This window comes from Halobacillus litoralis, from assembly GCF_020524025.1.
Lineage (GTDB): Bacteria > Bacillota > Bacilli > Bacillales > Halobacillaceae > Halobacillus > Halobacillus litoralis_D.
Map to the genome: position 1 here is coordinate 115344 of NZ_JAIVKN010000003.1, position 430714 is coordinate 546057.

General features: G+C 41.5%; 423 protein-coding genes, 7 tRNA genes, 2 rRNA genes, 1 other RNA gene, 1 riboswitch and 6 other annotated features. Of the genes, 74 read left to right on the forward strand and 359 right to left on the reverse strand.

The features are described 5' to 3' along the window. Positions 1–177 precede the first annotated feature (177 nt). From LC036_RS12135 to LC036_RS12170, 8 genes are all read right to left on the reverse strand, one after another. Positions 178–402, reverse strand: a complete 225-nt coding sequence (locus tag LC036_RS12135) for a DUF3892 domain-containing protein (RefSeq protein ID WP_226582829.1) — start codon at positions 400–402, stop codon at positions 178–180. Positions 403–601: 199 nt separating this feature from the next. After that, on the reverse strand, positions 602–754 hold the full coding sequence (locus LC036_RS12140; protein WP_226582831.1) for a small acid-soluble spore protein P: 153 nt from the start codon (positions 752–754) through the stop codon (positions 602–604). Positions 755–775: 21 nt separating this feature from the next. Then, positions 776–904 carry a YpzI family protein gene (locus tag LC036_RS12145; RefSeq protein ID WP_226582835.1) on the reverse strand — a complete coding sequence of 43 codons (129 nt, stop codon included), beginning with the start codon at positions 902–904 and terminating at the stop codon, positions 776–778. A gap of 61 nt (positions 905–965) precedes the next feature. Beyond that, positions 966–2213 carry a DNA polymerase IV gene (locus tag LC036_RS12150; RefSeq protein WP_226582837.1) on the reverse strand — a complete coding sequence of 416 codons (1248 nt, stop codon included), beginning with the start codon at positions 2211–2213 and terminating at the stop codon, positions 966–968. A gap of 80 nt (positions 2214–2293) precedes the next feature. Further along, entirely contained in the window at positions 2294–3418 is a 1125-nt protein-coding gene (locus LC036_RS12155; RefSeq protein WP_226582840.1) for a M20/M25/M40 family metallo-hydrolase, read from the reverse strand. Positions 3419–3486: 68 nt separating this feature from the next. Next, entirely contained in the window at positions 3487–5034 is a 1548-nt protein-coding gene (locus LC036_RS12160; RefSeq protein WP_226583908.1) for an acyl-CoA carboxylase subunit beta, read from the reverse strand. Positions 5035–5040: 6 nt separating this feature from the next. After that, complete coding sequence (gene mce, locus LC036_RS12165; protein WP_226582843.1) at positions 5041–5853, reverse strand: methylmalonyl-CoA epimerase; 813 nt, start codon at positions 5851–5853, stop codon at positions 5041–5043. A 15-nt stretch (positions 5854–5868) separates the two neighbouring features. Beyond that, a complete protein-coding gene (locus LC036_RS12170) occupies positions 5869–7524 on the reverse strand; it encodes a methylmalonyl-CoA mutase (protein WP_226582845.1) in 1656 nt (551 codons plus the stop codon). A 177-nt stretch (positions 7525–7701) separates the two neighbouring features. On the opposite strand from LC036_RS12170, the gene prli42 reads away from it, so the two are divergent. Together prli42 and LC036_RS12180 are read left to right on the forward strand one after the other, a co-directional pair. Beyond that, positions 7702–7824 carry a stressosome-associated protein Prli42 gene (gene prli42 / locus LC036_RS12175; RefSeq protein ID WP_226582849.1) on the forward strand — a complete coding sequence of 41 codons (123 nt, stop codon included), beginning with the start codon at positions 7702–7704 and terminating at the stop codon, positions 7822–7824. A gap of 385 nt (positions 7825–8209) precedes the next feature. Continuing rightward, the gene (locus tag LC036_RS12180) at positions 8210–11566 is read left to right on the forward strand and encodes a cell wall-binding repeat-containing protein (protein WP_226582851.1); all 3357 of its coding nucleotides are present in this window, start codon (positions 8210–8212) and stop codon (positions 11564–11566) included. 60 nt (positions 11567–11626) lie between these two features. Here the strand turns inward: LC036_RS12180 and LC036_RS12185 are convergent, their stop codons facing one another. From LC036_RS12185 to LC036_RS12235, 11 genes are all read right to left on the reverse strand, one after another. After that, positions 11627–12148 carry a L,D-transpeptidase gene (locus LC036_RS12185; protein WP_226582854.1) on the reverse strand — a complete coding sequence of 174 codons (522 nt, stop codon included), beginning with the start codon at positions 12146–12148 and terminating at the stop codon, positions 11627–11629. A 45-nt stretch (positions 12149–12193) separates the two neighbouring features. Next, the gene (locus tag LC036_RS12190) at positions 12194–13186 is read right to left on the reverse strand and encodes an aromatic acid exporter family protein (RefSeq protein WP_319004467.1); all 993 of its coding nucleotides are present in this window, start codon (positions 13184–13186) and stop codon (positions 12194–12196) included. 111 nt (positions 13187–13297) lie between these two features. Then, complete coding sequence (locus LC036_RS12195) at positions 13298–13735, reverse strand: BrxA/BrxB family bacilliredoxin (RefSeq protein ID WP_226583911.1); 438 nt, start codon at positions 13733–13735, stop codon at positions 13298–13300. A 365-nt stretch (positions 13736–14100) separates the two neighbouring features. Then, the gene (locus LC036_RS12200; protein WP_226582859.1) at positions 14101–15411 is read right to left on the reverse strand and encodes a dihydrolipoamide acetyltransferase family protein; all 1311 of its coding nucleotides are present in this window, start codon (positions 15409–15411) and stop codon (positions 14101–14103) included. Positions 15412–15427: 16 nt separating this feature from the next. Beyond that, positions 15428–16411 carry an alpha-ketoacid dehydrogenase subunit beta gene (locus LC036_RS12205; RefSeq protein WP_226582862.1) on the reverse strand — a complete coding sequence of 328 codons (984 nt, stop codon included), beginning with the start codon at positions 16409–16411 and terminating at the stop codon, positions 15428–15430. Positions 16412–16426: 15 nt separating this feature from the next. Next, positions 16427–17419 carry a thiamine pyrophosphate-dependent dehydrogenase E1 component subunit alpha gene (locus LC036_RS12210; protein WP_226582865.1) on the reverse strand — a complete coding sequence of 331 codons (993 nt, stop codon included), beginning with the start codon at positions 17417–17419 and terminating at the stop codon, positions 16427–16429. Positions 17420–17438: 19 nt separating this feature from the next. Beyond that, the gene (gene lpdA / locus LC036_RS12215; RefSeq protein WP_226582867.1) at positions 17439–18860 is read right to left on the reverse strand and encodes a dihydrolipoyl dehydrogenase; all 1422 of its coding nucleotides are present in this window, start codon (positions 18858–18860) and stop codon (positions 17439–17441) included. 15 nt (positions 18861–18875) lie between these two features. Further along, entirely contained in the window at positions 18876–19961 is a 1086-nt protein-coding gene (gene buk / locus LC036_RS12220; RefSeq protein WP_226582870.1) for a butyrate kinase, read from the reverse strand. A gap of 14 nt (positions 19962–19975) precedes the next feature. Beyond that, a complete protein-coding gene (gene bcd, locus LC036_RS12225; RefSeq protein ID WP_226582872.1) occupies positions 19976–21079 on the reverse strand; it encodes a Leu/Phe/Val dehydrogenase in 1104 nt (367 codons plus the stop codon). A gap of 12 nt (positions 21080–21091) precedes the next feature. Further along, positions 21092–21994, reverse strand: a complete 903-nt coding sequence (gene yqiS, locus LC036_RS12230; RefSeq protein ID WP_226582874.1) for a phosphate butyryltransferase — start codon at positions 21992–21994, stop codon at positions 21092–21094. 100 nt (positions 21995–22094) lie between these two features. Beyond that, positions 22095–24170, reverse strand: coding sequence for a sigma-54 interaction domain-containing protein (locus LC036_RS12235; RefSeq protein ID WP_226582877.1), 2076 nt, complete (start codon positions 24168–24170; stop codon positions 22095–22097). A 133-nt stretch (positions 24171–24303) separates the two neighbouring features. Here LC036_RS12235 and LC036_RS12240 point away from each other — a divergent pair, with 133 nt between their 5' ends. The 3 genes from LC036_RS12240 to LC036_RS12250 are packed head-to-tail and all read left to right on the forward strand — an operon-like array spanning position 24304 to position 27217. Next, positions 24304–24549, forward strand: a complete 246-nt coding sequence (locus LC036_RS12240; protein ID WP_226582880.1) for a DUF2627 domain-containing protein — start codon at positions 24304–24306, stop codon at positions 24547–24549. 14 nt (positions 24550–24563) lie between these two features. After that, on the forward strand, positions 24564–26471 hold the full coding sequence (locus LC036_RS12245) for a DUF294 nucleotidyltransferase-like domain-containing protein (protein WP_226582883.1): 1908 nt from the start codon (positions 24564–24566) through the stop codon (positions 26469–26471). Beyond that, positions 26471–27217, forward strand: a complete 747-nt coding sequence (locus tag LC036_RS12250; RefSeq protein WP_226582886.1) for a PolC-type DNA polymerase III — start codon at positions 26471–26473, stop codon at positions 27215–27217. The genes LC036_RS12245 and LC036_RS12250 overlap by 1 nt, the downstream gene beginning before the upstream one ends. Positions 27218–27362: 145 nt before the next feature. Here the strand turns inward: LC036_RS12250 and LC036_RS12255 are convergent, their stop codons facing one another. Next, positions 27363–28712: an aspartate kinase gene (locus LC036_RS12255; RefSeq protein ID WP_226582889.1), complete on the reverse strand. Its 1350-nt coding sequence runs from the start codon at positions 28710–28712 to the stop codon at positions 27363–27365. A gap of 198 nt (positions 28713–28910) precedes the next feature. On the opposite strand from LC036_RS12255, the gene LC036_RS12260 reads away from it, so the two are divergent. After that, positions 28911–29201 carry a hypothetical protein gene (locus LC036_RS12260; RefSeq protein WP_226582891.1) on the forward strand — a complete coding sequence of 97 codons (291 nt, stop codon included), beginning with the start codon at positions 28911–28913 and terminating at the stop codon, positions 29199–29201. A gap of 62 nt (positions 29202–29263) precedes the next feature. On the opposite strand, the gene spo0A is transcribed toward LC036_RS12260, so the two are convergent. From spo0A to LC036_RS12395, 27 genes are all read right to left on the reverse strand, one after another. Next, positions 29264–30043 carry a sporulation transcription factor Spo0A gene (spo0A, locus tag LC036_RS12265; protein WP_226582893.1) on the reverse strand — a complete coding sequence of 260 codons (780 nt, stop codon included), beginning with the start codon at positions 30041–30043 and terminating at the stop codon, positions 29264–29266. 260 nt (positions 30044–30303) lie between these two features. Beyond that, positions 30304–31551 carry a SpoIVB peptidase gene (gene spoIVB / locus LC036_RS12270; protein ID WP_226582895.1) on the reverse strand — a complete coding sequence of 416 codons (1248 nt, stop codon included), beginning with the start codon at positions 31549–31551 and terminating at the stop codon, positions 30304–30306. 273 nt (positions 31552–31824) lie between these two features. After that, complete coding sequence (recN, locus tag LC036_RS12275) at positions 31825–33552, reverse strand: DNA repair protein RecN (RefSeq protein ID WP_226582897.1); 1728 nt, start codon at positions 33550–33552, stop codon at positions 31825–31827. A gap of 17 nt (positions 33553–33569) precedes the next feature. Beyond that, entirely contained in the window at positions 33570–34019 is a 450-nt protein-coding gene (gene ahrC, locus LC036_RS12280) for a transcriptional regulator AhrC/ArgR (protein WP_226582898.1), read from the reverse strand. 63 nt (positions 34020–34082) lie between these two features. Then, a complete protein-coding gene (locus tag LC036_RS12285; protein ID WP_226583914.1) occupies positions 34083–34910 on the reverse strand; it encodes a TlyA family RNA methyltransferase in 828 nt (275 codons plus the stop codon). Positions 34911–34913: 3 nt separating this feature from the next. Beyond that, positions 34914–36806: a 1-deoxy-D-xylulose-5-phosphate synthase gene (dxs, locus tag LC036_RS12290; protein ID WP_226582900.1), complete on the reverse strand. Its 1893-nt coding sequence runs from the start codon at positions 36804–36806 to the stop codon at positions 34914–34916. A gap of 18 nt (positions 36807–36824) precedes the next feature. Then, positions 36825–37424 (reverse strand): hypothetical protein, encoded by a 600-nt coding sequence (locus LC036_RS12295; protein WP_226582902.1) that lies wholly within the window; start codon positions 37422–37424, stop codon positions 36825–36827. Between the two features lie 710 nt (positions 37425–38134). Beyond that, positions 38135–39013, reverse strand: a complete 879-nt coding sequence (locus LC036_RS12300; protein WP_319004468.1) for a farnesyl diphosphate synthase — start codon at positions 39011–39013, stop codon at positions 38135–38137. Positions 39014–39016: 3 nt separating this feature from the next. Beyond that, positions 39017–39253 carry an exodeoxyribonuclease VII small subunit gene (locus LC036_RS12305; RefSeq protein WP_226582905.1) on the reverse strand — a complete coding sequence of 79 codons (237 nt, stop codon included), beginning with the start codon at positions 39251–39253 and terminating at the stop codon, positions 39017–39019. Further along, entirely contained in the window at positions 39243–40595 is a 1353-nt protein-coding gene (gene xseA, locus LC036_RS12310) for an exodeoxyribonuclease VII large subunit (protein ID WP_226582908.1), read from the reverse strand. Before xseA ends, LC036_RS12305 begins: the two co-directional genes overlap by 11 nt. Before the next feature lie 12 nt (positions 40596–40607). Further along, the gene (gene folD, locus LC036_RS12315; protein WP_226582911.1) at positions 40608–41459 is read right to left on the reverse strand and encodes a bifunctional methylenetetrahydrofolate dehydrogenase/methenyltetrahydrofolate cyclohydrolase FolD; all 852 of its coding nucleotides are present in this window, start codon (positions 41457–41459) and stop codon (positions 40608–40610) included. Positions 41460–41480: 21 nt separating this feature from the next. Next, on the reverse strand, positions 41481–41858 hold the full coding sequence (gene nusB / locus LC036_RS12320; RefSeq protein ID WP_226582914.1) for a transcription antitermination factor NusB: 378 nt from the start codon (positions 41856–41858) through the stop codon (positions 41481–41483). 161 nt (positions 41859–42019) lie between these two features. After that, entirely contained in the window at positions 42020–42424 is a 405-nt protein-coding gene (locus tag LC036_RS12325; protein WP_226582917.1) for an Asp23/Gls24 family envelope stress response protein, read from the reverse strand. Between the two features lie 14 nt (positions 42425–42438). Next, positions 42439–43797 (reverse strand): acetyl-CoA carboxylase biotin carboxylase subunit, encoded by a 1359-nt coding sequence (gene accC, locus LC036_RS12330; protein WP_226582920.1) that lies wholly within the window; start codon positions 43795–43797, stop codon positions 42439–42441. Positions 43798–43812: 15 nt separating this feature from the next. Beyond that, complete coding sequence (accB, locus tag LC036_RS12335; protein WP_226582923.1) at positions 43813–44319, reverse strand: acetyl-CoA carboxylase biotin carboxyl carrier protein; 507 nt, start codon at positions 44317–44319, stop codon at positions 43813–43815. Between the two features lie 436 nt (positions 44320–44755). Further along, complete coding sequence (locus LC036_RS12340; protein ID WP_226583919.1) at positions 44756–45304, reverse strand: SpoIIIAH-like family protein; 549 nt, start codon at positions 45302–45304, stop codon at positions 44756–44758. A gap of 15 nt (positions 45305–45319) precedes the next feature. After that, positions 45320–45946 (reverse strand): stage III sporulation protein AG, encoded by a 627-nt coding sequence (gene spoIIIAG, locus LC036_RS12345; protein WP_226582926.1) that lies wholly within the window; start codon positions 45944–45946, stop codon positions 45320–45322. Beyond that, positions 45939–46544 carry a stage III sporulation protein AF gene (spoIIIAF, locus tag LC036_RS12350; protein WP_226582929.1) on the reverse strand — a complete coding sequence of 202 codons (606 nt, stop codon included), beginning with the start codon at positions 46542–46544 and terminating at the stop codon, positions 45939–45941. The genes spoIIIAG and spoIIIAF overlap by 8 nt, the downstream gene beginning before the upstream one ends. Before the next feature lie 11 nt (positions 46545–46555). Further along, positions 46556–47728 (reverse strand): stage III sporulation protein AE, encoded by a 1173-nt coding sequence (gene spoIIIAE, locus LC036_RS12355; RefSeq protein WP_226582932.1) that lies wholly within the window; start codon positions 47726–47728, stop codon positions 46556–46558. Between the two features lie 18 nt (positions 47729–47746). After that, the gene (gene spoIIIAD, locus LC036_RS12360; protein WP_226582935.1) at positions 47747–48139 is read right to left on the reverse strand and encodes a stage III sporulation protein AD; all 393 of its coding nucleotides are present in this window, start codon (positions 48137–48139) and stop codon (positions 47747–47749) included. 3 nt (positions 48140–48142) lie between these two features. Then, a complete protein-coding gene (gene spoIIIAC / locus LC036_RS12365) occupies positions 48143–48349 on the reverse strand; it encodes a stage III sporulation protein AC (RefSeq protein WP_226582937.1) in 207 nt (68 codons plus the stop codon). A 17-nt stretch (positions 48350–48366) separates the two neighbouring features. Beyond that, positions 48367–48873 carry a stage III sporulation protein SpoIIIAB gene (gene spoIIIAB, locus LC036_RS12370; RefSeq protein ID WP_226582940.1) on the reverse strand — a complete coding sequence of 169 codons (507 nt, stop codon included), beginning with the start codon at positions 48871–48873 and terminating at the stop codon, positions 48367–48369. Next, positions 48818–49795: a stage III sporulation protein AA gene (spoIIIAA, locus tag LC036_RS12375; RefSeq protein WP_226582943.1), complete on the reverse strand. Its 978-nt coding sequence runs from the start codon at positions 49793–49795 to the stop codon at positions 48818–48820. The genes spoIIIAB and spoIIIAA overlap by 56 nt, the downstream gene beginning before the upstream one ends. Positions 49796–50159: 364 nt before the next feature. Beyond that, positions 50160–50717, reverse strand: a complete 558-nt coding sequence (efp, locus tag LC036_RS12380) for an elongation factor P (RefSeq protein ID WP_226582945.1) — start codon at positions 50715–50717, stop codon at positions 50160–50162. Between the two features lie 18 nt (positions 50718–50735). Next, entirely contained in the window at positions 50736–51800 is a 1065-nt protein-coding gene (locus LC036_RS12385) for a M24 family metallopeptidase (protein WP_226582948.1), read from the reverse strand. Then, positions 51797–52258, reverse strand: a complete 462-nt coding sequence (gene aroQ / locus LC036_RS12390) for a type II 3-dehydroquinate dehydratase (protein ID WP_226582951.1) — start codon at positions 52256–52258, stop codon at positions 51797–51799. Before aroQ ends, LC036_RS12385 begins: the two co-directional genes overlap by 4 nt. Positions 52259–52303: 45 nt before the next feature. Continuing rightward, the gene (locus LC036_RS12395; protein ID WP_226582954.1) at positions 52304–52840 is read right to left on the reverse strand and encodes a YqhR family membrane protein; all 537 of its coding nucleotides are present in this window, start codon (positions 52838–52840) and stop codon (positions 52304–52306) included. Positions 52841–53162: 322 nt separating this feature from the next. On the opposite strand from LC036_RS12395, the gene LC036_RS12400 reads away from it, so the two are divergent. Continuing rightward, on the forward strand, positions 53163–53570 hold the full coding sequence (locus LC036_RS12400; protein WP_226582956.1) for an SA1362 family protein: 408 nt from the start codon (positions 53163–53165) through the stop codon (positions 53568–53570). 24 nt (positions 53571–53594) lie between these two features. Here the strand turns inward: LC036_RS12400 and LC036_RS12405 are convergent, their stop codons facing one another. The 3 genes from LC036_RS12405 to LC036_RS12415 form a co-directional block, all read right to left on the reverse strand. Next, the gene (locus LC036_RS12405) at positions 53595–54482 is read right to left on the reverse strand and encodes a patatin-like phospholipase family protein (protein WP_226583922.1); all 888 of its coding nucleotides are present in this window, start codon (positions 54480–54482) and stop codon (positions 53595–53597) included. Positions 54483–54590: 108 nt separating this feature from the next. Next, a complete protein-coding gene (gene mntR / locus LC036_RS12410; protein ID WP_226582959.1) occupies positions 54591–55022 on the reverse strand; it encodes a transcriptional regulator MntR in 432 nt (143 codons plus the stop codon). 440 nt (positions 55023–55462) lie between these two features. After that, the gene (locus LC036_RS12415) at positions 55463–58033 is read right to left on the reverse strand and encodes a vitamin B12-dependent ribonucleotide reductase (RefSeq protein WP_226582962.1); all 2571 of its coding nucleotides are present in this window, start codon (positions 58031–58033) and stop codon (positions 55463–55465) included. Between the two features lie 369 nt (positions 58034–58402). Here LC036_RS12415 and LC036_RS12420 point away from each other — a divergent pair, with 369 nt between their 5' ends. Continuing rightward, entirely contained in the window at positions 58403–58783 is a 381-nt protein-coding gene (locus LC036_RS12420; protein ID WP_226582965.1) for a rhodanese-like domain-containing protein, read from the forward strand. A gap of 144 nt (positions 58784–58927) precedes the next feature. Here the strand turns inward: LC036_RS12420 and gcvPB are convergent, their stop codons facing one another. From gcvPB to gcvT, 3 genes are read right to left on the reverse strand one after another with little or no spacing between them, the layout of a single operon-like run. Next, a complete protein-coding gene (gene gcvPB, locus LC036_RS12425) occupies positions 58928–60391 on the reverse strand; it encodes an aminomethyl-transferring glycine dehydrogenase subunit GcvPB (protein WP_226582968.1) in 1464 nt (487 codons plus the stop codon). Next, positions 60384–61733: an aminomethyl-transferring glycine dehydrogenase subunit GcvPA gene (gene gcvPA, locus LC036_RS12430; RefSeq protein ID WP_226582971.1), complete on the reverse strand. Its 1350-nt coding sequence runs from the start codon at positions 61731–61733 to the stop codon at positions 60384–60386. Before gcvPA ends, gcvPB begins: the two co-directional genes overlap by 8 nt. 21 nt (positions 61734–61754) lie before the next feature. Beyond that, positions 61755–62855, reverse strand: coding sequence for a glycine cleavage system aminomethyltransferase GcvT (gcvT, locus tag LC036_RS12435; RefSeq protein WP_226582973.1), 1101 nt, complete (start codon positions 62853–62855; stop codon positions 61755–61757). Between the two features lie 162 nt (positions 62856–63017). Continuing rightward, positions 63018–63106, reverse strand: a riboswitch (glycine riboswitch). A 168-nt stretch (positions 63107–63274) separates the two neighbouring features. On the opposite strand from gcvT, the gene LC036_RS12440 reads away from it, so the two are divergent. Then, on the forward strand, positions 63275–64918 hold the full coding sequence (locus LC036_RS12440) for a DEAD/DEAH box helicase (protein ID WP_226582976.1): 1644 nt from the start codon (positions 63275–63277) through the stop codon (positions 64916–64918). Further along, entirely contained in the window at positions 64915–65730 is an 816-nt protein-coding gene (locus LC036_RS12445) for a YqhG family protein (RefSeq protein ID WP_226582979.1), read from the forward strand. The genes LC036_RS12440 and LC036_RS12445 overlap by 4 nt, the downstream gene beginning before the upstream one ends. A gap of 45 nt (positions 65731–65775) precedes the next feature. Here LC036_RS12445 and LC036_RS12450 read toward each other — a convergent pair whose 3' ends face one another. Both LC036_RS12450 and LC036_RS12455 read right to left on the reverse strand, forming a co-directional pair. Beyond that, positions 65776–65961, reverse strand: coding sequence for a YqzE family protein (locus LC036_RS12450; protein WP_226582981.1), 186 nt, complete (start codon positions 65959–65961; stop codon positions 65776–65778). A gap of 51 nt (positions 65962–66012) precedes the next feature. After that, positions 66013–66495, reverse strand: a complete 483-nt coding sequence (locus LC036_RS12455; protein WP_226582984.1) for a shikimate kinase — start codon at positions 66493–66495, stop codon at positions 66013–66015. A 99-nt stretch (positions 66496–66594) separates the two neighbouring features. Here LC036_RS12455 and comGA point away from each other — a divergent pair, with 99 nt between their 5' ends. From comGA to LC036_RS12490, 7 genes are read left to right on the forward strand one after another with little or no spacing between them, the layout of a single operon-like run. Then, positions 66595–67602, forward strand: coding sequence for a competence type IV pilus ATPase ComGA (gene comGA / locus LC036_RS12460; protein WP_226582987.1), 1008 nt, complete (start codon positions 66595–66597; stop codon positions 67600–67602). Continuing rightward, positions 67559–68611 carry a type II secretion system F family protein gene (locus tag LC036_RS12465; RefSeq protein ID WP_226582990.1) on the forward strand — a complete coding sequence of 351 codons (1053 nt, stop codon included), beginning with the start codon at positions 67559–67561 and terminating at the stop codon, positions 68609–68611. The genes comGA and LC036_RS12465 overlap by 44 nt, the downstream gene beginning before the upstream one ends. Before the next feature lie 19 nt (positions 68612–68630). Next, entirely contained in the window at positions 68631–68939 is a 309-nt protein-coding gene (gene comGC, locus LC036_RS12470) for a competence type IV pilus major pilin ComGC (protein WP_226582992.1), read from the forward strand. Then, entirely contained in the window at positions 68920–69363 is a 444-nt protein-coding gene (gene comGD, locus LC036_RS12475) for a competence type IV pilus minor pilin ComGD (RefSeq protein ID WP_226582995.1), read from the forward strand. Before comGC ends, comGD begins: the two co-directional genes overlap by 20 nt. Beyond that, positions 69350–69679 (forward strand): hypothetical protein, encoded by a 330-nt coding sequence (locus tag LC036_RS12480; RefSeq protein ID WP_226582998.1) that lies wholly within the window; start codon positions 69350–69352, stop codon positions 69677–69679. The genes comGD and LC036_RS12480 overlap by 14 nt, the downstream gene beginning before the upstream one ends. Then, positions 69666–70088, forward strand: coding sequence for a competence type IV pilus minor pilin ComGF (gene comGF, locus LC036_RS12485; protein WP_264188321.1), 423 nt, complete (start codon positions 69666–69668; stop codon positions 70086–70088). The genes LC036_RS12480 and comGF overlap by 14 nt, the downstream gene beginning before the upstream one ends. 46 nt (positions 70089–70134) lie before the next feature. Then, on the forward strand, positions 70135–70434 hold the full coding sequence (locus tag LC036_RS12490) for a hypothetical protein (protein WP_226583004.1): 300 nt from the start codon (positions 70135–70137) through the stop codon (positions 70432–70434). Positions 70435–70670: 236 nt separating this feature from the next. Here the strand turns inward: LC036_RS12490 and LC036_RS12495 are convergent, their stop codons facing one another. Further along, complete coding sequence (locus tag LC036_RS12495; RefSeq protein WP_226583006.1) at positions 70671–71054, reverse strand: Spx/MgsR family RNA polymerase-binding regulatory protein; 384 nt, start codon at positions 71052–71054, stop codon at positions 70671–70673. A 245-nt stretch (positions 71055–71299) separates the two neighbouring features. On the opposite strand from LC036_RS12495, the gene LC036_RS12500 reads away from it, so the two are divergent. Next, on the forward strand, positions 71300–71545 hold the full coding sequence (locus LC036_RS12500; protein WP_226583009.1) for a DUF2626 domain-containing protein: 246 nt from the start codon (positions 71300–71302) through the stop codon (positions 71543–71545). Between the two features lie 134 nt (positions 71546–71679). Here the strand turns inward: LC036_RS12500 and LC036_RS12505 are convergent, their stop codons facing one another. Beyond that, a complete protein-coding gene (locus tag LC036_RS12505) occupies positions 71680–72303 on the reverse strand; it encodes an MBL fold metallo-hydrolase (protein ID WP_226583012.1) in 624 nt (207 codons plus the stop codon). A 161-nt stretch (positions 72304–72464) separates the two neighbouring features. On the opposite strand from LC036_RS12505, the gene LC036_RS12510 reads away from it, so the two are divergent. After that, entirely contained in the window at positions 72465–72629 is a 165-nt protein-coding gene (locus tag LC036_RS12510; protein ID WP_226583014.1) for a DUF2759 domain-containing protein, read from the forward strand. Between the two features lie 123 nt (positions 72630–72752). On the opposite strand, the gene LC036_RS12515 is transcribed toward LC036_RS12510, so the two are convergent. The 6 genes from LC036_RS12515 to LC036_RS12540 form a co-directional block, all read right to left on the reverse strand. Then, the gene (locus LC036_RS12515) at positions 72753–73544 is read right to left on the reverse strand and encodes an ABC transporter permease (RefSeq protein WP_226583017.1); all 792 of its coding nucleotides are present in this window, start codon (positions 73542–73544) and stop codon (positions 72753–72755) included. Between the two features lie 14 nt (positions 73545–73558). Next, positions 73559–74245: an ATP-binding cassette domain-containing protein gene (locus tag LC036_RS12520; protein WP_226583019.1), complete on the reverse strand. Its 687-nt coding sequence runs from the start codon at positions 74243–74245 to the stop codon at positions 73559–73561. A 225-nt stretch (positions 74246–74470) separates the two neighbouring features. Beyond that, positions 74471–76354, reverse strand: coding sequence for an LTA synthase family protein (locus LC036_RS12525; RefSeq protein ID WP_226583022.1), 1884 nt, complete (start codon positions 76352–76354; stop codon positions 74471–74473). Positions 76355–76664: 310 nt separating this feature from the next. Next, the gene (locus LC036_RS12530) at positions 76665–77624 is read right to left on the reverse strand and encodes an ROK family glucokinase (RefSeq protein ID WP_226583025.1); all 960 of its coding nucleotides are present in this window, start codon (positions 77622–77624) and stop codon (positions 76665–76667) included. Then, entirely contained in the window at positions 77624–77839 is a 216-nt protein-coding gene (locus tag LC036_RS12535) for a YqgQ family protein (protein WP_226583027.1), read from the reverse strand. The genes LC036_RS12530 and LC036_RS12535 overlap by 1 nt, the downstream gene beginning before the upstream one ends. A 67-nt stretch (positions 77840–77906) precedes the next feature. After that, positions 77907–79310 carry a spore germination protein gene (locus LC036_RS12540; RefSeq protein ID WP_226583926.1) on the reverse strand — a complete coding sequence of 468 codons (1404 nt, stop codon included), beginning with the start codon at positions 79308–79310 and terminating at the stop codon, positions 77907–77909. Positions 79311–79540: 230 nt separating this feature from the next. Here LC036_RS12540 and LC036_RS12545 point away from each other — a divergent pair, with 230 nt between their 5' ends. Continuing rightward, positions 79541–80401, forward strand: coding sequence for a hypothetical protein (locus LC036_RS12545; RefSeq protein WP_226583030.1), 861 nt, complete (start codon positions 79541–79543; stop codon positions 80399–80401). Here the strand turns inward: LC036_RS12545 and LC036_RS12550 are convergent. From LC036_RS12550 to rpmG, 5 genes are all read right to left on the reverse strand, one after another. Next, positions 80395–81927 carry a rhomboid family intramembrane serine protease gene (locus LC036_RS12550; RefSeq protein ID WP_226583033.1) on the reverse strand — a complete coding sequence of 511 codons (1533 nt, stop codon included), beginning with the start codon at positions 81925–81927 and terminating at the stop codon, positions 80395–80397. The genes LC036_RS12545 and LC036_RS12550 overlap by 7 nt on opposite strands. A 116-nt stretch (positions 81928–82043) precedes the next feature. Beyond that, on the reverse strand, positions 82044–82238 hold the full coding sequence (locus tag LC036_RS12555; RefSeq protein WP_226583037.1) for a hypothetical protein: 195 nt from the start codon (positions 82236–82238) through the stop codon (positions 82044–82046). Positions 82239–82261: 23 nt separating this feature from the next. Continuing rightward, a complete protein-coding gene (locus LC036_RS12560) occupies positions 82262–83245 on the reverse strand; it encodes an L-lactate dehydrogenase (protein WP_413229889.1) in 984 nt (327 codons plus the stop codon). A gap of 91 nt (positions 83246–83336) precedes the next feature. Further along, positions 83337–83906 (reverse strand): 5-formyltetrahydrofolate cyclo-ligase, encoded by a 570-nt coding sequence (locus LC036_RS12565; RefSeq protein ID WP_226583041.1) that lies wholly within the window; start codon positions 83904–83906, stop codon positions 83337–83339. A gap of 52 nt (positions 83907–83958) precedes the next feature. Then, positions 83959–84108, reverse strand: a complete 150-nt coding sequence (rpmG, locus tag LC036_RS12570; protein ID WP_226583042.1) for a 50S ribosomal protein L33 — start codon at positions 84106–84108, stop codon at positions 83959–83961. A 178-nt stretch (positions 84109–84286) separates the two neighbouring features. Between rpmG and LC036_RS12575 the strand changes: the two genes are divergently transcribed. Next, positions 84287–84661 (forward strand): hypothetical protein, encoded by a 375-nt coding sequence (locus LC036_RS12575; protein WP_226583043.1) that lies wholly within the window; start codon positions 84287–84289, stop codon positions 84659–84661. Next, the gene (locus LC036_RS12580; protein WP_226583044.1) at positions 84661–85107 is read left to right on the forward strand and encodes a hypothetical protein; all 447 of its coding nucleotides are present in this window, start codon (positions 84661–84663) and stop codon (positions 85105–85107) included. Before LC036_RS12575 ends, LC036_RS12580 begins: the two co-directional genes overlap by 1 nt. Positions 85108–85177: 70 nt before the next feature. Here the strand turns inward: LC036_RS12580 and phoU are convergent, their stop codons facing one another. The 16 genes from phoU to LC036_RS12660 form a co-directional block, all read right to left on the reverse strand. Continuing rightward, complete coding sequence (gene phoU / locus LC036_RS12585; protein ID WP_226583047.1) at positions 85178–85837, reverse strand: phosphate signaling complex protein PhoU; 660 nt, start codon at positions 85835–85837, stop codon at positions 85178–85180. A gap of 17 nt (positions 85838–85854) precedes the next feature. Further along, positions 85855–86700 carry a phosphate ABC transporter ATP-binding protein PstB gene (gene pstB / locus LC036_RS12590; RefSeq protein WP_226583050.1) on the reverse strand — a complete coding sequence of 282 codons (846 nt, stop codon included), beginning with the start codon at positions 86698–86700 and terminating at the stop codon, positions 85855–85857. Between the two features lie 22 nt (positions 86701–86722). Next, a complete protein-coding gene (gene pstA / locus LC036_RS12595) occupies positions 86723–87601 on the reverse strand; it encodes a phosphate ABC transporter permease PstA (protein WP_226583053.1) in 879 nt (292 codons plus the stop codon). Beyond that, positions 87601–88548: a phosphate ABC transporter permease subunit PstC gene (pstC, locus tag LC036_RS12600; RefSeq protein ID WP_226583056.1), complete on the reverse strand. Its 948-nt coding sequence runs from the start codon at positions 88546–88548 to the stop codon at positions 87601–87603. Before pstC ends, pstA begins: the two co-directional genes overlap by 1 nt. A gap of 77 nt (positions 88549–88625) precedes the next feature. Continuing rightward, positions 88626–89609, reverse strand: a complete 984-nt coding sequence (locus LC036_RS12605; protein ID WP_226583058.1) for a PstS family phosphate ABC transporter substrate-binding protein — start codon at positions 89607–89609, stop codon at positions 88626–88628. A 212-nt stretch (positions 89610–89821) separates the two neighbouring features. Next, entirely contained in the window at positions 89822–91966 is a 2145-nt protein-coding gene (locus LC036_RS12610; protein ID WP_226583059.1) for a peptidoglycan D,D-transpeptidase FtsI family protein, read from the reverse strand. An 88-nt stretch (positions 91967–92054) separates the two neighbouring features. Then, positions 92055–93290 (reverse strand): MFS transporter, encoded by a 1236-nt coding sequence (locus LC036_RS12615; protein WP_226583061.1) that lies wholly within the window; start codon positions 93288–93290, stop codon positions 92055–92057. Positions 93291–93391: 101 nt separating this feature from the next. Beyond that, positions 93392–94006 (reverse strand): superoxide dismutase, encoded by a 615-nt coding sequence (locus LC036_RS12620; RefSeq protein ID WP_226583062.1) that lies wholly within the window; start codon positions 94004–94006, stop codon positions 93392–93394. 201 nt (positions 94007–94207) lie between these two features. Beyond that, positions 94208–94280, reverse strand: a tRNA-Phe gene (locus LC036_RS12625). 119 nt (positions 94281–94399) lie between these two features. Continuing rightward, positions 94400–94492: transfer RNA gene (locus LC036_RS12630), tRNA-Ser, on the reverse strand. 11 nt (positions 94493–94503) lie between these two features. Next, positions 94504–94580: transfer RNA gene (locus LC036_RS12635), tRNA-Ile, on the reverse strand. 3 nt (positions 94581–94583) lie between these two features. Then, positions 94584–94659 (reverse strand) — tRNA-His (locus LC036_RS12640). 24 nt (positions 94660–94683) lie between these two features. Then, positions 94684–94760: transfer RNA gene (locus LC036_RS12645), tRNA-Met, on the reverse strand. 178 nt (positions 94761–94938) lie between these two features. Beyond that, positions 94939–96576 carry a Na/Pi cotransporter family protein gene (locus tag LC036_RS12650; RefSeq protein ID WP_226583064.1) on the reverse strand — a complete coding sequence of 546 codons (1638 nt, stop codon included), beginning with the start codon at positions 96574–96576 and terminating at the stop codon, positions 94939–94941. A gap of 202 nt (positions 96577–96778) precedes the next feature. Then, entirely contained in the window at positions 96779–98554 is a 1776-nt protein-coding gene (locus LC036_RS12655; RefSeq protein ID WP_226583066.1) for a methyl-accepting chemotaxis protein, read from the reverse strand. A 99-nt stretch (positions 98555–98653) separates the two neighbouring features. Continuing rightward, positions 98654–99274: an NfeD family protein gene (locus tag LC036_RS12660; protein ID WP_226583068.1), complete on the reverse strand. Its 621-nt coding sequence runs from the start codon at positions 99272–99274 to the stop codon at positions 98654–98656. A 264-nt stretch (positions 99275–99538) separates the two neighbouring features. On the opposite strand from LC036_RS12660, the gene ispG reads away from it, so the two are divergent. After that, complete coding sequence (ispG, locus tag LC036_RS12665; protein WP_226583928.1) at positions 99539–100645, forward strand: flavodoxin-dependent (E)-4-hydroxy-3-methylbut-2-enyl-diphosphate synthase; 1107 nt, start codon at positions 99539–99541, stop codon at positions 100643–100645. A gap of 47 nt (positions 100646–100692) precedes the next feature. Here the strand turns inward: ispG and LC036_RS12670 are convergent, their stop codons facing one another. Together LC036_RS12670 and LC036_RS12675 are read right to left on the reverse strand one after the other, a co-directional pair. Then, on the reverse strand, positions 100693–101271 hold the full coding sequence (locus LC036_RS12670) for a hypothetical protein (protein ID WP_226583071.1): 579 nt from the start codon (positions 101269–101271) through the stop codon (positions 100693–100695). Between the two features lie 89 nt (positions 101272–101360). Next, complete coding sequence (locus tag LC036_RS12675) at positions 101361–102089, reverse strand: lytic transglycosylase domain-containing protein (RefSeq protein ID WP_226583074.1); 729 nt, start codon at positions 102087–102089, stop codon at positions 101361–101363. A gap of 193 nt (positions 102090–102282) precedes the next feature. On the opposite strand from LC036_RS12675, the gene LC036_RS12680 reads away from it, so the two are divergent. After that, positions 102283–102567, forward strand: coding sequence for a DUF2624 domain-containing protein (locus LC036_RS12680; protein WP_226583077.1), 285 nt, complete (start codon positions 102283–102285; stop codon positions 102565–102567). A gap of 324 nt (positions 102568–102891) precedes the next feature. Here LC036_RS12680 and LC036_RS12685 read toward each other — a convergent pair whose 3' ends face one another. Both LC036_RS12685 and LC036_RS12690 read right to left on the reverse strand, forming a co-directional pair. Next, complete coding sequence (locus LC036_RS12685) at positions 102892–103785, reverse strand: deoxyribonuclease IV (protein ID WP_226583081.1); 894 nt, start codon at positions 103783–103785, stop codon at positions 102892–102894. Positions 103786–103800: 15 nt separating this feature from the next. Beyond that, complete coding sequence (locus LC036_RS12690) at positions 103801–105120, reverse strand: DEAD/DEAH box helicase (RefSeq protein WP_226583084.1); 1320 nt, start codon at positions 105118–105120, stop codon at positions 103801–103803. Between the two features lie 172 nt (positions 105121–105292). Here LC036_RS12690 and LC036_RS12695 point away from each other — a divergent pair, with 172 nt between their 5' ends. After that, positions 105293–106249, forward strand: coding sequence for a 4-hydroxy-3-methylbut-2-enyl diphosphate reductase (locus tag LC036_RS12695; protein WP_226583087.1), 957 nt, complete (start codon positions 105293–105295; stop codon positions 106247–106249). A gap of 62 nt (positions 106250–106311) precedes the next feature. Here the strand turns inward: LC036_RS12695 and LC036_RS12700 are convergent, their stop codons facing one another. From LC036_RS12700 to gpr, 36 genes are all read right to left on the reverse strand, one after another. Beyond that, positions 106312–107427, reverse strand: a complete 1116-nt coding sequence (locus LC036_RS12700; RefSeq protein ID WP_226583090.1) for a Nif3-like dinuclear metal center hexameric protein — start codon at positions 107425–107427, stop codon at positions 106312–106314. After that, on the reverse strand, positions 107424–108137 hold the full coding sequence (locus LC036_RS12705; RefSeq protein ID WP_226583092.1) for a tRNA (adenine(22)-N(1))-methyltransferase: 714 nt from the start codon (positions 108135–108137) through the stop codon (positions 107424–107426). The genes LC036_RS12700 and LC036_RS12705 overlap by 4 nt, the downstream gene beginning before the upstream one ends. Positions 108138–108203: 66 nt before the next feature. Continuing rightward, positions 108204–108572, reverse strand: coding sequence for a cytochrome c550 (gene cccA / locus LC036_RS12710; protein ID WP_226583095.1), 369 nt, complete (start codon positions 108570–108572; stop codon positions 108204–108206). Between the two features lie 108 nt (positions 108573–108680). Continuing rightward, complete coding sequence (locus LC036_RS12715; RefSeq protein ID WP_226583097.1) at positions 108681–109223, reverse strand: hypothetical protein; 543 nt, start codon at positions 109221–109223, stop codon at positions 108681–108683. A gap of 82 nt (positions 109224–109305) precedes the next feature. Beyond that, entirely contained in the window at positions 109306–110439 is a 1134-nt protein-coding gene (gene rpoD / locus LC036_RS12720; protein WP_226583100.1) for an RNA polymerase sigma factor RpoD, read from the reverse strand. 37 nt (positions 110440–110476) lie between these two features. Then, positions 110477–112288, reverse strand: coding sequence for a DNA primase (gene dnaG, locus LC036_RS12725; protein ID WP_226583103.1), 1812 nt, complete (start codon positions 112286–112288; stop codon positions 110477–110479). A 37-nt stretch (positions 112289–112325) separates the two neighbouring features. Beyond that, positions 112326–112787: a DUF188 domain-containing protein gene (locus LC036_RS12730; RefSeq protein ID WP_226583106.1), complete on the reverse strand. Its 462-nt coding sequence runs from the start codon at positions 112785–112787 to the stop codon at positions 112326–112328. A gap of 255 nt (positions 112788–113042) precedes the next feature. Further along, positions 113043–113855 (reverse strand): pyruvate, water dikinase regulatory protein, encoded by an 813-nt coding sequence (locus LC036_RS12735; protein ID WP_226583109.1) that lies wholly within the window; start codon positions 113853–113855, stop codon positions 113043–113045. Positions 113856–113883: 28 nt separating this feature from the next. Continuing rightward, on the reverse strand, positions 113884–114513 hold the full coding sequence (locus tag LC036_RS12740) for a helix-turn-helix transcriptional regulator (protein ID WP_226583111.1): 630 nt from the start codon (positions 114511–114513) through the stop codon (positions 113884–113886). A gap of 82 nt (positions 114514–114595) precedes the next feature. Beyond that, entirely contained in the window at positions 114596–116680 is a 2085-nt protein-coding gene (gene glyS, locus LC036_RS12745) for a glycine--tRNA ligase subunit beta (RefSeq protein ID WP_226583114.1), read from the reverse strand. Beyond that, positions 116673–117560: a glycine--tRNA ligase subunit alpha gene (glyQ, locus tag LC036_RS12750; RefSeq protein ID WP_226583117.1), complete on the reverse strand. Its 888-nt coding sequence runs from the start codon at positions 117558–117560 to the stop codon at positions 116673–116675. Before glyQ ends, glyS begins: the two co-directional genes overlap by 8 nt. Before the next feature lie 273 nt (positions 117561–117833). Further along, positions 117834–118580, reverse strand: a complete 747-nt coding sequence (gene recO, locus LC036_RS12755; protein ID WP_226583120.1) for a DNA repair protein RecO — start codon at positions 118578–118580, stop codon at positions 117834–117836. 18 nt (positions 118581–118598) lie between these two features. After that, a complete protein-coding gene (locus LC036_RS12760) occupies positions 118599–118763 on the reverse strand; it encodes a YqzL family protein (RefSeq protein ID WP_413229890.1) in 165 nt (54 codons plus the stop codon). Positions 118764–118848: 85 nt separating this feature from the next. Then, positions 118849–119754 (reverse strand): GTPase Era, encoded by a 906-nt coding sequence (gene era / locus LC036_RS12765; RefSeq protein WP_226583123.1) that lies wholly within the window; start codon positions 119752–119754, stop codon positions 118849–118851. A 76-nt stretch (positions 119755–119830) separates the two neighbouring features. Next, complete coding sequence (locus LC036_RS12770; RefSeq protein WP_226583125.1) at positions 119831–120211, reverse strand: diacylglycerol kinase family protein; 381 nt, start codon at positions 120209–120211, stop codon at positions 119831–119833. After that, a complete protein-coding gene (ybeY, locus tag LC036_RS12775) occupies positions 120186–120659 on the reverse strand; it encodes an rRNA maturation RNase YbeY (protein ID WP_226583940.1) in 474 nt (157 codons plus the stop codon). The genes LC036_RS12770 and ybeY overlap by 26 nt, the downstream gene beginning before the upstream one ends. A gap of 553 nt (positions 120660–121212) precedes the next feature. Continuing rightward, positions 121213–122175: a PhoH family protein gene (locus LC036_RS12780; protein WP_226583128.1), complete on the reverse strand. Its 963-nt coding sequence runs from the start codon at positions 122173–122175 to the stop codon at positions 121213–121215. Between the two features lie 2 nt (positions 122176–122177). Further along, on the reverse strand, positions 122178–123359 hold the full coding sequence (gene yqfD, locus LC036_RS12785) for a sporulation protein YqfD (RefSeq protein WP_226583131.1): 1182 nt from the start codon (positions 123357–123359) through the stop codon (positions 122178–122180). Next, positions 123356–123655 carry a sporulation protein YqfC gene (yqfC, locus tag LC036_RS12790; RefSeq protein WP_226583134.1) on the reverse strand — a complete coding sequence of 100 codons (300 nt, stop codon included), beginning with the start codon at positions 123653–123655 and terminating at the stop codon, positions 123356–123358. Before yqfC ends, yqfD begins: the two co-directional genes overlap by 4 nt. Before the next feature lie 70 nt (positions 123656–123725). Next, the gene (locus LC036_RS12795; protein WP_226583137.1) at positions 123726–124238 is read right to left on the reverse strand and encodes a hypothetical protein; all 513 of its coding nucleotides are present in this window, start codon (positions 124236–124238) and stop codon (positions 123726–123728) included. A gap of 28 nt (positions 124239–124266) precedes the next feature. After that, complete coding sequence (gene floA / locus LC036_RS12800) at positions 124267–125256, reverse strand: flotillin-like protein FloA (RefSeq protein WP_226583140.1); 990 nt, start codon at positions 125254–125256, stop codon at positions 124267–124269. Then, positions 125253–126611 (reverse strand): NfeD family protein, encoded by a 1359-nt coding sequence (locus LC036_RS12805; RefSeq protein WP_226583143.1) that lies wholly within the window; start codon positions 126609–126611, stop codon positions 125253–125255. Before LC036_RS12805 ends, floA begins: the two co-directional genes overlap by 4 nt. A 262-nt stretch (positions 126612–126873) precedes the next feature. Then, positions 126874–127320: a GatB/YqeY domain-containing protein gene (locus LC036_RS12810; protein ID WP_226583146.1), complete on the reverse strand. Its 447-nt coding sequence runs from the start codon at positions 127318–127320 to the stop codon at positions 126874–126876. Between the two features lie 20 nt (positions 127321–127340). Beyond that, a complete protein-coding gene (rpsU, locus tag LC036_RS12815) occupies positions 127341–127514 on the reverse strand; it encodes a 30S ribosomal protein S21 (protein ID WP_008638284.1) in 174 nt (57 codons plus the stop codon). A 440-nt stretch (positions 127515–127954) separates the two neighbouring features. After that, complete coding sequence (deoC, locus tag LC036_RS12820) at positions 127955–128626, reverse strand: deoxyribose-phosphate aldolase (protein WP_226583149.1); 672 nt, start codon at positions 128624–128626, stop codon at positions 127955–127957. Positions 128627–128703: 77 nt separating this feature from the next. Next, positions 128704–129468 (reverse strand): 16S rRNA (uracil(1498)-N(3))-methyltransferase, encoded by a 765-nt coding sequence (locus LC036_RS12825; protein WP_226583152.1) that lies wholly within the window; start codon positions 129466–129468, stop codon positions 128704–128706. A 6-nt stretch (positions 129469–129474) separates the two neighbouring features. Continuing rightward, the gene (prmA, locus tag LC036_RS12830; protein ID WP_226583155.1) at positions 129475–130413 is read right to left on the reverse strand and encodes a 50S ribosomal protein L11 methyltransferase; all 939 of its coding nucleotides are present in this window, start codon (positions 130411–130413) and stop codon (positions 129475–129477) included. A gap of 151 nt (positions 130414–130564) precedes the next feature. After that, complete coding sequence (gene dnaJ, locus LC036_RS12835; protein ID WP_226583159.1) at positions 130565–131695, reverse strand: molecular chaperone DnaJ; 1131 nt, start codon at positions 131693–131695, stop codon at positions 130565–130567. Positions 131696–131852: 157 nt separating this feature from the next. Then, positions 131853–133682: a molecular chaperone DnaK gene (dnaK, locus tag LC036_RS12840; protein ID WP_226583162.1), complete on the reverse strand. Its 1830-nt coding sequence runs from the start codon at positions 133680–133682 to the stop codon at positions 131853–131855. A 36-nt stretch (positions 133683–133718) separates the two neighbouring features. After that, positions 133719–134258 carry a nucleotide exchange factor GrpE gene (gene grpE / locus LC036_RS12845; protein ID WP_226583165.1) on the reverse strand — a complete coding sequence of 180 codons (540 nt, stop codon included), beginning with the start codon at positions 134256–134258 and terminating at the stop codon, positions 133719–133721. A 124-nt stretch (positions 134259–134382) separates the two neighbouring features. Next, a complete protein-coding gene (gene hrcA, locus LC036_RS12850) occupies positions 134383–135405 on the reverse strand; it encodes a heat-inducible transcriptional repressor HrcA (RefSeq protein ID WP_226583167.1) in 1023 nt (340 codons plus the stop codon). A 98-nt stretch (positions 135406–135503) separates the two neighbouring features. Then, positions 135504–136643 carry a radical SAM family heme chaperone HemW gene (gene hemW / locus LC036_RS12855; protein WP_226583170.1) on the reverse strand — a complete coding sequence of 380 codons (1140 nt, stop codon included), beginning with the start codon at positions 136641–136643 and terminating at the stop codon, positions 135504–135506. 72 nt (positions 136644–136715) lie between these two features. After that, the gene (gene lepA, locus LC036_RS12860; protein ID WP_226583173.1) at positions 136716–138530 is read right to left on the reverse strand and encodes a translation elongation factor 4; all 1815 of its coding nucleotides are present in this window, start codon (positions 138528–138530) and stop codon (positions 136716–136718) included. A 97-nt stretch (positions 138531–138627) separates the two neighbouring features. Continuing rightward, on the reverse strand, positions 138628–138945 hold the full coding sequence (locus LC036_RS12865; RefSeq protein ID WP_226583176.1) for a hypothetical protein: 318 nt from the start codon (positions 138943–138945) through the stop codon (positions 138628–138630). A 26-nt stretch (positions 138946–138971) separates the two neighbouring features. Continuing rightward, complete coding sequence (spoIIP, locus tag LC036_RS12870) at positions 138972–140114, reverse strand: stage II sporulation protein P (RefSeq protein WP_226583179.1); 1143 nt, start codon at positions 140112–140114, stop codon at positions 138972–138974. Positions 140115–140191: 77 nt separating this feature from the next. Further along, positions 140192–141283 carry a GPR endopeptidase gene (gpr, locus tag LC036_RS12875; RefSeq protein WP_226583181.1) on the reverse strand — a complete coding sequence of 364 codons (1092 nt, stop codon included), beginning with the start codon at positions 141281–141283 and terminating at the stop codon, positions 140192–140194. A gap of 161 nt (positions 141284–141444) precedes the next feature. On the opposite strand from gpr, the gene rpsT reads away from it, so the two are divergent. Continuing rightward, positions 141445–141705: a 30S ribosomal protein S20 gene (gene rpsT, locus LC036_RS12880; RefSeq protein ID WP_226583183.1), complete on the forward strand. Its 261-nt coding sequence runs from the start codon at positions 141445–141447 to the stop codon at positions 141703–141705. 147 nt (positions 141706–141852) lie between these two features. Here rpsT and holA read toward each other — a convergent pair whose 3' ends face one another. Then, positions 141853–142872, reverse strand: coding sequence for a DNA polymerase III subunit delta (gene holA, locus LC036_RS12885; RefSeq protein ID WP_226583186.1), 1020 nt, complete (start codon positions 142870–142872; stop codon positions 141853–141855). Positions 142873–143217: 345 nt separating this feature from the next. On the opposite strand from holA, the gene LC036_RS12890 reads away from it, so the two are divergent. After that, positions 143218–143352, forward strand: a complete 135-nt coding sequence (locus LC036_RS12890) for a YqzM family protein (protein WP_226583188.1) — start codon at positions 143218–143220, stop codon at positions 143350–143352. Between the two features lie 40 nt (positions 143353–143392). Here the strand turns inward: LC036_RS12890 and LC036_RS12895 are convergent, their stop codons facing one another. From LC036_RS12895 to LC036_RS12905, 3 genes are read right to left on the reverse strand one after another with little or no spacing between them, the layout of a single operon-like run. Beyond that, positions 143393–145663 carry a DNA internalization-related competence protein ComEC/Rec2 gene (locus LC036_RS12895; RefSeq protein WP_226583191.1) on the reverse strand — a complete coding sequence of 757 codons (2271 nt, stop codon included), beginning with the start codon at positions 145661–145663 and terminating at the stop codon, positions 143393–143395. Further along, a complete protein-coding gene (locus LC036_RS12900) occupies positions 145660–146217 on the reverse strand; it encodes a ComE operon protein 2 (protein WP_226583193.1) in 558 nt (185 codons plus the stop codon). Before LC036_RS12900 ends, LC036_RS12895 begins: the two co-directional genes overlap by 4 nt. Positions 146218–146275: 58 nt before the next feature. Continuing rightward, positions 146276–146857 (reverse strand): helix-hairpin-helix domain-containing protein, encoded by a 582-nt coding sequence (locus tag LC036_RS12905; RefSeq protein ID WP_226583195.1) that lies wholly within the window; start codon positions 146855–146857, stop codon positions 146276–146278. A gap of 75 nt (positions 146858–146932) precedes the next feature. Here LC036_RS12905 and comER point away from each other — a divergent pair, with 75 nt between their 5' ends. Next, positions 146933–147742, forward strand: coding sequence for a late competence protein ComER (gene comER, locus LC036_RS12910; protein WP_226583197.1), 810 nt, complete (start codon positions 146933–146935; stop codon positions 147740–147742). Between the two features lie 78 nt (positions 147743–147820). Here the strand turns inward: comER and LC036_RS12915 are convergent, their stop codons facing one another. From LC036_RS12915 to LC036_RS12950, 8 genes are read right to left on the reverse strand one after another with little or no spacing between them, the layout of a single operon-like run. Continuing rightward, positions 147821–148555, reverse strand: coding sequence for a class I SAM-dependent DNA methyltransferase (locus LC036_RS12915; protein WP_226583199.1), 735 nt, complete (start codon positions 148553–148555; stop codon positions 147821–147823). 1 nt (position 148556) lies between these two features. Beyond that, a complete protein-coding gene (gene rsfS / locus LC036_RS12920; protein ID WP_226583201.1) occupies positions 148557–148910 on the reverse strand; it encodes a ribosome silencing factor in 354 nt (117 codons plus the stop codon). Positions 148911–148962: 52 nt separating this feature from the next. Further along, on the reverse strand, positions 148963–149523 hold the full coding sequence (gene yqeK / locus LC036_RS12925; RefSeq protein ID WP_226583202.1) for a bis(5'-nucleosyl)-tetraphosphatase (symmetrical) YqeK: 561 nt from the start codon (positions 149521–149523) through the stop codon (positions 148963–148965). Further along, a complete protein-coding gene (locus LC036_RS12930) occupies positions 149507–150079 on the reverse strand; it encodes a nicotinate-nucleotide adenylyltransferase (protein ID WP_226583205.1) in 573 nt (190 codons plus the stop codon). Before LC036_RS12930 ends, yqeK begins: the two co-directional genes overlap by 17 nt. Before the next feature lie 12 nt (positions 150080–150091). Continuing rightward, positions 150092–150382: a ribosome assembly RNA-binding protein YhbY gene (yhbY, locus tag LC036_RS12935; RefSeq protein WP_226583208.1), complete on the reverse strand. Its 291-nt coding sequence runs from the start codon at positions 150380–150382 to the stop codon at positions 150092–150094. A gap of 1 nt (position 150383) precedes the next feature. Then, positions 150384–151220 carry a shikimate dehydrogenase gene (aroE, locus tag LC036_RS12940; RefSeq protein WP_226583211.1) on the reverse strand — a complete coding sequence of 279 codons (837 nt, stop codon included), beginning with the start codon at positions 151218–151220 and terminating at the stop codon, positions 150384–150386. Between the two features lie 11 nt (positions 151221–151231). Continuing rightward, positions 151232–152332: a ribosome biogenesis GTPase YqeH gene (gene yqeH, locus LC036_RS12945; RefSeq protein WP_226583215.1), complete on the reverse strand. Its 1101-nt coding sequence runs from the start codon at positions 152330–152332 to the stop codon at positions 151232–151234. Next, positions 152332–152856, reverse strand: a complete 525-nt coding sequence (locus LC036_RS12950; RefSeq protein ID WP_226583218.1) for a YqeG family HAD IIIA-type phosphatase — start codon at positions 152854–152856, stop codon at positions 152332–152334. The genes yqeH and LC036_RS12950 overlap by 1 nt, the downstream gene beginning before the upstream one ends. 336 nt (positions 152857–153192) lie before the next feature. Here LC036_RS12950 and LC036_RS12955 point away from each other — a divergent pair, with 336 nt between their 5' ends. The 8 genes from LC036_RS12955 (at position 153193) to sigK (ending at position 159790) form a co-directional block, all read left to right on the forward strand. Next, entirely contained in the window at positions 153193–153345 is a 153-nt protein-coding gene (locus tag LC036_RS12955) for a sporulation histidine kinase inhibitor Sda (RefSeq protein ID WP_226583220.1), read from the forward strand. A gap of 271 nt (positions 153346–153616) precedes the next feature. Continuing rightward, positions 153617–155953: a Na+/H+ antiporter subunit A gene (locus LC036_RS12960; RefSeq protein WP_226583223.1), complete on the forward strand. Its 2337-nt coding sequence runs from the start codon at positions 153617–153619 to the stop codon at positions 155951–155953. Positions 155954–155955: 2 nt separating this feature from the next. Continuing rightward, positions 155956–156294, forward strand: coding sequence for a Na(+)/H(+) antiporter subunit C (locus LC036_RS12965; RefSeq protein WP_226583225.1), 339 nt, complete (start codon positions 155956–155958; stop codon positions 156292–156294). Continuing rightward, on the forward strand, positions 156287–157771 hold the full coding sequence (locus tag LC036_RS12970) for a Na+/H+ antiporter subunit D (RefSeq protein ID WP_226583228.1): 1485 nt from the start codon (positions 156287–156289) through the stop codon (positions 157769–157771). The genes LC036_RS12965 and LC036_RS12970 overlap by 8 nt, the downstream gene beginning before the upstream one ends. A 6-nt stretch (positions 157772–157777) precedes the next feature. Beyond that, entirely contained in the window at positions 157778–158254 is a 477-nt protein-coding gene (locus LC036_RS12975) for a Na+/H+ antiporter subunit E (protein WP_226583230.1), read from the forward strand. Continuing rightward, positions 158255–158566: a Na(+)/H(+) antiporter subunit F1 gene (locus LC036_RS12980; RefSeq protein WP_226583233.1), complete on the forward strand. Its 312-nt coding sequence runs from the start codon at positions 158255–158257 to the stop codon at positions 158564–158566. Next, the gene (gene mnhG / locus LC036_RS12985) at positions 158547–158933 is read left to right on the forward strand and encodes a monovalent cation/H(+) antiporter subunit G (RefSeq protein ID WP_226583235.1); all 387 of its coding nucleotides are present in this window, start codon (positions 158547–158549) and stop codon (positions 158931–158933) included. Before LC036_RS12980 ends, mnhG begins: the two co-directional genes overlap by 20 nt. A gap of 143 nt (positions 158934–159076) precedes the next feature. After that, positions 159077–159790: an RNA polymerase sporulation sigma factor SigK gene (sigK, locus tag LC036_RS12990; protein WP_226583238.1), complete on the forward strand. Its 714-nt coding sequence runs from the start codon at positions 159077–159079 to the stop codon at positions 159788–159790. Between the two features lie 45 nt (positions 159791–159835). On the opposite strand, the gene LC036_RS12995 is transcribed toward sigK, so the two are convergent. From LC036_RS12995 to LC036_RS13090, 20 genes are all read right to left on the reverse strand, one after another. Continuing rightward, positions 159836–160063, reverse strand: a complete 228-nt coding sequence (locus tag LC036_RS12995; protein WP_226583241.1) for a YrhC family protein — start codon at positions 160061–160063, stop codon at positions 159836–159838. Positions 160064–160130: 67 nt separating this feature from the next. Further along, positions 160131–160823 (reverse strand): 5'-methylthioadenosine/S-adenosylhomocysteine nucleosidase, encoded by a 693-nt coding sequence (gene mtnN, locus LC036_RS13000; RefSeq protein ID WP_226583244.1) that lies wholly within the window; start codon positions 160821–160823, stop codon positions 160131–160133. Positions 160824–160846: 23 nt separating this feature from the next. Further along, positions 160847–161497 (reverse strand): YrrS family protein, encoded by a 651-nt coding sequence (locus tag LC036_RS13005; RefSeq protein ID WP_226583247.1) that lies wholly within the window; start codon positions 161495–161497, stop codon positions 160847–160849. A 156-nt stretch (positions 161498–161653) separates the two neighbouring features. After that, positions 161654–162130 carry a transcription elongation factor GreA gene (gene greA, locus LC036_RS13010; protein WP_226583250.1) on the reverse strand — a complete coding sequence of 159 codons (477 nt, stop codon included), beginning with the start codon at positions 162128–162130 and terminating at the stop codon, positions 161654–161656. Positions 162131–162292: 162 nt separating this feature from the next. Then, positions 162293–162946 carry a uridine kinase gene (gene udk / locus LC036_RS13015; protein ID WP_226583253.1) on the reverse strand — a complete coding sequence of 218 codons (654 nt, stop codon included), beginning with the start codon at positions 162944–162946 and terminating at the stop codon, positions 162293–162295. A gap of 48 nt (positions 162947–162994) precedes the next feature. After that, positions 162995–163636, reverse strand: coding sequence for an O-methyltransferase (locus LC036_RS13020; protein ID WP_226583256.1), 642 nt, complete (start codon positions 163634–163636; stop codon positions 162995–162997). 112 nt (positions 163637–163748) lie between these two features. Continuing rightward, positions 163749–164873, reverse strand: a complete 1125-nt coding sequence (mltG, locus tag LC036_RS13025; RefSeq protein ID WP_226583259.1) for an endolytic transglycosylase MltG — start codon at positions 164871–164873, stop codon at positions 163749–163751. A gap of 134 nt (positions 164874–165007) precedes the next feature. Further along, positions 165008–165292, reverse strand: coding sequence for a DUF1292 domain-containing protein (locus LC036_RS13030; protein ID WP_075034717.1), 285 nt, complete (start codon positions 165290–165292; stop codon positions 165008–165010). 14 nt (positions 165293–165306) lie between these two features. After that, positions 165307–165723 carry a Holliday junction resolvase RuvX gene (ruvX, locus tag LC036_RS13035; RefSeq protein ID WP_226583262.1) on the reverse strand — a complete coding sequence of 139 codons (417 nt, stop codon included), beginning with the start codon at positions 165721–165723 and terminating at the stop codon, positions 165307–165309. Then, the gene (locus LC036_RS13040; RefSeq protein ID WP_226583943.1) at positions 165720–165992 is read right to left on the reverse strand and encodes an IreB family regulatory phosphoprotein; all 273 of its coding nucleotides are present in this window, start codon (positions 165990–165992) and stop codon (positions 165720–165722) included. The genes ruvX and LC036_RS13040 overlap by 4 nt, the downstream gene beginning before the upstream one ends. A gap of 64 nt (positions 165993–166056) precedes the next feature. Then, positions 166057–168693, reverse strand: a complete 2637-nt coding sequence (alaS, locus tag LC036_RS13045) for an alanine--tRNA ligase (protein ID WP_226583264.1) — start codon at positions 168691–168693, stop codon at positions 166057–166059. A gap of 343 nt (positions 168694–169036) precedes the next feature. Then, positions 169037–170104, reverse strand: coding sequence for an AI-2E family transporter (locus LC036_RS13050; RefSeq protein ID WP_226583267.1), 1068 nt, complete (start codon positions 170102–170104; stop codon positions 169037–169039). 6 nt (positions 170105–170110) lie between these two features. Beyond that, entirely contained in the window at positions 170111–170287 is a 177-nt protein-coding gene (locus LC036_RS13055) for a hypothetical protein (protein WP_226583272.1), read from the reverse strand. Positions 170288–170342: 55 nt separating this feature from the next. Further along, positions 170343–171155: a TIM barrel protein gene (locus tag LC036_RS13060; RefSeq protein ID WP_226583274.1), complete on the reverse strand. Its 813-nt coding sequence runs from the start codon at positions 171153–171155 to the stop codon at positions 170343–170345. Positions 171156–171166: 11 nt separating this feature from the next. Then, the gene (locus tag LC036_RS13065; protein WP_226583276.1) at positions 171167–173494 is read right to left on the reverse strand and encodes an ATP-dependent RecD-like DNA helicase; all 2328 of its coding nucleotides are present in this window, start codon (positions 173492–173494) and stop codon (positions 171167–171169) included. A 20-nt stretch (positions 173495–173514) separates the two neighbouring features. Then, positions 173515–174174: a tetratricopeptide repeat protein gene (locus LC036_RS13070; RefSeq protein ID WP_226583278.1), complete on the reverse strand. Its 660-nt coding sequence runs from the start codon at positions 174172–174174 to the stop codon at positions 173515–173517. Between the two features lie 219 nt (positions 174175–174393). Beyond that, complete coding sequence (mnmA, locus tag LC036_RS13075; RefSeq protein ID WP_226583280.1) at positions 174394–175506, reverse strand: tRNA 2-thiouridine(34) synthase MnmA; 1113 nt, start codon at positions 175504–175506, stop codon at positions 174394–174396. Positions 175507–175524: 18 nt separating this feature from the next. Continuing rightward, positions 175525–176664, reverse strand: coding sequence for a cysteine desulfurase family protein (locus LC036_RS13080; RefSeq protein WP_226583282.1), 1140 nt, complete (start codon positions 176662–176664; stop codon positions 175525–175527). 16 nt (positions 176665–176680) lie between these two features. Further along, complete coding sequence (cymR, locus tag LC036_RS13085) at positions 176681–177100, reverse strand: cysteine metabolism transcriptional regulator CymR (RefSeq protein WP_027955302.1); 420 nt, start codon at positions 177098–177100, stop codon at positions 176681–176683. Continuing rightward, positions 177054–177737 carry a YczE/YyaS/YitT family protein gene (locus LC036_RS13090; RefSeq protein ID WP_226583284.1) on the reverse strand — a complete coding sequence of 228 codons (684 nt, stop codon included), beginning with the start codon at positions 177735–177737 and terminating at the stop codon, positions 177054–177056. The genes cymR and LC036_RS13090 overlap by 47 nt, the downstream gene beginning before the upstream one ends. A gap of 119 nt (positions 177738–177856) precedes the next feature. Between LC036_RS13090 and LC036_RS13095 the strand changes: the two genes are divergently transcribed. Both LC036_RS13095 and LC036_RS13100 read left to right on the forward strand, forming a co-directional pair. After that, on the forward strand, positions 177857–179134 hold the full coding sequence (locus LC036_RS13095) for a replication-associated recombination protein A (RefSeq protein WP_226583285.1): 1278 nt from the start codon (positions 177857–177859) through the stop codon (positions 179132–179134). Between the two features lie 83 nt (positions 179135–179217). After that, the gene (locus LC036_RS13100; protein WP_226583288.1) at positions 179218–179874 is read left to right on the forward strand and encodes an RsfA family transcriptional regulator; all 657 of its coding nucleotides are present in this window, start codon (positions 179218–179220) and stop codon (positions 179872–179874) included. Between the two features lie 74 nt (positions 179875–179948). Here the strand turns inward: LC036_RS13100 and ssrS are convergent. From ssrS to hisS, 3 genes are all read right to left on the reverse strand, one after another. Beyond that, a non-coding RNA gene (gene ssrS / locus LC036_RS13105) (6S RNA) lies at positions 179949–180141 on the reverse strand. Between the two features lie 65 nt (positions 180142–180206). After that, positions 180207–181988: an aspartate--tRNA ligase gene (gene aspS, locus LC036_RS13110; protein ID WP_226583292.1), complete on the reverse strand. Its 1782-nt coding sequence runs from the start codon at positions 181986–181988 to the stop codon at positions 180207–180209. 1 nt (position 181989) lies between these two features. After that, positions 181990–183270 carry a histidine--tRNA ligase gene (gene hisS / locus LC036_RS13115; protein ID WP_226583295.1) on the reverse strand — a complete coding sequence of 427 codons (1281 nt, stop codon included), beginning with the start codon at positions 183268–183270 and terminating at the stop codon, positions 181990–181992. A 68-nt stretch (positions 183271–183338) separates the two neighbouring features. Continuing rightward, positions 183339–183555: a binding site (T-box leader), on the reverse strand. Between the two features lie 160 nt (positions 183556–183715). Here hisS and LC036_RS13120 point away from each other — a divergent pair. Continuing rightward, positions 183716–185230 (forward strand): SH3 domain-containing protein, encoded by a 1515-nt coding sequence (locus LC036_RS13120; RefSeq protein ID WP_226583296.1) that lies wholly within the window; start codon positions 183716–183718, stop codon positions 185228–185230. Between the two features lie 126 nt (positions 185231–185356). Here the strand turns inward: LC036_RS13120 and dtd are convergent, their stop codons facing one another. From dtd to LC036_RS13155, 7 genes are all read right to left on the reverse strand, one after another. Beyond that, positions 185357–185803: a D-aminoacyl-tRNA deacylase gene (gene dtd, locus LC036_RS13125; protein ID WP_226583298.1), complete on the reverse strand. Its 447-nt coding sequence runs from the start codon at positions 185801–185803 to the stop codon at positions 185357–185359. A gap of 17 nt (positions 185804–185820) precedes the next feature. Next, positions 185821–188025 (reverse strand): RelA/SpoT family protein, encoded by a 2205-nt coding sequence (locus LC036_RS13130; RefSeq protein WP_226583300.1) that lies wholly within the window; start codon positions 188023–188025, stop codon positions 185821–185823. A 138-nt stretch (positions 188026–188163) separates the two neighbouring features. Then, positions 188164–188676 carry an adenine phosphoribosyltransferase gene (locus tag LC036_RS13135; RefSeq protein ID WP_226583302.1) on the reverse strand — a complete coding sequence of 171 codons (513 nt, stop codon included), beginning with the start codon at positions 188674–188676 and terminating at the stop codon, positions 188164–188166. Continuing rightward, positions 188666–190993 (reverse strand): single-stranded-DNA-specific exonuclease RecJ, encoded by a 2328-nt coding sequence (recJ, locus tag LC036_RS13140; protein WP_226583303.1) that lies wholly within the window; start codon positions 190991–190993, stop codon positions 188666–188668. Before recJ ends, LC036_RS13135 begins: the two co-directional genes overlap by 11 nt. A gap of 56 nt (positions 190994–191049) precedes the next feature. Further along, positions 191050–191385, reverse strand: coding sequence for a lipopolysaccharide assembly LapA domain-containing protein (locus LC036_RS13145; protein ID WP_226583305.1), 336 nt, complete (start codon positions 191383–191385; stop codon positions 191050–191052). Positions 191386–191516: 131 nt separating this feature from the next. Next, positions 191517–193799: a protein translocase subunit SecDF gene (secDF, locus tag LC036_RS13150; protein WP_226583309.1), complete on the reverse strand. Its 2283-nt coding sequence runs from the start codon at positions 193797–193799 to the stop codon at positions 191517–191519. A 159-nt stretch (positions 193800–193958) separates the two neighbouring features. Beyond that, complete coding sequence (locus LC036_RS13155) at positions 193959–194252, reverse strand: post-transcriptional regulator (RefSeq protein ID WP_226583311.1); 294 nt, start codon at positions 194250–194252, stop codon at positions 193959–193961. A gap of 114 nt (positions 194253–194366) precedes the next feature. On the opposite strand from LC036_RS13155, the gene spoVB reads away from it, so the two are divergent. Next, positions 194367–195923: a stage V sporulation protein B gene (spoVB, locus tag LC036_RS13160; RefSeq protein ID WP_226583314.1), complete on the forward strand. Its 1557-nt coding sequence runs from the start codon at positions 194367–194369 to the stop codon at positions 195921–195923. A gap of 19 nt (positions 195924–195942) precedes the next feature. Here spoVB and LC036_RS13165 read toward each other — a convergent pair whose 3' ends face one another. Both LC036_RS13165 and LC036_RS13170 read right to left on the reverse strand, forming a co-directional pair. Continuing rightward, positions 195943–196599: a DUF421 domain-containing protein gene (locus LC036_RS13165; RefSeq protein WP_264188374.1), complete on the reverse strand. Its 657-nt coding sequence runs from the start codon at positions 196597–196599 to the stop codon at positions 195943–195945. 56 nt (positions 196600–196655) lie between these two features. Then, positions 196656–197942: an ArsB/NhaD family transporter gene (locus tag LC036_RS13170; RefSeq protein WP_226583319.1), complete on the reverse strand. Its 1287-nt coding sequence runs from the start codon at positions 197940–197942 to the stop codon at positions 196656–196658. A 126-nt stretch (positions 197943–198068) separates the two neighbouring features. Here LC036_RS13170 and LC036_RS13175 point away from each other — a divergent pair, with 126 nt between their 5' ends. Then, positions 198069–198452 carry a TIGR04086 family membrane protein gene (locus LC036_RS13175; RefSeq protein ID WP_226583321.1) on the forward strand — a complete coding sequence of 128 codons (384 nt, stop codon included), beginning with the start codon at positions 198069–198071 and terminating at the stop codon, positions 198450–198452. A gap of 53 nt (positions 198453–198505) precedes the next feature. On the opposite strand, the gene yajC is transcribed toward LC036_RS13175, so the two are convergent. From yajC to LC036_RS13405, 46 genes are all read right to left on the reverse strand, one after another. Further along, the gene (gene yajC, locus LC036_RS13180) at positions 198506–198766 is read right to left on the reverse strand and encodes a preprotein translocase subunit YajC (RefSeq protein ID WP_226583324.1); all 261 of its coding nucleotides are present in this window, start codon (positions 198764–198766) and stop codon (positions 198506–198508) included. 15 nt (positions 198767–198781) lie between these two features. Then, on the reverse strand, positions 198782–199918 hold the full coding sequence (gene tgt / locus LC036_RS13185; RefSeq protein ID WP_226583327.1) for a tRNA guanosine(34) transglycosylase Tgt: 1137 nt from the start codon (positions 199916–199918) through the stop codon (positions 198782–198784). 34 nt (positions 199919–199952) lie between these two features. Then, positions 199953–200978 (reverse strand): tRNA preQ1(34) S-adenosylmethionine ribosyltransferase-isomerase QueA, encoded by a 1026-nt coding sequence (gene queA / locus LC036_RS13190; protein ID WP_226583329.1) that lies wholly within the window; start codon positions 200976–200978, stop codon positions 199953–199955. 105 nt (positions 200979–201083) lie between these two features. After that, a complete protein-coding gene (locus LC036_RS13195) occupies positions 201084–201281 on the reverse strand; it encodes a DUF2905 domain-containing protein (protein ID WP_226583331.1) in 198 nt (65 codons plus the stop codon). Next, entirely contained in the window at positions 201278–202279 is a 1002-nt protein-coding gene (ruvB, locus tag LC036_RS13200; protein WP_226583333.1) for a Holliday junction branch migration DNA helicase RuvB, read from the reverse strand. Before ruvB ends, LC036_RS13195 begins: the two co-directional genes overlap by 4 nt. Before the next feature lie 19 nt (positions 202280–202298). After that, complete coding sequence (ruvA, locus tag LC036_RS13205; RefSeq protein ID WP_226583335.1) at positions 202299–202916, reverse strand: Holliday junction branch migration protein RuvA; 618 nt, start codon at positions 202914–202916, stop codon at positions 202299–202301. A 141-nt stretch (positions 202917–203057) separates the two neighbouring features. After that, positions 203058–203630 carry a BofC C-terminal domain-containing protein gene (locus LC036_RS13210; RefSeq protein ID WP_226583337.1) on the reverse strand — a complete coding sequence of 191 codons (573 nt, stop codon included), beginning with the start codon at positions 203628–203630 and terminating at the stop codon, positions 203058–203060. A gap of 79 nt (positions 203631–203709) precedes the next feature. Further along, positions 203710–204462, reverse strand: coding sequence for a YebC/PmpR family DNA-binding transcriptional regulator (locus LC036_RS13215; protein WP_226583340.1), 753 nt, complete (start codon positions 204460–204462; stop codon positions 203710–203712). A gap of 80 nt (positions 204463–204542) precedes the next feature. Further along, positions 204543–205103: a YhcN/YlaJ family sporulation lipoprotein gene (locus LC036_RS13220; protein WP_226583343.1), complete on the reverse strand. Its 561-nt coding sequence runs from the start codon at positions 205101–205103 to the stop codon at positions 204543–204545. A gap of 70 nt (positions 205104–205173) precedes the next feature. Next, on the reverse strand, positions 205174–205911 hold the full coding sequence (nadE, locus tag LC036_RS13225) for an NAD(+) synthase (protein ID WP_226583345.1): 738 nt from the start codon (positions 205909–205911) through the stop codon (positions 205174–205176). Positions 205912–205946: 35 nt separating this feature from the next. After that, on the reverse strand, positions 205947–206906 hold the full coding sequence (locus LC036_RS13230) for a phosphotransferase (protein ID WP_226583348.1): 960 nt from the start codon (positions 206904–206906) through the stop codon (positions 205947–205949). After that, positions 206896–207858: a SafA/ExsA family spore coat assembly protein gene (safA, locus tag LC036_RS18570; protein ID WP_319004469.1), complete on the reverse strand. Its 963-nt coding sequence runs from the start codon at positions 207856–207858 to the stop codon at positions 206896–206898. Before safA ends, LC036_RS13230 begins: the two co-directional genes overlap by 11 nt. A gap of 170 nt (positions 207859–208028) precedes the next feature. Continuing rightward, positions 208029–208904 (reverse strand): prephenate dehydratase, encoded by an 876-nt coding sequence (gene pheA, locus LC036_RS13240; protein ID WP_226583351.1) that lies wholly within the window; start codon positions 208902–208904, stop codon positions 208029–208031. Between the two features lie 14 nt (positions 208905–208918). Then, positions 208919–209368 carry an ACT domain-containing protein gene (locus LC036_RS13245; protein WP_226583354.1) on the reverse strand — a complete coding sequence of 150 codons (450 nt, stop codon included), beginning with the start codon at positions 209366–209368 and terminating at the stop codon, positions 208919–208921. Positions 209369–209385: 17 nt separating this feature from the next. After that, the gene (gene obgE / locus LC036_RS13250; protein ID WP_226583356.1) at positions 209386–210669 is read right to left on the reverse strand and encodes a GTPase ObgE; all 1284 of its coding nucleotides are present in this window, start codon (positions 210667–210669) and stop codon (positions 209386–209388) included. 14 nt (positions 210670–210683) lie between these two features. After that, positions 210684–211199: a Spo0B domain-containing protein gene (locus tag LC036_RS13255; protein WP_264188325.1), complete on the reverse strand. Its 516-nt coding sequence runs from the start codon at positions 211197–211199 to the stop codon at positions 210684–210686. A 155-nt stretch (positions 211200–211354) separates the two neighbouring features. After that, complete coding sequence (gene rpmA / locus LC036_RS13260; RefSeq protein ID WP_181470524.1) at positions 211355–211645, reverse strand: 50S ribosomal protein L27; 291 nt, start codon at positions 211643–211645, stop codon at positions 211355–211357. A 14-nt stretch (positions 211646–211659) separates the two neighbouring features. Next, complete coding sequence (locus LC036_RS13265) at positions 211660–211989, reverse strand: ribosomal-processing cysteine protease Prp (RefSeq protein WP_226583360.1); 330 nt, start codon at positions 211987–211989, stop codon at positions 211660–211662. A 12-nt stretch (positions 211990–212001) separates the two neighbouring features. Beyond that, entirely contained in the window at positions 212002–212310 is a 309-nt protein-coding gene (gene rplU, locus LC036_RS13270; protein ID WP_226583362.1) for a 50S ribosomal protein L21, read from the reverse strand. A gap of 13 nt (positions 212311–212323) precedes the next feature. Next, positions 212324–212396 (reverse strand) — a sequence feature (ribosomal protein L21 leader region). Between the two features lie 36 nt (positions 212397–212432). Beyond that, positions 212433–213866, reverse strand: a complete 1434-nt coding sequence (locus tag LC036_RS13275; protein ID WP_226583364.1) for a ribonuclease E/G — start codon at positions 213864–213866, stop codon at positions 212433–212435. A gap of 11 nt (positions 213867–213877) precedes the next feature. Then, on the reverse strand, positions 213878–214735 hold the full coding sequence (locus LC036_RS13280) for a site-2 protease family protein (protein WP_226583365.1): 858 nt from the start codon (positions 214733–214735) through the stop codon (positions 213878–213880). Continuing rightward, entirely contained in the window at positions 214722–215486 is a 765-nt protein-coding gene (locus tag LC036_RS13285) for a peptidoglycan DD-metalloendopeptidase family protein (protein ID WP_226583366.1), read from the reverse strand. Before LC036_RS13285 ends, LC036_RS13280 begins: the two co-directional genes overlap by 14 nt. Positions 215487–215695: 209 nt before the next feature. Beyond that, positions 215696–216493: a septum site-determining protein MinD gene (gene minD, locus LC036_RS13290; RefSeq protein WP_226583367.1), complete on the reverse strand. Its 798-nt coding sequence runs from the start codon at positions 216491–216493 to the stop codon at positions 215696–215698. Further along, positions 216486–217172, reverse strand: a complete 687-nt coding sequence (minC, locus tag LC036_RS13295) for a septum site-determining protein MinC (protein ID WP_226583369.1) — start codon at positions 217170–217172, stop codon at positions 216486–216488. Before minC ends, minD begins: the two co-directional genes overlap by 8 nt. A 35-nt stretch (positions 217173–217207) precedes the next feature. Further along, the gene (gene mreD / locus LC036_RS13300) at positions 217208–217735 is read right to left on the reverse strand and encodes a rod shape-determining protein MreD (RefSeq protein ID WP_226583372.1); all 528 of its coding nucleotides are present in this window, start codon (positions 217733–217735) and stop codon (positions 217208–217210) included. After that, a complete protein-coding gene (gene mreC, locus LC036_RS13305) occupies positions 217732–218613 on the reverse strand; it encodes a rod shape-determining protein MreC (RefSeq protein WP_226583375.1) in 882 nt (293 codons plus the stop codon). Before mreC ends, mreD begins: the two co-directional genes overlap by 4 nt. Positions 218614–218624: 11 nt before the next feature. After that, positions 218625–219665 carry a rod shape-determining protein gene (locus LC036_RS13310; RefSeq protein WP_264188332.1) on the reverse strand — a complete coding sequence of 347 codons (1041 nt, stop codon included), beginning with the start codon at positions 219663–219665 and terminating at the stop codon, positions 218625–218627. 162 nt (positions 219666–219827) lie between these two features. Continuing rightward, the gene (radC, locus tag LC036_RS13315) at positions 219828–220499 is read right to left on the reverse strand and encodes a RadC family protein (RefSeq protein ID WP_226583378.1); all 672 of its coding nucleotides are present in this window, start codon (positions 220497–220499) and stop codon (positions 219828–219830) included. Positions 220500–220558: 59 nt separating this feature from the next. After that, a complete protein-coding gene (locus LC036_RS13320) occupies positions 220559–221125 on the reverse strand; it encodes a Maf family protein (protein WP_226583381.1) in 567 nt (188 codons plus the stop codon). Between the two features lie 163 nt (positions 221126–221288). Further along, on the reverse strand, positions 221289–222083 hold the full coding sequence (locus tag LC036_RS13325; protein ID WP_226583384.1) for an SPOR domain-containing protein: 795 nt from the start codon (positions 222081–222083) through the stop codon (positions 221289–221291). Between the two features lie 94 nt (positions 222084–222177). Beyond that, complete coding sequence (locus LC036_RS13330) at positions 222178–222990, reverse strand: hypothetical protein (protein ID WP_226583387.1); 813 nt, start codon at positions 222988–222990, stop codon at positions 222178–222180. Next, positions 222987–223565: a PilN domain-containing protein gene (locus tag LC036_RS13335; RefSeq protein ID WP_226583389.1), complete on the reverse strand. Its 579-nt coding sequence runs from the start codon at positions 223563–223565 to the stop codon at positions 222987–222989. The genes LC036_RS13330 and LC036_RS13335 overlap by 4 nt, the downstream gene beginning before the upstream one ends. 21 nt (positions 223566–223586) lie before the next feature. Then, on the reverse strand, positions 223587–224549 hold the full coding sequence (pilM, locus tag LC036_RS13340; RefSeq protein ID WP_226583392.1) for a type IV pilus biogenesis protein PilM: 963 nt from the start codon (positions 224547–224549) through the stop codon (positions 223587–223589). Positions 224550–224564: 15 nt separating this feature from the next. Continuing rightward, positions 224565–225323: a prepilin peptidase gene (locus LC036_RS13345; RefSeq protein WP_226583395.1), complete on the reverse strand. Its 759-nt coding sequence runs from the start codon at positions 225321–225323 to the stop codon at positions 224565–224567. Positions 225324–225410: 87 nt separating this feature from the next. Then, positions 225411–225893, reverse strand: a complete 483-nt coding sequence (locus LC036_RS13350; RefSeq protein WP_226583397.1) for a prepilin-type N-terminal cleavage/methylation domain-containing protein — start codon at positions 225891–225893, stop codon at positions 225411–225413. Positions 225894–226023: 130 nt separating this feature from the next. Next, a complete protein-coding gene (locus tag LC036_RS13355) occupies positions 226024–227232 on the reverse strand; it encodes a type II secretion system F family protein (protein ID WP_226583400.1) in 1209 nt (402 codons plus the stop codon). A gap of 3 nt (positions 227233–227235) precedes the next feature. Next, entirely contained in the window at positions 227236–228276 is a 1041-nt protein-coding gene (locus LC036_RS13360) for a type IV pilus twitching motility protein PilT (protein WP_226583404.1), read from the reverse strand. A gap of 15 nt (positions 228277–228291) precedes the next feature. Then, the gene (locus LC036_RS13365) at positions 228292–229911 is read right to left on the reverse strand and encodes a GspE/PulE family protein (RefSeq protein WP_226583408.1); all 1620 of its coding nucleotides are present in this window, start codon (positions 229909–229911) and stop codon (positions 228292–228294) included. Positions 229912–229929: 18 nt separating this feature from the next. Further along, entirely contained in the window at positions 229930–231273 is a 1344-nt protein-coding gene (locus LC036_RS13370) for a VanW family protein (RefSeq protein ID WP_226583411.1), read from the reverse strand. A gap of 153 nt (positions 231274–231426) precedes the next feature. After that, complete coding sequence (locus LC036_RS13375) at positions 231427–232311, reverse strand: hypothetical protein (RefSeq protein WP_226583414.1); 885 nt, start codon at positions 232309–232311, stop codon at positions 231427–231429. Positions 232312–232329: 18 nt separating this feature from the next. Continuing rightward, complete coding sequence (locus tag LC036_RS13380; RefSeq protein WP_226583417.1) at positions 232330–234030, reverse strand: hypothetical protein; 1701 nt, start codon at positions 234028–234030, stop codon at positions 232330–232332. Further along, on the reverse strand, positions 234027–234527 hold the full coding sequence (locus tag LC036_RS13385) for a type II secretion system protein J (protein ID WP_226583420.1): 501 nt from the start codon (positions 234525–234527) through the stop codon (positions 234027–234029). The genes LC036_RS13380 and LC036_RS13385 overlap by 4 nt, the downstream gene beginning before the upstream one ends. Next, on the reverse strand, positions 234524–234931 hold the full coding sequence (locus LC036_RS13390) for a prepilin-type N-terminal cleavage/methylation domain-containing protein (protein WP_226583423.1): 408 nt from the start codon (positions 234929–234931) through the stop codon (positions 234524–234526). The genes LC036_RS13385 and LC036_RS13390 overlap by 4 nt, the downstream gene beginning before the upstream one ends. A gap of 107 nt (positions 234932–235038) precedes the next feature. Continuing rightward, complete coding sequence (locus LC036_RS13395) at positions 235039–236769, reverse strand: sensor domain-containing diguanylate cyclase (protein WP_226583426.1); 1731 nt, start codon at positions 236767–236769, stop codon at positions 235039–235041. Between the two features lie 87 nt (positions 236770–236856). Further along, the gene (locus LC036_RS13400) at positions 236857–238143 is read right to left on the reverse strand and encodes a bifunctional folylpolyglutamate synthase/dihydrofolate synthase (protein WP_226583429.1); all 1287 of its coding nucleotides are present in this window, start codon (positions 238141–238143) and stop codon (positions 236857–236859) included. A gap of 59 nt (positions 238144–238202) precedes the next feature. Next, positions 238203–240845, reverse strand: coding sequence for a valine--tRNA ligase (locus tag LC036_RS13405; protein ID WP_226583432.1), 2643 nt, complete (start codon positions 240843–240845; stop codon positions 238203–238205). Positions 240846–241057: 212 nt separating this feature from the next. Further along, positions 241058–241283, reverse strand: a binding site (T-box leader). A 131-nt stretch (positions 241284–241414) separates the two neighbouring features. On the opposite strand from LC036_RS13405, the gene LC036_RS13410 reads away from it, so the two are divergent. Further along, a complete protein-coding gene (locus LC036_RS13410; protein WP_226583435.1) occupies positions 241415–241603 on the forward strand; it encodes a hypothetical protein in 189 nt (62 codons plus the stop codon). Here LC036_RS13410 and spoVID read toward each other — a convergent pair. The 7 genes from spoVID to hemA all read right to left on the reverse strand — a co-directional run bounded on the left by spoVID (position 241600) and on the right by hemA (position 248953). Continuing rightward, on the reverse strand, positions 241600–242598 hold the full coding sequence (gene spoVID / locus LC036_RS13415) for a stage VI sporulation protein D (protein WP_226583438.1): 999 nt from the start codon (positions 242596–242598) through the stop codon (positions 241600–241602). The genes LC036_RS13410 and spoVID overlap by 4 nt on opposite strands. A 134-nt stretch (positions 242599–242732) precedes the next feature. Beyond that, positions 242733–244019 carry a glutamate-1-semialdehyde 2,1-aminomutase gene (gene hemL, locus LC036_RS13420; RefSeq protein WP_226583441.1) on the reverse strand — a complete coding sequence of 429 codons (1287 nt, stop codon included), beginning with the start codon at positions 244017–244019 and terminating at the stop codon, positions 242733–242735. Positions 244020–244046: 27 nt separating this feature from the next. Then, positions 244047–245024, reverse strand: a complete 978-nt coding sequence (gene hemB / locus LC036_RS13425) for a porphobilinogen synthase (protein WP_226583444.1) — start codon at positions 245022–245024, stop codon at positions 244047–244049. A gap of 2 nt (positions 245025–245026) precedes the next feature. After that, positions 245027–245800: a uroporphyrinogen-III synthase gene (locus LC036_RS13430; RefSeq protein ID WP_226583447.1), complete on the reverse strand. Its 774-nt coding sequence runs from the start codon at positions 245798–245800 to the stop codon at positions 245027–245029. Beyond that, positions 245800–246729, reverse strand: a complete 930-nt coding sequence (gene hemC, locus LC036_RS13435; protein ID WP_226583450.1) for a hydroxymethylbilane synthase — start codon at positions 246727–246729, stop codon at positions 245800–245802. The genes LC036_RS13430 and hemC overlap by 1 nt, the downstream gene beginning before the upstream one ends. A gap of 18 nt (positions 246730–246747) precedes the next feature. Then, complete coding sequence (gene ccsA, locus LC036_RS13440) at positions 246748–247566, reverse strand: cytochrome c biogenesis protein (RefSeq protein WP_226583454.1); 819 nt, start codon at positions 247564–247566, stop codon at positions 246748–246750. A gap of 13 nt (positions 247567–247579) precedes the next feature. Continuing rightward, positions 247580–248953, reverse strand: a complete 1374-nt coding sequence (gene hemA, locus LC036_RS13445) for a glutamyl-tRNA reductase (protein WP_226583457.1) — start codon at positions 248951–248953, stop codon at positions 247580–247582. A gap of 249 nt (positions 248954–249202) precedes the next feature. On the opposite strand from hemA, the gene LC036_RS13450 reads away from it, so the two are divergent. Further along, a complete protein-coding gene (locus LC036_RS13450; RefSeq protein ID WP_226583460.1) occupies positions 249203–249685 on the forward strand; it encodes a LiaI-LiaF-like domain-containing protein in 483 nt (160 codons plus the stop codon). Between the two features lie 45 nt (positions 249686–249730). Here the strand turns inward: LC036_RS13450 and LC036_RS13455 are convergent, their stop codons facing one another. From LC036_RS13455 to LC036_RS13490, 8 genes are all read right to left on the reverse strand, one after another. Next, positions 249731–250453 (reverse strand): amino acid ABC transporter ATP-binding protein, encoded by a 723-nt coding sequence (locus LC036_RS13455; RefSeq protein ID WP_226583947.1) that lies wholly within the window; start codon positions 250451–250453, stop codon positions 249731–249733. A 28-nt stretch (positions 250454–250481) separates the two neighbouring features. Further along, a complete protein-coding gene (locus tag LC036_RS13460) occupies positions 250482–251114 on the reverse strand; it encodes an amino acid ABC transporter permease (RefSeq protein WP_226583463.1) in 633 nt (210 codons plus the stop codon). A 115-nt stretch (positions 251115–251229) separates the two neighbouring features. Further along, positions 251230–252066: a transporter substrate-binding domain-containing protein gene (locus LC036_RS13465; protein WP_226583465.1), complete on the reverse strand. Its 837-nt coding sequence runs from the start codon at positions 252064–252066 to the stop codon at positions 251230–251232. Between the two features lie 261 nt (positions 252067–252327). Further along, the gene (gene yihA / locus LC036_RS13470) at positions 252328–252915 is read right to left on the reverse strand and encodes a ribosome biogenesis GTP-binding protein YihA/YsxC (protein ID WP_226583468.1); all 588 of its coding nucleotides are present in this window, start codon (positions 252913–252915) and stop codon (positions 252328–252330) included. Continuing rightward, positions 252905–255235 carry an endopeptidase La gene (gene lon, locus LC036_RS13475; RefSeq protein ID WP_226583470.1) on the reverse strand — a complete coding sequence of 777 codons (2331 nt, stop codon included), beginning with the start codon at positions 255233–255235 and terminating at the stop codon, positions 252905–252907. Before lon ends, yihA begins: the two co-directional genes overlap by 11 nt. A gap of 526 nt (positions 255236–255761) precedes the next feature. Next, positions 255762–257039 carry an ATP-dependent protease ATP-binding subunit ClpX gene (clpX, locus tag LC036_RS13480; protein WP_226583471.1) on the reverse strand — a complete coding sequence of 426 codons (1278 nt, stop codon included), beginning with the start codon at positions 257037–257039 and terminating at the stop codon, positions 255762–255764. 327 nt (positions 257040–257366) lie between these two features. Continuing rightward, positions 257367–258653, reverse strand: a complete 1287-nt coding sequence (gene tig, locus LC036_RS13485; protein ID WP_226583473.1) for a trigger factor — start codon at positions 258651–258653, stop codon at positions 257367–257369. 158 nt (positions 258654–258811) lie between these two features. Next, complete coding sequence (locus LC036_RS13490; RefSeq protein ID WP_226583475.1) at positions 258812–259792, reverse strand: tetratricopeptide repeat protein; 981 nt, start codon at positions 259790–259792, stop codon at positions 258812–258814. A gap of 354 nt (positions 259793–260146) precedes the next feature. Between LC036_RS13490 and sda the strand changes: the two genes are divergently transcribed. Then, positions 260147–260296 carry a sporulation histidine kinase inhibitor Sda gene (gene sda, locus LC036_RS13495; protein ID WP_226583477.1) on the forward strand — a complete coding sequence of 50 codons (150 nt, stop codon included), beginning with the start codon at positions 260147–260149 and terminating at the stop codon, positions 260294–260296. Positions 260297–260341: 45 nt separating this feature from the next. On the opposite strand, the gene LC036_RS13500 is transcribed toward sda, so the two are convergent. Next, the gene (locus LC036_RS13500) at positions 260342–260506 is read right to left on the reverse strand and encodes a hypothetical protein (RefSeq protein ID WP_226583478.1); all 165 of its coding nucleotides are present in this window, start codon (positions 260504–260506) and stop codon (positions 260342–260344) included. Between the two features lie 418 nt (positions 260507–260924). Between LC036_RS13500 and LC036_RS13505 the strand changes: the two genes are divergently transcribed. Both LC036_RS13505 and LC036_RS13510 read left to right on the forward strand, forming a co-directional pair. After that, positions 260925–261317, forward strand: a complete 393-nt coding sequence (locus LC036_RS13505; protein WP_226583480.1) for a thiol-disulfide oxidoreductase DCC family protein — start codon at positions 260925–260927, stop codon at positions 261315–261317. Positions 261318–261707: 390 nt separating this feature from the next. Then, positions 261708–262583 carry a YitT family protein gene (locus tag LC036_RS13510; RefSeq protein ID WP_226583950.1) on the forward strand — a complete coding sequence of 292 codons (876 nt, stop codon included), beginning with the start codon at positions 261708–261710 and terminating at the stop codon, positions 262581–262583. 265 nt (positions 262584–262848) lie between these two features. Here LC036_RS13510 and LC036_RS13515 read toward each other — a convergent pair whose 3' ends face one another. The 10 genes from LC036_RS13515 to LC036_RS13560 form a co-directional block, all read right to left on the reverse strand. After that, positions 262849–264174: a glycoside hydrolase family 30 protein gene (locus LC036_RS13515; protein WP_226583482.1), complete on the reverse strand. Its 1326-nt coding sequence runs from the start codon at positions 264172–264174 to the stop codon at positions 262849–262851. Between the two features lie 111 nt (positions 264175–264285). After that, positions 264286–267453 carry a cellobiose phosphorylase gene (locus LC036_RS13520; RefSeq protein ID WP_226583487.1) on the reverse strand — a complete coding sequence of 1056 codons (3168 nt, stop codon included), beginning with the start codon at positions 267451–267453 and terminating at the stop codon, positions 264286–264288. Between the two features lie 242 nt (positions 267454–267695). Further along, positions 267696–268526 carry a carbohydrate ABC transporter permease gene (locus LC036_RS13525; protein ID WP_226583490.1) on the reverse strand — a complete coding sequence of 277 codons (831 nt, stop codon included), beginning with the start codon at positions 268524–268526 and terminating at the stop codon, positions 267696–267698. Then, positions 268486–269472: a carbohydrate ABC transporter permease gene (locus LC036_RS13530; protein ID WP_226583953.1), complete on the reverse strand. Its 987-nt coding sequence runs from the start codon at positions 269470–269472 to the stop codon at positions 268486–268488. Before LC036_RS13530 ends, LC036_RS13525 begins: the two co-directional genes overlap by 41 nt. A 164-nt stretch (positions 269473–269636) precedes the next feature. Then, positions 269637–270965 carry an ABC transporter substrate-binding protein gene (locus LC036_RS13535; RefSeq protein ID WP_226583493.1) on the reverse strand — a complete coding sequence of 443 codons (1329 nt, stop codon included), beginning with the start codon at positions 270963–270965 and terminating at the stop codon, positions 269637–269639. A 125-nt stretch (positions 270966–271090) separates the two neighbouring features. Continuing rightward, positions 271091–272098 (reverse strand): LacI family DNA-binding transcriptional regulator, encoded by a 1008-nt coding sequence (locus tag LC036_RS13540; protein WP_226583496.1) that lies wholly within the window; start codon positions 272096–272098, stop codon positions 271091–271093. A 371-nt stretch (positions 272099–272469) separates the two neighbouring features. Next, positions 272470–274008: a response regulator gene (locus LC036_RS13545; protein WP_226583499.1), complete on the reverse strand. Its 1539-nt coding sequence runs from the start codon at positions 274006–274008 to the stop codon at positions 272470–272472. Next, complete coding sequence (locus LC036_RS13550) at positions 274005–275888, reverse strand: histidine kinase (protein WP_226583501.1); 1884 nt, start codon at positions 275886–275888, stop codon at positions 274005–274007. Before LC036_RS13550 ends, LC036_RS13545 begins: the two co-directional genes overlap by 4 nt. A 44-nt stretch (positions 275889–275932) precedes the next feature. Further along, positions 275933–277579 (reverse strand): extracellular solute-binding protein, encoded by a 1647-nt coding sequence (locus tag LC036_RS13555; RefSeq protein ID WP_226583503.1) that lies wholly within the window; start codon positions 277577–277579, stop codon positions 275933–275935. Positions 277580–277798: 219 nt separating this feature from the next. Beyond that, positions 277799–278086, reverse strand: a complete 288-nt coding sequence (locus LC036_RS13560; RefSeq protein WP_226583506.1) for a hypothetical protein — start codon at positions 278084–278086, stop codon at positions 277799–277801. A 74-nt stretch (positions 278087–278160) separates the two neighbouring features. Here LC036_RS13560 and LC036_RS13565 point away from each other — a divergent pair, with 74 nt between their 5' ends. From LC036_RS13565 to codA, 3 genes are all read left to right on the forward strand, one after another. Further along, entirely contained in the window at positions 278161–278673 is a 513-nt protein-coding gene (locus LC036_RS13565) for a DUF3189 family protein (RefSeq protein WP_226583509.1), read from the forward strand. A 703-nt stretch (positions 278674–279376) separates the two neighbouring features. Then, positions 279377–280633, forward strand: coding sequence for a cytosine permease (gene codB / locus LC036_RS13570; protein WP_226583511.1), 1257 nt, complete (start codon positions 279377–279379; stop codon positions 280631–280633). Beyond that, the gene (codA, locus tag LC036_RS13575; protein ID WP_226583512.1) at positions 280630–281874 is read left to right on the forward strand and encodes a cytosine deaminase; all 1245 of its coding nucleotides are present in this window, start codon (positions 280630–280632) and stop codon (positions 281872–281874) included. Before codB ends, codA begins: the two co-directional genes overlap by 4 nt. Positions 281875–282263: 389 nt before the next feature. On the opposite strand, the gene LC036_RS13580 is transcribed toward codA, so the two are convergent. From LC036_RS13580 to LC036_RS13655, 16 genes are all read right to left on the reverse strand, one after another. Next, entirely contained in the window at positions 282264–283928 is a 1665-nt protein-coding gene (locus tag LC036_RS13580; RefSeq protein WP_226583514.1) for a class I adenylate-forming enzyme family protein, read from the reverse strand. Positions 283929–283949: 21 nt separating this feature from the next. Continuing rightward, positions 283950–285506: an acyl-CoA carboxylase subunit beta gene (locus LC036_RS13585; protein ID WP_226583516.1), complete on the reverse strand. Its 1557-nt coding sequence runs from the start codon at positions 285504–285506 to the stop codon at positions 283950–283952. A gap of 696 nt (positions 285507–286202) precedes the next feature. Next, a tRNA-Arg gene (locus LC036_RS13590) sits at positions 286203–286276 on the reverse strand. Positions 286277–286433: 157 nt separating this feature from the next. Next, positions 286434–286507: transfer RNA gene (locus LC036_RS13595), tRNA-Gly, on the reverse strand. A 256-nt stretch (positions 286508–286763) separates the two neighbouring features. Then, positions 286764–287288, reverse strand: a complete 525-nt coding sequence (locus tag LC036_RS13600; protein ID WP_226583517.1) for a metallophosphoesterase — start codon at positions 287286–287288, stop codon at positions 286764–286766. 13 nt (positions 287289–287301) lie between these two features. Continuing rightward, entirely contained in the window at positions 287302–287895 is a 594-nt protein-coding gene (locus LC036_RS13605; RefSeq protein WP_226583519.1) for an XTP/dITP diphosphatase, read from the reverse strand. After that, the gene (gene rph, locus LC036_RS13610) at positions 287895–288656 is read right to left on the reverse strand and encodes a ribonuclease PH (RefSeq protein ID WP_226583521.1); all 762 of its coding nucleotides are present in this window, start codon (positions 288654–288656) and stop codon (positions 287895–287897) included. Before rph ends, LC036_RS13605 begins: the two co-directional genes overlap by 1 nt. Before the next feature lie 138 nt (positions 288657–288794). After that, a complete protein-coding gene (locus LC036_RS13615) occupies positions 288795–289886 on the reverse strand; it encodes a GerMN domain-containing protein (RefSeq protein ID WP_226583523.1) in 1092 nt (363 codons plus the stop codon). Between the two features lie 282 nt (positions 289887–290168). Then, positions 290169–290990, reverse strand: coding sequence for a glutamate racemase (racE, locus tag LC036_RS13620; RefSeq protein ID WP_226583526.1), 822 nt, complete (start codon positions 290988–290990; stop codon positions 290169–290171). A gap of 23 nt (positions 290991–291013) precedes the next feature. After that, positions 291014–291451: a MarR family winged helix-turn-helix transcriptional regulator gene (locus LC036_RS13625; protein ID WP_226583956.1), complete on the reverse strand. Its 438-nt coding sequence runs from the start codon at positions 291449–291451 to the stop codon at positions 291014–291016. Between the two features lie 203 nt (positions 291452–291654). Next, entirely contained in the window at positions 291655–291879 is a 225-nt protein-coding gene (locus LC036_RS13630) for a helix-turn-helix domain-containing protein (RefSeq protein ID WP_008635211.1), read from the reverse strand. A gap of 94 nt (positions 291880–291973) precedes the next feature. Then, positions 291974–292621 carry a response regulator transcription factor gene (locus tag LC036_RS13635; protein WP_226583528.1) on the reverse strand — a complete coding sequence of 216 codons (648 nt, stop codon included), beginning with the start codon at positions 292619–292621 and terminating at the stop codon, positions 291974–291976. Continuing rightward, complete coding sequence (locus LC036_RS13640) at positions 292618–294948, reverse strand: sensor histidine kinase (protein ID WP_226583531.1); 2331 nt, start codon at positions 294946–294948, stop codon at positions 292618–292620. The genes LC036_RS13635 and LC036_RS13640 overlap by 4 nt, the downstream gene beginning before the upstream one ends. Before the next feature lie 264 nt (positions 294949–295212). Beyond that, on the reverse strand, positions 295213–295977 hold the full coding sequence (sdhB, locus tag LC036_RS13645; RefSeq protein ID WP_226583534.1) for a succinate dehydrogenase iron-sulfur subunit: 765 nt from the start codon (positions 295975–295977) through the stop codon (positions 295213–295215). A 14-nt stretch (positions 295978–295991) separates the two neighbouring features. Continuing rightward, on the reverse strand, positions 295992–297743 hold the full coding sequence (gene sdhA / locus LC036_RS13650; protein WP_226583536.1) for a succinate dehydrogenase flavoprotein subunit: 1752 nt from the start codon (positions 297741–297743) through the stop codon (positions 295992–295994). A gap of 62 nt (positions 297744–297805) precedes the next feature. After that, the gene (locus LC036_RS13655; RefSeq protein WP_226583539.1) at positions 297806–298426 is read right to left on the reverse strand and encodes a succinate dehydrogenase cytochrome b558 subunit; all 621 of its coding nucleotides are present in this window, start codon (positions 298424–298426) and stop codon (positions 297806–297808) included. 280 nt (positions 298427–298706) lie between these two features. Here LC036_RS13655 and LC036_RS13660 point away from each other — a divergent pair, with 280 nt between their 5' ends. Then, positions 298707–299150: a YslB family protein gene (locus LC036_RS13660; RefSeq protein ID WP_226583542.1), complete on the forward strand. Its 444-nt coding sequence runs from the start codon at positions 298707–298709 to the stop codon at positions 299148–299150. Positions 299151–299164: 14 nt separating this feature from the next. On the opposite strand, the gene uvrC is transcribed toward LC036_RS13660, so the two are convergent. The 12 genes from uvrC to zapA all read right to left on the reverse strand — a co-directional run bounded on the left by uvrC (position 299165) and on the right by zapA (position 312593). Next, complete coding sequence (uvrC, locus tag LC036_RS13665) at positions 299165–300958, reverse strand: excinuclease ABC subunit UvrC (RefSeq protein WP_226583544.1); 1794 nt, start codon at positions 300956–300958, stop codon at positions 299165–299167. A 116-nt stretch (positions 300959–301074) separates the two neighbouring features. Further along, entirely contained in the window at positions 301075–301389 is a 315-nt protein-coding gene (gene trxA, locus LC036_RS13670; protein ID WP_226583548.1) for a thioredoxin, read from the reverse strand. A 133-nt stretch (positions 301390–301522) separates the two neighbouring features. Then, the gene (locus tag LC036_RS13675) at positions 301523–302503 is read right to left on the reverse strand and encodes an electron transfer flavoprotein subunit alpha/FixB family protein (RefSeq protein WP_226583550.1); all 981 of its coding nucleotides are present in this window, start codon (positions 302501–302503) and stop codon (positions 301523–301525) included. A gap of 25 nt (positions 302504–302528) precedes the next feature. Beyond that, positions 302529–303302 (reverse strand): electron transfer flavoprotein subunit beta/FixA family protein, encoded by a 774-nt coding sequence (locus LC036_RS13680; RefSeq protein WP_226583553.1) that lies wholly within the window; start codon positions 303300–303302, stop codon positions 302529–302531. Between the two features lie 20 nt (positions 303303–303322). Continuing rightward, positions 303323–304093, reverse strand: a complete 771-nt coding sequence (locus tag LC036_RS13685; protein WP_226583556.1) for an enoyl-CoA hydratase — start codon at positions 304091–304093, stop codon at positions 303323–303325. Between the two features lie 14 nt (positions 304094–304107). Next, entirely contained in the window at positions 304108–304698 is a 591-nt protein-coding gene (locus LC036_RS13690) for a TetR/AcrR family transcriptional regulator (RefSeq protein ID WP_226583558.1), read from the reverse strand. Positions 304699–304797: 99 nt separating this feature from the next. Next, the gene (locus LC036_RS13695) at positions 304798–306501 is read right to left on the reverse strand and encodes a long-chain-fatty-acid--CoA ligase (RefSeq protein WP_226583559.1); all 1704 of its coding nucleotides are present in this window, start codon (positions 306499–306501) and stop codon (positions 304798–304800) included. Between the two features lie 635 nt (positions 306502–307136). Beyond that, on the reverse strand, positions 307137–307544 hold the full coding sequence (locus tag LC036_RS13700; RefSeq protein WP_226583561.1) for a DUF350 domain-containing protein: 408 nt from the start codon (positions 307542–307544) through the stop codon (positions 307137–307139). 27 nt (positions 307545–307571) lie between these two features. Next, positions 307572–309917, reverse strand: coding sequence for an endonuclease MutS2 (locus LC036_RS13705; RefSeq protein WP_226583563.1), 2346 nt, complete (start codon positions 309915–309917; stop codon positions 307572–307574). A 26-nt stretch (positions 309918–309943) separates the two neighbouring features. Next, entirely contained in the window at positions 309944–311656 is a 1713-nt protein-coding gene (gene polX / locus LC036_RS13710; protein WP_226583566.1) for a DNA polymerase/3'-5' exonuclease PolX, read from the reverse strand. 108 nt (positions 311657–311764) lie between these two features. Continuing rightward, positions 311765–312307: a CvpA family protein gene (locus LC036_RS13715; protein ID WP_226583567.1), complete on the reverse strand. Its 543-nt coding sequence runs from the start codon at positions 312305–312307 to the stop codon at positions 311765–311767. After that, entirely contained in the window at positions 312300–312593 is a 294-nt protein-coding gene (gene zapA, locus LC036_RS13720) for a cell division protein ZapA (RefSeq protein ID WP_226583569.1), read from the reverse strand. The genes LC036_RS13715 and zapA overlap by 8 nt, the downstream gene beginning before the upstream one ends. A 151-nt stretch (positions 312594–312744) precedes the next feature. Here zapA and rnhC point away from each other — a divergent pair, with 151 nt between their 5' ends. Further along, a complete protein-coding gene (gene rnhC, locus LC036_RS13725) occupies positions 312745–313683 on the forward strand; it encodes a ribonuclease HIII (RefSeq protein ID WP_226583572.1) in 939 nt (312 codons plus the stop codon). 231 nt (positions 313684–313914) lie between these two features. On the opposite strand, the gene pheT is transcribed toward rnhC, so the two are convergent. The 3 genes from pheT to LC036_RS13740 form a co-directional block, all read right to left on the reverse strand. Further along, positions 313915–316341 (reverse strand): phenylalanine--tRNA ligase subunit beta, encoded by a 2427-nt coding sequence (gene pheT, locus LC036_RS13730; protein WP_226583575.1) that lies wholly within the window; start codon positions 316339–316341, stop codon positions 313915–313917. Between the two features lie 15 nt (positions 316342–316356). Beyond that, entirely contained in the window at positions 316357–317391 is a 1035-nt protein-coding gene (gene pheS, locus LC036_RS13735) for a phenylalanine--tRNA ligase subunit alpha (RefSeq protein ID WP_226583578.1), read from the reverse strand. A gap of 49 nt (positions 317392–317440) precedes the next feature. Next, positions 317441–317660: a binding site (T-box leader), on the reverse strand. Between the two features lie 57 nt (positions 317661–317717). Continuing rightward, entirely contained in the window at positions 317718–318452 is a 735-nt protein-coding gene (locus tag LC036_RS13740; RefSeq protein WP_226583582.1) for a TrmH family RNA methyltransferase, read from the reverse strand. Positions 318453–318566: 114 nt separating this feature from the next. On the opposite strand from LC036_RS13740, the gene sspI reads away from it, so the two are divergent. Then, positions 318567–318782 carry a small acid-soluble spore protein SspI gene (gene sspI / locus LC036_RS13745; protein ID WP_226583585.1) on the forward strand — a complete coding sequence of 72 codons (216 nt, stop codon included), beginning with the start codon at positions 318567–318569 and terminating at the stop codon, positions 318780–318782. 48 nt (positions 318783–318830) lie between these two features. Here the strand turns inward: sspI and LC036_RS13750 are convergent, their stop codons facing one another. Together LC036_RS13750 and LC036_RS13755 are read right to left on the reverse strand one after the other, a co-directional pair. Next, positions 318831–319916: a M42 family metallopeptidase gene (locus LC036_RS13750; RefSeq protein WP_226583588.1), complete on the reverse strand. Its 1086-nt coding sequence runs from the start codon at positions 319914–319916 to the stop codon at positions 318831–318833. Positions 319917–319998: 82 nt separating this feature from the next. Beyond that, positions 319999–320484, reverse strand: a complete 486-nt coding sequence (locus LC036_RS13755; protein WP_226583591.1) for a dUTP diphosphatase — start codon at positions 320482–320484, stop codon at positions 319999–320001. A 109-nt stretch (positions 320485–320593) separates the two neighbouring features. Between LC036_RS13755 and LC036_RS13760 the strand changes: the two genes are divergently transcribed. Next, positions 320594–320998 carry a sigma-w pathway protein ysdB gene (locus LC036_RS13760; protein WP_226583594.1) on the forward strand — a complete coding sequence of 135 codons (405 nt, stop codon included), beginning with the start codon at positions 320594–320596 and terminating at the stop codon, positions 320996–320998. Between the two features lie 36 nt (positions 320999–321034). Here LC036_RS13760 and LC036_RS13765 read toward each other — a convergent pair whose 3' ends face one another. The 25 genes from LC036_RS13765 to citZ form a co-directional block, all read right to left on the reverse strand. Then, entirely contained in the window at positions 321035–321607 is a 573-nt protein-coding gene (locus tag LC036_RS13765; RefSeq protein WP_226583597.1) for a TVP38/TMEM64 family protein, read from the reverse strand. 37 nt (positions 321608–321644) lie between these two features. Further along, positions 321645–321926, reverse strand: coding sequence for a DUF1294 domain-containing protein (locus tag LC036_RS13770; RefSeq protein WP_226583600.1), 282 nt, complete (start codon positions 321924–321926; stop codon positions 321645–321647). A 69-nt stretch (positions 321927–321995) separates the two neighbouring features. Then, positions 321996–322352 (reverse strand): 50S ribosomal protein L20, encoded by a 357-nt coding sequence (rplT, locus tag LC036_RS13775; protein WP_226583602.1) that lies wholly within the window; start codon positions 322350–322352, stop codon positions 321996–321998. Positions 322353–322382: 30 nt separating this feature from the next. Beyond that, on the reverse strand, positions 322383–322580 hold the full coding sequence (gene rpmI, locus LC036_RS13780) for a 50S ribosomal protein L35 (RefSeq protein ID WP_027955182.1): 198 nt from the start codon (positions 322578–322580) through the stop codon (positions 322383–322385). Between the two features lie 32 nt (positions 322581–322612). Then, the gene (infC, locus tag LC036_RS13785; protein WP_226583605.1) at positions 322613–323116 is read right to left on the reverse strand and encodes a translation initiation factor IF-3; all 504 of its coding nucleotides are present in this window, start codon (positions 323114–323116) and stop codon (positions 322613–322615) included. 82 nt (positions 323117–323198) lie between these two features. Further along, positions 323199–323322 (reverse strand) — a sequence feature (ribosomal protein L20 leader region). Positions 323323–323877: 555 nt separating this feature from the next. Further along, entirely contained in the window at positions 323878–325824 is a 1947-nt protein-coding gene (gene thrS / locus LC036_RS13790; protein WP_226583608.1) for a threonine--tRNA ligase, read from the reverse strand. Between the two features lie 337 nt (positions 325825–326161). Beyond that, on the reverse strand, positions 326162–326962 hold the full coding sequence (gene ytxC / locus LC036_RS13795) for a putative sporulation protein YtxC (RefSeq protein ID WP_226583959.1): 801 nt from the start codon (positions 326960–326962) through the stop codon (positions 326162–326164). A gap of 180 nt (positions 326963–327142) precedes the next feature. Further along, complete coding sequence (gene dnaI, locus LC036_RS13800; RefSeq protein WP_226583611.1) at positions 327143–328075, reverse strand: primosomal protein DnaI; 933 nt, start codon at positions 328073–328075, stop codon at positions 327143–327145. Between the two features lie 21 nt (positions 328076–328096). Further along, entirely contained in the window at positions 328097–329458 is a 1362-nt protein-coding gene (locus LC036_RS13805; RefSeq protein WP_226583613.1) for a replication initiation and membrane attachment family protein, read from the reverse strand. Between the two features lie 67 nt (positions 329459–329525). Continuing rightward, positions 329526–329990 carry a transcriptional regulator NrdR gene (gene nrdR, locus LC036_RS13810; protein ID WP_226583615.1) on the reverse strand — a complete coding sequence of 155 codons (465 nt, stop codon included), beginning with the start codon at positions 329988–329990 and terminating at the stop codon, positions 329526–329528. Between the two features lie 39 nt (positions 329991–330029). Further along, on the reverse strand, positions 330030–330404 hold the full coding sequence (locus tag LC036_RS13815; protein ID WP_226583618.1) for a cytosolic protein: 375 nt from the start codon (positions 330402–330404) through the stop codon (positions 330030–330032). Between the two features lie 272 nt (positions 330405–330676). Continuing rightward, positions 330677–331054: an adenosylmethionine decarboxylase gene (gene speD, locus LC036_RS13820; protein ID WP_226583621.1), complete on the reverse strand. Its 378-nt coding sequence runs from the start codon at positions 331052–331054 to the stop codon at positions 330677–330679. Between the two features lie 238 nt (positions 331055–331292). Beyond that, complete coding sequence (locus LC036_RS13825) at positions 331293–332327, reverse strand: glyceraldehyde-3-phosphate dehydrogenase (RefSeq protein ID WP_226583624.1); 1035 nt, start codon at positions 332325–332327, stop codon at positions 331293–331295. A gap of 131 nt (positions 332328–332458) precedes the next feature. Then, positions 332459–333061, reverse strand: a complete 603-nt coding sequence (coaE, locus tag LC036_RS13830) for a dephospho-CoA kinase (RefSeq protein ID WP_319004471.1) — start codon at positions 333059–333061, stop codon at positions 332459–332461. 9 nt (positions 333062–333070) lie between these two features. After that, positions 333071–333673, reverse strand: a complete 603-nt coding sequence (locus LC036_RS13835) for a manganese efflux pump (RefSeq protein WP_226583629.1) — start codon at positions 333671–333673, stop codon at positions 333071–333073. A gap of 47 nt (positions 333674–333720) precedes the next feature. Beyond that, on the reverse strand, positions 333721–334560 hold the full coding sequence (gene mutM, locus LC036_RS13840) for a DNA-formamidopyrimidine glycosylase (protein WP_226583634.1): 840 nt from the start codon (positions 334558–334560) through the stop codon (positions 333721–333723). Between the two features lie 17 nt (positions 334561–334577). Continuing rightward, entirely contained in the window at positions 334578–337220 is a 2643-nt protein-coding gene (gene polA, locus LC036_RS13845) for a DNA polymerase I (RefSeq protein ID WP_226583636.1), read from the reverse strand. A 311-nt stretch (positions 337221–337531) separates the two neighbouring features. Next, positions 337532–338461, reverse strand: coding sequence for a protease modulator HflC (hflC, locus tag LC036_RS13850; RefSeq protein ID WP_226583639.1), 930 nt, complete (start codon positions 338459–338461; stop codon positions 337532–337534). Next, complete coding sequence (hflK, locus tag LC036_RS13855) at positions 338458–339420, reverse strand: FtsH protease activity modulator HflK (protein ID WP_226583642.1); 963 nt, start codon at positions 339418–339420, stop codon at positions 338458–338460. Before hflK ends, hflC begins: the two co-directional genes overlap by 4 nt. 319 nt (positions 339421–339739) lie before the next feature. Then, complete coding sequence (pnpS, locus tag LC036_RS13860) at positions 339740–341470, reverse strand: two-component system histidine kinase PnpS (protein WP_226583644.1); 1731 nt, start codon at positions 341468–341470, stop codon at positions 339740–339742. Positions 341471–341494: 24 nt separating this feature from the next. Then, positions 341495–342199 carry a response regulator transcription factor gene (locus LC036_RS13865; protein WP_226583962.1) on the reverse strand — a complete coding sequence of 235 codons (705 nt, stop codon included), beginning with the start codon at positions 342197–342199 and terminating at the stop codon, positions 341495–341497. Positions 342200–342407: 208 nt separating this feature from the next. Continuing rightward, a complete protein-coding gene (locus LC036_RS13870) occupies positions 342408–342884 on the reverse strand; it encodes a MaoC family dehydratase (protein WP_226583647.1) in 477 nt (158 codons plus the stop codon). Positions 342885–342960: 76 nt separating this feature from the next. Continuing rightward, the gene (mdh, locus tag LC036_RS13875; protein ID WP_226583650.1) at positions 342961–343899 is read right to left on the reverse strand and encodes a malate dehydrogenase; all 939 of its coding nucleotides are present in this window, start codon (positions 343897–343899) and stop codon (positions 342961–342963) included. A 23-nt stretch (positions 343900–343922) separates the two neighbouring features. Further along, entirely contained in the window at positions 343923–345197 is a 1275-nt protein-coding gene (gene icd / locus LC036_RS13880) for an NADP-dependent isocitrate dehydrogenase (RefSeq protein WP_226583653.1), read from the reverse strand. Positions 345198–345303: 106 nt separating this feature from the next. Further along, positions 345304–346422 carry a citrate synthase gene (gene citZ, locus LC036_RS13885; RefSeq protein ID WP_226583656.1) on the reverse strand — a complete coding sequence of 373 codons (1119 nt, stop codon included), beginning with the start codon at positions 346420–346422 and terminating at the stop codon, positions 345304–345306. Between the two features lie 130 nt (positions 346423–346552). On the opposite strand from citZ, the gene ytvI reads away from it, so the two are divergent. Further along, complete coding sequence (gene ytvI, locus LC036_RS13890; RefSeq protein ID WP_226583658.1) at positions 346553–347764, forward strand: sporulation integral membrane protein YtvI; 1212 nt, start codon at positions 346553–346555, stop codon at positions 347762–347764. Positions 347765–347791: 27 nt separating this feature from the next. On the opposite strand, the gene LC036_RS13895 is transcribed toward ytvI, so the two are convergent. From LC036_RS13895 to dnaE, 8 genes are all read right to left on the reverse strand, one after another. Then, positions 347792–348184 carry an FxsA family protein gene (locus LC036_RS13895; RefSeq protein WP_226583661.1) on the reverse strand — a complete coding sequence of 131 codons (393 nt, stop codon included), beginning with the start codon at positions 348182–348184 and terminating at the stop codon, positions 347792–347794. A 110-nt stretch (positions 348185–348294) separates the two neighbouring features. Continuing rightward, positions 348295–350058 (reverse strand): pyruvate kinase, encoded by a 1764-nt coding sequence (gene pyk / locus LC036_RS13900; protein WP_226583663.1) that lies wholly within the window; start codon positions 350056–350058, stop codon positions 348295–348297. A 32-nt stretch (positions 350059–350090) separates the two neighbouring features. Further along, positions 350091–351050, reverse strand: a complete 960-nt coding sequence (gene pfkA, locus LC036_RS13905; RefSeq protein ID WP_226583665.1) for a 6-phosphofructokinase — start codon at positions 351048–351050, stop codon at positions 350091–350093. A 221-nt stretch (positions 351051–351271) separates the two neighbouring features. After that, positions 351272–352234, reverse strand: coding sequence for an acetyl-CoA carboxylase carboxyltransferase subunit alpha (locus LC036_RS13910; RefSeq protein WP_226583683.1), 963 nt, complete (start codon positions 352232–352234; stop codon positions 351272–351274). Beyond that, a complete protein-coding gene (gene accD / locus LC036_RS13915; RefSeq protein ID WP_226583685.1) occupies positions 352231–353091 on the reverse strand; it encodes an acetyl-CoA carboxylase, carboxyltransferase subunit beta in 861 nt (286 codons plus the stop codon). Before accD ends, LC036_RS13910 begins: the two co-directional genes overlap by 4 nt. A gap of 101 nt (positions 353092–353192) precedes the next feature. Continuing rightward, on the reverse strand, positions 353193–353789 hold the full coding sequence (locus LC036_RS13920; protein ID WP_226583965.1) for a FadR/GntR family transcriptional regulator: 597 nt from the start codon (positions 353787–353789) through the stop codon (positions 353193–353195). Between the two features lie 85 nt (positions 353790–353874). After that, positions 353875–355113, reverse strand: a complete 1239-nt coding sequence (locus LC036_RS13925) for an NADP-dependent malic enzyme (protein WP_226583687.1) — start codon at positions 355111–355113, stop codon at positions 353875–353877. A 121-nt stretch (positions 355114–355234) separates the two neighbouring features. Then, a complete protein-coding gene (dnaE, locus tag LC036_RS13930; RefSeq protein ID WP_226583689.1) occupies positions 355235–358588 on the reverse strand; it encodes a DNA polymerase III subunit alpha in 3354 nt (1117 codons plus the stop codon). Between the two features lie 133 nt (positions 358589–358721). On the opposite strand from dnaE, the gene LC036_RS13935 reads away from it, so the two are divergent. Beyond that, positions 358722–359054 (forward strand): YtrH family sporulation protein, encoded by a 333-nt coding sequence (locus LC036_RS13935; RefSeq protein WP_226583690.1) that lies wholly within the window; start codon positions 358722–358724, stop codon positions 359052–359054. Continuing rightward, the gene (ytrI, locus tag LC036_RS13940) at positions 359054–359551 is read left to right on the forward strand and encodes a sporulation membrane protein YtrI (protein ID WP_413229896.1); all 498 of its coding nucleotides are present in this window, start codon (positions 359054–359056) and stop codon (positions 359549–359551) included. The genes LC036_RS13935 and ytrI overlap by 1 nt, the downstream gene beginning before the upstream one ends. A 21-nt stretch (positions 359552–359572) precedes the next feature. On the opposite strand, the gene LC036_RS13945 is transcribed toward ytrI, so the two are convergent. Continuing rightward, on the reverse strand, positions 359573–360535 hold the full coding sequence (locus tag LC036_RS13945; protein WP_226583694.1) for a DHH family phosphoesterase: 963 nt from the start codon (positions 360533–360535) through the stop codon (positions 359573–359575). A 120-nt stretch (positions 360536–360655) separates the two neighbouring features. Between LC036_RS13945 and LC036_RS13950 the strand changes: the two genes are divergently transcribed. Continuing rightward, positions 360656–360958 (forward strand): YtpI family protein, encoded by a 303-nt coding sequence (locus LC036_RS13950; RefSeq protein WP_226583709.1) that lies wholly within the window; start codon positions 360656–360658, stop codon positions 360956–360958. A 40-nt stretch (positions 360959–360998) separates the two neighbouring features. Here the strand turns inward: LC036_RS13950 and LC036_RS13955 are convergent, their stop codons facing one another. The 8 genes from LC036_RS13955 to LC036_RS13990 form a co-directional block, all read right to left on the reverse strand. Further along, positions 360999–362312 carry a DRTGG domain-containing protein gene (locus LC036_RS13955; RefSeq protein ID WP_226583712.1) on the reverse strand — a complete coding sequence of 438 codons (1314 nt, stop codon included), beginning with the start codon at positions 362310–362312 and terminating at the stop codon, positions 360999–361001. Positions 362313–362455: 143 nt separating this feature from the next. After that, on the reverse strand, positions 362456–363136 hold the full coding sequence (locus tag LC036_RS13960; RefSeq protein WP_226583716.1) for a metal-dependent hydrolase: 681 nt from the start codon (positions 363134–363136) through the stop codon (positions 362456–362458). Positions 363137–363167: 31 nt separating this feature from the next. Further along, entirely contained in the window at positions 363168–364715 is a 1548-nt protein-coding gene (locus LC036_RS13965; RefSeq protein WP_226583718.1) for a polyamine aminopropyltransferase, read from the reverse strand. Between the two features lie 83 nt (positions 364716–364798). Then, entirely contained in the window at positions 364799–365194 is a 396-nt protein-coding gene (locus tag LC036_RS13970; RefSeq protein ID WP_226583720.1) for a DUF350 domain-containing protein, read from the reverse strand. Positions 365195–365207: 13 nt separating this feature from the next. Continuing rightward, on the reverse strand, positions 365208–365876 hold the full coding sequence (locus LC036_RS13975; RefSeq protein WP_226583723.1) for a DUF4247 domain-containing protein: 669 nt from the start codon (positions 365874–365876) through the stop codon (positions 365208–365210). Between the two features lie 68 nt (positions 365877–365944). Continuing rightward, entirely contained in the window at positions 365945–366616 is a 672-nt protein-coding gene (locus LC036_RS13980) for a PspA/IM30 family protein (RefSeq protein WP_226583726.1), read from the reverse strand. A gap of 15 nt (positions 366617–366631) precedes the next feature. Then, on the reverse strand, positions 366632–367144 hold the full coding sequence (locus tag LC036_RS13985) for a DUF4178 domain-containing protein (RefSeq protein ID WP_226583727.1): 513 nt from the start codon (positions 367142–367144) through the stop codon (positions 366632–366634). Between the two features lie 155 nt (positions 367145–367299). Then, positions 367300–368058 (reverse strand): SDR family oxidoreductase, encoded by a 759-nt coding sequence (locus LC036_RS13990; protein ID WP_226583729.1) that lies wholly within the window; start codon positions 368056–368058, stop codon positions 367300–367302. A gap of 97 nt (positions 368059–368155) precedes the next feature. Between LC036_RS13990 and LC036_RS13995 the strand changes: the two genes are divergently transcribed. Together LC036_RS13995 and LC036_RS14000 are read left to right on the forward strand one after the other, a co-directional pair. Then, positions 368156–369478 carry a purine-cytosine permease family protein gene (locus LC036_RS13995; protein ID WP_226583740.1) on the forward strand — a complete coding sequence of 441 codons (1323 nt, stop codon included), beginning with the start codon at positions 368156–368158 and terminating at the stop codon, positions 369476–369478. 263 nt (positions 369479–369741) lie between these two features. Beyond that, the gene (locus tag LC036_RS14000) at positions 369742–370203 is read left to right on the forward strand and encodes a universal stress protein (RefSeq protein WP_226583742.1); all 462 of its coding nucleotides are present in this window, start codon (positions 369742–369744) and stop codon (positions 370201–370203) included. A gap of 23 nt (positions 370204–370226) precedes the next feature. Here the strand turns inward: LC036_RS14000 and LC036_RS14005 are convergent, their stop codons facing one another. The 4 genes from LC036_RS14005 to LC036_RS14020 form a co-directional block, all read right to left on the reverse strand. Continuing rightward, positions 370227–370733 (reverse strand): MogA/MoaB family molybdenum cofactor biosynthesis protein, encoded by a 507-nt coding sequence (locus LC036_RS14005; protein WP_319004472.1) that lies wholly within the window; start codon positions 370731–370733, stop codon positions 370227–370229. Further along, a complete protein-coding gene (locus LC036_RS14010) occupies positions 370733–371563 on the reverse strand; it encodes an EcsC family protein (RefSeq protein ID WP_226583744.1) in 831 nt (276 codons plus the stop codon). The genes LC036_RS14005 and LC036_RS14010 overlap by 1 nt, the downstream gene beginning before the upstream one ends. 102 nt (positions 371564–371665) lie before the next feature. Then, positions 371666–372856 (reverse strand): acetate kinase, encoded by a 1191-nt coding sequence (locus LC036_RS14015; protein WP_226583746.1) that lies wholly within the window; start codon positions 372854–372856, stop codon positions 371666–371668. Between the two features lie 122 nt (positions 372857–372978). Next, a complete protein-coding gene (locus LC036_RS14020) occupies positions 372979–373971 on the reverse strand; it encodes a class I SAM-dependent methyltransferase (protein ID WP_226583751.1) in 993 nt (330 codons plus the stop codon). Positions 373972–374200: 229 nt separating this feature from the next. Between LC036_RS14020 and LC036_RS14025 the strand changes: the two genes are divergently transcribed. Beyond that, positions 374201–375004, forward strand: coding sequence for an NAD kinase (locus LC036_RS14025; RefSeq protein ID WP_226583753.1), 804 nt, complete (start codon positions 374201–374203; stop codon positions 375002–375004). Between the two features lie 44 nt (positions 375005–375048). Here the strand turns inward: LC036_RS14025 and LC036_RS14030 are convergent, their stop codons facing one another. The 5 genes from LC036_RS14030 to ezrA form a co-directional block, all read right to left on the reverse strand. Next, positions 375049–376635: an amidohydrolase gene (locus LC036_RS14030; protein ID WP_226583755.1), complete on the reverse strand. Its 1587-nt coding sequence runs from the start codon at positions 376633–376635 to the stop codon at positions 375049–375051. A gap of 111 nt (positions 376636–376746) precedes the next feature. After that, positions 376747–377955 carry a tRNA uracil 4-sulfurtransferase ThiI gene (gene thiI, locus LC036_RS14035; protein ID WP_226583757.1) on the reverse strand — a complete coding sequence of 403 codons (1209 nt, stop codon included), beginning with the start codon at positions 377953–377955 and terminating at the stop codon, positions 376747–376749. Between the two features lie 7 nt (positions 377956–377962). Continuing rightward, complete coding sequence (locus LC036_RS14040) at positions 377963–379102, reverse strand: cysteine desulfurase family protein (protein WP_226583759.1); 1140 nt, start codon at positions 379100–379102, stop codon at positions 377963–377965. Positions 379103–379505: 403 nt separating this feature from the next. Then, positions 379506–379856 (reverse strand): hypothetical protein, encoded by a 351-nt coding sequence (locus tag LC036_RS14045; protein WP_226583761.1) that lies wholly within the window; start codon positions 379854–379856, stop codon positions 379506–379508. A gap of 11 nt (positions 379857–379867) precedes the next feature. Then, positions 379868–381559 (reverse strand): septation ring formation regulator EzrA, encoded by a 1692-nt coding sequence (gene ezrA / locus LC036_RS14050; RefSeq protein WP_226583762.1) that lies wholly within the window; start codon positions 381557–381559, stop codon positions 379868–379870. Between the two features lie 160 nt (positions 381560–381719). Between ezrA and hisJ the strand changes: the two genes are divergently transcribed. After that, complete coding sequence (gene hisJ, locus LC036_RS14055) at positions 381720–382523, forward strand: histidinol-phosphatase HisJ (protein ID WP_226583764.1); 804 nt, start codon at positions 381720–381722, stop codon at positions 382521–382523. Here hisJ and refZ read toward each other — a convergent pair. Continuing rightward, a complete protein-coding gene (gene refZ / locus LC036_RS14060; RefSeq protein ID WP_226583766.1) occupies positions 382513–383115 on the reverse strand; it encodes a forespore capture DNA-binding protein RefZ in 603 nt (200 codons plus the stop codon). The genes hisJ and refZ overlap by 11 nt on opposite strands. A gap of 122 nt (positions 383116–383237) precedes the next feature. Between refZ and LC036_RS14065 the strand changes: the two genes are divergently transcribed. Then, complete coding sequence (locus tag LC036_RS14065) at positions 383238–383717, forward strand: GAF domain-containing protein (RefSeq protein ID WP_226583778.1); 480 nt, start codon at positions 383238–383240, stop codon at positions 383715–383717. A 60-nt stretch (positions 383718–383777) separates the two neighbouring features. Here the strand turns inward: LC036_RS14065 and LC036_RS14070 are convergent, their stop codons facing one another. Continuing rightward, positions 383778–385664, reverse strand: coding sequence for a sensor domain-containing diguanylate cyclase (locus LC036_RS14070; protein WP_226583787.1), 1887 nt, complete (start codon positions 385662–385664; stop codon positions 383778–383780). A 377-nt stretch (positions 385665–386041) separates the two neighbouring features. On the opposite strand from LC036_RS14070, the gene rpsD reads away from it, so the two are divergent. Continuing rightward, on the forward strand, positions 386042–386644 hold the full coding sequence (gene rpsD / locus LC036_RS14075) for a 30S ribosomal protein S4 (RefSeq protein WP_226583788.1): 603 nt from the start codon (positions 386042–386044) through the stop codon (positions 386642–386644). 157 nt (positions 386645–386801) lie between these two features. Here rpsD and tyrS read toward each other — a convergent pair whose 3' ends face one another. Further along, complete coding sequence (tyrS, locus tag LC036_RS14080; RefSeq protein ID WP_226583789.1) at positions 386802–388067, reverse strand: tyrosine--tRNA ligase; 1266 nt, start codon at positions 388065–388067, stop codon at positions 386802–386804. Positions 388068–388163: 96 nt separating this feature from the next. Next, positions 388164–388372: a binding site (T-box leader), on the reverse strand. 123 nt (positions 388373–388495) lie between these two features. Between tyrS and LC036_RS14085 the strand changes: the two genes are divergently transcribed. From LC036_RS14085 to LC036_RS14100, 4 genes are all read left to right on the forward strand, one after another. Beyond that, entirely contained in the window at positions 388496–391549 is a 3054-nt protein-coding gene (locus tag LC036_RS14085; RefSeq protein WP_226583790.1) for a transglycosylase domain-containing protein, read from the forward strand. 137 nt (positions 391550–391686) lie between these two features. After that, the gene (locus LC036_RS14090; protein ID WP_226583791.1) at positions 391687–392334 is read left to right on the forward strand and encodes a GNAT family N-acetyltransferase; all 648 of its coding nucleotides are present in this window, start codon (positions 391687–391689) and stop codon (positions 392332–392334) included. Between the two features lie 4 nt (positions 392335–392338). Beyond that, entirely contained in the window at positions 392339–392986 is a 648-nt protein-coding gene (locus LC036_RS14095) for an acetoin utilization AcuB family protein (protein ID WP_226583798.1), read from the forward strand. Then, positions 392983–394152, forward strand: coding sequence for an acetoin utilization protein AcuC (locus LC036_RS14100; RefSeq protein ID WP_226583971.1), 1170 nt, complete (start codon positions 392983–392985; stop codon positions 394150–394152). Before LC036_RS14095 ends, LC036_RS14100 begins: the two co-directional genes overlap by 4 nt. A gap of 87 nt (positions 394153–394239) precedes the next feature. On the opposite strand, the gene motS is transcribed toward LC036_RS14100, so the two are convergent. From motS to LC036_RS14170, 14 genes are all read right to left on the reverse strand, one after another. Continuing rightward, positions 394240–395043, reverse strand: a complete 804-nt coding sequence (motS, locus tag LC036_RS14105; RefSeq protein WP_226583801.1) for a flagellar motor protein MotS — start codon at positions 395041–395043, stop codon at positions 394240–394242. Then, complete coding sequence (motP, locus tag LC036_RS14110) at positions 395033–395857, reverse strand: flagellar motor protein MotP (protein ID WP_226583804.1); 825 nt, start codon at positions 395855–395857, stop codon at positions 395033–395035. Before motP ends, motS begins: the two co-directional genes overlap by 11 nt. 50 nt (positions 395858–395907) lie before the next feature. Next, positions 395908–396909: a catabolite control protein A gene (gene ccpA, locus LC036_RS14115; RefSeq protein ID WP_226583807.1), complete on the reverse strand. Its 1002-nt coding sequence runs from the start codon at positions 396907–396909 to the stop codon at positions 395908–395910. A 243-nt stretch (positions 396910–397152) separates the two neighbouring features. Beyond that, a complete protein-coding gene (locus LC036_RS14120; RefSeq protein ID WP_226583809.1) occupies positions 397153–398211 on the reverse strand; it encodes a bifunctional 3-deoxy-7-phosphoheptulonate synthase/chorismate mutase in 1059 nt (352 codons plus the stop codon). Positions 398212–398363: 152 nt separating this feature from the next. Then, entirely contained in the window at positions 398364–398687 is a 324-nt protein-coding gene (ytxJ, locus tag LC036_RS14125; protein ID WP_226583811.1) for a bacillithiol system redox-active protein YtxJ, read from the reverse strand. 61 nt (positions 398688–398748) lie between these two features. Further along, positions 398749–399171, reverse strand: a complete 423-nt coding sequence (locus LC036_RS14130; protein ID WP_226583814.1) for a YtxH domain-containing protein — start codon at positions 399169–399171, stop codon at positions 398749–398751. Positions 399172–399183: 12 nt separating this feature from the next. Further along, on the reverse strand, positions 399184–399603 hold the full coding sequence (locus LC036_RS14135) for a DUF948 domain-containing protein (protein WP_226583816.1): 420 nt from the start codon (positions 399601–399603) through the stop codon (positions 399184–399186). Positions 399604–399795: 192 nt separating this feature from the next. Further along, positions 399796–401091 (reverse strand): UDP-N-acetylmuramate--L-alanine ligase, encoded by a 1296-nt coding sequence (murC, locus tag LC036_RS14140; RefSeq protein WP_226583819.1) that lies wholly within the window; start codon positions 401089–401091, stop codon positions 399796–399798. 197 nt (positions 401092–401288) lie between these two features. Next, positions 401289–402404, reverse strand: coding sequence for a nicotinate phosphoribosyltransferase (locus tag LC036_RS14145; protein ID WP_226583822.1), 1116 nt, complete (start codon positions 402402–402404; stop codon positions 401289–401291). Between the two features lie 101 nt (positions 402405–402505). After that, on the reverse strand, positions 402506–405694 hold the full coding sequence (locus tag LC036_RS18575) for a DNA translocase FtsK (RefSeq protein ID WP_413229899.1): 3189 nt from the start codon (positions 405692–405694) through the stop codon (positions 402506–402508). 133 nt (positions 405695–405827) lie between these two features. Then, positions 405828–406433 (reverse strand): YtpR family tRNA-binding protein, encoded by a 606-nt coding sequence (ytpR, locus tag LC036_RS14155; RefSeq protein ID WP_226583825.1) that lies wholly within the window; start codon positions 406431–406433, stop codon positions 405828–405830. 3 nt (positions 406434–406436) lie between these two features. Beyond that, positions 406437–407255, reverse strand: coding sequence for a DUF1444 domain-containing protein (locus LC036_RS14160; protein WP_226583828.1), 819 nt, complete (start codon positions 407253–407255; stop codon positions 406437–406439). 135 nt (positions 407256–407390) lie between these two features. Beyond that, on the reverse strand, positions 407391–407744 hold the full coding sequence (locus LC036_RS14165) for a thioredoxin family protein (protein WP_319004474.1): 354 nt from the start codon (positions 407742–407744) through the stop codon (positions 407391–407393). Further along, positions 407737–408765: a PTS transporter subunit IIC gene (locus LC036_RS14170; RefSeq protein ID WP_226583831.1), complete on the reverse strand. Its 1029-nt coding sequence runs from the start codon at positions 408763–408765 to the stop codon at positions 407737–407739. Before LC036_RS14170 ends, LC036_RS14165 begins: the two co-directional genes overlap by 8 nt. Positions 408766–408954: 189 nt before the next feature. On the opposite strand from LC036_RS14170, the gene LC036_RS14175 reads away from it, so the two are divergent. Both LC036_RS14175 and LC036_RS14180 read left to right on the forward strand, forming a co-directional pair. Continuing rightward, entirely contained in the window at positions 408955–411072 is a 2118-nt protein-coding gene (locus LC036_RS14175) for a methyl-accepting chemotaxis protein (protein ID WP_226583834.1), read from the forward strand. Positions 411073–411167: 95 nt separating this feature from the next. Further along, positions 411168–411611 carry a YtoQ family protein gene (locus tag LC036_RS14180; protein WP_226583837.1) on the forward strand — a complete coding sequence of 148 codons (444 nt, stop codon included), beginning with the start codon at positions 411168–411170 and terminating at the stop codon, positions 411609–411611. Between the two features lie 37 nt (positions 411612–411648). Here LC036_RS14180 and LC036_RS14185 read toward each other — a convergent pair whose 3' ends face one another. Next, the gene (locus LC036_RS14185; RefSeq protein ID WP_226583977.1) at positions 411649–412149 is read right to left on the reverse strand and encodes a DUF84 family protein; all 501 of its coding nucleotides are present in this window, start codon (positions 412147–412149) and stop codon (positions 411649–411651) included. A gap of 174 nt (positions 412150–412323) precedes the next feature. Continuing rightward, on the reverse strand, positions 412324–413391 hold the full coding sequence (locus tag LC036_RS14190; protein WP_226583840.1) for a M42 family metallopeptidase: 1068 nt from the start codon (positions 413389–413391) through the stop codon (positions 412324–412326). A 150-nt stretch (positions 413392–413541) separates the two neighbouring features. On the opposite strand from LC036_RS14190, the gene LC036_RS14195 reads away from it, so the two are divergent. Continuing rightward, positions 413542–413859, forward strand: a complete 318-nt coding sequence (locus LC036_RS14195; RefSeq protein ID WP_226583843.1) for a PepSY domain-containing protein — start codon at positions 413542–413544, stop codon at positions 413857–413859. Between the two features lie 37 nt (positions 413860–413896). Here LC036_RS14195 and LC036_RS14200 read toward each other — a convergent pair whose 3' ends face one another. Both LC036_RS14200 and trmB read right to left on the reverse strand, forming a co-directional pair. Then, positions 413897–414751: a YtnP family quorum-quenching lactonase gene (locus tag LC036_RS14200; protein ID WP_226583980.1), complete on the reverse strand. Its 855-nt coding sequence runs from the start codon at positions 414749–414751 to the stop codon at positions 413897–413899. A gap of 67 nt (positions 414752–414818) precedes the next feature. Beyond that, a complete protein-coding gene (gene trmB, locus LC036_RS14205; RefSeq protein ID WP_226583846.1) occupies positions 414819–415463 on the reverse strand; it encodes a tRNA (guanosine(46)-N7)-methyltransferase TrmB in 645 nt (214 codons plus the stop codon). 262 nt (positions 415464–415725) lie between these two features. Between trmB and LC036_RS14210 the strand changes: the two genes are divergently transcribed. After that, a complete protein-coding gene (locus LC036_RS14210) occupies positions 415726–415899 on the forward strand; it encodes a hypothetical protein (RefSeq protein WP_226583848.1) in 174 nt (57 codons plus the stop codon). A 189-nt stretch (positions 415900–416088) separates the two neighbouring features. Here the strand turns inward: LC036_RS14210 and LC036_RS14215 are convergent, their stop codons facing one another. The 3 genes from LC036_RS14215 to LC036_RS14225 all read right to left on the reverse strand — a co-directional run bounded on the left by LC036_RS14215 (position 416089) and on the right by LC036_RS14225 (position 418920). Beyond that, positions 416089–416790: an SDR family NAD(P)-dependent oxidoreductase gene (locus LC036_RS14215; protein WP_226583851.1), complete on the reverse strand. Its 702-nt coding sequence runs from the start codon at positions 416788–416790 to the stop codon at positions 416089–416091. Between the two features lie 237 nt (positions 416791–417027). Beyond that, on the reverse strand, positions 417028–417834 hold the full coding sequence (locus tag LC036_RS14220; protein WP_226583983.1) for a phosphotransferase: 807 nt from the start codon (positions 417832–417834) through the stop codon (positions 417028–417030). A 153-nt stretch (positions 417835–417987) separates the two neighbouring features. Next, positions 417988–418920 carry a diacylglycerol/lipid kinase family protein gene (locus tag LC036_RS14225; protein ID WP_226583854.1) on the reverse strand — a complete coding sequence of 311 codons (933 nt, stop codon included), beginning with the start codon at positions 418918–418920 and terminating at the stop codon, positions 417988–417990. An 86-nt stretch (positions 418921–419006) separates the two neighbouring features. Between LC036_RS14225 and LC036_RS14230 the strand changes: the two genes are divergently transcribed. Next, entirely contained in the window at positions 419007–420026 is a 1020-nt protein-coding gene (locus tag LC036_RS14230) for an EAL domain-containing protein (protein ID WP_226583857.1), read from the forward strand. Here LC036_RS14230 and LC036_RS14235 read toward each other — a convergent pair. From LC036_RS14235 to LC036_RS14255, 5 genes are read right to left on the reverse strand one after another with little or no spacing between them, the layout of a single operon-like run. Next, positions 420013–420933, reverse strand: a complete 921-nt coding sequence (locus LC036_RS14235) for an NERD domain-containing protein (RefSeq protein ID WP_226583860.1) — start codon at positions 420931–420933, stop codon at positions 420013–420015. The genes LC036_RS14230 and LC036_RS14235 overlap by 14 nt on opposite strands. Further along, the gene (gene thpR, locus LC036_RS14240) at positions 420933–421496 is read right to left on the reverse strand and encodes an RNA 2',3'-cyclic phosphodiesterase (RefSeq protein ID WP_226583864.1); all 564 of its coding nucleotides are present in this window, start codon (positions 421494–421496) and stop codon (positions 420933–420935) included. Before thpR ends, LC036_RS14235 begins: the two co-directional genes overlap by 1 nt. Further along, on the reverse strand, positions 421493–422674 hold the full coding sequence (locus tag LC036_RS14245) for an MFS transporter (protein ID WP_226583866.1): 1182 nt from the start codon (positions 422672–422674) through the stop codon (positions 421493–421495). Before LC036_RS14245 ends, thpR begins: the two co-directional genes overlap by 4 nt. A 20-nt stretch (positions 422675–422694) precedes the next feature. Further along, positions 422695–424074 carry a dipeptidase PepV gene (gene pepV, locus LC036_RS14250; RefSeq protein ID WP_264188357.1) on the reverse strand — a complete coding sequence of 460 codons (1380 nt, stop codon included), beginning with the start codon at positions 424072–424074 and terminating at the stop codon, positions 422695–422697. 2 nt (positions 424075–424076) lie between these two features. Then, positions 424077–425096: a potassium channel family protein gene (locus LC036_RS14255; RefSeq protein WP_226583871.1), complete on the reverse strand. Its 1020-nt coding sequence runs from the start codon at positions 425094–425096 to the stop codon at positions 424077–424079. A gap of 182 nt (positions 425097–425278) precedes the next feature. Between LC036_RS14255 and LC036_RS14260 the strand changes: the two genes are divergently transcribed. Further along, complete coding sequence (locus tag LC036_RS14260; RefSeq protein ID WP_413229908.1) at positions 425279–425476, forward strand: DeoR family transcriptional regulator; 198 nt, start codon at positions 425279–425281, stop codon at positions 425474–425476. Positions 425477–425591: 115 nt separating this feature from the next. Here LC036_RS14260 and LC036_RS14265 read toward each other — a convergent pair whose 3' ends face one another. Both LC036_RS14265 and LC036_RS14270 read right to left on the reverse strand, forming a co-directional pair. After that, positions 425592–426314: a pseudouridine synthase gene (locus LC036_RS14265; protein WP_226583878.1), complete on the reverse strand. Its 723-nt coding sequence runs from the start codon at positions 426312–426314 to the stop codon at positions 425592–425594. A gap of 14 nt (positions 426315–426328) precedes the next feature. Further along, positions 426329–427936, reverse strand: a complete 1608-nt coding sequence (locus LC036_RS14270) for a polysaccharide biosynthesis protein (protein ID WP_226583881.1) — start codon at positions 427934–427936, stop codon at positions 426329–426331. Between the two features lie 103 nt (positions 427937–428039). Between LC036_RS14270 and LC036_RS14275 the strand changes: the two genes are divergently transcribed. Then, the gene (locus LC036_RS14275; RefSeq protein ID WP_226583884.1) at positions 428040–429299 is read left to right on the forward strand and encodes an NAD(P)/FAD-dependent oxidoreductase; all 1260 of its coding nucleotides are present in this window, start codon (positions 428040–428042) and stop codon (positions 429297–429299) included. 96 nt (positions 429300–429395) lie between these two features. Here LC036_RS14275 and LC036_RS14280 read toward each other — a convergent pair whose 3' ends face one another. The 4 genes from LC036_RS14280 to LC036_RS14295 form a co-directional block, all read right to left on the reverse strand. Next, positions 429396–429599, reverse strand: coding sequence for a hypothetical protein (locus tag LC036_RS14280; protein WP_226583887.1), 204 nt, complete (start codon positions 429597–429599; stop codon positions 429396–429398). 103 nt (positions 429600–429702) lie between these two features. Next, entirely contained in the window at positions 429703–429918 is a 216-nt protein-coding gene (locus LC036_RS14285) for a hypothetical protein (protein WP_226583890.1), read from the reverse strand. A 478-nt stretch (positions 429919–430396) separates the two neighbouring features. Next, positions 430397–430510, reverse strand: a 5S ribosomal RNA gene (gene rrf, locus LC036_RS14290). A 90-nt stretch (positions 430511–430600) separates the two neighbouring features. Further along, positions 430601–430714: ribosomal RNA gene (locus LC036_RS14295) — 23S ribosomal RNA — on the reverse strand; the annotation flags it as partial.

Sequence of the window (430714 nt, forward strand, 5' to 3'; positions counted from 1 at the left end):
AGTCAACTTATTTTTGAACTCTATATATATATTCATTTCATTATTTGTTCATTCATTTGGCATCTTTCACCAGGTGTGATGCAGGTACAGGTCCGCTTTTCCTATCAATAAGAAAAACCCCAATATACAAAAAAAGAAAACCCGGGCTGAGCTTACAGCTCTGCCCGGGTCTTCTTCTTAAAATGATGGAAGGTTGTCCAAATTGTTGGATTGTATGCCATCTGGTTCACTGCGCAGATGGTCTTCTCCATCTTTGCCTCGAATTAAATTCACGTGTTCCAGTTCACCACTGCGCGCCATTTCATGTGCTTGTTTATAATCAACCACTTGTCCTGACGACAGCTGCATTTCAACAATGCTACCTTGTCCGTTTTTCTTAACTGCGACAATTCGCTCTGGCATAATTCTCAACCTCCTCACTCATTATTATCAACAGAAACCGAAGAACTATGAGTACAAACCATAAACGATTTATGGTTCTATTACCATTAAATGAATAAATCGTGTTATATAAAAACAAGGATTTCACGATATATATTCATCTTGCTTTTAAACGTTAAAGTATAATAAAAAAGGCAGCCTCACTTGGCTGCCTTTTCTCTTACATATCGTGTGATGATTTTTGTTTTTGACGCGAATGTTTTGCGGTTTTCACTTTATGAGAACCTTTTGCCGGCTCGCCATACGCCTGCTTTGGTCCAAGAGGTAAATTCGGTTGTTCTTGCTGTTTCGGTCCCATGCGACGTCCACCCATGAAAATCCGCCTCCTTGTTTCTTATCTTCGTTTACGTGCTTCCTCCGGTCCCTCCATCATGGTTGCACCCGGATAACTTAAGCGCTGATCACGATCGGATTGAACCTTCCCTGAATTCTTCAGTTTCTTCTCCTGTCGATCTCTACCCATATTAAAATGCCTCCCTTCATTGTCTAGTATGAAACATAAAGGAAGGACTCATGCCTGGAAATCATTTTTTGAAGTCATCTAAAAAATCTTTTTGAAAGCTTGTGGATACTTGAGCATCAGAGGGATTATTTAAGTCACGAAACACATTTTTCCCATATTTTTCAGTAAGATCATCAATGGTTTTATAAAGCTTTTCTTTGCTGGCATACTGCTCATAATTAAATAAGTCAAGCTGCTGAGTGACTTCTGACTTTTCTGCCAGGTCACTCGCTGTCACTCCCAACAAACGGACAGGCTGCTGATTCCAATGATCATCGAATAATTGCATACTCGTATGAAAAAGCTCATCTGAGGTATGAATAAATTCACGCAGCTGCCGGCTTCGTGTAATTGTTTTTCTATCATGGTAGCGGATCATCAATTGTACATTTCTAGCCAGCACTTTTTTGTTCTTCATACGTGCTTCCACTTTATTCGACAGGCGGCGAATGACCGTCTGTATCTCGTCGTCATCGGTTGTATCATCAGGAAGAGTGGTGGACGTACCAATACTCTTAAATTCATGAACAGCATCCGGATCAACAGGGCGGTCGTCTATCCCGTTTGCGCGATTCCGCAGTCGTTCTCCATTAATCCCAAGAACACTTTTCAGATCAAGTACAGGATGTACCGCTAAATCACCAATCCTTTCAATATTTAACTTACGGAGCTTCTCAGCAGTTTTAGCACCGACTCCATACATTTCTTCAATCGGTAACGGCCAAAGCTTAGTTTCCAGGTCCCTTTTCCTCACAATTGTAATACCTAAGGGTTTTTTCATATCAGAACCCATTTTTGCCAGAAACTTATTAGGGGCAATACCAATGCTGCATGGCAGGTCTAGTTCTTCTAAAATCCTTGTCTGGATTCGTTCAGCAATTTCAGGAGGGGACCCTTGTTCTGCACAATCAGTGATATCCATATAACCTTCATCAATGGATACAGGCTGCACAAGAGGGGTAACATCAGCCAGTATTTTGAATATTTCTTTTGAAGCCGTACGATAACGTTCAAATGTGGGGCCCATAACAATAAGATCTGGACAGAGTCGTCTTGCTTCACCAAGGGGCATTGTCGTTTTCACTCCATATTTCCGGGCTTCGTAGCTGCTAGTCACAATAATTCCCCGTCTTTCTTCCGGATTACCAGCGATGGCAAGAGGCTTTCCTTTAAGACTGGGGTCAAAAGCCATTTCCACAGAAGCATAAAAACTGTTCATATCGACGTGAAAAATGACGCGTCCTTTTTTGGGATACCATTTTGAAGCCATACGACCTTCCTCCATTAGAACATTTGTTCTAAAATTATAACATAAAAAGGTGCTTCCTAAATACAGGAAGCACCTTTCCATTATTGAGCCACTTCCTCAATAATGGCTGTTACATATTCTGCAATTTTCTCAAGTTCACCTACCGGCATACGCTCGTTAGTGGTGTGAATCTCTTCATAACCAACACTTAAATTGACTGTCGGAACACCGTGACCTGCAATAACATTGGCATCACTGCCTCCGCCGCTTGTTAACAGTTCACTTTCGCGGCCAATTCTTTTTGCTGCAGCTCGAGCCACTTCCACTACTTCGTCTCCAGCTTCTTGTTTATAACCCGGGTACATGATTTGTACATCAAGATCAACGTCTCCACCCATTTCTTCTGCTGTTTCCTGGAAGGCTTTCTTCATCTTTTCAACCTGAGCCTCCATTTTAGCCGGATCCAGCGAGCGGGCTTCTGCTAAGATCTCCACATGATCACAGACAATATTCGTTTTCTGTCCACCCTCAAAACGACCGATATTAGCTGTTGTTTCTTCATCAATACGACCGAGCGGCATTTTAGCAATAGCACGTGAAGCGAGTGTTATGGCTGACACACCTTTTTCAGGAGCTACACCTGCGTGAGCTGTCTTCCCTTTTACGACCGCATTAATTTTCGCCTGGGTAGGAGCAGCAACAATAATATTGCCCACTTGTCCATCACTATCAATGGCATAGCCATACTTTGCTTTCATCATAGAACTGTCGAGCGCTTTAGCACCAACAAGGCCGCTTTCTTCCCCAACAGTAATAACAAACTGAATATCGCCATGCTCCACATGCTGTTCTTTTAAAGAACGAATCGCTTCAAGAATGGCTGCTACTCCTGCTTTATCATCAGCACCCAGAATTGTCGTACCGTCCGTCACGACATACCCATCCTCTATAGATGGCTTTATGCCATTACCAGGAACAACAGTGTCCATGTGAGATGTGAAATAAATCGTATCTACACCCTCTTTGGATCCTTTCAGGTTACAGATTAAATTGTTCGCTCCATGCCCTGTTACCTCTGCTGCATTATCTTCAAGAACCTCAAGACCTAAGCCTTCAAATTTCATTTTTAATACTTTTGCAATTTCCGCTTCCTGTGTTGTTTCAGAATCAATTTGTACTAATTCTAAAAACTCTTCAAGGACACGTTCTTTATTGATCGCTGCCATGATGTTTTCCTCCTTCGTATGTAACACATTCCTCTTAGTACGTTAGCGGAACAGAAGATGTGTGTCAATTAGAGAGGAATGTTCCCATGTTTTTTGTAAGGACGGTCCTCTTGTTTATTCTTTAACATGTCGAGAGATTTAATCAATACGGACCTTGTTTCACGAGGGTCAATGACATCATCAATCATCCCCAGACCTGCAGCTACATACGGATTAGCAAACCTTTCCCGATACTCATTAATCTTATTTTGTCGCGTCTCTTCCGGATTTTCACTTTCTTTAATCTCCTTAGCAAAAATGATATTCGCCGCTCCTTCTGGTCCCATAACAGCAATTTCTGCATTCGGCCATGCATAAACGAGATCAGCGCCTATCGATTTACTGTTCAGGGCAACATAAGCACCGCCATAAGCTTTTCTGGTGATTACTGTAAGTTTAGGTACAGTGGCTTCTGAGTAGGCATATAAAATTTTGGCACCGTGTCTAATAATTCCACCATGCTCTTGTTTAATTCCCGGGAAGAAGCCTGTAACATCTTCAAAGGTTACTAATGGAATGTTGAAAGAATCACATGTACGGATGAAACGTGCAGCTTTATCACTAGAGTCAATATCCAGACCGCCTGCCATATACTTGGGCTGATTGCAGACGAGCCCTACTGTCCGGCCTGCTAAGCGAGCAAATCCGACAACAATGTTCTTAGCAAAATCCTTGTGAATTTCGAAAAAAGAACCTTCATCAACTACCTCATCAATTATCACCCTGACATCATATGGACGAACAGGATCAAAAGGAATCTTATCGGTAATATCAGGCCTGAAGTGATCGGAGTCCTCCACCACAGCGAGCGGCGTCTTCTCTTTATTATTTTGAGGAAGGTAACTGATCAGGTCTCTCACGGCATCTAAAGCAGATGCTTCATCTTCTGTTTTTAAATGAGCATTTCCACTTAAACGGTTGTGGACACCTGCACCCCCGAGGTCCTCAGCGCTGATCTGTTCCCCGGTAACGGTCTCAATTACTTTTGGACCCGTAATAAACATTTGTGAGGTTTTTTCAACCATAACAACAAAGTCAGTAATAGCAGGAGAATAGACAGCTCCGCCGGCACAAGGACCCATAATGACTGAAATCTGTGGAATCACGCCGGAATAAATGGAATTACGATAAAAAACCTGGCCGTAACCATCAAGAGAAGAGACGCCCTCCTGAATCCGTGCTCCCCCAGAATCATTTAAACCAATGAATGGAGTCCCGTTTTTAACAGCAAGATCCATCACTGCTGCTATTTTTTTTGCATGCATTTCTCCTAAAGCTCCACCGTAAACGGTGAAATCCTGAGCGAACAAATAGATGTCCCTGCCATCAATTTTACCGAAACCCGTGACCACACCTTCTCCCGGGGCCGTTTTCCCATCCATTCCGTACGCATCATGACGGTGTTCAATAAATGGATTTAATTCTATAAACGTATCATCATCCAGCAGATATTGGATTCTTTCCCTGGCTGTCCACTTGCCTTTTTCATGCTGTTTATCAATCCGTTCATCTCCACCACCCAGCTCAATTTGGCGGCGTTTATCATAAAGTTCATTGATCTTATCAAAAATATCCACTCTCAATCAATCCTCTTTTCCATGCTCACATAGTTCAAAAAGCACACCGTTTGAAGCTTTCGGGTGTATAAAAGCAATCTGACTATTATGAGCCCCTGGTTTTGGTTCTTCATTTATGAGTCGTATCCCTTGTTCCTTATACTGCTTGAGACGCTTTTCAATTCCTTCAACTTCTAAAGCAATATGATGAATTCCCTCGCCCTTTTTCGTTAAAAAAGTTTGAATGGATGATTCATCACTCAGCGGTTCTAACAGCTCGAACATGGTCTCTCCAATCCTTAGGAAGGCCACACGAACCTGTTCCGATTGAACTTCTTCAACAGCTGCTAATTCAAGCCCCAGCGTATGCTGATAAAATGGCAGGACAGCATCGATACTTTCAACAGCTATCCCGATATGAGCGATTTTATTAGGGGATTCAATTGTTTCTTGATCAATCAGCTGCTTAATATAAATGGCGATTGCATCTGTTGGTGATCCGCTAGTAAAAATTTTTTGAACGCCTTTTTCTTCTAAGTATGGGATATCCTCAGCAGGTATCACTCCCCCGCCAATTACCGGTATATCAGACGCCCCTTGATCTGCGAGCGCTTCCACAACTTTTGGAAAAAGGGACTTATGCGCGCCTGACAATGAAGATAATCCGACGACATCCACATCCTCCTGAATGGCTGCACGGGCGATTTGAACAGCAGATTGTCTAAGACCCGTATAGATGACCTCCATCCCGTGGTCTCTAAGCGCTTGCGCGATAATAAGTGCTCCCCGATCATGTCCATCAAGTCCTGGTTTAGCAATAAGTACACGTATTGGTTTCATTCGTCTCATCCCTTCTTACATTCCCGTATATTCGCCAAATTCCTCTCTCAAAACATTGGCAATTTCTCCAACAGTCGCATACACTTTGACCGCTTCTACGATGTGAGGCATTACATTATCTGTACCTTTAGCTGCTGTTCTAAGATTATCCAGACATTGTTCAACAGCTGCTTGATCACGTTCGTCTCTTACTCGCTGCGTCTTTTGGATTTGGGACTGTTCAAGTGCTTCATCCACCCTTAGCAGGTCGGCATGAATTTCTTCATCCAATTGGAACTCATTCATTCCGACAACAATATCCTCCCTGGATTCTATTCTCTTTTGAGCATCATACGCCGATTTATGAATTTCCCTCTGCATATAACCTTCCTCAACCGCCTGGACCGCACCGCCAAACTCTTTGATGCGGTCTAAATAAGCCTGGGCTTCCTGTTCAATTTGATCGGTGAGAGATTCCACATAATACGAACCAGCGAGCGGGTCGATAGTGTCCGCTACCCCACTTTCATTCGCTATAATCTGCTGGGTTCGAAGAGCAATTCTAGCCGACTCTTCTGTAGGGAGGGCCAGGGCTTCATCACGCGAATTGGTATGCAGGCTTTGAGTTCCGCCCATTACAGCAGCAAGTGCCTGGAGTGTAACACGAACGATGTTGTTATCCGGCTGCTGCGCGGTTAACGTACTGCCTCCGGTCTGCGTATGGAAACGGAGCTTCCAGCTTTTGGGGTTTTCAGCACCATAATGCTCTTTCATAATTTTTGCCCACATCCGACGGGCGGCTCTGAATTTGGCTGCTTCTTCAAAAAATTGGTTATGAGCATTAAAGAAGAATGCAAGTCTGGGAGCGAACTGATCTACCTTCAATCCAGCTTCGATGGCAGCGTCAACATAGGCCATTCCATTAGCGATAGTGAAAGCCACCTCCTGAACAGCTGTAGAACCTGCTTCGCGGATATGGTAGCCGGAGATACTAATCGTATTGAATTTAGGTAAATTCTCCTGGCAATAACCAAATATATCTGTAATTAAGCGCATGGATGGTTTAGGCGGATAAATATAAGTACCACGAGCAATGTATTCCTTTAGAATATCATTTTGAATGGTACCGGTAAGTTTCTGCGGAGAGACGCCCTGCTTCTCTCCTACAGCAATATACATCGCCAGTAGGATACTTGCCGGAGCGTTTATCGTCATCGAAGTACTTACTTGATCTAAGGGAATTTCATTAAATAACTGCTCCATATCTTTTAAGGAATCAATAGCGACACCAACTTTACCGACTTCCCCGTCTGCCATCGGATCATCAGAGTCGTATCCGATTTGAGTAGGAAGATCAAAAGCAACGGACAATCCCGTCTGCCCTTGTTTCAGCAGATAACGAAAACGCTCATTCGTTTCTTCTGCTGAACCAAATCCAGCGTACTGCCTCATTGTCCAGTATCTGCTTCGATACATTGTCGGCTGAATGCCCCTGGTATATGGATACTGGCCGGGGAAACCAATGTTTGCTATGTAGTTCTGACTGATCTGCTCAGGGGAATAAAGACGATCAATCGGAATTTCTGAACTTGTGTGGAATGATTCTTTACGCTCAGGAAATCGCTGAGTTGTTTTTTCAACATCTTTTTCCCACTGAAGCTTTAAATGGTGATCACTCGATGAATGGGTCATTAGAAATGCCTCCTTAATCAATCTGTTCTACCTTCTAGCATACCAGAAATAAAACGCTTACCTATCTAAAAATTAAGATTGTTCATAATAATAGTATAAAATAATAGACACCCTTGTCCAAATTCTCTTTTTTCGGTAAAATGTTTGTAGGAATGACTGAGAAGGAGGTTACTAACCTTGACTGAAACAAAAAAGAAAAAACGCTCCAAACGCGAACGCCGCATGAAAGTCATTATCTATATCATGATTCTTTCTATGGTTCTTTCCACCGTATTGGCTGGCGCAAGCTTTTTCCTATAAATAATCCTAAAAGAATGACACTATATCAGGAATGAAAGATGGACAAAAGCTGTGATACAATTAACTCCATTAATAAAAGACGAGTAAGATGACCATGGTACTCAACCGTGGTCATCTTTTTTGCCGCATTCTATTCCCTTCTAAAAAAAGTCTTTCTATTTCCTCATTAAGTTTCTAAAAAATCTATAAATCCAAGCTTCCACAAGTTCTAATAAAATCCCATCTTTTCTATAGAATGAAACCAAGAAAATATGGAGTTTTTTGTATTTTCTTATATTCTTTTGTATTTTTATGTAATTTCCCTCTCTCAATTGTACTTTTATGGTAAAATCATAGTCTGTAAGATTCATATCTTGCCACAAAAATACACTTTAGGAGGGATTTGGTGAGAAAAAAGATTCATTTTCTTATACCAATAATCGTATGCACACTTCTATGGTTATTGGTGCCTGCCAGTATTTCGGCTGAGAGTCAAACGTACGAAGATTTGAGGATTTCGGGAGAGGACCGTTACCAGACTGCTATTTCTATCTCTAAAGAAGGTTGGTCAGAAGGAGCAGAAACAGTTGTTTTAGCTCGTGGAGACTTATTTCCAGATGCCCTGAGCGGTGTTCCCCTGGCCAGGAAGTTTAATGCTCCAATATTATTGACGAAATCTAATAAACTAGTGGAAGATACGAAACGTGAAATTGAGCGCCTGAATGCCAAGAAAGTGTACATACTTGGAGGAGAAGGTGCTGTTCATTCAGCTGTAGAAGATACTCTAAAAAATATGGACCTTGGAGTAGAACGAGCAGCTGGAGATAACAGATACGATACCTCTTTAGAGATCGCTAATCTCGTGGATCCATCCTTTGATAAAGCTATTTTAGCCACTGGTGAGGACTTTCCTGATGCTTTAGCAGCGGCTTCCTATGCCGGTCAAAATGGCGTTCCCATTTTATTAACAGACAGAGACAGACTTCAGGATTCAATAAAAACGTACACAAACAAATTTCAACAGACCTTCATTTTAGGAGGAGAAAATGCGATTTCAGGATCTTTGGAAGATGAAGTTCCAAACCCCGTAAGATTTTCCGGGAAAGATCGATACGATACCGCATCCAGCTTTATAAGAAACAACTTTGAAGAAAACGAAAAAATTTATGTAAGTACAGGAAGAGACTTCGCAGACGCATTAACAGGTGCTTCCCTTGCTGCGAAAGAAAACTCAACTGTACTCATTGTTGGTGAAAATAAGTTAAGACAGAGTGCCTACCGAGTGATTGCAGAACAGAAAACAGCTTCTTTTCAAGTCTTTGGCGGCGTAAACGCGGTCAGCAATGAAATCATAGCCGAGATACAAGACGCAATGAATGAATTCCAAGACCTGGCTGGAGCAGCGACAGCTTCAGAGGATTTAATCCTTTTGGATCAAACTGAATCGGGTGAATTCCAAGAAGCTGTAAAAGATGTCAAGGTTAGTGAAAATGGATCAATGACTTTTACATTTCCTCAAGAAGCAGAATCAGCTGATTTTGTTAAAGATGACCTGTTATTTATCCCACCGAGTGAATACTTACCTTCTGGATATATAGCTAAGGTACTTTCTAAAGAGAAAAGGAATGGCAAAATATTTTTAGCTGTCGGACAACCTGCCATAGAAGAAGTGTTCCCTGAAATGGATATCGAAGAAAACAAAGCTTTATCATTGGAACATATTATCGATTTCAAGTTAATGGATGGTGTTTCATTTGAAGTGGATGGACAACAGTACAATACAAGAGAAGATTTAGAAGAAGTATTAAATCGTCGCAGCTTAGAAGAAGTAAGCGCAATGAACCTTACTATAAGACCTGTTAAACTTAATGTAGAGGTAGACTTACTAGATCACGACACGGATGAGGATGAGGATGAAAATCATAGTTTAAACCTATCCGGATCCTTAGAACTAACGGATACAGTTGCGGATGTAGATATTGAGTATGGCGGACTATTTAACAACAAAATGAAAAAATTCGAATACGAATTCGAATCCAAACAATCCTCTAATATAGACTTGGAATTCGATTACATCGGAGGTTTTAATTCCGAAGATCAACAAGAAGTAAAAAAAGAACGATGGTTTGAGATAGAAGGAGTAGATCGTGCTGGTCGTTTATCTCTGGGTACGATGACCTATCAGGTTGGATCTGTACCTATCTTTGGAGTAGGTGACGAAGGGTTTAAAAAAGTTCCCCTGGGTATTACTGTGTTTTTGACACAAACCTACGAAGGGGAGTTAGAAATTACCGCAGGTGTCCATTTCATTGATTCTAAATCACAGCGGCTTGGTGTTAAGTATGATGCAGACACAGGTGATTTTAAGAAGCAATCCAACCCTGTAGTTCATACATCAGAATTTGCTGTTGATGGCAGTGGAAGTCTCGAATTAGACTATGCATTAGGGCTTGATGCCGCTATGAATATCGGAGGCGTGCTTCCAGCTGTTGTAGAGAATGATGCAAAGGCAGGATTGGAGTTATCCGGAAATGGGGAAATGACCATTGATCTTACGGATGAGAGCTTATCCCCTGAACTAAGTGGGTGTATGGATGCAAATGTTGATGTAGAAGCTTTATCCACGTTAAAAGCTCGCTTGAAGCTTAAGCTTTGGTCTGCAAGTACAGGCATAGAATACGAAAAGAATTTATTACAGATCCCTGTCTATGAAAAAGGATTCTCTCTCTGTACACCCGCTGGATCGATTTCAGGTAAAGCCATTGACGCTGTTTCGAAAGAAAGTATCGCAGACGTCCATGTAACAGCGTATAAAGATGGAGATTTCTATAAACGAACAAAAACAGAAGACGATGGTTCCTATGAATTAGAGTTAAACCCTGGTGACTACACATTTACATTTGAAAAAGAGGGTTATCAAAAAGAAACTTACTACGGTGCTGAAATCATACAAAACCAGTTGAGCTACACCCCTGAATTGAAGCTCATATCCTCTAACCACACTGGAAATGGACATGCAAAGGGAACGATTACGAACGCTCTTAATGGAGATCCCATATCAAATGCCAGGGTCTCGTTAAGAGAAGGAATGAATAATACAGATGGAGAACCAATCTTAGAGGTTCAAACAGACGCTCAAGGCCTTTATACAGTGAACAATTTAGCGGCTGGTAATTATACAGCAGAGATTGAAAAAGATGGATTTGTGACGAACACACGAAACATACTTATTATTGGAAACGCAACAGAAGAAGATCAAAATGCAACGATCACACCTGAGTTAAGTGAAGAAGAAACTCGTATTGTTCTTTCATGGGGAGCATCGCCCAGTGATTTAGATTCACATCTCTATGACCAAGAAGACCTCCATGTGTATTATAACGATAAAGACCATTATGAAAATGGTGAACTTATCGCAAATCTAGACGTCGATGACACAACTTCCTATGGACCAGAAACGGTTACAATATACGATGAAACCGATCGTTCGTTCAAGTATTACGTCCATGATTATACGAACCGGGACATTACCAATAGTATGGATTTAACCAATTCTGAAGCTGTAGTTAACGTTTACCGCGGCAGTTACCTTGTTCGTACTTTCCATGTACCTACAAACAAGGAAGGCGGTCTATGGCATGTATTCAATATGGAAAATGGTGAAATAACACCAGTTAACCAAATCACGACTAATGAATTAAATACAAACCGCGTAACAACACAATCGACACCCGTTGATTTAGAATTAATGGATAAAAAGTAACTCTAAAAAAGTCACCTCCTCATTCAAGGAGGTGACTTTTTACATGTCCCCTGTTTCATCCTAATTTGTAGGATTTATTAGTCGATCGAGCTTCCCTTTTTCCCATTCAAGAAAAATATCCTTCATAGATTGATCACTTTCTAAAATAACAACATCTGTATCTTTTGAAACAAGGTCAAATAACTTCTCCACCTGCTTATTCTCCATACGGATACACCCCGCAGAAACAGACTTCCCGATTGAATCCGGGCGATTCGTACCATGGATGCCGTAGATCCGCCCATCCGTTCCTCTCGCATCAAAACCAATCCAGCGGCTTCCCAGTGGATTCTTCGGATCTCCTCCAGGGATATTGGTTTTACGGTAATAAGGATCCTTAGCTTTCACTAAAATATCAAACCGGCCTTCCGGCGTCAGATCTTTCGTCTTTCCAATAGCTGCTGGAGCACGGAAAACTTCTTCTCCCTTTTGGAAAAAGGTGACTTCATGGGTGGCTTTATTAACAATAACCACGGATTGTTCCCAAAGGTTCGGTGGTAGCAGTGGACTTAAAAAGAACAGCATTACCATTAGAATTTTCATGCCTGACATCCTCTTTTAGTCCCAGTTTCCCCTCACACCTTCCCCCTATACGTCGCTTTTTTTAAAGGAACGCTTAATGATTAAATATTCTTCGATTTCGTTCAATAAATGGAAAAGGCTCGCACGGACCTCAAACTCTTCTCTTGTTTCAGGGAGCGGATCCTCCCGAAACTCTTCTTTCATCGTCTTAAGCACCTTCAAGTAGATAACAGCTGTATTTCCTGGATGAATGGCATCGCCAAGATCCTCAAAAAAGTCCGCAATTTTAAAGCCATGGGCATCAGACTTTGAAATCCGGCTTACCAGTGGGAGCATTCTTTCTAAAAGTTCAAATTGTTTCGTGCGCATATGGAAATAATGATAAAAGTGGTTATGCGTCCGTAATAAATGATTTTCTACATCTCTATAAGACAATGATTTAGCCTTTTCCAGTAATTCTGCGGTTTCTGTAAGTTCTTTACCAGACCAATCATTATCTCCGTCCCTCAAAAACTGAGCCAGTTCTTTAAGGATAATAGAAAAATTATTCTCCACTTGTTTCCTGTAATCATCCAACTTATTCTCTAAGCTGGGCATATATAAGTTGAGTAGAAGTGCTGTTCCAATCCCGACAGTTATCAGGACGACTTCATTCCAGATCACACTCCACCCAATATCCCCAGATCCGTACAAATGCAAAAGGATGACAGAACTCGTCACAATACCTGGAGTAATTTTTAACCACACGGTCATCGGTATAAATGCAAAAAGCATCAATCCAATAGCTACAGGTGTATACCCAATTAATTCAAAAAAGACAAATGAAAATACCATAGCTAAAAGACAGGCAGAAAAGCGGTGCCAGGCACTTAAAAACGAACGCTTTCTCGTAATCTGTATACAAAGAATGGTTAATATCCCTGCTGATGCAAAGTTATCTAACTGGAGCATCTGTGCTGCCCAAATGGCAAAAGGCGTTCCTAGTGCCGTTTTAATGGTTCGATATCCTATTTTCAATTCATTTCTTCCCCTCGTTCTATTGTTCAAAAGCGCAAACATCTGAATAAGAGCCTTGATTCATCATTTCTTTTACAGGTCAGCCAGATGCTTGAGCTTTTAAGCAAAAAAGGATCTTTGCTTTAAAAACAAAGATCCTTATCTTTTTCTATATTATACCTCTTCACAATACTCTTCAAAACTCCGCTGCAGCTTACCAATCACTTCCATTGGCTCAAACCCTTCAATATCATGACGCTCGACCATCGTCTGGATTTTTCCGTCTTTTAACAAAGCGAATGACGGAGAAGATGGAGGATAGCCTTCGAAGTATTCACGCGCTCGATCTGTCGCATCGCGATCTTGTCCGGCAAACACGGTTACAAGCTGATCTGGACGCTTATCATAATGTATAGCGTGAGCAGCTGCAGGCCGTGCAATCCCTCCTGCACATCCACATACGGAGTTAATCATTACAAGAGTTGTTCCCTCTTTTGTTAATGCTTGATCAACTTCCTCTGGTGTAGTTAGTTCTGTATATCCTGCCTGCGAAATTTCTTCACGTGCTTTTGAAACAACATCGTTCATAAAAATATTGAAATCCATATCCATGGCCCCTTTATAAAGAAATACTATGAACATTTTACCAAGATATCAGAATGCTTTCAATTGTATTGACCATTCCTGCAAAATCCTTTAGTTATTGTTAACACACCGGAGCAATATCCAAGGGGTTATGTTTTGAAAAAAGACCCTGTTAAAGCTTAATGTTTCTATCTAATATTAGGTCTGCTCAAGAAAAGTGAAGGATTGTTGAAGACTTAAGTTCGAGGGAATGTTTCCGTTAGCTTTAGCTTCGTGTAAGGTGGGCCTGGAAACGATCGGAAAGAGGTCTCTCAATAAAACTCGGGACCTTCAGAAAATTACTGTGACATTAAAAAAGCCTCCCTGCATTTAAAGGAGGCTTTTCAAATATTTTAATAAACAGATGTATTCTCTTCAGACATTTTCTCTAAGATTTCTTTTACACGAGCAAGGAAATTACCCGCAACAAGTCCGTCTAACACACGATGGTCCAGGGATAGACATAAATTGACCATATCGCGTGCACCGAACATACCATTTTGATAAACCGGCTTCTTAACGATAGATTCGACCTGTAAAATGGCAGCCTGAGGGTGATTGATGACACCCATGGACTGAACAGAACCAAATGATCCTGTATTGTTAACGGTGAATGTGCCACCTTCCATATCTTTAGATGTCAATTTCCCTTGGCGGGCTTTACCTGCTAGATCTGTGATATCTTTCGCGATGCCCTTAATGCTCTTTTCATCGGCATCACGAATAACGGGTACGAATAATTGATCTTCTTTCGCTACAGCAATATTTAAGTTAATCGCCTTGCGTTGAATGATCTTGTCTCCAGCCCATGTACTGTTTAATTGAGGATATTCCTTCAATGCCTGTGCGACTGCTTTAACGAAAAATGCAAAGTACGTCAGACTGAAGCCTTCCTGCTGTTTAAACTGGTTTTTCTTCGCATCTCGAAGTTCCACCAAATTGGTTACATCCACTTCGACCATCATCCAGGCATGTGGGATTTCCGTCTTGGATTTAACCATATTTGCTGCAATGGCTTTACGAACTCCTGTGACCGGAATTTCAATATCTCCATCTTTCACATCAGGAGCAGAGGGTGGTGTTGGAGATGGTTGACTTTGTGTTTGCTGGGCTTCTGACGGCTTGTTATCAGCTGGTTTTTCTGCTTCAGATGCCTGCGCAGATGTCGGAATACTGCCACTTTCTACAATTTTCTCGATGTCTTTACGGGTGATTCGACCACCTCGTCCCGTGCCCTCGACCTGATTTAGATCAATAGCGTGTTCCTGAGCAAGAGTCATAACTGCTGGAGAATAACGCTTTTTACTTCCTTGGTCCTTTTTCTGTTCAGACTTTTGCGAAGTATTCTGCGTGGACGGAGCTTCCTCTTTAGAAGGGGTTTCGTCCTCAGGTTCTTGAGAAGGGGCCTCTACAGAACCTCCTCCTTCGACTTCTACATAACACATAAGATCCCCAACAGATAGAGTATCCCCTTCCGATGCAGCCAGCTCTTTAATTACTCCTGTAAAAGAGGAAGGAACTTCTGCGTTTACCTTATCTGTCATTACTTCTGCAATCGGATCGTATTTGTTAACTTTGTCGCCAGGCTGAATAAGCCAGGTACTAATCGTTCCTTCTGTGACACTTTCCCCAAGCTGAGGCATGTTGATTTTTTCTAAACCCACAGGAACTCCTCCTCTATTAAAATTCGGCGAGATCGCGCATAGCTTTTTCGACTTTATCTGGATTCATCATGAAGTGCTTTTCCATTGTTGGTGCATAAGGCATCGATGGAATATCAGGACCTGCCAGTCTCTGCACAGGGGCATCCAATTCAAAAAGACAATTTTCACTAATTATGGCAGACACCTCTGAAATGATGCCTCCCTCTTTGTTGTCTTCTGTGACAAGCAGGACTTTTCCTGTTTTTGATGCTGCTTCAATGATTCCTTCTTTATCTAGAGGATAGACCGTACGAAGATCTAAAATATGAGCATCTATACCTTCTTCTGCTAGCTTCTCAGCTGCTTGGAGTGCAAAATGCACACAAAGACCATAAGTAATTACGGTAATGTCAGAACCTTCCCGTTTTACATCCGCTTTACCAATAGGGAGCGTATAATCCTCTTCGGGAACCTCTCCTTTAATTAAACGGTACGCACGTTTATGCTCAAAGAAAAGCACTGGGTCATTGTCACGAATAGATGCTTTCAATAAACCTTTCACATCGTAGGGTGTGGAAGGCATAACAATCTTCAAGCCAGGCTGATTGGCAAAAACCGCTTCTACTGACTGTGAATGATAAAGAGCACCATGCACTCCGCCTCCGTAAGGGGCACGAATCGTAATCGGCGCACTCCAGTCGTTATTTGAGCGATAACGGATCTTAGCAGCCTCTGAAATAATCTGGTTGACAGCAGGCATAATAAAATCAGCAAACTGCATTTCAGCAACTGGACGCATGCCATACATAGCTGCACCAATTCCAACACCGGCAATAGCCGACTCTGCTAAAGGCGTATCGAGAACTCGATCCTCTCCAAATTCATCATAAAGACCATCAGTTGCACGGAACACGCCCCCACGCTTTCCTACGTCTTCACCAAGTACAAAAACTTTATCATCCCGCTGCATTTCTTCTTTTAAAGCTTGAGTGACGGCTTGAATGTAAGATATTACTGGCATAATTACTCCCCCTCCTTACTCTTCATATACATATTTCATAGCAGATTCAGCTTCCGCATAGGCTGCATTCTCAGCATAATCGGTAGCTTCATTGACGATTTGGTTGATTTCGTCGTTCATTTCTGTTTCTTTTTCCTCAGTCAGGATACCCTGCTCCCGCAGATAGTTGGCAAATGTAAGGATGGAATCTTTCTTCTTCGCTTCATCTACCTCTTCTCTTTCACGGTACGTACGATCATCGTCATCACTGGAGTGTGGTGTTAAGCGATAAGACACTGTCTCTATCAAAGTCGGCCCCTCTCCTCTACGACCACGATCAGCCGCCGCTTTCACTGCCTCATAAACGGCAAGTGGGTCATTTCCATCTACGGTATAACCCGGCATACCGTATCCAATCGCACGGTCAGAGACCTTCTCACAAGCCAGCTGCTTCGATACTGGAACAGATATGGCGTATTTATTATTCTCAACCATAAAGATGACAGGCAGTTTATGAACACCTGCAAAGTTTGCCCCTTCATGGAAATCTCCCTGGTTGGAGGAACCTTCTCCAAACGTGACAAGCGATACAAAATCTTTTTTCTCCATTTTCCCAGCTAATGAAATGCCTACAGCATGCGGAACTTGCGTTGTCACGGGGGAAGAACCTGTGACAATACGGTTTTTCTTCTGGCCGAAGTGACCAGGCATCTGCCGTCCGCCGGAGTTAGGATCTTCTGCCTTGGCGAAACCAGAAAGCATGAGGTCCTGTGCTGTCATACCAAAAGATAGAACAACCCCCATATCACGGTAGTAAGGCAAAGCATAATCTTTTTCTCGATCGAGTGCATAAGACGCCCCCACCTGAGCCGCTTCCTGACCTTGACAAGAGATGACAAAAGGAATTTTACCGGCACGGTTTAAGAGCCACATTCTTTCATCAATTTTTCTTGCTAATAACATTGTGCGAAACATGTCCAACACTTGTGCATCACTTAATCCTAATGCTTTATGGCGATTTTCAGCCATGAGATTCCCTCCTTATTTCTTATCCGTGGATTTGATTACCATCAACAGCCATAGCCGCTTCTCCAATTGCTTCGGCTAACGTGGGGTGTGGATGAATGCTTTCTGCAATTTCCCATGGAGTCGCATCGAGGACTTTGGCAAGCCCAGCCTCTGAAATCATATCGGTGACGTGTGGTCCTACCATGTGAACACCAAGTAAATCATCTGTTTTTTTGTCAGCAATTATTTTCACAAAACCTTCTGTTTCTCCGTAGACAAGTGCTTTTCCTATGGCCTTAAATGGAAACTTTCCAACTTTGATATCGAATCCTTTTTCTTTTGCAGCAGATTCAGTCAATCCCAAGCTGGCTACTTCCGGATTTGAATAAATGCAGGTAGGCACTTGTTCCGGATCCATAGGGTGCGGCGATCCATCTGCCATATGTTCTACTGCTATGATACCCTCATGCGAAGCTACGTGGGCAAGCTGCATACCACCAATGACATCACCAATGGCATAAATATGGCTTTCTTTTGTTTGGTAGAATTTATTAGTCTGTATGAACCCATTTTCCACTTGAATATCTGTATTCTCCAAACCAATATTGGTGACATTTGCTGATCGTCCAACCGAAACCAGCATGCGGGACGCTTGGTAGCTTACCGTTTCCCCTTCGACTTCGGCTTTAATGGAAATTCCATTATTTTTCTCAAGAGAGTCAGGAAGAACTTTGGCATTTGTCACGACCTCGACACCTTTACTTTTCATTTGTTTCATCATTTCCCTGGAAATGTCTTGATCTTCCGTCGGCAGTATATGAGGAAGATATTCAAGAACAGTCACCTTCACCCCAAAATCTGCAAGCATTGATGCCCATTCGATCCCTATGACTCCGCCTCCAACAATAACGATGGATTCAGGCAGCTCATCCATAAATAAAGCTTCGTCTGAAGTCATAACATATTCCCCATCAATCTCAAGACCAGGGAGGGATTTTGGGCTAGAGCCTGTAGCAACGAGGACATTTTTAGGAATCAGCATCTCGTTTTCTTCCCCATTGTTCATTTCTACCGATATTGTCCCAGCTGTAGGAGAGAAAATAGACGGTCCAAGAATCCGGCCAAATCCTTCATAAACATCGATTTTCCCTTTTTTCATAAGACCCTGAACACCCTTATGTAATGTATCAACAACTGATTGTTTTCTTTCTTGTACTTTTGCGAAATTCAATGTAGGCGCTTCCGTGGTAACACCAAAACGATCTGCTTCTTTGGTCTGGCGGAATACTTCCGCACTACGAAGCAGTGCTTTTGAAGGGATACATCCACGATGAAGACACGTACCACCGAGCTCCCGCTTTTCTACAATTGCAGTTTTAAGTCCAAGTTTCGAAGCACGAATGGCGGCTACATAACCGCCAGTTCCTCCTCCGAGAACGACCAAATCGTACTCCTGTGCCAATTTGGACACTCCTTCCTATTCTTGAAAGTTAGGGTATTGCTTTGGTATTTCTTCATTATTTAAAACTCTTAACGTACCTTCATTTAATGCTTCTAATTCATTTTCCCCAGGGTATACAAGCACATCAGCAATCCAGTGAATCCGTTTGGAGATTTCCTCAACAAAGGCTCTGCCATAAGCAAGTCCGCCAGTGAGTACGATGGCATCTACTTTCCCTTCCAATACTGCGCTCATACCGGCAATTTCTTTGGCAATTTGATAGGCCATCGCATCAAATACAACTTTAGCTTTGCGATCGCCATGAGCAATCATCTGCTCTACTTCTCTGGCATCATTTGTATCCAGATATGCCATCAGCCCACCTTGACCAACCAATTTCTTCATGACCTCGTCACGGTAGTACTGACCTGAAAAACATAGAGAAACAAGATCTCCAGCCGGGACTGTACCTGCTCTTTCTGGAGAAAAAGGTCCATCCCCGTGCAAACCATTATTTACGTCTACAACACGTCCTCCGATATGAGCACCTACAGTAATCCCCCCACCCATGTGGGTAACGATTAACCTTGCGTCCTTGTATGATTTCTGTAGTTCATTCGCGGCCCGTCTTGCTACAGCTTTTTGATTCAAGGCATGAAAAATACTTTTTCGTGGAATTTCAGGAACCCCGGATACACGAGCAAGTTCCTGTAATTCATCTACAACAACCGGATCAACTATATAGGCTCCGATATTAAGACTTTTTGCAATTTCATGTGCAATGATGCCCCCAAGATTTGATGCATGTTCACCATTATAGCCATTTTTCAAATCTTCAAGCATCGCTTCATTTACTTCATACGTGCCACCTTCAATAGGGCGAAGCAGTCCGCCCCGTCCACAGACAGCACTCAGCTTGCTAATATTAATTCCTTCCTGATCAAGTTCATCAAGAATGACATGTTTACGAAATTCATATTGATCAATGATTCGTTTATATTGATTGATTTCTTCCCCGCTGTGACGGATGGTCTTTTCAAAGACCACTTCCTGATCATCAAAAACCCCGATCTTAGTAGAGGTTGAACCGGGGTTGATGACAAGAATACGTTGTGTACCCAAATCCTAAACCCCCGTTATCCGTTCTGTTTTCTACTCAAAATATGTTGACCGTTCTGGAGAAACTGACTACGTGAACGACGCATGCGCTCGATTCGCTCTTCAGCCATACGATCGGCTGCAAGATATGTTGGAATATCATCGCGGCGTGAAATCTCAAACACACGGCTTACGTTATCGTAAATAGTTTCCACACGCTTCATCGCGCGGTCTTTGTTATACCCGTGAAGTTCATCAGCTACGTTGATTACTCCCCCTGCATTGATAACATAGTCAGGTGTATAGACGATTCCTTTTTCATGAAGAGTATCGCCGTGTTTGGTTTCTTTCAACTGATTATTTGCTGCCCCAGCAATAACTTTTGCTTTTAGTTGAGGGATTGTCTCATCATTAATGGTTGCACCAAGGGCACATGGAGCATAAATATCACAATCAACACTGTAAATATCATCAGGCTCTACCGCTGTAGCACCAAATTCCTCAACAGCACGCTGTACAGCTTCCTTATTGATGTCTGTGACAATCAAATTTGCCCCTTCTTCATGAAGGTGACGGCACAGGGTGAAAGCTACGTTCCCAACCCCTTGAACAGCGACTGTTTTTCCTTCAAGAGAATCGGAACCAAATCCTTCTTTTGCGGCTGCTTTCATTCCACGGTATACGCCATAAGCCGTGACAGGGGAAGGATCACCTGAAGAACCAAAAGCAGGAGAGATTCCTGTAACATAGTCCGTTTCTTCGTGAATCAAGTCCATATCCTGGACTGTTGTCCCCACATCTTCTGCTGTAATATAACGTCCGTTCAAGCCTTGAATGTAACGTCCAAAGGCACGGAACAATTCTTCATTTTTGTCTTGCTTAGGGTCACCGATAATTACGGTCTTACCGCCACCAAGGTTTAGACCAGCAGCTGCATTTTTGTACGTCATCCCCTTCGCAAGACGAAGTGCATCTTCGACAGCTTCGTCTTCTGTTGCATACGTCCACATACGAGTTCCACCGAGAGCCGGTCCTAAAGTCGTATCATGAATAGCAATAATGGCTTTTAATCCAGATTGCTCATCCTGACAGAAGACCAATTGTTCGTAATCATATTCTTTCATATAGCTGAAAATTTTCATGTTTATTTCCTCCTAGGATTGACTGGCTTTTAAAGCTAATGCCAGTGAATAAATTTTATTTTCTGCATCATCTGCCCTTGATGTTAAAACAATAGGGGCTTGAGCACCACTGATCACTCCCGCTACTTTAGCCTGGGCAAAATATATAAATGATTTATATAAAGCATTGGCTACTTCAATGGTAGGAACAACCAATATATCAGCGTTGCCTGCCACTTCTGATTGGACACCTTTTTGTTTGGCAGCTTTTTGATCTACAGCATTATCAAAGGCCAGAGGCCCATCTACAACACACCCTTTGATCTGCCCCCTACGGTTCATTTGGGTAAGGAGTGCTGCATCCTGTGTAGCCTTCATAGCTGGATTAACTACTTCCACAGCCGCCAGGGGAGCCACCTTCGGATATTCCCAGCCAGCCTTGTGAGCTACTTCTACAGCATTGTTGATAATTTGAACCTTTTCTTCCAGTGTAGGTTCAATGTTCATCGCCGCATCAGTTAAGAAAGTCATCTTCTCTCTTCCTGGTATTTCAAATAAAGCAACATGAGATAATACGGAACTCTTCCTGAGGCCGTAATCCTTATTTAAGACGGCTCTCAACAAAGTTTTTGTATCAATATGCCCTTTCATAACAACATCTGCCCTGCCATCTTTCACTTCCTTCACTGCCGTGCCTGCGCAGTTCTGTATAGAAGCTGAAATGACTTCGACCCCCTTTTGATCGAGGTCCAGTTCTACGTCCAGAGCGAGTCTCTTTATCTCTTCATGATTACCAACAAGTGCAAAATGGGCAATCCCGGATTCTAAAGACATTTTTACAGCTTTTAAAACTTCAGTGTCTGCTGCTTGTGCTACTGCAACCGTTTTTCGTTTTGAACGATCAACCGCTTGTACTAAGTCATCTAATGTTTTCATGTTGTCACCTCGTCCCATTTATCATAAGCAAGAATCGTGCCAATTACTTTCCATTATAAAAAGCACTCATAGCAATAATCCACCATTGCAATTCTTTGCATTATGAAAATTCCTGCATGCTATCTTTGTCTAAATTGTATTTCTCTAATTTATAGTAGAGGTTTCTTATTGACACCCCGAGTGCTTTAGCTGTCTGGGTCTTATTGAAATTATGTGACCGATAAGCATCTGCAAGCAGCTTCTTTTCGTATTCATCAACAGCCTGTTGAAGGGTTTCCCCAAGCCAGGGGCTCTGTTTATCTGGATGCCTTCGATCTATTGATGTTTTTTGAAGGTGAAGCAAATGCTCAGGTCTTATCGTATCTTCCATATTCTCCATATAAATCATAGCCCGGCCTATAATGTTTTCAAGCTCTCTTACATTCCCGGGCCACTCATAATCCTTTAACTTCTGGAAGGCCTCATCATTGAGAGAGGTCACATGACGACCATAATCTTCATTTAGTTTCTGGATAAGATGCTGTGTTAGTAAATAAATATCTTCTTTTCGCTCACGAAGAGGGGGGATATAAATCGGCAGACGGTTGAGACGGTAGTATAAGTCTTCCCTGAAAATTTTGTTCATGATTGCTTTCTCCAAATTTACATTCGTTGCTGCAATTACTCTGACATCTACATGAACTGGCTTTGTTCCGCCGACACGGATGATTTCATTTTCCTGCAGCACACGCAGAAGCTTAGCTTGCATTGGCAGCGTTAATTCTCCAATTTCATCAAGGAAGATGCTTCCATAATTGGCTTCCTCAAACAGCCCTTTTTTCCCACCGCGCTTAGCACCTGAAAATGCACCATCTTCATATCCAAACAATTCACTCTCTAACAAGGATTCTGCTATTGCCGCACAGTTGACGCGGATAAACTTATTATGACGCCGCTTGCTTTCGTTATGAATCGCATGAGCAAATAGTTCCTTGCCTGTTCCCGATTCACCTCTCAAAAGTACACTGGCAGGCGTCCGCGCTCCAACTTTCGCCTGTTCTAAAGCAAGGGTCATCTCAGGAGAATCCCCGATGATATCATCAAAAGTATACTTTGCTTCAAGGCTGCGAATGATCTGCCGGGCTCGTTTCAGCTCACTTGTAAGAGACTGTATTTCAGATACATCGTGAAGAACACCGACACTTCCTTTTAACTTGCCGTCTACAATGACGGGGGCCACATTGACAACGACGTCTTTCTTTAAAGGGCCCACTTCCATGCGTACACCACGAACAGGCCTCCTTGTCCGTAAAACCTGCATATGCATACTTTCACCCTCAGATATGTCAACGGTTGCAGGTTTTCCTACAATTTCTTCCTCTGATAACCCTGTAATTCTAGTGTAGGCAGGATTAACCATTAAACCGCTTCCATTCTCATCAACCACAGTGATGGCTTCATCTGAAGAATGGATGATAGCCTCCAGCATTGTCTTCACTTCTTTTAAGTCGGTAATCTCTTCAGCCAAGTCAACAACTTCAGTAATGTCTTTAAATACCGCATAAGCTCCAATTACTCTCTGGTCATGTCCAATCATGGGAATACGCGTTGTAATGACTTTTTTTCCATTTTCAAGTTCCAGTTTCTGATTAACTTCTTCTTTTTTAGAAGCCAATATTTTAGGGAGTCTTGACGTCGGTATAACCTCATTAACTTTGCGGCCTATAATAGAAGACTTTTTACTGCCTGTAATCCGTTCAGCACTTCGATTAACAAAAGTAATCGTTTCATGATTATCGATTACAATCATGCCATCATGGATACTGTTTAGGATAAGATGTTGGTTTTCAGTCTGCTGTTTTAACTCCTGAACAAGTGATTCTTTTTCTTCTAACAGCTCAGCTGTTACATAAGCCACGGACCCTGGAATTATGACTGTTGACCGTTTCCTGCTTTCCCGTATAGCCTGGAAGACCTCTTCTTCTCCTGTCGCTTCTATGACGATGTCAATATCTTTATGTATCCAGTCTTCCCAATATTGATCAGTTGCAATGCCTAAATCCTTCGCAAGTGTTAACCCTGACGCACCAGGATTAATATCCGTAACTGCTACAACCTGCATCCTGTCCATTTTTTTCAGCAGCTTCAATAAGGCGGTTCCACCCTTCCCTGCCCCAACAATCAGCACACGTTTCATTTCACCACACCCTGCAATATTTTGCGTAATTTAATCGTATCCTAATCTGCATGTTTTAGCAAGCATTGCAATGTTCACTCTTCCTGCCCCATTTGATATACTTATCATGGATTTAAGAAAAGGAGTTACGCCTATGCGACTAATCGCTTTACTATTATTAGTTACCCCTGGTATATTGGCCGTTTATGGAATTAAATTAGTTCGTGACGCGCTTTTTGGTGAATTTCACCAATATTTCTTTCACATAGCCATTCAAGGCATTGCCGGTTTACTATTCGTAATTGGTGGACTTGCCTTTATCGGTGGTTTTATCCTGCATAGAGACCGCAAGAGAAACTTGACCAAAGGAAGATTCAAACAAACCAACCATTCGGAATGAAGGAGTTTTGCTCTGTGACAGAGTTTGAAATGTTTAGAAAGCAATATCCATTTGATTTGCTCTCTGAAGAGGAATTTAACGAAGTATTCGGTAAAGCTGTGGTAAGAGAATTCTCAACAAATGAATTTATTATTCATGAAGACCAGAATGATGACACGATTGACATTCACTTTATGGTATCTGGTCTTGCTAAAAATATTATGCACCGTTCAAATGGCCGGCAGTTATCTGTCCGCTTTTATTATCCCGGTGATCTTGTTGGTGTCATGATTCTGCTGACCAGCGGAGAAATGAGGTTCTCTGTTCAGGCCCTGGAACCAATAAAAACGATTTGTTTTGAACGGGAATCTTTTTTGAAGATGATGTCCAACAATAATCATTTTTCAAGAGTGGTCATGGACGGAATCAGCCATTTAATGAAAAGCCTTTATGATGAAGTCAAATATAAAAGCTCTACAACAGATGACCAGGACGATCGGGAGTTATATAAAAAAAGAGCGGACGCCTATATGGAAACCCCGACATTTATTCACCCTGAAGCTTCAATCGAGAAGGCAGCCCGTATGCTTCAACAACAAAAAATTGAAGCTTTAATTGTCAGTGAAGACCAGAAAACGATGCTTGGGATGATTGGGTACGGACAAATATTAAAAGCTTATTTTGAGAACGATCACAACAATCCCGTCCGAGCATATATGGCTGAAGAAGCTTACGAAATTAATGAGCAGGAGTTTATATATGATGCTTTAAGCTATTTAAAACACCATCCGACAGAAATCATCCCTGTACTTCACAAGAACCAGGTTGTCGGCATTTTAAGACAGTCATCCTTCTTTACAATTAAGAATTCTGTCTACTTTGATCTTACTTACCGTATTTCGAATGCGACCACCATTGATGAAATTAAACCTCTGTCTCCAATCTACAATGAACGTTTTCAACAATTTATTAGAAGTTTAATTAAAGATCATATGTTTGCTTATGATATTGCGGAATTGATGACAAATTATAACGATCGTATCCACAAACAAGTTGTTCAAATCGCAGAGGACGAAATGATAAAAGAAGGTTATGGGGCACCGCTTGTCAACTATTGTTTCTTAGTAATGGGAAGCGAAGGCCGTAAAGAACAGGCCTTTTCTACAGATCAAGATAATGCAATGATATTAGCCAATTATGAAAATTCCAGGCATAAGGTTGAGATTGAGCGTTATTTTTCCATTTTCACCAAAAAGATTAACGATATGCTCAACGAATGCGGATTCCCTTATTGCACGGGGGGGATTATGGCTAAAGAAGAAAAGTGGAGACAGCAGACAAGCGAGTGGCACGCAAGCATTGATCGCTGGATCAATAAAATGGATGCTGAAGAAATTCGCGACTTCACAATCTTCATGGATTTCCGTCCAATTATCGGTGATTACTCTCTTGCCTATGATTTGAAGAAATATGTAACTAAACGTGTACAGAAGTCTTTGAACCTCCATCAGCTGCTTATGAAGGATACACTCCGGTTCAGGGTACCTGTTCAACCGTTTGGCCGCATTTCAGGTATAGGCAAAAAACGGACATTAAACTTAAAGAAATCGGCTATAATGCAGATTGTGAATGCGGTCCGTATATACAGCATGAAATATGGCATAGAAGAAATCAATACAGTCAACCGCCTTGAAGCACTTGCAGAACAGGAACGCTTTCACCCGAGAGATGTCGAGAATGCCAAAACAGCACTTCACCGCCTGATGCTGTTTCGCTTAAAAGAAAATTTAAACCAGTTAAATGATCAGGAAACTCTCTCTAATGATTTAAAGCTTGGTCCATTAAAAAAAGAAGAACGTCGATCCTTAAGAGAGGCGCTGATCATTGCCAAACGCTTGCAGCAAGTATTGGAACTAAGCTATAACCGAAATCGGGTGGTCTGATGTTACCAGTTGACTTACAAATCATTAAATACCTACTATTCGAAAAGCCGATGTACTATTTTAAGATCAAACCCTATTTAAAGTGGAATACTTATCACCAATTAGAGGAACATCTATTAGAATTCGAAAAGCAGCCCGGTTTCCCCGAAAAATCCGTGAAGGATATTGACTACACGATTTTCGACCTGGAAACAACCGGATTTCTCCCGGAAATCGGTCATGAAATCATTTCAATTGGAGCTATAAGACTCCATGGACTAGATGCCTGTCACAGCAAGAAATTCCACCAGGTCATCCGTCCCATTCGACCTGTGAACAATCAAACCCTTAGACTGACAGGGCTGTCCAGAGAGCAGTTAAAGAATGCAAGTCCCTTTATCGATGGGTTCAGAAACTTTATGGATTTCAGTAAAGGATCCGTTTTAGTAGCCCACCCTGCTAAATTTGATATGAGGTTTCTAAAAGCCATGCTGAAACGATGGCATCTGCCTGACTATAACCCTCATGTTATTGATTCTCAGCTTATGGCACAGTGGTTACTCCCGAATGTTCGTCATCAACTGGATCCGCTTCTAAAATATGTGGGCATTGAAAAACGGGATCGACACCATGCCCTTAATGATGCCATTATGACAGCCGAGCTTTTCCGATATTTATTGAACAAAACAGGCGACAATGGTGTCCATACGTTAGGGGATTTAAATAAAAAACTAGAGCAGCAAAAAAATGCGAAGCAGCGGTCATAAGCTACTTCGCATTTTTATCTTTTATGAGTTCTTCTTCATACTTTTATCATTGCAAAATAGTCTATAGATCCAACTCCGTATTATTATGAATGGAGGAGTATCCTCCTCCACAGCCGGGCTTTCAATACAGCCTTATGGATAGACCTTACTCAAAAAATGTCCGATACAGGGATTGTACCGAAGCGGCAAGACCGGAAGACTTCACACCAAACATCATGGACACCTCAGAGGACCCTTGGTTAATCATCTCGATATTTACTCCCGCTTCACGGAAAGCACATGCGGCCTGACTGGCAATCCCGACCGTTTGGTTCATACCTTCCCCTACTATCATGATCATCGCCATGTCACGCTCAATCATGACTGTATCTACCTTCAACTCTTCTTTAATGCGTTCGACAACTACCGCTTCTTTTTCCGGCGGGAGTTGATGATCGCGTAAAACTACAGACATATCATCTATACCAGAAGGAGCGTGCTCAAATGAAACTTCTTCATCCTCGAGTATCTGCAACAACCTACGCCCAAAGCCTACTTCGCGGTTCATAAGGTACTTACTTACATATAAGTTTAAAAACCCTTCATCGCTGGCGATGCCGACCACATGTGACTCACGCTCAGGCAGGTCTGCTACAATCATAGTTCCAGGCGCGGTAGGATTATTTGTATTCTTTATGCAAACCGGAATCTTCTCTTTAAATGCAGGAATGAGCGCTTCATCATGAAAGACAGAAAAACCTGCATAAGAAAGTTCGCGCATTTCACGATACGTTAATGACGTTAATTCCTTTGGCTGATCTACATACATTGGATTTACACAATAAACGGAATCGACATCTGTAAAGTTTTCATACATATCCGCTTTTAAGCCAGCCGCTACAATTGACCCGGTTATATCAGATCCTCCTCTTGAGAATGTCACGAGCTGTCCTTCAGGAGTAAATCCAAAAAACCCTGGAATAACCAGAATTTCCTGCCGGTCCCTCAGCGTATACAGTCGGTCAAAACTTTCGTCCAAGACGAGCGCTCCACCTGGTTGATCCTGCACAAGGATGCCTGCTTCTTTTGGATTCGTATAAGAAGCAGGAAAACCGCTTTTTTCTAAATAGGCACTGACTAAAAGCGCTGTCCCGTCTTCTCCACAAGATTTCAATGTATCAAGCGCCTTTGGCTCACCAGTCTTCACCAAAGAAATCGCCTGATCGATGCGATACTTGACCTCTTCGTATACACTTAAAGGAAGATCAAGGTCTGCTGCCATAGCTTGAAAACGATCAATGATCTGCTTGTAGGCATCTTCATCAAAAGCACCCTCTGGAATTGATGTTCCTACACGAATAAGCAAATCCGTAATCTTTGTGTCTCCACTAAATCTTTTCCCCGGCGCAGAGACCACAACGACTCTCCGCCCCTCTTCTGCTGTTACGATATTTTTAACTTTTTCTATTTGTCCAGCATCTGCCACTGAACTTCCTCCGAATTTTACAACTTTCATATGTACTACACCCCACTAGTGAACCAAAGTAATTAATAATTAAGAATTGTACCACAAATTAGATGTATAAATGAACAGTTTATCCGAAAATAAATAAATCGAATTTTGGCGATTTAACAATTTAAATTACAGTTTTTTAATAAAATTGTTACATATTTGTGTTTTTTCATATAATATGTATGTTGGAGGGGAAGGTGATTGGATCAAATGGTTTTGCTAAGCGATGGATTTGGAGGTTCGAGATATTATCCTGAAAACAGCGAAATTGCCGTTTTGTGTACGTATATGAATTATAATCACCGTTGTATTATCATCCACTATTTAGACCTTCCTTTAAGTTACCGCCTTATTAACAGGGATGGTTTGGAGTTTATAAAAAAGGAAGAAGAAGTCCTTTATCATTACCTGGCTGCTGAACTTGATCGGATAGACAATGGTATTTATGATAATGAAGCACTGGCCAATGAAATCATAAAATTAATGACATAAAAAAGCACGAACCCGAAAACAGTTCGTGCTTTTTTTTATCTTGAATGGTGTCGTAACTACAGTCAGCTTGCTTTATGTTCTAAACGCAGACGATCAGCAACCATTGCAATAAACTCACTTTTCGTCGGTTTTGCTTTTGTGTTGGAGATCGTGTAGCCGAACAAGGAAGAAATGGCATCGATGTTTCCTCGATTCCAAGCCACTTCAATCGCATGGCGGATGGCGCGCTCAACTCGGGAAGCTGTTGTATTATATTTTGTCGCAATATCCGGATAGAGGACTTTTGTAATAGAACCAAGTAATTCAAGATCTTTATAAACCATGGTAATGGCTTCTCGCAAATACTGATAACCTTTAATATGAGCAGGTACTCCGACTTCGTGAATAATATGAGTTATACTTGTATCCAAGTCCGGCTTTTTGGATTTTGTGGATGTATAGGTATTTCCAAGCGCACGATTAATAGGATCACCCGCATGCTTGATTTGACGTACCTGTTCTCCTAAATGATCAAGATCAAAAGGTTTCATCATGAAGTAAGCTGCACCCAATTCTACCGCTTTCTTTGTAACCTCTTCCTGTCCAAAGGCTGTCAGCATAATAACTTCTGGATGTTTTTCCATTTCTCTCAATTTATTTAGAACAGCAAGTCCATCTAAATGAGGCATGATGATATCAAGAATCAACACATCTGGATTCTTTTCTTCAACCATCTGCAGACAATCTTTCCCATTGTATGACGTACCAACTACATCAATGTCATTAGTATCCTCAAAGTACTCTTCAAGAAGCTTAACCAGCTCACGGTTATCATCAGCCAAACACACTTGAATCTTATCCATTCCTATTTCCTCCTTAGAGAATAGTCCTCTTATCTTCTGTAATATATACATTCGACAGAGATTAAATCTAACCCTTTTTATTATAACAAAAAAATTTCAAAATTTGAGATTATCTAGCAAATGCTTTGAAATACTTAAAAATCCGAAGGTATTCGACATTTGTTTCAGGTATTGTCGAAATATGTCGATTATATCCCCGTTTGTTTTGTTGCTTACGAAAATAGAACGTATGTAAAAAAAGAGCTCTCATGAGAGCTCTTTTAACTAGCCTGGTCTTTGACATTATCCTCATATAGATCAATTCCTGCTTCTTGAAGCATCCATTCAATGTGGACTCCATAACCACTTGTAGGGTCATTAACAAACACATGAGTAACTGCACCGATAATTTTTCCATCCTGTATAATAGGACTTCCACTCATTCCCTGTACAATCCCACCTGTTTTATCAAGTAATTCTGGATCAGTGATTTTTACAATCATCCCTTTAGTAACTGCTGACTTCTTAGGCATATTACTAACAATTTCCACATCAAAGGTCTGCATTTCTTCTCCGTTCAATACGGTCATGATTTGAGCAGGTCCTTCTTTTACTTGTTCAGCAAAACCGATAGGCAGGCCTTTAGGATAAGCAGCATTCCTCATATGCCCATCAAGCTCTCCAAAAATTCCAAACGGTGTGTTTTTTGTGATATTACCCAGACGGTCATTTCTTAGCGAAAACTTAGCTTTTTTCTCTCCTGGAACTCCCTGACTTCCCTTTTCGATGGATGTTACCTGGGATTTGACGATGGTCCCTTCATGAATTTCGATCGGTTTTTTTGTATCCATGTCCGATATTACGTGTCCAAGGGCTCCATATTTTTTAGTTTCAGGATCGTAAAATGTCATGGTACCTATCCCAGCTGCTGAATCACGGATATACAGTCCAATTTGATATTCATTTTCCTGGGCGTTATAAGCTGGTGTCAAAGAAGTTTTTACTATTTCTTCACCACGTTTAATCTTTAAGCTGATTGCTTTTTCTTCTTCGCCTGATTCTTTTACGATTTCAGAGAGCTCTTCCATACTATTTAGCTCCTGGCCATTTCCTTCCAAAAGGATATCACCAACGAGCACGTCAGCCTCTTCACCAGGAGAAGTTTTCTTAGCGCCTTCACCTGACACTAGATGATGGCCAACGACGAGTACTCCTTTTGTGTGCAGCTCAACACCAACGGATTGTCCACCAGGAACAAGTCGGATATCTCTCACTTGTTTATAGTCTGTCTTCTTTAACGGAACACCAGCAAATTCATAAAACATTTGATGGTCATTGGTTGACGAAAAAGCAGTTAAAGCAGTGGAATCTTCATATTTCTCAGTCGAAATTGGTGTTTCTGTCGTGCTTACTCTCACTTCAGTAGGGATGGACAGATAGTTATGGACGGGGGCTATTAAAGGTAAAATAAGCATGAACAGCAGGAGAACAGAACCGCATATATATCTAAATTTCTGTTTTTGATTCATCGGTTCACACTCCTTATCACTCCAGTACCAATTAAATGGCTTACTTATAATGTGGTCTTCACCGGGCTATTTTAAACGAGCATAATCTGAGTAATTCTAGGACCGTTTCCCTTGCTTTGAAACATTCTCCAACGTATAAGAAACGATTGGATAAAAATACGGAAACAGCACATAATAACATTCATTTTAAGACAGCCATCACTTCTTGTAAGCGTAGGTAATAGACAAAAGAAAAACGCAGGGACACTTTAGTGTCCCTACGTTAGCTTTTACTTATTGGTTACTTTTATGTTTTTCAGCCATATGCAGCAGTTCCCTGGCATGCTCAACAGTAGTGGCTGTCAATTCAGCACCGGTGATCATCCTTGAAATTTCATCAGCTTTCTCATCCACGTTTAATTCCTTGGAGGCCGTGTAGGTACGCTCGTTATCAATTCGTTTTTCTATCCGGACATGGGTATCGGCCATTGCCGCAACTTGTGGGAGATGAGAAATACACAAGACTTGTGATCCCTCTGAGATACCGTAAATTTTCTCTGCAATCGCTTGTGCCACACGACCACTGACACCTGTGTCAACTTCATCGAAAATGACACTGGTTACTCCTTGATGACGTGAAAATATCCGTTTTAGAGCAAGCATAATTCTCGACATTTCTCCCCCGGATGCTACTTTATGTAATTCTTTGAGCGGTTCCCCAGGATTTGTAGTTATAAGGAACTTCACGATGTCTATGCCATTTGGAAGCAGCTGGATCGGTTTTCCGTCCAAAGTGGGGTCGAAAGGACGCCCTTCTTTTATGCTGAGATCAACAGCAAATGAAGCTTTTTCAAGATAAAGATCTCTTAGTTCTTCATGAATATACTCAGATAAAGTTGCTGCTGCTTCTGAACGAATGTCGTGCATAGCTTTTGCTTCTAATACAGCATCCTGCCCTAATTCATGAATCTCTTCTTCCATTTTAGACAAATGCGAATCTTTATTCTTTATTTCATCAATTTCTTCTTCAATTCTTGAGGCATATTGCAGCATATCATCAACCGTCGCCCCGTATTTTTTCTTCAGTCGATTTAATTCATTCAGTCTCGATTCAATTTGATTCAGCCGCTCCGGATCAAATTCAAGTTCAGCCATTTGGTTACTCAGCTGGAAGGTCATCTCTTCTATCAAATAGTAGGAGTTTGACAATTCTTCAGAAAGCTTAGCTAACTGGTCGTCTACATCAGAAGTACTTTCCAATGAGGTCATCGCATGACTAAGCCAGTCCAAACCTCTCTGCTCCCCATATAGTGAGTAGTAAGCGTCATGAATGCCTTGATAAATCTTTTCGTAATTCATTAACTTTTTACGCTCATCCGCCAGCTCATCATCTTCAAGGGGCTGCATTTCTGCCTCCTGAAGTTCCCTCAATTGAAATTCCAATAAATCGAGGCGTTGAGCCATTTCCTGTTCGTTTTCGCTTAATTCCTTGTACCTCTTTTTAAGACCACGGTATTTTTCGTAAACCCTTTGATACTCTTCAAGTACAGAATTTAGAGTTTGACCAGAAAAAATATCCAGCAATTCAATATGCCGGTCAGGATCCATCAAAGACTGAGTCTCATGCTGGCTGTGTATATCAATTAGAGTATGACCAAATTCTTTCATGATCCCCAGAGTGACTAATTTCCCATTCACACGGCAGATACTCTTTCCTTGATTTGTAATGGTTCTTTGTAAGACAACCATCCCATCTTCACTTATCTCCACACCATACTCTTCCCCTGTTTTATAAATAGGGTGATCAGGCTGAACGGTAAACAATCCTTCTATTTCGGCTTTTTTTGTTCCATGTCGAACAAACTCAACGGATCCCCGGCCACCGGATAACAATTGAATCGCATCAATAATGATGGATTTCCCTGCACCTGTCTCACCAGTAAGAACAGTTAACCCCTCTTTGAACATGATTGAAATTCGATCAATGATAGCGAAATCTCGAATAGACAATTCTGTTAGCATGAAACGATCCACCTCAGTTATAGCATATTTAGCAATTGTTCACTAATTGTTTCTGTATGTTCTTCACTACGGCAAATAATTAAGCATGTGTCGTCTCCGCAAATGGTTCCCATAATTTCATCCCAGTCCAAATTGTCAATCAACGCTCCTACCGCGTTCGCATTCCCTGGGAGTGTCTTTAAAATAATAAAATGACCGGCCCGATCAATACTCACAAAAGCATCCATCATCAAACGCTTTAGTTTTTCAAATGGATTAAAGCGTTGATCTGCAGGCAGACTGTATTTATACCGGCCGTCCATCATAGGCACTTTCACAAGATGGAGCTCTTTAATGTCCCTGGAAACCGTAGCTTGAGTTACATTATATCCCATTCCCTTTAATCGATCGACTAACTCATCTTGTGTTTCAATATCGTCATTCGTAATTAGTTCCCTAATTTTGATGTGACGTTGTCCTTTGTTCATGACCATCCTCCGTTTCAAGTCCTTCCATAAGAAAAGGGCCTGTCATAAGCCCTTTTACGTACATTATGCGTTTTTACTGTGCGCTTCATGCGCTTCGCTTATGACAGCACCTATCTTGACGTCATCCTTAATTTCCCCTTTTTCCTCTTCTGTGAGGCGTAAATGAACGAGAAATTCGATGTTTCCGTCTCCTCCTGTAATTGGAGAAAAAGTAAGTCCATAAACAGAATAGCCGTGATTTGTTGCAAAATCAAGAATTGTCTCAACCACCTGCTTATGAATAGCAGGGTCTTTAACGATCCCTTTCTTACCTACCTGCTCCCGTCCAGCTTCAAACTGAGGTTTAATTAAAGCAACAACATCCCCTTGTTTTTCGAGAATTTCCGCCAGAACAGGTAAGATGATTCGTAAAGAAATAAAAGAGACATCGATAGAAGCAAATTGAGGCTGACCTTCTTTCAGATCTTCCTTTGTTACATAACGGAAGTTCGTCCGTTCCATGACAACGACTTGATCGTGGTTGCGCAGCCGCCAATCCAGCTGATTATACCCTACGTCAATTGCATAGCTTAACCGCACCCCATTTTGCAGCCCGCAGTCTGTAAATCCACCAGTGGAAGATCCAATATCAATCATCACTTTGTCGTTCACAGTCAAATCAAAAGATTTTAATGCTTTTTCGAGTTTTAATCCTCCACGGCTTACATAAGGAATCGCCTTCCCTTTGACGGTCAACTCCATCTCTTCATCTACTTTTACACCTGGTTTGTCCAAGCGGACTTGTTCATGAAAAACAAGTCCTGCCATAATCGTTCTCTTCGCTTTCTCTCTCGTTTCTACATAACCTTTTTCAACTAATAACACATCTAAACGTACTTTTCTTCCCATAATCACTTAAGCCCTTTGCTGTTTAGTCGGCACCATTTCTTTCAAATGGTGAACCATGTTCTCTGCTGTTAATCCGATTTCTTCCCAAAGTTTCTGGACACTGCCATGCTCGATAAACCGATCAGGCACACCCATGCGGCGAATCCACGGAGAAGTATAACCGTTCTCTGAAGCAAATTCCAAAATGCTAGAACCAAATCCACCTTGAAGAACGGATTCTTCCACTGTTAGGATCGGCAGTTCTTTTTTCATAATGTCATGTAACATCGCATCATCGAGAGGCTTAATGAACCGGGCATTGACAACTCTTACTGAACGCCCTTCCTTCTCCAGTTTCTCACTTGCATCCATAGCCATATCAATCGTCGTTCCAAAAGTTAAAATAACAGCATCCGTTCCATCTTTAAGAACTTCCCAGCTGCCAATGGGCAGGAGCTCTTTTTCCTGATCTGTTTTCACACCTTTAGCGTTGCCTCGTGGATAACGGATAGCAAATGGCCCCTCATCGTAATGGGTTGCCGTATGGACAAGATGCTGAGCTTCGTTCTCATCTTTAGGCATGCTGATAATCATATTAGGAACGGACCTTAAGAAAGAGACATCAAAGACACCCTGGTGTGTTTCACCGTCAGCACCTACAAGACCAGCACGGTCGATCCCAAAGATTACATTCAGTTTTTGCCGGGCTACATCATGAACGACTTGATCATAACCCCTTTGGAGAAATGTTGAATAAATAGCAAGAAACGGCTTCATGCCCTGGGTTGCAAGACCAGCAGCCATCGTAGTCGCATGCTGCTCGGCAATCCCCACATCAAATAGACGGTCAGGAAATTCCTCACCGAATTTCTCTAATTTTGAACCTAAGATCATTGCTGGAGTTACAGCAACGATACGGTCATCTTTCCTTGCTTCCTCCCTGAGTGCTTCGCTGATTACAGAACTCCAGGCAGGAGGAGCATCAACCGGCTTAATTTTCTCACCAGATTCAATTTTATAAGGGCCTACTCCATGCCATTTATCTTTCACGTCGGTCTCAGCAGGATGATACCCTTTTCCTTTTTGAGTCATGACATGAACGATAACAGGACCATCTGTCTTTTTGGCATAATTTAAATTCTCAAGAAGATCATTAAAATCATGCCCGTCGACTGGACCATAATATGTGAATCCCAGCTCTTCAAAAAACATGCCGGGTACGACAAAGTATTTCATACTATCCTTAAGTCTCTCTGCAGCTTGAGCAAGTTTGCCGCCGACCGCCGGAATTTTTTTCAAGAGCCATTCAAGGTCATCTTTCGCCCGATTATATTTACCAGCACTCCTCATACGTCCAAGTGCACTATGAAGGGCCCCTACATTCTTAGCGATAGACATTTCATTATCATTAAGGATAACGGTTACATTCTTTTTTTCATGGCCGATATGGTTAAGCGCCTCTAAAGCCATGCCGCCAGTTAATGCACCGTCTCCAATAATTGGTAAGATTGAATGGGTCTGATTTTTAAGGTCACGTGCAATCGCCATTCCCATCGCAGCAGATAAGGATGTAGAACTATGACCAGTCTCCCATACATCATGTTCACTTTCATCACGCTTAGGAAAGCCGCATAACCCTTTATATTGGCGGAGTGTTCCAAATTGACTTCCCCGCCCAGTCAAAATCTTATGGATATAAGACTGATGACCAACATCCCAGAGGAGACGGTCTTCAGGGCTTTTATAAACTTTATGTAGAGCAAGCGTCAGCTCCACCACCCCAAGATTAGCACCCAGGTGTCCACCTGTAGCTGCCAGATTTTCAATGAGGAATTGTCTTGTTTCTTCTGCAAATTCTTCAAGCTGTTTTGTATTCATATCCTTCAGTATTGAAGGGTCTTTGATTTTACACAGATCCATTGAAGGACCCCCTTGTATTTATCTTGTTTTTTTAGTGGTTGTCGGTGCACTTGATACTATTCTTACTTTCAATCTTTTTTCTAACCATGCAATAACTTTTGCTGCAAAAAAGATAATGTTTGTCGACTTATTGATGGCGAAAAATTTACCAAGCGCTTTACCACCGACAGTCAATGCGGCCACAATACTGGTCAGTGCTACGGAAATTGTAATCTGGACCGTAGATCCTTCACTGTATCCAAAATTGTTTGCCAATTGAAGCACAACAATCGCAGAGGCCGTACCACTAACTATACCAGATATATCCCCTATTACGTCATTACAGAAACTTGCGAATCGATCCGCATTTCTGACGATAGCGATTGCTTCTTTTGCACCAGCTACTTTTTCTGATGCCATAGCATGGAATGGTTTTTCTTCCGCTGCTGTAGCAGCAATCCCCAGCATATCAAAAACAACGCCGGTCAGGACGATAAGAAACACAATGATCAAACCAAAGATCCACATAACTCCACTCAACACGGAAGAAGATATAACTGAAAAAATAGCCGCTAACACGAATGTGATAACGGCAATACTCAAACTGAATTTTATTGCTTTTTTTAATTTATTGTCCATTCTTAACCTCTATATCCATATAAGTAACGTTCATATGTAGCAGAAAGGAATGGTCACGGAACGAGTAAAAATTGCGGCTTAGGTCTAGTAGGTTTTCCCAATCAAGTACCGAGTGTCACCACTCTGGCGGTTCCCCTTTAAACTTGACTCAGCCTCGTTTCCGAAAACTGGACTAGATTGCCACTTAGTCCGCACTATAATTCCCGTTCCATGTCCATAATTGAACAGTCTAGGGGATTTCCCCGACAGTCTTTGGCCGTTCCTTAGCCTCTTTTGCAGTTACGATTTCATATAGCTTACGCACCAGCACCTCAGTGGCCATCCGAAGTTGACAGGTGTTCACGGACTATAATCCCCTCAAAAACCACTCAAGGCAGGCTACGCTGCGCATATAGAATTTACTCCATATGCTGCAGGTTCATACCCCATTTCATAACAGCAGCTGGCTCAGATACCGTTACAAGAATGGGCCTCCGCGGAAGCAGGGTCAACGCCCACATGCCTTTGTGGATCGCCCTGCGACCTTAACTCCCAGCATCGACCCAAGGCTGGGCGCCTCAAGCCAACACCAGGAACTTCATCGATGTGCCCTTTGGCGGATTTTTAGGCCCGCCTTCAGGAACGGAGGACCGACTAGAATACTGCACCATTCCTTTTGTAATGATAATATACCATATTCTTTATTGATCCTCAATGATAATCGTTTTTCATCAATGATCACGGGTACTAAGATAACGAATAAGTTGAGAAAGGACTGTACCCTCTACTCCTGCACTTTTGAGAGCAGACAAAGCGACATGTACATATTTTTCTTTTTGCTCTATCGCTCCTTCAAGCCCTAAAAGTTGTGGATATGTACTTTTATGATTACCTTCATCGCTGCCTGTAGGCTTGCCAATTACATCCGCATCCCCGGTAACATCCAGAATGTCGTCTTGAATTTGGAAAATAAGCCCCAGTGCCTCTGCCATGTCTGTCATTTGTTGAACAGCAGAGTCTGAAGCCTCCCCTAGATGAGCTCCTGCAAGGATGGCAAACTTCAGTAACTGGCCTGTTTTGTTTTTATGGATATTTTCAAGCACATCCAGGGATACCGCTTTCCCTTCACTTAACATATCCTGCATTTGACCCTCTACCATTCCTCTTGCCCCACCGGCTTTTGTTAACTCACGAATCATAGTGACACGCTGTGCGTCTGTAAGAGTTGTGTCTTCTGCAATCACTTGAGAACTCAGGGTTAATAAAGCGTCACCAGCTAAAATGGCAGTTGCTTCATCAAATCGTTTATGATTTGTAGGAAGACCTCTCCTTAAGTCATCATCATCCATTGCAGGAAGGTCATCATGAATCAGTGAGTAAGTATGAACCATTTCCAAGGCCGCAGCAACAGACATCCCTTTACCTTCAGAGGCACCAAAAGCTTCTGCAGTGGCTAATAAAAGGATAGGACGCAGTCTTTTTCCACCCGCTTCAATAGAGTACAGGATGGAGTCCTGTAGTCTTCCAGGGATGGAATAGTCCCGAACACACATTTCCAATTGCTGATTTATCTGGTCTCTTTTAGTTTTAAGGTAGTTGGATAAATCCACGTGTCAGTCTTCCTCCTGTACAGAAAAAGGTTCAAACTCTCCATGTTCATTCATAATTTGATGCATTTGACTTTCTACATGACCAAGCTTCTCATTACACAATTTTGAAAGTTTCATGCCCTCTTGATAGTATTGAATGGCTTTTTCCAAAGGAACTTCACCTGTCTCCAGTTTTTCTACAATTTCTTCCAATTGCTTCATTGCTTCTTCAAAACTCATTTCAGTCTGCTTATCCGTCATATTCATCCTCCTTAACCGATTGCACCTGACAATCCACACGTCCGTCGCGAATCTTTAATGAAATCTTATCCCCTTTGGAAACCTGGGAAGTACGCTTAATCACTTCTTCGTTTTCATCAAAAGGGATTGCATAACCACGCTTCATAATTTCCAAAGGATTTAATAAGGTTAATTTTTCTATAACATTATGGAATCGTTCCTTTTTATATTGCAAGAGCTGGTCGAAACGTTTTTGAAACTGTCTCGATTGAGATTCCAATGCTTCAGAGCCCTCTTTAATCTTTGCTTCAGGACCTTGCTGACGAAGGCGTTTATATAGATAAGTTGTTTGTTCTTTTCGCTGAGAACTCAATTGTTTCATCTGCCTTGTCATACGCTCAAGAACACGATCTAAATCCTGCTCTTTTTGTCTCATCAATTGTTCTGGAAACTTAAAAGCATAAGATTTTTGCAATCTCTGAAGCCTTTGCTTCTCTTCAACCCTCCGTACATTCATCACTCGAACCAGCCTCTGATTAAGAAGACGTACTTGTTCCCGTAATTCAGTAATAGACGGAACAGCTAATTCTGCTGCTCCTGTAGGGGTTGCCGCTCGAACATCGGCAACAAAATCACTAATAGTCGTGTCTGTTTCATGACCAACAGCTGAAATAACCGGGATGTCAGAATCTGCAATGGCACGGGCTACAATTTCTTCATTGAACCCCCATAAATCCTCAATTGAACCACCGCCACGCCCAACAATGAGAACGTCACAGTCAAGGTTTTCATTTGCGTATTGAATCGCATTGACAACCGAAGATGCAGCCCGATCCCCTTGAACGAGTACAGGTAAAATGGATACAGGAACAATCGGATATCGACGTTTAATTGTCGTCAGTATGTCCCGGACCGCCGCACCTGTGGGGGATGTGATGACACCAACATGCTTAGGGTATGTAGGGATAACCTGTTTACGCTCAGGAGCAAACAACCCTTCTTTTCCAAGCTTTTCTTTAAGTTGCTCAAAAGCAAAGTATAAAGCACCAATACCATCGGGCTGCATTTCTTTAATATATAACTGATACTGGCCCATTGGCTCATAGACATTAATTTCACCTTTGACCAGAACATTCATGCCGTTTTCCGGCGTAAATTTAAGTGACCTGTTGTTTCCTGCGAACATGACAGCCTGAATTCTTGCTTGTTCATCTTTCAATGACAGGTACATATGCCCGCGGCTATGATGTTTAAAGTTTGAGATTTCTCCCCGCAGCCATACCGTTTTCAAGTGGGGGTCACCTGAGAGTTTACGCTTGATGTATTTCGTTAAAGCCGTAACTGTCAAATACTGATCTTGCACAAAAACGCCTCCTCACCCATTATGGATACGTTTAGCAGCTTTTATCGTATTGTGAAGCAGCATCGTGATGGTCATTGGTCCAACACCTTTAGGAACAGGGGTAATATGAGAAGCGACTTCCTTAGCAGATTCAAAATCGACATCCCCTGTAAGCTTGCCATCTACACGATTAACCCCGACATCAATAACAACCGCACCCTCTTTAATGTCTTCTCCTGAAATGATAGAAGGTTTACCGACAGCTACAATCAGGATATCTGCTTGTTTGGTATGATGACGAAGATTTTTCGTCCTGGAGTGGCAGTGAGTCACTGTTGCATTTTCATTAAGAAGCAGCTGTCCAACAGGCTTCCCTACAAGGTTACTTCGTCCAATGATCACAACGTGTTTGCCTTCAATTGTAATATCTGCACGTTTAAGCATGACCATAATTCCATAGGGGGTACAAGGATAAAATGTGTCCTGACCCGTTAACATTTTCCCGACATTTTCAGGATGAAAGCCATCCACATCTTTTTCTGGATTTATAGCTTCGATAATTTTCTGATCGGAAATGTGATCAGGTACAGGCAGCTGAACAAGAATGCCATGGACTGTTTCATCCTGATTCAGGCGTTCTATTAACTCCAGAAGCTCCTGTTCAGAAGTGTCCACTGGAAGCTCAATCAAGTCAGAGTCCATCCCTATCTTCTCTGAAGCACGCTGTTTCCCTTTAACATAGGACATGGATGCAGGGTCTTGCCCAAGAATGACAACCACAAGTTTTGGCCGGAGCCCTCGTTCATGTAAGATACTCACTTCTTCCTTCATCTCTTGACGCAGGTTTTCAGCTAATTGCTTTCCGTAAATGACTTCTGCTGACATTTCCTATTCCCCCTCGAAATTTTATACCATTTTGGATAAGACGCCGTTCACGAATCTCCCGGATTCTTCTTCTCCAAAAATCTTTGCAAGTTCAATTGCTTCATTAATTGCTACTTGTGTTGGTACATCTTCTTTGTACTTCATTTCATAAGCGGCCATTCTTAGAACCGTCTTCTCAACTTTTGCAAGACGAGGCAGCGTCCAGTGATCCAGGTGGGCTGATATCCATTCATCCAGTTCATCACGATTCTTCATAACTCCGTGAACCAGATCGTATAAGAAAGAATCCACTTCTATGTCTTCCACTACGTGCTGGATCGCCTCATCTGTATCGATTTCGCTGGTAATCGTTTGAAAAAGCGCTTGGAAAGCTTTTTCTCGTGCTGTGCGTCGTTTCATGTTCATTCTCCTTTAAGGTAATATCCGTTAGAATAATAACATTTTAGCGGAATAAAAGCCATGCTCAGTAAAATGTGTGAAATTTCTGTGACATCCCATATTTCATTAGAGTCATGAAAAAAAGAAAAAAATCAGAAAGGGAGTTCCCTTTCTGATTCCTATCAATAGGCTTCTGTCTCGTTTTCTTCTTCTTTTACTGGTTCCATCTGCACGCCGACAATATGAACATTGATTTCATTAATTTCAAGAGCCGTCATGTTCTTTAATGCCTGCCTTGTGTTATCTTGAATCTTTTGAGCTGTGTCAGGGATAGAAATGCCATAGTCCATTACCACATAAGCATCAATCAAAATGCCGGTTTCAGTCAATTCGACTTTGACACCCTTGCCATGATTTTTTTTACCAAGACGTTCTGCTACACCAGAAGCGAAATTGCCGCGCATCGACGCTACTCCCGCAACTTCGGATACAGCAATTCCCGCAATAACTTCAATGACTTCAGGAGCAATCTCGATATTACCTAATGTCGATCCATCTGTCACATTCAATAATTGCTTATCACTCACCATGACCACTCCTTTTAAGATTCATCTTTCATGATAGTATATTTTTCTAAGAACTTTGTGTTAAAGTCTCCACCGACAAACACCTCATGTTCCATCATTTTTTGATGGAAAGGAATTGTTGTGTGTACTCCTTCAATAACAAATTCATCCAAGGCACGCTTCATCCGTTGTATAGCTTCATCACGGTCGCGGCCGTAGGTGATCAGCTTGGCCACCATAGAGTCATAATATGGCGGGATGGAGTAACCAGGATAAGCAGCAGAATCCACCCGTACACCTAAACCACCCGGCGGAAGATACATCTCAATCTTTCCAGCTGATGGCATGAAGTTTTTATATGGGTTCTCGGCGTTTATCCGGCATTCCATTGACCAGCCCTCAAACTCAATTTCTTCTTGTTTAAAGGATAGTTCCTCGTTATTAGCAATCAACAACATTTCTTTAATCAGATCGACACCTGTCACCATCTCTGTAACTGGATGTTCGACCTGTATTCTCGTATTCATCTCCATAAAATAGAAAGAATTTGATTCTTTATCAAAGATAAATTCTACAGTTCCTGCACCTGAATAATTAACAGCAAGAGCAGCTTTAACCGCTGCGTCGCCCATTTTAGCCCGCATTTCTTCGGAAATCGCAGGAGACGGCGTTTCCTCAATTAGTTTCTGAAGTCGACGCTGGATCGTACAATCCCGCTCTCCTAAATGAACGGCATTTCCGTGATTATCTGCTAATACCTGGATTTCAACGTGACGGAAATCTTCGATAAATTTCTCAATGTAAACCCCAGGGTTCCCGAAAGCCGTTTCAGCTTCCTGCTGCGTCATTCGTATACCCGTCTTCAAGTCTTCTTCATTTCGGGCCACCCGGATTCCTTTACCGCCTCCACCAGCAGTCGCTTTAATAATAACCGGATATCCGATTTCTTCTGCGACTTTCAGACCTTCTTCCTCGCCCTCAATAATACCTGCTGAGCCAGGAACGACTGGAACTCCAGCTTCTTTCATTGTTTCTCTGGCCACATCTTTCGTACCCATTTTCTGAATGGCATAAGAGGACGGTCCAATGAAAGTGATGTTACATTCTTCACACATCTCGGCAAACTCTGCATTTTCTGAGAGAAAACCATAACCTGGATGAATAGCATCTGTCTGCGTCAACGTAGCAACACTCATGATGTTGGTATAGCTTAGATAGCTGTCTTTACTTAACTTAGGTCCAACACAATAAGCTTCATCAGCCAACTGTACATGAAGGGCTTCCTTATCTGCTTCGGAATAAACAGCGACCGTTTGTATATCCATTTCTTTACAGGCACGGATGATACGAACCGCAATTTCTCCTCGATTTGCAATTAAAACTTTTTTAATCAACGTCTTATCCCCCGTTTACTTAGACTTTACACGGAACAACGGCTGTCCATATTCCACTAGTTCACCGTCTTTGGCAAGAATTTCGACAATCTCGCCTGATACTTCCGCTTCAATTTCATTAAACAGCTTCATTGCTTCTACGATACAAACCACAGAATCTTCTGATACCTGATCTCCTACTTTTACATAAGCATCCTGGTCAGGAGATGGTGACTGGTAGAATGTTCCCACCATTGGGGATTTCACTTCTGCATCATAGTTCTTTTCAGCTGTTTCCGCTTTAGGCGCAGCTGTTTCAGCAGATTCCTGCGTTTGTTTCTGCTGAGGAGTTTCTTCAGGAACTTCTTGTGTAGGTTGTGGTTTCGCTTGTACTGGTTGTTGAACCTGGATAGGTTCAGATACAACCTCACCCAGCTGTTTCTTCATGGAAACCTTTGTCCCATTTGCTTCATAGCAGAACTCATCAATGTTGGATTGATCGATTAATTTAATAATTTCACGGATTTCTTGTACCTTCAACATATACGGCACTCCTTTATGTATAATGACTTTTTATAACTGGTACTAATAACTCCTCTTAACATTCTATTATAGAATACCACTTCACTGCAACTTACCACATGAAAGCGGTATGAAAAGACAGCCCCATATGCTAACAAATGGAAAAACAAAACACATTTAGTCGCATAAAATTCGGTTCATTACTATTTGTGTTCCTCCCTTTGGAGGCGTTCATTTAAATTAGGTTTGGCATAGGAGCGGGCGATTGATCTAATATGTTTCACCTATCCTAGTAACTATTAATCTATCTCTTATCATTATACACCTTTTTACCTGATGCCACTAAAGTATGACCATCTGCAAGCCATTGTTAAGTGAAAGTAACAATAACCCCTTAAAGAGAGGGGATAAAGAAAAAATAAAAAAGCCCCCCTCTATCAAGAGGAAAGGCTTTTCTTCACTCACTTGCCGGTTGAAATTGTACCTGAACCTGTTTTTGACCGAATTCATCGGACACCATTTGAATAATTTGGTTCGTTTCTGTTTTAGATAATTCATCCGCTTTGACAGTTACGTGAACCACATCATCTTCTGCCCGGACAAGAACATCATCATAAGAAGCACTGGCAAGGATCGTATTTTCAATGATTGATTCTTTGGATTGGTTTGATTTAATCGTTTCTATCTTTTCTAATGCTTCATTTTTCTCTGTAGTGGTAAACTCACTGGAGGTGACTATTTCAGATAACTGCTCCTGCAGTTGATCACGTTGGTTTTTCATATCTAATCGAATAGCAGAAAATAATTCATCTGTAGAAATTTGGGATATTACGGTTCCATCCCCAGTTGTCTCCACCCCTTCTCCTGCGGTTTCACTTGTAATCTCTGCCCACTCATCTTCCTGGATAAAAGCCATTTCTCCATTATCCGGGGATGTCATATAATAAACACTCAAAACAATCAACAAACTTAACATTGTCAACAACCAAACTGTTTGCTTTTTCACCAAAGGAACCCCTCCTTATTGTTTAGGCAAAACCGAAATTCGATGACTTGGCACATCCAACACCCTGGAAACTGCTTCAACAACCCATGATTTCACCTGCATTTGATCAACGCCTTCGGCTGTCACGAAGACCCCGCTCACTTCGGGCTTAGATGTCTGTGTGAGCAGTGGAACTTCACGATCACCCTGACGTACGAGAACTAGCTGCTGTTCTCTCGAATAATCTTCAATCTCCCTCTCCCCTCCATTCTTATCGTTTTCCTGTGTGGTTTGTTTGCTTATTATTAAATTTTTGTCATACACTTTTTTATGCGTGGACGAAAGATTGATCATGATGTCCACAGCGCTTACACCCTGGATATTTTCTAAGAGAGGTTTCAGCTGTTTCTCGTACTCTTCCTCTAATTGAGAGATAGAATCGGTTTTCTCTGATACTTGAGCGGCTGCCGAGGGGGTTTCCTGCGATTCTGCCCCGCTCTCTGCCAATGGGGCAGATGGAGAGGAATCCGGCTGAAACCAGTTGCTTGTTAAAATAATCAGCACCCCTATAATTCCCAGTCCGATAATATACTTTGGTTTATTCAATTTTCTCCCCTCTTTACCAGACAAAGACTGAATGAGTTTGTTCCACCATCTATTCATCGGATTCCTCCCAGCGGATTTCGATTTGTTCTTTGTCCAAGTCCACACGCTCAGCCAACCAATTGAGAAGCTCACGATCAGGCTCACTCTCTTCTGTGGTTGTCGTTTCATCCATTATCGAAATCTCCACATTCTCAACTGTCTGGTCTTCCGATTCACGAGAGAGTGTCAGAGTCAGCTTGTCCAACGTTTCCAAGCTATAAGGCTGCTTAACGAAACTCATCTGGAGGTCAACCAGAGATACATGCTGCTCTTCTAACAAAGGTTCTTTTATTTCTGCAGCCAAAGTTTGAGTAACCTGTTCTAATTTATATGCATCTTGTCCTTCGAGTATTTCATTTTTCTTTGCTTCGATATTTTCATCCATTTGTGCATCATTTAATTGCTGTTTCATAGAGTAATCAGCCGACTGCACCAGTTGTTCTGGATTGATTTTTAACAATTGAAGTAACGGTCCAAGGAAGATGAGCAGGAGCAGAATGGACAAAACAAGTCGTGCGTATTTTTTCATGACGCCCGATGGCAGAAGCGCATCAGCCACCATAGCTAATAGAAGAAACAGGACAATCTTAGTGATCCAGTCGATGAAAAGACTCATTTTTTATCACCCTATCTAATCATCATTGTTATATTACTTGCGGCCACCATAATGACAATGACTAAGAAGAACATCATGGATACCATTAATAAAGCTGCAAATATATACATGATATGGCGGCTGACAACATCCATAGCCTGTATAATCGGCCCGTCCCCCAGTGGCTGTAACAATGCTGCTGCTATTTTATAAATTATGGCAATCGCCAGTACTTTTAACGCTGGAAACACAGAGATCCCTAATAAAATGACAACCCCGGCAATTCCCAATGTATTTTTTAAGACTAAGGAAGCTCCAAGTATGGTGTCTGTTGCATCTGTAAACAACCGCCCCACAACAGGAACAAAGTTTCCGGTCACAAACCTCGCCGTTTTCATGGTAATCCCATCTTGAACAGCTGTAACGGTTCCCTGCACAGAGATTACACCAAGGAAAATTGTAAGAAAGATCCCCATAACGGCAAGCCCTGTTTTTCTCAACAATTCTGCAAGATGGTCGACTTTATACGTATCATTCAGGCTGCCAACAATTAACAATAAGGCAGATGAAGCGAACAGTGGAATTAATAAATACTTCACTAACAGTCCACTCGACTGCACGAGAGCGATAATAATGGGATGAAAAAAAGATATCGACATTAAATGACTAAACGAAGCCATAATTCCCAGCAGTAGTGGAATGAGACCAATCATGAAACTGCTCATCCGCTCAATGGCGTCAAGCGTATAATTAATCACCTGCCGAAAACTTTCTAAAGCAAGTGTTAATAGAACCAAGTAGACGACCATATACGCAATTTTACTAACTACAGAATCTTGAAAAGCTGATTGAACCGATTGAAGCAAGGTACTAAACAGCGTTAAAAACAACAAAGAGGCAAGTAATTTCCCATTAAGCATCAACTCATGAAAGAAAAATTCGAGAATACCAGAGTACCAGTCGGAGGATTGAACTGTGTTCTCATTTTGAATAAATTCACGAAAGTTATTCGTGTGAAAGGAGGGCAGATACTCGCCGTACTGCTGGTTCAAATCTTCCCAATTCTCCTCTAATTCTTCTGTCGAGATGTGATCAATCATAGATGGCAGCCCTTCAGGATTAGGAGATGAAGGAGCAGCAAGTGAAACTACTGGAAAACTTAAAATACCGGTAATGATTAAGCACAACACCCATATTCGTTTCATTGCATCCCTCCCGATTTCCTAAGCTCCTGGTATGAAATTGATAATGGTTTCAATAACAGCAGTAACGATCGGTATAGCAAGCATTAAAATAAATAACTTTCCTGCGAGCTCAACTTTTGAAGCTAAAGCATTCAATCCTGCATCCCTAATAAGCTGAGCACCAAATTCGACAATATAAGCAATTCCAATAATCTTCAGGATGGTCTTAAAGTAGACAGGTTCGACTTGTGCTTGTTCAGCCATATAGGAGAGAAGAGTGAAAATATATTTGACCTGATCGAGCACAGACAAGAAAATGATGATCACTGTAAACAGTAAAAGGAGGAAGGCGACCGATGATTTTTGTTCCTGCAGCAGGACAATCAATATGGTCGCTACCAGCCCTAACGATACAATTTGGATAATATCCATCATTTACCCCTGGTATAAGAAGACTGATTTAATTTGCTGGAAAAGATCTGCCAATCGATGAAGAACGATAAATAGAACGATGATAAAACCCGTCAAAGTTACCGCCTGTGCAATCTCTTCTTTTCCCATTTGCTTTAAAATACTGTGAATCATAGCGACGATGATCCCAACACCTGCTATTTGGAACAGAACGGTTGCATCTTGTAGCAAAACGACCATTCCCCCTTCTACATGATTAGGATGATGACTAAAAGTCCGCTTAGTATCCCCATTCCTTTGGCCATCTTCTGGTATTGATCACCAACTTCAATCGCCTCGTGGAGTTCCCGGTCAAGGTGATGAAGGGTCAACTGGATTTGTTTTTGCTGCTGCTCCAAATCATGCTGTCCAAGCGTTCTGCCAAACTGCACTAAGATCTCTAATTCATTTTTCCCCATGGCATTCATGGACCAGTGAGATTTAATATTTCTAGACCATAAGGAAGAAAACTCATCACACCATTCTTCTTTCATCATATTCTCAAAGAATTTATTAATCGGTTTAGGCAGCTGCCTGGACAAATTCTCACATACTTCCCGCAAGGAAGATTGGCCATATACCATTTCTGCTTCAATCATCTGTAGAGCATTCTTCCACTGCCGAATATGTCCAGGTCTCCGTTTAAACCTGGAGGCCATATCAAACCCCACCCATGTAGTGACCGTTAATACGATGACGGCTCCGATCCACTGCATCTCTTCCCCTCCCTTTCCACTCAGCGAGGGCTTGTCCTGTCTGATCAAGCACAGTCCACGCCCCGTTAGATGATGGGCCTAAACGTTCCAATATAAGATACCGGTCAAAAACCTGTTCTTCTAATAACTTTTTCGCCGAGGGCCTCTTTTTCACCAGGCCCCACCCATCTCCGTGAATACTGCATATCACTTTCACTCCTGTAAAGGTTGCTTCACAGATAGCTTGAGCGTCACTTTCACCACCAATTTCATCTACTATCAAAACATCTGGTGACATGGAACGAATCATCATCATCATTCCTTCAGATTTTGGACATGCATCCATCACATCTGTGCGCACCCCGACATCCAACTGAGGTATCCCCCTCAAACTGGCAGCAATCTCTGAGCGCTCGTCCACAACAGCTACCTTTGATGCTTCATATCCAGGCTGAGCGGAACCAATGTATGCGGCTAACTCTCTCAGCATTGTTGTTTTTCCAGAATGAGGAGGTCCGATAATTAAAGTACTCTGCCACTTCCCTTCGTTAAGTAAATAAGGAATAAGCCGTTCCACATGTCCTCTTGTCGCTTTAGCCACCCGAATATTCATAAAACAAATATGCTTCAACGACTCTACATGGTCGTGATGAGTGTTCGCTTTCCCTGCAAGTCCTACTCTGTGACCTCCTTCAATAGTGATGAACCCCTCTTTCAATTCATCTTTAAATCGATAGAGGGAATACTCACTTATCTGATTTAATACAAACGATAGATTTTCTGAGGTCATTATTGTACCCTCAATGGTTTGGTGACCTGCAGCATCCAAGATCTCTATGGGACGGTGAACTCTTAAGCGAATTTCCTGTACACTCTCCCAGCGGACATTTTCCTTTAAGAGATGCTGACAAGAGGGGGGAAACAGTCGTATAATCTCCTTCATCCTCTTTTACTCCTTTGTTTGGTTTACTTCATATGTATGTCTGTACTTTCTACTTATGACAGAACAAATGATATAAAAATAGAAGAACCTAAGAGGGGATGATAGAGAGTTAATAGAGGCATTTGTTTACAAAGGAATTTGTAAATAATATAGAAATGAGAGATGAATACCTACAAAAATCCTGCAGTAAGCCGGCGTTCTGCATTCTATACCTTTCTTACAAGTTCACTAAATCTTTAAAAGCGAACGGGATTTTTCTGCCACGAAAACCTTAATGCGCCTTTAAAATCATCTTACCCGTTTCAAGATAAGCAACAAAAAAAGAGCCTGCCCATATCGGACAAGCTCTTTCATTCCATTCAAATTATGCTCGGGAAACGTATTTGCCTTCTGTTGTACTGATCAGTAAGACTTCACCTTCATTAATAAAGAAAGGCACCTGAACAGTCAATCCTGTTTCAAGTGTTGCTGGCTTAGTTCCACCACTTGCCGTATCCCCTTTAATACCAGGTTCTGTTTCTGTTACTTCCAGTTCTACGTTTTTCGGCAGTTCCACACCAATTGTCTCACCTTGGTAGGATTGAATCTGCACTTCCATATTTTCTTTCAGATAGTTCAATTGTTCTTTAATAGTAGCTGTAGGAATTTCCACTTGTTCATAAGTTTCTGTGTCCATAAATGCATGCATATCTCCATTCACATACAGATATTGCATTTTACGGTTTTCAATGTGAGCGCGCTCCACTTTCTCTCCACCGCGGAACGTTTTCTCCTGAATGTTTCCATTACGCAGATTACGTAGCTTTGAACGAACGAAAGCTGCTCCTTTACCAGGTTTCACATGTTGGAAATCCATAACCTGCCAAATATCACCTTCAACCTCAATTGTTAAACCTGTACGAAAATCATTTACTGAAATCATATGTCTTCCTCCTTTTAATTACAACGTGATTAATTCTTTGGTGGACTGGCTTAGACGCTCATTTCCTGTTTTTGTGACAATTGTGTCATCTTCTATACGGCAGCCGCCAACTCCCGGTACATAAATACCAGGTTCTACTGTGACAACCATACCCTCTTCAAGAATCGTTTGATCAGAACGGAAAGAAAGCCCCGGCCCTTCATGAACATCAAGACCAATGCCATGACCTGTCGAATGTCCGAAGTATTCACCATACCCTTTTTCTTTGATATAGTCACGTGTTAATGCGTCCGCATCTTTGCCTGTAATCCCTGCTTTAATCCCTTCCATACCTTTGAGCTGCGCCTGTAATACTGTATCATAAATTTCTTTTAGCTCGTCACTGATTTCACCTACAGCAACGGTTCTAGTTATATCAGAACAATATCCTTTATATAAGGCACCAAAGTCCAGGGTAACTAATTCACCAGATTGAATTTCTTTTTCAGAAGCTGCTCCATGAGGTAAGGCGGAGCGATAACCGGAAGCTACAATGATATCAAAGCTTGAAGAGGCTGCCCCCTGCTTTCTCATGAAGAATTCCAGCTCATTGGATACATCAATCTCTTTAACTCCCGGCTTTATGTAGCTGAGAATATGTTGAAAAGCATCATCGGCAATCTTAACGGCATCCTTTAATATACTAATCTCCTCATCCGTCTTAATCAAGCGTAATTTTTCAACCATCCCGGAAGTTGGAACGAGTTCAGCTTCCAGAGCTTGATTATACTGCTCATATGAACTATATGTAACATGTTCTTTTTCAAACCCTACGCGCTTTAAACCAAGCTCTTCTACTTTAGATGCAACAGCTTTAGGCATAGGCGTTTTGTGTTCGATTACTTCGAATTCTTCTGCTTGTTCACCGGCCTGGCCTGTATAACGGAAGTCCGTAATTAAGACTGCACTACTTTCCGTAATAAGAAGTGCTCCGGAGGACCCCGTAAACCCTGACATATAACGTCTGTTTTTAGGACTCATAATTAATAATGCATCAAGACCCTCAGTAGAAATCGCTTTTCTCAAATTTGAAAGTTTGCTCATGACTCTTTTCTCCCTCCACTTTCTATCTTATTGATTACCCCTAAGGTAGCCAGTCGGTATCCATCAACCCCGAACCCGACGACTTGACCTGCACATACAGGGGCGGTCATGGAAGTGTGGCGGAAAGATTCTCTGTTGTGAACATTGGAAATATGAATCTCTACGACTGGTATAGATATAGAGCTTATTGCGTCACGAAGTGCGACGCTTGTATGAGTATAGGCGGCAGGATTTAGAATCACCCCTGCTGCTTTCTCCTCTGCTACCTGTATCTGGTCCACTAAATCACCTTCATGGTTGGATTGAAATTCTTCCACCTCGTATCCATATTCCCAAGCAGTATCCTTAACTAAACGGATAACATCCTCAAGCGTCTGTTTCCCGTATGTATCCGGTTCCCGCTTCCCGAGTCTATTTAAATTCGGTCCGTTAATTAGTAAGAGTCGCTTCGTCCCCATCTTTTCCACCTCACCGGTTCCAAAATTGTCGTCAAATTCAGTTTATCATACTCTTTCCTCATTTGAATAAGATTCTGCTGTGTGATTGAATTCATGATACTCATAAGAAATGGAATACCCAATGAATACTCCGTATAAAATAAATAAACAGCCTGTTGTTACCCAAGTATCACTACTCAATTCCAAAAATGTAGGAATCGCCGGGAAAATGGGAGTCAAAACAAAATAAACGACGGCCCATAAAGCAAGGCCGTAAAACACACCAGGCCAAATCCCATTTTTATTTTTCAATGTAAAGTAATAGATCAGCGCACTTCCCATTGATAATATTCCAATAATCAAGATAGCAAGGACTTCTGCAAGCCATGTCCCTGTCCAATCCGTCTGCCAAAAGGATCTAAAAATAAAGGACGCCGCTGAAACTTCTGTAAAGTGGAAATAGTAGGCAACCGCCCCAAGACCACTCCAAAATACTCCTGAAGCAAAACCAATTACTATAGACTTCAATACAACGCTCTGCTGTGGCTCCTGTTGTCTTTGATCTTTTTCTTTATCAGCCATTTCCATCACCTCACTATTCATTTTAACCAAGACCATTTTTTTCATGCTTGATCTAATAATAGTGGTAGTGATTCTTACAATTTTGATGTAAAATTAAAGTCCAGAGGTTTTAGAATTTTCTTTAGTTTAGAACAATCTGTTATAAGGAAAGAGTTTACTATTAGCACTCTTTCACCTTAACAAAGTGATGAACGCTGCATAATTTACTCTATCAAGGAAAGAATCATAAATAGAACATCAAACATACTCCCACCCCCAGGAAATGATGAAACACTCACTAAACAGGGTATATATTACTAAACATAATCTCGCAGGTGACCTTACTAGAAAGGAGGAAATTGTAATGCGTAATTGGATGACTCCAGTCATGTACACATTGATCGGTCTTGCCATCTTCTTTGTTGGAATCCAGCTTTTCACAAACACCTCAGGATTCTTAACATCGATTGTAACAATGATCGGAATCGCTGCTCTCATTTACGGGGCAATCTATTTCTTCTTCCTACGCAATCGTGGTTTTGGGGGAGGAACTGGCGGAAACCGGAATGAGATGAAAAAATACAAGCAAGCAGTAAAGCAATCGAAACAAAAATATAAACAGCAGACACCTGTTGTTAAAAAGAGCCCTGTAGCCAAAGCACAAGCAAAAACTTCCACTATCGGCAGGAAAAACCGCAGACGTGCCAATGGACCACAACTCCGCGTTATCGAAGGAAACAAAAGCAAAGATAAAAATCGAGCCACTTTTTAGCGGCTCGATTTTTTTACATATAAATTATTTACTCCATCTCTTCAAAAACTCTTTTGCATGGTGATGCCCAAGGTTCATAAGAGCTTCTTTTTCTTTCTCACTTATATTAAAATCTGTTGTTTCTACCTCGCTGACCGGAATAAATATAATATCTTTGCTTAACGTTTTTGATATATATCGTGAATCATGGGCCTGCTGCATCGTCTTAAATAAAGCATGGAACATCTGTATTGCATTTCTTATCTTCTGCTCAGGGAGTTTATCCGGCTCATCGCTGAGCTTCATGCCTATAATTGGCCGCTTTCTGCAGCCATCCCGCTTCTCCCATATCCAGATTGGAAAATTACTAAGGACTCCACCGTCAACAATGACAGACTTTCCTCTTTTTCCATGGATTTTTACTGGAATAAAAAAATAAGGGAGGCTGGAACTCATTCGTACAGCTTTTGCTACAGAAAATGTTGCAGGATCAATTCCGTACACTTTCTTCAGATCATCAGGGAGTACCACAATTCTTCCAAGAGTCAGGTCTGAACAAATCACCTTTAAAGATCCCGGGGGAAGATCGGCAAACGTCCGAACCCCCTTCTCGTCTAACCATTGTTCAAGAACAATCTCCAGTTGGTTTCCCTTATACAATCCTAAACGATAGTATAGCAGCAGCCATTTTAGAAAAGGAAACACCCGGTCACTCAGTGGAACATCTACTAAGTTATCAAAAGATAATTTCTCTAAACGCTGCTTAATTTCCGTTGCTGAGTAACCAGCTGCAGTCAAACTGGCAAGAATTGCGCCGGCGGAAGTTCCTGCGACTCGACTGAAAGAGTACCCCTGATCCTCCAGTTCCTTTAAAGCTCCAACAAAAGCCAGAGCCTTGACTCCACCTCCAGAAAAGACACCGTCCACTTTCACCATCCTTCACCCCACTTTTAACCATTATAAACGGGAAACCATTGAATTAGAACGCCTCAGCCTGCTCCTATAGAAAAAAGAAAAGACGCATGTTTACATGCGTCTTTTCTATTCACCATTTTGTTCTTCATTCTTTTTTTGTATTTTTCGCAACGCTTGAACACGGACCGGGTCTTCTTCAAAGAATTGTACAAGATCACCAATGCGATCAATGGAGTTCCAACTCATATGATGTTCAATACCTTCTACATCTTCATAAATATTTTCTTGATCCACTCCGATCAACTCCAAAAACTGCTCAAGCAGTTCATGACGATAAACGAGTCGTTTGCCGACTTTTTTTCCTTTTGGAGTTAAGATGAGCCCACGGTATTTCTCGTAGTTCAAATATTGATCCCTATCAAGTTTCTGGACCATTTTTGTAACAGATGAAGGGTGCACTTCAAGATTTTCTGCTATGTCAGAGACACGTGCATAGCCTTTATCCTCTATTAATATATAAATTTGCTCAATATAATCTTCCATGCTTGGTGTTGGCATGATGAACCCCCAATAACCTGTCTTTATGTAGGTGTCCAAAACGTCAGCGGACCGGAAGACAGACATACCAGTCTTTAAACGTCATAAGAGCTCTATAATTTACAGAATGCTCTTACAATCACGTTTTTTACAGCTTAGGATACCACATCAAAATGATACACTAGTTTCCACTTCGTTACAAGCAGCGCTCTACCTAGAAAATGGCTCTGCTAAAACTCTCTCCTGGTTTCATATAAGCACCTTTATACTGCAGATTAAGTTTCAAGACTTTGCAAGAAGAGATAGTGCCAGTAAAAAGCGGTTCACTTCCTAAAACGACCTACTATTGCCATTTTATATAAAACAATTGAATGACTTTCTTATGAAATTAATATCAACAATAACGGAGACTAGAAAAAAGAACACCAGTCCTGGATAGACCGGTGTCCTTTTTAAACAAATCACAATCCACACTTTAATTGAGCATTGCAGTTGGTGCATGTGTTACATCCACCAATATCTTCCACGGTTCCCTGACGGCAGACGGGACATGTGTCACCAACCTCTGACCCTATAGTCACGTTGGTTTTGTCTAATTCATGAATGGTATCCATCAAAACCACACGAGGACTTCTTTCCTCTTCAAACAGCTCTGTCTGTTCTCCTTCAAAGTCGTTGTCTTCTGCCTTTAACGTAAGAACCTGACTGTCACGGCTGCCATCAACATATACTGTACCGCCTTTCGCTCCACCACGATATAAGCGTTGGTATACATTCTCCACCTGTTCTACGGTATACCCTTTTGGAGCATTTACAGTTTTAGAAATACTACTGTCCACCCACCTTTGAATAATGCACTGCGTATCTGCATGAGCTTCAGGTGACATAGTCATTGCAGTGACAAACCATTCCGGCAGGTCATTGGAATCCTGTTCAGGGTTGGCATCCAAATACTCCTGGAGGATATCCGCCTTCACTTCAATAAATTTACCCAGTCGTCCGCTTCTATAATAGGAAAAGGAGAAATATGGCTCAAGACCGGTACTTACGCCAACCATTGTACCTGTACTTCCAGTAGGGGCCACGGTCAATAAGTGCGAGTTGCGAATCCCATATTTCAATACGTCGTTCTGTATATCCTCAGGCATTTCTTTCATATAACCGGTTTGAATAAAGTTTTGACGCAGTTGATTTGTTTCCTCTTCTGTATCCCCAATCAGGAATGGGAAGCTGCCTTTTTCTTTAGACAGTTCGATAGAGGTGCGGTAAGCCGTTGTGGCAATCGTTTCAAAGATTTCATCAACCAGCTGGTTTCCTTCTTCTGAACCATATGTTGTTTCACAATAGATCAGCAGGTCATGAAGTCCCATTACCCCAAGACCGACCCTGCGTTCCCCCAGGGCCTGTACTTTATTTTCTTCCAGGAAATAAGGCGTCGCATCAATAACGTTATCCTGCATGCGCACACCTCTTTGGACAGTCTGCTTCAGCTTCTCGAAATCAACCTTTTTATTTTCTTTATCTGCGACGCTTGCTAAATTAACAGCAGCTAAATTACACACAGAATAAGGGGCAAGCGGCTGTTCCCCACAAGGATTTGTGGCCACAACTTTCTGACCGTAAGCCTGCGCATTAGTCTTTTCATTGGCATTGTCAATAAAGAAGATTCCAGGCTCTGCAGAATATGTTGCGCAGATGTTAATCAGGTTCCACAACTCTTTAGCTTTTACTGTTCTGTAGGTGCGGATGCCAAAACCGCGGTCAGACCATTCCCGAACATCTCCACTTTGATGCCATTCTTCATTATATTTGTTCATTTCTTCTGACGTATAATTTTCAACATCTGGAAAGCGAAGGTGGTAATCAGCATCTTGATCCACAGCTTCCATGAATTCATTAGTTATACACACAGAGATATTCGCCCCAGTTAAAAATTCAGAGTTATGAACGCTGTAGGTTCCTCCTAAAGAGAGTTTTTCTTCTGCTTCCTGAATACTTTGATCTGTAAAACCACCCTGTCCCTGAATGTGTTTATAATTAACAACACTCTGATAGAGGTCTTTTTCTGTTTCTGAGAGCGGAGTAAATTTAAGCTTATCCTTTGCCAGCTGCTTAATTTTTTCATCTTCTGTATTTTCAATCAAGAATCTCAAAATTCTAGGATTCTGCATCTTGGAAATGATAAATTCAAGAATGTCTGGATGCCAGTCGGCCAGCATAATCATTTGAGCACCGCGCCTTGATCCTCCCTGTTCAACCAGGTGAGTCAGCTTTGCGATATCATCCAGCCAGGAAACAGAACCAGAAGACTTCCCATTCACACCGCGTGCAAGTGTATTCCGAGGTCGAAGTGTAGAACCATTTGTTCCTACTCCACCTCCGCGCGACATTATTTCCATGACTTGTTTTCTATGATCGGAAATCCCTTCACGTGAATCTTGGATATATGGCATGACATAACAATTAAAATAAGTTACATCTGTCTGTGAACCTGCTCCATATAAAACACGGCCCGCCGGAATAAAATTCAAGTCGGAAAGCTCTTCATAAAATTCCTGAAAGCTCTGTTCTTTTCGAATTGGGTCCGTTTCAACCTCTGACAAACCTTGCGCATTACGAAGGGCAATTTGTTCGTAATAAACCTCAAGAGGTTTGTCAATGGTATCCAAGTTTCTGCGGATTAATCCGGTTTCCCTTTCTTCTTCATGATCAAGAACATGCACAAATTCGTTCTCGACCCGGACGGTTGCTTCATGACTTTCCCAGTCGATGGAATGAATAAAACCGAACCCACGAGCTGGAAATTTCGGATCATCCTTAACAGTTAATACAACAAAATCCCCTTCTGCCAGCGTCAGCTTTTCCGTATCTTTAAAAGCATAACGATCAAGCATAACCAGCCGTGAAACTCCTTTGTGGGTAATGGACATAGCATCCGTTATTTCATGGACTTGAGGAAACTGTCCGATATCTGCATTTAAACGCTCTACATTAATTTTTGTATGAACATCTGTGGAGGTTGTGGTCTGCATTTTGCATCTCTCCCTTTATTTAAAAACTAAACAATTAAATTTGATATATGTAACATACCACATTACCGAAAAAGTAATCAATATATTGTGTTGTAATATTTTTTATATCCCCATATATTGTGTTCTTGAACGAACGTGTTGAATTTTGTCAATCAGGTATTCTTAAGATATCTTTTGAAAAAAGAAGAGAATAAAAGAAAAACCATATGTTCTCTTTTCTCATTCCTTTTTTCGTTAGTTGCATCCTTGTATGTAGTAAGAAGCCTGCCAAAACAAGTTTTTTTAAGTGGTATATAAAATTTTTTTTGAAATGCGTGTGGTTCCCTTCTATAATAGATAGAGGAATAGAGAAACAAGGGGGATGGAATTATGGAATTATGGATCTTAATCGGAGCACTCGTTTTAATTATCGCCTTCGGTCTTTATAGATTCTTCAAAGCAAGAAAAATTATGAACACTTTGACAGAGGAACAGTTTCGCGAGGGATACAGAAAAGCACAGTTAATTGATGTACGTGAGCCAAAAGAGTTTGATGGTGGACATATTCTTGGAGCAAGAAATATTCCCCTTTCACAAATGCGGAACCGTCTTATTGAAATCCGAAAAGATAAACCAGTTTATTTATACTGCCAAAGTGGAGCAAGATCTGCCCGTGCAGCTATGATGCTTCATAAAAAAGGATATGAAGATCTGAATATGCTTGAAGGCGGATTTAAAAAATGGTCAGGAAAAATTAAAAGCAAAAAGTAAACTTAACTTCCGATTTCGAATGAAATCAGGGAAGTTCAAGAGCTTGTAATGCATATTACTATAGTGGTAATGAACAATCAGCTTTTTCAATGAATGATATATGAAAACGGAGTCCACCTCTAGGTGGACTCCGTTTTTTTAGGTTTATTCACTTTTGGTATACCTTAAAACCGGCTTTCTGGCTGCTTGTGTTTCATCCATTCGACTAACGATCGTCGTATGAGGAGCCTCCTGGACTAACTCCGGGTTTTCCTTCGCTTCATTAGCAATTTGTATCAAACGATCAATAAAGCCGTCCAGAGTTTCCTTAGATTCTGTTTCCGTTGGTTCCACCATCAATGCCTCTTCAACATTAATTGGGAAATAAATAGTTGGAGGATGATAACCAAAATCAAGCAGGCGTTTAGCCATATCCAACGTGCGAACCCCTAATTTCTTCTGACGTTTTCCTGACAAAATAAACTCGTGTTTACAATGGCGATCAAAAGGTAAATCAAACTCTTCCTGAAGACGACGCATCATATAATTCGCATTAATGACAGCATATTCACTGACCTTCTTCAATCCTTCAGGTCCCATCGTGCGGATGTAGGTATAGGCCCTTACATTGATTCCAAAGTTTCCGTAGTAAGGTTTCACCCTTCCAATCGAATTTGGACGATTGTTATCAAAAACATACAGACCGTTTTCCTTCGTTAAAATTGGCTTTGGTAAATACTCAGCAAATTCAGCTGTTACACCCACCGGGCCAGAACCAGGACCACCGCCTCCATGGGGTCCAGTAAACGTTTTATGAAGGTTTAAATGTACAACATCAAATCCCATATCGCCCGGACGTGCATATCCAAGAATGGCATTTAAGTTAGCACCATCATAATAAAGTTTTCCACCTGCTTCGTGGACAATATTTGCCATTTCCTCAATATCCTCTTCAAACAGTCCGAGTGTATTCGGATTTGTCAGCATGAGGGCTGCTGTGTGCTCATCAACCACTCGCTTTAAGTCCTCTAAATCAACAAGGCCGCGCTCATCGGATTTAACCGTAACAGCTTCAAATCCTGCTACTGTAGCTGAAGCGGGGTTGGTTCCATGAGCCGAATCAGGGACGATCACTTTTGTGCGGTTAAAGTCGCCATTTGATTCATGATAGGCGCGGATCATCATTAATCCTGTCCATTCTCCATGGGCTCCTGCTGCCGGTTGGAGAGTGACTGTATCCATGCCAGTTATTGCAGCAAGTGATTCCTGGAGGTCATACATAAGGTGGAGAGCCCCTTGAACCGTTTCTACCGGCTGATAAGGATGGATATGGCTGAAGCCAGTCAGGCGGGCTACATCTTCATTCATTTTCGGGTTGTATTTCATCGTACACGACCCAAGAGGATAAAAACCTGAGTCTACTCCATGATTGCGCTTAGACAGAGCTGTGTAGTGCCTCATGATTTGAAGTTCACTCACTTCAGGAAGATCAGGTTCATTCCTCCTTACATAAGTCCCACCTATCATCTCATCGACATCTGTTTCCGGCACGTCCAACTCTGGAAGACTGAACCCGGTACGGCTTTCTTGACTTTCTTCAAAAATTAACGGAAAGTCCTGATTAGACATGAATATCCCCCATTTCCTTAACAAATGCATCTATTTCATCTTTTGTGCGAATTTCAGTTACAGCAAGGAGCATGGATTTTTTCAGGTTTTCATCCACCTGTCCAAGGTCGTATCCGCCAATAAACCCTTTATCAAGAAGCTTCTGATTCACTTCTGAGACGTTACGTTCAAGTTTGACAACAATCTCATTGAAGAATGGACCTTCAAAATCGATTTCGAACCCTGCTGCCTTCAGCTGCTTCTTCATGTAAGCTGTTTTTTGGATATTCATTTTCGCCATTTTCTTCAGCCCTTGTTTTCCAAGAGAGGTCATCGCAACGGAGGCTGCCAGTGCGTTCAACGCTTGATTGGAACAAATGTTCGATGTAGCTTTATCACGACGTATATGCTGTTCACGAGCTTGTAAAGTTAATACAAATCCCCGGCGCCCTTCCTCATCCACGGTTTGACCTACGAGACGTCCGGGCACTTTTCTCATCAACTTTTTAGTTGTGGCAAAATAGCCGCAGTGGGGGCCACCATATTGAGCAGGTATTCCGAATACTTGAGCATCTCCGACTACAATATCTGCTCCAAACTCCCCGGGCGGTGTAAGGTACCCTAGGGAGAGAGGGTTGCTTGATGTGATCATCATCGCTTTTTTCTCTGTATCTACAATAGAGCGTATTTGATCTAAAGGCTCGATCCGGCCAAAAAAGTTCGGATATTGTACAACAACGCTTGCTGTGTCTTCATCCAGTTCTTCTGCCAAATGATCCAGGTCTGTTACCCCGTGCTTGTGATCAATTTCAACCACTTCTACACCAGGACCCTTCACATATGAGCGAATAACATCCAATGATTCCGGATGAATCGATTTTGAAACGAGAACCTTCTTTTTCTTGGTCTGACCCGCTGAAAGATTGACCGCTTCCGCAAGAGCTGTTCCGCCATCATACATAGAAGAATTTGCTACATCCATCCCTGTCAATTCACAGATCATCGTTTGGAATTCAAAAATCGCTTGAAGTTCACCTTGTGAAATTTCAGGCTGATAGGGCGTGTATGCGGTATAAAATTCTGATCTTGAAATAACATGATCCACAATGGATGGAATGTAATGATCATATACGCCGGCACCTAAAAAGGATGTATGAGACTTCAAATTGACATTCTTACCAGCCAGATCAGTTAACTCCTTCATCAGCTGGTATTCATTTTTGGGTGCCTTGATGTCAAGTTCACCTTTAAAACGGACACCTTCTGGAATATCAGAAAAAAGCTCATCAGAGTGTTCCACTCCGACTCGCTGCAGCATCTCTTTTTTATCTGTTTCTGTCATTGGTAAATAACGAAATTCCATACTTTCATCCCCCTTGATTCTTTATCTTTTATAAAATGGTGTTGGAACGACTTTAGCTCTCAGGCGACGTTTTCGAACTTGGACTGTTACCTCTGTTCCTTCGTCCGTATAGGGGTGGTTAATTAATGCCAGCCCCACATTTTTCCCAAGTGTAGGAGATTGTGTGCCTGTCGTAACAAAGCCGATCACCTCTTCTCCATTAAGTACGTCGTAATGTGTCCGGGGGATGCCTTTATCAATCATCTCAATGCCTACAAGCTTACGGCCGGGTCCTTCTTCTTTTTGTCTCTTTAATACATCTTTCCCGATAAAATCGACATCTTTATTCACTTTCACAGCGAAATTCAATCCCGCTTCAATGGGCGTGATGTCTTCACTGAGTTCTTGACCATACAAGGCAAGATTCGCTTCAAAACGCAGGGTATCACGCGCCCCGAGACCTACAGGTTTTAAACCGAATGGCTCCCCTGCCTTCATAACGGCCTGCCAAAGATCAGCTCCTGAATGGGCATGCAGATAAATTTCAAATCCGTCTTCGCCTGTATAACCCGTCCGGGAAACGATAGCCTTTCCTTCCACACCCTTCAAGGTCACATCTGGACGGAAGCGAAAGAATGAAATGGAGGATAAGTCAGTATCCGTTAACGTCTGCAACGCTTCTTCTGCTCTAGGTCCCTGCACAGCCAGCTGGACATACTCATCTGAAACATCCTCCAAACGGACATCACCCTCCTGATGCTGTTTCAACCATTCAAAGTCTTTTTTACGGTTGGCGGCATTGACGACCAATAAATATTGATTTTCTTCCAGATGATAGACGATTAAATCATCAACTGTTCCACCATTTTCATAGCACATAATTGTGTATTGAGCTTTTCCAGGTTCTAGTTTAGATACATCATTGGTGAGCATCTTTTGTAAGAATGGCAGGCTGTCTGGTCCCTCGACCATAACTTCGGCCATGTGAGAAACATCAAACAACCCTGCAGCTGTCCTTGTCGCTTCATGTTCTTCTTTAATACTTGAAAACTGGACTGGTAGATCCCATCCACCAAAGTCAATCGTTTTCGCTCCAAGCTTTTTATACTCAGAGTACAAAGGGGTTCGTTTAAGTTCTGTCATTCCTACCACTCCTCCAACACTATTTTCATCCATAAAAAAAGAGACTTCACCGCTTTTGGGCTGAAGTCTCTGTCCATGAACCAGAAAGTTTCACGAAAGGAAAGACCTGTCGCTTGCTTCTTGGGTGGTCTGCATACAATTTGCAAACACTCTCCAGAGTTGCGTCCTATAGAAGTCTTTTTGCCTGAGAGATTCGCAACAAGTGCTTGCTCCTTCGGCGCTGCATTCACAGTCTCTCCCCCTATAGTCATTCGCTATCGTATTTTTCTAGATTTTTCCGGGCATACTATTGTGTAACGTTTTGCTGCATAATCCACTTAATTTCAGGTTCATTATATCACGCGGCTTTCACAAAAGACATGGAATTTCTGCAAGAATTCACAATCTTTCAATAACCGAATAGATGGAGGGCTACGAAAATGGTCGAGATTCAACCAGATCAATCATTTATTCAAACTTTATCTGATCACTTAAACCATCCTGACCGTCTGACTACATGGGACGGTTTTAAGCTTGCTTATCAGGCGGCCCAATATAAAACCGTCCCCCAGTTTGATGGTCTTCTTGCGCTTGAACACCTGCCCCATGTGGACTTTATGGACCACCAGGTTCAGGCAGCAGAAACTGTCATCCATCAAATGAACGGTAGAGCAATACTGGCTGATGAAGTCGGGCTTGGGAAAACCCTTGAGGCAGGATTAATTCTAAAAGAATACATGATACGAGGGCGGGCAAAAAAAATACTAATCTTAACTCCCGCGTCTCTAGTAAACCAATGGATTCAGGAGTTAAACGAAAAGTTTTATATCCAGGCAGCCTCCCCGAGGAAAAAGCAGGCCTCATGGAAGGACTGGGATGTGACGGTCACCTCTATAGATATGGCGAAACGCGAAAATCACCGCGAAGAAATTTTATCGATTGATTACGACTTAATTATCATAGATGAAGCGCACAAATTGAAAAATCATCAGACGAAGAATTATCAATTTGTACAATCGCTTAAGAAAACGTACTGTCTTTTACTAACAGCAACTCCTATTCAAAATACCTTAAGTGATTTGTTTAACCTTGTATCCATCTTAAAACCTGGTTACTTAGGAAATCTGACTGATTTTAAAAAGAAATATAAGAAGAACACAGAAGACGAAGACAACATCCAGCACATCCACTCGCTTGTCGGCCATTTAATGATACGGAACCGCCGAAAAGACACAGGGCTGGACTCTTCCAAACGAAAAGTAGTCAATGAACTTCTTTCTTTTACAGAAGAAGAGATGGCGATGTACAAACGACTGGAAGAACTAAAATCCACCCACCCCTCTTTTACATGGCTGACGCTGGCTAAAGAGTTGTGCTCTTCCAGGGAAGCCTGCTATATGTCTTTGAAGCAGTTACAAAAAAATGCGCCTGAAGGAAAGGCAGAAATATACGATGAGTATATAGAAATGATCGGCCAGCTCCCTCACCATGTAAAAGCAAAACGTATGACCGAACTAATTGAGAACGCAGGGGAAAAATTTATTATTTTCACAGAATATAGAGCTACCCAATATTACCTTCAATGGTATTTACAGCAGCACGGGATTACTTCTGTTCCATTCAGCGGTAAATTTAATAAGGGGAAACGGGATTGGATGAAGCAGCTTTTTAAAAACAAGGCTCAAGTTATGATTGCCACAGAAGCAGGCGGCGAAGGTATTAACCTCCAATTCTGCCACCATATGATAAATTATGATCTGCCATGGAATCCTATGCGCCTGGAGCAGCGGATCGGTCGTATTCACAGGTTTGGTCAGGAGCATGACGTAAAAATTTATAACTTTGCGATTAAAGATACAATTGAAGATCATATTATGAAGATGCTCTATGAAAAGATTGAATTATTCAAAAACGCAGTAGGGGATTTAGATCACATACTTGAACAAATACCCGGCGGGTCCTTCGAACAACAGATTCAAACCATTCTAAAACAGTCAGACAGTCAAGGAGAAGTCAACATTAAACTGAATAACCTTGTCAGTTATGTAGAACACACTGTTAATGAAAGGAGGGAATCCAGTTGAACACGAAGTCTCCCAACCCCTATACAGCATTCGTAAAAGACTTCTTCACTTCCTATGGATGTGCACTTGTGGAACAAACACCATCCTACTTCACTATACAGCTGACTAGTGAAATGGATGAAGAAATTATGAATCGGCCGTTTTATTGGCATTATATGAAAAAGATGAATAGAGAAGGCGATCCCATGCAGCTGACATTTACAGATACAGCTGAAACCCATAAGCAGGGGATCTACCTGCATGCCGGCACTCCAAAACTTCATATGATTTATAACACAGCTATAGAAAAGGCACGTACGGCACGTTTATATGAAGTGATATACCAAACTAAACACCCCCGGAATCGAGCAATGAGTCCCTGGCTCGTAATCAATGTTCTCCTGCATTATAGAGGCAAGCAGGCAAAAGATGAACCTTTATCTATAGGTCTTAATCTGATTCATGGGACAATGATGCTGAAAATGATGGATAAAATTCAAAACATCGATTTTGAAACGAAGGTTTCCGATTACACATTCCCTATGACACCAGTTATTTCACTTGTAAATGCTTATAAGCGTATTGAGCGGCATATAGAAACTTACCTTTCCTCCTTAGATAATAAATGGGTCTCAGAGTCTTTACATCATTTAGAAAAAGAAAAGCAGCTGCTTGAATCCTTTTATCAGTCGGAAGATATCGACTTGGAATCTTTCACAAAGGAAAGAGAGCAGATCGATAACCGGTATAAGCCCTATGTAGAAATTGAAGTAATTAACGGCGGGTTGTTTTATATTTCACAGGAAACAAGCGCTGAATGGATGGCGCAATAAAAAAAGCCGCTCTCATCAGCGGCTTTTTTTAGATGACCTTCTTTTTCAAGGGTTGGTCATCTTACGTTTTCTTTTAAACATCTTTAAAGCGAGAGGAATCATACCAAACCAATAGGAAGACGTCTTCTTAGAAGGTTTTAATTCCTTCCTTTGCTTTTTTTCTTCCTTTGACATCTGCATGTACTTGACCATTTCTTCTGTCAAAAATTTCACGTAGTCGTTCTGATTCATAAGAACCCCTCTTTTTCTTATCCTATTACCTATAGTATGTTCAAGATTATCTCATTTTAGACGCTGTATAATCTCATCACAGATTTCTAAAGGACTCCTCCCATCCACTTGAACAACTAAGTCAGCTGCGTTTTCATAAATGGGAAGGCGTTCTTCAAAACGCAATTTCCTTTCTTCTCTGTCCCCTTTCCATAAAGGTCTGTTCTTGTCTCCTTGTAATCTTTCAACGATCGTCTCCCATTCAGCTTTCAGGTAAACCGTTGTCCCTTGTTTAAGAAGGAGTTGATTGTTCTCAGATAAAACTACTCCCCCGCCGGTTGAGACTACCGCTTGACCTTCCAAACTGGAAAGAAAAGCCGTTTCTTTTTCCCTGAAATATTCCTCTCCATATGAGGAGAACATTTCTCGTATTGTCATATCTTCGTTTTTCTCGATCTGTTCATCCATTTCAATGCAGGGTATGCCCAGTCGTTCGCCCAAATACTCCCCAACCGTTGTTTTTCCACTTCCCATAAAGCCAATTAAATAAATCATTCAATTCCTCCTAAAAAATAATTGTCCAAGCAGGATTTTCGTTGATCTTGTCGAAATATAAATCTTAAAGAATGAATAAAAAAATGAGGTGATAAAACTTTGAAGTCCATCGCTACTCATGCTCGTGATCTTATCGTTTCAGCCATTCAACAGACAGCCTCCGATATCCACTTTTCACCTTATGAGGAAACCGCAAGCATCCACTTCCGTATCCATGGGAAACGAATATTTCACTCAACTCTTCCTCTGCCTATGTATAAAAAAATGCTCTCCTACTTTAAGTTTACATCCGGTATGGATATAGGAGAACAAAAACGCCCCCAAAACGGAACATTTCAACATCGTGATAACCAAAATGCCTTTGACCTCCGCTTATCTACGCTTCCTATTATTGGTACAGAAAGCCTTGCTATCCGCATATTAAACCCTATGTCCCATACCCCGCTTGAACGACTATTCCTTTTCCCCCACCAATTAGAAAGAATTCAAAAGTGGCTCCATCACCGAAGCGGCATGATCTTATTTACTGGTCCTACTGGCAGCGGCAAGACCACTACTCTCTACGCCCTTCTTCAATCCTTAATGAATCAAAGCTCCTTTCAAGCCATTACTCTTGAAGACCCCATAGAAAAGAATATAAACAATATTATACAGGTTCAAGTAAATGAGCGGGCTGGCATTACGTATGACACTGGTTTGAAGGCTGCACTCCGTCATGACCCGGACCTGCTGATGGTAGGGGAAATCCGGGACCAAGCCACAGCTCATTTTGCTTTCCGCGCTGCTTTAAGTGGACATCTGGTCATTAGTACTATCCATGCACGTAATGCTGTCGGAACCATCCACCGACTTAAAGAGATGAATATTAAACAAACGGAATTAGAACAATCGTTAATTGCTATTGCTTCTCAGCAGCTAGTCTCTATTAATGGAAGAGATCAGCTGCCGAAAAGAGCAGCCATTCTTGAGCTTCTTGATGGCGCTCCATTGCAGACGCAAATGAATGGAAGCACGTCTGAGAAACAACCTTTATATTCTTTTGAACAATTAAGGAGGAAAGCCTATGCACTTGGTTTCTTACCTGAAGAAGAAGTTTTTACGTTCTAAAGATCCTCCATTACCAATCGACCATCAGATCATTTTCCTTCATAGATTAAGTCACATTCTTAAGAAAGGATATCCTTTAGTTGAAGCTTTACAAATGACGGGGTGGGACCACCGCTTAAAAGCAAAAGCCGATGATATGATTCTGACTTTAAAATTGGGAGAGCCATTTAGCACAGCCTGTGAAAGAGCCCGCTTTTCCAGTACGGTTACAACCTTTTTATACTTTAGTAATTTCCAGGATAATCTGGCAGAAATCATCCATCAATGTAGAGAGCTTTTACAGATGAAAAAAGATCAGAAAGAGAAATTATTTAAAGTAATTCGATACCCTTTTCTCTTATTTATCTTTCTAATTGCTGCTTTTATCATTATGAAAAAGACGGTTATACCAAATTTTCTCCTCCTTTTTGAAGGAGAGGATAACAAGGCTTTGTGGCTTATGATCGTTATTAATTACATGATGAACATAAGCGGCATAGTTGTGATACTGTTTATTATCGCCGCGACTTCTTTCAAGTTTATCTTACCCCGTCTTTCTATTCAAAAAAAGCTTTCTCTATACGAAAGATTCCCTCCATTAAAAACCTACCATTCCTTTAACGTTTCTTTCCTTTTCACGACCCATCTTTATTCTCTATTACAAGCTGGTTTAACTCTAAAACAGGCAATGGAACTAATCCAGGGGCATCATCAGCATGAGATCCTTGCTCATTACAGTCAAAGAATTGTGCTGGATCTTTCCGAAGGGAAAACAACAGCTTCTGCGATCCACAGCTGTTCATTGTTCAGAAATGAGTTAACCGATATCTTTCACCATACAAATGACATGAAAGCATTACAGGATGAACTTGAGATGCTTTCTGAATTTTTCATGGAATATATGCAGGAGAAAATAAATAGCTGGCTCCAAATGATTCAACCCGTTTTTTTCATAGGAATTGCCATCGTTATCGTTAGTATATACGCATCCATTATGCTTCCTCTATACCATTGGATGAATCAAATGTAAATAAAGGAGACTGTTTTCTATGTTAAGAAATAATGAAGGTTTCACCCTTATTGAAATGCTTATCGTCCTGCTGGTTATTTCTGTTCTTTTAATCATTACCATCCCAAATATGTCTAAAAACAGCAATACAATACGTGATAAAGGATGCGAAGCACTGATTGTAACGGCCCAGGCTCAAGTTGAAGCATACTGGCTTGAAAATAATGCGTACCCGGCTGCTATTGACGACCTTGTGAGTGGAGAGTATATCAACGAAGCGACATGCCCGAATGGAGAAACACTTCAAATCGTTAATGGAGTTATAACAAGTGAAGTTCCGCAGCCTTAATGGATACACCTTAACAGAAACTGTTATCGTTCTTTTGTGCTGGGCTGTTATGATTGGCTGTTTTATTCCGATTCAGCACAGCACTTACCAAAATACCCAGTCCTCCTATTTCTTACGGCAATTTAGAGAGGATATCCTTACCACTCAACACCTCTCGATGAACGACCATGTTTTCTACTCTCTAAGGTTTCATCAGGATTCAAACCAATACCTTTTGTATGATGCAGCAAACAGACAGACCGTTTTCACTAGAAAACTGCCCGATCTATGGAGGATACAGATGCTCACTTTAGACCCAATCGTAAAATTTAATCAGAATGGCGTCATTACTAAACCAGGCTCCATGATGATAATAACTCCAGCAAAAACATATAAAATTATTTTTCCTTTTGGAGTAAGCAGGATTCGTATTGAAGAAGTATAATGGCTTCACCATGTTTGAAACCATTCTGGCATTCAGCCTGTTACTTGTCATCCTGCTTTTTCTTCTCCCTTCCCTCAGTAAAATGCACCTCAATCAAAAGGAGTTACAAATCGAACGGGAAGCGACAACGCTTCTACATGAGGTCTTTTACGTACATCAACAAGAATACCGGCCCACTCCCTATTCAGAAGCTCATCATATCGATGTCGAAGTTCAACTAATCATAAAAAAAGAGGAAGGATGGATCAAAGGCTGTGCGAAATGGAAAGATTTTAACAAAAACCAAAAAGAAGTTTGTCTCTATGATATCCCCTGAGTGTGAGGAAGGTTTCACCTTATTGGAAGTAATGATTAGTTTAGCTACGATAATGCTCATCCTCTCACTTGTTACCCCCATCCTCTCGATTCTTTCGTTTCATACCGAGTACGAACAGCCATTAGCCGTCCGACAATTAAGAAACTTTCTGCAGGAAGAGTTAAATCAGTCACGCAGCTATACATTTACTAAACAAGCACTGACGATTATTGATAAAGACAAGCGGCAGGTCCTGATTGAAAAGGATGGAAACGTTATAAAGCGGACTGTTGACGGACGTGGATATGAATTCCTGCTGCAAAATGTTCGAAACCTTTCTTTTGAAAAAGAAGTTTATACAGCTGATATTAAAGTGGTGATGGAAAATGAGGAAAGATACGAGGAACACTTACACCTTCCTGGAAAATAATCAATCAGGAGTAATCTACCCATGGGTTCTTCTCCTCTCTTTTGTTATGATTTTGATTGTTATGAAAACGGCTGAACAGTATCAAAACCATATCATAATTACAGAGAGTCATCATTCAGGGATCATTAAAGAACATTTACTACAATCATCCCGCAGGGAATTAGAAATAGAGCTTCGTTCCGCCACCTCTCTTGACTCTCCCCATCAATACGTAAGAGAAACCCCAAACGGAAGTGCCAAAGCCGAATGTATCATTGAAACTTCTCCTATATGGTCATGTAATTGGGAGTTAACTACAAATAATTCGGGAACAAAGTTCTCTAAGACTTTTCACTTTACTCCATAAATTTAAGAAGAATTTTACGCGTAAGAAAAAGGAAAATTCCACCGGGTATGAGGAGCAGGTTGAAAGAGATCGCCGGCCCCCTTCAGGAAAGCAATTACATCCCCAAAATTCCTTGCTCTATTTTCTCTCGAAATCCAGGATTCAAGGTAAGGTTGTTAAGAATGAACAGAGCTGTTAATAAGAGCTGAAAAAGATACAAAAAATGCACCTTCATATTATAAGGTGCACCGAAATGGTTACGAGATTTTTTCTGTGTATTCCATTCTATTGTCTGTAATACCTCTTAGTCCATCTACATCATAGCCTACAACAAGCTTTTTACCGTTCGTTAGAATGGGACGGCGCAGCAATTTTGGCTTTTCGATAACAAGATCAAGAAATTCACTTAATGATAAATCCTCTACGTCTATATCCAATGTTTTATATTCCTTACTTCTTTTGGCCAATATTTCATCTATACCACTTGTTGTAAGAGACAAAATACGTCTCAATTCATCGGCAGTAGGAGTCTCACGAAATAAATGCTGTTCGTTAAAATCCACCCCTTGACTGTTTAACCATGACTTCGTACGCCGACAGGATGTGCAACTTGGGTATGTGTAGAATTTTAACTCTTCCATGTTCAACGCTCCTCGCTTTTTTAATGTATGTTGTATAGTTAGTGTATAACCTTTGTACAATATTTTAAACCCCTTTTTTCTAATGACAAATAATATTCACATAATAAAGGGGTTAGTGAATAAAAAGAGCGGTTATACAAATACTGAGCACATGGAAGATATGAATACGTTTTATTTACAATTGTATCCTGGTCGTTTATAATATGTATGATAGTTTAACGAGAGAAAAGGAGGGGGAAAAAAGCATGGATCGTATGTTTCGAGTGCTGGCCTTTTGGACAGGTATCTTCGCTGTCATGTTTTATACAGGCGATATGGTTGAAGCGTCATTATTATCTCTAGTTCAAACGGCTTTTTTCCTTACTATCGGTTACCTTAGGCTGTCAGAACGTATGTATGTTTACATATTTTTCTCATACTTGACAGTATTCATGATCGGTTTTACGTACTACTGTTCATTTATTCTCGTACCTGGTTTTGGTGGACACTAAAAAATAACCTGTTATCCATGATGGATAACAGGTTATTTTTTATTATGGAGATGTGTATCTTCCATATGTGCTGACTCCACCTCACCAGCCCTCTAAATTAATGGAGAACTTAACTGCAAGGATATATAAGAAAGTCAATTAAAAAATGGGTTCTCATTTCTCTCTTCTTCAATTGTAGTCGGAAGACCGTGACCAGGAAAAACACGCATATCATTTCGCAGACTAAACAGTTGTTCTTCAATGCTTTTTTCTAATTGAGTACGACTTCCGCCTGGTAAATCGGTACGGCCGATTCCTCTCTGAAATAGAGTATCTCCTACAATTGTAAACCTTTGGTTCCTGAAGACAAACGATACGCTGCCAGGGGAATGACCAGGTGTGAATCGCACCTCGAAAGTAAAATCTCCGATTTCCATTTGACCTATCTCAAAAAAATGATCAGCGGTACCTGCTTTGATCTCTCCAAGACCAAAAAGCGCGGAACCATTCTTTGCAGGGTCCTCCAGCCAATCCGCTTCATTCTCATGTATGTAAACAGGAGCATTATATTCCCGGCGCACATCGTCTACAGCACCAATATGATCGAAGTGGGCATGCGTTAATAAAACAGCCTCAACATCTAATTCCCTTTCTTTTAAATAATTTTCCAGCTTCTCAAAGTCTCCACCGGGATCAACTACCAGTGCTTTTTTGTTTTCGTGAATCACGTATGCATTTGTTCCCATCGGTCCTAACGGTAGACGTGATATTTTAATCATTGGGTTACACCTCTTTAGGATTTTTAGAAAATACAGGTAGATAACTCGACATTCTTTCCTTTATGCTATAAAATAAATGAGTACCTACACTCGTTACATATAGTATAACATCCATGATATTAGGATGATAATAAAGAAAAGTGATTTAGGGGGTGCTGAACTTGGTAACAGCTATTCTTCTTTTAATCGTTACAATTCTTTGTATTTTCGCCGTTTTCCGCGAACTGAAGACGAAGAACTTTTTCGCCGTTTTATTTGCGGGTGCATCAGCATTGGTTTTTGGTTGGTTCTCTGTTATGACCATTTGGTATAACCTATTCGGGTAACAATAAAAGCAAGCGGCAAATTTGTCGCTTGCTTTTTTATTTACTCTTCCAAAGACTTCTGGAATCATTTATTAACACAGGATCTATGTATATATTCACACAAATATATACACCCATCCGTTCTTACTTTGATCTGGAACTACGGATTTCTTCATCCGATTGAAGAAGCTGTTTATTGGTATTGAAGAAATAACGGTACATAGCAAGCGTAATAAACATCGCACTCAGTGAAACAGAAGAGAAGATACTTAAAGAAATCACCAGCTGGTATTTAATGGCCATGACAGGTGAAACGCCTCCTAAAATTAACCCTGTCATCATTCCCGGCAGTTGTACAAGTCCGATGGTTTTTAAACGATCCACATTAGGAATTAATGAAGCATGTAATGTTTTTTGTACAATCAGATGAGAAGCCTGTTTTGGCTCTGCTCCCAGTGATAAAGAGGCCAGTAAGCGCCCATGATTCTCTTTAAATTCACTTTTCATTCTCTCAAGCGACAATCCCATAGCTGTCATACTGTTCCCAATAACCATCCCGCTCATTGGTACAACCTCTGAAGGCCGGAACTCAATCATATCAAAAACCAGCCATAAACTAAGGACCCCTAATTCGATAATAGTAAGACCAGCAAATATAACAAATCCTACATAAGGAAGTTCCTTCCCTCTCTGTCTTGCATGCAAAGTAGCAATGATAATCATCACCGTTAACATAAAAGGGATGCCATAAGAGGCAGGCAGATCAAAAAGGAAGGTCAGTATATAACCAATAGCAAAGAGCTGCACTGTACCTCTTAATGTAGACCACAATACGTTCTTACTGACACCTAATTGATAATAATAGGAAAGCGTCAAAGGAACGATAACAAATATAACAAGAAAAATTAGTGACTGATTTGAAATTTCAGGTGCCAAAATTATACACGTCCTTACTGTTCTATGAATTCAGCCAGCTGAGAGGTCTTAGGATGATCCAGCATATCTGGAATCTTTCCATCTTCCTGCAGACGCCCATCCTTCAAAAATAAACCTCTGTCACCTAACCTCCGTGCCTGACTCAAATTATGAGTGACCATTAACATCGTCAATTGATGCTCTTCAATTAACTCTTTTAGTACTTCTTCTATCTCCTCCGCTGTTCGATAATCAAGTGCACTCGTAGGTTCATCTAAAAGAAGAACCTCAGGAGAATTGGCTAGAGTTCTAGCTAAAGATACACGCTGTTTCTCACCACCGGAAAGCTGATCCACATCCCTCTCCAGATAACTGGATGGCAGTTGGACATACTCGAGGAGCTTTTTCCCCTCTGAATTTTTCCAATTCCCGACAAGTGAAGGGCCGTACTTGATGTTATCCAATACCGTTCCCGGAAACAGGTTAGGGGCTTGAAGAACAAGACCTACCTTTTTTCGTAAATCTATAATCGGGTGATTTTGAATAGGCTCCCCTTCATAATAAATCTGTCCTCGCTCCGGGTCACTCAAACGATTTAATAAAAAAAGCAGTGTGCTCTTCCCTGCTCCTGATGGTCCAAATAAAATAACTTTATCCTTTTGGTTTATTGTAAAGTTTAGATCCTCAAGCGGTTCCTGGTACACGTTTTCAAATCGAAACATTGGTATTCCCCTCTTTTCGTAATTATTATGTATGTGCATATCATTACCCTTCCTGACATTAAAATATGTGAAAGTACGACAGAACTTAACGAACGATCTTTTTTATAAATCACTTATACGTTGATTGGAATCATAAAAAAACGTATATCCAAAATCCTTGTTAAACTAAATTTAAGAATAAAAAAGAAGAGCCCGCCACGACTTGAATCGCAGCGGACTCCTTGCTTATTTCTCATTTTCTTTATCAAAATCATAAAACCTAAAGAGGTCTCCATAAATGATGTTATCCGAATAATTAAGTTCCTGATCCACTCTTTCCTTTATAGGCAGACATGCTTTGGAGGCCTCCTCGCTCAACGGCTCGCCGGTTGAACGATCGTAACAAACCTCATGGGTGTAAAGGTAGTCCTCACTAATAAAGCTGCCGTCTCTCAAGGCAATGAAGCCTTTTCGTTGTTCAGAGAACATATTGTCACCAAACGTAAGGTCATCATCGGCCTTAATACCAAGAAGGTGCAGCAGCGTCGGCTTAACATCAATTTGTCCGACGACTTCTTTCTTCACACCACCATCTTCATATCCAGGAATATGAATCATAAAAGGTACACGCTGCAATTGAACTTGTAAAAATGGATCAACTTCTTCTCCTAAGAATTGTCCCATTGCTTTGTTGTGGAAATCACTAATACCATAATGGTCCCCCATTAGGACAATGATTGAATCTTCATACAGCCCGGAATCTTTTAGCTGCTGGAAGAAACGTTCTAAAGCTTCGTCTGTATACCGAGCTGTCTGGAAGTATGAGTTGAGTGTATTGGAATTTGAGTCATACTTATCAATATTTGCTTTCTCTTCTGGAAGTTCAAAAGGAAAATGGTGCGTCAATGTAATAAACTTACTATAGAAAGGTTTTTCCTGTGACTGCAGATACTTGATTGACTGCTCGAAGAAAGCCTTATCTTCCAATCCCCACCCGAACGAATTTTCAGGTGTGATTTGGAATGATTTCTCATCATAAAAATCATCATATCCTATATTGTCATACATAACATCCCGATTCCAAAAACTTCCATTATTAGCGTGAAAAACAGACGTTTCATAACCTTCTTTGTTCAAGATCTCAGGGAGTGCGTGGTATTCGTTACCTGCATTTGTGAAATAAACCGCCCCTCTTCCTAAGGGATAAAGGGAATTCTCCACAATGAACTCTGAATCGGATGTTTTTCCCTGAGCTGTTTGATGGTAAAAGTTTTCAAAGGTAATCGTGTCTTTACTATTCTTTAAATCGTTTAGGAATGGCGTTGTTTCTGTTCCGTTGACTTCAGAATCAAGCAGAAAATCCTGAAAAGACTCAACACTGACAAAAATAACGTTTTTATCTTCAGCAACTCCATACAGCTCTGCGCTTTTATCTGCCTTATCAGGAGAATTTTCTTTTAGATAACTTTCAATTTCACTGATTTCACTGCCATCAGCAAATACACGCTGCGCCTTCGTTTTCGTCTGCATGGTTGCATCATATAAGTGGTAATTATAAATGCCGATGTTCTTTACTAAATACTCTCTATCAAACGCCCGGACAAACAACATAGGTCTTTCGATCTCGGCAAGAACGACGTTGCCGGACAGAAGCAGGAAAGTAACGGCTGTAGCAGCAATTTTCCCACGTTTCGGAAGGTTGATCGACAGGTTAAACTTCTGTTTACTTAGATACCAGACCAAAGCGACATCCAAAAAGATAAAGATATCTTCCCAATGAAGCAATGTCAGAAAACTGCCCGTTAAATCGGCAGCATTATTGCCTTGAAATAGGACAGGTATCGTAATGAAGTCTGTAAAGTTACGATAGAAGATTAAATTTACAAATAAAATCAAGGAACCGATCAGAATGGTCCATCTCAAATACTTCATTTGTTTTCTTGGTTTCAGCCAAACGCTGATTGCAAAAATCAGATAAGCGCTGGCAATAGGATTAAAAAATAGTATAAATTCCTGCATGGGGTTTTCAATGGATAAATCAAACATAAATCTGTAAACAACATAGGTTTTTAAGCCAAATAGAAATGTCGCGATTACAAATAAAGGCATGCGAATATTTTTCAATTGCATGTTGGTTCCTCCTCTAGTGCGTACATGGATAACTTTTACAAATGTTAACCACTTCTTTATCTTTTTTACATTTTCCACTTAATATAAATATTAAACCGACTCTATTAATATGACGTCCATGGTCCTATAAAAGTTTCATCATTTTTTTCTTCCATATAAAATCATCCATTTATCATGGGCCTATCTAATGATAATAAATGCACATTAGAATTGGAAGACTTTACGATTAAAAATCGGTTACATTTTTTTACATGGATGTCATACACCCAAAAAACCATATAAAAATTGGAGCCTTTCAGCTCCAATTCTTTTACTTATTCTTTTTTACTAAATAAGCACCGCCGATAACACCTGCATCATTTCCCAATTCAGCTATACCAAAACTGGAGGCTTCTACTGTTCTATTTAGCGCATACTTCCGAAATGCCGCCTGCAATGGTTCCAGAAGTAGTGAACCTGCCTTAGAAACACCACCGCCAATTACAATCTTCTCAGGGTTTGTAACAATGGCCATATTTGAAATTGCCATTCCTAAAACATCTGTTATTTTCAAGAGAACTTGTTTTGCGGCTTCATCTCCTGCTTCAACAGCTTCAAAAACAGTCTTAGATGTAAGTTCTCCCGCATCAATAGCTCTATGCAGCATGGAATCCGGGTATTCCTCTGCTTTCTTTTTCGCTTCCCGAACGATACCAGTCGCTGAAGCTACAGTCTCAAGACATCCCGTCCTCCCACAGTTACAAAGAACGCCGCCGTCAGGAATGACTGTAACGTGACCAAGCTCGGCTGCTGTACCGTTGGCCCCGTTGATGACCAGACCGTTGGAAATAATCCCGCCACCTACACCTGTTCCAAGTGTAACAGCTATAAGTTCACGACATCCCTGTCCGGCACCTAACCAATTTTCTCCTAAAGCCGCTAAGTTTGCATCGTTATCGACCCACACACGAAGACCTGTACGTTCACTCAAGTGCCTGCCAAAGTCAAAGTCTTTCCACCCGATATTTACAGCTTCATGTATATACCCTGTCGCTGTGTCAACAAAGCCTGGAGCTCCTGCGCCAATTCCTTCAACAGACGCTTTGTCGATATTGAGAGCCTTCAGCTGCTCTTCAATAGCTGAGGCAATATCTTCTGGAATAGCTTTTCCTTTTTCATCAGTGTTCGTCGGTATTTCCCATTTTTTTATGATCTGACCGCTATCCAGTATAAAAGCCAGCTTGACGGTCGTTCCACCAATGTCCGCACCAATATAGTATCTCTCTCCCATTATAAGTCCTCCCTTTTTTGTCGATCTTTCTGCCTGGCAATCTCACTTTTTAGTAAGATCATAGCCATTTGATAATCTTCTGTCATCATACATTGCGATTTATACAGCTCCCGTACTTCCTCTTCCATTAATTCAAGATCAGCTAAACGATCGCCTATGTATATAATCGTACCGAATTTTTTTAAATGCTGTTGAATATCATAAATTGTTTTCATCTTTTATCACCTTTTATCATTATACCAAGAGCTTACTGGAATGAAAACGCAAAAAAATCCTGACCAGTTAACGGTCAGGATCCTTAGGATGCAAGAAAGCAGGTCTTCTGTTTTTTAATGGGATTGGTGAGCGAAGAAGCACATCCCTTAAAGGCTTCCAGGAAAAAGGCATAAATGGCCATAGAAACGGCGTTTTAAATGTCTGCATACGCGTTAAGTACAAGAGCCAGAATGTAACTCCAATGACATACCCTTTCAGACCGAACATTCCTGTAACCAGGAGTAAAGCTAACCGTGATATCCGATCAGCAAGACCCACTTCATAACTTGGAGTAGCAAACGTTCCAATAGCAGCTAAAGCTAAATACAAAACGACTTCACTGGAAAATAAGCCTACATCAACAGCTACTTGACCAATTAAGATAGCTGCCACTAAACCCAGGGCTGTCCCGAGTGAAGACGGTGTGTGAATAGCAGCCATTCGAAGCATATCTATGCCTACCTCAGCAAAAAGAAATTGTAAAAGCAGTGGAATCGTACCTGTATCCGTGGGACCGATAAAAGACAAAGATTCAGGTAAAAGTTCTGGGTATTTTGAGAACAGGAAATATAAGGGTAGAATAAAAATCGAAGCAAAAAACGCAAAAAAACGAACCCAGCGCAAGTATGCCCCTACTAAAGGCTTCTGTCGATACTCTTCTGCATGCTGCATATGGTGCCAAAATGTGGCCGGGGTAATCATCACGCTGGGAGAGCCATCAATAATGACTAAAATATGTCCTTCATACAGATGAGCAGCAGCTGTGTCTGGTCTTTCCGTATAGCGAATCACCGGATATGGATTCCAATACTGACCACTAATATATTCTTCAATCGTTTTTTCAGCCATGGGAAGAGCATCGGTATCTATTTCTTTTAGAACTCTTCTCAGATGTTCAACCCTTTCTGTATCCGCTATATCTTTAATATAGCAGATACTTACATCTGTCATAGACCTACGCCCAACTTGTAAGTATTCCATACGTAGGGAACGGTCACGAATTCTTCTCCTTGTTAATGCTGTATTGAAAATGATGGTTTCGACAAAGCCATCTCTGGACCCTCGTACAACCCTTTCTAAGTCTGGTTCCTGTGGGCCGCGAACGGGATAGGTTCTGGCATCAATCATGATGATTTCGTCGACACCTTCAACGAGTAGTGCTGTCGGACCTCCCAGGACAAGATCCGCCGCCTTGTTCATATCCTTCTCTTGTCCGAGCTCCACATATGGAATATGTGTTTTTAACAGTTTCTCCAAAGGATCCGGATCTAATTGGTCGGGATCTAAACGGGACAGTAATTTCATTAAGTAATGCAGAATATCGTCTTTTACAAATCCATCGACAAGAAATAAAGACATGCCTCTCCCTGCATAAACGAGATCCAAGTGGACCATATCAAAACTCTCATCCACTCCAAGCCTATCCTTCATATAGGCTACATTTTTCTCATAACTATCAAACAATCGCTGTTCCTGCTTTTCTTCCACATCTTTTCCTCCTCGATGCGTGCTATCGATTAGTTTTTTCAAATCAAAGAAATTCATGCATTGAAGAGGGAAATCCATTCCTTAGAATTCTCGTGCATGTCCTACATCCCAATGTCATATCTTTTTATATACATACCCGCCCATAATGCAAGCATTCTTAAGGAGATGGTAGGATGAAAAAGGTGTGGTTATATTGGGTTCTCGGACCGTTAGCTTTAGCCATTATCATCGCTTTGTACACACAGTTTGATAAAGATAAGTCCGTCATTAAATATTTTCCTATTGATGTGGAAAGAACCTTTAAATCTTTTGGGACAACTTTGGATTTCGGACAGCAGGAAGATGAGGATGAATATGAGGTTTTCTGGAAAGTTTCTTCAGAAAGCGATGGTCCTATGTACCTTAGACAAGATGTCTCATTATTGTATGTCAATGGCAGACTTAAAGGGATTGTAAGTAAGTGGGAGGAAAATGGCACCGTTATCGAAAAAGAAACCTCTATACATGGCGAAGACAGCCAAAAGTACCAAGCTATCTCTTTCCACCATGGTGAGATTCATGAAGGGGAAGTTCCAATAAAGAGTATCCAGGCAACTTCAAAAGATGAATTGTATGTGATTGATTCCCCTCACACGGTTCGTTCGTCTTTCAAATCTCCTATGACACCCGAAGAAAAAGAATGGAAAAAACGACTTGATCATACGATTCATCAGCAGATTGAAGCACAGTGGACTGAACTGTTAAATCATTATCAAATTCCAAAGGAAGAATACACTCTTGTTCCGCTTACTGACTTGGCCGATTACACAGACACACCGTTCCCTGGCACAACTGAAGAGAACTTTGAAAGAATTAAAGGACAGCTGTGGGAAGGACTTTATAAAAACTATGTGCTTGGCATCAGTGATACAAAGTCCTCCCATCCAATACAAAGTTATATTCCTCTTATCTTATTTGATAAGAAAGGTAAACATTTAATCGTTTTATATGAGGACGACACAGGTAAAAAACATCAATTGATTCAATATTATTGACGTAATTCCCTTTTCAGTTTTTGAAACTCCTCATTTTCAGGCTTTAGTGAAACAGCGGTTGCCGCGTGTTCAGCCGCTTTTTTCACCTGTCCCTCCTCCTGATATAAAAGAGCTAAATTATAATGCGCTTCTGCCATCTCAGGAGCAATAGACACAACACTTTCCAAATCTTCTTTCGCTTTCTTTGAACGCCCTGTCTTTACGTAAGCATACGATCGATTAAATAAAAGTTCAGCTTCATAAATGCCTGGATTTTCAAGGCTTGTGGTCGTCTGTTCAATCACACGATCATAATCTCCCCGTTGATTTAATTCTTGAGTTTCCTGTACTTGAGAGTATGTCTGTTCTCCATTAAGCCATCCTGTAAAACCAATATAAGCCATTGCTCCAAATGCTAAGAGATATAGAACAAAAGCTCCTGCCTGCATTTTTCCTATTTTATGCTTAGGCATCTGGATAAAGGCGGAAGCAAGAAACCCTCCGATCAGTCCTCCTATATGGGCTCCATTATCCACCTGAGGCACAAGAAGTCCAAAAGAGATATTAAGAAGGATGATGAAAATTAAATTCCACCCCAGCGTTCGAAAAAAGAGCTGCTTGTATTGAATACCAAAAAAGATCAAAGCTCCAAACAGGCCAAAAATAGCACCTGAAGCACCCGCTGCTACATGTGGGTTTAACATAAAACTGGCCAGGCCGCCAAAAAGTCCGGCAAGCATATAAATGAAAAAGAATCTCCCCGACCCATAGATTCTTTCCACGGCTACACCAAGATAGAAGAGCGCCAGCATATTCATAAATAAATGAATCATCCCAATATGCAAAAACATAGATGTCAGGATTCTCCACCATTCTCCTTCTACAATAGCGGGGTTATACTTCGCCCCATAATCGATTAAGGTAAGAACAGAAGTTGTATCCCCTTTCCATTCGATGTACATAAAAATAAGTATATTCAGTGCTAATAAAACATAGGTAATGCGAGGTTTTCCATAATCAAAAAGAGACATCACCCGCTTTCTCTGATCCTGCTGCTTCTTAACCAGCTGGTGCTTCATGTAGGGAAGTATGGATTCCATTTCACTTTCTTCCATGTCGGTATGGATTTCAGACTCTTCCATATCAAACACCCGATAAAAGCGGTTATGTTCTTCTTCTTTCAGCGAATCACTCATGTAATAGACGTGGACGGGTGTTTTTTTAGTGGATAAATTCTCTACGACATCCTCCCACTCTTCTACAGGATTATGTTCGGATATATAAAGAGTATGTAATTGTACTTTTCCACCACGAAAAAGCTTACGATTTTGGGTTAACTGTTTATACGTCTTCTCCAAATCTCTTCTTAGTTCATTCTTCCAGTTTATCTGCTTATGTTTAAGACGTACCACGTGGGTCTTCCAGCCATGTTCTTTTTCTAACCAAACTTCTCCATGACTTGTATTCATATGCAGCACCTGAAAGTCATGAGCTGCTACAAGGTTATACGTCATTTTCCATAAATAATACTCTTGTTTAATGAACAATTTGAAACCTCCTCCCTCTCTTCTATCATATCACGAGACTTTTGACAGCCGCTATTTCCGATCTACCAAAGGTGCATATAAAAAGCTGTCAGGAAGGCGTTTCCTGACAGCTGCCCTTATTGCCCCCGAAACATCTGAGAGAGGAACCTGTGCCTGATCCATGGAATATTCATGGATAAGCGGACAAACATTTTACGTAAGGCAGGAATCTTCGTAATGATATCCAAAGCCTTGTATCGATACTTGTATATAGCTGCTATAGCAGATGCAAGAATCACAATCCAGCTGAACAATTGACGCAACTCATCCACCTCGTTTCTTTTTTCGGATGAGTTTATTTTTGGCTCGGATGCCCTTCCTTATTCATATACTTTTCAACTACAGGCTTCATCGTTTCTTTTAAAAGGCTGGCTGATTTTTTGAATTTAGCCTGCTCTTCTTCATTTAAATTGAGCTGTATAATTTCAGTAATGCCATGGCGGTTTACGATTGCAGGAACACCAATATAAAGATCCTCCACCCCATAAGCCCCATCGACATACCCAGAAATCGTAAAGACAGCATTTTCATTATGAAGAATTGCTTTTGTTAAACGAACAAGCCCCATAGCGATGCCATAATGCGTGGCTCCTTTTCGCTCAATAATGTGATAAGCAGCATCTCTTACTTGTTCAAAAATATGGTCTAAATCTTGTAGATCATATTTATCAGGGTAATCCTGAATACGGTCAAAAACAGAACGTCCGCCTACATTCGCATGACTCCAAACGGGCAGCTCCGAGTCACCATGTTCCCCCATAATATAAGCATGGATGTTTCTAGTATCAACCTGGAAGTACTCACTGAGTTGAAAGCGCAGACGAGCGGTATCCAGAATGGTTCCAGAACCAATGACCCGATGGACTGGGAGACCAGAGAATTTCCATGTCATATAAGTAAGTATATCCACAGGATTGGTAGCAACCACGAATATACCGTCAAAACCACTGGCCATAACAGAGTCAACGATGTTTTTAAAGATAGACGTGTTCTTCTCTAACAAATCAAGTCGTGTTTCTCCTGGTTTTTGGTTCGCGCCTGCTGTAATAACAACAATATCTGCAAGGCGACAATCTTCGTAATCACCAAACCAAATCTTTTTATTAGCCGGGGCGAAGGCAAGACCGTGATTTAAATCCATCGCATCACCCTCAGATTTATCCTTATTCAGATCTATCATCACCAATTCATCCGCCACGCCCTGATTTAAAAGAGCAAAAGCATAACTGGACCCAACAGCACCTGTCCCCACTAAAGCCACACGGTTCACACGTTCCACACTCATCACTCCCTAAAGTAAAGTAATTCCATTATACACCCAAACTTTGTTCAAAGATTCACAATATATTAATGTTTTGTGAACTCATGTATTAAAAATGATATGTGGAAGTAATACCCGTCTCTGTAAGAATATATTCGACTCTTTGGTCGAACTCTTCAAAAGGCAGCTCATTAATTTTCTGATGATTGGAAGCTATCATCAGAGTTTTTCCATTATACCCTTCAATAAAGCGATCAAAGTATCCGCCTCCATACCCTATCCTGTACCCTTTTTCGTCAAACAGAAGCCCAGGAACCAGAAGCAGATCCAGTTGATTTTTTTCTACCGGCTGAGATGTCTCAGGTTTAGGTTCTCTTAAACCAAAATAGACGCGTTCTAATTGTTCGAAGTGATCTAACTGGTAGAACTGCATCTCCTTATTCTTCGGAAGACACTTTGGTACAGCAATTGTTTTGCCTGCACTCCATCCTTCTTCAATAATCGGCTCTGTGGACCATTCGTGAGATTGAGATAACGTAACACCTACGCTGCCAGCTGCTTTCCACAGGTCACTTTCAAATAGATGATAGTACATGGATGCTTCGATCTTTTGCTTGTCTTTTAAGCTGAATCCCTGCATGAGACTTTTCCCCTTGAACCTTAATTCTGTCTTATCCATCTATCCACCCCATTTTAGATATAAAAAAAACAGTAGGAAAAAATCCTACTGTTTACTTAGTTTCACGGTGAAGCGTGTGCTTCCCAACGCGTGGGCTGTATTTCATAAGCTCCAGACGCCCAGGGTTCGTACGCTTGTTTTTTGTACTAATATAATTGCGGTCACCAGTTTCGGTGCAAGCAAGTGTAATATTTACGCGCATGTTAATTCCTCCTAATCATCTTTTCACTGTCTTATCCACATTATCAGACTCATTTATAATAACAAAAAGAGACTTCCCTTTCAAGTAATTATTCAGCTAAAAACGGCTAAAAATCCCATGGTCATGCATCTAATTCTATGATATAAATAAACAGGGATTCGATAAGGAGTGATATGATTTGATATATGCGTTCGGCGCTGTCGCTGGATCAGCCATCGTTTTGTTCATCCTTTCCTTCTTTTTAAAAGATCGAATAAAAGAAGTCGAAAATCAGGTGGAACAATTAAACATTACGATGATGCAAAGCGATTACCAGCTAAAGAAAAAGATGAAAGTTCTGGAAGAAGAACTTCTCACAGAAGATTTAACCGAAGGAATAGAGCCACCAAACTTCCAGGGAAAAGAAAACCCTAGACAACTGCCTCTTATGGATACGGTTCTGTCCATGTACAATAAAGGATATAAGATTCACTACATAGCCAAACAGACCAGTTTGAGTGAACATGATGTACAATCCTTCATCCATCAGAAGAAAATGGAAGGTGTCCAATAATGAAACAATGGATACAATCCTATTCTCTTGGGTTAATTACAGCCACTGCTTGTTTAGCCATAACTTATTGGAACACAGAATCCCAAGAAGCAGTAAATGTTCCCACACCCCTGACAGAGGAAGAGATGATTTCTAAAGTGGAGGAGAAAGGTTATCGTATCGTAACAAATGAAGAGTGGGCCGCTTTAAATGCCGAAGGAAAAATTGAAGAGGAGCCTGCTTCTCCTGTCTCAAGACCAATCACACTCTCCATGGATATTTCTCCTGGAACCACCACTCCAGAAATCAGCCGGAAACTGCTTGAAACGAACATCATTGAGGATGCCGAATCATTTGAGAGTTACATGGAGGATCATGAGTATAGTCGATATATACAGATTGGACAAGCTACACTAACTTCTGATATGTCCTTCAAACAAATAGCTGAGGCCATCACATCAAAATAGAGGAGAACGAAAAACGACATTAGTTCTTCTTATATAAAAAGGCTGGATACTTAAGTATCCAGCCTTTTTATTATTTATTTAGATCATACGTTTTACCTTTAACAAGATAAAAAATGTTTTCCCCGATATTAGTAATATGATCAGCAAATCGTTCGATATAACGGGCAACATAGGCCATTTGCATAATGTGTTGGATCTGCTCAGGATTAACTGCTGTTAATTCAAGCATCTCTTTTACAATAGATCCATATTTTTTATCAATGATATCATCCATCTCAGCCAGCTTGCTGGCGAGGGAGATGTCTTCATTTTCAAATGCTTTCACGGCAAGATCAACCATATCCATAACAAGAATAGCCATTTCACGCAGTTCCGGATCGATATCTATGCCGTGGTCTTCCCCAAGGTGTATAGTGGCTTTGGCAATATTCGTCGAATGGTCAGCCATACGTTCCAAGTCAGAAGAGATCTTTATCGCTATGACAATCCTTCTTAAATCTCTGGCTACAGGCTGCTGTTTTGCAAGCATCAGAATGGCATCATCATTAATTTTTTCTTCCTTAGAATCAATGACCGCGTCATCTTCAAGGATTTGTTTGGCCTTTTCTACATCTCCCTGATATAAAACGTGAATGGCCGAATCTAAGGAAGATTTAGCATCCAGGGCCAATTCCTTTATCTGGTTCTTCAGACTTTCCAACTCTTCTTCAAAATGAACACGAATAGACATAGTTATCCCCCTTTTTTTTAACCGAAGCGTCCTGTAATATAATCTTCTGTCCGCTTATCCTGGGGGTTCTGAAATAAGTCATCTGTATTTGCGAACTCGATTAATTCCCCGTTTAAGAAGAACGCTGTTTTGTCAGATATTCTTGCTGCTTGCTGCATGTTGTGAGTAACAATAATGATGCTGTACTTTTGTTTAAGTTCTTGGACAAGTTCTTCAACTTTTGCCGTAGAAATTGGGTCAAGGGCGGAAGTTGGTTCATCCATTAAAATTACATCAGGTTCTACAGCTAACGCACGCGCAATACATACACGCTGCTGCTGACCACCGGAAAGGCCATAAGCATTTTCATGGAGGCGGTCTTTCAGCTCATCCCAAATGGCTGCTCCTTTTAAACTTTTCTCAACGATTTGGTCCAGAACTTCTTTTTTCTTAATTCCGTGAATACGCGGACCATACGCTACATTATCATATACTGATTTCGGGAATGGATTAGGTTTTTGAAAGACCATTCCTACTTTGGTACGCAGATACTCTTGTTTATATTTGCTACTGAAGATATCTTGATCCCGATACTTAATGGAGCCGGAAGTCTTAACAATCGGAACCATTTCAACCATGCGGTTCAAGGTCTTAAGAAACGTTGATTTCCCGCACCCAGAAGGTCCGATAATTGCTGTAACCTGTTCTTGTGGTACATCCATGCTGACTTCATAAAGCGCCTGGTCGGAACCATACCAAAGATTCAAATCATTTACTTCAATAATACTGTTGGTTTTTTCAACCGTTCCCTCTTGGTTACCATTCGTTTCACGCGTTTTCTGGTTTACATTGATATTTGCTTTCTCTTCGATCACTTTATTCATAGTGAAACCCTCCTCATCCAAATTAAAGGCGTCGCTGATATTTATTTCTAATTAAAACGGCAATTGAATTCATTAACAGTAAAACGGCTAACAATACAATAATTCCTGCACCGGCAACATACTGCCATTCTTCCTGAGGCCTTCCTGTCCAGTTGTAAATCTGAATAGGCATAACGGTATATTTAGCTAGTAAAGAATTAGGCAGCGAGTAAATCGCGGTTGCAGCTCCTACAATAATTAACGGAGCTGTCTCACCAATAGCACGGGACAGAGCAATAATCGCACCTGTTAAGATTCCCGGAATAGAAGCAGGCAGAATCACGCGGGCAATCGTCTGCCATTTAGTAGCACCCATTCCATAGGAAGCTTCTTTAATTTCAGCCGGAACAGAGCGAATCGCTTCCTGAGCTGCTACCACAATTACAGGGAGAATGAGTAATGCCATCGTTAAACCACCTGCAATAAGTGTATACCCGAAATTAAACATATACACAAAGAACGTTAGACCTAATAGTCCAAAAACAATGGACGGGACACCGGCAAGGTTCTGGATATTGACCCGGATGAAATCTGTGAATTTATTCTGCGGGGCGTACTCCTCCAGATAAATTGCCGTGGCGACCCCGATGATAACAGAAAAAGTGGCGACAATAATCATTAAAAAGACAGATCCGATAAGGCCTGCGTATATTCCTGCTTTATCTGGATAAGGAGCAGGAAAATTCAAAATATAGTCTAAGCTTAAATAACCAATTCCTTGAGTCAATACACGGTAAAAAAGCAGAACGAGGAAAACAAGGCCAACTGCTGTAGCTAAACCAAACAGCACCATAAGGACTTTGTTTGCTGCTACTCTGGCTTCCATGCGTTTTTTTATACTTTGTTCATTTTGTCCAAGCATCAATATTCCTCCCTGAACTTACGCGAGATATACTGGGCAATCAAATTCATGACAAGCGTGAATACAAATAACGTCATACCTACAGCATACAGGCTGTAATAAATCGTGGATCCAAAAGTTGTATCTCCTGTAGCCGCTTGTACGATAAAGGCCGTCATGGTTTGAATAGATTCCGTCGGATTAAATGTTAAATTAGGCGTTGCTCCAGCTGCAATCGTTACAATCATTGTTTCACCTATTGCACGGGAAATAGCAAGTACAATGGAAGCAATGATACCAGAGAGCGCCGCTGGTAGTACAACTTTAAACACAACTTCTAATTTAGTAGCTCCTAATCCGTATGCACCTTCCCGCAACGCATTGGGAACAGAGTTCATAGCATCTTCAGATAAAGATGCAACCATAGGAATAATCATGATCCCTACAACAAACCCACCACTTAATGCGTTAAAGATTCCCATATCAGGTATGAAAGTTTGAAACAGAGGTGTAATAAATGTCAAAGCAAAATAACCGTAAACGACGGTAGGAATACCGGCCAGCACTTCAAGGACCGGCTTAATCACTCTTCTTACCTTATCGTTAGCATACTCACTCAAAAAAATGGCAGCCATTAAACCTAATGGAACGGCAACAAGTGTTGCAATCAATGTAATCAATAATGTTCCACCAATTAATGGAGCAATGCCATATTTACCTGACCATGGTGACCAGCTTGTTCCCGTATAGAACTCAACTATAGAGACTTCTGAAAAGAAACCGATGGATTCTCTCAGCAATGTAAACAGAATACCTACAGTTGTGAGAACACTGACACCTGCACAAAGAAGCAAGAAGAATGGGATGATTTTTTCTATTCTCTCACCAATGCTTGTCTTCTTTTTATTGTTTTCAATCATCTCTTGGACGTCAATCATTTTCCCCTCTGATTGTAAACCTTTGTCCATTGTTAAAACTCCTCTCATCCATAAGGCAAGGTGAGACTGTTAACAGTCTCACCCCCTTGTTAGGTTTTCCAAGTCAGTTACTCAGTCCAGCCTTTTACTTTATCAAGCTGTTCTTGATATTTCTCTTCTGGAAGAGCTACATAACCAACTTCTTCAGCAGCTTTACCTGCATTGTTTAGTGTATATTCTACAAAGTCACGAACTTGTGCTTTCTCTTTATAAGCATTCACATTAACATATGTGAAAAGTGGGCGGGAAAGTGGTGTGTAAGACCCGTCTTGAATTGTTTCTGGACCTGGTTTAACGGCTTCGCCATCTCCTTCAGCAATTCCAAGAGCTTTCAAGCTGTCTTCGTTCTCAGCATAGTAAGCATATCCAAAGAACCCAATTGCATTCGGGTTGTCTTTAATACCACGAACAAGCACGTTATCATCTTCAGATAGTGTTGTGTTTTGTCCTTCTTTCATCGGCTCATCTTCAAGAATCACTTCGTTGAAGTAGTCAAAAGTACCTGAGTCGTGACCAGGTGCGAAGATCTCAATTTGTTCTTCAGGCCATTCTGGGTTAATGTCAGACCATGTTTGAGCGTCAGAAGAATCAAGGAAGATCTGCTTAAGCTGATCGATTGTAAGTTCGTCAACAAAGTCATTTTTAGAACTTACTACTACAGAAAGACCATCGTAAGCTAGTTCAAGTGGCTCAAGAGTAATGCCATTTTCTTCAGCAATTGCTTTTTCTTCTTCTTTAATTTCACGGGAAGCGTTACTTAGGTCAATTTCACCAACAGTAGATTTTTTAAATCCACCACCAGAACCAGAAGAGTTTAGCGCCGCATCTACTTCCGGCTGTTCTTGTTGGTATGAATAAGTCAAGTTCTCCATAATTGGAAACACTGTGGAAGAACCGTCGATAGCAATTGGACCAGAAACTTCTTCAGAACCTTCACCGTTTGTATTACCTTCGTCAGCTGCGCCTTCTTCGTCAGAACCTCCGCAAGCTGCAAGTACTCCAAGCACTAAAACAAATGCCAGCATTAATGCTAAATTCTTAAAGTTTTTCATTTTCTTTCTCCCCCTACTATTTATCAATATTTATTTCGTTGGCGGCTTGACCAACTTACATTCTCTATATTAACGACGGAGTTTTAATGACATATGAATCAAACGTAAAGGTTTTGTAAATTGAGCATTTGAAGGAATATTTTCTTGTTATCCACCTCCGTTTATACATCAAGTTCCGCATTAATATAGAAAAAGGAGTGATACGTGTCGTATCACTCCTCAGTTTCTGCTTCTGCTTCATTATTATTCGTTTCACTTTTATTTGTTGCTCTTTCTTCTTTTAATTCAAAATAAGCCTGTCCAATACGAGCACCAATTTTGTTACTTACATTATAGGTGCTTGTCGCATCTTCTCCAACATAGGGGGTCATAATCGAAAAGGCAATTTCAGGGTCATCGAAAGGTGCAAAACCAACTAAGTTTTTATTTAAAACGTTACTGTAAGTTGTTCTTTCTCCATTCTCATCAAACACTGTCTTAAAGGCCTGGGCTGTTCCAGTCTTTACTGCAAAATTATATTGTGCATAAGGAGATTTTGAAAAAACACTGCTTGCAGAGCCGTTTGGTGTCTGCGCTGCCTGCCTAAATCCTTCTTGCACTCTATCAATATAAGAAGGATCCATTTCGATCTGGTTCAGCACTTTTGGTGCATATTGTTTGTAAACTGGTCCAAGACCATCTGTTGTGGACGGTTCGTGAATACTTTTAACAAGGTGCGGCTGCATGCGGTAGCCACCGTTGGCGATGGTGGATACATATTGATTCAACTGCAGAGCTGTATAGGAATGGAACTGACCGATTGAAAAATCTAAGATGTTACCTCTATCATTAAGGTCTCCACTTACACCTGAACCTTCGTATGGAAAGTCTATCCCAGTTTTAACTCCCAACCCGAACTGGTTAAAATTGTAAAGGAACTTATCAAATGTGCCTTCTTCTATAGATAGGGATTTCATTGAATAACGATTGCTGAAGTCGCCTCCTAAATACATGGCCAAGAAAAACATATATACGTTGGAAGACTGCTGGAGCGCCTGGATATCATTGACAGTACCTATGTTGGCCGTATAAGAACTTTTTGTTCTCCCCGCAATACTAATCTCTTTGTCATTTATCCAAGTATTCGGTGTGACAGCCCCTTCATGAAGACCAGTCAAAACCGTTGCTCCCTTAACCACAGAACCTGGCATATAGGCACTATACAGAGCCTGGTGGGAAGTGTCGGTAAACCTTCCTTCACCTTCTTCAGGATTTCTATTATACGTCTGCCCCGTGATCGCCAGTATTTCACCTGTTTTTGGATTTGAAACAACGGCAATCGAGTTTTCTAAATGTCTGTTGGGCCCTGGGGCCTGCCTGATAGCATTCTCCAGCTCTTCCTGAACAATTTTATTGACTCTTTCCTGTAGTTCCATATCAATAGTCAGCATTATGTCTTTTCCTGGCTGACCTTCGCGGATGACTTTAGAATCAATAACGTTATTATTTTTATCTGTTTCATACTGCACTTTTTCTTTTGTTCCTCTAAGAACATCTTCATATTCCTGCTCAAGGCCTTTGGTTCCAACACGGTCATTACGGCTGTAATCGAGGGACATAAAGTAATCCAGCTGTTCAGCTGGAAGACCCGCCTCACTAGTTGTAATGCTCCCGAGATAACTGCGGAAAGTGGAACCAAAAGGATACGTCCGGTCCCAGTCGGCTGTAACATTGACGCCGGGCAGATGGGAAAGGTTTTCTGCTACCTTAGAATATTCCGCCTCTGTAATGTCTGAGTTTTTTAAGACATGAGGGGCAAGAGCGTATGCTCGATCCAATTCCCTTTTAATAGCTATGACTTCTTTAGTCTGATTGTCATAGTTTGAGATTTCTTCAGGTTTAATGCTGTCCAGCTGCAACTGATAAACCTCTCCATTATCGAGATCAGATGTGTCTTCATCTGCAATCCGCTCAGCCATCCGCTCTTCGTTTCTTAAATAGAAGTACTCTTTTAAGTCTCTTTCAGTCAAATTCTCATAATCCATATCAAGGTATTGAGCCAGCTGTTCAGCTAAAGCTAATTTATCTGAAGGCTGCACCCCTTTAGGCGGGGTGTACGTAATTGAATATAAAGGTTCATTATCAACAACGGGCTGCATATTGGAGTCATATATTTCGCCCCTGGGAACAGAGATACTCGTAGTTGTATTCTCTGTACGGTCAATTTCTTCTTGTGCTTCTTCTCCGTTAAGGACCTGTACAACTCCCAGCTGCAGTATAATTCCGGCAAACAAAATAAACACAACAAAAAACACCACATTCAATCGGAAAGGAAGGTGTGATCTGCTTCTATCTTTTTTCTTATTGTTCTTCCCCATGAACTCCTCTCCCTCTTAAAAAAATCCTTCTCCCATTATAACATTGTTCCAGGGTTCCAGGATAGGCGGAGTTCATGGGTGATTGGTGTCAATTTTGTGTTGAAGGACGCACTTTCGTGTCGATACCACGTATAAAGAAGTAAATATAAAAGTGTCCTCCTCCTACCAGCAGTAAGATATACGGAATTCCTGTCTCTGGAGTGATCCATGTGATAGCAAGTAAAAAAATTAAGATTGACAAGACTCGGCCGAAATTCAAGAAAATCTCCCTGACGACAATATATTCAATCCTCATTTCTGCTGCATTCCATGACCTTCCAATGACATCATAGGTCAGGGATACATAAGGAACGTAAAGCAAAGGGAAGAATATCCCTGCAATTCCAGCATACACCAGCATCCATGTCATGGTGTCACTGAACAGGAGGATCAACACACTTAAGTAAAGAGATAATCCAGATATAAAAATGACCTTTTTCCTGCGTCGTGGCTTAGCCCAGCGACTAACTAAAAAGTAAAACAGAAATGAGAAGCTTGAGAATACTAAATTGAATACACCAAGCGATAGTTCATCTTTCGTTATTAAAAAGATCCAAATCGAAACAGCAAATAAAAATGTCCCCTCTCTAAATCCTTGCGCAATATGGGCATTTAATATTCGTTTCCAATTGGAGTTATGTTTTCGTTCAGTTACGATTCTGCGAAATGAGAAATTCCCTTTCGCTTTCCTTCTGGATAACCCGAAACTGACGAGGACGGCTATGATGAAAAGTCCAAATGAAATGGCGAATATAACCGTATAACCTGTGAAGTTATTAAGACGGGAAATAATGTATCCCGCAAGAAGAGGACCGGTCATCCCACCCAAAGATTGAAGGACGCCCAAAAAACCATTAAAAAAATCCCTCGTATCAGGCTCAGTAATTTCAAATGTCAATACATTGTAAGCCAGCCAGTAAAATCCATACCCTACCCCTAATAAGGAACCAAGCATAATATTAAAGGAAGATGCCTGTTCCCCTACGATTAATACCGTTAAAAAAAACAAGGATAAGACGGTGACACCTGTTCTTAATACAATCACCCGATCGATTTTCTTGGCACATTTCCCGGCAAAAATAAAGGTCAAAGGCTGCAGTATATAAATACTCAGGTTATATAAAGCAATGTCTATATAGCTGTTGGATTGCTTCCATAAATAGATGTTCACAAATGTACTGGATAGAAATATACCTAAGGAGTATAGGCCTCCAATGAGAAGTAACAATATTAAATCTTTTGACACATTTTCGTGGCTGAGCCACGCGCGCAGCTTACTCACCATATCCATGTCTCCTTTGTGTTCTTCTATAGTGTTATCAGAACAAAAGGAGATATACAAAAAGAGAGGTGCGGATATTTATCCGCACCTCTCTATAACCATTATTATTTAGCAGCGTCGAAACGCTTAGCTACTTCATCCCAATTTACAACGTTCCAGAATGCTGAAACGTAGTCAGGACGACGGTTTTGATAATTAAGGTAATACGCGTGCTCCCAAACATCAAGACCCAGAATTGGAGTTTTACCTTCCATAATCGGAGAATCTTGGTTTAACGTATCAATTACTTCAAGGTTACCATTATTGACTACTAACCAAGCCCAGCCAGATCCAAAACGGCCTTTAGCTGTTTCTTCAAATTTCTCTTTGAACTGATCTAAACCGCCAAAGGTATCATTGATTTGAGTAGCCAGGTCACCAGTCGGCTCGCCGCCGCCATTCGGAGACATAATTGTCCAGAATAGGCTGTGGTTTGCGTGGCCTCCACCGTTACGACGAACAGCTGTACGGATATCTTCCGGTACAACGGAAAGGTTATTAGAAAGAAGTTCTTCTAAAGATTTATCCTGAAGATCTGCATGACCTTCCAGCGCGTTGTTCAATTTAGTAACATAACCGTTGTGGTGCTTCGTATGGTGAATGTTCATTGTTTCCTTATCGATTGTTGGTTCAAGTGCATCATAAGCGTAAGGTAGTTCTGGTAGTTCAAACTTAGCCATAATGTAACTCCTCCTTAAAAATAGTATGTAAAATCAGAAGCATCAGCTTCTCATTTTACATTATCAAACCGATTTTGGACATGCAACTAATTTGCATTGCAAAGAGAATATATCTCTTCCGCTATTATGAATTCCCTTATGTAAGAATTTCAAACATAAAAAAAACAAGCCTTCCGCTTGTTTTTCCTTTTCTTATTAAAGTGGCTCGGGACGGAATCGAACCGCCGACACACGGATTTTCAGTCCGTTGCTCTACCGACTGAGCTACCGAGCCATGTAAAGATAAATTGTTCTTTTTTGTAAGTCTGACTGCTGCGTATACTCTGCATCTTGTGGGGAAAGTATCCTTACTAACTTTCCGATCTTTATTAACGCTGAACCATTTATGTATGATGGCGGAGGAGGAGGGATTCGAACCCCCGCGAGCCGTAAAGCCCCTGGCGGTTTTCAAGACCGCTCCCTTCAGCCAAACTTGGGTACTCCTCCGTATCAAAAAATGGTGGACCCTGCAGGACTCGAACCTGCGACCGATCGGTTATGAGCCGATAGCTCTAACCAGCTGAGCTAAGGGTCCACATGGGGCGGTTGATGGGAATCGAACCCACGAATGCCGGAACCACAATCCGGTGCGTTAACCACTTCGCCACAACCGCCATGTCTTTATTGATATTATGTATTGGTAGCGGCGGAGGGAATCGAACCCACGACCTCACGGGTATGAACCGTACGCTCTAGCCAGCTGAGCTACACCGCCAAATAATTGTCGTTTGTAAGCGACTTAATTAATGTAACATGTTATCCAATATGTTGTCAACATGTTTTTTCACGCCTGTTTTGGCGACAAAAATAATATAGCATGCACAGATTATTCTTTCAAGGGTTTTTTCAAAAAAAGTATAAAAGCGGCTGACACACAGCCGCTTTTATATGCTTTACAGGCTTTCCTTTTCCCCTAATACTTCTTCTGCAATGTTAACCGCATGGTCTCCTATACGCTCCAGGTTACTGATCATATCAACAAAGACAATTCCTGCCTGACCTGTACACACTCCCTCATTCAGACGAATGATGTGTTTCTTACGATAACTGCGTTCCATCCGGTCCAGTTCATTTTCTTTCTGAACAACGGCAAGTGCTTCTTCTCTGCTCATGCTTTCAAGAGCTTTAGTCGCTTGTTTAACAGTCATCAAAGTAAGATCAAACATTGTATTTAAATCTTCAATCGCTTGAGGAGTAAGGTTTACCTTATTAGAGTTTTTGTAATCGATGAGTTCGATAATATTTTCAAAATGGTCTCCTATACGTTCTAAATCACGTACAGAGTCCATGAGAGCTGAGTGTTTCTGACTCTCTTCATCAGTTAGAGATGCTTGAGAAAGATCTACTAAATAATCAGTAATCTTCCGATCCAGATTGTTAAGTGCATCTTCGATCTGCATCGCTACTTCTGAGTGCTTTTGCTGTTTGTTATTCAAATAGAGGCTTGTCTCTTCTAAACCTTTATAGGCATACTCACCCATACGCACGACTTCTTCTTTAGCCTGATCTAATGCTAAAGAAGGAGACTGGTCGATAAATATTGGATCCAAGTGCTGCGGCTTGTGATCGATGAGTGACTCATCTCCAGGTACAAGTTTGATGACAATCCAGGCCAATACCGCAACAAACGGAAACTGCACGATTGTGTTAGCGATATTAAATGACCCGTGCGCAAAAGCAATCGTCATTTCGGGACCAAGGTCCAATGCATCCCGAAGCCACTCTACATAAAGCGTAAACGGCTTTAATAGAAGTAAGAAGACGGTTGCGCCTAAAACGTTAAATATTACGTGAACGAAAGCTGCACGCTTAGCGCCGACACTGGCACCAATAGCTGCTATTACTGCTGTAATGGTTGTGCCAATGTTGTCCCCGAACAACACAGGTAAAGCGGCTTGAATATCAACAAGTCCTTCTCCAAACAAACCTTGGAGTATACCAATGGTGGCACTTGAACTCTGAACAATTACTGTAAATAGTGTACCGATGACAACACCAAGAATAGGATTGTCACTCATACTCAGCGTTAATTCACGGAATGCTTCCATTGATCGAAGAGGCTTCATCCCGCCGCTCATCAACTCAAGTCCGAAGAATAACGCACCTAAACCAAATACCGTCTGCCCTAAGTGGGTAACCTTCTTATTTTTAAAGAAGAAGATTAGTAATGAACCAACAGCTAAGATTGGAAGACCATATTCTTTAATATCTATACCAATAATAAATGCGGTAAATGTTGTACCAATGTTGGCACCCATAATAACACCAATCGCTTGTCTAAATGTCATAAAACCGGCGTTAACGAGCCCGACAGTTAAGACAGTCGTCGTAGAACTACTTTGCACAAGCACCGTGACTACAGCACCTGCGATAACACCCATTAACGGATTACTCGTAAATCGATCAAGCAGCTCCTTCAGACGATCGCCTGCTACCTTCTGAAGGCCGTCCCCCATAAATTTAATACCAAACAGGAAAATACCTAGTCCACCGATGAATTCAAATATCATCTTCTGCACATCGATTTCCATGTTCTCCACCCTTTCCTCATCCAAAGTTTTTCTGTATTTTCTATTTAAAAAACACCTCATCCATTATTAACGAAGTCTATTTCTTTTGTAAAGATAATTCACCAATCTTAACATTAAATTTACATTCAAAAAATATATGGTTGATTATGGTGTGGTATAAAATCCTCAGCATATAAAAAAAGGCCTCTCAAGGCCTTTTTTGCTAAGATGCTTTTTCTTTGTCGTATTGAACCTGATTATCATCTACCCTTTCATCCTTTGCTTCTACTATATCCTCTTCTTCCCTTAACTGATTGGATGCAATTAATCCAGATAACTCTTGTGTAAGTGCGATCAGTTCATTTGTGAATTCGTCAAAAGTTTGTCTATTGATTTCCTGTTTCTCTGATGCCTGTGCTAAATGACTAGTGGACACAGACAGCTCATATGTCACTTGCTCCATTCCTTGAATTACACGATGCATCCGCGGCATGACCTCCTCGCCATCATGCAGGGATGTTTTTATCGACGCAAGTTGTTCGTTAAATCCATTCATCCCTTTTGATAAATGGTGAAATGATTGTCTTGAAAGATCCATTTCTTCCTGCTGATGATTGACTCCATGAACTAAGCGGGTAAACTGATCGGAAAAGTCATTACCTAAAGTAATAAGATCATCTATTCGAGTATCAATATTAACCGCGGCTTTTCTCGACCGGTCCGCAAGTGTTCTTACCTCTTGAGCCACTACTGCAAAGCCTTTCCCATGCTCTCCGGCTCTCGCTGCTTCAATAGATGCATTTAACGCAAGCATACGTGTTTGTTCTGAAATGGCTTGTATTTTAGTACCAAAGTCTTGAATTTTGTATATATAGTCTTGAAAGGATTCGACCCTTGAAGACATCTCTGATAATTCTGTTTCAAAGCGGTTAAGAGACATTTCCACTCTCTGCACCCCGCCATTTCCTAACTGGACAGCTTCATTCATGGACTCTTGTTCGCTTAGCATTTTTCTTAGACCTTGCTGAAGAATTTCAAATGTGTGATTCAATTCATTAAAAACATCTTTTTGTACATCCATATGTATATCTGTCTGTTCACTTTCTTTCTTTAATTTTTCTACATCTTTTCGCATTTGCATGTGGGAATCATTTAATTTAATAGAAGAGACTTCAATCTTTTCTCCTCCATCATTCAATTGTCCGACAGTTTCTTCAAGCGAAAATAGTATACCTGAGATGGTTTGAATTAATTCTTCATAGCTCCTTTTCAGTGATTTTATTTCAGGAACGCTTGTTTTAATAGAAGAAGTACTTTGGATGACTCCATTTCCTGCTTTCTCCATAATCATTTGAAGCCCCTTTATAGGTCTTACTATACGGCCAATAATAAAATGGACAAATATCCCGATTACCGCAGCTGTTAGAGCACCAATCAGAAGGGTGTATCCAGCCATCTGCTTCACTTCACTCATAATATCTTCTTCAGGAACACTTACCAAATATATCCCTTGAAGTTCCTGAACCGGAGCATAGGATACGACGACAGAATCTCCTTCCACCTCCGTTATTTTTGTACCGTTTTCCTGATTCATAACCATATCAGTAAAGGAGCTTGAAAATAGAGAGGACTTTTTCATTTCCGGATATGTATAGACACCTTTTTCAGTAATAAGATACGCATCCGAACGGAGTCCATCCTGTTGTATTTGAGCTTTCTGTCCATTTACATAGCCTTTCATACGTTCATTAAATTCTTGTTGATCAGACACAAAAGCATACATCAGTTGTTCTGATACATCCTGAGCCATCTGCAATTCGCGTTCTAAACGATCCTGGACAAGGGCTACCTGGCTGTCTTTAGCTTTGTCGTAAGTAAAATAACCAATGACAGATACAGAAATGAGCACTAACAAACAGATGACAAAGGTGAGTCTTGTCTGCAGACTGAGTGGATTTATTCGCTGCTTCAGGAATTTAAGTTCACGCTTAATTTTCATATTTAAAAACACTCCATTATCATTTAGTCAGTGAGTCAAATAAATTATGACAATGAAGTGTTAAGCGTTTGTTAATGATTGATTAATGTTCCGTTATTTTTAATTCTTCTTGACCAGGATTTTAGTCCCATCAACAGAAACAACGACTATTTCATCACCTTGGGATATCCACTGCCCGTTCGAAATAGCGCTGTAATCATCTCCATCGATAACTACCGTACCTACAGGACGCATGTCTGTTTCTGCTTTTCCCTGCCTTCCTACAAGCTCTTGGTATGTCTCTTTCATTGAGTTATATCCCATCTCCGAGGTCAATTGATCATTCAAAGCCATCTGGGTCCACATTTTCCTACGCTTGAAGACTTTAAGAAACAATAAAGAAGCTGCCCCGCCCAAAATTACACCGATGACACTATACAAACCCGCAATCCAGTTGGGGGCACTAAAACCAACAGCAATGACCATCGCTGCTCCACCAATGGTAGCCAGTGTACCATCGTTCAAAAGTTTCCCATCTATAATCATTAAGATCATGCCTAAAAAATAAACCAGCATCATAATCACAAACATATCAGCAGCCAGGTAACCGGAAAAATAGACTGTTATAAATCCAAAGCCCACAATGGCAAAGGCTCCCCGCATATTCACAAGTAATTCTCCGATTAAAAACAGCGTTCCTAAAAATGTTATGAATAAAGCGATCCAATCATAGCTGAACATGATGGTTCACATCCTCTCCTTAATTAATATATGTACGATTATCTTCCTGTTTTTGTTTCAAACAAAAATAATTTTCTTCATTTAGGACTCGTGGTATAATTTGTAGGTCCATGACAGAAGTCTGGTTTACACAAACTTTAAGAAACATGCGTCTTTATTTAAGGGTCTTGACTTCTCATTTTCAACCAAAGCCCTTATAATGAAGATTGGAAATTCATCTTGCATACCTTTTTTGTAAATATAAAGGAGCGATTTTAAATGGCAATTACGCACAGAAAAGATACCCGTCCCGTAAAAGTCGGAGACTTAACGATAGGTGGAGCCGATGAGGTCGTCATCCAATCCATGACAACAACCAAAACGCACGATGTTGAAGCAACCGTGGCAGAAATTAAACGTTTAGAAGAAGCCGGATGTCAAGTTGTCCGTGTGGCCTGCCCGGATGACCGTGCGGCTGATGCAATACCTGAGATTAAAAAGCGAATTAATATCCCACTTGTTGTTGATATTCACTTTGACTACAAGAAAGCTTTGAAAGCAATTGAAGGCGGCGCAGACAAAATTCGTATCAATCCAGGGAACATCGGTAAACGTGAGAAAGTAGAAGCTGTTGTAAAAGCAGCTAAAGCCAAAGGTATTCCTATCCGTATAGGTGTGAACGCCGGCTCTCTTGAGCGTCACATTTTAGAAAAGTATGGCTATCCTACTGCTGATGGTATGGTGGAGAGTGCTCTGCATCACATTAAGATTCTCGAGGATTTAGACTTCCATGATATCATCGTTTCAATGAAAGCATCTGATGTTAAACTGGCTATTGAAGCTTATGAAAAAGCTGCTGCTGCATTTAACTACCCTCTTCATCTGGGTATCACAGAATCCGGCACACTCTTCGCCGGAACAGTAAAAAGTGCCGCAGGCCTTGGAGCTATCTTGAGTAAAGGCATCGGGAGCACGGTTCGAATCAGTTTGAGTGCCGACCCTGTAGAAGAAGTAAAAGTGGCAAAAGAATTATTGAAATCCTTTGGTCTTGCTTCAAACGCAGCCACTTTAATATCCTGTCCGACATGCGGACGTATTGAAATCGATTTGATCTCAATCGCCAATGAAGTTGAAGAGTATATCCAAACTATAAAGGCACCTATAAAAGTTGCAGTACTTGGATGTGCCGTAAATGGACCGGGAGAAGCACGTGAAGCTGACATCGGAATTGCAGGGGCACGTGGAGAAGGTCTCCTTTTCCGTCATGGAGAAATTATCCGTAAAGTTCCTGAGGATATCATGGTGGAAGAGTTGAAAAAAGAAGTCGATAAATTAGCAGAAGAACATTATGAAAAAGAGCGTTTAGAAAAAGAAAAGCAGAAACAATCCTAACACAATTAAAGGTACCCCCATTATGGGGGCACCTTTTTTTACTGTATTTAGATCAAGTTATAAAATGGAGCAAAGAACAACGAAAACGCGATGGAAACAATACTTATAATAATCGCCATGTTCCCAAGCGTATCCGCTCCACGACGTTTTCCAACGATCCCCAGGATAATGCCTGTGGCACCGAGGATCAATGGAGCAAAGAAAAACGAGAGAATAGCAGCGGATAACCCCAGCCATCCCATCCCCACCTTAACGTCATCATCTTCCATTGTTGTTTCTTTTTCTCCGTTATTCATTGGCTCATCAATCGGCCCAACAGCCGCTTCTTGAGCAAACTCTTCTTCATAGCTGTCTCCATATACAGGCTGGTTTGGACCCCGACCATGGTCGTCTGCCACTTCCGCTTCATCGTAGCCTGCCTCCTGCTTGAAATCCTGATTCTGAATCTCATCAAAGGCTTCTTCAATGACCTGTTCGGTCGTCGGCTCTTCATGATCGTGAGCTTCTTCGGTATGCACCTGTTCCAGCTCATCTCCGTGATTCGGAGCTTTTTCTGTTTGCTGATTCTCAACAGTCTTCTTCGGATCGTTCATGCGAATTCCCTCACTTTCTGTTTGGAGAATCATGATTATTATATGGAGTTATTCTTTTTTTAAAGGAGGCAGTTCATGGCAAAAAAAACGCTGGATGAGTAAACTCTCCCAGCGCCTCCTTTTTATTTAGCAACAGCTACGGTTGTATGTGACTCCGCATTTTCTTGAATTTCTTTTGCATACCAGCTTTCTGCATGGCCATTTTCCTGTTTATATTCCCTTAGTCCACCCATTCCTCTATGATAAGCCGTTAATGCTTCGTTCCAATTTCCGTACTTTCCTTTCAGAAAATCTAAATAAACGAATGATAACTGCATGGAATAATAAGGATCAAATAGTAACTCTTCTTCATAAGGAAGACCAGCCATATCTGCAATCCATGGAGCCGTATTCTTCATAAATTGAGACATCCCGTAAGCTCGGCCGTATTTTGTTTTAGGTCCTACTAATTCAGGATTAAATGTCCCACCTGTTTCAACTTTTAATAATTCATATACAAGATACGGGTCAATTTCATACCGTTGGGATTCCCGTACTAAGTACATTGCCCACGTTTTTTTAAATTGCCCATCACTTTCTTTAACCAGTTGTTCAGCTTTCTCTTCTACTTTGGGCCATGTATGGTACCCGTTCATTTGATTCTTCTCAGGTTTTTCCTCAAGTAAATATGCATTGGTTGAAGATAAACGATCATTTTCTTTAACAAGTGTTTCATTCCTATTCTCCAACTGCAGGTTATCTTCTGCTAGAGCCTGTTCTTCTTTATTGTTCCAATGGTTTACAGCAAAGAACATAACTGCAACAAGCAGCATAGCCAGACCTGCTTGATATAGATAATTATTTTCGTTCATTGTTATTCACTCCTCCGGCCTACTGTACATAAGGCATAACTATATCCCACCTCTTCCAGAAGCCATCTGGCTATCCTAAACGATACGATTATGTATAGCAACGGAAATACTCAAACGCAAAATTTTTAAAAAACACAAATCCTTCTAACTATTCATATCGTGTAGTAATAAGGAGAGAGGGGGCCTTGCGCCTATGAAAAATGTGGCACAACAGTTTATTACCCAAAAGTTAAAGCAATTAACCGTCAAAGACTTACTTTTTTACAGTAAAAAGTACCGTATTCCAATTTCAAAGGAAGAAGCAGCTTCCATCGTGAAAGCCTTGAAAAAAAATGAAGAAAATCCCTTTGATCCAAAAGGTCGGAAGAGAATGTTGAAAAAACTTGCCAGTATCACATCTGTTGATACTGCCAGATCGGTCAACCAATTACTGATAAAATTGGCAAAAGAATATGGAGTAGAACATTGGTTAAAATAAGATGTAAAAAAGAATAAAGACTATTCTTATCATGGACGGAATTTTCTTATACAGCCGTACCCAATAACTTGACTGCAGGCTTTACTTGCTGGAGATAGTAGCTGAGGGAATCACTCTTTAAATTAGTGGTTTATACCTTACTTTCTATAAAAGAGGTATTTAAAAAAGATCTCCTTCTTTTAATTAGAGACGAAAGCATGGGGGATTTGGTTCTGTCAGAAAATCTTTGCGTATAAAGTGAATTGTGTATTAAAAAAATCAAGCTTAAGGGAGTGTCCCTCAGCTTGATTTTTTAGTGACCTTATAATAAAGAACAGGAATTACTCACTGACCAAGAATCTTTTCTTTCAAATCTTCATCAAAGGTTCCCTCTTTAACCATGTTGATTTCAAAACGGTATGGCGGTTTTTTGTTTTTCTTATCTTCCCCTACATAAGGAGTTTCTAATATTTTTGGCAGATCTTTCAGGGAAGGGTGGTGAATGACCTTGTGAAGGGCCTCAAATCCAATATGACCAAAGCCGATATTTTCGTGGCGGTCTTTCCCTGCACCTTGTATGTTTTTACTGTCGTTGACGTGTACGACTTTCAAGCGGTCTAACCCGACAACCTTATCGAATTCATCCAGGACGCCATCAAAATCTTCTACAACGTTATACCCTGCATCATGAATATGGCAGGTATCCATGCAGACCGAAAGTTTTTCATTCATCGTTACACCGTCGATGATTTTAGCTAACTCATCAAAGCTTCTCCCGATCTCTGATCCCTTACCAGCCATTGTTTCCAGGGCAATCTGTACATTCTGATCCTTATGCAGGACTTCATTGAGTCCCTCGATAATCTTAGGCAGTCCCTTATCTACTCCTTGTCCTACGTGAGAACCCGGGTGAAGGACAATCTGCTTCGCTCCAAGAGATTCTGTCCGTTCAATTTCATTACGCAGGAAATCAACACCCAATTGGAAAGTTTCCGGTTTTGTTGTATTCCCAATATTAATGATATAAGGGGCGTGAACGACAATATCATTAATCCCGTTAGCTCTCATATGTTCCATTCCAGCTTCAATATTTAATTCCTCAATAGGGCGTCGCCTTGTATTTTGCGGAGCACCCGTATAAATCATAAACGTGCTGGCACCGTAGGAAGCTGCTTCTTCACTTGCTCCAAGAAGCATTTTCTTTCCTTTCATGGATACATGTGATCCAATCTTCAGCATATACTCTCTCCTCCCTTATTTCTTCTTGAACCTGTTCTGTTTTAGTTTTCTCATATTCTTATCGGCCTGCTGTTTCATCTTCTTCTTATATCCCGGTTTTACTTTTTTCGGTTTGCGGACCATTTGTTTAGCCTTCTTTTCAAGATCGGACGCTTTACGTTCTCGGTTTTCCCTTTCGTTATATGCGTTGACCTCTTTCCATTCACCATTTTTCACTTCATAAAAATCAAAAGTTAATCCTTTCTTTTCCAACTTTTGAATTAATGGCAGGTCTGATTCTTTATATAGGTTAATTGCTGTGCCCTGTAGACCTGCTCGAGCCGTCCGTCCCACCCGGTGGACATAAAACTCTTCCTCTTTAGGCATTTGAGCATTGATGACATGGCTTACACCTTGAATATCAATACCACGGGATGCAAGGTCAGTTGCAACAATATACTGGTAGCGCAGGTTCTGCAATTCTTTGAGCATCCGTTTACGTTCACGTGGAGACAACCCGCCATGTAAGAGTCCCGTTTCCAGGCCCCGACTCAGCAACTCGTCAGCAAGCTTGTCAGCGTGCTCTTTGCCATTTGTGAAGATGATGGCTAAATAAGGTTGAATGGCTTTGGATATTTCAACAATAATATCGGCCGGCTCTTTATGACGCAGTGGGACAAGTCGGTGTTCCATAGTTTCTGGTGAAGGTTTATCATCTTCAATTTGAATGTGAACAGGATTCGTAAGGTATTTTTTCAAGAATGGCTGCAGTCGTTCCGGAATCGTTGCGGAAAAGACGAGCATCTGTACATCCTGATCCATACGGACAAGAATCTGATCGACATCTTCAATAAAGCCTAAATCAAGCATCAGATCAGCTTCATCCAGCACGAATGATTTCGCATGGTACAAGTCAATCGCTTCTTCTTTAACCATATCCAAAATTCTTCCTGGTGTACCTACTACAATATGAGGCGGACGAGAGGACAGCTTATCAACCATCTTCTGTTTATCTGTACCTCCAATGAGCAGTTTAGAACGCCATACCTGTTCTTTCCCTGCCAGCTCAATCGCCTTTTTAACTTCTTCCTGTATTTGAATAGCCAATTCTCTTGTAGGCGCAGTGATAACGAATTGTACGTGATTTAACGTGTCATCCAATTGATTCAGCATAGGCAGAAGATAGGCATGCGTCTTGCCGGAACCTGTGTGGGATTGACCGATCAAACTTTCTCCTCTCAACGCAGGTGGCAATACTTGTTCCTGAATCGGTGTTGGTTTCTTAAAGCCTAAACCTTCAATAATCTGACTGACTGTTGAAGAGATGGCGTATTGTTCAAATGTATGCTTACTCATAACCGTTCTCCTTTAATGTAAAATGTTCCTTCCCTATTATAATAGAGCCGAGGCCAAATTGCACGATAACGTTGTATGATAACGTCTTTCTTTGTCATCTTTCCCTTTACCCTTTATAATGATAATGGTATCTTTAAAGTTATTGGATTGGATTTAGAGGAGGACGTTAAAGATGGAAGTTATTAAAATCGCCCCTCGCGGTTATTGTTATGGTGTAGTAGATGCGATGGTCATTGCACGAAACGCAGCTAAAGACTCGAACCTACCTCGCCCAATATATATATTAGGTATGATTGTCCACAACTCTCATGTAACAGAAGCCTTTAAAGAAGAAGGCATTATCACTGTTGACGGAAAGAACCGCAGTGACATGTTGGAAGGAATTCATGAAGGCACTGTGATTTTCACAGCCCACGGCGTATCTCCTCAAGTCAAGGAACGCGCTAAACAAAAAGGGCTGACCGTTTTAGATGCTACTTGTCCTGATGTAACCAATACTCATAATTTAATCAGAAACAAAGTAGCGGAAGGCTATGAAGTGATATATGTAGGAAAAAAAGGGCACCCTGAACCGGAAGGCGCGATGGGTGTTGCCCCAGGGAAAGTCCACTTAGTTCAGACAGAAGAAGACGTGGAAGAACTTAATCTCAGTCATGACAAATTAATGATTACCAATCAGACAACTATGAGTCAATGGGACGTCTATGATGTCATGGAAAAAGCAAAAGAAAAATATCCTCAGCTTGAGAAGCAGCAGGAAATCTGTATGGCAACTCAAGTACGTCAGGAAGCTGTGTCTGAGCAGGCTGGCGAAGCAGATTTAACACTCGTTGTCGGGGATCCAATGAGTAATAACTCAAACCGACTTGCCCAGGTCTCCATGGAAAAAGCCGGAACTACAGCTTACCGGATTGCTGATGTTACAGAAATTCAATTAGAATGGCTCGAAGGCGTTAATAAGGTAGCTGTTACTGCAGGTGCTTCTACTCCAACACCTATTACAAAAGAAGTCATCAAATTTATTGAAGCTTTTGATCATCAGGATGAAGACACATGGATTCGTGAATCGAAAGTTGAACAGAAAAAAATTCTTCCCCCGGTGAGAGCAAGGAAAAAAGTGAAGAGATAAATAAAAAGAAGGCAGCTTTTTCAGCTGCCTTCTTTTTATTTTATTCACTCAGTAAACTTTCGTTACATAATGGTAAAAGGTTCTGTATTCACTTCTGATATTATAATGTTCAACTTTCCTTCACCGATACAATGTTCTTCTAAATATTGTTTAACTTTTGAACAGACCACTTTTTCTACATGATGACCTGGATCTATGACAGCAAGTCCCATTTCCATCGCGTCCTGCGTCATATGGAAAGTCATATCCCCTGTGATATAAACGTCTGCTCCACTAGCTTTAGCTTTATGGATGTACTTCTCCCCACTTCCTCCAAGAAGTGCAACGGTTTGTATGTTTTTTTCAAGATCACCAGAAACACGAAGATTCGGCACATCAAAACCAACCTTGACCTTCTCGACAAAGTCCCTTAAACGAATGGGCTGTTCCAATCTTCCTACACGCCCCACGCCAAGAGACTGACCTTCATTTAACAAAGGATAAAGATCATAAGCGACTTCTTCATATGGGTGAGAGTCCTCCATTGCTTTTAGAACAGCTGATAATTTTGATTTCGGAACGATGGTCTCCACACGTTTTTCATCAACTTGCTCAAGTTCTCCTTGTTTCCCTATATAAGGGGTGGTTCCTTCTTGAGGTTTAAAGGTACCTTCTCCAGAAACCTGGAAAGTACAATGACTATAGTTTCCTATATAACCTGCCCCTGCATGTCCAATGGACTCTCTTACTTGTTCGAGGTGAGTTTCAGGTACGAATACAGTCAATTTAACCAGTTCATCTTTACCAGTTTCTATAAGAGGTTTTCTATTCTTCACCTCGAGAATATCCGCCATGACATCGTTTACCCCACCTTCTGCCACGTCTAAATTCGTGTGTGCTGCGTAAACCGTAATGTCATGCTTAATTAACTTTCTGACAACCCTTCCCTTGGGTGTATCAAAATTGATTTGATTCAGCTTCACAAATAACAGAGGGTGGTGGGCAATTATTAAATCCACTTGCTTTTCAATCGCTTCGTCCACTACATTTTCCAGAACATCCAGGGTTACCATAACGTTTTCGACCGGTTTATTTAATGTTCCTACTTGTAAACCAACATTATCCCAGTCATAGGCCAGGTTTTTAGGTGACCATCTTTCAAACTGTTTGATAATATGCTGGGCTGTTACTTTCGTCATGAGTGTAATACCTCCTCCAACCATTGGATTTCCTGATTGATCATATTCAACTTTTCTTGATTCACAGCAGTCGCCTGTTTCATTTGGTTCAAAACGTACACTTTCTTATCCAGTTCCTCCCGGCATTTTTGAATAAACGCAGAAGAGCGTTGTTGAAGCAGAAAAGGACCCAGCCACAATTGTTTTTGAAAATCTTCTTGAAGGTTCTGATACGCGTTGTCCGGATTCCCTTTTTCCGCTACAAGTATTTCATAGATGTGACCGCCTTCTTCGACAATCGTCTCATCCACCAAATTAAACCCATTTTCATAGTACCATTTACGAATCGATCGTGAATCGATGTTTGGCTGAGTAATGACACGCTCAACACTGGTTAATTTATTCTTTCCCTTTTCCAGGATGTCGCGAATTAGAGGGCCTCCCATACCTGCTATAATAATCTGTTTCATTTCATCAGGAGCGATTACTTCAAGGCCATCCCCAAGCCGTACATCTATACGGTCGTGTAGTTCATGTTTCTTCACTTCATTTAAGGCGCTGTCAAATGGGCCTTTATTTACTTCACCAGCTACAGCTTTTGCCTCAGGATCATTTAAGCATACATAGCATGGCAGATACGCGTGATCTGATCCTATATCTGCAAAATATGCGCCTTTGGGCAGGAATCCTGCCACTAATGCTAAACGTTGTGACAATTGGTTTACATTCATACGATCTTTCCTCTCATAAAAGAAAAGCTTCCTGATGGTAACAGAAAGCTTTTCCTTTCGTACTTATTATTTTTTCTCCGCCAGCCATTCAGCTAACTGAGTGGCTTGCTCACCTGTATAAAGACCTGCAGGCATTTGAGAACCTTTACCATTTACAATGATATCTTTTATTTCTTCTGCTGAGTATCTAGAACCAACCTCCTGCAGGTTTGGTCCTACTCCACCTCCGAGATCGCCCCCGTGGCAGCTGGCACACTTACTTTGAAACATTTCTTCCGGATTAGCTGACGTTGTTTCTTCCTGTTTCTCGCCGCCACCTTCTTCTTCGTTATGGATGGCCTCTCGCTGATTAATACCAGCTGAAGATACGATAATCATAGTGACGATCCCCAGGACAGCGATGATTGCGAATGGAATCACAGGGTTCTTTCTCATAAATGACAACCTCCTTATGTATTCCTTCAAGTGAATTTTTCGTGTCTAATCGACTATACTTATTTTACTTGAAAACCGTTACTTATTAAAGAGATAACATGTGAAAACTTATAAAACAATGGAAATAATCAATAAACTTAATCCTATCATACCCGTTACTGTGAGGAATTTCACCTTCCATCCATATCCTATTCCTATCCAGATAAAACAATGGACAGCCATAGCTATGTATAAAATTGAGTGATTCATTAATATTTGTTCAATAACCTGAATGGAGAGAAGCATGATAATTAATAAAGCTATGATGGTCGGGACTAAAAACCATTCGGACTTCTTATATTTTAACCACCAAATATGAGTACATACAAGGACTACAAAACTCGACAAAAGCCCTGTTTGCATTATGATGCCCATTTCAGTAAAATAAATGACAAGAAATGAAAGGGGTAACAAAAAAGAACTAAAGACTAAAAATGAGATGAATACAAGCCTTCTAAAAGGATTTAAATGCTTCTGTTTATCCTGAGTGCTTATCTTTTCTCCCTGGGTGTATAAAGCTAAAAGGAAGTCACAATATTGACGTGGCAGCAGGCGGTTTTCTTTCCAGTTCCTTATTTCGTTAATAATAATCTTTGTACGTTCACCTTCCATAACACCCTCCAAAAAAACAAAAGAAACTCAGGACCCCTCTTACAGTGCAGCTGTTCGAGGTATCCTGAGTCAGAAGTTTTCTTTATTCCATGAAGTCTTTCAATCGTTTACTTCGGCTAGGGTGTCTAAGCTTACGCAAAGCCTTCGCTTCGATTTGACGAATTCTCTCACGAGTAACTCCAAACACTTTTCCTACCTCTTCTAATGTTCTTGTACGGCCATCATCTAATCCAAAGCGGAGACGAAGAACGTTCTCTTCCCGATCGGTAAGCGTATCTAGTACGTCTTCCAGCTGTTCCTTCAATAACTCATAGGCAGCATGGTCGGAAGGAGAGGTCGCTTCCTGGTCTTCAATGAAGTCACCAAGATGAGAGTCGTCTTCTTCACCAATCGGCGTTTCTAATGACACTGGCTCCTGGGCAATTTTTAGGATTTCACGGACTTTATCCGGCGTAAGATCCATATCCTGGGCAATTTCTTCAGGCGTAGGTTCACGTCCTAAATCTTGAAGCAATTGACGCTGAACACGGATTAATTTATTTATGGTTTCTACCATATGCACTGGAATACGAATTGTACGTGCCTGGTCTGCAATTGCGCGTGTAATCGCCTGTCTTATCCACCATGTTGCATAAGTACTGAATTTATAACCTTTGCGGTAGTCAAATTTCTCAACAGCCTTAATAAGACCCATGTTTCCTTCTTGAATAAGGTCTAGGAAAAGCATTCCTCTCCCTACATAACGTTTAGCAATACTTACAACAAGACGAAGGTTCGCTTCAGCCAAGTCACGTTTCGCTTCTTCATCACCATTTTCAATCCGTTGTGCAAGACTGATTTCGTCCTTAGCTGATAATAGGTTTACCCGGCCGATTTCCTTCAGGTACATTCTAACAGGGTCGTTGATTTTTACACCTGGAGGAACACTTAAATCATTCAGATCGAACTCTTCTTCTTTATCAAGCTGCTTCATGCTTGGATCCGTCTCCGAATCACCGATGACTTCTACCCCTTGTTCGTTAAGGTGTTCATAAAATTCATCCATCTGATCGGAGTCCAATTCAAAGCTGGACAGTTTTTCTGCCACCTCTTCATATGCGAGGATCCCGCGTTTTTTACCCAACTCTACTACTTGCTCTTTCGCCTGCTCAAGGGTTAATTCCGTCTGATTTTCAGTTTCTTTAGAACGTGATGGCTGTTGTTGCTTATCTGCCATAAGTCCCCCTCCTTCCAACAATCTATCCAAACTCAACCTAGTGGTGTTTTATTTCTTTTTTACGTTTAATAATTTCCATCGCAATTTCAGCCGCTTTAATCGGCTCATTTTGCTGTTCAGCCCTTTTCAGCTCAGATTCAAGATTTTTTATATCCGTTCGATCCCAATGTTCTGAACGAATCCTGTCGATATAATCATGGATCTCCTGGTCAGAAACCTCTTCGCTTACAGGCGCCATCGCTAACTCAACTGCGAGATTCTTAATGGAAGCATCTTCAATCAATTCAACAAACTGACTGATATCTGATTCATTACCGTCTTCATAATATGCATAAAGATGAGTCACAATGACCTTATGCTCATCTATGTTGAAGGCCCCGCCAAGTTCTTCCTGAACTTTATCAGCAATGTACGGATCTTTCAACATATATGCAATCAGCTTTCTTTCTGCGTTATGAAAAGCAGGAAGGAGCTTTTTTTGAACCGATGACTGTCTTTTATGATTAGTATATCTGTTCTTTGGCTCATTATCCTTTGATCCTCTATGACCTCTGATCTGTTGAACTTCTTCCTTTAATGTGTCTAAGGAAAGTTGAAACTCTGAAGATAAATCATTGAGGTAATGCTCTCGTTCAACAGCTCGATCGAGGGATGCGATCTCTTGTAGTACTTTTTCGATATAAGTGATCCGATCTCCTTCTAATTGCAGATTATAATCCCTGCGGAGATAATTCATCATAAACGAAATGTACGTATCACTTGTATCGATAATCTCCCGCTTAAATCTCTCGCCGCCATTCTTCTGTATGAATTCATCCGGGTCCATTGCGTCAGGAACACGCGCGACATAGGTTTGGCTCCCTACATCCTTCGTCAGCTTAGCTGCTTTTACGGCCGCTTCAATTCCAGCCCGGTCCCCATCGTAGCAGATGATAATTTGATCTGCATACTTCTTCAATAAGTTTGCCTGAGAACTTGATAACGAAGTTCCCATAGTACCTACTGCATGATGAATGCCTGCCTGATCTGCGGAAATTACATCTCCAAAGCCTTCGAAAAGAATCACAGATTTCTCTTTTCTTATGGCTGAACGGGCAAGGTCAAAATTATAAAGAAGTCTTCCTTTATGAAACAATTCAGTTTCGGGACTGTTTAAATATTTTGGCTCCTGCTCTCCTAGGGACCTTCCTGCAAAAGCTACGGTCTTCCCAAGATGATTTCTAAGAGGAAAAATAACCCGCCCGCGAAACCTGTCGGCATATTCACCATGATCATTGGTACTGAGCAACCCCGCTTTGACCATTGTTTGGGGATGGTACCCTTTCTTTTCAAGAAAAGTGACAACGAAATCTTTACTGTCAGGAGAATAGCCAATTTGGTATTTCTGAATGGTTTCATCCGTAAATCCACGATTAATTAAGTACTGATAAGCTTCCCGGCCATCCTTGGAATTCTTTAACAGATGGTGGTATAATTTGGTCAGCCACTGATGGGCTTCCAGCATGGATTGAGATTCTTGACTGTGTTTTGCCGGTCCCTCATCTACCATTTGTTCAGGAATGTCAATCCCCGTCTGTTCTGCTAACTGCTTCAAAGCTTGAATAAAGCTGAAGCCTTCCATTTCCATAAGGAAGGTATAGACATTCCCTCCCTTTCCACAACCAAAGCAATGGAAAATCTGTTTATCTTGAGAAACGGAAAAAGAAGGAGTGTTCTCGCCATGGAATGGACAGAGGCCAAAATGGTTTCTCCCTTGTTTTTTCAGATCAACATAATTGCCGATCACCTCAACAATATCTGTTGATTTCCTTATCTCATCTACTTTTTCTTCTGGAATATGTCCAGCCATATGATCACCATACTAATCAATTATTCTCTCTTAAAGGCTAAATCCCTTCATGTACGGACAACAAATGCTCTAATTTTGAGCGAAATTCTTCCCTGTTTTTGTCCGAAAAGGCGGAGGGCCCTTTCCATTTCTTCCTTTGCTTCATTGACTGCTGCCGGATGAACTTCTGGTTCATGATGAGCTCAGCATCATTTTCCTTAACCAGTTTACCTCTTGGTGTCAATACATAAACCCCTTGCCCGGTCATTAGAACACCAAGCGATAAGTCTTGTGTAATTACAATATCACCCGGTTGGACACGGTTAAGGATGAATATATCTACAGATTGAGATCCATCATCAACAAACATCCAGCCAGCCGCTGCTTTTTCAGCACTATAATGATTGACTGTTGCAATAAATTGAGGCTTTAGTTCATAGAGGCTGCATACTTCAATAATTTCACTTTGAACAGGACAACTATCTGCATCAACCCAGACGTTTACATTTGTATTTGACATAGTATCAGTATTTCTACAGTTAGCGGTAGAATCCTCCTAAAAAATGAATGTTTTATTTTTCTGAAAAGTATCGGAGCGTCTTTGGAAGATAAATGAATCTTTGATGAACGATAGACATGTCTTACATAAAGGATTTTTACCACAAATAGATATTATAATACATTCCTCCTGTTTATGCTATGTCTAATTTTACCTAATTTCATTCTTCCCAACAAAAGTCGCGCTTAATCATAGCGCGACTTTCTATAATGTGTACTATTCTTGAACATCCTGGCGCCATTTATTCATGATGACATTTGCTGTTTCTTCTACAGCCTTGTTGGAAACATCTATAACAGGGCAGCCTATCCGCTCTACTATTCGATTAAAATGATCGATTTCCTGCTGAATTCTATCTAGGTTTGCATAACTTGCCTGGTCTCCGAGACCAAGAGATTTTAAACGTTCTTTTCTTATATCGTTAAGCTTATCTGCACTAATTTTCAAGCCAATACACTTTTCAGGATTGACTCGGAAGAGCTCTGACGGGGGCTGCACTTCAGGGACAATTGGAACATTTGCCACTTTCAAACGCTTGTGGGCAAGATACTGTGATAAAGGTGTTTTTGAGGTGCGTGAAACTCCAATAAGGACGATATCTGCTTTTGAAATGCCACGGGGGTCCCGCCCATCATCATAGCGCACAGCAAACTCAATTGCTTCCACACGCTTGAAATAATCTTCATCAAGTTTGTGGACAAGTCCTGGCTCTAAGCGAGGTTTCACTTTCAGGTGACTTTCCATCGCTTCCATCATCGGCCCCATAATATCGACGCACCTGATTCCATGTTTCTCTGCTTCCTGTTTGAGGTGATTTCGGAACTCAGGCACCACCAAAGTAAAGCCGATCATCGCTTGATGTTCCTTCGCTTGTAATACTGCTTCGTTTATGGTTCCCTTATCTTCTACATAGGGAATCCGCTGCAGGTCAAATGGTCCATCATCGAATTGACTGAGACAGGCTTTTACGACAAGTTCAGCTGTTTCCCCGACTGAATCAGATAATACATAGATCAAAGGTTTATCCATGATTCCCTCTCCTCCCCCTCTGTTTCATTTATAGATGCTGGTCACGAGCAAGTTCAACAAGTGCCTTGGTAATATTCGTTTTTGTTAGTCGTCCGATCACTTCTAATCCATCTTCTGTACGATTGACGACTGGAAGGGCATCAATTTGTTTTTCAATTAACTTTTGAGCTGCATCCAATAGTAAATCGTCTTCTTCGCATATCGTTATGTTCGGCATTCTTGTCATAATAATATGCACAGGAATAGAAGACAAATCCTGCGACCCCATACTTGCTCTTAGAAGATCTTTCCTTGATAAAACTCCTACTAAATGGGTTTTATTGTCGATAACGAATAAAGTCCCGACATCTTCAAGAAACATCGTACAAATGGCATCATAGGTGGATACATTCTCTTCTACTAAAATAGGCAGTGACTGATACTCACTGACTTTGAACTTTTTGAGCTTTTCTGTGAAGAGTTCTGAACCTGTTTTACCAGTGAAAAAATAACCTACACGGGGTCTTGCATCCAGAAATCCCGCCATCGTTAAGATGGCCAGGTCTGGACGAAGAGTAGCCCGTGTAAGATCAAGTCTGTCTGCGATATTTTCTCCTGTAATAGGCCCATTATCCTTTACGATTTGTATAATTTGTTCTTGCCGGTTAGAAAGTTCCAATCTTTCACCACCTTGACCGCTAAATGTGTCATACTAATCATCATTATACATCATTTATATGATTGGGTAAAAGGCGGGAAATTTAGAACTGCTGCTTCCACTCGATAGCCGTTAAATCAGCAAATTTATATATATCCACTGAAACACGGTGGAGGAGACCAAGTCTGTTCTGACGAACCTTCTCATCCTCGGCCATCACCATCGTTGCATCAAAGAAATCATGAATAGGTGCAGAAAGCTCAGACAGTGTTTCCAGCGCTTTCTCAGGTTCATCATTGTTTAATTGATGAAGATAAGGTGTATGGATTTTCTGGTAAACCTCGTAAAGTTCAGCCTCTTCCTCATTCTCGAATAGCTTTTCATCCACCTCATCACTATCTGCTTTCTTTGCTAAGTTCAAGACTCGACCCAACGCTTCCTGTACTGGTTTAAAGTCAGGGTCCTGTCTTTTCTCAACTAAGAGCTCAGCTTTTTGAAGCGATATTGGGTAAACACCGATTCCTTGAGCTAATACAGCTTCTACAACATCAGGGTCCACTTGATTTTCCTTTAACAAGTAAGCTGCGCGGACACGGAAGAATTCGTGTAAGTCCCGGCTTACCTCCTCTTCTGAACGGGTAGGTAAATCTAATTCACGGTAGAATTGATGAACAAGATTAATTAAATCCTCGACGGAAATAGACCACTTGTGTGTATTCAAGGTTTGTAGAATACCTAATGCCTGACGCCTTAATCCATATGGGTCCTGAGATCCTGTTGGAATGATACCAATGGATATACTACCAACGATCGTATCTAACTTATCTGCAACACTGACAATAGATCCGATCGTAGATGGCGGAACAGCGCCATTTGCCTGTCTGGGCATATAGTGTTCATTAATAGCAACAGCAACTTCCTCATCTTCGCCAAAGATACGGGCATATTTTTCTCCCATTACTCCTTGAAGCTCTGTAAATTCATCAACCATTTGAGTAACAAGATCGAATTTGCAAATTTCGGCTGCTCGTTTTGCCTTTTGCTTTTGTCCCTCATCCAGTTCTAACCACTCGCTTAATTTACCGCTTATGGCTACAATTCGGTTTACTTTATCTGCTAAAGTACCAAGTTCTTCTTGGTAGACCATACGGGAAAGCTTTTCCATTTTTTGATCAATGCTTCCTTTTTGATCTTCTTCATAGAAGAACTGAGCGTCTTTCAAACGTGCTTTAAGTACTTTCTCATTTCCGCGTGAAACGATATCTAAGTGCTGGTCATCCCCATTGCGCACACCTACAAAATAAGGAAGCAGTTCGCCTTCGCTGGAACGTACAGGGAAGTATCGCTGGTGTTCCTTCATAGATGTAATTAAAGCTTCTTCAGGAACATCTAAAAACTCTTCAGAAAAGGAACCACTGAACACGGTCGGATATTCGACAAGGTGTGTCACCTCATCCAGAAGGTCTTCATCAATAATGAGTTTCCAGCCATTTGATTCCTCCAGTTGTTTCAACTGATTTAGAATCTCCGCTTTTCTTTTTTCTACAGAAGCAAGGACATACTGTTCCGTCATCACGTCCTCATACGTCTCCGCTTGTTCAACTGTAGTTTCAGAACCTAAGAAGCGGTGACCATAAGTTTTCTTGTCTGTACCTACATTTTCAATAGAAAATGGAATTACCTGCTCGCCATACAGTGCAATCATCCAGCGGATTGGACGTACGTAACGCAGGTCTCGATCTCCCCACCGCATATTTTTTGGGAAGGTAAGAGATAGAAAAACACTTCGAAAGTCTTCTAAAAGTTTCGCTGTCGGCTCCCCTTCAATAAATTTATTGACATGAACATATTCTGTTCCTTTAATTTCTTTAAAGTAAATATCATCGACGTCTTTTCCCTGCCCCTTGGAAAATCCAATAGCGGCTTTGGTCCAGTTTCCTTCTTCATCAAGGGCGATCTTTTTAGCAGGGCCTTTCGCTTCTTCTTCAATGTCTGGTTGTTTTTCTTCAACTTTTGTAATCTGTACAGCAAGACGTCTTGGCGTTGCATAACCTTTTATTTCTCCGTAAGGAACGCGGTTATCCTCCAGCCAGCGCAATGTCTTTTCCTTTAACTGGTCCAAAGCACTGTTAATAAAGCGGGCTGGTAATTCTTCTACGCCTAATTCAAACAATACCGTTTTACTCATCGTTACCATCCTCCTTCTTTAACATAGGGAAGCCAAGGCGTTCTCTCTCTTCCACATAGGTTTTTGCAATTTTTCTAGCAAGGTTCCGGACACGTGAAATATATCCTGTTCTTTCGGTGACACTTATTACTCCTTTAGCGTCCAAGAGGTTAAATGTATGGGAACATTTAAGAACATAGTCATAAGCCGGGAACACCAGCCCCTGCTCCATAATCCGTTGAGCTTCTTTTTCATAAGTTGAGAATAAATCGAAAAGCATCTGCTCATCAGAAGCCTCAAATGTGTAGACAGAATGTTCATACTCAGGCTGTGTAAAAATATCTCCAACAGTCACACCGTTCGTCCATTCCAAATCAAAAACGTTTTCCTTGTCCTGAATATAGGAAGCAAGTCGTTCCAGCCCGTAAGTGATTTCAGCCGAAACGGGGCGAGCTTCTAACCCACCAATTTGCTGGAAATAAGTGAACTGAGTGATCTCCATGCCGTCCAACCATACTTCCCAGCCTAAACCAGCAGCTCCTAAAGTAGGGTTTTCCCAGTTATCTTCAACAAAACGAATGTCATGCTTTGCAGGGTCAATTCCCAGCGCACGAAGGGAATCTAAATACAATTCCTGGATGTTATCCGGGGAAGGTTTCATAATCACTTGAAACTGGTGATGCTGATATAGACGGTTTGGGTTCTTACCGTAACGTCCATCCGCAGGGCGGCGGGACGGCTCGACATAAGCCACATTCCACGGTTCCGGCCCTAAGCTTCGAAGCAGCGTCATAGGGGACATCGTACCTGCCCCTTTTTCTGTATCATAAGCCTGCATAAGCAAACATCCTTGATTGGACCAATGATTCTGCAGTGTTAAAATCATTTCTTGAATATTCATAATTTCCCTCCTAAATAATATAAAAAAACCCCGTCCCTACGTCTGGTCACAGACATAGGGACGGGGTCTCCGCGGTTCCACCCTAATTGCTTTCTATCTTAAAGAAAGCCACTTTAAGTCGTTGCTCCAGAATGCCTTCACTGATCCATTAACACTTGTCTTTCACCATCACAAGCTCGCTATAGAAAACGGGGTTCAGCTACTACTTTCCTTCTTTACAACACGTTATTTTGTAATAGAATCATACTCTAATCCACGCATGTATGTCAAACATCAATCGGAAAATAAATCAAGCTGCTTCAGGAACTTTTTCGATTTTATAAAATAGCCACCGTAGCGTTCATAATATTCATCCATTATTTTCCTAAGCAGTTGCTTATTTTCATCTTTCATAGTTATCTGGCCAAGCCGCTTTACATCCATATGTAGAAAAACCCTTAATAATTTAGGCAGAGGATCCGGCAGTCCATAAGCTTCCGGGTCGCGGTGTTTACAACGGTAACACAGCAGACCTCCTTCCACCATAGAAAAAGAAAAGGGCCCTTCTGGATTACCACAATGCAGACAATGATCAACCACTGGAGCAAATCCTGCTTTGCGGTACATTTTAAGTTCATACATTAACGTGAGAATGTTCGGGTCTTTCCCTTCATTCATCCACAGAAACGTTTGGAGCAGCTGTTCAAAAAGAAATGGATCCGGCTGTTTTTCATCAATGAGCTTATCGGTCAGTTCTGCAATGTAGGAGGCATATGCTGTCTTAACAATATCCTCCCGTATGGACCTCAGAGAAGAGATCATCTCCCCTTGACTCATTGATGCCAGGCCGGATCCTGATTGAATGAGGAATGTGCCGTGGATAAACGGTTGGGTAATCGATGACATACGGCTTTTCGGCTTCTTAGCGCCTCGGGCCATTACGCCAATTTTCCCTTTTTCTCTTGTCATCATTGTTACAATTTTGTGGGTCTCCCCATAATTATTTGTTCGAATGACAAGACCTTCCACTTTGTCCATCAAATGGCTCACCTGCTCTAATTACGGATTAAGATCATCCGTAGATATTGGTTCAGGAGAGGAAGCGAATGGATCCTGAGACTGTTGTTGATCTTGAGACTCCAACTCTTTCATTAACAAATAAGTTTCCACACTTCCTGTCTGGCTGAAAACATTCCATGAAAGCTTGTCGCGCACAAGAAACACCGCCTTTCTTATATTCGCTATATGAGTATACAATTTTAGAATGCTTCCTCTTCCTGAAATCATAAGGCTTAATTTTTTCCAACCCTTAATATTCGTCTTCCCTGTAACCAAAATCACTTAACTGGATCTGCTTATTTCTCCAGTCTTTTTGTACTTTCACCCATAATTCTAAAAACACTTTACTTCCAAGAAGGGATTCTATATCCTTTCTCGCCCGTTTCCCAACTTCCTTCAGCATACTTCCCTGTTTACCAATGATGATGCCTTTTTGGGATTTCCGTTCTACAATAATGGCTGCCTGGATATAAACCGCGTTAGAATTTTCCCTGGGCTGGATTCCTTCGATAACAACAGCAATAGAGTGTGGGATTTCTTCACGCGTCAAATGCAATACTTTTTCGCGGATAAATTCACTAATTACAAACCGCTCAGGGTGATCAGTAATCTGATCTTCCGGATAAAATTGCGGTCCCTCAGGTAAATGGTTTTTTAAAACACTAATTAAGTGATTGACATTATTTCCTTCAAGTGCAGAAATTGGAATAATCCCTTCAAAATCCAGCATCTCCTTATATTGATCAATCAGCGGCAGAAGATCATCCGGATGGACTCTGTCAATTTTATTAATGATTAGAAAAACTGGTTGTTCCACACGCTGAAGACGATCGATAATGAACTGGTCTCCCCGCCCATATCCTTCCTCCGCATTAATCATAAAAAGAACGGCGTCTACTTCATTTAAGGTGTTTTCAGCTACATTCACCATATAATCGCCAAGTTTATGCTTAGGTTTATGAATACCAGGGGTGTCAATAAAGATAATTTGAGATTCCTTATCTGTCATAACTCCCTGTATTTTATTTCTTGTTGTTTGTGGCTTATCACTCATAATGGCAATTTTTTCGCCGATGACACGATTCATAAACGTAGATTTACCTACATTAGGACGACCGACAATTGTCACGAAGCCAGATTTAAAGTTCTCTGTCATAGTTGTTCCTCCAATGATTACCTGAAAGGTGTTTCTTATTTCATTCTACTATATATCCTGGTGCGTTTCATTCCACTTACAAAAAAGATAAAATTTTCGGCAGGAAGATTATTGCTCCTGTAAACACTGAACCAATGCTTACAACAAGAACAGCTCCAGCAGAGATATCCTTCACAGCCCCTGCAACAGGGTGTTGTTCTGGAGCAAGATAATCCAATAATTTTTCAACAATCGTATTTATCATTTCCAACGCCAGGACAAGGGAAATCGTAATAATAAGTACAGCCCACTCAACAGCCGACAGCCCTAAGATAACAGCGGCTAAAAGAACGAGGACTGCTGCCGAAAGATGAATTCGAAAATTCCGCTCTGTTTTCCATACAATGGTCAATCCATTCCAGGCGTACCGGAAGCCGATGGACTTTTTTTTCTTACGAACGCTGGAGTCCGAATTCATTGAGAATATCCTCTTGACGACCGAACATGGCTTTCTCGTCTTCTTCATTCATATGATCATAGCCAAGCAGATGTAAAAAGCCATGAAGAGCAAGAAATCCAAATTCTCTTTCTAAAGAGTGCTTATATTCTTCTGCCTGTTCTTTAGCCTTATCGACAGAAATAACGATATCTCCAAGCATGAGAGGCATATTTTCATCCAATACGTTCATCTCTCCTTCGCCCATTTCCTGCATAGCAAAAGAAATTACATCTGTTGGCTGGTCTTTCTGGCGGTAGTTTCGGTTAATTTCCTGGATCTCTTTGTTATCCACGAAGCTTACAGAAACTTCAGCATCTCCAGTAATGCCTTCTTTTTCACCTGCGAAGCGAAGGATACGTTGTATCATATCTACAAAAGCTTCATCTACCGAATTGGTTTCATCATGGAAATCTATTGTAATCATAATAATGCCTCCCTAAGTATTGCGTTCTATATCGCATGTACCAACTTACTTATATTCATAAACATTTTGCCCTCACCTGGTAACATGGCTTAAGTTAAGAGTAGTCTTCCACATAAGGCCAGTACTCTTCCGCTTTATTGCTTTAATGAATGATCAAGCAGACAGTATACAACCTGCATTTTTTAGAGAAGAACACTTCAAGCCATCCGAACTCCCTGTGACATCAGGAAGGCGGGAATACAGCTGCAATGATCAACGATTAAGCGCTCCCTATCCGATTATTTCTTGTTTAAGCCTTTCACAAAGTGGGTCCTTTCATGCTCCTGTTCTACAGAGACCACGTCTTAAAATGCTGTCAGTTTGAGTATATACAATCGAAGGACGAAGCGCAAAAAAGCTACGTTCCTCATCTCAATTTTAATTACTGAATAAAGTGGAGTTTATGGATTTTTATATTCCTATAAATACCCTTACTTTACGATATCTTTGTGTTCATAGTTAAACCCTGATCATTTAATCCTTGCAGACACATAAAATAAGACCCACAGAATGGGTCTTACTGAGGGTCTTTGTCATAAGCATCGATAATTCGTTGAACTAGAGGGTGTCTAACTACGTCAGTTTGATCTAAATGAATAAATTCAGATCCTTTCACCTTAGATAGTCTTTCCTCCGCTACACGCAGACCTGACTTAACTCCTTTTGGCAGATCTACTTGTGTAATGTCTCCAGTAATAATCATCTTTGAACCAAACCCTAAACGGGTCAGAAACATCTTCATTTGTTCAGGGGTCGTATTTTGGGCCTCATCCAGAATAGCAAAGGCGTCATCTAATGTACGTCCTCTCATATAAGCAAGAGGGGCAATTTCAATGGTCCCTCTGTCAATGAGTCGGGCTGTATGTTCTGCACCAAACACGTCATGCAGCGAATCATATAGCGGACGTAAATAAGGATCTACCTTTTCTTTCAAATCACCCGGTAGAAACCCTAGACTCTCTCCTGCTTCAACAGCTGGGCGGGTAAGAATAATTCGTTTAACGTCACCATTCTTCAACGCATTTACTGCCATAATAACAGCGAGGTATGTCTTTCCGGTGCCGGCTGGACCAATCCCAAAAACTAAGTCGTTATTTTTTATGGCAGCTACATAATTTCGTTGACCGAGTGTTTTAACACGAATGGATTTACCTTTGGAGTTTTTTGTTATTTCATCTTCAAATAAAGCTTCAAATTGATTGATTTTCCCTTTTTTAGCTAACTCTACAGCATACACGATGTCCCTTTCGGTAATCGTCAGGCCCTTGCGGATAATAGCAAGCACACTGAGCAGGATATCTTCTGCTAACTGAACATGTTCTGCCTGGCCGGAAATACGCACTTGTTCTCCGCGGGAAATGATGGTGACCTGTAATTTTTCCTCAATTTGTTTGAGATTACGATCTTCTGTGCCGAATAAGGCTAAAGCTTCTGTTGTGTTATCTAATTGAATGTCCATCGTTTTTAAATCTGCTGGCATACTCAATCTCCTTGGCTAAAATACTTGGTTTCTGCTATATTTTCATAAACTTTGTACAATAGGATTAATTTTACTTTACCATTCTCCTCATCAAGGTGCAAAACTTTTTCTTCCTTGATTTCCGCCTCTTGATCCAACTCCTGGATCAGACTGTTCCGAGCGGAAGTAAGCCCCAGCTCTTTAATCTCTTTTTTTGAGGATTCGTAAGCTTTAGGGTCGATGGAATAGTAATTCACCGTTTTCATATAGACGGGGCTCTGAACCCCGAAAACACTCCATTTAGAATCATGTTGCTCTTCCCTGACTCCTTCTTCTTCAGCGCGCCACCATCCCCAAACGGGGAAATGGACCTTTCCCACCTGTATTTGATACTCTTTCTCCATCGTACCATCTGTTAAAATGAGCACCTGTTTCATAGGAAGTGTCTGCTCTACCCTATACCATGTTTCTGCAATCACTTCCCCTTCTGAATGAACAAACGACTCTCCCTCTTCTACAAGCTGTCCTGTAGCAAGTACCTGCCCTTTTTTCACAACATCATGAACAGAGACAACTGGTCGTCCTTTTTTAATGAACGTTTCCACGACCATTCCTTTCTTGGCAGCCACTAAATTAGAAGGACGGTCGTTGACATCTGTATCATACCTGGTCTTTTCCACTCCATAGAGATGGTAGCTTGTCCCTTGCTTTTTCACACCAATCCACAATAAATCCGGGATGTCATCAAGAAGGTTCTGCTGAATTTCATTCGGATCTTTCATCCCTATTGTTAGTTTTCCAGGGGACACACCATAACTATTCAATTTACTTTCCACATCCGCCTCCAACTCGGGTGTCAGCCCCTCCACTTTAATTGACCATAAGGTATTGGCTAATAGGAATATGACAGCTACAGCCGCTAAAAAAGCCACTAATAACGATACCCTTTTCAATAGATGCTGAAAGATAAACGGAATCCCTTTCCCATCTTTAATGGATAGTCTGCATCGATATTTTTTCCTCAAACGTCTGAGTATCGCCCAATCTTTAAGACGGATAGTGAAAACCACTTTATTATTGTCCACTCTTTTTAAATTCGAAATGTGGCATCCATGTCTGGTACAGGCTTGAAGAAAAGGTTCAATTAATGTACCTTCCGCCTCTACGGTCATGATTCCTTGCAGGAAATCATGCTGGTTTCTCATGTGCTCCCCCCTTTAGAATCAGGAAAGAACTCCACAGATTTCAACTCACCCTCTAAAAGGAGTTCTTCTTTCAGCATCATCTTAACGCCTAAGTCTTTACCGAGGATTCTCACTTGACCTTTCTTATATTGGATTCTTACTTCTGTATCTGAAAAGTGTAGGAGGCCCGTGTGATTTTCTATGTACACGTGGATGGATCCTATGGTTGTAATTCTGGGTAAATCCAACATAACGTCGGATGGCAGATCAAAGTAACGACCAATCCAAGCACGAATCTGCTGTTGCCATTTTGACATGCGACGCCCCCCCTTCTTTTCATTTATACGAAAAACGCACGAATTGTATCACTACAATTCGTGCGTTTCCCTATCTTTTTCGAGGATGAGTGCTGTGAGGCTTATGAGCTCGGGGTGGCCCTAACACCTCTCGCATTAAAATTCCTTCAGCCAGACGCTTTTTATCCCATTTTTTTGCACTTTCAATAAGCGGCCCGTCTATAGAAAGTTGACGAGGAGTATCCTTGGCATACTTCTTATTCCGATTCCCATGAGATTGAGGGGCTTCATCAATCTTGTCATAAGAATAGGCTTGAATAGGATCCGCTTCCTGAGCACCTCCGGAAAGTTCATCCATCCGCTTTTTCTTTTCTTCATAGTACTCATTTAGCCGCTCTTCCCCTGTTTTCATCCTTGGTTCTTCCGGTTTTTCTATTGACCGGGGACCACTCGGATAAGATGAGGGGGAGGGGGCGTTATTTTTTTCCCGTTTTTGTTTAGTTTCCTTTTCTTTCGTCATCCCGCTGAACCAGCTGACAATACCGCCAATGACTGCCGCGAGAATAAGAAAGTTACTGAAAATAAGTTCAAGAAGATCTCCCATGCAAATTCTCCTTTTAAGTGATCAAGGATTAACTGTCTTCTTCGCCTTCTTCATCAGACATCTTACCTAAAGTGTTTCTCATATCTGTATCGGCATTAATGTTCTGATAGTTCATATAATCCATGACCCCCATTTTCCCGGATCGTAATGCTTCGGCAAGGGCTTGAGGAACTTGAGCTTCTGCTTCCACAACTTTCGCCTGCATTTCTTGTACGCGGGCCCGCATTTCCTGTTCTTGGGCAATCGCCATAGCCCGGCGTTCTTCAGCTTTCGCCTGAGCGATATTCTTATCTGCTTCAGCCTGGTCTGTTTGAAGAATAGCGCCGATATTCTTACCAATATCAATGTCCGCGATATCTATGGATAAAATCTCAAACGCTGTCCCGGCATCTAATCCTTTCCCTAAGACGTTTTGTGAAATACGATCAGGATTTTCCAAAACTTTATTATGATTTTCACTAGAACCGATGGTAGATACAATTCCCTCACCTACACGGGCAATGACAGTATCTTCGCCGGCACCACCGACAAGACGATCGATGTTTGCTCTTACAGTAATACGCGCTTTCGCTTTAACTTCAATGCCATCCATTGCAACACCCGCAATAAATGGCGTTTCAATTACCTTTGGATTAACACTCATCTGTACAGCTTCGAGAACGTCACGTCCAGCCAGATCAATGGCTGCACAGCGCTCAAAGCTTAACTCGATGTTTGCACGTTGTGCAGCGATGAGAGCATTCACTACACGGTCTACATTTCCTCCTGCAAGGTAATGGCTTTCCAATTGATTGGTATTTACATTAACGCCTGCTTTATGAGCTTTAATTAAAGGATTAATGACGCGGGAAGGGATAACACGTCTTAACCGCATCCCAACTAATGTAAAGATATTAATTTTCACTCCGGCTGCCAAGGCACTGATCCAGAGCATGACCGGGATAAATGTGAACAATACAGCTATTACAATAATAATGACACCAATAATTATTATCGGCATGAGTTCTTGAAGGGTCATTCTGTTTCCTCCTCTAATTCATCTTTTTTTAATTCTCGAACAACAATACGAGAACCTTCTGTTTTCATTATTTTCACGTGCTTATTAACTGGTACAAATCCGCCTTCAGTTACTACATCCAAACGTTCGCCGTCAAAATCTGCGGTACCCGACGGCCTGAGAGGTGTCAACGACTTACCCTCTAAACCAATTAGATCAAGTCGGTTAACCGAAGATACATATCCTTTTTCCGCGGAAGTCGAGTCATTAAGAATGACATGACGGAAGAACCCTCTTTCCAAGCCCATCGTTTTGAAAAGAATCACCGATACGACAATGGTCACCAGTAAAGCAATTCCTAAACTCATAGCCATATGCCCCATATCCGCTGAAGATAACATGAGTGAAGATACAATGGCGATGATACCGGCAATACCAGCAATCCCGCCCGGAAGGAAAAACTCAGCAATTACAAGTCCTATGCCGAGAACCAGCAGGATGATAGCTTCGTAACCAGCAAGTCCTGCGACAATATGTCCGTAAAAGAAAAGGACAAGTGCAAGGACCCCCATGGTGCCTGGAATACCAAATCCAGGGGAATAAAGCTCAACAACAAGCCCTAGACTTGCGACCGATAATAATATCGGTATAACCACAGGATCTGTTAAGAACCGCGCAATATTTTCTGAAAGTGTCGGGTTCTGTTCAACAATTTCTGCATCAGATAATTGAAGCTCATTCAACAATTCGTTACGATCATCAACAATTCCTTCTGCATACCCGACTTCCAGCGCTTCTTTTGGACCCAGCGTTAAAAACTCCCCTTCTGCTGCTCCGTATTCTGGAAGGTCAATGCTGCTGTCTGCCATAGCTCTCGCATAAAGGGGGTCACGCCCATTTGCTTCTGCAGCGGCCACCATAGAGGAGATCCAGGCTGATTGGGCTTTTTTGTCTGCTGCCGTTCCATCTGAATTAATGACTCCGGATGCCCCCATTGTGGCTTGAGGTTTCATATAAATCTCATCTGCATTTAAAGCAATGTAGGAACCAGCCGAATAAGCCCTGTTCGTAACAAAAGCGCTATTTGGAATATCAAGTCCTTGAAAAATTTCCCCTATCTCCCCTGCCGCATCGACACGGCCTCCAGGTGTATCCACTTCAAATATGATATGATCCACACCACTTTCCCTGGCTTCTTTTGTCGTGCGCTTTAAGAAAGCGGCCATTCCTCTTTCAACTGTATTTTCGACCGGAATAACATAGACAGTGTCTCCTTCACCATCTGCGTGGGTTTTATCGGAAAGATCGAAAAAGAATAGACCCCCGGCTATAAAGATGAGTGAGACCCATAAAAATATACGCCAAGAACGTTTCATCCACCTTTCACCTCCCTATGTGTAGCTTCCCCATCGAATAGTACGTATACGACCAGACATGCTGAATGGTTTCAAAAAAATAAAAGTTTATTCCAAGAAGAATCCATCTTTCATTGGATGGAGGCCTCTTGAATCTTGATGACTCCCTTATTAAGGCACATAAGCAGCTATCAGGTTTTCTATTTCTCGTCATCATGGAAAGGAACGTACCCAGGATATCAGACATATAAAAAGACCTCTCTTTACAGAGAGGCCTTTATATTTAAGATAGTTGGTGAAGAACGAGCTTATTGACCTTGGATCCGTCGGCCCTGCCTTTTACTTTAGGCATGACGGCACTCATGACTTTACCCATATCACTCTTAGAAGTAGCACCTACTTCTTCGACCGTTTCTTGAACGATCTGCTTGAGTTCTTCATCTGTCAGCTGTTTCGGCATATATACTTGTAAAATTTCTATTTCACGCTCGAGTCCTTCTACAAGATCTTCACGTCCAGCTTCTTTGAATTCATGGAGGGAATCATTTCTCTGCTTTACCTCTCGGGATAAAACAGTCAATTCTTCTTCTTCAGATAATGAGTCTTTCCCCAGTTTAATGGCTTCATTCTGCAATGAAGCTCTGACCATACGGATCGTGGATAATTTTTCTTTATCCCGAGCCTTCATGGCAGTTTTCATATCCTGAGTCAGACGGTCTGTTATTGTCATCTCTTCAACACCCTCTTAGATTACTTACGCTTTCTAGCCGCCTCAGACTTTTTCTTACGGCGTACGCTAGGCTTATCGTAATATTCACGTTTACGATATTCCGCTAATGTACCACTTTTTGATACATCACGCTTAAAGCGACGAAGAGCATCTTCAAGAGACTCGTTTTTACGAACGCGAGTTGTTTTTGACATGCTAATTTCCCTCCCTCCGAAGCAAACAAAACTGTTTCTCTTGTATGGGAACCCCCCATACCTTTGATAATTATATTATATGCATCTCAGTTGGTCAACTTTTTTTGTAGAGAATAGTTATTCAAATTAAAGATTTCTATTTAGGTAGCCAGTCAGGCTTGGAGAACTTGATGGATCATGAAGCTTTAGTTTCAAATACCTTTCATTATCAGACCGGATGTCCGTTACATTTATTGCCTTGATAATAAAAGATTTGCGACATTTACTTATTATACGTTTGAGGAAAGCATGTCAGGGAATTATTACAAGACTTTTTTTATTTTATTCGAAACTATTCAGCTTTCTATTGGTGGACACCTTACTTGTGGCATGAAAATCTTGAAAAAAAGCATATCTGCTAATTAGGAGATAAAAAAACCTGCCTGAGCGGCAGGTTTTTTTTAATAATCGGATGTGCCCTGTTCACCATTCACAATAGCAATACCTGAGCTTGCACCAATACGTGTCGCGCCAGCTTCAATCATAGCTTTCGCGCCTTCATAGTCACGAACGCCTCCAGAAGCTTTCACGCCCATATCAGGGCCTACAGTTTTGCGCATAAGGCTGATGTCTTCAACTGTAGCACCGCCGCCAGAGAAGCCGGTAGAAGTTTTAACATAGTCAGCACCTGCAGCTTTTGCTAGTTCACAAGCCGTTACTTTTTCATCTTCTGTCAGTAAAGAAGTTTCAATAATAACCTTAACAATTGCTTTACCTTCAGCTTCACGGACAACAGCTTCGATGTCCTGCTGAACCAGCTCTTTATTGCCGGATTTAAGCTCACCAATGTTGATTACCATGTCAACTTCAGCTGCACCCTTTTCAATGGCCTGTTTTGTTTCAAAGGATTTCGTTTCTTTTGTAGTCGCTCCCAATGGGAAGCCAATAACCGTACAAACTTTCACATCTGTTCCTTCAAGAAGTTCTGCGCAGTAAGATACCCAATGAGGATTGACACAAACGGAAGCAAAGCCATTTTCTTTAGCTTCTTCACAAATTTGTGTTATTTTCTCTTTCAGTGTATCCGGCTTCAATTGTGTATGATCAATCATCTTTGCTAGATTTTGTTCCATTATTTAAACGCTCCTTTATATATATGAGTTGTACGTACATCTCCTACATCATAGCATGAAAGCGATTATAATGCGAATCAGGAAAAACGCTGTTCAGACTCTTCCAGTGCATAGGAAATACTGGATAGAAAGTATAAGGGAGCGGTTTCCATCCGGAGAATCCTTGGACCTAATCGAACTGAAAGAAAACCTTGGTCCATTAATTCGTTTACTTCCCTTTCAGAGAAGCCTCCCTCAGGTCCAAATACAACCAATACAGATCCTCCCGATTGAACATCATCAAGAGCCTTACGTAAAGATTGATGACCTTCTTTTCTTGCTTCATCTGCATAGGCAAATAAACACAAGTCATAGGAATTTTTCACTGATAAAAGTTCCTGAAGCGAGTGTAAACCTAATACTTCAGGTACAATAGTACGTTCCGACTGCTCGCTCGCTTCTTTAGCAATTTTCTTCAACCGTTGAACTTTCTTTGGGGCTTTTTTGTTATCCCATTTTGCGACTGAACGATCGGCTTGATAAGGGATAAATGCAGAGGCACCAAGTTCTGTCCCTTTTTGAACGACCTGTTCCAGCTTATCCCCTTTACCTAGACCTGCCACAATAGTTACATGAACAGGAAGCTCACGCTGTTCATCTATCCACTGGGTAATTGTACATATAACACATTCATTATCCATACTTGTTATTGTACATAGGGCGGGCCCCTCTTTTGGGTGGATAGCTATTAATTCATCTCCAGGAGACATCCTCATGACTCTTGAGACATGATGGACATCATCTCCATAAATCGTAACCTTTTCAGCATTCCAAAAGTTTTCCTGTACAAAATATCTCTGCATACACTCTCACTCCGGTTTTTTCGCTATAATGCTGATCCAGTCTTCCATCTTATTCGTTTCCACTATTTCAAAACCTGATTCAACCAGCCGGTCCCGAACCATATCCTTGCGGCCTGAGATAATCCCGCATGTAATAAAATATCCGCCGGGTTTAACGACTCGGAAGGCATCGTCAGTAAACTTCACAATAATTTCTGCAAGAATATTAGAAACAATCAAGTCTGCTTCCCAATTGACACCATCTAAAAGGTCATTCAGCTTAGCAGTGACTTTGTCTTCCACGCCATTTAATGCTGCATTATTTTTCGTACTGGAAACAGCAACATCATCAAGATCAAATGCATGGACATGTTCAGCACCTAAGAGGACTGAAGCAACACTTAATATCCCTGAGCCGGCTCCAACATCCACAACCCGGTCGCCTTCAGCCATATACTGTTCAAGCGCTTGAATACTGAGAACGGTTGTTGGATGGGTTCCAGTACCGAAAGCCATTCCAGGATCCATCTCAATGATAATTTCGTCGCTTGATACAGGAGTATACTCTTCCCATGTAGGAATAATAGTAATCTTTTCAGAGATTTTGACAGGCTTGTAATATTTTTTCCACGCTGTGGCCCAATCTTCTTCCTTAATTTCTTGAATGGTCACTTTATTGTGCCCAATATCTATTCCAAAATCTGTCAAATTACTAACGGTTTGTTTAATTCCATCGACGGTCTCTCCGAGAAAACTATTCATAGGTAAATAAGCCTTTACATAGACGCCTTCAGATGGATAGTCATCAGGATTTAATTCATAAATTTCTCCAAGCTTCGTCTCTTTTCTATTCATATCTGAAGGATCTTCAATAACGACTCCACTTGCTCCTGATTCATGGAGAATATTGGAGACCGGTTCTACTGCTTCAGTTGTTGTATGGATACACACTTCAGACCATTTCACTATGATCCACCCTTTTCATTTATTTTTTCTATGGATACTACCTGAACTGGGATGTTCTTCCCTCTCAGAAAAAAATGCCTGTACGTTGGAATGGGAAATTCAGTCCGAAAAACCCTGCAAACCAATTCGTACAGACACTAGTTTTCACACCTTAGCTGTCGCCTTTAAACGCACGTTTCATACGTTCAAAAAAGTTGCCATGTTGTTCATCTGTCGCTTCATTACCGCTGATATCGTTAAACTCACGCAGCAGTTCTTTCTGTCTTTCTGTCAAATTCTTAGGCGTGATCACTTTCATCTTAACGTGCTGATCTCCCTGGCCGCGGCCATGGACATTCGGCGCACCTTTTTCTTTCAGACGGAATGTCTTTCCTGTCTGCGTACCTGCCGGCACTTTTAATTTCACATTGCCGTGTACCGTCGGAACTTCAATTTCGTCACCAAGAGCCGCCTGTGTAAATGTAAGAGGGATTTCACAGAAAATATGATCTCCTTCGCGCTGGAAGAATTCATGAGGCTGAACACGGATGACTACAAAAAGATCTCCAGCCGGACCGCCGTTGGCACCTTCTTCTCCCTTTCCTTGCACGCGGATTTGTTGACCATCGTCAATCCCTGCAGGAATATCCAAGTGGATTTTCTTACGTGTATTTACACGACCATCTCCACCACAGGTGTTACATTTATCTTTAATAATTTTCCCGCTTCCTTGGCAGTGATGGCAGACACGACGGTTTACTACGCGACCAAACGGCGTGTTCTGCTCTTCGTTCACTTGTCCAGTTCCCTGACAGTGAGAACATGTTTCCGGTGTCGTTCCTGGTTTAGCCCCAGATCCGTCACACGTATCGCACTCTTCTTCGGTTGGAATCTCTATATCGGTAGATTTCCCGAAAATAGACTCTTCAAATTGCAGGGTCATTGTATATTGAAGGTCTGCCCCTTTACGTGGAGCATTAGGGTCACGGCGCCTGCCGCCCCCACCGAAGAACATATCGAAAATATCACCAAAACCGCCAAAGTCTTGAGCACCACCACCAAAGCCGCCGAAGCCGCCCTGATTTGGACCGGCATGTCCAAACTGGTCGTACTGTGCACGTTTTTGTTGGTCACTTAAAGTTTCATACGCTTCTTTTGCCTCTTTAAATTTTTCAGAAGCATTCTCTTCTTCGCTGACGTCTGGATGATACTTACGCGCCAGCTTACGGTAAGCTTTTTTAATTTCATCTTTTGAAGCATCCTTGGATAGTCCAAGGACTTCATAATAGTCACGTTTACTCACTTGTTGATCACTCTCCCGGGCGCTATTCCATAAGGTATATATTAACACTGAAGATAAGGGCAGGCAAATAGTCTTTTACTATGGTTCTGCCTGTGCTGCATCATGAAAAAAGTCAAAGTCAAGAAGATCCTGACTTTGACTTTTTTTCTAACCTATCTTACTTCTTGTTTTCGTCTTCGTTGACTTCTTCATAGTCAGCATCTACGACATCTTCTTCTGCACCGCCGTCTTGACCTTGTTGAGCTTCAGCCTGTGCCTGCGCCTGCTCGTAAAGTTTCACAGAAAGAGCCTGTACTTGTTCTTGAAGGGCTTCTTTCTTCTCTTTAATCGCATCAAGGTCTTCTCCTTCTAGTGCTGTTTGAAGTTCTTCTTTTGCTGTTTCAGCTTTTTGCTTTTCATCTTCACTTACTTGTTCGCCAAGATCTTTAATTGTCTTGTCTGTTGTAAAGATAAGCTGATCAGCTTCGTTGCGTAGTTCAATTGCTTCACGCTTCTTCTTGTCTTCTTCAGCATTCTCTTCAGCTTGACGTACCATTTCTTCAACTTCCTCATCAGATAAACCGGAAGAAGATTTAATAGTAATCGACTGCTCTTTGTTTGTACCCATATCTTTCGCACGAACATTGACGATTCCGTTCGCATCAATATCGAAGCTTACTTCGATTTGAGGAACACCACGTGGTGCTGGAGGAATATCCGTCAGTTGGAAACGACCCAGTGTTTTGTTGTCCTGTGCCATTTCACGCTCACCTTGAAGGACATGGATATCTACAGCTGTCTGGTTATCAGCAGCAGTAGAGAACACTTGAGAGTGACTAGTTGGGATTGTTGTGTTACGCTCGATCAATTTAGTTGTTACGCCGCCCATAGTTTCGATACCAAGAGAAAGCGGTGTAACGTCAAGAAGCACAACGTCTTTGACATCGCCTTGAAGTACGCCACCTTGAATAGAAGCACCCAGCGCTACTACTTCATCTGGGTTAACGCCCTTAGAAGGTTCTTTACCTACTTCTTTCTTAATCGCTTCTTGTACAGCAGGAATACGTGTAGAACCACCGACAAGAATTACTTTGTGGATGTCACTTGCACTCATATTTGCGTCTTTAAGAGCTTGACGTGTTGGTTTCATAGAACGCTCAACCAAGTCAGATGCAAGTTCTTCAAATTTCGCACGAGTCAAGTTCATTTCTAAGTGAAGCGGTCCTGCTTCACCGGCTGTGATGAATGGAAGAGAAATTTGTGTTTGAGCTACACCAGAAAGATCTTTTTTCGCTTTTTCAGCGGCATCTTTCAAGCGCTGCTTCGCCATTTTATCCTGGGATAAATCAATGCCGTTTTCTTTTTTGAATTCAGCTACCATATGGTCGATAATGACTTGGTCAAAGTCGTCCCCGCCTAAGCGGTTGTCACCAGCAGTGGAGATAACTTCGAAAGTTCCATCTCCGATTTCAAGGATGGATACGTCAAATGTACCACCACCAAGGTCATAGACAAGAATAGTTTGATCTTGGTCTTCTTTGTCAATACCGTAAGCTAGAGCTGCTGCTGTCGGCTCGTTAATGATACGCTCTACTTCAAGACCTGCAATTTTACCTGCATCTTTTGTAGCCTGACGTTCAGCATCGTTAAAGTAAGCTGGAACAGTAATGATCGCCTTATCTACTGTTTCACCCAGGTAATCTTCAGCATAACCCTTGATATATTGAAGGATAATTGCAGAAACTTCCTGAGGTGTGTACTCTTTGCCTTCTACTTCAACTTTATGGTCTGTACCCATGTAACGTTTAATAGAAAGGATCGTGTTAGGGTTTGTGATCGCCTGACGTTTAGCAACCTCCCCTACCTGACGTTCTCCATTTTTAAACGCAACAGCAGATGGAGTTGTACGGTTACCTTCCGGATTCGGGATAACTTTCGCTTCTCCACCTTCCATAACTGCTACACAAGAGTTAGTTGTACCTAAGTCAATACCAATGATTTTACCCATAGTTAAATGTCCTCCTTTACGTACTCACACATCTTATTATTGATTTACTTTTACCATTGATGGTCGGATAACTCTGTCTTTCAAGCGATACCCTTTTTGAAGCTCTTCAACCACGACATTTGATTCGTAGTTTTCATCTTCCACCTGCATAATTGCCTGGTGAAGATGGGGATCAAATTCTTCCCCCTGAGCCGGGATTTCTTCCACTCCCTCTTTCTCAAGAGCAGTTTTGAATTGGTCATAGACCATCTTCATGCCATTGGCAAAGTTTTGAGCAGATTCACCATCTACTTCAACTTGTAATGCTCTCTCGAAATTATCCAAAGCAGGAATTAACTCTTCCACAAGACTTTGGGATCTATATTTCCGATCCGCTTCTTTTTCCTTTTGAGTGCGGCGACGAAAATTATCATAGTCCGCTTGGAGACGAAGCAATCGATTGTTGATTTCTTCCTTTTCGCTGCGGAGCTGCTCTAGCTCATCTGAACCAGACTCTTCCACAACTTCTTGTTGAGTCTCTTCTGCTTCTGTCTGTTCATCTTTTTCATCAATGATCTCTTGTTTGTTCTCTTCCACGACTTCCACCTCCTACTTTCCATTACACCGTTACTGACTATAACATGAATAGATATCCTGAAAAAGCAATAGACAAAAAGAAGGGATGGGAAAAGTCCCCCATCTTCTTTTTTCTCAAGCTGATTTAATACCAGCCACGGAATGTATTTGTCATATGCTTGGATAATACATTCATTAATGAAAACATTCGATTATACTCCATGCGCGTAGGGCCTAACAAGGCTATGGTGCCCACCTGATCATTACCTAGATGGTAACTGGCAGTAATAAGACTGCAGTTTTGCATAGCATCGAATGGATTTTCCTGACCGATTTTCACTTGAATCCCTTCCTGCCCGGATCGAAGCAGATCGGCCATTGCATTCTCTTGCTCAATCGTGGAATACAAAGACCGGACTTTATCAAGGTCTCTGAATTCAGGCTGCATGAGAATGTTGGTTTTTCCGCCAATGTAAAGTTTGGTCGGATGGTCATCCACTAGAGCTGCACGCAGATAGGAGAATGCCTCTTCGTGCTGATCTGTATGTTTTCTTAACAGATCATGAATCTCTGAATAAAGCTTCTCATGCAATTTCACTAATGGCACACCTTGAAGACGACTGTTCAAGATGTTTACCATTTTCTCCAAATCTGCTCCTTTCATCTCAACAGGAACATTAAAGGCTCGATGCTCCACATGTCCCGTATCCGTGACTAAAATGGCAATAGCAGATTGTTCCGAGAGCGGCACAATTTGCAGCTGCTTAAGCTTAGTCTCAAATACTTCAGGGCCTAAAATAATGGAGGTATAGTTGGTCAAATCAGACAAAATACCTGCTGATTTTTGAACAACCCTTTCAAACTCCATCATTTTATCATTAAAAGCATCGCGGATTGTAATAATTTCCTGATCGGAAAGACGAAATGGAGAAAGCAGATGGTCGACATAAAAGCGGTAGCCTTTTTCTGAAGGAACCCGCCCGGATGAAGAATGAGTTTTTTCAATAAAACCCATTTCCTCAAGATCGGCCATTTCATTTCGAATGGTTGCTGAACTAAAAGTCACAGCTTCCTTTTTGGCAATTGACCGCGACCCTACTGGCTGGGCGGTCAGAATGAAATCATCAATTATCACTTGCAATATTAGCAACTGTCTTTCTGTTAACATCGATGATCACCCCTGTTAGCACTCGTCATTAGTGAGTGCTAAATCTAATAATAAATTATCAAAAGGGTCCTGGGATGTCAACGGAAAACCATTAATTTTTAATCATCCAACAAGAATTCCTGAAAAACTTCATTTCCTAAGATACGTCCTTTCGATGTCAATCGGATATACCCACTGTCTTCCTCAATCAAAGAACGATCTTTCAAGTTTATAAGGGCATGTCCAAAAATGTCGACGAGAGGAGAGCCATACTTCTCTCCGAACCTGTCCTTGGATACACCTTCCGTTTTTCGAAGTCCCAGGAACATTTCTTCTTCCATCTCTTCTTTTCTACCGATCGGTTCTTCATGCAGCACCGGCTTCCCGTCAGCCATTGCTTTTTTCACATAAGCTGGCAGAGGGCGGATGTTGATTGTCCGTTTACCAGGAAGATAACCGTGAGCACCAGCCCCGATCCCGAAGTAATATTCATTATTCCAGTATGTCAAATTATGTTTACTTTCAAACCCAGGTTTAGCGAAGTTACTGATCTCATATTGTTTGGCACCTGCCTGTGACAATTTGCTTTGAAGAAGCTCATACATTGCGGCTTCGTCATCTTCCGGCGCTTTAGTCAGCTTACCCTTTTTGTAGCGTTGATAAAAGATAGTCTTCGGCTCAATTTGTAAGGAATAAGAGGAATAATGCGGAAGGTTGAACTGCATGGCTTCATCAATCGTTCTTTCAAAGTCCTCCACCGTCTGACCAGGAAGAGCATACATTAAATCAATGCTGATATTTGAAAGCCCTGCTTGCAGAAGACGATCAATATTTGTATAAACATCTTTCACTTTGTGTACGCGTCCGATTTTTTCGAGCATATCATCATCAAACACCTGCACTCCGAGCGATATTCTGTCGACACCATATGATTTTAACAGACGGACCTTTTCCATATCTAAATCACCAGGATTGGCCTCAAACGTATATTCTTCGCAGGCTGCAATATCAAAATGCTGGTCAATCATATCCAAAAGCTTCTCAAGCTGCTGATGGTTAACAGCAGTTGGTGTACCCCCGCCGACAAAAATGGTACGTACACGTGCTTTTTCACCAGGAATATACGTGTGGATTTCTTGCTCGAGCGCTTCCAAATATTCATCAGCAAGACGTTCATTATAAAAAAACTTAGTAAAGTCGCAATAATGGCAGATCTGCTGACAAAATGGGATGTGTATATATGCGGACGGGATATTCATAGATGTTCCACCTTTCATAAGGAAAACCGCAAGAGATAAATCTCCTGCGGTCTAAAATGTAAAACTTTAGGTTTAATCTTCGTTCAAATCAAGTACAGACATGAAGGCTTCCTGCGGCACCTCTACAGAGCCAACCATCTTCATGCGTTTTTTACCTTCTTTTTGTTTCTCAAGCAGCTTACGCTTACGCGAGATATCTCCACCGTAACATTTAGAAAGGACGTTTTTACGCATCGCTTTAATCGTTGTTCGAGCGACAATCTTATTACCGATTGCTGCTTGAACCGGAACCTCAAACTGCTGTCTTGGAATCAACTCTTTCAGTTTTTCAGCAATCAGTTTACCGCGTTCATAAGCAAAATCGCGGTGAACGATAAAGGATAAGGCATCGATGGTATCTCCGTTCAGAAGAATGTCCATCTTCACGAGATTTGAAGGGCGGTAGCCGATTAATTCATAATCAAATGACGCATATCCCTTTGTCTGGGACTTCAAAGAGTCAAAGAAGTCATACACAATTTCAGACAGAGGAATTTCATACACGATATTAACCCGGTTATCATCCAAATACTGCATGTCCATGAAGTTCCCACGTTTACGCTGGCAGATCTCCATAACTGGACCTACATAATCGTTTGGAACCATAATGGTAGCTTTTACAAACGGCTCCTGCACCTCTTCCAGCTTCTGATTATCCGGCATCATAGAAGGGTTATCGACATTCGTTTCTGTTCCATCTGTCATGGTAACTTTATAAATAACACTTGGAGCGGTTGTAATCAGGTCTATCTTATACTCGCGCTCAATGCGCTCCTGAATAATTTCCATATGCAGCATTCCAAGGAAGCCACAGCGGAAACCAAACCCTAGTGCCTGAGATGTTTCTGCTTCATATTGAAGCGAAGAATCGTTCAGTTCTAGACGCTCCAAGGCATCTCTTAAATCATTATATTTATTGGCATCGACCGGATACATACCACAGAACACCATCGGATTCATCCTTTTATATCCTGGCAGAGGCTCTGCTGCAGGATTATTGGCAAGAGTAATGGTGTCACCCACGCGGCTGTCTCCAATGTTTTTTATGGAAGCAGTTAAATAACCTACATCTCCAACATTCAGTTCTTTCAATGGTGTAGGTGTCGGTCGGAACACACCCACTTCGTTCACTTCAAACTCTTTCCCTGTAGCCATCATTTTGATTTTATCTCCAAGCTTAATGGACCCTTCACGCACACAAGTGTAAGCTACTACACCACGATAAGAATCATAAAGAGAGTCAAAAATCAGAGCTTTTGTCGGGTCTTCTACATTCCCGACAGGAGCAGGGATATCTGACACAATCCGCTCCAGGATTTCATCAATACCGACACCTTCTTTAGCTGAAGCTAAAATCGCATCAGAGGCATCAATACCAATAACATCTTCAATCTCCTGCTTAATTCGTTCAGGATCTGCACCAGGCAGGTCAATCTTATTGATGACCGGGATAATCTCCAAGTCATTTTCAAGCGCCAAATAAACATTGGCAAGTGTCTGGGCTTCGATTCCCTGTGCGGCATCTACTACAAGAATTGCCCCTTCACAAGCTGCTAAGCTTCGGGAAACCTCATATGTAAAGTCGACGTGCCCAGGTGTATCGATTAAATGAAACGTGTAATCCTGTCCATCATTTGCTTCATAATTTAACTGAACGGCATTTAACTTAATAGTAATCCCGCGTTCCCGCTCAAGATCCATTGCATCAAGAAACTGTTCTTTCATTTCTCTTTGAGTTAAAGCCTTGGTTTTTTCTAAAATACGATCAGCAAGTGTCGATTTCCCGTGGTCGATATGGGCGATAATCGAAAAATTGCGGACCCTTTCTTGTTTTGATTGTGCTGTCAACTTAAATCACTCCTACTGAATTCGACACAAATATCTAGGTTGATTATAGCAATACAAAGAGGATTATTCAATGTTCAGCTGAAGAACAGCCATCTACTTACGATCCTGCCTGTATAATTCCAGCTAAAACAACGATTACACCATTAAATATAAGAGCAACTCCTTCTCCAATCCCCAGAGCAAATTGAGATATCCAGGGGATCGTTTCTTCTATTTCAGGAGGGGTGCACCGGCATTCAGCTGTTTTTGGTTCGTCCTCTTTTTCTTGTGCCTTAGGCGGCTCCTGCAGTTTTACATCAGCTGTAACCGCTGAAGGACGCTGTTCATCAAGTTTATCATTGTTCTGCTCAATTCCATACAGTGCCCCTGCGATAAAAACCGCCCCAATCAAGATAATTCCAATCAGCCACCGCATAAGCCCCCTCCTCCCTGCTATATTCATTATGAAGAGACTTTTTCATCTTCAAAATAAAACTCACTAAATATCTCTGCCATAATATCAGCCGATCGGTATAATTCATCAAGGTGGTTATATACACCACCAAATTCAATTAAGATGGCATTCGGGTTCATATCCTGATTGTAAATTCCGTCAACCCCTGCCCCCTTCTTCGTTATTACACCGCGGCTTATTCCTGGGTATTTTTCTTCCAGTCGTTTGTGGATCTCTGAGGCGAAAGCTAAGTTCTTTTCGTACTGTGGGTTTTCTGCTCCAATAACAAATGCAAAACGCGCGTAATCTTTTCCTTTGATGGTTGTCGTTGTATGCTCACGCCCGAGACTATCCCGGTGAAGATCAAAGAAATAATTTAAGGAACCATTTTGACTCATCGCCTCCTCAACAACTGGTCTCACAGCATCATAGGACTCATAATATTCAAGTCCTTTTTCACTTCTTAATGCAGCAACGTCTGTTGTGTCAACAATCGTACCAATCCCTCTTCTTTCCAAACTATCACCTAAACGCTCCCCTACGAGTGTAATATTTACTTTTCCATCATAGACCGTTGATTTATCAGGTAAGTGCGGGTAAAACGATTCTGTATTATGTGTATGATAGATATAAACACGATCCTTACCAACCGGGACTTTCTTTGAATCATCCTCCGGCCGCTGATCTTCTTCTACTACTCCTTCTTCTCCACGATCGTCCACTTCCATCGGCGGCTCTGACTCAATAGGGAGTGTAGAAAAGTCCGTTCCTTCCCCTGCAATAATAATTTGACTGTTATAAGAAGATAACCCAGGGATTTCTCTCCCTAACAAACTTCTTGGATCATTGGGGGTCAAACTGGTTAATAGTTGAAAAGATAACGTCCCAAGGCCGGGAATACGGTTTCCAGCGGGATGAGCATCTTTAAACGCTTTGTTCTCCATCTCGAATAAATAAAGGAATGAGCTTCCTTCAAGCTTCGCTGTCCACTCTTGAATGGTGCTCGAATATACCTTGTAAGTAGTTTTAGCCCCAGTTAAAATTCCAATTCCAATGAATAGCAGGAGTAAAACGGCAACAGCGATGACTGTCCATCTTGTCCCCTGCTTCATGTAACTCGTTTTGTTCTTCAATTTTGGGTACTGAGACATAAAAAATCCTCCCTCATACTCTATCTAGTAAATGGTATGAATGAGAGGATTCTAATAGAACCGGACTCTATTAAATTTTACCTATTATATGTCTGCACTTCTCCATCTTCCACTCCTGGATGCAAAGCGCCATTGATGCCTGTAGCAATGACATGTGCCATGTCCTTAATAAAACTATCTACCTCTTTAGGAGTTACCATTAAATTATGACCAAGTGGTGTCAAAACTTCTTTGATCAGCTGTTTCTTCTCAGCTTCTTCCAGCTGGCCGAACATCCCAAGCACCGCTTTACTCTGCTCCTCATTCGGGTGATCTTCTTCAGTGAGTCTTTTTCTTTCAAAAGGATTCATTGCTGGTGATAAAGCATTCGATGGACGATCCTTTTCCTTCCACTCTCTTCCAAAATGCTTTAATACATAATCGATGGTATCACTTGTAATCGTCACAGCATCAACAACAGTAGGAACTCCAATAGAAATTACAGGAATACCGTACGTTTCTCTGCTGATCTCTTTTCGCTTGTTGCCAACGCCTGACCCTGGATGTATCCCCGTATCTGATAACTGAATGGTCGCATTAATACGGTTGATAGATCGGGAGGCTAACGCATCGATAACTAAAACAAAATCAGGTTTCGTCTCCTCGATAATTCCATGCACCATGTCACTGGTTTCAATCCCGGTTACTCCCATAACTCCAGGTGTAACAGCCGACACCGGCCGATAACCCTCAGATACGGTTTCCGGACGGAGTTCAAATAAATGACTGGTTACATACACCTCTTCGGTTACCAACGGCCCAAGGGCATCGGGTGTCACATTATGATTCCCTAATCCAACAATCAACCCCCGGTCCATTTCTTTTATTCCGCATTCACTCATTAGTTTTCTTAATTGCCCAGATAACGTCTTGGATAAGTTCATCTGCAGATTGCGGTCCTGTTTACGAATCGCCAGCGACTCTAAAGTTACATAATGTCCAGCTTTCTTGCCTATACGCTCCGCCCCTGCTTCATCCACAGTTACATAAGTAATGGTTATATCATCTTTCTTATTTTCATGAACTTCAACACCGTCTGAATCCGATGATTCCGGATCATCTTTAACGTTCATCTCCTGTGCTTCAAGAGCTAAATCCGTTCTTAATAAATCGGCGAATTTTTCCTCCATTCATCTCAACCTCCTTAAAACAATCTTCTCCTATACATGTCGAAACTATGCAAATCCGAAGAGAAGGATTAATATAAGTATTGAAAACCGCTTCTAGCTCTGGTAAAATGTCTTTTGTTCGATATGAATGAGTCTTTTGTTTTTACCTAGGAGGTGAAACTATGCCTAATATTAAATCAGCTAAAAAACGTGTACGTGTAAATGATGACGCTCGTTCTTTGAATGCAGCATTCAAATCAGACATGCGTACTGCGGTTAAACGTGTAGAAAAGCTTGTTGAAAGTAAAGAAGTAGAGAATGCGAAAGAAGCACTTCCTACAGCTGTTAAGAAAATCGACAAAGCTGTTCAGCGCGGTGCCCTTCATCAAAATACAGGGAACCGTAAAAAATCCCGCCTAACTAAATTAGTTAACGCATTATAATTCATTCGTTATTTATGACCAACAGACGATCCTTCTTATGAACGGGTCGTTTTTACATGAAGAAGCCCTCCGGACTCCGGAGGGCTTCTTTGCTGTAACTATCTATGTCATTACCGATTTTCTATCATGAAGCTCCCCTTTAATGATTTAAGATATTACAGACTGTCCCTGCTTGATGTGAATCAACTGATAGAGGAGCATTTCAAAGGCGAGTGACTTTTCCATTCTACCTTGTTTCAGCGTGTGGTCGGTTTCAGCTAACTGATTCATGATTTGATTTAGTTCCTGGTTCGAGAAAAACCGCTCTCTTTTTAGTGCCATTTTTATGACATAGGGATGGGCTTTAATATAACTTTTCATTTGATTTTGACCATATCCTTTTTGCTTCAGGACTTTGGCCTGGTTGATAATCCTGAACTGTGAAGCCAGCAGGGCGGTTAAAGCAATAGGCTCTTCATTCAGTTTTTCCAGATCTTTGTAAATCCTTATAGCTCTCCCTAAATCTTTCTCCATGACAGCATCTACAAGCTTAAGCCCCGAAGCTTCTGCGCTATGAGAAAGCAGTTGTTCCGCCAGCTCTCTTGTCACTGTCCCGCCTTCTCCGACATTCAGTGCCAGCTTTTCCATTTCATTTCTCAACGCCATTAAATTCGCACCGATCTCCTGTGTGAACAACTCATAGATTTCTTTTGGGACTGTAATATGTAATTCATCAGCGAGCGTTTGAATCCATTTATCTATGTCCCATTCTTTTACCGGCTGGCAGTTAATGACTTCTCCATGTTTTTTTAACTGCTTAAAAATCTTTTTCCGTTCATCCAGTTTTTCATAAGGCGCAATCAACACCAATGTTGTATATTCAGCAGGGTTTTGTAAATACTCGAGCAAAGCATCTACATCATGCTCAAAACTCAATTTATCCGGCTTCGCTTTTAGAAAAACAGGATGATGTGCAATGACCACTTTCCCATCCCCTAAGAAAGGAAATGTTTCCGCATCTGTGACAATGTCTTCCACAGGCGTTTCTTCCAGGTCATACTGCGACACATTAAATTCCTGATCTTCTTTTTTTAACTTTTTTTGAATGATTTTATCTTTATTCTGCTGAATAAGATAAGATTCTTCTCCATATAATAAGTACACTTGTGATTGTTTTGAATCGACCATATTGTGGTTGTCCTTCCTTTATAAAAAAAGATACGGCGCCCCTGATAGGGACTCAGTGTCACTATTTTATTGCGCTTTGCAGCATCTGTCAAAATAGTGTCCTGATTACGCCGTATGAACCATCTATATAAACGCCATTTCAAAAGCCCCGGTTGCTTTTGAAGAGGACGATGTTGTTCCTCTCTTGCGTTTAGTTTGACCGCTTCTCTAAGAATTATCTGTGACAAGTCTTGCTAGCAGTGGCAATGGTATCAATCAAGGATGAATTTAGAAATCCTGGCAGGCGAATGTAGATTTTTAACAAAGAATGGACTATACTTAGTAATTGATATAGGAGGGGTAACAATGAACGAATTTAAAAACGATATTCAATCCAAAACTAATGATGTGATTGACTCTGGGTTAGGGTTTGTATTTTCATTTGTTTTCTTCTTCGTTATTTTCTTCATCGGCGTCGTATTTTCTATAGTTGGACAATAGTAAATGCGGAACCAGAAGGCTGCTGTTTCAGCAGTCTTTTTTATTCTCTGCTCGCATTATACGGAAGAAATGTAGAAAACGTTCCACTTTGATGAGAAAAATTATATTGAACAGCTCCATGACGGTTCGTTTGAAGTACGAGAATTTGATGATGCTCCAAGCGATCTAAAACATCCTTGTGAGGATGCCCATATCGATTGTTAACACCAGCAGATATAAGAGCAACATCCGGCTTCAGGAGAGTAATCCACTCTTCTGAGGTGGACGTATTACTCCCGTGATGCCCTACTTTCAAAACGTCTGCCTTTAATAAAGGGCTGTTTAATAAAAGGGCATCTTCAACACCCACCGATATATCCCCGGTAAACAGCCACCGCTTCCCTCCAATATCTGATGACAAAACTAATGAATTGTCATTCGGATTTCCCCTGTCTGTTTCGGGAGAAATGACATCAAAAGCATATCCTCCTATTTTGACTTGATCTCCTCTCTGTAAATGAACTACGTTTTTTGTTTCATCCTCAACTTTATAATAAGCACTCACGAACATGCGATTTACGTCCATTTCTTCTAAGAGATAGGTGACACTTCCATTATGATCAGAGTCTTCATGGGATATAAAAACAGCATGGATTTCGTCTATCCCCTTTGACTTTAAGTAGGGCAGAATGATTTCTGCAGCAATTTTCTCTTGATTTCGAGTGTAAACAGGCGGACCTGCTGCATCAATCACAATGACCCCCCGCCTGTATGGCAGCTCTATTACAAACGTATCTCCCTGCCCAATATCCAGCATCGTTACCGTTCCTTTAGAGGAGAAATAAGGAAGAACACACGAAATCATTAGTACTCCAACGGTTAAGCCACCGTAAAAAAAACTTGATCCCTTTTTTCCCTCCCCCCATTTTTTCATCATGACCATAAAAAAAATCGTATAAAGAATAATTATTGAAGAAGTAAGTTCGCCTAAGACCCACTTGAAATCGAGAGCCCGGCTGAAGTTTATTACCGTTGATAGTACCCACTCATGGAAGGAAATAAAATAGGAGGACAAATTATATGAGATAAACGGAAAACACTGAGAAAGTAAAAAGAGAATCATCATAAAGGGGATGACAAAAAAAGAAAAGTAAGGGACCACGAGAAGATTGACAAATAAAGAAAGAGGTTGAAACTCATAAAAATAATGGATTTGGAAAGCCAAGATGGAGAGTTGACTGACAAAACTCACGATTATGGACTGCACCCAAAAGCCGTCATGCTGTTTAAAAATAGGTGTGGAGAGAATCAAACTAAAAGTTACAAGAAACGAAAACTGGAAACCAATGTTGTAGAAAAAAGAGGGGGAGTAAAGCAGTAGTCCAAAGGCAGCTAAAGAAAGGAGATCCGTTAAAGGAACTTTACGGTTCATTAGAACCATTAATATTAAAGACAAAGCCATTAAACTTGCCCTTATAACAGAAGGAGCTGCTCCAGCAAGTATTGTATAGACAGGAAGAGATAAAAAAATCATAATATGGACCTGCCTTTTAGCAGCTATGCCTAAGCGGAAAAAGAAAAGGTAAACCCCGCCCACCATCAAGCCTGTGTGGAGACCGGAAATAGCTAAAATGTGCGACACGTTAAATTCTCGAAACCAGTCAAGCGTTTCATCAGACAACTCATCTGTTTCACCTAAGACTAATGCTTTTATCCATCCGTATGCTTTTGGATCAATCCTTTGGCGGAGTGTCTCGTCCATCTCCATTCTCCATTCGTAAATATAACTGAGAAAAGACCTTCCGTCACATTGAATGTCTGTTAAATCCGAAACAATTAATTGATGGACAATCCCTTTTTCAGCCATAAAAGATCGATAATCGAATTGTCCAGGATTTCGTGCCTGAGCGAACGCCTCTGCGCTTCCAATAAGAGCACAGTGAGATCCGTGGTGCCAGTCATGTGGTTTTAAGTTTCCGTCTTCTTTAAAGTAAACAACCATTTGCTTTTCATTGTTCTCATCTTTTAAGATTACCTGATATGCATGTGGCGTTTCTTTAACATCGGATACAATGCCCCCCTCCCATTTCACCTGTACACCCTCTTGAAGGGTCGGAAGGTTCTTATAGGATGAGGGCGACAAATAGAAGTAACCAAAAAAGCCAAAACACACGATTAACATAAGGAGCGGAAGCTGTCTGCGGTAAAGAAAGAGCCAGTAGGATGTAAGTCCTGCCAAAAGGAAAAAACCAACTTTTTCCTGAAAAGCCAAACTCCCGCCGATGACAAAAGCAAGGGCAGGAATATGACATTTTCCTTTCCAATTACTCACCTATTCAAATGAATGAAAGAACCTGCTGCTTTTTCCCTCAACTCCTTAATTTCTGGATCACCGTAAGATTCAAGCTTATCCAACATTTGAGAAACAAGCTCCTTTTGTTCTACCTGCAGCGGTTCCATTTCGATTGGTACCTTTTGCACAACGACTCCTGCCTGCTGTAAGAGTTCAATGGCATATCGATCATTTTTGTAATCTTCACTATAGTAAACCGCTTGAATTCCCGCTTGAATAACCGCCTTTGTGCAATGCAGGCAGGGAAAGTGAGTGACATAAATTTCGGCTCCTTCTGTCGCTACACCAAACTTTGAACACTGTAACAAGGCATTCATCTCGGCATGAATGGTTCGTACACAGTGTCCATCCACTACATAACACCCTTCATCTATACAATGGACACCTCCAGAAACACTCCCATTGTATCCACCTGCAATCATTCTTTTATCTCTTACGATGATGGCTCCTACGGCTAACCTTTCACAAGTGCTTCTTGATTTAAGTAAATAACTCTGTGCCATAAAATATTGGTTCCAAGTGATCCGTTCCATTTATGTATCCCCCCGCATTTTTTATTCAGTTTACTCTGACTCATTGGTTACGTCAACGTTACGGTACAAGTATATCTTCCTTCATATCTTCAAGTGTTTTCTCACCAATACCAGTTACCTTAATTAAATCTTCCAAAGAGCTAAAAGGTCCGTGCTCTTCTCTATATTTAATAATACTCTCGGCTTTAGAGGGTCCAATGCCTTTAATGGTTTGTATTTCAATTGCCGAAGCGCTGTTCACTCTAACTTTTTGCACCTTTGTTTCACTAGTCATCCCCTTCGTCACGTCTCCCTCCTGAACTTCATCGTTCAGAGCGACCGAAATAACCATTTCATCTTGTAATTTTTGGGCCAGATTTACACTCGATGGATCTGCCTCTCTTGTAAGCCCTCCAGCCTTTCTTATAACATCATCGACCCTTGTTCCTGAATCCATGGTATAAACTCCCGGCTCTTTAACCTCTCCTTTTACATCTACTTTTATTTCTTTCTCATCCAAAGAATCGTTTTGTACAGCCTCTGACGATTTCACCACATTTGATTGCGGCATGGAGTCAGGATCTGAAGAAGGTTTTTGGGAATAAATCACAAGAACAAAAATAAGCACTAAAATAATCCATCCATACCTTTTAAACTTCACATTAATGACCTTCTTTCATATTTCATTATTTTAAGAATAAAGATATATAGGTAATCATTAAGGGGAGGGATTCCATTGAGATGGGGAATCATTGGAACGGGAAATATGGGGAGTATGCTGACGAAGAGTCTTATTAAAAGCAATGCTGTTTCTCCAGAGCATTTAACGGTCTATAATAGAACATCAGCCAAAGCGGAAAACCTCAAAGCAGAATTCCCAAAGTTGAATATTGCGAAGGATCTGTTGTCCATACAGCAAAGTTGTGATGTCCTTTTTATTTGTGTTAAACCCCATCACTATAAAAACATTCTTGATACACTTGAAGGGAAATGGTCGGAAGAACAATGCCTTGTATCCATCACGTCCCCCATTGCCGTTCATCAGCTTGAAGAGGCTACACCCTGCCAGGTGGTCAGAATCGTTCCTTCTATTACTAATCATGCCTGGGCCGGAGTCAGCCTGTTTACTTTTGGTTCAAGAGTAAGTGCAGAATACAGAAAATCGTTAATTTCTGCCTTTGAGCACATTTCACTTCCTATAGAAATCGAAGAAGAATTCATAAGGGTTGCTTCGGATATTGTTTCCTGCGGTCCTGCTTTCATCAGTTTTTTACTCAGCGAATGGATATCCGCTGCTGGCGAGGTAACAGGAATACCAGAGAAGAAGGCAACAGCATTAACAGAAAATATGATGGTGGGTCTTGGGGAATTACTTGCTCAGAAAGTGATGACACTGGAAGAATTAATGGAGAAAGTGACTGTAAAAGGAGGAGTGACTGGAGAAGGTTTGAAGGCACTGGAGAACCATATTGGATCCTTATTCCATAAAATGTTTGAAGCTACACAAGAGAAGCATAAAGAAGATAAAAGCAATATTCATTTCTAATGTTCATCAATTCGACATATACCTTTCAATTCCTGCTTTTTTCATAAAAAAAGAGTCCGATAAAATCGGACTCCCTCTCTATTCTTGCTTTTGACAAACAAAGAACAATCGATCTCCATCAGCCTGCACCGTATCAATGAAGTCTGCATAAGGACCTTCCAACGTGAAGCCAGACGCTTTCAGCCAGTTTTTAAGATCATTAACTGGATACCCTCGCTGGTGATGGACTTCGTCAAACCTTTGATACAGAGCGTCTCTTTCAACGAAAAAGGTCAAATCATGGACGATGCTGTTCTCTTCTTCACCCGGATCACAAAACCATACATAAGAGATGTCGTCACGAACTTCTGCAAACGTTGCACCAATAAGATCATTTTGAATATGATCTAAAGAATGAACATCAAACAGGAACAATCCCCCCGGCTTTAAAGAAGCAGCAATACGTTCAAAAGCCTGTTTAACTTTCGCTTCTTCATCCAGGTAATTGAATACATCACAATAACTTATGACACAATCAAAAGGTTCTACGATGTCCAGTTCTGTCATATTTTGATGGAGCCAGTTAATTGAGGAACGCGGATTTTTTTGCTGTGCAATCGTCAGCATATCTGAAGATAAATCCACTCCCGTCATACTAAATCCGTTTTGGTGAAGCCTGTGGGTGATCTCTCCAGTTCCGCAGCCTACATCGAGGATCGTATGAATTGTTTTTGGATGTTCGGAGATTCTCCGTTTCGTAAAATCAACCCATTGGTCATAAGGAGCATCTTCCATAAGGCGGTCATAAACGAGCGCCATATCACCATAACTCATTTTAACCTTCGATCCCCTCTACAGCGACTGTATCTGCGTCACCCCAGAGTCTTTCCAAATTGTAATAGTGACGTTCATCTTTATGGAAAATGTGACATACCACATCATTAAGGTCCACTAATACCCAGCGGGCCTGATCAAACCCTTCGATCTTCTTCACTTCAATTCCATTTTCTTCCGCCTGATTTTTCAATTCTCTGGCAATGGCCTGCACTTGTCTTTCATTAGACCCTTCACAGATTAAAAAATAATCAGCGATTAAAGATACCTCAGACATATCTAAAACCACAATATCATTCGCTCTTTTTTCATCGCATGCCTGAGCTGCTAATGTAACTAAATCTTTACTTTCCATGAGTTTCCTCCCTTGTTCATCCCTATCTCTGTCTATTTCCATGATCAATTGATCATATTAAATCATTATATGCATGAAACGTGTCCGGATAAACGGTTCTTTCCTTACTCACTAAAAAAACAATCGTGTTTTTTAGTGCTAATGCACAGGCTCCATCTAGATTAGTTTCTGCAATTTCACGAACTTCATCAACGCCCGGGAAGTCACGCCCCGGCTCGATATAATCTGCAAGGAAAACGATTTTGTCTAAAAGGGACATGTGTTTCTTCCCTGTTGTATGACTGGATATTGCAGACAATATTTCCGGATCTGCAAGTCCTATTTCCTGTTCAAGCATATAGGCTCCCACAGGTCCATGCCAAAGCTCATGATGGTAATCCAAAAGGTCCTTGGAAAGACGACGGTCTGTCTCTATCCAACGCTTCATGAGGTCAAGCGGCTTGTACTTGGCATAATCGTGCAAGGCTGATGCAACTTCCGCCTTCTCCGTATCTGCTCCAAAACGTTGAGCAAGGTCCACCGCCTGATCCGTAACCCGAACGGTATGTTCGTATCTCCTTGTTTTTAAAAATGGACGGACATAATCGAGTGCTTTCTCACGAGTGATCTCCATATAATCGATTCTCCTTTATATAAGAATCCACCGTTTCCGGAATTAAGTAACGGACACTCTTTCCTGACACCATTCTTGAGCGTACCATTGTTGAAGACACATCAATGGAAGGGATATCGACAAAGTGAATAGGGATCGAATCATTCCATTGGTAGCCCGGCCTTTCAACTCCGATAAAATCGACCATCTGCTTCAATTCCTCGATCCGGTTCCACTTCGGAAGGTGCTGGACCATGTCCCCTCCGATAATAAAGAAAAATTTATAATCAGGGTATTCTTCTTTAAGAAAGGACATCGTGTCCACGGTATAAGACGTACCTTTTCGAACCAGTTCAACATCACAAACCTTAAACTGAGGATGGTTTTCTGTTGCGCGTTTAACCATTTCCAGTCGTGCTGGTGGAGCAGTAGCTGATTCCTGTTTATGAGGAGGTATAAATGAAGGCATAAACCACACTTCATCTAACCCCATTTCTTCGCGCGCATATTCCGCCATAATGAGGTGGCCTTGGTGAGGGGGATCAAAAGTCCCACCAAGAATCCCTATTTTAAACATATCGCTGCTCCTTTACGGCAATTGGATTTGCTTATTCTCTTTGGACTCTTTGTAAAGGATAATTGTATTTCCGATGACTTGCACAACATGTGCACCTGTTGCTTGTACAATTTCATCTGCCACGACTTGATTTTCTTCCAGACAGTTTTGCAGGATGCTGACTTTTATAAGCTCTCTTTTCTCAAGAGCCTCATCGATCTGTGTTGTCATATTCTCATTAACGCCTGCTTTACCAACCTGAAAAATCGGCTGGATGTTATGAGAGGCGGCACGTAGGTGCTTTTTTTGTTTACTTGTTAACATTCTATACCCCTTTCAATTTCTGCTCGAACTTCTCAAGCAGCGGCATTGCTTCTGGATTTGTATTTGTCCAAATTTGAAAAGCATAAACAGCCTGCTGCAATAACATTTCATGCCCGTAATGGAGACGGGCCCCAAGATTTTCTGCCTCAATCAGGAATTTTGTCTTCATAGGACGGTAAACAATATCGCTTACAACTGTCCCCTTTGTCAAGTGATCAAGCGAAAGGATTACTTTATGATTGTCCGGATTCATTCCAACTGTAGTTGTCTGTACAATTAAGTCATAATCAGCAAGCTTCTCATACGCTTCCTCGAGCGTCATAGATTTAGATGAGGAGGAGGCAGGGATCTGCTCTATTAATTCTTCTGCCCGCTTTACCGTGCGGTTGGCTACATCTACTGTATCCACCCCGGAACGCGTCAAAGCTGCATAAATACCCCTTGCTGCTCCACCACTCCCTATTAAGAGTGCTTTAGATTGGTCATGAAACAAATCTGGGTAACGGTTATTTAGCGAATGAACAAAGCCTGTTCCATCTGTATTATAACCAGTCCACCCTTTTGATGTGTGTTTAACTGTATTGACGGCACCTAATTGACGTGCACTTTCATCCAAGGCGTCCAGATGAGGGATGACTTTTTCTTTATAGGGAACCGTCACATTAAAACCATGCAGGTCCTTTTCCTTTAAAAAATTCATTTTTTCATCAAATACATCCGGCTGTATTTCCAACAGCTCGTAACTTCCTTCAATTCCCTGCTGCTCCATAAGTTGATTGTGAATCCAAGGTGAAAGGGAATGACCGATCGGATAACCGATTAATCCAAGTTTGTACAAACGATCCCCTCCTATATCAGTGACTCTCTTAATGATACTTTTACTCCCTCCGGCACGTGGGCTGTTACTGTAATACCACCTTCAGGGATGGTCACCCATCCCAGACCAGAAAAGACGATATCTGTTTTATCATCCTTAATCTTTAAAGTCTGCGCTTTTAATGGTGGAAGTTGATCTAAAGTTTCTTTATCAGGAGGAGTCAACAACTCTCCTAAATGATTCTTATAGAGTTCATCAGCCTTTTCTAATTTCGTACGATGAATAGATAACTCATTGGAGAAGTGACAAATGAATGAACTTCGCTCACCTGTTTCAAAATCCAGTCTGGCTAAGCCGCCAAAATATAAGGTTTGCTGTTCATTTAGTTGATACACTTTAGGTTTAACTTCTTTTCTAGGAGTAATGATCTTTAAGTCTTTATCGGACACATAATGGGCCATTTGATGACGATGAATCACGCCGGGTGTATCATAAAGGGAACTATTTTCATCTAACGGGATGTCAATGAAACCAAGCGTTGTTCCCGGGAAGTAGGATGTCGTAATGGCATCCTTTACTCCTGATGTATTGGAGATTAATGTGTTGATAAACGTCGACTTTCCAACATTTGTAGTTCCAACTACATAAACATCTCCACCTTCACGATAGCGCTCAATAGCTTCGGACAGTGCTTCAATTCCCTGGTTCTTCTCAGCAGAAATTAAATAGACATCTTCTACTTCCAGACCATTTTCTCTTGCTGAACGCTTTAACCAGTGCTTTACTTTCCCCTGATTCACAGATTTAGGAAGGACGTCCATTTTGTTACCGACAAGAACAACAGGATTATTACCGGTCAGGCGTTTTAACCCTGAAATAAAACTCCCATTGAAATCAAAAATATCAACGAGCTGGACGACAAGTCCTTTCGTATGACTAATCTGATTTAACATTTCAAGGAAGTCATCGTCCTGATATGGGACATCTTGTACTTCATTATAATGCTTCAAACGAAAACACCTTTTACAGATGATGTCTTCTCTTTGTAAAGCGGAAGCAGGTGCATAACCCGGTAGTTCAGGATTTGTTGTTTGGATATCCGCTCCGCATCCCTGGCATTGTATATCTGCCATTATTGATCTCTCCTCTGCCATGTGATTTTTCCTCTTCTTCTCATCCAATTCAGGATCCGTCGTTCGATCTTTCTGTTGATTTTCGTAAAGAACCCATCTGTCTGTACAATTGGAACAACCAATATTGTATGAAAACCGGCTGAGTTTCCACCAAGTACATCCGTTAACAGCTGATCACCAATGACAGCTATTTCATCCTTGTTTAGGTTCATCTGCTTCTGTGCTTTTTTAAATGCCTTAGAAAGCGGCTTTCTGGCACTATAAATAAAGCTTGCATCTAAAGGTTCAGAAAAAAGTTTGACACGGGTTTCGTTATTATTGGAAGCGATCGTTACCTGAATCCCGTGATCGTCCATCTTTTCAAACCATCGTTTTATATCTTCTGTCGCATCCGGGACATCCCAGGCGACCAACGTGTTATCTAAATCTGTAATGACACCTCTAATTCCTTTTGCTTTTAATTGCTCAGGATCAATATCAAAAACACTCGGTACATGTTCATCTGGCAAAAATTTATTCAGCATTTACTCACTCCATCTCTTATACAACGGCAAAATCTCCTTCACCATCATATACAAAATTTAACGATGTTTCAAAAAGAGTATAATTAAGAACATAAATCGTTCGACAAATACCGACATAATCGGGGTGTGGATAAGTTTATACACAATTTCCACACGTCTGCTCCTTTGTTATAGCTCAAGGAAGCCAATTTTCACAAAAGTTATCTACAATTTCTTGTAGATAACTTCCATATTGTGGCGAATTTATGCTCGTGATAAGGTTAGAATACACTAAAAAATTGTTCGTTGATCGACTTCAATTTAGCGGGAGGTGACTGTCACATGGGTGACAGCGGCATGAAGCAATTATCTGATTCCCTATTAATACAATCTTACCACAAAGCCATTGAACTCAATCTTTCTGAAGATTTTATTACACAGATAAAAGAAGAAATTAAGAAACGATCCATCCAGCACCTTTTGGAAAAGAGTATCTCAAGGGTTGGGTGACCCTTATTAAACATGACATAAATCGACTTTTATTAATGAAACCTCGTTCATCCAGCAGAATGAGCGTTTTTTTTTTGAACTTTTTTATTTGGATAAATGATGTGTCTCTTCTTATATATAAGGGAAGACTAAGATAAGGCTGTCCCGCCATACAGCCGGTATGCTACAGTTGAATAATCAACCTTTTTTTGATTACAATTGAATGGATACATTGCTGCAATCATCCTAACAATAAATAGATGAAACTTACGTCAAGGGAGGAACAATCCACATGCTGGTGGCTGTATTATTACCTTTTATCATTGCTATTTTCATTCCATTTTTAAGTAGATGGAAAGATAAATTACACACAGGTTTTTTTGTAACTATTGTACCTGTGATCATTTTTATTTATTTTGTCCGCTTTTTAGGAACAGGATTTGAACCTATTGTCCAAGAGTACTCCTGGATTCCATCGCTGGATATCAATATGGTCTTTCACCTTGATGGTCTAAGCCTGCTTTTTGTCCTATTAATCAGCGGCATCGGTTCCCTAGTTGCCTTCTATTCGGTTTTTTACTTACATAAATCGGAGCAACTGGGTCATTTTTATGTATACTTCCTAATCTTTATGGGTTCTATGCTGGGAGTCGTACTCTCAGATAACGTCTTCGCGTTATACAGCTTTTGGGAATTTACTTCTCTTTCTTCCTTTCTATTGATCGGATTCTGGAATTATAAAAAAGAATCAAGGTATGGAGCATTAAAATCAATGCTTATAACCGTATTTGGTGGATTGAGTTTACTGGGTGCTCTTATTTTCATGAGTGTCTTAACAAATACAACAAGCATTCAAGGGATGATTGACCAGCAGCAATTAATATTAAATAATGAGTATTTCCCGCTCATTCTAACCCTTTTACTATTGGGTGCATTCACAAAATCCGCCCAGTTCCCATTCCACATCTGGTTACCGGATGCCATGGAGGCGCCAACCCCTGTAAGTGCTTATCTGCACTCAGCCACAATGGTAAAAGCAGGAATTTATTTAGTAGCCAGATACTCTCCAATGCTTTCAGCAAACGAATGGTTCTTTATCATTGTTTCTACTGCAGGAATAGTTACGTTGTGCTGGGGATCCTATATGGCCGTTCGTCAGACTGATTTAAAAGGAATTTTAGCCTTTTCCACTATTAGTCAGCTGGGCATGATAATGGCGATGCTCGGTTTCGGAACAAAAGTAGCCATTTTCGGAGCTGTCTTTCATATTCTGAACCACGCAACATTTAAAGGAAGTCTCTTTATGATAGCGGGTATTGTTGATCATGAAGCCGGTACAAGGGATATAAGAAAGCTGGGAGGGCTTATGACCTTTATGCCAATTACGGCCACCCTCGCTGTTCTAGCTTCCTTCTCTATGGCCGGAGTTCCTTTACCGTTCCTTAATGGGTTCTACAGTAAAGAACTTTTCTTTGATGCTTCGTTACATTTAGAAGCAGCCTCTACAGGGTTTACTGGTTTCTTTATGACTATTGTTCCTTATTTGGCTGTGTTCGGCAGTATCTTTACGTTTGTCTATTCCATGTACTTTTTCTTCGGAACGTTCCGCGGAAAAGCACATTTGGAAGAATTGCCGAAGAAGCCTCATGAAGCTCCCATTGGAATGCTTGTCTCCCCAATCATTCTGGTTGCAGGCGTCATTCTTATCGGGCTGTTTCCAAATGTAGTTAATGAACCTTTCATCGCCCATGCTGCTGAATCAGTCAAGGGCATGGCTTTAGAAGAAAAACACCTTAAGTTCTGGCATGGAATCGTTCCACCGTTCATTATGTCACTAGCCGTATTGGTTTTCGGTACCATTCTTGCTCTTTCAAGAAAAGTATGGACACCTGTGTATCGTTTTGTCCCAGGAGTTCTAAGTGCAAACAAAGTCTATGATGGATTGGTGGATCGTGTTGAAAGTTATTCTGAAACCATTACTAAAGGCTATATGAATGGATCGCTCGGCCGCTATGTCAGGCTTATTCTAGCAGCCATTATCGTTACGACCTTTGCCTTTATGGCCATTACCGGCGGGTTTAAAATTGACACATCAAACCTGTCCCAAATTACAGCACCTGAAATCCTGGTAGCTGTAACGATGGTTATTGCAGCTATAGGGACAGCGTTAACGAACAATAGAATAGCTGCCATTCTTATCCTGGGTGTCGTTGGATATGGTCTTTCGATGTTGTTTGTCATCTATCGCGCGCCGGATTTAGCTCTAACCCAGTTGATTGTTGAGACAGTAACCGTTGCTTTGTTCCTGCTTGTCTTTTATCACTTACCTAAACTCAGGAAAAAAGACGAGCCAGTAAGTACAAAAGTATTGAACTTAATTATCTCCATTGGTTTTGGATCTTTAATGACAATGGTTGCAATTTCTTCCCACAGCAGTAAGCTGTTTGATTCAATTGCAGACTATTTTGTTAAAAATTCGTATAAGCTTGGCGGCGGTGATAACATCGTTAACGTCATTCTTGTTGATTTCCGTGGTTTAGATACGTTATTTGAAATCGTCGTTTTAGGTATTGCAGCTATGGCAATTTTCGGCCTCATTCGACTTAGAAAGACGAAGGGGGATGAGTAAAGATGGAATTTATTATGGCTATACTTGCCGGTATTCTATTTACAACCGGTGTTTATAACCTCCTTCAAAAACAGTTATTACGAATAATTATCGGCACTGGTCTTATCTCACACGGGGCGCATCTATTTATCCTTACCATGGGAGAGTTGAAGCGTGGGGCGCCACCTGTTCTTTCCGAGGGGATTGAACAATACACAGACCCGCTCCCCCAAGCCCTGATCCTGACATCCATCGTTATCAGTTTCGGTGTGACCAGTCTTTTACTTGTATTAGCTTATCGGGCTTCTAAAATTAACGGAACCGATAATATGGAGCAACTAAGGGGTAACGATTATGAGTAACTTAGCAGTTTTACCAATCCTATTGCCATTACTGGCAGGGATCTTCGCAGCATTTATACACAAAAAAACAACCGTTGTACGAACGGTCTCCAAAATGCTGGCCGTTATAAACTTACTTGTTGTGGGTTTTGTATTTATTAAAGTTAAAGAACAGGGAAGTATTGTCCTTGAAGTAGGAGGCTGGGATGCACCTTTTGGGATTGTATTGGTTGGGGACCTTTTGTCCATGACACTGGTCCTTACAACAAATATCATTGCTGTTGCAAGCGTATTTTTTGCACCACAGTCTCTTAGTGAAAAGGAAGAATCCTATTACTTTTACAGTTTCTTCTTTCTTTTAATCACAGGTGTCAGCGGAGCTTTTTTAACAGGAGACCTTTTCAACCTGTTTGTATTCTTTGAGGTTCTTCTAATGGCTTCCTATGGATTAATTGTTTTAGGTAACGGAAAAGTTCAACTCAGGGAATCCATAAAATATGTACTCATCAACCTGTTTTCATCGATGCTTTTTGTTACAACCATCGCATTTCTCTACTCGGTCGTCGGCACTGTTAATATGGCCCAGATTGCTGTACGAGTGCAGGAAGTTGAACAACAGGGAATCTTGACGACCATCGCTATTTTATTGTTCTTTGTATTTGCGACCAAAGCAGCGGTCTTTCCTCTTTATTACTGGCTGCCGCGTCCTTATATTTCACCAAACCCAGTTGTTTCAGCTCTTTTTGGTGCTTTACTTACTAAAGTAGGGATTTATTCTATTCTTAGAACCTTTACTCTGATGTTTAATCAGCAAGTAGAGCTTACCCATACCCTGTTTATTTACCTGGCTGCTTTAACTATGATTTTTGGTGTTATTGGAGCACTTTCCACCCACAACATTAAACTGATTGTGGCCTACAACATCATTCCTGCTGTCGGCTTTATGTTAATGGGAATAGGAATTTTCACTGAAGTATCCATCAGCGGAACCATTTATTACCTTGTTCACGATATGATTATTAAAGGAGTTCTTTTCCTTCTTGCAGGGGCCATCGCTTATGTAGCAGGAACCTCTGATTTACGAAAGATGGGTGGACTTATTCATCACTACCCTGTCCTGGGATGGTTAATGTTTCTCGCTTCTTTGGTGTTGGCCGGTATTCCTCCATTCAGTGGATTTATAGGAAAACTGCAGTTAATCAGAGGCGGCGTCGGGGAAGAACAAGTGATGATTATTATTGTGGCGCTGATTTCCAGTCTTCTCATTTTGTTCTCAATGATTCGTATCTTCATTCGTGGATTCTGGGGCGAAAAGACAGATATTCCTTTCCCGGAACGGAAGAGACGAGGAAATCTGATGGCTTTACCTGCTGCTGCACTGCTGACGCTGTCTGTTCTACTCGGGGTCGGCGCAGAATGGTTCTTCCCAACTATTGAGTCCATCTCACAATATTTAATGGACCCGGAAATCTATATTGATTCTGTTTTAAAGGAGTAGAAGCTGATGCCTTTACAAATTGTACTGAATATCGTGATTGCAATCATGTGGATGTTCCTCAGTGAAACGTACAACTTCACCACGTTCTTTGTAGGATATATCTTAGGAATCATTCTTCTATTCGTATTGCAGCGATTTGTCCCGGATTCTTTTTACATGAAGCGCGCATGGAAGTTCTTCTTATTAATTCTATTATTCGTCAGGGAACTCGTGCTCTCGAATATTGATATCTTAAAGCACGTGTATAAACCTAAAATGGATATGCAGCCAGGGATTTTTGCTTTACCAATCGATGTGAAGACCAATTTCGAAATTACTTTACTCGCTAACCTTATTTCTCTAACTCCAGGAACCCTTTCTGTCGTGGTAAGTGAAGACCATACAAAAATCTACATTCACGCGATGGACATGCCGGATGTCCAGGAGTCCATTGATGAAATTAAGAATTCATTTGAAAAACAAATTATGGAGGTGACGCGTTAGATGGAGTCAATCTTAGATGTAACTCAAACGCTGATCCGCACTTCAGCAATGATTGCAATCATTGCTGTCGCCATTTCCGTTATCCTCTTGATCTACAGAGCAATTCTGGGCCCTACAAATCCGGATAGAGCCGTTGCACTGGATATCATAGGAATCAATCTAATGGCTTTAGCAGGTTTAATCGCCATCCTGCTCATCACGACAAAATTCAACGATGTTGTTCTTCTAATAGGAATCTTACTGTTTATTGGTACGGTTGCTCTGGCGAAATTCTTAGAAAAGGGTGTTATCATTGAGCGGGACTTGGATTAACTTAATATTCGATATTACCATTTGTCTATCTCTATTGATCGGTGCCTTTTTCCTTATATCCGGATCTATAGGAATCTTACGCTTTCCTGATGTCTATACCCGCTTACATGCAGCTACTAAAAGTTCTACGCTTGGTGTAGCCGGGATTATGATTGGTGCATTTCTTTTCCATTATGTAGAGCATGACATTGTCAGCGGCAAGCTTCTTCTCGGTATTTTCTTTGTCCTATTGACCGCTCCCGTATCCGGTCACATGATCTCACGGGCAGCCTATCGAGCAGGCGTTCCTCTGTGGGAGAAGAGTGTAAAAGATGAATATGCGGAAGTGTTGAAAGAAGAGCAGAAAAAGCAGGCACAGGACTCTTAACTACAACTTAAAAGCCCCCATTTCGATGGGGGCTTTTTTTTATAGGTATGACATTTATTTTTATAATCAGACAAGCACAGACATCCCTCCCGACACATAAGTATTGTAATAGGCTCTTGCCTAATTCTTGAGGAGGTGCGTCTATGAGCAGTCTGCTCGCTTCTATCCTTTATTTCTTTAAAGAATCCCTCTTTTTCATGTCGTATGTAAAGAACCAGGCCTTCCCCAATCCTTTATCTTCAGAAGAAGAGGCTAAACAGCTTCAGTTAATGGCAGAAGGAAGTCATGAAGCACGGAACAAGTTAATCGAACATAACCTGCGCCTGGTCGCTCATATTGTGAAGAAATTCGAAAATACAAAAGAAGACTTTGAAGATTTAATATCCATAGGTACAATAGGATTGATTAAGGGGATAGAAAGTTATTCAACAGGAAAAGGAACGAAGCTTGCCACTTACGCTGCCCGATGTATTGAGAATGAGATACTCATGCACTTAAGGTCTACAAAGAAAATGAGTAAGGACGTATCTCTTCAAGACCCAATTGGACATGACAAGGAAGGAAATGAACTGAATCTTCTCGATATCCTACAAGCCGACGTAACGGACATTGTTGAAGAGATACAGCTTCATATGGAGCTTGAGAAAATAAAGGACTTTATTACTGTGTTGGACGAACGAGAAAAAGAAGTGATTATTTTCAGGTATGGATTAAATCAAACGGAAGAGAAAACACAGCGGGAAATAGCTAAAGAATTAGGTATTTCCAGAAGCTATGTCTCAAGAATTGAAAAAAGAGCTCTAATGAAGATTTTTCATGAGTTTTATAAGCAAAGCAAACAAGGGAAAAATGGATAAAAAAAAGCCACTGCCATACTTATTTATATGGAGTGGCTTTTCGTCTTAATTCTCAATTAAATGCCTTTTCCATCTCTTAACCTTAAGTGTCATCAAAAAGGCCATGAATAAAGCTATTGCAATAATTGGATATAAAAACAGATAAGATTGGGTTTTATATTCAAAGATACTGATCAGTGTACCAGCGTACAGATAACTGCTCATAATCAAGAGTGTCATAACGAAACGTTGATAATCCTGAATTTTCTTACTGAGCCATTCGGTAGTTTTCATCTGCTTCCACCTCCTGCACTACATGATAATAACACATGTATGTTATCTATGGGGGTGGTAATAGCTGTTAACGATATGACCTAATCATTTCGATGATCATTTGAGCCGCATTTTCTGCCGCTCTAGGAAGGAATTGGTCAAAAGTTAGAGAAGACTCTTTGCCGGCAATGTCCGATAACGCACGAATGACAACAAAAGGTGTCCCATATTTATAACACACCTGTGCAATTGCGGCTGCTTCCATTTCTGCTGCAATCATATCAGGAAATTTCCCTCTGACAAAATCTACTTTTTCCTGGTCCTGCATAAAAGTGTCACCGGTTGCAATCAAGCCTTTGGCTGCATGTACATCTCTGGATTGTAGAGCTTTCGCTGCGGTTTCTACTAGATTCTCATCAGCAGGATAAAGTGCGGGCATCCCCGGAACTTGTCCATACTCGTATTGAAATGCTGTTACATCGACGTCGTGGTGGGTAACGTGACTTGAGATCACCACATCCCCTACTTCTAATTCTTGAGCGAACCCTCCGGCAGAGCCTGTATTGATTACAGCTTCAATATCATATTGTTCATGGAGAATGGTCGTGGACATAGCTGCATTCACTTTCCCAATCCCAGATTTCAAAAGGACTATTTCCTGATCAAGTAATGTTCCTTCGATAAAAAGACTTCCCGCTATTTCTTTCTCTGATGTCTGTACCATCTCTGATTGAAGACGTACTATTTCTTCATCCATTGCTCCGATAATCCCTATTGGCATCTCTATCTTCCTCTCATAACTTCCTAATAGATTTTTTTATTTAACACTTCAAGTTTCACGGGTTTATAACCCTTTTGGTCTATCCATTCTACATAAACACGTAAATAACCGGTCTTATTTTTATCTGAGACGACCGCTACAGACTTTTTAGGTCCTCCGCCATTAGAAACATCCCAATATATAATATTGTCCTCAGATAGGCCTACAGCGCTTCTAATAGCTTTCAATAATTCTTGATAATCCTCACCTTTATAAGTGATGCTGTGATTCCCGTTGGTTTCCATTTCTGTTGGAATCACCGGCCAATCCTTAGTAACTACGCGGTCGACATTGGGATCATCACTTTTCTCAATCTTCAGACCTTTCTCCTCTTCGATCGGTTCAAGTTCATCAAAACCCTCTATTGAGACTTTCTGTTTATCGGATTCCTCTTCGTTCACTTCCTGCTTCTCGGGTTTTTCCTGTTCCTGCTTTTCTTCACTCACTTCAACAGGGCTGCTTTCCTCAGGTTTTTGGGCCTGGCTCCTTTGATCGCCGTCTCTAAATATAAACATGGAAACAAATAAAATTAAAAACACACTCCCGATACCAACAAACCATGTCAGCCACTTCGTCCCCCGCCTTCTTTTCTCAAAACGGGCTGTACGGGACTCAGACGTATGTTTATTTGCCATTCCATCTCTCCTCCTTTAAACTCGCTGTATATTGTACAACAAGACGAACCATCCACCAACCCTTTTTACAACTTATCTTATTTCCCAAGCAATAAAATGTTGGATGAAAGCAGAAAAAAGACAGGGATAAGCCCTGCCTTCTTTAATGTACTGATACTATTCAACCGTGATAATTTTAACGTCAATTTCTCCGCCAGGTGTAGCTACTTTTACTTTATCACCGACAACATGTCCGATTAAGCTTTGAGCCATTGGAGAATCATTGGAAATTTTACCTTCAAATGGATCAGCTTCTGCACTACCTACAATTGTGTAAGTTTCTTCGTCACCATCAGGCAGCTCCTGAAAAGTAACAGATTTCCCCAGCGTAACGGTATCAGGGTTATCATTATCATTTTCAATAATGACTGCATTCCGAATCATAGTTTCTACTTGAGTAATACGCGCTTCTACAAATGCTTGTTCATCTTTCGCAGCATCATACTCGGAGTTTTCAGAAAGATCACCAAAACCGCGCGCAATCTTAATACGTTCGACAACTTCTTTTCGGCGTTCTGTTTTAAGATGGTGCAATTCCTCTTCGAGCTTTTGTTTACCTTCTTCAGTCATATAATAATTTTTCTCTTCTGCCATTGTCCGTATACACTCCTTTAATACAAGAAAAAATGAAATGTCCTTATATAGGAAATGAGCGGTACATCTGTACGCCCATTGCTAATGATTCACTATACTTTACCCGTGGACATATTGGTTTAGAACTACTATTGAAAACTATGCCAGATTTTAGGCAGTATTTCAACTATTTTCTTTCGGTACGGATAGCCCTTTTTCATGAAGTACGGTCTGGATTTTTGTCGCCATCAAGTCGATCGCTACATGATTTTGACCACCTTCAGGAATAATGATATCCGCATAGCGTTTTGTAGGTTCTACGAATTGGAGATGCATTGGACGGACAACATTGATATATTGATCAATCACCGAATCCAACGTACGGCCTCTTTCATTAATATCTCTCATCATACGTCGAATAATTCTTACATCCGCATCGGTATCCACAAAGACTTTAATATCCATAAGGTCGCGCAGACGGTCATCTTCCAGAACTAGAATTCCTTCTACTATAATAACCTCTTTTGGTTCTACGTGAATGGTCTCTTCTGAGCGCGTGTGCATCTTATAGTCATACACTGGTTTTTCTACAGACTTCTGATCAATTAATTCTTTTAAATGCTCTATGAGCAAGTCGTTATCGAAGGCTAGAGGATGATCATAGTTTGTCTGCAGCCTTTCTTCAAAAGGAAGTTCACTTTGATCTTTATAGTAATAGTCCTGTTCTATCATTAATAAAGTTTTATCTGTAAAGCGCTGGATAATGGATCTTGTTACACTGGTCTTTCCAGAACCGGTTCCACCAGCAACTCCAATTACTACAGGTTTATCGTTCATACTTCCTGTTGCTCCTTTCATCCAATTGGATTTTATCTAGATTAGGATTTATTTAGACTGGCTTCGCTTTTTCGTTATCGCTACACCGTCTCCAATTGGGACGATCGATGTGTGATAATCAGGATGTTGGACTAGCCATTCATTAAAGGTCCTGATTTTACGAGCAATTTTCGCCATGCGCGGGCTTGCTTCCTCGTCATCCGCAACGTATCCCTTAAAAAGCACATTATCTGAGATAATGACTCCATCTTCATTTAACATAGGGGCATACAGATGGAAGAATTCTTCGTATTTCCCTTTTGCTGCATCAATGAATAATAGATCATAAGGTCCATAGGCTCTGACATCTTCAGCTGTTTCCAGCGCATCACCATGAATGATGGTGATCTGTTCATCAGCTTCCATCTTCTTTATATTCTTTTTTGCTTCTTGGTATCGACCGGTATCTCGTTCCACAGTTGTAATCCTGCTGTCCGGATTAGCTTCCAACATGCGTAGGGCAGAGTAGCCAATCGCGGTACCAATTTCTAATATACGTTCAGGCTGCTGCATTCTAATCAGCTGCATAAGGAAATCAATGCCTAAAGGTTCCATAATCGGGACACCCTGTTCCCTGGCGTAGGATTCCAATTCTTGAATCGGTTTGGAAGGCTCTGAAAGCAATGATTGTAAATAGGCTTCTTGCTTCATCAAGTTTCATCCCTTCACATTATATTTACATCCATTTTACAACCCCATTATTTTAACACAAAAAAAAGAAGGAATGCGAGTGTTCTTTGCAATCCTTCGAAATAAAATACAGTTAATTGATATATTTTTCCTTCAGCTTATTATGCTCCTGAAGAGTATCCGCATAGTGAATCTCTCCTTCGCTGTCAGCAAGGAAATAAAGATGATCGTGCTCCACAGGCTTCACAGCTGCTTCCAGAGCGTTTTTATTAAAGTTTGAGATGGGTCCAACCGGCAGCCCTTTCACATGGTAGGTATTATAAGGCGATTCAATTTCTAAATCTTTATAATACACTTTTTCCTGATGCTCCCCTTTAGCGTATAAGACAGTTGGGTCGGTCTGTAGGGGCATATCTTCACCAAAACGGTTATAGAAGACACCTGCAATCTTCTGGCGGCTTTCAGCTGTACGTGCTTCATTTTCAAGAAGAGAGGCCATCGTAACCAGGTCGTGCACATTTTTAACGTTCTCAAGACCCTCTAAATCATTCAGATAAGGAAGCACAACCGATTGTGTCTTATCAAGCATCTCTTTTACAATCTTATCAATACTTGGATCCTCTATATAAAAAGGATATTTAGCAGCATATAAGTACCCTTCCAGGGGATAGCGGATCTCCTCTTGAAGGATATCTTCTGTAAGTAGTTTTGGATATTGCTCCATCAATGTTTTCACATATTCTTCGTCATTAACCTTATCCATAAACTCTTCACTTGTAAATGCAAACTTTTCTGCATAAATGTCAGCAATTTCTTCCAGGTCGAGACCTTCCTGAACGGTTACTTCAACAGCAGGTGCTTTGACAAGCTTCCCTGTTTTCAGCGACTCAATCACTTCATCAAGAGTCATGGAAGAAGTGAACTGATAACTTCCTGCCTGAAAACCCGATTCATTTTTAAATTTTGTATAAAACCTGAAAATCATATCATTTTTTATAATGTCATTCTCTTCTAATATCTTAGCAATGCCCGAAGTAGAAGATCCCATCGGTATTTCTACGTCCACTTGTTTGTTATTCCCGGGGTCGACAGGCTCCAAAGCAGATTTTACATAAAAGTAGCCGGATAAACCTCCAATGACAAGGACGAGCGTGAACACAGTGAGAATCACGGCAACAATTTTTCTAACCTTACTTGCTTCTTCTATTCTATTTTTTAATCTTTTTTTATATTGCGTTTTAAAATCAGAATTAGACAACAAACTTCCCCCTTTCATCCGGTATATTATACTATAAAGAGATAGAATCTTTCTACATTTAACCCGAATTTTCTACAAGAACCGGCAGATGCCCCCATAAAAACAGCCTGCAGTTTTCACTGCAGGCTTGTTATTTACGTCAAATCTTCATCTGTCAATGTGTTGAGCATCTCTTCAACCATTTCCCATTCATCATCAGACTCAATTTGGAAAAGAGCGAGATCGTCTTCTTCGTTTCCTTTTTCTTCGTAGCGGAAAGCGAAAACTTCAACTTCTTCGCCTTCTTTCTGTTCAGCTGGAATGACAGCAATATAAGAATGTCCGGTTTGTTCTACATCAAATGTAAACAGTACCTCAAATAAATGTTCTTCCCCATTTTCATCAGGGATAATAATACGTTCTTCTTTTTCTAATGCCATATCAGACATCCTCCTTATTGTTTCGAATCTAAATACCCTTGCAGAATCATGACTGCAGCCATTTTATCAATGACTTTCTTTCTTTTTTTACGACTGACATCTGCATCAAGCAGTACACGTTCAGCCGCCATGGTCGTTAGACGTTCATCCCATAAGTGTGTTTTTAGATGAAATTCCTCTTCCAGCCATGAGGCAAAACTTTGACTGGCTTCTCCCCTCGGACCTACCGTACCATTCATATTCTTAGGGAAGCCTACAATCGCTTCTGTCACATCATGATCATCAATCACTTTACGAAGCGGTTCTTTAGCCGTTTCGTAATCACGTTCGTCCCATCTCAGGGTCGTCAATCCCTGAGCGGTCCAGCCAAAAGCATCAGATATAGCGATGCCTATGGTTTTCTCACCGACATCCAGTCCTATTTTTTTCATTCAACGCCCTCTTTATTCTCTTTGATGTAAAATTTAACCAGCTCTTCGATTAATTCGTCTCGCTCAATTTTGCGGATCAAGTTTCTGGCATCCTGATGACGAGGTATATAGGCAGGGTCACCTGAAAGCAGATAGCCGACAATTTGATTGATCGGATTGTACCCTTTTTCTTGTAATGCTCCATACACATTTAACAGTACGGATTGGACATCTTGATCAAATGGTTCCTCTGAGAAGTTGAACCTCATCGTTTTATCCATAGAACTCATTACATTCACCTCGCACTTCAATTGTATTTACTCCATTATATACCTAATTTAAGCTAAGGAAAAACTAGGAGTTTTGGCTTGCATATTCTTTTGCGTACTGGAGGGCCTCAGGAATCTTGGATGCATCCTTACCTCCGGCCTGCGCCATATCCGGTCGACCGCCGCCGCCGCCGCCGCATCGAGTCGCTGCTTCCTTAATTAATTTCCCTGCATGGTATCCTTCTTCTACTAAGTCTTTAGATACTCCTGCAATTAACTGGACTTTATCACCATTTGGAGCAGCTAACAGGATAATTCCTGAGCTCAGTTTTTGTTTTAAATCATCGACCATTGTACGAAGTGCATTCATATCTTTCACATCCACTTGTTTAGCCAGCACCTTCACTCCGTTGATTTCTTCGACTTCATCCAGAATGGTGGATGCTTCCATATTCGACAGCTTCGCACTCAAGGAGTCATTTTCTTTTTGAAGATCTTTCATTTCTTTATGAAGAACTTCAATACGCTCTGGTACTTGGTCAGCGTTGGTTTTTAACAATTCTGCTGCTTGTTTAAGCGTCGTTTCTTTGCCATTCATGTAAAGGTAGGCATCTTTTGCAGTTACAGCCTCAATTCTTCTCGTTCCAGCTCCAATTCCAGATTCCGAAACAATCTTGAATAACCCAATCTCAGCTGTATTTAAAACGTGACAGCCTCCACATAACTCTAAGCTGTAATCTCCAACTTGAACGACTCTGACAGTATCTCCATATTTTTCACCGAACAGAGCCATCGCACCTTTTTCTTTCGCTTCCTCAATAGAACTGTATTCAACGGCTACTGGAAGGGACTGCCAAACTCTTTCATTCACGATAGATTCAATCCGTTCCATTTCTTCATTCGTTACTGAACCGAAGTGGGAGAAGTCAAAGCGCAGGCGGTCAGGTGCTACCAGAGAACCTGCTTGATTTACATGTTCACCAAGAACATCTTTTAATGCCTGATGAAGCAGGTGAGTTGCCGTGTGGTTCTTAACGATAAAGGAACGACCGCGCTGATCGACGGCTGCTGTTACATCGGCCCCTTTTTCAATCCTTCCCTTCACAACAACGGCTTCATGCATATGCTGTCCATTTGGAGATTTCTGGACATTCGTTACCTCCAAGGCAGCTGTACCGGTAGTGATTTCTCCTTTGTCAGCGACTTGTCCTCCGCTCTCTGCATAGAAAGGTGTTTCTTCCAAGAAAAGATAGACCGTTTCGCCTTCCTCTGCAGCATGAGTGAAATCCTTCCCTTTAATCATCTCGACAATAGTGGTCTCTACCTGTAGACGGTCATAACCAACAAAGGAACTTTCTACATGAACATCCCCCAGGACACCGTCCTGCACCTGCATGGAATCCGTTTTTTGACGAGCATTTCTTGCGCGCTCCCGCTGTTTCTCCATTTCATGCTGGAAACCTTCTTCATCAATCGTAAAACCAGCTTCCCCTACGTATTCCTCTGTGAGCTCTTTCGGAAAACCATAGGTATCATAAAGTCGGAACACCTCTGTCCCAGGGAAGACGTTGCTGCCCTTTTCTGTTTCCTGCTTAATAATGGAAGAAAGAATTTGAAGCCCATCATTAAGCGTTTCGTGGAAACGTTCTTCTTCCGTCTGAATCACATTTTGAATAAAGGACTCTTTCTTCTTCACTTCCGGATAAAAATCAACCATGATGCTGGAAACTTCCGGAACAAGTTTATACATGAAAGGTTTGTTGATGCCGATTTGTTTAGCAAAACGAATGGCGCGGCGGAGCAGTCGTCTCAATACATAACCACGGCCTTCATTGGAAGGAAGGGCTCCATCACTAACAGCAAATGTTACGGTTCTCATATGGTCAGCTATGACCTTGAAAGAAGAGTCGCCTTCTACACTTTCGCCATACTTTTGCCCGGCCATCTTTTCCGTTGCTTCAATGATTGGCTTAAACAAGTCAGTTTCGAAGTTTGTTTCTGTTTCCTGAATAACACATACGATTCTTTCAAGCCCCATACCCGTATCAATGTTTTTCTTTGGAAGGGGAGTATACGTATCATCAGGGTTGTGGTTAAACTGAGAGAAAACTAAGTTCCATATTTCTAAATATCTCTCATTTTCACCGCCTGGATACAATTCCGGATCATTTGGATCATTCCCGTACTTTTCGCCTCGATCATAGAAGATCTCTGTATTTGGTCCACTAGGGCCTTCTCCAATATCCCAGAAGTTTTCTTCGATACGTATGATTCTCTCTTCATCGAGTCCGATCTTATCTTTCCATATTTGAAAAGCCTCATCGTCTTCGGGGTGCACCGTTACCGAAAGTCTTGCAGGATCAAAACCAACCCAGTCTTTACTTGTAAGAAATTCCCACGCCCACTCCATCGCTTCTTCTTTAAAATAATCACCAATGGAGAAATTCCCCAGCATTTCAAAAAATGTATGGTGACGGGCAGTAAAGCCGACATTTTCAATATCATTGGTTCGAATTGATTTTTGAGCGTTCACAATTCTCGGGTTTTCAGGTGTTACACGACCATCAAAGTATTTCTTAAGAGTGGCTACACCACTGTTGATCCATAACAAAGTGGGATCTTCATGAGGCACAAGTGACGCGCTCGGTTCAACACTATGTCCTTTTTCCTTAAAAAAATCGAGAAACATTTGACGCACATCTGCAGAAGTCAAATTTTTCATTTTAGAATCCTCCTTATATTCGATAAAAGTTGAGACCGTGGGAACGAAGGACAAACAGAAATAAAAAACTCCCGTTCCTGCCTTTTATCGGCAGGGACGGGAGTTTGATTCCGCGGTACCACCCTGATTATAGGTTCGATGACCTATCAGCTTGGATGCCTGTAACGTGGCATAACAACGGCGGGTGTTAACCGCACTCAGGAGCAGCGTTCAACAACTCCATACAGTACGTTTTACAGCCAGGAACGTACCTCTCTGAGTATGGGGGGTTGTTTACTCGTTTCCTTCATCGTTTTCTTCGTTCAAATAGTCTATGCTAAGCGTAATTATAGTGAACTGACCATCATCTGTCAATGTTCAGTCTTCCTGTACGAATTTCTTCTACAATTACTTTGATACATGTAAGAACTGGAACAGCCAAAATCAAACCTGGAATGCCGGCGAGTTCTCCCCCTAGGAGCAGAGCGAAAATAATAAACAAAGGGTGGATGTGAATGCTTTTTCCCATAATAAATGGAGATAATAAGTTCCCCTCAATTACCTGGATAATGATGATTACAACTAGTGTGAAAATTAGCGTGTTAATAGAAACCGTCAATGCAATAACTACAGCAGGCCCCGCTCCCAGCAGGGGTCCAAAGTAAGGGATGATGTTCGTCAACCCAGCGATTAACCCTAGTACTAGTGGATAAGGAAGGTCAATAACCCAGAAAGAAATCGTGGCAATAACGCCTACAAAGAAACTTATCAGTAACTGTCCTCGGATATAACCTCCCAGGGAGTGATTTAATTCTTTCGCCAGACGCTTGGCTTCATGATGCCATGACACAGGCATTAAGCGCAGGGCGGACTCCCCTATTCCCTTGTAATCTTTGAGGAAGTAAAAAGTCATCACAGGAATGACAGCAATAAATAACAAAAAATTAAATAGACCGCTCAACCCAGTAAACACAACCATAACTTTACTGCTGATCCAGTCTTCGAAATCTGAAAAACCATCATCCAGTTTCTGATGAAGTCCATCAGGCAGCCTTTCTGTCTGGGCGTAGAGCTGCTTTGTCCAGCCTTGATAAGACTCAACCAAGATAGGCAGGTGCTCATTCATCAACTTTAACTGATCAAGCAGACGGGGAATGCCTTTATAGAGACCCAGGGTAAGCAATGAAAAAAATATGATGAAAATTATTAAAATGGCGATGGTCCTGGTAAAACCTGCTTTCTCTAACATTCGAACGAGAGGATGCAGCAATAAAGAAAGAACCAGCGCAAGGAGAAAAGGCAGCAAAACTTTTCCGATCATAACCAAAACATGATCATAATATGGAAAAAGCCAGGCAAGCAGTAAGAGAGATAACAAGGTGATGAAGAAGATGGTAAATCTCCGCAGCCATTTGGAAGAACGGTCATTCATGAAAGCCTAGGACCCCTGCTGGTAGAAAATATCGTTTAAAGAACTGAGACTTCCGTCTTCTTCAATTTGATTAATATTAATCTTTCCATCTTCCACTGCCAGCTCCAAGCAGCAATTCCAGCAATAGTACTGTTCATTTCCTATTTTTCCAAGATTTTTATTCTTACAATTTGGACATCTCATAAGGACATACTCCTTTTTTACCAATCAGTATGTCCAAGAGAAATAGATTCATACGTTAGCGGACGATTTCGTTCACCCACTTTATTCCCTCTCGTACTTGTTCGTTACTCGGTGACGAATGGGGGGTATGTTCAAAGAGAAAATATTTATCTCTTCCAGAGGCCAGGAGTTCCAGGAAAGGTCTCATGTCATAGGCGCTGTCCCATAGCTCACGAGAGGGATGGATCGGCACCCATATATATCCATCATGTCTGTATTGAACATTGTGCATGTGCACCACTTTCGTCATTGGAAGCAATGGTTCAACAAACGTTCTCCACTGGTCTCCTGCTGCCATTATGTAGTCTCCGATATCAATACATAGATCTACCCCATAGGACTCCCACAAGGAAGGTGGAAAGTCATATAAATATTGAATACCAAGAGGAGATTGGTTTTTACCCAGTTTGGGTTCACACACAATGGGTATTTCATAGGTTTTCTTCAGTCTATGTAAAAATTGAAGACCTTCCTCAATCATTCTATTGGTCTCCCTGGCTTTTCCATGAAAGTATGGAAAATGAACAAGCACATACGAGGCACCATACTGAGCTGCCTCTGCTACTTCCTCTTCAAATAAAACCCTTGCTTTCTCAGGAGGCATGGAAACCTCCTCAATCAAATCATACTTACTGTTACCCCTGATCAGGGGAGCATGGATACCAAAACTTGCGTTATGCATGTCTCTCATTTTCATAAACGTCTGAAAAGCTTCCCTATCTGTAAATTCTCCAATCTCAATATGAGGAAGTCCACTCTCAAACAATTCTTCAAATTGAGAAGGATTGGACAAAATTGTACTGCCTGACATCCCCAGAGTATGAGTCATCTTCCTCCCCCCTACATAAAGTCATATGGTGAAAGCTGTTCTTCCTCTTCTTCCTCCTGCACTTCCGGTGTTGATTCTTCCTGCAGCTTTTCTTTCAATCTTGTATAACGTGTATTGGTATCTGTCATTCCAACTCCATCAAGAAAAGCTTCTTTATCCCCACAAATAATTAAGGATTGTTTGGACCTTGTAATCGCTGTATAAAGAAGGTTTTTCCTCAACATCCGCCGGTAGCTCCTCACTACAGGTAAAATAACAATTGAAAATTCGCTTCCTTGCGATTTGTGAATGGATGTACAGTAGGCATGCATAATATTATTCAGTTCTTTTTTGGGATAAACCACTTCTTTCCCATCGAAATCAATGACAACCTGCTCTACCCCATCCACATTTTCCTCTGCACGAAAGATCGCAACAATCTGTCCAATATCGCCGTTATAAACCCCATCTTCCGGCTGATTCACCAGTTGAATGACTTTGTCACCTTTTCTATATGTGACATCATAGTATTGTAGATCTCTCTTCTGTTTGTGCTTTGGATTGACCGACTCCTGTATTGTCTGATTCAATTTATGAATCCCCACATCCGTCCGGTACATCGGAGCGAGTACTTGAAGGTCTTTAGGGTCGATACCTTTATCTAATGCTTTTTTAACGATATTCGTCACAAGATCAGCAAGTTGGTGCTCTCTAGCTGGCAGGAAATTAAAATCATGGTCTTTCCCTAAAGATTTTACCGTACATGCGTCGTTTTTTATTTCATGAGCGAGCTGAATGATTTTCGATCCTTCTTTTTGACGGTAAACTTCTACTAATTTAGTTGATGGAAGCTGTTCTGATGCCAGCATATCTGCTAATACCTGCCCGGGTCCTACAGATGGGAGCTGATCTTCGTCTCCCACAAGAAGGACCTGCATATCCGTGGGAATCGCGCGAAACAACTGATTAGCCAGCCAAATATCCACCATAGAAAACTCATCAACGATTAACAATTTCCCTTCAAGCGGATTGTTTTGATTCCGCTCAAAGGAATCATGCCCGTCCCATCCAAGGAGACGGTGTATCGTACTCGCTGGAAGACCTGTCGATTCTGTCATCCGCTTGGCTGCTCTTCCTGTAGGAGCCGCCAATATAAACGGGAAAGGTTTTTCCCCATCGTACTCCTCTGGATCTACAGACTCTTCATTCAGATGAGCATATGTATGAATAATTCCTTTAATAACCGTTGTTTTTCCTGTTCCAGGTCCTCCTGTTAAAATCATCAGTTTAGAGTTTAACGCCTTTTCAATCGCATTGAATTGATCTTCTCCATAGCTCATGGACTCTTCTTCCTCTAAATCACCAATCACCTTCATTAAATCCGCCTGTGTGTGTGTCACTTCCACCTCTTCCTCCTGAAGTCGGTCGACATGGTTACAAAATCCGTTTTCTGCAAAATACAAAGAGGGAAGGTACACTCTGTCTTCCTCAATGTAAACAAATTTCTCTTCCCCTAGATGAATGATCTGCTGGGAAAGCTGCTCAAAATTAATGGCAGGGTCAGTCCCTTGATTTAATAACTGCTCCACTTGAAGGAGGCATTCTTCTGTCGGCAGGTAAACATGTCCTGCACTCATGCTTTTTTGCATGATATATAAACAGGCGGCGCGAATTCTTGTAGGGTGGTCATGAGGTAAGTTCTGCATTCTTGCCATTTCGTCTGCCCGGTGAAAGCCAAAGCCATCCACATGAAATACCAGTTGATAAGGATCTTCTTCAATGATCGCCATGGTTTGGTCTTTAAACGCTTCATAGATTTTCTGAGCAATTTTTAAACCAAAGCCATATTGGGAGAGGTGGATCATGACATGCTCAAAACCCTGGTGCTCTTTTAATGACTCATATAGTTGATCTGCTTTTTCTTTAGGGAGCCTGGGAACATCATCCAGTACATCGCGATTTTCTAATATCCGGGAGATCGTCTGTTCACCGAGGACATCCACAATTCTTTCCGCTGTCTTTTTTCCGATGCCATGAAAGAGATCACTGGACAAATAGAGAATTAAACCGTCTTTCGTCTCAGGCAGAACCCGGTTGTACATCTCTACTTCATACTGCAGTCCAAACTTTTTATGCTCTTTAAACTCCCCATAAAAGATATAGGTTTCCCCTTCTTCCAACGGGGAAAAATGCCCCTTAATTACAAGAGTTTTCTCATTAAATTGTTCATTTGTCTCTTTAACATTAATTGAGGCAATTGAAAAATGCTCGGACTCGTTGTGAAAGATCGTCCGACTAAGTTCTCCTTTGACATAAGGTCGCTGCTCGGTTGTTTCATTAAAGAGCGATTGTTGAGTCATGTCCACCGTTCTCCTTCATTCTACTCATTTAAAGCTTGTTCAACTTGTGCTTTCGCGTGGGCAGCCAGCATATGATCAGGATTGCATGCCAATGCTTTTCTAAACTGTTCCAACGCCTTCTTTGCATTCTCCTGATGTAGTGCCACCACACCTAAGTTGTAGTACGCATCGCTGTGTTGTTCTTCTAATTGTAGCACATGGTTCATCACCTGTTCAGCTTGATCAATCTCACCATTTTGAGCGAGGCACAAACCATATTGAAACTGGATATCCACATCGTTTGGAGCTAGTTCTGCTGCTCTTAGAAGATAAGGAAGGGCGAGTTTCACGTATTCCTGATGGATGAAAGTCATCCCTAACATAAAGTGAACATCCGCTTCATCCAAGCCGTTTTGTATAGCAAGAATAAATGTCTCTTGAGCTTTTGTGTACTTTTCCTGCTCATAATAGACATTCCCTAAACCATAATAGGCCGTTGCCGCTGTATCATCAAGTTCGATGGCACGGTTAAAAAAGCGGATCGCTCTTTCATAATCGTTCATGTGTGTAAGTAAGTTACCGAAGTTAATATACCCTACAGGTTCTTTCGGGTTTTCATCAATCGCTTCGGTAAAGAGCTTCGCCGCCTCCTCATAATTGTAATTCTGCATTTCTTCAATTCCTTTTTTTAATTTATCCATATTCAATCCCCTTTCTGATTTAATATAATGATAGTCAGCCAATCTACCTTCGGAAAACACTCTCTCGAACCCAGCCCAGGTCTTCAATAACCCTTCCCTTTTCCTGTACAAACCTAAAATAACAGCACTAAGCTACAACAGAGCGTCTCAATAAAAAGATCAGGTGAAAACCATAAAAAAAGTCACGCCATCAGGAATGGCCATGACTTTTTTTGAACATCACCCGACGTAATTGACGGCTGCATCCTCTTTTAAAACGACATCAATTGTCGCTCCGCCCAAGCATACCTCTCCGTTATAAAATACAACGGCCTGCCCGGGGGTAATGGCACGTTCCGGTTCATGAAACATCACTTTCCAGCGTCCGTTTTCCAATGGATAAACAGTGACTCCACTGTCTTCCTGGCGATAACGGAATTTAGCCGTGCACTCAAAAGGTTCAGTTGGAGTTTCAGCTTTCGTCCAGTTCGCTTCTGATGCAATTAAACCATCAGAATATAGAGCATCATGATGAAAACCCTGGCCGACATAAAGTACATTGTCTTCTACATTCTTCCCTACGACGAACCATGGATCGCCTGCTCCACCAATACCAAGACCCTGACGCTGACCAAGTGTATAATACATTAGTCCATCATGCCTGCCTTTGACTTCTCCGTCCAAAGTCTCCATATTTCCGGGCTGAGCTGGAAGATATTCACTCAAGAACTCTTTAAAGTTACGCTCCCCGATAAAACAGATTCCTGTAGAATCCTTTTTCTTCGCTGTCGCAAGATCATGCTTTTCGGCGATAGCACGTACTTCTTTCTTCTCAAGATGACCAAGGGGGAACATAACCTTAGCAAGAACATCTTGAGACAATTGGTTAAGAAAATACGTCTGGTCTTTATTATGGTCAACTCCACGAAGCATTTCATAGACGCCATCATTTTCCCGTACCTGTGCATAGTGACCGGTAGCTAGATAATCTGCACCAAGAGACATGGCATGATCCATGAATGCTTTAAACTTGATCTCTTTGTTACACATGACATCAGGATTTGGCGTTCTTCCTTTTTTATATTCATCAAGGAAGTATGTGAATACCTTATCCCAATACTGTTTTTCAAAATTAACTGCATAATAGGGGATATCCAGTTGATTACAGACACGAATGACATCTTCGTAATCCTCTGTTGCTGTACAGACACCATTTTCATCTGTGTCATCCCAGTTTTTCATAAAGATACCGACTACATCATAGCCCTGCTCTTTAAGCATAAGAGCAGCAACAGAAGAATCGACTCCCCCGCTCATTCCAACGACTACACGTGTGTCTTTTGGATCTTTCATTTTTTTCACCTTCCTTTATCAAGTCAAACGCTTGATGATCTGACTGACCCGAGTTGCTGCTTCTATTATATCTTCTTCATTATTCGCTAAACCAAAACTGAAACGGATTGAATTCGTAGTCTTAGGATGACCAGGACCAAACATAGCTGTCAACACGTGGGAAGGTTCAATGGAACCAGCTGTGCAGGCACTTCCACTTGATGCAGCAATCCCGGATAAATCGAAATTGGTTAACAATGTTTCCACATTCATATCCGGAAAACTAATGTTTACAATCGACTCCACTGTGAATTCTTCCGAACCGTTTACTTCGAAAGTTACTTCCTTTTCTTCTAAGGTTCTTATAAACAGCTGCTTATAATGAAGATATTTTTCTTTATACGTCATACGTTCAGCTTCCATAATTTCAACAGCTGTCTGCAGGCCTTTTACTGCCGGTGTATTCTCTGTTCCAGCCCGGCGCTTTCTTTCTTGTTCGCCTCCATATTGAAGGGACTCTATTTGTACACCTTCCCGGATATACAAAAAGCCGATTCCTTTAGGCCCATTGATTTTATGTCCGGAAACCGCCAAAAGATCTACAGGCAGGGTTGTCACATCCAGACTCATCAGACCATAGGCCTGAACAATATCTGAATGAAAATAAGCCTGATGATCACGCAGTAATTCTCCAACTTGAGAAATTGGCTGAATGGATCCCGTTTCATTATTTACCATCATTATAGAAACTAGAATGGTATCTTCACGCAGGGCGGCTTTCACATCCTCAATTGCAACCAGACCTTCCTCATTAACAGGAAGATAAGTCACCTCAAACCCCTGGGATTCTAAATATTCGACTGCATGTAATGTAGCATGATGTTCTATAGAGGTGGTAATAATATGCTTACCCTTCCCGGCATTTGCCCGTGCTGTACCAATAACCGCAAGGTTATCCGCTTCGGTCCCACCGCTGGTAAATACAATTTCCTTTTCATTGGCCTTCAGGCTTTCGGCGACTTTCCGACGTGCCTGATCAAGGTACCTTCTTGCTTTCCGGCCAAATTGATGAACACTGGAAGGATTACCGAAGGTCTCTTTGTAGACGGGCACCATAGCATCAACGACATCCGGGTGGACAGGTGTCGTAGCAGCGTGGTCCATATAAATTGATTTCATCTATATCCCTCCAACATTATATATAAAACATATAAGCATCCTGGGTTTGATCATCCACATGATCCTTCAAGTCTTCCAAGGTCGTAGTATCCAATACATCCTTTACAGCATCGCGCACCCGCTTCCACAAAGCCTGTTTGGCTGGTTCCTCATTCTCAATTCCTTCAACAGGTGTAATAGGGCCTTCTAAAACCCGGATTACGTCGCCTGCTGTAATCTCATGAGGCGCTTTAGTTAACATATAACCACCATAGGCTCCGCGGACACTTTTCACAAGGCTGGCATTTCTTAACGGTGCAATCAGCTGCTCAAGATAGTGCTCGGAAAGATCATTATCCCGTGCAATCTGTTTCAAAGAAATAGGGCCATCCCCGAATTTTCTTGCCAACTCAATCATTATGGTTAGTCCGTAACGGCCTTTCGTAGATATCTTCATACATTTCACCCTTCATTATTAAAAACTGTAACCATTCTTTAGCATAGGGAAGAGTATGTCCCACAAATGTTCCTAAAAATAACGCGATAAATACTGTCCCAACGCCGACAGGTCCTCCAAGAGCGAACCCAAGAACAGCCACGGTAATCTCTATCCCATTTCTTACTGTTGATACTTTCCAGCCGGTCGATTTGGTTATTAAGAGCATTAAGCTGTCTCTCGGACCTGCTCCGATTTCAGGAGCTACATAAATGCCAATACCAAGAGCAATAACAAACGTACCGGATATAAATATAAGCAGCTGCATGAATAATGTCTGCGGTGCTGGTAAAAGCCAATTAAAGAAGTCAATGAACACACCGATAAAGACCATATTTAAAATTGTTCCAATTTGAGGCCATCTCTTCTGTACAACGGAACTGAAAAAAACAATTACAAAACCTGCAATAATGGACCAGGTACCTACCGTCAGCCCTAACTGCAGAAATAACCCGTAGTGAAAGACGTCCCATGGACCAATTCCAAAATCCTTCACCTGCATGGTCATCGCTATTCCAAGTCCAAGGATGACTAAACCGATACAGAAAAAGCCCCAGCGGAGAAGATTCTCCTGCTTTTTCTTTTGATTGGAATGCATCGCCATCCTCCTCTCTTTATTATACCAAACGCTATTATAGCATGAATGGCAAGTCTCTTGCATTTTCATAAAAATCATTCTACGCTTACATTTATAACCTGTATAAGGAGAATGAATTTATGAGCCAGCAACCTCTCGCATTTCGTATGCGTCCATCTAATATTGAAGAAATCATTGGTCAATCTCACCTTGTCGCTGAAGGTAAGACCATCCATCGTATGATTAAAGCGAACCGCTTAGCCTCGATGATTCTATTCGGCCCTCCTGGAACAGGAAAAACTTCCATGGCCACGGCATTAGCTAAAAGTCTTCAAATTCCACATAAGACATTAAATGCTGTAACAGATAAGAAAAAAGATATGGAAATTGCTGTTGAAGAAGCAAAAATGCACGGACAGCTGGTCCTGATTTTAGATGAAGTTCACCGCTTGGACAAAGCCAAACAGGACTTCCTCCTCCCCCACTTAGAAAGTAATCGGTTGACGCTGATCGGATGTACAACAAGCAACCCTTACCATTCCATTAACCCGGCTATTCGCAGCCGCTGCCATCTATTCGAGCTGCACCGGCTTTCATCTGATGATATAAAAGAAGCCATTCACCGCGCCATTCAAGATGAAAACAAAGGTCTTGGTCATTTAAATATTCAAATCGAGGATGATGCTCTTGAGCATTTTGCTCAATCAGCAAATGGAGACTTAAGAGCAGCGCTGAACGGATTGGAATTAGCCGCTTTTTCAACTCCTGAAAACAGTGAGGGAGTCATCCACATCACATTAGAAGTGGCTGAGGAGTGTATGCAGAAGAAGAGTTTTTCCCATGATAAAGGTGGCGATGCTCATTATGACGTTCTTTCTGCATTTCAAAAATCCATTAGAGGGAGTGACGTCAACGCTTCTCTTCATTATTTAGGAAGACTGATTGAAGCTGGGGATCTTGACAGCATTGCTAGAAGATTAGTAGTGATTGCCTATGAAGATATTGGGCTGGCAAATCCACAAGCTGGACCAAGAGCTCTGGCTGCTGTTGAAGCTGCGGAAAGAATCGGCTTCCCTGAAGCTCGTATCCCTCTTGCCGTTACGGTTGCTGAACTTGCTCTTTCCCCTAAGTCTAATAGTGCCTATAAAGCTCTTGATGCAGCCCTTTCTGATATTCGAAATGGGAAGAGTGGTGAAGTCCCCGCGCACTTAAAGGATGCTCATTATAAGGGAGCCGAATCGTTGGGACGGGGCATTGGTTATAAGTATCCTCACAACTACGAAAGCGGCTGGGTGGACCAGCAGTACCTGCCTGACACGCTCCAAACCCGAAATTATTATGAACCAAAAAGAACCGGCAAGTTTGAACAGGCTCTTGAACAAGTTTATAGCAAAATAAAAAAACAAAAATCTACTTGAGTATATTTCCATCCTTTGTTGGCTACACTACTACTAAATCTGACAAACTATTATCTTATGGATAAAAATTAGGAGTGGTGAATATGCCTAAAGTACGACAGGATGCATGGTCTCATGAAGATGATCTTTTATTAGCAGAAACGGTTCTGCGCCATATCAGGGATGGAAGTACACAGTTGAAAGCCTTCGATGAAGTGGGCGATCTTCTGAACCGTACATCGGCTGCATGCGGATTCCGTTGGAATGCGGAAGTTCGACAAAAATATGAACAGGCGGTTGAACTAGCTAAGAAACAGAGAAAAGAGAAAAAGAGAAAAGAAGCAAAACAGACACAAACCTTTACCTCAACAAGCTCACCTGTCTTATATAAAGAAGAAACAGAGGAGGACTTCCTGCTTCCTGAACCGGTCGCCGTTGATGTTCACTCTTCACCATCTTCCAAAGAAGAAACAGAGTTACAACTGTCTGATGTAATCCAATTCTTGAGCAGCCTTCAGCAGGAAACTGCTTCACAAGGATCTTTGCAGTACCGTGTGACAGAATTGGAAGAACAAAACCAGAATCTAATGGAAGAAAACCAGCAGCTGAGCCGTCAATTAATTTCGATGACGGAAGATTATCAAGCTTTAATTCAAATTATGGACCGCGCAAGAAAAATGGTGATGTTTGAAGATCAGGATTCCTACAAACCTCAGTTCCGGATGGAAAAGAACGGAAACCTGGAAAATGTTGCCCGTTAAATTTTCAGTAGAATAACAAAAAGAGGAGCCTCACTCGAGGCTCCTCTTTTTGTTTAACTATGTAAGTATAAAAAACCAATCCCAATTGTGCCGTCGTATCATGAGTTTTGAACCCGCTCCAGGCAGGTGGGTGCCCTGTTTCACACTTCTTGCGTCCTCCCATCAGTGATGGTTAAGAGGCATGCATTCCGTATGAAAACACCAGGCTCCCGTTTCAAAAATGTTCGGTCAAAACGTACATTCGAACAACGTACACATCAGGATTGGTCTCTTTAATTTGTAAATTCATCTTAGCATATCAGCACAATGTTATCAAGAAGAAAGATCAATATTTACTGATCTGAATTAGGTTTCTCAGATAACTTTAACTGTAGGTGAAGTTCATCCAACTGGGCCTCACTGACAGAACCAGGGGCGTCAGTCATTGGGTCTGCGGCTGATGCTGTCTTAGGAAATAAAATCGTATCACGTAAGTTTGTGCGCCCGGCTAAAAGCATAACCAAACGGTCTAAACCAAACGCGATTCCCCCATGTGGCGGCGTTCCATATTCCAAAGCTTCGAGTAAGAAACCAAACTGTTCTTCTGCTTCTTCCTGGCTGAATCCCAGCACTTCAAACATTTCGTTCTGCATCTCTTTTTCAAAGATACGCAAGGAACCTCCACCAAGCTCATATCCATTTAACACGATGTCATAAGCTTCAGCCTGCACATCTTTTGGATTATTCTTAAGTTCTTCCATATTCCCGCCAGCAGGCATGGTAAATGGATGGTGAGCTGCATAGTAGCGCCCTTCTTCTTCATCATATTCAAATAGAGGCCAGTCCGTCACCCAAAGGAAGTTGTACTTGGATTCATCAATCAGGTTCAATTGGCGCGCTAACTTCTGTCGAAGAGAACCTAAGCTGTCTTGAACAACGGATGTTTGGTCAGCAACGAAGAGCAGCAAGTCTCCTTCTTTAGCTGAGAGCTTTTCCTTAAGCTGGACCGCTTCCTCTTCAGAGAAGAATTTAGCAATCGGACCGTTCAATTCGCCTTCTTTCACCTTTAACCACGCAAGACCTTTGGCTCCATAAATCTTAACGTCTTCGGTCATTTTATCAATGTCTTTACGGGAAAAAGCGTCTGCTTTTCCTTCGACGTTGATGGCACTTACCTGGCCGCCTGAAGAAACGGCACCGCTGAATACTTTAAACCCTGAGTCCTTAACCTCATCTGAGATGTTCACAAGTTCAAGACCGAATCGAGTATCCGGTTTGTCAGAACCGAATCTTTCCATTGCTTCCTTATAAGACATGCGTGGGAAAGGTGTATCAATCTCCATCCCTTTTACTTCTTTCATTACCCGCTTCATCATTCTCTCAGTCATTGCCATAATTTCATCTTTTGACATGAAAGAAGTTTCAACATCTACTTGAGTGAATTCCGGCTGACGGTCCGCACGCAGGTCTTCATCACGGAAACAGCGGGCAATTTGATAATACTTCTCGAACCCTGACATCATCAGCAGCTGTTTGAAGAGCTGAGGTGATTGAGGAAGTGCATAAAATTCGCCTTCATGCACACGGCTTGGAACTAAATAATCCCGCGCTCCTTCTGGTGTACTCTTTGTAAGCATCGGTGTTTCCATATCAAGAAACTCTTCCTCGTTTAGGAAATTGCGGATGGCTTGAGTCGTCTGATGACGCATTTTGAAAGTCTCCTGCATTTCTTTACGCCTTAAATCTATATAACGATATTTCAAACGAAGATCCTCTGAAACTTCAGATTGCTCTTCAATCATAAAGGGTGGGGTCTTTGCTTTATTTAGGATTTTCAAGTCATGAGCAGCTACTTCTACTTCCCCTGTACCTAAATTCGGATTGACAGTTTGAGGATCACGGGCTACCACATGCCCTTTGACCTCCAACACATATTCACTACGCACATTCTCCGCTGTTTCTAGAGCTGATCCTGAAGTTTCAGGATTGAATACAACCTGAACCAAACCAGAGCGGTCTCTTAAATCGATGAAAATCAATCCTCCGAGATCACGTCGTTTTTGCACCCATCCTTTTAGTGTAACTTCCTGCTCTAAATGTTCCTTACGTAAGGATCCACATTTTATTCGTTCCATCTTATTCGCCTCCAGACACTTGTTCTTTCATATAATCAATAATCGTTTCCAAAGAAATCTCTTTTTGTTCCCCTGTTGCCATATCTTTAACGTTAATCACACCATTTTCTAACTCTTGTTCTCCTAAGACGAGCACATACTTACTATTGAGACGGTCCGCCGACTTAAACTGGCCTTTCATCTTCTTGCCAAGGTAATCTTTGTCCACCTGCACGCCTGCAGCTCTTAACTGATTTGTCAGCTTCACAGCTGCTTTATCTGCATCTTCACCCAATGCAACTACAAAACACTCCAGCCCTTCATCTATTGGCAGCTCAACACCTTCAGCTTCAAGGGCCATTAACAAACGTTCAATACTCATGGCAAAACCGATTCCGGACGTTTCAGGTCCGCCTACCTCTTTTACAAGGCCTGTATATCGGCCTCCTCCGCTCAGCGTTGTTATAGCCCCGAACCCTTCAGCTTCACTCATAATTTCAAAAGCAGTATGTGTATAGTAATCAAGTCCTCTTACTAAATTGGGATCAACAACATACTCAATGTCCATAACATCTAAATATTGTTTAACCTTTTCAAAGTAATCCCTTGAATAATCATTTAGATACTCAAGAATAGATGGTGCGTTTTCCATAGCCGGGTGCCCGCGATCCTTCTTACAATCAAGAACACGCAGAGGATTCTGATCCAGTCTTACCTGGCAGTCCGCACATAATTCTTCACGGTGAGGATCAAAGTGACGAATAAGAGCATCTCTATGCGCTTCACGGCTTTCTTGATCTCCAAGACTGTTCAGCACAAGCTTCAAGGACTTCAGTCCCAGTTCTTTATAAGAATTTAAAGCTAAAGAAAGTACTTCTGCATCAATGGCTGGGTCGTCACTTCCAAGGGCTTCAATGCCAAACTGCACAAACTGGCGCATCCTCCCCTGCTGTGGCCGCTCATACCGGAACATCGGCCCTGTATAAAAATATTTCGTCGGCTGATTCGGTAAGCCATATACTTTATTCTGAACGAAAGCCCGAACAACAGATGCCGTTCCTTCTGGTCTTAAGGTTATGCTTCGTCCGCCACGGTCCTCAAACGTGTACATCTCTTTTTGCACAATATCTGTGCTGTCTCCAACCCCGCGCTGGAAGAGCTCTGTATGTTCAAAAATAGGTGTGCGTATTTCTTTATAATGATAACGTCGACATAAGTCCGCTAATTGTTGTTCTACGTACTGCCACTTTTCAGAAACACCAGGAAGGATGTCCTGTGTACCTCTTGGAGCATTAATATTCATCAAAATTCCTCCTATCCACTCAAACCATTATTTCCCACAAAAAAATCCCGTCCCTTTTCCTGTTACAGAAAAGGGACGGGATCTACACCCGCGTTGCCACCCTGATTGGAGTTCACACTCCCACTCAAAACAGTTAACGCCTGCGTACGTCTCTACCTACTTTAATTTCGGTACAGAACCTAAGAAACGTCTTTCATCAGTGCATAACGATAGAATGCTTCCAGCCTGCGGCATTCCTTCTCTGGTCGTATGGAAACTGATTACTTTTTTCCTCAATGGTTTTATGCGATTCATTTTAGAATTGATTACTATCATATATTCTCAGCTGAGTGTATGTCAAGTTCAGATTGAGAAATAAATCACAAATTAAAATTTTCAACTTGCAGGACACCCATATCTTTTGTCGAATAATGAATAGAAGACTGATTATGGAGGTGGAGAGTGCTTGAAAAAAGGACTTTTTTTTATGTTTTTATTTATGATCACTTTTGTCATTACGGACTTGGAAAGCAAGCCAGTGTATGCGGATGAAGTGATCATACAGGTAGAGGATTTAAATGTTAGAAGTGGGCCAGGCACCAATCACAGCCGTATTGGCCAGGTCCACAAAGGTGAGACTTATACCATAAGTAAGAAACAGGGAGATTGGATTAAAATCAATTGGAATGGAAAGACCGGCTGGGTCGCTGAATGGCTGACCAAGGTAAATAAGAAGGAAACGACGTCCAGCTCTTCTTATTATTCTAAGTATGATTACTTACGTATCCGTTCTGCCCCAGGATTAAGCGGCTCTGTAAAAGGATACTTAATGAAAAATGCCAGAGTAGAATCTCAAGAAAAAAATGGAAAGTGGCTGCTGATTAAACACGGGGACATTAAAGGATGGGTTCATGGTGATTACTTAGCAGAAAGTAATGATGGTGATTCTTCAGAGGAACAAACCGATGAAAATCATCAGGGAACTCCCTCTGAAGTAAGAGGAGAAATTAGAGTTAACACATCCACCTTAAATGTTCGAAGCCAAAATTCCACAAAAGGAAAGATCCTGACACAGGTACGCAAAGGGCAGGTTTATGAATACATAGACGAAAAAGACCGCTGGTACCAGATTAAATGGGGCAATGGTAAAACCGGCTGGGTAGCTGGCTGGCTTGTAGAAAAAGTCGATCAAAGAAAACCTGCTCCCGACCAATCCACAGCAACCTATGTATCTTTAAGTTATAACAATACAAACCTAAGAAGCGGTCCATCAACGAATAACAAGATTGTCGGTAAAGGCAGTAAAGGAGACCAATTCGATGTAATTGATAAAGAAGGTAATTGGTATAAAATTAAGTACAACACGAAGGAAGCCTACGTAGCCGGTTGGATTGTAGAAGAACATACTAAATCCAATCAACAAAAAAACAAGGATTCCAATAGTTTACAAGGTCGGACAATAATGATTGACCCAGGCCACGGAGGTTATGATTCCGGAGCCCTCGGGAGAAGTGGGAGCTATGAAAGTTTGTTAACACTCGATACAGCCTTCCTGGTTAAAGAGCGGTTGGAACGCGCGGGAGCTGAAGTATTAATGACCAGGACGGAAAATACATACGTTTCCCTGTCTGTGCGTTCTTATTACTCCAATAGTTCGAATGCGGATGCTTTTATCAGCCTCCATTATAACAGCGCTCCTCTAAGCATAAGCGCAACGGGAATTAACAGCTATTATTATCATGCTAAAGACCAGAATTTGGCTTTATCTTTGCAATCTTCTCTAATCGCTTCTACAGGTTTAAGGGACAGAGGGATTAAAAAAGGTAATTTCCATGTGATTAGAGAGAACACCAAACCAGCCATCCTGCTGGAACTGGGCTTCCTCTCTGATGCAAGAGAAGAGCAGACAGTTAAAGGATCAACTTATCAAAATCAAGTAAGTGAAGGGATTACTCAAGGCCTTATCCATTATTTTAAATAAGTTCTGCCAGGTATGATGGATCATTTCGCTAAATGACCTTTTCATGCCAGATCAAGACGAGCTGACATTAATTTTTTTAAATAAAAAGCTGATGCCCGGATATAAAACCAGGGCATCAGCTTTTCTTTATCGATCTTTACTATCAAGGATTAGGGTAACAGGACCTTCGTTTGTCAATTGGACATTCATCATTGCACCAAACTGCCCTGTCTCTACTTCCACGCCTTCATGAGAGACCATATCGTTAAATTTATCATAAAGATCTTCCGCAGCACCCGGCTTAGCGGCCTGCATAAAATTAGGACGACGTCCTTTTCGGCAGTCCCCATAAAGCGTAAACTGAGAGATAGATAACATGCGTCCTCCTATATCAATGAGCGAATGATTCATCTTCCCTTCCTCATCTTCAAATATCCTTAGATAAGGTATTTTTTTAGCTAAATAGCGGGCATCTTCTTCTGTATCTTCATGAGTAACACCTAACAGGATGACGAGTCCGCGATCAATACTTCCTACTGTTTCCTCTGAAACAACAACAGAAGCATCAACCGCACGCTGGACGACTGCTTTCATTATAAAATCCCCTTTTACTATTGCATGACACGACGAACCGTATAAACTTCTTGAATCTGCTTGATCCGCTCTACAATCTTTCTTAAATGGTTTGTATTTTGGATCAGGATGGTAATATGAATGGTAGCCATTTTATTCCGATCCGATTTTCCTGATACAGCCGTTATATTAGTTTTTGTTTCATTAACGGCCTGCAGTACTTCATTTAATAAGCCTCTTCTGTCATAGCCCCATATTTCAAGATCTACATGGTATTGTTTCGAATCCGTCACGGATGTCTCCCATTTCACAGGGAGCAGACGTGTCTGTGCTTCTTCTGTCTGGACATTCGGACAATCCGTACGGTGAACTGAGACACCACGTCCCTTTGTGATATATCCTACAATGTCATCACCTGGAACAGGGTTACAGCATTTCGATAAACGAACGAGAAGGTTGTCAACCCCTTCAACGCGAACACCCGAGTCTTTCTTTCCGTTTTTCGGAGGTGTTTTAATTTCAGTAGTACTAACATCAGCTAAAGTCTGCTGCAGATCCTGTTCTTTTTGTTTCTGTTTCCTAATTCTTTCAGTCAACCTTGTAGCAATCTGAGCAGCTGTAATGCCTTGATATCCTACAGCAGCAAACATATCTTCTTCATTGGTAAAGTTGAACTTTTCAGAAACACGATTTAGGTTGTCTGTTGTATATACATCTTTGGGTTGAATACCAAAGTTACGGATTTCGCGTTCTACGAGTTCTTTACCTTTAGAAACGTTTTCGTCTTTCTGCTGCTTTTTAAAGAATTGCTTAATTTTATTTTTCGCCTGTGAAGTCTGAGCCAGTTTGATCCAATCTTTAGAGGGACCATAGGCATGCTTCGATGTCATAATATCTACGATATCGCCTGTCTTCAGTTCATAATCGAGCGGTTCCATCTTCCCATTCACTTTTGCTCCGATCGTTTGGTTACCGACTTCTGTATGAATGCGATAAGCAAAATCCACTGGAACAGAACCGGATGGAAGCTCGATGACATCTCCTTTAGGCGTAAAGACATAGACCATATCAGAAAACAAATCGACTTTCAGTGATTCCATAAATTCTTCAGCATCGTGCGTTTCACTCTGCCACTCTAATATTTCACGGAACCATGTAAGTTTTTCTTCAAACGACTGCTCAGCAGGTGTCTGTTTACCTTCTTTATATGCCCAGTGTGCGGCAATTCCATATTCTGCTATTTCATGCATTTCATGTGTTCGAATCTGGACCTCCAGTGGATCTCCTTTAGGTCCAATCACAGTGGTATGCAGCGATTGATATAGGTTCGGTTTAGGCATAGCAATATAATCTTTAAAACGGCCGGGCATCGGTTTCCAACACGTGTGTATGATTCCGAGCACAGCGTAACAATCTTTAATACTGTTTACTGTAATTCTAACGGCTAACAAGTCATAGATTTCATTGAACTGTTTGTTCTGCAGGACCATTTTACGATAAATGCTGTATAAGTGCTTCGGCCTGCCATTTAAATCTGCTTCGATATTCACTTCACTTAACTGGTCACGAATTTCATCAATTACTTCTTCAATATAGTGTTCCCGTTCATTTCTTTTCTGTTTCATCAAATGAACAATTCTGTAATATTGCTGAGGATTCAGGTAACGTAAAGCTGTATCTTCAAGTTCCCATTTAATCGTTGAAATTCCCAGCCGGTGAGCAAGCGGTGCAAATATTTCCAGTGTTTCATTAGAAATGCGGCGCTGTTTCTCTGCAGGAAGATGCTTTAATGTCCGCATATTATGAAGACGATCGGCAAGTTTAATTAAAATAACCCGCATATCTTTAGCCATAGCTACGAACATTTTCCTGTGATTTTCTGCTTGTTGTGCCTCTTTGGATTTATACTTAATCTTACCTAGTTTGGTTACACCGTCAACGAGCATAGAAACTTCTTCATTGAATGCATCTTCAATTTGCTCAAGCGTAATATCCGTATCCTCCACGACATCATGAAGAAATCCTCCAGCAACCGTTTCAGGATCCATCTCCAAATTGACAAGAATACCAGCCACTTGAATAGGATGGATGATATAAGGCTCTCCTGATTTCCGGAACTGGTTGCTGTGTGCTTGTTCAGCAAATTCATAAGCACGACGAATAAAAGCCAAATCTGACTCATTTAAATACTGACCTGCTTGTTCTATGACTTCTTCAGCAGTTAGAACTGTATCTTTCGCCATTGAATCACCCTAGTTTCTTTAAAACTTTCCAAAACTTATTTGCTATCATTATCAAAAAAGCGGCCTCTTTGTAAAGAGATAGACCTTCTTCTTACCTGTAAAACAAAGAGCGCCCCTCACGAAGGGCACTCTTTCTTATTAGTATTGCATTAAGGTTAATACGTCGTGGTCTTTTAATTTACTACGGCCATCTAAATAAGTCAGTTCTATTAAGAACGCACACCCAGCTACCTCTCCACCAAGCTGTTCAACTAGATCGATGGTCGCCTCAATTGTTCCACCGGTAGCAAGTAAATCATCCACAATCAGGACACGCTGTCCCGGTTTAATTGCATCTTTATGAATGGTCAGTACGTCTTTCCCATACTCCAGACCATAATCCACTTTAATCGTTTCACGTGGTAGTTTACCCTCTTTACGTACAGGTGCAAACCCGATTTCCAATGCGTAAGAAACAGGACATCCCACGATAAACCCACGCGCTTCCGGGCCTACGATAATGTCGATTTCTTTATCTTTTGCATATTCTACAATTTCATCTACTGCTGATTTAAATGCAGGACCGTTATCCATAAGTGGAGTAATATCCTTGAACTGTACTCCTTCTTTCGGCCAATCCTGTACGATCGCAATATGCTCTTTATAATCCATTAACTACTTCCTCCTTGACTTGCTTAGAACGTTGGTTCAAATATCGGTCAAACCATTCTTTCAATTCTTTATATGTGGAATAATAGAGTGTTTGTTCCAATTGAAGCTGCTCTTCTCTTTTTCGGTAAAGCGAAGATTCTCTCAAATCTTTTTGAGAAGGTTCGGATTCAACCGTTAAAATCCCGTCTTTCATTTTAACAAAACCAAGCTCAAAAAACACCTCAGAAATAAATTCCACCATGGAACGGTCCCAGCCTTTTCGTTTAGCTAAAAGATCAGCTTCTTTGTCCATGTTGAAACTTCCACGCTTCCATAGCATACCATAAAACCATTTAAAGTGGTCCCTTGAAGGCCAGGTTTTTAAGAATGTACTTTCTTCAAGGTGGTAGCAGGCATATAGTTTACTGATCTCAATCGTATTTAGCAGATTTGTCAGATCAGACATCTGCTCTGGTAGATCAATGAGCAGTAAACCATCAAAAGAATCTTTATTTGAAAGATCCTCCGGTTGAAAGACAGGAACTTCACAAGGCGCTTCCGTTTTCCCCTGAAAAGTAACCGCTGCATATCTTTCGCCATGTGGTATGACAATATTTTTTTCAATATGCCTGGACCCACGATGATCAAAAAGCTGCCACTCTTTGACGCGGATATCTTTAATCATTACCTGAAGGTTTTTCCTTCCATTCCATTCATTGACCCCAAGCTCTCCTACCATTTCCAGTGGAGAGTGCGGAGACAACTGCGAATAGAGGTCTCCCATCCCAAAGGCAATGCCGTCTACTTTAGTCTGCTGGTCTTGGAATTGGAATTTTAAATGGTTTTTCTTACTGCCGATCAGCCGAACTTCTTTAGGGGTTTGCTTCAGATGAAACAATGGTTTAGGGTTGCCCATTCCGAACGGACGGAGCCGGTCTACTTCATCGATTTGCTGTAAGGAGATATCTTCCAGATTGACCGTCGTTTCTACATCCAGAACCTGTTGATAATCATCATCGGTTAGTTTCTCCTTAGCTAAACGAATTAAGTCGTCCCTAAGGGCATCAATTTCCCCAACAGAAAGAGTCATTCCAGCCGCTTGAGCGTGCCCGCCAAAATGAATAAAGCGGTGGCGGACTTCCATACAGTTGGAAAATAGATCAAAGGCATCTATACTTCTAGCTGAACCTTTTGCTTCACCTTTCTCAGAATCGATAGCTAATACAATGGCAGGTCTGTCAAATTGTCTTACGAGTTTGGAAGCAACAATGCCCAATACTCCGGGATTCCAGCCTTCCTTTGCCACTACAATGACTTCTTCTGTAGAGCCGTCTTTGGCCTGAACCATTTCCTCTGCTTCTTTAGCAATCGAAGCAACTATTTTTTGTCGCTCCTGATTTAATTGGTTAATAAAGCCTGCAATTTCCTGAGATTCTTCTAAATCCCTGGATAATAACAAATCTACGCCAGGAGTTGCATCTTGAAGGCGGCCCACCGCATTAATACGTGGCCCTATGGTGAATCCAATTGTCTCTTCATTCATATCCCCTTCAATGTTACACACCTGCCTTAACGCCTGTATACCCGGCCGGGTTGAACGGGAAATAGCCTTCAGACCAAAGGATGCAAGCACCCTGTTTTCACCAACGAGCGGAACAAGATCGGCAATGGTCCCAATTACCGCAAGGTCAAGAAATTCTTTAGGGAACCTGCCAAGAAGAGCCTGGGCAAATTTAAACGCCACCCCAACTCCAGCTAACTCCTGAAAAGGATAATCAGCAGAAGTCTTAGGGTGAATGATCGTGTGCGCATCCGGGAGCACTTCCTGCACTTCATGGTGATCGGTAATAATTAAATCCAGACCAAGTTCTTTAGCAAAGGATGCTTCTTCAATCGCCGCAATTCCAGTATCAACCGTAATAATGACAGCATATCCAGAGTCACTGGCAAATTGAAAAGCTTCTTTGTTTGGACCATACCCTTCAGTAAAACGGTTGGGAATATAAAAGTCACAATCCGCTCCTGCTTCTCTTAAAGCTTCTATCATAAGCGTCGTTGAACTAACGCCATCAGCATCATAGTCACCAAAAACGAGGATCGGTTCTCCTTTTTCAACGGCATCCTTTATACGCGCAATGGCTTGCTCCATCCCATCCATCAAAAAGGGATCATGCAGTTGATCCATGGACGGATTAAGAAAGCGTTCAGCCGCATCTGCCTCGAAAATCCCCCTTTTTTCCAACAGCTGCTTTGTAAGTGGCGTTAATCCAGCCAGGCCACCTGCAGACGAAGAAGGTTCTTTATATGTAAATTTCCATTTCATCTTACTTTGTATCATAAGTTCACCCCTGACCCATTTATTATACAAGAGCGGACCAGGGGGAGCAAACGCAATTATGTGACTCTGGAAGTAGAATTTTCTTGTTCCTCTGTTTCTTCCTGTTCCAATGATTGATCACTACGATTATCAGGCGCTGCTGTTTCAGAGGAAGCAGCGTTCTTTTCTTTCAACGATCTGTTTTCACGCTTTAACTTAAAATAACGGACAGCCCCTACAGAAGCAGTGGCTAATCCTCCAAGCAGAACAGACACAAGAATGACCAGAATCAGCGGTGCTTCTCCGCTGCCGAATAAATAATTGACTTGAACAGGGTCCACATTTATAACAGCAAAAACAGCGATTAATAAAGCAAAGATAAAGGCTGAGATGAGATACGTCTGCCCTTTCATTGCCAACTCCCCTTTCTATTATTCATTGTTGTAAATATACCCTTATTAAACCAGCAATAATCAAAAAAACGGCCCTACCTTAAGTAAGACCGTTTTTTAGAAGATATGTGGGTCCTCCGTACAATAGAATGTTATACCTGAGGGCCGTCTGTTTTTTTCTTTTTCACATAATTAATCGGGTTGTTCTTGATATTACGTCCGCGCCAGACTAACCACAGCTGGGAAGCAATAAACAAGGATGAATAGGTACCTGCCAGCAAACCGATAACGAGTGCAAAGGAGAAGTTAGTGATGGACGATGCACCGAAGACTAAAAGCATAACGGCAGCAAAAATGACGGTAAGTACCGTATTAAAGCTTCGGGCCAGCGTCTGCATTAAACTATCATTAACAATCGTTGCAAGTTCTTTAAACGATTTGACTTTTTTCTTCATCTTCAGATTTTCACGGATTCTGTCAAAGGTAACAATCGTATCGTTGACGGAATAACCGACAATCGTCAGAATAGCTGCAATGATGGTAATGTCAAATTCGAGCCTTGTAATACTGAAGAAGGCAATGATGAAGAATGCATCATGCAGCAGTGCGATAATCGCTGTTATAGCAAAGAATATCTCAAAACGAATCGTCACATAAATGATTATTCCTATAGATGCATATAGAACAGCAAGCGCTGCATTCTTTGCAAGCTCTTTGGCAACAATTGGTGAAACCGTGCTGACATTTGGAGTGTTGCCATATTTTTCTTCATAATAGCTTTGAATCTCACCAATTTTGTCTTTGCTGAGTTCTGAATCAAAGCGGGCGACAGCAATTTCATTATTATCTCCGGAAATAATCACCTGTTCAGGGGATACATTGAACTCCTGGTCTAATGTTTCTTCTACTTCCGTGACGTTGATATTCCCGTCAGATAAGATGGATACCCTCGAACCATTTGAAAAGTCGATCCCTAAATTCAAACGGAAAATAGAGAGTGCGATAACTCCCGCAACCACCAGAGCAATGGATATGGTAAAGAACAACTTCCGTTTTCCTACAAAGTCGAACTTACGCTTCATAAACCTTGCTTTTACTTCTTCACCATCTGAGATATCCTGAATATCTTCAGGCTTCACACCAAACCATTTCGGGCGTTTATTAAGTGCCCGACTTTTCACCCATAAACTCATAAATAAGCGTGTACCATAAACGGCTGTAACGAAACTGACCAAAATACTGACAATCAACATCGTTGCAAAACCTTTTACAGAACTAGTACCGAAAATGAACAGGACCGTCGCCGCAATTAACGTCGTAATATTGGCATCCATAATGGTTGATAGAGACCGCTTATTTCCTGCTTTATAAGCAGCCATTAAGGACTTGCCTGTTTTTAATTCTTCTTTTATGCGTTCATATGTGATGATATTGGCATCCACAGCCATACCAACACCCAGAATCAAGGCTGCAATACCTGGGAGTGTCAACACTCCGTTCATTAGTTCGAATATAACCAGGATTAAATAAATATATACCGATAACGTAAGAGTTGCGATAATTCCAGGGAATCGATAGTAACCAATCATAAACAGGAAGATGGCTGCAATGCCAATAAATCCAGCAAGGATTGTTTTATTCATTGCCTGCTCCCCGAATTGAGCACCAACCGAGGTGGAATACGTTTCCTCCAGATTTACTGGTAAGGATCCTGCATTTAATATATCTGCAAGTTGCTGAGCTGATTCTACAGTAAAGTCCCCGTTGATTTGTATGGAGTTACTACGAATCGGGCCGTTTTTACGGAATGAAGGGGCAGAGATATATTCCGGATCTGCCTGTCCAAACTGCTCGGCAAAGGATGTGTCTTCATCATAGTCAAGCCAAATGACCAATAAGTCATCCGGATAAGGAGTACTTGGATCATCTGGAGTATTGTAAACCTCTTCAGATACATCATAAAATTTTGATGCATCCTTTACTTTCAAAGTAACGACCGGTTCATTGGTATTGGCGTCGAAGGACTGCTGTGCACTCCCTTCGACCAAGTCTGATCCATCCAGGAATAACTTCCCTTCTGTGGACCGGAACGTCAACTCTGCCGTCGTGGAAAGCAGGTCTCTTGCTGTCTGCTGATCTTCCACACCAGCTAGTTGAACACGAATTCTACCATTGTCTTCTATTGAAATATTCGTTTCACTGATTCCCAGAGTATTTACACGCTGACTCAAGGATTCAGCTGTTGCTTCCAGGACTTGCTGATTCACTTCTTGCTCTTCATTAAGTGGTTCAACATCATAAAGGATCTCGAAGCCACCCTGTAAATCCAGTCCTAACTTAATATCTTTGGTTATGCCTGTTATTGTCGTCCCAATCGTAGCTGCCAGCAGCAGAACCACGATAAAAAAGGCGACGATCCGCCCTCGTTTCACCATACCGTTTTGCTCCTCCTTTATGTATCAACACACGATAGTTGAACCGCCTGTTATGTAAAGCGCAGGGAGTTATTGAGTTACCCCGTACCTATTCTACTACTTTTTTTACTTTTCGCAACATTATCATAAGGCCATCTATTAATCACACTTCATTTTCATCTAGTATTCAGATGAACCATTGAGCGCTTCAATTGAAGCAAGCAGATCATCGTTTTGATAAGCTTCAGTTGTAAGATAACTTGTATATGTGTGACTGGACAGATGAAAAACATCCTGCACGACTTGATGCAGCCTCAATTCAGGCTCGCCTTTCCAAACCTTTGTTACAAGACAATCCCATACTTCCTCCTTGGTTGCCCTGTCATACCCCAGCAAGTGGAACTCCTCTACCTTACTTTGCAGCACAAAAGTGATTTCATCTTTCCATTGACTGACATTTTTCGATGCTTCCATATCGCAGCTCCTCACTCTCATCAATTCCGACAATCGGTTGTCATGCCTTGTCCATCCTTAAGCATATACTTCATTGTATCTGAATTTTATTTCTTTGAGAAGGCGGATCAATGGATGTCTAAACAAACTTTCTTGCATGGTGCCCTGATTTTGGTTGCTGCAGGTTTAATTACTCGTCTGCTGGGATTTGTTAACAGAATTGTCGTTGCACGTGTCATGGGTCCTGAAGGCGTAGGCCTCTACATGATGGCTCTACCAACGTTAATACTCGCAATCACCATTACACAGTTTGGCCTTCCGGTAGCTATTTCTAAACGGGTATCCGAAGCAGAAGCTACAGGAAATGAAGGGAAAATCAAGCGTATCCTTATTGTTTCTTTAGCTATTACGGGTACATTAAGCATCATATTTACAATTGGCATTTTTCTTCTCGCTCCGATTATTGCCAACTATTTTCTAACAGACTCACGAGCCCTCTACCCTTTACTTGCTGTTACACCTGTTATTCCAATTATTGCAGCCGCTTCTGTCATTAGGGGTTATTTTCAAGGCAGACAAAATATGAAGCCTCAGGCCCTCTCTCAAGTTATTGAACAAGTCGTCCGTATCGGCGCCGTTATTGTATTCACGAAGATGCTCTACCCTTATGGAGTTCAGTACGCCGCCGCAGGTGCTATGGCTTCAGCTGTACTGGGTGAATTCATCTCTCTACTCTATATGCTTCGGCAATTTAACATTCACAAAAGCTTTCATTTGAGAAAATCATGGAAAAAACATTTAGGGGAAGGCAGAAAAACATTAAATGAGTTAATGACGATTGCACTTCCCACAACCGGCAGCCGCTTTATTGGATCTCTGACGTACTTCTTTGAACCTATTCTTGTCGCTCAAAGTCTGGCTATCGCTGGAGTAGCAGCCGTTGAATCCACAAAGCAGTATGGCGAATTAACAGGATATGTGCTGCCCCTCCTTTTTTTACCGACATTTCTTACTCATGCGCTATCCATTGCCCTCGTTCCTTCCATAAGTGAGGCTGCAGCAAAAGGTCAGAATGAAACAATACGATATCGTATTATGCAGTCCATCAGACTTTCAATAGCATCCGGCGGTTTAATCACCATTGTCTTTATGATTTTTCCTGTGGTGATTCTTACGACGGTATATGGGACAAGTCATGCTTCCTTTATGCTCCAATTTATGGCGCCGTTCTTTTTGCTCCATTACATCCAAACGCCTCTGCAGGCTACGTTACAAGCTTTGGATCTTGCGAAACCAGCCATGTGGAATACACTGATTGGTTCGATTGTTAAATTCATCGTTCTTGTAGGCTTAAGCTCCCGGCCTGAGTTTGGAATCCACGGTGTTGCCATCGCTATCGTAGTTGGTGTTGTGGTTGTCACTTTGCTTCACCTCGGTGTGCTGATGAAATATAAAGTTATGACTTTTCCGCTTCAGCTGTTCACTAAATTCATAACCGTTATCGGCCTTACGGGCTTTACTGGGTGGATATGGAAAACAAACTGGCTGATGGAAAGCAAGCCCCTTTCTCAATTAGTTACTATGGGAATCGGCCTTTCATTTGTGTATGTCGTCTTACTTTTCAGTTTGAAATTAGTGAGTAAGGAAGAGTGGAAATTGATTCCCTGGCACCGCTTGTTTCATAAAAAATAACCGCTGAAGCGGTTATTTTTTATTTGTATTCGTTTTTGATATCAATCTCAACATCTCCATCTTCGTTCATGGTACATAAGGAAATCTCCTCAATTGACGTGCACCCTTGTTTTCTAATTTCGTTTACAAGCCACTGTCTGTTTTTGCGTACAATCTTTAATCCACTGTATTGAACCTCCCCATCAGCTATTAAAACAACCGCATAATCCGAACTTCCATCCTCTTTCTTCTCAAAGACGGAAAGCTTTCCCGAAGGTTCTAATATAGCATAAGCCACATCCTGAACCTCATGAACGCCATGTTCGCGTAATTGGAGCAGCAGGTCATTGAAATTGTACCGCTGTTTTTTCATTTCATATTCGTCGACTTTTCCATGTTTTATAATGACAGAAGGCTTTCCATCAAACCACCTTCGGAATTTTTGACTCCTCAGGGATATCCACGCACTCCCAATCTGGATAGCAAGCAGGACAGCCATTGGAACGATTGCTTTCCAGATAGCTTCATTGGGTTCCTCAATGAGAAAGACTGCAATTTCAGCAAGCATGATGAATACAACTAAATCCATTACGCTCAGCTCACCGATCTCCCTTTTCCCCATAAAACGAAAGACAAGTAGAATGATGATGTAAGTAACAAGGGTTCGAATGATGACAGTAAATACAGCCACGCTCAGCCACGACCTTTCTTAGAACATCCTACTTGTTAACATCACCTATTTTTTATGAATTATTAAAGAAAAGGAAGCAGATAACGGAACCATATATAGATGGATGAAATGATCAATGACAGGATTAATACCGGAATACCGTACAAAGAAAACTTTAGAAAAGGAATCGGCTTTTGATGACTGGCTGCAAGACCAGCAACTACTACGTTGGCTGACGCGCCAACTAGTGTTCCATTTCCACCCAGGCAGGCACCTAAAGCCAGTGCCCACCAGACAGGGTCAACATTCATCATTCCATACCCTTTTAATTCATGGACAACAGGAATCATGGCTGCTACAAACGGAATGTTATCGACAACTCCAGATAATATTCCAGCACTCCAAAGCATCACCATTGAAGTTACAGGGAGATCTCCTCCGGAAATCCACACCATCCCTCTTGCCAATTCATCTATGACTCCCACCGTCTCAAGTCCTCCAACCAGCATAAACAGTCCCATAAAGAAGAACAGTGTCACCCATTCCACCTCTTGAAAAACATGCTCAACTTCAAGTTCCTTTTCAGAGAGAAAAAGCAGCAGAAGGGCTCCACTTACAGCAATCGTTGTAATATCCATATGGATAAATGGGTGCATCATAAAGCCCACGATCGTAAGAATCATGACAGAAATGGACTGAAAAAGAAGTCGCGTTACTTTCAGATGCTCCTTTGCATCCATTTCCATAAGGTTCCTCGCTAACTCATGATCGTAGGTTAACTTTTTTCTAAAAAGAAGCAGAATTGCTCCCAAAACAACAATAAAAATTATCGCGACCACCGGGCCCAGATGGTATAAAAAAGAAACGAAGCTGAAATGATCAACCGCCTGTCCAATCATGATATTTGGCGGATCTCCAATTAACGTAGCAGTACCTCCGATGTTCGAGCTGAAAATCGTCGTAATTAAATAAGGAAAAGCTGGCAGGTTTAACCTCTCAACAAGCGACAAAAGAACAGGTACAAAAAGAAGGACTGTTGTGACATTATCTAAGAAGGCTGAGCCTACAGCTGTAAATAGAGCCGTTACGACAAGTAGCGGTACGGGCCTGCCTTGTACCATTTGTGCCAGACGTATAGCCGCAAATGTAAAGATTCCCGTTTTTTTAGTGATGGATACAAGAACCATCATTGAAAATAAAAGAGCTACCGTCTCCCAGTCAATAAACCCAAAAGCTTGTTCCCACTCATATACTTTCGTCATTAATAGAAGAACGCCACCTGCAATGGCCACCAGTGCTCTATTCAATTTCTCAGTCATGATCAGTACGTAACTAGCCACAAATATGAGTAACGCAAGTACAGTTGACATAGATCTTCCCCTTTTATACGGACTTTATTAATACTTATTCATTACTAAGGGAAAATATCTGCTTCTATCTTTATAGAATTCGTGCATATAGTGTAATTGACAAGCTAATTCTCGAGGAGGGTTGAGATGAAGAAGTTGTTACAAGGGGTACTCGGTTACGGGGTTGGCTCTATTTTCATTCTAATGATTGTTTTTGCCGGGGTTTTAGCAATGCTGCTTAAGTTTACAGGAATTGAATATGAGACACTTAATCAGATGGCCTTAATTTTCGGTATTAGTATTCTCGCATTCGGCGGGGCACTCGCTGCTTATAAAGGAGAGCAAAAAGGATGGCTGGCAGGAGGAATGACCGGTTTAATTTTTGTAAGTGCCATGGCTTTATTCCAAATGATTTTTGAGAATTCCATGGTTAGTCTGCCTCAGCTCAGCTATTTTGGAGGACTTATTCTTGCTGCCTGGTTAGGAGGCATGATTGGAGTAAACCTGCCCAGGAAGACCGCCAAGCGTTAAACCTGTCTATACGTAAAATCCCGCTACTAAGAAGTAGCGGGATTGGTTCATTATTAGTCATTAATCTTCTCACGAATAGAGGAACGATCGAATTTCATTTGTGTCCCATCTTGTACAGAGATCACAAGTGAACCTTCATCAATAGCATGAATTGTACCATGCATACCTCCAATAGTTATTATTCTATCTCCTTTTTGCAAGTCCGACTGCATTTGTTGTACCTGCTTCTGTTTCTTTTGCTGTGGTCGGATCAATAGGAAATAGAAAATGACAAACATTAGAATAATTGGCAGTAACCCTACTAATGTATCCATTTATTTTCCCCCTTTCTAAAAGTTCTTTGCGTTCGGTTTATTGAAACCATACTGCTCAAAGAATTCTTCTCTAAAATCACCGAGTCGATCTTCTCTAATGGCTTCACGCACTTGCCTCATTAAGTTTAACAGAAAATAAAGATTATGATAAGTCGTTAATCTAAAACCGAACGTTTCATTTGATTTCACAAGGTGACGGATATAAGCACGGCTGTAATTGCGGCAGGTGTGACAATCGCAATTCTCATCAATCGGACGGAAATCGCGGGCAAACTTCGCATTACGAACGACGAGTCTTCCCTCAGATGTCATAAGTGTACCGTTCCTTGCAATCCTTGTTGGTAAGACACAGTCAAACATATCAACGCCGCGAATACTTCCATCAATGAGAGAGTCCGGTGATCCTACTCCCATCAGGTAACGCGGTTTTTCAGATGGCAGAAGTGGTGTAGTGAAATCAAGAACACGATTCATGACGTCCTTTGGTTCCCCAACGGATAAACCGCCAATAGCGTACCCCGGGAAATCCATAGAGGTTAAATCTCTGGCGCTTTGACGACGAAGATCTTCGTATTCTCCCCCCTGGATAATTCCGAACAGTCCTTGATCATGGGGACGCTGGTGAGCTTCAAGACAACGTTCAGCCCATCGGCTTGTTCTCTCAACCGAGTCCTTCATATATTTATGTTCGGCAGGATAAGGTGGGCATTCATCAAAAGCCATCATAATATCCGGGCCGAGAGAGTTTTGGATGCGCATTGCTTTTTCCGGTGATAGGAAAAGCTTTTCTCCGCTGATATGGTTACGGAAGTGAACGCCTTCTTCTTCAATTTGTCTCAAATCACTCAAACTGAAAACTTGAAAACCACCGGAGTCTGTAAGGATGGATCCGTTCCAGTTCATGAACTTATGAAGACCACCAGCTTCTTCAATAATATCTTCTCCTGGGCGTAACCATAGGTGGTAGGTATTAGAGAGAATAATCTGAGCGCCCATTCGTTCTAGTTCTTCAGGGCTCATTGTTTTTACTGTCGCTAATGTGCCTACAGGCATAAACATAGGAGTCTCGAATGAGCCGTGAGGTGTATGCACTTTTCCTAAGCGTGCACCCGTCTGTTTACATGTTTTTATTAATTCGTATGTGATTGCCATGATTTCTTCCCTTTCTTACTGTTGATCATTCCGATCATTTAATGAACATCGCATCCCCAAAACTGAAAAAGCGATACCTTTCTTCTACAGCCTGATGATAGGCCTGCATGATAAAATCACGACCAGCAAAAGCACTGACCAGCATTATCAGTGTCGATTTTGGTAAGTGAAAGTTCGTAATTAACCCGTCAATGGCTTTCAGCGTTTGAGGTGGATATATGAAAATGTCTGTCCAGCCGCTGGCTTCTTTAAATGTGCCATGATCACGGATAATGGTCTCAAGCGTCCGTGTAGAAGTTGTTCCCACAGAAATAATCCGTCCACCACGCTCACGGACAGCATTCAATCGTCCTGCCGTTTCCGCGTTCAATCGGTAGAACTCTGCATGCATATCATGGTTCTCAATATCATCCACACTTACCGGACGGAATGTGCCCAGTCCAACATGAAGAGTCAGGTAAGCAATTTCTACACCCTTTTCCTGCAGCTCCTCCAAAAGAGACTTTGTAAAATGTAGTCCTGCGGTAGGGGCAGCAGCTGAACCTTCTTCTTTTGCATAAACGGTTTGATACCTTTCCCGATCAGGCAGCTGCTCCTTAATATAAGGTGGAAGAGGCATTTCTCCTAAGGACTCCAATACTTCAAGAAAAATTCCTTCGTAACGGAATTTCACTTTCCTTCCTCCATGTTCCTGGACTTCTGTGCATTCCGCGACGAGTTGACCGTCACCGAAGACAATATTGGTTCCAAGCTTTATTTTCTTTGCGGGTTTAACAAGAACTTCCCATTCATCTTCTTCTGTCTGATGAAGCAGCAGGACTTCCACTTTCCCGCCGGTCTCTTCTTTAGACCCGTATAAGCGGGCCGGCAGAACCCGTGTGTCATTCAAGACGAGACAATCTCCACTTTCTAAGTAATCGGTAATTTGAGAAAAACGTCGATGTTCTATTGTTTCTGCCTTACGATCGCATACCATAAGACGAGAAGAAGAACGATCTTCCAACGGCACTTGTGCAATCAATTCTTCCGGCAGCTCAAAATCATACTGCTTAATATCCATATGAATCCCCTATTCTTCCTGTAATTATCAATAATTGAACCTGCCTGACAGCAGGCGTAAACAACAATTTTGTAAACTTCACTTTTTCATTGATCAACTGTTCTACTAAAACTTCCGAATCAAGTAAAAGATCACAGACAGGACAATACTTGCTATGATAGAAGTCATTATTGGGAAAAAGAAAGTCACATTGCCCTTTTTAAAGCTGATATCACCAGGTAATTTCCCAAATATGCTCCATAAAAGTCCTATTACAATAAACACAATCCCTATTACAATAAAGATTTTGCCAAACCCCGTCAAGAGCCAGGCACCTCCCTGTTAAAATGAGCATACGCTTTCGGTGTAACGACCCTTCCACGAGGTGTCCGCTGAATATAACCAATTTGTAATAAGAAAGGCTCATAGACATCCTCAATGGTTTGTGATTCCTCACCGATCGTTGCAGCAATCGTATCCAACCCGACCGGCCCTCCTTGAAAACTGTCCATAATCCCTTTCAAAAGTTTATGGTCAATAAAGTCAAGTCCTTCCGCATCAACCTGAAGCATTTGAAGAGCCTCCTGAGTTGTTTCTTTCGAAATGACATCCTCCCCTTTTACCTGGGCGATGTCACGCACCCTTTTTAATAAACGATTGGCAATCCTTGGTGTTCCCCTGGACCTGCGCGCCACCTCCACCGCAGCTTCATAATCAATGTCGACAGAAAAAATTTCTGCAGTTCTTTCAACGATTGAACAGAGCGCCTTCGTATCATAATACTCCAACCGACTGTGGACACCAAAACGGTCCCGGAGCGGTGCAGAAAGCAACCCAGCTCGAGTTGTCGCTCCCACAAGCGTAAAAGGAGGCAGATCCAATCGTACAGACCGGGCGCTCGGACCTGTACCAACGACGATATCTAAACAAAAATCCTCCATAGCAGGGTAGAGCACTTCTTCCACAGACCTTGGAAGGCGGTGAATTTCGTCGATGAAAAGAACATCCCCCGGTTCCAAAGAAGATAGAATAGCGGCTAAATCTCCTGCCCGCTCAATGGCCGGGCCTGCCGTCGTGCGGAACTGGACCCCCATTTCATTAGCAATGATAGAAGCTAAAGTGGTTTTACCAAGGCCTGGTGGTCCGTAAAGTAACGCATGATCCAGTGGTTCGTTCCTCATTTTTGCTGCTTCTATAAAAATACGAAGGTTATTTTTCACTTGATCCTGACCAATATATTGACTCAGCCTCTCGGGTCTCAGGCTGAGTTCAATATCCTGATCGACCTCCTGTTGTTCTCCTGAAATCATACGATCCTCCACAAGTATTCCTCCTCTTCTCTTAAGACTTCATGAGCATTTGGAGACCTTGACGTACGTAGTCATCCACGCTGCCTTGTTTCGTTTTCTCTAATTCAGCACGAACCCGTTTTACTTCTTTTTCGGTATATCCTAGTGCTTTTAATGCTTCAATAGCATCGTCCAGACGTTCTCGTTTTTCTTTTGAACTCAAACCTTCCTGATAGAAAATCGTGTTTTCATTTTCTTCATCCGGCAGCCAGACAATGAGCTTACCTTTCAAGTCCAGAATCATCTGTCGAGCCGTTTTTTTCCCAACTCCAGGAAACTTAGTCAAATACTTATCATCTTCCTGTTCAATGGCTGAAACAAATTCGGGTACACTGACTGTTCCTAAAATAGCAAGTGCACCTTTTGGACCAATGCCTGAAACATTTAATAACTGGGCAAATAGCTGTTTATCTTCCTTCTTTTTAAATCCATATAAAGACTGAATATCTTCCCGGATGTAATGGTATGTATGTACTTTCACTTCATTGTTTATGTGTTCTTGAAAATGGAATGGATTTGCGCACAGTATTTCATAACCAATGCCATTCGTTTCTATGATAATCGATCCTTCATCTAGTGTTGTTACTTGACCTTTTACATAACTGATCATGATTCGAAACCCTCTCTACCCTTTAATCTTAACCCTTCCATTGTAACATACAAGCACACGTTCGCCTATGGACACACAGCCGTCAACCTCTTTATAAACAGGAATAAAACAGCCACAGGAGAAATTGTGGCTGTTTTATATTCACACTTCCGTTTCATCCGAGTATTGATGAACGACTTGCTCAAAGTGACGATAATCTCTAATTTTAATTCCATTCTCAAGCTCATTTATCCTTTTAGACTCCAACGGCTTGATAGGAATTGGTTTAAACGATTCGATTACCTTTCCCTCGTTTGGGATACCTTGAAAAACAGCCAGTTCCCCATCTTCTGTCAATCCAAAATACCCTTGCTGCTTGGTTAGAGGTGATATATCTTCTACTTGTCTTTGGAATACAATGCGGTCCAGATTTTGTTCTTCGATCATCCAACCTTCATACGAAGACCAGAAATCCATCATAGACCAAATCGTTTCTTCTTTTTTTGTTGTCTCAGTTACTCCATCTATATAATGCTCTTTCAAGATCACTGTAAGTTTTAAAGGTTCAGGCTTCACGAGCGTCTCTAATGCTTTAGAATTACTGGTTTCTTTCGCTTGTATCTCACGTTGAGAAGCATTTTCCTGAACTGGATTCGTGGACGTGTAAATAGAGTATGGCCAATACATTAAAGCAATACCGAGAATGACGCCAAGCACCCAAATCCTTCGTCTCATCACAGAATCCCCCTTAACTAAAATAACTTCTGTTTCTAGTGTGTCCAGAAACAGAAGTTATTATCATAGAAAAAGGGAATTACGATAACTTTTCAAGTACAGACTCATCAGCGTCCAGGTTGTGATAGACTTCTTGTACGTCGTCGTTATCTTCCAGCATATCAATGAGTTTGAGCATTTTTTCAACGCCCTCTTCCCCGAGTTCTGTGTACGTCTCAGGAATCATAGTAATTTCACTGGTTGTAATTTCATAGCCATTGGACTTAAGAGAATCTTTCACATCCGAGAACGTCTCAGGTTCTGTATAGATTTCAAAACGATCCTCTGATGTCTCCATTTCTTCTGCTCCAGCTTCAATAGCCTCAAGCATGACATCTTCTTCATCTGCATCCGTAGTGGAGCGGTCAATGACCAAGTACCCTAATCGGTTAAACATAAAGGAAACACAACCATTTTCGCCAAGGTTGCCTTCATTTTTATTAAACGCATGACGAACATCTGCAGCGGTACGGTTCTTATTATCTGTCAGTACTTTCACCATAACGGCTACACCGCCCGGACCGTATCCTTCGTAGGTATATTCTTCATAGTTTACGCCATCAAGATCTCCGGTCGCTTTCTTAATCGCTCGATCGATATTATCTTTTGGCATGTTATTGGATCTTGCTTTATCTACTGCTAAACGAAGCGCAGGATTCATCTCTAAGTCGCCCCCGCCTTGTTTAGCTGCCATGAAGATTTCACGGGCAAGTTTCATAAAGAGTTTTCCCCGTTTAGCATCTTGAGCACCTTTACGATGCTTAATATTACTCCATTTTGAATGGCCAGCCATTGGACATTCTCCTCTCCCAGACAAATCTTTTTCTCTAAATAATATACCATAATCCCCGTCAGACTTGAAAGCTGATGCTTTTACTCCTGATTAAAGAAATGACGTATCCGTTCTTTCACCTTATCTGGAGCTTTTGAAGATTTCAGACGTGCATTCATATCTTTCATATGATCCCAATTGTTGTTATTGGTATAAATGGTAACCTTTTTATCAGTGATCTCCTTCACTTTATCCTCAATCTTTTTAGGGATGTTTTGGTCTCTGCGGTCATAAGGGTTGATCATAACAGCTACATACATATAATCATCTGTAGAATAGGCCTGAGCCATTGTTACTTCTTTTAGTTCGTGGACCTTCTCAACAACAGCCATAGCATCTTCATTATTAAAATCATTATCGTGAGAACGGTTGGTTGCATTGTATTTAGCATCTCTAAACTCTTTCTCAGCTGTTCGTTTAAAGTAACTGTCTTTCCCCGTAGGAATTTGACCGCGCCTCTCGATGCCGCCTTCATTCCCATAACTTATTGGTTCATAAACATCCCCACGTTCATCAGGTTCAGCGGCCTTCTCGGTTTCATCTGTCCCGCAGCCAATCAACAACAGGCTGAGGCAGGCAATGGTTGCAATAGATTTCCACATAAAAACATTCTCCTTTTACCCTTACTATGGGTTCAAGAAGAATGTTTTAGTCTGTTAATATTCGCCAGTGTTATTGAGGGGGTGCCGGAGGCATTTCACGCTTATGAGCCGAGCGTTTGTGTAACGCTTCAATAATCTTTCGGTCCTCTTCAGGAATCTCTTCTCCCTTAAGATGACGATCAATCATAGCATAGCTTGTGCCCATTTCATTTTCGTCCGTTTGACCTTCCCAAAGGCCTGCACTTGGCTGCTTATGGATAATTTGATCAGGCACTCCAAGGTATTCGGCCATCTCTTTGACCTCGCCTTTAGTCAGGTTGGATATTGGTACAAGATCAACGCCGCCATCACCAAATTTGGTAAAGTAACCTGTGTACCACTCTGCGGCATTATCTGTACCGACAACGAGGTATTTATGGTTTGTGGCTATGGTATATAATGTGCTCATTCTAAGACGGGCTCTTAAGTTGGCATCCGCTAACTGCACTTGATCTTCATTCAATGCATCGGCTTCTTCCAACTGCTTTTTAATGGTCGAAAACATGACATTATGCGTCTCAGATAAATCCACGGTCATTACAGGCAGCTGGCAGGCTTCTACAACACTTTCAGCATGCTCTTGATCTTCGGATTGGCTTTTACAAGGCATAATTACACCCAAAGAGTTTTCCGGAAAGGCTTTTTTAATTAGGTTGGCTACTACTGCCGAATCAATTCCACCACTGACACCGACCAGCAGTCCTTCTACATTGGCTTCTTCTACTTTCTGCTGAAGCCATGATACTATTTCTTCTACTTTTTGTTCCACCGGATCGTTCATCCTTTCACACATATGATATCTAATCATAGCATATGTTCAGCGTATCGGACAAATTTCTTCCGGTTTTCCCAAGCTTTTTCTAGCTTCCGCATATGACGGGCTATACTAGCTTCTTCCCTCATACACTGCCTGTATCCATATAACCATTCTCTCAGGAGATCCGCCGGGACAAGCACACCCTTCCACCAGATTTCCCGGTCTTCCACATGTGGAAAATACTGAATCAGCGTTGATCTTTGTAACTCCACATAAGGAAGAAATCGTTGAGCGAGCTGAATGTGGTCATATACACGCGGGCCCGTATGAAGCAAATCAAAATCAATCAACTTCATTTGCTTATCTGTTCCAACCATAAAGTTGTGGTGAGCCACATCTCCATGCAGCCATTCGTGATTCTCCCATGCTTTCTCTTCAATTTCTCCCCATGGATAACCTTTAAACTGCTCCAACTGTTTGTTCATACAAATCGTAAGTTCCTGAAACAATGCACGCCTGCCAAAATCAGTAAAAACATCTTTGGTATCTTCAAACTGCGCCAGCCGTCGCTCCCATTTTACGTAGAGAGGGTCTTTAGGTATAGACAAAACAGCAATCCCCTTTGTCGTACGATGGAAGTGATGAAGAATGCGGACCGCACTCTTCCGATCCCGGTGACTATCGAAATCCGCATGCCTGCCCTCTATTCTTTCAAAAAGAACCCAATCACACCCAAGCTTTCCAACGGTATATTTCCCTTGGTAAAAAGGTACGGGCCTTGCAGCAACTTTTTCTGCATAGTTCCAGTGCTCAAAAAATTCAATTTGCTGTTGAATGATATGAACCCTTCGGTATCCTTTTAAAATGAACGGTTCACCTTGATAGATCACACGGTACACTTTCGGCTTAATCGTGCGTTCATATTCTATAGGCAGACCTTCTTCACTCTTCAGCCAATGAAAAAGGCGATCCGAATATGAATCGCCCTTCCTGTGTTCAGCTTTCATCTAAGTCATCGTCCCTCCAAGGCTGTTGATACCCCTGGGGTCCCATCTGCTGTGGATTCCACGGTCCCATTTGAGGATACGATTGACCCCAGCCGGGCTGCTGCCCCCATCCCATCTGCGGGTTGTTAGGCTGCTGCCCCCATCCCATTGGCTGCTGCATACCTCCGTACGGCATTTGCTGCCATGGATGGTGATAGCCGTGAGGTCCTCCATAACCCATCATTGGTCCATAAGGCTGAGGTTTTTGCTGATTGCTTCCACATCCACAATCTCCCCCGGCTTGAACGCCTTGGACCATCTCATCACCTGAATCGTCATCATCCCCCCACATCATTGGCTGCTGCATGGGCTGTTGCATGGGCTGCTGCATCGGATATTGCATCGGCATGTTCATCGGCATCATAACTGGATGAGGCGGACAGCAATAGAAATCAGTATGGACGAGCTGAGGCTGCATAGGAGGACAGTAAGGCTGCTGCATGGGTTGGTACTGCTCGCCTTTCACTTCTTCTGCCGGTGATTCCTGTGATTCTGGTGACTCTTCCTGCTGCGGCACAGGCATTTGGGGCAGGTGAAAGGTCGTATAATAATTCTGCATCTGCTGATCAATACTCGGCATTGAAATCGGCATGTTCATATTTATAGGCTGCATTGGCTGCATCGGTTTTTCCATAACACCTTTGGTTACAGGCTTTTTCTCATCTTCTTTTATTTTGGGAATCGGTTTCGGCATCTCTTTCTTAGGTGCCGGTGCTGGCGCGGGCGCTTGTTGTTTAGGTGCCTCTTTTTTGACCTGTTTTGTTCCCTGAGGGACTTTGATCTTCATACCCGGCATAATCATATCAGGATTGGAAAGCTGGGTATTCACAGATTTTAACTGTTCAAAGTCGACCCCATATTTCTTAGCAATGTTCCAGAGTGTATCTCCCTTTTGTACAATGTGAATTCTCACATCTGCAACTCCCTTCCTGTGATTCTAAGAAACAATAAGACAATAATAGCTTCATAACACTCTATGCAACACAAGCCAAAAGATTGATGAAAAAGCCTACAATAATTTTTGATAAAATATAAACAACCCCCTGAAACCCATTATTCATAAGGGGTCAGGGGGTTGAGATATTATGGTTTCTGAACAGGAGTCGGAATGTCAATTTGGTAACTAGGGTATGTCCCCATCACCTTCAACTGACATCCAAGCGCTTCAAGCTCCGCCTGTACACCTGGAAACAGCACCTGATCATAAGGTTGATCTACGTCTATCAGGAAAAAGTAGTTGCCAAGACCGGTTTTCATCGGTCTGGATTCGATTTTAGATAAGTTCATTTTGCGCCAGGCAAAGGCAGCAAGAACTTGGTGCAGGGCTCCGACATAATCCTTCGGGAGCGTAACCATAACGGTCGTCTTATGCTTACTTATAGGATGGTCTTTCACTTTCAGCGTTTGAGGTGTTCGTTGAACCACTGCAAAGCGAGTGTGATTGTTATCATAATCATGAATGTTTGTATCCATAATATGCAGTCCATTCTCCTCAGCTGCCAGGTGGTTTCCAATTGCAGCTACACCCGGTCCTTCTGCTGCAACCAGCTCTGCTGCTTTTCCAGTTGATGCTGTATACTCTATCTCAGCATCCGGATAATACTTATGCAGGTATTGATGACATTGGGCTATGGCGTGACTATGAGAATAAACTTTTTTGATTTCCTGCCCCTTACCATCAGGATGAACAAGCAGGTGCTGTTTAATTGGCACCGTAAGTTCAGCTATGATGGATTGTTTTACTTGATGGGCCAGGTAATCAATCGTTAAATGAACTGAACCTTCAATCGCATTTTCAAGTGGTACGACAGCCGTACTGATCACACCTTCTTCTACAGCATCCAAACAAGCAGGGATACTGTCATAACTTACAAAAGTTCCCCCGTCAAATAAAGCATCTACTGCCATTTTTGTAAACGTGCCCCTTGGCCCCAGGTATCCAATCCGTTGTTCCGACATCATTTCCCCTCCAATTAAGCTCCCGAACTTAGAATTTCTACACGATCAATAAAATCTAATTTGTGTAGACGTTGTAATAATCTCTCTATACTCCCCTTCATCCCAGAGGTATTTAAAGAAAGAGTTACATTTGCTTTTCCCTGAAGCGGAATGGTCTGGTGAATCGTCAAGACATTGCAGCCGGATTCTGCCACTGTCATCAATAAATTAGACAATGTACCACTTCTGTCTTCCAGGTGAAAAAACAATGTAATCATCTGCTCCTTAACCATTGCCTGAAAAGGAAAGACCGCGTCTCTGTATTTATAAAAAGCGCTCCGGGACAGTCCTACCTGTTGAACGGCTTCAAAGATCGATTCCACCTTGCCCCGCTCGAGTAATTCCTTTGCTTCTATCGTTTTCATCATTGCTTCTGGAAGGATATCACTACGGACTAAATAAAACTTCTCATTATAATCCGCCATAAAGAGACCTCCCTTCGTTAATCGACAAACTCAAATTCATAATCAAGCAGTCTTACTGTATCCCCATCTTTAGCTCCACGCTTTCTAAGCGCTTCGTCAACACCCATGGTGCGCATCTGACGGGCGAAACGGTTAACGGACTGATCACGAGAGAAGTCGGTTCTTTTAAACAGAGACTCAATTTTCTCGCCATATAATACATAGGCTCCGTCATCGGAACGAGTAATCTTAAATGGCGCTTCCTCTTTCTCAAACTTGTAAACAACACGCTCGTCAACTTCTTCCACTTGTTCTTCCTGTTTCGGAATTTCATCTAAACGGTCAGCGACGGCATAAAGCAGCTCATCCAGACCATCTCTTGTCACCGTGGAAATCGGATAAATCTCTATATCCTTATCCCCAAGCTTTTCTTTGAACTGTTCAAGGTGCTGCTGCGATTCCGGCATATCCATCTTATTAGCCACTACGATCTGCGGGCGGTTTTCAAGGCGTTGATCGTATGAAGAGAGTTCATTATTAATCGTAACGTAGTCTTCATAAGGATCACGCCCCTCCATGCCTGACATATCAATGACGTGAAGAAGCAGACGCGTCCGCTCAACGTGACGCAGGAACTGATGACCAAGACCTATCCCTTCGTGCGCCCCTTCTATCAATCCAGGTAAGTCAGCCATGACAAAACTCCGATGATCCTGACTTTCTACTACACCTAAATTTGGAGAAAGTGTAGTGAAGTGGTAATCAGCAATCTTAGGTTTTGCAGAAGTGACTACAGATAAGAAAGTGGATTTTCCTACACTTGGGAATCCGACCAGTCCCACGTCCGCTAAAAGCTTGAGTTCAACAACTACATCCAACTCTTCACCTGGTTCGCCGTTCTCAGCAATTTCCGGCGCAGGATTACGAGCGTTGGCAAATCGAGCGTTCCCTCTTCCTCCGCGTCCGCCCTTAGCTATGACCGCGCGCTGCTTATGTTCAGTCAAGTCAGCGATAACTTTATCAGTTTCTGCTTCTTTCACCGTTGTTCCCGGTGGTACACTGACAACAAGAGGCTCTGAATTCTTTCCATGCTGTTTCTGGTTCATTCCATTTTGACCTCTTGCCCCTTTAAAATGGTGCTGATACCGGAAGTCCATAAGCGTGTTTAATCCCTCATCCACTTCAAAAATGACGTCGCCGCCATTACCACCGTCGCCGCCTGCCGGGCCGCCCATCGGTACATATTTTTCACGACGGTATGCTACAAGACCATTCCCGCCGTCGCCGCCTTTTACAAATACTTTCACCTGATCGACAAACATGTCTATTCACCTCTTCATTCCATCGTCATTTCGACGGAAAGTTCTTTTCTTTCAAATATTGTTGCAATAAATCCTTCATTATTCAGCTTCTCTATCAGTGCCTCAGAGGTATGGAAAGGGCCTTCCCACTCCCAGCTCAGGCCTACCGTTTCCTGTGCTCCCACATAAATGGTGAGTTTACATTCGTAGAGTTCGTCTTTTTCTATGTGGTCATCCATAATTTCAAGCATGCGTGTTGCATAAGCAATCAACTGTTGGTCATGACGGGATAAATCAATTTGTTGGGTTAGGAAGTACTTCAGTCGATAAGTCTTATGTATCCAATTGAAGGTTATCAGCCAAAGTGAAAAATGATCAGCGTCACTATTCAACAACTTCCGTTCTTCTTCGGCCTCTTCTTTTACTTCTTCCATTTGTTGAAGCAGCCGGTCCTGTTTCCCAAGCGAAGCGTAACCTTGGAGCAGTTGAATTTGATTCATCCAGTCATGACGCTTATGTCTGAGCAGCGCAATGATTTCTTTTTCTTCCATCATTTCAGCCCCCTCGTTCACCCATAATAATAAAAAGTATAGCAAAGATTCAAGGAAAACCAAAAACTCTTCCTTGAATCTTAAGGCAATGAATATAGAAAAGCCGCGCTTTGCTTCTGCATAAGCGCGGCTTTCATCTAAACGAAGATATTCGTTTACGCTTCCTGTGCTACAGGATAAACGCTGACTTTTTTACGGTTACGTCCGTAACGCTCGAATTTAACAACACCGTCAACTTTCGCAAACAATGTGTCATCTCCACCACGGCCAACGTTCGCACCAGGGTAAACTTTTGTACCGCGTTGACGGTAAAGAATTGAACCAGCAGATGCTTGTTGTCCGTCTGCACGTTTAGCTCCAAGACGCTTGGACTCAGAGTCACGGCCGTTCTTTGTACTACCTACACCCTTCTTCTGGGCGAAAAACTGCAAATCAAGACGTAGCATGAGTCTTCACCTCCTTATCGTTGGGATATTTTAATATATTGATCGTATTCTTGCTCAATTGTTTTTAATGACACCTGCATGCCTTCCAAAAGCGTTTGAGCTTTTGTCATTACTGAATCCTTAAGATCCTTAGGCAAGATGACTTTAAGGTATCCACCTTCACCACCCTGCTCGACATGAGGTTCGAATTCACAAAGGGCTACAATAGAATTGACGGCACCGAACGATACAGCTGAAACAGCTGCACATACAAGATCATGTCCGTAAGGTCCACTCTCTGCATGTCCGGATATTTCAAAACCTGTAATCTCTCCATGTGAGCGAAACATCGATACTCGTATCATCCGAGACGAACCTTACGCGTTGATTTCTTCAACGACAAGTTTCGTGTACGGCTGACGGTGACCTTGTTTGCGCTTGTAGTTCTTTTTAGGCTTGTATTTGAAGACAGTCAATTTCTTCTGAAGGCCTTGTTTTTCAACTTTAGCCGTAACAGAAGCACCATCAACGTAAGGAGCTCCCACTTTCGTGTTGTCTCCACCTACGAAAAGAACTTTGTCAAGAGTGACAGTCTCACCAGCTTCTACGTCCATTTTCTCTACGTAGATTTCCTGGCCTTTTTCTACTTTCACCTGTTTACCACCAGTTTCAATAATTGCGTACATATCTGCACCTCCTCAATATACTCAGACTCGCCATTCAGGTACCGGAAATCGGTTTAAAAACCTGTTCTGCGCGGTTGTAGCAACGGAGTGCTACTAGAATAACAAAACAATGTTACCACAGATCAAAACAAGTTGTCAACATGATATCCGCGGCGCTGAACAGCTTCCCGGATCATGTCTAAAGACCCTTCAAGCTCTATTTGATAGTCCAGAACATCAGGATCCTTCCTAACAAACAGCTCCTGTGGAATTTTACTAGAAATCGGAGAGGAAAGCAATTGTTTTTTTAAATCAGCAACGGCTGGGTGAACAGCCACCAACACTGCTTCCGAATGGATACCGTGGGAACGTTCCATTAATTCTCTCTCTAAACGGAACACACTCGTCTCCACTGACCATACGGGCGGTTGTTTTTGAGTAAGGTTATAAAGCGGGCTTACCCCTTCCCTTTTGCGTGTCATTTCCAAAAAACCTAAACGTGTCATACCAAGAACGGTCGTTTGAACAGGGTCTTTCCTCAGCAGACGCCGCCAATCAGATACCAGCTGTTTTTCTTTTTCTGGATCCTTAATATTAATGAAATCAATAATGATAATTCCAGAAAGATTCCTAAGTCGGATCTGCCTTTGTATTTCCACAGCCGCTGACTGATTTACCTTAAACGCCTGGGACTGTGAAAACTGGCCGCCCTGAAAACGATGACTGTTGACATCAATGACCGTCATCGCTTCCGTCTGTTCAATGACAAGCTCCACTCCATTTTCGAGCTCTACTTTTGGACTTGCTAATTGTTCCTGCAGCGAGGAAACAGAAACCGGCAAGTGCTTAGAGACCTCTTTATCCCACTGAATACAACCGGACAGAGAAGGAAAGCGCCGCTTAACATCTCTCGCCACCTGTGCATCATCAATAACGATATCCTCTATGGTGGACACTGGAAACTTTCGAATGAATTGATCAGGCAGAAGAGGTTCACTCCAAACGATGGCAGGTTTTTTCTTTCTTTCTCTTTGAATCATCTCCCATGTTTCTTGAAGAAGGATTAATTCTTCTTTTAATTGGGAATCCCCCGCTTCTTCTGCAGCTGTACGAACGATTGCACCTTCCTGTTCATGAAGAAGTGTCTTCATAAATACTTGTACGTTCTCTCTTGCTTCACTGCCCAGTTTTCTTGATACAGATACTTCACCTCCAAATGGCTGATATACACAATAAAGGCCTGGAAGAGTTATATCTGCTGTTACTTGAGCCCCTTTATGACCGACAGGCTCTTTTATAATCTGTACGTAAATCATCTCTCCTATTTTAACTGCTGACTCTATCGTATCTTTACACCAAGGAATGGTTTCTTTCCTTAAAAAAGCATGCTGATTTCCACCAATATCTACAAAAGCAGCCTGCAGACCCTTATCAATCCGCACAACTTTCGCCCAAAAAATAGAACCCGTGAGCGTCTTCACTCCGGGTCTGTCGATCACATATTCCTGAATATTTCCTTGCTCCAAAACCAGACCCGTCTTTTCTGATGTTTTTGTATGTATTACCAGCTTTCTCATCTGACCCCTCTTTATAAAGCGATTTTTGGAATGTCTTTTATTTTCATATGCGCCTGCTTTTTCTCAAAAAAAGCGTGAAGACATTCTTGTTCATCTACTATATAAAAATGAGGGGATTGTTTCAATACATACATATGATGGCGATTGGCCCGGATATTTTTCAATAGATCTTTCACGCACGTCTCAGGATCCACTTTTACATACTTCGTTTTAAGCTGGAAACGGTTTTGATATGCGCAGTAAAGTAGATACCTCATTTGCGTATAGGAACGACGTTTCCATTCCAATACATTTTCAATCAGTAAAAACGCCGTTAACAAAATGGCGGCTAACGTCCAGCGTCCTTCTATAAATAACCAGATTCCAGCTCCGGCCATCAGAGTAAAAGACAGGAATAACGTCAGTAATAAACTTCTCCGAAACGGCAGCCACTGATTAGTCAAATAGAAAATTAACTTCCCTCCGTCCAAGGGCCAAATTGGAAGTAGGTTAAAAAATAAAATAAGCTGGTTATAGAAAAAAGCTGTTGTCAGAAGCGGATGCTCTCCCAATTCTGCCTGTAGAGTAAGCAGAAGAAAGAAAATCCAGATATGCTGCAAAGGGCCCGCAAGTATGACCTTTACCTGTTCAATGAAGGGGCGGGTATTATGTTCCTCACTAACAACAGCCCCTCCAAACAGCCAGATTTCCATTCGTTCAATTCTCCACCCGTGAAATTTAGCAGCAAGAAAATGACCCAGCTCATGAATAAATACAATGGCGAACAAAACAATAAATTCATAAATGGCACCTGTAAAAAAAGCGGATAAAGCAAGTAAAAAGAAAAGAGGGTGAATATGAATATGGTCTTTAAATTTAAGAACCTTCATTCACTTTTATGACCTGTACAGGGTCTAAGTAGGTATCGTCTTTTTCAATTGCGAAGAAAAATTCAGCCGACTGCCCCTCTTCTGCCTTAACCGAACCCAGGCCCGCCTGTGTTTGAACATTTTCGTATAGGTAAACATCAATACTTGATAACATTCCGTAGGTCGTTTCCGTACCATCCTCATGCTGAAGGACGACTGTTTTCCCGGTATCCGGGTCATTGCCTGCAAAAATCACGGTTCCTTCCCTTACAGCTTTCACTTGAGAATCACTCTCTGTTGTAAGGATAATTCCCTTCCCATCATTTTGGAAAGGAGTAGTCACTGTACCATTCACAGGCATAGCAAGCGGCTCCTCATTCTGTTCTGTTTCCGGCTGGATGACTTGTAAAGGGTCACCGAACCGCTCACTATACCACGCTGTTGCCTTCGCAAATGGAAAATCTTCTCCCATCTGACTAACGGCCCATTCACCTGGTTTTTTAAAGAGAGCCGTTTCTGTATTTTGGCCTAAAGCCACGACGGCAAATAACAAAGCAGCAAAGAATACCTGCCAGCCCAACCAGCTTGTCCGCGTAGACACTTGACGTTCCATTTCTTTTTTCCCATAGCCCGTGACTACAGGAGGATATCCATGCATTTCTTCATCCTGGGGAGGCATAAATCTTGGCGTAGGATTGGAACTTCTCCCCACCATTTTCTTCTTCTTTCTGTCTGCTATATTTTTACGAATGTCCCCTATGTTTTTCTTCACCGCTGATCCCCTCTCTCTTCCCATCTTCTTCTATCATTCTATGGGACAAGGAGCTGATTTATTATTTTTTTCCTAATCAATCGTTTTCTTAAAAGCACAACCTGTGTCCCATGAGAACCAAACAGGGTTTCTTTTATGCTGATTGCAGGAACACAACACTCTGCATAAAAAAGAACCTGCCTATAATTAGACAGGTTCTTTCACAATTATTATGTCCGCATTCCAAAAAAGCGTTTAACTTTCGCCAGCACCCCTTTGTCTTCTTCAAGGTTCAAAAGCGGAACGGTCTCCCCTAAAATTCTCCTGGCAATATTGCGATAAGCAAGAGAGGCTTTAGAGTTCGGCTTCATAACCACAGGTTCTCCGCTGTTGGATGCTTTTATAACGGCATCATCATCAATGACGATTCCCAGCAGATCTATCGACAGCACATTAACAATTTCATCAACATCGAGCATATCACCATTTTTCATCATATGGTTTCTGATACGATTGATGACCAACTTCGGGGACTCCATGTCTTCTTGTTCAAGCAGGCCGATGATCCGGTCAGCATCACGCACACTGGCTTTTTCAGGTGTTGTCACGACAATGGCCTTATCGGCTCCCGCTACCGCATTTTTGTACCCTTGTTCAATACCGGCTGGACAGTCAATAACAATATAGTCATAGTCCTGCTTTAATTCATCAACAATTGCTTTAACGCCTTCAGGTGTCACTTCTGACTTGTCTGACGTCTGGGCTGCAGGCAGTAAATGGAGACACTCAAATCGTTTGTCCGTAATTAACGCCTGCTTTGTTTTACACCGCTCATTTACCACGTCTACAATGTCATAAATAATCCGGTTTTCAAGTCCCATAACTACATCTAAATTCCTAAGACCGATATCCGTGTCAACAAGACAAACCTTTTTGTCCTGTAAGGCCAAAGCGGTCCCCAGATTGGCAGTAGTTGTCGTCTTTCCAACCCCTCCCTTTCCGGAGGTAATTACAATCGCTTCACCCATTGATCATTCTCCTTTCAAAACTCACAAGATCCGGTCTTTTCTTTACTACTTCCTGTAATCGATCGATGCGGATCTTTTCAAGCTGATCATCTATAAATCCGCATTCCATATACACACCTTCAGAATCATAGTCCGGGGATCGGCTTAATTGATCAGCAATTCTTAATTGGCTCGGCTGCATATAAGAAGCAGCAATCACCGCACTCTGATCTCCCTCAAAACCGGCATGAGCAATCCCTCTCAGGCTACCCATAATGAAAACATTACCTGTTGCTTTTACCTGCCCGCCTGGATTCACATCTCCGATAAGCAGCAAATCACCTTTAACTTCGACCAATTGGCCGGAGCGGATCGTTCTTGCAACTGGTGTAATCTCAGTATTTTCCTTCCAATTAAGAGCTTCCTGCTTTGTCAGAACCTCTGATTCGATACTATCGACTACAAGTTTCTGTTTTTCTCTTACAACAGCAGAAAGTTCTTCTTTCTTATCTTCATCCAAGTACCGCTTTCCAAGCTGAATGTTGACTCGAATCATAGGCTGTTCTTCCGTAATCCCGCTCATGGACAGCTTTTCACGTAATTCCCTGAGAAGAGTTTCAAAAGAACACTGATCGTCCAACTGCAGCGTCAAGCCATCTCTTGTACCTTTTATCATAATCCTCTGACCATTTCCAACCATAGGCTTTCACCTCAGACTTTAGACATTAACAACCTTTAGGCATTTTTGACTTCCTCCGACCAAAAGTAGACGCGCTCTTTCACTAAAGGATATAGGAGGATGAAAAAAATCATATTTGCTGCCAGTGTAGGCAGTAATCGTAACAACAGATAGTCCCCCCATGTCATGGAAGTAATCTGAACAAAAGAATAGATGACATACAATATGGTGTCCGTCAGAAGCACCCCGATAATTGCAAGCAGCGATGCGGCGATGAAGTTTGCGTGTACCCACTTGTTTAATCCATGAACAAGATAGATCACGAGTGTATAAGTCACCATATATACGCCAAGAACCCCTGTATAAACCACATCAATTAATAATCCGAAAACAAGTCCATACCAAACGGCATGATACGTATCGTCTTTGTCATAAAAGATAGCAATGATTAATAAAAAGATAAAAATCCAGTGAGGGGTCATTAACAAATCAGAGTAAACCAGCTTCGCAGGCAGCATGCTCATAGCCATACCCTGCATTACGAGTAAAAACAGACAAATAAGAGCAATGATGTATCGACTCATGTTTCATCGCCCTCCGCCTCCGTCTGTGTATCAACGGTTTCCGCCGTTCGATCTACAACCATGACGTGATTAATATCAAAAAAGTCTGCAAAAGGCTCTACATAAGCTGTCTTAGTCAAACCATACTGATCATTTACGACTTCTTCCACTGTACCAATTCTTAGATTACTGGGAAAAACGCCGCCTAATCCAGAAGATATAACCGTGTCACCAGACTTGAGCTCTTCATCCAGTTTAATTCCTTCTAGAAGGAGCCGGCCTGTCTCGTCATCGTAACCTTCAATCAGACCAAAAGCTTCATCCTTATCTTCCCGGATAACCCAGGAGGAAATTTTGTTGGAACGGTCGAAACCGCTGAGGAGCTGCACAGTAGAATGAAAAGCACCGGCTGATTTAATCTTACCGACAAGACCGTCACTCGTCATCACAGCCATGTCTTTTTCAACGCCGTGCTCTTCTCCTTTATTAATGGTCATCTGCTCAAACCATCGGTCTGAACTTCTGGCGATGACTGTTGCCTGAATAGGAGAATAATCACTGAGTCCTTCCGTTTTACCCAGCGTGTTCTGCAGCTCTTCTATTTCACTTTCTAACCGCTGATTATCTTGAATAACTCCCTTGTACTCTGACAAGCGCGCCTTCAAGACCTGATTTTGTTCATAAACCTCAAACATGTCCTTAATATTTTCTATCGTATTATCCACAAGACTGACCGGTTTATGGAAGACCGTCTGCATCCAACCGATTGAATCCTGTAAAAATTTCTCTGGAGTACTTAACGAATCCCGGTCCCGGATCGAAAAGCCAATTAGTGCAACAAGCACGATAAACCCTACTAACACAACCATCAGTCTTTTTCGTCGAAATAAAGAAGGCATAATTTACGCTTCTACTCCATTTTAGCTCGATGAGCCACATTAGGCTGGGATCGGAAGTGATGGATATACTCTAAGGATTTTCCAGTGCCGATAGCTACACAATCCAGCGGTTCGTCGGCAATAAATACGGGCATGTTGGTTTCTTCACTGATGACTGTATCGATATTTTTAAGCAAGGCTCCGCCTCCGGTTAACACAATACCCCGTTCCATAATATCTGCGGCCAGTTCCGGAGGGGTTTTCTCTAATGTATTTTTGACGGTTTCCACAATAGAGTCAATGGTATCTTTCATGGCACTTACAATTTCATCGTTTTGTATTGTAATTGTTTTCGGAAGCCCGCTGAGCAGATCACGACCTCTAATATCCATTTCGTCGATTTCGTTTACTTCTCCTGCTCCGCCAAGCTCCATTTTCACTTCTTCAGCAGTTCGTTCACCGATCATAAGGTTATATTTCTTACGAATATGTTGAATAATACTGTCATCCATTTCGTCTCCGGCAATGCGGATGGACTGACTGGTTACGATTCCACCGAGGGAAATGATCGCAACTTCCGTTGTTCCTCCGCCGACATCTACAACCATACTTCCAGTCGGCTCCCATACAGGAAGACCTGCCCCGATAGCTGCTGCAAAAGGTTCCGCAATGGGATAAGCTTCCTTGGCTCCAGCCTGCTTTGTGGCGTCAATAACAGCACGTTCTTCAACCATCGTGATTCCAGACGGTACACAGACCATAACATTCGGTTTACTCGCAAAAGAAGAACGATTCTTCAATGCTTTCTTTATATAATACTTCATCATTTGAGCTGTTGTATCGTAATCGGCAATTACACCGTCCTTCATAGGGCGGATCACATTTATGTAGCCGGGGGTTCGTCCAATCATGTTGCGTGCATCATTTCCAACGGCTTCAATTTCACCTGTTTGTGAATTTTTAGCTACAACAGAAGGCTCCCTTACAATAACTCCTTTATTCTTCAAAAAAACTAAGGTATTTGCCGTACCTAAATCAATTCCTAAATCTTGAGAGAATCCAAAAATCCCCAATAATATCTTCCTTTCTAAGAGCCCGCGTTCTTCAGGCGGGGGTGAGGCATCCCCATAATTGTCATTATTAGAAGAAGCGCCAATTTATAAGAATCTCCTATAAATGGCGCCTTTCTTTTCCATCTATTCAATTATACGAAAAATCAACAAAAATAGATAGTGTTACACATACCCTTTTTCTTTCAGACTAATAAATTTCCGGTCACCAATGACAATATGATCCAGCAATTCAATACCTATCATTTTCCCGCACTCTTTCAGACGTCTGGTGACCTGGATATCTTCCTGTGAGGGCGTGGGGTCTCCTGAGGGGTGATTGTGGGCACAGATAATTGAAGCAGCTGATCGTTTAACCGCTTCTTTGAAGACTTCTCTCGGGTGAACAATGGAGGCGTTTAAGCTTCCAATAAAAATAGTCTGTCGATGCAGGACCTGATTCTTTGTATTTAAAAACAAGCAGATAAAATGTTCCTGTTTTAAGTCACGCATTTCTTCCATTATAAAGTCAGCACCATCTTCTGGACTGCGGATCATATACCGCTCTGCCGGTTTCATCTTCTGCATCCGCTTTCCTATCTCGATCGCAGACATAACCTGGACGGCCTTTGCTCTGCCAATCCCTTTTATTGCCGTTAACTCTTCAATCGTTGCATCTTTTAAGAGTAAAATACCTTCGAAATGAATAAGCAGGCGGTTGGACAACTCCATAACTGATTCTTGTTTTGTTCCACTCCCAAGTAAAATAGCCAGAAGCTCCTGATTGGATAAGTGGGAAGCTCCTAATTCAACCAGGCGTTCTCTAGGCCTATCCTCCTTAGGGACATCTTTAATCATTATACTTGTTGGATTCAAGCTCTCGCATCCTTCCCTCACGATTCCCCATGTTAGGAAAATCATCCAGGAAAAACATTCATCTCCCTTAATTCCCGGACCAGCCTTGCAATAGGCAGACCAACGACACTATAATAGTCTCCTTCCACTTTTTCTACAAACAAAGCTCCTCTGCCCTGGATTCCGTATCCCCCTGCTTTATCCCACGGTTCACCTGTAGAGATATAGTCCGCTATTTCTTCTTCCTCCAAAGGGTAAAAAAAGACACGTGTACAAGTGAAAAACGTACGTATCTCCTCTGATGAACGAATGCATACGCCGGTGTACACTTCATGAGCACGTCCGCTAAGACCTTTCAATGAATTTTTTGCTTCCTTCTCATCCACAGGCTTCCCCAGAATTTCACCGTCTAGAGAAACGACTGTATCGGAGGTAATCAAAACATCCCCCTTCGATAACGGAATCGCTTTACTTTTAATTTCCGCGAGATAAACGACCGCTTCCATCGGAGACACACCTTGCTCTAATGTCTCATCTACATCTGCAGGTCTAACCGAAAAACGGTACCCTGCCATTTCCATGAGCTCTTTTCTCCTTGGAGATTGAGAACCTAAAATCAATGAAGTCATCCTATCCAAATCCTTTCTAACATGGGGTTGTTTTTTATAGTACTAAATTTCGTCAAAAAGCAGCATTGATTAAACTTCCATCTTTCAATTAATTTTACAATAAAAAAAAGGAGTCCCTCATAAAGAACCCCTTTTTTCATACTGTCTCAGATGATGCTTTTGCTTATTCAAGCGCTTTTGTCACTTTCAGCCAGTTAATATTGGTATCATCCTGGGACTCCCACGTAGCCAGCGCTTGTCCGAGTTCGTTATCTTTCCCTATTTCTGCGACAATCTTTTCTCGATCCGCCTCAGTCACTGATCCGAGAGAATCACCTTTCAAGTTCTCCTGCAGGACTACCGGCACTTGTTTGTCCACATTCACTACCCAGGGTTTGACATACGTTTCAATACTTTGAGCTTTCATTTGTTCAGCGATATACTCTGCTTCCTGTTTAGAAGAGGAGCTGCCGACAAAAAGAAAATATTGACCATCACGATTCCAAACAACAGAAGGAATGGACTGGGCAGTCAAGCGACTCTGCCACTCTTTCGCTTTTCCCTCCGTTGAAAAAGCCCCCGCCTGCACGATATAGGTATCAAATACCTGATTAGGTCCGCTGGCTAATGGAGCTTCAGCCGTTTGTTCATCTGAAGAATCAGCCGCCTGTTGAGTTTGAATCACGGGCAGGGTGTCATTGGCAGAGGAGGTCTGCTCTGTTAATGACACAAACATTCTTAAAAGAACAAAACCTAACCCGAGACTTATAATAAGGGCGGTCACCGCTGTCGTAAGCAGGGGTTTGAAGCCTGAAATACGCTTTGCTTTCTTAAACGGAAGCTGATAAACAGGAGTTACAGGCCGTTCTTCTTTATCTTCTTCCACCACAGCTGCCTGTTCGCTTTGTGTTCGAACCACTTCCCGCTTAGGTTCTTGTTCATTCCGAAATGAAATTGATATCTTTTTTTTGGAATCCATAGATTGATCACTCCTGCAAGGTTTGTCCCAACCCTACCACAGGAGATTTAAAAACATCGCTGAAATTTGTCAGCCCACCTTCGACAAATTCAGATCATTCGAAGTCTTCGATTTTTACAGACTCCTCCATTTCAGGATCCAATCCTTCTTCTGCCGCTTCACTAGTCTCTTCTTTTCCCCCGTTTAAATCATCAGCTGTACGCTTTTCCCCCTCTTTTATTGTGAAAGGATTGATCTTCACAGATGATTCGCCATAGTTATATTGAGGTGCTTCATTCGCTAATTCAGACAACCGGGGTTGATAATAGGTATGTAAAATAAAGGAATAATGTAGTTCCTGTTCACTATCTGGATCTTCGAACTGCATAGACTCGATTTGTGTCACACGCATTAAAGACTGGACCGACTCGATAAACTTCATCATTTCTTCATAATTTTTTGAAGTAACTTCCACTGCAAGCTGCATAGTCTTCAAACCTTCAATTAATTTATCGGGACTGCCTGCTTCAGAATCAGACTCTAACTGCTCTTTCTCTCCCACATCAGCTGCTTTTTCTGAATAAGAAACCATAGATTCTGACTCTGATATGTCTACACGGTTAATGAGGCTTGTAGAAGTATGTTCAGCACGATCCAGCCCGAGAAGCAATTGGTCGATTAGAGGAACTACAGGAAGCTGCTGCTGTATAACTCGAGACGACAGGATACGGTCCCTTCCTCTTTCTTCATTTTTCTCTTCAATAGCTTCCAGAATCCTTTCTTCCTGCTCAATAACCGCCGCTTTTTCTTCTAAGGATTTCTTTTGGGGGGCAAGCATGAACTGATTGCCGAAAATCACAAAAAGGAGAAAAAGCACACTTCCAAGAATGAGGCTTATTAGACTCCACTGATTCCACTCTAATTTCAATGCTGCTCTCCCCCTTCCGTTAAAAGAACTGAATCGTCCAGCTTAAGATAATAGCTGGCTAGATAACGAGGCTGATAATCATAAAGATCCTCGGTTTCATCTATAACTTCCGCTTCAACAGCTTCCAGGTTTACTTGTTCTATAAAAGGCTGCTGCTGTAATGCCCGTGTATACTCAGCCGCTTCCTGCATAGTATCAAACCTCACAAGAATGGTAACTTCATCCCTGCCTGACAAAACAAAGGATTCAAAAAAACCGCGCGCTGGTAAAAGAGAAACGAAATCCCTGATAACAGGCACCACCGGGACGATGGTTCCCTTCAACTGATCCAGGGACATTTTCAGCTGATCGCGGCTTGTTCGATCACTACCAGCGGACAGATTATAGCGCTCCTGCTGCGTCTTCACTTTTTCCACTTGATTCTCAAGGGCTTTCGCTTCACCAGCAAGCTTTGACTTCTGAATCGTAAAGAAAGCGAAAGTAATTAAGAAAAGAACGACAAATAAAGTGAGAATTAGAGGAGGAAGAACATTTCTTTTTTCTTTTTCTTCTAATAAATTGATTTCTATTCCCATTTACTTCCCTCCTGTAGATCCTTATGGCTTCATGGAAAGTCCAACGGCATCTATATATGAATCAAAGCGCTGGTCATTGTTTTCTATTAGAATGGCAGAATGATCCAAAGTTACAGCAGGGATGGACTTTTCCTTCACCCACTGCATGACTCTTTCCTTTTCCGGCCAGTCTCCTGTTATCAATACTTTGGAGACACCGGCTTTTCCATTCATAACAGAAAATCGATAAAAATCCATAATTCTTTCAATTTCATTTATTTGATCATAGGTGAAATCTAAAGGAGCACCTTCCTGCCCCTGCCATACATACGCGCCCCGCTCCCGCTTCCAAAGATTCATAGGTAACGGGCTTCTCGTATGATTGATAAAAGCTGGTCTATCCTGATGAAAGACGGTTAACACACACCCGTCCATATTCCAGTCGATGACTAATAGGTGGTCTTGAGCTGACCATTCCTCCATCTGTTCATACAAACGAAAAATGGACAAAGCGCTGATATCTGCTGCCTTAGGCTTTAACTTAGCCTGTTTAAATACGCGTTCAAACGTACGGATTTGTTCCTCAGGATAGGCAAAAAGGAGAAGTTTCATGATTTCTTCTCCACTATTTATAATTATGTAGTCAAAGGAAGGATTTTCAAAAGGTAAATGAAGCGTTTCTCCAAGCTGCATGTAAAGGTAACCCTTCATTTCGTCTTCTTTCAAGGAAGACGGAACATCAAAAGGACGAATGACAACAGAGTGATCGGGAACCGTAAAATATAAAGCCTTTTTCTTCCAGCCTTTATTTTCAACGAAATTCTCGATCGTTGCTGTAAACTCAGGTAAATCTTTTACTTTTCCATCTTCCATTACATGAGAAGGCAGGTGGATTTCTCCTGAATCATCCAATTGCTTTTTATCCGGTGATGTTGAATATGTATAGCGGATACAATGATTCTTAATAACAAAATTGACACGTCCGTTTGGTTTCAAGAGATTCAACAGCTTATTTCCCTCCTAAATAAAAAAATGGTCCATATAAAAAGAAAGCAGATCTTGCCCATAAAAATAACTAATTACCGCCCCCGCCATAATTGAGGGCCCAAAAGGAAAAGGGTCTTTTCTGCCAATAATGCCGGTGGATAAGAGAATAAGACTCACACACGTCCCTATGAGTGTGGCAAGAAAAAAAGTGAGCATGGTCATTTTAAATCCTAAAAGTATTCCCAGAACTCCCAACAGCTTCATGTCTCCAGCCCCCATACCTCCACGACTGATGAGAATAATTAAAAAAATGAGTACAAACCCAGCCACTGCGCCTAAAACAGACGAGTACCAAGGGTCTAAAGGCTTTATATACCGAAAACCCAAAAATGCAGCACCAAAAAAAAGAAGCAGACGATCAGGGATGACCATATATTTCAAGTCACTTACAGTTACGATTACAGCGAGCGACAATAACAGGAGGGCTCCTAATAAATCCGCTGACCATCCAAAGGTAAGGTAGGCATATAAAAACAATCCCCCCGTAATCAGTTCAACAAGGGGATAAGCGACAGGAATCTTCCCCTGGCAATGCCTGCATTTCCCCTTTGATAAGAGGTAGGAAAAGAGTGGAATAAGGTCGCGTGCCTGAAGAGTTGTGGAACATTGAGGACAAGCGGAGCGTGAATTGGTGAAAGAGATGTTTTGCGGAAGGCGCAGGCCGACAACATTATAGAATGATCCGAGGATGGTTCCGGTGATGAATATGTATAAAGAAAGTATGGTGTTCATGGTTATCTCCTTCAACTTAATATAAGGGACTCCGGTTTTGTGGAATCCCTTTTTAGGTTTAACCTTTAATACAAAAAAGCATAACTTTTAGTTTTGCACAATTTCTCCGCTCTCTTGAGAGCCTGAACTTGTGTCATCTGTATCAGTATTAGAACCACTTAAATCGGCTTTTGTTTTGTTAGAAATATCACTTCCTAAAGTAACCTTATACTCAACTTTATCCACTGAATCAACTACGACCACATAAGCAGAAGAATAATCTGAGTTAGTTTCAGGATTCTGGGGGGCCACATCTAAGTATCCTTTATTAACAAGTTTTTCTGCGGTATATCCACTACCATCACTACCTGTAATAGTGGCAACATCCTCACCACTTGCATAAGCTAAGCGCGCTGATTCAAGTAAAGATAGAGCATTGGCATTATGAGCATCCTCTTTTGTATCTCCAATAATTCCACCAATCGCAGGCACTGCAATTGCAGCAATAATCCCCAAAATAACAATAACAGCCAAAAGCTCAACTAACGTGAAACCTTTCTCATTCTTCAACAATTCTCTTAACTTCTTCATGTTCTCTCCCCTTCAATTTTTATTATGGACAGATGAATATGTAATACTTTTTTCATCAGCCATTATCCCTATGTTCATTATAAAGGATAAAAAACTCGTAAACTAGTTATTTGTCCTTCGTTTGCACATTCTAATTAATCGCATCAAAAACCGAAAACATCGGAATAGCAATTGCCGCCACAATACCACCAACAACAAGGGCAAGCATCACAATCATCAGCGGTTCGATCAATGTTTTCATGCGGTCCGTTGTATACTCCAGTTCGGATTCATAGAACTCTGCCACTTTCAAGAGCATGTAATCTAACGATCCGGTATCTTCCCCTACGGCCATCATCTGGGTAACCAGAGGAGGAAAGATGGGAGATTGCTGCAGAGGGTCCGATAGGCGGTTTCCTTTTTCAAGAGACTTATAGCTGTTCTCTATCGCCTGTTCAATCACTTTATTTTCTACTACTCTCTGGGTCACTTGTAGAGAATGTAAAATTGGAATAGAACTGTTCATTAAAGAGCTTAAAGTACTCATCATCCGTACAAGGGCAGCTTTTTGAAGCAGAGGACCAAAGATCGGCAGCTTCAACTTCAGGTGGTCCATCCAGTAGTTTAATTTCGAATAACGCCTAAGAAGACCCTTGAACAATAAAACGATACATACCGGACTAAGGACGGCCAGGTACCAATACTGCTGGAAGAAATGACTCATTTCCAGTGTAAGCTGAGTAATTAGAGGGAGCTCACCGCCCAGGGTGTTAAACATGGTTGCAAATCTCGGCACTACAAATGTCAGGAGAAAGAGTACAATTCCCAGAGCAATTACACCTACCACAAGAGGATAGGTCAGGGCGGAGATAATCTTCTGTCTGGTATCGTACTGCTTCTCATGGTAAACAGCCATCCGCTCTAAAATTTCTTCTAAATTTCCTCCAACTTCTCCGGCACGTATCATATTGATGAAAAGATTAGAAAAAACCTTTGGATGAGAAGCGGCGGCCTCAGAAAACGCATGCCCGCTTTCCAGCTGCTCACTAATGTCAGATAGAGATTCACTAAGAGCGCGACTGCTGGATTGCTGCGCAAGGATTCTCGTCGATTCCAACAAAGAGATTCCAGCCTTAATGAGCGTAGAGAACTGTCTCAGAAAGATGACAAAATCTTTTGGTTTGACCGGTTGTCCAATCTGAATGTCTTTGAACAAAATATTGTCTAGTTCCTTGATTTCTGAAATGATCATTCCTTTTTCCTTTAACAACGTAACCGCTTCTTTTCTAGAACCAGCCCTCATCCGTCCCTTCTGCATCTTCCCTAAAGGATTTCTTCCTTGGTACGTATAATAAGGCATGGACTATGCGCCCCCTTCTTTCAAGTAAGGCGCAGCATCACGTTCATCAATCACTTGTTCTTTCAATAATTCGTTAATGGACATTTCCAAGGTTCGCATATGGAGAGCTCTGGACGTCTGCATAACATTTGTTATCTGGTGAATTTTTTCGTTCCTGATCAGATTTTTAACTGCAGAGGTATTCAATAGGATTTCAACAGCTGCCCGCCGCCCTTTCTGGTCCGTTCGCTGGAATAAACGCTGAGATATAATGGCTTGAAGTACATTAGCCAGCTGTACCCTCACTTGTCCTTGTTGATTAGGAGGGAAAACATCAATTATCCGGTCAATCGTATCCGGGGCGTTGGTTGTATGTAAGGTTCCAAGCACTAAATGGCCGGTCTCCGCTGCGGTTAATGCTGTCGAAATGGTTTCGTAATCTCTTAATTCCCCTACCAGGATGACATCAGGGTCCTGTCGTAAACAGGCCCGCAGACCGTTGGCAAAATTCCTCGTATCAAACCCGACTTCCCGTTGGTCGACAATGCTGCTTTTATGATTATGGGTGTATTCGATAGGGTCTTCTAATGTAATGATATGCTTCCGGCTGGTCTGATTGATATGATCCACCATAGAAGCGAGAGTAGTAGATTTACCAGAACCTGTTGGACCGGTTACAAGAACAAGTCCCTGGGCATAGGTGCTTATATTTTTCAACACCTGCGGCATATGTAACTCTTCAATCGTCGGGATCTCTCTCGGGACAATTCGAACAGCCATGGACAAACAGTTTCTTTGGTAATAGATATTGATACGAAAGCGTGATACTCCCGCTATCCCATAGGATACATCAACTTCTCTGGTCTGTTGAAGCTGTTCATATAGGTCGTTGGAAAGAATGGCCTTGGTCATGCCTTCCGTATCTTCCGGCTTTAGCTTCTGTTTCCCATATTTCTTTAAGTTTCCATGGATACGAAAGATCGGTGGAACACCTACAGTCAAATGAATATCGGAAGATTCATATTCATTGGCAATGGTTAGAAGTTTGTTAAATGTCTCTTTCATCTTTTACCACCTCTGCTAATCAACTTTGGTGACACGCAGCACTTCTTCAAGTGTCGTTAAACCTTGCTTCACTTTTAATAATCCATCATCGACAAGAAAGAGCATGCCTTGTTTTAGTGCATAACGTCGCACTTGGTCCATACTTCCATGATTCATCATCATTTCCCTTATTTCATCATCCACCACTAATACTTCCTGAATAGCCATCCGGCCGCGGTAGCCTGTATTTTGACAACTGTTACAGCCCGTACCTTTATAAATAGTTTCTGCCCCTATGCCTCGTTTTTCAAAGTGTTTCTTTTCCATAGGAGTGAGGGAACGGGACTCCCGGCAGTCTCGGCAGATTTTTCTTACCAGGCGCTGTGCGACTACTCCAGATAAGGAAGAAACAACGAGATAAGGCTCAACATCCATATCAAACAAGCGGGGAATCGTAGCGATCGCACTATTCGTATGTAAGGTACTCAGAACAAGATGTCCTGTAAGAGATGCCCTAATTGCAATTTCTGCTGTTTCTGAATCTCGAATTTCTCCAACCATCACAATATTTGGGTCCTGCCTGAGAATTGACCGCAGCCCCTTAGAAAAAGTCAATCCCACCTGAGTGTTCACCTGCACTTGGTTCAGTCCTTCGATCTGATATTCGACAGGATCTTCGACAGTGATGATATTGACATCATCGGTATTTAAGCGATTCAAGGAAGCATACAAGGTAGAGGATTTACCTGATCCCGTGGGTCCGGTAATTAAAATTAACCCCGAAGGCTGTTCGATAAGTGTTTTATACTTCTGAGCATTGATTCTGTTGAACCCAAGATCCTCAATAGTGCTCAACGCGTTTGACAAATCAAGAATCCGGATCACAATTTTCTCTCCATATACGGTTGGTAATATAGAAATCCTTAAGTCTACAGGGGCACGATCAATGTGTGTTTTAATTCTTCCATCCTGGGGAAGTCTCGTTTCCGTGATGTTTAGATCTGCCATAATCTTCACCCGTGCAATTAAACTGTTTTGATAGGACTTTGGTAATGTCCGCTCCGTCCTCAGCACTCCATCAATTCGATATCGAATTAAGACTTTTGATTCCTGTGGGTCTATATGGATGTCACTTGACTTCAACTGCACACCAGCCTGTAGAAGTTGATTAACCAGTTTGATCGCAGGTGCTTCCTCTGAATCCTTGTCATCATCGATAGCTTTATCATTTAAATTGTAGTGGCGGCTTACGGCCTGCAGAATTTCGTTTTTTGTTGCTATTACAGGAGATATTTTAAAGCCTGTAGAAATCTTCAAATCGTCAATAGAATAATAATCCATAGGGTCTGCCATAGCGACCGTTAATTCCTCCCCCTGCCTCTGAATAGGGACAAGGAGATTTCTTAGCGCAAACTCTTTACTCACAATGGTAATGACACCAGGATCAATCGGGAAGTGGAACAAGGACACATGAGGAATACCTAACTGGAACTCCAAGACTTCAATTAGCTGCTTTTCCGTAACGAACCCTTTCCCGACGAGGACATCTCCAAGTTTTTGATTTTCTTTTTTCACTTTCAAAGCTTCTTGGATATCTTTCTCTTCTATAATACCCGCTTCCTTCAGCAGGTCGCCTAACCGTTTCCTTCTAACCACAACCCGGCACCTCTTTCATTATTTCTTCTGATCGGTGGGCACATTCTCCCAAACACCGTCGTTGGTCCCCGATTCCTCTTCTATGTCCGCACCAGATTGGTCACTGGAGTTTGAGTCGTTATCCCTCGTCGTATCTTCTTTTTCAACATCAAGTTTATGATCTTCCTGATCACTATCTCGACCAACTCCCGAATCCTCATTCACAACGGCACCATTTTGGATACCTGAGACATCTGCATGCTCTTCAATTCTCGGAACGGGAGGATAGTAATCTTCAGAGATTAACTCACCATTCATGTCTGGTTCTACTAGATTTGTCCGATATACGCTGACCATCTTTCCTGGTTGTCCCTGCTGCAGTAAACGAGAGGATCCGCGTTTTACAAGGGAGGAATAGTGGATGACAGTCTTTGGTTCAATCGTCTCGGGGGAACTGATTTTAAGGGAATAGTCCGGTGAGGCTGGGAAGCCTTTCCACTGAACAATAAGGTTCCCATTTTCCTCTTTCACGTTTAGTTGATATGTCATGGAAGATGAATTAAAAAGCATTAGATCCATCTGATTGATAGGGTCTACATTTGCTTCTAAACCTAACTCAATATAGGAGGGAGGCCGGTGACTAATATGCCGCTCCTGGACAATTAGTCCAGCATTCAAACCAGCAGCATAAATCGCTGTAGCCATTACGTCTAAAGAACGCTCGCTATACACACCATCAGCTTTTAATTGGCTGTTAAAAGAAAAGACTTCCCCGTCTTCCAACAGCATTCCATCGAATATCTCTACAGACCTGGAAAGGCTGACTTCCCCTGGTATGTGTAGCGAATATTGGGCAATTGTCTCATACAGATGAGAAGCGTCCGTTTTCAAAAAGTTATACGCTTTATATTCAAGAGCTTCATTTGGCAGGGAAGCTATATCTTCTTTTAATTTACGAACAAATTGTCCACTGTCAAACTCTGCTGCCCACGCATCATTCATCATGGAGTTTAATTTAGTTATAAGCGAATCATCTACCGTGACTACTAATCCCCCGGCCTCTTTGTCCATCGTTCGATCGACAGACGATACGACATTAAACTGAAACGCTTGAGGGTCCAGAATCATTTGTTTCCCATCTACTTCAAATCTGATATAAGCCGTATCTTTCCACTTTCCAATCCTCTTTGTGAGTATACGTACGGCATCATCCTTATCTGCGCCTGAAATATTAACAGAAGCTACGACAGTATTATCAGGGAAAGTTTGTTTACCTGGAAGGATATAAGGAAGAGCTGCCATACCGCCTGTTGAAAATAAGAACATCGATACAGATACAATGACAACTAATGATGCAAACCTAATATTGAAACGTTGACTCATCTCTATTCACCTCCTCGGTTAATAGCGTAATCACTGATTCTGACCAAAAAGCACCGAGGCCATTTGCTGGCAATCCAACAGTTTAACAAAGACTGGATTAGGAATTATAACAGCCATCCAGGTCCATCTAATCTTCACTGCGCTTTTTTATAATTATGTAATCTTTCCATTTCCCTCCCAAAGAACCGGCTGGATTTCTTCTTTTAAAGGGGAATTTTCCTCTTCCAATACTTCCTTTGTTGGATAAGTACGAACCACGTCTGTGTTTTCTAAGTCTATTTCCCCGGAAATAATGTCGTCGAAAGTTGTAAAATCATCTATTTTTTCCTCTTCTGCTTCTTCTCTCAAATCAAAAAGAGATTCATCCCGGAGTTTGAGCTGCCTGCTTCTTTCACTCATGAGATCTACTTCTGATAGTTCGTCGACATAGGGCAGATCATCATCTTCCTCAGAGGTATTTCTATGAAACCTCCGATTAGAAAACTCTGCATCAGGAATAAGCGCTTCATCAATCCACTCATCAGCAGACTGCTCCACGGACCTTTGTTCTACGGCTTCTTCTGCCAGGAGGGATTCTTCCAGCCACTCGTCATCTTTATTTCCTGCTTGAATAGACTCATCGTTTTCTCGCACCGGGCTCTCAACCACCCCCGTGGTGTCTTCCCAGCCTTCCGTTTCATCTAATACCGGACGGGCTTTTCCTTGGTCAAATAAAGACTCCTCTTCTGTATGGTCTTCAGCATTCGAGAAAACCTCCTGCTTCTCATCACCGATAGAAGCATAGGCTTCTTGTGAATCTCCACCTATTGAAGGCATTCGATGATATATTAAAACAGAACAGACGATACCTAATATCAGCGAAGTCAGTACTCCTATCCAAAATGTGTAGACTAGTGTAATTAAAATAGCTGATGAACTGACAAATGAACCGATGACCCACAAGGTTAATTTTTCCTTACGGTTGATACGAAGAGGCAGAAAGTAGATGGCAGCAAAAGAAAGAAGAATGGTAAGTAACCATACTATTAAATTCGTCAATCCAGCTCTCCCCTTCCATTATTCTCTATAGTAGTGAGTATCTAATTCCCTTACATTCAATTGATTAAGTGCCGGCAGGCCCGCCGGAGGGTTTAGGATAAGTGTTCCATCATAAATAACGGAGAGTCTGGAGAGCTCCGGGCGGAGGTCATCTTGATGATTTTCTATAAAGAGAACATCTTTCTTGTTGCCATAACGAATGGCATTTGGAAATCCCTCATCACTCACTCTCCCTTTTACAGCATTGAAGGTTATGTTCCCTCCGTAAACCCCACCTATGATCCGTAGATGAGAACCCACACCGCGTATGTCCAGGCTGCTATTCGTATAAAAATAGGCGTGAATCTCTTTAGATTCGTTGTTATATAAATTGTTACTGGAAATTTCCAGATCCCCATCACTTACGATAACCATAGATCCTCCACTTTCACTTGAAAGGTCCTCTACTGTTCCTCCAAGTTTTGTATAAATCGTACCCGTCATATTTAAATCTTTACGAATATCCACTTTATGGTTTATATACATCCGGCCGTTAAAAGTTAGATCTGAGATCATAACCCCGCACTTGTTATTACTCTCATTGTTTCCTTGGCAATTGCCGTTCTTTTTTATACCGCTTATATACATAAATCCACTTTCGGATATGGTGATATGCCCTGAAAGATCAGCATTTCCACGTACATAGATGGACCCATTAACATCCAAAATCCCCTGCTCGTCATCTGAAGATGATACGGTTAAATCTCCATCTACAATCAAATTCCCACCAACACTCAATTGAGAACCTTCAAGGTCTAAATCACCTCGTATGTAAGTGTCTCCTTCAAAATAATCAGGGGCCTTATTTGATTTCCCTTTTCTTTTGTAACCTTTTTTGATGACCTTGTATCCTTCTATACGGTCCACGTTTCCAGGAACCCCCTCTGCCCCTATTTCTCCCATCGGATGATTTTTCTTTTCCTGTATCATTTCGGTAACGGGAATGGAAGACAGGCCGGGATCTGGATCAATCATTCTTGGCAGGACAGAAAAATACCGCTCGAGATCGTTTTCCAGCACCTTCTTCTCATCAAAATCCTCAGAGACATAATATCCTTCTCCCACAGACAGGCCGCCGGGAATAGCAGGGTAAGAAGTATCAATTCGCTCTTCATCGACTAAGCTCGCTTGATTACGAAGGTGCAGGTTCTCTCCAACATATACATCCCCTTTTATATAAGGAGCACCATTTATATTCAGATCACCGGGTGTTACAACACTGTATTGAAACACATCCGAGACACTTGAAATAGTCAGGGTGCGGATCAGAGTTTTATCGGAATCATCCAGGCTCACCTTGACGTCTACTCTTTGTAAATAAACACCTTCCGCCCCATCTTTCAGCACTTCATCCTTAATCAGAACATCTTCATCAAATTGTGTTTGTGCATCTTGAATGACCGTGTCAATGCTGCTATCCAGTGACGCTGTATTTAAGTGGCCGCTGCTAAGATATTGATTAATTTCTCCCACACCTTGTTTAATATAGGCATGTGCTTCCTGGACCTTCATCTCAGCATCCGCCTGGGTCTCAATTAAACTTGTATTCACTTCAGAAAATTTTTGGGAGCCGATCGTGTAGCTCATTAAACTCAAACCTAAGATACTGAATATCGTGAACATAAGTAAAACCGTCAGCAGCACATATCCTTCTTGATTCTTATAAAAGAAGTGTTTCATCGATCATTCAGTCCCAGTCGGAAGATTTTTTTCATTGTATATATTTCATCTTTACTTCTTTTTTTTATTTTTAAATTCACGGTCAGATTTCCATTGTTATGTTCGAATGTTGTATTGGATAAGTTCATATCGGGACTGTTTATTTGCACTCCTTCTACAAACAGACGGCCGTTGCTTAACTGAACCTCAACCGTATCTTCCAGATAGGTTAACGTTTCCTCTTCCATCTTGTTTAAGCGCCTTGTTGTTCCAATAAACGCGTTGAAAGGATCACTATCCTCAGGGATGTCTATGGCATCTACATTAATCAGGTGCTCCTCTAAACTTAATACAATAATGTTCGCTTCTTTTCTCAACTCGGTTTTTAAAGCCGAGGATTCTACGGCACCCGATACAAAATAAAAGGCCTGATAAGCAGCCATTAACACGATCATAGATAAGCTCACCACAGCCAAAACTTCTACAAGGGTAAAACCTCTTTCACTATGTATATTCATAATTCCACATATCCTTCTAACCTGGATGTCTGAGTGGAAGTTTCAACCGTTACAGTAATCTTCAATAACTGACTTTTCAATGTGAGATCATCAGGATTTGTCACTTTTACCCTTGCCTGGTAGGCAGCCACACTTTTTGGATCATCTATTTGTAATAAGTCCGGAACATCCACAATAACATCACTGTTTATTTGCTTTTCCAAATCCCCTGATGGCTCAGCTTTGTAGACACTCATAATGCCATCAGCAATTTCCATTGCCGTAAAATCCTGATTGATCGTCTCTGACTGTGTCATTGTGTTCATAACCATCTGCGTAGATACAATAAACACTATGAATAGTAAGGCCATGGCTGCGACAACTTCTATTAATGAGAAACCTTTCTCGTTGTTAAAATGCCGCATATCCATCCCCCCATAAGCCCCTGTTAAGAAAAGTATATCGCAGATTTCAACCTTTGTCCTGTCATAACTTGTCAAATAATGAACAAAAAACTGTTCACCCTTCAGGGTTAAACAGTTTTCATCAGTTCTCTATAACCAGCGACACGATCACGGCCTTTTTGTTTCGCTCCTACATACATAGCCCGATCAGCCTGGCGGATTAAATCAAAGGCTTCTTCGCAATGATCAGGGTAAGTCGCAACGCCGATACTTGCCGTGACACTTATATAAGCCGGTCCTTGTTGGTTAAGGATGTGTTCATATGATAAAAAGGGCTCTCCTATTATGCACTGGCGAATATGATGAGCCATATGAGAAGCCATCTCTTCGTCATAACCAGGAAGAAGGAGGACAAATTCCTCCCCTCCATACCTTGCCAGGGTTCCTTTTTTCCCAATCGCGTCCTGAAGACGCTTTGCTAAAGAAGCAAGCACCTCATTGCCGCTCTCATGACCATACGTATCATTGACGCTCTTGAAATGATCAATATCTAACAATACGAGAGAAATAGACCCTGTTTGCTGCTCCAGTTCCACTTTGTCAAATAGGTCCCTGAGATAATGCTCAAAGTATCGGTAATTGTAAAGTCCCGTTAATGCGCAGCGCTCACTTTCTGCTTTCGTTCTTTCATAATGCCGGGCATTTTCAATAGCAACGCCTAAATAGTTTCCAAGGATGGTCAGAATCATAAATTGAAATTGAAAGTAAGCCCGCCGTTTATTCGAGTAGATCGTAATGATCCCTACGATTTCATTTTTCCTTTCAATTGGAATGGACAGCACACTTTCCGCATCAAGAGGTGTGTAGGCGTTCTCTAAGTGGGACCACTCCGATCTCTTCTTAAAGTAAACACTTTTCTCCTCTTCCCATGTGTTTCCACTGACGCTTTCCTTTTTCCCAAGATGAATGGAAGGGAAATCAATCTTTCCAGAACGATCAAAAAACCGTATCAATTCCATGTGATCATCTGAACTGACATCAAAGATATAAATATAATCAACAGGCAGGATATCCTTAATCCGCTGGACAAAAATATCTAAAACATCCTTTACACCAAGTTCTCCTGTTAGTTCATGCCCGATCTGGCTGGTTTCCTTTAGATAGGCATTTACCTGGTTGCTATTGTGATACAACATCATCATGCCTGATATAAATACAAAAGGAATACCAACAGAAAAGATACCGCTGATCCCATATTCAGAAAATACCATGTATAAAACAAACCCAATTGGCAGAACAAGGGCGGCTGTTAATAAATCCCAAATGAAACCCCGGTCAATCCAGCGTTGCTTCTTCCTATATATCACTTTTGAAATAAATGGGATAGAAAATTGATTGAGTATAATTTGTGACAAGGCATAACAAGTAATTGGCACTACATCTGTCAAATGATCGGTAGCGGCTTCCCCATGTGCTCCGCCCAGAGCGTAATAAACCAGCGCAGAGATTACAGAAATAAATAAAAACATAAGCAGATTAATCGGCACCCTGTACAAACTGCCTCTCCCAAGTCTAACCTTAGCTACTAATGCAAGAATAGCTACTTGGGAAATAACAATTTCGAAGAAGAGTCCATAGTACAGGAAAACCGCGAAGGCAACCCCGTGTGTAAAGAAGACAGGGTTATCACCAATCTGCAAAGGAAATAAGGCTACAATAGAGGCCAGGATAATAAATGCGATGATTTCCACACTGTTCCCTGCAAATACAGGATCCAGCCAAATGTATAAGCCATACATACTAATCGGCCAAACAAAGGCCCACAATAGCCATATGACAACTTTCTTTTCTTTTGACATTCGATCACCCCAACCTTGAAACCTGTTTCATTTACAGACCATTGTACCACAAGAATATTCTGAACATTTAAATCCGGCATAATTTCTTTATTCTTCTAAAGTCTCCCTAACCTTAGAGATAAAATAAAGGGAACCTGTTATTAATAAAATTCCGTTTTCACCCGCTGCTTCAGCTGCACACTTTAAAGCATCTTTATAATTTGAAACCGCTGTTGTTTCATCAATGGAGGAAAGACGTGCTAAATCTTGAGCAGATAGAGCTCTCGGAAAATCGAAGGTTGTCGTGAAGGCATGATCGACCACTTCATTTAAGGCATTCATCATTTTCTTTACCGGTTTATCTTCCAACGCTGCGTACACTAAAATAACTTTTCTTCCCTGGTAGTGACATTTCATTGTTTCAACTAAAGCCGCGGTGCCCTCTTCATTATGAGCACCATCTATGATAGTTAAAGGAGAGGTGCGGACCATTTCAAAACGTGCGGGCCATTTCGTCTTCTTAATTCCATCTTTATATAAAGACCTTTCCACCTTTACCCCGATAGACCTTAAAGCTTCCGCAGCCTGGACGGCTACTCCTGCATTTTCTACTTGATGAGGACCTTTCATCGTACTTAACCAAAGGTCATCAGATGTGAAGGAACCATTAGAAAACGTAAACCATTCCCCTTCTGCAGTGCTCTCCAAGTGGTCGACATGAAAGTCATCACCCAAGACATGCACCGTCGATCCAGTTTCATATGCTTTTTGTTGAATCACTTTCCTGGCTGTTTCCTGCTTCACCCCTGTAACAACAGGAATGCCGGGCTTTATAATCCCTGCTTTTTCACCAGCAATTTCCTCAATGGTTGAGCCAAGAATGTTCATATGGTCATGACCGATATTTGTAATAACAGAAAGAAGCGGTTTAACAATATTGGTTGAATCGTAGGTTCCCCCAAGTCCAGTCTCAACAAGAACATAGTCCAGGTTTATTTGTGAGAAGTGGACCATTGCCATAGCCGTGATAATCTCAAATTCTGTCGGCTCGCCAAGAGGGGTCAGTCGAAGTTCTTCCGCTAAAGGCTTAATTTTTTCAACAAGCTCTGCCAGCAATTCATCTGTAATTGGTATCCCATTCACACTAATTCTTTCATTGAACCTTTCGATATATGGGGATGTGAAAGTTCCGACAGCATACCCTTGTTCATTTAGAATATATCTCAAGAATGAAACCGTTGATCCTTTCCCATTTGTCCCGGCAATATGTACGGCTTGAATCCTTTTTTCTGGATGATCCAACCGCTCCATTAACCATTCCATCCGCTTTAATCCAGGTTTTACTTTAAATTTCTCTCTGGAATGAATCCATTTGAGCGCCTCTCTGTAATCCATTTTGCCTTCCCTCTCTTCAAAAAGAGGAGAGTACTCATAAGAATACCCTCCCCGCTCTTTTATGCTTTTAGTTCTTTAATCCGCGCTTCAACTTTTGCACGCTTATCAAGGTAATCTGTTTCTTTTTTACGTTCTTCCTCAACAACATGCTCAGGGGCTTTGCTGACAAACTTTTCGTTTGCCAATTTCTTCTGAACACGAGTCACTTCCTGATCCCACTTCTTCCATTCATTCTCCAGGCGTTTGATCTCATCTTCGATGTTAATCAAACCAGCTAACGGAAGATACAGTTCAGCTCCTGTAATAACAGCTGACATCGCTTTTTCAGGGGCTTGAAGGTCTGTGGCAATCGTCAGTTCACTTGGATTACAGAACTTCTCTAAATAATCACGGTTCTTCTCCAGTTCTTGAACGACCTCTTCATCCTTCGCCTGGATCATCAGCTGAATTTCTTTGGACATTGGTGTATCCACTTCAGCACGGATGTTCCTTACAGAGCGGATGATGGATACGAGACGATCCATTTCCTGAACGGCTTCTTCATTATGGAAGTCCTCACGAACCTGTGGCCAGGAGGCTAGTGTAATAGACTCTCCTTCATGAGGGAGGTGCTGCCAGATTTCTTCTGTAATGAATGGCATGAACGGGTGCAGCATGCGCATCGTCTGATCCAGTGTGTAGGCAAGGATGGATCGAGTCGTATGAATGCGCTTCTCATCTTCTCCGTATAATGGCAGTTTTGCCATTTCAATATACCAGTCACAGAAATCATCCCAGATAAAGTTGTACAAGTGACGGCCCGCTTCACCAAACTCATACTTATCTATATTGGTGGTCACCTGCTCGATCGTTTGATTTAAACGAGTTAGTATCCACTGGTCAGCTACGGACTTTTCACCGGATAAATCAATTTCACTGTACTCAAGGCCGCCCATATTCATTAAAGCGAATCGGGAAGCATTCCAGATCTTATTCGCAAAGTTCCATGTCGACTCGACTTTTTCCCAATGGAAACGTAAATCCTGTCCTGGAGAGGAGCCTGTAGACAGGAAGTAACGAAGCGAATCGGCGCCGTACTTTTCGATGACATCCATTGGATCGACACCGTTCCCCAGCGACTTACTCATCTTACGCCCTTCAGCATCGCGGACAAGCCCATGAATAAGAACATCTTTAAACGGACGCTCATTAGTAAACTCAAGGGACTGGAAGATCATACGGCTTACCCAGAAGCCAATAATGTCATACCCGGTAACAAGGACATTTGTCGGGAAGTAGCGTTGATAATCTTCGCTCTTTTCATCCGGCCATCCCATTGTGGAAAAAGGCCATAAAGCAGAAGAGAACCATGTATCGAGTACATCTTCATCCTGTTTCCAGTTTTCAGGGTCTTTCGGCTCTTCTTTCCCAACGTACAGTTCTCCAGTTTCTTTATGATACCAGGCAGGTATACGGTGCCCCCACCATAATTGTCTGGAAATACACCAGTCCCGTGTATTCTCCATCCAGTGTAAATACGGTTTCTCAAACCGATCCGGAACGAATTGTACTTGATCCTCACCTTTCTGCAGATCAATAGAAGACTGAGCCAGTGGCTGCATATCGACAAACCACTGAGTGGATAGGTAAGGTTCAACGACTGCACCGCTACGTTCGGAGTGACCAACCGAATGCATATGGTCCTCAATTTCAAACAGAACGCCCTCTTCCTGGAGATCTTTGACGATCTGCTTACGGCATTCAAAACGGTCCATTCCTTTATATTTGCCGGCGTTGTCATTCATTGTTCCATCTTCATTCATAACCAGAATACGCTTCAGGCTATGACGATTGCCAATTTCAAAGTCATTCGGGTCATGGGCTGGTGTAATCTTCACTGCACCTGAACCAAATTCCATATCGACATAGTCATCAGCAACTATTTCAATTTCACGTCCAACAATCGGCAGAATGGCTTTTTTACCAATTAAATGCTTATAACGGTCATCTTCAGGATGAACAGCAATCGCTGTATCACCAAGCATTGTCTCTGGACGAGTGGTAGCTATTTCAATCGTTCCTTCCTCATCCTTCAAAGGATAACGCATGTGATAAAAAGCTCCTTGGACATCCTTATATTCTACTTCGATGTCAGATAGAGCCGTCTGAGTAGCAGGGTCCCAGTTAATAATGTACTCCCCGCGATAAATCAGCCCTTTTTCATATAAAGTAACAAATACTTCTTTCACAGCATCGGAAAGCCCATCATCCAATGTGAAACGCTCACGGGAATAATCCAGTCCAAGGCCGAGTTTTTCCCATTGGGCACGGATGAATTTCGCATATTCACGTTTCCATTCCCATGACTTATCCAGGAATTTCTCCCGTCCTAAATCGTGACGTGAAATTCCTTCTTCACGGAGTTTCGCATCCACTTTTGCCTGGGTTGCAATTCCTGCGTGGTCCATACCCGGAAGCCACAGGACATCATAACCCTGCATACGCTTCACACGTGTAAGTATATCCTGCAATGTTGTATCCCAGGCATGCCCTAAGTGCAGTTTACCCGTTACGTTCGGGGGCGGGATAACAATGGTGTAAGGCTTTTTATTTTTATCTCCTGTAGCTTCGAAAAATTTACCGTCCACCCAGTATTGATAGCGATCCTTCTCTACAGCAGATGGATCATATTTTGTGGGCATCGAAAGATCTTGGTGATTCATTTCGACCTTCCTCCTTCTATTCTCTTTAATAAGTAATCCCTGTTTTGACCTGCCATTAATTTCAGGAAAACCATTTACACGATGCTAATCTAAGGAATAGGGTATGTCTTCCACTACCTCTGAGATGAGCAAGATTGTTTCTAAAAGTTTAACAAGTTCCTTTTTATTAACAGCATTTTAGACAGAGTCAAATAAAAAAATCCCTTCATCCAATAAAGGACGAAAGGGATTGATTTCCGTGGTACCACCTTAATTTACAGGATCATCTCCTGTACACTCAATAAAAATAACGGCTTCTAACCGGCTCCTCCTACTCCATCGTTCAAAGAAGCTGCATCAAGGGCGACCTTCCATCAACAGGGTTCCTGGAAAACTCTCAGCATTTGTTTTCCTCTCTGAAGGAATTGTTCATGTACTCTTCCCTATCTAAGCATTTCACGTATAAAGACTATATAACATATTGTATATAGAAACGAAGCATTTAGTCAACTATCTTAAAAAAAATAAGTTAAAGCCCCAGGCAATGATGGCCGGGAGCTTGATTGACTTTATAAGAAAGAGGTGCTGAAATGAGCCGTTTCTATCGTTATCGTCTGCCTCCTTGGTGCAGAACCTGGCTTTATGTCATTGAAAAGTCCCTATTACCTATTGTCATTTTCCAGGCTTTAAGAACCATTATCTTCCCAACCACTTTTGACATTTTCCTCTTAGGTTTAGTCCTTGGCGTATGGCTTGCTTTTAAATATAAATGGATTTAATTCGGGATGTAAACAATCTGTCCAGGTGAAACATCATCTTCGTAATCGTTCACTCGCTCAAGCTGTTTCAAGGATACATCATACTTTTCAGCGATGGATGACAGCGTTTCTTCTTCCTGGGCAATATACATTTTCATTTGAGTATACGTGTCTTCTCTATTTGGAAATAGATGTTTAAATATCTGTTTAATGCCATCCATGCCACCAGGAGCCTCCACACTCTCTTTTGACTCTGCACTGGATTCGGATGACTCTTCTACACTCACTTCCCCCCAGTCCGCTGTACTTTCAGAAGAAGATTCTGATTCAGAAGGGCTCTCCTGCTGAACATTTTCTGGCACATGGCCGAAAAACTCAGGAAAACTCTGTGACTTTTTATAAAACCAGCGGCCACCATCTTCTTCTTTTTCTGTCTCATCCTTTTGTTCCTGATTGTTATTAATTCTAAAAATCGGCACTTCTCTCTCTGGTAGAACAGGATGTGCCTCTTCTGTTTGCTCCTTCATGCTCACAGGACCTACTGTTGCTGACTCATCGAACTCATTAGAGTTAGCCGCCTTGGTTTCTTTTTCTTCCACACCATTAATAGTCACTTGAGCATGAAGACGTAGCTGGCGGGCAGCAGGAAGTTCATAGTCAAACGTCTCAATATCTATTAGTACATCCTCTAAATTTGAAACTCTTTCCAACGGAACGGTGATTTCAACAGGGAAAGCATGTGAAAACAGGTGGACGCCGCCTTCTGATGGCTCTACACGTTCCATTACACGAACGGATGAAGACGATGGACTTTCATCTGCGAAAGGCTCTGAACCGATTGGGATGTATTCTCCAGCTAAATCCACCGTCCCTTTTAATCGAACTTCATCTCCAAGCTCTTCAATCGAAATTTCAGGTTCCAAAGATATGCCGATCAGTTCACGTACGCCCTGTCCTTCCTTGAACCATATAGATTCATCTAAGTAAAATGAAAAGACATTTTGTTTATTTTGCAATATTTAGTCCCTCCCTAAGGTAATCAACACGATTCACTATTAACACCTTATGCGAGAGTTATAGTTATATACATGGAGTCTCGTCTCAAAGAAAACAAAAAACGCATGAGGACATGCCTCATGCGTTTTAATGTTTATTTAATTGTAGAGAAAACTTTTTCCGCAGCACGGATTGTGTTCTCAATGTCTTCATCTGTATGTTTCACAGAAAGGAACAAACCTTCAAACTGGGAAGGAGGAAGATAAATGCCCTCTTGAATCATACCCTGGAAGTATTTCGTGAACAGATCGAGATCAGAGTGATTAGCTGTTTCAAAGTTCGTCACAGGTTCATTCGTGAAGAAGAAACCAACCATAGATCCGGCACGGTTCACAGTCAGGGGAATATCATATTTCTTTGCTGCAGATTGATATCCCTCAATGAGACGGTCGACTTTCTTATTTATTGAGGCATAAGCTTCTTCAGTCATGGAAGAAATGGTCTGATATCCCGCTGTCATAGCTAAAGGATTACCAGACAACGTTCCTGCCTGGTAGATATCACCGACCGGCGCAATACGTTCCATTATTTCCCGCTTTCCTCCGTATGCTCCTACAGGCAGACCTCCGCCAATGACTTTACCAAGGCATGTCATATCAGGAGTTACCCCGAAATGCCCTTGAGCACTATGGTATCCGACGCGGAACCCTGTCATAACTTCATCAAAAATCAACACGGTTCCATTCGTTTCTGTCAGCTGGCGTAATTCCTGCAGAAAACCGTCATTAGGAGGGACCACGCCCATATTCCCTGATACAGGTTCAATAATGACAGCAGCTAAATCATCCCCGTATTGTTCAAAAACATAACGGACGCTTTCTATATCATTGTAGGGGACAGTAATCGTATTTTGAGCAATAGATTCTGGTACTCCCGGAGAATCTGGCAGACCAAGGGTAGCCACACCGGAACCAGCCTTAATTAGCAAGGAATCTCCATGACCATGGTAGTTCCCCTCAAATTTAAGGATTTTATCCCGACCTGTATAACCTCGAGCGACACGTAAAGCACTCATAGTTGCTTCTGTGCCGGAGTTCACCATGCGCAGCATTTCCACAGACGGTACACGTTCTCTCACAAGGTCTGCAAGCTGATTCTCAATTTCTGTCGGTGCTCCGAAACTTGTCCCATGCTCGGTTACTTTCTTTAAAGATTCAACTACTTTTTCGTCCGCGTGTCCAAGAATGAGAGGACCAAAACTTAGTACATAGTCGATGTACTCATTTCCATCAACGTCGTAAAGTTTGGAGCCTTTCCCTTTCTCCATAAAAATGGGATCCATTTGAACAGACTTAAAAGCACGTACAGGAGAGTTCACTCCTCCGGGCATTAATTCTACCGCTTCCTTATAAGCCGCTTTTGAACGATCAAAATTCTTCATAACCTGCACCCTTCCTTCACTTCAAGTTTATTGGTTTAACCACTTGGCTGCATCTTTAGCGAAATAAGTAATAATTAAATCGGCGCCCGCACGCTTCATCGCTGTCAGCTTCTCAAGAACAATCTCCTGCTCATTGACCCAGCCATTTTGTGCTGCAGCTTTAATCATCGAATACTCCCCACTGACATTATAAGCGACTAAAGGAAGGTTAAAGCGATCCTTAACCTCCCGCATAATATCCAAATAAGCCAAGGCAGGTTTCACGATTAGAAAGTCTGCACCTTCCTGGACGTCTGATTCCGCTTCCCTTATCGCTTCCAGGCGGTTGGAAGGATCCATCTGATAAGCACGTCTGTCACCAAACTGTGGTGAACTGTGGGCCGCATCACGGAAAGGACCGTAAAAGGAAGACGCATACTTCACAGCATACGACATGACCGGAATATGACTAAAACCTGCCTCATCAAGGCCTTGTCTGATAGCTGCAACAAAACCGTCCATCATATTTGAGGGAGCAATAATGTCTGCACCGGCTTCGGCTTGAGTAACAGCTGTTTTTGTAATATAAGTAAGAGATTCATCATTAGCGATGTCCCCATCACGCACAACACCACAGTGCCCGTGATCGGTGTATTGGCAGAGGCAGGTATCCGCTATAACGGTCAAAGAAGGTACCTCTTCCTTAATTTGGCGAATCGCACGCTGTACGATACCATGCTCATGATACGCCTGGCTGCCTACTTCGTCTTTCTCGTTAGGAACTCCAAAAACAATAACAGAGCGAATATCTAGGTTAACAAGCTCCTGCATTTCCTCTGTCAGATAATCCAGAGAAACTTGATGAACTCCAGGCATCGAAGAAACAGGATTTTTTATCCCTTCTCCTTCGACTACAAAAATAGGGAAAATCAAGTCTTCTGTACGTAAATGAGTCTCTCTGACAAGTGCCCGCATGGATTCTGTCCGACGCAGACGACGATGCCGTTTAAATTGTAAGTCTTTCATAATTATCGTTTCCCTTCATTAGAAAAATAGCAAACCATCTCTTCAAACATATGTTGAATTGTATACTGCAAAGGAACCATGACATTTTTAAAACCGTGGCTCCGGGCCTTTTCAGCTGTTGTAGGTCCAATACAAAAACACGGAAGGTCCAATCCTTTTTGGTCCGTCCCTTTAACAATTGATAAGAAAGCTTGAATCGTGGACGGACTCGTAAACGTAAGCGCGTCCAGATCGTTGTCTGAAATCCATTTTCTTATCTTTTTTTGATCGTCTTTCACTAGTAGAGTATCATACACGGTGAGAGATTGAAAAAATACGCCCTTGTCCTTGAAATAAGTTGGGAGAACATCCCGCGATCGATTCCCTCTTATGTAAAGAATGTTTCCCGGATCAGGATACTGTTGGAAAAACTCACTCCCCATTTTATCTGCGCGGTAAAGAGTCGGCAGAAAATCAGCTTCATATCCGTGGTCCTGTAACGCCCGTTTTGTTTTTGAACCAATAATAGCGATGTTCATTTGTTTGGGAAAGATCACTTTGTATTTTTTTAACAGTTCGAAAAAAAACTTCACGGCATTGGAGCTTGTTAAAAAAATCCAAGAGTAGTCGTGAAGTTCATGAAGAGTCTTTTCGTGAGACTCCGAATCATTTAATTGGAAAGTAAGAAGAGGAGTATGACGTACAACTCCTCCTTTTCCTTCAATCATTTCTGTGAAACGCCTTGCCTGGGATTTTCCTCGCGTTACGAGAACTTTCTTCCCTTGCAACGGCTGCATTATTGATCATACTCCTCTTTAGCACGATCAACAATCTCTTGTGCCCCTTGCTCTTTCAAGCGGTCAGCTGCTTCCTTACCAACCTCAATAGGATCTTTCCCTGATACAGTCTCATGAAGAATCGTCTTCCCATCAGGAGTTCCAACTAAGGCAGTTAAGACAATTTCCTCTCCTTTGCGGTAGGCGTACCCTCCAATAGGGACCTGGCACCCGCCATTTAAGTCATGAAGGAATTTACGTTCTGCCGCTACAGTCGTTTCTGTATATTCATGATTCAATTCGAGAAGGAATTGACGAAGCTCTGAGTCATTTTCCCGGCACTGAATAGCTAGAGCACCTTGTCCAACAGCTGGAACACATACATCAGGCTCTAAATATTCCGTTACAACGTCGTCATCCCACCCCATGCGTTTTAATCCTGCAGCAGCCAGGACAATGGCATCATAGTTTTCCTCTTTCAATTTCCGGAGGCGGGTATCGATGTTTCCACGGATCCACTGAATTTCAAGGTCAGGACGGACAGCTTTAATCTGAGATCCTCGACGCAGACTGCTTGTCCCGACAACGGCTCCTTCTGGAAGATCCTTTAGGGCCACATGACCATTCGATACAAAAGCATCTCTATGGTCTTCGCGAATAGGAACAGATGCGACTGTTAGACCTTCTGCCACGACAGCAGGCATATCTTTCATACTATGGACAGCCATATCAATTTCCCCGTCATACATCGCCTGTTCAATTTCTTTGATGAAGAGACCTTTTCCGCCCACTTTAGATAAAGTGACATCAAGGATTTGATCCCCTTTGGTTGTAATACGTTTAATTTCAAACTCATAAGAAGGGTCAATCTGTTTCAATTGTTCAATGACCCATTCTGTTTGAGTAATAGCCAATTTACTTTTTCGCGAGCCGATGACGATTTTTCTCATAGTGTGTTCCTCCTCTTACTAAAAGTGAAAGTTAGATAGTGATCCAAATAAAAAGAAGTTAATCAATAAAAATAGAAAAGCTGCTGCATTGAATAATGAAATCGTACGGCCCTGGTAACCCTTGACGATGCGTAAAAATAAATAAACGACATAGACAACTAAAACCAGAAAGGAACCAAGCGTCTTGAAGTCATACCAATAGAAGATATCTGTTGAAACATACCCCCATACTACTCCAAGAATAATGGCTATAAGCAGCAGTGGAATCCCAAGAATAACGGCGATATAAGAAAAGTGATCGAGCTTTGTCAAGTCACCCAGCCGGAACAATTTGGCGTTCCATTTCTTTTTCTTTAACAGACGATACTGGAGTAAGTACATGATAGAAAAAATAAAGGAGAGGGTAAAAAAACCATATGAAACAATTGCCAGGCTGATATGGATGACAAGAAGTTCATTGACGAGGGCAATCCCCCGATTCTCCAGAACATTTTGTGCCCTTGTGGATATATGAATAATCATGATTAGAAAACCAACCACATTCGTGAAGAACACCAGAAAATCCACTTTAAATAGTCGGTTAATGATCAAGGAAAAGGTCACAAGAATCCATGCATAAAAGTAAAGTCCGTCATACACGGTCATAATTGGAAAGTTCTCTTTTATGAAAAGCTGGGAAAGCAGGAAGAAACTTTGCAAAACCCAAACCATACTAAGTAACCAGAAGGCAATCACATTTGCCTTCCGGTTATTTTGCACAAAGTCGATGAAATACCCAATTAGACTCAATCCGTAGAGGAAAAGGATGAGTTCATACACCCATTTAAGTTCAAGCATTGGATTTCCCACCTTATGATTGCATCATAGGGCTGATGATTGAAACCGAATCACTTGCCTCTGTATTGTTTTTCACCTTAGTGTTGTTCTTTTTTTCTTGAAGTTCGACCTCTTTTTCCACCTGTTCTTCAATCCCGAAGATCTGAGTGAACAAACGAAGAGTATCTTCAGAATCAGGCTGAGCAGCTAATTCTTTCGCTTGAGAAATCGGGTCTTTCAGCATTTGGTTAATGATACTTTTCGTATGCTTATTTAACACTTTTCGCTCACGCTCGCTGAGTTCAGGCATTTTCCGTTCAATGCTTTTCATCGTTTCTGCTTGAATATTCAGTGCCTTTGAACGAAGAGCCGAGATGACCGGTACTACACCAATAGTTTGAAGCCATTGTTTAAACTGGACGATTTCAGCTTCAATCATAATCTCAATTTCTTCTGCTGCCTGTTTACGCAAAGCTAAGTTAGCATCTACAATCCCTTGTAAATCATCAATGTCATACAAAAAGACACTCTCAAGTGTATCCATTTGCGGGTCAAGATCCCGTGGGACTGCAATATCTACAAAGAACAAAGGCTTGCCTTTTCTCTTTTTATGAATTGGTTCCATTTGTTCTTTTGTCACTACGTAATCTGTAGCGCCTGTTGAACTGATGACGATATCCGCGTCGGCCAGCACTTCCCCTAGTTCGTCCATCGTTTTTGCATAGCCATTAAACTGGGCAGCTACGGATTCTGCTTTGGATAAAGTACGATTCACCACAGAAACTTTCCGAACTCCCGACCCATGGAGGTTTTTGGCTGCTAATTCACCCATTTTCCCCGCTCCAAGAATAACGATATGCTTGTGGACAAGGTCTCCAAAGATTTTACGGGCAAGTTCTACAGCTGCGTAACTGACGGATACAGCGTTTTCACCGATTTCTGTGTCCTTGTGAGCTTGTTTAGCCATCGTTACGGCCTGTCTGAAAAGTTGATTGAAAATCGTTCCGGTTGTTCCAGCTTCCTGGGCGCGTGTAAATGCCTGCTTCATTTGTCCCAAAATCTGTGTCTCACCAAGAACCATAGAATCCAAACCAGAAGTTACCTTAAGAAGGTGCTCCATAGCTCCATCAGTCTCATAAATAGAAAGAAAAGGAGAAAAATCTTCCTTATCCACCTGAAACCAATCCGCCATGAACTGCTTAATATAGTAACGACCCGTGTGGAGTTGATCCACCACAGCGTATATTTCCGTACGATTGCATGTAGAAATAATCACATTCTCCAGTACGCTTTTTTGAGCGTTGAGCTGCTGCATAGCTTCATCCAGCTGCTCTTCATGAAATGTGAGCCTCTCTCTAATTTCCACAGGGGCTGTTTTATAATTAAGACCGACAGCTAAAATGTGCATTTCATCTACCCCCATTAAACGTTCAAAACTTATCACATATCCATTATTATAGCACAAAAATCTCAATATTTTTGGTTCCAAATATGAACAGATTTTGAAACTGGTATGATAGGATAAGATTAGATCATATCAAAAAATCACAAATGTTTTAGAAAGTCTTTAAATGTTAATCCGACTGTAATATATCAAATCAAGAAGACAATCGCAAGGAACCGGCTTTTTATTTTACCGCGTCAGGATGTGAGTTATTTGAATAAAAATCATTCTTTAGTCGGCTTTATGCTGATCGGACTGGGCGTATACTTTTTACTTCGTCATCTCAATATACCCGAGCTCTCCCCATTCTACTCATGGCCTTCTCTTTTAGTTATCATAGGATTATCTTTTCTTATACATAGCTATATGCTTAAGGATTATTCCAACCTATTTACTGGAGGCTTAATCTTTGGGTTAGGTGTTCATTTCCTCGGCGTCCAACAGCTTTCCTTCTGGATTGATCATTGGGGCGTCTATCTTTTAATCATTGGAGGAGCATTTCTTCTTCAATATCAGAAGTTAAGAAAAGGGCTGCTGCCAGGTTTAATTCTAGTTGGAATTGGAGCTTTCTCCCTTTGGGCCCCGACCAATCCAGGATGGTTTTCATGGATACAAAAGCTCTTTTTATTGATTGAAAACTTCTGGCCGTTTGTTTTAATTATTTTTGGAGTTTATTTATTGAAGAAAAAAACATAAACAAGGCGGCCTCACGGCCGCCTTGTTTATGTTCTATGCCTTCATTTATAAGATGGAACTTAAGAAGGCCTGTGTGCGTTCTTCTTTTGGATTTTCAAAGATATCTTTGGGTGCACCTGTTTCTACAATTTTTCCGTCATGCATATAAACCACACGATCTGCCACTTCTCGCGCAAAACCCATCTCATGGGTAACAACAACCATCGTCATTCCCTCTTTGGCGAGATCTTTCATGGTTTGGAGCACTTCCCCGACTAACTCAGGGTCTAAAGCAGACGTTGGCTCATCAAATAACATAATTTCAGGTTTCATAGCCAAAGCCCTTGCAATAGCCACACGCTGTTTCTGTCCTCCGGAAAGTCTTGAAGGGTAATCTCCTGCTTTGTCTCCAAGACCGACTTTTTCAAGAAGTTCCTGCCCTTCTTTTTTCGCTTGTGCTTTTGGAATTCCTTTCACCTGGGTTGGCGCTTCGATAACGTTCCCCAGAACAGTCTTGTGAGGAAACAGATTGAAATGCTGAAAAACCATGCCAACTTGCTGGCGGACTTCGTTCAAATTATCTTTTTTCGGGTTAATTTCCTTCCCTTTCAAATAAAGCTCTCCACTATTTTTCATTTCTAAATAGTTTAAACAGCGAAGCATGGTACTTTTCCCTGAACCACTGGCACCAATAAGGACGACCACTTCACTTTCTTTCACTTGAAAATCAACATCTTTTAGGACGTGTAAATCACCAAAGTATTTATTTAATTTATTTACCTGTATCATATATTCAGACAATGTTTTCCCTCCTCAATTAGTCGCTCGCAGCCATCTTCTTCTCTATTGCACCAACGACAAGTGTCAGCAGGAAGACTAGAATTAAATACCATACAGCACTGACAAGCAGCCATGTCATATAGTCAAACGTATTGGCTCCTTGGGTAGTGGCTACAGCAAATATTTCCGATACGCCGATAAAAGCAGCTAAGGATGAATCTTTCAACCCAATAATAAACTGATTTCCTAATGGAGGCAATGCGCGTCTAAAGGCTTGAGGCAGGATGATACGTCTCATCGTAAGGGTTGTGCTCATACCAAGAGAACGACCGGCCTCCGTCTGGCCTTTACCTATAGACTGAATAGAACCACGGAAGATCTCGGCGATATATGCGCCATTATGGAAAGCAAGTCCTAAGGCGACGGACCAAAATCCACTGATCATCCAAATTTCTGTAAGACCGTAATAGAAAACAAAGATCTGTACAATTAAAGGCGTACCCCTGACCACATAGATATAAATGTTAGCTATCCATTCCAGGGGTTTTATCTGTGATATTTTCATAAACGCAAACATAAGTCCAATTACAATCGCAATCAGTATGGAAACAGCCGTTAGTGCAAGCGTCAATTGGGCGGCTTCAAAGAAAATACCGCGGCTGTTAATCAAGGCCTCCCAAAAATTTATAAAATTTAAATACAATGCCCTCAACTCCTCTGTAATGTCAAAAAAGAGCACGCTTCTGCGCACTCTTTTTAACTTCGTTCATTCTGAATCTTTTCGATTACTCTGGAACTGTCGTGATGTCTTCTCCAAAGTATTCTTTACTGATCTCAGTTAGTGTTCCATTCTCCCGAAGTGTCTCTAGAGCTGCATTAATCTCTTCTAATAAAGGTTCATTCTCTTTTGCAACAGCAACTGCCTGCTCGCTGCGTTCAATCATTTCTTTCGCTTCAATTTCCAGACCTTTTCCTGAAGCTTCTTTACCAGTTAGAAAATCTGTAATGACGGCGTCATGGCGGCCTTTAGCTAATGACTGCAGAGCAACGACGTCACTATCATATGTTTTGATATTATCGGTCACTTCTTCTGCATAAGTGCTGTAGGTTGACCCTTTAGAAAGAGCAATTTCCTTGCCTTCTAAATCTTCTAAACTTTCAACATCACTATCCGGACGTGTAAAGATTTGAGCACCGGAATAGTAATAAGGGGTGGAAAAATTCACTTCTTTCTGTCGATCTTCGGTAATTGTATGGCTGGCAACAGCTGCATCAAATCGACCTGTCTTCACACCTTCTACAATACTTGCAAACTTTTGTTTCTGTGGGTTCGGTTCAAGTCCAAGCTCTTCTGCAATTGCATTGGCCACATCGATATCAAAACCTTCCATTTCCCCACTGGCATCGGTCATACTGAAAGGGCTAAATTCACCTGAAGCAGCAAAGGTGAACTTGCCTTCTTCTACCAATTCATAATCCCTGCTCTCGGAAGCATTCTCATTTTCACTTTCACCGGTATCTCCTGAGGATTCTGACCCTCCTTCTCCTTCTTCACTACTTCCACAAGCAGCAACGAAGGTCATCAGAATACCCAGTGCTATCATAAGTAATAATTTTTTCATAACCACCGACACTTCCCCTCTACCTATTTGTCATCTTTCTGTAATAATAAAGACACTTTAAATTATATAGATTTATCTAATTTTTCCCAAAATTAAAAGAATACTAAATAAAGCGAAAAACAGCTGTATTTAGAGCTTGTTCTACAAAAGCCTACATATGCTTAGAAATGCACGGAATTACTCATAAATAATAAAAATATTCATACATGATAGTGAATAAATATAAAAAGACCACTTCCCTTAAAGGAGAAGTGGTCTTTTTTATAAATTCAAATGAGAAAGCATCGTCCGCCATGCGACATCTTTCCCTTCACCTGTCTCAGAAGAAAAAGGAATAAGGGCATCTTCCTCTTCCATTTCCAAGGTCTCACGTACGATTTTGATCTGCTTATGACGCTGCCCTTTTTTTATTTTGTCCAATTTGGTGGCAATGACCATGACGGGTAATTCAAAGTGCTTTAAATAGTCATACATCAACTGGTCATCTTCCGTGGGTTTATGGCGGATATCAATGATGAGAGCTGTTGCCTTCAGTTGTTCTCTTTCCGCAAAATACTCTTCCATCATGGCTCCCCATTTTGCTCTTTCTTTCTTAGAAACTTTCGCATAGCCATAGCCCGGAACATCAACAAAATGAAACTGCTCATTAATAATATAAAAATTCAAAGTCTGAGTTTTCCCTGGTTTTGAAGACGTTCTAGCTAAGTTTTTCCTTTGAATCATCTTATTGATAAACGATGATTTTCCAACATTCGATCTTCCAGCCAGTGCTATTTCCGGGATCGGTTCTTTCGGATATTGCTTTTTGCTCGCCGCACTGATGACGATATCTGCAGAATTAACCTTCATTTATATCCTCCACTAACGCTTGTTCTAATACTTCATCTAAATGCTTGACCGGCACAAAGGTAAGTCCTTCTTTGATGCTGTCAGGAATATCTTCCAAATCCTTTTCATTCTGGTCTGGAATAATAATTTTCGTAAGACCGGCTCTGTGAGCACTAAGGGACTTTTCTTTCAGCCCGCCAATTGGCAGGACACGCCCTCTCAGGGTAATTTCCCCCGTCATGCCCACTTCTTTACGAACGGGACGGCCTGTCAAAGCTGAAACAAGAGCCGTAGCCATTGTTATACCTGCTGAAGGTCCATCTTTAGGTGTCGCGCCTTCCGGAACGTGAATATGAATATCATTCTTCTCCACAAATTCAGGGTCAATATTCAACTCTTTTGCTCTGGAGCGAATATAGCTGAAGGCAGCTTGAGCCGATTCCTTCATCACATCTCCTAATTTACCAGTTAGAGTCAAGTTTCCTTTTCCTGGATAAATGGAGACTTCAATTGATAAAGTATCACCGCCTGCGGTTGTGTACGCCAGCCCTGTAGCAGCCCCGATTTGATCTTCAAGCTCTGCCCGGCCGTAACGGAATTTTGGTCGTCCAAGTAAATCTTCCAGCTGTTTCTCCGTAACAACCACCCGCTGTTTATCCCCGGATACAATGATTTTTGCTGCTTTTCGGCAAAGACTTGCCAACTCACGCTCGAGCCCGCGGACCCCGGCCTCTCGTGTGTATCTGCGAATTAATTTAAGTAAAGCTTCATCACGAAGCTGCAGTTGACTTTTCGTTAAGCCATTTTCCTTAATTTGTTTAGGGAGAAGGTGTTCTTTTGCAATGTGCACTTTCTCTACTTCTGTGTAACCTGCAATAGTAATTATCTCCATACGATCACGCAGCGGACCAGGAATATTGGATATATTATTGGCTGTAGCTACAAACATGACTTTAGATAAGTCATAGCTTTCTTCAATGAAATGATCACTAAATGTGCCGTTTTGTTCAGGATCCAGCACTTCCAGCATCGCCGATGAAGGGTCTCCTCTGAAATCACTGGCCATTTTATCAATTTCATCCAATAGAAACACAGGATTGATTGTCTCTGCCCGCTTCATTCCCTGCATAATCCGCCCCGGCATCGCACCTATGTATGTGCGACGGTGCCCACGTATTTCGGCTTCATCCCGTATACCACCAAGAGAAACCCGCACGAAATTCCGATTAATGGAACGTGCGATAGACTTAGCAAGCGATGTTTTACCAACACCTGGAGGGCCGGCTAAGCATAGGATTGGACCTTTGATGGTCTGGGTAAGTCTTTGTACGGCTAAATACTCAAGAACACGCTCTTTGACTTTCTCTAAACCGTAGTGGTCTTCATCAAGAATTTTCTCCGCACGATTGACGTCCAGGTTATCTTCTGTCTCTTCTGACCAAGGCAGTGATACCAGCCATTCAATATAGTTACGGATCACAGAGCTTTCCGCGGAACTTTGTGGAACTTTTTCATAACGGCCCAATTCTTTATAAGCCACTTCTTCTACGCGCTCCGGCATCTGGGCCTTTTCAATCTTTTCTTTAAGCTGGGCAACTTCTCCGGACTTGCCGTCCTTGTCCCCTAATTCATTTTGAATGGCTTTCATTTGTTCGCGCAGGTAGTACTCTTTTTGGGTCTTTTCCATCGATTTCTTCACTCGACGTCCGATCTTTTGTTCAATCTGTAATACTTCACGCTCATTGCCTATCATATCAATCAACTGCTGCAGTCTCTGTTTAACGTTTTCCGTCTCCAACACCTGTTGTTTATCCTTTAATTTGATAGGTAGATGAGAGGATACCATGTCAGCAAGGTGACTAGGATCATCGATGTCAGCTACCGTATTATACGTTTCCTGGCTGACCTTCTTAGAGACCTTCACAAATTTCTCGAATTGATTTAATAATGTGCGCATCAGCGCTTCTTCCTCGTTCTTATCCTCATGTTCATCATCTATAATTTGGATGTTTGCATGATAGTACTCTTCACCTTCTGTTACTTCCTGAATACTTGCGCGGTGAAGGCCCTCAACCAACACACGATTCGTTCCATTAGGAAGCTTAACCATCTGTTTCACACGGGCTACTGTCCCTACATCATATAAGTCACCATTGGTAGGTTCATCAATATTGACTTCTTTTTGTGAAACGAGAAAAATTTCATTATCATCCATCATGGATTGCTCGAGAGCCTGAACGGACTTCTCACGCCCTACATCTAAATGCAGGACCATAGATGGATATACTAGTAATCCTCTAAGAGGGAGAAGAGGCATATTATTACGTTGTTTGTCTGTCATTTCTTGCACCTCCGATTAATGCAGATACGTATTCTAATCATATATAATTGTTCTTTGAAAGTAAACGAAATGGCATCAGGCGATACCAACACCGAATTCCCTTAACACTTGTGCGCCAAGGGTAACTCTCTCTATGTTACCCCTATTATGAGCAGAAAATGACCTTTCATGCTTATGTAAAATGCAGGGTATGTAATGTATCATTTCTAGTGGCGCTGTAGAGTTTTGTTTAGTCAAAGCTCTGTTTATGTATCAAACCTTCTTTAAGTAATGGATCTGACCTGAAGTACTTTTTCCTTGATTATGAGATAGCAAAAGGATGGAATCACCTGTAAAACAATGACAGTAACGAAACCCTTTCGTTTTTTAATAGCTTCAGGACACAAGGAAAACAAAGATCTTCATCTTAGCACAGCTGCTATGCACCCACTCATGAAGCTATGTCTCCAACTTCTTCCCTTGAATAAAAGAGAAGCCGCGCTACTCTTAATCGTAGCACGGCTTCAAAAGAATATTCCTGAAGGATTTACGCACTCTCTTTAGGAGATTCTTTGTTCTCATCTTCAACGGTTCCATCAGTTAAGACAAGTTTCGGACGACCGTTCTTGGCTGTGACCGTTTCTTTTGTAATGATACACTTCTCAATATCATCACGAGAAGGAAGCTCATACATGACATCGAGCATAATTCCTTCAATAATGGAACGGAGACCACGGGCACCTGTCTTACGTTCAATAGCAAGGCGTGCAATTTCACGAAGCGCCTCTTCTTCCATTTCCAACTCAACATGGTCAATTTGGAATAGTTTCTGATATTGTTTCACAAGTGCATTCTTAGGTTTTGTAAGAATTTCTACCAAGGCTTCTTCATCAAGCTGCTCAAGGCTTCCGATAACCGGCAGACGACCGATAAATTCAGGAATTAAACCATAGCTTAGTAAATCCTCTGGAAGGACTTTTGTAAGCAGTTCTTTTTTCTCTGCTTCATCAGCGGCTTGTTCAGAACCGAAGCCAATGACTTTTCTACCTAGACGGCGTTTTATGATCTGGTCAATTCCGTCAAAGGCACCACCCACAATGAACAACACGTTTGTTGTATCAATCTGGATGAATTCTTGATGAGGATGCTTACGGCCGCCTTGTGGCGGAACGCTTGCCTGAGTACCTTCTAGAATCTTAAGCAAAGCCTGTTGTACACCTTCACCAGAAACATCTCTTGTGATGGAAGGGTTTTCGGATTTACGTGCGACTTTATCGATTTCATCAATATATATAATGCCTTTTTCCGCTTTCTCAACATCATAATCAGCAGCCTGAATCAGTTTGAGCAGGATGTTCTCCACATCCTCCCCTACATAACCAGCTTCTGTAAGAGAAGTCGCATCAGCGATAGCAAATGGCACATTCAAAATCCTAGCTAATGTTTGAGCTAAAAGCGTTTTACCGCTACCTGTAGGTCCGAGCATAAGAATGTTACTTTTAGCCAGCTCTACTTCATCGTTTTTCACACCTGCGTTAATACGCTTGTAGTGGTTATAAACGGCAACAGAGAGGTTCTTCTTCGCCTGATCCTGACCAATAACGTAATCATTGAGAATCTCACGAATTTCTTGAGGCTTTGGAACCTCTTTAAATTCTACTTCCTCTTCATTACCAAGTTCCTCTTCCACAATTTCCGTACAGAGTTCAATACATTCGTCACATATATATACGCCAGGTCCTGCGACGAGTTTACGGACTTGTTCCTGACTTTTACCGCAGAAAGAACATTTCAATTGTCCTTTTTCATCGTTAAATTTAAACATACGTTTCACCCCTTAATAAAATGACGCAATCGTTGCGACTGAAGTTTCATGATATGACGCGAACGTTTCCGCTTCTTTTGCCCATCATACCAAATTAACCTCAAACAAAAAAGTAATACCTTTTAGAGGTGTGCCAGACACTTCTTGCACCACCCTCATTATGTAGATATGGAACAAATAAGTCAAACCTCAAGCGCCCTTACTAGTGTATGTAAAAACTAAGAGAAGTATCAATCATCTTCTCCATAAACCTACTTCCCTATACTCTATTCAGAGAGAAATATATGAGAAGACAAGGCACATTCAGTACCTTGTCTTCTTAGTTTATTATTCAGATTTACTATTTGCAACTAGAACATCAATGGCTTTACGAACTTTAAGATCTTCTTTGATCATGTCCGTGTTGCCGCCAAGCATTTGTGTCAGCTGAGCCACATCTGTCTGGTACATGCCAGCCATGTTCTCAAGCTCTGCATTTACGTCTTCATCAGTAACTTCAACATTTTCAGCTTCAGAAATAGCTTCAAGCGTTAAGTTTGTTTTCACACGCTTCGCTGCATCTTCTTTCATTTGTTCACGAAGAGCATCTTCATCCTGGCCTGTAAACTGGAAGTACATGTCTTTCGTCATGCCCTGCATTTGAAGGCGCTGTTCGAATTCCTGTACCATACGGTCAAGTTCTGTATCAACCATGGCGTCAGGAATTTCAACTTCTGCATTTTCAGAAGCCTGCGTTACAAGAGAGTCACGTTTGCTGTTTTCAGCATCTGTCTTCTTCTGCTCTTCTAGACGCTCACGAGTTTTGTTCTTCAGCTCTTCAAGAGACTCAACGTCTTCGTCGACATCTTTTGCGAACTCATCATCAAGTTCAGGAAGTTCTTTTCCTTTTACTTCGTGAAGTTTAACTTTGAAAGTAGCGGCTTTACCAGCTAAGTCCTCAGCGTGGTATTCTTCAGGGAAAGTAACTTCTACTTCTGTTTCTTCTCCTGCTTTTTTACCAACCAGCTGCTCTTCAAAGCCTGGGATGAATGATCCGGAACCAACTTCTAGAGAGTAGTTGTCTGCCTGTCCACCTTCAAATGCTTCACCGTCAACAAAGCCTTCAAAGTCCATAACAACAGTATCACCATTTTCTACGGCTGCTTCTTCTTTAACAACAAGCTCCGCTTGGCGCTCCTGCATTTGAGTCAGTTCGTTTTGAACGTCTTCTTCTGTTACTTCTGTGCTTTGTTCTTCAACAACAAGGCCTTTGTACTCGCCTAGTTTAACTTCAGGCTTCACAGTAACTTCAGCTGTGAATACAAGGTCCTGGCCTTTTTCGATTTGTTTTACGTCTACATCTGGACGATCAACCGGCTCGATTCCTGTTTCTTCGACAGCTTCTGTATAAGCTTGAGGAAGAATGATATCTAGTGCATCTTGATAAAGAGATTCTACACCGAATTTCTGTTCGAACAATTTACGTGGTACTTTCCCTTTACGGAATCCAGGTACCTGTACCTCTTTAACTACTTTTTTAAAGGCAGAATCAAGTGCTTTGTCGAACTCACCTGCAGGTACTTCTACAGTTAAAGTACCAACATTGCCTTCTTGCTTTTCCCATTTTGCTGACATAAAAAATTCCCTCCAACATCTATTCACATTTTCGTCCGTAGACGATAGTTAATTGATTCTATGACTCTTTCTACATACGAATCTCATTTGCAACCATTACATTATAACATAATCCCTCATGCTTTCAAGGCGTGACCATTCCAGACAAATGATGTTTTTTATCCGCCTACAATAAACATATAATGTTGTTCACATAATTCGACCTCATCCTTATATTTCTCCACCCCCTGGAGACTTTCATCAGGGGAATAAGGAATTTGCAGATATTCATGACCGAGCTGTTTCAGTGCTTCTACAAGAAGAGGCACTTCTTCTTCATTCGGAAACAATGGATACCTGAAATAACAATAGTGATACAATAAGCGGTCAATCATGGCATACATCGTAGGGTTGTTTTGTTCAATTTGACCGAGCCTCATCTGTATCTGTTTGATAATGTAATCTGAATGCAGCTGGGTAAGCTCAGCTGGAACGACCTTCACTTCCCTGCCGAATTTAGTGAGAACTACTTCACTATTGATTCCTCCGTCGCGAAACCATTCAATTATTGAAGATTTAACCAATGGATGAACAGAAGCACTCTTAAGGAACGGAAGGAATTCTTCAACAAAGCTGTCCGGTGCCTGCTTTGTTAATTTCTCTATGGTATGCCATTGCTTATGTATATCATCAGATTGTAATGCGTCTTTGAATTCAAGGAGATATTCTTTTCCTTTTTCCTTCAAAGAATCCTCTAGTAATTTCCGGCTTACTTCATACATCTGCCAAAGCTGTGTTCTCGTCTGATGTGGAATATCTTCTGTTTCAAAAACCTCATCTAATAAATCAACGATCTCACGGTAACGGTTGCTTTGAAACAAAATGGTTATATAGATATGTAAATAATGGTAATATTGATCAAACTCTTCCCTCATCTGCTTTTGACACAACTCTTCAGCTTCATCAAAGTAACCAAGCTCAATCCAGCTCATTAATAAACCGGTCGTGACATCGGAATTTGCTACGCCATAATCCACGAGCGGTTTCAAAGCTTCTGCGGCATCTTCATACCGCTTCTCCTTCAATGCTTCCATTCCCACTCGCTCAAGTGTGATTTTCCATTTTGGGAACATTACTAAATTCCCGTTTTTATTTTCCATAAGACACCCTTCCCTAGAGTTGATGCTTCCTTCATTCTTGCCCTAAACCTTTAATTTCAAACCTTGGTTCCTAAGCTTATTAGGATATACTAAAGTATATTCATACGAAACACAAAGAAAAACGACTATCAGAGAACATTTCTCTATCCTTTATCCCTGTGAAACCTACCTTAACTGACATAAAGAAACAGAAAGTAACATCCCTTTAAACTTTTAGATTTCTTCATTATCTAAACATGTAAATTATTATCCCTAAACAGGACTTTTGACTCATGATTAAACCAGGTATTTTGCTAAAATTAGTAAATATGAATAAAAAATTTACGAAATATTCGGGTAAGGAGTTGTATCGTTTTGTCACTGCTTGACGACCAAACATTGCTTGAAACCTACTTAGAGTCAGTTAAATTAAAACTTGACGATGAGTTCGTTTACTTAGTCACTCAAGAAATCGATAAACGATCCATTCAACTACCATCAGAGAAATTAACACATACTTTATAAATGGACGTATGAAAAAGGCATGCCGGATCGGCATGCCTTTTATAGTTATTGATTAGAGGCTGCATTGCCCGCCTGTTTTCCCGACATTTTAGCTAAACTCGGTATCACATTTTGAAGCTGCCCTGCCTGACCAGTCATCATACTGTAGGTGGCAGCACCAATGCCGATTGAAGCAACAACGGGAAGCCACTGTACATTTCTTTTCTCCATCCTGATCACTCCTCAAATCAGTCGGCTTAAAAGCCATTTCTATTGTGTGTTTGATTAGATAAAGATATGAGAGTGAAAATATACGCTTCCTGCATTTATATTCCACGTATAAGCCTTATTACAAGGAAAACCGGCCAAAGGATAATCCAGCCCAGTAAATAGAACATATAGACCGTTTGATCTTCCTTATTTTTATATACCGGTTCTTTTTTAAAAAAGCAAAAAAACATTCCAATTAATATATAAGCAAATGCCATCAAAAGAACCACTCCCTTAGTAGATAGGTTATGAATGGCTCCGCTTGTATGACTCAATTTCCTCATAATAATACAAACCCAAATATGACTGTAAATGGCAGACAAAACACTTAGATAATCGGCTTTGGAAGTGGTATCATAAGGATAAGGAGGTGTATTCATTGGAACGAATTGTTTTATTTGATGGAGAATGTAACTTCTGTGACAAAAGCGTGCAGTTCATTATAAAAAGAGATCCTAAAGGCTTGTTTAAATTCAGTTCGAAGCAAAGCGACCTCGGGAAGGATTTACTTTACAAGTATAACGTTCCTCAGGAATTAGACAGCCTTATTTTAATAGAAGGGGATAAGTTTTATGATCAATCCACTGCCGCTCTACGTATCTGCTGTAACTTAAGCGGGGGGTGGAAACTTTTTTACATCTTTGTTTTTGTACCAAAAACAATTAGAAACCAGCTATATAATTTTTTCTCCTCAAACCGCTACAAATGGTTTGGAAAGAAAAATGATGTTTGCTCGCTGCCTTCCCCGGAAATCAGAAAACGCTTCCTGTAAGTCACCACATTCTACTATTTCATAAAAAACTCTTACTCATGTACAATATCAAGCAGCATAGAGCCTCACATGGATCTTGGAAGTTGTCTATCCTTTCCGTCTTACTTAAACATAAACATCCATCTACTTTTTTCCGGCCTATAACCAGACACTTTCACCTACAAGGGAACAATTAAAACCGATATGTTCTTTAGACAACGTAATAACATGAGAACGATACATAATTTTTTCATAACACACCGAGCATTGTGCAGAGGAGTTCTCATCTTCGAAAAAAGTATAGGCGCCAAATGTTCAGCTTCATTGAGGAATCAGGGAACTATTGAACACTTCCATTTAATAAAGGCGACAAAGAAAGAAAAACCATCTTTTTATTGGAGGGATCCTGTCATTAGTAATGAAAAGGTAGAACATCACAAAATCTCACTCAAGGAATTTGTAAAAAGGGGACTTGCAATCACCATCGGCGCGATCATCATGGCTGTTGGTTTAGAGATTTTCCTCGTTCCAAACCAGGTTATTGATGGAGGAATTGTCGGTATATCAATTATTATGTCTCATTTAACGGGCTGGAAGTTAGGTCTGTTTATTTTCCTCCTTAATATTCCTTTCTTTTTCTTAGGCTACAACCTGATTGGAAAAACGTTTGCCTGGTCCACAGCTTATGGAATTATTATCTTATCCATATCCACAACAATTCTGCATCCTGTCCCTCCTTTTACTGAAGATATTCTTTTGGCTACCCTGTTTGGAGGCTTCATTTTAGGCATCGGCGTCGGCTTAGTTATCCGATATGGTGGATGTTTAGATGGCACAGAAATCTCTGCCATTCTCATCAGCAGTAAAATCCCTTTTTCTGTTGGTGAAATCATCATGTTCATCAACCTATTTATTTTAGGGAGTGCAGGATTTGTGTTCGGCTGGGACCGGGCTATGTATTCCCTGCTTGCTTATTTTGTTGCCTACAAAATGATTGATATTACAATCAAGGGACTGGATGAATCCAAAGCCGTTCATATCATCAGTGATAACTACCTGAGTATCAGTGAAGCCATCATGCAGCGGTTAGGAAGAGGAGTGACCTTTCTAAAAGGAGAAGGAGCTTTTTCTAATGATGAAAAGAAAGTGATTTATTGTGTCATTAACCGTCTTGAAGAAGCAAAACTTAAAGCACTTGTACAGGAGCATGATAAGGATGCTTTTCTTGCTATCGGGGATATTGCTGAAGTAAGAGGCGGCCGATTCAAAAAGAAAGAAATCCATTAAAAACCATGCGTTTCGATGACTTCGAAACGCATGGTTTTTTTCCCCAGAGCATTTAGTTCGATGAGCCATAAAGAATGAATGAAGTTTGATCAAGTCCGGCACGACGTGTGCCAACACCGAACGCCACCACGTCATGTGGGGCCGGAAAGCGAGATGTTCCCCGCAGCCCTGGAATCTCAAACATCTCAAAATGGAGTCTTATTTAATCTTCCTCTTTTCTTCTACAAACCTAAAATAAATTAAGCAGTAACAGATCCTGGAGTTTTTAAATAACCAGCGTATAAATCGAATGCGCCTCAAACGTTACCGGACAATATTTATCATTCAACGCTATACTTACCTCTTCCGCTTTATCCGTTTCATTCATAACTACAAGTACAATGGAGTCATCCTCATTTTGAAAAACGACCCCTTGAAGGGAAGGATGGTCCAATTGATGTTTAATTCTAACGGCGTTTGGCTTAATGTACTTACTAAAGTGACCAATATAGTAATAGGAGCTGTTATAATGCAGCTCATTCTTATGAGTATCTACAATAACCGGAGCGTCACAATAATTCCCAACATGGTTCGGACCTCCTTTTTCATTCAATACAAGGTTCCAGTCGATCCATCCCTCCAGCCAATTATTTAAATCACCCATAATATTTCGCCCATAACGTTCTCCTGTGCTCCATGCCCCCAGCTGAACGCCGCCTTCGATACAACCTTCTGTGAAAATCAGGTGTTTGTCCGGAAAATCGTTATGGATTTTTGTTAGATTTTCAAACTCTTCACTAACATACCAGTGTAACCCTGTCCCCCATACATATTTAGCCGCTTCAGGGTCAGAAAGAACCGTTCTCGCTCTTTCATAAGCAATATCGCGGTTATGATCCCAAATCACAATTTTTTTATCTCCGAATCCCTCTTTTTCAAGCGTGGGCCCTAAGTAATCGCGGACAAAGTCGCGTTCCTCTTCAGCTGAATAGCGGCAGGAATCCCAGACCTGGGTGGCGTCTGGTTCATTTTGAACTGTTACTCCCCAAATCGGAATTCCAGACTCTTCCATGGCTTGGATGTACTTCGCATAATATAGGGCCCATGCCTCTCTATATTCTGGTAAAAGCTGCCCTCCATGATTCATCTCTCTATTTGTTTTCATCCATGCAGGAGGACTCCATGGTGAAGATAAAAGAGTTAAGTCTTCTCCTCTTACTTTCCTGGCATCTTTAATCATAGGGATGACATATGTATGTTCCCGTTCAATGGAGAACGTACGCAGTTCATGATCATCATCTTCCACATACGTGTAATTACCAAGGGAAAAGTCACAGCTATGTATATGCGTTCTTCCAAGGGAGTACCCTAATCCCTTCGATGGATGATAATAGCTCTCGATCACCTCCATACGCTGTTCTTCTGAGATTTGAGACAATGTATAGGCAGCCGCCTCAGTAAAAGCACCACCGAATCCCATAATGGTCTGATAGCGTTCCTCAGGGAGAATGGTTAACGTTGGCGCTCCTTCTGATCCTTCTTCGGTAAAGGATAACTCTTCTTTTTCAGCAAGACGATCATTTGTATCTTTGATTGTTTGAATCAGTTTCACGGTCTTAGACCTCCTTCAATATATTTCCTTAGTAGTGCCATGTTTTCTTCGTTCTTCATTAAAACCCTCCCCGGCCCTCTTTTGATATCCAGATAGTCAGGGAGGATGAGTTTAATTCAAAATAACGTCAATTTTCTTAAACGCTCGGTCGCGAACTTTTTCAGCCCATTCCCCCTGGATCTTCTGACCGTCAATGGCTGTGGATTCTGATTCATCATGAAGGATATATCGAACAACGGATGCTCCTTTGTCCCCAAAGGTAGGTTTCTGGTTTTGATTATAATACGTTACTTCAATCTCCCCTAGGAAGGTAAAGGTCACTTGATTTTGTTCATCAAACAGCCATTCCGGAAGAAGAGGCTGAAGCTTTAAGGTTAATTCACCATCTTCTACTCCAAACATTTCTTTTCCAGTCATTATCACCTGCCACATCGATAAAAACTCAGCCGTTGTGCCGCTTAAACGCGCTACAAACCCTCTTCCATGCAAACTCTCATCAGGATTGACACTACTTGCGATAAAGGAAGAATTCTCTAATGTACTTCTTCCATAAGTTGAAGGATCCATAAATGGTGGAAGTGTGGTCTTTAAATCTTCAAAAAAGTCTTCATATAAGCCAGCATTCAACAGGCTTAATACATACTTAAATTCCATATGCATGAACACAGATTCACGTTCCAGCCAGCCTGGCGTAAATGCTCTCGCCCTTCCCACTTCATAACTCATTTCATCTAACGAAGTGGATGTTTTATACATGTGCAGTTTTTTATCATAAAGGTCGGATTTTCGAACAGACTGATGAAGTTCTTTCGCTTCTTTAAAACCCATTCCTTTTAATGCCCTTGCCGGCCCTTCCAGGAAGTGAGGAAGCACGTGGACATCAAAGGATTGAACATTCACAAGAGGACAGCCTTTTTCATTCTGGACTACTTGACCTTCCTCATCCCGCTTTATTTCATATTGAGAAGCTTCGTAATAGAAATAGGTCGGAACTAAACCTTCCCCTAACTCTTTCGCCTTTTCAATTCCAGCATCTACTTTATCCATAAAGAGCTGAAGCAACCCTTTAAGCTCAGCAGGTGTCAGGAATTCTTCTCTTCCATCCAACCCGTCCTTAATGGCAGTTCGGTAAGACTCTCTTGCTGTGGAAACTGCATCCCAATATTCAAAGGATGTAAGGTTCTGATGTAAGGCTTCTTTTACTTCCTGTACTAATGTAGTGACTTCAATGGGCAGGACCGTTTCGTCTTCTATTTCACACTCCATCATAAATTGGAGCAGCCGTTTCATTTCTAATGTTTCACTCATTCCTGAGCCAAAAATACCCGGAAGCCCATTCATTGAATCATTCCATCCCGGCTTATTCGCTTCCATTTCAATCCCCATACCATAAGGATCTAAAGTTGCGAATTTAAGAAGAGCTAATGAAAATAATTTCGAAAAGAGCGTACTCTCATACAAACGGCCTTCCTTTGTCTTCAGCCAGTTATCATTCTTGGACCCCTGCAATTCTGTAATGGCTCCATACTGCCTCACCTTCTCATAGGACAAGACGTATTTTTCTGAACGAGGGTTAATTAGAACGGGACTGTAAAAGTAACGATATGAACGATCCTTAAATAATAAAGTTTGTTTTTGGTCAGGGAATACTTTCAGGAAGTTTTTAATTAAATCCAGATTATAGGTCCAGTGGTCAACCCAGTACCCTTCTCCGAACTCTGCATCAATCCCCTGGTCACTATGAGAAAGTACCGCACGTAAGAATTCTTCTTTTGAAACGGTTAAACGAATCTTCCGGTCAACGATCGACTGTAAAACAGCCCCCGGAGTAAAGGTTGATTCCAACTGGTTCCTCATATATTTGAAGTCTTCCACACTGGTAAACAAGCCTTCCAGCCATGATAGGTTTTCTTTTTCGATCAGCTCAAAGTACGATCCTTTAACGACTAACGGGTTATAGCCGTCTGCCTGGATCAAACTCATAAACAGTTTGATATTGTAATCACCTACTTCCGGCTTAAAGAAGATGTCATTTCGTCGGTTTTGATTGACATCCCTAAAGTTCCCGTTCCCTTGAGAGAAGAATTCCGGTGCCACTGAGAAGAAATTATAATCTCTTTCCAGGTCGCCATGCTTCCGCGAATAGACATAATAAAGAAATGGGTCTTTCTCATTCTCTAATAGAACTGGATATCCACCTCGCAGCACATTATCTAAGTAACTCTGCTTCGTATAGCCATCAAACAGGCTGCTGCCGGTTCTTGTCTGAATATCGCTTGTCAGATCTTCTACCAGCTGTTGAGCTTCTTTGTACTTTTCATCAAAATAGGCAGCAGAAACCAAATTTCCCCGCTTTTCTTGAATGATTTCAAGATCATTGACGTGCCCGACCATCGTTCGTAAAACAGATGATTGATGAGGAGGAAGGTGTACTGTGTAAGCTGAGAAACCACACGGTACTTTATTGGCAGTTATCTGCTCCTTCTGTAATAGTTCAGAAACAGAATAAGATTCAAATCGATCCGGAAAGCGCAGAGATGTATTCTCACCAAAAAGAATGGAAGCATCTACAATCGGCTTTAATAAAAAACCGTCCTCAGTGAAGCTGGCATAAAAATGCCCTTTGGTTACCTCTTCTACTTCAGCTGTATCCCCCGTTGACGATCGAACACGATAATACGGAAGGTCATTATGTAAATTGAACACATCCATCCAGCTTTTCAAGGTGTTTCCAACTGCTTTATAGGCTGCATCTTCGATTCCGAAAGGCAGTATCGCAGGCAGGCCATCCACGATCTCGATACTTAAGTCCTCTTCAGAAATATTCTCGACCTCAACTTTACGCATCAGAGAGGCATAATTTTCATGTGGCAGTGTGAAGTAAGTCACAGTCGTCTGAATACCGTGTTCATCATTACGTTCCTTCACAATAAGTTCATTTTCCTTGATGAACATCGTTCGTTTTGCTTTTTTCTTTGAACCATCACTAAAAGGCTCAAATACAAATGCATCTCCGTTACGCTGAATTTTAATGAATGTACGAAAACCATTTGTTGATACACGTTCATATGCCTGATTCGCTGGATAAAATTCCGTTATCGCGTTATTTTTATCCTGGACTCCAAAACTCACCATTCCCTGCCCTCTATTTACATAAAAGGCCCACATAGGTACCCCGTACAAACCAGCCAGCCCGGGCAGGAAGCTTGAAAAGGTCTTAGCCTGATCAAAATCTTCAATTACAAAATACTTGTCATTATTAAATGTATAATTCACCATGCATCAGCACCTCTTTCTAAAAGTATCAATCTAACTCAAATTCCATCTTTACATAGGAAAAAAGGAGAAGATTCTTCTCCCTCTCCCTACTTTTCATACGAACCATGCCGAAACCGGTTTCGAAATTGCGTTTACTTATTTTAGTTTTCATAAATAAGTCCAGCGCACAGCGTCACTACTATGAGTGCGGTTAAATTCGAATCCCCCGTTCCGGCTGGAAGGGTAAATCTTACAAAATGACCTTACCCTTTCACAGATCCTGCGGAAATACTGGTAATAATGTATTTAGAGAAGAATAGGAACGCAATCATAATCGGTACAACAGAAATAGCGATTCCCAGATACAATGACCCTAGATTCTGTGCTACTGGGGATCCTTTCAAGAAGCCCATTAAGACTGGTAACGTATACTTCTCCGGAGAGAAAATGACGACCAAAGGTAGAATATAGTTGTTCCATGAACCGATAAAAGTAAAGATTGACATCGTTGCAACCGCCGGCATCATGATTGGAAGAGCGATGGTATGAAAGATTTTAAGCTCACCTGCTCCATCCATACGAGCTGCTTCCAGTAAGGAAGAGTGGAGGGTGGATGCAAGGTATTGTCTTAAGAAAAACACCACAAATGGACTGGCTATCGCCGGCACGATCAACGGGATAAAGGTATCTAAAAACCCAAGTGTCTTATTCAACTCATAGAAGCCGATAAGCCCCAGCTGTCCTGGAACCATCATCATCAAAAGCATGAAAATAAAGAGTTTATTTTTCCCTTTGAAGTTATATACCGCAAAACCAAACGCTGTTAATGCGGAAAAATAGCCGCTTAATATGGTAACCGTAATAGAGACGAAGAGACTATTTTTAAAACCGGCCCAGATATTGACGTAACTCATCATATTCTTATAGTTTTCCACCAGCTCGCTTCCCGGAAGAAAGGAAAACCCCATAATGATGTCTTTCGTCTCTCGTGTGGCATTAATAATCATCATGTAAAATGGAACAAAGCTGATAATCGCTAATAAAGTTAAGAGACTATATATAAGTGTTTTGTTTAGCAACTTTTTCTTGAACATTCACATTCCCTCTCTTCTTCGCAACTTTGCTTTTACGTTTTTTAGCTTTAGCCGCAGCTTTTTCCCCATTAGCTTCACGGTACATTGATTTAAATGTGATCGCAGAGAAGACTACCGTAATTAAGAACAGCATATAAGCAATCGTTGCTGCATAGCCGTAGTTGTTGTATCGGAACGCTTGATTATAAAGATACAAAACCATTGTATTTAGGGCGCCATCAGGATTTCCAAGTCCATCCGTCAAGAGCATCGGCAGGTCGAACAATTGCAGTCCACCGATAAGAGAAGTAATCATGACATACAGCATAATCGGCTTCAGCAATGGAAGTGTGATATACATGAACGTCTGCATACGGTTTGCACCATCAATTAAAGCTGCTTCGTAATACTCTTTTGAAATACCGGATACCCCTGCCATTAAGACGATGAAGGTGTAACCAAACCACATCCAAGTTAAGATCAGGGAAACAGATACTTGAGCAGTAAAGGGCTGGTTCAGCCAGTTGATCGGCTCACCAATTAAACCGATCTTCAGTAAAAATTGGTTAATTGAACCGTAATGCCAGTCAAGCATAATGTTAAATAAAATTGCAACGGAACTTATCGTAATTAAGTTCGGCAGGTAAAAGACCGCCCGAAAGAAACCAAGGCCTTTAATACGAAAACGAAGATCTGAGAATAAAGCAGCTAAAAACAGTGCAATTCCTAATTGAAGAGCAAAGTTCAGCCCCCATATTTTCCACGTGTTCACAAAAGCTTCCAGAAAATAAGTGTCTGTAAGGATACGTGCATAGTTGGCCAAACCGATAAACTCTGGCGCACCATACCCTTCGTAATGCGTAAACGTATAGTAAAAAGTTAAAAGAACAGGGTAAATATTGAACACAAGGAAAATTACAAAGAATGGAGCGATAAAATAATAGCCTTTATGATCTAACTTCTTCACCATGTACACCTTCTTTCTTTATGCTTGAAAGAAGACAAGTCCATCCCCTGTCCAGGAGATGGCAGGCTCCCTTCTCTCTTTCTATCAACCTTTTCGTTATCTACTTGAAGTATGAAAGAAAGAGGGGATAGAAATCCGAGATTCCTATCCTTTCTTTCTATTTTTTATTCGGGTGTTTTTATATTCGGATACGCATTTTTAACGGCTTTGTAAAATTCCTGAATCGCTTCTTCCTTCGTCAGCTTACCGTCTACGTATTCCGTAACTTTTGAACCAAGCAGCGTATCAATCTGCTGATCATACTCTGTCACAATGCCTGGTTCAATTTTCTTCGCTTCTTCTAAGAAAAATTCATAGTTGTTCTGTCCGCCAAGGAATTCCTCACTGAAGTCGTCTTTGATCTTGTTGGTAACAGGAAGGTAAGACAAAACGTCCCCTGTATCTTTCGCCCAGTCCGTTAAGAATTCATCGTCATGTGTCATCATTTTCACAAAATCCCAAGCCAGGTCTTTCTTCTCAGAACCACTGTAAACACCTAACCAAGTTCCACCCCAGAAATAAGGTGCTGGACCAGTTGTGACTGCCCAGTCTCCAGCTGTATCTTCTGCGTTCAGCTTAAGAACACTGTGTAATCCCCATGTTGGCAGAGCATAAGAGAATACTTCCGTTTTTTCTCCTGAAGCATTTTCATCTACTTCATCCCATCCACCGTTATAGGCAATCGGTCCATTCATAGAAGCAAGCCAGGACGGAGACCATTCTGGTGCAAAGGCTGTGTAATCTTTTTCGCGGAGTTTCTTCGCTTGATCAAAATAATTCAACTTAGCTTCCGTCATGATTAGTTCATCATTTTCATTCACCCATGGCTGCGGGTCTTCACTTTTAGCGAACCAGCGGATTGAACCTTCATCCGGGAATAAGCGATATCCTTCTGCTTTTAACTTTTCTCCCACTTCAAACATCTTGTCCCATGAAGACATCATGCCTCCAACTTCTGTTGGATCATCTGTACCTAGTACTTCCTTAGCGATACTACGACGATAGAAAATACCGCCTGGTGTCGTCTGCCACGACAACGCTTTAACATTTCCTTCTGAATCTTTACCTAAATCGTATACGTAAGGAACGTAATCTTCGCTCCATTCATCTGCATTATATGGATCAGCCGATAAGTTTTCCCAATAATCACGTTCGATCCACTGCTTTAAGAAAGCAATTTCACCAGTGAATACATCCGGTGCACCAACGCCGCTTTCCAGAACAGGCTTAAGCTTTGTAGGGTAATCAGCAATTGGAATGATCGTTAATTCCACTTTCACCCCATTTTTTTCTTCAAACGTTTTAATTGGCTCCTGCAATTCATCTGTAAAGGACCAGACTTTCAATACATCACCTGAGTCTTTACCGCTGTTGGAAGAAGCAGAATTTGAACATCCTGCGATTACTCCAGCAAGTAAAACCAGGGTAAGGACCATACCTAATATTCTTTTCATGTATCTTACCTCCTAATTAATATAAAAGTAATGTATAAAGACGGTGTTTCTTATAGTACCTGAATCGGTTTCGAATTTAGGAACAGTGGACTTCAGCGAAACCGGTTTCAATTTTGGATAAAAAATTAAATACTTCTACACGAACTCCTAATCATCAATTCCACTGGAACAACGACACTCTCGACACTTTTCTGCCTTGTGTTAATTTGATTGAGCAGCAGCTCTCCTGACTTTTCGCCAATCAATTCGGTTTGCTGGCGGAGGGTTGTTAAGGATGGATGAAACATCTCGGATAGTTCGATATCATCAAATCCGATCACCGAATAATCGTCCGGTACTCCAAACCCAGCCTCTCGAATGGCTTCCATAGCTCCAATAGCAAGGTTATCTCCTGCTGCATATATAGCTGAAGGCGGGTTTCTAAGTGCTAACAGTTTCTTCATGGCTTCATATCCACTATCTCTTGAAAAGAATTCTCCATCCACAATGTAATCCTCCGGCACGGATAAACCAAGTTTCTTCATAACCTCTACGTATCCCTTTAACCTCTGCTTACCGGCAAACGTTGTTGAGTGTCCCGCTATGTGAGCAATCTTCCGATGTCCCAACGAGTGTAAATATTGAACCGCTTCAAAACTACCGTGAACGTTGTCTGAGTAGACCACACAAGATTTATCACTCTTCAGATCAATGACGACAGAAGGCAGACGGCTGTTCATCAACTCCTGCACCTGTTCATCTTCATAGGTGGAACTGACAATCACCACACCATCCACACCACGATATTTAAAGTAATCCAGATAACTCTTCTGCTTGTTGCTGATGCTCCTTGAGGCAAAGAGCAGATCGTACCCCTGGACTTCTACATGCTGCCTGAAACTCTCAATCACGGCGTTGAAGAATGGGTGCTTCATCCCAATCCCCAAAGATTCAATAAATACGACACCAATAATCCATGACTTCTTTGTGATTAAAGACCTGGCATGAGAGTTTGGTAAATACCCCAGTTCCTCTACAGCTTCCAGGATTTTTTTCTTGGTCTTTAAATTGACATCTTCATAGTTGTTTAACACTTTGGAAACCGTTGCAGGTGAAAACCCTGTTGCCTTTGCAATGTGGTAAATCGTTACCATTTTTGAACACCTCTTGTGTTTATAAAACACGATTCGTAAGAGAGGAAAACAAAATGAAAACCCTTACAATTGTATTAAAAAAAAGATGGCTTTCAGATCTTACTTCTCTTCAGAAAACTGCCTTACCCTTCCCTCACCCTCCTTATGCGTTTGATTAACCGCTTACAAACTTATTGTAATCGACTTAATCTATTATTATAATGAACTGAATTTTACATAAGGTGACAGATTTTTAGGTTAATGAGAAATTCGTAGAAATAGGGGTATAGAACTTAATTAAGGATTTATTTAAAAGCTTCTTTTTGAGCGCAGTAGGATCTACATCTTTAAAATGAGCATAAAAAAAGAGCTTGTGTACGAACACAAGCTGCTCAAGAAAATTTTCTTTCTGCATATCTTTTTTCTCGATATTCCTTCGGGGAAACTCCCTCGAGATCTCGAAAAACTCTGGAAAATTGTTTAGAATTACTAAAACCTGACTGTTCACTTACCTCTAAGATTTTATGGTTTGACTGAGATAATAACTTTTTAGCCTTTGCAATCCGAACCTCTTTCAAATAATCAACAAAATTCTTCCCCGTATAATCTTTGAATGCATGACTGAAATAAGAGTAGTTCAAAGATATATGGTTTGAAACGACGGCCATATTCAAATCCTTATGAGCATTTTCATGGATGAACTCGATTGCTTTATCCATAATATTCTCTCCAGCATACACGCTTTTCATCTCTTTCAAATATTCGTGGAGCCGCATCGTTAATTTTTCAACCGCATAAAAATAGTCATGCACGCTCTCAAAATTGGACATATCTCCAACCTTGTCATAAAGTTTAAAAACTTCGATAGACTCCATACCTATTTGGTTAAAGGCCTGATCAAACAGAATTCGATTAATCGCACCATTCAGACCTTCCAAGCAGGAGATTTTATATTCTTTGATCTCCTCTATGTTGAAGAGATGTAACAAGGATGAACGGATTTCATTTTGCCGGTTTGTGCCTAACATATTATAAATCTTCTGGATCAATTGTTCGTCAATCATGGTCTCATCTTGTTTTTTAGCTTTTACTTGTTCATACGTGAGGATTTTTTGATGAGGAAAGATAAACTCATAAACTAAAGCTTCATTTGCCTGCTCATAGGCTTCGACCAACTTTCCCATCGAAACATGCTTATCGCTGATGCCAACACAGAAATGGCTGGCTGGATCTAATTGGTTTTCTTCAAAAATACCATACAATCCTTCTGGACGTTCGGTAAATACAACAAGGTTTTCATAACTGTCCACGAAACATAAGGATACAGCGTCGTACTGCTGAATCTGCTTCATGATGTGTTGAAAGAAATCGTCCTTCATTATAGTATTTTGTTTACTCTTGAATTGGAATATTCCAGCATAGAAGCCGGCGGAATACTGATGAAGCTGAAACTTCTGAACCGCTTCTTCCACTTTTTCTTCATTCATTTTCGGATTGAGTAACATATAATTCAATTGGTTGATTAAGTACTCATCCTCATTTTTCTGTACAGTTACTCTAGCATTGAGCTTATCTTCAGCTTTATTAATTAATGCATACAGTTCATTACGATCCACAGGTTTAAGCAGGTAATCCATCACTTGAAATTGAATGGCCTGCTTGGCATACGAAAAATCATCATAACCGCTCAGGATAATAACAAAAGGGATTACTTGGATGCCCTGCAGGTTTTCAATGAGTTGTATCCCGTCCATACGAGGCATTTTTATATCCGTGATGACGAGGTCAACAGGGTTTTTTCGACATATTTCCAAAGCTTCTATCCCATCTGAGGCAAGCATAATATCCGTATCTGTAAACTCTCTTTCAATCATGGCTTTTATTCCTAAGCGGATCATTCGTTCATCATCTACAACAATAATCTTCATCATGCTGATAAGTCTCCCCCTCCTTCGAGAACCAGGCAAGGTATGGTGACTACAACCTCTGTGTAATATCCTTCTTCACTATTTATAGTCAACCCATATTCTTTTCCATAATACAACTGGACACGTTCATGTACGTTGTAAAGACCGATGCCACTCCCTGTCCTCATCCGATTTGATGTCTCCGTCATATCTGTTCCTTCCTGTAAAGATTCCCTTAACTTTTGAAGGATTAAAGGATCCATGCCGGTCCCATTGTCTGATATGATTACTTTTATATCGTTTCCTTCTGTATAAGCCTGGACTGATATGATTCCTTTTTTCTCATGTAAGATTGGCTGCAGTCCATGCTTTACTGAATTCTCTACAATGGGCTGGAAAGACATCTTCAAAACATCCTGATCCTCCAAATGAGGCGGAATGTCTATCTGTAAATCTAAACGGTGATCCAGACGTATATTCATAAGGTCAATATAATTTCGTATATGGCCGACCTCTTCCTTTAAGGAGACAAAGTCTTTTTTCCATTTTAGATTGTAACGCATCATCTCTCCCAGTGATGTTAAAGCGTCAGATATATCATATTTCCCATCAATTTCAGCCATCATTTTTATATTCTCTAATGTGTTATAAAGGAAGTGTGAGTCAATCTGCATCTTTAAAGCATGCAGCTCTGCTTCTTTAGTAGCCGCTTCCTTATTGACCGATTCTGCAATCAACGTATTAATTTTACCTAACATATTGCGATAATGACTGGATAACCTGCCAATCTCATCGTTCCCCTGTATATCTACATCAACTGTAAAATCACCTTTCTCCACTTTTTTCATAGATTCAATTAATAAATGGAGTTTTTTTAGAATTAACGATACTAATCCATGGGTGATGAAGGAGAGAAGAACAATTAAAGTAATCGTTCCCAGGATAATAAACGCCCGCAGCTGGTCTCTTTCCTGAAATATTTCTTCTAATGAAACCACATGTAACAGGTCAATGCCCAGATCCTCTACATAGGATGATACGATCATAAACGGGACCTCTCCATTTGAGAACATCATCGTTTGATTCATCTCACCTGAATTTTTTTGATAAAACTTCTCCTTCAGTTCCTGCGGACTCATTCCGATATCCTTTAATAGGGAATGGGTTTGTTCGAAATGGATGGAGCTCTTCTCATCCAGGACAAAGGTTTGCGAGTTACTGTTTTCAACATCGTTAAAGACCTTTGGAAAGAAGTTTTCGAGAAGCATGGTAATTTCAATAGTGCCCAGGTGCTCATCTTTTGGGTATTCCAATTCTCGATATAGCGATATCTCCTGCGGATCTTGAGCAGCCGCATCCCCATCACTCGGGGCAACATTTTGTTGTTTCATTCTCCATATCTCTGTGCCGCCAGATTCCAAAATGTCCTGAAACCAATCAGAGTTCTCGATCCTCCGCTCATCATAAATGATCGGCCACATTTCTTTCACTTTGTGATTAGCCGCATAAACGTGTATATTTTCAATGGCAGGGTTATTGTATTTCAACTGTAAAACATCAGAAAGCGTACTTCTCTTAAAATTGAGAAGCTCTTTCACATCATGCTCTTCTTTCTGGCTGATAAATTCAGTTAACGATTGATTGGCCACCACAATTTGAGCTGTCCGACGGATCTTTTCCTTGTTCTCTTCAATATTCACTTTCTCTAGTTCCAGTATATATTCACTTTCTCTCCTGGCATCATGAATAGACGTTTCAAATCTATTTTTAGAAATATTCCAAGTGAATATAAGAACAGGTGCTAAGATAATGACAACATATAGAAACACCAACTTTTTTTGGAGAGACAGCTGACTAATCCATCCACCTGACTTTCTTAAGGTCTTTTTCCATTTAGCACCCATGCCTTCTCCCCCCTGCTTACAGTAAATGGATGAATTACCTAACGCTATTTGTTCAGCTTCAGCTGATTCTCTTTATAAACCTCTTGTCTATGCTGTTTCACTATGGAAAAACCAAGTTCCTCACGTTTCTCTAAAAAGGAGTGGAACATTTGATCAAATTCCTCTTCGGATTCAGTCAATAGTAACAGAGGGAGTATCCTTCCCCACTCCTCGTCAATCTTTCTTGCAGCAATTCCCGCTTCCGATGTTCCAACAGGGTCTATGCCTTCAAATTCACTAAAGTTGACCGTTTTTCCCTTCGTCCAATCCATCGTTTGTTTGAGTGGAGCAATAGGAGTCGGTGCCCATTCCAAGTATTTATTCGTGTCCATCAGCATCCAGTACGTATAAGAAGCCCCGTATTTTTGGTTGAATGCCCCACGGTCCGACTGCAGCTGATCGAGCACTTCAGGAACAAACTGTTTTTTCCCGTTGATGGTATCCCAAGTGACACCTTTTTTGCCAAAGAAAACATCCTTCTGCCCTTCATCGCTAATGAGATAGCTTAAGAAACGAATGGCTCGTTCAGGGTCCTTCACATCTTTTGAAATAAGCGTTACCGTCCATCCCGAAATCCCATCCGCAGGGAGTGTAGGGGGAGCAAGGTTAGAATCAGCGGGGCCATCAACCGCTATATAAACGGAATTTGGATCCTTTGCATAAAGCTCTTTCTGCTGCGCTTCCATATCACTCCGTTGATAAAGCATGGCAAAATATCTGCCCTCCGCAATTTTTTCTTCCATTTGGGCACGCTTATCTATAAAGATATCTTTGGATAACAACCCCGCCTCATTTGCCTGTCTGAATGTCTTTAACCATTTGATATACTCCGGGTCCGTTTTCCTGTCATAAATTTCTCCATCATCCTCCATAGGGACAGCTAAGAAATTTTGAAGGTGCTCTTCTAATGAATCATTGCCATCAGTATTGAATTCATGGAGTCCCAAAGGAATAAGAGGTTCTCCATTCACCTCTGGAAATTGTTCTTTCGCTTTCTCCAAGGCGCTCAAAAACCCTTCAGGGGTTCTCATATCCGGGCTTCCTAAAGCTTCATAGATGTCCTTCCGCACTAAGAACGTTTGATTCGATGGCTTCACATCTTTATACCTGTCAAAATCTTTCGGCGAAGATGAAGCATTGGGATATCCATATACATGACCGTCTTCCTGCTTGTACCATTCTAACTTCGAATCATCGGCCACTTTAAAAAAGTATGGATCGTATTCATCGGCAAGCTCATCTAAAGGAAGAACAAGGTCCCTTTCGACCATTTTTTCCAACCCATCTTCCCACCAGCCGATTGTAATAAAATCGGGGAGAGAACCTGAAGCAATCATAGTATTTATTTTTTCATTTTCATTGCCCTTTGGAGAGATGAAATTAATCTTCACCCCTGTTTTCTCGGTAATATAATCAGAAACGACATTGTCCCCCCACTGTGTAGTAAACCAGGAGAAGTTTACATACCAATCTAATGTGATAGGACTTGTATCAACCTGCCAGTCAGGCTTACCAGGGTCGACCACTTGATCCTCAGCTTGTTCCGCTCCCGAGAAACCGGTTTCATTTTTCTTTACGTCTTCACAGGCTGCTAAGAAAATTACCATGAATAGGAGTAAGATAAGATTATTAAATAAAGACCTTCGCCGCATGTTTATCCCTCACTTTAACTCTAGTATATCGAAAAATGTTGTACGATCGTAGGAAGAATTGTACAAAAAACTCTAAAAATCAAGTTATTTGCTCGTTTACCTTTATTTAATTTTGATTATATAAAAAAGCTGAACCCTTTCTGAATGAAAGGAGTTCAGCTTTTTAAAACAGTATGAAAAACGTGTGAAAATTATTACGCATGTCCCAGAGACTTGATGTTATCTTCTCTTTCTTCTGTTTTTATATACTTGATACGATGTTTTTAGTGAAGCATAAACGCCAACAGCAGCATTCCCATAAAAAAGTCCCATAAAAATACCTGCAGCCAGATTATTCCTGTGAGCAATAAATACAGAAATCACCAACCCTAGAAATCCAGCAAGACTTGGCACCCAGCCTTTAGGAAGATGAAAGATCAATTTAATGAATTCAGTAAGAAGTATGATGATAGGGACAGCTATGACTGCATCCCAGATGTTCGTATGAATAATTGGGAATTCTTCCAATATAATTCCTCCTCTTTGGACATCCTTTAAGAGTATAAGATGTATATTTATTATGAGTGAAATGAGGAGTATTTATGATTTATATTTATAACGACTATGCAGGGACTCATACAACCTCCATAGCTGCCGCCTACCACTTAGGTTATATCAAATATGGGCAGCAGCTCAGCAATGAAGAGGTGCTGGAAATTCCATATTTTAATGACCTTACAAAAAATGATGCTGGCAAATTAATCTTTCACGGACAGGATAATCGTGGAGATTATGTATATACCATAGGTAGGAAAAACTCCAAATATGTTGTCCCTTCCCTAAAAGAGCTGTGCCTGGTGCTGTTTCAACTATTTGAGATCCATGAAAGAGTCATATTCTCCAATACTTCTCCAACGGTCCCGTTCGTTATGTCGATTGGCGGAGGCCTATCGCGCGGGCTGGGAATAGACGCGCTCGGAGTCCCTCTGTTAATAAGAGGGGCTCACAAATGTCATCCTCTTATCGGTGAATTGGTAAGGAACACAAAAAAAGTCGCGCAGGATCCTTATGGTGAGAACGTTGTTATTCTTGAAAATAATGAATTTAAAATATAAAGCGTCACTTGTTCGGATACGTGTGATGCCGTTCATTGTAACCACACTATTAAATAGGAACCAAACCCCATCGCTTCCAAGCGCCATCTTACTTCTTCAAATTTTGGGCATAGAGAAGGTTGAAATGCTTTTCTACACCTGCCTCTCCCCCGCATGATTACCAGGTAAATCTATTACTTTACCATCATCCACCCTGCCCCCGCCGTTCCACCAGTTAAGTTCTTTCCAATCGATCCTTATGTTCATTCATAACAAGCTGAGAATCTCCGAATTCACATATTAAGTATTAAGCTAAAGAGCTTTCAATGATTAAACAATGGAAAAACCTTTTTATATGTGAGCTTCTCCTCTGGGATCTTTGTAAACATGCACGTATACATTTGACTGTTAGAATAAAACTACGCTCTCTTAGGAATAATCCTTTCAACCATAATTTTAATAGAAAAAGCATTTGACAATCCTTACTAAACTTTGCAATAATATCAACAATATACTGGTACCTTTAATTCAGTCCCGAGAGGCTGACAAGGACAACGCGTAGAAAAATACCTGCGGGAAACGTATGCACTTTTTTATAGGTGTCATACCTTTCTTGAGGAGTATCGTGGCTTCTTGTCGGACAAAACGGCAGGAAGCCTTTTTTTGTCCACGTTTTTCCACTCCCCGGTACCAGTGTCTAATACAGATACTGGAGGAATGAATTATGAAAACAACACAAGGTGACTTCGCATTAACTGCTGTGCCTCAGTCAGAACGACAAGGATTTTGGAAGATGCTGATGGTAATGATGGGGTTGACTTTCTTCTCTGCAAGCATGTGGTCAGGGGGTACGCTTGGTTCTGGATTAACATTTGTTCAATTTATTGCAGTGGTATTCGTCGGTAATTTAATTTTAGGAGCTTACACCGGCGCTCTTGCTTACGTTTCTTCTAAAACCGGCCTTTCCACACATTTACTCAGCCGCTATGCTTTCGGGGAAAAAGGATCTTATCTGGCTTCTTTCATGCTTGGCGGAACACAAGTGGGATGGTTCGGCGTCGGTGTGGTTATGTTCGCACTACCAGTCCATAAAGTGACAGGTTTGGATATGACCTGGCTGATCGCAGGCGCAGGCTTATTGATGACCGCTACCGCATTTTTTGGGATGAAGGCGTTAATGCTGCTCAGCTTCATTGCTGTGCCGATGATTACAATCTTAGGAAGCTTTTCTGTTTTTAAGGCTACCGAAAGTATGGGTGGATTGGATCAGCTTCTGCAGCACACTCCATCCGAGCAGATCGGACTTGCAGCTGCGCTTACAATCTGTATCGGATCCTTTATCAGCGCCGGTACATTAACACCGGATTTCACCCGTTTTTCCAAGACCAAAAAATCGGCCGTCGTCAGTACCGTGACTGCCTTCTTCATCGGAAACTCGCTTATGTTTATTTTCGGAGCCATTGGTGCAATGGCAACTGGAAAATCCGACATTTCAGAAGTGATGTTCACACAAGGCCTGATTATCCCAGCGATTTTGGTACTCGGACTAAACATCTGGACAACGAACGATAATGCGCTCTATGCATCAGGGCTCGGATTTTCAAGCATAACGAAAATCAGTAAAAACAAAGTAGTCCTATTCAATGGTATCCTCGGAACACTGACAGCGATGTGGCTGTATAACAATTTCGTCGGCTGGCTGACGATTCTCGGCTCCGCTCTTCCACCGATTGGGGCGATTATTTTAATCGATTACTATCTATATAGACGGAATCAATCCGCTGCTTACGGAGAACAACCGTTCCAACAAGTGAATTGGGCAGGCATCACCGCCTGGGCGGCAGGTGTGGCGGCAGCCCAATGGAGCCCGGGGATCGCTCCCGTGAATGCCTTAATTACATCTATTCTCGTCTATACCATCACCTTTAAGTTGACTGAACAATTCGTTGACAATAAGTTAAAAGAAGGAGAAATGGCATGATTATCAAACAAGCGAAACTACGGGGAAAGGAAGGTTTATGGTCTATCCGAATGGATCATGGAATCATCCAGGAAATCTCTCAAAATCAGATAAATCAGGACGATTCAACTATAATCGATGCACAGGGATCCTTAGTCATCCCACCTTTCGTAGAGCCGCACATTCATCTGGATACTACTCTGACGGCAGGGGACCCAGAATGGAATAAGAGCGGAACTCTGTTCGAAGGTATTCAGCGCTGGGCGGAAAGAAAAGATAAGCTCACCCATGATGACGTTAAAGAAAGAGCCAGACAGGCACTCGCCATGCAGATAGCAAATGGCATTCAGCATGTCCGCACCCATGTCGACGTTACGGATCCCGAACTAACGGCTTTGAAAGCTCTCATAGAGGTTAGAGAGGAAATGCACCAGGAAGTCTATCTTCAGCTCGTAGCCTTTCCCCAGGAAGGTATCCTCTCCTACCCGAACGGAAAGGAGCTGCTGGAAGAGGCCTTAAAACTTGGAGCCGACGGTGTTGGTGCCATTCCTCACTTTGAATTCACACGCGAGTACGGGGTGGAATCTTTGAGGATTGCTTTTGATCTCGCTGAGAAATATGACAAGTTCGTTGATGTACACTGTGATGAAATTGATGATGAACAATCGCGTTTTGTCGAAGTGGTCGCTACTGAAGCGTTAGAAAGAGGAATGGGCGGCAAGGTGACGGCAAGTCACACAACCGCTATGGGATCCTACAATGATGCCTATACCTCCAAGCTGTTCCGCCTCTTAAAGATGTCAGGCATTCACATTATTGCAAACCCGCTCGTCAACATTCACCTTCAAGGCCGGTTTGACAGCTATCCAAAGCGTAGAGGATTAACGCGTGTGAAGGAACTAAATGAAGCCGGTATCAACCTGGGATTCGGTCATGATGATATCTTCGATCCGTGGTATCCACTAGGAACCGGAAATATGCTCCAGGTGCTGCACATGGGACTTCATCTGTCTCACATGATGGGATACGATCAAATTAAACAGGGCATGGATTTTATCACCGAAAACAGTGCCCGCATTCTGAACTTGAAAGAAGGCTACGGAATTGAGGAGGGACGCCCCGCAAACCTCCTCATCCTGGATGCTGAAAATGAATACGAGGCACTCAGGAAGCAGTCTGCTGTCTGCTATTCCATCCGTAACGGAAAGGTTTTGGCGGAGACAAAACCGAGTGAAACGACCCTCCATATGAAGGAAATTTAACTGGATCACTAAAGACCGGCTTGGGATGCCGGTCTTTTTGTCTAAACGAATTCATCAAGCGGCATAAAGAATTTTAAATGATCATTTATAAAAAGCTTATGTAATATACCAAAAAAAAGGACCAGTTATTATTAAACTCTCCCTAGTCTGTCTGGTCACTCAATAGAGCGCTGCTAGACTGGTGAATACAGCACAGAGGATATAATAATATCAGTGCATGCCCCCCATCCGCTATAGCATTATCGCTCCGGGGGTCATGCACTTTCATTCTTATTAATAAACTAATAATAATTGGTGACTCTACGATTTCCATTTACCCTATCAATTATTCTGAAAAATAAAGGATGGGAAGGTCCCTTTACTTTCCGATAAAGGGTACCAGCTCCCCATTAAGCGTCACTACCCTCCTTTAGTAAACGTCTTAATACTTTTCCTGAGCTGGTAGCAGGTAGCTGACTTCGAAATTCAACAAAACGAGGGTATTTATAAGCGGCCATTTTCTCTTTTGACCATTTAATAATTGCTTCTTCTCTAACTTCACCTGCTTTAGATACTTCTGGAACAACAAAGGCTTTGACACTCTCTCCACGCACTTCATCTGGTACGCCGACTACAGCGACCTGGGCAATTGCAGGATGTTCCATCAACATTACTTCCACATCTTCAGGAAACACACTGTACCCCGAACTTTTAATCATTTCTTTAACTCTACCACTAAAGAATAAGTAGCCATCTTCACTAAAATAGCCAATATCACCTGTATGAACCCAGCCATCTCGTAATGTCTCTCTTGTTGCATCCGGACGATTCCAGTATCCTTTGAACACTCCCGGGCTTTTAATTACGATCTCACCAGTCTCGCCAACGGGCTGCTCTTCACCCGTTTCGATATGCAGGATGCGGATGTCAGTGTTAAATACCGGTATGCCACAGCTCCCAAACTTCACGTTGTCAGCCGGCATAAATGTATCGCATGTATGAGTCTCACTGAGTCCATATGAAGCTTCATACATCTCACATCCACCGGTTGCCTCCTTCCATTGCCGGGCAAGCTCTTCGGTCACAGGAATACCGAAGCTTGTAGCTAAATTCCGTCTCAGTGAACCCAGCTGTCTATTTTTAAAGCCTGGATACTGTAAAAGAGCAGCATTCATAGGGGCGACACTATACCATAAACTGACCTGATATTTTTCGATTGCTTTTAACACAGTCTCTGGATGAAATTTTGTCAGCAGCACACAGGGTGTGCCTGAATAGACGGGGATATTCACACCCATCACCATTCCGGCAATATGACATAAAGGCATCACGTCAAGCCAGACATCATCAGTTCCTGCACCATTCGCCTCGACGGCCGCCGCCGTTTTAAATAAAGCGTTCTCAAAAGTGAGCATAGCTCCTTTGGGCCGCCCGGTTGTTCCAGAGGTGAACACGAGCAAAGACACATCTTCACTCACGTCAAACGAAAGATTTAAAGCAGTTACTGGATACTCCTTTAAAATATCCTGTAAGTCATAAGTATCATGAAACACCTGCTTATCAAACAGACAATCTTCCGGAAATGCATAAGGCCTTTCACTTGGCAGATAATCCCCATAATTCGTCAGCACAACAACTTCAAGAGTCGGTGTATGCACTCGTATCGCTTCCACTCTGTCATACAATTCATCAGCACTGACAAGGATCTTCATATCGGCCTCATTGATTAAATATTCAAGCTCGGTTTCTTTGTACATTGGATTTAGCGGACAGACGATCGCGCCTGCTTTCTGAGCTCCATAATGCGCAATGATATACTGCGGACAATTTTGCATGAACAGTCCAATGCGATCGCCACGCTCTACTCCCTGTTCAATTAGGAAATTGGCAAATTGATTACTAGAATCATTTAGCTCCTGCCACGTAATCTCCCGACCATAGTAGATGTAGGCAATCTGTTCAGGTCTATTTTTTGCATGATTTTCTAAATAAAGATGAAGCGGCTGTTTTCCTAATCGGTACGTTAATTCTTTCGGCACATTCTCCGGCCAATTCTGCATCCAGACTTTCTCCATTACTCGCACCCTCCTTGGTTATTAAAAGCTTGTCGGCCAATCAGCTAATAATCGTTTACTTTTTGAACCTTTATTGACACAGGCATACTCAAGCATCTGACATAAGTACTTTCTTGTATCACGCGGGTCAATGACATCATCGATCATGAATTTCCCGGCTGCTTTGTATGGAGAGCTGTCAAAGCCCCATGTCTTCAATAATTCCTCACGCGCTTGTTTAGGTTCATCTGCTTCCATTAATTTACGGCCGTAGACTACATTCACTCCTACTTCCGGTCCAGTGAAGTTAATTTCAGCACTCGGCCAAGCCACAACAGAATCTGCCCCCATTGTTGGACCGCACATATTTCCGTACGCTGCACCAATGCTTTTGCGTATCACCACCGAAAGCTTTGGTACTGTTGTTCTAGCCAACGCTTGATTCCACTGCATGATTTTACTTGGCACCTTCTTTTTCTCAGCTGCACTGCTTACTCGAAAGCCGGGGATATCATGCAGGAAAACGAGCGGGATATGAAAGGAATCACATAAGCAGATAAAATCTGTGGCCTTATCACATTCTTCAGGACCACTTGAGCCGGCGAACATCATCGGCTGGTTGGCAATTATCCCGACCACTCGACCATTCAGATGAGCAAGAGCCGTAATTAAGGACCGTCCATATAATGGCTTCAACTCAAAAAAGTTTCCTTCGTCTACGATCATCCTGATCAGCTTCTTCATGTCATACGCTCTCGTCCTTCTTGCAGGAACAAAGTCAATCGCTTCATCTAATCGACGGTTCGGGTCATCCTCTGTCTCCTTCTTCGGTGGTTCCTGATCGGCATTAAGTGGCATATAGCGAAAAAATGTCTTCATAGCCTCAATCGCATCTTCTTCCGTGTCGGATACATGGTCGGTCTGCCCTGTAGTCTCGGCATGAACCTTCCATCCACCCAGCTCCTCTGGTGTAATTTTCTCGCCTGTTGCCATCTCAAGCATTCTTGGACCCGCTACCGCCATACAGCTTCCCTTTACTTGAGTGACAAAATCTGAGGATACAGCAAGCCAGGTTGGTCCCCCATAACTATCTCCTAATATGCTCGAAATCATCGGCACCTTACGACCAATTGTCAGGAGGTTCTGCGGAAATAACTTATCACTGATGCCATCTGCCCCCATTCCATCCGGCATCCGAAGTCCGCCGCCTTCACCAAGGTTAAAAATAGGCAGCCCGCGCTTTAGCGCATAGTCATGCAGCGCTTCTGATTTTTTAATATGAACGGATCCTTCCGTACCGGCAAATACCGTTTTATCAATTGCCTCAACGACAACAGGACGTCCATCTATTTTCCCAAGTCCACAGATTATTCCGTCACCGGCGCTTTTATGTTCAGCTCCTGGAAACTCCGAGTGACTCAGACCGCCGATTTCCAGAAAACTATCTTGATCCAGTAACTTCTCAATTCGCTCTCTTGCCGTATAAAAACCGGATTGATGGTGGCGGTCAATTTTTTCCTGCCCTCCCATCAACTTCGCTCGTTCCCTTCTTTTCTCCAGGTCTTCCAGCAGCTGATTCATTGTGACTTCCTCTTGCATCAAAATCCCTTCTTTCTGCAATTCAATTAAATACTCTACTCCACTTAAGTTGAGTGGAGTAAGCAAATTTTAAGTGCTTAGAGTCCTTGTACCAAATAGTTAAAACGTGACTCCCTCAAAGTGCTTCGGCTGCCGACAACTCCTAAAAATCTAGTAAGCTGATCACCTGAAACTTGAAGTAATAACTGGAATAACCTATTTCTCAAATAACATACCTACTATTTGCAGCACATCCTTAAAGAGCAGTGCAGCTTCCTTTTGCCTAATTCCAACATACGCTTCTCGCTTTTTGCGATGAAACGGTAACAACCTTACGCCCCCTCCTTTGAAAATTTCTAAAAAGAGAAACCGAATAAGACGTATGAGAAATAACATTCACCTCTCTACATACTAACCGGTCAGTATCTTTTATTCATAATATTATTACGAGCCTTAAGTACTACGTATTCTTATGAATGATTTGCTATGATTGAAGTGTGAGAATAATTGAAAACTTTATTGAGGTAGTTTGTTGAGGTTTATTCAACAATTCGACATAAGGGATTATTTTCCTTCTATATATTACTTTTTATCACCTTTATTATCATTCTTTCTCTGAGGGTTCATCTATTTTTTTATTCTTCATTCCCTATATTACTCTATTAAAAAAACGCTGAAACCTTCAGATAACAAAGGTTTCAGCGTTTTTTTAGTTAGCGTCCCAGGAGAGATTCGAACTCCCGACCCACAGCTTAGAAGGCTGTTGCTCTATCCTGCTGAGCTACTGGGACATGATAAAATTTTTTATTAAGATACCATACTTTCATTAGCTGTCGTCCCGATTTTAAAGAACGTAAATCGGTACGTTGTAGCATCGCTTCGAAGCATATTCGTTCATGCTCTATCCTGCTGAGCTACTGGGACATTTCATTAAGTTTTAAATATGTATGGAGCGGGTGAAGGGAATCGAACCCTCATCATCAGCTTGGAAGGCTGAGGTTTTACCACTAAACTACACCCGCATATGAATAAATTCATTAGCTTCGTTTTTTAGATTTCCATTCATGCCCCTTCCTCTTCCAGAAGATTCAGGAAGTGAATCCGTCGGGGCAACTCGCAGATGATTCGGTTGAAGCTCAGCTCGTGGCTGAGGTTTTACCACTAAACTACACCCGCATTTATAAATTTAATTTGCTGTTTTTTTGCTGTCTTTCGTTGCCGACAAAAATTATTATATTAGGGATCTCGTATTTTGTCAACAGGGTAACAGCAAAGAATTTATTTCTTTGCTGTTAATGCTGTTGTCAGTTGTAGATCGTCCATTGGTTCGCCATTCACATGATAAAACTGAAGGTGGACTTCGTCAAGAGTTTCCCATTCGAGAATCGCATACGTCGGTTCCTCGCGGTCTCTTGGCAGCCTTGCACTGCCGGGGTTGATGAACAGAGTATCCTTCACTTTTTCTGCACCTGCAATGTGGGAATGACCGAAACAGGCTACTTGAGCACCTACTTCTTCTGCTTTATAAGAAAGAGGCATCAAAGTGGATTTCACTTGAAATAAATGTCCATGAGTGGCGAGAATCGTAAGCTCTCCTACTCGAACCACTTGTTCATTTTCCATTTCAGATTCAAAATCACAGTTCCCCTTTGCATAGTGAAACCCTTCTAATTCTTTGGAACCGTAGGCAAGTTCAGAATCCCCACAATGAATTCTGGCATCTACGTCCAGGTGTCTTTCTTTAATTTCCAAAACTTCGTCTGTTAGTCCATGTGTGTCACTTAGGATTAATACTTTTGGCATATACTCACCGCCTTCAGGATTGAGTTTTCAGCCATTGTTCTATCTTCTTAATGGCATGATGACGATGGCTGATGGTGTTCTTCTCTTCAGAAGTATGTTCAGCCATGGTGCGGGTTGATCCTTCTGGTATAAATAAAGGATCATAGCCAAAGCCTTGAGTGCCTTTTGGTGCCTCTGCAATTTTCCCTTCGCAGGTTCCACGTTCAATAAACGTTTCCTTACCTGGCCTGGCAACGGCTACCGCACAGACGAACCTGGCAGTTCTTTCTGGACCATCTGTGCCCTCTAGTTCTTTTAGAAGCTTCTGCATATTCTTTTCGTCATCTTTCTCTATTCCTGCATATCGAGCGGAGTAAACACCCGGTTGTCCGTTAAGTGCATCGACTTCCAACCCTGAGTCATCAGCAACAACAGGCAGGCTCAGTTCTTTCATCATCGCTTCTGCTTTAATTGCCGCATTCTCCTCAAAGGTTTCCCCTGTTTCTTCGATATCGATCGAGCTGTCGAAGTCGAGCAGTGATTTTACTGAAATACCATAACTGGAGAACATTTCACGGAATTCTTTTACTTTTCCTTGATTTTTCGTAGCGACTAAAAGCTCTTTCATTACGATTTTGCCGCTCCTGCTTTTCCTTTAATAACGTCTGCCCATTCACCAATCGCTTCTTCCTGCATCTTGATCAGATCAGTAACGCCTTCTTCAGCCAGGGAAAGCATCGTTTGAAGCTGCTGCATAGAGAAGGTTGCTTCTTCCCCAGTGCCCTGCAATTCTACGAACTCACCATTACCAGTCATGATTACATTCATGTCTACTTCGGCTTTGCTGTCTTCTTCATAACACAAATCAAGGATTTCCTTTCCATCAGGCAGGACACCTACAGAAATCGCCGTAAGGAAATCTGTTATTGGCAATGCTTTAATGGATTTCTTTTTGACCAATTTCCCAAGAGCAATAACAACCGCTACAAATGCTCCTGTAATGGAAGCTGTGCGGGTTCCTCCATCGGCTTGAATGACATCACAATCCACCCAGATTGTACGTTCTCCGATTTTGTCCAGGTCTACAACAGCACGTAAAGAGCGCCCAATCAGACGTTGAATCTCCATTGTACGTCCGGAAACCTTTCCTTTGGATGATTCACGGATATTGCGCTGTTCGGTTGCTCTTGGCAGCATAGCATATTCTGCTGTAATCCAGCCTTTTCCTTGTCCACGTAAAAAAGGAGGTACACGGTCCTCTACACTCGCATTGCAGATAACTTTCGTATCCCCAAAGCTGATTAGTACGGATCCTTCTGGATGCTTGACGTAATCTGTTTCAATTGTCACATTTCTTAATTCATTTACTTCACGATGATCGGTTCTCATCGAAGATGACCTCCTTTTTCTACACCTTTATCCTTGCCCATCTTAACACAAAATACATATCCTCTGGTAGTTTTACCTGAATAGGAAGAGCGCCCCAAAAGTGATGAACTTTGGAAGCGCTCGTTTTATGGGCTATGATTACATTTCTTCTGCTCCGCTTATATCATTTCTTGAAACAGGTTCAGCAATCGGTTCCCCTGATTCACTAAACACCTGCTCGGTTCCTTCCACCTGGACCTCTACAGATTCCACACCATCAAGTTCTGTCATGCTCATCACAAGACTTGCAAGAGCTGCATCTGACAAGGAAGGCTCTTCTGTACCTGTGAGCACTTTTTCGTTAAAAGATAAGGACAGGACACCATTTTCAAGTCTTGACCCCACCATTAAGGCTCCTTCATGAAAAGGATTCATGAGTGAAGTACCAAGTTCCGGACCATTAAGGAGAGCCTGCACTCTTGATTCATACTCATCGCTTCCTTTTTCTACACGTGTGGTGACAGGTACTTGATACACCTGTTCACCATTTTGAGCTGGGAAGTATACGGTTACTGCCTCGCTGTTTAAAACATCTGTCTGAACACCCACAAGGTGGTTGATTCCATCAGCACGGGAAACTCCTTGAGAAACTGGTGTACCGTCAACAGGCATGACCTCTTGTTCATGACCGTTAATCCAAAGTTTGATCCGCTTCACATTATCAAATTGAGTTAAGGTGTATGTCATGGCCTGAAGAATTTTCTCTTCATCTTTGGCTTCATAGTTCTTGAAGTCCTCCGATACATCAACAATCAGGGTACCATCTTCCTCTGTATTTAGTCCTAAGATCTCTGTTCCAGCAGGAAGAACGGCTTCAAAGCCATTCGGTAAAAGGTTTGTGACTGGGCCATCTTTCACCATATATTCAAGGGCTTGTGTAGCGACCTCTTTAGAAGCAGGAAGCTGCAGGGTTTGCGGTGCCACCATCCCATTGGCATCCATCAAATAAATTTCACGGGCGACAGTGGCTGAAGCCGCTTCGTCTTCTGAACTTTCAGCTCCTTCTCCTTCGCCTTTTGCTGGAGGTCTTGTTTCATCACTACTATCTTCTGGCGACATCGTAACCACCTCATCTGGTGTATCCATCTTCTCTAATGATTGCTCTCCTTCGAAAAGGCAGCCTGTAAGCAACCCTGTACTTAACATTAATAAAACCGCAAGTATAAAGGGTTTGTAGCCATACTTCTTCATAGTTTTCCCTCCTGAGATAGATTGTACTACCATGTATACGAGCCCCATATTGGATTAGACCAGACATTTTGAAGGAAAAGTGGAGGAGCGAATCAGCTCTAGGAAGAATCGGGTTTCATTTATTTTGAAGTTAATTACTCGACCGTCTTCTCTAAATCACCCCCAGCAATCAATTTTAACAATCGTTTTAGGCGGGGAAGTTTAAGTTGCTTAGAAAAAAATGCACCCTTGCAAAAAAATCTTGAACAACCATTCAAAGTTGATGATAAAAAAAGCTCCGCCTTAATAGGCAGAGCTTGAAACGTTCTCGAGTTCAACAGATTTCAACACCTGGACAGGTTCTTCAAACCAGCTATTCGCGACCAGCCGGAATTTCTCCATATCCCCTGTTGTATAAAATTCATGAACTGGGTCCACATCATCTTTCTCCAGTGCTTTTTGATAAGCAAGAATTAAGCTTGCTTCTCTTGCCGTCTCTTCTCCAGAGCTGATGACCTGGATATGTTCTCCCATCTCATGCTGCACGAGGTGTTTTATGAGAGGATAATGCGTGCATCCAAGAATCAATGTGTCAATATGATTCATGTCCTTTAAAGGTTTCAGCGTACGCGAAACAATGCCCTGTGCTTTCGGTCCTGATAAAATTCCTTCCTCGACCATTGGAACAAGTGGAGGACAGGCCAGGTCATTCACCCTGATTGTTCTGTCGATAGACATGAGTGCATCAGGATAGGCTTTACTCTCAATCGTTCCTTCTGTTCCAATCACACCAACCCGCTTATTCTTACTCACTTTAATCGCGGCTCTTGCTCCTGGTTCAATGACTCCTATTACCGGAATGGACAGTTCCTCCTGCAGTTCCTCTAACGTATAAGCCGTGGCAGTATTGCAGGCAATAACGAGCATCTTTATATTTTTACCTAGTAAATAGTTGACCATCTGCCATGTAAAGGCACGTACTTCTTCTTCTGACCGTGGTCCATAAGGACATCTTCTAGTATCTCCTAAATAAAGAAATGTTTCTTTAGGTAATTGACGCATCAATTCCCTTGCCACGGTGAGTCCACCCACACCAGAATCTATGACTCCGATTGCCTGTTTCACTTTGCATCCCTCTTTTATCTACCTTAGTTGGCTGATTCTTGATCTGTTTCTTTCATTTTTTGGTGAAGAACCTGCAATAAGCGGTTTAATGTTTCTACATCTTCAACGGGGACGTCTTTTAAAACGTCCTCCAAGTAATTTTGCCGCTTCTCAATGACTTCATGGATAATCTGCTTCCCTTTATTTAGAACATGAATCCGTACAACACGTCTGTCTTTTGGATCTCGAACACGCTCTACCAATTCATTCTTTTCCATGCGGTCGACTAAATCAGTGGTCGTACTGCAGGCTAAATGAATATAATTAGAAAGTTCACCAATAGTCATGTCACCTTTCTCAAGCAGCCATTGTAAAGCAACAAACTGCGGCGCTGTAATTGGATAATGATTTAAGATTACTCGTCCTCTTTGTTTAATGATTCCGGCTATGTAACGTAGTTCTTTCTCCACATCTGCCATCATTGACGTTTCCTGTGAATGAGTCACCTTCAGCACTCCTAACGAATATACTTTGTACCTATCATTCTCATGGTTCCCTGTGAAAAATTCAAGGCTAATGCTTTATTTATAGAAAAAACCCTTTCAGGTATTGCCCAGACATTGATGCGGCCCTACCTGAAAGGACTCCCCCATCCCAAAACAATGACTGTGCTAATCTATGGAGATTATAATTCCAGTTCACCCATACGCAGCAGTTCGACAACTGCCTGTGAGCGTCCCTTCACTCCCAGCTTCTGCATTGCATTTGAAATGTGATTCCGCACAGTTTTCTCTGAAATAAAGAGCTCTTTTGCGATTTCCCTTGTCGTCTTATCTTGCACTAGAAGCTCGAAGACTTCTCGCTCCCGCTTGGTTAGAATTTGTGTTGGCCGATAGCCGTCCTCCTTCACAAGCGTACCCCTCCTTGTTGATCCTGAGCTTTCACGAGGGGAATTATTTAGTCCATGTATCGTATGAATTCAAGGGCTGCCTTGTGCTATACATTCAGGATTTAGACACAAGCCCGAATTCCTGGGCTTTAAAAAGCGCTTCGGTTCTTGACCGCACGTTTAGTTTATTAAAAATCCCTGTCAGTGTGTATTCCACACTACGCTGCGACATATGAAGCGTCTGGGCAATTTCTCTATTTGTAAATCCGGACGCTACTTCCTTTAAGATCGACTGCTCTTTTTCATTCAGGGAGAGACCTTTTGCTGCGGCCGATTCCGAAGTTTCACTTACGCTTGCTTCCGAACGCCTTAGCTGCTTAAACAGGTGTAACGGGATCACCACTTCATCCCTTAAGGCACTTCGTATCGCTGTAACCAGCTGCTCGCTTGTTGCTGTCTTACTGACAAATCCGTTGATATCTGCTTCTACAAGCATATTAAAATGCGTGTTTAAATCAAAACCAGTGTAGATAAGCAGTTTAATATCTGGATGTGTCTTCCTTACACTCTTCGCAAGTTCAATTCCATTTATGCCCGGCATATACAAATCGAGCAGTAGAATATCATAGTCTTTCTTCTCCAGAAGACTCTCCACACACCCATTTTCATGAATGACATCGACCTTCATATCCTCTTCCTGCTCTAACATTGATTTGGTACCTGCTCCTACAGCGGGATGATCATCAACAATTAATATATTCATCTTACATGAACCTCCTTATTTACCTTGTAGGGAAAGGTGATAATGGTTTTGAACCCCTCACCTGGAGCGGTCTCAATTTCTATATTTCCATTCAATCCGTTCACACGCTGCTCAATTCCTGACAATCCTATATGAGAAAAGAGATCACGCTTAACGAAAGAATTCATTCCTTTCCCATTATCCGAATACAGCAATATCACTTGATTATCATCATTAGAAAGCGATAATTTTACGATTTTCGCTTCTGAATGCTTCATCGCATTGGTTAATAATTCCTGCACAACCCTGAAGATAGCGAGAATCCGTTCCTGATCTAAATACGCATCAAACCGCTCATTAGAAAAGTACACGGTAAAGTTCGAACGTAATTGGTATTGATGAATTAAGTTTTTTAGAGACTGGACAAGACCAAGTTCTTCTATGAAAGCAGGACGGAGTTCATTGCATGTTTCTCGAATTAAGTGAATGCTGTCGAGCAGAGACTCTTTGTACATTTCTAATTCTGCATGCAGACTCTGAGTTAAATCATGTCTGTTTCCAATTAAATCGTCCATTTTACGATACAGATACAATTGCTCCTGCAGCACCGTATCGTGTAAATCAATTGACAGCTGTTTCCGTTGGTTTTCAGCAATTGTAAATAGTAAGCGGGACAGCCATGTCGGATATTTCTGTGTTTGATCATTCCTGAGAGTACGTAACTCTTTGACGAGATCCTCAATCAGGTTCATATTTTCTATGGCAATGTTGGCATTGTGAGAAATGGTTTGTAAATACGTCTTTTCATCCCTGTTCAAAGTAGTAAAATCCTTTTTCCCTTTACACCACATCATGGTCAATTTCTCAAGCGAGAACCCGACAATCACTCCAAATCCCTTTTCCGTTTCAATAATTGAACCTATGTCATAGTTATGATCTGCGAGGTGCTCATCGAAATGGTCAATAATATCCTCAGGAATCTGATCATACACACAGTACATGTTCTTTTTATTGTGCTTCGAATAAATATAGATTTCTCTGACATTTAAGACATTCCGTACTTCATCCCTCATGACCCGCATTAAATCTACCGCATTGGATTGATCTTTCATATCTTTAGCCATCCGGTGCATACTCTCCTGGTAACTGTAACGAGCAGAAAACAAATAGCGCTGCATACGAAAATCAACCACTTCCTTCAGCCATAAAAAGAGAATAAAGGAAGTATGAATGAGCAGATAAACTTGAATATAAATAATCGGAGATAGATTTCTTTGAATGAGCCAGCCGATCGTAAATGTAAGGAAAAGACTCGGCAGGAAAGAAAGCATAAAATAATAACGCAGACGATTCACCACAAAGTGAATATCAATCAACTGCTCACGTGTAATCAGATACATAAATGTTACAGGAAGGGCTATTAAGAACACCGCTCCAACTTCAAGTGATATAATTTGGACCCCGAACGTAAGTGACGGAATCAAATACAGCCATATATAAGGGAAAAATGCGACCGTCATCCCTATCGCCATATATTTAAATATGGAACCTACAGATGTTGCCCGGTAAACATATAAGCCTCTATAAATGATAAAGAATGAAACAATATATAAAATGAGTAATAACACTAGTGGAACCGGCTGAAAGAAAGCCGGATATTCAAAGGTAAATAAAAAGTAGAATTCAAACCCAGATACGCAAAAAACAAAAGCGTATAAGTAATAGATGACTTTTTTTGAGAACCAATAGATATTCAACTCATCAAAATAGTTATATAGAAAATGAATCAGGATGACAGGGGATACTAAAAAAAGCGTTGTATTTAGAAAGAGACTGTATACATCCGCCCGAACGGCTCCGCTGTTGCTTAAATATCCTGTTGCAATAGCCAGAAAGAATAAAATTAACTTCTTAGCCGAATACCTTCTTTCGATACGATTATGAACGAGATAAGAAATCCCTAAAGTAACAATAAAAAATAGGACAGGAAGAATAATATAAAGAATCCAATGGGATGGAGTCGAGTATCCGATCTTGTCATAAGTCACTTCTCTTCCTAACCTTTCAACAGAAAACGAATCCGCCAGTTCCAGCTCATTGAACATAGCAACCGATCTGTGTTCCCCTGGGCTTTCCCCTTCAACACTCGTAACCTCAGATCCAATGGGTACATTCTGACGCTCTCCCCAGCTGTCTTTTTGTATATCAGTAATGATCCACTCACCTTGTTGGTTTTTTTGTACATCTATGCCCAGATAGGGCTGTGTTACAGATAAGATAATTAAGTAGCAGGCAGATACCATAAAAAATGATAGAATGATCCATTGCCACCAGTTATATTGACGCATTTCACTCACCCTTAAGCATTATTCAATCAAGTCTATTATACTATCCATCACAAGTCCTACAACCCCTGAATATATATCAGATAGTCTATTAGTGGAATGAGTATAGACAGCCACCGTTCATCCCTATATTTTCTTTTGCATGACTGAAAGACAAGAGAATGGTTTTATAGGAGGGGGGCATTAAAGCCTGTGATCAACACAGTAACTCATTACTCACAAAAAACCCCTGCACCTAATTAGGTGCAGGGGTTTTTTTCCTATAGATTATACGCGCTGGTCACTGCCAAAGAAACTCTTGAAAGATTCAATTGCCGTGTCTCGGTTTAAAGCTGCAATTGAAGTAGTCAAAGGAATTCCTTTCGGACAGGCCTGTACACAGTTTTGAGCGTTTCCACATCCCATAAGACCTTCTTCATCCATAATGGTCTGAAGGCGTTCACTCTTATTCATTGCTCCAGTTGGGTGGGAGTTGAATAAACGAACCTGAGATAATGGAGCGGGCCCGATAAAGTCAGACTTGCTGTTTACGTTTGGACAAGCTTCCAGACAAACACCACATGTCATACATTTAGAAAGTTCATATGCCCATTGACGCTTGCTTTCCGGCATCTTCGGTCCAGGACCAAGATCGTACGTACCATCAATTGGAACCCATGCTTTTACTTTCTTAAGTGAATCGAACATGCGGCTGCGGTCCACTGCCAAATCCCGATTTACCGGGAATGTTGACATTGGTGCAAGACGGATCGGCTGTTCAAGCTGGTCAACAAGAGCTGTACAAGATTGGCGTGGTGTCCCATTAATCACCATTGAACAAGCTCCACATACTTCCTCTAGACAACCCATATCCCAATAGACTGGTGTTGTCGGTTCCCCGTCAGCATTGACAGGATTACGTCGGATTTCCATAAGAGCTGAAATGACGTTCATATTCTCACGATAAGGAATCTCAAACTTCTCATCATAAGATGGTTCATCCGGGTGGTCCTGACGGGTGATAATAAACGTAATCGTCTTATTTTCGCTCATGATCGTTACCTCCTTTATTTACTCTTCGAGTAGTCACGTTTACGAGGCTCAATTAAGGATGTATCGACTTCGTCATAACGGAAAACCGGTTTGTTATTTTCTTTATCATAACTAGCGACCGTTGTTTTCAGCCATTCTTCATCATTACGTTCCGGAAATTCCGGTTTATAATGCGCCCCTCTGCTTTCATTACGGTTATAAGCACCTTGTGTGATGACACGCGCCAGTTGAAGCATATTCCAGAGCTGACGAGTAAACATGGCCCCCTGGTTGCTCCAACGGGATGTATCATTAATATTGATGCGTTGATAGCGGTCCATCAACTCCAGGATTTTCTCATCTGTTTTCTTAAGCTTTTCATTTTCCCTTACAACGGTGACATTATCCGTCATCCATTCGCCGAGCTCTTTATGGATCTGGTAGGCATTCTCATCCCCATCCATAGCCATAATCTGTTCAAATTTCTCCTGCTCTTCTTTCACTTTCTCTTCAAAAAGAGTAGAAGTCATTTCCTCTGAAATTGTTTCAAGACCTTCTGTGTATTTAACAGCATTCGGTCCTGCAACCATTCCCCCGTAAATCGAAGATAAAAGGGAATTGGCACCCAGGCGGTTACCACCATGTTGTGTATAATCGCACTCGCCTGCTGCAAAAATTCCAGGGATGTCCGTCATTTGATCATAGTCAACCCACATGCCGCCCATAGAATAGTGGACAGCCGGGAAGATCTTCATTGGTACTTTCTTAGGATCATCGCCTACAAATTTCTCATAGATTTCAATGATTCCTCCAAGCTTAACGTCCAGTTCCTTAGGATCTTTATGAGAAAGGTCCAAATAAACCATATTCTCACCATTAATTCCAAGCTTCTGGTTTACACAGACATCAAAGATTTCACGTGTTGCTATATCACGCGGAACGAGGTTTCCATAGGCAGGATACTTTTCCTCCAGGAAATACCAAGGCTCGCCATCTTTATATGTCCAAACGCGTCCGCCTTCCCCGCGGGCTGATTCACTCATAAGACGAAGCTTATCATCACCAGGAATGGCAGTTGGGTGAATTTGAATAAATTCACCATTCGCATAACTTACGCCCTGCTGATAAAGCGCACCAGCGGCTGAACCTGTATTAATGACTGAGTTTGTAGATTTACCAAAGATAATTCCTGGACCGCCGGTAGCCATGATAACGGCATCAGCAGGGAAAGCTCTTATTTCCTGGTCACTTAAGTTCTGACCAATGACCCCGCGTCCGACTCCTGAATTATCTACAATAGCTGAAAGAAACTCCCAGCCTTCATACTTGGTAACAAGACCATTTACTTCGTGACGGCGGACCTGCTCGTCAAGTGCGTACAATAACTGCTGACCGGTGGTTGCCCCCGCGAAAGCTGTACGGTGGTGCTGGGTACCTCCAAAACGACGGAAATCAAGGAGACCTTCTGGAGTACGGTTAAACATAACTCCCATACGATCCAGCAGATGAATAATTCCAGGTGCTGCATCACACATTGCTTTAACAGGAGGCTGGTTCGCTAAAAAGTCCCCGCCATAAACGGTGTCATCAAAGTGCTCCCACGGTGAGTCCCCCTCACCTTTTGTATTAACGGCCCCGTTAATTCCACCTTGGGCACATACAGAGTGAGAACGTTTAACGGGCACAATAGAAAGCAAATCTACGTGAACCCCTTGTTCCGCTGCTTTAATTGTTGCCATCAGGCCGGCTAAACCGCCGCCAACAACAACAATATTTCGATTTGTCATGATTGAAGCTCACTCCCTTGAATACTAAAAGTCTTTCTATTTGTTACAACAAGTTTAATAGATTATATTCCGTATGCGAACTGGATTAATGTACGAACACCCACATAAGAGATCGCTACGAAAACAATGATGCTGGCATATGTCATAATCAACTGTGAGCGAGGTGAAACTGTAATCCCCCAGCTGACGAAGAACGACCATAAGCCGTTGGAGAAGTGGAAAGTAGTTGAAATCACCCCTATTATGTAGAACCAGAAAAAGAAAGGTTCTGTAAGGATGTCCTCCATCAACTGATAGTTCAAATCTGCCCATCCGAACCCTACAGCAATCCTTGTCTGCCACACATGCCACGCAATGAAAATAAGTGTGATGATTCCTGTGATTCTTTGGAAGATAAACATCCAGTTCCTAAAATAGCCAAAATTAGATAAGTTACTTTTAGCTGTGAATGCAATGTACACTCCATATATGGAATGGAACAATAGTGGCAAGAAGATGACTAAAGTCTCCAATACATAACGATATGGCAGACTCTCCATAAAATGAGCCGCCGCGTTAAATGCTTCCGGGCCACGTGTTGCAAAATAGTTCACAGTTAAGTGCTGGATCAAAAAGATCCCAATGGGAATAACCCCTAGTAGTGAATGCAGTCTTCGATTAACGTATCCTCTTGTTCCCGCCATATTTACCCCCCTCGAGATATTAACAGATTGAAAATGGACATTATTCAGACAGTTAAGCGCTTTAATAAAGCAATAAAAATAATAGGAAAAGCCCCTTTTCCCTATAGTCGTCTGGCCAATGTACAATTTGTGACATGTTTATTGTACTTCTATCCCGTATAAGCGTCAAGAAAGCTAGTTTATAAAATGCTCAAAAATACACATTTATTTCCTTTCGATAAAATAAGACAAATATTATTGCACACAGTCACATTTCGAGTGATAATAAAGAGAGAAAGGAATGAGCGTTTTGAAAGAATCTACGAAGTTAACAACGAGCAACATTTCATCGCTTGTGGGCACAGGAGCAGGGTTCGATCTTATGCGTTATTACACCCTTCCCGATTTTCTCGGAAAGGACGCCCCATACCTTCTCTATTACATGGGGAAAAACATGGCCAGGCAGTCGAGCATTGAATCTTTCGACGAACTCTATGAATTTTTCCAATACATGGGCTGGGGTGAACTTGTTAAAATAAAAGAAAACAAAAAAGAAATCTTGTTTCACCTTAAGGGGCATATGATCGAAAAACGCCTGCACCAAAAATTACTTACCATTGAATTCCGATTGGAGTGCGGTTTCTTATCGGAGATTATTCAGCAGATCACAGGTCATACATACGAATGTTTTGAAGAAAAAAATCAAAAAGAAAACCTTGTAGAAATTAAAGCTCTTAAAGGTTAAAAAAGAACCAGCTGTCATTCTTCAGCTGGTTCTTCTTCGTTATTCAGGTGAATAAGGATCGTATTTGCTACAGGTTCAGGCACACCCAATTTTGTAATATCTGCGATGTCAGCATTTTTAATATCTGCTACCGACTGAAAATGTCTCAGCAGGAGGCGTCGCCTTTTCTGACCTACTCCCGGAATATTATCCAGTTCTGACTGAATAGCCCCTTTCCCTCTTAACTGGCGGTGGAATGAAATGGCGAAGCGGTGAACTTCGTCCTGGATACGCTGGACGAGATAAAATTCCTGAGATTGGCGGTCAAGGTTAATCGGACTTGGAGGGTCTCCATATAAAAGTTCGCTTGTTTTATGCTTATCATCCTTAGCCAGTCCGCACAGCGGCACATCAATGCCAAGTTCATTCTCTAAAACATCAACGGCGGCTGTCATCTGGCCTTTGCCTCCATCTACAACGATTAGATCAGGAAGCGGGAGATTTTCTTTTAATACCCGTTTATACCTCCGCCTGACTACTTCTCTCATCGTTTCATAATCATCAGGTCCTTTAACATCCCTGACTTTATATTTCCGGTATTCCTTTTTGTCTGGTTTTCCATCTGTGAAGACAACCATGGCAGATACAGGGTCCGCCCCTTGTATATTGGAGTTATCAAAGGCTTCAATGCGATGGGGCGTTTCTATATTCATGTGTTCCCCTAGAGCTTCGACAGCTTTAATCGTTCTTTCTTCATCTCTTTCAATCAGCGCAAACTTCTCTTCTAATGAGATCTGCGCATTTTTCATAGCTAATTCCACAAGCTCTTTCTTTCTGCCCCGCATTGGAATATGGACTTTTGTATCCAACGCACCTTCAAGCACATCAACATCCGTGGCCATTGGAACAAGGACCTGCTTCGGATATGGATGATTTTGATGTAAATAGAAACGCCCTATATAACTAATGAATGTTTCTTCTGGATCATCAAAGAATGGGAATAAGGCAACGTCACGTTCGATTAACTTCCCTTGACGGACGAAGAAGACTTGGACACACATCCATCCTTTATCATAGGAATAGCCAAAAATATCCCGATCAACTTGATCATTCATAGTCATTTTCTGCTGTTCCATAACCGATTCAATATGTTCAATCTGATCCCGGAGTTCTTTGGCACGTTCAAAGTCCAGCTCTTCCGAAGCTTCAAGCATTCTTTTTTTCAGGTCTTTTTTAATCTCTGTATGACCACCATTCAGAAACGAAGTAATGTTTTGGACAATTTCTTCGTTCGTCTGTTTCGTCACCTTAAATTCACACGGACCAAGACATTGGTGCATGTGGTAATAAAGACAAACGCGATCCGGCATCGTATTGCATTTACGCAGTGGATATAACCGGTCCAGCAATTTCTTCGTTTCTCTTGCTGCAATGACGTTTGGATACGGACCAAAATATTTCCCCTTGTCTTTCTTTACATTTCTGGTCACTATCAGCCTCGGATGACGTTCAGCTGTTACTTTTAAATAAGGGTAGGTTTTATCATCTTTAAGCAGCACATTATATTTAGGGTCGTATTTTTTTATGAGGTTCATTTCTAATATTAGGGCTTCTATTTCAGAGGTCGTTACAATGTATTCGAAATTGACAATTTCACGAACAAGTCGCTGTGTTTTCCCGTCATGAGCTCCGGTAAAATAGGAGCGAACTCGGTTTTTCAACACTTTGGACTTCCCTACATAGATGATTGTGCCGTTTTTATCTTTCATCAAATAACAGCCTGGTTGATCAGGCAATACGGCAAGTTTCTCTTTAATCGTTGAATTCAAATGGCTCACTCCATTCCATGCAGACGTATATATAGAAAATACCACATGATAGAAAAGTTATGCATATGAAAAGCCGCGCTGCATGCAGCGCGGCTTTAAAAGGAATAGTTTTCCTCTTAGGAATGCTTCGTAATTAATTCAGCTAGAGCTTCCTTCGGTTGGAAACCAATCACTTGGTCAACGACCTGACCATCTTTGAAAAGAAGGAGTGTTGGAATACTCATAACGCCGAACTTACCAGCTGTTTCCTGGTTTTCGTCAACATCAAGTTTAACGATTTTCACCTGATCGCTCATTTCTGTATCTAATTCTTCCAATACAGGAGCGATCATTTTACATGGTCCGCACCATGGAGCCCAAAAGTCAGCAAGGACAAGACCCTGGCCTGTTTCTTCAGTGAAATTTTGATCTGTAGCTTTTACAATTGCCATAATATAATTCCTCCTCGACCTAATAGTCTGTTAAGAGTATATCACTATCTATTTTTAGTGACTAACAATTTGTTTATACCTTATTTAAACATGGAATAAAGCCGAAGCCAAATATTTGGCTTCGGCTCATTAGTTAAGCATTCACTTTTATTTGTTTAATTTCATCAATCAGTTTCGGTACAACATCGAATAAGTCTCCAACAATGCCGTAGTCAGCCACGTTAAATATGTTGGCTTCAGGGTCTTTGTTAATGGCTACAATCACTTTAGAGTTCGACATGCCCGCCAGGTGCTGAATAGCGCCTGAGATCCCGCATGCAATATACAGGTCTGGAGTAACTACTTTTCCGGTCTGACCAATCTGCAGGGAATAATCGCAGTAACCAGCATCACAAGCTCCCCTTGAAGCCCCAACGGTTCCTCCAAGAACTTCAGCCAGCTTTTCCAATGGTTCGAAACCTTCTTCACTTTTCACTCCGCGGCCGCCTGCTACAATAACTTTCGCCTCAGATAAATCTACGCCATCAGAAGATTTACGAAGTACATCTTTAATAATGGTGCGGATATTAGAGATCTCCACCTCTTTCTCAGATACAGATCCAACCAGGGAATCATCTCTCTCAAGTGGAGGAATGTTATTAGGACGGATTGTAGCAAATACCAGGCCGTCAGTGATCTGCTTTTTCTCAAAAGCTTTTCCGGAATAAATCGGGCGTGTAAAGACAATATCTCCGCCCTCTGCAACCACTTCTGTTGCATCGGAAATTAAGCCGGATTCCAGTTTACTTGCAAGTTTAGGAGTCAAATCCTTCCCAATAGCTGTGTGTCCCATAACAATTCCTTCAGGTGACTCATCGTCAATAACTTGAGAAACCGCCTGACCATAGCCATCAGATGTATACGTTTTCAATTCTGGGTTCGAAACAGTAATGACACGAGCAGCCCCATGATACACCATTTCCTGTGCCATTGCATTTAAATCTCCATCTCCGCATAATACACCGACCACTTCTCCACCGTCACTGATAATGCCGGCTGCTGCAATGGCCTCAAAAGTTACATTTCGCAATTCCCCTTCTCTTGCTTCCCCAATCACTAACACTTTTTTACTCATAACGATTCTCCTTTCCCTTTATCGATTAAAGTACCTTCGCTTCTGTTTTTAACAATGAAACAAGCTCTTTCACTTGATCATCTACTTCCCCTTCAAGAACTTTGCCTGCTTCTTTTTCTGGTGGAAGATATATTTCTATCGTTTTCGTTTTCGGTTCAACATCGTCCTCATCAAGATCAAGGTCATCGATCTCCAGTTCTTCAAGCGGCTTCTTCTTGGCTTTCATAATACCCGGCAAAGAAGGATAGCGGGGTTCATTCAGTCCCTGCTGGCATGTTACAAGTAGTGGAAGAGAAGTTTCTACTTTCTCCACATCCCCTTCAACATCACGTTCAATTTTCGCTGTTGTTCCATCAATTTCAATCTTTGTAATGGTTGTCACACATGAGATATCCATGCGTTCAGCTAAACGCGGACCAACCTGACCGCTTGCTTCATCAATGGCAACATTACCACCAAGAATGATATCTACTTCTTTATCTTCAAAGAACGCTTCTAAAATCTTAACAGTAGTGAACTGATCCCCTTCTTCAAGGTCATCTTCTGTATTAATGAGAACCGCTTTATCAGCCCCCATAGCAAGTGCCGTACGCAGCTGCTTCTCTGAATCTTCTTCACCGATGGTTACAACAGTCACCTCTCCGCCATGCTCATCACGAAGGTTAATCGCTTCTTCAACCGCATACTCATCGTATGGATTAATGATATATTCTGCACCATCATCTGCAATCGCACCATTTTGAACCGTAATCTTTTCCTCAGTGTCGAATGTTCTTTTCAGTAATACATAAATGTTCATTTTCTAAAACCTCCTGGACATTAATTTTTGAAATCAGGATTTCTTTTTTCTATGAATGCCTGTATTCCTTCTTTGGCATCTTCATTTCCAAACACTTCCCCAAATGCTTCAGCCTCTGCCTTGTTCCCTGCCTCAAATTGTGTACTATGTGCGTAGGGAATGAGCTTCATGATATGATGAATGGTCGGTCCACTCTTATTAGCGATGGCCGCAGCCAGTTTCTCAGCTGCCGGGAAAAGTTCATCATTGGAAAAGCTCTTGTTGGCCAGGCCTATTTGTGAAGCTTCCTCTCCCTTAATTGGTACTCCCGAGAGAATCATCTCGTAGGCCCTGGCTGCCCCAACGTACCTTGGAAGACGCTGGGTACCTGCGAAGCCAGGAATAATGCCAAGGTTCAACTCAGGCAGTCCCAGCTTCGCATCCTCAGCTACATATCGGATGTGACAGGCCATCGCCAATTCTAAGCCGCCTCCCAAGGCAGCCCCGTGAATAGCGGCGACGACAGGAATGTGGAAGTTTTCAATTCTAGAAAACAACTCCTGCCCTTTAGATGCGAGCTGTTTATAGTCATCAGCCCCCTGCAGAACAGTAAACTCTTTAATGTCTGCCCCTGCAGAAAAGAACCGTCCTTCTCCTTTAAGGAGAATAGCTTTAATAGAAGCATCCCCCTCAATTCGGTCTAACTCATCTGACAAGTCGTTTAAGATCGTACTGGATAATGCATTGGCAGGTGGGCTTTGAATTGTAATCTCAGCCACCTGTTCTTTGACCACTACCGATAATGTTGACAAAACAACCTCTCCCCTCAATGACCTTGTCGGGCTAACCCATAAGTAATCAAGCTATGGACTTCTTTCGCCTGGTCTACTATGTTATAACGCTGATCCTTCATCACCCAATTGGTCACCGTCTCATCCATCATCCCAAAAATCATTTGACGTACAAGACGGCGATCAAGGCCGCTCCGGAAAAGCTCCTCCTCAACACCTTCCTCAACAATTTGATCGATGACATTTAAATATCGTTTTAGAACATTGTTGATTTTTTGACGCAATTCTTTGTTGGACTGACGTAGTTCCAACTGTGTGACAATTGCGAGGTGATGATCGGCAGTCAGCTGTTCAAAATGTGTTTTAATCAATGTTAAAAGTTTTTCCTCAGCTGTCTGCCCAGAGGTTATTTCATGCTCGATCTTTTCTATGAACTGCCCCATTTTCTCCTGGAACAAAGAAACGAGGATATCTTCTTTGTTTTTAAAATAAAGATATATCGTACCATCTGCTACTCCTGCTTTTTTAGCAATTTTAGAAACTTGAGAAGAGTGGTACCCATTTTCAGCAATGACTTCAACTGCTGCATCAATAATCTGTTTAAATTTCGGTTTATTTTTTTTCATTGTCTATCTCCTTGCTGTAACAAACTGAAAATGAATGAATCATCATTCATCTATTATTCTACATACAAGGAAATATTCTGTCAACTTTCTTTTAAAAAATTACTGAATACTTTCTGATTCCTCAAATTTCAACTTCTCTTCTTCTATTAATGTCCGTCTCAAAATTTTCCCAACAGCCGTTTTTGGCAGTTCTTTACGGAATTCATACACCCTTGGAACCTTATAAGCAGCCATATTTTTACGGCAGTATTCGTTCAGCTCATCCTCTGTAATATCACTGCCCTGTTTCTTCACAATAAAGGCTTTGACGGTTTCTCCACGATACGGATCAGGTACACCTACAATAACAGCCTCCTGCACTTCAGAGTGCTCATATAACACTTCCTCGACTTCTCGAGGGTAGATGTTATATCCTCCGGCGATAATCATATCTTTTTTACGATCTACAATGTAAAAATAGCCTTCATCAGTCATATAGCCCATATCCCCGGTACGGAACCATCCGTCTTCACTAAGCACCTGAGCTGTGTCATCAGGTCGGTTCCAGTACCCTTTCATTACTTGAGGGCCCTTGACGACAATCTCACCAATCTCTCCATTTTCCGCTTCTTCTTCGGCTTCCATTTTATAGATTTTCGCATCTGTATCCGGCCATGGAACCCCGATACTGCCACTGACCCTGTTCCCCCATACAAAATTGGAATGGGTAACCGGTGACGTTTCTGTCAGACCATATCCTTCGACCAGCTTTCCTCCTGTGACCTGTTCAAATCTCTCTTGAACCTCTACAGGTAAAGGAGCAGATCCGCTGATACAGGCTTCAATGGAGGATAGATCATATTTTTTCAAGTTCGGATGATTTAATAATGCAATATAAATGGTAGGCGCTCCTGGAAAAAGAGTCGGACGCTGCTTTTCAATCACTTTCAGAACGTCTTCTGCTTCAAACTTCGGCATAAGAATCATCTTATTTCCCATCATAACAGATAAATTCATCACGGATGTCATACCATATACATGGAAGAAAGGCAGGACAGCAAGAACTGTTTCTTCTCCATCCTTACATTTATACAACCACTTCTTAGACATCTGAGTGTTTACAATTAAGTTATAGTGAGAAAGCATAACTCCTTTTGGAAACCCTGTTGTGCCCCCTGTATACTGCAGAAGAGCCAGGTCCTCTACAGGATCAATATCGACAGGAGATACCGAGCTGGTGCTGTTTTTCATAAGGTGACTCCATAGATGGGTGTCTGTCGATTGTTCCGGTCTTACAAGGACCTGATACTGTCTCTTTTGTATAAATGGATAGATTTTGTTTTTAGGGAAAGGCAGATAATCTTTAATTCCAGTTACAATAATGTGTTCAAGTGGTGTATCAGGCTTAACGTTTGCTGCCTTTGGATAAAGAACATCGAGACAGATGATGATTTTAGCTCCAGAATCATTTAATTGATAATCCAGCTCTCTTTCCATATAGAGCGGGTTTGTCTGAACAACTATTCCCCCTGCCATCAGGACACCATAATAAGCGATTACTGATTGGGGACAGTTCGGAAGCATAATTGATACCCGGTCTCCTTTTTCCAAACCGAGCTGCTGAAGATAGTTGGCTACACGTAGAGCCTGGTCGTACACTTCCTTGTAGGTGAGCTCCTTCCCCATAAAATAAAGCGCTTTCTTTTCACCGTAAGCTTCAGCACTTGCTCTTAAATAATCATGGAGCGGACGATTTTCGTATTCAATCGTCACTGGGACCTCTGGTGGATAGAGCTTATGCCATGGACGCTGAAAGGTTGTCATTCATACACGCCTCCCTTAGAGTATCTTCTTTATTATTATAACGACTAAAGACCGATATTTAAAACAGAATTTTAAATTTTGAGAATATTCGCCTTGATCCGCACAAAAAACACACGATCATAAAAAGTTAAAATCATAGCTTTCACCTTAATAAACTTATCTTCTACAGAAGGTTCGGTTTAAGATTATATGTGTAGAGAAGAGTATAAACATTTTCATTTGTATGTGTTACGTTTGTTGAATCCCCCCGATGCTTAAGCTTTAGCGAGGAAATGCACCTGCTGGATTTTCACTCTATCGTTAATTAGGGTCGGCCAAACTGTGAGACTCCCGTTTGACCCAGAAGGACGTCTGTGCCGTTTAAGGAGGCTCAGCACACGCCCGCGGAACCCTTTTTGATCTCCCTCACAATCAAACATTTCGAAATCAAGCCCACTAGATATCTGATATTCACGATAATTATCCACTTACATAATCAACATCCAGGTATAACAGAGCCAAATAAAAAAGCAGCTTATTGCAATAAGCTGCTTTTTTCAGAAGGTATTAAATTAGAAAGAATAGTATGCCGACGATTAAAAAAACAGCGGCTACGACCATTAAAATTTTCGCTAAGGTTTCCACAAACTCTCTCCTTATATAATATTCGCACCTATAACATAGGAAAGACCTACGGAAATAACTAAAGAAATAAATCCAACGGCCTGATTATTTTCAGCGATCTCCTGATCGATCTTGAAGGAAGGAGTCAAGAACTCAAAAATAAAATAGCCACATAATAATAGGCTGAAACCGAACAACCCCCAGCCCATCGTCTGAGCGAGAGAATCGTTGTGCTCAATGGAAAAGCGGAATATATTGGCTATCCCAAACAATTTCCCTCCTGTTGCCATAGCTACAGCAACATTGCCCTTTTTTATTTCTTCCCAATTGTTATAAGACGTTACGATTTCAAATATGGCCATGAAAACAACGAGGCATAGAACAACGACGCTATAACTGGCTGCTGTTTCTACTAATGGATTTTCCCAAAAAGCATTCATCCTTGTCCGCTCCCTTTATGATCCGGTTTAACGTAGTTCTAAAACAGTGACACCACTGCCGCCTTCATTCATGCCTCCAGCACGATAAGAAGCAATACTTCTATGGTTTTTAGCATAATTTTGAACAGCTGTACGAAGAGCCCCTGTGCCTTTTCCGTGAATAATGGAGACTTGAGGATAACCCGCTAGAAGGGCGTCATCAATATATTTCTCCAAACGGTTCAATGCATCTTCATAACGCTCCCCACGCAGATCAAGTTCTGCTTTAACATGAAAACTTTTCCCTTTAACAGTAGCCATTGGTTTTTCTTTATAAGGTTCTTTGGCTTTAACAAACTCCAGTTCTTTCCGCTTCGCTTTTACTTTCATAACTCCTACCTGAACTTGATATTCATTCTTCCCTGTCTGCTCCACTATTGTCCCTTGTTGATTAAGAGTTAACAGCTTCACTTCATCCCCAGCATTCAACTCTGTTGTATCTTTCTTTTTAGGTTCAGGTGCTTTCGCTTTCTTTTTCGCAAGCTCCGGCTGGGCTTCATCAAACATTTTGCGCGCCTCAATCCATTCATGCTCTTTCATTTGAGCCTGTGATTTCATGCTGCGGATTTCACCGACAATTCCTTCTGCTTCTTCTCTCGCCTGACGAATAGCTTTTTCTGCTTTTTGCTCTGCTTTTTCATAGAGCTTTTGTTTCTGGTCCTCGAATTGATCCCATTTGCGTTGCAATTCATTTCTTAAATCTTCTGCTTCTTGAAGAAGGCGTTCCGCCTCTTCATAATCCTGCTCAGCTCCGCGTTTAGACTCTTCCAAGGAAGCAATCATATTCTCTACGCTCTGGGAATCTACACCAATGTGACTTTTAGCAGATTCGATGACTCCTTCATCCAGACCTAGACGCCGGGAAATTTCAAAGGCATTGCTTCGGCCTGGGACTCCAATAAGCAAACGATACGTAGGCCTTAGTGTTTGAATATCAAATTCTACAGAAGCATTGATTACACCTGGTCGATTGTAACCATAAGCTTTCAACTCAGGATAGTGAGTCGTCGCTATCACCCTTGCATCTCTTTTGACCACTTCATCTAATATAGACATTGCAAGGGCAGCACCTTCCTGAGGGTCTGTTCCCGCGCCAAGTTCATCAAAAAGAACAAGAGATTTATGATCGACCTTGTTTAGGATGTCCACTATATTTGTCATGTGTGAAGAAAAAGTAGATAAGCTTTGTTCAATGGATTGTTCGTCTCCGATATCTGCGTACACTTCTTCAAACACAGCCAGCTCACATCCGTCCATAGCAGGGACCTGCAATCCGGACTGCGCCATCAGCGTACAAAGACCAACAAGCTTTAAGGTAACCGTTTTTCCTCCTGTATTTGGTCCTGTAATAACAATGGATGTATAGTCTTCACCAATTTCAATATCGTTCGGGACGACTTCGTCATCAGAAATCAGTGGATGCCTTGCCTGCTGCATTTTAATTCGCCCTTCATCATTCATCGCAGGCATGGATGCTTTCATGGACTGTCCAAGCTTGGCTCTTGCAAACATAAAGTCTACATTACCTAAGATCGTCACATTTTCATATAAGATGTCATAATATTCAGCGATAGACTCTGATAGTTCCTTTAATATCTTTTCTATTTCGTTCTTTTCCTGAACGCGTGCTTCCTGCAGCTGGTTGTTTAAATCGACAACGGTCTGTGGTTCTATAAACAGTGTGGCTCCAGAAGAGGACTGATCATGGACAATCCCTCCAATAGAACCCCGATACTCCTGTTTAACCGGTAGAACATACCGTTCATTTCTGATCGTTACAATCGCATCGGATAACATATTCGATTTAGATTTGGTGAAAGAATCCATCTTATCCCTGACTCGACTCTCATTGGTACGGATCTTAGATCGGATTGAACGTAGTTTTTCAGACGCACCATCCATAACGGTGCCATGTTCGTCAATGCAGTTTCTAATCTCGTCCTCAAGCTCTTTCATGGGAACAATGCTGGAAACCATCTCTCTAAGGATAGGCATTTCAGGCTCTTCCATATCCTCAATGAATCTTTTTAGTTGTCTCCCGCCATAAATGGTACTGGCGATATCCAGACATTCAAGTGCACTCAGCATGCCGCCGATCGTTGTTCTTTTTAAACTCGGTTTAATATTAAAAATTCCTCCGAGAGGTACATGGCCTTTTAGGCGCAGTACTTGTCCAGCCTCGTCAGTTTCTTTCTGCCATTGAAGCACTTCATCAAGATCTGAAGATGGTTTTAATGCAGCTGTTTTCTCTTTTCCTAAAGAAGATGCTGCCTGCTCATTTAATTGTTCCACAATTTTTTTAAATTCTAGTACATGGAGGATTCGTTGATTCATGTGTGACCGTCTCCTTTATTGCTCCTCTAGGATTTCAATTTATCTATCAGCTGTTCTTTTGACCATGTATTAACGACTGTTTCTTTCCTCAGCCAGCCTTTACGGGCAGATCCTACCCCGATTCTCATATGATCAAGCATCGGATAGCTGTGAGCATCGGTATTAATCGCAATGTTCACGCCTTCATCCTGAGCTTTCATAAGCCACTCCCAATTCAAATCCAACCGATTCGGGTTGGCATTCAGTTCTAAAATAGTTCCTGTGCGCCCGGCGCCTTCAATCAATTGCTCAAGATTAACCGCATATCCTTCTCTCCGTCCGATCAAACGCCCTGTCGGGTGAGCAATCATATCCACATGGGGATTTTCAAGAGCATGGGTTAATCGTTCCATAATTTGTTCCTCAGATTGTTGAAAACTGGAATGAATAGAAGCAATCACGAAATCCATTTCTTTTAGGAAATCATCATCGAAATCCAACCGTCCGTCTGGGAGGATGTCCATTTCAATCCCTGCAAAGATATGGAAATCTTCCATCGCTGCATTCAATTTATCGATCTCGACCTTTTGAAGCCGCAGGCGTTCTTCATTCAGTCCATTTGCCACACGTAAGTATTTGGAGTGATCTGTGATGGCTATATAGTCATACCCTTTCGACTTTGCCCGTTCTGCCATTTCTTTAATGGATTGAGCCCCATCACTCCAAGTTGAGTGCATATGAAGATCGCCGCGAATATCGGTCTGCTCAATAAGTTGGATGGGTTTTTTAAATTTTTCTACTTCCCCGTAATTTTCCCGCACTTCAGGAGGAATAAAATTTAAGTCGAAATGTTTAAAAAATGATGTCTCATCTTCGAAGGTTTTCACTTCACCTGTTTCTATATTTTCAATACCATATTCACTTATTTTTTCGTTTTGTTCTTTGGCTAACTGTCTCATAGCCACATTATGGTCTTTTGAGCCTGTAAAGTGATGCAGGGTCGTCGCAAACTCATGTGGTGCTACGATTCGAAAATCGATCCCAATATCATACCCTTCATTAACGACGATTGATACTTTCGTCTCTCCTGAGGCAACGACATCTTTGATATCTGGATACGCCAAAAGCTCATCCCTTGTATCCGCAGGTGATTCTGAAGCAATGATGAAATCAAGATCTTTAATCGTCTCTCTCATCCTTCTTAAACTTCCAGCTCGTGAAAAACGAGTGAACGTTTGAGCATTCTCAAGAAAAGACTCCACTTTTTCTGCCAACGGCAGCATCATAGCGATGGGTAAACGTTCTGGACGGGTGTCTGCTTCTTCTAAGGCCTTCAGCATTTTCTCTGCCGATTTTTTGCCAAAACCCTCCAACTCCTCTACCCTGCCACTTTCTAAAGCTTCCTTCAGCGTCTCTGCATCGGTTACTTCAAGCTTTTGGTACAGCTTGGCCAATTTCTTACCGCCAAGCCCCGGCAGATTAAGCAGGGGGACTAGTCCTTCTGGAACTTCAGCCTGGAGCTGCTTTAAGGTGTCGGATTCTTCATTCGCAATGTACTCATCTATAACAGCAGCGGTGCCTTTTCCTATGCCCTTCATTTTTGTGAAATCTTCCATTTCACTTAAGGATCGGTCATCTCGTTCCAAGGCTTGGGCTGCCTTACGGTAAGCCGATATTTTAAAAGGGTTTTCTCCTTTGAGTTCAAGATATACAGCGATTTTCTCAAGCAGTTTGATCACTTGCTTTTTATCTACAGACATATTCTCACTACTCCTTTTTTAACGCGCGACTTTTCCTCTTCATGAAAAAGAGCCGCCATGATCATAATCATAGCGGCTCTTTCCACATCTCATCTAAAACGTCCTTGATCAGCCCGCTACATGTTCAATCCACAGTGTTTTCAACTGTTCAGAAAAAACCGGGGTATGCTCGATGATCAGCTGGGCAAGAATCGATCCATCCAACGCACTCTGCACCCCTGCCACAGGTACCAGCGCCGCTATGTACAACACGACGAACAAAATGACATAGTTTTCAACAAAGCCTAAAATTCCGCCTAATATCGTATTTAATGAATTCAGAATCGGCAGCTCAGAAACGAAGTCTAACATCGACGCAATAATATGTAGGATAATCTTTGCTCCAAAAAATATGATAGCAAAAGCAATCGCGTTATAAAAAGCCTGTTCTAATGGCAGGTCTTCTAAAAAGACTGCCCATGAGGACTCTCCCGGCAGCTCAGGGTAAGGAACCCATAAAGTCAGTTTGGGGGCCAGATTATCGTAATAAAGAACTGCAACTACAAAAGCTACAACAAAGCCAATCAGATGAAACAGTTGAAGAATAAATCCTCTCTTCAAGCCTGTCATCACACCTATAAATAGTAAAAACACTAACAATAAATCAATCATAATCCTTGTCGTCCTCTTTCTCTATCTTTTCTATATAGTTCATCAGGTCTGTGCACTCGTCCTTCAGCTTTATATACTCGTTCATTGTATTCACAGCGGTCAGAACAGCCAGCATGGCCGTATCCAGACTAGGATTCGCTTCATGGATTTCACGCATTTTCTGATCCACCAGACTCGATACCATACGGATATGATGAGGCTCTTCATGACCAACTATAGTGTAAGACCGTTTATTGATCTCCACTGTAATTCTCTTTTTTTCTTGGTCTGACTGCGACACATTCATACCCCCTAGTTTCTCTCAATCCTAAGCTTTATATTAACATGAGTGTTGACAATTAGGAAACCAATATGGATGTTTTTCGTAAATGTTCTCTTTTTACATCCATTTTGCTATACTGTTCTTATCATTTTCCAAATGCAGAAAGGAATTCGTTATGCCTCAAGTTGTATTGAAATTACCAGCCTCTACTTTAGAGGAAATGAAAGCACACTATGCACGACAACAAAAACCAAACCCTCCAGCCAGTGCCCTTTTTGCAGCAAAAACAAATGCGTGTACAATTACAGCCTACCGTTCAGGTAAAGTGCTTTTTCAAGGACAGAACCCTGGTGTAGAAGCAGACAAGTGGGGGACAGCCTCATCATCCACTTCCAAAAGCACAAAGAAAAGCGGGCGTACACAACATGCTTTTCATCCAGATGAGAAACTTTTCACGAGCTCTCATATCGGCTCTGATGAAGCGGGTACAGGGGATTACTTCGGACCGATCACTGTGGCAGCGGCTTATGTGAAAGCAGAGCAGATTCCACAGCTTAAAGCCATTGGTGTAAAGGACTCCAAAAACTTATCTGATGCTCAAATTACCGACCTTGCAAAAGATATTGTGGCTATGAAGATTCCATACAGCTTACTCCGTCTGCCAAATAAGAAATACAACCAATGGCAGAGAAAAGGTTGGAGTCAGGGAAAAATAAAGACCATCCTACACCATCAGGCCCTCAACAGCCTGCTTAAAAAAATCGAACCAGAAAAGCCGGATGGGATTCTTATCGACCAATTTTCTGAGCCGCACGTATATCAGAAACATCTTAAAAGTGAGAACCAGACGCTTCAGAACAATGTGTATTTCATGACTAAAGCAGAAAGCTATTCCATTGCAGTCGCTACGGGGTCAATTATTGCCCGTTCTGCTTTTGTAAAAGCCATGAATCAACTGGAGTTTGATACCGGTCTCCCGATCCCTAAAGGGGCATCATCTAAAGTAGACCAGGCTGCCGCCGCTATTATTAAAGCCTATGGAGAAACAAAACTTGATGAGCTCGCGAAAGTTCACTTCGCTAACACTCAAAAAGCCAAAAAATTAGTAAAATAACTGAAGCCCCCTGAGTTTTTATACTCGAGGGGCTTTTTATTTAGGCCGGGGCTTAAGCTGAAGTTGTTTTTTCACAAGAAAGACACTTAAGAAGGATGAATATGAATGGATCCATTTCACCTAATGCAGTAGATAAACCTGTGTTTGAACAGAACAAAAAGAAAAAAGGAACTTTCCCTGAGGGAAAGTTCCTTTTATTATAAACAGAGTTTTAAACCTTTATAAGAGTTATTACCCTCGCAGCTCTGCTTCATGCTGCTCTTTAACAGCTGCAAGAATCTGGTTGTGCGCTTCCTCTACTTCCTGATCTTTCAGCGTACGAAGCGGGTCCATGTATAGGAGACGGAAAGCTAGAGATTTCTTGCCTTCTTCCAAGTGTTCCCCTTGATACACGTCAAACACCTGTACATCTTTAACGAGAGGAGCCCCTGCTTCTGTAATCGTTGATGCAATCGCACCCGCTGTCACGTTTTCATCAACCACAAGAGCGATGTCGCGTGAAACAGAAGGATGACGCGGAATAGCCTGGAATGTTTCTTCTTTTTCATACTGACGGAAGAGCTCTTCCAGATTCACATCGAATACATACGTTTCTTTTAGACCAAATTCCTTTTGTACTTTTGGATGAACCTGCCCGACAAATCCTACTGTTTTCCCAGCAGAGCGGATGACAGCTGTCCGGCCCGGGTGCATAGAAGGCAGTTTTGCTTTTTCATAAGAGAATGACAAACCAAGCTGCTCACTAAGACCTTCAACTACTCCCTTAACGACAAAGAAATCAACAGCCTTCTTATCCTGCTGCCACAGGTGATTTGTCCATTTTCCTGTCATGGCACCAGATGCACGTAAGACCTCTTCCGGCTGTTTTGTCACTTCCTGCTCTTCGCTGATGAAGACTGTTCCGACTTCATAATAAGCTAAGTCTTCCTGTTTACGAGCGACATTGTAGGAGAGAGATTCGAGTAATTCAGGCAGCATACTTAATCGTAAATAAGCATGATCCTCACTCATCGGCATAGCTAGACCAACTGGACTTACTGCCTGCTCTTGGACTTCCGGACTTACAAGCAACGCTGTCTTATCTTTATGAGTCAGTGAATAAGTAATCGTTTCATGAAGTCCTGCACCTTCAAAGTATGCTTTCACTCTGCGCTTTAATTGCTGGGGTAGTGTAAGACCACCAGCCTGGGAGGCTCCTTCAGGAAGCGTGAAAGGTAGGTTATCGTATCCGTAAATACGCGCCACTTCTTCCAACATATCTTCGAAAATTGTAATATCCCCTCTGCGCGTCGGGATAGACACTACAAACTCCTCACCATTTTGCTCATACGAGAACTGAAGACGACGGAAAATATCAGCCATCTGGTCATTTGTAATCTCCGTACCCAGACGATCATTAATGATACTCGTCTTAACAGTCACTTGCTTTTCTGAACGATCCAGCTCATCATGGGCAACCACACCATCCAGCACTACACCATTAGCATATTGCTGGAGGAGTTCACATGCTCGTTTTCCAGCGCGCTCGACACGGTTAGGATCGACCCCTTTTTCAAAGCGGGTACTCGATTCGCTGCGCAAACCATGGTCTTTAGAGGCTTCGCGGACAACAGCAGGGCTGAAATAAGCAGCTTCCAGGATAATGGTAGTTGTATCATCCTGCACCTCGGATTCAGCTCCACCCATCACACCAGCAATAGCATGAGGCTCTTTTCCATTAGTAATCACAAGATGCTCCGGCTTCAATTTACGCTCCTGGTCGTCCAGAGTCACCATCGTTTCTCCTTCTTCAGCCCGGCGGGTCACAATGGTGCTCGAGCCGAAGCGATCATAGTCAAAGGCATGTAGCGGCTGGCCATACTCCATTAAAACATAGTTTGTAATATCCACCACATTATTAATCGGACGCACGCCCGCAGCTGTCAGACGATTACGAATCCATAACGGGGAAGGACCCACTTCAATATTTTTTATAACAAAAGCTCCATAGTAAGGGTTTGCTTCGGAATCTTCCACCTGTACTGAAATGTAATCGGACGCTTTCTCATCAGCTGACTCCACTTGTTCTTTTGCAAGCGTATAGGTTCCATCAATAGCAGCTGCGACTTCATAAGCCACACCCGCCATGCTCATTGCATCCGAACGGTTAGGTGTTAAACCAAGTTCAATGATTAAATCATCAAGGTTAAGGAGAGAAACCGCATTGGCTCCTACCTCTACATCCTCAGGGAAGACAAAAATTCCGTCTGCAAACTCCTTAGGCACGTCTTTTTCATCAATACCGAGCTCTTGAAGGGAACAAATCATTCCGTGGGACTCTTCGCCTCTTAATTTCGTTTTTTTAATTTTAAAATTGCCGGGAAGGACAGCGCCCGGGGTAGCTACAGCTACTTTTTGTCCTTGGGCTACGTTTGGAGCGCCACAAACGATCTGCAGGGTTTCTGTTCCTACATCCACTTGACACAAATTGAGTTTGTCGGCATTTGGATGCTGTTCACAGGATTTTACGTACCCGACTACAACACCTTTAATGTCTTCTGCTACCGGCTCAACACTCTCCACTTCAATTCCGGTTTTTGTAATGATTTCTGCCAGTTCATCCGGTGAATAATTACTGACATCGATATATTCTTGCAACCAATTTAATGATACGAGCATGATTCCATTCCTCCCTTATGCCTTATGGTATTGTTCTAAGAATCGGATATCGTTTGTATAGAAGTGACGGATGTCATCAACCCCATACTTCAACATGGCAATTCGTTCTGGTCCCATACCGAAAGCGAATCCTGAATACTCTTTAGAGTCATATCCAGCCATCTCCAACACGTTCGGGTGAACCATTCCGCCCCCAAGAATTTCAATCCAGCCTGTACCTTTACAGACAGAGCAGCCTTCCCCGCCGCAGACTTTACATGAGATATCCATTTCTACAGACGGTTCTGTGAATGGGAAGAAGCTTGGACGCAGGCGGATTTCACGCTCCGCTCCAAACATCTGCTTAGCAAAAGCGTTCAATACACCTTTCAAATCACTCATTCGAACATGTTTATCAACAAGCAGTCCTTCGATCTGTGTAAATTGATGAGAGTGTGTCGCGTCATCTGTGTCACGTCGGTATACCTTACCAGGGCAGATCATTTTAACTGGCTCACTGCCATTCTTTGCTCCCATAGTGCGCGCCTGTACCGGCGACGTATGCGTACGCATGAGCAGCTCTTCTGTTACATAAAAGGAATCCTGCATATCGCGCGCCGGGTGACCTTTAGGAAGATTTAACGCTTCAAAGTTATAGTAGTCTGTTTCAACCTCAGGGCCTTCCTTAATTTCAAATCCCATCCCAATAAACAGATCTTCAATCTCTTCTACAATGCTCGTCAGTAAGTGTGGTCCTCCAACTTGAACCGGACGTGCAGGCAGAGTGACGTCAATGCTTTCCTCTTCTAATTGTTTTTCCAAGGCTGCATCTTCGAGAGCCGTCTGTTTCGTTTCGATCGCTTCCGCAATGTTCTCACGTACATCATTGGCTAACTGACCGATGACCGGGCGTTCTTCTTTAGAGAGCTTCCCCATACCTCGAAGGACTTCTGTGATTGGTCCTTTTTTCCCTAAGTATTCGACTCTGACATCTTTTAAGCTTTGGATAGAATCTGCTTGTTCAACTTTTTGTAAAGCTTCCTGCTTTAACTGTTCTAAACGTTCCTTCATTCCATAACTCCTCCTTCAATATGAAAATAAAAAAAGCCCCCTCCCTAAAAAAAGGGACGAGACTTGTATGGTCGTTTCGCGGTACCACCCTTGTTGACACACTTCATGTGCCCACTTCGATACAATAACGGATTTGGCATCCGGGCCAATGCATGGCCAGCTCCAGAGTGAATCTTCAATAAATGTAACGTTAGAGGCACTTCCAGTCTAAGGTGCTTCTTCCCTGCAACGATTCCCATTTATTTACTATGCTCTTTCTCAGCTTTTTATAGATATAATTACTTCAACTGAATACATTATAGTCAAAGAAACCTTTGGATGCAACCTCAGCTTTTTAAATGATACATTAAAACAGCACCTGCAATTGCCACATTCAAGGATTCTGCCTGCCCGTAAATGGGAATGTACACCTGCTTATCTGCTTGACGGACGATGTGCTGCTGTATACCCTGGCCTTCATTGCCAACAATTATAGCCGATTTCCCGGTTGGCTGCAGTTGTTGAAAGGGGTGAGCATCTTCCAGTGTAGAAGCCCAGATTTCTGTCCCTGCTTCTTTTAACGGCTGAATGTATTCCTCTAGATCACCAGCAAAAATTGGGATATGAAATATAGATCCCTGGGTAGCTCGCAGCACCTTATCATTATAAGCATCAACCGAACCCGTGCCCAGGATAACCTGATCAAACCCTGCAGCATCTGCTGTTCGGATGAGTGTGCCTACATTTCCTGGATCTTGAACGGCATCGATCATGAGAGTAAGTGCCTTCGGTTCAAACCCCCTGTTTTCTTTACCTACAACAGCAGCAATTCCCTGCGGCGTTTCTGTTTCTGCAATCGCCGTAAAAACCTGCGGGCTGACAAGAGTATAAGGAATGCCTTCAGGAAGTGGGAATTCTGTCCCCTCACGGATGATTAATTCCTTTACTTCCCAACTGCTTTTCAATACTTCTTCAACCATATGAAAACCTTCCACTAAAAACTGCGCGGATTGGTTTCTATATTTTCGTTTATGTAGCTTTTTCCATTCCTTTACTTTCGCGTTCTGTAAGGAAGTTAACATAGTTCGTCCCTCATTTACGTGTTTATTTCTCATTCATCATACATACGCAAGGCATGGTTGGTCAAACTAATGGTGAATATTTTTCGCAAGTTGATAAAAAGGAGGTTGAGTCAGATGAATTTAAACTTAAGAGCAGCAATCCTTTCCAATGTTAGCGGCCATAACGCTGAACAGCTGGAAGCAACGATTGACGATGCCCTGCAAAAAGGCGAGGAAAAGATGCTTCCTGGTTTAGGTGTCTTTTTTGAAATGTTATGGAAAGAATCCGATGATCAAGAAAAACAAGAGATTCTTGATACTTTAGAGCAAAGCTTAAAACAAAACCAATAAGCAGGAATAAAGCTAAAAAAGCCAACCCGGACAGGTTGGCTTTTCATCTTATTGGAATGTAATTTCCTGTACTTTGTCTGCATCCAGTCCTTTAATAACCTCAACGATTAATCGGACAGCATTCTCAAAATCATCTCTATGAAGCATAGCTGCATGAGAGTGGATATAACGCGTTGCAATTGTAATAGATAGAGCTGGTACGCCGTCATGGCTCAGGTGAATAGCCCCTGAATCCGTTCCTCCGCCAGCAAGAGAAGAGAACTGATAAGGAATCTCATGCTCATCTGCTGTATCCGTTACAAAGTCACGCACTCCCTTATGAGAAATCATAGAAGCATCGTAAAGGATAATTTGAGGGCCGTCTCCCATTTTGCTGTCTGCATCTTTATCAGACACACCAGGAGTATCTCCTGCAATACCAACATCTACTCCGAAGGCAATGTCCGGATTAATTAAGTTCGCAGATGTACGCGCTCCCCGCAGACCAACTTCTTCTTGAACTGTACCTACACCGTAAACAATATTCGGATGCTTCTCACCTTTCAACTGCTTCAGTACTTCAATAGCGATGGCACAGCCAATACGGTTATCCCATGCTTTTGCCAAAAGCATTTTCTCATTCTTCATTTGAGTGAATTCAAAGTATGGAACAACAGAATCACCAGGCTTCACGCCAAATTCCATCGCTTCTTCTCTGCTGGAAGCTCCGATATCTATAAACATATCTTTAATATCGATGGCTTTTTTGCGTTGTTCTGGAGGGAGAATATGTGGCGGCTTAGAACCAATAACCCCGGTAAGGTCTCCATTACGTGTCATAATCGTGACACGCTGCGCTAACATAACCTGGCTCCACCATCCGCCAACTGTCTGGAAATAGATATAACCGTTGTCATCGATTCTTGTCACCATAAAACCGACTTCATCCAGGTGACCTGCCACCATGATGCTCGGTCCCTTTTTATTACCAATCTTTTTAGCGATTAAACTTCCAAGATTATCTGTAAATACTTCATCTGCATAAGGAGTGATGTATTGTTTCATAACTTCACGTGCTTCCCTTTCATTACCCGGGACACCTTTTGCGTCAGTCAGATCTTTCAACATTTTTAACGTTTCATCTGTTTTAGCCATATGTATCATTTCCTCCTTTAACTATCCAGTGATATTATAACCGTTTTCAAACGATTTCACAAAAATTGCGAACCTTGCGTTATTAATAACCCTGGTCCTGTCTCTCAAAATTAATCCTGTTTTTATTTTCATACGCTTGTCTCAATTCATCCTCTGTAATTCCAAGTGATAATCCAAGATTTAGATAAGCAGAAAACATCTGGTTATAAGAAGGCGCATCTTGCTGCAACCGGAATCTTTCTACCGCCTCATACACTTTTAGAAAGCTTTCTGTTTGTTCAAAATCTCCCTTATTGTGACTTTGAGAAACAAAACGAAGATCTAAATCCAATCCTATTGAAAGCAGGAAATGAACACCATCTACAAACTCCTCGAGAATGACAGCCTTGTCACTAGGTCCCTTTGTACTCCAAAATTTAAAGCACCTTGTTTCATTCGCCAGTTCTCCCAATTCTACGAGAAGAGCCAGTATCTTCTCTTGTACCTTTTCACCTTTATACAGCTTGTGCTGGTTTTCAATATATTCATCTAAGCGACCCTGCATGGTATATAAAGATTCCCACAACATAACTCTGATCCCTCCCAAAAATAATCTATCCTAATGTATCATTTTGTGAAACAAATGGACAGGTTCAATCGTATGTAGCTTATGAACCTTAAATAGGGAGACGATACAAATGATTATTTACTTATTCCGTTTACTATTATTAATCGCCATTGCTTTTATTATTTACACAGCCTATAAATTTATTGTCAATCCTAAAAGGAAATTAGAGTTAGCCAGAGACCGTCAGGAATTTTATTTCCATGATAACAAAGAGAATACCAAAGAAAACTTCCTCATTACTTACAAAGGACATGTATTTGAAGGGGAAAAATATCTCGGGACAACCGAAGATGCTTTCGAAGTAGTGACCATCAACGTCAGCGCCCACAATCCCGAAAGGCTTCAAGGGCTGGACCGGGAAGATATTTACTTTATGGAAAAAGAGATCCTTATCCGTTATCCCTATGCGTCTATCGAATGGAAGTATCCAGTAAACAGGCTGATCATCCACCCCCTAAAAGGAAAGCACGATTAAAAAAATCCTTTCTGCTCCCGGCAGAAAGGATTTTTCTTATGCGCTGGTTTGAAAAAATTCACGCCACACTAAAACCTCGTATTTCTTTCTAATCATGTAGCATAAAGCAATGAGCCCACCAGAAAAAGCAAGCATCATAGGAATCGAAAGTAAGGTAATCCATTGGCCGACAGATGTATAAATAATAGCAAGTGGAAAATTGGCCATTAAAGAAGACTTCGCATACTCTTTAAAATCAGCACTAATCTCTAAAAGGCAGTACGATAATAGATGAAAGTGTATAAACGGCACTAAGCGTAATACAGCCACTTGTCTAACTGTTAAATTGGACTGCCTTTTGAGCCACTTTTCTTTAATGGTTTTTAATTTTTTCAAGCCTGACGGAACGAGTCGTATCGTGCGGTAAAACAATAAACTGGATAACATTGTACCAATGACCGAATAAGCAGTGCCGGCAATTGGACCAAACAGGACGCCCCCGGTGATGCATACAAGCATAACGGGCAGAAATAAAAAAGGTCTAAGTAAGTGAATACCTATGAATAAGAGCGGTGCCCAGGCTTCTTGTTGTTCTAACCATGCAAAAACTGCTGTTGGTGTATCGCCCACTTCATCCCCTCCCTGTCTACATTTTATGACAGGGGTGTTATAGGTAGAACCTGGTGACTAAGATGAAAAGCCCCGCGAGCTGAAGAAAAGCCAGAAAAGGAAAACCTGCTTTAAAAGCTGTGTGCTTCGTTTTATGACGGTAATTCTTCATTCCAAGCGTTCCTCCCAGAGCACCACCCAGGAAAGCCAACACCCATAAATTCTTTTCTTTAATCCGCCACGATCCCCTTTCAGCTCTCTTTTTATCCCTTCCCATCTGGACGTATAGAAGGGTATTCATCAATAAATAATAGAAAAGTACAAATAACTCTGCCCCCATACATATCCTCCTAAAAAAAGAGAGTCATTTCCTACCGAACGGAAATGACTCTCTTTTTATTGTTATAATTTATTTAAGAGCAGATTTAGCTTGCTCTGCCAAGCTTGCGAAACCTTGTGCATCGTTTACAGCAAGATCAGCCAGCATCTTACGGTTTACTTCGATACCCGCAAGTTTAAGACCGTGCATTAGACGGCTGTAAGAAATGTCGTTTAAACGCGCTGCAGCGTTAATACGAGCGATCCAAAGCTTACGGAAGTCGCGTTTTTTCTGACGACGGTCACGGTAAGCATACTGACCTGATTTCATTACTTGTTGTTTAGCTGTTTTGAATAGTGCGTGTTTTGAACCATAATAACCTTTTGCTAGTTTAAGGACACGGTTACGACGTTTACGTGTCACTGTTCCACCTTTTACTCGTGGCATGGTAATCCCTCCTATTTATGTCGTTCTATATTAGTCTTTTGGAAGCATATGCTTGATGCGGCGGTAGTCTCCAGCAGAAACTAGTGCCTCTTTACGCAATTTACGCTTTTGTTTTGTAGATTTGTTAGCGAACAAGTGGCTTGTGAATGCGTGAGAACGTTTCACTTTACCTGTTCCAGTCTTTTTGAAGCGTTTTTGAGAACCTTTATGGGTTTTCATTTTTGGCATGTGAATTTCCTCCTTTTACTTGATACGGTTACTTACTTCTCGCTAAGAGGAGCAAGCATTAAGAACATACTACGACCTTCCATTTTAGGCTTGGTCTCAACTTGGGCAATGTCTTTGCACTCTTCTGCCATACGCTCAAGTACTTTTTGTCCAAGTTCTTTGTGAGTGATCGCACGACCGCGGAAACGGACAGATGCTTTCACTTTGTCACCTTTAGACAAGAACTTACGTGCATTACGAAGTTTTGTATTAAAGTCATGATCTTCAATCCCAGGGCTGAGACGAACTTCTTTGACTTTGATGACGGTTTGTTTCTTACGAGCTTCTTTTTCTTTCTTCTGCTGCTCGAAACGATACTTTCCGTAGTCCATCACTCGGCAAACCGGAGGCTTCGCATTTGGCGCCACCATAACAAGATCAAGATTTGCATTTGCTGCAATATCTAATGCTTCATTACGTGATTTAACTCCAAGCTGCTCACCATTTACGTCGATCAGACGAACTTCACGGGCACGGATTTTTTCATTAACGTTCATGTTATCCTTGCTAATATCGAGCCACCTCCAACAAATTTTAGAAAACTTATATGAGATCTGTCATCGACAAGATTTCCTAATGCAAATAAAAAAAGTGTCGGTACATATTGCACCCACACGTCTCCTAAAAATATCAAAGGAATAGTGACCTGCCAACTGCATTTATGCGTCGATCAGGTGAGAAGCGGGTGCTCCTACTTGTCTCTAGATCCGTTCATTCAGTTACCTAAATTATAATAGCATGCCTAATGATTCATGTCAACAACCAGATATCGTCGCCATGACTACTTTACTTAATATAAGGGAAACAGCTTGAAAAATCAAGGGATAATTCAAGCTGAGACGACCTTTCAAGAAAATGAAATTCTTTTAAAACCTGGATCTGTTAAAGATCAGTGTTTTTATTTTATATTAGGTTCGTTCAAGAAAAGGACAGGATTGTTGAAGATTTGAATTGGAGAGAATGTTTCCGTCAGCTTTAGTTGACTGTATGGTAGTGCGGAAACCACCCGCTTTCCTGTGGGGAGCTTCCGAGCCTCCTCGGTCCAGCAAATGAAGTGACCTCATAAGTTCAACAATCCCACCGCCCCAAAAAATGAACATGCCGCAGCTCCTAATCTTTCATATAATCAACCACAGACTCTAACAGAGTCAGAAAAATTAAATCTGGGATAAAGAAGTTTTTATGTAATAAACAAAAAAGATATGCCATGTTGCATTTAAAAAAACTGCAGACCCAGGAGGTCTGCAGTTTTCATTATTTATTTCCTTAGAAGTTTCTGATCGATTTCGTTGCGGATTTCTTCTTTAAATGTTTGTAGAGGCTTAGTCTCTGAATTCTGCTCTCCGTAACGACGAACATTTACTGCGTTTTCTTCAATTTCACGATCTCCCACCACGAGCTGGAATGGGATCTTTTGCATTTGGGCTTCACGGATTTTATAACCGATCTTCTCATTACGCTCATCCACTTCTACACGTACACCTGCTTCGCGAAGTTCATCTTCCAGCTTCTTGGCATGGTCTAAGTGTACATCTGCGGATACCGGAATGATTTTCGCCTGTACAGGTGCGAGCCATGTAGGGAATACGCCTTTGTATTCTTCAATCAGGAAGGCAACGAAACGTTCCATTGTCGATACCACACCACGGTGGATAACAACCGGACGGTGATCGCCTCCATCTTCTCCTACATACGTTAGATCAAAACGTTCTGGAAGATGGAAGTCAAGCTGGACTGTTGATAACGTTTCATCTTTACCAAGCGCTGTCTTAACCTGAACGTCTAGTTTCGGACCGTAAAACGCAGCTTCCCCTTCTGCTTCCACGTATTCTAATTTCATATCTTCCATTGTTTCTTTAAGCATTGCCTGTGCTTTATTCCACATTTCATCGTTATCGACGTATTTTTCTTTGTCCTCCGGGTCTCTATAGGACAAACGGAAGTAATAATCATTGATACCGAAATCACGATAGACTTCCTGAACAAGACGAACCACACGCTTGAATTCATCTTTTAATTGATCCGGCCGTGCAAAAATGTGGGCATCATTCAGTGTCATCGCACGCACACGCTGCAACCCTGCGAGGGCACCGGACATTTCATAGCGGTGCATCGTACCAAGCTCAGCAATACGAACTGGTAAGTTACGATAGCTGTGAAGCTGGTTCTTATAAACCATCATATGGTGGGGACAGTTCATTGGTCTTAGAACAAGATCTTCGTTATCCATTTCCATTGTCGGGAACATATCATCTTGATAATGATCCCAGTGACCACTCGTCTTATAAAGATCTACACTTCCAAGGACAGGCGTATACACGTGATCATAGCCTAGACGCTCTTCCGTATCTACAATATAACGTTCAATTGTACGACGAATTGTGGCGCCTTTAGGCAGCCACATCGGCAGTCCTTGACCAACTTTTTGATTGACGGTAAAAATGTCCAGTTCTTTCCCTAATTTACGATGGTCACGTTCCTTGGCTTCTTCAAGCATCGTTAAGTATTCATCAAGATGTACTTTTTTCTCAAAGGCTGTACCATAAATACGCTGCAGCATTTGATTGTCACTGTCACCGCGCCAGTAGGCTCCGGATATGCTAAGCAGTTTAAATACTTTAATTTTACTTGTCTGAGGAACATGGACACCGCGGCAAAGGTCAAAGAATTCGCCCTGCTTGTAGATCGTTACTTGTTCACCTTCCGGAATAGCTTCGATCAGCTCAAGTTTCAGATGATCTCCTACTTCTTTATACTTTTCGATCGCTTCTTCGCGGGAAAGTTCGATACGCTCGATTTCCAAGTTTTCATCAACAATCTTCTGCATTTCTTTTTCTATTTTCGGAAGATCTTCAGGCGTTAGGGATTCCTTCATATCAATGTCATAATAAAATCCGTTCTCAATTACTGGACCTACACCTAATTTCACATCACCATACAGACGTTTAATGGCTTGAGCCATTAAGTGTGCGGATGAATGACGTACAATTTCAAGACCTTCAGGATTTTTATAAGTCAGTATTTCAATTTCTCCATCCTGCTCAATTGGTCGTCTTAAATCGTAAGGTTCTCCATCCAATTTAATGGCAAGGGCCTGCTTCTTCAAACCCGGTGAAATGGACTGAGCGATCTCTTCGCCTGTCGTACCCTGTTCAAACTCCTTTATGTTACCGTCTGGAAATTTGATTTGTATCGCATTCGCCATGATAATACACTCCTTTTCTAAATATATAAAAAAGCGCCCGTCCCTCAGCTAAAAGCTAAGGGACGAGCGCTTATCACTCGTGGTTCCACCCAAATTCCCGCACAGATCAATATCTGAAAGCGGCTCTTTCTCCTTAACGCGGATCAAACGCTGCCTATTACTATAAATGGTTCACAGACAGAGCTCCAAGGTGGTAAACGATAAGCCGTCAATAGGGAGTTTCCAGCCGCTGCCTCCCGTCTCTGGTCTTGCGTCACTTTCCGTTCGTGTCCTTTTCAAAGCCGTTGTATTAATATGTACGTATTATATCCATTTACGAAAAGGAAATCAAGGGGGATTAAAATGGAAATTGCCGTTTTGGTCTCCAGGAAGCTTTTTCCTCAAAAATCCGCATCAACAGATCAAGGTCGGAATCCTCTGATTGATCTGAGTAAATGATCAGTTCATCCGGCGCAAGAACCAATGCTGTTGTAACAGGCCATTCAAGAGGGAGATCAGCTATAGAAGGATCAGGATACTGCTTCATGTAGAGCTTGATTTCTGATTCACTAATTGGATTTCCTTCATAATGAAAATAGAACAGACCATTATCGTCCACTAAATGAAGCAGCTGAACCCCCGTATCTTTATAATGAACTCTATGCCTCCAGGAATCCACTAACATTTGATAGGACTCTTCCTGTTTGTATTCATCAATTACTCTGCCCGTGTATTCAATGAGAAAATCATAAACATTCTCGAGACATAATGCGCTTAACTCATCAAATACCACTACATTCTTGATAAGTAGATAATCTTGAATATAGGATCGTAAGTACTGATAGATTGGCGGCAGGCGGATGCCTCTCGGTGGTTTCTCCTCAAACTCTTGTCCAATTTCAAGAATACGCTGGATTTCCTCTGCATCTTCAAAGTGGTATCCAAACTTAAGAATCCCTTCCATCCAACCAAGCATCTTCCGCTTCCGAATTAATTGTATAAAAGCTCGGACCGACTCCACATAGGCTGTTTCGTTACAGGACGCATTCATCAGTTTCACTTGAAAGTGATCTGTACATTCTTGAAGTATCCATAGTTCCTGCTCAGAAACTATGGCCTTATAAAATATTTCCGCATCTGAACGCTTAGAAAATTGCATGCATAACACCAGAATTCCCCCTCATCCCGACTTTCATACCATTTCTATACTCAATGCCTACGATAAGTTAGGCGCTCAAAAAAGCGTAAGTTAAATCACAAACATAACTCAGTCTTTTCTTTCTTATAGTTATGATAAAAGAAGGGAAATCATGTCATCTACATCCTTTTTTCAAAAGGTTCAACCTCTTCGGTTTTTTCCGTTCACAAATACACCATCACTTAATTGTCGAATACGCTCTGTTATTCTTTTGGCTTTCACCTGTTCTACATCCCCGCGATTACTGGTCATTAATACTTTCTCTAATTCACTCAAAGAATAGTTTGAGGTAAAGAAAACCGGCAGACGTTCCATCATCCGATAATGAAGGATGCTTCCCAGCACTTCATCGCGGAACCATGCGGATTGAGATTCTGCTCCAATATCATCCAGCATCAGTACGGGTACTTCTTTAAAAGCATCCACCTTATCATTCAGAGAATCATCTTTAATAGAAGCTTTCATTTCGCGAACAAACTCGGGCATATAAATGACCATCGAGGGGATGTTTTTACTGCTCAATTCGTTAGCAATCGCACCCAGGAAATACGTTTTCCCAACACCAAAAGGACCGTGGAAATAAAGACCTTTGCCCGGCAGTTCATCCCCGAGGCTTTCAATATAGTTAACCGTCTTCTCCACAGCGCTTCCCCGTTCAGGATCTTGAAGGTCCATCCTCTCAAGAGATGCCTCCAAAATTTCTCTTGGCATATGCAGACTCCTGACTAGAGACTTCTGTTCTTCATGTTGCTCATGTTTTCTTTGTCGGCGGCATTTGTCATAAACGAGCTTCACATCAGCCCCGTCTACTTCCAAATGTGGTACATATCCAGGGAGGATATTAATACACTCTTCTCTAGTCGGGCACTTCTCGCAATTTTTAGACTGGGTTCGATATTCATACAGCTTAATCAATTGTCTCTCAATAGCTTCTTCATTCAACTCATCATTTTCCTTGATAAGCTTTTGAACTTCTGAAGACTGCATGACTTCTTCCTTCATGTGGTTCATCCGCTGTTGAAATTGTTTGTTATTCTTCATCCATTTTTTTAGAGATTTTTGGATAGGCTCCATGGTTTTCACCATCCCTTATTTTCAATTTCCTTTATTTGTGAGCCTCTTTATACGTGCGGCTATATCTTCTGTGTTCACTTCCACCTCAGAGGAAGCTGTTTCTTTTTGGGCAGGGGTCTCCTGCTTATTAAACCATACCGGGATAACTTCATCCCGCTGCCCCCCGCGTTTTTGTGATTTCTGCTTACCCCATTGCTGGTACTTTTGATGTTCGGCCTTGGCAAGATTCATCGCTTGACGTACTGTCGTCACGTTCTTCCTCGCCCAATGACTTGCAATTTTCTCCAGGTACGGCTTGGAAAGTTTCATATCTGTTTTCAGCAAAACATAATGAACGAGAACATTCATAACTCCCGGGGACATCCCCTGTTCCGTCATCACATCCCGTATGAGCTTCAAATCCTGTTCTGAAGCATGATTTCCCTGCGAAACATCTTCTAACAATTCTCTTGGGGAAATTTGTTCCAACATATTAATAAACTGATCTTCCTTACTGCCTGCAGAAGTCGATGCATCTGATTTCACTTTTTCCCGGTGATCAATACTCGCTCCAGATGCAGGAGATGATTTTTGTTCTTTAAGGAAGTCATGACATGCTGCCTTCAGCTCTTCTTCCACTAAATTATGATTTTCATCTATAGCCCAGGTAACCGCCTTTTCAAGTTCAGTATTCGTGAGATCATACAGAGCAGCCAGCTGGCTGATCAACTTTCTATTTCTACCTGTCAGTATGCGTTCAGTCGGATACATCCGTTTCTTTAAGGCGTGCTGCAGCCACTCAAAGTCGACCCGTCCTGTAAATGTGTGCGGACCACGGGAATCATGCTGAGTTTTTTGCTGAGAAAGAGTCTCCGTCTCTTTTTGAACAGACTCAATCATTTTGCTGTGAAACACTTCATCAAAAGTGGCCGTTACCTCTGTGAAGCCATCCAGAGACCGCTCAGAAGTTAAGAAACGCTTCTTCAGCCGCTCATATTTTTCCGTTCCAAGCTCATGGGTTAATAGCAAAGAAAGCATATCATCAAGGAAAAATTCTTCCGGCGAAAAGGGCGGATATAAAGCATACAAATAGACCACTTGCTGATTTTCATCTATAGATCGGTACGACCTTAACAATCCAATCGCTTCGAGCTTACCTCTGGCTTCATATATTTTATCCAGAGGAGCAGAAAGATAAGACATTAAGGTATGGTGGGTTTGTGTTTGATTTTCTTCAAGCATATCCGATTCGCTGACTAATACATGATACAAAGAAATTGCCAGCCGGCCTACAATCGGTTGATACAGATGGGATAACGAACGATGAAAACTTCTTGGTAATTCCCCGCACCTTAAGATTTGAAACCCATCGACAGGAAAGAGTTTACCAATCGAATGATTCATCGTCTCCACCTCCTTTTTACATAAAACAATTCAATATTCCTGAAAAAGAAAATGAGCCGGTTCAGGCTCATTCATCCTTTTCATGTTTAATTAATTCTTTCAATTCATCTATAAAAACATTAATATCTTTAAATTGACGGTAAACAGATGCGAACCGAACATATGCCACTTCATCAATTTGGGAGAGGCGCTCCATGACCATTTCACCGATATCTTCACTTTGAACTTCTGAAACGCCTCGATTTCTAAGTTCTTTTTCAATATCTAAAGTCACGCCTTCTAACGCCTCAACAGCTACCGGACGCTTTTCACACGCTCTGATCAATCCCCGCATAAGCTTTTCCCGACTAAATTCTTCCCTGGTGCCCTCTTTCTTCACCACGATTAACGGGACTTCTTCTATCCGTTCAAACGTAGTAAATCTAAAGTCACACTGCTCACATTCTCTTCGCCTTCTAATTGACTGACCTTCTTCAATTGGTCTGGAATCAAGAACTTTCGTACTTTTATAGTGGCAATTTGGACACTTCAAGTTTCATCAACTCCACATCGTCTTCTTTTCGACATTGTACTAAGACGGATCCACAGTAGGAAACTGATGATCCAGCTTTTTATAAAGCTGAACAATCAAATTTCGACTGTACCCGAAATCGACAGGTCCCCCGGAGTCTGTCGTGACAGAAAAATCAACGGCCGTTTGAAAAGGACGCACCATGATGATCGTCACTACTATAAAAGCCTTTCTTTTCCCTTTATATTTAACCGTCAGCTCCCCACGCTCTTTAGAGCTTGCCACTACTTCAGAAGGGACTGAAAACAAGCCTTCCACCGCTCGAAAAATTTCGTCATGTCTTGCTTTATAATAGTGTGTGACAAGTGCAGAATCCTTATGCTTTTCACTAGTTTCTGAATGATTGCTGAGATACCTGGAAATAAATGCTTTCACTAACCAAACTCCTTCAGTCTATTCGACATAATCTCTCTACATTTTAACACGAGTTCAAAAAATAAGAAATGGTAACTATTGAAGGCGCGGCTGCAGTGAAAACTTGGTATATCAGAAATGTGAATCTCCTTTTTTTCTTCAGATTCACTCTCTAAATGTATAAAACACCCCTATATTTATAAGAAGAAGCTGCGAAGAACGAATACCTTAATTTAAATGCTTATGATTAAAAAAAGTCATGCAGAAGATCTGCATGACTTTTTTTATAAAAATTATAAAGCGCGGGCCTCTTTCACTTCTACAGGTCCCATTCCTCTTGGTACTTCTACCGTTTCGTTCCTGCCTGCTTCAAGTGCATCTACGATATACAGCGCAGCAACGTTAGGATCAATACGATCTCCACATGTGTATACATCAATACTCGCATACCCGTGCTCTGGGAAACTGTGGATCGTTAAATGTGATTCAGAGATAATGACCACACCACTAACCCCATGAGGAGCAAATTTATGGAAGGCAACTTCTCTCACTTCAGCCCCCGCTTTTAGTGCTGCATCTACAAAAACTTGTTCTATATACGTCATATCGTTCAATTTCGTTTCATTACAATCCCATAATTCTGCAATTACGTGTCTTCCCATTGTATCCATAGTAGGATCCCCCTTTGTACATTAACTTCCTTCCCTCTGAAATAACAGCCATGTACTACCACGGGGGAAAGTTAGTCCTGAGAGGTCCTAACCCTTTGAGTAGACATGAAATTATATGAAATTCAGAAGTTCAAAAGAAAGTATATATGGTTTATCCCCTTTTTGCAAGATTTATTTTATATATCCAAATGGCGTCATTTTCCCTGCATAAGTATGGATACAATTAAATGGCTGAAATTCAAGACACACGTGCAGTCTTTTCCTGCTTCATCAGTTTTCCTACATATTTTGCAAGATCAACGACCCTGCAGGAGTACCCCCACTCATTATCATACCATGCCAATACTTTCACTTTTGTGTTATCAATGACCTGGGTAGACAGACCGTCTATGATAGCAGAGGAAGCTGATGTCGTATAATCGACAGAAACCAAAGGTTCATCACTGTATTCTAAAATACCTTTCATTCCTCCGTCAGCCATCATGGCAAACGCTTGATTCACTTCTTCTGCAGTTACTTCTTTCTTCAAATCGACCACTAAATCCACTAAGGAAACATTGGGCGTCGGAACACGAAGGGCCATGCCATTCAACTTGCCCTTTAAGCTTGGAATGACCTCTCCAAGTGCTTTAGCAGCCCCTGTTGACGTTGGAATAATGGACTGCGTACATCCGCGGGCTCTACGTAAATCCTTATGAGGATTATCTAAATTCTTCTGATCATTTGTAAATGAATGGACAGTAGTCATTAGACCGTTCTCTACACCAAATTCATCTTCCAGCACTTTCACTACTGGAGCCAGACAGTTTGTTGTACAGGATGCGTTTGATATTACATCATGACTGCCCGGAGAATAAGTCTCTTCATTAACTCCCATCACAATGGTTGCGTCTACCTCTTTTCCAGGAGCCGTAATAATCACTTTTTTTGCCCCGGCTTCCATATGCAGGGCAGCCTCTTCTTTCGTTTTGAATTTACCAGTTGCTTCTATGACAATATCAATATCCAGTTCATTCCAGGGGAGTTCCGATGGATTCCTAGTTGAACACAGTTTCACTTTTTTTCCGTTTACAATCAGGCCGTCGGGAGCAACATTGATTTCTCCATCAAATCGGCCGTGAACACTATCAAACTTCAACATATGAGCGATGGTCTCAGCAGGGTAACTCGCATTTACAGCAACCAAATCCATTGATTCATCTAAAATAGCCTGCCTGAATACCATACGTCCAATTCTGCCTAAGCCATTAATGGCGATCTTTGTTTTCCCCATGTTCCAGCCCCCTATATATGTGATATACTTTTGAAACGTTTTCAAGAAATAGTATAACATATTGGAAACGCTTTTAAAGTAAGTTCTATAACTTTACACAAAAAAAATAACACGTCTTTCCAGACGTGTTATTATACGATGCCCCACCTATAAAGTATGTCTCTTAATTGCTTCTTACTTTCTTCTACTGTTCCATTGTTATTAATAACCGCATCAGCCATCTGCGCCTTTTCTTTTATAGGAATCTGGGCATTGATCCTCTCTTCTGCATCTTCCCGCTTTGAATCATCACGTTCCATTAACCGCTCAAGCTGGGTTTGTTCATCCACAAAAACCACCAATGTCTTTTCCACATAATCAGTCAGACTGCTTTCAAACAATAACGGAATGTCTAAAACAACAGCTGGAACGTGCTTACTTTTGTATGATTCCCGCTGCTGTACCATTCCTTCTCTTACACGTGGATGGACGATCTGATTTAACTGGTTTCGCTTTGTCTCATCGGAAAAAATAATTTTCCCGAGTTTTTTGCGGTCAATACTTTTATCTTCTTGAAGAATATCCTGACCAAAAACATCGACAATGTCTTGATAAGCCGGTTTACCTGGTTCTACAACATCTTTTGAGATTTGATCAGCGTCGATGACCGGAATCTCCATATCCTTAAACATCTGTGCAATTGTGCTCTTTCCAGTTGCAATACTTCCTGTTAGTCCGATTACTAAGGTCATCATACACTTCCTTTATGAGAGCTTTATTAAGCCGATGATAATAAGTAAAACACCAGGCAGAATCGAAATACTTTCTGCTTTATTACTTAATTTTGAACCGCTGAGAATTCCTGTGCCAAGCATTAAAAAAGTAGCTGTAGTGATCATGACCGCCGTAGATAAAGCGGGAATTCCTATAAGAGCACCACTTATACCAGCCCCTATTGTATCGAGGGACAAAGCTGTACCTAACAGCCAAACTTCTTTCCCCCGTATTCCCCCTGAACGGTCGACATCAGCCGATACAGGATCATTCAGCACTTTAGTAGGATTAAGCCATGGTTCCTTCCCTTCCCCTTGTCCCCGCTCCTTTTTGAAGAACTGCCACAGGAAATAAACACCGATGGCAATTAAAGCCAGCGCGCCTATTTTTTCCGCCTCTTCTACAGACACAACATGCGCGAGGATGTGACCGAAGTAAGAGGAAATCAGGAAGATGACTCCAGATACGCAGGCAATCAAAACTACCCCGCTTAAAGCTAAACGGACCTTTTTCAGCCCCAGGACACAGCCAATGCCAAAGCTGTCTATACTTACAGCTGTCACAAACAGAAACATAAACATACTAATCCCCATCTATCCCACACCTTTACGTCTTAAGCTGTGGGATAGTATATGGGGATTTACCCATGAGTGTGTAAAGGCTGGCATTGAGGGCAGATATGAGTCCCTCTTCCACTTACCTTCATTTTAGTTATGGGTGTACCACAATTCACGCAGTTTGTATCCTGCTTCCCATAAACAAGGAGTTTCTGCTGGAACATTCCAATCTCTCCCTGGCTGTTTAAATAGGAACGAATCGTCGTCCCACCTTGTTCAATCGCTTCCAGGATGACACGAATACTTGCGTTCCGTATACGTTCGGCTTCTTCTAAAGTTAATGTATTCGCTATTCTCTCCGGGTGAACCCCCGCCCGGAAAAGAGCTTCATCTACGTAGATATTACCAAGACCAGCTACAATAGATTGGTCCAATAAAACGGCTTTCATATTTCTCTTTGTTTTTTTTAGTTTCTGATGAAAATAGTTTAACGTAAAAGCTTCATCAAAAGGGTCCGGTCCTAACTGGATTAAGGGCTTATTGACCGCCTCTTCTCCTTTAGGGAACGCATGCATGGTTCCAAACTTCCGCACATCGTTGTAACGGAGCTCTGTGCCATCTGTGAAATGGAAGATCACATGCGTGTGTGCCGGCTTTTCTTCGTGTGAGTCATAAACCCCAAACTTACCTTCCATTCTTAGATGGGATACAAGAGCAATATCGTCCAATTGAAAAATCAAAAATTTCCCTTTACGGTTAATATCCCTTATGGTCTGTCCTTGAAGCAGGTGTTGAAATTCTTCTGGATCCCTGGGATGTTTGATGATGTTTTCCCAATAAATCGAAACGCTCTTAATTTCTTTTCCAAGCGCTAACTGATGCAAGGTTTTTCTTACGGTCTCTACTTCAGGTAATTCAGGCATTCCTACATTCTCCTTACTTACTTCGCATCGTACCACGTATCACCATAAGACGAGTCCACCTTAAGGGGGACGTCCAGGCTGACGGTGCTTTCCATAACTGATGCTACCATCTCTTCTAATTGAGTAATTTCTTCTTTTGGAGCTTCAATGATAAGTTCATCATGGACTTGGAGCAGCACTTTTGCTTCCAATCCTTCTGATTGAAGCTTTCCTTCTAAATCAATCATTGCTTTTTTGATGATGTCAGCAGCACTTCCTTGGATAGGTGTATTCATAGCTGTGCGCTCAGCAAACCCACGCTTGTTAAAGTTCCGGCTCGTGATATCCGGAAGGTAGCGCCTGCGATTCATGAATGTTTTTACATATCCAGTTTCCTTGGCTTCCCGAACCGTCTCATCCATGTACGTTTTTACGCCCGGGTAACTCTCAAAGTACTTATCAATGAAGGCCTGTGCATCTTTTCTAGAAATACCGAGACTCTGAGACAGTCCATAATCACTGATACCATAAACAATTCCAAAGTTCACGGCCTTGGCCTGTCTTCTCATTTCTCCAGTGACCTCTTCACTCGGCACTCCAAACACTTCGCTGGCTGTCTGGGTGTGTATATCTTCGTCTTCTCTAAAGGCCTGCATTAACTTTTCATCCTGCGCAATATGAGCAAGGACACGGAGTTCAATTTGAGAGTAATCACTGGCAAACATGACCCAGCCTTCTTGAGAAGGTACAAAAGCCTGTCTTATTTTCCGCCCTTCCTCTAAGCGGATAGGGATATTCTGCAGGTTCGGATCTGTTGAACTCAGACGCCCTGTCTGCGTCAATGCCTGGTTGAAACGTGTGTGTATCTTCCCGGTATCTTCATGAACAACTTTCAAAAGACCCTCTACATACGTAGACTTAAGCTTTCTAAGTTGACGATTTAATAGAATCTTAGGAATAATTTCATGTTTATCCTCTAGTTGTTCCAACACGTCAGCAGAAGTAGAATAACCCGTTTTCGTTTTCTTAATAACAGGAAGCTCAAGCTTCTCAAACAGAATTGGACCCAATTGTTTAGGAGAGTTTAGATTAAACTCTTCGCCGGCCAGTTCATAAATTTCCTGTTCGACTTTATTTAAACGCTCTTCAAGCTCATCACCCATTTTTTCAAGTCGATCGACATCCACCTTCACACCACGGTGTTCCATACGACCTAGAATGACCGCCAGAGGCATTTCCAGATCCTTATAAAGATCATACTGCTCATTTTCTTGAAGCTGTTGTTCCATTTGTTCTTTAATTCTATATAGAATTGTTCCTTTTCTTGCGATATGGTCATGAAATACCTCATCGTCATCAGGACGTTTCATCTTCGCCCCTTTTCCGTATACCTCTTCATCATACTGGACAGCCGTTTCTCCTATACGATGACCAATTGCAGGTATATCGTGGTTGTTCTCAGAAGGATTCAATAAATAAGACGCTAACAGCAAATCAAAAGTGATGCCCTTAATTTCAATGCCATGGCGTAACAGGGCAACAGAGGTCTGTTTTGCGTCAAAAACCCACTTCTCCTTCGATTGATCCTCAGCCCAGTCCCGGAAAGCTGGCGATTCCTTCGCGTCATCCATTGATATGACATATTTCTTCTCTTCGTTAACAATAGCAATTCCTTCAACAGGTGCTGTATGGTAGTTGTCATACAACATTTCTATAACTACGGCTTCTTTACCTGTGAATAGATGAGTTTCTATGTCTTGTACGACTTCTATTTCAATTTCAGGGAGGCCCTGGGATTCACCATCCGCATCTTCCCCACCTTCCTGAACTCTTGAGAGCAGCGATTGAAAACCGAGTTCTTTAAAGAACTTACTTACTTTCTGGGTTTCATACCCCTCGTATCCTATATCAGATACACTAATTTCAATCGGGGCTTCCCGCTCGATTGTAACGAGTTGTTGACTCATAAAAGCTTCTTCTTTATTTGTTTCAAGCTTTTCTTTTAGCTTCTTACCACTAACCTCATCTAATCGGTCATACACAGACTGCAGGGTATCAAACTGTTTTAACAGCTTGACTGCTGTTTTTTCACCAATCCCTGGTACACCCGGAATGTTGTCAGAACTATCCCCCATCAATGCTTTTAAATCGATGATTTGATCTGGACGGACTTCCATTTTTTCTAACAAAAATGAAGGCGTATAGGTGTCTACGTTTGTGATGCCCTTTTTCGTCAAACTAACTGTAATTTGATTATCCACCAATTGCAGAAGATCTTTATCACCAGAAATGACCTTTACATCCAGTCCCTTACCTCCTGCCTGGGTAGCTAATGTACCGATGATATCATCCGCCTCGAAGTTTTTAAGCTGATAATATTTCACACCAAAGGCATCTAAAAGCTCTTTCAGCACAGGGAACTGTTCTGAAAGTTCGGAAGGCGTTTTTTGCCTGCCTCCTTTATACTCCTTGTAGGTCTCATGTCGGAAAGTTGTCTTACCCGCATCAAAAGCCACCAAAAGGTGATCCGGTTTGTCCTCTTCCAGTATTTTAAGCAGCATGGTTGTAAATCCATAAACCGCATTAGTGTAAACACCTTTATCATTATTTAACAGCGGCAAAGCAAAAAATGCGCGGTAGGCAATACTGTTTCCATCAATCAAAACGACTTTTTCAGCCATTTAATCACTCCTCACTATGAAATAGAGCGGTAACTACCTTATGTAACAGCTCATTTCTCCCGTTCTATTCCCGAATTCCCATACGGAGATGGTCTATATTTTTTTCAAAATGAATAGGTTTTTGGTTATTAGTCGAACCCTCTTTATACAATCCCTATAATAAGGAGATTCTGTTGTTCTACAGCCAAAAGAACAATAAACCATCCTGTTGGTCAAAGAGATATACACATCAACAGTGTTTAACCAATATAAAACGCCTTTTTCTTCATTCTACCATGATTATAGAAGAGAAGGAAAAGGCGTGTTTTTTATTATTCGTAATACCCCAGCAATAATTCTGCGTAAGGTGAATCTTTGGGGAGGATAATAGTTGTTTCCCCATCAATAGTCTTTTTATATGACTCCAAGGTGCGGTAGAGCTGATAGAACTCTGGATCTTTAGAGAAAGCCTCATTGTAGATCTGAGCTGCTTCTTGTTCTCCTTCTGCCCGTACTTTTTCTGCATCGGCGCGGGCAGTAGAAAGCATTTCTTGTACCTCTCTATCCACGTTGGCTCTTATCCTGCTTTTTTCAGCCTCTCCTTCAGACAAATAAGTCTGGGCAATTTTTTCACGATCGGTAATCATCTGATTAAAGACAGCCTCTTCATTGGCTTCAGGCAGATCAGATCGTTTAATTCGGACATCATCTACAACGATCCCGTAATTGTCACGCTTTAAATATTCATTTACCCTTGTTGTAATTTCTTCATTAAGCAAGCCTCTTGAACTTTCTTCTTCATTTATGATTTCAGCGAAGTTCATTTTCCCAAGCTCTGCGCGGACAATAGAGAATATAAACTCTCCCATTCTTGCTTCCGCACTCATCATTGTCCGGGCATTGGCAATCATATCTTCAGGATCTGATATACTCCAAACCGCATAATTGTCAATGATCATCCGTTTTTTATCCAGCGTAGTAATTTCTTTTTCGTCTACATCATACACCATCTTCTTCTTGGATAAAGTAGAGACTTCCTGAATAAGAGGCACTTTGAACTTGAGACCCGGTTCTTCATGGATGCGGATTACATCACCGAATTGGCGCACCACTTTGTATTCTCCTTCTTTCACAATAACAATTGAATTCAATCCAATTAAGAGAATTCCAATGAGCACGACAAAGGTTACCCCGGCTTTTATAAACTTCTTAAAGTCCTTTTGCTGCTTTTCGTTTATAGAATTAATTGTCTCGTCGCTCATGATTCTTCACTCTCCTCTTTATCATCTGCCTTAGGAGGTGTTATATTCTGGGTATTTGCCTGATTGAGTGGAAGGTATTTCATTGTATTTCCATCATCATTCATCACGTATACGTTTGCCTGAGGGAGAACTTCTTCCAAAGTTTCTACCACTAAGCGATCCCGGGTAATGGCTTCATTCCCCTCGTATTCATTAAGTAACGCATTGAATCTTGATACCGCACCTGTTGCATCTTGAATACGTTCTACTTTATCTCCCTTGGCCCTTTGAAGGATGGCATCTTTCTCACCTAAAGCTTCCTCTCGTATTTGATTGGCATATTTTTCCGCTTCGTTCATTTTACTTTGCTTTTGCTCTCTTGCATCAGTAACCTTCGTAAAGGCTGCACGAACTTCTTTATTGGGCAGATCAACCTCCTGGAGCCTGACATCGATAATAGAAATTCCAATTTCATAACTGTCAATCAAACTCACGAGTCCTTCTCTTACTTCATTCTCTATTTCTGCTTTTCCTGAAGTCAAGGCTTCATCTATTTCACTGCTTCCTATGACACCTCTTAACGACGATGAAGTGGCGTTGAACAGGACTTGTTTCGGATTTTCAGATGCAAATAGATAAGAAGCGGGTTCTGTAATCTTCCATTGAACAACTAAATCAGCCTGAACAATCATGTCATCTCCAGTAATCATGGTTACCTTGTCCGCATTTTCGCCTTTCTTATCATTGAACCCGAAATCCAGACTGAAAGTTTCCTTGGACATCTTTTCCACTTCCTGTATCGGCCAGGGCATTTTAAAATGGAGGCCGGGCTCTGTAATGCCGTCCTTTGCCTCACCAAAGGTCAGGACGACTGCCTGCTCAGATTCATCTACTGTATACCAAGTTGTCAGTAACACAACAATGAGTAGAATCCCTGTGACAATCAGCCCTGCCAATTTGTAGATTTGTTTAAGACTCATTCGAATTCTCCTTTATATGTATGAATACTATATTTACGGTTTCATTACAAAAAGGTTTCAGAGAATTATGGAAGTCTCTACTATTCTTCATTATATATCTGCTCTTTCAAAGGACCAGCTAGCAAAAACAGACTCCACCCAAGGACTCTTGCCGATAAAGTAGGAGCTTGAGGACCAGACCATATATGTGGAAGAAAAATAATTGAAATAAAAAAAAGCAGAAGCGAGGGATGCTTCTGCCTAAAATAGAAAACACCTTGGATGAAAGGGTTTCAATGACATTCTAACGGTCGAATGTTAACACACATTTAATGAAATATTAATTTTCCGTAAACTTCTTAGGAAGCATTACATGGAAGGTCGTTCCCTCATCAACAACGCTTTCTACATGAATGGTTCCATGATGAGCTTCAACTATATGTTTCACAATGGCTAAACCTAAACCAGTGCCGCCAGAGTTCCTGCTTCTAGCTTTGTCCACCCGGTAGAAACGCTCAAAGATACGAGACACTTCCTCCTCTGGAATGCCTACACCATTATCAGATACAGAAATCGTGACTGTGTCCGCTTCTTCTTTAAATGACAAGGTAACTTCACCATCATCTCCAGTATAGCTGATCGCATTTGTTAATAAATTCATAAATACTTGTTTCAGTCTGCTTGAATCTCCTTGAACAAATGTATCTCCAGAAAGTGAAGTCTTTAGTTTCACACCTTTTTGTTCCGCGTGCTGCTCCACAATCGGCAGTAAGTCTTTTAGTATTCGTTGAACCCCTACGGTTTCTACATTTAATAGAAAATCGTCACGTTCTAACTTGGAAAGTTCAAGCAGATCTTGAATAAGGGATTGCAGTCGATCACTTTCCTTAAGAATGATTTGAAGGAATTGATCCAGCATTTTTTCATCTTTCATGGCCCCATCAAGAAGTGTTTCTGAAAAACCACGAATGGAAGTTATCGGTGTTTTCAATTCATGAGAGACGTTGGCAACAAAGTCTTTCCTCATCTGTTCCAGCTGCTTGAGTTCTGTAATGTCGTGAAAAACTAATACAACACCTTTCCACTTACGCCCTTCACTAAATATTGGTGCGCCCGTTACTTCTAGGTGTTTACGATTGATGTTGACCGGCAGGACAAATGTTTCACTTATCGTTTCTTCAAACATATAAATCTTCTTCACAGTTTCATGAATGGTTGTGTGAGGAATAGCATCATGGTATAAATATCCAATATAATTTTTCTGCTCTCCACCGAACGTCTCAATGAAAGCCCGATTTAACAGCTGAACATAACCTTTTTCATCAATTAAGATTAGACCATTGCCCATGTTATTGATGACGGCCTCCAGCTGGTTCTCCTGCATACCTTTTGAGCTTGTCATTTCCTGAAGGTTACGGGCCAGGATATTAATGGATTGACTGAGCTGGCCGGCTTCACCAAAGTGACCTTCATAAGTTCTTGCTTTATAGTTCCCCTTTGCCAACTCAGTTGCTACAGTAGCTGCCGAGCGGATCGGGCGTACATATTTCGAGAAAACATTAAAGCCCAGAACGAAAATGACAATTAATCCGAGTAAAAGGGTACACCCGATTAATAACCATATGTTTTTTGTAATATTCGATAAGCTTTTGACAGGCGATAGTAAGATCAGTGTCCCCTCATTGCCGTCCACCTGGCTTTGAACAGGATAATAAAAGATATCATCCAAAAGCTGCCCTTGATTAATGGCTGCATCATTCTCTTTAACCTGCGTAATGACCAGCTGCTTTTCCTCATTACTGATTACAGGTACTGCTTCTACCGTATCAACAATTTTATCTCCGCTCTCCGAAATAAAAATCATACCTGTATTTAATTGCTCACTAAAGCTGTACAAATTATCTTCGCTGATATCCTTGTCGTCTGTGAATTTTTCAAGGTAAGTTACAAAATACTGGCTCTCAAGCTCAATCCGCTCCTCGAAGATATTAATAAAATATCCTCTAGTAAGCTGAGCCAGGATAATGCCTAAGCCTAACATGACGATGACAACAAGGATCGTATATGTCATGAGAGGTCTTGTCCTGGAAGACATTTATTTTGGATCCTCCATTTTATACCCAAGGCCACGGATGGTCTTAATATAGACAGGTTTTTTCGTGTCGGGTTCTATTTTCTCTCTCAAGTGACTGACATGAACGTCTACAATCCGGGTATCACCAGCAAAATCATAATTCCAAACGGCACTCAGCAGCTGATCTCTTGATAAAACGCGTCCGATATTCTGAGCCAGGTATAAAAGCAGTTCAAACTCCTTAGGAGTAAAAGTTAATGGGTTTTCCTTTATGGATGCTTCATATTGTTCAGGATATATCGTAAGATCAGCAATTTGGATGACCCTTTGTTCAACCTCTACCGGTTCACGAACCATCCTTCTTAAGATCGCTTTAATTCTTGCGACTACCTCTCTCGGACTAAATGGCTTCGTTAAGTAATCATCAGCTCCCAACTCTAAACCGAGAACTTTATCGAACTCGTCGTCTTTGGCTGTCAGCATAAGAATAGGAGTGTTGATCTGCATCTGTCTCAACTTCTTACATACTTCCATACCATCCATCCCTGGAAGCATGAGATCTAATACGATGAGGTCAAAAGTCGTTTCTGTCGCCTTTTCCAGTGCCTCTGTTCCAGAGTAGGCCACTTCAGTTTCAAAGCCGGCCTGATCGATATTGTATTTTAATAAAGTTACAATTGATTCTTCATCATCGACAATTAATATCCTTTGTTGTTCCAATGCCATCACCTCTGCCTGCAAGTTAGTTTCATCATACAATGAAGTTTACACTTTGAATACGGAACTTTATGATTTTTACTTAAATTTAATATTCACCTTACATAAGGTTTCATTCTTAATACCCGGGGTAGGACCGCTGATCCCAATCCATCATAATGAAAGAAAAGGACCTGAGAACAGGTCCTTTAAAATAGATGATCATCAGCCTGAAAACTCAATAAAAATTCTCCAGGGAAGTTGAATTCATTGAATGAGGTTCATAAGGAGGGTTAACCTTCAAGGAACCATAAACCACTTCTTCCCCCTCTTCATTGTAACCATGAATTTGGACATCCACGGTATGCTCTTTTCTATCGATGGCGGTAATCTCTACATGCAGACGCACTTCCGCGTAGTGATAGACAGGCCTTGGATATGAGAGGTCCTGCTTAATAATATGGCTTCCCGGCCCTGGCAGGTGCATAGAAATAATAGAAGAGACCATACCAAAGACCATGACTGATGGAACGATGGGGCGTTTAAATGGAGTTTGAGATGCATAATCATGTTGAATGTAAAGAGGATTGGCGTCATCCGTCAGTCCCAAATACATCAATAGATCCCGGTCTTCGATAGATGAAGAAGTTGTAAAACTCTCCCCTACCTTTAATTCATTAATTTTTTTACCAAGCTTTCTTCTCTTACCCAACATATTCATCACCTCTTGAGAGCGTTTTCTTGAGAAGGTAAAAAAAGGATTCGAGGGCATGCCCCGAATCCCTTCCTCTTTATTTTAATACATGAAGCACATTTTTAACAGAATCAGCGGATTTATCAAGCTCCCGCTTTTCTTCCTCCGTTAATTCAAGTTCGATAACTTCTTCGATTCCATTTCCTCCGAGAATCGTTGGAACACCGAGGTAGATACCATCGTATCCATATTCACCTTCCAAATAAGCAATAGATGGGAGAATACGGCGCTGGTCTTTAAGAATCGCTTCTGCCATTTGTACTAAGGAAGCAGCAGGGGCATAATAGGCACTTCCATTACCCAGAAGGCCTACAATCTCACCGCCGCCTTTTCGAGTACGTTCTACTATAGCATCCAGACGCTCTTTAGAAATCAGCTTTTCTAGTGGAATACCTCCAGCAAAGGAGTATCGAGTCAACGGGACCATATCGTCTCCATGACCACCTAAAACAAAACCAGTAACATCTTTAATCGATACATTCAGCTCTTCAGCTACGAATGTACGGAAACGAGCAGTGTCTAATACACCGGACTGACCGATAACACGGTTCTTAGGAAGACCTGCTTCCTTGAAAACAGAGTAAGTCATTGCATCAACAGGGTTGGTTAATACCACAATAAAACAGTCTGGAGAATTCTTAACGATTTCTTTTGTCACACTCTTCATGATTTTGGAATTTGTGTTTACAAGATCGTCACGACTCATGCCTGGCTTTCGGGCAATACCTGCTGTAATGATAACAAGATCTGAGTCCTTCGTGTCTGCATAATCAGATGTTCCGGTAATTTTAGCATCAAACCCTTGGACAGGACTCGCTTCCAGCATATCCAACGCTTTACCTTTTGTTGGATCTTCCATGTCAGGAATGTCGACTAGAACCACGTCACCCAGCTCTTTTTGTGCAAGCATTAAGGCTGTTGTTGCACCTGTAAAACCAGCACCAATTACTGATATTTTGCTTCTGCGAATAGCCATAGTGATCCCCTCTTTCTAATAGATTAGTCCATGTTCTTAATGAGTTCGTCTCCAAACTCGGAACATTTCACTTCTGTTGCGCCTTCCATCATTCGAGCGAAATCGTACGTGACAACTTTGCTGCCAATCGTCTTATCCATAGATTTCGTGATCAGGTCTGCAGCTTCTCTCCAACCAAGATGTTCAAGCATTAGAACTCCTGAAAGAATAACTGATGAAGGGTTAACTTTATCTTGTCCTGCATATTTAGGCGCTGTACCATGAGTTGCCTCAAAGATCGCATGTCCCGTTTCAAAATTAATGTTAGCTCCAGGAGCAATCCCGATACCGCCAACCTGCGCTGCTAAAGCATCAGAAATATAGTCTCCATTCAAGTTCATAGTCGCTACAACATCAAACTCTTTAGGACGCGTCAAAATCTGTTGCAGGAAGATATCAGCAATTGCATCTTTTACGATGATTTTCCCATCTGCTTCTGCAGCATCCTGTGCTTTGTTTGCTGCTTCTTTCCCTTCTTTTTCAACAATGCGGTCATATTCTGCCCATGTAAATACTTTATCCGCATATTCCTCTTCAGCCACTTCATAACCCCATGCTTTAAAGGAACCTTCTGTAAATTTCATGATATTTCCTTTGTGGACAAGAGTCACGTTTTTACGACCTTCATTCAGCGCATAATCGATTGCAGCACGAACAAGACGCTTTGTTCCCTCTTCGGATACAGGCTTGATTCCGATACCGGAAGTTTCAGGGAATCGAATGTTATGTACACCCATTTCATTTTGTAGGAAATCGATGACTTTCTTCACTTCCGGCGTTCCTTTCTGCCACTCAATTCCTGCGTAAATGTCTTCCGTATTCTCACGGAAGATGGCCATATCCGTATCCTCAGGACGTTTGACAGGAGATGGTACACCTTCAAAATAACGAACCGGACGCAGGCATGTAAACAAGTCCAATTCCTGACGCAGGGCTACATTTAAAGAACGGATACCGCCGCCGATAGGTGTTGTCAAAGGTCCTTTAATAGCAATTTTATAATCGCGGATTGTATCAAGAGTTGCTTCAGGAAGCCACTCCCCAGTTTGATCGTAAGCTTTTTGTCCAGCCAGAACCTCTTTCCATTCAACGGACTTTTGGCCATTGTATGCTTTATCGACCGCTGCCTCGATTACACGACTTGCTGCTGCCCAGATGTCAGGGCCGATTCCGTCACCCTCGATGAAAGGAATAACTGGTTTTTCTGGTACATTTAGTGTTCCGTTTTTTTCTACTGTGATTTTTTCTGCTTGTGTCAAAATAAACCCTCCTAATATTTTCATGAATAATGGATGGATCACCCTATTCTATCATACGTTATAATAGGGTGAATAAAAAGGAGCTGTGCCGATATGCCGGGCTCCCTTATCTTTGTTCGATCGGTGTGTATGCCTGGCCTTTTGGACCAACGTACTCTGCACGTGGACGGATCAAACGATTATTGGAGTACTGTTCAAGAATATGAGCTAACCAGCCAGACACCCGGCTGACTGCAAAAATTGGAGTGAAAATATCGTGATCGATTCCAAGACTGTGATAGACAGAAGCGGAATAAAAATCAACGTTTGCAGGAAGACCTTTATTCTCTTTAATATACTCTTCTATTTTAATAGACATTTCATAATACTTAGAATGACCAGTTAGTTCAGTCAGTTCACGGGACATTTCCTTAAGGTGTTTCGCTCGTGGATCGCCTGAACGATAAACACGGTGACCCATCCCCATTATTTTCTCTTTATTTTCAAGTTTTTTCTCAATAGCAGGAATAGCATTATCAACACTGCCAATTTCCGTAAGCATTTTCATTACGCGCTCATTCGCACCACCGTGAAGAGGTCCTTTAAGAGCTCCAATGGCAGCAGTCACTCCTGAATAGACATCAGAGAGAGTAGCAACACATACACGCGCTGTAAATGTAGAAGCATTCAATTCATGGTCAGCGTGAAGAACAAGCGCTTTATTAAAGGCTTCTACTTCTAAATCTTCAGGGTCTTTTCCATTCAGCATATATAGGAAGTTTCCTGCAAAGCTTAATTCTTTCTTAGGTGAGACCGGCTCTTCTCCTTTACGGATGCGAGCAAAAGCAGTAACGACAGTAGGAATCTTCGCCTGTAAACGTAAAGCTTTCCGCTTGTTCGCCTCTTCTTCCATAACGTCGGACTCAGAATCATACAGTCCCAGCATAGAAACCGCTGTGCGCAAAGCTGCCATAGGATGAACCGTAGATAAATCATAAGATTTCAGATGATCAACGATTTCCTTAGGTATATCCATATTCGCAATAAGTTCGGTTTTAAACTCATTCAATTCGTTTAAGTTAGGTAATTTTTGATTCCAAAGAAGATAAACAACTTCTTCAAAGCTTGAGTTATTTGCCAGATCATCGATGTCGTAACCGACATATGTTAATTTGTCGTCAATAATAGAACTAATCGATGAGTCTGTTGCTGTAATTCCTTCAAGACCTTTAGTTGATGATGACATACAATCTCTCCTTTTAAAAAATTCCAATCTTCCTTGTCTTATGACAAGAAAACGCTTTACTTTTCGCTTGTTATACTTTTAGGAAAACAACCCCACACACAATTATAAAGTATTCTGAAGAGAATGTGAATTGAAAACGTTTAATTTTGCTGAATTTTATCGAATATCCTTCAAGCGCAGAGGGTTTGCGGATTGGGGAAAATGCTGGTTGAATCACGTTTACAGAGGAGCATTCGCTATGGACAACCGTTATGTATACTTTCGGATGGCTTTGGTTTTTTTGCTCATAGCTGGGGGCGGGTATGCAGTATTTTGGTCGTGGACCATTCTTTATCCTTTTGTTATCGCCTTTATTTTATCGGCATTTTTACAGCCGTTTATTTTATTATTACATCAGCAGTTAAAGATTCCCAGGTTTGCTGCCACACTTCTTATCCTGCTCTTTTTTATAACCTTAACGGCTGCTATGCTGACCCTTTTTGTTGCTGAGCTTATCAAAGGAATTCAATTCCTTTCAGCAGGAATACCAGGGCAGTTTGCTCAATTATCAACACACCTCATTAATCAAACCATGCATTTAATAAACCCCATAATTGCAGCTATTGAAAAGATCACTTATAAACTAAACATAAATCAAGAGCAGTCCATTGAAGTTTATACAGAGATGCTTAAAGAAAAAATCACCCGTTCTGGGATGGAGTTTCTTAACTTGTTATTTGATGGAATAACTTTCTTTTTAGCTGCTGTACCCACCTCAATTACCAATATTTTAATCATATTCCTTGCTACTTTTTTCATATGTAAAGACTGGCCATTCATTATAAGCTGGACATTCCGCCTGATCCCTAAAGGATTTTCAGACAGGCTTACAACCATCCGTTTTGAACTAAAACATACTCTCAAAGGGCTTATTAAAGCGCAATGCACCCTTGTTATGATCAGCACAGCAATTATCGCTGCCGGGCTTTACTTCATACAGGCTCCTTACATTTTGACCATAACATTCCTCATAGCGATTGTTGATTTCATCCCTTACATAGGTACAGGCGCTATCTTTCTGCCCTGGATTATTTATCAATTTTTCAGCGGGGAGTTTAACATGACGATAAGCCTGACTATCTTGTATATGATTGTAATAATAACAAGACAGATTCTTGAACCAAAATTACTGGCAGATCACTTTGGTGTCCCCCCCATTCTGTTATTACTAACTCTTTTTGTCGGATATCAATTATTTGGAGGTTATGGGATTATATTAAGCCCCCTCGTCTTAATGTTTATTCAAACATTGCACAAAACGGGGGTACTGTCTGAAATCACTGCTTTTATAAAAGGAAATTAACACTCCCCTCTCTCAGGGGAGTGTTTACTATTTTTTATAAATGGTAACGGTGCCTTTTTTCATAGCTTTTTGAATGCCCCGCTCAAGTAAACGTTTCACAGGCGCTCTTGTAGCAGGAAGGAGTAGGATAAAGCCTATAGCATCAGTAATAAACCCCGGCGTCAATAAGACGGCTCCACCGACAAGGATACAAGCCCCATCTAAAAGTGCAGTCTGAGGCATCTGCCCTTGCTGCACAGACCGCTGGACATTGTTAATGGTTTCCAATCCTTGCTGCTTCGCAAGCCAGGCTCCCAACACACCGGTAGATATAATCAATAAGATCACCCACCAGGGACCGAACCAATTACCCGCCCAAATGAGGAGACCGATCTCCAATGCAGGAACGATTAGAATGAAAAGCAATAACCATCGAAACATAGCATCTTCCCTTCTTTCCATTTCTTTTATTATACCTCTATCATGGAACAAGATAAAAAGAAAAGGCAGCGAAGCTTCTTTTGCTTCCTGCCTTTTCTGTTCTGTGTGTTTTAAAGTACACTTGCGTGTCCTTCATAAATGTCGCCGCGGGAACTATCAATTGTAATATCTGCTCCATCTTCAATCAAGTTAAGAGCATCATTAACTCCTACGATGACAGGAATTCCAAGACTAAGGCCGACTACAGCAGCATGAGACGTCAGGCCGCCTTCTAATGTTACAATGCCGGCAGCTTTTTCAATCGCTGGCATCATATCACGATCCGTGCCGTGTGTAACAATAATATCTCCGTCTTCAACGCGGTCAATAGCGTCCTGTGCATTTTTTGCAACAATTGCTCGTCCATATGCACTCTTCTGACCTACACCCTGTCCCTTCACAAGAACATCACCAATAACATGAACCTTCATAAGGTTGGTTGTGCCACTTTCACCAACTGGAACTCCACCAGTGATAATGACACGATCCCCGCGGGTAGCAAGGCCTGAAGCAAGACTGCGTTCAACTGCTACATCAAGCATATCATCTGTAGAATAGGCACGTGGCCCCATCACTGCATAAACACCCCATACAAGAGACAATTTGCGGTTAACCTCTTCATCGGAAGTAATCGCAACAATTGGTGCTTTCGGGCGGTATTTAGAAATCATTCGAGCGGTATGGCCACTTTCTGTTGGTGTAACAATCGCAGATGCATGCAGGTTAATTGCTGTGTGCGTTACAGATTGACTAATTGCATCTGTAATAGTCATATCGCTATGTTTCGAGCGCTCTTGTAACAGGGAAATATGATTAAGTCCTGTTTCTGTCTTGCTGGCAATATTGTGCATCGTTTGAACAGCTTCTACAGGGTAATCCCCAGCCGCTGTTTCACCAGAAAGCATAATTGCATCTGTGCCATCGAAGATAGCATTAGCAACGTCAGAAGCTTCTGCGCGTGTTGGACGTGGGTTGCGCTGCATAGAGTCCAACATTTGTGTTGCAGTAATGACAGGCTTCCCAGCTTCGTTACACTTGCGGATCAACTGCTTTTGAACAAGTGGTACATCTTCTGCCGGAATTTCAACACCAAGGTCGCCACGAGCAACCATCAAGCCATCACTAACTTCAAGAATTTCGTCGATATTATCGACACCTTCTTGGTTTTCGATCTTAGGAATGATTTGAATATGAGTAGCCTTGTGTTTTTCCAGAAGCTCTTTAATTTCAAGAACATCAGAAGCACGGCGTACGAAAGAAGCTGCAATGAAATCAACGCCTTGTTCAATTCCAAATTCAATATCTTTGGCATCCTTATCAGTGATTCCAGGAAGATTCACACTTACGTTTGGAACATTTACACCTTTTTTATTTTTAAGAGGTCCATTGTTCAGTACCGTCGTCTTAATTTCGTTATTTTCTTTATCAATTTCCTCTACTTGAAGTTCAACCAGACCATCATCAAGAAGAATCTTTGAGCCAGGGTGAACATCATTGATCAAACCAGGGTATGTGACAGAAAAACGTTCTGCATCCCCTTCAATATCTTCCATGGATACATAGGCTGTAGAACCTTTTTCCAGATAAACTTCGCCTTCTTTTAGTGTACCCGTACGGATTTCAGGCCCTTTCGTATCTAGAAGAATAGCTACCGTTTTGCCTGTTGATTTTGAAGCCTCACGAATGCTGGTAATTCGTGCGCCATGCTCGTCAAAATCTCCGTGGGAGAAGTTTAAACGTGCCACGTTCATACCGGATTCAATCAGCTGTGTCAGCTTTTCTACAGACTCAGACGCAGGTCCAATCGTACATACAATTTTGGTTTTTCTAAACATAATTTATTTCCTCCTCAAATGCCTCTTAACATTTATATAGATAATTCTTTGGAAAGACGATACATATCAAAGTCAATGGTGTGCTTGGAGTTTAGGATTTCCACAATATCATGGTCCACAAGCTTATTCTGCTGTATTCCGACCATACGTCCTGATTTACCATCTAACAATAAATCAACTGCATAGGCACCTAAACGGCTCGCCAACACACGGTCTGAGGCACTAGGTGAACCTCCCCGCTGTGTGTGACCAAGCACCGTAACGCGGGATTCAAGACCAGCCGCTTCGTCAATTCTCTTTCCAAGATCCACCCCGCTGCAAACTCCCTCTGCAACAATGATAATGCTGTGTTTTTTACCGCGATCATGGCCTCTTTTCAGCCGGTCAATAATATCTTCGAACTCATCTTCGGCTTCAGGAATGATGATACTTTCTGCCCCATCTGCAAGACCTGCCCAAAGAGCCAGGTCACCAGCATCCCGTCCCATAACTTCAATGATAAACGTACGTTCATGAGAAGTGGCTGTATCACGAATCTTATCAATAGCATCAATGATGGTATTCAAAGCTGTATCGAACCCAATTGTGAAATCAGTTCCAGGGATATCATTATCAATGGTACCAGGTACACCTATGCATGGGTATCCATGTTCAGTGATTTTCTTTGCACCCATAAAGGTACCATCGCCACCGATGGCGATCAAGCCGTCGATGCCATGTTTTTTCATTTGCTCGATCCCCTTCAACTGACCTTCTTCTGTCTTGAACTCTTCACATCTGGCTGAATAAAGTTTTGTACCCCCGCGCTGGATGATATCTCCGACAGAACCAAGCTCCATCTTCTCAATATCTCCATCGATCAGCCCTTGATATCCATACTTAATGCCGTAGACTTCTAGTCCATGGTAGATCGCTTTCCGAACAACTGAACGTATCGCTGCGTTCATACCAGGAGCGTCCCCACCACTCGTAAGTACTCCAATTTTCTTCATTCTCATCACCTCAAAAAGTTTTCTTTAATGTTGTCCCCAATCAATAATGAATTAAAACCTCCGTCCATTTTAGAAGTATAGACTAATCTTTAGTCTATACAATTAACAGGAACTTCACCATTCAATTCATATATGTTAGCGTTACCAAGCCGCTAAGATGCGAAAAGCCGCACCTTATGTGCGACCTTTCTATTACGGACCTATAATTTTCAACCCTATCATTATAAATCAAGATACGTGTAATCGCCAATGTTTTTATATTTTTTAAAACGATTCTCTAAAAGAATGCCCTCATCCAAGGTGGACAAGTCGTTTAAAGATTCGGTAATCACGCTCTCGATTTCTTTCGCCTGGGTTAGGATATCGCGATGTGCCCCCCCGCGAACTTCAGGGATAACGCCATCAATTACATTCAGCTTTTTCAAATCGTAAGAAGTGATCTTCATAGATTCTGCAGCTTCTTGAGCAAGTCCGGCATCCTTCCATAATATAGAAGATGCACCCTCAGGAGAAATAACGGAATAAGTGGAATTCTCAAGCATAAAGATGCGGTCCCCGATTCCAAGACCCAGGGCACCTCCACTTCCTCCTTCACCGATAACGATACAGATAATAGGAACTGTAAGACCGGCCATTTCCATTAAGTTCCGTGCAATAGCTTCACTCTGCCCTCGTTCTTCAGCTGCTTTTCCAGGATACGCGCCTTTAGTATCAATAAACGTAATGATCGGTCTTTGGAATTTTTCTGCCTGTTTCATTAGTCGTAAAGCTTTTCGGTAACCCTCAGGATGAGGCATTCCAAAGTTTCTACGGATGTTTTCTTTTGTATCCTTCCCGCGCTGATGTCCAATGACCGTTACGGGCTTATTGTTAAATTTGGCAATCCCAGATACGATAGCTGCGTCATCACCGAAGTTCCGATCTCCGTGAAGTTCCAAAAAGTCCGTAAACAAATGATGAATATAATCAAGGGTTGTCGGTCTTTCTGGATGTCGAGCCATTTGAACCCGGTCCCAAGGTGCCATCCTGTCATAGACGTCTGTTTCTAATTTTTCCAGTCGTTTTTCCAGTGTAATGATTTCATCACTAAGATCCATTTCACTGTTTTCTGTTAACGTTCTTAAGTCTGATATTTTTTCTCTTAATTCGATGACCGGCTTCTCGAATTCTAATACATGCTTCACAGACTGTCACCTCCAGTAGAATGAAGATCGAGAACTGTAGACAAAGTTTTCTTCATTTCATGACGATGAACGACCCGGTCCAATTGACCATGCTCCAACAGAAACTCTGCGGTTTGAAAATCATCGGGAAGTTTTTCACGAATTGTCTGTTCTATAATTCTCCGTCCGGCAAATCCAATTAAAGCCCCTGGTTCAGCAAAATTATAATCCCCCAATGAAGCGAAACTTGCGGAGACACCACCAGTCGTGGGATGTGTCATTACAGATATGAATAACCCCTTATCTGCATGGAGACGCTGCAGAGCAACAGAAGTTTTCCCCATCTGCATCAAGCTGAGGACACCTTCCTGCATTCTTGCTCCACCAGAAGCTGTGAATATAATAAATGGAATATGTGCTTTTCTCGCATTCTCAATCGCGTTGGTAATTTTCTCTCCAACCACTGACCCCATGCTTCCCATTCGGAAACGGGAGTCCATAACGGCTACAGCCGTTTCCATTCCATTCATTTTGGCTTTTCCTGTTACAACAGCTTCATTTAAATCAGATTTCAGCCGATCTTTTTCTAATTTTTCTTCATAATCAGGAAAATGAAGAGGGTTATTGGAAATCATATGTTTGTCCCACTCCGTAAAGGAGTCCTCATCAAATAAGTGTTGAATTCGCTCATATGCACTCAATCGGTGATGGTGATCACAATGAGGGCAGACATTCATATTTCGATTTAGTTCTTTTCTATAAAAGATTTTCTGGCAGTTTGGACATTTCTGCATCAAACCTTCTGGTACATCCTGTTTTGCTTCTTGACTAGGTATGGATGCGTACCTTTTCTTCTTGCTGAAAAAGTCTCTAAGCAAGGTGATTCCTCCTTTGGGACAAAGCTTCCTTTCTTACAATATACAAAAAAGTCTTTGCGTAATATCACTGAATCTGTCGTTAACCTTTCGACAAGGTTTGCTCAGCGATAAAGTTGTAGGATACCTATAGTATTCCCTTTTTTTAATGCCTCGAACATTTCCCTGTACCATTCTTTATGATGTTGGACATCATGAACAGTGTTTGTAAAACCGGAAATGAACTGCCACATTGAACGCAGCAGGTGTTGGTCGCAAATAGTGAAGAGGTACTCGAATACTGCACAATGAAGATTTTTTTCTTCAGATGCCTCCAGAATCTCATTCAATTGATGAAAATGATGATCAGAGAGCTTATCCTGCACAAGGGTTAATACCTCTTTCTCAATCATATGCATAGCCGTCAGCAACTCGCTTTTTGTTCTTGATTCATTTAAAAGAAAGTTAGACAGCAGTTCGACCATATGGTACGGACGATAGGCTCGCATGTAAGTGCCTTCTCCGCGTCTGGTTTCAATAAGCCCCAGGAGTTCCATAGCCCGGAACGCTTCTCGAATCGAAGAACGGCCTACATGGAGTTGTTCGCTTAACTCACGCTCGGATGGCAGCTTGTCACCAGGCTTCAATTGGTTTTCTTCAATATATGACTTCAATTGATAGAGTACACCCTCATAAACCTTTCCCTGCTGTTCTTGAGTCACGTTAAACAAACACCTCTCTCCTGAATAACCATAGGTCCTATGTATAGAGGGAAAAGTGAACCACTTCTCTCCTCTCCCTTATCCCTTATCCTTCATCTATTAAAGTTAATTGTCTTGTTTTTTCAGCCACCTCTTCAGGATCCAAGTGATGTCGGGCGACTCCTGACTCCATAGCTGCTTTCGCCACACTAGCGGCGACCGCAGGAGCTACACGCGGATCGAAAGGTGCAGGAATGACATAGTCTTCACTAAGTTCGTCTTCACTGACTAAGGAAGCAATAGCTTCTGCTGCAGCAATTTTCATTTTTTCGTTAATGCGGGTGGCTCTCACATCAAGAGCACCTCTGAAAATCCCAGGGAATGCTAACACATTATTCACCTGATTGGGAAAGTCCGAACGTCCAGTCCCAATCACCCGAGCTCCGGCTTCTTTCGCATCCTCAGGCATAATTTCCGGCTCAGGGTTTGCCATTGCGAAGATAACGGAGTCATCATTCATTCTGGAAACCATGTCTTTAGATAGCAGCCCTCCAACAGAAACCCCAATAAAGACATCTGCGCCTTCCATGACTTCCTCGAGTTTTCCTTCAGTCCGTTCTTTGTTTGTGATTTTAGCAACTTCGTCCTTCACTTCATTCATGCCGTAATTACGGCCTTCGAAGATTGCTCCTTTTGAATCACACATAATAATATCACGTACACCAAAATGATAAAGTAATTTAATAATGGCAATTCCTGCAGCACCGGCTCCATTTGCTACTACTTTAATTTCCGACCACGATTTGCCTGTCAGCTTTAAAGCGTTCATCAAACCAGCTACCGTTACAATGGCTGTCCCATGCTGGTCATCATGAAAGATAGGAATATTGGTTTCTTTTTTCAAACGGTCCTCAATGATAAAGCAGTTTGGTGCAGCGATATCTTCTAAGTTGACGCCTCCAAACGTCGGTTCCATCAGCTTCACTGTTTGAACAATTTGATCGACATCACTTGTGTTCAAGCAGATTGGAAATGCATCCACGCCTGCGAAACTTTTAAATAAAGCTGCTTTTCCCTCCATAACTGGTAATGCAGCCTCAGGTCCGATGTTACCTAGACCGAGTACAGCGGAACCATCACTCACAACCGCTACCATGTTTCCCTTCATTGTATAATCATATACGGTTTCTTTATGATCATATATTTCTTTACAGGGCTCTGCTACGCCAGGGGAATAAGCCAGGCTCAAATCTTTTGCATTTCGAACAGGAACCTTGGAGTGGGTTTCCAATTTCCCTTTATTAACACGGTGGATATGAAGTGCTTCATCTCGCAAATTAGACACGACGACACGCTCCTTTGAACATTTAATTTTACCGACCCAGGTGGTCAGACCACCATTAACTCCTTAATTATAACAGATGAAGATAGAGTGTAAAGAATTTCAAAAGCATGGACTTAGTGTTTTAATTTTCCGTCTTTTTTCTTTGAGCCCTTAAGGCAACAGCTTCCCTGCCAAAGAATTGGTTTAACAGGTTTAAACATCCTCTTGTTGGTTCAATGGAATAGTCAACATCTAATCGGTAGGTTTTTCTGTCTTCTGATCGAAAAATGTATACCGGGGTATTCCCTGGGAAATATTCAGCCACCTCTTTCAACTGATCAATAGCAGCGTACTCCGTTCGTTCGGATACTTTAATGAAGAGCCGCTGATCAGCTTCACTTTCTTCAGCATCCACCTCAAAAGGGCGGACACTATCCATAATTAACTGCTTTCGATCATTTCTTTGATCAATTTTCCCTTCTGCTAACACGAGCATCTGCTCTGATATCCATGTCCTTACCTGACGGTAAGACTCAGGGAACAATACTGCTTCAATCTCTCCGGTTTCGTCACTTATTGACACAAAAGCCATCGCATCCCCTCTTTTGGTTCGGATTTCACGAATGTTATCAATCACAGCCGCTACTTCTATTTTCTTCTTCAACTGAATGCTATAAGCCTGCTTTACAGCTACGATCCCTTTTTTCCGGAGATCAAGACGGTGATGTTCTAGAGGGTGCTCCGACATATAAGTCCCCAGCACTTCTTTTTCCATTGACAATCTTTTCAGCGGGGGAAACGGATCTACTTCTATCATATCCATTACCACTTCACTGCCAAAAAAGCCTGGCTGGTCCTGAAATTCCTTAAACAACTCCCCTTGTTCCAATGCTTGATCGATATTAGCTAATGCACTTGCCCGATTAGGGTGAAGCTGGTCAAAGGCTCCTGCGATAATTAAGGATTCTATCACACTTCGCGAAACAGCCTTTCCACCAACACGAAGACAAAAATCATTTAGGTTTTGAAAAGGCCCGTTTTCTCTTCCACGAATGATTTCCTGAGCAGCCTGATACCCGACTCCTTTAATCATTACCAGCCCCATAAGGATTCCACCACCGTCTCCCCGAGTAAAAATATGACTATTGTTAATAGAAGGAGACTTTACTATGACATCCATTTCCCGAGCTTCTCTTATATACATGGTCAACTTGTCGCGGTCACCCAGATGGACATTCATCAATTCAGCTAAGAAATATGAGGGATAATGGGCTTTCATATACGCAAGCTGGTAAGAAATCATACTATAGGCAACCGCATGGCTTCGATTAAACCCATAATTCGAGAATTTTACGATCCAATCAAACAATTGTTGGGAGACCCCCGGCTTATAACCCTTGCGTTTAGAACCATCAAGAAACTTTTCCCTCTCTTTTTCTAAAGCAGTAGATTGTTTCTTACTTACCGCTCTACGAAGCAGGTCTGCTTCACCTAATGTGTAACCGGCAACTAATTGGGCCACCTGCATAATTTGTTCTTGATAGACAAGCACACCAAAAGTGGGTTGTAATATAGGTTTTAAATCTGGGTGAGGGTAGGAAACCTCTGCACGTTCGTGTTTACGATCAATATAAGTTTTAATATAATCCATGGGACCGGGACGATATAGAGCATTCACAGCTACAACATCCTCAAAATGAGAAGGTTTCAACCTGGTTAACACACTTTTCATTCCCTGGGATTCTAACTGAAACACTCCATTCGTCCGCCCTTCTGAAAGCAGAGCGAATGTTTGTTCATCTTTTAAAGGTATCGAATGAAGAGAGAATTCTGAGTTTCGATACCGTTTAATCCTTTTCTCCATCTTCTCCATAAAAGTCAAGTTTCTAAGTCCTAAAAAATCAATTTTCAGAAGCCCGATTTTTTCTAAGTCCCCCATGGCAAGCTGGGTAAGAAAGACTTCCCCCTGGCCATCCATGAGAGGTGTATAGTGAACCAGAGGTTTCTCACTTAACACGACTCCAGCCGCATGTGTAGAAACATGTCTGGGAAGCCCTTCAAGCTTAGCTGCCACTTTGAAGAGAAACTTTAAAGACTCCGAATTACGAATATAATCCTTTAATTCCTCTGACTGCTTCACATGGTCTACGAGAGATGCAGAAGAGTTTTTGGGAATTTGGTGAAGGATAAAGGAAGCATCACGATCATCAATCCCCAATACTTTAAACAGCTCTCTTAAAACACTTTTAGCCGCGAAGGTACCGAACGTACAAATCTGAGCTACATGTTTTCTTCCGTATTTCTCAGCCACGTATTCAATGACTTCATCTCTTCGCTGATCAGGAAAATCAATATCAATATCAGGCATGCTGACACGTTCCGGGTTTAAAAACCGTTCAAATAAAAGGTTGTATTCAATAGGGTCAACCTGAGTAATATTGAGTAAATAGGCTACAATCGAGCCTGCCGCTGATCCTCGACCAGGACCGGCATAAATCCCCCGCCCTCTGGCGTAATCAATAAAGTCCCATACAATTAAAAAATAGTCGCTGAACTCCATGGACTGAATAACATTCAACTCATGTTCCAACCTCTTTTTTGCGTGCTCCAGATTGTCTTTATATTTTTCAACAAGAGAATTCTCGCATAATTCTCTGAGGTAAGTGCCCGCTTTCACACCACCCGGGGTTGGGTAAGAGGGAAGCAGCTGGTTATCTAACTCCAATTCAACTTGGCACCGTTGTGCAATTCCCTCAGAAGCCGTGAGTACTTCAGGCCACCAATCATTAAAGAACTCTTCCATTTCCACTGTTGTTTTCAAATAATAGGTGGACTGTGAAGCCTCTGCCCTGTATCGCGTCCCTTCTGCAATAGCTCTCAGGCATTGATAGGCAGGTGCATCCTCTTTGTTTAAATACCGTACATCACCAACAGCTACCACATGAGCTCCTACAGACTCAGACCATTCCTTCAATGGTTTATGTAACTGCCGTTCTGAATGCAGATCCAAGTCTTGTATACTTAAATAAAAATCTTCCTTAGAAAAAACATCTGTCCAACGTTTCCAATCTCCTTCAACTTTCGAAAACATCCCCTGAGCGATTGGGTCGGCCCAAGGAGACTCTGAGGTCAACAGGACAACGATTAGTCCATGGCTTAACTCCTTTAACTGCTCAAGGTTCAAGGGCTCGACCTTTGTCTTCTTCCACGTACTTATTTTTAATAAGTTCTGATATCCTTGAGAGTCTTTGGCGTATAAAAGTACAGGAAAAGATAAAGACCGATCCTCAACTGTTGTTTTAAGTCCTATAATTGGATGAATTCCATGGGAGATGCATGCTTGATAAAACGAAACTGCACTGCTCATTGTATCCTCATCCGTTAATGCCAGGGATTCAAACCCTGAATGTTTAGCTCCCTCAACCAATTGATTTACTTTGATTGTGCTGTTCATAAGACTGTAGCCGCTTCGGACTTGCAAGTGAGTGAAAGTCATATTCGTACACCTTCTTTCATGTGTAAATTATAGCTAGTCTTCTCTCAGGATGAAAGCCTTCTGCATAAAAGCGTACCCAAAAGAATAATGGTTATGGTAGAAGACTATTTTAGTCAGCGAAAAGAGGGACAAGATGGAAGATCGCTTAGTCATATCCATGATTCAATGCTTCTTTATCGCTTTCGGTGTCATAGTTGGTGGAACTATTATTGGAAGTATCGGCAGCTTCCTGACTGGGGAAGCTCCTTTAACTTCCATGTTTCGAATTGCAAAGAGTCTGAGGATCTGGGCCATTGTCGCAGCAATTGGCGGCACCTTTGATGCAATTAGTAATTTTGAAAAAGGGATTTTAGATGGGTCAACTTTTGATGTATTTAAACAAATTGTCATTATCGTTTCCGCAATGGGAGGAGTGAAAACCGCTCTTCTTTTATTTGAATGGTTATTAGGGGATGAGGTGACTTAATGCATTTCCCTGCCTATCATAAAAATAAGGAATGGAGGAGACTCTTTGCAGGAGTTGTATTGGGGACAATTCTTGGCTATGCCTTTTTCATCTATATCCATGGAGAATTACAACAAAAGTATACAGAGGAACATATTGAAATGACAGCTAAGGTAAATGAATTAGAAGCAAAATATGAGGGTCTGCTTAATAACCAGAAACAAGGGTCAAACGAAAGTTCATTAAAAGTAAAAGAAATAGCAGTCTCATACACGAATGCAAAAAAGTTAGAGGTTGATCTGCTTACTCAACACCAGCTGACCACTCTGGTCAAAAATCAATTAACTTCTATAACGGGCAAGGACTTACAGACGATAGCTGAACAAGTGGACTTAATCATTTCAACCATTGAAAATAAGAACTATGTTGTGGACGACTTCACCTATGAGCTTAAGATTACGCGACTGATTGTATCAGAAATAGTGACACTTCATTTAGAAATTAAGTACGTACCCTGAGGAAGAGAAAAGCAGGCATCCTCATGCCTGCTCCTTGTTTTCTTTATATTGGATACATACCTCTTTAAGCTCTTGTGCAATTTGATCCGTTTCACTCCAGGAAGAAGCGGAAGCCCCGGAAGCCATTGGATGACCACCCCCATTATGATTGGCAGCTACCCCATTGATGACAGGTCCTTTAGAGCGCAGCCTTACGCGGATGGTTTCTTCTTCTTCCACAAAAAAGGCCCATGTCAGAATACCTTCAATATCACCAAGAAGGCCGACCAGCTGGCTTGTTTCTGAAGGGGTGACATTAAACTGTTTTAAAGTTTCTTTATCTAGTTTCACTGTAGAATAGCCGGCTTCATGAACTGTGAAATTCTGCAGGACATACCCTTTCAATTTTGCAACATGGACAGGGGTTTTATACATTTCATTAAACAAAGAAGAACGGTCAAATTTATAATTCACTAATTGAGCTGCATAGGAAAGCGTGCGCTCTGTAGTACTCGGGAATAAAAACCGGCCCGTATCCCCAACGATCCCAGCATAAAGGAGGCGGGCTGCATCTTCTTTTATTACCAGTCCTTCAGAAGAAAACTCTTCATAAAGCTGGTAAATCATTTCAGACGTGGAGCTGGCTGATGTATCGACCCATTGAATATCCCCATAAGTATCCACTTCGGGATGGTGGTCGATCTTAATCAACAGATCACCATTATTATAGCGCTGATCATCGATTCTTGCCTGATTGGCTGTGTCACAAATAATGACCAGGGCCCCTCTATAGGCTTCATCAGGTACTTCATCCATGGTAGCTAAAAAGTTTAATGAATCCTCCCCTTCTCCTGTTAGAAAGACTTGTTTTCCAGGAAAACTTGCTTGAATCATTCTCGCAAGACCAACCTGTGAACCATAAGCGTCCGGGTCAGGACGTACGTGCCGGTGAATAATGATTTTCGTATAATTCTTTATCGCTTCAACGATGGATTGCTTACTCATAATTAAAATCCTCCTCATATTTCTTGCCACTAAACCACAGAATTCGTTGTACAGGTAGCCTTTTCCTTTGAAACAAGCTACAATAAAAGAGAAAAAATTACATTCAGGAGTCGATCTATCGTGATTATATTCCCCATTTTAATTTTGGTTTCCTTAGTTCTGTACATCTATTATAAGGTAATGGTAGTAAGGGCAGACGACCCGCTTACTCAAGAATACCTCAATAGCAAATCTAAAATATTTCTGGGCAGCTTCGTGTTTTTCTTCGCAATTAATCAATATGTATTCTATCAGACCCAGCTTTCTTTATTTATCGGCATCGTGTTTTTAGTCCTTGGCATTTTCCAGGTGAGATTAGGATGGAAAGCAAGCAGACATTACCAGGCAGAGTATAGAAAGCATGAAACAAGGACACAGACATAAAAAGATTGACGAAAAGTCGCTGGTATTTACAGCGACTTTTTTAACGATCAATCAGCTGTGCCATTAATAATGCTTTCCCGACAATAGATTTCCCATGATGAACTTCGATATCCACCTTGGCAAACTTTCTTCCTACTTCTAAGATCTGAGGAGTGATTTCAATATCACTCTCAATCTGGACTGGTTTAATGAAATAGACCGAAATATTCTCTACCACCAAGTCTCCCTTTTTGTATTTACGAAGCAATCGGCTTGAAGCTTCCGTAATAAGAGAAATGAACACCCCATAAGACATCGTACCAAGCTGGTTTGTCATTTGAGGTGTTACTTTCGTACACCAACGGTGATTTTCTTCTTCTGTTTCTATCACTTCCATACGGTTGGTTGCTAAGTCATCAATCGTTTCTCCAACCTGCGGCTGCCTTTGAATATGCTGCAGCGCCTTAAGAACATCCTGCCTGGATATAATCCCCTGCAGTTTATGAGAAGGATCCACAACAGGCATCAGTTCAATTCCTTCCCATACCATGACATGCGCAGCATTAGCGAGAGAAGTCTTGGCGTGAACAGTCATAGGATGCCGAGTCATAACTTTGTCTATTCTCAAAGTCTTGTCTTTTCCAATGACGTCCTTCGATGTTACGATACCAACCACCCGGTTTTGCTGATCAACGACCGGATAGCGGCTGTGTTTTGTCTCTGTATTAAATTCATGCCAGCTCTCAACCGTATCTGACGTTGATAAGAATTTAGAATCCTCATAAGAAGTATAAATATCATCCACAAGGACAATTTCCTTCTTAATGAGTTGATCATAGATTGCTCGATTAATCATAGTTGCGACTGTAAATGTATCATAACTGGTAGAGATAACAGGAAGTTTCTTTTCATCCGCTAATTTTTTAACCGTTTCGCTGGTATCAAATCCACCTGTGATTAATACGGCAGCTCCTTCTTTAACCGCAAGCTCATGAGCATTTGTACGGTTACCTACAATAAGTAAGGAGCCTGCTTCCGTATAACGCATCATGGCCTCTAATTTCATGGCCCCGATGACAAATTTACTCAACGTCTTATATAAGCCTTCACGCCCGCCAAGTACTTGTCCATCTACAACATTCACAATTTCTGCAAAAGTCAATTTCTCGATATTTTCTTTTTTCTTCTTTTCAATCCTTATCGTTCCGACACGTTCCATCGTACTGACAAGATTTTGATTTTCTGCTTCTTTGATTGCACGGTAGGCCGTTCCTTCGCTGACATTCAGCGCCTTTGCTATACGACGGACAGAAATTTTGCTTCCTACAGAGAGAGATTCTATATGTTCAAGGATCTGTTCATGTTTTGTTGCCATTTGCCCACCAAACTTTCTAACTGTACTAGTCATTTATATCTTTATTGTTATTATACAACTGATACAGCCCTTCCGCAATTTCTTCCATTTCATTCAAAAAAGCTGCTTGTCCTTATAGACAAGCAGCTTCGTTGATTGTAGTTTTACAGCTCTATTACTTCTCCGGGCTCTAGAGCTTTCCCTTTACCTGGTCGGACTTTCTCAGCGAATGCACGTCCGTCCTGATTAATTAATTCGAATGTGTTGTAGTGAACTGGGACAACCTGTTTCGCCTGAATCCATTCAGCGGCTATAAGAGCATCATCAGGTCCCATTGTAAAATTATCCCCGATCGGTAAAAATGCTAAATCAATAGAATTTTGTTCGCCAATCATCTTGAGGTCTGTAAATAACCCTGTATCTCCCGCGTGGTAAATGGTTTTACCATCAATAGTGAGTAAAATACCTGTTGGCATACCCGTATATACGATTGTTCCATCCTCTTCTGTATAAGAGGAACCATGGAAAGCCTGTGTGAATTTCACGTGACCGAAATCAAATTCATGGCCGCCGCCAATATACATAGGGTGGGCATTCACCCCTTTATTTCCTAGGTAAGTGGCTAATTCAAAAGGGGCTACGACTTGTGCATCATTACGTTTTGCTATTTCCACCGTATCACCAACGTGGTCATTATGACCATGAGTAAGTAATATGACATCGGCCTTTACGTTTTCTGCATCTAAATCTGTATTGCCGTTTTCAGAGATGAAAGGATCAAAAAGGATAGTCTTTCCATTGGCTTCTACTTTGACTACTGCATGACCATGATAAGAAACTTTCATTCAAACCACTCCTCTAAGTAAGATTGATTGTTTAATAATTCCGCCAAGCCTTCTCATATAATTGAATCAAATGCGGGTCAATTAAAGTATTGGGCTTTAACGAAATAATATCTCCATCACTGTTCAAGATTTCCCTGTCTTCATCTTTTCCAAACACTGTCATGGATTGAAGAACCTGATCTGTTAAGAACTCTGTCTGATGGGTGATGGACAAATCTTCTACCTGAATCGGGTGACGAGCAGCCATAATAAAGCCCCAGTTTCCGAAGCTTGGAATATCCACATGAAAGTTCTCTGTATACAGCCCTGTTGATGCGACTGTTTCATCTATCGTCCAATACACATCTGTAGCAAATACCGGACTGGTTGCCTGGATCATTGCCGCTCCACCAGGTTCTAAGTGATTTCTCAGCAGGGAATAAAACTCTTTTGTATACAGTTTATTTAAACTTTCGTTATTAGGATCCGGCAGGTCTACAATAATCACATCATAGAACTGATCCGCATTTTCAAGAAACCTAAAAGCATCTTTATTCAGCACCTGTACACGAGAATCGCTCAAAGACCCCTTATTGAGTTGAAGGAGGTGATAGTTACTCATGGCAAGCTTTGTAACAGCAGGATCCAGGTCCACAAGCGTGATCTGTTTAATTTCTTCATACTCTAATAGCTCTTTTACTGCAATTCCGTCTCCACCCCCCAGGACCAATACCTGCTCCGTTTTTTCAGCTGAGGCCATCGGGGGATGAACGAGCGTTTCATGATACCGGTACTCATCTGTAGAACTGAACTGAAGCGAGCCATTTAAGAACAGTCTCGTATCTCCCTGTTCCTTCGTCACCACAATTCTTTGGTAAGCACTCTCTTCCATATGTATGATTGGATCTTTATATAACTTTTGTTCAAAAGTGAATGCCATCTCTTCTCCAAAAAAAAGTCCGGTTATTAGAAGAATCCCTATGACTACAGCCCCGGCTAAATGGGCGGAAAATTTCTGTATTTCAAATCGAAACAAATAAAGAACGGTTACCGCTACTCCCAAATTGATACAGGCAACGAAAAATGCACTCTTGACCATACCCATCTGCGGTCTTAGGTAAAAGGCAAACAACAAGCCGCCAATGAGACCTCCTGCATAATCAGAAAACAATACTCTCGCTGTACTTCTGTTCAATTCCACTCCAATCTCATTGGCTTTTCTTATGAGTATGGGGAGTTCTAAACCAGTAAGAGCACCGATTGTAAATGTGACTAGATATAGGAATAAAGCGTCTGTACCAGAGGGAGCGAATGCAGTCATTCCAAACATTGCGAAACTTGAGAAGCCTCCGATTAAAGCGACCATGTACTCAATCCATATAAATGTGATGATCAAACGCTTCATCACCCGTTCACTTATGCTTGCTCCAATTCCCATTCCGGTTAAAAACAGGCTTATGGTAAGCGTATACTGCTTGACCCCGTCACCTAAGATGTAGGATCCAAGGGCTCCAAACAACACTTCAAAAATAATACCGCAAATGGAAACAATTCCTGATGCCCAATAGATGAAATGACTCTTTCGAATGTTTGCTTCCATCAAACTCACTCCACTTTGTAAAATTTTTCCCTCTAAAAAAGCCACTATGATTGAGTTTCATAGCAGCTTTCCGGAGAGGAAGGTTACGTAATAGATGCCCCGATTACGAATGCTAATCCAATCGAGACTCCCATCGTTATAATTCCTACGGCTGTGTTGTTTTCCTTCAATTTTGTTTCAACTGAAAATTTGCGGGTGAACAACTCGAATAGTAAGTATGCAATCATCTGCAGGACAACGCCGTATGCTCCCCAGATCAATGTATCCCACACGGTAAAACTGTGGTAAATGGCAAAGGACAAAACAATACAGATTCCTATAATCTTGCCTGCAATCGACATTGCCACCGCCTGATTGCCCTGCTTTACTTCATCCCAATCTTTATACTGCCTTGTTAACCATTCAAAAATTACCAGACCGATAACAACAATGATAATCGCCAGCGCAAAATAACCCAAAGTAGCCAAAAATGGTTCCATATTTATACCTCCTTTATTTTCCTGTCCCAGGACCTCCACCTCGATTGGTGGACCCCCTCATTGAACCTGTTCCTCCAGAGTTATAGTTTCCGTACATGCCATAGCCGCCGTAACAGCTGCCTGTCTGCTGACAAGTCGACCTTCTCCGATTATACCAGTCATTTGAACCTAACATCCGATTAAGAAGGACAGCTGTAAAGAAACCATTAAAAAATCCCGGGGAGTAATTATTCCTTACAAAATCATCGGAAGCGAGCTCGATCGTAACCACTCCAGGTTCCTCCTGACTTTCCTGAATGATAATAAAATCATCAGGGTAAATAAGTATCTGCTTCTCTTCCTGACGGGTACTTATCTCTTCCGGTGCTATAGCTTCTGAAAGAGAATCAGCAACTTCAGGCAGCGTTAATTCTCTAGTCATATAGATACGAGAGATGCCTTGATCAGACCTGATTGTATCGAGAAGCGGAAAGCTTTCTTGGATTAACTGCTCTATTGTACGTGCATCTGAATTTTCTATAGTTTTTAATATCTCAGAGCGATCTGGTTCAGATGGAAGTTCACCATATGTATCTTCGGTATAAGACCCGGACATGCCTCGCGGTTCGTCATTGCCGAATACATTAAATACTAAAAACAAAGCAATAATCCCAACCACTATAATTCCTAAGTAATCTTTCAAGCCGCATCCTCCTTCCGCATAAAATAGCCGTGCCTAACCAGGGGTCAGGCACGAACATCTCCTATTCTTTACTCTTTATTCATCTTCTTCTTCAAAGCTGCCAATTCGTCATCGATATCGTCTTTCTTATCCAGTTCCTCAAACTCATCGTCTAAGGAACGGCTTTGTGAAGACATATCTTCACTCGTTTCCGCCTCTGCCTCGTGCTGCATAACTTTCTCCTCCATACGTTCAAACCCTTGACGGGATTCGTCTCCGCCAATGCTGGACATCGTTCTGTTCATCTTCGTGCGTGTTTTAGCTGATTCGGCGCGGGCTTTTAAGGAATCTTTTTTCAACTTCATTTCCTGGTATTCTTTTTTCATCTCATCCAGTTTCTGGCGAAGATTAGCTGCATCTTCCTGCGCACGTTCCCAGGAGGCTTTCAACTGATCAGCCTGATCCTGATGATTCTTCTTATCTTCCAATGCACGCCTTGCCAGGTCTTCATTTCCTGATTCAATCGCTTTTTCAGCCTGCTGCATCCGCTTATCGACAAGTGCTTGTGCATCATCGTATTTACGCTTTAACATTTTTTCATTTGCAATTTGTTTAGCAACCGCACTTTCGGCTTCACGAATATCGTTCTCCATATCCCTCATAAATTGGTCGAGCATCTTTACTGGATCTTCCGCTTTATCCAACATTGAATTTAATTCAGAACCCACGACTGTTTTAACACGTTTAAAAAATTTAAACATTTTTATGCCTCCTCATTATTTTGAACCTGCAATAATTTTAATTTCGTAATTTTCAATGTCATGACCGATACTTACTTCCACTTCTGTACCCCATGATTCCAGACTAAGATAAGTTTCCTCATCCTCAGCAACGTAATCCGCATAACTTACGGTACGTCCATTAATATTTGTACTCCTGCCTTCTCCGCTGACACGCGCTTCCCCTTCTTCATCCTTAAAGAAGGACTGCCCCTCATATTCCAGTGTCTTAGGAAAAGGCCTGCTTACAGGGAGTTTCACTGTCTGATAAACACCTAATTCAAGTTCATCATCCATTTCAGCTGCCAGCCACTTGGTTGTGCTTCCTTCAAGGAGCTGATAAGAATACCATTCATAAGAACCATCCCGATAGGTGATCTTACCTACAACCTCATAATCAACAAGGTCGTATGTGACTATGTCGCCCACCTGGATATTCAGTGGTGTACGTTCTTTCACTTCCGGTGTCTGCTTTTCACTTTTAGAAAACAATCTTGAAAAGAACCCCAAATCCTCACCTCTCCTTCACTTTTGCCCCTGTGTACCTGTATGTACGGTTACTTCATCTCTTTGGTTTCATTTTTATTGAAATAAGTAAAAATACCTTTATCTATTCTCCTATAGATTCCTACTCTCTTGCAAGCCGGCCAAGAACAATCAGGAATCTACCTGTGCCTGTGAATCACGTCCAAACCTCCTGTAACCTCATAAATGGTTCCTGTAATCATGTCAGAGTCTTCCCCACACAAAAATTTAATGGTTCTTGCTATGTCTTCTCCCGTACCAGGACGCCCAATCGGAGTTTGATCATCTTTATTTCCGCGGCTTTCGTTAATAGAGGCCTCCTTCCAGTCTCCAACAATATTCCCGGGACAAATCATATTGGATGTAATTCCGTGTTCAGCCTCTTCATAAGCAATGGTCTTGGTTAACGATACAAGACCTACTTTAGCTGCCGCGAAAGCTGAGCGGTAAATCCATCCTGAAGCTGAATGCGCCCCCTGAAATCCATAATTTACAATCCGTCCGAATTTTTGCTCTCTCATATATGGAACAGTAAGTTTCATCAAATGAAAAACAGCGTCTAAATTCCCTCGAATCATCGCATTCCATTCGTCCGTTGAATAATCCATTAATTTCTTTCTTTCAAAAATATATGGACCCGCGTTATTAATTAAAAAATCCACTCGTCCATATTTCTCTACCGCCTTTTTGACGAGCAGTTCCAGGTCCTCCTGGATCTTAACATCTGCCTTCACTAATTGAATCCGGTGATGTTCATTTGGAAACGCATCAAGTAAAGTCAATGCCTTCTGCCTGTCATTTAAGTACGTGACTGTAACTGAATGGCCTTCATTCAGCATATGTTCGGTAACTTTTCTCCCCAAGCCTTTTGTACCTGCTGTAATAATAGCGTGGCGCATAGATCTCCCTCCTTCTATGTAAATAAAGCCTGAAGCTCTGTTTACTAAACCCTATCCTTTCTGTACAATAGTTTCGTCATGAAAGGACGTGTTACATATGAAAGCAGCCATTACCAGGAAGCCTCTTTTAGAAACTTACGGTCTAGAAGCTGTACCGAATAACCAAAAAAATACACCCTGGTACCGTTTTGCCTTTATACAAATTGCGATTGCCGCTAATGCTGGAAACTTCCTCATTCCGGCATTAGCTGTCCTTGAAGGAGGTTTATCCTTTTGGAGCGCTGTTATATCTACGACTATAGGTGCTTTTCTAGGATTCCTGCTTGTTTCTTATCTATCCCTGCCTGGAGCACGTCTTGGAATTCCTGCTCAATATGCGATTCGAACCATGCTCGGCGTTCGAGGAACCAGGTTTTTATCGTCTCCCATCCGCAGCATTACCTCTCTCTATTGGTTTAGCGTGCAGACCATTGGCGGTACGCTCGTCATTCAAGAGCTTTTTAAGCGAGCGAGCGGAATTATTCTTCCGTTCTGGGTGTACTCCATTCCTCTTTCAATCCTAATGGTATTTTTAGCCATTATCGGTTTTGATGCAGTTAAGAAAGCCACCAGTTATTTTTTACCTCTGCTTTTGTTTGGCGAAATCACAATTCTCTATGTTTACTTTACTACAAACACAGAAAGTGATACATCCATCTTGCTTCAAACAAACACATGGAATGAATCGCTGCCCACTATGTTTTTCTTTGCCAGCCTGGCTTTTGTTCAATATGTATCTGGAGTAAGTGCTTCTGCCGATATGACACGCTATGCGAAAACCCCCGCTCACGGATTCTGGGGATTATTAGTCGGAAACAACATTGGTTTTTTAATTACTGCGATTATCGGCTGTGCGTCAGCTGCTTTATATGGAAGTCTCAATCCTTACGTCTCTTCCTCCAGTCTAACAGATTCCCCCATTATTATTAGCATTATTACGATAACGGCGGTCATATCCATGATCAGTATTAATGTTAGTAATGCGTATACAGGAGGATTCAGTTTACTTAACACATTCACAAAGCTTTCACGTGTGCAGAGCGCTGTGTTATTCGGGTTCATTGGAGTTGTTCTCAGCGGTTTCCCTTCACTAGTCCATGAAGCAGAGTCCTTTATCTCCTTACTCGGCGGTTTAATCATTCCTATATCAGCCGTTATTACCAGCGATTTTCTCATTATTAAAAAGCAGCACTTGAACGAAAAGGACTTATCGCTGCTCACAAGTTCAGGCTCATTAAATAAATATGCCATGTACACAATTTTACTCGGAAGTCTTTTCTACTTCCTCCTGCCAGAACAATGGTCCCCTGGATTTTTGACCTTTCTTTTGATTAGTTTCATCTACCCATCCATTATTATGAAAAACAGGAACTGGCAATAATAAAGCCCCAACAGGTCAACTGTTGGGGTTTGTTTTATTTTCTTTTGTCTTTTGGCTGACGCCCTGATTGATAGCTCTCATTTAAGGCACTCATCATCTGCTGCTGGAGTTTATTTTCTTTTTCAAGCGGGTTTGTCGGCTTCTTCATATCATCACCTCTCTTTTAATGTTCACAAAATTCTTATATTTATGCATGAAACATGGTCTATGAGACTTTTGAAGGTGATATAATAAAGATAACCAATAGGAGGGAGGCATGAAGCATGACTTTTGAGTATAAGGATATTGTCGTTGCCGTTGACGGATCAGTTACCGCCGAGGTTGCTTTTAATAAAGCAATTGATATCGCAAATAGGAATGATGCAAAGCTGATCCTCGCCCACGTCGTAGACACGAGAGCTTTTGCTACTGTAGAGGCCTACGACCGTTCACTCGCTGTACGTGCTGAACAATATGCTACAGAGCTGTTAAATGACTATCAGCAGAAAGCTAAAGAAGCAGGCATTTCAAACGTGGTGGTGGATATTGAATACGGTTCTCCAAAAGTAAAAATTGCTAAAGATGTGGCTCCAAAGCACAAAGCCGATTTAATCATATGCGGGGCTACCGGCCTGAATGCAATGGAACGTTTTTTCATTGGCAGTGTTTCTGAACACATCACCAGATATGCCTCCTGCGATGTACTCGTTGTCCGGGCTGATCAAGAAGATTCAAATAAAAAGTAAGGGAGCCTTTACAAAAGGCCCCCTTACTTTTTTAGTTCATTGACTACGTGTATTAATTCCGGAAGGATCAACCGGTCCATAGCAAGTTTTACAGCACCCGTAGACCCCGGTGTCGAAAAAACAGCCGTCTTCCCACTGACCCCGGCAGCCGCTCTGGATAGGATAGCTGCTGAGCCAATATCTTCAGAATAGCTTAACATTCGAAAGATCTCCCCAAATCCAGGAATTTCTTTATCGAATATAGATTGCACAGCTTCTATCGTTACATCTCTTTCAGCTATCCCTGTGCCCCCATTTAAAAGGATTGTATCAATAGCGGGATCCTCTATTCCTTCTTTCAACGCCTCGAGAATACCCTCTGCTTCATCCGGAACGATACGGTAAGCGACCATCTGATGGCCAGATTCCGATAATTTATCGATCATAAGTCGTCCACTTTTGTCTGTATCCTTTGTTCTTGTATCACTAACTGTCATAACAAAGCAGCGAACCGCTTGATCTCCTGCTGCTTTATGTCTTTCTACAGACACTACATCCCCTCCTCCTGATTCATTAAATAACGGTATTGATAGAACTTCATCGCAAACTCTGTCACCTGCTTAGTTAAGTGATAGTTGGAGTAAGCACCGATAGCAATACTAATAAAAGGCAGGCCCTGTACGAGCTTCTTCCGAAACATCATGATAAATAAAGATTTAAAACACTGCTTCATCGGCTGCTCCAACCATCCTTCATCTGTCAGTTGATCATCGCCTGCAAAAATATAATTATGTTCTTTTCCTTTTACTTCCTGAATCAAGTCATTCCAGGCATCTGCTTTCAAACGTTTAGGCAGAGTAGCGGCATGGAATACTTTTAGCGAAATCATCATTTCATAAGGGTGGTTCATTTCATGACCAAATGTAAGCCCGATAAGCTGAATCGCCCGGATATTCATCACCATCATCAATGGATAATCTACACCCAGCAGCAGCCATCCGCCTGCTCCAGTCAATCCTCCTTGAGCAAAAGAATATAGCCGGCCTCTCGCCATTTGCTGCTCAGCTATGTAAGTCAATTGCTCGACCGACAATTCCTTTTCCATATCCTCTATACGCTCAATCTGACTTGAGAAAACCCGGCCAATGGTCAATATTCTCTCTCTGGCTTCATATTGGTAAGAAGTTCCCTGAAGAAAAGCATGAGTATGAAAAAACCAGGTATCCAGCTTTGAGAAAAAAGCTTTTTTTACTCCTGGGTCCATATTTAAAAAGCTTTGTTGAATCCAGTGATCATAAATATTTTCAAAATCATTAGGCTGGTACTGTTGGTATTGCTGAAGCCATGTTTCCAGTTCTGTACGTATGCGTTTGTGTGACAAAGTACTCCCTCCCGACTTCACTTCTTACCATATATTGTAGCCTTAACCATAAAAAAAAAGCAATGGCCCGCACTTTTATTCGTAAGGCGGGCCTTGCTTATTTTATAGTCCTTTTTCAACTGTGTCTCTGGCAATCATAACTTCTTCATTTGTCGGGATAACCATGACTTTCACAGGGGAATGCGGGTAATTAACAAAGGCTTCTTTTCCGCGTACTTTGTTAAGGGATGGGTCCCAGTATACACCCATAAATTCCAGACCTTTCAACACACGTTCACGCATCGTAACACTGTTTTCACCTACACCAGCGGTAAAGATGATTCCGTCAATTCCATGCATACGTGCAGCGTAAGATCCGATATATTTGTGAATACGTGCAGAGAACACCTCTAAAGCCAGTTCAGCACGTTCGTCACCTTCATTTGCCTGTTTTTCAATATCTCTTAAATCACTTGAAAAACCGGAAAGAGCAAGCATGCCACTTTCTTTATTCAACACGTCCATTACCTCATTGGCCGTTTTGCCTGTTTTCTCCATAATAAATGGAATCAAGGCAGGGTCAATATTACCAGAACGCGTCCCCATCGTAACACCAGCTAGAGGCGTAAAGCCCATGGAAGTGTCGATAGATTTTCCACCTTCAATGGCAGCAATACTTGCGCCATTCCCAAGGTGACAGGAAAGCAGGCGCAGTTCTTCTAATGGACGCCCTAACATTTCTGCTGCACGCTCGGACACGTACTTATGAGATGTACCATGGAAGCCGTACTTACGGATTCCATAATCTTCGTAATACTCATAAGGCAGGCTGTATAAATAAGACTGCTCCGGCATGGACTGGTGGAATGCCGTATCGAATACAGCCACGTGAGGTACATTAGGCAGCACTTCACGGAAGGCATTGATCCCTGTTAAATTGGCAGGGTTATGCAGCGGTGCAAGATCCGATACTTCCTCAATTTCCTTGATAACTTCATCAGTGACTAATACGGAATCGCTGAAGCGCTCCCCGCCATGCACAACGCGGTGACCTACGCCATTGATTTCATCAAGAGAATCGATAATTCCATTAGCGGTTAATTTATGAAGCAGCATTTTGACTGCTTCCCCGTGATCAGGAATGTCTGTAACTGTTGTATCTTTTTCATCATTCACTTCAATTGTAAATACAGCGTCATCCAGGCCGATACGTTCAACCAACCCTTTTGTAATCACTGTTTCTTCAGGCATTTCAATCAATTGGAATTTCAGTGATGAACTACCTGCGTTTATAGCAAGAATTTTATTACTCAACGATGCTCATCCCCTTAAGTTTAGGTTCATAGTTTTCTACCACTACCATTTAATCACCCGCTACAAGGGATTTCAAGGTAGATCACCAATGATAACGTTTACTTGTTATATTCGATATTTTCTCACAATTTCGCCATCTTATATTCATCAAACCACTGGTTTATTTGGGCTAGGATATCTGCCATTCCATTCGGGTTTTTAAACGAAGGCAGTTTAGCAAGAAGTGCCTGCTTCGGCGCCTTTGTAGTTTCCCCTTTTTTCTGCAGAATCAATATACTTTTCCCGTGCTTTTCATCTTTAAAAAGTGAGTCCGAAAGCTGAAGCATCCCCACAATGTGCGCATGTTCTCGCAAGAAGGCATTTAATGCTTTCGATTGATCACTATCAAACAGGAAGTTTGGAACGATAAACATGAGGTAGCCGCCTGCTTTTGTATAGTTCAACCCTTGTTCAATAAACAAGTGGTGGGCGTAGGATAAACCTTCCTCTGCTTTCAACTGATATCTTTCTGCCTGTGCATCGTCTGGATAGTATCCCACAGGGAGATCAGCTAATACAAAATCCACCGGCTCCATGAGAAATGGAGCTAGACTATCCTGATGAAAGAACTCAATTTTATTTTGTTGAAGGTTGGCGTTCGTAACAGCCAGTTGAATCAAAGTTGGATCTACCTCACTGGCATAAGCTTGTACAGGCATTTCTAATTGATTCATCACAGATGTAATTAAATTCCCGCTCCCGGACGCGGGATCAAATAATTTCAAATCTTCTTGATCCTCAAACAATTTCGAAGCCAGATACCCCATAAACATAGCTACAGAATCCGGGGTAATCAGATGCTGCTGCTGGGTAGCTCCTTTCATACCTTTTAAAATAGTCAATTGGACAGCTTTACGGACTTCTTCTTTTTCGAAATCATCTTTATTTACTTTTAACAGCTCATTGGTCAAATGCGTTTGAAGGCTTTCCTTCATGTCGTCAAACGGCTGTCCATTAAATAGGACATCCATCGTTTCCGCAATGGCTTCTAAATAAGTGATGTTCATATCTTCTGATATCACCGTGGCCGTATCATCAATCCATTGAAAAAGCTTCTCCACATGTTCTTGCTTCATAATCATTCTCCTTAATGAGGGATTCATAAGAAATTGACGCATCTGCTAAAAAACAACATGCGCCAAGTTCACGTTCTGTTTAACATTATTGTCTAAGACAACCATATCGAAAACTACACGGCAATTCAACAAACTTAAACTTTCCCGATTTGTTTGAAAATTGGGTGCGCTTCCAATACGCGAAATGTTATGATAACTACAAGCTTTACATATAGAAGGAGGATGCTAGATGAGCGACCAACGCAGAAACTTATTCTTTTATTACCATCAAAAACAAGAACTATCGGATAAATTAGACTCCCTCTTCCAGCTGGCAAGGGATAATGACTTTCATATTGTTGAGGATTCTAAAGAAGCTAATATTATTATCGCTGTAGGCGGAGATGGTGCTTTCTTACAAGCTGTAAGAAAAACAGGGTTTCGCCAGGACTGCCTTTACGTAGGGATCCGCGTTGAAAATGAAGCAGGACTATACTGCGATTTTCATATCGATGATCATGATGAAATGATTGAAGCGATGAAAAATTCAGAGGTCGAAGTTCGAAAATTCCCTGTCATTGATACAACAATCAATAACGAATCGACTTTTTCCTGCCTTAATGAGTGCAGTGTGCGATCAACCCTTATTAAGTCCATTGTCATTGATGTTTACATCGATGAGCTTCATTTCGAGACATTCCGGGGAGATGGTTTAATCATTGCTACCCCCACAGGCAGCACAGCCTACAATAAATCCATTAATGGATCTGTAGTTGATCCAAAACTTCCTTGTTTCCAAATCAGTGAACTAGCTTCTTTAAATAATAACCGGTATAGGACTCTCGGTTCTTCCTTTATTCTAAGCGGGGAGCGCTCTCTACACTTGAAAGTACGTCAGGACGGCAATGACTATCCAATTATCGGCATGGATAACGAAGCTTTTTCAATTCGAAACATCCAGGATGTCACGGTCAATTTAAGTGAAAAAGTAATTAAGACTGTTAAGCTGAAAAACAATACTTATTGGGACCGGGTAAAGCGAACATTTCTATAAAAAGGCATACTAAAAAACCTTCCCTTTAAGGGAAGGTTTTTTGTTTATCTTTGATAGACAACGTCTCCATCCACAACTGTCATTGTGACTGTTGCATCCGCAAGCTCATGGGATTTCAGAGCAAATAAATCACGATCTAAGACGGTGAAATCTGCTAAGTAGCCTTCTTGAATGATCCCCTGCCTGTTCTCGTTATGAATGGCTTGAGCGCTTCCCTTTGTGTAGAGGGAGAGGGCTTCGTATACCGTTAATTTCTCTTCTGCCTGATACACCGCATGATCATAGCTGGCTCTGCGGTCAACAGCTGCACGTATACCTAGAAGTGGGTTAATCTCCTCAATGGGTGCATCTGATCCCCCGGCACACATAATTCCTGCATCGAGCAGTGTCTTCCATGAATAGGAATTTTTAAGCCGCACATTACCCAGTCTTTCCATAACCCACGGGAAGTCTGATGCTACAAATGTCGGTTGAATATCCAGGACGATATTAAGACGTCTTAGTTTTTGAATAAGCTCCGGGCTTAGAATTTGAGCATGTATGATACGATCACGCTCCCCTGTATCAAGCGGGTTGGCAGCTATTGCATCAGCTACAGCTTCCACAGCTCCATCTCCAATCGCATGAACCGCAACAGGCATCTGACGTTTCCTTGCTTCCTTCACCAATTGGTCCAGCTCTTCTGAGGAATGGATAGCTACTCCGTAGTTCTCAGGATCGTCTGCATAGGGCTCTTTAAGCCATGCTGTTCTTCCGCCAAGGGCTCCATCAGAGAAAATCTTTAAAGCGCCTAGTTCAACAAATTCATTTCCTTTTTTAAATCCAAGCCCCTCCTCATCGACTTGCTCGATAACTCCGTGATGAACAAGTAAATGAGCTCGAAATTTAATATTCTTGCCATCAATGACATCTAAAAAGGCCTGATAAGTCTTTTTAAACCCACCATAATAGTTTAAATCTTCACTATGACCGCCCACCAGACCATAGGAATGCATATCTTTGATCGCCAGGTCGGTCGCTTTCTTTAAATACTCAGGAGTTACTTCCGGCATCGCTCGTTTAATGAGGTCCTGCGCTTTGTCATGAAAATAACCGGTAGCCTTTCCTGCCTGATCTTTTACTATAACTCCGCCTTGAGGGTCAGGAGTTTGGTCATCGACTTTCGCAAGCTCCATCGCTCTTGTATTCGCAAGCAAAGCATGCCGGCAGACTCTTGTAAGCATCATTGGATGGTCTGAGGAAATCTCATCAAGCTCGTCTTTATGTATAATCCTTTTTTCTGCCCACTGATTTTCATTCCACCCGTCTCCAATGATCCACTCTCCAGCAGGCAGCTGTTCTGCGTGCAGCTGCAAAGCTTGTTTAACCTCTTCTGCAGATTTCATGAAAGAAAGGTCCAATCTCATCAGCCGCTCTCCATGTCCAATAATATGAAGGTGACTGTCTGTGAGACCTGGATACATAACTGAACCTTTCAAATCATGTTCCTCTGTTATTTGTTCTTTATAAAACGAATACAAGTCGTGCGTATTGCCAACAGCAACGATCTCACCATCAGAAGTTACAACAGCCTCCACCCATTCGCCTTCTTCTTTCAGTGTATATATTTTTCCTCCATACCAGAGCTTCACACGAACACTCCCTCTCATCGTTTACTATTACCTATATCATAAATAAGAGCAAAAGAGAAACAGCAGCCCTTATAAAAATACCCTGATCACAAATGTGACCAGGGTATTTTTTTACAGTAGATCCTCAAATGGATCATCTTGTTGATGGTTTTCATGCGCGTCTACCTCGATAATATAAGAATCTTCAATGGCCTTCTCTATATCTTTCGTAAAGTCGCTGTTAGATTCATAATAATTCGCGTTACTACGCGTTGGTTTGGTTTTTGGAGCTTTGGGGACAAAAACCGTACAGCAATCCTCAAATGGACGGATAGAAATCTCATACGTGCCTATCTTCCTTGAAATATCGATAATTTCAAGTTTGTCCATAGCAACAAGAGGCCGGATGATCGGATAGTTGGTCACTTCGTTAATTGTGCTCATACTTTCCATCGTTTGACTGGCTACCTGTCCAAGACTTTCCCCAGTGGTAATAGACAATACTTCTTGTTTTGCCGCTACTCTTTCACTAATTCTCATCATCATTCTTCTCATAATTGTCATGCTGTACCCTTCCGGCATTTCGCGATGAATTTTCTGCTGAATTTCAGTGAAGGGTATCACATGTATTTTTATTTTAGATCCAAACTTGGCAAGTTCCTGAGCAAGGTCCACCACTTTCTGCTTTGCACGATCACTTGTATAAGGAGGAGAATGAAAATGAATCGCTTCTAGTTCCACACCGCGCTTCATAGTTAAATAACCAGAAACAGGACTGTCGATGCCGCCTGAGAGCATCAATAAACTTTTGCCTGTGGTACCAACAGGCAGACCGCCTGCACCAGGATAATCCTGCGCAGTCACATATACACCTTCATGGCGGACCTCTACTTTAATTTCCACATCTGGATTGTGGACATCCACCTTAACATCTTCAGTATTACGTAAAATATGCCCACCTAATAACGGGTTGATTTCCTGAGATACGATTGGAAAAGACTTATCTGTACGCTTAGAAGAAATCTTAAAAGTCTTCGCCCCTTCCGCATCACGAAAAGCGAGCAGAACAGCAGCTTTCATTTCTTCTTCATCCTGTTCAACTTTCACGGCAAAACTAAGACTGTGAATGCCAAAGACATTTTGGCAGGCCTCCATAACTTTTTGGGGATCTTCTCCATTTAAAGTTACATACATGCGTCCTTGTGTTTTTTGTATTGTCGTACCTGGGTAATCATTTAGTTTGCCAGCTATATTGCTTTGCAGCTTTTGTTCAAACACCTTTTTATTTTTCCCTTTCAGTGCCATTTCACCGTATCGAATCATTATCCGATCAAAGTTCATGATTGATTCACCCCATCGTTGCCTTTAGATTTTCTACTGTCTTATCTAATATTTTTAAAAACGTTCGAACTTCCTCTACTGTATTATGAACAGAAAAACTGACTCTTAAAGCCGATGTTGTGCGTTCATAATCTATATTGCAGGCCTTCAAAACAGAACTGACATCAGGATGTTTGGAAGAGCATGCAGATTTCGTAGAGATGAATATATTCTCATGGCCTAAAGCATGAATAATCACTTCAGGTTTGTAGCCCGGAATAGAAAAGTTAAGGATATGCGGAGCACCCTCTTCTGGAGAATTAATAATAGCATAGTCACGATTGTTTAGTTCCTGCCATAATGTTTCCCTTAGTCCAGACAAGGCCTGCACCTTTTCTTTTGTATTTTCGCTCACTAAACGAAGGGCTTTAACGAAGGCCACATTTCCCGGTAAATTTTCTGTTCCTGCTCTTACTTCGGCTTCCTGACTTCCCCCATGCAATAGAGGAAATAGAGAGACGTGTCTTTGGACGACTAAGGCACCGGTTCCTTTTAATCCATGGATCTTGTGGCCTGAAATCGTACAAAGATCAACATAAGAATCTTTAATCGAAAGATCAATTTTTCCAAGACCCTGCACATGATCCACATGAAAGAAAATTTTAGGGTAAGCGCGAAGAATATTTCCAATTTCTTTAATTGGCTGTATTGTTCCAAGTTCATTATTTACAGACATGACGCTGACCAAAATCGTGTCATTTCGTAGTGCTTTCTGAATATCATCAGGGTTAATCTTCCCATACCGATCAACATTTATATAAGTGACTTCAAAGCCTAATGACTCTAACGCACGAAAAGCCTCCATAACCGAAGGATGCTCGATAGCAGAGGTAATGATATGCTTTCCTCTGGATTGATGCTGAAGAGCAACGCCTTTGACAGCCATATTGTTTCCTTCTGTCCCTCCAGAAGTGAAAATGACCTCCTGAGGTTCAACGTTTAACAGTTGAGCTGCCTGCTTACGGGAACGGTCAAGCAGACGATCTGCTTCTCCTCCCAGGCTGTGGACGGAAGAAGGGTTTGCGTAAAACTGATCAGCAACCTTCTGGAAGCTGGACAACACGTCTTGATGCGGATGAGTTGTCGCACTATTATCGAAATATATCATAAGGCCTTGACTCCTTTAATTCAAATTGCAGTCCACTATTTTATCATAACACTCTTGTATGTTAAATACTTTCATAACCGTAGTTCCTAAAAATTATCCTTTTACTCTCTCCTAATCGTTTCCTTTTCTTTTTCATAGGTTCTGTTAAAGCTTAGTGTTGTTAGTATATATTATTGTACGAGACAAGGGCAGCATTGAGGAAGACTTGAGTTTAAGAGAACGTTCCGTCAGCTTTAGTTGAGTATAAGGTGGATTTGGAAACTACTACCTTTCCCGCGGAGAGCTGGTGAGCCTTTTCCATAATAGGGATAACGGAAATATACATTATACGAAACTTCACCAGATACAATGACCCTCCATCTTGATATAACCATAAAAAAGCATCTGCCTGTAGCAGATGCTTTTATCCGTTATCTGATTTTGCTGTGGATTCTCTCAAATTCATACTTTCTAAGAGTGTATCGATGCTTAACTTTCCATCTTCCTCCACATCATCTATCCAGCGTTTAGAGTACATAAGCGTCTTTAATTTGTTGGAAGATTGGATGTGTCTGCTGGTCCCTTCCCTATTAAGGAAACCAGAAGTCGATTGGTCATCCAAGCTTTTAACAGCAGATAAGGAAGGACTGTGATCCGTAACCTGCTCCCTGGACATATCTTGTTTTATTCCAGGTATGTCTAACCAAAGAACAAGTACACTAGACCATACAAGAACCGTTCCCGCCGTTAAACCGATCAGCAGACGCTTCTTCATTGCTCCACTCCTTACACAAGCATTTCTTCTTCTGCGTCCAATTTAGAAAAAGCCTCAGGATCCACTTCCTTTATAGCTTTCGCCGAGAGAGTGAGAGCTTCTTCATAATGATAATTTCTAAAAGCCTCTTCCGCCTCCAGGAGTTTTGCTGCAAGAATAGGATACTTGCTCCGATAGCGGTTTCCGTATTGGATCAAACGTTCAGCAAGATTTGCTTTTTCCATGACTTTTTCTGCTTCATCACTTAATTGTTCCGTCATTTCCACAGCTTCTTCCAGCTTTTCATTTACAACAACCATATCCAATGGCTGTTTTTCCAGATTCATAAACACTTCATCAATTTTTTCACTGGCAGCCTTCATATCCTCATAGACAGATGTAGGAATCCCAGGAATATTGCTTCTTTTTAATCGACGGTGGGTATCCAGTAACAACCCTTCCATCTTTCTCAATTTTTGTTTCGCTTCCCGCTCATCTTTCCTTAGACTCTGCACACGTTCCTGGAAGTAGCTGTGTTTTTCTTGAAGTTCGTTTAACTGCTTTTCCAGCTGTTCCAGATCATCACGCAGTTCTGTATAAGCTGTCTCTTCATCTGCGTGCTTAAATTCAATACTGGTCATCCGTTTCTTTAATTGACTGAACCAGTTTTTCAAGCCGCGATAGGATTCAACATCTTCATCTTCCAGCTGGTAGGTAATTTGCATTTCATTTAATTCCCGTTCTGTATCTGTCAAAACATATTCAAGCTCGCTCAGTTGTGTTTTTAGAGGGGAGAGCTGCTTTTCTACATAATGATGAGCAATCGCTTCCCGTTCAAGCAGCTGGTACATTTCTTGAACGCGGGTTTCTATTTCATTTAACGTTTGTTCTATATCTGACTGATCTCCCTGTTCAAGCTTTTCAAACACCGTTTCAAGTGTACGCTCATATTTATGTATTTCAGGTAGAAAATCAAAATGAGAAATTCTATATCCTTCCGCCTTCATATCCTCTACGCCACTTTTGAGCTCTTTGAGCTGTTCAGGTAATTCTGTCTTGACCTTTCTGTAACGATCCGGGAAGTGCCGTACATCCTCCTGCAGTTGTGATGTTTCTTCTCTTACAGCGTGAACTAAGGTATTAGCTTCAATATAATCACCCTGTTCAGCGAGACGTTCGTATTCTCCTAATTTTTCTTTAAGGATCTCTACTCTTTTCTCAAAAACATAAACCGCCTTTCCAAATTGATGGCGGGTTTGGATTAGAATCTTCGTGAGCTCCTTTAATTCCGGTTCGATAGACTCTATCTCCATTCGGCTCTGCTTTTCAGAATCGAGAAGGTTTTCCAGCTCCTGGAACATCTGGTTAATGTCTCTTTCAATACCCTCAAGCTTCTTCTCTGTACTTTCCAAAACGGTTTTAACTCTTTTTGCACGATAACGATCGGCCGCCTCTTCTGCATCAAAAAGATCTTCTTCAAGCTCCGGCAGTTCTTTTGTAAGGATTCGATCCCAACGCCCACGCCACGCTTCGAATTTCTCCTGAGTCTCACCTGAAAGGTTTAATTTCTTTACTTTGGATAATTCTTCGGTTACGCGCCGGTTCATAATATCCATTTTCCAACTTTCCAGGCGATCCACTTCATCATAAACTTTTTTCCGCCAAATCAGCCCAATGATGAACAGTGCTATGAGTAGTAAAATAGCCCCTATGACGTACTTCATAAATAGCCTCCTTACAATAGACATGTCCTACGGATGTAGTACGTTCCGATATATGAATTAGTTGTTTATAATGATACCATGTAAATCATCCTTTTGGCTAAACTATTTCAAATTTATTATGATATTGACAAATAATTCAATAAAAAAGGAGAGAAGTAAAATGAGAGACGGTCACATCCATTCTCCCTACTGCCCGCATGGTTCATCTGATGCGCTTAAAACCTATATTGAAGAAGCGATTCGTGCAGGGTATCATTCGATGACGTTTACAGAACATGCACCGCTTCCCCAAAGCTTTATTGATCCTGTACCCAGCCAGGACAGCGGCATGGCATATAACCAAGTAAAACACTATTTAGAAGACCTTGAACAATTAAAAGAGATGTATAAAAACGATATCCATATCCTGAAGGGAATGGAAGTAGATTATATTCAAGGTTATGAGGAAGAAACAAAGCAGTTACTAAACAGATTCGGTCCCTTATTAGACGACAGCATTTTATCTGTCCACTTTCTTAAAGGAAAGAAAGGATGGTACTGTATCGATTTCAGCCCTGAAATGTATAAGGATGCTTTTCAGGATTTAGGTGGTCTCGAACAGCTTTATCAAACCTACTACCGCACCCTTGAAATGTCTGTGGTCAGTGATTTAGGTTTATATAAACCGAAGAGAATCGGACACATGACCCTTGTAAGAAAGTTTCGCCACCTATATCCTTCTCCTTACAATTGGCATTCGTATGGTTCTCAATTTCTGGACACAGTGAAGGCGTATAATTATGAACTGGATTACAATGGAGCAGGCATGAAAAAACCCCACTGCCAAGAGACATACCCACCTTTACCTTTAGCCAGGCAGGCCTCTTCCATGGGGATACCACTCATTTATGGATCAGATGCTCATCAATCATCCGCGCTGATGCAGGGGATAGATGCCGTGGACCAAAAGATCCTTAAACGTTAGCTGCAATCATTTGGACGGATTTATGGTCATTCATTAATGCAGTATACTCCTCCACAAAATGATTAATTGAAGCTTCTGTCATTAACGGGTCTTTAAATTCGTGCGGCATAAGAAACGGTGCATTCAGCAGACCCTTTAGCTGCAGAAGGCTGAGTTTTTCCTTAAAAGTTACTTCAATATGGGAATTTTTGTTGAAAAGGATTTGAGTTAACAGGTGATTTTCCTTGGCTAAATATGTGACAAGCATCTCCCGGGCAAATACCGTATTTAACGATAATTCTCGATTAAGAAGACAAGATAGTTGATAGTGGGATTGTTTATAATGTAAAATCTTTTTCACTAACGATTGCAGACGATGGTCATCCTCAGAGGGCTGCTCGCTTTCCAGCATCTCAAGATAAGGTTCAAAATAACTGATGGCGAGCGATTCAAAAAGACCTTGTTTACTTTTAAAGTAATAATGGATCAAGGAGACATTAACATTGGCTGCTTTTGCGATATCTCTGACAGATGTTCCATTAAAACCCTGGCTGTAGAAAAGTCGGCAGGCTACATCTAACACTTTAATTCGTGTTCCATTTGGTCGATTCATTATTTTTCCCCCTCGGAAAAAGATTCTCTATTATTGTAGGATTTCCTGCTTACAATCGTCCTTCAAATAACGACAGGAATCCACTATTCATGTCGAATACCAATTAACTAGGAGGTATATCTATGTTCCAATCATCATCTTATACAGGAACCAAAGAACAAAATTATGATCTGTTAAATAAACAACTGAAAGCCCTTATCGAGGATGAGCCTGACGTCATTGCTAATCTCTCAAACGCATCCTCCCTCTTAAATCAATTTTTAGAAGATGTGAACTGGGTAGGGTTTTACTTGTGGAAGAACGACCAGTTAATTCTTGGGCCTTTCCAGGGGTTACCTGCATGTGTAAGGATCTCCTACGGAAAAGGCGTCTGCGGTACAGCTGTCAAGGAAGGAAAAACTCAGCGTGTTGAGGATGTCCATGCGTTTCCGGGACATATTGCCTGTGACGCAGCAAGTCAATCCGAACTTGTCATTCCTATCTTTAAAAATGGTGAAATTTATGGAGTCTTGGACATTGACAGCCCCTCTAAAGGAAGATTTGATGAAGTTGACCAGATTAAGATTGAAGAATTCGTTAAAACTCTCCAACCATTCTTATAACTCAATAGAGAGCTGATCAGAAAAGAAAAAAGGTTCACCTTCAAGGTGAACCTTTTTTCTTTAATAGGATAATTGGACAGGAGGATCTGTAACTATACAATTTCTTCCTGATTCCTTTGCCTGATAGAGAGCACGGTCTGCCTGCTGGACAATCTGTTTTCTGGTGGGCCTGCTTCTATCGGCCTCCCAGGAAGCAAAACCGCAGGACACTGTTACAGCCGGATCTGTATTTGCTGCTATTTCCTGGCGGATAGAGTTCACTAATTCAAAAGCTTCGATTCTGTCTGTTGAAGGTAAATATAATGCTAATTCCTCACCGCCCCAACGAGCAGCCAAGCCAGCCTGACCTACACTATCCTTTATTAAATGAGCCACCTGACAGATCACTTCGTCCCCGACTTGATGACCATACGTATCATTTATACTTTTGAAGTTATCAATATCAAAGAGGATGAAATGACCACACCCATCCTGTTTCACATGATTCGCCACACATTGATCCAGATAGATTCTGGAATGCAGCTTAGTTAAATAATCCGTAACTACCGCTTTTTCCAACTCTTCTCTCAGCATTGAATTCGCAAAAGCAAGTGTGGAATGCTGCACAAGAGATTGCAATAACTTGAAAGATTCAAAGCTGAAATAATATGGATCTTGATGTAAGACAATAGAGAGTCCACTTATATGCTCATGATCCTTCATAGGAACAGCCATTAAAGAACGGAAAGGAAAGTCATAACCATAGGACTTTGTTTTTAGGTCGCTGACGAAAAGCGGTCCTTTATGGTTCAGTAAACCTTCTTCAATCGCATGTATAAAGCGTCCCGAATCCAGCGATGTAAAATAGTCCGAACTTCCTTCAAGTACTTTGTATCCGTTTTTGTCATCATACGTAATAAAACCTACCTCATCGGCTTCAAAGGATTGTTCGATTTTATAAGCCATATAACTAATCTTTTCCGTTAATCTTGTATTGGAATTAAGCTTCTGGGATGTAGAGTTAATCAACTGAAGGTCACTGTTTAACTTTCTGGATTGTTGGTAAAGCTGCGCATTTTCAAGGGCATTGCCGGCGGTATGAGCGATATGGATAAAAAATTCGATATCTTTCTTTGGAAAATATAAATAATGAGGCGGAACGACCTCCAGAACCCCATAAACCCCCTGCTTCCCTTTAAGAGGAGCATAAAGAAGCGGGCGACCTCCTTCGACGTTATCATCCATCTGTATTTCACCAGTTAAGTAGGCTTGCTTCTTTGGATCAGAGTCTGTGTCAGTGTCATAAATCAGTTCGCGGACAGGCAGATCATGTACCGTTTTGTAGTCTTGGGATAACAATAAATAGTATTGGAAATCAGGGTGAACTTCTCTGAGCGTTTCGATAACTTCTCTAAGAACCCCTTCCATATCTATAGAGGAATGAAAATGTGAGGTGACATTGTAGAGCAACTCATATTTTCTCTTCTCTTCCACGTTTTGATAGAAGGATTTCGCTTTTATCATTCCTTTTGCAATCACTTCCCCAAACCCATGAAGAGCCGAAATTCCAATTTGAAGATCATGTCCAGGTTCCATTATCAAAAATCCCATGATCCGCTGTTTTTGTTTAAGCGGTACCACCTTTACATCCCTGAAACCACCTTCAATAAATAGAAGATCCTTTATGTCATCCTCAGGTAATAAATACTGTCTATCTTTATCCATAACCTCATTAAACGAAAGATGTGTTCTTAGTGTCAGCGTCCTATCATCTTTCTCATTATATAAAATGAAGTTTTCCTTCCAGTCATCTAAAAAATAGATAGAGCAGGCGTTTCCGTTTATCATGCTTTTAATCTCACTGGATAGTTTGACAAGAAATTCTTCAAAGGTATAAGCTGACTCCGTTAACAGTAATTCAAATAAACGGCTTTGAAGTTTATTTTCAAAAAGCGATGGGACACTCATTCGAATCACCTATCTTCCTAAACGTAATTTTGAGTATATTGTACCATTACTTCCTTCCCTTCAGAGTGACAAAATATGTAACATTATCGTTCTCAATCGGTTTTAAATATCACTTCAATATTTTTGTCGCCCTGATCTAATAGAAAGTATAGTTAAGCCCTTGACTTAAACACGAAATAAACTTATACTATTCGTTGTGTAAAATAAATGGCAGCCTATGTGAGCCGCCGTTGTTTTCATTTTGTTCCTCTATAAGGAGGTGCATCGTGTAACTCTCTGCTGCTGGGGCGATGGTGCATGAAAACATAATGAGCAATGGAACGAGGACACACTGTTTTTATTTTATGCAAAATAAAATAAAAAAGGAGGAAATCCCAATGGCACGATATACAGGTCCAACATGGAAAAAATCCCGTCGCTATGGTATTTCTTTAAGTGGAACAGGTAAGGAGCTAGAAAAGCGCCCTTACGCTCCAGGACAGCATGGTCCAAACCAACGTAAAAAACTTTCTGAATTCGGTCTTCAGCTTCAAGAGAAGCAGAAACTTCGTTTCATGTACGGTTTGACTGAACGTCAATTCCGTCGTTTGTTCGAAGAGGCTGGAAATATGAAAGGAATCCACGGTGAGAACTTCATGGTTCTTCTTGAATCTCGTCTGGATAACCTAGTGTACCGCTTAGGTCTAGCTCGCACACGCAGTCAAGCGCGTCAGCTGGTTACTCACGGTCACGTTACTGTTGATGGTGGTCGCGTAGACATCCCATCTTACCGCGTAGCTCCTAATCAAGTGATCAGCCTTCGCGAAAAATCTCAGAAGCTAAATGTCGTTGAAGAGGCAATCGAAGTAAATAACTTCGTACCAGAATACCTTACATTCGACGAAGACAAGCGTGAAGGAACGTACACTCGTTTCCCTGAGCGTTCTGAACTTCCTTCTGAAATTAACGAAGCTCTTATCGTTGAATTCTACTCTCGTTAATAGCTTTCAAAAAACCGCCCTCCCGGCGGTTTTTTTTTGCTTTTTTTAAAATGGTTGATCCCGCTCCTTCTTCATGACTCCATTATATACTTCTAAGCACTCCACTTCCTTATCTACACAAGAAAGCGGAGCTCCTGGAGAGCCCCGCTTTTATTAGTTAGTATTTAATCAAAAAGTATTTCTTTTTCCCGCGTCGAATAATGGTAAAACGATCTTCAATACGATCCTCTTCGCTGATCGTGTGTTTCAAATCCTGGTTTCGTTCTCCATTAATGTAAACGGCGCCATTGCCAATATCCTCTCTTGCCTGACGCTTGGAGGACGAGATCCCAGCCTTCACAAGCAAATCAAGGAGCTGAGGGTCTTTTTCTTCAGATGTATAAGCAGGGACATCTTTAAAGCCTTGTTCAATCTCTTCCCCTGTAAGAGCTTTAATATCTCCACTGAATAAAGCTTCAGAAATACGCTCAGCTTGTTTTAATGCTTCCTCATCATGCACAAGCTTTGTCATTTCCTCTGCCAGCCTACGCTGAGCGACACGCTTCTCAGGCTGTTCTTCTACTTCTTTTTCAAGTTCCGTGATTTCTTCCAAATCTAAGAACGTAAAGTATTTCAGAAAACGAATGACGTCACGGTCATCTGCATTAATCCAGAACTGGTAAAACTCATATGGGGACGTTTTCTCCGGGTCCAGCCAAATAGCACCCCCGGCGGTTTTACCAAATTTCGATCCATCCGCTTTAGTAATTAGAGGTACGGTTAAGCCATAGGCCTCGACCTCTTCTTCTCCCGCTGCAGATCGGCGAAGCAGTTCCAGACCGGCCGTTATGTTCCCCCATTGATCACTACCGCCTATCTGAAGTGTACAATTTTCCTTTTCGTATAATTTTTGAAAATCGAGAGACTGCAGGATCATGTACGTAAATTCTGTAAAGCTGATTCCCTGTTCGATCCGGGATTCAACAGAATCTTTAGCCAGCATATAGTTAATGCCGAAATGCTTTCCTGTATCTCTGAGGAAATCAATGATCGTCATCTGCGACAGCCACTCATAATTATTGCGGGCAACAGCTGCATTCTCACCATCATCAAAATTGAGAATTTTAGCTAATTGATCCTTAATTCGTTCACTATACCCTTTAACAACTTCCGCACTGTTGAGCTGACGTTCCGTAGAGCGGCCACTCGGATCACCGATCATTCCTGTGCCTCCACCGACTAACGCAATGGGACGATGCCCCGCCTTCTGGAACCTTTTCAACATCAGGACTGGAAGAAGGTGCCCTATATGAAGACTGTCCGCCGTGGGATCAAAGCCACAATATAAAGTAACCTGTTCATTTTCCAAATGTTTCTGTAATCCTTCTTCATCCGTCATTTGGTTAATTAGTCCGCGCTGATGTAAATCTTTCAATAAATCCATTTGACCACTCCTCTACAAATTTTTCAGGTTGAGCTATGGCTGAAGGTACGTTAAAGATGAATATTCTGAAAAAACAAAAAGACCCCCTCCCTTGTAAAAAGGGACGAGGTCTTTTCGCGGTACCACCCTTGTTGCACAAAATCTGTGCCACTTCTATCGATAACGGTTTATTCCACCGTCTTCTGATTCTTACCAGAAGATTGCTCCAGGTCGTAATTCAAGAACAAATATGCACCGACTTCCACCTACCGTCAGCTCTCTGAAACAGGGATTTGTTCTCTACTCCAATCCTTCAACGCACTCATATTCAACTAGTATAATATTTATCACATCTCACTAAAAAAAGCAACAAGCCCGCGGGATGTAATCATGTCCTATTGTAAATGGGTATGTTATAATATTGTTGGATTTTTTAGGAGGTATTATTCATGTCTAATAACCAAAAGAACGGTCGAAATAAACTGGATTTCCGGTCTTTGTGGAAGAAAGGAAGCATCCAGAAGAACAGCCGGATCACATATGATGTCGTATGGAACGTGCTTTTATTTTTCATCATTATTGGTGTGATCGGTCTTTTCTTTGCCGGTGGAGTGGGTGCCGGATACTTTGCATCCCTCGTCAAAGATGAACCTATCCGAAGTAAAGAGGAAATGAAAGAGAACATTTACAATTATTCAGAAACTTCTACCATGTTCTTTACAGGTGGACCTGAAATTGGTGATGTCAGCTCCGACCTTTACCGTGAAGAAGTTAAGCTTGGAGAAGTCAGCAGCTATTTAAAAAATGCTGTAGTGGCTACAGAGGATGAATACTTCAAAGAACATAAGGGTGTTGTCCCTAAAGCCATTATGAGGGCTGTTGTCCAGGAAGTGACAAACTCATCTGTTAAAACAGGAGGCAGTACACTAACTCAGCAGCTCGTCAAAAATCAGATCTTAACTAATGAGGTATCCTTCGAGCGAAAAGCGAAGGAAATGCTTCTCGCCCTAAGAGTCGAACGATTTTTTGACAAAGATGAGATCCTCGAAGCCTACCTCAACATCGTTCCTTTTGGCAGAAATTCAAACGGTCAAAATATCGCCGGCGTACAAACAGCAGCCCAAGGTATTTTCGGTGTAAGCGCAAATGAACTGAGCCTTCCTCAGGCGGCCTTCATTGCCGGCCTGCCACAGGCCCCGTTCGGCTATACACCTTTTAACAATGACGGGACAGTGAAGAGCCAGGAAGAACTGGAGCCCGGTATAGACCGAATGCATGAAGTGCTTGAACGAATGCTTGAGGCGGAATATATTACAAAAGCAGAATATGATACAGCTATGGACTTTCAGCTGAGTAAAGAGACACTTGCAGAGCCGAAAGCCACGGCAAATAGTAAATATCCTGCGATCAATCAGGAGATTCAAACAAGAGCTAAAGAAAAAATCAAAAAATACCTGATAAAAGAAAACGGTCATACAGCTGAGGATTTAGCAGAGGACGAAGAACTCAGAAAAGAATATGAAGAACTCGCAGAGCGCGAGCTGACCACCGGCGGGTATCAAATCCATACGACACTAGATAAAAAAATCTATGAAACAATGGATAAAGTCAGAGCAGCCTACAACAATGACTCCTGGCCTGGAAGAACTGATTATGTGAAAGATGAGAATAACAACCGAGTCGTAGACGAAGAAACTGGAAAGTATAAGACGGTGTATCGCAAGCTGCAGCTTGGCAGTGTCTTACTTGAAAATTCAACGGGTCGGATCCTTGGTTTTATCGGTGGCATCGATTTTGAAGACAATCAGGTGAACCACGCTAACTCCCAAAGATTAGTCGGAAGTACAATTAAGCCACTACTCGTTTATGGTCCAAGTATTGACTTAGGCGCTGGACAGCCTGGTTCTGTCTACGCTGATGTGCCTTACAAATACCGTGAAAATGGCAAACCAGTAAACAACTATCCGAAAGGGTATCACGGGTTTGTATCTATGAGGCAGGCTTTATTAAAGTCCTATAATATTCCTGCTGCAAAACAATTTTATAAAATTAAAGACCAAAAACCGGCAGAAAATTATCTAATGAAGATGGGGTTCCCTTACGGCCATAACTATGAATCCTCCGCCCTTGGGACAGATGGTTATACAGTTGAAACCAATGCCAACGGATACTCTACACTAGGAAATATGGGTAAGTATGTCGATGCCTTTATGATTGAAAAGATTGAAACCAGAGATGGAGAAACCGTATATGAGCATAAATCGAAACAAAACGACGTCTTCAGTCCTCAGGCAGCCTACCTGACGCTCGATATGATGAGAGACGTCCTTAAGCCAGGCGGTACTGCTTCAATGGTTAAAGGGTTATTAAATAACCGTGGTGTTGACTGGGCTGGTAAGACAGGTACGTCAAATAATCGCGTCGACTCTTGGTTTATGGCAACAAACCCTAACGTAACAGTCGGCATGTGGACGGGGTACAGTGTTGGAGGAGCAATTCCTCAAAATGACTATTATAAACGGACACAGAGGTTATGGTCTGATGTAGTCAATGCTGTTTCCAAGGTTCAACCTGAGCTCATGATCCCCGACAAACGTTTTGAAAGTCCAGGCGGCCTGGTAACAAGATCCTACTGTGCAACGTCCGGTTTGTTAGCATCTGATTTATGTTCATCTTTAGGACTTGCTAAGCAGGATCTATACTATGCTAAATATGCCCCTACCAAAGTTGACGACAGCTTAATAGGTGGAGATTTTGTTTCAGTTAAAGGGAAAATCGTTCAAGCTGGTCCTAACACTCCCCGGGAATTCATTAAGGACGGCGGCGGAGTTACGTTAAGTCCTGAATTCCTTAAGGAGAATGGTTATACAAGTAAAGAAATATTAAGACACTTAATACCTGATACGTCCAGATGGAATAAGGTAACCCTTCCATCCTCTTCATCAATAGGATCCACCGCTTCCTCTATTGATAATGATGGTCAGGCTCCGGCTGTTCCTAAATCTGTATCAGCAAACAGTTCAACAATCAGCTGGAACCCTTCAGCCAGTAAGGATGTTGTGGGATATCGCGTCTACCAGGCTTCCACACCTGGAGGTTCCTTCTCGTTAGTCGGGAGCACCCGTAAGACTTCCTTACCCTTCTCAGGAGATGAAGGAATTTACGCAGTACGTGCTGTAGATTACTTCGGTCAGTCATCCGGCCTGTCATCGACTATTACTGTCGGCAATCCAGGAGCTCCTGCTGAGGAGACCTCCGGAAATTCCGGTAGTGAGAATGATTCAGGCGGCTCAGGTGATGAGGATAACTCAGGTGACTCTGATGAAGAGAATGAGAACAATGGTTCCGACTCCTCCAATGATGACGGAGGAAATAATGACTCTGACGACTCTAATGGAGACGGATCTTCCGAAGACTCAGACGAAAGCTCTGGTGATAGCGGGTCAAACGATTCAAGTGAAGATAACAGCAGTACAGACGACAATGCAGACAGTGTCGAATAAACATCTTACTTTTAGAAAATCCGATCGGAATACCCGATCGGATTTTCTTTTTGACTATTTATGAAAAATAAATAATTTAATGTATAATGAAGGAAATTGGTCTATTAATCTAACAAACTTTCACAGGTGGTGAATGAATGTATCATGAAAAAACCTATCATTACGACGCCTTCGATTCGGAGCATGGCCCTATAATAATAGAGGGACCATTATCGTCGGAAGAACTTTCCAAGTACTCCTTCAATGAAGGACTTGTCGCCTTCAGGCCTCCTGAAAAACAATTCGAAGCAGTAAAAAGCATCGCTGATTTCGAAGAAGGTCGGATTATCGTAGCCAGAAATCACGAAGAGATCATCGGTTACGTAACCTTCCTCCATCCCGATCCTCTCGAGCGATGGTCAGAAGGTAAAATGGAAGACCTTCTGGAGCTTGGAGCTATTGAAGTAAGTCATAAGTTCAGAGGGTATCGTATTGGATCCCGTCTGCTTCAAGTTTCCATGATGGATGACTATATGGAAAATTACATTATTATTTCTACAGAATACTATTGGCACTGGGATTTAAAAGGGACCGGTCTAAATATATGGGACTATAGGAAAGTCATGGAGAAAATGATGGCTGCGGGAGGATTAACTCCAGCTCCTACCGATGATCCCGAAATCATCTCTCATCCTGCCAACTGCTTAATGGTAAAGATCGGAAGCAGAGTTCCTGAATCTTCCGTTGAGATGTTTGATAAGCTTCGCTTTTTGACGAGACATCAATATCGCCAGACAAGGAGGTAGTTCTATGTTAGTCGAGGAAATGATGAAAGAAAAGGTAATTACCCTCTCTTCAGAAGATACGATTGAAACGGCATTAAAACTACTTCACGAATACCACATTCGACATATTCCTATCATAGATAAACAAAGCCATGTGATCGGCATCGTATCAGATCGGGACGTAAGGGATGCCAGTCCATCTATTTTTGAGAAAGATGCTGTTCCTGATGAATTGCAAAACCCTATAAGTACGATCATGACTTCACCAGTAACAACTGTCCATCCTCTTGATTTTGTTGAAGAGGTTGCTTCTATTTTTTACGAACAGGAAATTGCCTGTGTCCCCGTTACGAGAAACGATAAACTGGTAGGTATTATTACTGAGAAAGATATGCTCTACACATTAATTCAATTGACAGGTACACATGTCCAAAGTTCTCAAATTGAAGTGAAAGTCGTAAATAAACCCGGCATACTGCCTCAAGTAACCCAGGTTTTTGGAAAACGAAAGGTAAACATAAGCTCTGTACTTATTTATCCCTACAAACCGGATCCTAAGTATAAGATCATTGTGGTACGTATCCAAACAATGAATCCACTCCCGACGATAGAGGATTTGAAGAACGAGGGGTACGAGGTTTTATGGCCGAAGATGCCGGGGATTCCATCATGAGCTGCAATACAGGATTTGTTTATTCCAATGATTTTACGACTTACCGCTTTAAAGATGATCATCCATTCAACCAAATGAGGGTTGTACTTGCTAAAGAGCTTCTCGAAGCCACAGGGATCCTTGAAGAGAAACATAAAATTACCCCAAGACTGGCCACAGAAGAAGAATTAGCACTCGCTCATAGTAAGCCTTACATTCAGGCTGTAAAGAAAGCTGGCCAGGGCTTACTGTCCGAAGAAGAAGGACTTGAATATGGCATAGGCACAGAGGATACTCCAATGTTCAAGGGGATGCACGAAGCCTCACAGCTCCTTGTCGGCAGTACTCTATCTGCTATTGACGCTGTGCTGGAAGGCAGGGTGGAACATGCTTTAAACCTGGGTGGCGGCCTTCACCATGGCTTTGAGCGTAAAGCTTCAGGGTTCTGCATTTATAATGATGGGGCTGTGGGAATTAAATACATACGAGAAAAGTATAACTATAAAGTATTGTATGTAGACACAGATGCTCATCATGGTGATGGGGTGCAGTGGGCTTTTTACGACGATCCGAACGTCTGCACCTTCTCGATCCATGAAACAGGCCGTTACCTTTTTCCAGGGACGGGAAATGTAAATGAACGGGGGTTAAAAGAAGGTTATGGCTACTCCTTTAACCTGCCTATCGATGCTTTTACCGAAGATGAATCGTTTATAGACATTTATGAATCCGCTTTCAGGGAGATTGCAGACTATTTTAAACCCGATGTGATTGTTACTCAAAACGGGGCAGACGCTCACTTTTTAGACCCACTGACCCATTTGTGTTCTACTATGAATATATACGAACACATACCAAAGGTAGCTCACGAACTTGCACATCAGTATTGTAACGGAAAATGGATTGCCCTCGGGGGTGGCGGCTACGATATATGGCGGGTCGTTCCCCGTGCCTGGGCGCAAATTTGGAGTGTCATGACAGAAGGTGAGCCACTTACAGGAAACCTTCCTGAGAAATGGTTGGAAAAGTGGCAGGAAGAATCTCCTGTCTCCCTGCCTTCCACTTGGAATGACCCTGCAGATGCTTATAAACCGATTCCAAGAAAAGCAGAAATCACAGAAAAGAATAATAAACTGTTGGAGAAAGCTTTACAATTAATTCACAATCAAAAGAAGTTTAATTCCTAATAAATATAGGTCAGAAAAATATCTCCCAACAAGTCAATTCTAAATAAAATTTCTATTTTCCTGAATAAAAGAAAGAGCCACTATCCGTTATAGTGGCTCTTTCTTTGTGGAATTTCCGTATTCAGGATCTAAAATAACGATTTCAACTCTTCTATTCTTACTCCAATTTTCTTCTGAATCATTTGGGACTACAGGTCTTGTTTCCCCATAAGCAACAGCTGTAAAGCGCTTAGGATCAAGCGATGGCGTATGATCAATCACATATCGGATCACGCTGCCGGCCCTGGCAGCAGACAGCTCCCAGTTGGATGGATAGCGGAAGGTCGATATCTGACGGTTGTCGGTATGGCCTTCAACTTTAACGAAGTTTGGAATATTCTCAAGTAAAGTTCCTACTTTTGAAAGAAAAGGTTTTGCTCCGTCTAAAATCTCCGCTTGACTTGTCTCAAAAAGCAGCTGCTCTTCAAGAATAAGTACTACACCTCGTTCAGATTGTGTAGCAGAGATGATGTCACCAAGATCATTTTCCTCGAGGTATTCATCAATTTCTTCTTTTAATTCTTCCAAGCCCTTTTCTTTCTCTTTATTGATTTCATCTTCAGCTAATTCCAATGAGTTTTCGTCAGGGATTTCAAATTCATTGCCCATTTCACCGTTTTCCTTCATTTTCGTTTGTTCTGTGGGATGTTTATTCTCCACAGCAGAAGGATAAAAGTCAAGGACCATCCGGTTACGAAAGCTCTCAGCGATAGCTTCAAATTTATCAAGGTTAATCTGGGACATAGAAAATAATAAAATGAAAAACACCAGGATCAAAGTGATCATATCGGCATATGTAGTCATCCATTTAGGATTTCCATTTTGCTTATTTTTCTTTACTCTACGCTTCATTGGCAGTTTCTCCCAAAAGTTCCTCCTGCTCTTCTCTCTCTGCAAGCTTCTTATCATCTTCAGATAGAAAAGCACTCAGTTTTTCTTCCAGGATCTTAGGATTTTGACCCGACTGCACACCAATAACACCTTCAATAATGATTTGTTTCATGAAAATTTCCTGGTCCGTCTTATTCTCAAGTTTACTTGCCATGGGAATAAAGACCAGATTGGCTAATAGCGTACCATAGAAGGTCGTCAGCAGGGCAACAGCCATTTTAGGTCCTAAGGTTTCGGGCGTAGATAAACTTGAAAGCATGAGGACGAGACCGATCAACGTACCGATCATCCCCCACGCTGGAGCATATTCCCCCGCCTTCTCTATAATTGCTCTGCCCCTCTGATGACGCTCTTCTACGGCTGCAAGCTCCGCTTTCATAATATCGTTGATAACTTCGGGTTCAATACCGTCTATGGCAAGCAGAATCCCTTTTTTAATAAAAGGGTCTTCTACCTCCTCAAGTTCAGCTTCCAAAGCCAGGAGCCCTTCTCTTCGTGCTCTCTCAGACAGGCGGACGAAGAGGGAAATCAATTCCCTCAAATTCATGTCAGTTTTTTTGAACGCTTCCTTCGTAACGCGGAAAGTCAATTTCACTTCACTCATATTGAAGTTGACAAGCAAGGCTGCTGCTAATCCGCCCAACACGATTACGATCGAGGATATTTGTATGAAGGATGCAACTCCTCCAAAACCAGCATTCGACATAATGCCAAACATAACCATGGCAAACCCAATGGTGATTCCTATAGGAGTCAATAAATCTTTTTTCGTCATTCCACACTCTCCTCAGTTCGAACAAGTACCCTTTACTTTATATATCGGTACTATTTCTGCTGAGTTGAGTTTCTTTCAATAATTCGGTGAGGTAAAATAACATTCTGCTCATCCACTTCTTCTTTGTTCATAAATTTCGTCAACAGGCGCATAGCCACAGCACCGATATCATACATAGGCTGAACAACCGTAGACAGGGTCGGACGTACCATCGTGGCAAGACGAGTATTATCAAAGCCAAAGACTTCCAAATCTTCAGGAACGCGGATACCTCGGTCCTGTGCACCGTGGATCACACCTAAAGCCATCTCATCTGAAGCCACAAAGACAGCTGTTGGCTGCTGCTCCATTTCTAGAATCTGTTCCAAAGCTTCATGTCCTGAATCATAAGAATAGTCTCCGGAAATAATCAGCTCGTCCGGATTCTCTTGTCCGTGCTCTTTCATTGCACGCTTATAGCCTTCTAATTTTTCAGTGTTAATCACTGTATCCTCTGGACCAGCAACGAAAGCTACGCGTTGATTATCATGATTTAGCAGCAATTGTGTTGCTTCATAGGCTGCTTCCTGGTAATTAATATTAACAGATGGCGTTTCTTTCGATTCGTCTACTGTAGCTGCCAAAGCTATAGGTACAGAGGATGTCTTAAATTCACGAATATGATCTTCAGTGATTTTTCCACCCATAAATATTAAGCCATCTACCTGTTTACCAAGCATGGCATTAATTAAATGAAGTTCCTTATCTTTATTCTGGTCTGAGTTACTTAAGATAATATTGTAATTGTACATTGTAGCGATGTCTTCAATTCCCCGGGCCAGCTCAGCAAAGAATATGCTGGAGATGTCTGGAATAATAACTCCTACAGTCGTCGTTTTCTTGCTCGCTAAACCACGGGCAACTGCGTTAGGACGGTACCCCAGGCGTTCAATAGCATCATGTACCTTCTTCCTTGTTGCTGGTTTAACATTCGGGTTTCCATTCACTACCCGGGAAACGGTAGCCATGGATACATTAGCTTCTCTTGCTACATCATATATTGTTACATTCATCTTGCTTCCTCCTTCATCGAATCCAATCGTACTATATACTCAATAGAATAATCATACGATAGATCGCTTGGCTGCGCAATATTCGTCCTCATTCTATGAAATATTATACCCTAACCATTATAACGGATCGAGAGATAGCTGCAAAAGGATACCTATACTCTTCTTTTTTATAGTTTTCCTAATATAGAGATCTATGACAAAAAAATAAGTTAGGCTGTAAGACAGCCTAACTTATTTCCACATTTATTTTTTTAGCTCTTCCATGAAAGATTGGAAGGTCGGAATATCCATCTGTTGAGCTGAATCACTTAAAGCTACAGCAGGATCCGGGTGAACTTCTGCCATAACACCATCGGCTCCAATCGCTAATGCAGCCTTAGCTGCTGGAAGCAATAGATCACGTCTCCCTGTAGAGTGCGTTACATCTACCATAACAGGCAGGTGAGTTTCCTGTTTCAGGATTGGAACAGCAGATATGTCTAATGTATTTCTTGTTGCTTTTTCATATGTGCGGATACCTCGTTCGCAAAGAATGATATTCTCATTTCCTCGAGAGATAATGTACTCTGCTGCATTAATGAACTCTGAGATCGTAGCCGACATTCCTCTTTTCAGTAATACAGGCTTGTTGACGGAACCAGCGGCTTTAAGAAGTTCGAAGTTCTGCATGTTACGCGCTCCAATTTGAATAACATCAAGGTAATCCAATGCTTCCTCAAGGTCTGCCGGGTTCACAATTTCACTCACAACAGCTAAATCCTGCTCATCAGCTGCCTGCTTAAGCATTTTCAGCCCTTCAATACCTAGCCCTTGGAAGTCATAAGGAGAAGTTCTTGGCTTGAAAGCTCCCCCACGAAGCAATTTAAGCCCTTGATCCTTCACGGCTTTTGCTACTGTTGAAACCTGCTCATAACTTTCCACTGAACATGGTCCCATAACGAATGAAGGGTTTCCGTCCCCTACTCTCTCACCCTTGATTTCAACAACTGTATCTTCCGGCTTTTTCTTCCTTGATACAAGAAGCGCTTTTCTATGATCATCTTCCTGCAGTTCTAATGCGGCTTTGAAAATTTCTTTAAACAAATGAACAATCGTTGAATCCTCAAAAGGGCCATTGTTATGCTGGGACAACTGATCCAGCATAGCTCTTTCACGTACTGGGTCAAACCGATTCATCCCTTGCTGTTCTTTAATCTGGCCAATTTCCTTTACCAGTTCACCGCGTTTATTGATTAAACTTAGAAGGTCTAAATTTACACCATCTAATTGATTACGTAACTGATCAAGCTTTTGATTACTCATTTGTTCGTCCCCCTACAAAGTATTAAGAATTGAATATGGCAATTACTTTTAAATAATTAGGGACAATTATAGCTAAAATTTCGAATGTTGTCACCCCTATTAGGGGATTTCATCAAATTCTACAGAAAAAATTCTGAACTTTTACTCTTTATTTATTCACTCGTCTTTTTTAAACGTTCTGAAGTGATTGCATTGTGACTGTCATGCCAGACAACCTGGCCATTTTTAAAATAAAGAGCTTGCGGAGATTCGTGTCGGACTTGGTAAGTTTCAGCAATATAATTCGAAAGCTCCCGGGATTTTTGAACATACAATACATAACACGGGACATCGGTTTGATCGACAAAACGCTCGAACTGATTATTGGCTGCTGCACTTATTGGACAAGTTAAACTATGCTTCAGCAAGAAAAAACTTTCATTACGTTCCATGATTTCTTCCCATGTATCCTTATGATCAATCACTTGTGGTTTCATATTGATTCCTCCCTAAATAAAAATGATGGAGGCTGACGGTGCAGCCTCCATCACATACGTATTAAAGATTAGATGATGTCGTTGAATCCTGTTGCTTTTCAAGCTCCTGGGCTGCTTCCTCAATAGCTTCAGCAACTTCCTGAGCAGCTTTTTCTGCTTCATCTTCTTCACTTGTACGGAAATTTTTCACTTTATCTTTTACTTTTCCGCTTAATTCCTGAGACTTCTCAGAAAAGCTCTTAGAAAATTGAGAAGAGGACTCTACTGCACGATCTTTCCAGACGCCGCCTTTTTCATAGGCTACATCTTTCCATTCACCAGCACGCTCTTTCCATTCAGATGAATTATGATTGATATTCTCACGAAGTTCCCGGCCTGATTTAGGAGCAAACAGCAAAGCAACAGCTGCACCGACCAGTCCACCGATCAAGGAACCTAGTACGAAATCTCTTCCATTGTTTTGTTCATTGTTTTGTTGACCCATCATAACTCCTCCTTAAGATTTAATATCTTCTTTCTTGGCCTTTTTCCACAAATTAATGGCCACTTTGCCCCATTTTAAGGCCTGGGCAGCCGTGTCCGTATTTTCATTAGCTGATTGTGTAAGACCTCTGGATACGGACCTGATGGATTGATTAAACTCTTGAACAGAGTCTCCAATACCCTTGACTCCATCGACTAAAGTATTAAGCTTCTGTGATTTTTCGCCTACATCTTCTGCTAATTTATTAGTCTTATTCAAGAGCTCGGTTGTCTCTAAGGTGATTCCTTCCATTTGCTTTTCAACACCTTCAAGTGTGTCAGCAACGTTGTTCATTGTACGGCGTACAGCCGTCAGCGTTCTTGCTAAGAAGATAACAAGAACAGCAAATGCCACTGCTGCGATCAATGCAGCAATGTAAAGAATAATAATCATTCCCCCTGCACACTCCTTCTTATGTAATCCAACACAGTTTAGTTTATACCCTAAAAAGGTATTTTTAAACGTGAGGGCTACTTATAAATGGACATATTCGCTATGGTAAACAAAAAATCCTCTTTATTTTGAGGTTTTTCTTTGCTTCATAATAAAAAACATGCGGCTTCTACATAAAAGCCGCACATTTTTTTAGTTTTTTTGATTTTCATAGGCTTCCTGAAATTTCTGGATATCCCCGGCACCCATAAATAACAGAACCCCATTGTCGTAGTCTGCTAACTGCGATGTTTCTTCCAGGTTAAGCACCTGTGAGTCTGGAATTAACTCTTGAAGGTGATCAATCGTTAATTTTCCTTCATTTTCACGGGCAGAGCCGAAAATATCACATAAGAAGACATAATCCGCTTCTTTAAGACTGTCTGCAAATTCATTTAAAAACGTCTTCGTTCGAGTAAACGTATGCGGCTGAAAAATCGCAACAACAGGACGGTCAGAATACTTCTTGCGTGCCGTCTCAATCGTTGCTGTAATTTCAATCGGATGGTGTGCGTAGTCATCAACCAACACTTGATTTCCCCATACCTTTTCCGTAAAACGACGCTTTACACCTTTAAATGTTGCCAGCTTTTTAATTTGCTCAGGCTGCATATGTTCATAATGACATAAGGCTATTACACTTAAAGCATTCAGAACTGTATGATTCCCATACTGAGGGATGGTGAATGTATCGTAATAATTATTACGAACAAAGACATCGAAAGTCGTACCTTCTGAACCTTCTGTAATGTTTTGTGCCTGAAAGTCATTTGTGTCTGCTAAACCGTAATATAAGACAGGTACATTGGCTTGAATATGCTGCAGATGCTCATCGTCTCCGCAGGCAATGATTCCTTTTTTAACCTGCTTTGCCATCTGTTGAAATGCATCAAATACATCTTCAACACTCTTGAAATAATCAGGATGATCAAAGTCAATATTGGTCATGATGGCATAGTCCGGCTCGTAAGATAAAAAGTGTCTGCGATACTCACATGCCTCAAACGCAAAATATTGACTGTCCTCATGCCCTTTCCCCGTTCCATCACCTATTAGGTAGGAGGTTGGGTGATTTTCCGAAAGCACATGAGCAAGCAGACCGGTTGTAGAGGTCTTGCCATGAGCACCTGTAACAGCAATGCTGGTATACTGTTGGATCCATTCACCTAAGAAGTCATGATAACGATAATAAGGCAGTCCCAGCTCTTTGGCTTCCTGGATTTCCTCATGATCATCACTGAAAGCATTCCCTGCAATAATCGTTAGTCCTTCTGTAATATTTTCTTTCGAAAAAGGCATAATCTTTATATTTTTAGATTCTAATACATCTTGTGTAAAAAAGCGCTTTTCTACATCTGATCCTTGAACTTTCTCACCAGAGTCATGAAGAATCTGGGCAAGCGAACTCATTCCTGTTCCTTTGATACCAATAAAATGGTAAGTTGTCATAAACAAGAACCTCCAAAATAAAGTGGGTCACTTTAAGTATAGTATATGTAACAAATGTTGATATGCGATTCAAAGATAAGTAGATCATCATCACCTGTTTGCATTTCCTTATCTTATCATGGATATCGCTGAAGAAAAAGTAATAAAAAACTAATGGAAAGGCACAAACGCATCCGCGCTTATGCCTTCTCGTAAGTTCACTTGTCTAATTCTGTGTATTCCACGTACTCAAGTCTTGGGTTATGTTTATATCTTCTTCCTTCTTTAGCCTCAGGTTCATCATCAATCAAAACATTATCCCCTGTGAATCCAATTCCAATCTTTAGTAGACTGCCACCAACTCCATACATATCAACAGGAACTTTCTTCTCTTCAAATGCCCGTATACGCTCTTTAGTAAACCCTCCGCTTACAACAATCTTTACATGTCTGAAACCTTCTTGATCCAAAGCGCGTCTCAATGCAAAGATAAGCTCCGGGTTTACACCTCTAGGATCAAATGTACCCATTAGGTGCTGGTTTCTCAGGAAGTATTTATCTACCAAGTTTCGTGATGTATCAAGACGAACACCCTTTAGTTCATCACCAAATTCGCGGGCAACTTTCAGCGAATCTGTAATGACATCATTATTATAGTCTACTAATGCCATTAATTGATCATCGGGGAATTGTTGGTGATACGCCTTTGTTGCAGCCACAACATCCCCTTTAAACATTTGAATTAAAGCATGGGGCATTGTCCCCATTCCTTCTTTCCCCCACCATTCGTTCATTGCATGGGTTGCCTGTGCTGTGGACCCTCCGATAAATGCGGAGTACCCGTCACCGGATTGTTGGGTGAAATGGTCATCCCTATCTCCCATAAAAATAATAGGCTTCTGCTTGCCCGATGAGCGGGCTGCTTTTACTACATTATAAACATTCGTAGCTACAGACGTACGTCTGGCTAATATCCCATCAATAATGCCTTCTAAGAACCCAAAATATTGATAGGGACCCTTGACGGTCAAGACGGTTTCATAAGGACTGATTTTGTCTCCATCCTTTAATGAGTGAATTTCTAACTCTTCAGGGTGATCAGCAAAGGTGTGAATAAGCGCAATCACTTCATCGGTTCCACATAGAACCGCATGATCCTTCTGAAAAAACTGCATAGTCACTTCATTATCTGGAAGATGGTTTTCCACAATATCCCGTGTTTTTAGAAAATACACAGCAGAAAACCATCCTTCTGCGACACGCTCATCGAATTTAAACGTTTTATTTGTAAGTCGGCTGATTTCACCATTTAACTTTAATGCTATTTCCTTCATGGCTTAACTCCTTAAACATATAGGTCGTTGTAACTCGAAAATCATTCTTTAACAATCATATAAAATTGAGCACCTTTGCACAAGCCTTTCGAACAATCCGGCTAGTTCTGACCCATCATTTCATCTATTTGCTGTCTTGTTAATAATATATCTCTAGGCTTACTCCCTTTTTGTTCAGATATTATCCCGTAGTCTTCCATCTGATCAATTAAACGGGCAGCACGGTTATAACCGACTTTGAAACGCCGCTGAATAAGGGATGCACTGGCACCATTCTGTGCCACAACAAACTCTACGGCTTCATCAAACAACTCATCGGTCTCTTCTTCTGTTGAGATCTGCTTCAACAATTCTTCCTGGTGGAATAAATACTGTGGCGGAGCTATTTTTTTCACGTGATTGGTCACCCGTTCAATTTCATCATCAGATACAAACGCACCCTGTATTCGCACGGGCTGTCCGGAACCATTTTCTACAAAAAGCATATCCCCTCTACCTAACAGTTTCTCCGCTCCTCCAGAATCTATAATCGTTCGAGAGTCTACTTGTGAGGATACACTAAAAGCAATCCTTGTAGGAATATTTGCTTTGATTAGTCCTGTAATAACATCTACTGAAGGCCTTTGGGTGGCTAAAAGAAGATGAATACCACAAGCCCGGGCCTTTTGAGCAATTCGACAGATGGCATCCTCTACATCTTGTGGAGAAACCATCATTAAGTCAGCCAATTCATCTATAACTATGACAAGGTATGGTAATTTCTCTGATACACGGCCCTGCTTTATCATTTTGTCATTGTAACGTTCCATATCACGTACGCCTTCTTGTACAAACTTTTCGTAACGCTCTTCCATCTCTTTTACAGCCCACTTCAGAGCAGTAGTCGCAGCCTTAACATCCGTTATAACAGGAGATACAAGGTGAGGAAGATCATTATAAGGCGCTAGTTCCACCATTTTCGGATCAATCAGCAGGAATTTAACATCATCATGATGAGCTTTATATAACAGGCTGATCAATATTGTATTAATACACACACTTTTACCTGAACCCGTCGCTCCAGCAATTAAGCCGTGAGGCATTTTTTTAAGGTTTGTTACGATTGAATCACCGCCGATATCAAGACCCAGCCCTACAGACAATGGAGAAGAATCGCTCTGGAAAGCTTCCGATTCAAAAATTTCCTGTAGTCCTACCATCATCGATTGTTGGTTTGGCACCTCTATTCCTACGGCCTGCTTGCCTGGAATAGGGGCTTCTATTCGAATATCTTTAGCTGCCATACTCAATTTAATATCATCAGCTAGATTCGTAATTTTACTGACCTTCACTCCCGGTTCCGGCTGCACTTCAAACCTTGTCACTGTCGGTCCCTTCATCGCATTAATGACCTTTGCCCGTACATGGAAGTGGCGGAGAGTTGTTTCTAATACATCCATTTGCTCTGTAATCCAGCTGTCATCATCAGAGGATGGGCGGACAGGATCTTCTAATAAGTGCAGAGGAGTTTGATATTCCGTTCTGGTGTAAACTTCCCGCTCACTTTCTGATTGTCTTTCAGACTGGTGGCTGGGTTTGGCCTCCTTAGATAAGTCTTCCGTTTTTGGTTTAGTGTTTTTCTCTTCTGTCTGCAAAGCTTCTTTAGGTTTACGATCACGGGAACGCTTATCTCTAGGTGTCATGAGTACATTGAAAGGGACACTTCGTTTCTCCTCTTTTTTTGAAAGTGTACTTGATGCATTCTTAGACACAGAATCCTGCTGATCATCTTCTATAGTCTTGTCCGGGACTTTTGATTGATTCACAGTATCTTCTTTGGACTCTTTTTCACCCGTTGCTTCAATTGAATTTTCCTCGTCGTTACTCCATTTGTTTTCTTCTATTTCTTCTACCTCTGTCTGTTCTACTGGATGGGACTCCATCTCTTCTGTTTCATCCTGATTGTTCTGACCATCCACCTCGAGGGTTTCTTCTTCCAGTGTTTCCTTACCGGATTTTGCTGCATCGTAGTATGCTTGATCGGAATGGGTAACCCTCATATCCTGATCATCGAAAGAAGTGGGCAGTTCTGGTTCATCTTTTTCCATGGAGGACTCTGCCGCTTCCTCCCCTTCGGACGATTGACCACCACTGGACTCTTCCCAATCGAATGATTCATTCTCACTATTCATCCACTCTGATGATTGCTCAACAGAACCTTCTTTTGACTGTTTTTCACTTGAATTTTCCTCGTCTTCACTCCAGTAGTTTTCTTCTATTTCTTCCATTTCTGTTCGTTCTACTTTGTGGGACTCCAATTCTTCTATTTCATCCAGGTTGTTCTGACCATTTAGCTCAGGAGATTCTTCTTCCAGTGTTTCCTCATCGGATTTTGCTGTACCGTAGTATGATTGATTGGAATCCGTAATCACCTTATGCTGATCATCGGAAGGTATGAGCAGGTCTGTTTCGTCATTTTCCATAGAGGATTCTACCGCTTCTTCCCCTTCAATCGATTGATCCCTAATTGACTCGTCCCGATGGAACGCTTCATGCTTATTGCCCGGCAACTCTAATGTTTCCGGTTCGATTTGTGCATCGTTTGGATTATCCTCAATAGATGACTCAGCCTTAAATGTCTCCTGTTCAACGGCAGCTGCTTCTTCTTTTGTTTCTTTCTGTTCGGCAATTACTTCGTCAGCTAATTCATTGATTTTAGGAATTTCCGCATCGTTACTTCCAGATTTTCTATTCCAGTCTGTACTGACTTTCTGTCGCAGTTTCTTTCGTAGATCCTGCCATTTTTTCTCTTCGTTTGAATCGGTATAAAAGCCTGGTTGTGTCTGTTCCTCAACGGTGTACTCCAATTTTTCCAATCCCTTTGTAAGCTGTCTAGCTTGGTAACCATAGATTGGAGAAGGAACATCTGTGGGGGTGAAAGGAACAGGAGATGTCTCAGGAAGCTCTTGAACCTCTTCCTCCTTTTCCCTTGTAGACTTCCTTCTTTCAGGCCTGTTCTCTTCTGGCTTACTTTCCACAGGTGATGTCTTTCTACGTGAAGGTCGTCTACGCTGATAACTTTCCGGCTCCTCAGTCTCTTGGTTCGATTGGCTCGGCTGGTCAGGAATAACAGGGAAACGAAACTCTCCCTGCTTCGGATATCGATACGTCATTTTTGTTTTGGCGTTTACTTCATAGCTTTCGTCTTTATGTAGCTGCTTTTTATCCTTTGTTTCCTGGCTGCCTTCTTTTTCTTCCTGATCCAATAAGCGTTTCATTTTATTTTTTAAGTCTTTCCACATTACTTTCACACTCTTTTCCCATTAAGATCATGCTTTTAATTACCTTTATTTTAACAGGTTTATAGAGGAGTTTGGTTTACAATCGCTTTAAATATGACTTTTGAATCAAAAAAAGCAAAGCAGCCTGGCTGCTTTGCTTTTTTTATATTTCAAATGGTTCGCCTGCTTTATAGTCATCTTCTAAAACTAAAATGCCTTTTTCCTTAGGTGCATCAGGCAGATCCAACTCTTTGGCAGAGCAGATCATTCCGGTTGATGGCACGCCTCTCAATTTAGCATCTTTGATTTTCATTCCACCCGGCATAACAGCACCAACTTTAGCTACGACCACTTTTTGCCCCTGGTCAATATTCGGTGCACCACATACGATTTGTAGTGTTTCATCTCCAATGTCTACCTGACATACACTTAATTTATCAGCGTTTTCATGAGGAGATTTCTCTTTTACATATCCAACAACAAATTTTGGTGATAAGTCAAAATCTAATACATCATTCAATTGGTTTTTAGTGAAAAGATCTTTAATAGGTGTCAGCATCTCTTCTGTCAAGCGCATTTTCCCTCGACTCTCAAGGTTGAAGTACTTAGAGGCATTAAATATGTTATATCCCAGCAGGGATCCATCCTCACCGTCGGTAATCTTCACTACATCTCCGTAGGACTCTTTTTTTAATGTATCACGGTCTCCCTCTTTAATAGGGATAATTAAAACGTCACCAATACCCTGGCGATTATAAAATACATGCATGCTCTACTCTTCCTTTCGATCCTTTTTCGGTTTCTTTTGGGCCAGAATGAAAATTGGCTCCAGTTCTTTATCTTCATACAAGAAGGATAAGGACGTTACAGGAACCGTTCCTTCAGCGAAGAATTTCATAGCCATCTGAGCTAATATATCATATCCTTCTGGATTTTGTATGTCTGCAAAAATAACGACATCCTGATGAGGAATGCTGATGGCAAGCTCCCCTTTACATTCAGCCTTAAGTTTTTCCAATAAAGCTTCATTTAAAATGCGGCTTGCATCATAGCCATCACGGGCTGCATGAAAATAAAAATCATTTCCATATACCTGATCTTTTTTTAGGTCGGTTGGAAGGGAGCGCACGTTAAAACCAGCGACCTCCTTAATTCTTTCCAGGTTCCAACCTTCTTTATTCAGCATTTCTTCATCAATCAACTGATAAGATTTCCCTAAATCCAACGCGTAATATATACGTGTTTCAGCCGTATGCTCTGTATAAATGAGTTTTTTCCCCTGCTCTGTATCTGTCGGAAAGGAAGCAGCACGAATAACAGGAAATATATTTTGCTCTTTCCCCGTTAAATGATGCGTTTCATTCATGACACGTAAGGCTTCATGGATATGGTCCTCTAATTCATCCAGCGCTTCTTCCCCGCGTGCCTCGTATTTGGATATAACATTTGGCAATGTAATGGTGATCCCTTTTCCAGAATCTGCCCATTCAATTCTAAACGTATCTTTATCTCTGTTGAATGTGGTTTTCCACTCATCATTCGCAAGACGATTCTCAAGTTTCTTTTTCATTTTAATACTGGTCATTTTCATCCTGTTTCCTCCTTAATTAATGGAAGAAAAAATCCAATTTATGTGCCTCGTTTCTTCTAGCCACATCGTACTCTATTATACACATTTATCTCTTTCAAAAAAAGTAAACAAGCTGTGCGAAGCGCACAGCTTGAGTTATCCATTTACATTTGTTAAGAACTCTTCGATTTCTTCCTGTGTTTTTCTGTCTTTGCTTACAAACCGCCCTACTTCTTCACCATTTTTAAGAGCAAGGAAACTAGGGATGCCAAACACGTCATTTTCAGCACAAATATGAATGAACTGGTCGCGATCGACATAAACGAATGTCCAGGATGAGAATTTCTCTTCTAATTCCGGAAGAAACGGTTCTATAATCCGGCAATCGGGACACCAATCAGCTGAGAATAATAAGATGACAGAACCATCTTCAGTAAGCTGCTTTAATTGTTGATCTGATTCTAGAGTAATCATATCGGTCACCTCCAAAGACATTTTAGCATTAATCATATTCAATCGTCATATCCCCGGGCTGAATCCACCCCTTCTTTCTAAACCAGGAGGCACATATGTAGCTGATAACTGCAGGACCAATGAAATGAAGCACTACAATTGCGCTTAGAATTTCCAGCGAAAAGCCCATGGTTTCAAAGGTCATAATCTGACCTACAAACCCACTTGTCCCCATTCCCGCTCCAGCAGCATTGTTCTGTAATACCAGCCACATGGTTCCAAGCGGGGCTAGTATCGCACCGGAAAGTGTCGGGGGTAAAAGAATAATCGGCTTTTTCACCACGTTTGCTATTTGAAGCATAGACGTTCCAATTCCCTGTGCTAATGCCCCTCCAAAACCATTATCTTTATAACTAATGGTTGCAAATCCAATCATCTGAGCAGCACAACCGATGGTTGCTGCTCCAGCTGCGATTCCATCAAGGGACAGCATCAGGGCAATAGCGAGACTAGAGATAGGTGCTGTTAAAGCCAGCCCCATCAGAACAGCGACAAGTATCCCCATAATTAACGGTTGCTGCTGTGTCGACCAATTAATTATTTCTCCGATGCCTGTCATCAGCCGGCCTATAGGCGCGCCGATTAGAATTCCGAAGATATAACCAACGATAATAGTTGCAAAAGGTGTAAGTATAATATCAATTTTTGTTTCTTTACTAACCAGCTTCCCAAATTCAGTAGCAAATAAAGCTGCAATATAACTTCCGGCAGGTCCACCTAATTCAGCTCCAAAAGCCCCGCTGAATAAGGCTGCAAAAATAACAAGCGGAGGTGCCTTAAGTCCATAAGCAATCGCAGCACCTATCGCGCTCCCCCAAATTTTGGTGTCCATGGCAAATGTACCGATCTCAATAAATGATTCTGAAATGAATCCCAGGCTTGTCTGCTCGCCAATCGTTTTGATAATCAATCCGATGATTAAGGACGAGAACAGACCAAGCGCCATATAACTTAATGCTGTAATGAAGTAGGTCTGCAACGAAACCTGGACACCTTTTTTCCTAAGAAAATTTTTCATTATCTATCCTCCCACCTAAAACAAAAGAAATTATACACCTAATCCAAACAAGTGTAAATACATCAGCCTCAGAGTTACAACTAAGACTTTCATCTTATTAATCACGTGGGTCTATTGTTTTACTAGTCTGAAAGTTCTATAATGAATCAGTATAAAGAGAATTAAGCGAAATAATAAAGGGGGAGCTTCATGAAATCAATAAGAGGACGCTTACGTTTTATTTTAATTGCATCCCTGATCGGTTTACTCATTATCATCAGTTTTTCCAGTTACTTCTTCCAAAAGCAGGAGAATATCTCCGCTAAGAATCAACACATTCAGCAGGCAATGACGGACAGTGAGGAAATTCTGTCCCTTATGACCGCTGCTAAACTTGAACAGCAGGCATTTTTTAATAATCCAAGCAAAGAACAAGCTTCTGCAATCGAAGCTACAATTACCAATGTGCAGGAAACATCCGCTGAATACGCCGGGAAATATGAGGTCTATCCAGACATAAAAAAACAGTTCCGAGCTATCCATACAAGCGCTGAGCAGTACATAGAAGAATTGAAACCTTTAGTGAATATGTACAAACTAATTGGTTTTACTAATGACCAAGGGTTACGCAAATCCACAGTGACCGCTTATAATGACTTGAATCAAGTCATCGGGGAAAACGCCCAACCATCTTTAGAGAATGCACTTCTCAATGTAAAAATACAAGAACAAGCCTACACTCAAAACCCTAACACGGAAACCCTCTCTAAGTTTGAAAGCAGTACGCAGTCATTCCAGGAGATATTAGAGTCCTCCAGCCTCACCAATGATCAGATTTCCAACCTGGATAAAACTTTACTCAAGTATGAACAGACGATGAATACTATGGACAATACCTATACTCAGGCGATGAACATCCGCAGCTCATTTGAGCAGATCTCAAACAAGGTATCAGAACAGGTAAATCTAGTAAAAGCAGCAGCAAAGGAATTGAACGGAACCTTTTCCAAGGAACAAAAGAACCAACAACAATTTATTACCACACTGCTTATCCTGTTAGGTGGTATAACTGTACTTGTTATTCTATTGACCGGTACTTTTCTTATTCGTTCGATCTCAAAATCTATAAACAGACTTAAGGATAGTGCCTCGATCTTAGGGGAAGGAAACCTTTCTCACAGGGTTCAGCTAGATTCTAAAGATGAAATGGCTGACGTTGGGAGACAATTTAATAACATGGCAGAAAAGATGGAGCAATCGGTGAAAAAGGTATTACAAGCAACAGATGTTCTTAATACGTCATCAGAGCAGCTGTCAGAGATTTCAAATCAGACGACAATCCAGGGCGTTGAAATTAATGATGCCATTAATCAAGTTGCTTTGGGTTCCCAGGATCAAGCACAAAAAATTGATGAAACCAATCAATTTATTCAAGAAGTTACGGAGGCCATTCAACGTACCAAACAAGTAACGGATGACATTGAGTTAAGGCTTAATCATGCTAAGCATGAGGGAGATACTGGACTAAAGACAGTAGGTGAACTGGAGGAAACGTCCAACAGCTTCATAGAGCTGGCTTCTCGTATGGCATATGAAGTGAACAATGCTTCCACACAATCAAGAGAAGTAAATAGAGTCGTATCAACCATTGAAGATATAGCAGATAGCACAAACCTCTTGGCATTAAATGCCGCTATTGAATCGGCACGCGCGGGGGATGCCGGAAGAGGCTTTGCAGTGGTTGCAGATGAAGTAAGAAAACTAGCTGAGCGTTCTAAACAAGAAGCACAGAATATCCATGAGATGATGAAGCAGATGATGAAGCAGATGGAGACTCTGTCTTCGGAAGCAGATAAGTTTCACCACTTCCAAACTTCGCAGGATGAAGCGGTTATGAATACAAAAAGAGCTTTTGACGAAATTTCTTCCCATGTTCATTCGGTGAATGGTCAAATCATTCAAGTGAAAGATTCTGTTTTTAGCGTGGACCAAGCTAATGAAGAAGTAAAAGAAAGGTTATACAGCATCAGCGTTATCTCTGAAGAAGCTGTAGCAACAGCTGAAGAGGTTGCAGCATCGAGCGACAACCAAATGTCCTCCATTGAACAAGTAAACCAGTCAGCAGCAGATCTTGAGACACTGTCACAGGAGCTGGCTGTTGAAGTCAGTCAGTTTTCCTTTCAGGAGCACACAGAAGAAAATGAGGACAAAGAACACCATCAAGAAGAAGTTTCAACTGATCCTATCGCAGAATCTCCACCTCTTGATCAGGAGTTTGAAGCTGCGGACAACCAGTTTTTCATAGAAGATAAAAAACGATCTTCATAAATCTCTTAAAGTCAATATGGAGAAGCAGCATGACTGGACTTCAGTCTTTTACTCTTTCATACTTAAGGAGAACGTTACTTTGGGAGGGATAAAAAATGGAACTAACGGTATACTTAGCGGGACAAATTCACGATGACTGGCGTACTCAGTTAAGAAAACAAACTTCAGATAGAGACTTGATCATTCATTTTGTTGGTCCTCAGGAAAACCATGCGTTGTCTGATGATATAGGAGAAAAGGTATTAGGCGAGCAGCCGAACCAAGTAGCTCGTGATGATGCAGCGTCATCTATTAATAACTTTCGCACACAGGTATTATTAAATAAATCAGATGCTGTGATTGCTTATTTTGGTGAATCGTATAAACAGTGGAATACAGCTATGGATGCTGGTGCTGCCATTCAACAACAAAAGCCGCTCCTATTAATTAGACCAGAGTCATTGATTCATCCCCTAAAAGAACTCTCCAACCAGGCTACTGCAACGGTTGAGACCATTGATCAGGCCGTAGAGGTTCTAAGTTATCTTTTTGAATCCTAAATAAAAGGATGCCTCTCAAAAAAGGAGGCATCCTTATTTATTGCTCGTTTAACCATTGACCCTTCAATAACTTCACTACATGTGTAAACATCTCTTCACGACGAACCATCCCATTTGTAAAAATTCCGATGGCTCCTTCCTTTTTCCGAACATCATGCTTGTCCGCATACACATCCATTACGTCTCCGAGCTCTTTCCCTTTTTCTAAATCAGCTTTAATCTCTTCTGGCAGGAGGATCCGGGCTCCGCTTGCTGTATATACATTTTCTTTATTATCTACAAGGGCCCCCCAATTACAAAGGTAAAGGTCATCTTCAATTTCCATGACCCCTCCTTCCAAGCCAATTCCAAGATGAGCTTTGCTTTGAGAAGCACATTCACGCGCACGGTTGATAGCGCCTTCTAATGTCTCTTCATCAGAAAAGGGCTGTGCGGCCACTTTAGATTCAACTTCCATTCCGATGATTTCCATTTCAGGAAACACATGCTTTACAGAGTCAATTTTCGTAGGGTTTTGTGATCCTACATAAATTTTCAACATAACAGGCACCTTTCTTCTTCGCATTCATCTTAGAGCTTTTTCCGTTTATCTCTTCAATCATAGTTATTAAAAACTTCGAACTTAACACTGTCCCAAATCTATTCCTTTATATTTCATCATTTTAGCACAAAGTCACGCCTGCTGACATCAGCTTGCGTGACTTTGGATGAATTATACATTTCTTCTGATTTGGTCCACTGTATTCTGGTCTGTCGTTTTCACTAATTTAACAATCAGCTCTTTTGCAGCTGCATAATCATCCACGTGAATCATAGAAGATGAAGTATGGATATAGCGCGAGCATATACCAACAACCGCAGATGGAACCCCATCATTGGCCATATGAACTCTTCCTGCATCCGTTCCGCCCTGAGATACAAAATATTGATAAGGGATGTTATGTGTTTCTGCTGTATCCAGAATAAATTCACGCATCCCTCTATGGGTCACCATAGACCGATCTAAAATGCGCAGTAATGCTCCCTTACCAAGCTGTCCAAACTCATTTTTATCGCCACTCATATCATTAGCCGGGGAAGCATCAAGTGCATAAAAGATATCAGGATCAATCATATTTGCTGCCACTTGTGCACCACGCAGACCCACTTCCTCCTGTACGGTGGCTCCAGAGTACAGCTTGTTCGGCAGTTTCTCTCCTTGAAGCTCTTTTAGAAGCTCGATGGAAAGCCCGCAGCCATAACGGTTATCCCAGGCCTTCGCCAACACTTTTTTCTCATTAGCCATCGGTGTAAACGGACATATCGGTACAATTGTCTGTCCAGGTTTAATGCCAATAGCCTTTGCATCTTCCTGATCATCTGCCCCGATATCAATAAGCATGTTCTTAACTTCCATTGGTTTTTTCCTCTGCTCCGGAGTAAGGTTATGAGGAGGGATAGATCCAATCACACCAACAACCGGGCCATTCTCCGTAATCACTTGTACGCGTTGAGCAAGCATGACCTGATTCCACCAGCCTCCGAGCGTCTGAAAACGGATCATACCGTTAGCTGTAATTTGGGTAACCATAAAACCGACTTCATCCATATGGCCGGCAACCATTACCGTAGGTCCTTTACCATTCCTCACTCCAAAAACGCCGCCAAGACGATCCTGAACAAGTTCATCTGAATATTTCTCCAGTTCCTTTTTCATAAACTGACGGACCAGGTGTTCATTCCCTGGTGCACCCGGCATTTCGGTTAATACCTTAAAAAGATTCTGTGTCTCTTGGTTCATATGTACATCTCCTTTTTTTACTTCTTTTGTTATTTTAACGGAATTTTAAAAACGTTTCTACAAATCAGCCAGGTTCCTACGTTTTGATTTCCTTTTACCGGGAATATTTAGTATACTGAAGATAGAAACTAGTTGTGAGGTGATTGGTTGATGAACTGGAAAAAAGTCGCGATAGCTGCTGGTGTAGGAGCATTAGCTGGCTATGTTGTCAAAGAACAGATGAGCAACGGTCAGGGAGTTACCCCTGAGAAAGCATTAAAAATCGCGAAAGAAGCTTTTAAAAAGCAAGGACCGATCAGCGGTTCGTGGATCTACATGAAGCCTGAAGAGTTAAACAAGAATGGGATTAACTATGATGTTTACCGTGGAGGCATATCTAAGAACCAGGACGGCGAAACATCTCAATTCGAATTCTACATTGATACCGAAACAGGAACAATTGTCGATGTAGCGGAAACAACTGCATAAGCAAATTAAATACCCTCGCCCTGCGAGGGTATTTTTATTATGTGTAACTATGTTCTTTTTGTTTCACACGGTCGATAATACTTCCGTCCTTATCAAAACGAAGAGCCCGATAAATGGCATCATGATAAAAAACATACCAGGCATTTTTCTGGTAACCATACTTCATCCATTTCTCCTTTTCATGGACAGAAGTAACCGGATAATCGTCATAGGCAAGAGCCCATAGCACATTTTGGTGCGCATGTGTCGGCATCAAATCTGCCATATGAATAAATAGATCCTCCTTGTCTTCAAAGACGATAATTGAGTGACCATCGCTATGTCCACTTGTATGAATCATTTGAAGGCCGGGAAGAATTTCAAGCCTATCTACAAAGGTATGTATTTGCTCCCTTACAGGCTCCCAGTTAGCTTTCCAATAGGTATTTTGAGACCGTATGTTAGGATTTCTCATTTCATCCCATTCTGTCTGACTTGTATAGATCACTGCATTAGGAAAAGAGGAGGTAAGCTTTCCATTTTCCCATCTTGAGAGTCCGCAGGCATGATCAAAGTGAAGGTGCGTCATGAGAACCATATCGATATCCTCCCGGCTTAAACTAAGTTCTTCCAGACATGCATCGATTTTTGATTCTTCTAGTACACCAAAGTTTCGCATTTGCTTCTCATTGAGCTTATCATTGCCTATACCAGCGTCAATGATCACCTTCTTCCCATCTACTTCCAATAAGATAGGATCTGTTCTTAACTCAATCTGATTCCGTTCGTTCACAGGATACTTTTTACTCCATAGAGGCTTTGGAACAACACCAAACATCGCTCCGCCGTCCATATGTGTGACGCCCCCGTCAAGCCAGGTCAGGGATGCTCTTCCGATTTTCATCTTCTCCACCAAACCATTCCCTCCATATAAAGATAGCTCTAGTTTACCATAGTAACTAGAGCTATTGTAAGCGGTATCAGGTTGTAAAACGTGCCGTGCAGCGGTATATAGGCTGACCTTTGGCTGAAAATTTCTCCTCATATTCGGTCGGAACATTTAAGGGGTCCTGATCTGCATGTAAATCGACAGAAACATCCTCCAAGATCATTCCATATTCAGAGAAACTTACTAAAGAATACTCAAAAAGGCCTTTATTATCTGTTTTTAAAGTAACTTGTCCTCCTGGTTTAAGAACCGCTTCATACTGTTCCAGGAATGTTTTAAACGTCAACCTTCTCTTTTCGTGTTTGTTCTTCGGCCATGGGTCAGAAAAGTTTAGATAGATGTGATCAATTTCTTTGTCTTCAAACAATTCTCTAAGATCCTTTGCATTTTCATTGACCATACGAACATTTTTCGTATCAGCTTTTATAACTTTTTTCACAGCGCCAACAATGACACTTTTTACGAATTCAAGTCCAACAAAATTTATCTCAGGGTGCTGTCGGCCCATACCAGCGATAAATTGGCCCTTCCCGGACCCTATCTCTAAATGAAGGGGCTGTTTCGGCTCTTCAAACAACTCTCCCCATTGACCTTTGTGTTCAAACGGCTGCTGGACTACGATGTCATCCTGCTCTTTAAGGAAATCATCAGCCCAGGGCTTATTTCTTAAACGCATGTGTGGAATTCCTCCTTCTTGTCGATAAAATAGTACCATGAAGAAGGCAAAAATTAAAATCTTTTATAAAATCACTGTAATCTCCCATAAAACTGTAAATAAAGACTTAAGAATGACTATAGGAGGAACAGTCTCTCATTATCAAAGTTCACCGGTATTTGAGGAAGAATACGCGTCGTAATAAGGGTTGGGTTGTAAGCGCTTACTAGTTTACGATAAATAACATGACTTATTAAAATAAACAGGAGTGATGGGAACCCGTATGAAACTACTCACTAAAATGTTTGAAATGACTGTCCTAGCCGTATTTTCTGTACTGTTTGCAGGTTACGCTTTATTTGTATATCCTTTTGAGAAATTAACTGAGATGATGAGTACTGAAGTGAAAGAAAAGAAACTTAAATATACACCAATTACTACAAAAACCGCTGCCTAAGCAGCGGTTTTTCTTCGCTAAATGAGATTCCATCTAATGGAACGGGCGGATCGTTTCCCCGTCCCCCCTCTGTGCAGCAAACCTAACGGCCCATATGAATGAATATGCCTCATTTCTATTCTTCGATGTTAGGAAAGGTTTAAATGGAAAGATTAGTGAATTAACAACAGACTTTAACAGAGCATTTTGTCAAAAGTCTAATTCCTCTTTGTCCCGGAAGAACTTCCCATTGGGTCCGTCCTCTTCTAATTGGGCTAACCAGAGTATTCCTTCCATAGCTTCTTCCGGTTTACGCTTGGCTTTTTCCCCGCCTAAGTCAGTTTTGACCCATCCGGGGCTGACTGAATTTACTTTGACGTCTTTTCGACGAGTCGTTCCAGCAAAAAGTCTTGTTAGAGCATTTAAACTATACTTGGATACTTTATATGCTCCGGCCATCGGTGCATCCAAGGCATGACTGACACCGATTTCAGCCGCTATATTAACGACACGACCATAATTATTTTCCAGCATCACTGGAATGAATGTTGTCATCAAAAAATACGGGCCAAAATAATTCACCAATTGTATATCCTCAAAAGTAACCGTGTCCACATCGAGAATTGAACTCTTTTTATCTGGGAAAATACCAGCATTATTAATTAACACATCTATTTTCCCATCTTCCTGAAGAATCTCATCTCTGACCTGCCCTATTTTATCAGGCTGTGCCACATCCAGAAAAATAGAATGGACATCCAAACCTTCCTCCTGGAGCTGATTGGCTGCCTTTATCCCTTTCTCTTCATTCCTAGCCCCGAGCCATACTTTAAACCCCTGCTGCGCCAGTTGCCGGCATGCTTCATATCCGATTCCTCTATTCCCACCTGTCACTAAAGCATTTTTACTCAAAAAAACTCCTCCTTATCGTTTAAGGTAATACTAGTTACTTACCCTTAAATAAGCGAAGCTTTGACATATGAGTGCTTTCGCAATATGCTTCTGTCCATTCGAAAGTGCAGGAACCGTTAAAAGTCATCGGTGCTAGCTTGAGACAGCCAGGAATACCTTCACTTTATCTATATAACATATGGGCTTGGACAAAAAAAGAGAAGCATAGCCGGATAGCTGCTTCTCTTCTGCTTATTTTTATAAAATAAGGTGTTTTTTCATGATTTTTTTCAATTTTTCTGTCCGAACTGATGCTTCGTGGTACTCGCCTCTCATTTGATGCCATTGGATAAATGATAAAGCTTGAGATAGCGAATACCACTTCATGCGCTCATACATAGGGGAGTCCGGCTGAATACCGTATTCCTCAAGCCATGTCTCCCAATAGTCTTCAGGAATATAATTGTACAACAACATCCCCAAATCCAAGGCAGGATCTGCTACCATTGCGTTATCCCAATCAATCAGATAAAGATGATCTGTAGAAGACAACAACCAGTTATTATGATTCGTATCACAATGACAGACTACGTGAACATCATGTTGGACATGACTGACATGATGTTCAAGGTACTTGATGGCTTGATGAATTTCTATTTTTGGGTCCACTTGGTCAAGGACCTTCTGATTTTCCTTAATGTCTTTCAGCACTTCATCAGGTGTCAGAGGATGTTTCCCGAGTCTCATCAGCATATCAAGTAACTCAGAGGAATGGTGGATTTTACTTAAGAGAGCGGCAACACGCGGGTGTTTCATTTCTTCAGGCTTAAGCTCACGTCCTTCCAACCATTCCTGAGCGGTAATAACGTCCCCATTCTCCAGCCTTTTGGTCCAAACAAGCTTAGGTACGATACCTTCAGCCGATAATACAGCTAAAAAAGGAGAAGAATTTCGTTTTAAGAACAAACGCTTTCCTTCTGTATGGGCATAATACGCTTCACCTGTTGAACCGCCTGCCGGTGTTATAGTCCAATTACTACCAAGTATATGTTCCAACCAATTCACCTTCAATTCCTCAAATCCTCTTGTGATCGAATCACGTCATTATTTGCTAATTAAGTATATCGTACTTTAGTATTAATCCAAAATTTTTTCTACCGATTCATGAGTCACCTTAGAATAGATTAACTCATTGATCTGTCAACTTTCAAGAGATAACTATTGATCAACATAGAATGTTGACTTTGGTGACGCTTTCTTTACAAAACACTCTGTACAAGTTCCATCCTGACCATCAACTTGAAAGGGAAGCAATTCTTCTGATCGGATGGACACAGTGCTGGCTTTGACCTGTTTGACCTCTTTAAATAACACATGTCTGCCTGCAAAAACACTTAAAAACAACAGAAACAACTTCTTCTTTGACACAGGTTTTACAATTGTCACCTGAAAAATTGACCTTTGTATTTTCGCTCCGGGGGAAATTTTCATCCCCCCTCCATAATAAGGGTGATTGCTTACTATAACCATCATCGCTTCTTTTACAGGGGATGTTTCCCCATCAATTTCCAACTCGAATTGAATCGGTTTTATTTTATTCCATGAACGAAGGAGAGCAAGCGGGTAGGTGAGCTTAGTCAAGTGCAATTTCTTAAGCCACCTACGATATTTGTTATTGTTTGCCTTTGAAACGACGATACCATCAATCCCAAAACTTATACTGTTGATGAAATTTCTAGCTCCAAGCTTATACCTTTGATGAAGTATATAGGTACCAAGTTGGACCTTAAGGGGTTTTGGTCTTTGAATAATTTCGTGAAACAACTGCACCCCTTCCCGATTCAAATCTGCCCCCCGCGCAAAATCATTTCCAGTTCCAGCAGGCAGTATAGACACAGGTATTTCTCTATGGTCCTGCAAACCATTCATGACTTCATGTAAAGTTCCGTCACCTCCAACAACAATAATCGATACAATCGTTTCAGAGTGGATGCTTGCAACCTGGCGCACAATATTTTCGGCATGTCCTTCCTCTTTTGTTACAAATGTACGGCATTTCGTTTTTTTATAAACTGGATCATTTTGCAGCGTGCGAAATAATCGTTCCGCTCTTCCATTCCCCGCTGAAGGATTGACAATGATTATGTACATAAGACATTTCTCCTAATTCGGAATCAAAACATTACACATTTATACACTATTCTATTATACTATTAGTAAAAAAGGAGGAGTATACATTGGCGAAAGATTGTCAGTTTTGTGGAACTTCGGTTTTTATACCAAAAGAGGGTTCCATTGTAGCTAAACATTCAGATATAGATAACTACTTTGAGGGATCTTCACTTTCACTCGTACATGAAAACCAGGATACTTTAATATACAAGTATAATAGTTTGAGCGAGCTGAAGTCTGCTTTGGAAGTCATCTTCAGAGAATCCCCCCCTTCTTTTTGGGTGCATCTATTGAATCATGAAAGTTCTCACTCTTTTCCTATTTCCATTCAGCATTTATATGAAAGAATCTGTCATCCCGAACTTGCCGATATCATCCATGAAGGTAATTTTGTTGCTCATTTACAGCCTATAATGAATATGAAATCAAATGAAGTGTATGGTTATGAAGCACTTCTTAGAACAAAAGAATATAAAGTGAATCCAGGTCAACTGTTTGCTTATGCTTCACGATCTGGACTTCAATCCATGCTTGACCAGAAAGCTAGAAGAGCTGCTGTAAAAGCAAAATCTAAATATTTGGTACAGGGACAGAAGATTTTTATTAATTTTCTACCATCGACCATATACGTACCGGAATTCTGCCTCAAGCATACATTTCAAATTGTAGAAGAGTTCGGTATCTCCCCCTCTGATCTTGTATTCGAAGTTGTAGAGACAGAAAAAATTACAGATGTTCAGCACCTCAAGTCTATCTTGGATACATACAAGTCATCTGGAATGAAAGTTGCGCTCGATGACGTCGGAACCGGTTACAGTACACTTGAGATGTTAAGCCTTCTCCAGCCGGATTATGTTAAGATCGATCGTTCTTATGTACAAGACTGCCATACAAACGCTCGCAATCAGGAGTTCTTATATAAGGTTATGAACCACGCGGATCAGCTTGGAATTGATGTACTTGCTGAAGGAATTGAAACGAAAGAAGAATGGGATTGGCTTCAAGAATTAGGTGCCGATTACGGACAGGGATACTATATAGGAAGACCTCAAGCTGAGCCTGAAAAAGAGCTTATTCTTCCTTAAGCTGCTGTTCAGTATCCCACTCGGCTCTTCTCACTGCACTGGTCCAGCAGTGCCTTAATAGGGCATCCGCTGTTTTTAATTGATTGTGCTTTAAAGGAGAAGGTTCTTTTCTCTTTTCATAAAGCCAGCCACTGTACAATTCTTTCCCCACATAAATAGTTGAATAAGGCTTCTGAGTATTGTCAAAGTTGAGTTCAGGAGCCAGGATTACCTTTTGGTAGGGAAAGTTTATAGTATATTTATCAAGCACGCTTCTTACAAAAGTTTCTGTTCTCTTAAGACTAATTAAAGGGTTTAATATCTTACGCTGGTGACCATCTTTTTCTATCATCCATGTATGGCCTGGACCTGGGTAAACGATTTCTCCAGGTTCTGCATTGATATAAGTAACGATATCCAATCCATGAGGACTGATAAGAATGTTATCCATTTCCACCTGGGTCTTTTTCATATTTGCAACAGGCTGATACATGAGCAGATATGTATCTGGAAAGCGTTGCAGATAATAAGTAAGCAGAGGATCAGATTTATAAGCTGGATTTAAAAATGATTTTTTCTGAATGGTTGTAGTTGCCCATTTTAACTGAAAAGGAAATAGCTGATCTAAATACTCCTGTTTTAATTCCTTCAAAGTTTTTGGATGACCTTCACGAAGCGGGGGAGCAGCCTTCCCGCTCTCTTCCCCACTTTTTTTAAAAGGTAAAAACCTTTTCCAGGTCAAAGATTTATCTTCCCGTATGTCTTCAGATTTCGCAGGGTTCCTGTTATCCGCCGGCCCTTTATTCTCAAATCGTTCATGTCTATCCTGCCACTGTTCACTTTTTAAGCGTATATATCGTGCAGGATATTGAAACATATTCACTTCATATCTGGAAATATAGTCGTACAGTTTAATTAGCTGAGCCATTAGAATCCCTTTCTATTTAAGTCGATATCTGCAACTTTTTCATATTTAGGCTGTTTACCTGGATGAATTTTGAATACAGAAAAAGCATGAACCTTCATCTGATAGTTTGACTGAAAGATGACAGGAATATGTTCCTGTGATAAAGGAGACCTTCCTTCGGCCTGCTGTTTAGCCAGCGTCACATGAGGATGATACTTTCTGGACTCTTCATCGATACCGAGTAAATGACCTGTTTTTTCTATTTTACGCTTTATTTCCATCAACTCCGAAGCTTTCTCAACCTCAGCGAAAAAAACCCGCGGGCATGTCCGCTCCCCAAATGAACCAGCAGGTCCTATGCCTACATTGAAAGGGGATGGCCATGATTGGCTTTTTATTTCTTCTATATATTCGTCTATTATTTCTTCGGCAGTCCCGCCTAAAAACTTTAAGGTTATATGGAAATCTTCTCGGTTTGTCCAATTCCTATAACTCATTGATTCGCTCAACACTTCCTGCCATTCTTGCAGCGCATCTGCAATTTTCTGATCGGTTTTAATTCCTATAAAATAGTGACTGCTCAATCGAATTGCTCCTTTCCATTTATCTTCGTCCATTTCTTTATAACCAGCAGAATGATCATTCCAATAAACGTCATTAAAGAAAACAGTCCATACATGAAAGTAACACTGTAAAAATCTATCATTATTCCACCAAGGAAAGTAAAACAGGCATTTCCCAATCCGTTCCCTACAGCAGAATATAATCCCACAGCCGTAGCCCTGACATCATCAGGAGCTAATTCTCTTACAAGAAGCAGAGCAGCAGGAATGTAAAGGCCGACTGATACGCCTTGAGCAATAGTGCTTCCATACACAACTGCACTTGAGGGCTCAAAATAATAGAGCAGCCACCTCAGACAGGATACAGATGCACTGAGTATAAGAACGGCCAAGACTCCAAAGCGGTTAATCACCTGCTGGGCAAACTTCATAAATGGAGCTTCACTTCCAGCAGCCAACAGAAAAGCCACTCCTACCCCTGAGAGGGTCCCTCCTACTGTCAATATAAAAGTCCCAAAATAATAATTGTTTGCCAATACCGGCCCGAAAATTAAGAAGTTGGAGATTAGGAACAAAAGGAATGATTTCTGCTTTATCAATGTATGTAAACCTTTTTTAAAAGGAAGCGATACCTCCTCGGCTCTTTTTGGAAACTGAAAAAGAGTAATTAAAGCAATAACCAGGCCAATTGAAAAAAAGTAAAAGATCCAATCCATGGAACCGGTTGATTCGGTCACACCCCCCAAGACAAATACAGCGATAGCAAAACCTACAGCTCCCCACAGGCGGATATTTCCATATTCTTTGCCATTTCGTTGAACAAAATTCAGAGAAAGACTGTCAGACAAAGGAACGATTCCAGACTGAAAAATTGCTATGCAGATAATGCCTATAAAAAGAGCAGGGAAGATGGAAAGTTGAGGATAGAAAGCACCCAGCAAACCAGCCGTCAGCGAAGCCAACATTAAAAGCCGCTTCGGCCTTCTAGTGTAATCACTAAGCATGCCCCATACTGGCTGCATAAAAATAGTGACAAGTGGCAAAGCGGCAATGACCATTCCAATCTGAGTATGGGATAACCCTTTTTCTTCTTCAAGAAACACAGACAGTAAAGGAAAAATGGCTCCGAAGGCAAAAAAAGTAAAGAAATAAAAAATCTGTATAAAACGGTAGGTTTTTTCAGTGGCAGACTGCGGCATTTATCAAAGTCCTTCTTTCTTTATTTAGAGAGTTCATAAATGCTTTTTGCATATATTTCTATCGCTTTAATCATATCTTTCAAACGGACATGCTCGTCTACCTGGTGCGCTGTGTCCGGGCTGTCTGCAAACATAGCACCAAAAGCAACACCTGCTTCCAGAGAGCGTGCGTACGTTGCGCCTCCAATCGATTGTGCCGAAGCTTTCTCCCCTGTAGTCTGGTTATAAACGGACAATAAAGTTTCCACAAATGGATGATCTTTTTCTAAATGAATGGAAGGAAGATGGTCATAGACAGCCAACGATCCTTCATTTCTTTCAGCAATAGCATTTAACTGATGAAGAACATCGTTATATTCTGCTGTAACAGGATATCTTAAATTGAATCCTGCTTTCCACATATCTTCAGAGCGTACTAAAGACCCTAAATTGCTGGTTAATGCACCCGAAACATCATCCATGATATTCAACCCCAGGCCGCTGCCATCTGTTACAAGAAACGATTCATATATATGGTCTATGATTTTTTGATCGTCGGCAGGGAGTGGCATCGTCTGTAAAAAGCCCAGCAAGTCTATAACAGCATTTCTTCCTCCTTCGGGCTTACTCGCATGCGCAGCTTTCCCTTTCATACTCAGCACATATTCGTTGTCATTTTTTGTTAAAGAACCACTTAACTGGTGTTTCTCTATATAATCATTGAACGAACGTTGAATATCTGCGGTTGAAAATAATACAGCTGTTGATTCATCAGGAACCATATTTAAACGGTCACCACCTGTAAAACTTAGAAGATAAGTAGAAAGATCAGATGATTTTGGAGATATTGCATAAGTAAGATAACCATCCAAAAGCCCTTTTTCAGCATGAATAACAGGGAATGATGCATCTGGAGTAAATCCTACCTCCGGCATATCTTCATGTTTAAAATAGTGTTCAATTCCTTCCCAGTCTCTCTCCTCATCTGTGCCTAAGATTAACCTGATTTTCTTCTTAGGTTGAAAACCCTGGTCTTTTAAAAGCTTCATAGCTATATAAGCAGCCATCACTGGACCTTTATCATCCTGAGAACCCCGTCCATAGAGAATTCCATTTTTCACAACCGGGTCAAAAGGAGGTGTAGTCCAGCCTTCACCTGCTGGAACGACGTCTAGATGGCCTAAGATTCCTATAATTTCTTCTCCTTCACCAAATTCCACGTGTCCTCCATGCCCATGAACATTTTTAGTTGTAAAGCCATCTTTACCGGCTATCTCCAACATTTTATTTAATGCATCAAGAATTGGCTTTCCATAAGGAGTTTCTTCATCTTCCTCATAAACACTTGGGATCTTTAATAATTCCATCGTTTTCTGTATGTATTCTTCTTCGTATGTTTGACTCAGAGTTTTATAATCCATAATCATACTCCTTTTTTTATCAATTGGTCGTAAGTAGCTTTGTCACATACAACATAGAGTTCTGCTTCCTTAGGAATTGGTCTTTCTAATTTGCGGTTAATCGTCAAATCATTACGATCGGCAATCAATGTTGCCCCTTCATTTAACAAGTCCTGAAAAGCATCGCGATATGTTTCCCAATTAGCCCGGACAGGAATATAAAAAAGGTCCTCCCCTACCGATCTTTTCAATAATTGACCATAAATTTCAGAGACCCCTTTACGGAAAGCTGAACGCACAGCTAAAGAAGATATAGTCTCATTTGATACAATGAATTCGTCAATTTGAGCATGTTTGAAATTCTTTATATGCTTTTCTTCCATCACTTCTACTATCGTATGGACCTCTGGAGCAGCTGTCTCTATAGAAGAAGCTATCAATAATGACTTGCCGTCTATAGATTGATCATTGTCCAATCGGTCATCTGCAAAGATTAGTACAGCCCTTGCCTCGGCCACATTTGCTTGCTGGAGGGTTTCAATATCAGAAGCATCCCCCTTTATGTAATGAATCGTATCGGTTAACACAGGTGCCTCTTCTAATTGATCGATAATGACAATTTCACAATTCTCACTTGTATCGACGATTTCCTTTACCGCAAATTTTGCTTTTTGGGACCATCCGATAATAACAAAATGGTTCTTACCTTTGTGCACAATATCACCCTCCAGTCGCTTTTTTCTAAAAAGAGCCAGTCCATCAATAATTTTTCCAATCACAACACCAATAAGTCCGATCCCCAGAACATATAATACAATAGCTATGGAACGACCGGCAGTCGTAACCGGATAATAGTCTCCATATCCTACGGTTGTAACTGTCGTCATCACCCACCAGAATCCATCAAATAAGGTTGGAAATGTATCATTTTCAACGAGCACGATTAAAATAGTGGATAGCACAATAAGAATAGCACTAGTTAAAAACAAAACGAGATTATTGACCTTTACCATTTTCAAAAGAATTTTTTTAAGAAGAAACAATCAAAGACCTCCAATCATTAATAACCTGTAAATTAGGTGAATAATCTGTAAATTTAATCTATTTAAGTGGCACTGACTATTACTTTATTGTAGAATGAAACCAACTTCAGAGATTCACAAGCACCACAAGTTCCATACAAAGACGATTAAGGAGTGGTTTTTTGAATCATCCATCATCACGTATGCTCAACCGCATTAAAGCTGTCTATCTCTATATAAGAGACCGGGGAACAGTATCGACTAATGAGTTAGCAGATGAGTTTGGTATCACCGATCGTACTATGCAGAGGGACCTAAGCATATTAGAATACAATGGACTGGTTGCAAGTCCACATCGTGGAGAGTGGACAATCACTGAAAAGAAAGTCAAAATATCATAAATGAAGTATGTTATATAGATGACACCCGGAATTAGAGTTCCGGGTGTCTTTTTATTTTTGTTCATTTACAGCAAGTTTAGGCATCGTATTTCTATCAAAGTTCACATTAGATGTGTTAGTCAAGTTTTGTAATTTTCATAAGGTATTGAAGTTCCTCATCTGTCAGCTCACGATATTCGCCAAGTTCTAGTTCTTCATCAAGGTCTAGTTCTCCTATTCTTATGCGTTTCAAATACACTACTTTTTTGTCCACGGCTTCAAACATACGCTTTACCTGGTGGAACTTCCCTTCTGTGATTGTCAGTTCAATTTCTGATTGTTCACCAGAAGATAATACGACAAGATGACCGGGCTTAGTTTTATATCCATCATCCAGCGTTACACCTTCAGCAAACTGACTGACATCCTCCTCCGTCACGCGGCCGTCAATTTCAGCATAATAGGTTTTTCCTACATTTTTTTTAGGAGATGTTAAACGGTGGTTCAATACACCGTCATTCGTTATTAACAACAGCCCCTCCGTATCCTTATCTAAGCGCCCTACAGGAAACGGATCAAATACATGATCTTCTGGTTGGAGGATATCAATAACTGTCGTGTCATGAGCATCTTCGGTTGCTGAGATCAAATCTCCTGGTTTGTTCATCATAAGATAAATATATTCTCTATATTCAACCTCTTCTCCCATCACTGTCACCTGATCTTTTTCTGTATCCACATGAACTTTGGCACTCTTTTCAGGTTGACCATTAATACGTACATTTCCTCCTTTAAGAAGAGCTTTCACTTCTTTTCGAGTACCATAGCCCATATTCGCCAATAATTTATCAATTCTCAATTCCCTTTACCTCCTTACCTGCGCTTTAAAAACTTATCAAGTACACGTACGCGTCCACCTAAGACACGTTCTAATAATGTTGTCTTATATGTTAACAACAGGTACACGACTCCACCTATACCAATACTAAACGTTAATACAATAAGAGAGTCCAGCCTTTTTTCCAATGGATCAAAAATAAAGCCCAGTATCCACTTCACAAAGAGGACGACAACAGCCATGATTGATGTCAGAATGAACACAAGAAGTGTACGTTTGAACAATTGACTAAACGAAAATTCTATAGAGGTGAAGATACGCCAGAAGTTCAAACATACAGCCGCAAGGACACCAATGCCAGTAGCAAAAATTGCACCCTTTGCTCCAAACAGCTGAATCAGCCACCAATTCAGGCTGATTTTTAGTAGTATTCCCGTTCCAAGACTGATCACAGCAAAATTCTGTTTATTAATTCCCTGCAGAATAGAAGAAGTAACCGTATATAATGCAAGAAAGAGCCCGACAGGTGCATACCATCGAAGGAGAGCTCCACGATATTCAACCTCTTCTACTCCATAAAACGTAGCATAAGCTTCAAGAGCAACAACAGAGAGACCTACAACCGCTGGTATAATCAATAGAGCAACGATCTGCAGTGCCTGGTTGATTTGATGATTCAACCGGTTCATTTCATTTTTCGTAAAGGCTTGTGTGATAGCGGGAAGTAGAGCTAAGGAAAGTCCAAGCCCCAACGTAACTGGAATCATAATGAGCTTGTGGCTCAGAAAGTTAATAATTGAAAAAGCATTATTATATTCCATGCCGCTCGCTTTAATTGCTTTTTCCAGCGTGAATTGATCGACAAGCTGATAAAGCGGTGTGGCAATTCCCACTAATATAAACGGTCCGGCATAGGTGAACAGTTCTTTGAACATGTCTTTGTTGGACAAACCATAAGTCATCTTCTGTGCCTGTATTTGCCGCTCCAGGAATGGTTTACGCTTGATCCAATACACATACAGGACGATACATGAAGCGATCCCGCCAATAAATGCAGCAAAAGTCGCAAAGCCAACAGCTCTAGGGATTGGACCCTGCAGAACTTGGACAATAATAAACACAGATACAAGTAAAAATACAATTCTTACAATTTGTTCTACCACTTGTGATACAGCGGTAGGCGCCATCGACTCATGGCCCTGGAAAAAACCTCTTGTTATACTCATCGGAGGAATGACAAGCAAAGCGAAACTGACCATTTGAATAACCATTGTAGCCTGCCCTAAACGTTCAGATTCTGTCCCAATCGTCCAGGCTGCTACCTGCTCAGCAGAGAAAAACAAAATGAAAAAGGCCAGAACCCCTGTGATGGACATTAAGGTTAAACCAGCTTTCAGCATTTTTTGTCCTGTTTCATAATCTCCTAATGAGTTGTACTTAGAAACAAATTTGGAAACAGCTACGGGTACTCCCATACTCGATAAACTGAGAAGAATACTGTAAGGAACATAAGCTATGGAAAACAAGTCTGTCCCTTCTGTACCTACCATGTTTTCAAAAGGAACCGTATAAATCATTCCTAGGAACTTTGACAGGAATGTTCCTGCTGTTAATAACATCGTACCTTTGAGAATTTTCGACATAATTTTCTTTTCACCTTCAATTTTATTGTAGAATCGACCTTATCTATTTTATCATAGATAAAGGAACAACAAGGAACGAATGAGTTTAGAAAGGAAGACAATCATGACTTATGAAGTAACCGTCATCGGCGGAGGTCCATCCGGACTCATGGCTGCCATTGCCGCAGCTGAACAAGGAGTAAAAACTCTCTTAATTGATAAAGGTAAAAAGCTGGGTACAAAACTGGCGATCTCAGGAGGCGGGAGATGCAATGTGACCAATCGTCTTCCTGAAGAAGAGGTCATCAAACACATTCCAGGAAATGGGAAATTTTTGTACAGCCCCTTTTCTGTATTTAATAATTATGACATTATCGATTTCTTTGAAGGTCTTGGCGTTGCTCTGAAAGAAGAAGACCACGGACGTATGTTTCCAGTGAGTAATAAAGCTAAAGATGTCGTACAGGCACTTTTAAATCGCATGGATGAATTAAATATCGAGGTACGTAGACAAACACCTGTTGAAGCTATACATTACGGTGAAGAAGAACACGAAGTAATCTTAAAATCGCAGGAAAAAGTGAGGACGAAATCTTTGATTCTGGCTGTTGGAGGAAAAGCTGTCCCTCATACAGGTTCTACAGGTGACGGGTATGCATGGGCTAAAAAAGCCGGCCATACCATTACTGATTTATTTCCAACTGAAGTTCCTCTTCTTTCAAAAGACGCGTTTATTAAAAATAAAACGTTACAAGGACTGTCGCTCAGAAATGTCAATGTATCCGTTCTAAACCAAAAAGATAAGAAAATTGTTACTCACCGCATGGATATGCTGTTCACTCACTTCGGTTTATCCGGCCCAGCCATACTAAGGTGTTCCCAGTATGCTGTGAAAGAACTAAGGAAAGGGCATCGTTCCGTAACTATAGAAATTGACGCTCTTCCTGACGAGAAAGAAAATTCCCTATTAGAAAGATTGCAAAGTGAAACAAAAGATCAAGCTAAAAAAACATTCCGAAACGTGGTAAAAGGGCTTGTCCCAGAAAGGTATCTTGATTATCTGCTGGACGAATCAGAAATTGAGAATGATGAGAAATCAGCAAATATCTCGAATCAACAACTAAGGAGTTTCACTCATCTGCTAAAGCATTTCCAAGTAAACATTTATGATTCACAGCCTATTGAAAAAGCATTTGTTACAGGCGGAGGGGTATCAATAAAAGAAATCGTCCCCAACACTATGCAGTCAAAATTAATGAATGGCCTTTACTTTTGTGGAGAAATCCTGGATATTCACGGTTACACCGGTGGTTATAACATTACTTCAGCTATGGTTACCGGCAGAGTCGCCGGGATGCATGCAGCATGGGAGTCCATGGGGTAACTATATTGAACTTCAAAAACGTCATGCTCATAAAAAACAGATAAGAGACTGGTCACTTTAACAGAATAAGCTCTTCACTAAAAAAGTCGAGAAAGGTCATCCCTTCCTCGACTTTCTCTGTTCATACTCTTTTTCACGACCTAATTCACGATTTAGAAGTTGCTGCATCTCTTCTCTATCCTTTGCCATGACTATTGGATCTCTCTCATCCCAATCGACCATGTAGACAATATAGAATCTACGAATACGTCTAAAATAGATGGTGGAATGCGGAAACTTATCAAAATACCCCCGGACCATTTTCCTTCTTGAATAACTCCATCTCTTCAGCTGTATGACGATCCCTCCGAACATATATTCTCATACATAGTATAACGAGGAATCTACCAATAAACAACCACTTCTACCAAATAAACACAAGACCTAAAAACGCAAATACTAGACTACTGGACAGATATAGATATCCGTAGGTCTGCAGTCTTTCAAAACGATTAGTAATTCCAAACACCCCTACAATCGCAAGCCAAATAACGATGATTACGAAAAGAATATGTTGTAGAGAACTAATTTCGTTTTTTAAGGAAACCAGATAAAACCCTATCGGAATCAGTAAGATCATCATGGCATACTTCCAATTCCAGAATGTGTTTCTTTTTCTTTCAATTTGGACCAAAATAACCACCCTTTCAAACACAAGCGTACACTTCCTGTGTTAAATCATTTCTCTCGCACAAAAAATTCAACAAATCAATTGCATTACATATAGGTTGGAAGGAAGAACAGCACCAAAGACTTCCTCCCCTATGAGGATGTCCTTGAATAACCCTTGAACATGATCGCTTTAAACTAAACAGGTACTCTATTAATCCCAATAATTAAAGTATCTGCCTTTTATGTATCCCCTACATTTTACCACATTTTATTTGAGGTGAAATGAGTGATCTTCCTTTAAGACGTAACCCTGTATTTTATATTTCTTCTGTTTCTATTGTCTGGTTCATTGTGCCTGTTTTTGAAGAAGCCATTATAACAGAACACTATCCAATAGGAATACAAAAAACCCCTTCTGAATTAACATTCAAAAGGGGTTTCGGTTGACGTGGCAACGTCCTACTCTCACGGGGGTAAACCCGACTACCATCGGCGCTGAAGAGCTTAACTGCTGTGTTCGGCATGGGAACAGGTGTGACCTCTTCGCCTTCATTACCACATCAATATAAAGTTTGAGGTGAACCCTCAAAACTGAATAAGGAAACATCTTGTATGAAAATGGTATCATTTCACGACTGATTGTACATCAGATAGATAAGTCATCGATCCATTAGTATCTGTCAGCTCCACGTGTCACCACGCTTCCACCTCAGACCTATCAACCTCATCGTCTCTGAGGGATCTTATTTGCTTAAAGCAAAGGG

What these genes read in the sequence shown, in the direction of transcription:
- LC036_RS12135 (WP_226582829.1), bottom strand. Translation starts at nt 402, where the DNA reads ATGCCAGAGCGAATTGTCGCAGTTAAGAAAAACGGACAAGGTAGCATT.
- LC036_RS12140 (WP_226582831.1), bottom strand. Translation starts at nt 754, where the DNA reads ATGGGTGGACGTCGCATGGGACCGAAACAGCAAGAACAACCGAATTTA.
- LC036_RS12145 (WP_226582835.1), bottom strand. Translation starts at nt 904, where the DNA reads ATGGGTAGAGATCGACAGGAGAAGAAACTGAAGAATTCAGGGAAGGTT.
- LC036_RS12150 (WP_226582837.1), bottom strand. Translation starts at nt 2,213, where the DNA reads ATGGCTTCAAAATGGTATCCCAAAAAAGGACGCGTCATTTTTCACGTC.
- LC036_RS12155 (WP_226582840.1), bottom strand. Translation starts at nt 3,418, where the DNA reads ATGGCAGCGATCAATAAAGAACGTGTCCTTGAAGAGTTTTTAGAATTA.
- mce (WP_226582843.1), bottom strand. Translation starts at nt 5,853, where the DNA reads ATGAAACCAATACGTGTACTTATTGCTAAACCAGGACTTGATGGACAT.
- LC036_RS12170 (WP_226582845.1), bottom strand. Translation starts at nt 7,524, where the DNA reads ATGACCCATTCATCGAGTGATCACCATTTAAAGCTTCAGTGGGAAAAA.
- LC036_RS12185 (WP_226582854.1), bottom strand. Translation starts at nt 12,148, where the DNA reads ATGAAAATTCTAATGGTAATGCTGTTCTTTTTAAGTCCACTGCTACCA.
- LC036_RS12190 (WP_319004467.1), bottom strand. Translation starts at nt 13,186, where the DNA reads ATGTTTGCGCTTTTGAACAATAGAACGAGGGGAAGAAATGAATTGAAA.
- LC036_RS12195 (WP_226583911.1), bottom strand. Translation starts at nt 13,735, where the DNA reads ATGGATATGGATTTCAATATTTTTATGAACGATGTTGTTTCAAAAGCA.
- LC036_RS12205 (WP_226582862.1), bottom strand. Translation starts at nt 16,411, where the DNA reads ATGCCAGTAATATCTTACATTCAAGCCGTCACTCAAGCTTTAAAAGAA.
- LC036_RS12210 (WP_226582865.1), bottom strand. Translation starts at nt 17,419, where the DNA reads ATGGCTGAAAATCGCCATAAAGCATTAGGATTAAGTGATGCACAAGTG.
- bcd (WP_226582872.1), bottom strand. Translation starts at nt 21,079, where the DNA reads ATGAAAATTTTCAGCTATATGAAAGAATATGATTACGAACAATTGGTC.
- yqiS (WP_226582874.1), bottom strand. Translation starts at nt 21,994, where the DNA reads ATGAAAACATTAGATGACTTAGTACAAGCGGTTGATCGTTCAAAACGA.
- LC036_RS12235 (WP_226582877.1), bottom strand. Translation starts at nt 24,170, where the DNA reads ATGAAACGTGTGCTGATTGTTGGGGCAGGGAAGGGTGGAACCGCCTTA.
- LC036_RS12240 (WP_226582880.1), top strand. Translation starts at nt 24,304, where the DNA reads ATGCGACTAATCGCTTTACTATTATTAGTTACCCCTGGTATATTGGCC.
- LC036_RS12250 (WP_226582886.1), top strand. Translation starts at nt 26,471, where the DNA reads ATGTTACCAGTTGACTTACAAATCATTAAATACCTACTATTCGAAAAG.
- LC036_RS12255 (WP_226582889.1), bottom strand. Translation starts at nt 28,712, where the DNA reads ATGAAAGTTGTAAAATTCGGAGGAAGTTCAGTGGCAGATGCTGGACAA.
- spo0A (WP_226582893.1), bottom strand. Translation starts at nt 30,043, where the DNA reads ATGGATAAGATTCAAGTGTGTTTGGCTGATGATAACCGTGAGCTGGTT.
- spoIVB (WP_226582895.1), bottom strand. Translation starts at nt 31,551, where the DNA reads ATGAATCAAAAACAGAAATTTAGATATATATGCGGTTCTGTTCTCCTG.
- recN (WP_226582897.1), bottom strand. Translation starts at nt 33,552, where the DNA reads ATGCTAACAGAATTGTCTATTCGAGATTTCGCTATCATTGATCGAATT.
- ahrC (WP_226582898.1), bottom strand. Translation starts at nt 34,019, where the DNA reads ATGAACAAAGGACAACGTCACATCAAAATTAGGGAACTAATTACGAAT.
- dxs (WP_226582900.1), bottom strand. Translation starts at nt 36,806, where the DNA reads ATGGATCTGTGTAAAATCAAAGACCCTTCAATACTGAAGGATATGAAT.
- LC036_RS12295 (WP_226582902.1), bottom strand. Translation starts at nt 37,424, where the DNA reads ATGGACAATAAATTAAAAAAAGCAATAAAATTCAGTTTGAGTATTGCC.
- LC036_RS12305 (WP_226582905.1), bottom strand. Translation starts at nt 39,253, where the DNA reads ATGACGGATAAGCAGACTGAAATGAGTTTTGAAGAAGCAATGAAGCAA.
- folD (WP_226582911.1), bottom strand. Translation starts at nt 41,459, where the DNA reads ATGTCAGCAGAAGTCATTTACGGAAAGCAATTAGCTGAAAACCTGCGT.
- nusB (WP_226582914.1), bottom strand. Translation starts at nt 41,858, where the DNA reads ATGAAACGACGCACAGCACGAGAAAAAGCTTTCCAAGCGCTTTTTCAA.
- accB (WP_226582923.1), bottom strand. Translation starts at nt 44,319, where the DNA reads ATGTTGAAGGTACAAGAAATCCGTGAAATTATTAAATTAATCGATCAA.
- spoIIIAG (WP_226582926.1), bottom strand. Translation starts at nt 45,946, where the DNA reads ATGAATAGATGGTGGAACAAACTCATTCAGTCTTTGTCTGGTAAAGAG.
- spoIIIAF (WP_226582929.1), bottom strand. Translation starts at nt 46,544, where the DNA reads ATGAGTCTTTTCATCGACTGGATCACTAAGATTGTCCTGTTTCTTCTA.
- spoIIIAE (WP_226582932.1), bottom strand. Translation starts at nt 47,728, where the DNA reads ATGAAACGAATATGGGTGTTGTGCTTAATCATTACCGGTATTTTAAGT.
- spoIIIAD (WP_226582935.1), bottom strand. Translation starts at nt 48,139, where the DNA reads ATGGATATTATCCAAATTGTATCGTTAGGGCTGGTAGCGACCATATTG.
- spoIIIAB (WP_226582940.1), bottom strand. Translation starts at nt 48,873, where the DNA reads ATGCAGTGGATCGGAGCCGTCATCGTATTAACGGTCACTACATGGGTG.
- spoIIIAA (WP_226582943.1), bottom strand. Translation starts at nt 49,795, where the DNA reads ATGAAGGAGATTATACGACTGTTTCCCCCCTCTTGTCAGCATCTCTTA.
- efp (WP_226582945.1), bottom strand. Translation starts at nt 50,717, where the DNA reads ATGATTTCAGTAAATGATTTTCGTACAGGTTTAACAATTGAGGTTGAA.
- LC036_RS12385 (WP_226582948.1), bottom strand. Translation starts at nt 51,800, where the DNA reads ATGAGCAAACTTTCAAATTTGAGAAAAGCGATTTCTACTGAGGGTCTT.
- aroQ (WP_226582951.1), bottom strand. Translation starts at nt 52,258, where the DNA reads ATGGGGACGAAGCGACTCTTACTAATTAACGGACCGAATTTAAATAGA.
- LC036_RS12395 (WP_226582954.1), bottom strand. Translation starts at nt 52,840, where the DNA reads ATGAATAGTGAGGTGATGGAAATGGCTGATAAAGAAAAAGATCAAAGA.
- LC036_RS12400 (WP_226582956.1), top strand. Translation starts at nt 53,163, where the DNA reads ATGCGTAATTGGATGACTCCAGTCATGTACACATTGATCGGTCTTGCC.
- mntR (WP_226582959.1), bottom strand. Translation starts at nt 55,022, where the DNA reads ATGCCAACACCAAGCATGGAAGATTATATTGAGCAAATTTATATATTA.
- LC036_RS12415 (WP_226582962.1), bottom strand. Translation starts at nt 58,033, where the DNA reads ATGCAGACCACAACCTCCACAGATGTTCATACAAAAATTAATGTAGAG.
- LC036_RS12420 (WP_226582965.1), top strand. Translation starts at nt 58,403, where the DNA reads ATGGAATTATGGATCTTAATCGGAGCACTCGTTTTAATTATCGCCTTC.
- gcvPB (WP_226582968.1), bottom strand. Translation starts at nt 60,391, where the DNA reads ATGTCTAATCAGGACTTTCCGTTAATTTTTGAAGAAAGTCAAGAAAGC.
- gcvPA (WP_226582971.1), bottom strand. Translation starts at nt 61,733, where the DNA reads ATGGAATTTCGTTATTTACCAATGACAGAAACAGATAAAAAAGAGATG.
- gcvT (WP_226582973.1), bottom strand. Translation starts at nt 62,855, where the DNA reads ATGACAGAACTTAAACGAACCCCTTTGTACTCTGAGTATAAAAAGCTT.
- LC036_RS12440 (WP_226582976.1), top strand. Translation starts at nt 63,275, where the DNA reads ATGGTCGAGATTCAACCAGATCAATCATTTATTCAAACTTTATCTGAT.
- LC036_RS12450 (WP_226582981.1), bottom strand. Translation starts at nt 65,961, where the DNA reads ATGAATCAGAACGACTACGTGAAATTTTTGACAGAAGAAATGGTCAAG.
- LC036_RS12455 (WP_226582984.1), bottom strand. Translation starts at nt 66,495, where the DNA reads ATGATTTATTTAATTGGCTTTATGGGAAGTGGAAAAACAACGGTTGGG.
- LC036_RS12465 (WP_226582990.1), top strand. Translation starts at nt 67,559, where the DNA reads ATGCACTTGGTTTCTTACCTGAAGAAGAAGTTTTTACGTTCTAAAGAT.
- comGC (WP_226582992.1), top strand. Translation starts at nt 68,631, where the DNA reads ATGTTAAGAAATAATGAAGGTTTCACCCTTATTGAAATGCTTATCGTC.
- comGF (WP_264188321.1), top strand. Translation starts at nt 69,666, where the DNA reads ATGATATCCCCTGAGTGTGAGGAAGGTTTCACCTTATTGGAAGTAATG.
- LC036_RS12490 (WP_226583004.1), top strand. Translation starts at nt 70,135, where the DNA reads ATGATTTTGATTGTTATGAAAACGGCTGAACAGTATCAAAACCATATC.
- LC036_RS12495 (WP_226583006.1), bottom strand. Translation starts at nt 71,054, where the DNA reads ATGGAAGAGTTAAAATTCTACACATACCCAAGTTGCACATCCTGTCGG.
- LC036_RS12500 (WP_226583009.1), top strand. Translation starts at nt 71,300, where the DNA reads ATGGATCGTATGTTTCGAGTGCTGGCCTTTTGGACAGGTATCTTCGCT.
- LC036_RS12505 (WP_226583012.1), bottom strand. Translation starts at nt 72,303, where the DNA reads ATGATTAAAATATCACGTCTACCGTTAGGACCGATGGGAACAAATGCA.
- LC036_RS12520 (WP_226583019.1), bottom strand. Translation starts at nt 74,245, where the DNA reads ATGTTTCGATTTGAAAACGTGTACCAGGAACCGCTTGAGGATCTAAAC.
- LC036_RS12525 (WP_226583022.1), bottom strand. Translation starts at nt 76,354, where the DNA reads ATGCAATTGAAAAATATTCGCATGCCTTTATTTGTAATCGCGACATTT.
- LC036_RS12530 (WP_226583025.1), bottom strand. Translation starts at nt 77,624, where the DNA reads ATGGGAGAGAGATACTATATTGGTGCGGACATTGGTGGAACGACCGTC.
- LC036_RS12535 (WP_226583027.1), bottom strand. Translation starts at nt 77,839, where the DNA reads ATGAAAACAATTTATGATATTCAACAGCATTTAAAAAAATTCGGTACG.
- LC036_RS12540 (WP_226583926.1), bottom strand. Translation starts at nt 79,310, where the DNA reads ATGAAGGATAGGCTTGGAGTGGATGAGAGTTTTGATATGGTCCACTTG.
- LC036_RS12545 (WP_226583030.1), top strand. Translation starts at nt 79,541, where the DNA reads ATGAAAAAGGTGTGGTTATATTGGGTTCTCGGACCGTTAGCTTTAGCC.
- LC036_RS12565 (WP_226583041.1), bottom strand. Translation starts at nt 83,906, where the DNA reads ATGGATAAGACAGAATTAAGGTTCAAGGGGAAAAGTCTCATGCAGGGA.
- rpmG (WP_226583042.1), bottom strand. Translation starts at nt 84,108, where the DNA reads ATGCGCGTAAATATTACACTTGCTTGCACCGAAACTGGTGACCGCAAT.
- LC036_RS12580 (WP_226583044.1), top strand. Translation starts at nt 84,661, where the DNA reads ATGAAACAATGGATACAATCCTATTCTCTTGGGTTAATTACAGCCACT.
- phoU (WP_226583047.1), bottom strand. Translation starts at nt 85,837, where the DNA reads ATGTCTATTCGTGTTCATTTTGAAGAAGAGTTGGAAAGTCTGAAGAAC.
- pstB (WP_226583050.1), bottom strand. Translation starts at nt 86,700, where the DNA reads ATGAATAAAGTGATCGAAGAGAAAGCAAATATCAATGTAAACCAGAAA.
- pstA (WP_226583053.1), bottom strand. Translation starts at nt 87,601, where the DNA reads ATGCTTGGACAAAATGAACAAAGTATAAAAAAACGCATGGAAGCCAGA.
- pstC (WP_226583056.1), bottom strand. Translation starts at nt 88,548, where the DNA reads ATGGACAAAGGTTTACAATCAGAGGGGAAAATGATTGACGTCCAAGAG.
- LC036_RS12605 (WP_226583058.1), bottom strand. Translation starts at nt 89,609, where the DNA reads ATGAAAAACTTTAAGAATTTAGCATTAATGCTGGCATTTGTTTTAGTG.
- LC036_RS12610 (WP_226583059.1), bottom strand. Translation starts at nt 91,966, where the DNA reads ATGGGGAAGAACAATAAGAAAAAAGATAGAAGCAGATCACACCTTCCT.
- LC036_RS12615 (WP_226583061.1), bottom strand. Translation starts at nt 93,290, where the DNA reads ATGGTGAGTAAGCTGCGCGCGTGGCTCAGCCACGAAAATGTGTCAAAA.
- LC036_RS12620 (WP_226583062.1), bottom strand. Translation starts at nt 94,006, where the DNA reads ATGGCTAAGTTTGAACTACCAGAACTACCTTACGCTTATGATGCACTT.
- LC036_RS12650 (WP_226583064.1), bottom strand. Translation starts at nt 96,576, where the DNA reads ATGGAAATCGATGTGCAGAAGATGATATTTGAATTCATCGGTGGACTA.
- LC036_RS12655 (WP_226583066.1), bottom strand. Translation starts at nt 98,554, where the DNA reads ATGAAAATTAAGCGTGAACTTAAATTCCTGAAGCAGCGAATAAATCCA.
- LC036_RS12660 (WP_226583068.1), bottom strand. Translation starts at nt 99,274, where the DNA reads ATGTTCAGCTATGATTGGATCGCTTTATTCATAACATTTTTAGGAACG.
- LC036_RS12670 (WP_226583071.1), bottom strand. Translation starts at nt 101,271, where the DNA reads ATGATTCTCCAAACAGAAAGTGAGGGAATTCGCATGAACGATCCGAAG.
- LC036_RS12675 (WP_226583074.1), bottom strand. Translation starts at nt 102,089, where the DNA reads ATGAACGAAAATAATTATCTATATCAAGCAGGTCTGGCTATGCTGCTT.
- LC036_RS12680 (WP_226583077.1), top strand. Translation starts at nt 102,283, where the DNA reads ATGAAAAATGTGGCACAACAGTTTATTACCCAAAAGTTAAAGCAATTA.
- LC036_RS12685 (WP_226583081.1), bottom strand. Translation starts at nt 103,785, where the DNA reads ATGCTGAAGATTGGATCACATGTATCCATGAAAGGAAAGAAAATGCTT.
- LC036_RS12690 (WP_226583084.1), bottom strand. Translation starts at nt 105,120, where the DNA reads ATGAGTAAGCATACATTTGAACAATACGCCATCTCTTCAACAGTCAGT.
- LC036_RS12695 (WP_226583087.1), top strand. Translation starts at nt 105,293, where the DNA reads ATGGAAGTTATTAAAATCGCCCCTCGCGGTTATTGTTATGGTGTAGTA.
- LC036_RS12700 (WP_226583090.1), bottom strand. Translation starts at nt 107,427, where the DNA reads ATGACGAAAGTAACAGCCCAGCATATTATCAAACAGTTTGAAAGATGG.
- LC036_RS12705 (WP_226583092.1), bottom strand. Translation starts at nt 108,137, where the DNA reads ATGAATGTAAACCAATTGTCACAACGTTTAGCATTAGTGGCAGGATTC.
- cccA (WP_226583095.1), bottom strand. Translation starts at nt 108,572, where the DNA reads ATGAGAAAGAACCCTGTGATTCCATTCGCAATCATCGCTGTCCTGGGG.
- LC036_RS12715 (WP_226583097.1), bottom strand. Translation starts at nt 109,223, where the DNA reads ATGGAAGGTGAACGTACAAAGATTATTATTAACGAAATAAGGAACTGG.
- rpoD (WP_226583100.1), bottom strand. Translation starts at nt 110,439, where the DNA reads ATGGCAGATAAGCAACAACAGCCATCACGTTCTAAAGAAACTGAAAAT.
- dnaG (WP_226583103.1), bottom strand. Translation starts at nt 112,288, where the DNA reads ATGGCTGGACATATTCCAGAAGAAAAAGTAGATGAGATAAGGAAATCA.
- LC036_RS12730 (WP_226583106.1), bottom strand. Translation starts at nt 112,787, where the DNA reads ATGTCAAATACAAATGTAAACGTCTGGGTTGATGCAGATAGTTGTCCT.
- LC036_RS12735 (WP_226583109.1), bottom strand. Translation starts at nt 113,855, where the DNA reads ATGGATAAACCTTTGATCTATGTATTATCTGATTCAGTCGGGGAAACA.
- glyS (WP_226583114.1), bottom strand. Translation starts at nt 116,680, where the DNA reads ATGAGTAAAACGGTATTGTTTGAATTAGGCGTAGAAGAATTACCAGCC.
- glyQ (WP_226583117.1), bottom strand. Translation starts at nt 117,560, where the DNA reads ATGAATATTCAAGAAATGATTTTAACACTGCAGAATCATTGGTCCAAT.
- era (WP_226583123.1), bottom strand. Translation starts at nt 119,754, where the DNA reads ATGACAGAGAACTTTAAATCTGGCTTCGTGACAATTGTCGGTCGTCCT.
- LC036_RS12770 (WP_226583125.1), bottom strand. Translation starts at nt 120,211, where the DNA reads ATGAATTCGGACTCCAGCGTTCGTAAGAAAAAAAAGTCCATCGGCTTC.
- LC036_RS12780 (WP_226583128.1), bottom strand. Translation starts at nt 122,175, where the DNA reads ATGCCAGCAGATTTAAAAACGATGGACATTCAATTAGATAACACAACA.
- yqfD (WP_226583131.1), bottom strand. Translation starts at nt 123,359, where the DNA reads ATGAGAAACCAGCATGATTTCCTGCAAGGAATCATGACCGTAGAGGCG.
- yqfC (WP_226583134.1), bottom strand. Translation starts at nt 123,655, where the DNA reads ATGTCAAAATGGCAACAGCAGATTCGTGCTTGGATTGGTCGTTACTTT.
- LC036_RS12795 (WP_226583137.1), bottom strand. Translation starts at nt 124,238, where the DNA reads ATGGGAGATCTTCTTGAACTTATTTTCAGTAACTTTCTTATTCTCGCG.
- floA (WP_226583140.1), bottom strand. Translation starts at nt 125,256, where the DNA reads ATGACCCTTCAAGAACTCATGCCGATAATAATTATTGGTGTCATTATT.
- LC036_RS12805 (WP_226583143.1), bottom strand. Translation starts at nt 126,611, where the DNA reads ATGAAACGTTCTTGGCGTATATTTTTATGGGTCTCACTCATCTTTATA.
- LC036_RS12810 (WP_226583146.1), bottom strand. Translation starts at nt 127,320, where the DNA reads ATGACAATAACAGACCGTCTGACTCAGGATATGAAAACTGCCATGAAG.
- rpsU (WP_008638284.1), bottom strand. Translation starts at nt 127,514, where the DNA reads ATGTCAAAAACAACTCGCGTTCGTAAAAACGAGTCTCTTGAAGATGCT.
- deoC (WP_226583149.1), bottom strand. Translation starts at nt 128,626, where the DNA reads ATGGAACAAAATCTAGCAAAGATGATTGATCATACACAATTGAAGCCG.
- LC036_RS12825 (WP_226583152.1), bottom strand. Translation starts at nt 129,468, where the DNA reads ATGCAGAGATATTTTGTACAGGAAAACTTTTGGAATGCTGAAAAGGTT.
- dnaK (WP_226583162.1), bottom strand. Translation starts at nt 133,682, where the DNA reads ATGGGTAAAATCATTGGTATTGACTTAGGTACAACTAACTCTTGTGTA.
- hrcA (WP_226583167.1), bottom strand. Translation starts at nt 135,405, where the DNA reads ATGTTAACAGAAAGACAGTTGCTAATATTGCAAGTGATAATTGATGAT.
- hemW (WP_226583170.1), bottom strand. Translation starts at nt 136,643, where the DNA reads ATGAATATCCCGTCCGCATATATACACATCCCATTTTGTCAGCAGATC.
- LC036_RS12865 (WP_226583176.1), bottom strand. Translation starts at nt 138,945, where the DNA reads ATGCGGTGGCTGATTGGAATTATCTTGATTGGGGCGGTTTTTATCGCA.
- spoIIP (WP_226583179.1), bottom strand. Translation starts at nt 140,114, where the DNA reads ATGTCTCAGTACCCAAAATTGAAGAACAAAACGAGTTACATGAAGCAG.
- gpr (WP_226583181.1), bottom strand. Translation starts at nt 141,283, where the DNA reads ATGGAGGAAAAATTCGCCGATTTATTAAGAACGGATTTAGCTCTTGAA.
- rpsT (WP_226583183.1), top strand. Translation starts at nt 141,445, where the DNA reads ATGCCTAATATTAAATCAGCTAAAAAACGTGTACGTGTAAATGATGAC.
- holA (WP_226583186.1), bottom strand. Translation starts at nt 142,872, where the DNA reads ATGGTCGATTCAAAACAATCACAAGTGTACTTATTATATGGAGAAGAA.
- LC036_RS12890 (WP_226583188.1), top strand. Translation starts at nt 143,218, where the DNA reads ATGAACGAATTTAAAAACGATATTCAATCCAAAACTAATGATGTGATT.
- LC036_RS12900 (WP_226583193.1), bottom strand. Translation starts at nt 146,217, where the DNA reads ATGGAACGGATCACTTGGAACCAATATTTTATGGCACAGAGTTATTTA.
- LC036_RS12915 (WP_226583199.1), bottom strand. Translation starts at nt 148,555, where the DNA reads ATGAGTTATGGTGATATGGCGCTCGTTTATGACCGCCTTATGGAAGAT.
- rsfS (WP_226583201.1), bottom strand. Translation starts at nt 148,910, where the DNA reads ATGGAAAGTAAAGATTTAGTTACATTAGCAGCTCAGGCATGCGATGAA.
- yqeK (WP_226583202.1), bottom strand. Translation starts at nt 149,523, where the DNA reads ATGGAGATCACTCGTGAGAAAGCACTCGATTATGTCCGTCCATTTTTA.
- LC036_RS12930 (WP_226583205.1), bottom strand. Translation starts at nt 150,079, where the DNA reads ATGTTTAAAATAGGGATTCTTGGTGGGACTTTTGATCCCCCTCACCAA.
- yhbY (WP_226583208.1), bottom strand. Translation starts at nt 150,382, where the DNA reads ATGTTAACAAGTAAACAAAAAAAGCACCTACGTGCCGCCTCTCATAAC.
- yqeH (WP_226583215.1), bottom strand. Translation starts at nt 152,332, where the DNA reads ATGGCAGATATACAATGCCAGGGATGCGGAGCGGATATCCAAACAACA.
- LC036_RS12950 (WP_226583218.1), bottom strand. Translation starts at nt 152,856, where the DNA reads ATGCTGAATAAATTTTTGCCAGATGAACATGTACCGAGTGTTTTTGAT.
- LC036_RS12955 (WP_226583220.1), top strand. Translation starts at nt 153,193, where the DNA reads ATGAAGCAATTATCTGATTCCCTATTAATACAATCTTACCACAAAGCC.
- LC036_RS12960 (WP_226583223.1), top strand. Translation starts at nt 153,617, where the DNA reads ATGCTGGTGGCTGTATTATTACCTTTTATCATTGCTATTTTCATTCCA.
- LC036_RS12965 (WP_226583225.1), top strand. Translation starts at nt 155,956, where the DNA reads ATGGAATTTATTATGGCTATACTTGCCGGTATTCTATTTACAACCGGT.
- LC036_RS12970 (WP_226583228.1), top strand. Translation starts at nt 156,287, where the DNA reads ATGAGTAACTTAGCAGTTTTACCAATCCTATTGCCATTACTGGCAGGG.
- LC036_RS12975 (WP_226583230.1), top strand. Translation starts at nt 157,778, where the DNA reads ATGCCTTTACAAATTGTACTGAATATCGTGATTGCAATCATGTGGATG.
- LC036_RS12980 (WP_226583233.1), top strand. Translation starts at nt 158,255, where the DNA reads ATGGAGTCAATCTTAGATGTAACTCAAACGCTGATCCGCACTTCAGCA.
- sigK (WP_226583238.1), top strand. Translation starts at nt 159,077, where the DNA reads ATGAGCAGTCTGCTCGCTTCTATCCTTTATTTCTTTAAAGAATCCCTC.
- LC036_RS12995 (WP_226583241.1), bottom strand. Translation starts at nt 160,063, where the DNA reads ATGAAAACTACCGAATGGCTCAGTAAGAAAATTCAGGATTATCAACGT.
- mtnN (WP_226583244.1), bottom strand. Translation starts at nt 160,823, where the DNA reads ATGCCAATAGGGATTATCGGAGCAATGGATGAAGAAATAGTACGTCTT.
- LC036_RS13005 (WP_226583247.1), bottom strand. Translation starts at nt 161,497, where the DNA reads ATGGCAAATAAACATACGTCTGAGTCCCGTACAGCCCGTTTTGAGAAA.
- greA (WP_226583250.1), bottom strand. Translation starts at nt 162,130, where the DNA reads ATGGCAGAAGAGAAAAATTATTATATGACTGAAGAAGGTAAACAAAAG.
- udk (WP_226583253.1), bottom strand. Translation starts at nt 162,946, where the DNA reads ATGAACGATAAACCTGTAGTAATTGGAGTTGCTGGTGGAACCGGTTCT.
- LC036_RS13020 (WP_226583256.1), bottom strand. Translation starts at nt 163,636, where the DNA reads ATGAAGCAAGAAGCCTATTTACAATCATTGCTTTCAGAGCCTTCCAAA.
- LC036_RS13030 (WP_075034717.1), bottom strand. Translation starts at nt 165,292, where the DNA reads ATGGCATTAGAAAAAGAAGAACGTATTATTATCCCTGATGAAAATGGG.
- ruvX (WP_226583262.1), bottom strand. Translation starts at nt 165,723, where the DNA reads ATGAAAAAAATAGGACTGGATGTCGGTGAGAAAACCATAGGCATCGCT.
- LC036_RS13040 (WP_226583943.1), bottom strand. Translation starts at nt 165,992, where the DNA reads ATGAGTTCTATGGATAAAACGATGAGGTTCAACTTCTCAGAGGAACCA.
- alaS (WP_226583264.1), bottom strand. Translation starts at nt 168,693, where the DNA reads ATGAAAAATTTGACTTCTGCAGATGTGCGTCAAATGTTTCTCGATTTT.
- LC036_RS13050 (WP_226583267.1), bottom strand. Translation starts at nt 170,104, where the DNA reads ATGAATGACCGTTCTTCCAAATGGCTGCGGAGATTTACCATCTTCTTC.
- LC036_RS13055 (WP_226583272.1), bottom strand. Translation starts at nt 170,287, where the DNA reads ATGAGATGTCCAAATTGTAAGAATAAAAATCTTGGAAAAATAGGAAAT.
- LC036_RS13060 (WP_226583274.1), bottom strand. Translation starts at nt 171,155, where the DNA reads ATGACTCATACTCTGGGGATGTCAGGCAGTACAATTTTGTCCAATCCT.
- LC036_RS13065 (WP_226583276.1), bottom strand. Translation starts at nt 173,494, where the DNA reads ATGACTCAACAATCGCTCTTTAATGAAACAACCGAGCAGCGACCTTAT.
- LC036_RS13070 (WP_226583278.1), bottom strand. Translation starts at nt 174,174, where the DNA reads ATGGATAAATTAAAAAAAGGAATTGAAGAAATGCAGAATTACAATTAT.
- mnmA (WP_226583280.1), bottom strand. Translation starts at nt 175,506, where the DNA reads ATGAAAGATCCAAAAGACACACGTGTAGTCGTTGGAATGAGCGGGGGA.
- LC036_RS13080 (WP_226583282.1), bottom strand. Translation starts at nt 176,664, where the DNA reads ATGAAATCAATTTATATGGACCACGCTGCTACGACACCTGTCCACCCG.
- cymR (WP_027955302.1), bottom strand. Translation starts at nt 177,100, where the DNA reads ATGAAGATATCTACGAAAGGCCGTTACGGACTAACCATAATGATTGAG.
- LC036_RS13090 (WP_226583284.1), bottom strand. Translation starts at nt 177,737, where the DNA reads ATGCATTCCAATCAAAAGAAAAAGCAGGAGAATCTTCTCCGCTGGGGC.
- LC036_RS13095 (WP_226583285.1), top strand. Translation starts at nt 177,857, where the DNA reads ATGAGCCAGCAACCTCTCGCATTTCGTATGCGTCCATCTAATATTGAA.
- LC036_RS13100 (WP_226583288.1), top strand. Translation starts at nt 179,218, where the DNA reads ATGCCTAAAGTACGACAGGATGCATGGTCTCATGAAGATGATCTTTTA.
- aspS (WP_226583292.1), bottom strand. Translation starts at nt 181,988, where the DNA reads ATGGAACGAATAAAATGTGGATCCTTACGTAAGGAACATTTAGAGCAG.
- hisS (WP_226583295.1), bottom strand. Translation starts at nt 183,270, where the DNA reads ATGAATATTAATGCTCCAAGAGGTACACAGGACATCCTTCCTGGTGTT.
- dtd (WP_226583298.1), bottom strand. Translation starts at nt 185,803, where the DNA reads ATGAAAGCAGTCGTCCAGCGTGCGGTTGATGCTTCTGTTGTTGTTTCA.
- LC036_RS13130 (WP_226583300.1), bottom strand. Translation starts at nt 188,025, where the DNA reads ATGGCGAAAGATACAGTTCTAACTGCTGAAGAAGTCATAGAACAAGCA.
- LC036_RS13135 (WP_226583302.1), bottom strand. Translation starts at nt 188,676, where the DNA reads ATGGATTATAAAGAGCATATTGCGATCGTACAGGATTGGCCGAAAGAA.
- recJ (WP_226583303.1), bottom strand. Translation starts at nt 190,993, where the DNA reads ATGATACAAAGTAAGATGAAATGGAAATTTACATATAAAGAACCTTCT.
- LC036_RS13145 (WP_226583305.1), bottom strand. Translation starts at nt 191,385, where the DNA reads ATGAAAGGGCAGACGTATCTCATCTCAGCCTTTATCTTTGCTTTATTA.
- secDF (WP_226583309.1), bottom strand. Translation starts at nt 193,799, where the DNA reads ATGGTGAAACGAGGGCGGATCGTCGCCTTTTTTATCGTGGTTCTGCTG.
- LC036_RS13155 (WP_226583311.1), bottom strand. Translation starts at nt 194,252, where the DNA reads ATGGAAGCATCGAAAAATGTCAGTCAATGGAAAGATGAAATCACTTTT.
- spoVB (WP_226583314.1), top strand. Translation starts at nt 194,367, where the DNA reads ATGTCTAAACAAACTTTCTTGCATGGTGCCCTGATTTTGGTTGCTGCA.
- LC036_RS13170 (WP_226583319.1), bottom strand. Translation starts at nt 197,942, where the DNA reads ATGTCAACTGTACTTGCGTTACTCATATTTGTGGCTAGTTACGTACTG.
- LC036_RS13175 (WP_226583321.1), top strand. Translation starts at nt 198,069, where the DNA reads ATGAAGAAGTTGTTACAAGGGGTACTCGGTTACGGGGTTGGCTCTATT.
- yajC (WP_226583324.1), bottom strand. Translation starts at nt 198,766, where the DNA reads ATGGATACATTAGTAGGGTTACTGCCAATTATTCTAATGTTTGTCATT.
- tgt (WP_226583327.1), bottom strand. Translation starts at nt 199,918, where the DNA reads ATGGCAATCACATACGAATTAATAAAAACATGTAAACAGACGGGTGCA.
- queA (WP_226583329.1), bottom strand. Translation starts at nt 200,978, where the DNA reads ATGGATATTAAGCAGTATGATTTTGAGCTGCCGGAAGAATTGATTGCA.
- ruvA (WP_226583335.1), bottom strand. Translation starts at nt 202,916, where the DNA reads ATGATCAGTTATGTAAAAGGTCAAGTAACAACACTAGATGAAGGATCG.
- LC036_RS13210 (WP_226583337.1), bottom strand. Translation starts at nt 203,630, where the DNA reads ATGAGACGAAGGATTTGGGTGCTTGGCGTCATTCTCGGTATTGCTTTA.
- LC036_RS13215 (WP_226583340.1), bottom strand. Translation starts at nt 204,462, where the DNA reads ATGGCTGGCCATTCAAAATGGAGTAATATTAAGCATCGTAAAGGTGCT.
- LC036_RS13220 (WP_226583343.1), bottom strand. Translation starts at nt 205,103, where the DNA reads ATGTGGAAATCTATTGCAACCATTGCCTGCCTCAGCCTGTTGTTGATT.
- LC036_RS13230 (WP_226583348.1), bottom strand. Translation starts at nt 206,906, where the DNA reads ATGAAAGCTGAACACAGGAAGGGCGATTCATATTCGGATCGCCTTTTT.
- pheA (WP_226583351.1), bottom strand. Translation starts at nt 208,904, where the DNA reads ATGTCGGAACAACGGATTGGATACCTGGGGCCAAGGGGCACGTTTACA.
- LC036_RS13245 (WP_226583354.1), bottom strand. Translation starts at nt 209,368, where the DNA reads ATGGCGGATTATAATGAGAAGTTTTATTTAGTCCGTAGTGATATCCTT.
- obgE (WP_226583356.1), bottom strand. Translation starts at nt 210,669, where the DNA reads ATGTTTGTCGATCAGGTGAAAGTATTTGTAAAAGGCGGCGACGGCGGG.
- LC036_RS13255 (WP_264188325.1), bottom strand. Translation starts at nt 211,199, where the DNA reads ATGGAAGAAAAAGAAATCATTGCGCTGCTCAGACATAAGCGTCATGAC.
- rpmA (WP_181470524.1), bottom strand. Translation starts at nt 211,645, where the DNA reads ATGCTACGTCTTGATTTGCAGTTTTTCGCCCAGAAGAAGGGTGTAGGT.
- LC036_RS13265 (WP_226583360.1), bottom strand. Translation starts at nt 211,989, where the DNA reads ATGATACGAGTATCGATGTTTCGCTCACATGGAGAGATTACAGGTTTT.
- rplU (WP_226583362.1), bottom strand. Translation starts at nt 212,310, where the DNA reads ATGTACGCAATTATTGAAACTGGTGGTAAACAGGTGAAAGTAGAAAAA.
- LC036_RS13275 (WP_226583364.1), bottom strand. Translation starts at nt 213,866, where the DNA reads ATGAGAAAGCTGGTAATACATACAAAAACATCAGAAAAGACGGGTCTG.
- LC036_RS13280 (WP_226583365.1), bottom strand. Translation starts at nt 214,735, where the DNA reads ATGAAGGTTCTTAAATTTAAAGACCATATTCATATTCACCCTCTTTTC.
- minD (WP_226583367.1), bottom strand. Translation starts at nt 216,493, where the DNA reads ATGGGTGAAGCGATTGTAATTACCTCCGGAAAGGGAGGGGTTGGAAAG.
- minC (WP_226583369.1), bottom strand. Translation starts at nt 217,172, where the DNA reads ATGGTTGGAAATGGTCAGAGGATTATGATAAAAGGTACAAGAGATGGC.
- mreD (WP_226583372.1), bottom strand. Translation starts at nt 217,735, where the DNA reads ATGAGTCGATACATCATTGCTCTTATTTGTCTGTTTTTACTCGTAATG.
- mreC (WP_226583375.1), bottom strand. Translation starts at nt 218,613, where the DNA reads ATGCCTTCTTTATTTCGACGAAAAAGACTGATGGTTGTGTTAGTAGGG.
- radC (WP_226583378.1), bottom strand. Translation starts at nt 220,499, where the DNA reads ATGATTAAAGATGTCCCTAAGGAGGATAGGCCTAGAGAACGCCTGGTT.
- LC036_RS13320 (WP_226583381.1), bottom strand. Translation starts at nt 221,125, where the DNA reads ATGACTTCATTGATTTTAGGTTCTCAATCTCCAAGGAGAAAAGAGCTC.
- LC036_RS13325 (WP_226583384.1), bottom strand. Translation starts at nt 222,083, where the DNA reads ATGGATTCCAAAAAAAAGATATCAATTTCATTTCGGAATGAACAAGAA.
- LC036_RS13335 (WP_226583389.1), bottom strand. Translation starts at nt 223,565, where the DNA reads ATGGGAATAGAAATCAATTTATTAGAAGAAAAAGAAAAAAGAAATGTT.
- LC036_RS13345 (WP_226583395.1), bottom strand. Translation starts at nt 225,323, where the DNA reads ATGAACACCATACTTTCTTTATACATATTCATCACCGGAACCATCCTC.
- LC036_RS13350 (WP_226583397.1), bottom strand. Translation starts at nt 225,893, where the DNA reads ATGAAGAAGTTAAGAGAATTGTTGAAGAATGAGAAAGGTTTCACGTTA.
- LC036_RS13355 (WP_226583400.1), bottom strand. Translation starts at nt 227,232, where the DNA reads ATGCCTTATTATACGTACCAAGGAAGAAATCCTTTAGGGAAGATGCAG.
- LC036_RS13360 (WP_226583404.1), bottom strand. Translation starts at nt 228,276, where the DNA reads ATGAAAGAGACATTTAACAAACTTCTAACCATTGCCAATGAATATGAA.
- LC036_RS13370 (WP_226583411.1), bottom strand. Translation starts at nt 231,273, where the DNA reads ATGAGTCAACGTTTCAATATTAGGTTTGCATCATTAGTTGTCATTGTA.
- LC036_RS13380 (WP_226583417.1), bottom strand. Translation starts at nt 234,030, where the DNA reads ATGAAACACTTCTTTTATAAGAATCAAGAAGGATATGTGCTGCTGACG.
- LC036_RS13385 (WP_226583420.1), bottom strand. Translation starts at nt 234,527, where the DNA reads ATGAATATACATAGTGAAAGAGGTTTTACCCTTGTAGAAGTTTTGGCT.
- LC036_RS13390 (WP_226583423.1), bottom strand. Translation starts at nt 234,931, where the DNA reads ATGCGGCATTTTAACAACGAGAAAGGTTTCTCATTAATAGAAGTTGTC.
- LC036_RS13395 (WP_226583426.1), bottom strand. Translation starts at nt 236,769, where the DNA reads ATGTCAAAAGAAAAGAAAGTTGTCATATGGCTATTGTGGGCCTTTGTT.
- LC036_RS13400 (WP_226583429.1), bottom strand. Translation starts at nt 238,143, where the DNA reads ATGGATTACAGAGAGGCGCTCAAATGGATTCATTCCAGAGAGAAATTT.
- LC036_RS13405 (WP_226583432.1), bottom strand. Translation starts at nt 240,845, where the DNA reads ATGAATCACCAAGATCTTTCGATGCCCACAAAATATGATCCATCTGCT.
- LC036_RS13410 (WP_226583435.1), top strand. Translation starts at nt 241,415, where the DNA reads ATGAGCCGTTTCTATCGTTATCGTCTGCCTCCTTGGTGCAGAACCTGG.
- hemL (WP_226583441.1), bottom strand. Translation starts at nt 244,019, where the DNA reads ATGAAGAATTTTGATCGTTCAAAAGCGGCTTATAAGGAAGCGGTAGAA.
- hemB (WP_226583444.1), bottom strand. Translation starts at nt 245,024, where the DNA reads ATGAAAGACTTACAATTTAAACGGCATCGTCGTCTGCGTCGGACAGAA.
- LC036_RS13430 (WP_226583447.1), bottom strand. Translation starts at nt 245,800, where the DNA reads ATGCAGCCGTTGCAAGGGAAGAAAGTTCTCGTAACGCGAGGAAAATCC.
- hemC (WP_226583450.1), bottom strand. Translation starts at nt 246,729, where the DNA reads ATGAGAAAAATCGTCATCGGCTCGCGAAAAAGTAAATTGGCTATTACT.
- ccsA (WP_226583454.1), bottom strand. Translation starts at nt 247,566, where the DNA reads ATGCTTGAACTTAAATGGGTGTATGAACTCATCCTTTTCCTCTACGGA.
- hemA (WP_226583457.1), bottom strand. Translation starts at nt 248,953, where the DNA reads ATGCACATTTTAGCTGTCGGTCTTAATTATAAAACAGCCCCTGTGGAA.
- LC036_RS13455 (WP_226583947.1), bottom strand. Translation starts at nt 250,453, where the DNA reads ATGATACAGGTAAATAAATTAAATAAATACTTTGGTGATTTACACGTC.
- LC036_RS13465 (WP_226583465.1), bottom strand. Translation starts at nt 252,066, where the DNA reads ATGAAAAAATTATTACTTATGATAGCACTGGGTATTCTGATGACCTTC.
- yihA (WP_226583468.1), bottom strand. Translation starts at nt 252,915, where the DNA reads ATGAAGGTTAATTCTGCAGATATCGTCATCAGTGCGGCGAGCAAAAAG.
- lon (WP_226583470.1), bottom strand. Translation starts at nt 255,235, where the DNA reads ATGACAGACAAACAACGTAATAATATGCCTCTTCTCCCTCTTAGAGGA.
- clpX (WP_226583471.1), bottom strand. Translation starts at nt 257,039, where the DNA reads ATGTTTAAATTTAACGATGAAAAAGGACAATTGAAATGTTCTTTCTGC.
- tig (WP_226583473.1), bottom strand. Translation starts at nt 258,653, where the DNA reads ATGTCAGCAAAATGGGAAAAGCAAGAAGGCAATGTTGGTACTTTAACT.
- LC036_RS13490 (WP_226583475.1), bottom strand. Translation starts at nt 259,792, where the DNA reads ATGGAAAATAAAAACGGGAATTTAGTAATGTTCCCAAAATGGAAAATC.
- LC036_RS13500 (WP_226583478.1), bottom strand. Translation starts at nt 260,506, where the DNA reads ATGGAGAAAAGAAATGTACAGTGGCTTCCCGTTGTTGCTTCAATCGGC.
- LC036_RS13520 (WP_226583487.1), bottom strand. Translation starts at nt 267,453, where the DNA reads ATGGTGAATTATACATTTAATAATGACAAGTATTTTGTAATTGAAGAT.
- LC036_RS13525 (WP_226583490.1), bottom strand. Translation starts at nt 268,526, where the DNA reads ATGTTCAAGAAAAAGTTGCTAAACAAAACACTTATATATAGTCTCTTA.
- LC036_RS13535 (WP_226583493.1), bottom strand. Translation starts at nt 270,965, where the DNA reads ATGAAAAGAATATTAGGTATGGTCCTTACCCTGGTTTTACTTGCTGGA.
- LC036_RS13540 (WP_226583496.1), bottom strand. Translation starts at nt 272,098, where the DNA reads ATGGTAACGATTTACCACATTGCAAAGGCAACAGGGTTTTCACCTGCA.
- LC036_RS13545 (WP_226583499.1), bottom strand. Translation starts at nt 274,008, where the DNA reads ATGATGAAGATTATTGTTGTAGATGATGAACGAATGATCCGCTTAGGA.
- LC036_RS13550 (WP_226583501.1), bottom strand. Translation starts at nt 275,888, where the DNA reads ATGGGTGCTAAATGGAAAAAGACCTTAAGAAAGTCAGGTGGATGGATT.
- LC036_RS13555 (WP_226583503.1), bottom strand. Translation starts at nt 277,579, where the DNA reads ATGCGGCGAAGGTCTTTATTTAATAATCTTATCTTACTCCTATTCATG.
- LC036_RS13565 (WP_226583509.1), top strand. Translation starts at nt 278,161, where the DNA reads ATGATTTATATTTATAACGACTATGCAGGGACTCATACAACCTCCATA.
- codB (WP_226583511.1), top strand. Translation starts at nt 279,377, where the DNA reads ATGAAAACAACACAAGGTGACTTCGCATTAACTGCTGTGCCTCAGTCA.
- codA (WP_226583512.1), top strand. Translation starts at nt 280,630, where the DNA reads ATGATTATCAAACAAGCGAAACTACGGGGAAAGGAAGGTTTATGGTCT.
- LC036_RS13580 (WP_226583514.1), bottom strand. Translation starts at nt 283,928, where the DNA reads ATGGAGAAAGTCTGGATGCAGAATTGGCCGGAGAATGTGCCGAAAGAA.
- LC036_RS13585 (WP_226583516.1), bottom strand. Translation starts at nt 285,506, where the DNA reads ATGCAAGAGGAAGTCACAATGAATCAGCTGCTGGAAGACCTGGAGAAA.
- LC036_RS13600 (WP_226583517.1), bottom strand. Translation starts at nt 287,288, where the DNA reads ATGCCAAAAGTATTAATCCTAAGTGACACACATGGACTAACAGACGAA.
- LC036_RS13605 (WP_226583519.1), bottom strand. Translation starts at nt 287,895, where the DNA reads ATGAAAGAGCTTTTAGTCGCTACGAAAAATCAAGGAAAAGTAAAAGAA.
- rph (WP_226583521.1), bottom strand. Translation starts at nt 288,656, where the DNA reads ATGAGAACCGATCATCGTGAAGTAAATGAATTAAGAAATGTGACAATT.
- LC036_RS13615 (WP_226583523.1), bottom strand. Translation starts at nt 289,886, where the DNA reads ATGAAGAAGTATGGCTACAAACCCTTTATACTTGCGGTTTTATTAATG.
- LC036_RS13625 (WP_226583956.1), bottom strand. Translation starts at nt 291,451, where the DNA reads ATGATGGCAGATGTGGAGAAAGAACTACGTTACATAGCCGGAATCATT.
- LC036_RS13635 (WP_226583528.1), bottom strand. Translation starts at nt 292,621, where the DNA reads ATGAATATATTAATTGTTGATGATCATCCCGCTGTAGGAGCAGGTACC.
- LC036_RS13640 (WP_226583531.1), bottom strand. Translation starts at nt 294,948, where the DNA reads ATGCGTCAATATAACTGGTGGCAATGGATCATTCTATCATTTTTTATG.
- sdhB (WP_226583534.1), bottom strand. Translation starts at nt 295,977, where the DNA reads ATGAGCGAAAATAAGACGATTACGTTTATTATCACCCGTCAGGACCAC.
- sdhA (WP_226583536.1), bottom strand. Translation starts at nt 297,743, where the DNA reads ATGACAAATCGAAATATTGTTGTTGTTGGCGGCGGTTTAGCCGGCCTG.
- LC036_RS13655 (WP_226583539.1), bottom strand. Translation starts at nt 298,426, where the DNA reads ATGGCGGGAACAAGAGGATACGTTAATCGAAGACTGCATTCACTACTA.
- LC036_RS13660 (WP_226583542.1), top strand. Translation starts at nt 298,707, where the DNA reads ATGAGCGTTTTGAAAGAATCTACGAAGTTAACAACGAGCAACATTTCA.
- trxA (WP_226583548.1), bottom strand. Translation starts at nt 301,389, where the DNA reads ATGGCAATTGTAAAAGCTACAGATCAAAATTTCACTGAAGAAACAGGC.
- LC036_RS13675 (WP_226583550.1), bottom strand. Translation starts at nt 302,503, where the DNA reads ATGAGTAAAAAAGTGTTAGTGATTGGGGAAGCAAGAGAAGGGGAATTG.
- LC036_RS13680 (WP_226583553.1), bottom strand. Translation starts at nt 303,302, where the DNA reads ATGAACATTTATGTATTACTGAAAAGAACATTCGACACTGAGGAAAAG.
- LC036_RS13690 (WP_226583558.1), bottom strand. Translation starts at nt 304,698, where the DNA reads ATGAAAAAAAATAAACCGAAATTTAAACAGATTATTGATGCAGCAGTT.
- LC036_RS13695 (WP_226583559.1), bottom strand. Translation starts at nt 306,501, where the DNA reads ATGACAACCTTTCAGCGTCCATGGCATAAGCTCTATCCACCAGAGGTC.
- LC036_RS13700 (WP_226583561.1), bottom strand. Translation starts at nt 307,544, where the DNA reads ATGAATGCTTTTTGGGAAAATCCATTAGTAGAAACAGCAGCCAGTTAT.
- LC036_RS13705 (WP_226583563.1), bottom strand. Translation starts at nt 309,917, where the DNA reads ATGAATCAACGAATCCTCCATGTACTAGAATTTAAAAAAATTGTGGAA.
- polX (WP_226583566.1), bottom strand. Translation starts at nt 311,656, where the DNA reads ATGTCTGTAGATAAAAAGCAAGTGATCAAACTGCTTGAGAAAATCGCT.
- LC036_RS13715 (WP_226583567.1), bottom strand. Translation starts at nt 312,307, where the DNA reads ATGATTGATTTATTGTTAGTGTTTTTACTATTTATAGGTGTGATGACA.
- zapA (WP_226583569.1), bottom strand. Translation starts at nt 312,593, where the DNA reads ATGAATGTGTCGCAGTCAGACCAAGAAAAAAAGAGAATTACAGTGGAG.
- rnhC (WP_226583572.1), top strand. Translation starts at nt 312,745, where the DNA reads ATGCCTCAAGTTGTATTGAAATTACCAGCCTCTACTTTAGAGGAAATG.
- pheT (WP_226583575.1), bottom strand. Translation starts at nt 316,341, where the DNA reads ATGCTCGTATCATTAAATTGGTTGCAAGAATATATCGATGTCAGTAAT.
- pheS (WP_226583578.1), bottom strand. Translation starts at nt 317,391, where the DNA reads ATGAAGGAACGTTTAGAACAGTTAAAGCAGGAAGCTTTACAAAAAGTT.
- LC036_RS13740 (WP_226583582.1), bottom strand. Translation starts at nt 318,452, where the DNA reads ATGTTAACTTCCTTACAGAACGCGAAAGTAAAGGAATGGAAAAAGCTA.
- sspI (WP_226583585.1), top strand. Translation starts at nt 318,567, where the DNA reads ATGAATTTAAACTTAAGAGCAGCAATCCTTTCCAATGTTAGCGGCCAT.
- LC036_RS13750 (WP_226583588.1), bottom strand. Translation starts at nt 319,916, where the DNA reads ATGGCTAAAACAGATGAAACGTTAAAAATGTTGAAAGATCTGACTGAC.
- LC036_RS13755 (WP_226583591.1), bottom strand. Translation starts at nt 320,484, where the DNA reads ATGTTGTGGGAATCTTTATATACCATGCAGGGTCGCTTAGATGAATAT.
- LC036_RS13760 (WP_226583594.1), top strand. Translation starts at nt 320,594, where the DNA reads ATGATTATTTACTTATTCCGTTTACTATTATTAATCGCCATTGCTTTT.
- LC036_RS13770 (WP_226583600.1), bottom strand. Translation starts at nt 321,926, where the DNA reads ATGGGGGCAGAGTTATTTGTACTTTTCTATTATTTATTGATGAATACC.
- rplT (WP_226583602.1), bottom strand. Translation starts at nt 322,352, where the DNA reads ATGCCACGAGTAAAAGGTGGAACAGTGACACGTAAACGTCGTAACCGT.
- rpmI (WP_027955182.1), bottom strand. Translation starts at nt 322,580, where the DNA reads ATGCCAAAAATGAAAACCCATAAAGGTTCTCAAAAACGCTTCAAAAAG.
- infC (WP_226583605.1), bottom strand. Translation starts at nt 323,116, where the DNA reads ATGAACGTTAATGAAAAAATCCGTGCCCGTGAAGTTCGTCTGATCGAC.
- thrS (WP_226583608.1), bottom strand. Translation starts at nt 325,824, where the DNA reads ATGGCGAATGCGATACAAATCAAATTTCCAGACGGTAACATAAAGGAG.
- ytxC (WP_226583959.1), bottom strand. Translation starts at nt 326,962, where the DNA reads ATGCAATTTTCTAAGCGTTCAGATGCGGAAATATTTTATAAGGCCATA.
- dnaI (WP_226583611.1), bottom strand. Translation starts at nt 328,075, where the DNA reads ATGGAGCCTATCCAAAAATCTCTAAAAAAATGGATGAAGAATAACAAA.
- LC036_RS13805 (WP_226583613.1), bottom strand. Translation starts at nt 329,458, where the DNA reads ATGAATCATTCGATTGGTAAACTCTTTCCTGTCGATGGGTTTCAAATC.
- speD (WP_226583621.1), bottom strand. Translation starts at nt 331,054, where the DNA reads ATGGATACAATGGGAAGACACGTAATTGCAGAATTATGGGATTGTAAT.
- LC036_RS13825 (WP_226583624.1), bottom strand. Translation starts at nt 332,327, where the DNA reads ATGGGGAAAACAAAGATCGCCATTAATGGCTTAGGCAGAATTGGACGT.
- coaE (WP_319004471.1), bottom strand. Translation starts at nt 333,061, where the DNA reads ATGATGACCTTAGTAATCGGACTAACAGGAAGTATTGCAACTGGAAAG.
- LC036_RS13835 (WP_226583629.1), bottom strand. Translation starts at nt 333,673, where the DNA reads ATGGGGATTAGTATGTTTATGTTTCTGTTTGTGACAGCTGTAAGTATA.
- mutM (WP_226583634.1), bottom strand. Translation starts at nt 334,560, where the DNA reads ATGCCTGAATTACCTGAAGTAGAGACCGTAAGAAAAACCTTGCATCAG.
- polA (WP_226583636.1), bottom strand. Translation starts at nt 337,220, where the DNA reads ATGGCTGAAAAAGTCGTTTTGATTGATGGAAACAGTATTGCCTACCGC.
- hflC (WP_226583639.1), bottom strand. Translation starts at nt 338,461, where the DNA reads ATGAGCGACGAGACAATTAATTCTATAAACGAAAAGCAGCAAAAGGAC.
- hflK (WP_226583642.1), bottom strand. Translation starts at nt 339,420, where the DNA reads ATGAGTCTTAAACAAATCTACAAATTGGCAGGGCTGATTGTCACAGGG.
- pnpS (WP_226583644.1), bottom strand. Translation starts at nt 341,470, where the DNA reads ATGACATATACGATCCTTGTTGTCATCGTCATGTTAGGCTTAGGCATT.
- LC036_RS13865 (WP_226583962.1), bottom strand. Translation starts at nt 342,199, where the DNA reads ATGGCATTGGAACAACAAAGGATATTAATTGTCGATGATGAAGAATCA.
- LC036_RS13870 (WP_226583647.1), bottom strand. Translation starts at nt 342,884, where the DNA reads ATGTTGGGTAAGAGAAGAAAGCTTGGTAAAAAAATTAATGAATTAAAG.
- mdh (WP_226583650.1), bottom strand. Translation starts at nt 343,899, where the DNA reads ATGGCTATTCGCAGAAGCAAAATATCAGTAATTGGTGCTGGTTTTACA.
- citZ (WP_226583656.1), bottom strand. Translation starts at nt 346,422, where the DNA reads ATGTCATCATCAACTAAAGGTCTTGAAGGAATTACAGCAACAGACTCA.
- LC036_RS13895 (WP_226583661.1), bottom strand. Translation starts at nt 348,184, where the DNA reads ATGTTTCGATGGTTATTGCTTTTCATTCTAATCGTTCCTGCATTGGAG.
- pyk (WP_226583663.1), bottom strand. Translation starts at nt 350,058, where the DNA reads ATGTTTAGAAAAACCAAAATTGTATGTACGATTGGACCTGCGTCTGAG.
- pfkA (WP_226583665.1), bottom strand. Translation starts at nt 351,050, where the DNA reads ATGAAGAAAATTGGAGTACTTACGAGTGGTGGGGACGCTCCTGGTATG.
- dnaE (WP_226583689.1), bottom strand. Translation starts at nt 358,588, where the DNA reads ATGACTTTCACTCACTTGCAAGTCCGAAGCGGCTACAGTCTTATGAAC.
- LC036_RS13935 (WP_226583690.1), top strand. Translation starts at nt 358,722, where the DNA reads ATGGAAGATCGCTTAGTCATATCCATGATTCAATGCTTCTTTATCGCT.
- ytrI (WP_413229896.1), top strand. Translation starts at nt 359,054, where the DNA reads ATGCATTTCCCTGCCTATCATAAAAATAAGGAATGGAGGAGACTCTTT.
- LC036_RS13945 (WP_226583694.1), bottom strand. Translation starts at nt 360,535, where the DNA reads ATGAGTAAGCAATCCATCGTTGAAGCGATAAAGAATTATACGAAAATC.
- LC036_RS13955 (WP_226583712.1), bottom strand. Translation starts at nt 362,312, where the DNA reads ATGGCAACAAAACATGAACAGATCCTTGAACATATAGAATCTCTCTCT.
- LC036_RS13960 (WP_226583716.1), bottom strand. Translation starts at nt 363,136, where the DNA reads ATGAAAGTTTCTTATCATGGTCATGCAGTAGTCAAAGTAGAAGCCAAT.
- LC036_RS13965 (WP_226583718.1), bottom strand. Translation starts at nt 364,715, where the DNA reads ATGGAAGCAAACATTCGAAAGAGTCATTTCATCTATTGGGCATCAGGA.
- LC036_RS13970 (WP_226583720.1), bottom strand. Translation starts at nt 365,194, where the DNA reads ATGGAACCATTTTTGGCTACTTTGGGTTATTTTGCGCTGGCGATTATC.
- LC036_RS13980 (WP_226583726.1), bottom strand. Translation starts at nt 366,616, where the DNA reads ATGTTTAAATTTTTTAAACGTGTTAAAACAGTCGTGGGTTCTGAATTA.
- LC036_RS13990 (WP_226583729.1), bottom strand. Translation starts at nt 368,058, where the DNA reads ATGCGCCACGCTATTATTACAGCAGGTACAAAAGGCTTGGGGAGAAAA.
- LC036_RS13995 (WP_226583740.1), top strand. Translation starts at nt 368,156, where the DNA reads ATGAAAGCAGCCATTACCAGGAAGCCTCTTTTAGAAACTTACGGTCTA.
- LC036_RS14000 (WP_226583742.1), top strand. Translation starts at nt 369,742, where the DNA reads ATGACTTTTGAGTATAAGGATATTGTCGTTGCCGTTGACGGATCAGTT.
- LC036_RS14020 (WP_226583751.1), bottom strand. Translation starts at nt 373,971, where the DNA reads ATGAAGCAAGAACATGTGGAGAAGCTTTTTCAATGGATTGATGATACG.
- LC036_RS14025 (WP_226583753.1), top strand. Translation starts at nt 374,201, where the DNA reads ATGAGCGACCAACGCAGAAACTTATTCTTTTATTACCATCAAAAACAA.
- thiI (WP_226583757.1), bottom strand. Translation starts at nt 377,955, where the DNA reads ATGAACTTTGATCGGATAATGATTCGATACGGTGAAATGGCACTGAAA.
- LC036_RS14040 (WP_226583759.1), bottom strand. Translation starts at nt 379,102, where the DNA reads ATGATATATTTCGATAATAGTGCGACAACTCATCCGCATCAAGACGTG.
- LC036_RS14045 (WP_226583761.1), bottom strand. Translation starts at nt 379,856, where the DNA reads ATGAAGAAGCGTCTGCTGATCGGTTTAACGGCGGGAACGGTTCTTGTA.
- ezrA (WP_226583762.1), bottom strand. Translation starts at nt 381,559, where the DNA reads ATGAAGTACGTCATAGGGGCTATTTTACTACTCATAGCACTGTTCATC.
- hisJ (WP_226583764.1), top strand. Translation starts at nt 381,720, where the DNA reads ATGAGAGACGGTCACATCCATTCTCCCTACTGCCCGCATGGTTCATCT.
- refZ (WP_226583766.1), bottom strand. Translation starts at nt 383,115, where the DNA reads ATGAATCGACCAAATGGAACACGAATTAAAGTGTTAGATGTAGCCTGC.
- LC036_RS14065 (WP_226583778.1), top strand. Translation starts at nt 383,238, where the DNA reads ATGTTCCAATCATCATCTTATACAGGAACCAAAGAACAAAATTATGAT.
- LC036_RS14070 (WP_226583787.1), bottom strand. Translation starts at nt 385,664, where the DNA reads ATGAGTGTCCCATCGCTTTTTGAAAATAAACTTCAAAGCCGTTTATTT.
- rpsD (WP_226583788.1), top strand. Translation starts at nt 386,042, where the DNA reads ATGGCACGATATACAGGTCCAACATGGAAAAAATCCCGTCGCTATGGT.
- tyrS (WP_226583789.1), bottom strand. Translation starts at nt 388,067, where the DNA reads ATGGATTTATTGAAAGATTTACATCAGCGCGGACTAATTAACCAAATG.
- LC036_RS14085 (WP_226583790.1), top strand. Translation starts at nt 388,496, where the DNA reads ATGTCTAATAACCAAAAGAACGGTCGAAATAAACTGGATTTCCGGTCT.
- LC036_RS14090 (WP_226583791.1), top strand. Translation starts at nt 391,687, where the DNA reads ATGTATCATGAAAAAACCTATCATTACGACGCCTTCGATTCGGAGCAT.
- LC036_RS14095 (WP_226583798.1), top strand. Translation starts at nt 392,339, where the DNA reads ATGTTAGTCGAGGAAATGATGAAAGAAAAGGTAATTACCCTCTCTTCA.
- LC036_RS14100 (WP_226583971.1), top strand. Translation starts at nt 392,983, where the DNA reads ATGAGCTGCAATACAGGATTTGTTTATTCCAATGATTTTACGACTTAC.
- motS (WP_226583801.1), bottom strand. Translation starts at nt 395,043, where the DNA reads ATGAAGCGTAGAGTAAAGAAAAATAAGCAAAATGGAAATCCTAAATGG.
- motP (WP_226583804.1), bottom strand. Translation starts at nt 395,857, where the DNA reads ATGACGAAAAAAGATTTATTGACTCCTATAGGAATCACCATTGGGTTT.
- ccpA (WP_226583807.1), bottom strand. Translation starts at nt 396,909, where the DNA reads ATGAATGTAACAATATATGATGTAGCAAGAGAAGCTAATGTATCCATG.
- LC036_RS14120 (WP_226583809.1), bottom strand. Translation starts at nt 398,211, where the DNA reads ATGAGTAATCAAAAGCTTGATCAGTTACGTAATCAATTAGATGGTGTA.
- ytxJ (WP_226583811.1), bottom strand. Translation starts at nt 398,687, where the DNA reads ATGAAACCACAAGTGATTGATCATAAGGATACATGGGAAGAAATCATG.
- LC036_RS14130 (WP_226583814.1), bottom strand. Translation starts at nt 399,171, where the DNA reads ATGGGTCAACAAAACAATGAACAAAACAATGGAAGAGATTTCGTACTA.
- LC036_RS14135 (WP_226583816.1), bottom strand. Translation starts at nt 399,603, where the DNA reads ATGATTATTATTCTTTACATTGCTGCATTGATCGCAGCAGTGGCATTT.
- murC (WP_226583819.1), bottom strand. Translation starts at nt 401,091, where the DNA reads ATGACAACTTACCATTTTATTGGTATCAAAGGAACAGGAATGAGTTCG.
- LC036_RS14145 (WP_226583822.1), bottom strand. Translation starts at nt 402,404, where the DNA reads ATGAAGGAAATAGCATTAAAGTTAAATGGTGAAATCAGCCGACTTACA.
- ytpR (WP_226583825.1), bottom strand. Translation starts at nt 406,433, where the DNA reads ATGCATGTATTTTATAATCGCCAGGGTATTGGTGACGTTTTAATTATC.
- LC036_RS14160 (WP_226583828.1), bottom strand. Translation starts at nt 407,255, where the DNA reads ATGAAAATGACCAGTATTAAAATGAAAAAGAAACTTGAGAATCGTCTT.
- LC036_RS14165 (WP_319004474.1), bottom strand. Translation starts at nt 407,744, where the DNA reads ATGATTAATGCTAAAATGTCTTTGGAGGTGACCGATATGATTACTCTA.
- LC036_RS14170 (WP_226583831.1), bottom strand. Translation starts at nt 408,765, where the DNA reads ATGAAAAATTTTCTTAGGAAAAAAGGTGTCCAGGTTTCGTTGCAGACC.
- LC036_RS14175 (WP_226583834.1), top strand. Translation starts at nt 408,955, where the DNA reads ATGAAATCAATAAGAGGACGCTTACGTTTTATTTTAATTGCATCCCTG.
- LC036_RS14180 (WP_226583837.1), top strand. Translation starts at nt 411,168, where the DNA reads ATGGAACTAACGGTATACTTAGCGGGACAAATTCACGATGACTGGCGT.
- LC036_RS14190 (WP_226583840.1), bottom strand. Translation starts at nt 413,391, where the DNA reads ATGAACCAAGAGACACAGAATCTTTTTAAGGTATTAACCGAAATGCCG.
- LC036_RS14195 (WP_226583843.1), top strand. Translation starts at nt 413,542, where the DNA reads ATGAACTGGAAAAAAGTCGCGATAGCTGCTGGTGTAGGAGCATTAGCT.
- trmB (WP_226583846.1), bottom strand. Translation starts at nt 415,463, where the DNA reads ATGCGTTTAAGAAATAAGCCCTGGGCTGATGATTTCCTTAAAGAGCAG.
- LC036_RS14210 (WP_226583848.1), top strand. Translation starts at nt 415,726, where the DNA reads ATGAAACTACTCACTAAAATGTTTGAAATGACTGTCCTAGCCGTATTT.
- LC036_RS14225 (WP_226583854.1), bottom strand. Translation starts at nt 418,920, where the DNA reads ATGTACATAATCATTGTCAATCCTTCAGCGGGGAATGGAAGAGCGGAA.
- LC036_RS14235 (WP_226583860.1), bottom strand. Translation starts at nt 420,933, where the DNA reads ATGGCTCAGCTAATTAAACTGTACGACTATATTTCCAGATATGAAGTG.
- LC036_RS14245 (WP_226583866.1), bottom strand. Translation starts at nt 422,674, where the DNA reads ATGCCGCAGTCTGCCACTGAAAAAACCTACCGTTTTATACAGATTTTT.
- pepV (WP_264188357.1), bottom strand. Translation starts at nt 424,074, where the DNA reads ATGGATTATAAAACTCTGAGTCAAACATACGAAGAAGAATACATACAG.
- LC036_RS14260 (WP_413229908.1), top strand. Translation starts at nt 425,279, where the DNA reads ATGCTCAACCGCATTAAAGCTGTCTATCTCTATATAAGAGACCGGGGA.
- LC036_RS14270 (WP_226583881.1), bottom strand. Translation starts at nt 427,936, where the DNA reads ATGTCGAAAATTCTCAAAGGTACGATGTTATTAACAGCAGGAACATTC.
- LC036_RS14275 (WP_226583884.1), top strand. Translation starts at nt 428,040, where the DNA reads ATGACTTATGAAGTAACCGTCATCGGCGGAGGTCCATCCGGACTCATG.
- LC036_RS14280 (WP_226583887.1), bottom strand. Translation starts at nt 429,599, where the DNA reads ATGGTCCGGGGGTATTTTGATAAGTTTCCGCATTCCACCATCTATTTT.
- LC036_RS14285 (WP_226583890.1), bottom strand. Translation starts at nt 429,918, where the DNA reads ATGATCTTACTGATTCCGATAGGGTTTTATCTGGTTTCCTTAAAAAAC.